At 72.0% G+C, this 444,898-nt stretch carries 425 protein-coding genes, 1 other RNA gene and 7 pseudogenes (2 of these 433 cut by a window edge); 199 read left to right on the top strand and 234 right to left on the bottom strand.

Annotation, left to right across the window (positions count from 1 at the left end; all coding sequences use genetic code 11):
* The 3 genes from BLW43_RS00235 to BLW43_RS00245 all read right to left on the bottom strand — a co-directional run.
* A protein-coding gene (locus tag BLW43_RS00235; RefSeq protein ID WP_093247491.1) for an efflux RND transporter periplasmic adaptor subunit crosses the window boundary here: on the bottom strand, positions 1-273 show its 5' portion. 1,029 nt of this gene lie to the left of the window's left edge; 273 of the gene's 1,302 nt are visible here — the first part of the coding sequence; it begins with the start codon at positions 271-273; the stop codon falls past the left edge of the window.
* A 37-nt stretch (positions 274-310) separates the two neighbouring features.
* Positions 311-1,057, bottom strand: coding sequence for an SDR family oxidoreductase (locus BLW43_RS00240; RefSeq protein ID WP_093247492.1), 747 nt, complete (start codon positions 1,055-1,057; stop codon positions 311-313).
* A gap of 69 nt (positions 1,058-1,126) precedes the next feature.
* Complete coding sequence (locus BLW43_RS00245; protein WP_093247493.1) at positions 1,127-1,315, bottom strand: DUF1674 domain-containing protein; 189 nt, start codon at positions 1,313-1,315, stop codon at positions 1,127-1,129.
* 38 nt (positions 1,316-1,353) lie between these two features.
* Here BLW43_RS00245 and htpX point away from each other — a divergent pair, with 38 nt between their 5' ends.
* The 10 genes from htpX to BLW43_RS00295 all read left to right on the top strand — a co-directional run bounded on the left by htpX (position 1,354) and on the right by BLW43_RS00295 (position 13,152).
* Positions 1,354-2,322, top strand: coding sequence for a zinc metalloprotease HtpX (htpX, locus tag BLW43_RS00250; protein ID WP_093247494.1), 969 nt, complete (start codon positions 1,354-1,356; stop codon positions 2,320-2,322).
* Entirely contained in the window at positions 2,319-3,650 is a 1,332-nt protein-coding gene (locus BLW43_RS00255; RefSeq protein ID WP_093248104.1) for a transcription antitermination factor NusB, read from the top strand. Before htpX ends, BLW43_RS00255 begins: the two co-directional genes overlap by 4 nt.
* 108 nt (positions 3,651-3,758) lie before the next feature.
* Positions 3,759-5,510: a heparinase II/III domain-containing protein gene (locus tag BLW43_RS00260; protein WP_093247495.1), complete on the top strand. Its 1,752-nt coding sequence runs from the start codon at positions 3,759-3,761 to the stop codon at positions 5,508-5,510.
* Positions 5,511-5,682: 172 nt separating this feature from the next.
* A complete protein-coding gene (gene purH / locus BLW43_RS00265) occupies positions 5,683-7,290 on the top strand; it encodes a bifunctional phosphoribosylaminoimidazolecarboxamide formyltransferase/IMP cyclohydrolase (protein ID WP_093248106.1) in 1,608 nt (535 codons plus the stop codon).
* 74 nt (positions 7,291-7,364) lie between these two features.
* A complete protein-coding gene (locus tag BLW43_RS00270; protein WP_093248109.1) occupies positions 7,365-8,558 on the top strand; it encodes a D-alanyl-D-alanine carboxypeptidase family protein in 1,194 nt (397 codons plus the stop codon).
* 84 nt (positions 8,559-8,642) lie between these two features.
* Positions 8,643-9,323: a dTMP kinase gene (gene tmk, locus BLW43_RS00275; protein ID WP_093247496.1), complete on the top strand. Its 681-nt coding sequence runs from the start codon at positions 8,643-8,645 to the stop codon at positions 9,321-9,323.
* Positions 9,320-10,444, top strand: a complete 1,125-nt coding sequence (locus BLW43_RS00280) for a DNA polymerase III subunit delta' (RefSeq protein ID WP_093247497.1) — start codon at positions 9,320-9,322, stop codon at positions 10,442-10,444. Before tmk ends, BLW43_RS00280 begins: the two co-directional genes overlap by 4 nt.
* Positions 10,445-10,502: 58 nt before the next feature.
* Positions 10,503-11,390, top strand: coding sequence for a TatD family hydrolase (locus BLW43_RS00285; RefSeq protein ID WP_093247498.1), 888 nt, complete (start codon positions 10,503-10,505; stop codon positions 11,388-11,390).
* Positions 11,390-12,202, top strand: coding sequence for an MBL fold metallo-hydrolase (locus BLW43_RS00290; RefSeq protein ID WP_093247499.1), 813 nt, complete (start codon positions 11,390-11,392; stop codon positions 12,200-12,202). Before BLW43_RS00285 ends, BLW43_RS00290 begins: the two co-directional genes overlap by 1 nt.
* Positions 12,199-13,152, top strand: a complete 954-nt coding sequence (locus BLW43_RS00295) for an AEC family transporter (protein WP_093247500.1) — start codon at positions 12,199-12,201, stop codon at positions 13,150-13,152. Before BLW43_RS00290 ends, BLW43_RS00295 begins: the two co-directional genes overlap by 4 nt.
* A gap of 4 nt (positions 13,153-13,156) precedes the next feature.
* On the opposite strand, the gene BLW43_RS00300 is transcribed toward BLW43_RS00295, so the two are convergent.
* From BLW43_RS00300 to rnd, 3 genes are all read right to left on the bottom strand, one after another.
* Positions 13,157-13,570, bottom strand: coding sequence for a response regulator (locus BLW43_RS00300; RefSeq protein WP_093247501.1), 414 nt, complete (start codon positions 13,568-13,570; stop codon positions 13,157-13,159).
* 116 nt (positions 13,571-13,686) lie between these two features.
* The gene (locus BLW43_RS00305; protein ID WP_093247502.1) at positions 13,687-13,890 is read right to left on the bottom strand and encodes a hypothetical protein; all 204 of its coding nucleotides are present in this window, start codon (positions 13,888-13,890) and stop codon (positions 13,687-13,689) included.
* A 185-nt stretch (positions 13,891-14,075) separates the two neighbouring features.
* Positions 14,076-15,266 carry a ribonuclease D gene (rnd, locus tag BLW43_RS00310; protein ID WP_093247503.1) on the bottom strand — a complete coding sequence of 397 codons (1,191 nt, stop codon included), beginning with the start codon at positions 15,264-15,266 and terminating at the stop codon, positions 14,076-14,078.
* 103 nt (positions 15,267-15,369) lie between these two features.
* On the opposite strand from rnd, the gene BLW43_RS00315 reads away from it, so the two are divergent.
* The 10 genes from BLW43_RS00315 to ubiG all read left to right on the top strand — a co-directional run bounded on the left by BLW43_RS00315 (position 15,370) and on the right by ubiG (position 25,786).
* Positions 15,370-15,996 (top strand): ParA family protein, encoded by a 627-nt coding sequence (locus tag BLW43_RS00315; RefSeq protein ID WP_093247504.1) that lies wholly within the window; start codon positions 15,370-15,372, stop codon positions 15,994-15,996.
* 57 nt (positions 15,997-16,053) lie between these two features.
* On the top strand, positions 16,054-16,689 hold the full coding sequence (locus BLW43_RS24545; protein ID WP_093247505.1) for a YiaD family glycine zipper/OmpA-like lipoprotein: 636 nt from the start codon (positions 16,054-16,056) through the stop codon (positions 16,687-16,689).
* 101 nt (positions 16,690-16,790) lie between these two features.
* Positions 16,791-17,468 carry a CPBP family intramembrane glutamic endopeptidase gene (locus tag BLW43_RS00325; protein WP_093247506.1) on the top strand — a complete coding sequence of 226 codons (678 nt, stop codon included), beginning with the start codon at positions 16,791-16,793 and terminating at the stop codon, positions 17,466-17,468.
* Positions 17,469-17,554: 86 nt separating this feature from the next.
* The gene (aspS, locus tag BLW43_RS00330) at positions 17,555-19,336 is read left to right on the top strand and encodes an aspartate--tRNA ligase (RefSeq protein WP_093247507.1); all 1,782 of its coding nucleotides are present in this window, start codon (positions 17,555-17,557) and stop codon (positions 19,334-19,336) included.
* A 101-nt stretch (positions 19,337-19,437) separates the two neighbouring features.
* Entirely contained in the window at positions 19,438-20,679 is a 1,242-nt protein-coding gene (locus BLW43_RS00335) for a hypothetical protein (protein ID WP_093247508.1), read from the top strand.
* Between the two features lie 107 nt (positions 20,680-20,786).
* Complete coding sequence (locus tag BLW43_RS00340) at positions 20,787-21,491, top strand: GNAT family N-acetyltransferase (protein WP_093247509.1); 705 nt, start codon at positions 20,787-20,789, stop codon at positions 21,489-21,491.
* Positions 21,491-21,913 carry a very short patch repair endonuclease gene (locus BLW43_RS00345; RefSeq protein WP_093247510.1) on the top strand — a complete coding sequence of 141 codons (423 nt, stop codon included), beginning with the start codon at positions 21,491-21,493 and terminating at the stop codon, positions 21,911-21,913. Before BLW43_RS00340 ends, BLW43_RS00345 begins: the two co-directional genes overlap by 1 nt.
* 142 nt (positions 21,914-22,055) lie before the next feature.
* Entirely contained in the window at positions 22,056-24,209 is a 2,154-nt protein-coding gene (locus BLW43_RS00350) for a malate synthase G (protein WP_093248111.1), read from the top strand.
* Positions 24,210-24,261: 52 nt separating this feature from the next.
* Positions 24,262-25,083, top strand: coding sequence for a methyltransferase family protein (locus BLW43_RS00355; protein ID WP_425441157.1), 822 nt, complete (start codon positions 24,262-24,264; stop codon positions 25,081-25,083).
* Positions 25,058-25,786 carry a bifunctional 2-polyprenyl-6-hydroxyphenol methylase/3-demethylubiquinol 3-O-methyltransferase UbiG gene (gene ubiG / locus BLW43_RS00360; protein ID WP_093247511.1) on the top strand — a complete coding sequence of 243 codons (729 nt, stop codon included), beginning with the start codon at positions 25,058-25,060 and terminating at the stop codon, positions 25,784-25,786. Before BLW43_RS00355 ends, ubiG begins: the two co-directional genes overlap by 26 nt.
* 4 nt (positions 25,787-25,790) lie before the next feature.
* Here ubiG and BLW43_RS23305 read toward each other — a convergent pair whose 3' ends face one another.
* Positions 25,791-25,949: a hypothetical protein gene (locus tag BLW43_RS23305; RefSeq protein WP_175478690.1), complete on the bottom strand. Its 159-nt coding sequence runs from the start codon at positions 25,947-25,949 to the stop codon at positions 25,791-25,793.
* Between the two features lie 174 nt (positions 25,950-26,123).
* On the opposite strand from BLW43_RS23305, the gene ffh reads away from it, so the two are divergent.
* The 10 genes from ffh (at position 26,124) to BLW43_RS00410 (ending at position 32,702) form a co-directional block, all read left to right on the top strand.
* Positions 26,124-27,611 (top strand): signal recognition particle protein, encoded by a 1,488-nt coding sequence (gene ffh, locus BLW43_RS00365; protein WP_093247512.1) that lies wholly within the window; start codon positions 26,124-26,126, stop codon positions 27,609-27,611.
* Complete coding sequence (locus tag BLW43_RS00370) at positions 27,608-28,138, top strand: GNAT family N-acetyltransferase (RefSeq protein ID WP_093247513.1); 531 nt, start codon at positions 27,608-27,610, stop codon at positions 28,136-28,138. The genes ffh and BLW43_RS00370 overlap by 4 nt, the downstream gene beginning before the upstream one ends.
* The gene (locus tag BLW43_RS00375; protein ID WP_093247514.1) at positions 28,135-28,674 is read left to right on the top strand and encodes a GNAT family N-acetyltransferase; all 540 of its coding nucleotides are present in this window, start codon (positions 28,135-28,137) and stop codon (positions 28,672-28,674) included. The genes BLW43_RS00370 and BLW43_RS00375 overlap by 4 nt, the downstream gene beginning before the upstream one ends.
* A complete protein-coding gene (locus BLW43_RS00380; protein WP_093247515.1) occupies positions 28,671-28,967 on the top strand; it encodes a chorismate mutase in 297 nt (98 codons plus the stop codon). The genes BLW43_RS00375 and BLW43_RS00380 overlap by 4 nt, the downstream gene beginning before the upstream one ends.
* 12 nt (positions 28,968-28,979) lie before the next feature.
* Complete coding sequence (gene rpsP / locus BLW43_RS00385) at positions 28,980-29,390, top strand: 30S ribosomal protein S16 (RefSeq protein ID WP_175478691.1); 411 nt, start codon at positions 28,980-28,982, stop codon at positions 29,388-29,390.
* Positions 29,391-29,427: 37 nt separating this feature from the next.
* Entirely contained in the window at positions 29,428-29,997 is a 570-nt protein-coding gene (rimM, locus tag BLW43_RS00390) for a ribosome maturation factor RimM (protein WP_093247516.1), read from the top strand.
* On the top strand, positions 29,994-30,461 hold the full coding sequence (locus tag BLW43_RS00395) for a GNAT family N-acetyltransferase (protein ID WP_093247517.1): 468 nt from the start codon (positions 29,994-29,996) through the stop codon (positions 30,459-30,461). The genes rimM and BLW43_RS00395 overlap by 4 nt, the downstream gene beginning before the upstream one ends.
* 65 nt (positions 30,462-30,526) lie before the next feature.
* Positions 30,527-31,324 carry a tRNA (guanosine(37)-N1)-methyltransferase TrmD gene (gene trmD, locus BLW43_RS00400; RefSeq protein WP_093248115.1) on the top strand — a complete coding sequence of 266 codons (798 nt, stop codon included), beginning with the start codon at positions 30,527-30,529 and terminating at the stop codon, positions 31,322-31,324.
* On the top strand, positions 31,321-31,713 hold the full coding sequence (gene rplS / locus BLW43_RS00405) for a 50S ribosomal protein L19 (protein WP_093247518.1): 393 nt from the start codon (positions 31,321-31,323) through the stop codon (positions 31,711-31,713). The genes trmD and rplS overlap by 4 nt, the downstream gene beginning before the upstream one ends.
* A 146-nt stretch (positions 31,714-31,859) precedes the next feature.
* On the top strand, positions 31,860-32,702 hold the full coding sequence (locus BLW43_RS00410) for a CE1 family esterase (RefSeq protein ID WP_093247519.1): 843 nt from the start codon (positions 31,860-31,862) through the stop codon (positions 32,700-32,702).
* Positions 32,703-32,838: 136 nt separating this feature from the next.
* Here the strand turns inward: BLW43_RS00410 and BLW43_RS00415 are convergent, their stop codons facing one another.
* The 4 genes from BLW43_RS00415 to BLW43_RS00430 form a co-directional block, all read right to left on the bottom strand.
* Positions 32,839-34,743 (bottom strand): methyl-accepting chemotaxis protein, encoded by a 1,905-nt coding sequence (locus tag BLW43_RS00415; RefSeq protein WP_175478692.1) that lies wholly within the window; start codon positions 34,741-34,743, stop codon positions 32,839-32,841.
* A gap of 178 nt (positions 34,744-34,921) precedes the next feature.
* Positions 34,922-35,863, bottom strand: a complete 942-nt coding sequence (locus BLW43_RS00420; RefSeq protein ID WP_093247521.1) for a sugar kinase — start codon at positions 35,861-35,863, stop codon at positions 34,922-34,924.
* A 3-nt stretch (positions 35,864-35,866) separates the two neighbouring features.
* Positions 35,867-36,802 (bottom strand): 2-hydroxyacid dehydrogenase, encoded by a 936-nt coding sequence (locus BLW43_RS00425; protein ID WP_093247522.1) that lies wholly within the window; start codon positions 36,800-36,802, stop codon positions 35,867-35,869.
* A 41-nt stretch (positions 36,803-36,843) separates the two neighbouring features.
* The gene (locus BLW43_RS00430; RefSeq protein ID WP_175478693.1) at positions 36,844-37,989 is read right to left on the bottom strand and encodes a LacI family DNA-binding transcriptional regulator; all 1,146 of its coding nucleotides are present in this window, start codon (positions 37,987-37,989) and stop codon (positions 36,844-36,846) included.
* A gap of 222 nt (positions 37,990-38,211) precedes the next feature.
* Between BLW43_RS00430 and BLW43_RS00435 the strand changes: the two genes are divergently transcribed.
* Together BLW43_RS00435 and BLW43_RS00440 are read left to right on the top strand one after the other, a co-directional pair.
* Complete coding sequence (locus BLW43_RS00435) at positions 38,212-39,141, top strand: NAD(P)-dependent oxidoreductase (RefSeq protein WP_093247524.1); 930 nt, start codon at positions 38,212-38,214, stop codon at positions 39,139-39,141.
* Positions 39,138-39,875, top strand: coding sequence for an SDR family oxidoreductase (locus BLW43_RS00440; protein WP_093247525.1), 738 nt, complete (start codon positions 39,138-39,140; stop codon positions 39,873-39,875). The genes BLW43_RS00435 and BLW43_RS00440 overlap by 4 nt, the downstream gene beginning before the upstream one ends.
* A gap of 4 nt (positions 39,876-39,879) precedes the next feature.
* On the opposite strand, the gene BLW43_RS00445 is transcribed toward BLW43_RS00440, so the two are convergent.
* Positions 39,880-40,437 carry an ankyrin repeat domain-containing protein gene (locus BLW43_RS00445; RefSeq protein WP_175478694.1) on the bottom strand — a complete coding sequence of 186 codons (558 nt, stop codon included), beginning with the start codon at positions 40,435-40,437 and terminating at the stop codon, positions 39,880-39,882.
* A 100-nt stretch (positions 40,438-40,537) separates the two neighbouring features.
* Here BLW43_RS00445 and BLW43_RS00450 point away from each other — a divergent pair, with 100 nt between their 5' ends.
* A complete protein-coding gene (locus BLW43_RS00450) occupies positions 40,538-41,221 on the top strand; it encodes an HAD-IA family hydrolase (protein WP_093247526.1) in 684 nt (227 codons plus the stop codon).
* A complete protein-coding gene (locus BLW43_RS00455) occupies positions 41,218-42,006 on the top strand; it encodes an ATP12 family chaperone protein (RefSeq protein ID WP_093247527.1) in 789 nt (262 codons plus the stop codon). Before BLW43_RS00450 ends, BLW43_RS00455 begins: the two co-directional genes overlap by 4 nt.
* A 2-nt stretch (positions 42,007-42,008) precedes the next feature.
* Here BLW43_RS00455 and BLW43_RS00460 read toward each other — a convergent pair whose 3' ends face one another.
* Together BLW43_RS00460 and BLW43_RS00465 are read right to left on the bottom strand one after the other, a co-directional pair.
* Positions 42,009-42,575 carry a hypothetical protein gene (locus BLW43_RS00460; RefSeq protein ID WP_093247528.1) on the bottom strand — a complete coding sequence of 189 codons (567 nt, stop codon included), beginning with the start codon at positions 42,573-42,575 and terminating at the stop codon, positions 42,009-42,011.
* Between the two features lie 42 nt (positions 42,576-42,617).
* The gene (locus tag BLW43_RS00465; protein WP_093247529.1) at positions 42,618-43,799 is read right to left on the bottom strand and encodes an acetyl-CoA C-acyltransferase; all 1,182 of its coding nucleotides are present in this window, start codon (positions 43,797-43,799) and stop codon (positions 42,618-42,620) included.
* A gap of 56 nt (positions 43,800-43,855) precedes the next feature.
* On the opposite strand from BLW43_RS00465, the gene BLW43_RS00470 reads away from it, so the two are divergent.
* Positions 43,856-44,098 (top strand): DUF3253 domain-containing protein, encoded by a 243-nt coding sequence (locus BLW43_RS00470; protein ID WP_093247530.1) that lies wholly within the window; start codon positions 43,856-43,858, stop codon positions 44,096-44,098.
* Between the two features lie 86 nt (positions 44,099-44,184).
* Here BLW43_RS00470 and uvrC read toward each other — a convergent pair whose 3' ends face one another.
* From uvrC to BLW43_RS00495, 5 genes are all read right to left on the bottom strand, one after another.
* Positions 44,185-46,074 carry an excinuclease ABC subunit UvrC gene (gene uvrC / locus BLW43_RS00475; RefSeq protein ID WP_093248119.1) on the bottom strand — a complete coding sequence of 630 codons (1,890 nt, stop codon included), beginning with the start codon at positions 46,072-46,074 and terminating at the stop codon, positions 44,185-44,187.
* A gap of 445 nt (positions 46,075-46,519) precedes the next feature.
* A complete protein-coding gene (locus tag BLW43_RS00480; protein ID WP_245730843.1) occupies positions 46,520-47,329 on the bottom strand; it encodes an SDR family oxidoreductase in 810 nt (269 codons plus the stop codon).
* Positions 47,330-47,343: 14 nt separating this feature from the next.
* Positions 47,344-48,291, bottom strand: coding sequence for a calcium/sodium antiporter (locus BLW43_RS00485; protein WP_093247531.1), 948 nt, complete (start codon positions 48,289-48,291; stop codon positions 47,344-47,346).
* A gap of 132 nt (positions 48,292-48,423) precedes the next feature.
* Positions 48,424-48,627: a hypothetical protein gene (locus BLW43_RS00490; RefSeq protein WP_093247532.1), complete on the bottom strand. Its 204-nt coding sequence runs from the start codon at positions 48,625-48,627 to the stop codon at positions 48,424-48,426.
* Between the two features lie 34 nt (positions 48,628-48,661).
* Complete coding sequence (locus BLW43_RS00495) at positions 48,662-49,468, bottom strand: S49 family peptidase (RefSeq protein ID WP_245730845.1); 807 nt, start codon at positions 49,466-49,468, stop codon at positions 48,662-48,664.
* 156 nt (positions 49,469-49,624) lie between these two features.
* On the opposite strand from BLW43_RS00495, the gene BLW43_RS00500 reads away from it, so the two are divergent.
* The 3 genes from BLW43_RS00500 (at position 49,625) to BLW43_RS00510 (ending at position 51,494) form a co-directional block, all read left to right on the top strand.
* Positions 49,625-49,846, top strand: a complete 222-nt coding sequence (locus BLW43_RS00500) for a YdcH family protein (protein WP_093247533.1) — start codon at positions 49,625-49,627, stop codon at positions 49,844-49,846.
* 86 nt (positions 49,847-49,932) lie between these two features.
* On the top strand, positions 49,933-50,427 hold the full coding sequence (gene purE / locus BLW43_RS00505; protein ID WP_093248125.1) for a 5-(carboxyamino)imidazole ribonucleotide mutase: 495 nt from the start codon (positions 49,933-49,935) through the stop codon (positions 50,425-50,427).
* Positions 50,424-51,494 (top strand): 5-(carboxyamino)imidazole ribonucleotide synthase, encoded by a 1,071-nt coding sequence (locus tag BLW43_RS00510; RefSeq protein WP_093247534.1) that lies wholly within the window; start codon positions 50,424-50,426, stop codon positions 51,492-51,494. Before purE ends, BLW43_RS00510 begins: the two co-directional genes overlap by 4 nt.
* A gap of 136 nt (positions 51,495-51,630) precedes the next feature.
* Here BLW43_RS00510 and BLW43_RS00515 read toward each other — a convergent pair whose 3' ends face one another.
* The 8 genes from BLW43_RS00515 to lgt all read right to left on the bottom strand — a co-directional run bounded on the left by BLW43_RS00515 (position 51,631) and on the right by lgt (position 59,481).
* A complete protein-coding gene (locus BLW43_RS00515) occupies positions 51,631-52,101 on the bottom strand; it encodes a TspO/MBR family protein (RefSeq protein ID WP_217632062.1) in 471 nt (156 codons plus the stop codon).
* Between the two features lie 8 nt (positions 52,102-52,109).
* Positions 52,110-53,192 carry a phytoene/squalene synthase family protein gene (locus BLW43_RS00520; RefSeq protein WP_093247536.1) on the bottom strand — a complete coding sequence of 361 codons (1,083 nt, stop codon included), beginning with the start codon at positions 53,190-53,192 and terminating at the stop codon, positions 52,110-52,112.
* Complete coding sequence (locus tag BLW43_RS00525) at positions 53,185-54,660, bottom strand: phytoene desaturase (protein ID WP_245730847.1); 1,476 nt, start codon at positions 54,658-54,660, stop codon at positions 53,185-53,187. The genes BLW43_RS00520 and BLW43_RS00525 overlap by 8 nt, the downstream gene beginning before the upstream one ends.
* Positions 54,661-54,804: 144 nt before the next feature.
* A complete protein-coding gene (bchO, locus tag BLW43_RS00530; RefSeq protein ID WP_093247538.1) occupies positions 54,805-55,713 on the bottom strand; it encodes an alpha/beta fold hydrolase BchO in 909 nt (302 codons plus the stop codon).
* A 135-nt stretch (positions 55,714-55,848) separates the two neighbouring features.
* A complete protein-coding gene (phoU, locus tag BLW43_RS00535; protein ID WP_217632063.1) occupies positions 55,849-56,541 on the bottom strand; it encodes a phosphate signaling complex protein PhoU in 693 nt (230 codons plus the stop codon).
* Between the two features lie 134 nt (positions 56,542-56,675).
* Entirely contained in the window at positions 56,676-57,452 is a 777-nt protein-coding gene (pgeF, locus tag BLW43_RS00540; RefSeq protein ID WP_093248127.1) for a peptidoglycan editing factor PgeF, read from the bottom strand.
* Between the two features lie 14 nt (positions 57,453-57,466).
* Complete coding sequence (locus tag BLW43_RS00545; protein WP_093248129.1) at positions 57,467-58,480, bottom strand: class I SAM-dependent methyltransferase; 1,014 nt, start codon at positions 58,478-58,480, stop codon at positions 57,467-57,469.
* A gap of 59 nt (positions 58,481-58,539) precedes the next feature.
* Entirely contained in the window at positions 58,540-59,481 is a 942-nt protein-coding gene (gene lgt / locus BLW43_RS00550) for a prolipoprotein diacylglyceryl transferase (protein ID WP_093247540.1), read from the bottom strand.
* Positions 59,482-59,610: 129 nt separating this feature from the next.
* Here lgt and BLW43_RS00555 point away from each other — a divergent pair, with 129 nt between their 5' ends.
* From BLW43_RS00555 to proC, 3 genes are all read left to right on the top strand, one after another.
* A complete protein-coding gene (locus BLW43_RS00555; RefSeq protein WP_093247541.1) occupies positions 59,611-59,865 on the top strand; it encodes an accessory factor UbiK family protein in 255 nt (84 codons plus the stop codon).
* Between the two features lie 185 nt (positions 59,866-60,050).
* Complete coding sequence (locus BLW43_RS00560; protein WP_093247542.1) at positions 60,051-60,554, top strand: type III secretion system chaperone family protein; 504 nt, start codon at positions 60,051-60,053, stop codon at positions 60,552-60,554.
* Complete coding sequence (proC, locus tag BLW43_RS00565; RefSeq protein ID WP_281243432.1) at positions 60,551-61,390, top strand: pyrroline-5-carboxylate reductase; 840 nt, start codon at positions 60,551-60,553, stop codon at positions 61,388-61,390. Before BLW43_RS00560 ends, proC begins: the two co-directional genes overlap by 4 nt.
* A 175-nt stretch (positions 61,391-61,565) precedes the next feature.
* Here the strand turns inward: proC and BLW43_RS24175 are convergent, their stop codons facing one another.
* Positions 61,566-63,302, bottom strand: a complete 1,737-nt coding sequence (locus BLW43_RS24175) for a c-type cytochrome (RefSeq protein WP_245730851.1) — start codon at positions 63,300-63,302, stop codon at positions 61,566-61,568.
* 166 nt (positions 63,303-63,468) lie between these two features.
* On the opposite strand from BLW43_RS24175, the gene BLW43_RS00575 reads away from it, so the two are divergent.
* From BLW43_RS00575 to BLW43_RS00590, 4 genes are all read left to right on the top strand, one after another.
* Positions 63,469-64,341: a prephenate dehydratase gene (locus BLW43_RS00575; protein ID WP_245730854.1), complete on the top strand. Its 873-nt coding sequence runs from the start codon at positions 63,469-63,471 to the stop codon at positions 64,339-64,341.
* 85 nt (positions 64,342-64,426) lie between these two features.
* The gene (locus BLW43_RS00580) at positions 64,427-65,566 is read left to right on the top strand and encodes an efflux RND transporter periplasmic adaptor subunit (RefSeq protein ID WP_175478696.1); all 1,140 of its coding nucleotides are present in this window, start codon (positions 64,427-64,429) and stop codon (positions 65,564-65,566) included.
* Between the two features lie 5 nt (positions 65,567-65,571).
* Positions 65,572-68,736, top strand: coding sequence for an efflux RND transporter permease subunit (locus BLW43_RS00585; protein WP_093247545.1), 3,165 nt, complete (start codon positions 65,572-65,574; stop codon positions 68,734-68,736).
* Between the two features lie 94 nt (positions 68,737-68,830).
* Positions 68,831-70,060 carry an amidohydrolase family protein gene (locus tag BLW43_RS00590; RefSeq protein WP_093247546.1) on the top strand — a complete coding sequence of 410 codons (1,230 nt, stop codon included), beginning with the start codon at positions 68,831-68,833 and terminating at the stop codon, positions 70,058-70,060.
* Between the two features lie 96 nt (positions 70,061-70,156).
* Here the strand turns inward: BLW43_RS00590 and BLW43_RS00595 are convergent, their stop codons facing one another.
* From BLW43_RS00595 to rsfS, 3 genes are all read right to left on the bottom strand, one after another.
* Positions 70,157-70,414: a PepSY domain-containing protein gene (locus tag BLW43_RS00595; protein WP_093247547.1), complete on the bottom strand. Its 258-nt coding sequence runs from the start codon at positions 70,412-70,414 to the stop codon at positions 70,157-70,159.
* A gap of 109 nt (positions 70,415-70,523) precedes the next feature.
* Positions 70,524-70,991 carry a 23S rRNA (pseudouridine(1915)-N(3))-methyltransferase RlmH gene (rlmH, locus tag BLW43_RS00600; protein ID WP_093247548.1) on the bottom strand — a complete coding sequence of 156 codons (468 nt, stop codon included), beginning with the start codon at positions 70,989-70,991 and terminating at the stop codon, positions 70,524-70,526.
* 13 nt (positions 70,992-71,004) lie between these two features.
* Positions 71,005-71,376, bottom strand: coding sequence for a ribosome silencing factor (gene rsfS / locus BLW43_RS00605; protein ID WP_093247549.1), 372 nt, complete (start codon positions 71,374-71,376; stop codon positions 71,005-71,007).
* Between the two features lie 217 nt (positions 71,377-71,593).
* On the opposite strand from rsfS, the gene BLW43_RS00610 reads away from it, so the two are divergent.
* Positions 71,594-72,280: a gamma-glutamyl-gamma-aminobutyrate hydrolase family protein gene (locus BLW43_RS00610; protein ID WP_093247550.1), complete on the top strand. Its 687-nt coding sequence runs from the start codon at positions 71,594-71,596 to the stop codon at positions 72,278-72,280.
* 8 nt (positions 72,281-72,288) lie between these two features.
* Here BLW43_RS00610 and BLW43_RS00615 read toward each other — a convergent pair whose 3' ends face one another.
* From BLW43_RS00615 to BLW43_RS00625, 3 genes are all read right to left on the bottom strand, one after another.
* Positions 72,289-75,732, bottom strand: a complete 3,444-nt coding sequence (locus BLW43_RS00615; RefSeq protein ID WP_093247551.1) for a chromosome segregation SMC family protein — start codon at positions 75,730-75,732, stop codon at positions 72,289-72,291.
* Positions 75,733-75,829: 97 nt separating this feature from the next.
* On the bottom strand, positions 75,830-76,453 hold the full coding sequence (locus BLW43_RS00620; protein WP_093247552.1) for a DsbA family protein: 624 nt from the start codon (positions 76,451-76,453) through the stop codon (positions 75,830-75,832).
* Positions 76,450-77,034, bottom strand: coding sequence for a DUF721 domain-containing protein (locus BLW43_RS00625; RefSeq protein WP_175478697.1), 585 nt, complete (start codon positions 77,032-77,034; stop codon positions 76,450-76,452). Before BLW43_RS00625 ends, BLW43_RS00620 begins: the two co-directional genes overlap by 4 nt.
* Positions 77,035-77,119: 85 nt before the next feature.
* Between BLW43_RS00625 and mutY the strand changes: the two genes are divergently transcribed.
* Positions 77,120-78,211, top strand: a complete 1,092-nt coding sequence (gene mutY, locus BLW43_RS00630) for an A/G-specific adenine glycosylase (RefSeq protein WP_245730856.1) — start codon at positions 77,120-77,122, stop codon at positions 78,209-78,211.
* A gap of 365 nt (positions 78,212-78,576) precedes the next feature.
* Here the strand turns inward: mutY and BLW43_RS00635 are convergent, their stop codons facing one another.
* Together BLW43_RS00635 and BLW43_RS00640 are read right to left on the bottom strand one after the other, a co-directional pair.
* Complete coding sequence (locus BLW43_RS00635; protein ID WP_093247555.1) at positions 78,577-79,686, bottom strand: site-specific DNA-methyltransferase; 1,110 nt, start codon at positions 79,684-79,686, stop codon at positions 78,577-78,579.
* A 77-nt stretch (positions 79,687-79,763) separates the two neighbouring features.
* Positions 79,764-80,438 (bottom strand): ribonuclease HII, encoded by a 675-nt coding sequence (locus BLW43_RS00640; protein WP_217632064.1) that lies wholly within the window; start codon positions 80,436-80,438, stop codon positions 79,764-79,766.
* A 98-nt stretch (positions 80,439-80,536) separates the two neighbouring features.
* Here BLW43_RS00640 and BLW43_RS00645 point away from each other — a divergent pair, with 98 nt between their 5' ends.
* The 3 genes from BLW43_RS00645 (at position 80,537) to BLW43_RS00655 (ending at position 84,612) form a co-directional block, all read left to right on the top strand.
* Entirely contained in the window at positions 80,537-82,432 is a 1,896-nt protein-coding gene (locus tag BLW43_RS00645; RefSeq protein WP_093247557.1) for an acyl-CoA synthetase, read from the top strand.
* 67 nt (positions 82,433-82,499) lie between these two features.
* The gene (locus tag BLW43_RS00650) at positions 82,500-82,739 is read left to right on the top strand and encodes a hypothetical protein (protein ID WP_093247558.1); all 240 of its coding nucleotides are present in this window, start codon (positions 82,500-82,502) and stop codon (positions 82,737-82,739) included.
* Between the two features lie 106 nt (positions 82,740-82,845).
* Positions 82,846-84,612 carry an ABC transporter ATP-binding protein gene (locus BLW43_RS00655; protein ID WP_093247559.1) on the top strand — a complete coding sequence of 589 codons (1,767 nt, stop codon included), beginning with the start codon at positions 82,846-82,848 and terminating at the stop codon, positions 84,610-84,612.
* Between the two features lie 9 nt (positions 84,613-84,621).
* Here BLW43_RS00655 and BLW43_RS00660 read toward each other — a convergent pair whose 3' ends face one another.
* From BLW43_RS00660 to BLW43_RS22780, 12 genes and pseudogenes are all read right to left on the bottom strand, one after another.
* Complete coding sequence (locus BLW43_RS00660) at positions 84,622-85,353, bottom strand: protein tyrosine phosphatase family protein (protein WP_093247560.1); 732 nt, start codon at positions 85,351-85,353, stop codon at positions 84,622-84,624.
* 73 nt (positions 85,354-85,426) lie between these two features.
* Positions 85,427-86,369, bottom strand: a pseudogene (speB, locus tag BLW43_RS00665) (agmatinase); the annotation flags it as partial.
* Positions 86,370-86,411: 42 nt separating this feature from the next.
* Positions 86,412-87,047 carry a polysaccharide deacetylase family protein gene (locus BLW43_RS00670; protein ID WP_245730857.1) on the bottom strand — a complete coding sequence of 212 codons (636 nt, stop codon included), beginning with the start codon at positions 87,045-87,047 and terminating at the stop codon, positions 86,412-86,414.
* Entirely contained in the window at positions 87,047-87,274 is a 228-nt protein-coding gene (locus BLW43_RS24180) for a polysaccharide deacetylase family protein (RefSeq protein WP_245730858.1), read from the bottom strand. The genes BLW43_RS00670 and BLW43_RS24180 overlap by 1 nt, the downstream gene beginning before the upstream one ends.
* Positions 87,275-87,284: 10 nt before the next feature.
* Complete coding sequence (locus BLW43_RS00675) at positions 87,285-87,683, bottom strand: SDR family NAD(P)-dependent oxidoreductase (RefSeq protein ID WP_281243445.1); 399 nt, start codon at positions 87,681-87,683, stop codon at positions 87,285-87,287.
* Between the two features lie 46 nt (positions 87,684-87,729).
* Positions 87,730-87,909, bottom strand: a complete 180-nt coding sequence (locus BLW43_RS24185) for a hypothetical protein (protein ID WP_245730859.1) — start codon at positions 87,907-87,909, stop codon at positions 87,730-87,732.
* Between the two features lie 88 nt (positions 87,910-87,997).
* A pseudogene (locus tag BLW43_RS24700) lies at positions 87,998-88,483 on the bottom strand (SDR family NAD(P)-dependent oxidoreductase); the annotation flags it as partial.
* A complete protein-coding gene (locus tag BLW43_RS23855; RefSeq protein ID WP_217632066.1) occupies positions 88,480-88,731 on the bottom strand; it encodes a hypothetical protein in 252 nt (83 codons plus the stop codon). The gene BLW43_RS23855 and the pseudogene BLW43_RS24700, both read right to left, overlap by 4 nt.
* Entirely contained in the window at positions 88,685-89,134 is a 450-nt protein-coding gene (locus tag BLW43_RS00685; protein ID WP_217632067.1) for an ATP-binding cassette domain-containing protein, read from the bottom strand. The genes BLW43_RS23855 and BLW43_RS00685 overlap by 47 nt, the downstream gene beginning before the upstream one ends.
* Entirely contained in the window at positions 89,131-89,691 is a 561-nt protein-coding gene (locus tag BLW43_RS00690; RefSeq protein WP_217632068.1) for an ABC transporter permease, read from the bottom strand. The genes BLW43_RS00685 and BLW43_RS00690 overlap by 4 nt, the downstream gene beginning before the upstream one ends.
* Before the next feature lie 220 nt (positions 89,692-89,911).
* A complete protein-coding gene (locus tag BLW43_RS00695) occupies positions 89,912-90,907 on the bottom strand; it encodes an ABC transporter substrate-binding protein (protein WP_093247562.1) in 996 nt (331 codons plus the stop codon).
* 12 nt (positions 90,908-90,919) lie between these two features.
* Positions 90,920-91,105 (bottom strand): hypothetical protein, encoded by a 186-nt coding sequence (locus BLW43_RS22780; protein ID WP_139283941.1) that lies wholly within the window; start codon positions 91,103-91,105, stop codon positions 90,920-90,922.
* Here BLW43_RS22780 and BLW43_RS24705 point away from each other — a divergent pair.
* A complete protein-coding gene (locus BLW43_RS24705; RefSeq protein ID WP_425441159.1) occupies positions 91,104-91,196 on the top strand; it encodes a hypothetical protein in 93 nt (30 codons plus the stop codon). The genes BLW43_RS22780 and BLW43_RS24705 overlap by 2 nt on opposite strands.
* Positions 91,197-91,267: 71 nt before the next feature.
* Positions 91,268-91,831: pseudogene (locus tag BLW43_RS24710) on the top strand (substrate-binding domain-containing protein); the annotation flags it as partial.
* A 198-nt stretch (positions 91,832-92,029) separates the two neighbouring features.
* On the opposite strand, the gene BLW43_RS00705 reads toward BLW43_RS24710, so the two are convergent.
* From BLW43_RS00705 to BLW43_RS00720, 4 genes are read right to left on the bottom strand one after another with little or no spacing between them, the layout of a single operon-like run.
* On the bottom strand, positions 92,030-92,824 hold the full coding sequence (locus tag BLW43_RS00705) for an FAD binding domain-containing protein (RefSeq protein WP_093247563.1): 795 nt from the start codon (positions 92,822-92,824) through the stop codon (positions 92,030-92,032).
* A gap of 10 nt (positions 92,825-92,834) precedes the next feature.
* Entirely contained in the window at positions 92,835-95,219 is a 2,385-nt protein-coding gene (locus BLW43_RS00710) for a xanthine dehydrogenase family protein molybdopterin-binding subunit (protein ID WP_245730862.1), read from the bottom strand.
* 58 nt (positions 95,220-95,277) lie between these two features.
* Positions 95,278-95,766, bottom strand: a complete 489-nt coding sequence (locus BLW43_RS00715) for a (2Fe-2S)-binding protein (protein ID WP_093247564.1) — start codon at positions 95,764-95,766, stop codon at positions 95,278-95,280.
* Positions 95,767-95,815: 49 nt separating this feature from the next.
* Positions 95,816-96,361: an SRPBCC family protein gene (locus tag BLW43_RS00720; protein ID WP_093247565.1), complete on the bottom strand. Its 546-nt coding sequence runs from the start codon at positions 96,359-96,361 to the stop codon at positions 95,816-95,818.
* A 271-nt stretch (positions 96,362-96,632) separates the two neighbouring features.
* Here BLW43_RS00720 and BLW43_RS00725 point away from each other — a divergent pair, with 271 nt between their 5' ends.
* The 5 genes from BLW43_RS00725 (at position 96,633) to BLW43_RS00745 (ending at position 106,840) form a co-directional block, all read left to right on the top strand.
* Positions 96,633-97,331, top strand: coding sequence for a response regulator (locus tag BLW43_RS00725; protein WP_093247566.1), 699 nt, complete (start codon positions 96,633-96,635; stop codon positions 97,329-97,331).
* A gap of 5 nt (positions 97,332-97,336) precedes the next feature.
* Positions 97,337-99,607: a hybrid sensor histidine kinase/response regulator gene (locus BLW43_RS00730; RefSeq protein WP_093247567.1), complete on the top strand. Its 2,271-nt coding sequence runs from the start codon at positions 97,337-97,339 to the stop codon at positions 99,605-99,607.
* A gap of 241 nt (positions 99,608-99,848) precedes the next feature.
* Positions 99,849-103,304, top strand: coding sequence for a transglutaminase family protein (locus tag BLW43_RS00735; RefSeq protein WP_093247568.1), 3,456 nt, complete (start codon positions 99,849-99,851; stop codon positions 103,302-103,304).
* 12 nt (positions 103,305-103,316) lie between these two features.
* A complete protein-coding gene (locus tag BLW43_RS00740; protein WP_093247569.1) occupies positions 103,317-105,959 on the top strand; it encodes a circularly permuted type 2 ATP-grasp protein in 2,643 nt (880 codons plus the stop codon).
* A complete protein-coding gene (locus BLW43_RS00745; RefSeq protein ID WP_093247570.1) occupies positions 105,956-106,840 on the top strand; it encodes a transglutaminase family protein in 885 nt (294 codons plus the stop codon). The genes BLW43_RS00740 and BLW43_RS00745 overlap by 4 nt, the downstream gene beginning before the upstream one ends.
* Before the next feature lie 12 nt (positions 106,841-106,852).
* Here the strand turns inward: BLW43_RS00745 and nadC are convergent, their stop codons facing one another.
* From nadC to nadA, 3 genes are all read right to left on the bottom strand, one after another.
* Positions 106,853-107,731, bottom strand: coding sequence for a carboxylating nicotinate-nucleotide diphosphorylase (gene nadC / locus BLW43_RS00750; RefSeq protein ID WP_093247571.1), 879 nt, complete (start codon positions 107,729-107,731; stop codon positions 106,853-106,855).
* On the bottom strand, positions 107,728-109,320 hold the full coding sequence (locus BLW43_RS00755) for an L-aspartate oxidase (protein ID WP_093247572.1): 1,593 nt from the start codon (positions 109,318-109,320) through the stop codon (positions 107,728-107,730). Before BLW43_RS00755 ends, nadC begins: the two co-directional genes overlap by 4 nt.
* Before the next feature lie 127 nt (positions 109,321-109,447).
* On the bottom strand, positions 109,448-110,515 hold the full coding sequence (nadA, locus tag BLW43_RS00760; protein ID WP_093247573.1) for a quinolinate synthase NadA: 1,068 nt from the start codon (positions 110,513-110,515) through the stop codon (positions 109,448-109,450).
* Positions 110,516-110,733: 218 nt separating this feature from the next.
* Between nadA and BLW43_RS00765 the strand changes: the two genes are divergently transcribed.
* On the top strand, positions 110,734-111,897 hold the full coding sequence (locus BLW43_RS00765) for an isovaleryl-CoA dehydrogenase (RefSeq protein WP_093247574.1): 1,164 nt from the start codon (positions 110,734-110,736) through the stop codon (positions 111,895-111,897).
* A gap of 17 nt (positions 111,898-111,914) precedes the next feature.
* Here the strand turns inward: BLW43_RS00765 and BLW43_RS00770 are convergent, their stop codons facing one another.
* Positions 111,915-112,454, bottom strand: coding sequence for a hypothetical protein (locus BLW43_RS00770; RefSeq protein ID WP_093247575.1), 540 nt, complete (start codon positions 112,452-112,454; stop codon positions 111,915-111,917).
* 104 nt (positions 112,455-112,558) lie between these two features.
* Between BLW43_RS00770 and BLW43_RS00775 the strand changes: the two genes are divergently transcribed.
* The 3 genes from BLW43_RS00775 to BLW43_RS00785 are packed head-to-tail and all read left to right on the top strand — an operon-like array spanning position 112,559 to position 115,031.
* Entirely contained in the window at positions 112,559-113,029 is a 471-nt protein-coding gene (locus BLW43_RS00775; protein ID WP_093247576.1) for a lysozyme inhibitor LprI family protein, read from the top strand.
* 1 nt (position 113,030) lies between these two features.
* Positions 113,031-114,638: a carboxyl transferase domain-containing protein gene (locus BLW43_RS00780; RefSeq protein ID WP_093247577.1), complete on the top strand. Its 1,608-nt coding sequence runs from the start codon at positions 113,031-113,033 to the stop codon at positions 114,636-114,638.
* A gap of 3 nt (positions 114,639-114,641) precedes the next feature.
* Positions 114,642-115,031, top strand: coding sequence for an MAPEG family protein (locus BLW43_RS00785; RefSeq protein WP_093247578.1), 390 nt, complete (start codon positions 114,642-114,644; stop codon positions 115,029-115,031).
* Here the strand turns inward: BLW43_RS00785 and BLW43_RS00790 are convergent.
* Positions 115,013-115,528, bottom strand: a complete 516-nt coding sequence (locus BLW43_RS00790) for a GNAT family N-acetyltransferase (protein WP_093247579.1) — start codon at positions 115,526-115,528, stop codon at positions 115,013-115,015. The genes BLW43_RS00785 and BLW43_RS00790 overlap by 19 nt on opposite strands.
* Positions 115,529-115,578: 50 nt before the next feature.
* Between BLW43_RS00790 and BLW43_RS00795 the strand changes: the two genes are divergently transcribed.
* From BLW43_RS00795 to BLW43_RS00840, 10 genes are all read left to right on the top strand, one after another.
* The gene (locus tag BLW43_RS00795) at positions 115,579-117,546 is read left to right on the top strand and encodes an ATP-binding protein (protein ID WP_093247580.1); all 1,968 of its coding nucleotides are present in this window, start codon (positions 115,579-115,581) and stop codon (positions 117,544-117,546) included.
* Positions 117,547-117,702: 156 nt separating this feature from the next.
* Positions 117,703-118,647 (top strand): sugar ABC transporter substrate-binding protein, encoded by a 945-nt coding sequence (locus BLW43_RS00800; protein ID WP_093247581.1) that lies wholly within the window; start codon positions 117,703-117,705, stop codon positions 118,645-118,647.
* A 63-nt stretch (positions 118,648-118,710) separates the two neighbouring features.
* Entirely contained in the window at positions 118,711-119,505 is a 795-nt protein-coding gene (locus BLW43_RS00805; RefSeq protein ID WP_093247582.1) for a glucose 1-dehydrogenase, read from the top strand.
* Positions 119,506-119,599: 94 nt separating this feature from the next.
* Positions 119,600-120,616 carry an ABC transporter permease gene (locus BLW43_RS00810; RefSeq protein ID WP_093247583.1) on the top strand — a complete coding sequence of 339 codons (1,017 nt, stop codon included), beginning with the start codon at positions 119,600-119,602 and terminating at the stop codon, positions 120,614-120,616.
* 13 nt (positions 120,617-120,629) lie between these two features.
* Entirely contained in the window at positions 120,630-121,592 is a 963-nt protein-coding gene (locus BLW43_RS00815; RefSeq protein WP_093247584.1) for an ABC transporter permease, read from the top strand.
* Positions 121,589-123,124, top strand: a complete 1,536-nt coding sequence (locus BLW43_RS00820) for a sugar ABC transporter ATP-binding protein (RefSeq protein ID WP_093247585.1) — start codon at positions 121,589-121,591, stop codon at positions 123,122-123,124. Before BLW43_RS00815 ends, BLW43_RS00820 begins: the two co-directional genes overlap by 4 nt.
* A complete protein-coding gene (locus tag BLW43_RS00825; protein ID WP_245730863.1) occupies positions 123,121-124,023 on the top strand; it encodes an NAD(P)-dependent oxidoreductase in 903 nt (300 codons plus the stop codon). Before BLW43_RS00820 ends, BLW43_RS00825 begins: the two co-directional genes overlap by 4 nt.
* Positions 124,020-124,724, top strand: coding sequence for a ThuA domain-containing protein (locus BLW43_RS00830; protein ID WP_093247586.1), 705 nt, complete (start codon positions 124,020-124,022; stop codon positions 124,722-124,724). The genes BLW43_RS00825 and BLW43_RS00830 overlap by 4 nt, the downstream gene beginning before the upstream one ends.
* Positions 124,721-126,535: an extracellular solute-binding protein gene (locus BLW43_RS00835; RefSeq protein ID WP_245730864.1), complete on the top strand. Its 1,815-nt coding sequence runs from the start codon at positions 124,721-124,723 to the stop codon at positions 126,533-126,535. The genes BLW43_RS00830 and BLW43_RS00835 overlap by 4 nt, the downstream gene beginning before the upstream one ends.
* A gap of 19 nt (positions 126,536-126,554) precedes the next feature.
* Positions 126,555-127,850, top strand: a complete 1,296-nt coding sequence (locus tag BLW43_RS00840; protein WP_093247587.1) for a M24 family metallopeptidase — start codon at positions 126,555-126,557, stop codon at positions 127,848-127,850.
* A 48-nt stretch (positions 127,851-127,898) separates the two neighbouring features.
* Here BLW43_RS00840 and BLW43_RS00845 read toward each other — a convergent pair whose 3' ends face one another.
* The 3 genes from BLW43_RS00845 to BLW43_RS00855 all read right to left on the bottom strand — a co-directional run bounded on the left by BLW43_RS00845 (position 127,899) and on the right by BLW43_RS00855 (position 131,447).
* The gene (locus tag BLW43_RS00845) at positions 127,899-129,224 is read right to left on the bottom strand and encodes a serine hydrolase domain-containing protein (RefSeq protein ID WP_093247588.1); all 1,326 of its coding nucleotides are present in this window, start codon (positions 129,222-129,224) and stop codon (positions 127,899-127,901) included.
* A gap of 340 nt (positions 129,225-129,564) precedes the next feature.
* Positions 129,565-130,464 (bottom strand): homoserine O-succinyltransferase, encoded by a 900-nt coding sequence (locus BLW43_RS00850; protein WP_093247589.1) that lies wholly within the window; start codon positions 130,462-130,464, stop codon positions 129,565-129,567.
* Positions 130,465-130,550: 86 nt separating this feature from the next.
* A complete protein-coding gene (locus BLW43_RS00855; protein WP_245730865.1) occupies positions 130,551-131,447 on the bottom strand; it encodes an ATPase in 897 nt (298 codons plus the stop codon).
* 119 nt (positions 131,448-131,566) lie between these two features.
* On the opposite strand from BLW43_RS00855, the gene BLW43_RS00860 reads away from it, so the two are divergent.
* The 4 genes from BLW43_RS00860 (at position 131,567) to BLW43_RS00875 (ending at position 134,554) form a co-directional block, all read left to right on the top strand.
* Positions 131,567-131,872, top strand: coding sequence for a ribbon-helix-helix domain-containing protein (locus tag BLW43_RS00860; RefSeq protein ID WP_093247590.1), 306 nt, complete (start codon positions 131,567-131,569; stop codon positions 131,870-131,872).
* A gap of 91 nt (positions 131,873-131,963) precedes the next feature.
* Positions 131,964-132,359, top strand: a complete 396-nt coding sequence (locus BLW43_RS00865; RefSeq protein WP_093247591.1) for a VOC family protein — start codon at positions 131,964-131,966, stop codon at positions 132,357-132,359.
* Between the two features lie 71 nt (positions 132,360-132,430).
* Complete coding sequence (locus BLW43_RS00870) at positions 132,431-132,967, top strand: Twin-arginine translocation pathway signal (RefSeq protein ID WP_093247592.1); 537 nt, start codon at positions 132,431-132,433, stop codon at positions 132,965-132,967.
* A 15-nt stretch (positions 132,968-132,982) separates the two neighbouring features.
* Positions 132,983-134,554 (top strand): GMC family oxidoreductase, encoded by a 1,572-nt coding sequence (locus tag BLW43_RS00875; protein ID WP_093247593.1) that lies wholly within the window; start codon positions 132,983-132,985, stop codon positions 134,552-134,554.
* Positions 134,555-134,624: 70 nt separating this feature from the next.
* Here the strand turns inward: BLW43_RS00875 and tmpT are convergent, their stop codons facing one another.
* The 3 genes from tmpT to BLW43_RS00890 form a co-directional block, all read right to left on the bottom strand.
* Positions 134,625-135,257, bottom strand: a complete 633-nt coding sequence (gene tmpT, locus BLW43_RS00880; protein ID WP_093247594.1) for a thiopurine S-methyltransferase — start codon at positions 135,255-135,257, stop codon at positions 134,625-134,627.
* Between the two features lie 275 nt (positions 135,258-135,532).
* On the bottom strand, positions 135,533-136,126 hold the full coding sequence (locus BLW43_RS00885) for a VUT family protein (RefSeq protein WP_093247595.1): 594 nt from the start codon (positions 136,124-136,126) through the stop codon (positions 135,533-135,535).
* Positions 136,123-136,773, bottom strand: coding sequence for an HAD-IA family hydrolase (locus BLW43_RS00890; protein ID WP_093247596.1), 651 nt, complete (start codon positions 136,771-136,773; stop codon positions 136,123-136,125). Before BLW43_RS00890 ends, BLW43_RS00885 begins: the two co-directional genes overlap by 4 nt.
* 196 nt (positions 136,774-136,969) lie before the next feature.
* Here BLW43_RS00890 and BLW43_RS23310 point away from each other — a divergent pair, with 196 nt between their 5' ends.
* Positions 136,970-137,239 carry a YjiS-like domain-containing protein gene (locus BLW43_RS23310; protein WP_175478699.1) on the top strand — a complete coding sequence of 90 codons (270 nt, stop codon included), beginning with the start codon at positions 136,970-136,972 and terminating at the stop codon, positions 137,237-137,239.
* A gap of 111 nt (positions 137,240-137,350) precedes the next feature.
* Here BLW43_RS23310 and BLW43_RS00900 read toward each other — a convergent pair whose 3' ends face one another.
* On the bottom strand, positions 137,351-138,565 hold the full coding sequence (locus tag BLW43_RS00900; protein WP_093247597.1) for an NADP-dependent isocitrate dehydrogenase: 1,215 nt from the start codon (positions 138,563-138,565) through the stop codon (positions 137,351-137,353).
* Positions 138,566-138,728: 163 nt separating this feature from the next.
* Between BLW43_RS00900 and BLW43_RS00905 the strand changes: the two genes are divergently transcribed.
* A complete protein-coding gene (locus BLW43_RS00905; RefSeq protein WP_139283943.1) occupies positions 138,729-139,790 on the top strand; it encodes a TrmH family RNA methyltransferase in 1,062 nt (353 codons plus the stop codon).
* 25 nt (positions 139,791-139,815) lie between these two features.
* On the opposite strand, the gene gghA is transcribed toward BLW43_RS00905, so the two are convergent.
* The 6 genes from gghA to hemB all read right to left on the bottom strand — a co-directional run bounded on the left by gghA (position 139,816) and on the right by hemB (position 153,592).
* Complete coding sequence (gene gghA / locus BLW43_RS00910; protein ID WP_093247598.1) at positions 139,816-142,197, bottom strand: glucosylglycerol hydrolase; 2,382 nt, start codon at positions 142,195-142,197, stop codon at positions 139,816-139,818.
* Between the two features lie 160 nt (positions 142,198-142,357).
* A complete protein-coding gene (locus BLW43_RS00915) occupies positions 142,358-143,146 on the bottom strand; it encodes a M12 family metallopeptidase (RefSeq protein WP_175478700.1) in 789 nt (262 codons plus the stop codon).
* Between the two features lie 131 nt (positions 143,147-143,277).
* Entirely contained in the window at positions 143,278-144,378 is a 1,101-nt protein-coding gene (gene hemH / locus BLW43_RS00920; protein ID WP_093247600.1) for a ferrochelatase, read from the bottom strand.
* 180 nt (positions 144,379-144,558) lie between these two features.
* Positions 144,559-151,176, bottom strand: coding sequence for an ExeM/NucH family extracellular endonuclease (locus tag BLW43_RS00925; RefSeq protein ID WP_139283945.1), 6,618 nt, complete (start codon positions 151,174-151,176; stop codon positions 144,559-144,561).
* Positions 151,177-151,400: 224 nt separating this feature from the next.
* The gene (locus tag BLW43_RS00930) at positions 151,401-152,522 is read right to left on the bottom strand and encodes a PQQ-dependent sugar dehydrogenase (protein WP_093247601.1); all 1,122 of its coding nucleotides are present in this window, start codon (positions 152,520-152,522) and stop codon (positions 151,401-151,403) included.
* A gap of 71 nt (positions 152,523-152,593) precedes the next feature.
* Positions 152,594-153,592: a porphobilinogen synthase gene (gene hemB / locus BLW43_RS00935; protein WP_093247602.1), complete on the bottom strand. Its 999-nt coding sequence runs from the start codon at positions 153,590-153,592 to the stop codon at positions 152,594-152,596.
* Between the two features lie 184 nt (positions 153,593-153,776).
* Here hemB and BLW43_RS00940 point away from each other — a divergent pair, with 184 nt between their 5' ends.
* Complete coding sequence (locus BLW43_RS00940) at positions 153,777-154,922, top strand: acyl-CoA dehydrogenase family protein (RefSeq protein WP_093247603.1); 1,146 nt, start codon at positions 153,777-153,779, stop codon at positions 154,920-154,922.
* 18 nt (positions 154,923-154,940) lie between these two features.
* Here BLW43_RS00940 and BLW43_RS00945 read toward each other — a convergent pair whose 3' ends face one another.
* Positions 154,941-155,642, bottom strand: coding sequence for a DUF599 domain-containing protein (locus tag BLW43_RS00945; protein ID WP_342741581.1), 702 nt, complete (start codon positions 155,640-155,642; stop codon positions 154,941-154,943).
* A gap of 91 nt (positions 155,643-155,733) precedes the next feature.
* Between BLW43_RS00945 and BLW43_RS00950 the strand changes: the two genes are divergently transcribed.
* Complete coding sequence (locus tag BLW43_RS00950) at positions 155,734-156,798, top strand: enoyl-CoA hydratase/isomerase family protein (RefSeq protein ID WP_093248146.1); 1,065 nt, start codon at positions 155,734-155,736, stop codon at positions 156,796-156,798.
* A 145-nt stretch (positions 156,799-156,943) separates the two neighbouring features.
* Here BLW43_RS00950 and BLW43_RS00955 read toward each other — a convergent pair whose 3' ends face one another.
* A complete protein-coding gene (locus BLW43_RS00955) occupies positions 156,944-157,549 on the bottom strand; it encodes a hypothetical protein (protein WP_139283946.1) in 606 nt (201 codons plus the stop codon).
* A 208-nt stretch (positions 157,550-157,757) separates the two neighbouring features.
* A complete protein-coding gene (gene uvrA, locus BLW43_RS00960) occupies positions 157,758-160,637 on the bottom strand; it encodes an excinuclease ABC subunit UvrA (protein WP_093248148.1) in 2,880 nt (959 codons plus the stop codon).
* Between the two features lie 286 nt (positions 160,638-160,923).
* On the opposite strand from uvrA, the gene BLW43_RS00965 reads away from it, so the two are divergent.
* Positions 160,924-162,744 (top strand): methyl-accepting chemotaxis protein, encoded by a 1,821-nt coding sequence (locus tag BLW43_RS00965; protein ID WP_175478701.1) that lies wholly within the window; start codon positions 160,924-160,926, stop codon positions 162,742-162,744.
* Positions 162,745-162,765: 21 nt separating this feature from the next.
* Here BLW43_RS00965 and BLW43_RS00970 read toward each other — a convergent pair whose 3' ends face one another.
* From BLW43_RS00970 to BLW43_RS00985, 4 genes are all read right to left on the bottom strand, one after another.
* Positions 162,766-163,296: a helix-turn-helix transcriptional regulator gene (locus BLW43_RS00970; protein ID WP_093247606.1), complete on the bottom strand. Its 531-nt coding sequence runs from the start codon at positions 163,294-163,296 to the stop codon at positions 162,766-162,768.
* Positions 163,293-163,898 carry a cytochrome b/b6 domain-containing protein gene (locus BLW43_RS00975; protein WP_245730866.1) on the bottom strand — a complete coding sequence of 202 codons (606 nt, stop codon included), beginning with the start codon at positions 163,896-163,898 and terminating at the stop codon, positions 163,293-163,295. Before BLW43_RS00975 ends, BLW43_RS00970 begins: the two co-directional genes overlap by 4 nt.
* A gap of 12 nt (positions 163,899-163,910) precedes the next feature.
* On the bottom strand, positions 163,911-164,198 hold the full coding sequence (locus BLW43_RS00980; RefSeq protein WP_093247608.1) for a PepSY domain-containing protein: 288 nt from the start codon (positions 164,196-164,198) through the stop codon (positions 163,911-163,913).
* 122 nt (positions 164,199-164,320) lie between these two features.
* Positions 164,321-164,842, bottom strand: a complete 522-nt coding sequence (locus BLW43_RS00985) for a DUF1269 domain-containing protein (RefSeq protein ID WP_093247609.1) — start codon at positions 164,840-164,842, stop codon at positions 164,321-164,323.
* Between the two features lie 264 nt (positions 164,843-165,106).
* Here BLW43_RS00985 and ssb point away from each other — a divergent pair, with 264 nt between their 5' ends.
* Positions 165,107-165,622, top strand: coding sequence for a single-stranded DNA-binding protein (gene ssb / locus BLW43_RS00990; protein WP_093247610.1), 516 nt, complete (start codon positions 165,107-165,109; stop codon positions 165,620-165,622).
* Between the two features lie 16 nt (positions 165,623-165,638).
* On the opposite strand, the gene BLW43_RS00995 is transcribed toward ssb, so the two are convergent.
* Positions 165,639-166,700, bottom strand: coding sequence for an aldose epimerase family protein (locus BLW43_RS00995; protein WP_175478702.1), 1,062 nt, complete (start codon positions 166,698-166,700; stop codon positions 165,639-165,641).
* 559 nt (positions 166,701-167,259) lie between these two features.
* Here BLW43_RS00995 and msrA point away from each other — a divergent pair.
* The gene (msrA, locus tag BLW43_RS01000) at positions 167,260-167,907 is read left to right on the top strand and encodes a peptide-methionine (S)-S-oxide reductase MsrA (protein WP_093247612.1); all 648 of its coding nucleotides are present in this window, start codon (positions 167,260-167,262) and stop codon (positions 167,905-167,907) included.
* 166 nt (positions 167,908-168,073) lie between these two features.
* Here msrA and BLW43_RS01005 read toward each other — a convergent pair whose 3' ends face one another.
* The 4 genes from BLW43_RS01005 to BLW43_RS01020 are packed head-to-tail and all read right to left on the bottom strand — an operon-like array spanning position 168,074 to position 177,039.
* Positions 168,074-173,008, bottom strand: a complete 4,935-nt coding sequence (locus BLW43_RS01005) for a translocation/assembly module TamB domain-containing protein (protein ID WP_093247613.1) — start codon at positions 173,006-173,008, stop codon at positions 168,074-168,076.
* The gene (locus BLW43_RS01010; RefSeq protein WP_093247614.1) at positions 173,008-174,882 is read right to left on the bottom strand and encodes an autotransporter assembly complex protein TamA; all 1,875 of its coding nucleotides are present in this window, start codon (positions 174,880-174,882) and stop codon (positions 173,008-173,010) included. Before BLW43_RS01010 ends, BLW43_RS01005 begins: the two co-directional genes overlap by 1 nt.
* The gene (locus BLW43_RS01015) at positions 174,879-176,081 is read right to left on the bottom strand and encodes a pyridoxal phosphate-dependent aminotransferase (RefSeq protein WP_093247615.1); all 1,203 of its coding nucleotides are present in this window, start codon (positions 176,079-176,081) and stop codon (positions 174,879-174,881) included. Before BLW43_RS01015 ends, BLW43_RS01010 begins: the two co-directional genes overlap by 4 nt.
* Positions 176,082-176,106: 25 nt before the next feature.
* On the bottom strand, positions 176,107-177,039 hold the full coding sequence (locus BLW43_RS01020; RefSeq protein ID WP_093247616.1) for a DMT family transporter: 933 nt from the start codon (positions 177,037-177,039) through the stop codon (positions 176,107-176,109).
* A gap of 166 nt (positions 177,040-177,205) precedes the next feature.
* Between BLW43_RS01020 and BLW43_RS01025 the strand changes: the two genes are divergently transcribed.
* On the top strand, positions 177,206-177,586 hold the full coding sequence (locus BLW43_RS01025; RefSeq protein WP_245730867.1) for a helix-turn-helix domain-containing protein: 381 nt from the start codon (positions 177,206-177,208) through the stop codon (positions 177,584-177,586).
* 86 nt (positions 177,587-177,672) lie between these two features.
* Here BLW43_RS01025 and BLW43_RS24550 read toward each other — a convergent pair whose 3' ends face one another.
* From BLW43_RS24550 to serS, 4 genes are all read right to left on the bottom strand, one after another.
* Positions 177,673-178,779 (bottom strand): M23 family metallopeptidase, encoded by a 1,107-nt coding sequence (locus BLW43_RS24550; RefSeq protein ID WP_093247617.1) that lies wholly within the window; start codon positions 178,777-178,779, stop codon positions 177,673-177,675.
* A gap of 52 nt (positions 178,780-178,831) precedes the next feature.
* Complete coding sequence (locus BLW43_RS01035; protein ID WP_093248152.1) at positions 178,832-179,455, bottom strand: protein-L-isoaspartate(D-aspartate) O-methyltransferase; 624 nt, start codon at positions 179,453-179,455, stop codon at positions 178,832-178,834.
* Positions 179,456-179,544: 89 nt separating this feature from the next.
* The gene (gene surE / locus BLW43_RS01040) at positions 179,545-180,321 is read right to left on the bottom strand and encodes a 5'/3'-nucleotidase SurE (protein ID WP_093247618.1); all 777 of its coding nucleotides are present in this window, start codon (positions 180,319-180,321) and stop codon (positions 179,545-179,547) included.
* On the bottom strand, positions 180,321-181,625 hold the full coding sequence (gene serS, locus BLW43_RS01045) for a serine--tRNA ligase (RefSeq protein WP_093247619.1): 1,305 nt from the start codon (positions 181,623-181,625) through the stop codon (positions 180,321-180,323). The genes surE and serS overlap by 1 nt, the downstream gene beginning before the upstream one ends.
* Before the next feature lie 214 nt (positions 181,626-181,839).
* On the opposite strand from serS, the gene yajC reads away from it, so the two are divergent.
* From yajC to BLW43_RS01075, 6 genes are all read left to right on the top strand, one after another.
* Positions 181,840-182,169, top strand: coding sequence for a preprotein translocase subunit YajC (gene yajC, locus BLW43_RS01050; RefSeq protein ID WP_093247620.1), 330 nt, complete (start codon positions 181,840-181,842; stop codon positions 182,167-182,169).
* A 25-nt stretch (positions 182,170-182,194) separates the two neighbouring features.
* Entirely contained in the window at positions 182,195-183,886 is a 1,692-nt protein-coding gene (gene secD / locus BLW43_RS01055) for a protein translocase subunit SecD (RefSeq protein ID WP_093247621.1), read from the top strand.
* Positions 183,887-183,917: 31 nt separating this feature from the next.
* Positions 183,918-184,883 carry a protein translocase subunit SecF gene (secF, locus tag BLW43_RS01060; protein ID WP_093247622.1) on the top strand — a complete coding sequence of 322 codons (966 nt, stop codon included), beginning with the start codon at positions 183,918-183,920 and terminating at the stop codon, positions 184,881-184,883.
* A 24-nt stretch (positions 184,884-184,907) separates the two neighbouring features.
* On the top strand, positions 184,908-185,276 hold the full coding sequence (locus tag BLW43_RS01065; RefSeq protein WP_093247623.1) for an Mth938-like domain-containing protein: 369 nt from the start codon (positions 184,908-184,910) through the stop codon (positions 185,274-185,276).
* Positions 185,277-185,382: 106 nt separating this feature from the next.
* Positions 185,383-185,988: a superoxide dismutase gene (locus BLW43_RS01070; RefSeq protein ID WP_093247624.1), complete on the top strand. Its 606-nt coding sequence runs from the start codon at positions 185,383-185,385 to the stop codon at positions 185,986-185,988.
* 79 nt (positions 185,989-186,067) lie between these two features.
* The gene (locus BLW43_RS01075; RefSeq protein WP_217632069.1) at positions 186,068-186,904 is read left to right on the top strand and encodes a metallophosphoesterase; all 837 of its coding nucleotides are present in this window, start codon (positions 186,068-186,070) and stop codon (positions 186,902-186,904) included.
* Positions 186,905-187,021: 117 nt separating this feature from the next.
* On the opposite strand, the gene BLW43_RS01080 is transcribed toward BLW43_RS01075, so the two are convergent.
* On the bottom strand, positions 187,022-188,242 hold the full coding sequence (locus tag BLW43_RS01080; protein WP_093247626.1) for a DEAD/DEAH box helicase: 1,221 nt from the start codon (positions 188,240-188,242) through the stop codon (positions 187,022-187,024).
* Positions 188,243-188,403: 161 nt separating this feature from the next.
* Complete coding sequence (locus tag BLW43_RS01085; RefSeq protein WP_093247627.1) at positions 188,404-188,841, bottom strand: YqaA family protein; 438 nt, start codon at positions 188,839-188,841, stop codon at positions 188,404-188,406.
* A gap of 143 nt (positions 188,842-188,984) precedes the next feature.
* Between BLW43_RS01085 and BLW43_RS01090 the strand changes: the two genes are divergently transcribed.
* The 3 genes from BLW43_RS01090 (at position 188,985) to BLW43_RS01100 (ending at position 192,079) form a co-directional block, all read left to right on the top strand.
* On the top strand, positions 188,985-189,617 hold the full coding sequence (locus BLW43_RS01090) for an MOSC domain-containing protein (protein WP_093247628.1): 633 nt from the start codon (positions 188,985-188,987) through the stop codon (positions 189,615-189,617).
* A 202-nt stretch (positions 189,618-189,819) separates the two neighbouring features.
* Complete coding sequence (locus tag BLW43_RS01095; protein WP_093247629.1) at positions 189,820-191,496, top strand: formate--tetrahydrofolate ligase; 1,677 nt, start codon at positions 189,820-189,822, stop codon at positions 191,494-191,496.
* 121 nt (positions 191,497-191,617) lie between these two features.
* Positions 191,618-192,079, top strand: coding sequence for a hypothetical protein (locus BLW43_RS01100; RefSeq protein ID WP_093247630.1), 462 nt, complete (start codon positions 191,618-191,620; stop codon positions 192,077-192,079).
* A gap of 73 nt (positions 192,080-192,152) precedes the next feature.
* Here BLW43_RS01100 and BLW43_RS01105 read toward each other — a convergent pair whose 3' ends face one another.
* The 5 genes from BLW43_RS01105 to BLW43_RS01125 all read right to left on the bottom strand — a co-directional run bounded on the left by BLW43_RS01105 (position 192,153) and on the right by BLW43_RS01125 (position 197,027).
* Positions 192,153-192,710 (bottom strand): GNAT family N-acetyltransferase, encoded by a 558-nt coding sequence (locus BLW43_RS01105; RefSeq protein ID WP_175478703.1) that lies wholly within the window; start codon positions 192,708-192,710, stop codon positions 192,153-192,155.
* Positions 192,688-193,158, bottom strand: a complete 471-nt coding sequence (locus BLW43_RS01110; protein ID WP_093247632.1) for a GFA family protein — start codon at positions 193,156-193,158, stop codon at positions 192,688-192,690. Before BLW43_RS01110 ends, BLW43_RS01105 begins: the two co-directional genes overlap by 23 nt.
* A complete protein-coding gene (locus BLW43_RS01115) occupies positions 193,151-193,642 on the bottom strand; it encodes a PaaI family thioesterase (protein WP_245730868.1) in 492 nt (163 codons plus the stop codon). The genes BLW43_RS01110 and BLW43_RS01115 overlap by 8 nt, the downstream gene beginning before the upstream one ends.
* On the bottom strand, positions 193,639-194,379 hold the full coding sequence (gene pdeM / locus BLW43_RS01120) for a ligase-associated DNA damage response endonuclease PdeM (protein WP_093247633.1): 741 nt from the start codon (positions 194,377-194,379) through the stop codon (positions 193,639-193,641). The genes BLW43_RS01115 and pdeM overlap by 4 nt, the downstream gene beginning before the upstream one ends.
* Before the next feature lie 209 nt (positions 194,380-194,588).
* Entirely contained in the window at positions 194,589-197,027 is a 2,439-nt protein-coding gene (locus BLW43_RS01125; RefSeq protein WP_093247634.1) for a ligase-associated DNA damage response DEXH box helicase, read from the bottom strand.
* A gap of 276 nt (positions 197,028-197,303) precedes the next feature.
* Between BLW43_RS01125 and BLW43_RS01130 the strand changes: the two genes are divergently transcribed.
* Together BLW43_RS01130 and BLW43_RS01135 are read left to right on the top strand one after the other, a co-directional pair.
* Positions 197,304-198,293, top strand: a complete 990-nt coding sequence (locus BLW43_RS01130; protein ID WP_093247635.1) for an MDR family oxidoreductase — start codon at positions 197,304-197,306, stop codon at positions 198,291-198,293.
* A gap of 369 nt (positions 198,294-198,662) precedes the next feature.
* On the top strand, positions 198,663-199,163 hold the full coding sequence (locus BLW43_RS01135; RefSeq protein ID WP_093247636.1) for a thioesterase family protein: 501 nt from the start codon (positions 198,663-198,665) through the stop codon (positions 199,161-199,163).
* Here BLW43_RS01135 and hflX read toward each other — a convergent pair.
* From hflX to dusB, 8 genes and pseudogenes are all read right to left on the bottom strand, one after another.
* Positions 199,160-200,509 (bottom strand): GTPase HflX, encoded by a 1,350-nt coding sequence (hflX, locus tag BLW43_RS01140; protein ID WP_093247637.1) that lies wholly within the window; start codon positions 200,507-200,509, stop codon positions 199,160-199,162. The two genes, BLW43_RS01135 and hflX, sit on opposite strands and share 4 nt — an antisense overlap.
* On the bottom strand, positions 200,487-200,726 hold the full coding sequence (gene hfq, locus BLW43_RS01145) for an RNA chaperone Hfq (RefSeq protein ID WP_093247638.1): 240 nt from the start codon (positions 200,724-200,726) through the stop codon (positions 200,487-200,489). The genes hflX and hfq overlap by 23 nt, the downstream gene beginning before the upstream one ends.
* Positions 200,727-200,868: 142 nt before the next feature.
* A pseudogene (gene trkA, locus BLW43_RS01150) lies at positions 200,869-202,341 on the bottom strand (Trk system potassium transporter TrkA); the annotation flags it as partial.
* Positions 202,271-203,683, bottom strand: a complete 1,413-nt coding sequence (ntrX, locus tag BLW43_RS01155; RefSeq protein WP_093247640.1) for a nitrogen assimilation response regulator NtrX — start codon at positions 203,681-203,683, stop codon at positions 202,271-202,273. The pseudogene trkA and the gene ntrX, both read right to left, overlap by 71 nt.
* The gene (locus tag BLW43_RS01160) at positions 203,680-206,103 is read right to left on the bottom strand and encodes a sensor histidine kinase NtrY-like (RefSeq protein WP_217632070.1); all 2,424 of its coding nucleotides are present in this window, start codon (positions 206,101-206,103) and stop codon (positions 203,680-203,682) included. Before BLW43_RS01160 ends, ntrX begins: the two co-directional genes overlap by 4 nt.
* Positions 206,104-206,144: 41 nt before the next feature.
* The gene (gene ntrC / locus BLW43_RS01165; protein WP_093247641.1) at positions 206,145-207,608 is read right to left on the bottom strand and encodes a nitrogen regulation protein NR(I); all 1,464 of its coding nucleotides are present in this window, start codon (positions 207,606-207,608) and stop codon (positions 206,145-206,147) included.
* Complete coding sequence (locus BLW43_RS01170; RefSeq protein WP_175478704.1) at positions 207,605-208,714, bottom strand: two-component system sensor histidine kinase NtrB; 1,110 nt, start codon at positions 208,712-208,714, stop codon at positions 207,605-207,607. The genes ntrC and BLW43_RS01170 overlap by 4 nt, the downstream gene beginning before the upstream one ends.
* Positions 208,702-209,709 (bottom strand): tRNA dihydrouridine synthase DusB, encoded by a 1,008-nt coding sequence (dusB, locus tag BLW43_RS01175; RefSeq protein ID WP_093247643.1) that lies wholly within the window; start codon positions 209,707-209,709, stop codon positions 208,702-208,704. Before dusB ends, BLW43_RS01170 begins: the two co-directional genes overlap by 13 nt.
* A gap of 105 nt (positions 209,710-209,814) precedes the next feature.
* On the opposite strand from dusB, the gene ispD reads away from it, so the two are divergent.
* Genes ispD through BLW43_RS01190 form a run of 3 tightly spaced genes read left to right on the top strand, consistent with a single transcriptional unit; the run spans position 209,815 to position 212,079 of the window.
* A complete protein-coding gene (gene ispD / locus BLW43_RS01180) occupies positions 209,815-211,032 on the top strand; it encodes a 2-C-methyl-D-erythritol 4-phosphate cytidylyltransferase (RefSeq protein WP_093247644.1) in 1,218 nt (405 codons plus the stop codon).
* Between the two features lie 58 nt (positions 211,033-211,090).
* On the top strand, positions 211,091-211,591 hold the full coding sequence (locus BLW43_RS01185; RefSeq protein ID WP_093247645.1) for a phosphatidylglycerophosphatase A family protein: 501 nt from the start codon (positions 211,091-211,093) through the stop codon (positions 211,589-211,591).
* A complete protein-coding gene (locus BLW43_RS01190) occupies positions 211,588-212,079 on the top strand; it encodes a CinA family protein (RefSeq protein ID WP_217632071.1) in 492 nt (163 codons plus the stop codon). Before BLW43_RS01185 ends, BLW43_RS01190 begins: the two co-directional genes overlap by 4 nt.
* 39 nt (positions 212,080-212,118) lie before the next feature.
* Here the strand turns inward: BLW43_RS01190 and BLW43_RS01195 are convergent, their stop codons facing one another.
* The 9 genes from BLW43_RS01195 to BLW43_RS01235 all read right to left on the bottom strand — a co-directional run bounded on the left by BLW43_RS01195 (position 212,119) and on the right by BLW43_RS01235 (position 222,379).
* Positions 212,119-213,429 carry a glycerate kinase type-2 family protein gene (locus BLW43_RS01195; RefSeq protein ID WP_093247646.1) on the bottom strand — a complete coding sequence of 437 codons (1,311 nt, stop codon included), beginning with the start codon at positions 213,427-213,429 and terminating at the stop codon, positions 212,119-212,121.
* 65 nt (positions 213,430-213,494) lie between these two features.
* Entirely contained in the window at positions 213,495-215,012 is a 1,518-nt protein-coding gene (locus BLW43_RS01200; RefSeq protein ID WP_093247647.1) for an exopolysaccharide biosynthesis polyprenyl glycosylphosphotransferase, read from the bottom strand.
* 159 nt (positions 215,013-215,171) lie between these two features.
* Positions 215,172-215,378 carry a cold-shock protein gene (locus tag BLW43_RS01205; RefSeq protein WP_093247648.1) on the bottom strand — a complete coding sequence of 69 codons (207 nt, stop codon included), beginning with the start codon at positions 215,376-215,378 and terminating at the stop codon, positions 215,172-215,174.
* A 174-nt stretch (positions 215,379-215,552) separates the two neighbouring features.
* The gene (locus tag BLW43_RS01210) at positions 215,553-216,842 is read right to left on the bottom strand and encodes an MFS transporter (RefSeq protein ID WP_093247649.1); all 1,290 of its coding nucleotides are present in this window, start codon (positions 216,840-216,842) and stop codon (positions 215,553-215,555) included.
* A gap of 280 nt (positions 216,843-217,122) precedes the next feature.
* On the bottom strand, positions 217,123-217,500 hold the full coding sequence (locus BLW43_RS01215; RefSeq protein WP_093247650.1) for a hypothetical protein: 378 nt from the start codon (positions 217,498-217,500) through the stop codon (positions 217,123-217,125).
* Positions 217,501-217,591: 91 nt separating this feature from the next.
* A complete protein-coding gene (locus tag BLW43_RS01220; RefSeq protein ID WP_093247651.1) occupies positions 217,592-218,794 on the bottom strand; it encodes an SAM-dependent methyltransferase in 1,203 nt (400 codons plus the stop codon).
* On the bottom strand, positions 218,791-219,639 hold the full coding sequence (locus BLW43_RS01225; protein WP_217632072.1) for a DUF1365 domain-containing protein: 849 nt from the start codon (positions 219,637-219,639) through the stop codon (positions 218,791-218,793). Before BLW43_RS01225 ends, BLW43_RS01220 begins: the two co-directional genes overlap by 4 nt.
* Complete coding sequence (locus BLW43_RS01230) at positions 219,636-220,946, bottom strand: NAD(P)/FAD-dependent oxidoreductase (RefSeq protein ID WP_093247653.1); 1,311 nt, start codon at positions 220,944-220,946, stop codon at positions 219,636-219,638. Before BLW43_RS01230 ends, BLW43_RS01225 begins: the two co-directional genes overlap by 4 nt.
* Before the next feature lie 17 nt (positions 220,947-220,963).
* Positions 220,964-222,379 carry a cryptochrome/photolyase family protein gene (locus tag BLW43_RS01235; protein ID WP_093247654.1) on the bottom strand — a complete coding sequence of 472 codons (1,416 nt, stop codon included), beginning with the start codon at positions 222,377-222,379 and terminating at the stop codon, positions 220,964-220,966.
* 252 nt (positions 222,380-222,631) lie between these two features.
* Between BLW43_RS01235 and BLW43_RS01240 the strand changes: the two genes are divergently transcribed.
* Entirely contained in the window at positions 222,632-222,964 is a 333-nt protein-coding gene (locus tag BLW43_RS01240; protein WP_093247655.1) for an usg protein, read from the top strand.
* A gap of 6 nt (positions 222,965-222,970) precedes the next feature.
* On the opposite strand, the gene BLW43_RS01245 is transcribed toward BLW43_RS01240, so the two are convergent.
* From BLW43_RS01245 to BLW43_RS01270, 6 genes are all read right to left on the bottom strand, one after another.
* A complete protein-coding gene (locus tag BLW43_RS01245) occupies positions 222,971-223,237 on the bottom strand; it encodes an HPr family phosphocarrier protein (RefSeq protein WP_093248157.1) in 267 nt (88 codons plus the stop codon).
* Positions 223,238-223,350: 113 nt separating this feature from the next.
* On the bottom strand, positions 223,351-223,758 hold the full coding sequence (locus tag BLW43_RS01250; RefSeq protein ID WP_093247656.1) for a PTS sugar transporter subunit IIA: 408 nt from the start codon (positions 223,756-223,758) through the stop codon (positions 223,351-223,353).
* A complete protein-coding gene (gene rapZ / locus BLW43_RS01255; RefSeq protein ID WP_093247657.1) occupies positions 223,758-224,714 on the bottom strand; it encodes an RNase adapter RapZ in 957 nt (318 codons plus the stop codon). Before rapZ ends, BLW43_RS01250 begins: the two co-directional genes overlap by 1 nt.
* Before the next feature lie 45 nt (positions 224,715-224,759).
* A complete protein-coding gene (locus BLW43_RS01260; RefSeq protein WP_093247658.1) occupies positions 224,760-225,293 on the bottom strand; it encodes an HPr kinase/phosphorylase in 534 nt (177 codons plus the stop codon).
* Between the two features lie 24 nt (positions 225,294-225,317).
* A complete protein-coding gene (locus BLW43_RS01265) occupies positions 225,318-227,048 on the bottom strand; it encodes a stimulus-sensing domain-containing protein (RefSeq protein ID WP_093247659.1) in 1,731 nt (576 codons plus the stop codon).
* A 10-nt stretch (positions 227,049-227,058) separates the two neighbouring features.
* Positions 227,059-227,754 (bottom strand): response regulator transcription factor, encoded by a 696-nt coding sequence (locus BLW43_RS01270; RefSeq protein ID WP_093248158.1) that lies wholly within the window; start codon positions 227,752-227,754, stop codon positions 227,059-227,061.
* A 270-nt stretch (positions 227,755-228,024) separates the two neighbouring features.
* Here BLW43_RS01270 and BLW43_RS01275 point away from each other — a divergent pair, with 270 nt between their 5' ends.
* Complete coding sequence (locus BLW43_RS01275) at positions 228,025-229,644, top strand: phosphoenolpyruvate carboxykinase (protein WP_093247660.1); 1,620 nt, start codon at positions 228,025-228,027, stop codon at positions 229,642-229,644.
* Positions 229,645-229,718: 74 nt separating this feature from the next.
* Positions 229,719-230,345 carry a YitT family protein gene (locus BLW43_RS01280; protein WP_093247661.1) on the top strand — a complete coding sequence of 209 codons (627 nt, stop codon included), beginning with the start codon at positions 229,719-229,721 and terminating at the stop codon, positions 230,343-230,345.
* Here BLW43_RS01280 and BLW43_RS22785 read toward each other — a convergent pair.
* From BLW43_RS22785 to sciP, 5 genes are all read right to left on the bottom strand, one after another.
* Positions 230,274-230,471, bottom strand: coding sequence for a hypothetical protein (locus BLW43_RS22785; protein ID WP_139283948.1), 198 nt, complete (start codon positions 230,469-230,471; stop codon positions 230,274-230,276). The genes BLW43_RS01280 and BLW43_RS22785 overlap by 72 nt on opposite strands.
* A gap of 63 nt (positions 230,472-230,534) precedes the next feature.
* Positions 230,535-232,079, bottom strand: a complete 1,545-nt coding sequence (locus tag BLW43_RS01285) for a CYTH and CHAD domain-containing protein (RefSeq protein ID WP_093247662.1) — start codon at positions 232,077-232,079, stop codon at positions 230,535-230,537.
* 39 nt (positions 232,080-232,118) lie between these two features.
* Positions 232,119-234,254 (bottom strand): NAD-dependent DNA ligase LigA, encoded by a 2,136-nt coding sequence (gene ligA, locus BLW43_RS01290; RefSeq protein WP_093247663.1) that lies wholly within the window; start codon positions 234,252-234,254, stop codon positions 232,119-232,121.
* Positions 234,255-234,323: 69 nt separating this feature from the next.
* The gene (gene ctrA, locus BLW43_RS01295) at positions 234,324-235,037 is read right to left on the bottom strand and encodes a response regulator transcription factor CtrA (RefSeq protein WP_093247664.1); all 714 of its coding nucleotides are present in this window, start codon (positions 235,035-235,037) and stop codon (positions 234,324-234,326) included.
* Between the two features lie 104 nt (positions 235,038-235,141).
* On the bottom strand, positions 235,142-235,414 hold the full coding sequence (gene sciP, locus BLW43_RS01300) for a CtrA inhibitor SciP (protein WP_245730869.1): 273 nt from the start codon (positions 235,412-235,414) through the stop codon (positions 235,142-235,144).
* Between the two features lie 89 nt (positions 235,415-235,503).
* Here sciP and mnmA point away from each other — a divergent pair, with 89 nt between their 5' ends.
* Together mnmA and BLW43_RS01310 are read left to right on the top strand one after the other, a co-directional pair.
* Positions 235,504-236,649, top strand: a complete 1,146-nt coding sequence (gene mnmA, locus BLW43_RS01305) for a tRNA 2-thiouridine(34) synthase MnmA (protein WP_093247665.1) — start codon at positions 235,504-235,506, stop codon at positions 236,647-236,649.
* Between the two features lie 154 nt (positions 236,650-236,803).
* A complete protein-coding gene (locus BLW43_RS01310; RefSeq protein WP_093247666.1) occupies positions 236,804-238,468 on the top strand; it encodes a SulP family inorganic anion transporter in 1,665 nt (554 codons plus the stop codon).
* A gap of 36 nt (positions 238,469-238,504) precedes the next feature.
* Here BLW43_RS01310 and BLW43_RS01315 read toward each other — a convergent pair whose 3' ends face one another.
* Positions 238,505-239,377, bottom strand: a complete 873-nt coding sequence (locus tag BLW43_RS01315; protein ID WP_093247667.1) for an S-methyl-5'-thioadenosine phosphorylase — start codon at positions 239,375-239,377, stop codon at positions 238,505-238,507.
* 132 nt (positions 239,378-239,509) lie between these two features.
* On the opposite strand from BLW43_RS01315, the gene BLW43_RS01320 reads away from it, so the two are divergent.
* From BLW43_RS01320 to BLW43_RS01335, 4 genes are all read left to right on the top strand, one after another.
* Positions 239,510-240,061, top strand: a complete 552-nt coding sequence (locus tag BLW43_RS01320; RefSeq protein ID WP_093247668.1) for a peroxiredoxin — start codon at positions 239,510-239,512, stop codon at positions 240,059-240,061.
* Positions 240,062-240,149: 88 nt separating this feature from the next.
* On the top strand, positions 240,150-241,454 hold the full coding sequence (hisD, locus tag BLW43_RS01325; protein WP_093247669.1) for a histidinol dehydrogenase: 1,305 nt from the start codon (positions 240,150-240,152) through the stop codon (positions 241,452-241,454).
* Complete coding sequence (locus BLW43_RS01330) at positions 241,451-241,948, top strand: UPF0262 family protein (protein WP_093247670.1); 498 nt, start codon at positions 241,451-241,453, stop codon at positions 241,946-241,948. The genes hisD and BLW43_RS01330 overlap by 4 nt, the downstream gene beginning before the upstream one ends.
* An 18-nt stretch (positions 241,949-241,966) precedes the next feature.
* The gene (locus BLW43_RS01335; RefSeq protein WP_093247671.1) at positions 241,967-242,473 is read left to right on the top strand and encodes an arsenate-mycothiol transferase ArsC; all 507 of its coding nucleotides are present in this window, start codon (positions 241,967-241,969) and stop codon (positions 242,471-242,473) included.
* 95 nt (positions 242,474-242,568) lie between these two features.
* Here the strand turns inward: BLW43_RS01335 and BLW43_RS01340 are convergent, their stop codons facing one another.
* Entirely contained in the window at positions 242,569-242,949 is a 381-nt protein-coding gene (locus tag BLW43_RS01340; protein WP_093247672.1) for a hypothetical protein, read from the bottom strand.
* 98 nt (positions 242,950-243,047) lie between these two features.
* Positions 243,048-243,899: an aldo/keto reductase gene (locus BLW43_RS01345; RefSeq protein WP_217632073.1), complete on the bottom strand. Its 852-nt coding sequence runs from the start codon at positions 243,897-243,899 to the stop codon at positions 243,048-243,050.
* Between the two features lie 85 nt (positions 243,900-243,984).
* Here BLW43_RS01345 and trmFO point away from each other — a divergent pair, with 85 nt between their 5' ends.
* The 4 genes from trmFO (at position 243,985) to BLW43_RS01360 (ending at position 246,976) form a co-directional block, all read left to right on the top strand.
* Positions 243,985-245,364 (top strand): methylenetetrahydrofolate--tRNA-(uracil(54)-C(5))-methyltransferase (FADH(2)-oxidizing) TrmFO, encoded by a 1,380-nt coding sequence (gene trmFO / locus BLW43_RS01350; protein WP_093247673.1) that lies wholly within the window; start codon positions 243,985-243,987, stop codon positions 245,362-245,364.
* 23 nt (positions 245,365-245,387) lie between these two features.
* Positions 245,388-245,621, top strand: a complete 234-nt coding sequence (locus BLW43_RS01355) for a hypothetical protein (RefSeq protein ID WP_093247674.1) — start codon at positions 245,388-245,390, stop codon at positions 245,619-245,621.
* Positions 245,622-245,645: 24 nt separating this feature from the next.
* Entirely contained in the window at positions 245,646-245,792 is a 147-nt protein-coding gene (locus BLW43_RS23320; protein ID WP_175478705.1) for a hypothetical protein, read from the top strand.
* Between the two features lie 77 nt (positions 245,793-245,869).
* Positions 245,870-246,976, top strand: a complete 1,107-nt coding sequence (locus tag BLW43_RS01360; RefSeq protein ID WP_093247675.1) for a bifunctional transcriptional activator/DNA repair enzyme AdaA — start codon at positions 245,870-245,872, stop codon at positions 246,974-246,976.
* A 48-nt stretch (positions 246,977-247,024) separates the two neighbouring features.
* Here BLW43_RS01360 and BLW43_RS01365 read toward each other — a convergent pair whose 3' ends face one another.
* The 5 genes from BLW43_RS01365 to BLW43_RS01385 all read right to left on the bottom strand — a co-directional run bounded on the left by BLW43_RS01365 (position 247,025) and on the right by BLW43_RS01385 (position 253,224).
* A complete protein-coding gene (locus tag BLW43_RS01365) occupies positions 247,025-247,432 on the bottom strand; it encodes a DUF6636 domain-containing protein (RefSeq protein ID WP_093247676.1) in 408 nt (135 codons plus the stop codon).
* A 243-nt stretch (positions 247,433-247,675) separates the two neighbouring features.
* Complete coding sequence (locus BLW43_RS01370; RefSeq protein WP_093247677.1) at positions 247,676-248,434, bottom strand: squalene/phytoene synthase family protein; 759 nt, start codon at positions 248,432-248,434, stop codon at positions 247,676-247,678.
* Between the two features lie 100 nt (positions 248,435-248,534).
* Positions 248,535-250,175 (bottom strand): citramalate synthase, encoded by a 1,641-nt coding sequence (gene cimA, locus BLW43_RS01375; protein WP_093247678.1) that lies wholly within the window; start codon positions 250,173-250,175, stop codon positions 248,535-248,537.
* Positions 250,176-250,395: 220 nt separating this feature from the next.
* On the bottom strand, positions 250,396-251,772 hold the full coding sequence (gene cysS, locus BLW43_RS01380) for a cysteine--tRNA ligase (RefSeq protein ID WP_093247679.1): 1,377 nt from the start codon (positions 251,770-251,772) through the stop codon (positions 250,396-250,398).
* Between the two features lie 144 nt (positions 251,773-251,916).
* Positions 251,917-253,224, bottom strand: a complete 1,308-nt coding sequence (locus BLW43_RS01385; RefSeq protein ID WP_093247680.1) for a glutamate--tRNA ligase — start codon at positions 253,222-253,224, stop codon at positions 251,917-251,919.
* A gap of 171 nt (positions 253,225-253,395) precedes the next feature.
* Between BLW43_RS01385 and BLW43_RS01390 the strand changes: the two genes are divergently transcribed.
* Positions 253,396-254,823, top strand: coding sequence for an MORN repeat-containing protein (locus tag BLW43_RS01390; RefSeq protein WP_175478706.1), 1,428 nt, complete (start codon positions 253,396-253,398; stop codon positions 254,821-254,823).
* 60 nt (positions 254,824-254,883) lie between these two features.
* Here the strand turns inward: BLW43_RS01390 and BLW43_RS01395 are convergent, their stop codons facing one another.
* The gene (locus BLW43_RS01395) at positions 254,884-256,416 is read right to left on the bottom strand and encodes a calcium-binding protein (RefSeq protein WP_093247682.1); all 1,533 of its coding nucleotides are present in this window, start codon (positions 256,414-256,416) and stop codon (positions 254,884-254,886) included.
* Between the two features lie 227 nt (positions 256,417-256,643).
* On the opposite strand from BLW43_RS01395, the gene BLW43_RS01400 reads away from it, so the two are divergent.
* From BLW43_RS01400 to BLW43_RS01415, 4 genes are all read left to right on the top strand, one after another.
* Positions 256,644-258,215 carry a 2-isopropylmalate synthase gene (locus BLW43_RS01400; protein WP_093247683.1) on the top strand — a complete coding sequence of 524 codons (1,572 nt, stop codon included), beginning with the start codon at positions 256,644-256,646 and terminating at the stop codon, positions 258,213-258,215.
* A gap of 142 nt (positions 258,216-258,357) precedes the next feature.
* Positions 258,358-259,560 carry a GAF domain-containing protein gene (locus BLW43_RS01405; protein ID WP_093247684.1) on the top strand — a complete coding sequence of 401 codons (1,203 nt, stop codon included), beginning with the start codon at positions 258,358-258,360 and terminating at the stop codon, positions 259,558-259,560.
* Positions 259,561-259,641: 81 nt separating this feature from the next.
* A complete protein-coding gene (locus tag BLW43_RS01410) occupies positions 259,642-259,893 on the top strand; it encodes an ATP-binding protein (protein WP_093247685.1) in 252 nt (83 codons plus the stop codon).
* A 404-nt stretch (positions 259,894-260,297) separates the two neighbouring features.
* Positions 260,298-261,665, top strand: coding sequence for a mechanosensitive ion channel family protein (locus BLW43_RS01415; RefSeq protein WP_093247686.1), 1,368 nt, complete (start codon positions 260,298-260,300; stop codon positions 261,663-261,665).
* Positions 261,666-261,680: 15 nt separating this feature from the next.
* Here BLW43_RS01415 and BLW43_RS01420 read toward each other — a convergent pair whose 3' ends face one another.
* From BLW43_RS01420 to BLW43_RS01430, 3 genes are all read right to left on the bottom strand, one after another.
* Positions 261,681-262,721, bottom strand: coding sequence for a radical SAM protein (locus tag BLW43_RS01420; protein WP_093247687.1), 1,041 nt, complete (start codon positions 262,719-262,721; stop codon positions 261,681-261,683).
* Positions 262,722-262,795: 74 nt separating this feature from the next.
* On the bottom strand, positions 262,796-263,068 hold the full coding sequence (locus BLW43_RS01425) for a hypothetical protein (RefSeq protein ID WP_139283950.1): 273 nt from the start codon (positions 263,066-263,068) through the stop codon (positions 262,796-262,798).
* Between the two features lie 203 nt (positions 263,069-263,271).
* Entirely contained in the window at positions 263,272-263,511 is a 240-nt protein-coding gene (locus BLW43_RS01430; RefSeq protein WP_093247689.1) for a hypothetical protein, read from the bottom strand.
* A gap of 214 nt (positions 263,512-263,725) precedes the next feature.
* Here BLW43_RS01430 and BLW43_RS01435 point away from each other — a divergent pair, with 214 nt between their 5' ends.
* On the top strand, positions 263,726-264,403 hold the full coding sequence (locus BLW43_RS01435) for an OmpW/AlkL family protein (RefSeq protein ID WP_093247690.1): 678 nt from the start codon (positions 263,726-263,728) through the stop codon (positions 264,401-264,403).
* A gap of 51 nt (positions 264,404-264,454) precedes the next feature.
* Here the strand turns inward: BLW43_RS01435 and BLW43_RS01440 are convergent, their stop codons facing one another.
* Positions 264,455-266,248 carry a flavin-containing monooxygenase gene (locus BLW43_RS01440; RefSeq protein ID WP_093247691.1) on the bottom strand — a complete coding sequence of 598 codons (1,794 nt, stop codon included), beginning with the start codon at positions 266,246-266,248 and terminating at the stop codon, positions 264,455-264,457.
* 233 nt (positions 266,249-266,481) lie between these two features.
* Between BLW43_RS01440 and BLW43_RS01445 the strand changes: the two genes are divergently transcribed.
* The 7 genes from BLW43_RS01445 (at position 266,482) to gluQRS (ending at position 273,579) form a co-directional block, all read left to right on the top strand.
* Positions 266,482-267,501 carry a hypothetical protein gene (locus tag BLW43_RS01445; protein ID WP_093247692.1) on the top strand — a complete coding sequence of 340 codons (1,020 nt, stop codon included), beginning with the start codon at positions 266,482-266,484 and terminating at the stop codon, positions 267,499-267,501.
* Positions 267,502-267,571: 70 nt separating this feature from the next.
* Positions 267,572-269,308 (top strand): arginine--tRNA ligase, encoded by a 1,737-nt coding sequence (argS, locus tag BLW43_RS01450; RefSeq protein ID WP_093247693.1) that lies wholly within the window; start codon positions 267,572-267,574, stop codon positions 269,306-269,308.
* A gap of 103 nt (positions 269,309-269,411) precedes the next feature.
* Complete coding sequence (locus BLW43_RS01455; RefSeq protein ID WP_093247694.1) at positions 269,412-270,278, top strand: SPOR domain-containing protein; 867 nt, start codon at positions 269,412-269,414, stop codon at positions 270,276-270,278.
* Positions 270,279-270,282: 4 nt separating this feature from the next.
* Positions 270,283-271,269, top strand: a complete 987-nt coding sequence (locus tag BLW43_RS01460) for a glycoside hydrolase family 3 N-terminal domain-containing protein (protein WP_245730870.1) — start codon at positions 270,283-270,285, stop codon at positions 271,267-271,269.
* Complete coding sequence (locus tag BLW43_RS01465; RefSeq protein ID WP_093247696.1) at positions 271,259-272,065, top strand: segregation and condensation protein A; 807 nt, start codon at positions 271,259-271,261, stop codon at positions 272,063-272,065. Before BLW43_RS01460 ends, BLW43_RS01465 begins: the two co-directional genes overlap by 11 nt.
* On the top strand, positions 272,062-272,712 hold the full coding sequence (gene scpB, locus BLW43_RS01470; protein WP_093247697.1) for an SMC-Scp complex subunit ScpB: 651 nt from the start codon (positions 272,062-272,064) through the stop codon (positions 272,710-272,712). The genes BLW43_RS01465 and scpB overlap by 4 nt, the downstream gene beginning before the upstream one ends.
* Positions 272,713-272,721: 9 nt before the next feature.
* Positions 272,722-273,579, top strand: a complete 858-nt coding sequence (gluQRS, locus tag BLW43_RS01475) for a tRNA glutamyl-Q(34) synthetase GluQRS (protein WP_093247699.1) — start codon at positions 272,722-272,724, stop codon at positions 273,577-273,579.
* A 5-nt stretch (positions 273,580-273,584) separates the two neighbouring features.
* On the opposite strand, the gene hisI is transcribed toward gluQRS, so the two are convergent.
* Positions 273,585-273,935, bottom strand: a complete 351-nt coding sequence (gene hisI, locus BLW43_RS01480; protein WP_093247701.1) for a phosphoribosyl-AMP cyclohydrolase — start codon at positions 273,933-273,935, stop codon at positions 273,585-273,587.
* A 92-nt stretch (positions 273,936-274,027) separates the two neighbouring features.
* Here hisI and BLW43_RS01485 point away from each other — a divergent pair, with 92 nt between their 5' ends.
* Positions 274,028-274,489 (top strand): iron-sulfur cluster assembly scaffold protein, encoded by a 462-nt coding sequence (locus BLW43_RS01485; RefSeq protein WP_093247703.1) that lies wholly within the window; start codon positions 274,028-274,030, stop codon positions 274,487-274,489.
* A gap of 90 nt (positions 274,490-274,579) precedes the next feature.
* Here BLW43_RS01485 and rpsI read toward each other — a convergent pair whose 3' ends face one another.
* Positions 274,580-275,065 (bottom strand): 30S ribosomal protein S9, encoded by a 486-nt coding sequence (rpsI, locus tag BLW43_RS01490; protein WP_093247705.1) that lies wholly within the window; start codon positions 275,063-275,065, stop codon positions 274,580-274,582.
* 2 nt (positions 275,066-275,067) lie between these two features.
* Positions 275,068-275,547 (bottom strand): 50S ribosomal protein L13, encoded by a 480-nt coding sequence (rplM, locus tag BLW43_RS01495; protein WP_093247707.1) that lies wholly within the window; start codon positions 275,545-275,547, stop codon positions 275,068-275,070.
* Between the two features lie 218 nt (positions 275,548-275,765).
* Between rplM and BLW43_RS01500 the strand changes: the two genes are divergently transcribed.
* Entirely contained in the window at positions 275,766-276,620 is an 855-nt protein-coding gene (locus tag BLW43_RS01500) for a TIGR01459 family HAD-type hydrolase (protein ID WP_093247708.1), read from the top strand.
* Between the two features lie 119 nt (positions 276,621-276,739).
* Here BLW43_RS01500 and BLW43_RS01505 read toward each other — a convergent pair whose 3' ends face one another.
* The 7 genes from BLW43_RS01505 to BLW43_RS01535 form a co-directional block, all read right to left on the bottom strand.
* On the bottom strand, positions 276,740-277,519 hold the full coding sequence (locus tag BLW43_RS01505) for a succinate dehydrogenase iron-sulfur subunit (protein WP_093247709.1): 780 nt from the start codon (positions 277,517-277,519) through the stop codon (positions 276,740-276,742).
* A gap of 15 nt (positions 277,520-277,534) precedes the next feature.
* Positions 277,535-279,334, bottom strand: a complete 1,800-nt coding sequence (gene sdhA / locus BLW43_RS01510) for a succinate dehydrogenase flavoprotein subunit (protein ID WP_093247710.1) — start codon at positions 279,332-279,334, stop codon at positions 277,535-277,537.
* Between the two features lie 25 nt (positions 279,335-279,359).
* Positions 279,360-279,740, bottom strand: a complete 381-nt coding sequence (gene sdhD, locus BLW43_RS01515; protein WP_093247712.1) for a succinate dehydrogenase, hydrophobic membrane anchor protein — start codon at positions 279,738-279,740, stop codon at positions 279,360-279,362.
* Positions 279,741-279,753: 13 nt separating this feature from the next.
* Positions 279,754-280,137, bottom strand: coding sequence for a succinate dehydrogenase, cytochrome b556 subunit (sdhC, locus tag BLW43_RS01520; protein WP_093247713.1), 384 nt, complete (start codon positions 280,135-280,137; stop codon positions 279,754-279,756).
* A gap of 126 nt (positions 280,138-280,263) precedes the next feature.
* Entirely contained in the window at positions 280,264-280,470 is a 207-nt protein-coding gene (locus BLW43_RS01525; protein WP_093247714.1) for a DUF1737 domain-containing protein, read from the bottom strand.
* Positions 280,471-280,474: 4 nt separating this feature from the next.
* On the bottom strand, positions 280,475-281,041 hold the full coding sequence (locus tag BLW43_RS01530) for an NnrU family protein (RefSeq protein ID WP_093247716.1): 567 nt from the start codon (positions 281,039-281,041) through the stop codon (positions 280,475-280,477).
* A gap of 67 nt (positions 281,042-281,108) precedes the next feature.
* A complete protein-coding gene (locus BLW43_RS01535) occupies positions 281,109-281,687 on the bottom strand; it encodes a GNAT family N-acetyltransferase (protein ID WP_175478707.1) in 579 nt (192 codons plus the stop codon).
* A 212-nt stretch (positions 281,688-281,899) separates the two neighbouring features.
* On the opposite strand from BLW43_RS01535, the gene BLW43_RS01540 reads away from it, so the two are divergent.
* Positions 281,900-283,396, top strand: coding sequence for a CoA-acylating methylmalonate-semialdehyde dehydrogenase (locus BLW43_RS01540; RefSeq protein WP_093247719.1), 1,497 nt, complete (start codon positions 281,900-281,902; stop codon positions 283,394-283,396).
* Between the two features lie 200 nt (positions 283,397-283,596).
* Positions 283,597-283,911: a hypothetical protein gene (locus tag BLW43_RS01545; protein WP_245730871.1), complete on the top strand. Its 315-nt coding sequence runs from the start codon at positions 283,597-283,599 to the stop codon at positions 283,909-283,911.
* Between the two features lie 13 nt (positions 283,912-283,924).
* On the opposite strand, the gene BLW43_RS01550 is transcribed toward BLW43_RS01545, so the two are convergent.
* Entirely contained in the window at positions 283,925-285,106 is a 1,182-nt protein-coding gene (locus tag BLW43_RS01550; RefSeq protein WP_093247720.1) for a MalY/PatB family protein, read from the bottom strand.
* Positions 285,107-285,234: 128 nt separating this feature from the next.
* Here BLW43_RS01550 and def point away from each other — a divergent pair, with 128 nt between their 5' ends.
* From def to BLW43_RS01565, 3 genes are read left to right on the top strand one after another with little or no spacing between them, the layout of a single operon-like run.
* The gene (gene def / locus BLW43_RS01555) at positions 285,235-285,765 is read left to right on the top strand and encodes a peptide deformylase (protein ID WP_093247721.1); all 531 of its coding nucleotides are present in this window, start codon (positions 285,235-285,237) and stop codon (positions 285,763-285,765) included.
* Positions 285,765-286,685, top strand: coding sequence for a methionyl-tRNA formyltransferase (gene fmt, locus BLW43_RS01560; RefSeq protein WP_093247723.1), 921 nt, complete (start codon positions 285,765-285,767; stop codon positions 286,683-286,685). The genes def and fmt overlap by 1 nt, the downstream gene beginning before the upstream one ends.
* 51 nt (positions 286,686-286,736) lie before the next feature.
* On the top strand, positions 286,737-286,973 hold the full coding sequence (locus BLW43_RS01565) for a GlsB/YeaQ/YmgE family stress response membrane protein (protein WP_093247724.1): 237 nt from the start codon (positions 286,737-286,739) through the stop codon (positions 286,971-286,973).
* Here BLW43_RS01565 and nudC read toward each other — a convergent pair.
* Positions 286,970-287,899: an NAD(+) diphosphatase gene (nudC, locus tag BLW43_RS01570; RefSeq protein WP_093247725.1), complete on the bottom strand. Its 930-nt coding sequence runs from the start codon at positions 287,897-287,899 to the stop codon at positions 286,970-286,972. The genes BLW43_RS01565 and nudC overlap by 4 nt on opposite strands.
* A gap of 112 nt (positions 287,900-288,011) precedes the next feature.
* On the opposite strand from nudC, the gene ffs reads away from it, so the two are divergent.
* The 5 genes from ffs to recR all read left to right on the top strand — a co-directional run bounded on the left by ffs (position 288,012) and on the right by recR (position 291,690).
* Positions 288,012-288,108: signal recognition particle sRNA small type (ffs, locus tag BLW43_RS01575), an RNA gene on the top strand.
* A 63-nt stretch (positions 288,109-288,171) separates the two neighbouring features.
* Entirely contained in the window at positions 288,172-288,621 is a 450-nt protein-coding gene (locus tag BLW43_RS01580; RefSeq protein WP_093247727.1) for a methyltransferase family protein, read from the top strand.
* A gap of 67 nt (positions 288,622-288,688) precedes the next feature.
* A complete protein-coding gene (locus BLW43_RS01585) occupies positions 288,689-290,665 on the top strand; it encodes a DNA polymerase III subunit gamma/tau (protein WP_093247728.1) in 1,977 nt (658 codons plus the stop codon).
* A 68-nt stretch (positions 290,666-290,733) separates the two neighbouring features.
* Positions 290,734-291,072 carry a YbaB/EbfC family nucleoid-associated protein gene (locus tag BLW43_RS01590; RefSeq protein ID WP_093247729.1) on the top strand — a complete coding sequence of 113 codons (339 nt, stop codon included), beginning with the start codon at positions 290,734-290,736 and terminating at the stop codon, positions 291,070-291,072.
* Between the two features lie 27 nt (positions 291,073-291,099).
* Positions 291,100-291,690 carry a recombination mediator RecR gene (gene recR / locus BLW43_RS01595; RefSeq protein ID WP_093247731.1) on the top strand — a complete coding sequence of 197 codons (591 nt, stop codon included), beginning with the start codon at positions 291,100-291,102 and terminating at the stop codon, positions 291,688-291,690.
* Positions 291,691-291,694: 4 nt separating this feature from the next.
* Here the strand turns inward: recR and BLW43_RS01600 are convergent, their stop codons facing one another.
* From BLW43_RS01600 to BLW43_RS01625, 6 genes are all read right to left on the bottom strand, one after another.
* Entirely contained in the window at positions 291,695-292,078 is a 384-nt protein-coding gene (locus BLW43_RS01600) for an HIT domain-containing protein (RefSeq protein WP_093247733.1), read from the bottom strand.
* A gap of 72 nt (positions 292,079-292,150) precedes the next feature.
* A complete protein-coding gene (locus BLW43_RS01605; protein ID WP_217632074.1) occupies positions 292,151-292,960 on the bottom strand; it encodes a transglycosylase SLT domain-containing protein in 810 nt (269 codons plus the stop codon).
* 35 nt (positions 292,961-292,995) lie between these two features.
* Positions 292,996-293,916 (bottom strand): metal ABC transporter permease, encoded by a 921-nt coding sequence (locus tag BLW43_RS01610; RefSeq protein WP_093248163.1) that lies wholly within the window; start codon positions 293,914-293,916, stop codon positions 292,996-292,998.
* 22 nt (positions 293,917-293,938) lie between these two features.
* Positions 293,939-295,144: a metal ABC transporter permease gene (locus tag BLW43_RS01615; RefSeq protein ID WP_093247737.1), complete on the bottom strand. Its 1,206-nt coding sequence runs from the start codon at positions 295,142-295,144 to the stop codon at positions 293,939-293,941.
* 4 nt (positions 295,145-295,148) lie between these two features.
* Positions 295,149-295,928, bottom strand: a complete 780-nt coding sequence (locus BLW43_RS01620) for a metal ABC transporter ATP-binding protein (protein WP_093248164.1) — start codon at positions 295,926-295,928, stop codon at positions 295,149-295,151.
* A gap of 47 nt (positions 295,929-295,975) precedes the next feature.
* The gene (locus BLW43_RS01625; protein WP_093247739.1) at positions 295,976-296,932 is read right to left on the bottom strand and encodes a metal ABC transporter solute-binding protein, Zn/Mn family; all 957 of its coding nucleotides are present in this window, start codon (positions 296,930-296,932) and stop codon (positions 295,976-295,978) included.
* A gap of 136 nt (positions 296,933-297,068) precedes the next feature.
* On the opposite strand from BLW43_RS01625, the gene BLW43_RS01630 reads away from it, so the two are divergent.
* On the top strand, positions 297,069-297,854 hold the full coding sequence (locus BLW43_RS01630; protein WP_175478708.1) for an alpha/beta fold hydrolase: 786 nt from the start codon (positions 297,069-297,071) through the stop codon (positions 297,852-297,854).
* A gap of 43 nt (positions 297,855-297,897) precedes the next feature.
* Here the strand turns inward: BLW43_RS01630 and BLW43_RS01635 are convergent, their stop codons facing one another.
* The 5 genes from BLW43_RS01635 to rpiA all read right to left on the bottom strand — a co-directional run bounded on the left by BLW43_RS01635 (position 297,898) and on the right by rpiA (position 303,797).
* The gene (locus BLW43_RS01635; protein WP_093247741.1) at positions 297,898-299,343 is read right to left on the bottom strand and encodes a DegQ family serine endoprotease; all 1,446 of its coding nucleotides are present in this window, start codon (positions 299,341-299,343) and stop codon (positions 297,898-297,900) included.
* A gap of 82 nt (positions 299,344-299,425) precedes the next feature.
* Positions 299,426-300,322: a protease modulator HflC gene (gene hflC, locus BLW43_RS01640; RefSeq protein WP_093247743.1), complete on the bottom strand. Its 897-nt coding sequence runs from the start codon at positions 300,320-300,322 to the stop codon at positions 299,426-299,428.
* Positions 300,322-301,467 (bottom strand): FtsH protease activity modulator HflK, encoded by a 1,146-nt coding sequence (hflK, locus tag BLW43_RS01645; RefSeq protein WP_093247744.1) that lies wholly within the window; start codon positions 301,465-301,467, stop codon positions 300,322-300,324. Before hflK ends, hflC begins: the two co-directional genes overlap by 1 nt.
* 152 nt (positions 301,468-301,619) lie before the next feature.
* Positions 301,620-302,969 carry a glutathione-disulfide reductase gene (gene gor / locus BLW43_RS01650; protein ID WP_093247745.1) on the bottom strand — a complete coding sequence of 450 codons (1,350 nt, stop codon included), beginning with the start codon at positions 302,967-302,969 and terminating at the stop codon, positions 301,620-301,622.
* Positions 302,970-303,068: 99 nt separating this feature from the next.
* Entirely contained in the window at positions 303,069-303,797 is a 729-nt protein-coding gene (gene rpiA, locus BLW43_RS01655; RefSeq protein ID WP_093248165.1) for a ribose-5-phosphate isomerase RpiA, read from the bottom strand.
* A gap of 98 nt (positions 303,798-303,895) precedes the next feature.
* Here rpiA and BLW43_RS01660 point away from each other — a divergent pair, with 98 nt between their 5' ends.
* From BLW43_RS01660 to BLW43_RS01680, 5 genes are all read left to right on the top strand, one after another.
* Complete coding sequence (locus BLW43_RS01660; RefSeq protein WP_175478709.1) at positions 303,896-304,813, top strand: glycosyltransferase family 2 protein; 918 nt, start codon at positions 303,896-303,898, stop codon at positions 304,811-304,813.
* 42 nt (positions 304,814-304,855) lie between these two features.
* Positions 304,856-306,250, top strand: a complete 1,395-nt coding sequence (locus BLW43_RS01665) for an L-serine ammonia-lyase (protein ID WP_093247748.1) — start codon at positions 304,856-304,858, stop codon at positions 306,248-306,250.
* A gap of 8 nt (positions 306,251-306,258) precedes the next feature.
* Entirely contained in the window at positions 306,259-307,260 is a 1,002-nt protein-coding gene (locus BLW43_RS01670) for a DMT family transporter (protein WP_175478710.1), read from the top strand.
* Between the two features lie 295 nt (positions 307,261-307,555).
* Positions 307,556-309,097 carry a peroxidase family protein gene (locus tag BLW43_RS01675; RefSeq protein WP_093247752.1) on the top strand — a complete coding sequence of 514 codons (1,542 nt, stop codon included), beginning with the start codon at positions 307,556-307,558 and terminating at the stop codon, positions 309,095-309,097.
* A 41-nt stretch (positions 309,098-309,138) separates the two neighbouring features.
* Positions 309,139-309,603: a hypothetical protein gene (locus BLW43_RS01680; RefSeq protein ID WP_093247754.1), complete on the top strand. Its 465-nt coding sequence runs from the start codon at positions 309,139-309,141 to the stop codon at positions 309,601-309,603.
* Here BLW43_RS01680 and BLW43_RS01685 read toward each other — a convergent pair.
* The 3 genes from BLW43_RS01685 to BLW43_RS01695 form a co-directional block, all read right to left on the bottom strand.
* A complete protein-coding gene (locus BLW43_RS01685) occupies positions 309,592-311,553 on the bottom strand; it encodes a BTAD domain-containing putative transcriptional regulator (protein WP_139283951.1) in 1,962 nt (653 codons plus the stop codon). The two genes, BLW43_RS01680 and BLW43_RS01685, sit on opposite strands and share 12 nt — an antisense overlap.
* Before the next feature lie 80 nt (positions 311,554-311,633).
* Positions 311,634-312,668 carry a YcaO-like family protein gene (locus BLW43_RS01690; protein WP_175478711.1) on the bottom strand — a complete coding sequence of 345 codons (1,035 nt, stop codon included), beginning with the start codon at positions 312,666-312,668 and terminating at the stop codon, positions 311,634-311,636.
* 71 nt (positions 312,669-312,739) lie between these two features.
* Entirely contained in the window at positions 312,740-313,684 is a 945-nt protein-coding gene (locus BLW43_RS01695; RefSeq protein WP_175478712.1) for a flagellar motor switch protein FliM, read from the bottom strand.
* Between the two features lie 149 nt (positions 313,685-313,833).
* Here BLW43_RS01695 and BLW43_RS01700 point away from each other — a divergent pair, with 149 nt between their 5' ends.
* The 5 genes from BLW43_RS01700 to BLW43_RS01720 all read left to right on the top strand — a co-directional run bounded on the left by BLW43_RS01700 (position 313,834) and on the right by BLW43_RS01720 (position 320,146).
* A complete protein-coding gene (locus BLW43_RS01700; protein WP_093247759.1) occupies positions 313,834-314,769 on the top strand; it encodes a flagellar motor protein MotB in 936 nt (311 codons plus the stop codon).
* A gap of 86 nt (positions 314,770-314,855) precedes the next feature.
* On the top strand, positions 314,856-316,286 hold the full coding sequence (locus BLW43_RS01705; protein ID WP_093247761.1) for a flagellar hook protein FlgE: 1,431 nt from the start codon (positions 314,856-314,858) through the stop codon (positions 316,284-316,286).
* A gap of 40 nt (positions 316,287-316,326) precedes the next feature.
* Positions 316,327-317,859: a flagellar hook-associated protein FlgK gene (gene flgK / locus BLW43_RS01710; RefSeq protein WP_093247762.1), complete on the top strand. Its 1,533-nt coding sequence runs from the start codon at positions 316,327-316,329 to the stop codon at positions 317,857-317,859.
* 3 nt (positions 317,860-317,862) lie between these two features.
* On the top strand, positions 317,863-318,897 hold the full coding sequence (locus BLW43_RS01715) for a flagellin (protein WP_093247763.1): 1,035 nt from the start codon (positions 317,863-317,865) through the stop codon (positions 318,895-318,897).
* 7 nt (positions 318,898-318,904) lie between these two features.
* Positions 318,905-320,146, top strand: coding sequence for a flagellar basal body P-ring protein FlgI (locus BLW43_RS01720; RefSeq protein WP_093247764.1), 1,242 nt, complete (start codon positions 318,905-318,907; stop codon positions 320,144-320,146).
* A 38-nt stretch (positions 320,147-320,184) separates the two neighbouring features.
* Here the strand turns inward: BLW43_RS01720 and BLW43_RS01725 are convergent, their stop codons facing one another.
* Positions 320,185-320,619: a tellurite resistance TerB family protein gene (locus BLW43_RS01725; protein WP_093248166.1), complete on the bottom strand. Its 435-nt coding sequence runs from the start codon at positions 320,617-320,619 to the stop codon at positions 320,185-320,187.
* 63 nt (positions 320,620-320,682) lie between these two features.
* Here BLW43_RS01725 and BLW43_RS01730 point away from each other — a divergent pair, with 63 nt between their 5' ends.
* The 4 genes from BLW43_RS01730 to BLW43_RS01745 all read left to right on the top strand — a co-directional run bounded on the left by BLW43_RS01730 (position 320,683) and on the right by BLW43_RS01745 (position 326,677).
* The gene (locus BLW43_RS01730) at positions 320,683-321,066 is read left to right on the top strand and encodes a DUF2177 family protein (RefSeq protein WP_093247766.1); all 384 of its coding nucleotides are present in this window, start codon (positions 320,683-320,685) and stop codon (positions 321,064-321,066) included.
* A gap of 92 nt (positions 321,067-321,158) precedes the next feature.
* Positions 321,159-322,301: a DNA cytosine methyltransferase gene (locus BLW43_RS01735; RefSeq protein WP_093247768.1), complete on the top strand. Its 1,143-nt coding sequence runs from the start codon at positions 321,159-321,161 to the stop codon at positions 322,299-322,301.
* A 93-nt stretch (positions 322,302-322,394) separates the two neighbouring features.
* A complete protein-coding gene (locus BLW43_RS01740) occupies positions 322,395-323,513 on the top strand; it encodes an efflux RND transporter periplasmic adaptor subunit (RefSeq protein WP_093247769.1) in 1,119 nt (372 codons plus the stop codon).
* Positions 323,510-326,677 (top strand): efflux RND transporter permease subunit, encoded by a 3,168-nt coding sequence (locus BLW43_RS01745; RefSeq protein ID WP_093247770.1) that lies wholly within the window; start codon positions 323,510-323,512, stop codon positions 326,675-326,677. Before BLW43_RS01740 ends, BLW43_RS01745 begins: the two co-directional genes overlap by 4 nt.
* A gap of 21 nt (positions 326,678-326,698) precedes the next feature.
* On the opposite strand, the gene recN is transcribed toward BLW43_RS01745, so the two are convergent.
* The 3 genes from recN to lpxC all read right to left on the bottom strand — a co-directional run bounded on the left by recN (position 326,699) and on the right by lpxC (position 330,240).
* Positions 326,699-328,348, bottom strand: a complete 1,650-nt coding sequence (recN, locus tag BLW43_RS01750) for a DNA repair protein RecN (RefSeq protein WP_093247771.1) — start codon at positions 328,346-328,348, stop codon at positions 326,699-326,701.
* 10 nt (positions 328,349-328,358) lie between these two features.
* Positions 328,359-329,207 (bottom strand): outer membrane protein assembly factor BamD, encoded by an 849-nt coding sequence (locus tag BLW43_RS01755; protein ID WP_093247773.1) that lies wholly within the window; start codon positions 329,205-329,207, stop codon positions 328,359-328,361.
* Between the two features lie 124 nt (positions 329,208-329,331).
* Positions 329,332-330,240 carry a UDP-3-O-acyl-N-acetylglucosamine deacetylase gene (gene lpxC, locus BLW43_RS01760; protein ID WP_093247774.1) on the bottom strand — a complete coding sequence of 303 codons (909 nt, stop codon included), beginning with the start codon at positions 330,238-330,240 and terminating at the stop codon, positions 329,332-329,334.
* A 225-nt stretch (positions 330,241-330,465) separates the two neighbouring features.
* Between lpxC and BLW43_RS01765 the strand changes: the two genes are divergently transcribed.
* Together BLW43_RS01765 and BLW43_RS01770 are read left to right on the top strand one after the other, a co-directional pair.
* The gene (locus tag BLW43_RS01765) at positions 330,466-330,822 is read left to right on the top strand and encodes a DUF952 domain-containing protein (protein ID WP_093247775.1); all 357 of its coding nucleotides are present in this window, start codon (positions 330,466-330,468) and stop codon (positions 330,820-330,822) included.
* Positions 330,819-331,859: a quinone-dependent dihydroorotate dehydrogenase gene (locus tag BLW43_RS01770; protein ID WP_093247776.1), complete on the top strand. Its 1,041-nt coding sequence runs from the start codon at positions 330,819-330,821 to the stop codon at positions 331,857-331,859. Before BLW43_RS01765 ends, BLW43_RS01770 begins: the two co-directional genes overlap by 4 nt.
* A 32-nt stretch (positions 331,860-331,891) precedes the next feature.
* On the opposite strand, the pseudogene BLW43_RS24210 reads toward BLW43_RS01770, so the two are convergent.
* The 3 genes and pseudogenes from BLW43_RS24210 to BLW43_RS01780 all read right to left on the bottom strand — a co-directional run.
* Positions 331,892-332,611: pseudogene (locus BLW43_RS24210) on the bottom strand (endonuclease/exonuclease/phosphatase family protein); the annotation flags it as partial.
* Between the two features lie 179 nt (positions 332,612-332,790).
* Complete coding sequence (phbB, locus tag BLW43_RS01775) at positions 332,791-333,513, bottom strand: acetoacetyl-CoA reductase (RefSeq protein ID WP_093247778.1); 723 nt, start codon at positions 333,511-333,513, stop codon at positions 332,791-332,793.
* A 147-nt stretch (positions 333,514-333,660) separates the two neighbouring features.
* Complete coding sequence (locus tag BLW43_RS01780) at positions 333,661-334,836, bottom strand: acetyl-CoA C-acetyltransferase (protein WP_093247779.1); 1,176 nt, start codon at positions 334,834-334,836, stop codon at positions 333,661-333,663.
* 229 nt (positions 334,837-335,065) lie between these two features.
* Between BLW43_RS01780 and phaR the strand changes: the two genes are divergently transcribed.
* Positions 335,066-335,668, top strand: a complete 603-nt coding sequence (phaR, locus tag BLW43_RS01785; protein ID WP_245730872.1) for a polyhydroxyalkanoate synthesis repressor PhaR — start codon at positions 335,066-335,068, stop codon at positions 335,666-335,668.
* A 41-nt stretch (positions 335,669-335,709) separates the two neighbouring features.
* On the opposite strand, the gene BLW43_RS01790 is transcribed toward phaR, so the two are convergent.
* From BLW43_RS01790 to BLW43_RS01805, 4 genes are all read right to left on the bottom strand, one after another.
* Positions 335,710-336,762 (bottom strand): Hsp33 family molecular chaperone HslO, encoded by a 1,053-nt coding sequence (locus tag BLW43_RS01790; protein ID WP_093247781.1) that lies wholly within the window; start codon positions 336,760-336,762, stop codon positions 335,710-335,712.
* 89 nt (positions 336,763-336,851) lie between these two features.
* Positions 336,852-338,495, bottom strand: coding sequence for a CTP synthase (locus BLW43_RS01795; RefSeq protein WP_093247783.1), 1,644 nt, complete (start codon positions 338,493-338,495; stop codon positions 336,852-336,854).
* A 175-nt stretch (positions 338,496-338,670) separates the two neighbouring features.
* Positions 338,671-339,039, bottom strand: coding sequence for a preprotein translocase subunit SecG (secG, locus tag BLW43_RS01800; RefSeq protein ID WP_093247788.1), 369 nt, complete (start codon positions 339,037-339,039; stop codon positions 338,671-338,673).
* Positions 339,040-339,156: 117 nt separating this feature from the next.
* A complete protein-coding gene (locus tag BLW43_RS01805) occupies positions 339,157-339,411 on the bottom strand; it encodes a hypothetical protein (RefSeq protein ID WP_093247790.1) in 255 nt (84 codons plus the stop codon).
* Between the two features lie 164 nt (positions 339,412-339,575).
* Here BLW43_RS01805 and BLW43_RS01810 point away from each other — a divergent pair, with 164 nt between their 5' ends.
* Together BLW43_RS01810 and BLW43_RS01815 are read left to right on the top strand one after the other, a co-directional pair.
* On the top strand, positions 339,576-340,250 hold the full coding sequence (locus BLW43_RS01810) for a hypothetical protein (protein ID WP_139283952.1): 675 nt from the start codon (positions 339,576-339,578) through the stop codon (positions 340,248-340,250).
* 187 nt (positions 340,251-340,437) lie between these two features.
* Entirely contained in the window at positions 340,438-341,046 is a 609-nt protein-coding gene (locus BLW43_RS01815) for a glutathione S-transferase family protein (protein ID WP_093247794.1), read from the top strand.
* A 5-nt stretch (positions 341,047-341,051) separates the two neighbouring features.
* Here the strand turns inward: BLW43_RS01815 and arfB are convergent, their stop codons facing one another.
* Positions 341,052-341,471: an alternative ribosome rescue aminoacyl-tRNA hydrolase ArfB gene (gene arfB / locus BLW43_RS01820; protein ID WP_093247796.1), complete on the bottom strand. Its 420-nt coding sequence runs from the start codon at positions 341,469-341,471 to the stop codon at positions 341,052-341,054.
* A 92-nt stretch (positions 341,472-341,563) separates the two neighbouring features.
* Between arfB and ygfZ the strand changes: the two genes are divergently transcribed.
* The gene (gene ygfZ / locus BLW43_RS01825) at positions 341,564-342,412 is read left to right on the top strand and encodes a CAF17-like 4Fe-4S cluster assembly/insertion protein YgfZ (protein ID WP_245730873.1); all 849 of its coding nucleotides are present in this window, start codon (positions 341,564-341,566) and stop codon (positions 342,410-342,412) included.
* Here the strand turns inward: ygfZ and BLW43_RS01830 are convergent.
* On the bottom strand, positions 342,366-343,289 hold the full coding sequence (locus BLW43_RS01830) for an SDR family oxidoreductase (protein ID WP_139283953.1): 924 nt from the start codon (positions 343,287-343,289) through the stop codon (positions 342,366-342,368). The genes ygfZ and BLW43_RS01830 overlap by 47 nt on opposite strands.
* Positions 343,290-343,344: 55 nt before the next feature.
* On the opposite strand from BLW43_RS01830, the gene BLW43_RS01835 reads away from it, so the two are divergent.
* Positions 343,345-344,082: a tetratricopeptide repeat protein gene (locus tag BLW43_RS01835; protein WP_093247800.1), complete on the top strand. Its 738-nt coding sequence runs from the start codon at positions 343,345-343,347 to the stop codon at positions 344,080-344,082.
* 13 nt (positions 344,083-344,095) lie between these two features.
* Here BLW43_RS01835 and BLW43_RS01840 read toward each other — a convergent pair whose 3' ends face one another.
* A complete protein-coding gene (locus BLW43_RS01840; RefSeq protein WP_093247802.1) occupies positions 344,096-345,244 on the bottom strand; it encodes an ABC transporter ATP-binding protein in 1,149 nt (382 codons plus the stop codon).
* Positions 345,245-345,248: 4 nt separating this feature from the next.
* On the bottom strand, positions 345,249-346,337 hold the full coding sequence (locus BLW43_RS01845; RefSeq protein ID WP_093247804.1) for a polyamine ABC transporter substrate-binding protein: 1,089 nt from the start codon (positions 346,335-346,337) through the stop codon (positions 345,249-345,251).
* 93 nt (positions 346,338-346,430) lie between these two features.
* Here BLW43_RS01845 and BLW43_RS01850 point away from each other — a divergent pair, with 93 nt between their 5' ends.
* Genes BLW43_RS01850 through BLW43_RS01865 form a run of 4 tightly spaced genes read left to right on the top strand, consistent with a single transcriptional unit; the run spans position 346,431 to position 350,005 of the window.
* Positions 346,431-347,807: an NAD(P)/FAD-dependent oxidoreductase gene (locus BLW43_RS01850; RefSeq protein WP_093247806.1), complete on the top strand. Its 1,377-nt coding sequence runs from the start codon at positions 346,431-346,433 to the stop codon at positions 347,805-347,807.
* 10 nt (positions 347,808-347,817) lie between these two features.
* The gene (locus tag BLW43_RS01855; RefSeq protein WP_093247808.1) at positions 347,818-348,708 is read left to right on the top strand and encodes an ABC transporter permease subunit; all 891 of its coding nucleotides are present in this window, start codon (positions 347,818-347,820) and stop codon (positions 348,706-348,708) included.
* On the top strand, positions 348,705-349,184 hold the full coding sequence (locus BLW43_RS01860) for a tetratricopeptide repeat protein (protein WP_093247810.1): 480 nt from the start codon (positions 348,705-348,707) through the stop codon (positions 349,182-349,184). The genes BLW43_RS01855 and BLW43_RS01860 overlap by 4 nt, the downstream gene beginning before the upstream one ends.
* Positions 349,181-350,005 carry an ABC transporter permease gene (locus BLW43_RS01865; RefSeq protein WP_093247812.1) on the top strand — a complete coding sequence of 275 codons (825 nt, stop codon included), beginning with the start codon at positions 349,181-349,183 and terminating at the stop codon, positions 350,003-350,005. Before BLW43_RS01860 ends, BLW43_RS01865 begins: the two co-directional genes overlap by 4 nt.
* Before the next feature lie 16 nt (positions 350,006-350,021).
* Here BLW43_RS01865 and BLW43_RS01870 read toward each other — a convergent pair whose 3' ends face one another.
* The 6 genes from BLW43_RS01870 to BLW43_RS01895 all read right to left on the bottom strand — a co-directional run bounded on the left by BLW43_RS01870 (position 350,022) and on the right by BLW43_RS01895 (position 358,087).
* Positions 350,022-350,927, bottom strand: coding sequence for a histone deacetylase family protein (locus BLW43_RS01870; protein ID WP_217632075.1), 906 nt, complete (start codon positions 350,925-350,927; stop codon positions 350,022-350,024).
* A 5-nt stretch (positions 350,928-350,932) separates the two neighbouring features.
* Positions 350,933-353,749 (bottom strand): bifunctional [glutamine synthetase] adenylyltransferase/[glutamine synthetase]-adenylyl-L-tyrosine phosphorylase, encoded by a 2,817-nt coding sequence (locus BLW43_RS01875; RefSeq protein WP_245730874.1) that lies wholly within the window; start codon positions 353,747-353,749, stop codon positions 350,933-350,935.
* Positions 353,736-354,524: an enoyl-CoA hydratase-related protein gene (locus BLW43_RS01880; RefSeq protein WP_093247814.1), complete on the bottom strand. Its 789-nt coding sequence runs from the start codon at positions 354,522-354,524 to the stop codon at positions 353,736-353,738. The genes BLW43_RS01875 and BLW43_RS01880 overlap by 14 nt, the downstream gene beginning before the upstream one ends.
* A 111-nt stretch (positions 354,525-354,635) precedes the next feature.
* Positions 354,636-355,547, bottom strand: coding sequence for a polyphosphate kinase 2 (gene ppk2 / locus BLW43_RS01885; protein WP_093247816.1), 912 nt, complete (start codon positions 355,545-355,547; stop codon positions 354,636-354,638).
* Between the two features lie 66 nt (positions 355,548-355,613).
* A complete protein-coding gene (locus BLW43_RS01890; protein WP_093247818.1) occupies positions 355,614-356,081 on the bottom strand; it encodes a cytochrome c-type biogenesis protein in 468 nt (155 codons plus the stop codon).
* Positions 356,078-358,087, bottom strand: a complete 2,010-nt coding sequence (locus tag BLW43_RS01895; protein WP_093247820.1) for a heme lyase CcmF/NrfE family subunit — start codon at positions 358,085-358,087, stop codon at positions 356,078-356,080. The genes BLW43_RS01890 and BLW43_RS01895 overlap by 4 nt, the downstream gene beginning before the upstream one ends.
* Positions 358,088-358,257: 170 nt before the next feature.
* On the opposite strand from BLW43_RS01895, the gene BLW43_RS01900 reads away from it, so the two are divergent.
* Positions 358,258-358,965 (top strand): hypothetical protein, encoded by a 708-nt coding sequence (locus tag BLW43_RS01900; protein WP_093247822.1) that lies wholly within the window; start codon positions 358,258-358,260, stop codon positions 358,963-358,965.
* Positions 358,966-358,971: 6 nt separating this feature from the next.
* Here the strand turns inward: BLW43_RS01900 and ccmE are convergent, their stop codons facing one another.
* The 6 genes from ccmE to BLW43_RS01930 all read right to left on the bottom strand — a co-directional run bounded on the left by ccmE (position 358,972) and on the right by BLW43_RS01930 (position 364,355).
* Positions 358,972-359,397: a cytochrome c maturation protein CcmE gene (gene ccmE, locus BLW43_RS01905; protein ID WP_342741585.1), complete on the bottom strand. Its 426-nt coding sequence runs from the start codon at positions 359,395-359,397 to the stop codon at positions 358,972-358,974.
* Entirely contained in the window at positions 359,394-360,347 is a 954-nt protein-coding gene (locus BLW43_RS01910; protein WP_093247826.1) for a YihY/virulence factor BrkB family protein, read from the bottom strand. The genes ccmE and BLW43_RS01910 overlap by 4 nt, the downstream gene beginning before the upstream one ends.
* On the bottom strand, positions 360,344-361,366 hold the full coding sequence (argC, locus tag BLW43_RS01915; RefSeq protein ID WP_093248172.1) for an N-acetyl-gamma-glutamyl-phosphate reductase: 1,023 nt from the start codon (positions 361,364-361,366) through the stop codon (positions 360,344-360,346). The genes BLW43_RS01910 and argC overlap by 4 nt, the downstream gene beginning before the upstream one ends.
* Positions 361,367-361,462: 96 nt before the next feature.
* On the bottom strand, positions 361,463-362,071 hold the full coding sequence (locus BLW43_RS01920; protein ID WP_093247828.1) for an MliC family protein: 609 nt from the start codon (positions 362,069-362,071) through the stop codon (positions 361,463-361,465).
* 64 nt (positions 362,072-362,135) lie between these two features.
* A complete protein-coding gene (locus BLW43_RS01925; RefSeq protein ID WP_093247830.1) occupies positions 362,136-362,990 on the bottom strand; it encodes a lysophospholipid acyltransferase family protein in 855 nt (284 codons plus the stop codon).
* Positions 362,991-363,041: 51 nt separating this feature from the next.
* Positions 363,042-364,355: an NAD(P)/FAD-dependent oxidoreductase gene (locus BLW43_RS01930; protein ID WP_245730875.1), complete on the bottom strand. Its 1,314-nt coding sequence runs from the start codon at positions 364,353-364,355 to the stop codon at positions 363,042-363,044.
* A 300-nt stretch (positions 364,356-364,655) separates the two neighbouring features.
* On the opposite strand from BLW43_RS01930, the gene BLW43_RS01940 reads away from it, so the two are divergent.
* Positions 364,656-365,612, top strand: coding sequence for a hypothetical protein (locus tag BLW43_RS01940; protein WP_245730876.1), 957 nt, complete (start codon positions 364,656-364,658; stop codon positions 365,610-365,612).
* Entirely contained in the window at positions 365,609-366,412 is an 804-nt protein-coding gene (locus tag BLW43_RS01945; RefSeq protein WP_093247835.1) for a creatininase family protein, read from the top strand. Before BLW43_RS01940 ends, BLW43_RS01945 begins: the two co-directional genes overlap by 4 nt.
* A 4-nt stretch (positions 366,413-366,416) precedes the next feature.
* Here the strand turns inward: BLW43_RS01945 and BLW43_RS01950 are convergent, their stop codons facing one another.
* Both BLW43_RS01950 and BLW43_RS01955 read right to left on the bottom strand, forming a co-directional pair.
* Positions 366,417-366,839 (bottom strand): DUF488 domain-containing protein, encoded by a 423-nt coding sequence (locus BLW43_RS01950; protein WP_217632076.1) that lies wholly within the window; start codon positions 366,837-366,839, stop codon positions 366,417-366,419.
* Positions 366,840-367,132: 293 nt separating this feature from the next.
* The gene (locus tag BLW43_RS01955; RefSeq protein ID WP_093247837.1) at positions 367,133-368,980 is read right to left on the bottom strand and encodes a PHA/PHB synthase family protein; all 1,848 of its coding nucleotides are present in this window, start codon (positions 368,978-368,980) and stop codon (positions 367,133-367,135) included.
* Positions 368,981-369,105: 125 nt separating this feature from the next.
* On the opposite strand from BLW43_RS01955, the gene BLW43_RS01960 reads away from it, so the two are divergent.
* Positions 369,106-369,492 carry a hypothetical protein gene (locus tag BLW43_RS01960; protein WP_093247839.1) on the top strand — a complete coding sequence of 129 codons (387 nt, stop codon included), beginning with the start codon at positions 369,106-369,108 and terminating at the stop codon, positions 369,490-369,492.
* A gap of 2 nt (positions 369,493-369,494) precedes the next feature.
* Here the strand turns inward: BLW43_RS01960 and trhA are convergent, their stop codons facing one another.
* Positions 369,495-370,175 (bottom strand): PAQR family membrane homeostasis protein TrhA, encoded by a 681-nt coding sequence (gene trhA, locus BLW43_RS01965; RefSeq protein WP_093247841.1) that lies wholly within the window; start codon positions 370,173-370,175, stop codon positions 369,495-369,497.
* A 241-nt stretch (positions 370,176-370,416) separates the two neighbouring features.
* Here trhA and BLW43_RS01970 point away from each other — a divergent pair, with 241 nt between their 5' ends.
* From BLW43_RS01970 to glpX, 5 genes are all read left to right on the top strand, one after another.
* A complete protein-coding gene (locus BLW43_RS01970) occupies positions 370,417-371,655 on the top strand; it encodes an LL-diaminopimelate aminotransferase (RefSeq protein WP_093247843.1) in 1,239 nt (412 codons plus the stop codon).
* Between the two features lie 2 nt (positions 371,656-371,657).
* Positions 371,658-372,239 carry a BglII/BstYI family type II restriction endonuclease gene (locus BLW43_RS01975; RefSeq protein WP_093247845.1) on the top strand — a complete coding sequence of 194 codons (582 nt, stop codon included), beginning with the start codon at positions 371,658-371,660 and terminating at the stop codon, positions 372,237-372,239.
* A complete protein-coding gene (locus BLW43_RS01980; protein ID WP_093247847.1) occupies positions 372,220-372,867 on the top strand; it encodes an MT-A70 family methyltransferase in 648 nt (215 codons plus the stop codon). Before BLW43_RS01975 ends, BLW43_RS01980 begins: the two co-directional genes overlap by 20 nt.
* Positions 372,864-374,150 (top strand): homoserine dehydrogenase, encoded by a 1,287-nt coding sequence (locus tag BLW43_RS01985; RefSeq protein ID WP_093247849.1) that lies wholly within the window; start codon positions 372,864-372,866, stop codon positions 374,148-374,150. The genes BLW43_RS01980 and BLW43_RS01985 overlap by 4 nt, the downstream gene beginning before the upstream one ends.
* 77 nt (positions 374,151-374,227) lie before the next feature.
* Positions 374,228-375,199 (top strand): class II fructose-bisphosphatase, encoded by a 972-nt coding sequence (gene glpX / locus BLW43_RS01990; protein ID WP_093247851.1) that lies wholly within the window; start codon positions 374,228-374,230, stop codon positions 375,197-375,199.
* On the opposite strand, the gene BLW43_RS01995 is transcribed toward glpX, so the two are convergent.
* The 5 genes from BLW43_RS01995 to BLW43_RS24560 form a co-directional block, all read right to left on the bottom strand.
* Positions 375,174-376,064: a lysophospholipid acyltransferase family protein gene (locus BLW43_RS01995; RefSeq protein ID WP_093247853.1), complete on the bottom strand. Its 891-nt coding sequence runs from the start codon at positions 376,062-376,064 to the stop codon at positions 375,174-375,176. The two genes, glpX and BLW43_RS01995, sit on opposite strands and share 26 nt — an antisense overlap.
* Positions 376,061-376,948 (bottom strand): DMT family transporter, encoded by an 888-nt coding sequence (locus BLW43_RS02000; protein WP_093247855.1) that lies wholly within the window; start codon positions 376,946-376,948, stop codon positions 376,061-376,063. The genes BLW43_RS01995 and BLW43_RS02000 overlap by 4 nt, the downstream gene beginning before the upstream one ends.
* A 62-nt stretch (positions 376,949-377,010) precedes the next feature.
* Entirely contained in the window at positions 377,011-377,637 is a 627-nt protein-coding gene (gene nthA, locus BLW43_RS02005; protein WP_093247857.1) for a nitrile hydratase subunit alpha, read from the bottom strand.
* Positions 377,627-377,977 (bottom strand): SH3-like domain-containing protein, encoded by a 351-nt coding sequence (locus BLW43_RS24555; RefSeq protein ID WP_093247859.1) that lies wholly within the window; start codon positions 377,975-377,977, stop codon positions 377,627-377,629. The genes nthA and BLW43_RS24555 overlap by 11 nt, the downstream gene beginning before the upstream one ends.
* The gene (locus BLW43_RS24560) at positions 377,961-378,278 is read right to left on the bottom strand and encodes an SH3-like domain-containing protein (RefSeq protein WP_093247861.1); all 318 of its coding nucleotides are present in this window, start codon (positions 378,276-378,278) and stop codon (positions 377,961-377,963) included. Before BLW43_RS24560 ends, BLW43_RS24555 begins: the two co-directional genes overlap by 17 nt.
* Before the next feature lie 189 nt (positions 378,279-378,467).
* Between BLW43_RS24560 and BLW43_RS02020 the strand changes: the two genes are divergently transcribed.
* A complete protein-coding gene (locus tag BLW43_RS02020) occupies positions 378,468-378,890 on the top strand; it encodes a DUF4399 domain-containing protein (RefSeq protein WP_093247863.1) in 423 nt (140 codons plus the stop codon).
* Between the two features lie 63 nt (positions 378,891-378,953).
* Complete coding sequence (locus BLW43_RS02025; RefSeq protein WP_217632077.1) at positions 378,954-379,475, top strand: DUF4399 domain-containing protein; 522 nt, start codon at positions 378,954-378,956, stop codon at positions 379,473-379,475.
* 45 nt (positions 379,476-379,520) lie between these two features.
* On the opposite strand, the gene infC is transcribed toward BLW43_RS02025, so the two are convergent.
* Together infC and BLW43_RS02035 are read right to left on the bottom strand one after the other, a co-directional pair.
* On the bottom strand, positions 379,521-380,063 hold the full coding sequence (infC, locus tag BLW43_RS02030) for a translation initiation factor IF-3 (RefSeq protein WP_093247865.1): 543 nt from the start codon (positions 380,061-380,063) through the stop codon (positions 379,521-379,523).
* A 113-nt stretch (positions 380,064-380,176) separates the two neighbouring features.
* Complete coding sequence (locus BLW43_RS02035) at positions 380,177-380,953, bottom strand: MBL fold metallo-hydrolase (protein WP_093247867.1); 777 nt, start codon at positions 380,951-380,953, stop codon at positions 380,177-380,179.
* Between the two features lie 301 nt (positions 380,954-381,254).
* Here BLW43_RS02035 and BLW43_RS02040 point away from each other — a divergent pair, with 301 nt between their 5' ends.
* Genes BLW43_RS02040 through speB (BLW43_RS02050) form a run of 3 tightly spaced genes read left to right on the top strand, consistent with a single transcriptional unit; the run spans position 381,255 to position 383,571 of the window.
* Entirely contained in the window at positions 381,255-381,827 is a 573-nt protein-coding gene (locus BLW43_RS02040) for a hypothetical protein (RefSeq protein WP_093247868.1), read from the top strand.
* Positions 381,827-382,585 carry a sterol desaturase family protein gene (locus BLW43_RS02045; RefSeq protein ID WP_093247870.1) on the top strand — a complete coding sequence of 253 codons (759 nt, stop codon included), beginning with the start codon at positions 381,827-381,829 and terminating at the stop codon, positions 382,583-382,585. The genes BLW43_RS02040 and BLW43_RS02045 overlap by 1 nt, the downstream gene beginning before the upstream one ends.
* A complete protein-coding gene (speB, locus tag BLW43_RS02050; protein WP_093247872.1) occupies positions 382,582-383,571 on the top strand; it encodes an agmatinase in 990 nt (329 codons plus the stop codon). Before BLW43_RS02045 ends, speB (BLW43_RS02050) begins: the two co-directional genes overlap by 4 nt.
* Positions 383,572-383,966: 395 nt before the next feature.
* Here speB (BLW43_RS02050) and BLW43_RS02055 read toward each other — a convergent pair whose 3' ends face one another.
* The 12 genes and pseudogenes from BLW43_RS02055 to BLW43_RS02105 all read right to left on the bottom strand — a co-directional run bounded on the left by BLW43_RS02055 (position 383,967) and on the right by BLW43_RS02105 (position 397,023).
* On the bottom strand, positions 383,967-385,172 hold the full coding sequence (locus BLW43_RS02055) for a geranylgeranyl diphosphate reductase (protein ID WP_245730878.1): 1,206 nt from the start codon (positions 385,170-385,172) through the stop codon (positions 383,967-383,969).
* A gap of 4 nt (positions 385,173-385,176) precedes the next feature.
* Complete coding sequence (locus BLW43_RS02060; protein WP_093247874.1) at positions 385,177-386,526, bottom strand: BCD family MFS transporter; 1,350 nt, start codon at positions 386,524-386,526, stop codon at positions 385,177-385,179.
* Between the two features lie 4 nt (positions 386,527-386,530).
* Positions 386,531-387,454, bottom strand: a complete 924-nt coding sequence (gene chlG / locus BLW43_RS02065; RefSeq protein WP_093247876.1) for a chlorophyll synthase ChlG — start codon at positions 387,452-387,454, stop codon at positions 386,531-386,533.
* Between the two features lie 118 nt (positions 387,455-387,572).
* The gene (locus BLW43_RS02070; protein ID WP_093247878.1) at positions 387,573-387,878 is read right to left on the bottom strand and encodes an ATP-dependent Clp protease adaptor ClpS; all 306 of its coding nucleotides are present in this window, start codon (positions 387,876-387,878) and stop codon (positions 387,573-387,575) included.
* A gap of 47 nt (positions 387,879-387,925) precedes the next feature.
* Positions 387,926-388,402 carry a 30S ribosome-binding factor RbfA gene (gene rbfA, locus BLW43_RS02075; protein ID WP_093247880.1) on the bottom strand — a complete coding sequence of 159 codons (477 nt, stop codon included), beginning with the start codon at positions 388,400-388,402 and terminating at the stop codon, positions 387,926-387,928.
* A 21-nt stretch (positions 388,403-388,423) separates the two neighbouring features.
* Positions 388,424-390,847, bottom strand: a pseudogene (infB, locus tag BLW43_RS02080) (translation initiation factor IF-2); the annotation flags it as partial.
* Positions 390,848-391,636: 789 nt separating this feature from the next.
* Positions 391,637-391,774 (bottom strand): annotated as a pseudogene (locus tag BLW43_RS24220) (translation initiation factor IF-2 associated domain-containing protein); the annotation flags it as partial.
* Between the two features lie 104 nt (positions 391,775-391,878).
* Positions 391,879-392,544, bottom strand: a complete 666-nt coding sequence (locus tag BLW43_RS02085) for an RNA-binding protein (RefSeq protein WP_093247884.1) — start codon at positions 392,542-392,544, stop codon at positions 391,879-391,881.
* Positions 392,545-392,573: 29 nt separating this feature from the next.
* Positions 392,574-394,241: a transcription termination factor NusA gene (gene nusA / locus BLW43_RS02090; RefSeq protein ID WP_093247886.1), complete on the bottom strand. Its 1,668-nt coding sequence runs from the start codon at positions 394,239-394,241 to the stop codon at positions 392,574-392,576.
* Complete coding sequence (gene rimP / locus BLW43_RS02095; protein ID WP_093247888.1) at positions 394,238-394,864, bottom strand: ribosome maturation factor RimP; 627 nt, start codon at positions 394,862-394,864, stop codon at positions 394,238-394,240. The genes nusA and rimP overlap by 4 nt, the downstream gene beginning before the upstream one ends.
* A gap of 178 nt (positions 394,865-395,042) precedes the next feature.
* Positions 395,043-395,879: a GGDEF domain-containing protein gene (locus tag BLW43_RS02100; protein ID WP_175478713.1), complete on the bottom strand. Its 837-nt coding sequence runs from the start codon at positions 395,877-395,879 to the stop codon at positions 395,043-395,045.
* 232 nt (positions 395,880-396,111) lie between these two features.
* A complete protein-coding gene (locus BLW43_RS02105) occupies positions 396,112-397,023 on the bottom strand; it encodes a flavin reductase family protein (RefSeq protein WP_093247892.1) in 912 nt (303 codons plus the stop codon).
* 116 nt (positions 397,024-397,139) lie between these two features.
* Between BLW43_RS02105 and BLW43_RS02110 the strand changes: the two genes are divergently transcribed.
* The 3 genes from BLW43_RS02110 to BLW43_RS02120 all read left to right on the top strand — a co-directional run bounded on the left by BLW43_RS02110 (position 397,140) and on the right by BLW43_RS02120 (position 401,047).
* A complete protein-coding gene (locus BLW43_RS02110) occupies positions 397,140-398,309 on the top strand; it encodes a YeeE/YedE family protein (RefSeq protein WP_093247894.1) in 1,170 nt (389 codons plus the stop codon).
* Positions 398,310-398,324: 15 nt separating this feature from the next.
* The gene (locus BLW43_RS02115; protein WP_093247896.1) at positions 398,325-399,512 is read left to right on the top strand and encodes a BaiN/RdsA family NAD(P)/FAD-dependent oxidoreductase; all 1,188 of its coding nucleotides are present in this window, start codon (positions 398,325-398,327) and stop codon (positions 399,510-399,512) included.
* 101 nt (positions 399,513-399,613) lie between these two features.
* Complete coding sequence (locus BLW43_RS02120; RefSeq protein ID WP_093247898.1) at positions 399,614-401,047, top strand: sensor histidine kinase; 1,434 nt, start codon at positions 399,614-399,616, stop codon at positions 401,045-401,047.
* 195 nt (positions 401,048-401,242) lie between these two features.
* Here BLW43_RS02120 and BLW43_RS02125 read toward each other — a convergent pair whose 3' ends face one another.
* The gene (locus BLW43_RS02125) at positions 401,243-402,748 is read right to left on the bottom strand and encodes a leucyl aminopeptidase (protein WP_093248178.1); all 1,506 of its coding nucleotides are present in this window, start codon (positions 402,746-402,748) and stop codon (positions 401,243-401,245) included.
* A 128-nt stretch (positions 402,749-402,876) separates the two neighbouring features.
* Here BLW43_RS02125 and lptF point away from each other — a divergent pair, with 128 nt between their 5' ends.
* The 6 genes from lptF (at position 402,877) to rsmA (ending at position 410,656) form a co-directional block, all read left to right on the top strand.
* The gene (gene lptF, locus BLW43_RS02130; protein ID WP_093247900.1) at positions 402,877-404,013 is read left to right on the top strand and encodes an LPS export ABC transporter permease LptF; all 1,137 of its coding nucleotides are present in this window, start codon (positions 402,877-402,879) and stop codon (positions 404,011-404,013) included.
* Entirely contained in the window at positions 404,010-405,194 is a 1,185-nt protein-coding gene (gene lptG / locus BLW43_RS02135; protein WP_175478714.1) for an LPS export ABC transporter permease LptG, read from the top strand. Before lptF ends, lptG begins: the two co-directional genes overlap by 4 nt.
* A 74-nt stretch (positions 405,195-405,268) precedes the next feature.
* Positions 405,269-407,485: an LPS-assembly protein LptD gene (locus BLW43_RS02140; protein WP_139283954.1), complete on the top strand. Its 2,217-nt coding sequence runs from the start codon at positions 405,269-405,271 to the stop codon at positions 407,483-407,485.
* A 26-nt stretch (positions 407,486-407,511) separates the two neighbouring features.
* Positions 407,512-408,756 (top strand): peptidylprolyl isomerase, encoded by a 1,245-nt coding sequence (locus BLW43_RS02145; protein ID WP_175478715.1) that lies wholly within the window; start codon positions 407,512-407,514, stop codon positions 408,754-408,756.
* Positions 408,753-409,763 carry a 4-hydroxythreonine-4-phosphate dehydrogenase PdxA gene (gene pdxA, locus BLW43_RS02150; protein WP_093247905.1) on the top strand — a complete coding sequence of 337 codons (1,011 nt, stop codon included), beginning with the start codon at positions 408,753-408,755 and terminating at the stop codon, positions 409,761-409,763. The genes BLW43_RS02145 and pdxA overlap by 4 nt, the downstream gene beginning before the upstream one ends.
* A gap of 53 nt (positions 409,764-409,816) precedes the next feature.
* Positions 409,817-410,656 carry a 16S rRNA (adenine(1518)-N(6)/adenine(1519)-N(6))-dimethyltransferase RsmA gene (gene rsmA / locus BLW43_RS02155; RefSeq protein ID WP_245730879.1) on the top strand — a complete coding sequence of 280 codons (840 nt, stop codon included), beginning with the start codon at positions 409,817-409,819 and terminating at the stop codon, positions 410,654-410,656.
* 10 nt (positions 410,657-410,666) lie between these two features.
* On the opposite strand, the gene BLW43_RS02160 is transcribed toward rsmA, so the two are convergent.
* The 3 genes from BLW43_RS02160 to prfA are packed head-to-tail and all read right to left on the bottom strand — an operon-like array spanning position 410,667 to position 413,769.
* The gene (locus tag BLW43_RS02160) at positions 410,667-411,845 is read right to left on the bottom strand and encodes a DUF4167 domain-containing protein (RefSeq protein ID WP_175478716.1); all 1,179 of its coding nucleotides are present in this window, start codon (positions 411,843-411,845) and stop codon (positions 410,667-410,669) included.
* 32 nt (positions 411,846-411,877) lie between these two features.
* Complete coding sequence (prmC, locus tag BLW43_RS02165; protein ID WP_093247907.1) at positions 411,878-412,720, bottom strand: peptide chain release factor N(5)-glutamine methyltransferase; 843 nt, start codon at positions 412,718-412,720, stop codon at positions 411,878-411,880.
* Positions 412,717-413,769 (bottom strand): peptide chain release factor 1, encoded by a 1,053-nt coding sequence (prfA, locus tag BLW43_RS02170; RefSeq protein WP_093247909.1) that lies wholly within the window; start codon positions 413,767-413,769, stop codon positions 412,717-412,719. The genes prmC and prfA overlap by 4 nt, the downstream gene beginning before the upstream one ends.
* Before the next feature lie 92 nt (positions 413,770-413,861).
* On the opposite strand from prfA, the gene BLW43_RS02175 reads away from it, so the two are divergent.
* On the top strand, positions 413,862-414,170 hold the full coding sequence (locus BLW43_RS02175; RefSeq protein ID WP_139283955.1) for a hypothetical protein: 309 nt from the start codon (positions 413,862-413,864) through the stop codon (positions 414,168-414,170).
* Here BLW43_RS02175 and BLW43_RS02180 read toward each other — a convergent pair.
* The 9 genes from BLW43_RS02180 to BLW43_RS02220 all read right to left on the bottom strand — a co-directional run bounded on the left by BLW43_RS02180 (position 414,127) and on the right by BLW43_RS02220 (position 423,406).
* Complete coding sequence (locus tag BLW43_RS02180; RefSeq protein WP_245730880.1) at positions 414,127-414,594, bottom strand: DUF1499 domain-containing protein; 468 nt, start codon at positions 414,592-414,594, stop codon at positions 414,127-414,129. The two genes, BLW43_RS02175 and BLW43_RS02180, sit on opposite strands and share 44 nt — an antisense overlap.
* Positions 414,591-415,730 carry a flavodoxin-dependent (E)-4-hydroxy-3-methylbut-2-enyl-diphosphate synthase gene (ispG, locus tag BLW43_RS02185; RefSeq protein WP_093248182.1) on the bottom strand — a complete coding sequence of 380 codons (1,140 nt, stop codon included), beginning with the start codon at positions 415,728-415,730 and terminating at the stop codon, positions 414,591-414,593. The genes BLW43_RS02180 and ispG overlap by 4 nt, the downstream gene beginning before the upstream one ends.
* Before the next feature lie 128 nt (positions 415,731-415,858).
* The gene (locus tag BLW43_RS02190) at positions 415,859-417,094 is read right to left on the bottom strand and encodes a helix-turn-helix domain-containing protein (RefSeq protein ID WP_093247911.1); all 1,236 of its coding nucleotides are present in this window, start codon (positions 417,092-417,094) and stop codon (positions 415,859-415,861) included.
* 173 nt (positions 417,095-417,267) lie between these two features.
* The gene (locus BLW43_RS02195) at positions 417,268-417,813 is read right to left on the bottom strand and encodes a MarR family winged helix-turn-helix transcriptional regulator (RefSeq protein ID WP_093247912.1); all 546 of its coding nucleotides are present in this window, start codon (positions 417,811-417,813) and stop codon (positions 417,268-417,270) included.
* A 78-nt stretch (positions 417,814-417,891) separates the two neighbouring features.
* Positions 417,892-418,794 (bottom strand): 3-hydroxyisobutyrate dehydrogenase, encoded by a 903-nt coding sequence (mmsB, locus tag BLW43_RS02200; protein ID WP_093247913.1) that lies wholly within the window; start codon positions 418,792-418,794, stop codon positions 417,892-417,894.
* A gap of 10 nt (positions 418,795-418,804) precedes the next feature.
* Positions 418,805-419,068 carry a succinate dehydrogenase assembly factor 2 gene (locus BLW43_RS02205; RefSeq protein WP_093247914.1) on the bottom strand — a complete coding sequence of 88 codons (264 nt, stop codon included), beginning with the start codon at positions 419,066-419,068 and terminating at the stop codon, positions 418,805-418,807.
* Between the two features lie 11 nt (positions 419,069-419,079).
* Complete coding sequence (locus BLW43_RS02210; protein WP_093247915.1) at positions 419,080-419,985, bottom strand: ROK family protein; 906 nt, start codon at positions 419,983-419,985, stop codon at positions 419,080-419,082.
* A 172-nt stretch (positions 419,986-420,157) separates the two neighbouring features.
* Positions 420,158-422,347: a catalase/peroxidase HPI gene (gene katG, locus BLW43_RS02215; protein ID WP_093247916.1), complete on the bottom strand. Its 2,190-nt coding sequence runs from the start codon at positions 422,345-422,347 to the stop codon at positions 420,158-420,160.
* A 168-nt stretch (positions 422,348-422,515) separates the two neighbouring features.
* Positions 422,516-423,406: a LysR substrate-binding domain-containing protein gene (locus BLW43_RS02220; protein ID WP_217632079.1), complete on the bottom strand. Its 891-nt coding sequence runs from the start codon at positions 423,404-423,406 to the stop codon at positions 422,516-422,518.
* A gap of 125 nt (positions 423,407-423,531) precedes the next feature.
* Between BLW43_RS02220 and BLW43_RS02225 the strand changes: the two genes are divergently transcribed.
* Both BLW43_RS02225 and BLW43_RS02230 read left to right on the top strand, forming a co-directional pair.
* On the top strand, positions 423,532-424,830 hold the full coding sequence (locus tag BLW43_RS02225; protein ID WP_093247918.1) for a multidrug effflux MFS transporter: 1,299 nt from the start codon (positions 423,532-423,534) through the stop codon (positions 424,828-424,830).
* 44 nt (positions 424,831-424,874) lie between these two features.
* Complete coding sequence (locus BLW43_RS02230; RefSeq protein ID WP_139283956.1) at positions 424,875-425,291, top strand: hypothetical protein; 417 nt, start codon at positions 424,875-424,877, stop codon at positions 425,289-425,291.
* On the opposite strand, the gene BLW43_RS02235 is transcribed toward BLW43_RS02230, so the two are convergent.
* The gene (locus BLW43_RS02235) at positions 425,275-426,057 is read right to left on the bottom strand and encodes a TSUP family transporter (RefSeq protein WP_093247922.1); all 783 of its coding nucleotides are present in this window, start codon (positions 426,055-426,057) and stop codon (positions 425,275-425,277) included. The two genes, BLW43_RS02230 and BLW43_RS02235, sit on opposite strands and share 17 nt — an antisense overlap.
* Positions 426,054-426,584, bottom strand: a complete 531-nt coding sequence (locus BLW43_RS02240; RefSeq protein ID WP_093247923.1) for a hypothetical protein — start codon at positions 426,582-426,584, stop codon at positions 426,054-426,056. Before BLW43_RS02240 ends, BLW43_RS02235 begins: the two co-directional genes overlap by 4 nt.
* Positions 426,585-426,707: 123 nt before the next feature.
* Here BLW43_RS02240 and BLW43_RS02245 point away from each other — a divergent pair, with 123 nt between their 5' ends.
* Complete coding sequence (locus BLW43_RS02245; protein WP_093247925.1) at positions 426,708-427,292, top strand: hypothetical protein; 585 nt, start codon at positions 426,708-426,710, stop codon at positions 427,290-427,292.
* 93 nt (positions 427,293-427,385) lie between these two features.
* The gene (locus tag BLW43_RS02250) at positions 427,386-427,667 is read left to right on the top strand and encodes a sll1863 family stress response protein (RefSeq protein ID WP_093247927.1); all 282 of its coding nucleotides are present in this window, start codon (positions 427,386-427,388) and stop codon (positions 427,665-427,667) included.
* Here the strand turns inward: BLW43_RS02250 and BLW43_RS02255 are convergent.
* The 4 genes from BLW43_RS02255 to BLW43_RS02270 all read right to left on the bottom strand — a co-directional run bounded on the left by BLW43_RS02255 (position 427,633) and on the right by BLW43_RS02270 (position 431,127).
* Positions 427,633-428,178, bottom strand: a complete 546-nt coding sequence (locus BLW43_RS02255; RefSeq protein ID WP_093247929.1) for a pyroglutamyl-peptidase I family protein — start codon at positions 428,176-428,178, stop codon at positions 427,633-427,635. The two genes, BLW43_RS02250 and BLW43_RS02255, sit on opposite strands and share 35 nt — an antisense overlap.
* 7 nt (positions 428,179-428,185) lie before the next feature.
* A complete protein-coding gene (locus tag BLW43_RS02260) occupies positions 428,186-428,497 on the bottom strand; it encodes a c-type cytochrome (RefSeq protein WP_093247932.1) in 312 nt (103 codons plus the stop codon).
* Positions 428,498-428,566: 69 nt separating this feature from the next.
* The gene (locus BLW43_RS02265) at positions 428,567-429,817 is read right to left on the bottom strand and encodes a PQQ-dependent sugar dehydrogenase (RefSeq protein WP_093247934.1); all 1,251 of its coding nucleotides are present in this window, start codon (positions 429,815-429,817) and stop codon (positions 428,567-428,569) included.
* Positions 429,818-429,939: 122 nt separating this feature from the next.
* On the bottom strand, positions 429,940-431,127 hold the full coding sequence (locus BLW43_RS02270) for a lipid A deacylase LpxR family protein (protein ID WP_093247937.1): 1,188 nt from the start codon (positions 431,125-431,127) through the stop codon (positions 429,940-429,942).
* Between the two features lie 86 nt (positions 431,128-431,213).
* Between BLW43_RS02270 and BLW43_RS02275 the strand changes: the two genes are divergently transcribed.
* The 8 genes from BLW43_RS02275 (at position 431,214) to BLW43_RS02310 (ending at position 439,333) form a co-directional block, all read left to right on the top strand.
* Positions 431,214-432,008 carry an alpha/beta fold hydrolase gene (locus BLW43_RS02275; protein ID WP_093247945.1) on the top strand — a complete coding sequence of 265 codons (795 nt, stop codon included), beginning with the start codon at positions 431,214-431,216 and terminating at the stop codon, positions 432,006-432,008.
* Positions 432,009-432,033: 25 nt separating this feature from the next.
* Positions 432,034-432,918 (top strand): polyphosphate kinase 2, encoded by an 885-nt coding sequence (ppk2, locus tag BLW43_RS02280; RefSeq protein ID WP_093248184.1) that lies wholly within the window; start codon positions 432,034-432,036, stop codon positions 432,916-432,918.
* Between the two features lie 45 nt (positions 432,919-432,963).
* Positions 432,964-433,434, top strand: coding sequence for an RDD family protein (locus tag BLW43_RS02285; protein WP_093247953.1), 471 nt, complete (start codon positions 432,964-432,966; stop codon positions 433,432-433,434).
* 90 nt (positions 433,435-433,524) lie between these two features.
* Complete coding sequence (locus tag BLW43_RS02290) at positions 433,525-434,313, top strand: arginyltransferase (RefSeq protein WP_093247959.1); 789 nt, start codon at positions 433,525-433,527, stop codon at positions 434,311-434,313.
* A gap of 248 nt (positions 434,314-434,561) precedes the next feature.
* Positions 434,562-435,650 carry a TRAP transporter substrate-binding protein gene (locus BLW43_RS02295; protein ID WP_093247968.1) on the top strand — a complete coding sequence of 363 codons (1,089 nt, stop codon included), beginning with the start codon at positions 434,562-434,564 and terminating at the stop codon, positions 435,648-435,650.
* A gap of 95 nt (positions 435,651-435,745) precedes the next feature.
* Entirely contained in the window at positions 435,746-436,300 is a 555-nt protein-coding gene (locus tag BLW43_RS02300; RefSeq protein WP_245730881.1) for a TRAP transporter small permease subunit, read from the top strand.
* 10 nt (positions 436,301-436,310) lie between these two features.
* Positions 436,311-437,897, top strand: coding sequence for a TRAP transporter large permease (locus tag BLW43_RS02305; protein WP_175478717.1), 1,587 nt, complete (start codon positions 436,311-436,313; stop codon positions 437,895-437,897).
* Between the two features lie 80 nt (positions 437,898-437,977).
* Positions 437,978-439,333 carry an MATE family efflux transporter gene (locus BLW43_RS02310; protein ID WP_093247969.1) on the top strand — a complete coding sequence of 452 codons (1,356 nt, stop codon included), beginning with the start codon at positions 437,978-437,980 and terminating at the stop codon, positions 439,331-439,333.
* A gap of 36 nt (positions 439,334-439,369) precedes the next feature.
* Here BLW43_RS02310 and BLW43_RS02315 read toward each other — a convergent pair whose 3' ends face one another.
* Both BLW43_RS02315 and BLW43_RS02320 read right to left on the bottom strand, forming a co-directional pair.
* Positions 439,370-439,954: a biotin transporter BioY gene (locus BLW43_RS02315; protein ID WP_093247970.1), complete on the bottom strand. Its 585-nt coding sequence runs from the start codon at positions 439,952-439,954 to the stop codon at positions 439,370-439,372.
* Between the two features lie 108 nt (positions 439,955-440,062).
* Complete coding sequence (locus BLW43_RS02320) at positions 440,063-440,479, bottom strand: DUF6314 family protein (RefSeq protein WP_093247972.1); 417 nt, start codon at positions 440,477-440,479, stop codon at positions 440,063-440,065.
* A gap of 69 nt (positions 440,480-440,548) precedes the next feature.
* Between BLW43_RS02320 and purB the strand changes: the two genes are divergently transcribed.
* On the top strand, positions 440,549-441,853 hold the full coding sequence (gene purB / locus BLW43_RS02325; protein WP_093247974.1) for an adenylosuccinate lyase: 1,305 nt from the start codon (positions 440,549-440,551) through the stop codon (positions 441,851-441,853).
* Positions 441,854-441,874: 21 nt separating this feature from the next.
* Here purB and BLW43_RS02330 read toward each other — a convergent pair whose 3' ends face one another.
* On the bottom strand, positions 441,875-442,087 hold the full coding sequence (locus tag BLW43_RS02330; protein WP_093247975.1) for a hypothetical protein: 213 nt from the start codon (positions 442,085-442,087) through the stop codon (positions 441,875-441,877).
* Positions 442,088-442,273: 186 nt separating this feature from the next.
* Here BLW43_RS02330 and BLW43_RS02335 point away from each other — a divergent pair, with 186 nt between their 5' ends.
* Positions 442,274-442,846: a glutathione peroxidase gene (locus tag BLW43_RS02335; protein WP_245730882.1), complete on the top strand. Its 573-nt coding sequence runs from the start codon at positions 442,274-442,276 to the stop codon at positions 442,844-442,846.
* Positions 442,847-442,870: 24 nt separating this feature from the next.
* Here the strand turns inward: BLW43_RS02335 and BLW43_RS02340 are convergent, their stop codons facing one another.
* The 3 genes from BLW43_RS02340 to BLW43_RS02350 form a co-directional block, all read right to left on the bottom strand.
* Positions 442,871-443,758 carry a nickel/cobalt transporter gene (locus BLW43_RS02340; RefSeq protein WP_093247976.1) on the bottom strand — a complete coding sequence of 296 codons (888 nt, stop codon included), beginning with the start codon at positions 443,756-443,758 and terminating at the stop codon, positions 442,871-442,873.
* A 34-nt stretch (positions 443,759-443,792) separates the two neighbouring features.
* Positions 443,793-444,449 carry a DUF1007 family protein gene (locus BLW43_RS02345; protein WP_175478718.1) on the bottom strand — a complete coding sequence of 219 codons (657 nt, stop codon included), beginning with the start codon at positions 444,447-444,449 and terminating at the stop codon, positions 443,793-443,795.
* Between the two features lie 62 nt (positions 444,450-444,511).
* Positions 444,512-444,898: the final stretch of a zinc ABC transporter substrate-binding protein gene (locus tag BLW43_RS02350; RefSeq protein ID WP_093247979.1), read on the bottom strand. The gene runs 789 nt beyond the window's last position; the window shows 387 of its 1,176 coding nt (coding positions 790-1,176); its start codon lies beyond the right edge, outside the window; its stop codon occupies positions 444,512-444,514.

Genomic DNA, 444,898 nt, shown 5'->3' on the forward strand with positions numbered 1-444,898 from the left:
GCGCAGACTGTCGGAGAGCGAGACGACCCGGCCGCTGACCGCGGGCCTGATCTGCGCCGTGCGCCAGCTCCGGATGCGCCCCCAGGCGGTCGTCACCGGCGTGACGCGGCCCAGCGAGACCTTGCCGATCGCCGCGGCGTAGCTGCGCTCGGCGCGCTCGGCGCTCTCGGGCGGGGCGTCCTCGCGCAGCGATCGCATCAGGCCGAGCGCGCCCGCGCCGACCAGCAGGGCGGCGATGATCAGTCCGGCCAGCGCGCGCGCGATGGTCCTCAAGCCCGTCTCCCGCCCTCTGTTGCGCCCTTCGCGCCACCTAGACGCAGCGGCCGCCGTCCACCTCGAGCACCACGCCGGTGAGCAGGGACGCCTCGTCGGACGCCAGATAGGTCGCCGCCGCCGCGATGTCCTGCGGGCGCGACATCCGGCCCAGCGGAATCGACGCGACGAAGCGGGCGCGGTTCTCCGGCGTGTCGGGGGCGCCCATGAAGTCCTCCAGCATCGCCGTCTCGCCGATCACCGGCGCGATGGCGCAGACGCGGATGCGATCCGGCGCCAACTCCACCGCCATCGACTTCGCGAGCAGGTTCGCCGCGGCCTTGGAGCCGTTGTACCATGTCAGTCCCGGCCTGGGGCGAATGCCGGCGGTCGAGCCGACGGTCAGGATCACGCCGCCGCCCTGAGCGCGCATCAGCGGCACGACCGCCTGCGCCATCAGGTAGATCGCCTTGACGTTGACGGCGAAAACGCGGTCGAACTCGGCCTCGGTCACGTCGAGCATCGGCTTGTTGCGATGGGTCCAGCCGGCGTTGTTCACGACGACGTCGAGCCCGCCGAAGGCCGTCGCCGCTTCGTCCACCGCCGCCTTGAGCGCCGCGCCGTCGGTCACGTCGCAGGGCAGGGCGAGGGCGCCCGGAATGGCCGCCGCGACCGCGCGGGCGCCTTCGGCGTTGAGGTCGAGCACGGCGACCCGCGCGCCCTCGCGCGCGAAACTCTCGGCGATGCCCCGCCCGAACCCTGACGCCGCTCCGGTCACGAGCGCGCGTTTTCCCTCCAGCCTCATGGCTTCTCCCCCCTTGCGTTGTTTTGTCCATCGAGGGGGCGGGGGCGCCGGCGCGATGTCAAGCGCGGCTCAGAAGTCGCAGGCGACGCCGTCCTTCTCCCAGTCGCCGAAGCGCGTCGGCTCGGGGCCGTCGCGTCCGCCCAGTTCGGCGGGCCGCGCCTCCGTCGCCTCGGCGGCGCGGCGGGCCTTCGCTTCGGCGAGCGCGCGCGCCGCCGCCTCGGCGATGCGGCGCTCTTTGCTGTCGGTGGCGTCGTCCATATATTCGGCTCCGTCAGATGACATGGGAGATATGGGCCATGGGCGCGGTCAAGACCATGATGCTGCTCGCCGCGATGACGGCGCTGTTTCTCGGCGCAGGCTTTCTGATCGGCGGGGCGACCGGTGCGCTGATCGCGCTCGTCTTCGCGCTCGCCACCAACGCCTACGCCTGGTGGAACAGCGACAAGCTGGCGCTGCGGATGCACAACGCCCAGCCGGTCACGCGGATGGGCGCGCCGGATCTCTACGGGATGGTCGAGCGGCTGGCGGGGCGCGCGGGCCTGCCCATGCCGGCGGTCTACGTGATCCAGACCGAACAGCCGAACGCCTTCGCCACGGGCCGCAACCCCGAGAACGCCGCCGTCGCCGTCACCACCGGCCTTATGCGGACGCTCGACCGCGACGAGCTGGCGGGCGTCATCGCCCATGAGCTCGCCCATATCCGCAACCGCGACACGCTGATCATGACGGTCGCCGCCACGGTGGCCGGCGCGATCTCGATGCTGGCGCAGTTCGGCATGTTCTTCGGCGCGTCCTCCAGCGGCGAGAACCGCAACCCGCTGGGGATGATCGGCGTGCTGCTCGGCGTGTTCCTCGCGCCCATCGCGGCGCTGCTGATCCAGATGGCCATCAGCCGCACGAGGGAGTATTCGGCGGACGCCGCGGGCGCGGAGATCAGCGGGCAGCCGCTGGCGCTGGCCTCGGCGCTGGCGAAGATTTCAGGGATGGCGGGGCGGATGGAGATGCGGTCGGCGGAACGGAACCCGGCCTCGGCCCATCTGTTCATCGTGAACCCGCTGTCGGGGCGGCGCTTCGACAGCCTGTTCGCGACGCACCCGGCGGCTGAGAACCGCATCGCCGCGCTGCGCGAGATGGCGGGCGGCGGCGCGGGCCGGTCTTCGGGCGGCGCAGGGCCCTCGGGCGGCGCGCCGTGGGGGCGCGGGCCAAGCGGGTCGGTCGCGCCGCGCGTCCCGCGGGCGCCGCGCGCCGGCGGCCGCCGGTTGTGAGCGACGTCCACGGCCTCGCCCCCCGCCGCGCCGCGCTGCGTCTCGTCTCCCATGTGCTCGACGACGGGCGCAGCCTCGACGCCGCGAAGGCCGACGCCGGCCTCGCCGCGCTGACCGGGCCCGAGCGGGCGCGGGCGGGCGATCTCGCCGCCGCGGTGCTGCGCTGGCTCGGCCCGGTGGATGCGCTGCTGGCGGAGCTGATGCGCGCGCCGATCGAGGCCAAGGCCCGCGCGGCGCGCGACGCGCTGCGGCTGGCGGTGGCCGAGGTCGGCGCGCTCGGCGTCGCGCCCCACGCCGCGGTGGACGCGGCGGTGCGGCTGACGAAGGAGGAGCGGCGCTCCGCCAAGCTCTCGGGTCTCGTCAACGCGGTGGCGCGGCGGGCGACCGAGGCCGCGCCCGTGCGCCTCTCCGGCGCCGAGGCGGCGAAGGCGGCCACGCCGGCCTGGCTGCGCCGCAGGCTGGTGAAGGCCTACGGGGCCGCGACGACCGACGCCATGGCCGCGGCGCAGCTGAAGGCGGCGCCGCTCGACCTCACGCCGCGCGACCGCGCCGAGACCGCGCGCTGGGCCGAGGCGCTCGGCGCGGAGATCCTGCCCACGGGCACGCTTCGGCTGGGTGAGGGCGCCCAGATCACCGCCGCGCCAGGCTATGCGGAGGGCGCCTGGTGGGCGCAGGACGCCGCCGCGGCGTTGCCGGCGCGGCTGTTCGGCCCGCTCGCGGGTCGGCGCGCGCTCGATCTCTGCGCCGCGCCGGGCGGCAAGACGATGCAGCTCGCCGCGATGGGCGCCGAGGTCACGGCGCTCGACATGTCCGCCCAGCGGTTGGAGCGGCTGCGGGAGAACCTCGCGCGCACCGGGCTCCGGGCGGAGGTCGTCGCCGCCGACGCGCGGGAGTGGCGGCCCGAGGCGCCCTTCGACGCGGTGCTGCTCGACGCGCCCTGCACGGGTGTCGGCACCCTGCGCCGCCATCCCGACATCGCGCATCTGCGTCGCGAGAGCGACGTCGCGCAGATGGCGGCGCTGCAGGACGCGCTGCTCGACGCCGCGTGGAGCATGGTCGCGCCCGGCGGCTCGCTGGTGTTCTGCACCTGCTCGCTGCTGCCGGAGGAGGGCGAGGCCCGCGCCCGCGGCTTCGCCGCCCGCACGCCCGACGCCAGGCCGACGCCCGCGACGGCGGAGGCGCTGGCCGCTCGGCCCGAGGACGTCGAGGTCTGCGGGCCGCTCGTCGACCGCCGCGGCTGGCTGCGCTGCCGGCCCGACCTCTGGCCCGATCTCCGGCCCGGCGGGCTGGACGGCTTCTTCGCGGCGCGGTTCGACAAGCCGGCGTGAGGATCGCGCCGCAAGGCCCCGGCGCCGCGCGCCTTTTGCGACCCGCAGGCGTGACATGGGCCGCCGCCCGCTCCATGCTGCCGCGGCAGCAGGCTGAGCAGGGCGGGAATGTCGCAGGCCGTTGAAGTCTTTCGCGCGCTCGGCGCCCTGGCGGGGCGGCGTCTGCGCCGCTGGGGCGACCGCTGGTCGGCCTGGATGGCGGCGCGGCGCGCGCGGCCTGCGGCGCCCACCGGCGGCGCCCTCGATCCGCTGGAGACCGGAGACCCCGAGCGCGCGCGGCTGCTGGCGCGCGAGGCGGCGCTCTTTCGCGGCGCGGCGCCCGCGGCGGGCGCCGTCTCGCCCTTCTCGGCGCGCGCGCCGTCGCCGGAATGGTCGCGGGAACTCGCCGACTTCGGGTGGCTCGACGACGCGCTGGCGGGGGTCCGGCGCGACCGGGCGAGCCTGCGCGGCTGGGTCTACGACTGGCTGAAGCGCGGCGGCGGCGGGGCGGACGTGTGGCGGGCCGACGTCGCCGGGCGCCGGCTCGGCGCGCTCGCCTGCGCGTGGCCGGCGCTGCGCGCGGGGGCGACCCCGGAGCAGGCGCGGCGCCTCGCGCTGTCGCTCGACGCCCATGTCGCGCATGTCGCGCGGCGGATGCGCGCCGCGCCACATGGGCTCGGCCGGCTCGAGGCCGCTGCGGGGCTCGTCGCCGGCGCCGCCGCGATCGACGGACGCGACAGGGAGCTGCGCGCCGGCCTGCGCGCCCTCGGCGCCGCGGCGGAGGCTCTGATCGACGGCGACGGCGGGCTGGAGACCCGCAACCCCGCCGATCTCGCCCGCGCCGTCGCGCTGCTGGGCTGGGTGGCGGAAATCGCCGGGCGGCGCGGCGAGGCCTTCGAACCCCATGCCGCCGGCGCGCTGGCGCGGGCGGCGCCGGCGCTGCGCGCCGTGGTGCTGGGCGACGGCGGCCTCGCGCGGTTCCACGGCGCCGGCCCGGCGGCGGACGCGCTGGCCGACCCCGCGCTCGCCCGCGCCGCCGCCGCCCCGGCCCATGGCGCGCGCGGCCTGCGCCGGGACGCCGCGATGGGCTTCGCGCGCCTTTCGGCGGGGCGCGCGGCGCTTATCGTCGACGCCGGTCCGCCGCCGCCCACGGGCGTGGCGGGGGCCAGCGCGCTGGCGCTGGAGTTCGCCGTCGGTCGGGAGCGGGTGTTCGGCGCCATCGGCCCCGGCGCCGCCTTCGGCGCGGCCTGGGCGGCGGCGGCGCGCGCCACGGCGGCGCATTCCGCCGTGGAGGTGGCGGACGTCTCGTCCTCGCGGCTCGGCCCCGCCGGTTTCGCCGCGCGCGTCCGCGGACGCCGCTTCAGGGCGCCGCCGCCGACCGTTTCGGTGGAGCGCGCCCGCGACGAGATCGGCCAGTGGCTGCGCGGCGAGCACGACGGCTACCTCGCCCGCTTCGGGGCGGTCGTCTCGCGGCGGCTGCTGCTGGCCCATGACGGGCGCGACCTGCGCGGCGAGGACACGCTCTCCTGTCCCGACGCCGCCGCCCGCCGCCGCTTCGACGCGGCGGCGCGCAGGGCCGGCGGCGCGCTGCCCTTCCTCGTGCGCTTCCACCTCGCGCCGGAGGTCTCGGCGCGCCTGGAGGGCGGCGCGGTCGTGGTCGTCGCGCCGTCGGGGGCGGAGTGGCGCCTGCGCGCCGCCGGCGCCGGGCTGAGGCTGGAGGAGAGCGCGTCGCTCGACGACCGCACCGCGCGGCGACGCGAGTCGACGCAGATCGTGCTGGCCGGCGCGGCGCGGGACTACTGGGGCCGCGTCGCCTGGGCGCTGGAGCAGACGGCCCCTGAACCGGCCCGCCGCCGGCGCCCCGCCGCAGCGCAGGCCTGAGGCCGCAGAGGGTTCCAGCCGCGCGGCCGCGCGCGGGGGGGGCTGGGCGCGAGACGGCGGCGCGGCCCCGGCGCGAGCCCGCGCCGCCCGCGCCCATTGCGCAACGCCCCGCCCAGGGGCTAAGGCGCTGCCCATCGGCGAAGGCGGCGCGGGCGGTGAGGCGATGAACGGCATGGCGGGCGAGGGCGGGGACGCGGGGGCTCAGGAAGGCGTGGTCGCGGTGCGCCGCGCGCTGATCTCGGTCTCCGACAAGACCGGCGTGGTCGCCTTCGCGCAGGCGCTCGCCGCGCGCGGGGCGGAGATCGTCTCGACCGGCGGCACGGCGGCGGCGCTGCGCGAGGCGGGGCTCGCGGTGCGCGAGGTGGCCGACGTCACCGGCTCGCCGGAGATGATGAACGGGCGCGTCAAGACGCTGCATCCGCGCATCCATGGCGGCCTGCTCGCCCGGCGCGACGACGCCGCCCACATGGCCGCGCTGGCCGAGCACGCCATTCCCGCGATCGACCTGCTGGCCGTCTCGCTCTATCCGTTCGAGGCGACCGTCGCGCGCGGGGCCTCTCCGGAGGACTGCGTCGAGAACATCGACATCGGCGGCCCGGCGATGCTGCGCGCCGCGGCGAAGAACTTCGCGGGCGTCGCCGTCGCCTCCGACCCCGAGGACTACGCCGCCATCCTCGCCGACATCGCCGCCGTCGGCGGGGTGGGCGTGGGTCTGCGCCGGCGCCTCGCCGCCCAGACCTTCGCGCGCGTGGCCGCCTACGACGCGGCGGTGTCGGCATGGATGGCGGAGCAGGCGGGGCTTGAGACGCCGCGCTGGCGCGCCGCCGCGGGACGCCTGCGCCAACCCCTGCGCTACGGCGAGAACCCCCACCAGCGCGCGGCCTTCTATGTGGATGGCGCCGCGCGGCCCGGCGTCGCCGCGGCGCGGCAGGTCCAGGGCAAGGAGATGAGCTACAACAACATCGCCGACACCGACGCCGCCTTCGAGGCGGTTGCGGAGCTCGGCGGCGACCGGCCCGCCTGCATTGTCGTCAAGCACGCCAACCCCTGCGGCGCCGCCCTCGGCGACACGCTGGCGGAGGCCTACGGCCGCGCCTTCGACTGCGACCGCGTGTCGGCCTTCGGCGGCGTCGTCGCCGTCAACCGCCCGCTCGACACCGCCGCCGCCGAGGCGATCACCGGCGTATTCACCGAGGTCGTGATCGCGCCGGGCGCCGACGCTGCGGCGCTCGCGGTCTTCTCGCAGAAGGCCAACCTGCGCCTGCTGCTGACAGAGGCGATGCCGGACCCCGCCGAGGACGGCCTCGCCTGGCGGCAGGTCTCCGGCGGCTGGCTCGCACAGTCGCGCGACGCGCGGCTGTTGGAGGAGATGAAGGTCGTCACCGCGCGCGCGCCGAGCGTGGCGGAACTCGCCGACCTGCGCTTCGCCTGGGCCGTCGCCAAGCATGTGAAGTCCAACGCCGTCGTCTATGCGAAAGGGCAGGCGACCGTCGGCGTCGGCGCCGGGCAGATGAGCCGGGTGGACAGCGCCCGCATCGCCGCGCGCAAGGCCGCCGACATGGCCGCCGCGCTCGACCTGCCCGAGACGCCGACGAAGGGCGCCGCCGTCGCCTCGGACGCGTTCTTTCCCTTCGCCGACGGGCTTGAGGCGCTGGCGGAGGCGGGCGCGACCGCCGTCATCCAGCCGGGCGGCGCCATGCGCGACGCGGAGGTGATCGCCGCGGCGGACCGGCTGGGCCTCGCCATGGTCTTCACCGGCCTGCGCCACTTCCGCCACTGAAGGTTGCGGCATTGAAATTCGGTGCGCGCCGGGGGATGCTCGCGCCCGCATCCATCATCGGAAGGTTCGCCGCCATGCCCCGGCTGATCGCGCTCTTGTCCGCCGCCTCCCTCATGGCGGGGGTCGCCGCCGGCCCGGCCGCGGCGCTCGACACGCCCGCCCGCGCGGCGATCGTCGTCGACATGACCTCCGGCGCGGTGCTGATGGAGAAGGACGCCGACGAGCCGCTGCCGCCGGCCTCCATGTCCAAGCTCATGACCATGAACATGGTGTTCGAGGCGCTGGCGGAGGGCCGCCTCTCGCTCGACGACCGCATGCCGGTCAGCGAGAAGGCCTGGGCCAAGGGCGGCAGCAAGATGTTCGTCAATGTCGGAGACCGCATCCGTGTGGGAGACCTCATCCAGGGCGTCACCGTGCAGTCGGGCAACGACGCCTGCATCGTGCTGGCCGAAGGGCTGGCGGGCACCGAGGAGGCCTTCGCCGAGCGCATGAACGCGCGGGCGAAGGAGATCGGGCTGACCCACTCCCACTTCGTCAACGCCACCGGTTGGCCGGACGAGGGCCACGTCATGAGCGTGCGCGACCTCGCGACCCTCGCCGAGCGCATCGTCGAGGAGTTCCCCGAGCAGCATCGCTATTTCTCCGTGCGCGAGTTCACCTGGGAGGGGATCACCCAGCAGAACCGCAACCCGCTGCTCTACCTCGACATCGGGGCCACCGGCATGAAGACCGGCCACACCGAGGACGCCGGCTACGGCCTCGTCGCCACTGTCGAGCGCGAGGGCCGCAAGGTCGTCGTGGTGATCGCGGGGCTAGAGAGCGCCGGCGCAAGGCGCGTCGAGGCGGAGAAGCTCGTCGCCTGGGCCTATCGCGAGTTCCGCACCGGGGCGCTCTACCGCGCCGGCGAGATGGTCGCGCAGGCCGACGTCTGGATCGGCGCGGCGGACGCCGTGGGCCTAGCGCCCGCGCGCGACATCGTGGTGACGGCGCCGGCGGCGGACGCTGAAGGGCTGACGGCGCGCGTGCGCTACGAAGGCCCGGTCGCGGCGCCGATCACCAAGGGCGACGTCATCGCAGAACTGGTGGTCGAGACGCCGGGCGTCGGCGCGGTGAGCCATCCGCTCGTCGCCACCGAGGACGTGCCGGCGGGCGGCGTGCTGGCGCGGGTGACGGCGGCGGCGCGGCTGGCGCTTTCGGCGGCGCTGGGCGCCGCCGGGCTCGACGAGGTCAGCGTCGGGGACATCGGCCTTGGCGCCGTCGGCCTGTGAGCGTGCGCCCATGACGTCCGCGCCCATGACGTCCGCGCCCATGCCGTCCGCGCCAGTGACGCCTGCACGAGCGACGCCGGCGCGATGAGCGCGCCGGCGGGCGCCGACGCGACGCCTCTCCTCACGGGCCGGCTCGTCACGCTGGAGGGCGTCGACGGCGCCGGCAAGTCCACCCAGGCGCGGCTGCTGGCCGAGGCGCTGCGCGCCGCAGGCGCGACGGTGACGCTGACTCGCGAACCCGGCGGCGCGCCGGGCGCGGAGGCGATCCGCCGGCTTCTGGTGGAGGGCGAGCCGGGCCGCTGGTCCGCGCTGACCGAAGTGCTGCTGTTCACCGCCGCGCGTCGGGACCACCTCGAACGCACGCTGGCGCCCGCGCTGGCGGCCGGCAATGTCGTGATCTGCGACCGCTTCGTGGACAGCACCCGCGCCTATCAGAGCGCCGGCCGCGGCGAGGGCGCGACCGCCCCGCGCGAAACCGTCGACGCGCTGCACCGGCTCTGCATCGGGCGCGACCCGGATCTGACGCTGGTGCTCGACCTCGACCCCGCCGAGGCCGCCGCCCGCGACGGCGCCGCCAAGGGCGCCGAGACGCGCTTCGAAGCGTTCGGCGGCGCGTTCCAGACCCGCCTGCGCGCGGCGTTCCGGGCCATCGCGGAAGCCGAGCCCGCGCGCTGCGCGCTGGTCGACGCCGCCGGGGCGCCAGACGCCGTGGCCCGGCGGCTGCGCGCAGTCGTCTTCGCCCGTCTCGGGATCGCCGGGCCGTGAGCCGCGCCCCGACACGCGGCGCCGGTGGCGCAGACGCCGCGCAGGAGCCTGCGCCGGATCAGGTCGAGGGCGCGCCGCACCCGCGCGAGACGGCGGGCCTGCACGGGCAGGAGGCCGCCGAGCGCGCGTTCCTTGCAGCGTGGGCGGGCGGCCGCCTGCACCACGCCTGGCTCCTGCGCGGGCCGCGCGGCGTGGGCAAGGCGACGCTGGCCTACCGCCTCGCCCGCGCGCTGCTGGTCCATGGCGACGCGGCGCCGGAGACGCTCGACATCGACCCGCAACGCCCTGTCGCCCGGCGCGTCGCGGCGGGCTCCGAGCCGCGCCTCAAGACCCTGCGCCGCAGCGCCGACAAGTCCGGGAAGCTGCGCACGCAGCTGACGGTGGACGTGGTGCGCGACGCGCGCGCCTTCTTCGGGCTGACGGCGGCTGACGGCGGCTGGCGCGTCGCGATCGTCGATCCGGCCGACGAGATGAACCCCAGCGCCGCCAACGCGCTGCTGAAGATCCTTGAGGAGCCGCCGCAACGCGCCATGCTGCTGCTGGTCTCCCACGCGCCGGGGCGTCTTCTGCCGACGATCCGCTCGCGCTGCCGCACGCTCGACCTCGGGCCGCTGGACGGGGAGGCTTTTGCGAAGGCGCTGGCGGAGGCCGGCGCGGCTGAGGCGGCGCCGCCGGCGCTCGGCGTGCTCGCCGGCGGTTCGCCGGGCGAGGCGCTGCGGCTCGCGGCGGAGGACGGCCCGGCCCTCTATGCGCGGCTCGCCCGGCTGATGGCGGGCGCGCCGGGGCTGGACCGCGCGGCGCTGATCGCGCTGGCCGACGCCGCCGCGGGCCGCGCGGCGGCGGCGCGCTATGCGATGACGCTGGAGCTGACCGGGACGCTGCTGCGCCGGCTGGCGCGCGCCGGCGCGCTCGGCCACGGCCCGGAGGCGGCGCCGGGCGAGGCCGCGCTCGCCGCGCGGCTGGCGCCGGACGCGGCGCGCGCGCGGCTGTGGGCGGAGATGGCGGCGGAGACGGCGGCGAAGGCCGACCGGGCGCGGCTGGTCAACCTTGACCCTGCCGGCGTGATCCTCGATATCTGGCTCGCGATCGACGCGGCGGCGGGTCGCGCCATCGCGGCGTGACGGCGCGCGCCGCGCCCTCGGCCGCGCCCCAAGCGCCTGACCCGCCGGAGCCTACGCCATGCCGCCCGCCAAGCCGTCCGCGCCGCCCCCGACAGGGCTGCCTCTCCGTGCCGGGGGGGCGCCGGGCGGCGGGACTTCGGGCGAGGCGGCGCCGCCCGCCATCGTCGACAGCCACTGCCACCTCGATTTTCCCGAACTGGCGGGAGAGCTCGACGCCGTGATCGCCCGCGCCCGCGCCGCGGGCGTGACGCGCATGGTGACGATCGCGACGAAGCTCGCCGCCGTTCCCGGCGCGAGGGCCATCGCGGAGGCGCATGAGGGCGTGTTCTTCGCCGCCGGCGTGCATCCGATGAACGTGGCCGACCATCCGCCGGTCGCGCCCGAGGACATCGAGGCGCTCGCCGCGCATCCGCGCATGGTCGGCGTCGGCGAGACCGGGCTCGACTACCACTACACGTCCGAGACCGCCGCCGTGCAGCAGGCGTCGCTGCGCGTCCACATCGAGGCTGCGCGGCGCACCGGTCTGCCGCTCATCATCCACGCCCGCGCCGCCGACGACGACATGGCGCGCATCCTGAGCGAGGAGCACGCGGCGGGGCCGTATTCCTGCGTCATGCACTGCTTTTCTTCGGGCGAGGCGCTGGGGCGCGCGGCGCTCGACCTCGGCTTCTACCTCTCGATGTCCGGCATCGCCGCGTTCCCGAAATCCGGCCCGCTGCGCGAGATCTTCGCCGCCGCGCCGCTGGAGCGCATTCTGGTGGAGACCGACGCGCCCTATCTCGCGCCGCCGCCCCATCGCGGCAGGCGCTGCGAGCCCGCGCACGCGGCCCTGACGGCGCGGGTGGGGGCGGAGACGTTCGGCGTGGACTACGCCGCCTTCGCCGCCGCCACCTCGGCCAATTTCGACCGGCTGTTCGGCAAGGCCGCCATGGCGCAGGCCGCCTGATGGCGGAGTTGCGCGTGACCATTCTCGGCTGCGGCTCGTCGGGCGGCGTGCCGCGGCTGGGCGGGCGCTGGGGCGCCTGCGACCCGACCAACCCGAAGAACCGCCGCCGCCGCTGCTCGATCCTCGTGGAGCGCTTCGCGGAGGCCGCCGCCGAGGGCGCCGAGCCGACGCGGGTGCTCGTGGACGCCGGCCCCGACATGCGCGCGCAGCTGCTGGATGCGGGGGTGGGGCGGCTGGACGGGGTGCTCTTCACCCACGACCACGCCGACCACTGCCACGGCCTCGACGACCTGCGCCAGATCGTCTTCAACCGCCGCGCCATCCTGCCCTGCTGGGCGCCGCCGGCCTCCGCCGAGATCCTGCTGACGCGCTTCGGCTATGTGTTTGAGTCGCCGCCCGGCAGCCTCTATCCGCCGATCCTTGCGATGAACCTGATCGAGGGTCCGATCTGCGTCGACGGGCCGGGCGGGGCGCTGGAGGTTCTGCCCTTCGCCACGCCGCACGGCGCCATCGAGGCGCTCGGCTTCCGCTTCGGCCCCGTCGCCTATCTGCCGGACGCCTCGGCGATGAGCGAGGCGGCCTGGGCGGCGGTGCAGGGGCTCGACTGCTGGATCGTGGACGCCCTGCGCTACGAGCCGCACAGCAGCCATTCCCACCTGGCGCAGACGCTGGATTGGATCGAGCGCGCCGCGCCGCGCCGCGCGGTCATCACCAACATGCACATCGACCTCGACCATGACCGCGTCGCCGCCGAGACGCCGGCCCATGTCGCGCCCGCCCATGACGGGATGACGCTGGCGTTCGCGCTGTGACCGGCCCCTATGGCGGGGCGCTCTCGGTTCTCGAGGTCGTCGCGCCCGTCTTCCTGCTGGTCGCCGCCGGCTATGTCCTGGCGCGGACGAAGGTGGTGAGCGCGGAGGCGGTCGATGGCGTGATGGCCTTCGCGGTGCGCTTCGCCGTGCCGCTGCTGCTGTTCGGCGCGATCTATCGGCTGGACCTCGCCTCGGCCTTCGACCTCGAGCTGCTGGCGAGCTTCTATCTCGGGGCGCTGATCTGCTTCGCGCTGGCCATACTGCTGGCGCGGAAGGTGTGGGGCAGGCGGCCGGGGGAGGCGGTGGCGATCGGCTTCTGCGCGCTGTTCTCCAACAGCCTGCTGCTGGGCCTGCCGATCATGACGCGGGCCTATGGCGAGGGGGCGCTGGCGCCGAACTTCGCGATCATCTCGGTCCACGCGCCGTTCTGCTATCTCGTCGGCATCGTGGTGATGGAGTTCTCGCGGCGCGACGGCGCGGGGCTCGTCGCCACCGTGACGCGCGCCTCCAAGGCGATGTTCTCGAATGCGCTGACCATCGGGCTCGCGGCGGGCTTCGCGCTCAATCTCGGCGAGGTGGCAGTGCCCGCCTTCGCCATGACGGCGGTGGACATGGCGGCGACGGCGGCGCTGCCTGCGGCGCTGTTCGGCCTCGGCGGCGCGCTGACGCGCTATTCGCTGCGCGCCGACATCGGCGTGGCGACGATGACGGCGGCGATCTCGCTCGTCGTGCACCCGGCGCTGGCGCTGGGGCTGGGGGCCTTCGTGTTCGATCTGCCGGAGGGTTCGCTGCGCGCCGCCGTGGTGACGGCGGCGATGCCGACCGGGCTCAACGGCTATCTGTTCGCCGCGATGTACGCGCGGGCGCAGGGCGCGGCGGCGAGCGTCGTCCTGCTCGGCACGGCCGCATCGGTCGTCACGATCACGCTGTGGCTGCTGGCGCTGGGCTGAGGCCTCACGCCGCCTGCGAGCCCTTGCCCGCCTTCCGGACGAGTGATTCGAGCGCCTCGGCGAACGCCGTGAACGTCGCCGGCTTGACGAGATGCGCGTCCATGCCCGCGTCTAGGCAGTCGTCGCGGGCGTCTTCGTCGGTATCCGCGGTCAGCGCCATGATCGGGGTGCGCGGCCGTCCATTCTGGGCCTCCATCGCGCGGATCTTCCTCGCAGCCTCGACGCCGTCCATCACCGGCATCTGGAGGTCCATGATCACGACGTCGAAAGCCTGCCGGGCGAAGGCGCGCACGGCCGCCGTGCCGCTCCCCACCACCGTCGCCCGCGCTCCGAGCTTTCCGAGATAGGCATGAAAGATCATCTGGTTGGTCGGGTTGTCCTCCGCCAGAAGAACCTCGCGCAGCTTCGTTTCCATCATTACCCGCTCCCCACGCGCACCAGCGCGGCGAGGGTAGGCCGAAAAGCTGACCACGGGATGAACGGGGCGGTCGCGTCACCGCGTGCGGCCCGTCGCGCAGGCCGCAGGGCGGCGGATCAGGCCTTCATCCCGCGGGCGCCGGCGGGGCCGCATTTCCAGTGCGCGACGCGCCAGCCGGGTCGTCCTGCGCGCCACTGCGCGAGCACGCCCTGGGCCCCTATGGCGCAGGCCATGGGCGTGACGTCGGTGAAGGAAAGCGCCCGCTCCTCGCACTGGTGCGGCGAGAGGGCGAGGCAGACGATGAACACGAGCTCGGTCATGCGTGGCTCCCAACTGGGGACGCTGGCGGGCCGATGGCGCCGCCAGCGCGTACTGTGAACCCGTAAAACTTGACCGATCGAGACCGAAGAAGCTGTGTCAACCGTCACTGAAAGGACCGCTACTCCTCATATGGCGCAAAATTAGGCAAAATTCATGGTATATTGCACCGCAACATAGTTACCGATCAGGCGATCTCGACGATCCTGACGCCCGAATCAGTGGCCGACAGCGCGATCTCGCCGCGCTTCAGGCGCAGTGCGTCCTCCCCGAACACCGCGCGCCGCCAGCCGCTCAGCGCGGGGATGTCGGGGCTCTCCAGCGCCGCGAGCGCGTCGAGGTCGGCGGAGGAGGCGACGAGCTTCTGCGCGACGTCCATCGCGTCGCATTTCGCCTTCAGCAGCACCTTGAGCAGCTCGACCAGACCGCCGGCGCCGGGGGGCGGCTGCGGCTTGTCCTCCTCGGGCGCGACGAGGTCATGGCGCGGCGCGGCTTCGGCGGCGGCGATCACGGAGAGAATCGCCTCCAGCGTCGCGGGCTTGCGCCCCTCGCGCTGCAGCAGCCGCGAGGAGCCCAGTTCGTCGAGCGTCCGGGGGCGGCTGGACGCGATCTCCAGCAGCGCGTCGTCCTTCAGGACGCGGGAGCGCGGCACGTCGCGGGCCTGCGCCTCGCGCTCGCGCCATGCCGCCAGCGCCTGCGCGGCGGTCAGGAACTTCGGATTGTTCGAACGGGTGCGCAGGCGCCGCCACGCGGTCTCGGGGTCGTTCTCGTAGGTGGCGGGGTCGGTCAGCACGGCCATCTCCTCCGCCACCCAGGCCCCGCGCCCGGTCGCCTTGAGCTGCCCGGAGAGCTTCTCGTAGATCACCCGCAGATGCGTCACGTCGCCCAGCGCGTAGACCACCTGCTTCTCGCTCAGCGGGCGGCGCATCCAGTCGGTGAAGCGCGACGACTTGTCGAGGCCTTGCCGGGCGATCTTGCGCACCAGCGTCTCGTAGCCGACCTGGTCGCCGTATCCGCAGACCATCGCCGCCACCTGGGTGTCGAACATCGGCGCCGGCACGACGCCGGCGAGATTGTGGAAGATCTCCACGTCCTGCCGCGAGGCGTGGAAGACCTTCACGACGTCGGGGTTCGCCATCAGCGCGAACAGCGGCGACAGGTCGAGATCGCCCTCGACGGGGTCGATCGCCACGGCGGCGCCGGGGTCGGCGGTCGGCGCGCGGCCCATGTCGGCGCCGGGCCGCGCGAGCTGCACGAGGCACAGCTGCGGCCAGTAGGTGCGCTCGCGCATGAACTCGGTGTCCACTGCGACGTAGGGGTGCTCGGCGAATTCGGCGCAGACGGCGTCCAGCGACGCCTGATCGGTGATGAGGCTCATGAAAGGGGTTCTAGCGCACGTTCGAGCAAAGTTGCCACTGGTTCCGAACGCGGCCTAGTGTGCGCCTCGGAAACGCCCCGCTCGGGGGCGCGCGGGAGGGGCCATGCGCGCGATCCTGATCGCCAACGCCAAGGGCGGCGTCGGCAAGACCACTACGGCCGTCACGCTGGCCTCGGCGCTCGCCAGGGGAGGCGGCCGCGTGGCGCTGGCCGACGCCGACCGCCAGCGCAGCGCCCTGCGCTGGCTGCGCGCCCGACCGCCGGAGGCCGCGGCCGTCGAGGCGCTGGACTGGTCGAAGCCCAGGGAGATCGGCGAGACGCCCAAGGGGCTCGACTGGCTGGTGATCGACGCGCCCGGCGCTCTGAAGGGCGAGAAGGCCGAGAAGCTCGCCGCGGAGGCCCACATCGTCGTCACCCCGGTTGCGCCGTCGGCCTTCGACATGCGCGCCACCGCGCGGTTTCTCGACGATCTCGAAGAGGTGAAGCGCATCCGCAAGGGCAAGGCCGACGTGCTCGTGTTCGCCAACCGCGTGCGTCGGGGCAGGGCGCTGGACGCGCTGGAGCGGTTCTTTCAGGAGCGCGGGCGCGCGCTGGCCGCGCGTGTCGGGGACCGCGCCGCCTATGTCGATCTTGCCGCACTTGGGCTTTCGGTCTTCGATCGCGATCTGAAGGCGCTGGAGCCGCTGCGCGCGGACTGGGCGCCGCTTCTGGCGCGGCTGCGCGCGGCGTGATCTGTGGCGAACGGGCCGGCGGCGCCGGCCTTCCGGTCTTGTCGAAGGAGTAACGCGATGCTGAAACCCGTTGCGGCGCTCACCGCGCTCGCCCTCCTCGCCGGCTGCGCCGGAGAGCCGACGGCCTCGGGCAACCAGGTGCCGATCGGCGCCGCCGCCGGCGCGGCCCTCGGCGCCGCCGCCGGCCTGCTGGTCGGCGGCAACGACCGCCGCAACGCGCTCGTCGGCGCCGGCGTCGGCCTGCTCGCCGGCGCCGCCGTGGGCGACTACCTGCGCCGGCAGGAGCAGCAGCTCAACGAGGATCTCGCCGGCACCGGCGCGACGGTGGTCAACACCGGCGATGCGCTGCTGGTGACGCTGCCCGACGCCGTGACCTTCGCGGTGGACAGCTCGACGGTGCAGCCGCAGTTCATGGGGCCGCTCACCGACATGGCGCAGACCCTGCGCTCGGACCCCCGCAGCGTGATCGACGTCATGGGCCACACCGACAGCACCGGCTCCGACGCCTACAATCAGGCGCTCAGCGAGCGGCGCGCGCAGTCGGTCGCGCAGGTGCTGGCCAGCCGTGGCGTCAACCGGGACCGGCTCGTGGCCTACGGCTTCGGCGAGACCCAGCCGATCGCCAGCAACGAGACGGTCGAGGGCCGCCAGGCCAACCGCCGCGTCGAGATCCGCATCACCCCGCTCACCTGACGGCGGGCGGGGCGGCCCCGGCTGCTGTCGGGGCCGCGCGCGGCGGCGTCGGCGCGGCGGTCGGGCTTGCCCTGGCGGCGCGGACGCGCATCTCACCGGCCATGACGGACGCCGCACTCCCACCCGACCGCGCCGACGGCCCCCCCCGCTCGCGCCTCTGGCTCGAATTCGCCGCGCTGTTCTTCGCCGTGCCGCTGGCGATGTGGTTCTGGTTCGGCGCCTACAGCCTGTTCGGCGTGCTGTGGCTGCTTACGCTGGTCGCGCTGGGCCTGCTGGCGCTGACGCCGGACTTCTCGTGGCGCGCGCTGCTGCGGCTCGGCGGGCGGCGCGACTGGCTGATCGCGCTCGGCTTCACTGTGGTCACGGCGCTGGTCTGTCTCGTCGCGGTGCTGGCGCTGCGCCCGTGGGCGCTGCTCTCCATGCCGATGGACCGCACCGGCCTGTGGCTGATGATCCTGACGCTCTACCCGCCGCTGTCGGCGCTGCCGCAGGAGATCATCTACCGAACGCTGTTCTTCGAGCGCTACCGGCGCCTGTTCCCCGATGCGCGCGTCGCGGTGCTGGCGAACGGCGCGGCCTTCGGGCTGGGGCACCTGTTCTTCATGCACCCGCTGACCATCGCGATGACGGCCTGCGGCGGCGCCGTGATCGGCTGGGCCTATCTCCGCTCGGGCTCGACGCTGCTCGCGGTGGCCATGCATTCGGCGGCGGGGCTGATCGTGTTCACCATGGGTCTTGGCGTCTATTTCTACTCGGGCGCGGTGGGCCGGGGGTTCTGAGGGCTGACCGCCGGCCAGCCGCCTTGCGAGCGCAGGGCCGAGGCGGTAAGCCCGCCGCGCAAGCCAGCCGCCTCCGGAGAGCCCCCATGCACGCCTACCGCTCCCACCACTGCGCCGCCCTGCGCGCGGACGACGCCGGCGCGACCGTGCGCCTCTCCGGCTGGGTGCACCGCGTGCGCGACCATGGCGGCGTGCTGTTCATCGACCTGCGCGACCATTACGGCGTCACGCAGGTGATCGCCGACAGCGACAGCCCCGCCTTCGCCGCGCTGGAGGCCGTGCGGGCGGAGTGGGTGATCCGCATCGACGGCGACGTCAAGGCGCGCGACCCCTCGCTCGTCAACCCGAAGCTGCCCACCGGCGAGATCGAGGTCTACGCCCGCGGCCTCGAAGTGCTCTCCAAGGCGGAGGAGCTGCCGCTGCCGGTGTTCGGCGAGCCCGACTATCCCGAGGACGTGCGCCTGAAGTACCGCTTCCTCGACCTGCGGCGCGAGACGCTGCACGCCAACATCATGCTGCGCTCCAAGGTCATCTCCTCCTTGCGCCGACGCATGACCGACCAGGGCTTCATGGAGTTCCAGACGCCGATCCTCACCGCCTCCTCCCCCGAGGGCGCGCGCGACTTCCTCGTGCCGAGCCGCCTGCACCCCGGCAAGGTCTACGCGCTGCCGCAGGCGCCGCAGCAGTTCAAGCAGCTGATCATGGTGGCGGGCTTCGACCGCTACTTCCAGATCGCGCCCTGTTTCCGCGACGAAGACCCCCGCGCCGACCGCGCGCCGGGCGAGTTCTACCAGCTCGACGTCGAGATGAGCTTCGTCGAGCAGGAGGACGTCTTTCAGGCCATCGAGCCCGTCATGCGCGGCGTCTTCGAGGAGTTCGGCGGCGGCAAGCCGGTGACGCAGAAGTTCCCCCGCATCCCCTACGCGGAGGCGATGCTGAAATACGGCTCCGACAAGCCCGACCTGCGCAACCCCATCGAGATGCAGGTCGTCTCGGAGCATTTCGCCGGCAGCGGCTTCAAGATTTTTGCCGGCATCGTCGAGAAGGGCGGCGAGGTCCGCGCCATCCCCGCGCCGGGCGGCGGCTCGCGAAAATTCTGCGACCGCATGAACGACTGGGCGCAGGGCGAGGGCCTGCCGGGCATGGGCTACATCTTCTGGCGGGAGGAAGGCGGCGTGCTGGAAGGCGCTGGCCCGCTCGCCAAGAACATCGGCCCCGAGCGCACCGAGGCGCTGCGCGTCCAGCTTGCTCTGAAGGCCGGCGACGCCGCGTTCTTCCTTGCCGGCGACCCGCGCAAGTTCGTGGCGACCGCCGGCAAGGCGCGCAACGTCGTGTGGTCCGAGCTTGGTCATTTCGGCGGCATGAAGGACACTTTCGCCTTCGCCTGGATCGTCGACTTCCCGATGTACGAGCGCGACGAAGAGACCGGCGCGCTCGACTTCAGCCACAACCCCTTCTCCATGCCGCAGGGCGGGCTTGAGGCGCTGAACGAGGCCGACCCGCTCGCCGTCACCGGCTTCCAGTACGACATCGTCTGCAACGGGCTGGAGCTGAGCAGCGGCGCCATCCGCAACCACAAGCCCGAGATCATGTATCGCGCCTTCGAGATCGTCGGGAAGGACCGCGCCTTCGTCGACGAGAATTTCGGCGGCATGATCAACGCCTTCAGGTTCGGCGCGCCGCCCCATGGCGGCATCGCGCCGGGGGTGGACCGCATCGTGATGCTGCTGGCTGACGTCGACAACCTCCGTGAGGTCATCATGTTCCCGATGAACCAGCGCGCCGAGGACCTGCTGATGGGCGCGCCCTCCGCGCCCACCAACGCGCAGCTGCGCGAACTCGGCCTGCGCTTCATCCCGAAGGACTGAGTTCCGGACGAGGGACTTCATTCGGGCGACGCGCGCCGCGGGGCGCGCGCCGGCCGCTTCCCTGCGCTAGGCTGACGCCACGTCAGTCGAGGGAGGCCGTCATGGGTCTGGGCGCTCTGGTCGATGTCGCCGTGAGCATTCTCGCGGTGATGGTGCTGTTCACGCTGGCCGCCACGGCGATCAACGAGGCGATCGGCGACAACCTGCTCCGGCTGCGCGCGCGCACGCTGGAGCAGGGGTTGCGGGCGCTGCTGGAGCACCGTCACCTCAAGGCGCTCGCCGCGCGCTACCGCCGCGAGGGCGCCACCGGCGTCGCCGAGGACGCGCCGGTGGCGGAGGGCGAGCGCGAGGCGATCCTGAGATGGGCGACGGGGAAGTTTTACGACGACCCCGACATCCGCGCCCTGATGCGCGGCGGCCGCAAACCCTCCGCCATCGAGCCGCGCCGCTACGCGCTGACCGTGCTGAACCTGATCGAACGGCGCGACGAACTCGAGAAGGCGGCGGCCGCCCAGATCGAGAAGCATCGCGCCGACACGCTCGCCGCGATCCGCGAGACGGCGGACGCGCTCGGCGCCGGCGGCCATGGGGCGGCGCTCGCCGCGCACGCCGACCGGGCCTTCGCCGCGACGCTCGGCGCGGTGGGCGACGCCGCCTCCGAGCTCGACCGGGCCGTGGCGGCGCTGGAGAAGGAGTTCGACGAGACGATGGACCGTGTGTCCGGCTGGTATCTGCGCAAGGTGCGGCTGATGAGCTTCTGCATCGGCCTCGTGCTGGCCGTGGGCGCCAACGTCGACTTCCTGCGCTACGCCGACCGGCTGCTGACCGAGGCCGCCCTGCGCGACCGCGCGGCCTCGATGGCGACGCTGCTCGCCGACGACGAGATGCTGCAGGCCTATTCGGCGGCGCTGCGCGAGGAACGCGCGGCGCGCGCGCAGGGCGGCGGCGTGGTGCAGGGCGCCGGCGACGCCCCGACCCGCGCCGGCGCCGGCGCCGGCGCCATACCGGCCATCGGCGGCGCCGGCGCCGCGGACGAGGCGCTCGACGCCGAAATCGGCCGCCGCGTCGGCGCGCTGATGGACGGTCTCGGCGGGTTGGAGATCCAGGTCGGGTGGGACTGCCTGTCCCACGAGGTCGACGCGCCGATCCTCACGACGCTCGGCTGCGGCGACGGCGCCGGCTTCGCCGCGCCCTCGGTCTCGGAGGTGATCGGCTGGTTCCTCGTCGCCTTCGGCGTGACGCTGGGCGCGCAGTTCTGGTTCGACCTGCTGAAGCGCATCGCGGCGCTGCGCACCAGCGGCGTCGTCACTCCGCCGGCTGAGCGTCGCGCCCAGATCGACTGAGCGCGCGCCGAGCAGGCGAAGGCAGCCGCGCCCGGACCTGCGGCGCCCGGACCTGCCGCAATGCCTGTCCGCTTGACCGGGCGGCCGCGGCGCGCGACGAGTGCGGCATGACCGCCGCACCCGATCTCGCCGACTGGCGCGACCCGCCGCCGCCGCCCCGCGCGCCGATCGACGGGCGCTGGGCCCGGCTTGAGCCGCTGGACCCCGCCGCGCACGCCCCCGCGCTGCACGCCGCCAACAGCGCGTCGGACGCGATGTGGAGATGGCTGCCCTACGGGCCGTTTCCCGACGGCGCCGCCTATCGGGAGTGGGCGGCATGGGCGGCGGCGCAGGACGACCCGCTGTTCTTCACCGTGATCGACCGCGCCGACGGCCTGCCGAAGGGCGTCGCGACCTTCATGCGCATCACGCCCGCCCATGGCGTGATCGAACTCGGCCACATCGCCTTCTCGCCGTCGCTACAACGCACGCGCGTCGGGACGGAGGCGCTGGCGAGCATCATGCGGCGGGCGTTCGGGCTCGGCTATCGCCGCTTCGAGTGGAAATGCGACGCCGGCAACGCGCCCTCGCGGCGTCTCGCCCAGCGGCTGGGGCTGAGCTTCGAGGGCGTCTTTCGCAGCCACATGATCGTCAAGGGGCGCAATCGCGACACCGCCTGGTTCGCCGCGACCGACGCCGACTTCCCCGCCATCGACGCCGCGCTGACCCGCTGGCTCGACCCGGCGAACTTCGACGCGGCGGGGCGCCAGCGCGAAAGCCTCTCGGACCTCACGCGCCCGCTGCGCCTGGCCTCGGACGCCTTCGCCCCCTGATGGCGCGCGTTCCGGCAGCGCCCGCGCCGCTGACCCGCGGGCAGGTGATGGCCCGCGTGAAGGCGCGCGACACCGCGCCGGAGCGCGAGGTCCGCAGGCTGCTGCGCGCCGAGGGCCTCGTCGGCTACCGGCTCGACCGGCGCGACCTGCCGGGGCGCCCCGACGTCGCCTTCATCGGGCGCAGGCGGGCGATCTTCGTCCATGGCTGCTTCTGGCACGGCCATGACTGCCCCCGGGGCGCGCGCGCGCCCAAGGCCAACGCGGATTACTGGGCCGCCAAGATCGCCCGCAACCGCGCCCGCGACGCGGCGGCGCTCGCCGCGCTGGAGGCGATGGGCTGGCGGACGCTCGTCGTCTGGGAATGCGCCCTGCGCGACCCCGGGCTGCAGGCGCGCCTCAAGACCTTCGTCCGCGCGACGTGAAGGCGCCGCCGCGCTTGGCCGCCGTCGCCGCGCTTGGCCGCCGTCGCCGCGCTTGGCCGCCGTCGCCGCGCTTGGATCGCCCGCCGGCCTGCTCTATTGGCTGGGCCGCGTGCGATCCGAGGACTTGAAGCGGGGGTTTGCCATGGCTGAGAGCTACGTCGAGCGGGCAGGGCTGAAGGTGGCCGAAGGCCTCGCGGCATTTCTGGAGGGCGAGGCGCTGCCGGGAACCGGCGTCGCGCCGGAGGCGTTCTGGAGCGGCTTCGCCGGGCTCCTGCGCGACCTGACCCCGCGCAACCGCGCGCTGCTGGCCACCCGCGCCGAGATGCAGCGGCGGATCGACGCCTGGCACGTCCAGCGCCGCAACCAGCCCCACGACCATGAGGCCTACAAGGCGTTCCTCGCTGAGATCGGCTATCTCGTGCCCGAAGGCGAGGACTTCGCCATCGAGACCGCTGGCGTCGACCCCGAGATCGCGACCGTGCCGGGACCGCAGCTCGTCGTGCCTATCACCAACGCGCGCTATGCGCTGAACGCCGCCAACGCGCGCTGGGGCAGCCTCTACGACGCGCTCTACGGCACCGACGCGATGGGGGCGCCGCCGTCCGGCGACGGCTACGACCGCGGCCGCGGCGCGCGCGTCGTCGCGCGGGCGCGCGTGTTCCTCGACGAGGCGTTCCCCATCGAGGGCGCCAGCCATGCCGACGTGCGCCGCTACCACGTCCGCGGCGGCGCGCTGCTCGCCGACGACATGCCGCTCGTCCAGCCGGAGAAGTTCATCGGCCACCGTGGCCATCCCCGTGCGCCCGAGGCGGTGCTGCTGCGCAACAACGGGCTGCATGTCGAACTCGTGTTCGACCGCACCCACCAGGTCGGCGCGCGCGACCAGGCCGGGCTCGCGGTTGTTCGGCTTGAGAGCACGATCTCGGCGATCATGGACTGCGAGGATTCGGTCGCCTGCGTCGACGCGGCCGACAAGGTCGCCGCCTACCGCAACTGGCTCGGCCTGATGAAGGGCGACCTGACGACCAGCTTCCGCAAGGGCGGCGAGACGCTGACGCGGGCGCTGGCCCCCGATCCGGCCTATGCCGGGCCGGACGGCGCGCCCGTCACGGTCAAGGGCCGCGCGCTGATGCTCGTGCGCAATGTCGGCCACCTGATGACGAACCCGGCGATCCTCGACGCGAACGGCGACGAGGTGTTCGAGGGCCTGATGGACGCGATGGCGACGACGCTCATCGCGATGCACGACCTCAACAAGACCGAAGGGCCGCGCAACGCCGTCGCCGGCTCGGTCTATGTCGTCAAGCCGAAGATGCATGGGCCCGACGAGGTCGCCTTCGCCGTCGAGACCTTCGATCGCGTCGAGGACGTGCTGTCGCTGCCGCGCGATACGGTGAAGCTCGGCATCATGGACGAGGAGCGCCGCACCTCGGTGAACCTCAAGGCGTGCATCCGGGCCGCGAAGCGCCGCGTCGCCTTCATCAACACCGGCTTTCTCGACCGCACCGGCGACGAGATCCATACCTCGATGGAGGCCGGGCCCTTCAGCCGCAAGGATTTCATCAAGCGCAAGGGCTGGATCGGCGCCTATGAGAATCGCAACGTGGACATAGGGCTGGAGTGCGGTCTTTCCGGCCGCGCGCAGATCGGCAAGGGCATGTGGGCGATGCCCGACCGCATGGCCGCGATGCTCGACCAGAAGATCGAGCACCCGCGCGCCGGCGCCAACTGCGCCTGGGTGCCGAGCCCGACCGCCGCCACCCTGCACGCGCTGCACTACCACCGCGTCGACGTCTTCGCCGTGCAGAAGGCGCTGCTGAAGGGCGGCCGCCGCGCCCATGTCGACGGCGTCCTCGACATCCCGCTCGCGAGCTTCCGCAAATGGCGCGAGGAGCAGATCATTCGCGAGGTCGAGAACAACGCCCAGGGCATCCTCGGCTACGTCGTGCGCTGGATCGATCAGGGGGTCGGCTGCTCCAAGGTGCCCGACATCAACGACGTCGGCCTGATGGAGGACCGTGCGACCTGCCGCATCTCCGCCCAGCACATCGCCAACTGGCTGCACCACGGCGTCGTCAGCCCCGAGCAGGTGCGCTCGGTCATGGAGCGCATGGCCGAGGTCGTCGACCGCCAGAACGCCGGCGACCCCGCCTATCGCCAGATGGCGCCGGATTTCGACGGCCCCGCCTTCCACGCCGCCTGCGACCTCGTGTTCAAGGGCCGCGAGCAGCCCTCCGGCTACACCGAGCCGCTGCTCCACGCGTGGCGTCTGAAAGCCAAGGCCGCCGCTGCCTGAGCGGGCCGCGCGCCGCCTTGCCTTTCGGCGGGCGGCGCTACCTCGCCACGGCATGACGACGCCGACGCGCATTCCGCTGGACCCGATGATCTACCTCCGCGCGCTGGGCCGCCGCCCGCGCGGGGAGGTCGCGCTGGCGCTGGTGTGGGGCGGGTTGACCCATACCGCCTTCGCCGCCGGAGTGCTGGCGATGATCCTGGCGATGTGGTTCGGGATGAGCCGCTCGCTCGGGCCCTTCGAAGGCTGGGCGGCGGTCGCGGCCAACGCGCTGCTGCTGGCGCAGTTCCCGCTGGTCCATTCGGCGCTGCTGACGCCGAGCGGCCAGCGCGTGCTGGCGCGGCTCGCGCCGGCCCATGGCCGCACGCTCGCGACGACGACCTACGCCCTTGTCGCGTCGGCGCAGCTTCTCGTCCTTTTCGCCTTCTGGAGCCCGTCCGGAGAGGTCTGGCGTCAGCCCGAAGGCTTCGCGCTGTGGCTGCACGGCGCGCTCTACGGCCTGTCGTGGCTGCTGTTGCTCAAGGCGTCCTTCGACGCCGGCGCCGAGGTTCAGAGCGGCTTTCTCGGCTGGTCGTCGCTGCTGCGCGGCGCGAAGCCGCTGTTTCCCGACATGCCGGAGGGCGGGCTGTTCCGGATCACCCGCCAGCCGATCTATGTCAGCTTCGCCCTGACGCTCTGGACGGCGCCGGTATGGACGCCTGACCAGCTTGCGCTGGCGCTGGCCTACACCGGCTATTGCGTGCTGGGGCCGCTCCACAAGGAGCGTCGCTTCGCGCGCCTCTACGGCGCGCGTTTCGAGACCTACCGGGCGCGCGTCCCCTTCTGGCTGCCGATGCCGAGGAGGCTTCCCGATGCGGGACGGCGAAAGACCCCGTAACGACCTCGCCATCTACGACGCCGTCGCAGGGGACTGGTGGGGCGGGAGCGTCCCCTGGCTGCGCGTGCTGCGCAGCATGGTTCCGGGCAGGCTGAGGTTCTTCGACCCGCTGGTGGCGGCGAACCTCGGCGGGTGGCGCGGGCGCGAGACGCTCGATCTCGGCTGCGCCGGCGGCTTCATGGCCGAGGCGCTGGCGCGGCGCGGCGCGCGCGTCACCGGCATCGACCCCGCGGCCCGCGCCGTCGCCGCCGCCGGGGCCCATGCCGCGCGCGAGGGTCTCGACATCCGCTATGACGTCGGGGTGGGGGAGGCGCTGCCCTACGACGACGCGAGTTTCGACGTCGTGGTGTGCGTCGACGTTCTTGAGCATGTCGCCGACCTCGCCGCCGTCATGGCCGAGACGGCGCGGGTGCTGCGGCCCGACGGCCTGTTTCTCTTCGACACGATCAACCGCAACCGGCTGGCGCGCTTCGCGGTGGTGACGGTGGCTGAGAACATCCTCGGCCTGCTGCCGAAGGGCACGCACGACCCCGAGATGTTCATCAGGCCGGACGAATTGCGCGACGCTCTCACGGGCGCGGGGCTGACGCCCGGGCGCTTCACCGGCCTCGGGCCGAGGGGCGTCACGCCGCGGGGCGAACTGTCGTTCGGCCCGCTGCCGCTGATGACGGCGCTCTACATGGGGTCGGCGCGCAAGGGCTGACCGGTCAGAGGAATTCCCAGGACGGGCGCTCGTGCTCGCGGAGCGCGCCCGGCGCATGGACGGGGGCTTCCGGCGCATAGGCAGGCGTACCCGCGACCACGGCGACGCCCAGCGCCGCCAACGCGAGCGCCGCGAGCCGGATGGCGCGTGCGCGCCCCGACATGGGCGACAGGTGGCGCCGCCGCCGCGCGCGTCGAGCCTGCGCTTGACATCCCGGCCCCGCGCAGGCATCAGCCGCGCATCATGGAAGCGTCATGCTTCCGGTCCCCGTTGGGGATCGCCCCCGGTCAGCGCGTCGCGCCCGCCGGGGCCGTGGCCGTTTTGGAGGTGGGTCGCCATGTTCGAGAGCCTGTCAGAGCGCCTTTCAGGCGTCTTCGACAAGCTGACCAAGCAGGGCGCGCTGACGGAGGCCGACGTCTCCACGGCGCTGCGCGAGGTGCGCGTGGCGCTGCTGGACGCCGACGTCGCCCTGCCGGTCGCGCGGGGCTTCATCGACCGCGTCCGCGAGAAGGCCACCGGCGCGGCGGTCGTGAAGTCGGTCACGCCCGGCCAGATGGTGGTCAAGATCGTCCATGACGAGCTGATCGCGACGCTCGCCGGAGACGGTCAGGGGCAGGGCCTGAAGGTCGACAGCCCGCCGGCGCCGGTGCTGATGGTCGGCCTGCAGGGCTCGGGCAAGACCACCACCACCGCCAAGCTCGCCAAGCGGCTGAAGGAGCGCGACGGCAAGCGCGTGCTGATGGCCTCGCTCGACACCCGCCGCCCCGCAGCCATGGAGCAGCTCGCCGTGCTCGGCCGCCAGTGCGGCGTCGACACGCTGCCGATCGTGCCGGGGCAGGACGCGGTCGCCATCGCGAAGCGCGCGCGCCAGCAGGCGATGCTGGGCGGCTACGATGTCGTGATGCTCGACACCGCCGGCCGCATGCATGTCGATGACGAGCTGATGGCCGAGGTCGCCGCCGTGCGCGACGCGACCCAGCCGCACGAGACGCTGCTGGTGGTGGACAGCCTCACCGGTCAGGACGCGGTGAACGTCGCGCAGAACTTCAACGAGCGCGTCGGCGTCTCGGGCGTGGTGCTGACGCGGATGGACGGCGACGGCCGCGGCGGCGCGGCGCTGTCGATGCGCGCCGTGACGGGCCGCCCCATCAAGTTCGTCGGCACCGGCGAGAAGCTCGACGGGCTGGAGGAGTTCCACCCCGAGCGCGTCGCCGGCCGCATCCTCGGCATGGGCGACATCGTCTCGCTCGTGGAGAAGGCACAGGAGCAGATCGAGGCCGCCGAGGCCGAGCGCATGATGAAGCGGTTCCAGAAGGGCCGCTTCGACATGAACGACCTGCGCAGCCAGCTGGAGCAGATGCAGAAGCTCGGCGGCATGCAGGGCGTGATGGGCATGATGCCCGGCATGGGCAAGATGCAGAAGCAGCTCGAGGAGAGCGGCTTCGACGACCGCGTGGTGAAGCGCCAGATCGCCATCATCCAGTCGATGACCAAGAAGGAGCGCGCCAACCCCGACCTGATGCAGGCCAGCCGCAAGAAGCGCGTGGCCGCTGGCGCGGGGATGGAGGTGCAGGACGTCAACCGTCTTCTCAAGATGCACCGCCAGATGGCTGACATGATGAAGAAGATGGGCAAGATGGGCAAGAAGGGCCTGATGCGCGGCGGGCTCGGCGCGCTGCTCGGCGGCAGGGGCGGGGCGCCCGCAATGCCCGGCGGCGCCGGCCCCGCGCAGCTTCCGCCGCCGGGCTTCCCCGGCATGGGCGGCGGCGCGGGCGGCCTGCCGCCGATGCCCGGCGGCCTCTCCGGCTTCGGCAAGAAGAAATGACGCCGGCGCTCGACATTCCCGTGCTGGAGACGGAGCGCCTGCGCCTGCGCGCGCCCTGCGCGGCCGATGCGGCGGCTTTCGAGGCGTTCTTCACGTCCGGACGGTCGAAGTTCGTCGGCGGCCCGGTCGAGCCGGGGCGTCCCTGGCGCATCCTCGCCGCGCATGTCGGGCAGTGGGCGCTGAACGGGTTCGGGATGTGGGTCGTGACGGCGCGGGGCGACGACGCCGCGCTCGGCCTCGTCGGCTGCTGGGCCCCCGGCGACTGGCCGGAGCCCGAGCTCGGCTGGCAGATGTTCGAAGGCGCCGAGGGGCGCGGCTTCGCCTTCGAGGCGGCGCAGGCCGCGCGCCGCTGCGCCTATGGCAGATTCGGCTGGACCACCGCCGTCAGCTACATCGACCCCGACAACGCCCGCTCGCGCCGCCTCGCCGACCGGCTCGGCTGCGTGGTCGAGCCCGACGCGCCGACGCCGCGGGGCGAGCCCCTGCTGGTCTATCGCCACCCCGCGCCGGAGGCGCTGGCGCCATGACCGAGCCCGACATCCCCGTGATCCGCACGGAAAGACTGACGCTGCGGGCGCCGAAGATCAGCGACTTCGAGGCTTACGCCGCTTTCCGCGCCTCCGAGCGCACCGCCCATGTCGGCGGGCCGATGGACCGCGAGACCGCCTTCGACAGCTTCAGCGCGCTCATCGGCCACTGGTCGCTGCGGGGCTTCGGCCGCTGGATCGTCGCCGACAGCCGGAGCGACGCGCCGCTCGGCTATGTCGGTCCGTACTTCCCGGAGGACTGGCCCGAGCCCGAGATCGCCTGGACCGTCTTCGCCGGGGCCGAGGGCCGCGGCGTGGCGTTCGAGGCGGCGCAGGCCGCGCGCGCCTACGCCTACGGGACGCTCGGCTGGACCACTGCGATCAGCCTCACCACGCCCGGAAACGCCCGCTCCATGGCGCTGGCGCAGCGCATGGGCTGCGTGCGTGAAGGAGAGTTCGCGCACCAGTCGATGGGCCCCCTGCTGGTCTGGCGTCACCCCGGCCCGGACGCGCCGAACCCGGAGACCCCGCTATGACCGACGCCGAGACCCGGGCCCGCGCCGTGCTGGGCGAACTGCGCCGCTCGATCGACAACCTCGACGCCATCCTCGTCCACACCCTGGCCGAGCGGTTCCGCTGCACGCAGGAGGTCGGCAAGCTGAAGGCTGCCCATGACCTGCCGCCGGCCGACCCGGCGCGCGAGACCGCGCAGGTCGAACGCCTGCGCAGCATGGCGCATGAGGCCGGGCTCGACCCCGAGTTCGCCGAGAAGTTCCTCAATTTCATCATTCAGGAAGTCATCCGCCACCACGAGCGGATCAGAAGCTAGGAGACTGCCGACATGGCCATGAAGATCCGCCTCGCCCGCGCGGGCGCGAAGAAGCGCCCCTACTACCACATCGTCGCCGCCGACAGCCGGATGCCGCGCGACGGCCGCTTCAAGGAGCGTCTGGGCACCTACAACCCGCTGCTGCCCAAGGATAGCGAGGACCGCGTGAAGCTCGACATGGAGCGCGTGCAGCACTGGCTCTCGCAGGGCGCCCAGCCGACCGACCGCGTCTCGCGCTGGCTGGAGAACGCGGGCGTGATCGCGAAGAAGGAGCGCGCCAACCTCAAGAAGGCGGCGCCGGGCGACAAGATGACCAAGCGCGCCGAGGAGCGGGCCAAGAAGGCCGCCGCCGCCGCCGAGGCCGCCGCCGCGCCCGCAGAGACGCCGGCGGAGGCGCCCGCCGAGGAAGCCGCCGCGGAGTGATGCGCGGCGCGCGGGCGGGGTCGGCGGAGGCCGCGGCATGGCGGACAAGGGGCATTCGGGCGAGGCGCGCGTCTGCGTCGCCGCCATCGCCGGCGCGTTCGGCGTGCGCGGCGAGGCGCGGCTGAAGTCGTTCACCGCCGAGCCTACCGCCTTCGCGGGCTATGGTCCGCTGGAGAGCGAGGACGGCGCCCGGCGCTTCGAGGTGCGGCTCTCGCGCCCCGTGACCGGCGGCTTCGCCGCGCGGTTGACGGGCGTCGCCACCCGCGAGGACGCCGAGGCGCTGAAGGGCGTCAGGCTCTACGCGCCGCGAGACCGGCTGCCACCGCTGGAGGACGACGAGTTCTATCACGCCGATCTGATCGGCATGGCGGTGGCCGACACCGGAGGCGCGCCGCTCGGCGTGGTGCGGGCGGTGCAGAACTACGGCGCCGGCGACTTCCTCGAGATCGAGACGCCGGAGCGCCGCACCCTGACTCTGCCCTTCACGCGCGCCGCCGCGCCGACGGTGGACCTCGCGGGCCGGCGCATCGTCGCCGACCCGCCCGAGGAAGTCGTCGCGCCCGAGTTCGGCCGCGAAGGCGAGGGACGCGAAGGCGGGGGCGCATGAAGCGCCTGCGCCCCTATCGCGCCGGGGACGCGGCGGCGCTCTGCGCGCTCTACCGGCGCTCGGTGGAGACGCTCGGACCGCGCGCCTACACGGCCCGGCAGGTCGCCGCCTGGGCCTCGCTGACGCCGGCGGCGGCGGATTTCGACGGCTGGATGGCGGACGGCCGCGCGCGCGTGGTGGCGGAGGCCGGCGACGCGCCGCTCGGCTTCTGCGACGTCGAGCGCGACGGCCATATCGCCATGCTCTACTGCGCGCCCGAGGCCGCCGGGCGCGGCGTAGGCGGGGCCCTCTGCGACGCCGGGGTGGGCTACGCGCGCGGCTTCGGCGCCGGCGTGGTCTACACCGAGGCGAGCGAGCTTGCGCGGCCGGTCTTCGCCGCGCGCGGCTTCGCGGCGACGGCGCGGCGGCAGATGACCGTGGCGGGCGTCGCGATCCACAACTACGCCATGGAGCGCCCGGCGTGAGCGCGCCGCCGCGCCTGTCTCACGGCCGCCTCGCGGTGCGCCCGTCGCTGAAGCCGCGCGCGCTGATGGACGATCCGCCGGAAGTGGCGACCGCATGGGCCGCGACGGTGCTGACGATCTTCCCCGGCCTCTTTCCCGGTCCGCTGGCCGAAAGCCTCACTGGGCAGGCGCTGGCGAAGGGGCTCTGGCGGCTCGACGCGCTGGACATCCGGGCCTTTGCGCGCGATAAGCACCGCTCCGTGGACGGCCCTCCCGCAGGGGGTGGGCCGGGCATGGTGATGCGGCCGGACGTGGTCTCCGCGGCGATCGACTCCGCGTGGGATGGCGTGCGGCCGATCCTGTATTTGTCGCCGCGCGGCCGCCCGTTCACCCAGGCGCGCGCGGCGGAACTGGCGCGGGGCAAGGGAGCGATCCTGCTCTGCGGTCGGTTCGAGGGGGTCGACCAGCGCGTGCTCGACGGGCGGGCGGTCGAGGAGGTTTCGGTCGGCGACTTCGTCATGACCGGGGGCGAAATCCCCGCCATGGCGCTGATCGACGGCGTGGTGCGGCTGCTGCCGGGGGTTCTCGGCAACGCCGCGTCGGTGGAGGAAGAGAGTTTCGCGGGCGGGCTTCTCGAAGCCCCCTGCTATACGAGGCCCCCGGAATGGGAGGGTCGTGCGACGCCGGAGGTGCTTCTTTCCGGCCATCACGCCCGCATCGCCGATTGGCGCAAAGCCCAGGCCGAGGCCGTCACCAAGGAACGTCGTCCCGATCTCTGGCGGGCGCATGTCGCGAGACCTGCGGACCCGGATGAGGCCCGAGAGCTCTCGGACGCGCAAACGTTCGCCGGAACAGGCGGCCCGATGAAGGAACACGACCAATGAACCTGCTGCAGCAGATCGCCGCCGAGCACGTCAAGGAGCTCGGCAAGGACATTCCCGACTTCGCCGCCGGCGACACGGTGCGCGTCGGCGTGCGCGTCGTCGAGGGCACCCGCACCCGCGTGCAGAACTACGAGGGCGTCGTGATCGGCCGCAAGGGCGGCGGCATCGACGCCGCCTTCACCGTGCGCAAGATCAGCTTCGGCGAGGGCGTGGAGCGCGTGTTCCCGCTGCACTCGCCGTCGATCGAGAAGATCGAGGTGGTGCGCCGCGGCAAGGTCCGCCGCGCGAAGCTCTACTACCTGCGCGCGCGCCGCGGCAAATCGGCCCGCATCGTCGAGAAGACCAACTACCGCGCGCCCAAGACCGAGGCGGCGCCCGCCGCCGAGTGAGGCGCGGCGCCAAGTTGCGCGCATCAGGGGCGGCTTCGGCCGCCCTTTTTCGTATGGGCGCCGCGGTGGGCGCGGCCTGAGAAGTTCGTTGTCAAACGACGCGGCTGCGTCATCCTTTCCGGCGCATCGCCGCGAGGAGCTTCAGCATGCGCGCCGCCCTTTCCGCCGTCGCCTTCTTCGCCGCGCTGGCCCTGGGGGCCGTCGCGGCGGCCTGCCCCGGCGCGGGCGAGCCCTGCGCCGCCGGGGGCGGAAGCTATCGCGCGGCGCTGCCCGAGGGGCGGGCCGTAGGGCTCGCCATGTTCCTGCACGGCTGGGGCGGGCGCGCCGACGCGCAGATCGCTCAGGCGGACCTCGTCGGCCCGCTGCTGGCGCGCGGCTGGGCCGTGGTCGCGCCGCAGGGCGAGCCGCGCGCACCCGGCGACGCTGGCGGCCGCTGGAACTCGGCGCTGCGCGAGGGGGCGCGCGACGACATGACATTCCTGCGCGCGGTGTTCGCCGACGCCGGGCGCCGCTTCGGCCTGGAGGGCGCGCCGCGGCTTGCGGCGGGTTTCTCCGGCGGCGGCATGATGGTCTGGCGGCTCGCCTGCGACGCGCCGGACACCGCCGATTTCTACGCGCCGGTCGCCGGCCTGATGTGGCGCCCGCTGCCGGAGAGCTGCGCGGCGCCGGTGCGTCTGCTTCACACCCATGGCTGGAGCGATACGGTCGTGCCGATCGAGGGCCGCGCCGTCGGCGGCGGCGTCCTCACGCAGGGCGATCTCTTCGCGGGGCTCGACCTGCTGCGCGCCGCCAACGGCTGCGCCAGCGACGCGCCTGACGCCTATGACGCGCCGGCGCCCTTCCTGCGGCGGTTCTGGGCCGACTGCGCGCCGGGCGCCGCCCTCGGCCTCGCGCTCTGGCCCGGCGGCCATGCGACCCCGAGGGGATGGGCCGACATGGCGCTCGACTGGGTTGGGGGCCTGCCCGCCGACCTTCCGGAACGGCGCTGACGCGATGCGCCCGCCGGAGCGGGTGCGCCGTCTCTGTCCGGGTGGGGGCGCCCGGTCTTCGGTCCCCGTATTCGGAGCCGCATTCCGTCCCGTCTTCGGGCGCGGCGCATGCCGCGTCGCGCCCGATGGCGGGGCGTCAGGCGGCGCGGCGCATCGCGGTGGAGCCTTTCGGCAGGGTGAAGGCCGCGGCGGCGGCGTTCAGCGCCTCGATCTCCTGCTGCAGCGAGGTCGCGGCCATGGTGAAGCCTTCGGCCATGGCGGCGTTCTGCTGCGTGTCGCGATCCATCGCCGACATGGTGGTGTTGACCTGGGCCACTCCGGCGCTCTGCTCGTCTCCGGCCGCCGCCACCTCGGCGATGGCGGTGAGCAGGGGCGCCATCGCTTCGCTGATGCCCTGCAGCTTCTCGCTGGTCTCCCGCACGCCGCTGACCCCCTCCGAGACACGCTCGGAGCTTTCCTGGATCAGCGCCGTGATCGCCTTGGCGGCGTCGGCCGAGCGCTGCGCGAGGCTGCGCACCTCGCTCGCCACCACCGCGAAGCCGCGCCCGGCCTCGCCGGCCCGGGCGGCCTCGACCGAGGCGTTGAGCGCGAGCAGGTTGGTCTGGAACGAGATCGATTCGATCAGCGCGATGATGTCGGTGATCTTTGCGGAGCTCTCGGCGATGCGCTCCACCGCGCCGCGGGCGAGCTTGGCGGCGCCGGCGCCCTCGGTGCAGCGCTCGCCCACCGTGCTGGCGAGCGTCTCCGCGGTGCGCAGGCCTGCGGCGTTGGAGGCGATGGTCGCCGCCATCTCCTCCATCGCGGCCGCCGTCTCCTCGATCGAGGCGGCCTGCGCCTCGGTCTGGCTGGACAGACGCCCGGCGTTGGAGGCGATCTCGGTGGATCGCGCCGACGCCGTGCCGGCTGCCGAGCGCAGGCTGCTGATCATGACCGAGAGGCTTTCGGCGGTCGACTCGGCGTCCTGCCGCAGTTCGGCGAACGCGCCTTCGAGGTTCGAGGGCATGCGGTGGGTGAGGTCTCCGGTCGCCAGGGCCTTCAGGGCGGCGCGCAGCGCCTCCAGCCCGGCGCTGGTCGCGCCGACGAGGCGGTTGACGTTGTCGCCCAGCGTCTGGGTCTCGGCGCTGTCGAATTTTGCCGCGACCCGGCGCGAGAAGTCGCCGCGGGCGGCGGCCTCGACCACGGAGCCGATCTCGTGCGACAGCACCTTCCGCTCCGCCGCGGCGGCGGCGTCTCCGGCCTGACGCTCCGCGGTCATGCTCGCGATGCTCTCGGCGTTGCTGCGGAACACGTCGACGGCGCGGGCCATCGCGCCGATCTCCGTCCGCGCCGCGGCCTGGGGGATCGTGATCTTCGTGTCGTTCTGCGCCAGCGCGTTCATGGCGGCGATCATGCGGCCGAGAGGGCCGGTGATGCTGTAGGCGATCAGCAGGCCGATCGCGATCATGCTGAGAATGGCGGCGGCGGCGGCGGTGGACGCGATCGCGTGGAAGTTGGCGGCGGAGCCGCGCGCCTCGGCGCCCATGGTCTGGTTGCGCGCCTCCTGAAGGTCGATGAAGGCGTTGATGCGGGCGAGCGACTGCGTGAACAGGGGCCGCGCCTCGGTGAGCAGCAGGGCATGCGCCGCCTCGCGCTCGCCCGCGGCGACCATGGCGATGATCCGGTCGGAGAGCGGGCGCGTGCGCTCCTCGATCTCCCGGATGTCCCTGAGAATGCCCTGCTCGTCGCCATCGACCGGCATGGCCGCAAGCGGGCCGGCGGAATCGTCGTAGAAGGCGCGAAGCCGGTCGATCTCGGCGAGGGTTTCGGCGCGCTGTTTCGGGTCATCGAGGAGAACGACGTCGCGCACGGCGATCGCGCGGTCATGCACGCTGCCGCGGAAGTTGATCGCGTGGCGCTGCTTGACGCTGTTGACGTAGTTGATCTCGGCCAGGGTCGCGCTGATCGCGCCGACCTGGGATACCGAGAACGCCGTGAGGCCGATCAGCGTCAGCGCCGCGACGGCCATGAGCAGATAGAGCCGTTCGTTGATCCGCAAGTGCACGACGGTTCCCCTTCGGATTGTGTACGATCTGGAACCTTCTGCGCGATGAGTCATTGATGATGTATTGCGTTGGGGAGGGTTAACCAAGCTTTCGCCCAAGACGCCGACTGACAACCTTAAGTTTTTGACCGTCTCGACGAGGCCCAAGTGCAGGCCCGCGTGGCGGGTCAACCCCGCGTCACTGAACCGCGGATTGAGCCAGCATCACTGATTCGCGGGTGGGGATCGGAGCCACTGCGCCGTAGCCGGTGGTGGAGAGCGCGGCGGCGCAGGCGGCCCAGCGCGCCGCCGCCTCCGGCGCGTCGCCGGCGAGAAGGCGCGCGAGGAACGCGCCGTCGAAGCAGTCCCCGGCGCCGGTGGCGTCGACCGGGCTCACGCGGCGCGGCGGAATGTCGGTCTGCGCCTCGGGCGTCGCGAGCCGCGCGCCCTCCGCGCCGCGCTTCAGGACGACGAGGCCCGCGCAGCCCTGCGCGCGGCACCAGTCGATCTGCGCCGCCGGATCGTCGGAGCCCATCAGCCGCGAAAGGTCGTCGGCGCCGGGCAGGGCGACGTCGGCCAGCGCGAGCGCGGCCGCGATCACCTCGCGCGCCCGGTCAAGGCCACCTGACGCCTCGGGCCACAAGGCGGGTCGGAGATTTGTGTCGAAGCTCGTCAGCGTGCCGCCCGCCCGCGCGGCCCGCATCGCCGCGAAGCCGGCTTCGCGCGCGGCGTCGGAGATCGCAAGGCTGATGCCGCTGAGATGCAGCGCGCGGGCCTGGGCGATCGCCGCCGTCGGCAGACGGTCGGGGCCTAGCCGGGCGGCGGCGGAGCCCGCGCGCAGGAACGCGAAGCGGTGCCCCTCCGGCCCGTGCGAGACGAAGTAGACGCCGGTGGGGGCCTCGGGGTCGGTGGCCACGAGATCGTCCTGCACGCCCTCGATCCGCCATGTCGCGCGGATCGCGGCGCCGTGCTCGTCGGCGCCGAGCGCGCCGACCATGCCCGCGGCGCAGCCCTGACGCGCCGCGGCGATGGCGACGTTGGAGACGTCGCCGCCGACGCCGCGCAGAAAGCGGTCGGGCTGCGCCGGATCGGTCTGGTTGTACTCGATCAGCGGTTCGCCGAGGCAGAGGAGATCGGCCATCGCTCAGACCACCGGCGAGACGAGCGGCGCGCCGCTGAAATGGGCCTTGAGGTTGCGCACCACGCAGTCGCCCATGGCCCATCGCGTGTGATGGGTCGCGCTGCCGACATGGGGCGCCAGCACGACCTGCTCCATGGCGCGCAGCGCCTCCGGCACGCGCGGCTCGTCTGCGAAGACGTCGAGCGCGGCTCCGCCGAGCGCGCCTGTCCGCAGCGCCTCGATCAGCGCCGGCTCGTCCACCAGCGCGCCGCGCGCGACGTTGACGAGAGAGCCCTTCGGCCCGAGCGCCGCCATCACGCGCGCATCGACCACGCCGATCGTCTCGGGCGTCGCGGGGGCGATCACCACCAGCCAGTCCACCTCGGCCGCCATCGCCGCGAGGTCGTCGAAGTAGCGATAGGGGACGTCGGCCTGCGGCCGGCGGCCATGGTAGCTGACGGTCATCTTCATGGCCTCGAGCCGCCGCGCGATCTCCTTGCCGATGCGGCCTAGGCCGAGAATGCCGACGCCGGCCCCGGCGAGTTGCGCGGTCAGCGGATAGGCGCCCTCGCGCTCCCATCGCCCCGTGCGCACATAGGCGTCGCACGGCAGCAGGCGGCGGGCGAGGCAGACCATCAGCCCCACCGTCAGCTCCGCCACGGCGTCGTTCAGCACGTCCGGCGTGTTGGTGACGCGCACGCCCTGCGCCTGCGCGGTCTGCACGTCCACGCTGTCGTAGCCCACGCCGAAGGAGGCCACGATCTCGAGCTTCGGCAGCGCGCGCATCAGCGCGCCGGAGCAGCCCTTCGCGGTCGCGACGCCGCGGATGCGCGGGCCGAGTTCGGCGAGCGCCGCCGCCTCGTCCGGCGCCTCCCACAGCCGATGGACGTCGAACGCCTCGTCCAGCGCCTCCATGCAGGAAGCCAGCATCGGGCCTGGCATGAGAATTTCGGGCTTCATGGGCGCAATCTCCGGGGGGCGTTCGTGAAGGAAGGGCGGGGTCAGGCGCAGTCGGGCGCCGCGCGGGCGCCGCCGGGCGTGATCGGGCGGGGCGGGGCGGGGTCGGGCGAAGCCTGCTCTGGGACGGGGTCGGGCGAAGCCTGCTGTGGGGCGGGTTCGGGCGCGTCGGCTTGAGGCGGCGCGCTGCGGCAGCTCCCGCGGATCACCAGCTTCGGGTCGAGCGTCTCGTGACGCGGCGGCGCGTCGGGCGCATCGATGCGGGCGCGCAGCATTCCCGCCGCCGTTCGGCCGATACTGGCGGGATTGTCGAGCACGGTGGTGAGGCCGGGGTGGAAGGCGGCGGCCTCGTCCGTGCCGCCGACGCCCACGACGCCGACATGCAGCCCGGGCTCCAGCCCAAGCGCGCGCAGCGTGTTCATCGCGCCGAAGGCGACGAGGTCGTTGAAGCACACCAGCCCGTCGGGCGCCGGCGCCGCCGCCATGGCGCGGCGCGCGACCGCGGCGCCTTCCGCGAGACGGGGCCGGCACTGGAGCCAGAGCTCGGGCCCGGCGGGCAGACCCGCTTCGGCCAGCGCGGCGAAGAAGCTGTCGGCGCGGTCCTCGGCGACGGTCGTGCCCGCCATGCCCCCGAGCAGCGCAAGGCGCCTGCGCCCTGTCTCCAGCAGCCGCGCGACGGCGCGGCGGATGGCGACCGCGTCGGCGTTGACGACGTAATCGGCATGCGCGTCCTCGCGCAGCCGGCGCGAGACGTAGACTACCGGCGCGCCACGGTCGCGCAGCGGCGCGAAGATCGCCGGCGTCGCGCCCGGCGGCGGCGAGACGAGCAGCCCCTCCGCGCCATGGGCCGCGAGGCTGGCGACGAAGCGGGCCAGCGAGGCGGGATCCTCGCCGTGGTTGTTGATGAACACCGCCACGCCGTCCACCGCCAGCTCGGCCTCGATCGCGATCAGCATCTCCGCGAAGAACTGGTGCGCGATGTTGTGGAAGCTCACGCCGATGATACGGGTGCGCCCGGTGCGCAGCGCGCTCGCCGCCACGTTCGGGACGTAGCCGGCTTCGGCCACGGCGGCGCGCACCAGCGCCCGGGTCGCCTGCGCGATCATCGGGCTGTCGCGCAGGGCGAGCGAGACCGTGGCGGGCGACAGGCCCAGCTTCTCGGCGATCTGCCGCTGGGTCGGGGGCGCCATGGTCAGGGCGACCCTGCGCCGCGCGCCCGGCGCGTCGCGGAAATGTCCGATCCGAGTGAGACGGCGCGGCGGCCGTCGGCCTCTGGCTGGTATGGGACACGGTGCTCGGACGTCTCGGCAGACATGGGCGCTCTCTCGCCGCATGGGAGGTCGGGCCTTGCGGCGCGGGCTGCGGCGCCCCAGCGTAGCGCCGCTTAAACCGATTGAGAAGGGAGAGAGGCGATGGCCGCGACAGAGACGGGCAAGCCGGTGGTGGGATTCGTCGGCGTCGGCCTGATGGGCTGGGGCATGGCTAAGAACGTGGTCGAGAAGGGCTGGCCGCTGCGCGTCATCGCCCACCGCAAGCGCGAGGCGGTGAACGACCTCGTCGGCCGCGGCGCGGTGGAGGTCTCCAGCCTCAGTGACATGGCCGAACAGTGCGACGTCGTCGCGCTCTGCGTCACCGGCGCGCCGCAGGTGCAGGCGACGGTGGAGGGCCTCGTCGGCGAGGGCCGCGAGGGCGGGCGGCTGCGCGCGATCATCGACACCTCCACCTCCGAGCCCGAGGTGACGGCGCTGCTTGCGACCGAGATGGCGGCGCGCGGCTTGACGCTGATCGACGCGCCGCTCTCCCGCACGCCCTCCCACGCCTGGGACGGCGAGCTGACCACCTATGTCGCGGGCGACGCCGCGGCGCGCGATGAGTGGCGCGGGCTGCTCGGGGCCTGGGCGAGCGTCGTGATCGACGTCGACGGGCCGGCCGGCGCCGCGCACGCCTTCAAGCTGATCAACAACTCCATCGCCGTCGGCTACGCGGCGGTGTGGTCGGAGGCCTTCGCGATGGTCAAGCGGCTGGGCGCCGACCCGAACACGCTGCGCGAGATCGTCACCAACTCCGGCATGAATTGCGGCAACTTCCAGAACTTCGCGAAGTATCCCTGCGAGGGCGTTCCCGACGCACATAAGTTCGCACTGGTGAACTGCCTCAAGGACATCACCTACTACAGCCGCATGGCGGACGCGAAGGGGTCTGTGCGGCTTGTGTCGGCCGGCGTGGCGGAGGCGCTCAAGGCCGGGGTCAACCTCGGCATGGGCGAGAAGATGATGCCGCAGATGAGCGACATCTTCGCGGCGCTGAACGGCGACGAACCCTGGGGGGAGGACAAGGCATGAGCAGGCTTGCGGGCGAGACGGCTTTCCTGACGGCGGCGGGGGCGGGCATCGGCCGCGCCACGGCGCTTGCGTTCAAGGCCGAGGGCGCGCGCGTGGTCGCGACGGATCTCAACGCCGACGCGCTGAAGGATCTCGCGGCGCAGGGCGTCGAGACCATGGCGCTCGACGTGCGCGACGGCGCCGCGGTCAACGCCGCCATCGCCGCTGCGGGCGAGGTCTCGGTGCTGTTCAACTGCGCGGGGTTCGTGGCCCATGGCACGGTGCTCGACGGCGACGAGGCGGAATGGGACTTCTCCTTCGACCTCAACGTGAAGAGCATGTGGCGCACCCTGCGCGCGGCGCTGCCGGGGATGCTGGCGCGCGGCGGCGGCTCGATCATCAACATGGCGTCGGTCGCCGGCTCGATCAAAGGCGCCCCCAACCGCGCCGCCTATGGCGCGACCAAGGCGGCGGTGATCGGGCTGACCAAGGCGGTGGCGGCGGATTTCGTGAAGCAGGGCGTGCGCTGCAACGCGATCTGCCCCGGCACGATCCAGTCGCCTTCGCTGGAGGGTCGCATCCGCGCGCTGCCCGGCGCCTATGACGACAACCGCGCCGCCTTCGTCGCCCGCCAGCCCATGGGCCGGGTGGGCGAGGCGGAGGAGGTCGCGGCGCTCGCCGTCTATCTCGCCGGCAGGGAGAGCGCCTTCGTCACCGGGGCGGAGTTCAAGATCGACGGCGGCTGGTCGATCTGACGCCTCAGAGGCAGTCGAGGAACGCCGCGCGCGCCACGCCGTAGAGTTCGGGCGTCTCGATGCGGATGCGCTCGAGCGTCTCTGCCGGGAGCGCCGGGGCGCCGCGCGCGTCCTTGCCGCAGGCGTCGGCGCCGGCGGCGACGAGAAGGGCGGCGGTTGTGGCGTCCTTGGCCATGTGCAGCGCCGTCTCGCCGCGCGCATCGCGCGCCAGCGGGTCGGCGCCGGCGCCCAGAAGCGCGGCGAGCACGCCGACGGGCGCGCCGGCGCGGGCGGCGTAGTGCAGCGGGCTCAGCCCGTTGGCGTCGAGCGCCCGCGGGTTCGCGCCGCGCTCGACCATGGCGCGGATGAGGTCGCCGTCGCCGACCGATTCGGCGGCGCGGTGCAGCGGCGTCGCCATCTCCGCGTCGCGCGCCTCAAGCTCCGCCCCGAAGGCGCCCACCTCCAGTTCGAGCGCCAGCGCAGGCCCGCGCCCGGGGCCGATGAGGGCGAAAAGGCGGGCGGCGTCGTCCTGCGCGAGCGCAGGGGCGGCGGCGAGAAGGGCGATGAGCGTCAGGCGGCGCATGGTCCCATCCTCGCGCGGAACCGTCTCCAAGTCGTCAAGCCGTGGCGCCCGGCGCGCGCCCGCGCTAGACAGCGCCGCAACCGCCGGAGAGGGGGCCGCGATGGCCGACGCGCTGAGACTGATCCTGTTTGACGTGGACGGCACGCTGATCGACAGCGCCGGGCTGATCTCCGCCGCCATGGCCGAGGCCTTCTCCGCCGCCGGCCGCCGCGCGCCGACGCCTATCGAGACCCGCACGATCATCGGCCTGTCTCTGCCCATCGCCGTCGCGCGCCTCGACCCCGACCTCGACCCGCCGGCGCTCGACGCCGTGACGGCCGCCTACAAGGCCGCCTTCGTGCGGCTGCGCGCGACGGGCGACGAGGCGACGGCGACGCCGCTCTTTCCCGGCGCGCGCGCGGCGCTGGAGCGCGGCGACGCCTCGGGCGCGCTGATGGGCGTCGCCACCGGCAAGGCGCGGCGCGGGCTGGAGCACATCCTCGACGGCCATGACCTGCGCGGCTTCTTCGTGACGACCCAGACGGCGGACGACGCGCCCTCCAAGCCGCATCCCGGCATGGTGCTCAACGCCCTGCGCGCGACGGGCGTGGACGGCGCCCGCGCGGCGGTGGTGGGCGACACGAGCTATGACATGGCGATGGCGCGCGCGGGCGGGGCGGCGGCGATCGGCGTCGCCTGGGGCTGCCACCACGCCGACGCGCTGATCGACGCCGGCGCGCAGGCGATCATCGAGAGCTTCGAGGCGCTGGACGACGCGCTTGAGCGGCTGGGGGTCGGCGCATGAGCGACCGCCGAGGCGCACCCGACCCTCGCACGCCCGAGCCGCGCACGCCCGAGCAGATCGCGCGCGCGGCTGACGCGCGCCCGGTGCGCAGGCGGTTCTGGTCCGAGGCCCTGGCGCTCGAGACCAGCTCGGGCTGGGGCGTCGCGCTCGACGGCAAGCCGCTCCAGACCCCTGCGCGCGCCGCGCTGGCGATCCCCGTCCGCGCCGTCGCCGAGGCGATGGCCGCGGAGTGGAACGGCGCCGGCGAGGCATTCGATCCGCTGGCGATGCCCATCACGCGCGCCGTCAACACCGCCATCGACAGGGTGGCGCCCAACCGCGCCGCCGTCGCCGCGGAGGTCGCCGCCTATGGCGAGAGCGACCTGCTCTGCTACCGGGCGGAGGCGCCGGAGGCGCTGGTCTCGCGGGAGGCGGCGGCGTGGGATCCGTGGCTCGCCTGGATGCGCGAGACGTGGGGCGCGCCGCTCGTCTGCGCCTCCGGCGTGCTGCATGTCGAGCAGCCGCCGACGAGCGTGGCGCGCCTGCGGGCGCTGGTGGCGGGGCGGGACGCCTTTGCGCTGACGCCCCTGCACGAGATGGTGGCGCTCTCGGGCTCGCTGGTGCTGGGGCTCGCCGTCGCCGAGGGCGCGCTCGACCCCGCGGAGGGCTGGGCGATCAGCCGCGTCGACGAGACATGGCAGGCCGAGCAGTGGGGCGAGGACGCCGAGGCCGCCGGGGCCGCCGCGCGCAAGGCGGCCGATTTCGCCGCCGCCGCGCGCCTCGCCGCGCTGCTCAAGGCGCGCTGAACTCAGAACCGCCGACGCAGCCCCATCGCAAGCGCGTTCGAGCCGCCATCCTCGCCGAACAGGCCGTAGGCGGTGGAGCGATGGTGCAGCCGCCCGATCAGGCTCCATGGGCTGTCGGGCGCGGCGACCTCCAGCTCGATCATCCAGTAGGCCATGAAAGCCTGACTGTCGCCCTCGTTCTCGACTTCCTGCGCCGGCGTCTCGCCGGCGAGCGACAGGCCGAGCCCGAAAGCGGCGCTGGAGCGCACGGTCTCGTCCCATGGAAACCGCGACCAGCGCGCGACCGCGATCGGCGCGTTCACCTCCCAGTGCGTCTGCCCGCCGAAATGACGCACGATCTGCCCCTCCAGCTCGATGGACAGCCCGTCCAGCGGCTCGGCCACGCGGGCGGAGACGGCTGCGCCCGCCAAGTGGCTGTCGGTGAACTCTATCGACCCCGGCGAGAGGAAGACCTCGTCCCAGGTGTTGTCGAGCGTCGTCCCGCCGAAAGCCGAGAGGGCGTAGGGGCCGAGGTCGGCGCCGGCGACGCCGGGGCTTGCCGCGAGCAGGGCGGCGAGGACGGTGCGCATGGCGCGATCTCCCTTTCAGCGCGCCGTCGGCGGCGCGGCCAGTCAGTCCCGCGTCACGGCGACGGCTGTCGCCTCTCCGCCGCCGATGCAGATCGCCGCGACGCCCCGCCGGGCCCCGCGCCGCGCCATCTCGGCGATGAGGGTGACGAGGATTCGCGCGCCCGACGCGCCGATAGGATGCCCCAGCGCGCAGGCGCCGCCGTTCACATTCACCAGATCATGCGGCAGGCCCAGGTCGCGCATCGCCGCCATCGGCACGACGGCGAAGGCCTCGTTGATCTCCCAAAGCTCGACGTCGCCCACGCTCCAGCCCACGCGCTCAAGCACCTTGCGGATCGCCGGGATCGGCGCGGTGGGGAACTGCGCCGGCGCGGCGGCGTGGCTCGCATGGGCGATCAGCCGGGCCATGGGCGCGCGGCCGTCCGCCTCGGCGTCGGCCAGCCGCATCAGCGTCAGCGCCGCCGCGCCGTCCGATATCGAGGAGGAGTTGGCGGGCGTCACCGTGCCGCCGTCGCGGAAGGCGGGCTTCAGGTGCGGGATGCGTTCGGGCCGCGCCTGCGCCGGCTGCTCGTCGGCGTCCACCACGGTCTCGCCCTTGCGCCCCCGCGCCGTCACTGGCGCGATCTCGGCCGCGAATCGCCCCTCCGCCTGCGCAGCCAGCGCCCGCTCCAGCGAGGCCAGCGCATAGGAGTCCTGCGCGTCGCGGGTGAATTGGAACGCCTCGGCGCAGTCCTCCGCGAAGGTTCCCATCAGGCGGCCCCTGTCGTAGGCGTCCTCCAGCCCGTCGAGGAACATGTGGTCCTGCAGGACGGCGTGGCCGAGCCGGGCGCCGGCGCGCATCTTCGGTGCGAGGTAGGGGGCGTTCGACATGCTCTCCATGCCGCCGGCGACGATGACGCGGCCCTCGCCGGCGCGCAGCGCGTCCATCGCCGTCATGGCGGTCTTCATGCCCGAGCCGCACATCTTGTTGACGGTGGAGCAGGGCGTCGCCTGCGGCAGGCCGGCCCCGAGCGCCGCCTGCCGCGCCGGGGCCTGGCCGAGCCCGGCCGGCAGCACGCAGCCCATCAGCGCCTCGTCGACCATCTCCGGGGGCACGCCGCCCAGGGCGGCGCGGATCGCCGCCGCGCCCAGTTCCGGCGCGGTCAGCGGCGCGAGCGCGCCCTGAAACCCGCCCATCGGCGTGCGCGCCGCGCCCACCACCGCGATCGGCTCCGCCTGCGCCATCTCCGCCTCCAGTGCTAGGTTGCCTTGACGGTATCGCGCAGGGGAGGGCGCGCACAATGGACAACGAAGCGGTCAGAGAGGCCATCCTCGCCGCCCTCGCCATGCGAGGGCCTGGCAAGAGCATTTGCCCGTCGGAGCCCGCCCGCGCCCTCGCGGCGGACTGGCGCCCACTGATGCCGCAGGTGCGTGATGCCGCCGCCCGGCTTGCGGACGAGGGCCGGCTGGTCGTCACGCAGAAGGGTGCGCCGGTTGACGCCCGCGCCGCGAGGGGGCCGATCCGCCTGCGCCCGCCCGACTGACGCCTCCCGACCGGCGCCCGCCCTGCTGACGCCGCAGCCCTGCGTCGCCGGCCCGACGTCACCCGCTCAAGGCGGCCACGGTCCGCTCAGGCCGCGCCGTGGAAGAAGGCGTAGAGCGCCTCGGCGGTCTTCTCCGACACGCCCTCGACCTTCATCAGATCCTCGACGCCGGCGCGCGAGACCGCCTTGGCCGAGCCGAAATGCGCCAGCAGCGCGCGCTTGCGGGCCGGGCCGATGCCCGGCGCCTCGTCGAGCGGGGTCTGCGTCGTCGCCTGCGCGCGGCGGGCGCGGTGGGCGCCGATGGCGAAGCGGTGCGCCTCGTCGCGCAGCCGCTGCACGAAGTAGAGCGTCGGGTCGCGATGCGGCAGGGCGAAGGCGCGGCGGCCGGGGACGTGGAACTCCTCCTTGCCGGCGTCGCGATCGACCCCCTTCGCGACGCCGACCAGCGCCACGTCGTCCACCCCAAGCTCGTCCAGCGCCGCCACGGCCGCCGACACCTGCCCCTGGCCGCCGTCGATCAGCACGAGGTCGGGCCAGTCGCCCTTCTCGCGGTCGGGGTCCTCCTTCAGGAGCCGCGAGAAGCGCCGCGTCAGCACCTCCCGCATCATGCCGAAATCGTCGCCCGGCGTGAGGCCGTCGGCGCGGATGTTGAACTTGCGGTACTGGCCCTTCACGAAGCCGTCCGGCCCCGCCACCACCATCGCCCCCACGGCGTTGGTTCCCATGATGTGGGAGTTGTCATAGACCTCGATGCGCCGCGGCGCGGCGTCGAGCCCGAACGCCTCGGCGAGGCTGTCGAGCAGGCGGGCCTGGCTGGCGCTCTCGGCCATGCGGCGGGCGAGCGACTCGCGGGCGTTGCGCAGCGCGTCGTCGAGCAACCGGCGCTTTTCCCCTCGTTTCGGCGAGGCGATGGTCACGCGCCGCGCCGCGGTGATCGACAGCGCCTCCTCCAGCAGCGCCGCGCCGGGCAGGGCGTGGGAGGTGAGGATCAGCCGCGCCGGCTGCTTGCCGCCGTAGAACTGCGCGAGGAACGCCTCCAGCACCTCCTCCGGTTCGGCGCCGGAGACGGTGCGCGGGAAGTAGGCGCGGTTCCCCCAGTTCTGGTTGGCCCGGTAGAAGAACACCTGCACGCAGGCCTGCCCGCCCTCCTCGTGCAGCGCCACGACGTCGGCCTCCTCCACGCCCTCGGGGTTGACGTCCTGGCTCGCCTGCACGGCGGTCAGGGCGCGGATGCGGTCCCTGAGCGCGGCGGCGCGCTCGTACTCCATCGCCTCCGCCGCCCTGGCCATCTCGGTCGCCAGCGTCTCCTGCACCCTGGTGGAGCGGCCTTCGAGGAAGCGGATCGCGTCCTCCTGCATCTCGGCGTAGGCCTCCTCGTCGACGTAGCCGACGCAGGGGGCGCAGCAGCGCTTGATCTGGTGCAGCAGGCACGGCCGCGTGCGGTTCGCGAAGATCGAGTCGCGGCAGGTGCGCAGCAGGAACGCCTTCTGCAGCGTGTTGATGGTGCGGTTGACGGCCCCGGCGGAGGCGAACGGCCCGAAATAGCGCCCAGACGTCGCCCGCGTGCCACGGTGCTTGCGCAGCTGCGGGAACGGATGGTCGCCGCCGATCAGGATGTGCGGGAAGCTCTTGTCGTCGCGCAGCAGCACGTTGAAGCGCGGCTTGAGCTGCTTGATGAGGTTGGCCTCCAGCAGCAGCGCCTCGGTTTCGGTTTCGGTGGTGACGAACATCATCGAGGCGGTCGCCGCGATCATCCGCGAGATGCGCGTCGAATGCCCCGAGCCGTTGGCGTAGTTCGCCACGCGCTTGCGCAGCGACCGGGCCTTGCCGACGTAGAGGACCGCGGATTTCGCGTCGAGCATCCGATAGACGCCGGGTCGATCGGGCAGGGAGGGCAGGTAGGCGCGGATCGCCTCCGCCCCGCCGGCGCGCGCAGGGGCCCCTTCGAGGGTCGCGCCCTCCTCCTCGAAACCCATGCCCGGCGTCGTCTCCCCGCCGCCGAGCGGGATGCTCTCGCCTTCCCCGAAACCGCTCAATTCCCCTCTCCCGATCCTGGCCTGTCGCTGTTTACGGTTTGGAAACGAATCCCGTTGAGGCCATGGCGCCTTGGTATTGAGTCGCGCCGCCCCTTAGCCCGACCTCCATACTCCGGCAATCGAAATTGCGTCCCCGAAAGATGTGGATAACTCTGTCGACAGAATCTTGCCGATATTGAAATTCGCTGAATTCACAAGCCCCTCACCATCATGCCTAAAAAAGCGGCATATTCTCAACAAGCTGTTTTTGCTCAATAAAAAAGGTAAACAACGGTAAAGCTCTGGTGAAACTAACAGAATCGCGACGGCTTTGCGACGCGCGTGCGTCAAGTGGAAAAGGGAGTCCGTCCGATCTCGCTTCGAAACGGAACAGGCGCCGCGCCGCCTACTCGACGCCCAGCACATCGGGCGTCCTCCAGCCGAGATGCTGTCCACCGTCGATCGCCAGCATCTGTCCCGTAAACGACCTCGCGCCGAGGATGTAGCGCAGCGCGGCGACGATGTCGGCGGGCGCCGCGCCGCGCTCCAGCGGCGTCGCGGCGCGCTGGGCGGCGAAGTGCGCCGCCGACTGGCGGACGCCCTGCATCGTCGGGCCCGGCCCGATCGCGTTCACCCGGATGCGCGGGGCGAGCGCCTGCGCCGCGGTGCGCGTGAAGGTCCACAGGCCCGCCTTCGCGATGGTGTAGGTCATGAACTGCGGCGTGAGCTTCCAGACGCGCTGATCGATGAGGTTCACCACGCAGGCGCGCGCATAGGGCAGGCCGTCCTCGTCGACGCCCGGCGCCGGCGCCTGTTCGGCGAAGTGCTGGGTCAGACGGAAGGGCGCCCAGAGATTGCTGTCGATGTGCCGGTCCCAGCTCTCGCGCGAGGCGCTGTCGATGTCGTCGTGCTCGAAGATCGAGGCGCTGTTGACGAGCAGCGTCAGCGGCGCATCCAGCGCGGCGGCGGCGTCGGCTACAAGCCGGTCGACCGCAGCGCCGTCGAGCAGATCCGCCCGCACCACGGCCGCGCGCGGAGCGCCGGCGGCCTCCGCCTCCAAGGCGGTCGCCTCGGCTTCCGCCACCGAGGTCTTGCAGTGGATCGCCACCGACCAGCGCTGCGCCGCGAGGTCCAGCGCCATCTCGCGCCCCAGGCGCTTTCCCGACCCCGTCACGAGGGCCGCGCCCGCCGCCATCGCTCCCGTCAAGCCGTCCATCGCAGCAGCTCCGATCAGATCCGCGGCCCCAGCACCGCCACTGCGAACAGAACATAGAGCGCGATGAAGGCGAGACCCGCGAGCCGGCCAAGTCGCCAGCGCGGGTAGAGGCAGACGCCGATCAGCGCGCTGGCCGCCAGCATCACCCACAGGTCGAGCGACAGGAACTCCGGCGCGACGGAGATCGGGGCCACGAGGCTCGACACGCCCATGATGCCGAGGATGTTGAAGATGTTGGAGCCGATGACGTTGCCCATCGCCACGTCCGCCTCGCGCCGCAGCGCGGCGGAGATCGACGTCATCAGCTCCGGCAGCGAAGTTCCGACCGCGACGAGGGTCAGCCCCACCGCCGCCTCGGTGAGGCCGTAGGCCATCGCAACGCCCCGCGCGCCCTCGATCAGCAGATGCGCCCCCAGCGGCAGCCCGACCACGCCCGCGGCCAGCAGCGCCGCGACCTTCCACGTCGCCATGGTCGGGTCGACGTCCTCCAGCTCCTCGAGGTCGGCGGCCGCGGTGGGGTCGTTGCGGCTCTCCCGCCATGTGTCCGTCAGCATCCAGCCGAGCACCGTCAGCAGCAGAAGCCCGTGCCAGACGGTTAACGGCCCGACGGCGCAGAGCCCGATGAACAGCAGGCTTGCGCCGATCATGATGAGCCAGCTGCGGCGGCAGTCGCAGTCCTTCGTCTCGATGCCCGAGATCATCGCGGGCACGCCGAGCACCAGCAGCACGTTCGCGATGTTGGACCCCACGACGTTGCCCATCACGATGCCGTCGGCGTCGTCGAGCGCCGCCTGCACGCCGACGAACAGCTCCGGCGCGGATGTGCCGAAGGCTACGACCGTGAGGCTGATCACCAGCACCGAGACGCCGAGCTTGAGGCTGAGCGCCACCGCGCCGCGCACCAACGCGTCGCCGGCGCCGACGAGCAGAGCAAGTCCGGCGAGCGTGAACATCAAGTCCATGGCTTCTCCTGTGGGCCGGCGGGCGGCGCCGCTGGAAGTGCTGCGGTCGGGCGGTGGGCGTGCGGTTGGGATGGAAGCGGGTCGCTCGGCTGCGAGGGGGGAGGCATGCGCGGCGCTGAGCTGGGCGCGGCGTCAGGGCGTCGGCGGAGCGTCGCAGCCGCAGCTCTCGCCGGGCGCGCGCCATGCGCCGCAGGCCGCGCATTGCTCAAGGTCGGCGACGGAGCGCCCCGGCTCCCGCCGGCCTGCGCTTCGGTCCACGCCGCCGGCGAACAGCCGGTTCAGCGCACTCCAGGCGAGAAGCGCCACCCCGGCGAGCGTCAGGATCTTCCAGATCATCCGCGCCTCGCGCCAGGTCCGCGACGGTCGTCGCTCACAGGCCGAACCTCGCCCGCATCGCACGCTCCTCGACCGCGCCGATAAGTTCGGCGGCGCCCGGGGCGCCGAGCCGCTGCAGCAGGCTGCGCCGCGGCCGCGTGACGTTGAAACGGACCTTCTCGCCGAAGCGGGCCTTCATCATCGGCGCGAGATGGCCGATCCCGTCGATCAGGCCGAGCGCCTGCGCCTCGCGCCCGAGCCAGATGTCGCCGGTGAAGAGCGCGTCCTCGTCGCCCTTCAGCCGCGCGCCGCGGGACCGGCGCACATGCTCGATGAAGTTGTCGTGGATGCCGCGCTGGAGTCGCTTCAGGCGCTCGACGTCGTCGGCGTCCTCGGGGCGGAATGGGTCGAGCATCGTCTTGCGGCTGCCGGCGGTGTGCACGCGGCGCTCGACGCCCAGCCGGCCGATCGCCTCATGCAGCCCGAAGCCGGCGCTGACGACCCCGATCGAGCCCAGGATCGCGTTGTCGTCGGCATAGATCTCGTCCGCCGCGCAGGCCAGCCAGTATCCGCCGGAGGCCGCGACGTCCTCGCAGAACGCGATGACCGGCGTCTTCTTCTCGTCCGCCTTGCGCCGGATGCGCGCCGCGATGAGGGCGCTCTGCGCCGGCGAGCCGCCAGGCGAGTTGATCGCGAGCGCCACGGCGGCGAGCCGCTTCGGCGCGAAGGCGCGCTCGACCAGGCCGGCGAGCCCGGCGTCGTCGAGCGACCTGCCGAAAGGCCCGCCGACCCCGATCGCGCCGTAGAGGCGCAGGACTGACACCACCGGCGCGGGGCGCGCGAGGCTGCCGATGCGTTCCATGATCCAACTCATGGCGCGTCACTTAAGCGGAGGCCGGGCGCAAGACAACGGCGCACACGCGATGCGACGTGGTTTACGCGGCGGATGGCGGTTTGATCCGGTGCCCGGCTCGAGTAGTGTAACCAACCTGACATTCAACCTTGGAGGCGTGCGGCGATGGATGGCGAAAACGGCGAGCTTGCGCCCGTCCTGGCGAAGCGCGCCCAACTGGCGGCCCTGCGCACGGAGCATCGCCGTCTGGACGCCGCCATCGAGGCCATTTCGGCCGATCCGCTGGCCGACCAGCTCGACCTGCGGCGCCTCAAGAAGAAGAAGCTGTCGCTGCGTGACGAGATCGCGCGGCTCGACGACGAACTGACGCCCGACATCATCGCCTGAACGCGCGACGCGGGGCCTTTCCGCTGCGCGGCAACGCTTCTATGGTCCGCCGCTTCGCGGAGGGGGGCTTCGTGGGGGAGGGGCGCATGGTTCTTGTGGGCGTGGTGATGGGCAGCCGGTCGGACTGGCCGACGATGAAGGCCGCCAGCGACATCCTGACCGCGCTCGAGATTCCGCATGAGGCGCGGGTGCTCTCGGCGCACCGCACGCCGGACGCGATGTTCGCCTATGCCGAGGCCGCCGCCGGGCGCGGGCTGCGGGCGATCATCGCCGGGGCCGGCGGGGCGGCGCATCTGCCGGGGATGCTCGCCGCCAAGACGCGGGTGCCGGTGCTGGGCGTGCCGGTCCAGAGCCGGGCGCTGAGCGGGCTCGACAGCCTGCTCTCCATCGTCCAGATGCCGAAGGGCGTGCCGGTCGGAACGTTGGCCATCGGCGAGGCGGGCGCGGCCAACGCCGGCCTGCTCGCCGCGGCGATGCTGGCGACGACGGATGCGGCGCTCGCGGCGCGGCTCGACGCCTGGCGCGCGGCGCTCACCGCGGCCGTCCCCGAACTGCCCTTCGACCCTGCGGAGGCGCCGTGAGCGCCCTGCCGCCGGGCTCGACTGTCGGCATACTCGGCGCCGGCCAGCTCGGGCGGATGCTCGCCGTCGCGGCGGCGCGGCTCGGCCTGCGCGCGCGGCTCTACGCCCCCGAGGCCGACCCGCCCGCCGGCCATGTCGCGCCGGTGGACCGGGGCGGCTGGGGCGACGCGGCGGCGCTGGCGGCCTTCGCCGCGCAGGTCGACGTCGTGACGCTGGAGTTCGAGAACGTGCCCGTCGCGACGCTGGAGATACTCGCGCCGCTCGTCCCGGTCCGCCCCGGCCCCCGCGCCCTCGCCATGGCGCAGGACCGGGTGGCGGAGAAGACCTTCCTCAGCGAGGCCGGCGCGCCCACCGTCGCCTTTCGGCCCGTCGACGACGCGGCGTCGCTGGAGCGGGCGATCACGGAACTCGGCCTGCCGGCGATCCTCAAGACGCGCCGGCTCGGCTATGACGGCAAGGGGCAGGCGCGCATCGCGGCCCCTGGCGACGCCGCCCCGGCGCTCGCCGCGATGAACGGCGCGCCGGCGGTGCTGGAGGCCATGGCGCCCTTCGCGCGGGAGATCTCGGTGGTCGTCGCCCGCGGGCTCGACGGCGCAACCGCCGCCTATGACCCGGCCGAGAACGTCCACGAGGCGGGCATCCTGCGGCGCAGCGCCGTCCCCGCGGGGATATACGACGAGACGCGCGCGCGGGCGCAGGCGATTGCGGCGCAGATCGTCGCGGCGCTCGACTATGTCGGCGTCATGGGGGTGGAGTTTTTCCACATGCCCGACGGCGCGCTGCTGGTGAACGAGGTGGCGCCGCGCGTCCACAACACCGGCCACTGGACGATGGAGGCCTGCGCGGTCGACCAGTTCTCGCAGCATGTCCGCGCCGTCTGCGGCTGGCCGCTGGGCGACCCGCTTCGCCATTGCGACGCGGCGATGGAGAACCTAATCGGCGACGAGGCGGCGGACTGGGCGCGGCTTTCGGCGGAGCCGGGCGCGGCGCTGCACCTCTACGGCAAGGCCGAGGCGCGCCCGGGCCGCAAGATGGGCCATGTCACGCGCACGAGCCGGATGGCGTGACGCGCAGCGCGGGTCGCGCGCGTCAGCCGTCGGCCCTGTCGGTGGACTTGCGCCCGGCGCCCCGCCCGATCCAGACCAGCGCCGCGAGGATCGCCAGCGCCTTGAGGGCCATCACGGCGTCGACCGCGTCCACGGCTCAGCCCCTCACGCCGGGGTTGCGGCGGAAGATCGAGAGGTTGAGCGCGAAGGCCACCGTCACCCAGACCAGATAGGGGACGAGCAGCAGCGCCGCCGTCGTGGAGATCGGGGAGAAGACGGCGATGGTCGCGGCGATGGACAGCCACAGAAAGCCCGCCTCCACCAGCGCCAGATCGATGCGCCGCCGCCCGAAGAAGAAGTAGCTCCAAGCCGCGTTCAGGCAGAGCTGGACGCCGTAGACGACGAAGGCCAGCTCGGCGCCCGCAAACCCGCCATTCGCGCGCCAGACCATCCAGCCCGACGCCGCGATCATCGCGTAGAGGATCGTCCAGACGATGGGGAAGGCCCAGTTGGGCGGGCGCCAGTCGGGCCGGTCCAGCGACTCGTACCAGTCGCCGGGCTTGTAGACGGCGCCGCTCATCGCGGCGAGGAACACCACGCCGACGAAGCCGAGGAGCGGCAAGTCCACGACATCGCTCATTCGCCCGCCGTGGCGAGACCGCCCGCGACTGCGCGCGCCATCTCCGCCGCCTCGAGGCGCCGGGTCGTCTCGCGCTGGTGCGCCGCCATCATGATCTCCGCCATGCGGCCGATATGGTCGCCCACCGTGGGCCGGACAAGGTTCTCCGGCGGCGGACAGGCCGCGACGGCCTCGACGAGGTAGCGGGTCTCAGCCAGCGGCTCGGCCCCGCGTCCGATCCGGGGCAGGCCGACGCCGCCGACCGCCAGCGCCATGAGCCGCCGCTTGGTCGCGGCGGAGACGACGGCGCGGCGGTTCACGCTGTCGAAGCCCGAGCGCGCCAGGTCGCGGCCGATCTCGCGGTAGATCAGCCTTGCGGCGCGGATGCCGGGACGTGCGGCGCGGGGCAGCCCGCGCACGCCCCAGGCGGCGCGGTCGTAGAGGCGCTCGGCCTCGGCGAGCAGCGCGGCGACCATCTGGGCGATCTCCGGCGTGAAGCGCGGCGCGGCGAGGAACGCCTCCGGGTCGACGCCCGTCGCCCGCATCCAGTCGAGCGGCAGGTAGAGCCGCCCCTCGCGGGCGTCCTCGCCCACGTCCCGCGCCACGTTGGTGAGCTGCATGGCCACGCCCAGGTCGCAGGCGCGCGCGATGATCTGCGGCTCCCGCACGCCCATCAGCACCGTCATCATGGCGCCGACGGCGCCGGCGACGCGGGCGGCGTAGGCGCGCAGCGCCGAGAGGTCGGCGCAGCGGCGGCCCTCGGCGTCCCAGGCCAGCCCGTCGATCAGCGCCTCGGGCAGGGCGCGCGGCATGGCGTGCTCGCGCATCATGTCGGCGAAGCAGCGGTCCGCGGCGGCGTCCTGCGGGCGCCCCGCGCAGGCGGCGTCGAGCCGGCGCCGAAGCCGCGCCACCGCCGCGGCCTTGCCCGCCGAGAGGTCCACCGCGTCGTCCGCCAGCCGGCAGAAGGCGTAGAGGGCGTAGGCGGGCTGGCGCATCCGCGCCGGCATCAGCCGGGACGCGGCGTGGAACGAGTGCGAGCCGGTGCGGATGGCGGCGGCGCAGGCGGCGTGGTCGGCTTCGCTGGCGCAGGGCTCACGCATGGGCGCGCGCCCCCTTCCCGGCGAGTATGAGCTCGTCGACGACCCGGGCGGAGGAGACCACGCCAGGCAGCCCCGCGCCCGGATGCGTCCCGGCGCCGACGAAATAGAGGTCGTCGAGCTCCTCGGACCTGTTGTGCGGCCGGAACCACGCGCTCTGCAGCAGCTGCGGCTCCATCCCGAAGGCCGCGCCGCGCTCGGAGGCCAGACGGTCGCGGAAGTCGAGCGGCGTCAGCACCCGCGAAGTGACGACCGCCTCCCCCAGTCCGGGCATCACCGTCTCCTCCAGCCGCTTCTGCACCTTCAGGCGATAGGGCTCGGCCAGCGCCGCCCAGTCGTCGCCGCCGTCGAGGTTGGGCACCGGCGAGAGGGCGTAGAAGCTGTCGCAGCCCTCTGGCGCCACGGAAGGGTCGGTGGCGGAGGGGCGATGCAGGTAGAGGCTGAAATCTTCGGTCAGCTTCTTGCGGCGGAAAATGTCGGTCAAAAGGCCCTTGTAGCGCGGGCCGAGCACGATGGTGTGATGCGGCACGTCCTCGAAGCGCCGGTTCGTCCCGAAATACCAGACGAAGACGCTCATGGAGTATTTCATGCGGTCGATCTTGGCGTCGGTCCAGCGACGTCGGGGCAGGTTGGGCATCATCCGGCGATAGACCACGGCGGGGTCGGCGTTGCACACCACGACGTCGGCCTTCAGCGTCTCGCCGTCCTTGAGCTTCACGCCCGTGGCGCGGCGGCCCTCATGGGTGATCTCGGCGACCTCGGTCTCCAGCCGGATTGTCCCGCCGACATGGCCGACGAGGTTCGCCATCGCCTGCACCAGCGCGCCGGTGCCGCCCATGGCGTAGTTCACGCCCCAGCCCTGCTCCAGATGGTTGATGAGGCAGTAGAATGACGTCGTGTTGAACGGGTTGCCGCCGATGAACAGCGGGTGGAAGCTGAGCGCGAAGCGCATCCGCTCGCTTTTCACCCGGCTCGCGACATAGGCGTGCACCGAACGGTGGCCGCCGAGGCGCAGCAGCGTCGGCGCCATCGTCACCATGGTCATGAACTTGTGGAACGGGTGGTGCGCCATCTTCGCGAAGGCGAAGTCGTAGATGCGGCTGCTGTCGCGCGCGAAGCGGTCGTAGCCGGCGAGGTCCTCCGGCGCGACGCGGGCGATCTCGGCGCGCATCTTCGCGGGGTCGCCCGAGCAGTCCAGCGTCTCGCCGTCGTCGAAGCGGATGCGGTAGAACGGGTCGAGCCGGCGCAGGTCCACGTCCTGCGCCATGTCGCGGCCGCAGAGCCTCCAGATGTCCTCGAACACGAACGGGGCGGTGATGATCGTCGGCCCGGCGTCGAAGGTGAACCCGTCCTGCTTCCAGACATAGGCCCGGCCGCCGGGCTTGTCGAGCTTGTCGAGGACCGTCACGGCGTAGCCGCGCGCCCCCAGTCGCGCGGCCGCGGCGAGCCCGCCGAAGCCTGCGCCGATCACGATGGCCGCCGGTCGCCCCGCCGGTCCCGAGCCCCGCCTGGGGCCTGAGCCCGGGCCATGCGGGCCGCCCTGTGCGCCTGCGGGCGCTTCGCGATACGTCAACATAAGTTGACAGTAAGTCTGTCACGGCGGTTGGCGCAAGTCTTATCCCGCGCCGGGGCGCTCCGCCGCGGCGGCGGCCTCGCGCCAGGCCTCGTTCACGATCTCCGCGGCTGTCTCCGGCGCCTGTTCGTGGGCGAGATGACCGAGCCCCGCCAGCCGCCGGACGCGCGCCCGCGGCGCCCGCGCCGCCACGCCGTCGGCGTCCTCCGGCGGCACCGCGCGGTCGCGCTCCCCCACGATCAGGCTGAGCGGCTGGCGAAGACTGGGCAGATCCCGGCCCAGCGGCCGCAGATCCCAGGCCGCCATCATCGCCAGAGCGGCGGCGACATGGCCGGGGCTCTCGAACAGCCGCCGGTAGAGCGCGCGGCCCCGCGCGTCGAGCCCGTCTCCCATCGCGTCGATCAGACGGTCGGCGGCGGCGCCGCCCGCGGTCCACGCCATCGCGCGGGGAACGAACGGGTTGAGGGCGAGCAGCTTCGCCATGATCGGGAACAGCACGCCCGCCGCCCCGCGAAACGGCAAGAAGGCGCCGTTGAAGCTGACGATCGACGCCGGCGCCGCGAGGCCGTCGAGCGCGATGCGCGTCGCGATCGCCGCGCCCGCGGAATGGCCGGCGATCAGCGCCGGCGACGCCCCGAGCGCCCCGCAGAGCGCCGCCAGCGCGCGCGCCATGCCCGGCAGGCTTGCATGGTCGCCATAGCCGGGCCCCGAGAAGCCGTGGCCGGGCAGGTCGGGGACGACGACGCGGAAATGCGGCGCGAGCAGCGGCGCGACGTCGCGCCACGAATGGCTCGCGCCCCCGGCGCCATGGACGAGCAGCAGCGCCGGCGCGTCCTCAGGCCCGAGCGTCTGGACATGCCAGCGCACGCCGCCGGCCTCCAGAAAACAGCTGGCGTCGCGATTGGGCCAGTCGGCGCCGTCGCGCGCCCAGTCTAGCCGCGGCCGCGTCATCGGCGCGGCGCGTTCTGGCGGAGGATCATGGTCGCAGGATCGTCATCTGGCGGCGTCTCGCGTCGGTCAAGGTTGGGCGACCCTAGCGCGCCGCGCGCCGCTGCGCCCCGCCGCGATGAGCCGCAGCCGCGTCGCTCAGACGTCGAAATCGAGCATCGCGTCCAACGGCTCGCCCTTGGGCCGATCGTCGCCCAGCGGTTCGCCCTCGACCATGTAGTAGGCCATCTCGGCGATGAAAGTCGTGTGGTCGCCGATGCGCTCGAGGTTCTTGGCGACGAACATGAGCTGGCTGCAAGTCGAGATCGTCCGCGGATCCTCCATCATGTAGGTGATGAGTTCGCGAAACAGCGAGTTGTAGATCTCGTCGATCTCGACGTCGCGATTCCACACCGCGACCGCCAGCGCCGTGTCCCGCGCGGTGTACGCGTCGAGCACCTCGGTGAGCTGGGTCAGCGTCTGGCGGCCCATGCGCACCACGGGCGCGGCGAGGCGCACCGGCTGATTGCGGGTGAGATACTGGGAGCGGCGGGCGATGTTCTTGGCGAGGTCGCCGATGCGCTCCAGCGTCGACGCGACCTTCAGCGCCGCGATGGTCTCGCGCAGGTCGGCGGCCATCGGCTGGCGCAGCGCAAGCGTGCGGATCGCGCGCTGCTCCAGCTCCGCCTCCATCCGGTCGAGCGCCTTGTCGCGAGCGACGACCTCGGCGGCGAGGTCATGGTCGCGCCGCTGCACCGCCTCGAGCGCGTGCGCCAGAAGCTCCTCGGCCAGCCCGCCCATCTCCGAAATCTTGGAGGAAAGCTGCTGTAGGTCGTTATCGAACGCTGACACGATGTGCGGCACGGCTCACCCGACTGCTGAGCGGTCGTCCGGCGGCGACCGCGTGCAGAGATAGCCGGAACGAATAATGAAATAATGTCGTCCGCGGCAATCCGGAACAATCGGGGGAAATCTTCACTAAACGATCACAGCGACGTCGCAATGGCGGCGATCAGGCGACCGTAGTCGGGCTCTCCGGCATGGGTCGCGCGGCGGAAGCTGAAGAAGCGGTCGGGGTCGCCATAGGTGCACCGGCCCAGCCATTCCGCGCGGCCGACGGCCGCTTCGCGCAGCCGCGACAGGCAGAAACCCGGCAGATCGAACCGCAGCCGGTCGGCGGGGCGCCCCTCGGCGCCCGGAACGAAGAAGCGGTCGGCGTCGGGCGCCTCCGCAAGGAAGGCGTCGAGGAACTCGGGGCCGACCTCGTAGGCCGACTGGCTGATGCAGGGGCCGACGACGGCGACGATGCGGGCGCGCTCGGCGCCGAGGCTCTCCATGCGCGCCACGGTCGCCTCCAGCACGCCGGCCAGCGCGCCGCGCCAGCCGGCATGGGCGGCCGCCACGACGCCGGCCGCATCGTCGGCGAAAAGCACCGGGGCGCAGTCTGCTGCGAGGGCGGCGACGGCGAGGCCGGGCGCGGCGGTCACGAGCGCGTCGACGCGGGGCCGCGCGCCCTCCCATGGCGCGGCGACGGCCAGCGCTTCGGCGCCGTGCACCTGATGGGCGGTGAGCAGACGTTCCGGCGCGCAGCCGAGCGCATCGGCCACGGCTGCGCGATTCGTCCGCACCGCCTGCGCGTCGTCGCCCGAGCCCGGCCCGCAGTTGAGGCCCGCGTAGATCCCGGCCGAGACCCCGCCGCGGCGCGTGAAGAAGCCGTGCGGCGCTCGGCCGAGCGCGCGCGAGGTGAAGCGTTCCGGCTGCATCGCGTCCTCCATCCTCATTCTCCCGGTCCGAAGCCTGGCGGCGGCGGCTGTTCGGGTCCGGTGGCGGCCAGCGCCTTGAACAGCCGCCCCATCTGCTCCGGCGCCGCCAGACGGTCGCGCTGGGCGAAGATATCCGCGGCGCGGTCCGGGCGCGCTGCGGCAAGCGCGGCGGCGCGCGGGGCCAGCCCGAGCGCGCCGAGCAGGGCGCCCTGGGTCGTCAGCGGCCAGAGCCGCGCGCCCTGCGCGGCGATCGCCCCGGCGAGCGCGGCGAAGTCGACATGCGCCGTGATGTCGGCGCCGCCAGGCTCGGCCAGCGGATCGGCCGGCGCGTGCCGGCGCAGCGCCTGCAGCGTATCCCCGCCGCCGGTCGCGGGCGGGGCGGCGCCGTAGTCGACGACGAGCGCCGCGCCGCCATCGGCCGCGAGCCGGGCGCCGATCTCCGCGGCGACGGCCTCCGACGCCGCGCTGCGCTCCAGCACCGCCCCGTTCGGGGCGGACGGCGGCAGGCCCTCCGCCAGCGGCGGGCCGAGCCCCCAGGCGAGCGCGCCCTCGACGACGCCCACGCGCCGCTCGCGCCATGCGCCGCCTGCCCGGACGAACTGGCGGATCGGCAGCGCGTCGAAGAACTCGTTCGCCAGCAGGATGATCGGACCGCGCGGAACCTCCGCGAGCCGTCCGGCGCCTTGCGCGGCGGGCACCGACCGCCGCTGTAGCGCGCGCAGCGCGGGGCTGGTCTCGACGAGCCATGGCTCGGCGGCGTCGAGAAAGCCGGGCAGGGCGCGCGCGGCGCGCAGCGCGTCGGCCATCATCGCGCCGCGGCCGGGGCCGAGCTCGGCGAGGATCACCCGGCCCGGCGCGCCCATGTCGAGCCAGACCTGCGCGCACCACAGGCCGAGCAGCTCGCCGAACATCTGGCTGATCTCGGGAGCGGTCGTGAAGTCCCCCGCTGCGCCAAAGGCCTCGCCGCGCGCGTAGTAGCCGTGCTCGGGGTGGCCGAGGCAGAGCGCCATGTAGCGGTCCAGCCGCATCGGCCCCTCGGCGGCGATCTCGGCGCGGATCAGCGCCTCCAGCGGCCCGGCGCCCCCGCTCACGCCGTCTGCGGGCGCTTGCGCGCGAAGGCGTAGGCGATCAGCAGCAGCCCCGCGAACAGCATCGGCAGCGACAGGATCTGCCCCATGGTCAGCCCCCACGCCTCCGCCCCGTCGCCAAACCTCAGAGCCTGGCCGTTGGGGTTGCCGGCGGTCACGAACTGCGCGTCGCCCTGGCGGAAGTTCTCCACGAAGGCGCGGGCGGCCCCGTAGCCCGCGAGGAACGCGCCGGTCAGTGCGCCGGGGCGCAGCGTCCAGCGCTGCGCCAGCGCCAGCCACAGCAGCAGCGCCCCGAGCAGCAGACCCTCCAGCGCGGCCTCGTAGAGCTGGCTGGGATGGCGGGGCAGGGGGCCGCCGCCGGGAAACACCATGCCGAACCACGCCTCGGTCGGCCGCCCCCACAGCTCGCCGTTCACGAAGTTCGCGAGCCGGCCGAACAGCAGGCCCGGCGGCGTCGCGACCGCCAGCGCGTCGCCCACGCTCAGCGGCGGCGCCGCGTTGCGCAGGCTCCACAGCAGCGCCGCGACGACGACGCCCAGAAAGCCGCCATGGAAGCTCATGCCGCCCTGCCAGATCGCCAGCGCCTCCAGCGGATGCGCGAGGTAGTAGGCCGGCTGGTAGAACAGCACGAAGCCGAGCCTTCCGCCGAGGATCACGCCGGCGACCATCCATGTCAGCAGCTCCTCCGGCTGCTCCGGCGTCATCGGCGCGCGCCGGCCGGGCCAGAGCGCGGGCCGGCGCATCAGCGCGCGCACGATCCACCAGCCGAGCGCCAGCCCCGCGATGTAGGCGAGCGCATACCAGCGCAGCGAGAGCGTGACGAAGCCGAGATCGACCGAGAGGAGCGCGGGGTCGATCTGCGGAAACGGCAGCGCCGCGCGCAGCGGCGCCGCGTCGCGCCACAACGCCGCGGCCGTCTCCGCGAGCGGCGGCAGGGTCATCGCAGGGCGCTCCTTTCGCATCGTCCGTAGCGGGCGGCCCCTTCCTTCCGCCTCGCCGGCCCGTCGTCAAGCACGGTTGCCGCGGCCTCGCCGCGCACGCATATGTCGAGCGACCGGAGGAGTGGACCCATGCAGACCCGCAGCACCTTGCTAGACGACATCTCGAAGCTGATGACCAACGCCGCCGGCGTCGCCCAAGGCGTGCGCGAGGAGGCCGAAACGCTGGTCCGGTCGCGCATGGAGCGATTCATGGCCGACGCGAATCTCGTCTCCCGCGAGGAGTTCGACGCCGTGCGCGACATGGCGCAGAAGGCCCGGGAAGAGAACGCCGCGCTCGAGGCCCGCGTCGCCGCGCTGGAGGCGAAGCTGGCAGGGAACGGCTGACAGCCGCCTGCGGCGCCGATCGCGCAAAACGACGCAATTTCCCGTTTGCGTCGGCCCGGATTCTCCCCCACCATATGTCGTGGGACGGGCGGCAAGACCCGCGACCCATAGGCGCCTGCACCGCCTCTTGCGGCGCGTCCGCTCACGCTGGCGCCCGCGGAGGCCCGAGCACGGGAGCGCACGGCATGACGGCCGTCGAGCAGAGTTTCCATTCCGAAGACGTCCATCCCATCGATATCGTCGAATCCCTCGCCGAGTATCGCGAGTGGGATTTCGACCGGATATGCGAGGACCAGATCGCCATGGCGGTCGAGGGCCAGTGGCGCACCTACGCCATCACGCTCTCGTGGTCTCCCCATGACGAGACGCTGCGGCTCGTCTGCACCTTCGAGTGCGACCCGCCGGAGAATCGCGAGCATGAGCTGGCTGTCGCCATGGACCTCGCCAACGACAAGTGCTGGACAGGGTGCTTCACCCGCTGGCGCGAGCAGCAGATGATGGTGTTCCGCTACGGGCTGACGCTCGCCGGCGGCGCGGTGGCCACGCCGCAGCAGATCGACGCAATGCTGCGCTCGGCGCTGGGCGCCTGCGAACGCTTCTACCCCGCCTTCCAGCTCGTCGGCTGGGGCGACGAGACCGCCGCGGACGCGATCTCGGTCGCGATCGCGGAAGCCTACGGTCGGGCGTGAGCGAGCCGGCGAAGCTCGCGGCGGGCCTCGAGCCCGTCGCCGCCGGCGGCCTGGTGCTGCTCGGCTGCGGGAAGATGGGCGGCGCCATGCTCGACGGCTGGTTCGCGGCGGGCCTGCCCGGCGCGGCCGTCCATGTCGTCGATCCCGCGCTCGGCGAGCGCGCCGCCGCGCTGACGGCGCGGGGCGCGCGCTGCGGCCTCAAGCCCCCGGACAGCGCCGCCGCGGTGGTGGTCGCGGTGAAGCCGCAACTGCTGGCAGAGGCGCTGCCGGCGGTGGCGCCGCTTGCGGGGCCGCGCACGCTGTTCATGTCGATCGCCGCCGGCGCCCCGCTGTCCTACTTCGAGGCGCGGCTCGCCGCCGGCACGCCGATCGTGCGCGCGATGCCGAACACGCCCGCCGCCGTGGGGCGCGGGGTGACTGCGCTGTTCGCCAACGCGCCCGGAAAGGCGCTGACCCCGCTCGCAGAGGCGCTGGCGGGGGCCGTAGGCGAGACGGTGCGCCTGGAGAGCGAGGCGCAGATGGACGCGGTGACGGCCGTCTCCGGCAGCGGCCCCGCCTATGTCTTCCACATGATCGAGGCGCTCGCCGCGGCCGGCGTGGCCGAAGGGCTGCCCGAAGAACTCGCGATGCGCCTGGCGCGCGCGACCGTGACGGGGGCGGGAGAACTGGCGCACGGCAGCCCCTTGCCGGCCTCGGCGCTGCGCGAGGCCGTGACCAGCCCGGCGGGGACGACTGCGGCGGGGCTCTCAGTGCTGATGGGCGATGGCGCCCTTATCGACCTGATGCGGCGCACCGTCGCCGCCGCCGCCGCGCGGAGCCGCGAACTGGGCGGCTGAGCGCTCTTTTCCACCGACCGTTTCGCGGCGTCGACCCTCGCACGGCCGGCGGCTAGGCGCCTTGGCGCCTTGGCGCCGTTTGACTGCGGGCCGGCGCGCCTGAACGAGAAACGCCGGCCGTTCGCACCCGAACGGCCGGCGTCCTTCGTAGTTCAAGCGATACGGCTGGCGCGACTTACTCGATCGGGAGGTTCGAGCCGCCTTCCTCGTTGAGATAGCGGATCACCGCGGCGCGCTCCTCCAGCTTGTTGAGGCCGGCGAAGCCCATCTTGTTGCCGGGGGCCCAGTCGCGGGGCTTCGTCAGAAACGCGTCGAGTTTTTCGAAGGTCCACGCGCCCTCCTTGCCGGCGAGCGCATCGGAGTAGCTGAACCCCTCGACCGACGCGATGTCGCGGCCCACGACCCCGTAGAGATAGGGGCCGACGCCGTTGCGGCCTTCCTCGAGCTTGTGGCAGGCGCCGCATTTGCGAAACACCTTGCCGCCGTCGGCGACGGTGGCGGCATTGTAGGCGGCCACGAACGGATCATCGGACGACGCCGCCGGAGGCGCGGGCTCGGCGGCTGGGGCCGGTTCGGCCGCCGCCACCTGCTGCTCAGGCGCAGGCTCCGGTTGGGGCGCCGCTTCGGCAGGCGCTTCCGGCGCTGACTCAGCGGCCGCTTCCGGGGCTGGCGCGGCCGCCGCTTCCGGGGCCTCCGCAGTCTCCGCCGGCTGCTCTTCAACCGCGGCCGGGGTCTCTGGCTCCTGCGCGGCGACCTCCGCCGGTTCGGAAGCGGCGGGCGCCTCCCCGGCGACGGCGGCGATCTGATCGCCTTCGGCGGCGGGCTCGGCGGGGGTCGCGCTCAGGCTGTTGAGATAGGCCAGCACGGCGGCGCGATCTTCCAGCCGCTTCAGGCCCTTGAAGCCCATCTTGACGCCGGGCGCCATCGCGACGGGATCTTCGAGATAGGTGTTCAGCCGCTCCAGCGTCCACGCGCCGTCGAGGCCCGACAGCGCGTCGGAATAGGGATAGTTTGCGGCGCTCGCGATGTCGCGCCCGATCACCTCGTACAGGCTCGGCCCGATCCCGTGGGCGCCTTCGGTCAGCATGTGGCAGATCGAACAGGCGCGGAAGACCTGTTCGCCATAGGCCGGGTCGGCCTCCGCGAAGGCCTGTGCGAAGGTGAGCTCGCCGTTTGCGGCGGGCGCCTCGGCGCTGGTGGTCACTTCCTCTGCGATCGCCTCGGCGGCGTCCTCGGCCTCGGCCACGGCCGTGTCGCCGGCCGGCGGCGCAGCGTCGGCCGCGGCGGCCTCGGGCGCGGGCTCGGTAGCCGGTTCGGCCTCCTCGGCGGGCGCGGCCGCTGCCGTCTCGGTCTCAGGCGCCGCGGCGGGCTCAGCCGCAGCGCGCGCTTCGGGCAACGGCAGGTTGGAGCCGCCCTCAGCGTTCATGTAGGCGATGACCGCGGCGCGCTCCTCGGGCTTGGAGAGCCCGGCGAAGCCCATGCTCGTGCCTGGGGCCCAGCCCTTCGGGTTCTCAAGAAAGGCGTAGAGGTTCTCGAAGGTCCACTCGTCGGCGTGCTCGGCGAGCGCGCCCGAATAGTTGAATCCGTCGATCGCCTGAACCGGGCGGCCGACGACCTGCCAAAGGGAGGGCCCGACGCCGTTTGCGCCCTCCTCAAGCTTGTGACAGGCGGCGCATTTGCGGAACACCTTGGCGCCGTCGTCCACGGTCGCCGCGGCAAGCAGCGTGGCCATGTCGGCCTCGGCCGGCGCCTCGGCGTCTCCCGGCTCGTCGCTCGTGATCTCCAGCGCGTAGGCGAGCCGTTCCGGCTCGTCGACGTGGTAGAGCGACTCCGACACGAAGTTGGCCAGCAGATAGACCAGCAACGCGGCGGTGAGCGCGCCGAAGATCTTGTTGAACTCCATAGTGTTCATGCGCGAACAACCTTTTCGTGGCTTGGGCCGCCCAGGCGCCGCGGCGGCGAGGCGATCTTGCGGTTCGGCGCGCAATATGCCCTTCCGGGCCTGTCAGGCAAGCTGTATAGCGCGCGACTAAACGTCGGGGGAGAGGGTCCGCGGCGCCACCTGCGGAGAAATCGACATGAATTCTGGGCCGTTGACGGGCATGGGCGCGAGCGCGTCGGGGCGCATCGCCTTCCAGGGCGAGCTCGGCGCCTACTCGCATCAGGCCTGCCGGGAGGTGTTTCCCGAGATGGAGCCGATGCCGTGCGCCAGCTTCGAGGACGCCTTCGCGGCGGTGAAGGGCGGCGACGCGCGCCTCGCCATGCTGCCGGTGGAGAACTCGCTCTATGGCCGCGTCGCCGACATCCACCACCTGCTGCCGGAGAGCGGCCTGTACATCATCGGCGAGCATTTCGTCCCGATCCGCCTGCAGCTTCTCGGGGCCGAGGGGGCGACGCTGGAGGCCGTGACGGAGGCGCAGAGCCACACCGTCGCGCTCGGCCAGTGCCGCCGCTTCCTCAAGGACCGCGCGATCAGGCCCGTGATCGGCGCGGACACCGCGGGCTCCGCGGCCCTTGTGGCGCAGGGCGGGAAACCGGAGCGGGCCGCCATCGCCTCGCGGCTGGCCGGCGAGATCTACGGGCTGAACGTCCTCGCCGAGGACATCGAGGACGCCAGCCACAACACCACGCGCTTTCTCGTGATGAGCCGGCAGAAGCTGGAGGCCGACCCCGCCGGCGGCCCGGCGATCACGACCTTCGTGTTCCAGGTGCGCAACGTGCCGGCGGCGCTCTACAAGGCGATGGGCGGCTTCGCGACCAACGGCGTCAACATGCTCAAGCTGGAGAGCTACATGACCGACGGCTCCTTCACCGCGACGCAGTTCTACGCCGACATCGAGGGCCACCCCGAGAGCCCGGCCGTGCGGCGGGCGCTGGAGGAACTCGGCTTCTTCACGAGCCGGCTCAGCATCCTCGGGGTCTATCCCGCCGCGCCGTTCCGCAGCGCCTGAGCCAACGCGGCCCGCCCCGGCGCCGCTGGACATTTCGACGCAGAGGCGCATGTTGCGTCTCGTAACTTTGACACGGAGGCCGTCAATGCGAACGCTCCTTCGCGCGGTTGCGGGTGCGGCGGTCGCGGTCTCGTTCGCATTATGCGGTCTTGCGCAGGACAGGCCGGCCGGCGTCGTCGTGGACGCCGTGGACGTGCGGATGCTCGAGGAGACCGCGCCGGTTCTCGGCCGCCTCGTCGCCGCCACCCGCTCGGTCGTGGCCGCGCGCACCGCCGGCGTCGTCGCCGCGGCGCCGGTGCGGGTCGGCGACAGGGTGCGGCGCGGCGATCTCTTGGCGCGCATCGACACCGAGCGTCTCGAGATCGCCGAGCGCGTGGCCGGGGCCGCTCTGGCGCAGGCGGAAGCCTCCCGTGAGGCCGCGCAGGCCGACGTCGCGCTCGCCGCGCAGGCTCTGGAGCGCATCAGCGGCCTGCGCGGCTCCAGCGCCTTCTCCAGCGGCGCGTTCGAGGACAGGCGCACCGAATTGGCGCGGGCGCGGAGCCGTGTCGGGGCGGCCGCAGCCGCGGCCGAGCGCGCGCGCGCAGACGTGGCGCAGGCCGAGTACGATCTCGCCTATGCGGCGACGCGGGCGCCGTTCGACGGCGTCGTGATCGAGCGCAGCGCGCAGCCCGGCGCCTATCTCCAGACCGGCGCGCCGGTGGCGACGCTGCTCGACCTCTCCGATCTCGAGATCGAGGCGGACATTCCGGCCGAATACGTCTCCGCGCTGAGCGAGGGCATGACGGTGGAGGCGGTGGTCGGCGCGTCCCATGTCGTCAGGGCGGCGCTGCGCGCCATCGTGCCCGAGGAGGCCGTCTCGACCCGCACCCGCCCCGCGCGCTTCACGCTGGAGAGCGGCGCGCTGAACGGGGCGACCGCGGCGGGGCAGTCCATCGCGCTCAGCATCCCCACGGCGCCGGCGCGCGCCGCGCTGACGGTAGCCAAGGACGCGCTGGTGCAGTCCTCCCGCGGCTGGACGGTGTTCGTCGCGGTCGACGGCGCGGCGGAGGCCCGCGATGTGCGCATCGGCGCGCCGGTCGGCCAGCGCATGGAGGTTCTCGACGGATTGTCGGAGGGGGAATGGGTCGTCGTGCGCGGCAACGAGCGCCTCCGCCCCGGCCAGCCCATCGACCCCGCGACCGCCGACGGCGACCGCGTCGCCGCCCGCGCCGCCGCGAAGGGCTGAGCACGGTGGACATCATCCGCGCCGCCATCGAACGCCCCATCGCCGTCATCGCGGCGGTGCTGATGGCGGTGATGTTCGGCGCGGTGGCCATCGACCGCATCCCGATCCAGCTGGCGCCGGACGTCCGCAAGCCGATCATCCAGGTCAAGACCCTCTGGCCCGGCGCTGCGCCGTTGGAGATCGAACGCGAGATCACCAACCCGCAGGAGGACGAGCTCAAGGGCCTCGAGAGCCTGCAGAGCATGGTGTCGCGGTCCCAGACCGGCGAGGCGGAGATCACCCTCGAATTCGCCATCGGCGCCAACATGGACCGGGCGCTGCTGCTGGTGGCCAACCGGCTCGACCGCGTGTCGAGCTACCCCGCCGAGGCGCGCCAGCCCACGCTGGACACGTCGGGCTCCGAGGACAGCGCGATCGCGTGGTTCACGCTGCGCCGCCTGCCCGGCAACGACCGCGCCATCGCCGAATATGGCGGCTTCGTCGAGGACGTCGTCAAGGAGCGCATCGAGCGCGTGGAGGGCGTCAGCCGCGTCAACGTCTTCGGCGGCGTGGACCGCGAACTGCAGATCGTCATCGACCCGGAGCGGCTCGCGCGCTTCCGCCTGACCATACCCGAGGTCGTCAACCGCCTGCGCGACGAGAGCATCTCGCTCTCGGCGGGCGATCTCGAGGAGGGCAAGCGGCGCTACGTCGTCCGCGCCGAGGGCCAGCTCAACGACGTCGCCTCCGTCGGCGCGGTGGTGCTGCGCTCGGCGGCGACGTCCGACGGCGCGGGCTTCGGGCGCGTGCGCGTCTCCGACGTCGCCGACGTCAGGATCGGCTACAAGGAGCCGACGGCGCGCATCCGCTACAAGGGCGAGCAAGCCATCGCGATCAACGCGGTGCGCGAGACCGGCGCCAACGTGATCGAGACCATGGAAGGGATACGCGAGGCAGTCGCCGAGCTGGAGGCGCGCGAGCTCGGCCGTGCGGGCCTGCACATCCTGCAGGCCTATGACGAGACGACCTACATCAACTCCGCCATCGACCTCGTGATCCAGAACATCTGGATGGGCGGGCTGCTCGCCGCGGGCGTGCTGATGCTGTTCCTGCGCAGCGCGAGCGCGACGCTGGTGGTGTCGCTGGCGATCCCCGTCTCAATCGTTGCGTCCTTCGTCGCGATGGCGGCGCTGGGGCGCACGCTCAACGTCATCTCGCTGGCGGGCATCGCCTTCGCGGTGGGCATGGTGGTCGACGCCGCCATCGTCGTGCTGGAGAACATCTATCGCCTGCGGCAGGAGGGCCGCTCGCGCGCGGACGCAGCCTATGAGGGCGCGCGGCAGGTCTGGGGGGCGATCCTCGTCTCCGCGCTGACCACCGTCCTGGTCTTCGTGCCGATCCTGATCATGGAGCTGGAGGCCGGGCAGCTGTTCCGCGACATCGCCGTGGCGATCTCGGTGGCGGTGATGCTGTCGCTGGTGGTCGCGGTGACGGTGATCCCGGCGCTCTCGAGCCGGCTGCTGGGGCGCGGTTCGGCGAAGATCAGCGTCACGCCGCTGCCCGGCGTGGACCATTTCGGGCGCGGCTTCGGCTGGCTCGTGCGGAGCTACGCCGCCTTCACCGTGCGCAACCGCGTCGCGGGCCTGCTCGCCGTGCTGGCGATCGCGGGCGCCGCCATGGGGGGCGCCTGGGCCTATCTGCCGAAGCTGGAGTATCTGCCGGAGGGCAACCGCAACCTCGTCTTCGGCGTGCTGATCCCGCCGCCCGGCTACAACCTGCCGACGACGACCACGATCGCGGAGCGCATCGAGCGCGTCGCCGAGCCGCTCTGGGGCGGCGACGTCACGGGGCCGAACGGCGAGCCCGGCATCGAGAACTTCTTCTTCGTCGCCACGCCCGGCACGAGCTTCGTCGGCGCCTCGGCGATGGACGCGGGGCGCGCGGCGGAGCTTATCCCACTGCTCTCGCGCCCGATCTTCGCCGAGCCGGGCACCTTCGGCTTCATGACGCAGCCCTCGCTGTTCGGGCGCGGCATCGGTGGCGGACGGGCCATCGAGCTGAACGTCTCGGGGCCCGACCTCGACGACATCCTGGAAGTCGCCCAGCGCGCGGCGGGCCTCGTGGGCCGGCTGCTGCCGCGCGGCGAAGGCCACCAGTTCCGGCCGCAGCCGGGGCTTGAGCTCGGGGCGCCCGAGATACGGCTGGAACCCGACCGCCTGCGCCTCGCCGACGCCGGCGTGCCGGCGAGCGTGCTGGCGGCGACCGTGGACGTCTACAATGACGGGCTGCGCGTGGAGGAGGTGACGGTCGACGGCGAGCGCATCGACCTCACGCTGCAGGGGCGGGCGGTCAGCGCCGGCGGCCTGCGCACGCAGGACATCGGCTCGCTGCCGGTGGTGACGCCGGGCGGCCGGATCGTCCCGGTGACGTCCCTGGCGCGCGTCACGCTGACGGCGGGGCCGACCGAGATCCGCCACCGCGAGCGTCTGCGCACCGTGACGCTGGAGATCCGCCCCGCGCCGACGCTGCCGCTGGAGAGCGCGCTGGAGATCGTCGAGCGCGACATCGCGGCGGCGCTGCAGGCGGAGGGCGTGCCCGAGGGCGTGCGCTTCTCGGTGTCCGGCACCGCCGACCAGCTTACCCAGACCTGGAGCGCCATCCAGATCAACCTCGTCCTCGCGCTGGTGATCGTGTTCCTGGTGATGGCGGTGCTGTTCGAGAGCTTCGTGCTGCCGCTGGTCATCCTGGTCTCGGTGCCGGTCGCGGCGGCGGGCGGGGTGGCGGGGCTCGCGCTCCTGAACGTCTGGCAGACCCAGCCGCTCGACATGCTGACGCTGCTCGGCTTCGTCATCCTCGTCGGCATCGTCGTGAACAATGCGATCCTCGTCGTGCATCAGGCGCTCTACCACCACCGCGAGGAGCGGATGGACGTCGAGGCCGCCATCCTCGAGGCCACGCGCAACCGCATCCGGCCGATCTTCATGTCGACGCTGACCTCGGTGTTCGGGATGCTGCCGCTGGTGGTGTTTCCCGGCGCGGGGTCGGAGCTCTATCGCGGGCTGGGCTCGGTGGTGGTCGGCGGTCTCGCGCTGTCGGCGGTGCTGACGCTGCTGATCGTGCCGCCGCTGCTGCGCCTTGCGATGGCGACGCAGCCGGCGGTCGTCGGCGCGAAGCCTGCGCCGGCCGAGTAGCGCGGCGCTTGCCGACGGGCGCGCAACGGTCATCATGCGCGCTGCGGCCGCGCCCCGAGCGCAGCCCTCACTCGAACGGGAAGGCTCGCGCAAGATGGACCTGCTGATACGCGCGGTGCGCCTCGCCGAGGGCGCGGCGCCGGTGGACATCGCGGTGTCGGGCGCGCGCATCGCCGCCGTCGCCCCCGGCATCGCCCCCGCCGAGGGCGCTGCGGTGCTGGAGGGCGGCGGGGCCTTCGCCTTCGCCGGCTTCGTGGAGAGCCATGTCCACCTCGACAAGGCGATGATCCTCGACCGCGCGCCCGCCGCGGAGGGCGTGGCCGAGGCCATCGCCGGCGTCGCCCGCGCCAAGAAAGGTTTCACGGCCGAGGACGTCGCCGACCGGGCGGGCAGGGTGCTGCGCGCCGCTGTCTCCCATGGCGTGACGCTCATGCGCAGCCATGTCGAGGTCGACCCGGTGATCGGGCTCACCGGCTTCGAGGGCGTGCAGGCGGCGTCGCAGGCCCACGCATGGGGCGTCGACGTCGAGCTGTGCGTGTTCCCGCAGGAGGGGTTGACCAACCTGCCCGGAACCGAGGCGCTGATGCGCGCGGCGCTCGACCGAGGCGCGCGGCTCATCGGCGCCTGCCCCTACGCCGACCCCGACCCGCTGGCGCATCTCGACATCGTCTTCCGGATGGCGCGCGAATTCGACGTCGACATCGACATGCATCTGGACTTCGACCTCAGCCCCGACGAGAGCATGATCGAGGCGGTCTGCGCCCGGACCCGGGCGGCGGGCTGGGGCGGGCGCGTGACCATCGGCCATGTCACGCGGCTCTCGGCGATGGCGCCCGACAGGCTGGAGGCGATGGCGCGGCGCATGGCCGGCGCCGGCGTCGCGCTGACCGTGCTGCCGGCGACCGACCTCTACATGATGGGGCGCGGCGCCGACCGGCTGGCGCCGCGCGGCGTCGCCCCGGCGCACACGGTCTCGGCCTGCGGCGCGCGCTGCTCGCTGGCGACCAACAATGTCCTAAACCCGTTCACGCCCTTCGGCGACGCCAACCCGCTGCGCATCGCGAACCTCTACGCCCATGTCGCGCAGCTCGGCGCCCCGGAGGCGCTGGAGGGCGTGTTCGCGATGATGTCCGCCGACGCGGCGGCGCTGATGAACCGCCCGCTGCATGCGCTGGAGCCGGGCGCGCCTGCGACGCTGGTGGCGCTGGACGGGGCAGGACCGGCGGACGCCGTGGCCCGCGTCGCGCCGGCCCGCTTCGGCGTCAAGGATGGCCGCGTCAGCTTCGAGCGGCCGCCCGTGCGTCTGATGGCCCCCTGCGCCTGACGGCGCGTGCGTGGTCCCTGCGCCTGCCGGCGCGTGGGTTGTCCCTGCGCCTGACGGCGCGTGCGTGGTCCCGGCGCCTGACGGCGCTGGCTCGGCTCAGTCGGGGCGCTGGCTGACGAGGTTCAGTTCGCGGTCGAGTTCGAGCTCGAACTCCGCCCCGTCGGCGCGGCGCGCGTCGTCGATCTCCCTCAGGCCGTCGTCGAGTTCGATCTCGTCCCAGGCGACGAAGCCGAGCGCCTGAAGCCTGGCCTCGATCGCTGTGCGCTCACGCGGCGTCGGCGCGCGATCGGCGAACGCCGGCGCGGTGGCGGCTCCTGCGAGGGCTGACGAAACGGCGACGATGGTCATGCGCATGGGTATCTGCGGCTGGCGCCCGGATGAAGCATCCGCCCCGCGGAGCTAGGTCCGATTCGCTCCGGCGGAACCCTGCTCGTCGAACACGGCCGCCGGCCCACGCCAGCCGTCACGCCCTGTGATACGGTCCGCCGCCGAGTATCGTCGCCGCGCGGTAGAGCTGTTCGGCGAGCATGACCCGCGCCAACATGTGCGGCCAGACCATCGGCCCGAAGGAGAGCGTCAGCGCCGCGCGCTCCCGCACCGCCTCGCCATGCCCGTCCGCGCCGCCGATGGCGAAGGCGACGTCGCGCGCCCCGTCGTCCCGCCACGCCGCCATCAGCCGGGCGAGGGCGGGGCTGTCGAGCTGCCGGCCGCGCTCGTCCAGCGCGACGAGGGGGCCCTCCGGCGCGGCGGCGAGCAGAAGATCGGCCTCAGCGTCGACGCCGCGGCCGCGCCTGTCCTCGACCTCGACCATCCGCGCGGGACCGAGCGCGAGCGCGCGTCCGGCCGCGTCGAATCGATCCATGTAATCGCGCAAAAGAACCGCCTCCGGGCCGGCGCGCAGCCGTCCGACCGCCAGAAGCGAAATCCTCACCGCCGCCGCGCGCTCAGGCCGAGGCGGCCCGCGCGCGGATGTCGGCCTCGGGCGCCCACATCTTCTCGAGCTGGTAGAAGGCGCGCACCTCGGGCCTGAACAGGTGCACGATCACGTCGCCGCAATCGATAAGCACCCAGTCGCCCGCTTCCTTGCCCTCGACCCGCGCTGTACGATGAAAGCGTTCCTTGAACCTTTCGAGCAGCTTCTCAGCCATCGCCGAGACCTGCCGTGAAGATCGTCCGGATGCGATGACCATGTGATCGGCCATGGGCGACTTGCCTCGCAGGTCGAAGGAGACGACGTCCTCCGCCTTGTCGTCGTCGAGCGAGGCGAGCACGAGCGCAAGCGCGGCGTCGCTGTCGGTCCCGTCCGCGGCGACCATGCGCGGCGGCGAGACATGGGCGCGCGAAGCGCCCTGATGGAGATGTTCCTTCAGAACGTCCTCCCTGGTTCTGCGGCCGGGGCGGCGGGCCCTCGACGTCAGATGACTTCATGATAGGCGCTTGCGCTTCATTTCTCAACAAGACCCGCGCGCCCGCTGTAGCCGCAGGTCGGCGTGGAGGCTAGGGTCCGCGTTTGCGAACGAAGGGGGCCGGAACATGGCTGGCGGACCGCTGATCGGCGTGACGGGGCCGCGGGGCCGCGGCTGGGCGCTGTGGGTCGGCGCGGTGATCTCGCTGTGGCTCCAGGGCGCGCGGGCGCGGCGCATCGCGCCGCCGCTCGATCCGGCGACGCTCGACGGGCTCGACGGCCTGCTGATCGGCGGCGGCGACGACGTGAGCGCGGAGCTCTACGGCGGGCAGGTGCGCCCCAACGTCCGTCTCGACCCCGAGCGCGACGCGCTGGAGCTGGCCGCGCTCGCGCGGTTCTGGGACACCGGGCGGCCGATCCTCGGCATCTGCCGCGGCAGCCAGATGATCAACGTCTATCGCGGCGGCGCGCTGCATCGCGACGTGAAGGAGAGCTTCAACCTCACCCGCCACCCGCGCACGCCGCTGGCGCTCAAGACCGTGGCGGTCTGCGAAGGCACCCGGCTCGCCGAGGCGATCGGGCTGGAGAAGGTGCGCGTGAACTCGCTGCACTCCCAGGCGGTCGACCGCCTCGGCGCCGGCATCCGGGTCGGCGCCCATGACGAGCACGGCATGATCCAGGCGGTGGAGGCCGAGGGCGCGCCCTTCCGCGTCGGCGTGCAGTGGCACCCTGAACTGCTGTTCTACAAGCGCCCTCACCGGAGGCTGTTCCGAGCCTTCGTCAAGGCCGCGCGGGAGCGCGGCGCCGACGGCTGACGCCGCGATCAGCCGACCGCCATCTCGGCCGCCAGCGCCAGATCGACGCTGACGAGCTGGCTCACGCCCTGCTCGGCCATCGTCACGCCGTAGAGCCGGTCCATCCGGCTCATGGTGACGGCGTGGTGGGTGATGACCAGAAAGCGCGTCGTGGTCCGCCGCGTCATCTCGTCGAGCAGGTCGCAGAAACGGCCCACATTTGCGTCGTCGAGCGGCGCGTCCACCTCGTCGAGCACGCAGATCGGCGCGGGGTTGACGAGGAACACCGCGAAGATCAGCGCCAGCGCCGTCAGCGTCTGCTCGCCGCCCGAGAGCAGCGAGAGCGAGGTGAGCTTCTTGCCAGGCGGCATCGCCATGATCTCAAGCCCCGCCTGGAGCGGGTCGTCGCTCTCCACCAGCGCCAGCGACGCCTCGCCGCCGCCGAAAAGGTGGCGAAACAGGCCCGTGAAGGTCTCGTTGACCTCGTCGAAGGCGGCCAGCAGGCGCGCGCGGCCTTCCCGGTTGAGATCGGCCACGCCCTGCCTGAGCCGCGCGATGGCGGCCTCCAGATCGGCCTTCTCGGCGGCGAGCTGGTCGCGCTCGGCGCGCACCTCGGCGGCGTCCTCCTCGGCGCGCAGGTTGACGGCGCCGAGCGCGTCGCGCTGGCGGCGCAGCTTCGCCGCGTCGATCTCCGCGGCCTCGGGCGCCGGCGGCGTCTCGCCGAGCTGGGCGAGGGCGGCCTCGGGGCCTTCGGGGCAGGTCTCCAGCAGGCGGGCGCGGGCGGCCTCGGCCCGGGCCGCCTCGGCCTCCGCGAGCGCCTCGCGGCGGGCGCGGGCCTCGCGCGCGGCGGCGGCGGCCGCCTCGGCTTCGCGCAAGCCGGTCTCGGCCGCGCGCAGGGCGTTCTCGGCGGCGGCGAGCGCGTCGTCGGCGAGCGCCTTGCGCCTTCGGGCGGCCGCCATGCTCTCCGAGAGCCGAGCGCGATCGGCCGCGACGGCGGCGGGCGCGGCCTCGGCGGCCTCGACCTCGCTGGCGGCGCGGTCCCGCCGCGCGGCAAGTTCGGCGGAGCGGCGCTCGGCGTCGCGCAGGCGGTTCGCCCATCCCGCGCGCTCCTTGCCGGCGGCCTCCATGCGGCGCGCCCGACCGGCCTCGCGCCGCCTGAGATCGTCGACAGCCGCCGCGGCGGTCTGCGCGGTCTGGCGCGCGTCGGCGGCGGCGCGCCGGGCCTGTTCGGCGGCGGCCCGCGCCTCGGCCGGGTCTTCCGTGGCGGCGAGCGTCTCGGCGGCGGCCTCCGCGCACGCCGCGGCCTCGTCGGCGGCGGATGTCGCGGCGGCGGCGGCGTCGGCCTGCGCGCTGAGGCGGCTCTCGGCGAGGGCGAGCGCGGCGGCGGCCTCCGACTCGGCGCGGCGGGCGGCGGCCCCGGCCTCGTCGGCCTTGCGGCGACGCGCGCGCGCGGCGGCCTCGGCGTCGGCGCAGTCGCGCAGGCGGGCGGCGGCGGCCGACTGCGCCGCACGCGCCGCCTGCGCCTGCGTCTCAGCCTCGGCCCGCGCGGCCTCCAGCGCATCGAGGCGGTTCTGCTGCGTCAGCCGCGCCGCGGCTGCGCTGGGGGCGGCGCCGGCGCGCAGGCGCAGCCCGTCCCACCGCCACATGTCCCCCGCGCGCGTGACCAGCCGCCAGCCGGGCGCGAGGCTCGGCTGAAGCGCGTCGCCGGTCGCTGCGTCAGGCGCCACCGCCACGCGGGCCAGCCGCGCGGCGAGCAGGTCGGGCGCCTGCACATGCGGCGCCAGCGGTTCGGCGCCGGGCGGCGGCGCGTCGGCGGCGAGGCTGTCGCGCCGCGCCCAGCCGCTCGCGTCGCCGGCCTCGGGATGGGAGAGGTCGTCGCCCAGCGCGGCGCCGAGCGCGCCCTCGTAGCCGGGCGCCGCGCGCACCGCGTCGAGGAGCTGCCCCTTGCGGCCCGGCGCCTGGGCCAGCAGCTTGCGGACCGACGCCGTCTCCGAGGTCAGCGCGGCGAGCGCGCCGCCGGCCTCGGAGGCCGCCGCGCGGGTCTCGGCTTCCGCGCCCTGCGCCTCGGCGCGGGCGGCCTCGGCGGCTTCGCCAAGCGCCTCGGCCTCGGCGCTCTCCGCCTCCGCGGACGCGGCCTGGCGCAGGGCGCGCGCGCGCGTCTCGGAGAGGTCGGCTTGCTTCGTCGCGAGCGCATCGACCTGAGCCCGCGCGACGACGGCTGCGGCGTCGGCCTTGCGGGCCGCTGCGGCGGTCTCGGCGGCGTGACGCTCCGCCGCGCCGCGCCGCGCGAGCGCCTCCGCCGCCGCCTCGCCGGCGGCGACCGCGGCCGTCTCGGCCCCGGCGATCCGCGCGTGAGCCGCGGCGCTCGCGGTCTCGGCGGCGGCGAACGCCGCGGGCCAGCCGTGGCGGGCGCGCTCGATCTCGGCGATCTCCTCGGCGAGCCGGGCCTCCGCGGCGCGGGCGTCCTCGTTCAGCGCGGCCTCGCGGCCGGCGTCGGCGTCGATCTGCGCCAGCCTGCGCCGCGCGGCGTCCAGCGCCTCCGCCGCGGCGGCGGCGCGGCCCTCGATCTGCCCGCGCTCCAGCTCCAGCCGCTGCAGGATCGCGGCGGCGACGGCGGCTTCCTCGCGCGCCGGCGGCGGAGCGCCTGCGGCCTGCTCGCGCGCGGCCTCGGCCTGCGCTGCGAGGGTCGTCAGGCGCGCCGCCTCGCGCGTCGCCTCGGTCAGCGCCGCGTCGGCGGCGACGCGTGCGGCGTCGGCCTCGCGCCAGCGGGCGCAGGCCAGCGCCAGTTCGGCCCGGCGCAGCGCCTCGGCGACCTGGCGATAGCGGGCCGCCTCGCGCGCCTGCCTTGAAAGCTGGCTGAGCCGGGCCTCCAGCGCGTCGAGCACCTCGTCCACCCGTTCGAGATTGCGCGCGGCGGCGTCGAGCTTCAGCTCCGCCTCATGGCGGCGCTGGTGCAGGCCGGATACGCCGGCGGCCTCCTCGAGGATCGCCCGCCGGTTGACCGGCTTCGCGTTGACGAGCTCGCTGATGCGCCCCTGACGCACCAGCGCCGGCGAATGGGCGCCGGTCGCCGCGTCGGCGAACAGCATCCGCACGTCGCGCGCGCGCGCCTCGCGCCCGTTGACGCGATAGACCGAGCCGGCCTCGCGCGCGATGCGGCGCACCACCTCCAGCGTGTCGCTGTCGTTGAAGCCCGGCGGCGCGCGGCGGGCGGAATTGTCCAGCGTCAGCGCGACTTCGGCGAAGGCGCGGGCCGGGCGCGAGGCGGAGCCGGCGAAGATGACGTCGTCCATTCCGGCGCCGCGCATCGCCTTGGCGGAGCTTTCGCCCATCACCCAGCGCACGGCCTCCAGCAGGTTGGACTTGCCGCAGCCGTTCGGCCCCACCACGCCGGTGAGGCCCGGCGCGATGGGCGCTTCGGTCGCGTCCACGAAACTCTTGAAGCCCTGGAGCCTCAGCCTGACGAACTGCATCGCGCCTCCCGCAAGCGCGCAGGGTGGCGCGCGCTCGGGTCGCTGTCAACGCGATGTGGCGCGCGAGCGTCGCCGCGGCGCCACATCTTGAGTCGGCTCAGTCGGCGAGGGCGGCGTCGAGCAGGGCGGAGAACTCCTGCACGCCCATCGCGCCGGAATGCGAGGCGCCGTCGATGATGAAGGTGGGCGTGGAGCGCAGATTGTCCGCCTCGGCGTTGCGCTGGTAGTCCTCGACCAGCCGGCGCATGAACGCCTCGTCGGTGAGGCAGGTCTGCATCCGCTCCGGCGACAGACCGCCGAGCCGGCCGATGCGCTGCATCTCGCTCACGACGTCGTCGGCCCGCGACCACTCCCGCTGCCGCTTGAAGAACGTGTCGACGTAGCCGAAGAACGGCCCCTCGCCGCCGCAGCGCGAGATCATCGAGGCCCAGAGCCCGTACTGGTCGAAATAGACCTCGCGAAACACGAAGCGCACCCTGCCGGTGTCGACGTACTGCTCCTTGATCGCCGGCCAGGTGTTGACGTGGAACGTCGCGCAATGCGGGCAGGTGAGCGAGGAATACTCGGTCACCGTCAGCGGCGCGTCGACGCTGCCGATGCTCATGTCGCCGATGGCGTAGCCGCTGGCGGCGAGGTCCGCGTCCTGCGCGAAGGCGGCGGGCGCCGCGAGGGCGGCGGCGACGCCGGCGAGCGCGGCGCGGCGGGTGGGCGTGAAGGTCATTCATAGGCTCCGTGACAGGGCGGCGTCGACCGGGCGGCGCGCCGGCGCGCGGCGGTGCGGATGTTGCGCTCCAGAAGCGCGAGCGCCTCGCGCAGCGATGCGTCGCCGACGGCGCATATATCGGCGGAAGGGGGCACATCAAGCGCCGGCGCCGCCTCGAAGCCGCCGGCGGCTTCCGCAAAGGCGGCGGGAACGGTCTCGCCCGCGCGCCATGCGCCGCCGGCGGCCCCGGTCTGCACCACGCGCAGCCGGGTCACAGCCCGGTAGCCGTAGACCGCGTTGACGCGCTCGATGATGCGCTCGGCCATGTGGCCGACTTCGGGCGCCAGCGCCCCCGGAGCGGTGACGACCAGCGTCGCGCCGAGCCGCGCCTGCTTGCCGCGGTGGCTGATCTCGACCGGCTGGCAGGCCTGCGCGATCTCGGGCCCAGCGATGCTGGGCCACTCCGCGATGAGGCGGCGGTCGGCGAAGCCGCGCGCGGCCCCGGCGGCCGAGACGACGGGCGCCGCGACGGCGGCGGCGGATACGAATCCCTTCGCCCGCTTGCGCCAGCGCCGATCCGCGCCATTCTCCGCCGCCATGGCCCGACTCCGAACGCCCGCTGTCACCGTCCCGCCGGCGACCATGCCGCCTGAGCCGCGGCCCGTCGAGGGTGCGCGCGCAGACGTGAACGCGGCCGCGCCCGAGGCCGCTTGGGCGGCGGCGTTGCTCGACTGGTACGACCGGCACGCCAGGCGCCTGCCATGGCGCACCGGCCCGGCCGAGCGCGCCGCCGGCGCACGCCCCGATCCCTACCGGGTGTGGCTCTCGGAGATCATGCTCCAGCAGACCACCGTGGCGACCGTCGGTCCCTATTTCGCCCGCTTCATCGAGCGCTGGCCAACGGTCGAGGCGCTGGCCGCCGCGCCGCGCGAGGACGTGCTCGCGGCGTGGGCGGGGCTGGGCTACTACGCGCGGGCGCGCAACCTTCACGCCTGCGCGCAGGCGGCGGCGGCGCGGGGCGGCTTTCCCCAGGACGAGGCCGGCCTGAGGGAGCTTCCGGGCGTCGGCGCCTACACCGCCGCGGCGGTCGCGGCGATCGCCTTCGACGCGCCGGCGGCGGTGGTGGACGGCAACGTGGAGCGGGTCGTCACGCGCATGTTCCGCATCGAGACGCCGCTGCCCGACGCCAAGCCGCTGGTTCGGGTCGAGGTGCAGCGGCTGACGCCGCGCCGCAGGCCCGGCGACTTCGCGCAGGCCATGATGGACCTCGGCGCCACGATCTGCACGCCGCGCCGGCCGGCCTGCGCGCTCTGCCCGTGGCGGGCGCCCTGCGCGGCGCGTGCCGCCGGCGTCGCCGAGAGCCTGCCGCGCAAGAAGCCGAAGGCCGCCAAGCCGCACCGGCTCGGCGTCGCCTTCGTCGCGCAGCGGCCGGACGGCGCCGTGCTGGTGGAGACGCGCCCCGACAGGGGCCTGCTGGGGGGCATGGCGGGCCCGCCCTGCACCGACTGGACCGACGCGCCGCCGGACGCCGCCGCGGTCGCCGCCGCCGCGCCGATCGAGGCGGAGTGGCGCGCGGCGGCGGCGGAGGCGCGGCACGTCTTCACCCATTTCACGCTGTCGCTTGAGGTGCTGACGGCGCGTGTCGGCCAGGGCGCGCGCCCGGCCCGCGGCGGTTTCGTTCCCGCCGAGCAGGCGCGGGCCGCGGCGCCCACAGCGCTGCGCAAGGCGCTCGACATCGGCCTCGCGGCGCTTCGGGACGTGTCGGCTCTGGGGTGACGACGGGGCGGCGCGCGTGGAGGTTGGACGGCGAAGTGCGCTTGCCGCGGCGCTCGACGCTCGTCCTGCGCGACCAGCGCCGATCCCCGAGGACAGGGCGGCTCTGTGCGGGAGACGGACGGTGGACTGGAGGCGCGTCGCCCGACCCTTGGCCCGCGCGACCAGCACGGGCCGCGCCCTCCCTCCGGGGCTCCGCCCGTTCGCCGCTGAAAACCCTCCCCCGGAGGGGTTTCCGGGCGCGGCTCACCCCCCAGGGAGGGCGCGGCCCTCATCGCTCAGCGGCGTCGCAGCGAGGATGGCTGAAATCCGCGCATCCCGACTGCCGCTCGACCGCCTTCCGAAGCGGGCGCAAGGCGGCGACCGCTTCAGACCTGCATTTCCGCCCGGATCGCGCTGCGCAGGGCGTCGATGGGCACAACGGCCCCGTCGCGCTCGAAGTGCCAGTAGGTCCAGCCGTTGCAGCTCGGCGCGCGCTGGAGATGCGCGCCGATCTGGTGGATCGAGCCGGTGGCGTCGGCGCAGACCAGCGTGCCGTCGGCGCGCACCCGCGCCTGCTTGCGCCCGCAGGCCGACCGCAGCACCTCGCCGGGGCGCAGCAGGCCGCGCTCGACGAGCTGACCGAAGGCGACGCGCGGCTCGGCGCGCTTGCTGGGCGTGGCGCTGGCGGCCTCCTCGGAGACCGCGCGCACGCCCTCGATGCGCCGGCGCGCGGCCTCGACATAGGCCGGTTCGCGCTCGATCCCGATCCAGCGGCGGCGCAGGCGCTTGGCGACCGCCCCGGTGGTGCCGGCGCCGAAGAACGGGTCGAGCACCACGTCGCCGGGCTTCGTCGTCGTGACGAGCACGCGGTGCAGCAGCGCCTCGGGCTTCTGGGTCGGATGCAGCTTGGCGCCGTCAGCCCCCTTCAGCCGCTCCGCGCCGGTGCAGAGCGGGATAACCCAGTCGCTGCGCATCTGCAGGCCTTCGTTCAGCGCCTTGGCCGCGTCGTAGTTGAAGACCGGGCGTCCGGCGTCCGACCGCGCGGCCCAGATCAGCGTCTCGTGGGCGTTGGTGAAGCGCTTGCCGCGGAAGTTCGGCATCGGGTTGGACTTGCGCCACACCACGTCGTTGAGGATCCAGAAGCCGAGATCCTGCAGCGTGGCGCCGACCCGAAAGACGTTGTGGTAGGCCCCGATCACCCAGATCGCCCCGTCGGGCTTCAGCACCCTGCGCGCCTCGGTCGCCCAAGCGCGGGTGAAGGCGTCGTATGCCTCGAAACTCGCGAAGCGGTCCCACGCCGCATCCACCGCGTCGACCTGGGAGTTGTCGGGCCGGTGAAGCTCGCCCTTGAGTTGCAGGTTGTAGGGCGGGTCGGCAAAGATCAGGTCTACGCTCGCCTCCGGCAGCGCGGCCATCGCGGCGATGCAGTCGCCCTCGATGATGCGGTCCAGCGGCAGATCGAGGGCGGCGGTCGCGGCGGCGGGCTTGCGGGGCATTCGACGGTCTCCAGACGGCGGAGCGCAAGAATCCCGCATTGGTGATTCGCAGTCAATCCCTGTTGTGAATCAGGTGCTTATTTCCCATAGTTAAGTCCTCGCGCGCACCAGATGTTGTGGACGGGACGGAAACTCAACCGATGATGCGGCGTCAGGCCCAGCGCCAGAAGCCCGGCGCGGTGCGCCGCGGCGCCGTAGCCGCGGTTCGTCTCCCACCCGTAGCCTGGCCAGTCGGCTGCGAGCCGCTCCATCAGCGCGTCGCGCGCGACCTTGGCGACGACCGAGGCCGCGGCGATGGAGAGGCTGCGCCCGTCGCCGCGCACGACCGCCTCGGCGGGGCAGCCGAGCGAAGGCGCGCGCAGTCCGTCCACCAGCGCCAGCGCCGGGCGGAGGGGCAGGGCGGCGACGGCCCGCGCCATGGCGCGGTCGCAGGCCGCGACGATGCGCAGGGCGTCGATCTCCGCCACCTCGGCCCAGCCGATCCCGATGGCGGCGCGGCCCTCCGCCTCCAGCGCGCGCAGTTCCGCCGCGACGCGGGCGCGGGCGCGGGGCGTCATCCTCTTGCTGTCGTCCATCCCCTCGGGCAGCCGCTCCGGCGGCAGGCGCGGGTCGAGGATCACCGCCGCCGCGGCGACCGGACCGGCCCAGGGGCCGCGTCCGGCTTCGTCGACGCCGCACAGGTCGGCCGCCCGGCCAAGGACGTCGCGCGCCGCCGTCTCAAGGCTGAAGTCCGGCCCAGCGCCCCGCGCCATGCGCGCCCTCCCCATCAACCCTGCGTGCGCCCGCTTGTCGCGCGCTTGCCGCCCGTCGCGCGCGCGACCACTCTGCCGCGCAGGGGAGGGACACGCCAATGAACGACGAGCCGGAGACCATCGCCACGATCGCCGACATGCGGCGCATCGAGGCGCGGCCTTATCGCGAGCAGGTGACGGCGCGCAACGTCTACGAGATGCTGTGCGCCACGGCGCGCGCGCACGCCGCGCGCCCGGCGGTCAGCTTCCAGCTCAAGGGCGACGCCACTGCGCGCGCGACGACGCTGAGCTGGGAGGATCTGCGCGCCGAGGTCACGCGCGCGGCGAACCTGCTGCGCAGCCTCGGCGTCGGGCCGGGCGACCGGGTGGCCTGTCTCCTGCCCAACGCGCCCGAGGCGGCGGTGGCGCTGCTGGGGGCGATGACGGCGGGCGTCGCCGCGCCGATCAATCCGCTGCTGGAGAGCGAGCAGATCTCGGCGATCCTGCGCGAGACCGGGGCGAAGGCGCTCATCACGCTGTCGCCCTTCGTGCGGACCGACATCAGCGCCAAGGCCTCCTACGCCGTGCGCTACGCCCCGGAGTGCCGGCTGGTGCTGGAGGTGGATCTCGGGCGCCATCTCGGGCCGCCGCTCTCGTGGGTGACGCCCTATCTCGCACCGAAGCGCGTCTCCGCCGGCTCGGCGCGGGTGCTGAACCTGCGGGCCGAGATGGCGCGGATGAACCCCGACCGCCTCGACTTCGCCTATGACGCGGGCCCCGACGACCCCTGCGCCTGCTTCCACACCGGCGGCACCACCGGCACGCCGAAGGTCGCGCAGCACCTGCACCGCGGCGCGCTCTACAACGGCTGGCTCGTCGACAGGCTGCTGCTCAGGTCCGGAGACGCGATGCTCTGCCCGTTGCCGCTGTTCCATGTCCTCGCCGCCTACCCGATGCTGATGGCCTGCGTCGCCTCCGGCGCGCATTTCGTGATGCCCACGCCGGCCGGCTATCGCGGCGAGGGCGTCATGGACAATTTCTGGAAGCTGGTGGAGCGCTGGCGCATCAACTTCGTCACCACCGTGCCGACGGCGGTGGCGGCGCTGATGCAGCGCAAGGTCGACGCCGACATCTCCTCGCTGCGCTACGCGATCTCCGGCTCGGCGGCGATGCCGCCGGAGCTGTTCCGCCGCTTCGAGGCCGAGACCGGCGTGAAGCTGCTGGAGGGCTACGGCCAGACCGAGACGACCTGCCTGATCTCCTGCAACCCGCCGATGGGCGAGCGGCGCATCGGTTCGGTCGGCCTGCCGTTCCCCTACTCGCAGGTCAGCATTCTCAAGTTCGCGCCCGACGGTTCGGCGATCGCCTGCGAAACCGACGAGGTCGGCGAGATCTGCGTCGCGAGCCCCGGCTGCATCCCCGGCTATCTCGACGAGGCCCGCAACGCGGGACTGTTCGCGGCGCAAGGCGTGGTGCGCACCGGAGATCTCGGGCGGCTGGACGCCGACAACTATCTCTGGATCACCGGGCGCGCGAAGGATCTCATCATCCGCGGCGGGCACAACATCGACCCCGGCGTGATCGAGGACGCGCTGATGGCGCACCCGTCGGTGGCCTTCGTCGGCGCGGTCGGTCAGCCCGACGCCTACGCCGGCGAGCTTCCCTGCGCCTATGTGGAGCTGGTGCAGGGCGCGAGCGAGACGCCCGACGCGCTGAAGTCCTTCGCCGCGGAGCATGTCAGCGAGCGCGCGGCGCGGCCCGCCCATGTCGAGCTGGTGCAGGAGCTGCCCAAGACCGCCGTGGGCAAGATCTACAAGCCCGACCTGCGCAAGCGCGCGCTGGAGCGGGTCTACACGGCCGCGCTGGCGGGGAAGGGCGTCGCGGCGACGGTCCGGGCGGTGGACGACGAGAAGCTGGGCGTCGTGGCGGAAGTCGAGGCGCCGGGCGCCGACGATACGAGCATCGCTACGGCGCTGGACGCCTTCACCCGGCCGTGGCGCCGCGCCGCCGACTGAACGAGAATTCGCATTTCGCCAGGCCTTGCGCGGTATGGCGAACGGCGAGCGACGAGGGAGGGACGCCATGTGCGCCGGAATGACGATGCGAACCATCGCGGCGGGCCTCGCCTTGGCGGCGAGCCTCGCGCTCGCCGGCTGCTCGGGAAGCGCCGGCGACCGGCGGCTCGTGGGGCAGGCGGTCGGCGGGGCGGCCGGGGCAGCCGTCGGATCGACCATCGGCGCCGGGGGCGGCAGGGCCGCCGCCATTGCAGCGGGCTCCATCCTCGGCGCGGTGGTCGGCGGCGCCGCGGCCGAGCGCCTCTGACGCGCCGCCGCGACGGGAGGCGGCCGAGGGGTCCTGACGCGCCCCAAGACGCGCGGCGCCTCCGGGCCGGGTTGCGCGGCGCGCGGCGCGCGTGTAGCGCACCGCCATGGCGCGGGACGCTGCATCGCAGGACGACGGAGGCGACCGGCTGCTGCGCAGGGCGTGGCGCGACTGGCTGTGGCCGCACCGCCGCCGCCTCGCGCTCAACATCGGCCTGATCGCCGCCTTCGCCGGCTCGAACGCGCTCTATCCCGAGATCATCCGCCGCAGCGTCGACGCGCTGCAGGCGGGAGATGTCGGCGTGATCGGCGTCATCGCGCCCATCATCGTGCTGGTCACGGCGCTCAAGGGCGGCCTGCTCTACGGCCACCGCGTGCTGACGAACGCGGTGATGGCGCAGGTCGAGGCCGACATCCAGACGCGCCTTTTCCGCCATCTCGTCGACGCCGACCTCGCCTGGCTCTCGCGCGAGCCGCCGGCGGCGCTGGCGTCCCGGTTCACGGCGGACGTCGCGATCATGTCCGGCGCGATGCGGGCGGTCGTCACCAACGCCCTGCGCGACGCGCTGATGGTCGTGACGCTGTTCGGCGCGCTGCTCTGGATCGACGTGGAGCTGACGCTGATCGTGCTGGCGCTGGCGCCGCTTGCGGCCTGGCCCATCGCCGCCGTGGGCCGCAGGCTGCGCAAGCTGGCGCGCGCGACGTCCGAGCGGGTCGCCTCCACCTCGGCGACGGTGGTGGAGAGTTTCGCGGGCGTCCATGTCGCCAAGACCTACGGCATGGAGCCCTATCTCAAGGTCAAGACCGCCGGCGCCTTCGACGCGTTGCGCGGCCTGCGGGTGCGCGCGGGGCAGGCCCAGTCGCTCATCGACCCGCTGATGGAGGTGCTGGCCGGCGTCGCCGTCGCCATCGTCATCTGGCTGATCGGCGCGCGGATCGCGGCGGGCGAGAACACGCTGGGCGACATCACAGGCTTCGTGACGGCGCTGCTGCTGGCGGCGCAGCCGGTGCGCGCGCTCGGCAACCTCAACGCGGTCGTGCAGGGTGGGCTGGCGAGCGCGCGGCGCGTCTACGACCTGCTCGACCAGCCGGCGCAGATCGCCGAGCCGCCGGGCGCACCGGCGCTGGCCGTCACCGAAGGCGCGATCCGCTTCGAGGGCGTCTCGTTCCGCTACGGCGAGGGCGCCCCGGCGCTGAGCGACTTCACGCTCGATATTCCCGGCGGCGCCCGCGTGGCGCTGGTGGGGCGCAGCGGCGCCGGCAAGTCCACGGTGATGAACCTGATCCCGAGGCTCTACGACGTGACCGAGGGGCGGCTGCTTATCGACGGGCGGGACGTGCGCGAGGTCGCGCTCGCCTCGCTGCGCGGCTCGGTCGCGGTGGTCAGCCAGGACGCGGTGATCTTCAACGACACGATCGGGGCCAACATCGCGCTCGGCAGGCCCGGCGCGACGCAGGGCGACATCGAGGCGGCGGCGCGGGCGGCGGCGTGCCACGACTTCATCTCGGCCCTGCCAGGCGGCTACGGCGCGCAGGCCGGCGAGCGCGGCGACCGGCTGTCGGGCGGGCAGCGCCAGCGCGTCTCCATCGCCCGCGCCTTCCTGCGCGACGCGCCGATCCTGCTGCTCGATGAGGCCACCAGCGCGCTCGACGCCGAGAGCGAGGGCGCCATCCGCGCCGCGCTCGACCGGCTGAGCGAAGGGCGCACCACGCTGATCATCGCCCATCGCCTCTCGACCATCCTCGACGCCGACCTGATCGCGGTGATGGACCGGGGTCGGCTGGTGGAGCAGGGCCGCCATGAGGCGCTGGTGTCCGAGGGCGGGCTCTACGCAATGCTCTACCGGATGCAGTTCGAGGGCGCGACGGGCTGAGCGTGCGTCTCACTCGCGCCGCAGCACCCGGTCAACGATGAAGCCGAAGAGGTTGCTCTCGCGGAAGCCGCGCGTGACGGCGGCGGGGTCGTAGTCGGTCTGCGACCACTTGAGGAAATCGAGCGTCTCGCCGCGCGCCGCCGCCTCGGCCTCCGCCGCGCCGAAGGCGTCGAGCGTCGCGTCGAGCACCCCGGTCTTGGCCATGCGGAAATGGCCGTAGACCGGCGCGAGCTGCGCCTTCGCCTCGGCGAGCGTGCCGCCTTCACGCAGCAGGACGTAGAGCGCCGCGGCGAGGCCCGCCCGATCCGCCCCCGACTTGCAGTGCAGGAGGGCCGGATACGCGATCTCGTCGAAAAGCTTAGCGGCCTCGGCGATGGCTTCCCGCTCCGGCGCATGGCGCGAGAACAGCTTCAGTTCGCGATAGGCGAGCCCGAGGTCGGCGCAGGCCTCGCGCTCCAGCGCATAGGAGCCGAACTCGCTGCCGCCGCGCAGGTTCACCACCGTCCGCAGCCCCCGCTTCGCAAGGCGGCGGAGCTGCGCGGGCGAGGGCTGGCTGGAGCGCCAGGCGTGCGGGCCGAGCCGCCAGAGGTTCGGATAGACCGCTCGGAACACCTGATGGTCCACGAACCACGCGTTCAGATGCGCGCGGAAGCGCGCCCAGCCATTCGGGAACGGGCTCTGGTAGCGGCGGCGGCGGCGGGCGACCCGCTGAGCGCGGCGCTGGCGGGCGGCGTCTGTCATGGGGGCTCACATGCGCAAGCGTGGCTCCGGGGTCAAGCTTCGCCCGCCCTTTCCCCTCCGCTGAAGCGCCCACCCGCGCGTGCATGACGCGCCCGATCAGGTTCAGCAGGATCTGGGCGGCGAGGATCGCGGTGGAGCCGCTGTAGGCGTAGTCCGGCGCGACCTCCACGAGGTCGATCCCGACGATCTCGTGGCGCTGCGCCAGCGCTGCGAGGATCTCCAGCACGTCGTAGTAGAGAAACCCGCCATGGGACGGCGTGCCGGCGCCCGGCGCGATGGAGGGGTCGAAACCGTCGATGTCGATAGTGACGTAGCAGCGCGCGCCCGCCGGCACGCGCGCGACGGTGGCCGCCGCGCCGAGCGCGCGCACCTGCCGCACCGACAGAATGTCGGAGCCCATCGCCCGCGCCGCCTCGTAGCCGTCCCCGCGCGGTGGAGGAGACGTTGCGGATGCAGCGCTGCGTCAGCCCCGTCAAATAGGCCTGCTCGGCGGCGCGGCGTATCGGGTTGCCGTGGCCGAAACGCACGCCGTGGCGGTCGTCCACGAAATCGAGATGCGCGTCGATCTGGACGATGAGGACCGGCCCGGCTTTCGCGAACGCCCGCATGCAGGGGATGCTCACCGAGTGGTCGCCGCCGAGGACCACCGGCAGCGCGCCGGCCTTCAGGATCGCGCGCACGCCGGCCTCGATGTTGGCGTGGCTCGTCAGCGTGTCGGTGTGGACGATGTCGGCGTCGCCGAGGTCCACCATGCGCACGCCGTCGAGATAGGTGACGTCGTCCTCGTGGTCGCAGGCGCCGGCGTGTCCGAACGAGAACAGGGTCGACGCCTCGCGGATGGAGCGCGGCCCGAAGCGCGCGCCCGCCCGCCACTGGGCGCCGAAGTCGAACGGCGCCCCGAGGATGGCCACGTCTGCGTCGATGGCGCTCCAGTCCGGCAGATAGGGCGACTTGCCGAAGGTCGAGATGCCGACGAAGGGCAGGTTGAGCCTGCCGGTCTCATAGCCGTGGGCCATCGTGAACTCCCCTGAAGCCGTGTCGTGGGTTGCGGGCGCAGGTCACGGCGCCGCTTCGTCGATTTCGTCGACGCGCAGGCGGTCGCGATGGGCGGCGGCGTGGGCGGCGATGTCCTCCAGCGGCGCGAACCAGGCCTCGCCGGTCTCCAGCACGCCCTCCAGCCAGCGCTCCATCACCGCCCAGCGGGCGAGGCGGCCGGTCAGGAACGGGTGGAGCACGGCCATCCAGAAGCCGCCCGCGGCCCGCATCGCCTCGTATTCCTCGAAGAAGGGCCGCAGGCCGTCCGAAGGCGCGCGCACCGGCATCAGGTGGCCGATCTCCTCGAAACGGGCGAAGGGCGGCCAGTCGTCGGCGCCCCAGTGCGGCGGCAGCTCGATCAGCTCGCCCGCCGGCGTTCTCAGCAGATAGGGCATGTCATCGGCCATCAGCGAGCTGTCATAGAGGAAGCCTTCGGCGATCAGCCGGTCGATGATGCGCGGCGTCGCGTTGTAGACCGGCGCGCGATAGCCGCGCGGCGCGCGCCCGGTCATCCGCCGGTGCACCTCCATCGCCCGGCCGAAGAGTCCCGCCTCGCGGTCGTCGGAATGGCCGAGCGGATCCTCGTGCCGCCAGGAGTGGCGCCCGATCTCGTGACCTCCGGTCAGGATCGCCTCCACCGTCGTGGGATGACGCTCCATCACCAGGCCGGCATGAAGACTGTCTGGCGCAGGCCGAACCGGCCATATGTGTCGAGAATGCGCGGCACGGCGACGGCCGGCCCGTAGCGGCCCATGCTGACGGCCGCGAGGCGCAGATGGCCGTCCTCGGGCCGGGCGTTGCGGATCACGCTGTCGACGTCCACGTCGAAGGTGATCGCGGCGGCGAGGCGCCTGCCCTCGGGCCAGGGCAGCGGGTGGAGCAACATGAGCGGTCCCTCAGTGCATCGCCGCCCCGCAGTCGCCGGAGAAGCATCGGCCCGTGACGAAGCTCGCGGCGGGGCTGGCGAGAAAAGCGATCAGGGCGGCGATCTCCTCCGGCCGGCCGATCCGCCCGAGCGGATTGGCCGCCTCGCGCGCCTGCTCGGCGGGGCTCATCCGCGCGTAGCCGAGCAGCGCGGTGTCCACCGGTCCGGGCGCGACGGCGTTGACGAGGATGCGCGGGGCCAACTCCCGCGCCCATGAGCGCGTCATCGACAGGATCGCGCCCTTGGTGGCGACGTAGGCCGAGGCGCCCTCGCGCCCGAGATTGGCGAGCTCCGAGGCGACGTTGACGATGCGCCCGCCCTCCGGCATGCGCCCAAGCGCGGCCTCCGCCGCGACGAACGGCCCGCGCAGGTCGCCCGGCCGATGCCGTTCGCCGCGCCGGTGACGACCGCCACCCTCACCACGGCGTCTCCCCTCGGTCTATGCCCAGCGTCTGCCCGGTGATGTTGGGCGAGGCGTCGGAGCCGAGAAAGAGATACGCGCCGACGACGTCCACCGGCTCCATCAGGCCGTCGGCGAGCGCCTGGCCCGCCTCGACCGCCGCGCATTCGTCGCGCCCCGTCCGCGCCGCTGGCACGCGGGCGGTGCGGATCGAGGCCTCGGTGAAGCACCCAGCCCGGAGCCACCGCGTTCACCGGCAGGCCCAGCGGCCCCAGTTCGCGCGCCCAGGTCTTGATGAGCCCGATCACGGCGTGCTTGGAGGCGACATAGGCCCCGTACAGCGGCTCGGCGACGCGCCCCCAGACCGAAGCGGTGTTGACGATGCGGCCGCCCGCGCCCACCAGCGCCAGCGCCTGCCCGGTGACGACGGCCATGCCGGCCACGCTCACGTCGATGATACGGCGGAACAGCGCCACGGCCTCGGGCGAGGCGTCCTCTGCGGGCGTGATGCGCTCAAGCCCGGCATTGTTCTCCAGGACTTCGAGGCGCGGCATCCCAGCCAGCGCCGCGGCGACGGCTGCCGGGTCGGTCACGTCGGCGACGACACCCGTCGCGCCGACCCTTCGCGCGGCCTCCAGCACCGCCGCAACCTCGGCGAGGGCCGTCACCTCGGCGCCTGCGTCGACGAAGCCGAGCGCGACCGCGAGCCCGATGCCGCGGCTCGCGCCGGTCTCTAGCACGCGCCGCCCCTCCAGCCCATGCGCGCTCATGCGCCGCCCTCCTCGGCGTCGGCGGTCGAGCGCACCAGCGCCAGCAGCTCGTTGCGCAGCGCGAAGAAGTCGGTTCCGCCGCGCAGCTCCAGCGTCCCCTCCGCGCCCAGCCGCGCGCGGAAGCCCACCTCCGCCAGAATGCGCGCGGGGCGGCGCATGAAGACGACGATGCGATCAGCAAGGAACGCGGCCTCGTCGACGTCATGGGCGACGAGTATTATCGTGCTCCCCTCGACGCTCTGGCGCATTCCGCCCGATATGCGATCTGGGAACCTGCTGGCGAAGTCGCTCAGACCGACGAGGCCGAGGAAGTGCGCCGCGCGCGCGCTTCTCGGCCGCCGTCAGGTCGCGGCGATAGAGCATCCCGTAGGCGACGTTGCCGGCCTCGTTCAGCCACGGAAACGCGGAGTAGGACTGGAACACCATGCCGCGCCGCCGGTCGGGCCGCGTCAGCATCTCGCCGCGCAGGCGGATGCGCCGCGCGCTCGGCGCCTCCAGCCCGCCGACCATGCGCATCAGGGTGGTCTTGCCGCAGCCGGAGGGACCGAGAAAGGCGACGAACTCGCCCTCCGCGACCGCGAGATCGAAGCGCGCCATGGCCTCCATCTCGCCATAGCGCTTCTCGACCGCGTCGAAGGCAAGATAGCTCATCGGGTCAGATGCGCGAAGCGGGGCCGGTGCGGCACGCGGATCAGCTGGTCGGTGGCCAGACCGATGAAGCCGATGGCGACGACGCCCGCCATCACCTCCGGCGTCCGGAAGAAGCGCCGCGCCTGCCAGATCACGAAGCCCAGCCCGCTGTTGGCGGCGACGATCTCCGCGATGATGAGGTAGGTCCAGCACCAGCCGAGCGTGATGCGCATGTTGTCCACCAGCGTCGGCGCCATCGCCGGCAGCGACACATCGGTGAGCCGCCGCCACCACGGCGCCTCCACGGTCATCGCGGTCTCGTGGAACTCCACCGGGACGCGCCGCACGTCGTCGGCCACCGGCAGAGCGAGCTGAAAGAAGGCGCCCAGCCACAGCAGGAAGATCTTCGTCTTCTCGCCTACGCCGAACCAGATGATCGAGAGCGGCGGCAGCGCCGGCGCCGGCAGGTAGCGGATGAGGTCGACCACCGGCTCCAGCGCCGCGCCGACCAGCCGGAACGAGCCCATCTTGAGGCCGATGGGCACGGCCATCGCGCCGGCGAGCGCGAAGGCGCCCACACCCTCAGCGTCGGGACGCCGGCGTGGTAGAGCAAATCCCGCCCCGCGATCATCTCGACGAGCGTCGCCAGCACCACGCTCGGCGCCCGCGCCACGCGCGGCCACGGCAGGAACCGGTCCGACGCCACTTCGGCGCGCGCCGCAACCTTCCACGCCGCCAGCAGCGCGAGCGTGCGCGCCGCGCCGACGAGAGCGCCTTGGTCGAGGGCATGGCCGAGCCCTAGCGGGCGTGGCCGACGAAGAGGCCGGTCAGCAGCCCGTTGTCGATTTCATCCTTCGCCGAGAGGACCGTGTCGGCCGCGCCAGAATCGATGTCGAGCTTCATCACCGCGTCGAACACCGGGTGAAGCGTGCCGGTTCCGCCGCCCTCGCCGAGATATGTCGCGTCGTCCTCGTAAGTGGTGTAGGCCATCGAAGTCTCGATGATCTCGCTGACCTCCTCTGCGCTCAGGCCGTAATAGGGCGCGGCGAGGCGCGAGAAATCGTCGGGACTGGCGCGCTGGAAGTCCGCCGCGCGATGGACGCAGCGCAGCAGGCTCTCGAACCTGGCGGGGTTCTCCGCCGGCGCCGCGTCACGGGCGGTGAGGACGTCCACGATGAGGTCGGGCGCGTCGCGCGAGGACACGAGCATCCGCGGCGCGCGGTCGGTCAGGATCGAGACCGCCTGCGACAGGAACGGCTCGCAGGCGTCGACCGCCGCGATGGACGGGTCGGCGAAGACGGCGATGCTGTCGGCGGTCGTGATCTCGCGCAGGTCGACGTCGTTGATCGACAGCCCCGCCTTGGCGAACTCCATCTGAAGCAGCAGCCGCGCGGGGATGTTGGGCTCGATGGCGACCCTCTTGCCGGCGAGGTCGGCGACCATCGAGATCAAGCCGTTGACCAGCACGCCGTCTCCGCCGACCGAGATATCGATGGTCCCGGTGATGATGCCGGGCGTCTCGGGCGCGCGGGGCCGGCCCTGATGTTCGCCGACGGTGCGCATGTCGGCGTCGATGTCGCCACGCTCCATCGCCGCCATGACGTTGGCGCGGTCGTCCTCGAAACGGAAGTCGAGCGTCACGCCCTGCTGCGCGTAGCAGCCGAGATCCTGCGCCAGGAGCGCGGGCGCGAATCCTAGCCATGTCGGCGGCAGCACGCGGATCACGGCGTCCTGCGCCAAGGCTGTGGCCGCGACGGCGAGGCAGGGGGCGGAGAGGGCGAGGCGGCCGATCATCCGGCATGCTCCTCAGTGGCGCCCGATCCCGAAGGTTAATGCATTGGACCCCGCCGGAAGGATGAGAAATCGTCGGCGCATCGCATTGGGAAAACCCGAAGTATCGCCGCCATGCGAAGACGGAGCGACGTCGACCTGCGGCTCCTGCGCGGTGGCCGACTGCAACCGCTTCAAGGGCGCGCAGATCGCGCTGAACATGGCTCAGTCCACGTTCAGCGCCCAACTTGGCGCGCTGGAGGCCAAGCTCGGCTCAAGGCTCCGCGATGTGGGCGGCGCGGCTTCCGGCTGACCACGGCGGGGGAGGTGACCCGCGCCGCCGCGCAGGCGCTTTTCGGCCAGTTCGACCGCTTCGCCGCCGCGATGAACCGCGTCCATGCGCCCCGGACGGCGCGGCTGCGCATCGGCGCCATCGACACGGTCTCGACCTTCGATGCCATCGACCTGCCCGGCGCGCTCGGCCGCTTCGCCGCGGCGCGCCCCGACGTCGTGGTGGAGATGGAGACCGACACGCCGGCGGGGCTGCAGAAGAGCCTGCTCTCCGGCGAGCGCGACGTGATCGTGAGGCCCGCCTTCCAGCCGCTGCCGGGGCTGGCGTATCGCGAACTCGCCTCGGAGGCCCATCACCCATACTGCGGGCGGGACCATCCGTGGTTCGAGCGGCCGGACGCCCAACTGGGGCAGGGCGACTTCTTGAAGGCCGCCTTTTCCGTGCGCAGCCACATGCCTTTTGGCGACACCTATCGCCTCGACCGGGTCACGGCTCGGGCGGTGGTCGGCGGTATGGAGGCGCAGGAGATCCTCGTGCTGTCGGGGGCGTGGCTCGGCTTCCTGCCGGCCCATCGCGGCGCGATGTGGGAGCGGCTGGGCAGGATGCGGGCGCTGAAGCCCAATGACTGGTCGTTCCGCTCGGTGTTCCACGCCGCCCACGACCCAGGCCCCGACGGGGCCTCGCTCAGCAGCGCCTTCGTGGAGGCGCTCGCCGCGGGGGTCCTCCCGCCGCGCTTAGGCCCGGTCGGGGACGCACCCCGCCGGCGAAGCGCGCGGGTGGTGATACGAAAAAGCCGCCACCGATCCTCATCGGCGGCGGCTCGTCAGGCTGTCGGCGGGCAGGCGCCGACCGGATCAGGCGGCTGCGACGGCGCGCTTGGTCATCACCTTCACGAGATGCGCGCGGTAGTCGGGGGCGCCGTGAATGTCCCCGATCATGCCGTCGGCGGCAGGGGCGGCGAGCGTCTCGACCGCCTCGGGCGACCAGTTGGAGGCGAGCGCCGCCTCGGCCTCGGCCCAGCGGAACACGCCGCTCTCCGACGCGCCGGTGACGGCGACGCGCACGCCGCCTTTAAGCTTGGCGGCGTAGACGCCCGTCAGCGCGAAGCGCGAGGCCGGCTGCACGAACTTCGCGTAGGCCGACTTCTCCGGGATCGGGAAGCGCACGCCCGTCACGATCTCGCCTTCCTCCAGCGCGGTGGTGAACATGCCCTGAAAGTAGTCGTCGGCGGCGATCTCGCGGCGATCGGTCAGCACCGTCGCGCCGAGGCCCAGCACCGCGGCCGGGTAGCAGGCCGCGGGGTCGTTGTTGGCCACCGAGCCGCCGATGGTGCCGCGGTTGCGCACCTGCGGGTCGCCGATATGGGCGGCCAGCTTGGCGAGGCCGGGGATGGCCTGCATCACGCCCTCATGCGCGGCGACCGCAGCATGGGTGGTGGCGCCTTTCACGAGCACGCTGTCGGAGCCGGCCTCGATCCCCACAAGATCGGCGATCTTGGTGAGGTCCACCAGGGCGGAGGGCTGGCCTAGGCGCTGCTTCAGCGTCGGGATCAGCGTCTGCCCGCCGGAGATCGGCTGCGCGTCCTCCGCCGAGAGCGCCTTGACGGCGTCGGCGACGGAGGCGGGTTTCACATAGTCGAAGGCGTACATGGTCGGTCCCTCACTCGGCGGCGACGGCGCTGGCGCCGTGGATGGCTTTCCAGACCGCCTGCGGCGTCAGCGGCATGTCGATATGGGTCACGCCGCGCTCGGCGAGCGCGTCGATCACCGCGTTGACGAAGGCGGGCGGCGAACCGATGGCCCCCGCCTCGCCGCAGCCCTTCACGCCCAGCGGGTTGTGGGTGCAGGGCGTGACGCAGGACGAGTCGATGTTGACCATCGGCATGTCGGCGGCCCGCGGCATCGCGTAGTCCATGTAGGAGCCCGCCTGCGGCTGGCCGTCTGCGTCGAATGTGCAGTGCTCCAGCATCGCCTGGCCGATGCCCTGCGCGACGCCGCCGTGGATCTGGCCCTCGACGATCATCGGGTTGACGAGATTGCCGAAATCATCCGCCGCATGGAACGCGCAGACCTTCACGACGCCGGTCTCCGGGTCCACCTCGACCTCGCAGGCGTAGCCGCCGGAGGGGTAGGTGAAGTTCTTGGGGTCGTAGAAGGAGGTCTCCTCCAGCCCAGGCTCGATCTCCTCGATCGGGTACTGGTGGGGGACATAGGCCGCCAGCGCGATCTCGCCGAAGGCTTTCGCCCTGTCGGTGCCGGCCACCTTGAACTGGCCGTCCTCGAAGGTGATGTCGGCTTCAGAGGCTTCCAGAAGATGCGCCGCGATCTTCCTGGCCTTGCTCACGATCTTCTCGACCGACTTGACGATGGCCGAGCCGCCGACCGCCAGCGAACGCGATCCGTAGGTGCCCATGCCGAAGGGCACGCGGTTGGTGTCGCCATGGACGATGTCGATCTGGTCCTCGGGGATGCCCAGCATGTCCGAGACCACCTGCGCGAAGGTCGTCTCGTGGCCCTGGCCGTGGCTGTGCGAGCCGGTGAACACCGAGACCGACCCGGTCGGGTTCACCCGCACCGTCGCGGCCTCGTAGAGCCCGGCGCGGGCGCCGAGCGCGCCGACCAGAGAGGACGGCGCGATGCCGCAAGCCTCGATGTAGTGCGCGAAGCCGAGGCCGCGCAGCTTCCCGCGGGACTTCGCCTCCGCCTTGCGGGCGTCGAAGCCGGCGAGGTCGGCCATCTCCACGACCTTGTCCATCGTCGCGTCGTAGTCGCCGGTGTCATAGACCACCGCGACGGGGGTCTGGTACGGGAACTGGTCGGGCTTGATGAAGTTCTGCTTGCGCAGCGCGATGGGCGAGACGCCGAGTTCGCGCGCCGCCTTGTCGATCACGCGCTCGAGCTGATAGGTCGCCTCGGGCCGGCCCGCGCCGCGATAGGCGTCGACCGGCACGGTGTTGGTGAACACAGCCTTCACGTTCGTGAAGATCAGCGGCGTGCGGTAGTTGCCCGCCAGCAGCGTGCCGTGCAGCCAGGTCGGGATGCAGGGCGCGAAGGTGCTGAGATAGGCGCCCATGTTCGCGTGGGTCAGGCAGCGCAGCGCGGTGAAGTTGTTGTCGGCGTCGAGCGCCAGCTCCACCTTCGTGACGTGGTCCCTACCTTGGGCGTCGGACATGAAGGCTTCCGAGCGCGAAGCCGTCCACTTCACCGGCTTGTTGAGCTTCTTAGCTGCGAAGGTGACGAAGGCTTCCTCGGCGTAGTGGTAGATCTTGGTGCCGAAGCCGCCGCCGACGTCCGGCGCCACCACGCGCAGCTTGTGCTCGGGGATGCCGAGCACGAAGGCGCCCATCAGCAGGCGGATGACGTGGGGGTTCTGCGAGGTGGTGTAGAGCGTGTGCTGGTCGCCCGCGCGGTCATACTCGCCGATGGCGCAGCGCGGCTCCATCGGGTTGGCGACGAGGCGGTTGTTGACCAGCTCCAGCGTGGTGACATGGGCGGCCCTGGCGATCGCCTCGTCCACGGCGGCCTTGTTCTCGGCCACGAACTCCCAGTCGTAGCAGAGGTTGTCCGGCGCCTCGTCATGCACCGCCACGCCGCCCTTCAGCGCCTCGCGCATGTCGATGACCGCGGGCAGCTCCTCGATCTCCAGGTCGATCAGCTCCGCGGCGTCGCGAGCCTGCGCCAGCGTCTCGGCGACCACGACGGCGATCGGGTCGCCGACATGGCGCACCTTGCCCTCGGCGAGGATGGGGTGCTTGGGCTCCTTCATCGGCTCGCCGTTCTTGTCGGTGATGAGCCAGCCGCAGGGCACGCCGCCGACGCCCTCGAAATCCTTCGACGTGAAGACATGCGCGACGCCGGGCGCCGCGGCGGCTGCGCTTGCGTCGAGTTTCGTTATCTTGCCGTGGGCGACCTCGGAGCGCACGAAATGCGCGTAGAGCTGGCCGTGGCGGTTGATGTCGTCGGTGTACTGGCCCTTGCCGGTGAGGAACCGGACGTCTTCCCGCCGCTTGGACGAGGCGCCGATCCCGGTCATCTGCTTGTTCATGCGTTTCCCCTGTCGGCGCCTGCGTCGGCGCTCATCATGTCGGCCGTCGGCAGGCGACTCACTCGGCTGCGATCTTCTCGCCGCGCAGCGTCGCGGCTGCGGCCAGTATCGCCTTGACGATGTTGTGGTAGCCCGTGCAGCGGCAGATGTTGCCCTCGAGCCATTCCCGCACCTCCTGCTCGGAGGGGTCGGCGTTCTTCTGGAGCAGGTCGGCGGCGGACATCACCATGCCCGGCGTGCAGAAGCCGCACTGCAGGCCGTGATGGTCCTGGAACGCCTGCTGGAGCACGCTGAGCGTGCCGTCCGGGGCGGCCATGCCCTCGATCGTGCGGATGTCGGCGCCGTCCACTGCGACGGCGAGCACGGAGCAGGCCTTCACGCTCTCGCCGTTGACGTGCACGACGCAGGCGCCGCACTGCGAGGTGTCGCACCCGACATGCGTTCCGGTCAGTTCGAGCCCCTCGCGCAGGAATTCCACCAGGAGCGTGCGCCCCTCAACCTCGCCGGAGACGGCCTTGCCGTTCACCGTCATCGACACAGACGCCATGTGTTCCGTCCTCCCTGGGATTTCGCCTTGGTGTGGTCGCGCGGGGCCGTCAGCCCATCAGGCGCTTCCAGAAACCCTTCTTCTCGCCTTCCACGCCGGCCGCCGCCTCCGCGGGCGCGCCCGCCTCGCCCTCCGCGGGCGCCTCGGCGCCGCCGGCGCCTTCGACCTGGTCCTTGAAGTTCGTGAAGAACTGGTCGGCCATCTTCTTGGCGAAGCCGTCGATCAGCCGCGCGCCGAGCTGGGCGATCTTGCCGCCGACCTTGGCCTCGGCGCTGTAGGTCAGCTCGGTGCCCTCGGAAACCTCCCTGAGCGCCACGTCGGCGCCGCCCTTGGCGAAGCCCGCCGCGCCGCCCTTGCCCTCACCGGAGATCGTGTAGCCCTCGGGCGGGTTCATGTTCGTGAGCTCGATCGCGCCGTTGAACGTCGCGGAGACGGGGCCGACCTTTTGCTTCACGACGGCCTCGAACGACGTGTCCGACGTCTTTTCGAGCGACTGGCACCCCGGGATGCAAGCCCTGAGGGTCTCGGGGTCGTTCAGCGCGGCCCAGACGGTCGCGCGGTCCGCCGCAATGATCTGGCTTCCCTCGAGTTTCATGGACGAAGCACCCCTCCCGTCATTCGGCGCCTCGATTTTCCGGGCGCCTTTGTTACTGGGGACGATAGGCGTGACGCTCAGTGATTTCCACACCTTGCGCAAGCGTCAAAATCGCCCACGGCGCGGCGCGCGTCGCCATCCGGTTCGACATCGTTGCGTTTTCATCTTGGCGCGGGGCCGGCGCAGTGGTTGAATAAGACTAAAGGGTTAACGGCCCGCGCAGGCGCGTAAACGAGGGGGGCTGACGCATGGTCACGACTCTGGGCGACGCATGGATGTGAGCGGAACGGCGCGTGGCGCAACCGCGACGCTGGCGCAGAGCGCGCTGGTCGTTGACGACCATCCGCTGTTCTGCGAGGCGCTGTCGCTCGCCCTCAAGGGTGGTCTGGGCCTCAAGCAGGTCGTCACGGCGCATACGCTCGGCGCGGCGCTCGACATGATTTCCGGGGGGCTGGAGATCGACGCGGTGGCGCTCGACCTCAATCTTCCCGACGTCAGCGGCGTGGACGGGCTGCTGCGCCTGAAGGCGGCGACACCCCGCACCCCGGTCGTCGTGGTCTCCGCGATGAGCGACGCGCGGATCGTGGCGCAGGTCATGCGCGCGGGCGCGGCGGGATTCGTGCCCAAGAACGCGCCCAGCACCGAACTGGTCTCGGCGATGCGCCTCGTGCTCGACGGAGAACTCTATGTGCCGCCGGGCATGGTCCTGCCGCGGCAGGGAAGCGGCTCGGAGCCGGACCCTGCCGACGCGGCGGAGCGGCTGGGCGACCTGACGCCCCAGCAGCTTCGCATCCTGGGCCTCGTCTGCGAAGGCAAGCTCAACAAGCAGATCGCCTTCGACCTCGACATCGCCGAGACCACCGTGAAAGCGCACATCACGGCGATCCTGCGCAAGCTCGGCGTGCAGAGCCGCACCCAGGCGGTGCTGGTTGCGCGGAAGGTCAGCTTTTCCGACATCCTGCGGGACTGACGCCGATGCCCGAGAAACTCAAGGTAAGCTTTTTCGGCCCGGGTGAGGGCGGTGGCGCCTCGCCGGAGATCGGCCTCGACGCGGCCCTCTCCGACAACGAGCGGCTGCGCCGGGCGAACGACGCGCTGCGCGAGCGCATGGAGCGGCAGGCGGCGCACGGCCTTGACGGGGCCCAGCGCGCGACAGACGCCGGCGAGGCGCAGCTCTTGGCGCGTCGGCAGGCTCAGGCGGCGCTCGACGTCTGCGCCGACGGACTCGCGCTTTTTTCGGAGGACGGGCGGCTCACGCTTTACAATACCAGGTTGCAGGCGATGTTGCCCGACGCGGGCGCGCGGATCACCGCGGGCCAGCGGCTCGATGACGCCGCGCGTGCGCTGTGCGGCTCGTCCGCGCTGGCGCTGGAGCCCGACTCCCGATCGGCGCTCGCCGCCGCGCTCTCCGGCTCGGAGCAGTCGGCGCGCACGGCGCCGCTGACGGACGGGCGCTGGGTCGAATTCACGCTCAGGCGCGCTGCCGGCGGCCCCTTCGCCCTCGTCGTTTCCGACGTCACTGCGCTGGTCGCGCGCGGGGCCGCCGCCCTGCAGGACGGCGAGGGCGGTGTCGGCGGCTGGCCGGATCGGGCGCTCGACCGGCTGCGCATCGGGTTGGCCGCCTTCGATGAGGACGGAGCGCTGGCGCGCTGCAACGGCCCGTTCCGCGCCCTGCTCGGGCTTGGCCTCGCCGCGGCGCAGCCGGGCGCGCCCATGGTCGCGCTGATCGCCGACGCGACCGGCGTCGGGCCGGCCGCCGGGGGGGCGGCTGGGCCGGCTGGGCCGGCGACTGGACGGGTCGCCGGCGCGCTGGCGGAGTGGCTGCGCGGGCCGCGCCCGCGCCCGCCGCTCTCGACGGATCTCAGGGCGCGCGACGGCCGCGTGCTGCGCGTGAACTGCCACGACGGCGAAGGCGACGGCGTCTCCATGACCCTCGCCGACATCACCGAGGATCGCGAGAGCGCCGAGGAACTCGAACGCGCCCGGCGCACGCTCGAGAGCCGCGTGGTGGAGCGGACCGCCGCGCTGACCGACCTCAACGACCGGCTGGTGCAGGAGGTTGCCGAACGCCGCGCCATCGAGAGCGAGATGCGCCGCGCCCGCGACGCCGCGGAGGCCGCCAACCTCTCCAAGACGCGTTTTCTCGCCGCCGCGAGCCACGACCTGCTCCAGCCGCTGAACGCCGCGAAGCTCTTCCTCTCCGCCCTCGCCGCGAGCCGGCTCTCGCCCGAGGCGTCGGAGACCGTGGCGCGGGTCGAGAGCGCCTTCGGCTCGGTCGAGGCGCTGCTGAACGCGCTGCTCGACATCTCCAAGCTGGACGCGGGCGGCGGCGAGGCGCACATCGCCGACTTCCCGGTGGCGCGCGTGCTGAAGCCCGTGGCGGAGGAGTTCGGCCCCGTGGCGGCCGCGCGCGGCCTGAAGCTGTCGGTCGCGCCGTGCTCGGCGATCGTGCGGAGCGACCCGCACTATCTCAGGCGGATCGTGCAGAACCTCGTCAGCAACGCGCTCAAGTACACCATCCGCGGCGGCGTTGTTCTGGGCTGCCGGCGCCGGGGCGAGACGCTGCGCATCGAGGTCTGGGACAGCGGCGTGGGCGTGCCGCCGTCGGAGCGGCGCCGCGTGTTCGAGGAGTTCCATCGCATCGACGCCGCCAACCCGCGCGGCGAGCGCGGCATGGGGCTGGGGCTGGCGATCGTCGACCGCGCCTCGCGGCTGCTGGGCCACCGCGTCGACGTGCGGTCGCAGCCGGGCGTCGGCTCCGTGTTCTCTGTGACGGCGCCGCTCGGCTGCGCGGGCGCGGCGCGCGCCGCGCGCGAGGCGGGCGAGACCGACGCGCCGCATTTCGGCGACGCGCGCGGGATGATCGCGCTGGTGCTAGACGACGACGACGCCGTGCGCGGCGCCACCTCGGCGCTGCTGGCGCGCTGGGGCGTCGACGCGATGGAGGCCGCGACGGCGGGGCAGGCGGTCTCGGCCGTGCGCCAGCTCGGCATGTCGCCGGACGTGATGCTGCTCGACTACCACCTCGGCGACGGGCTGACCGGGCTTCAGGCGCTGCGGCGGCTGCGCGAGGAGACCGGGGTGGAGGCCCCCGCCGTCATCATCACCGCCGACCGCTCGCGCGCGCTCGAGGCCGCGGCGGCGGAGGCGGGGGCGGAGGTGCTCACCAAGCCGGTGGCGCCTGCGAAGCTGCGCGCGCTTCTGCAATGGAGCCGCGCCGCCGCCGACGGCGCGCTCGGCGCCTAGCCGCGCGCCTCGTCGCCTGTCAATCAAGGCGAATTCGCCGCGCGCGGGGCGTCGCCGGGCTGCGGCCTCCACGCCGGCGCCGCGGCGGGGTCGGCGGGAGCGCTCGCGGCGCCGCATGCGCGAGGACCGCTGGACGCCCGCGCCGGTCGATGGTTAACATCCTGCCTCCGGGGCGGTTCGCCCGGCGCCGGCGATCTCCGACGCGCCGTCGAGCCGGCCGCTCAACCCGCGCGAGGCCCCGATGACGCTTCAGGTCGCACTCACCCACCGGACACGCTACGACTACGACCGCCCGGTGTACCTCTATCCGCAGGTGGTCCGCCTGCGGCCGGCGCCCCACGCCCGCACCCCGGTGCTGAGCTACAGCCTGCGCGTCAGCCCCGAGAAGGGCCGCTTCACCAACTGGCAGCAGGATCCGTTCGGCAACTGGCAGGCGCGGCTGGTGTTCCCCGAGAAGGTGAGCCACTTCCACGTCGACGTCGACCTCGTCGCCGAGATGCTCGCCATCAATCCCTTCGACTTCTTCATCGAGGAGGAGGCGCGCACGCCCACCTTCCGCTACGAGGCGGTGCTGAAGAAGGATCTCGCGCCCTATCTGGAGACCTTCGAGCCCGGCCCGCTGCTGGCGAAGCTGATCGCCGAGACGCGGCCGACCGAGAGCGACGACACCCTGAACTGGGTGGTGGCGCTGAACCAGAAGCTGCGCACGCTGGTCGACTACCTCATCCGCATGGAGCCGGGCGTGCAGACGCCTGAGGAGACGCTGAAGAAGGCGTCGGGAAGCTGCCGCGACAGCGCATGGCTGCTCTGTCACCTGCTGCGCCACCACGGCTTCGCCGCGCGGTTCGTCTCGGGCTACCTGATCCAGCTCACCGCCGACCTCTCGCCCATCGACGGCGGCGCGGCGGGGCCGACCGCGGATTTCACCGACCTGCACGCCTGGGCGGAGGTGTTCCTGCCCGGCGCCGGCTGGGTGGGGCTCGACGCGACTTCCGGCCTGCTGACGGCGGAGGGCCACATCCCTCTCGCCGCCACGCCCGAGCCGGCCTCTGCGGCGGCGATCTCTGGCGGCGTCGAGAATTGCGAGGTCGAGTTCCACTTCGAGATGAAGGTCGAGCGCATCCTCGAGACGCCCCGCGTCTCGGCGCCCTACACCGTCGCCCAGTGGTCGGCGATGGACGCCGCCGGCAAGGCGATCGACCGGCGGCTGGAGGCCGGCGACGTGCGGCTGACGGTCGGCGGCGAGCCGACCTTCCTCGCCGCCTACGACCGCGACGGCGACGAGTGGAACACCGCCGCCGTCGGCCCCACCAAGCGCGGCTTCGCCGACCGGCTGATCCGCCGCCTGCGCGAGCGCTTCGCCCCCGGCGGGCTGCTGCATTACGGCCAGGGCAAGTGGTACCCCGGCGAGCAGCTGCCGCGCTGGGCGTTCTCGCTCTACTGGCGGACGGACGCGCAGCCGCTCTGGCTCAACCCCGAACTCGTCGCGCCCGAGGCCGACAAGGGCGCCACTGTCGAGGGCGCGGAGCGTTTCGCCGTCCGGCTGGCCGAGCAGCTCGGCGTCGGCGGCGACTATGTCCAGGCCGCCTATGAGGACGCCGCCGCCTTCCTGCGGCAGGAGGCCGGCCTGCCGATCAACGTCACGACGGAGGACAACAGGCTCGAAGACCCGCAGGAGCGCGCCCGGCTCGCGCGCGTGTTCGGCGAGGGGCTCGGCAAGCCCAAGGCCTTCATCCTGCCGATCCAGGCGGCGCAGGCGCAGCCGGCGACGCGGGGGCGGCGCTTCCAGTGGCTGTCGGAGATCTGGGCGGTGCGGCTCAAGCGGCTGGTGCTGGCGCCGGGCGACAGCCCCGCCGGCTTCCGCCTGCCGCTCAACACGCTGCCGTGGATAGACGAGGAGCTGTATCCGCTGATCCTGCCGACCGACGCCTTCTCCGCCGAGGCGCAGCGGCCGCTCTTCGCCCGGCCCGAGCGGACGCTGGTGCTGCAGGGGCAGGGGGCGCCCGCCGGCGCGCTGGCGACGCCCGCCGTCGAGGGCTCGCAGACCGAGGACTACGAGGCGTTCTGGACGCGGCTCAAGACGATGGCCGAGCGTCGCCGCGGGCGCGAGCGGACGGGAGCCGGCCTCGGGCCCGTGGCCCCGGGGGAGCCCTTCCTCGGCGGCGGCCTTTCGGTGCGCACCGCGCTGACGGTGGAGCCGCGGGGCGGCGTCCTCTGCGTGTTCCTGCCGCCCGTGCGCGACGCCGAGGAATATGTCGACCTGATCTCGGCGGTCGAGGACGTCGCCGCCGAGCTTGGCCAGCCCGTCCATGTCGAGGGCTACCCGCCGCCGCGCGACGCGCGCCTGCGCGAGATCAAGGTCACGCCCGACCCCGGCGTGATCGAGGTCAACATCCAGCCCTCGGCGAGCTGGGAGGAGCAGGTCCACATCACCGAGACGGTGTACGAGGAGGCGCGCCAGCTCGGGCTCGACAGCTCCACCTTCGAGCTTGACGGCCGCCCCGCCGGCACCGGCGGCGGCAACCACGTCGTGATGGGCGGCGCCAGCCCGCCCGACAGCCCGTTCCTGCGCCGGCCCGACATGCTGGCCTCGATCATCCGCTACTGGCAGCGCCACCCGTCGCTCAGCTACCTGTTCTCGGGGCTGTTCATCGGCCCGACGAGCCAGGCGCCGCGCATCGACGAGGCGCGCGACGACCAGCTTTTCGAGATGGAGATCGCGCTCCAGCAGGTTCCCGACCCGGCCTCCGGCGTCGGCTGCCCGCCCTGGCTGGTGGACCGCATCTTCCGCCATCTGCTCGTGGACAGCACCGGCAACACCCACCGCGCCGAGATCTGCATCGACAAGCTCTATTCGCCGGACGGCCCCACCGGGCGGCTCGGCCTCGTGGAGTTCCGCGCCTTCGAGATGCCGCCGCATCCGCGCATGTCGCTCGCCCAGCAGCTCGTGCTGCGGGCGCTGATCGCGTGGTTCTGGGAGCGGCCCTTCACCCAGCCGCTGACCCCGCACCGCGGGCGCCTTCGCGACTTCTACATGCTGCCCCATGGCGTGTGGTCGGACTTCGAGGAGGTGCTGGCCGACCTCGCCGCCGCCGGCTTCCCGCTGGAGCCGGCGTGGTTCGTCCCGCATTTCGAGTTCCGCTTCCCGGTGGCGGGGAGCTTCTCGCAGGCGGGCGTCGAGGTCGAGCTGCGCACCGCGCTGGAGCCCTGGCACGTCCTGGGCGAGGAGGCCGCGGTCGGCGGCACGGCGCGCTACGTCGACAGTTCGCTGGAGCGGCTTCAGGTGCGCGTGAATGGCGATCTCGGCGACCGCTACGCGGTTGCGTGCAACGGCTGGACGCTGCCGCTGACCGAGGCGACCGGCCCGCATGACCGCGTGGCCGGCGTGCGCTTCCGGGCGTGGTTGCCGCCGTCCTGCCTGCACCCTACCATCGGTGTGCATTCCCCGTTAACCATCGAGGTCTACGACCTCGCGCAGGGAAGGGCGCTGGGCGGGGCGACGCACCATGTCATGCATCCGGGCGGGCGGGCCTACGAGACCCGGCCGATCAATGCGCTGGAGGCGCAGGGGAGACGGCTCGGGCGCTTCCAGGCCATGGGTCACACGCCCGGCCGCGCCGCGCCGAGGACGCCCCGCATGGTCGCCGACGCTGACGGGCGCCCGGGCTGCACCCTCGACCTTCGGCTTCAGCGTTAGGAACACGCTTCGATGAACGCGGATTTCTCCGCTGCGGCGGCGTCGAAGGCGGCGGAGCGGCGCGGCGGCGCCGGCTATGTCCAGCGCGCCGGCGTCCATGACGAGATGGTGGACGCCGCCGGCGTCGTCCGCCCCGCCTGGCGCGGGCTCGTCTCGGCCTGGATCGAGGCGGGGCCGGAGGGCCGCGGCCAGATCGGGCGTGACGCCCGCCGCGCGCTGGAGGAGGCTGGCCTCTCGTTCAACCCCTATCTCGACACCGGGCCGGGCGCCGCGCGCTCGGGCGTCGCGGCGCCGTGGCGGTTCGATCATTTCCCGCTGGCGATCTCGGCCGAGGAATGGGCGCGGCTCGCCGCCGGCGTCGCCCAGCGCACCCGGATGGCGGAAAAGGTTCTCGCCGACATCTACGGCCGGCAGTCGCTGTTCACCTCCGGCGCGCTGGCGCCGGCGGCGGTGCTGGGCGGCGGCGGCTACATGCGCGCCGCCGCGCTGTGGGACCGTCCGCCGAAGCGCTGGCTGCTGCGCTCGGCGGTGGACGTGGCGCGCACCGCATCCGGAGAATGGGTGGTGCTCGACGACGCCTTCGACCGGCCCGAGGGCGTGGGCTGGGCGCTCGCAAACCGTGTCGCGCTGGGACAGGCGGCGTCGGAGATGTTCGTCTCCAGCGGCGCGAGGCGGCTCGCGCGCTGGTTCGACGCCCTGCGCGAGGCGCTGGAGCGCGACGCGGCGGCCGAGGGGCGCATGGCCTGCGTCACCCCCGGCCCGAGCGATCCGGCCTATTTCAGCTACGCCTACCTCGCGCGGTATCTCGGGCTGACGCTGGTCGAGCCGGGCGATCTCGCCGCCCGCGACGGCGAGGCCCATGTCAAGACGCTGGAGGGCCTGCGACGCGTCGACGTGATGCTGCGCGGCGCGTCTTCGGCGGGGATCGATCCGCTCTATGCGCCGGGCAGGGCGGGGCACTCGGTCGGCCCGCCGGGGCTGTTGCGCGCCGCGCGGCTCGGGCGGGTCAGCATCGTGAACGCCATCGGCGCGGGCGCCGTCGACGGCCGGGTGCTGGCGCCGTTTTCGGCGCAGCTCATCCGCGACCTGCTCGGCGAGGAGCCGATCCTCGCCGAAGCCGAGAGCCTTTGGCTCGGCGATCCCGTCGCGCGCGCGCGCTATCTCGATGACCCGCACGGCTGGCGCGTCACCGAGACCGCCGCCGTCAGCCGGCCGGGTTCGGGCGTGGAGGATGCGCTCGCCGGCCTCGAACGTCCGGGGCTGGAGCGCAAGCTCGCCCGCGAGGGCTGGCGCTACGTCGCCCGCGCGCCGGTGCGCACCGGGCTCGCGCCCTGCGCGCAGGCCGGCGGCGCCGCAGACGCCCTGTCCGGCGGCGAATTGACCGGCGCGCCCTTCGCGATGCGCCTCTTCGTGCTGGCCGGGCCCGAGGGCGCGCAGGTGATGCCGGGCGGGCTCGCCTTCAGCGCGCCCGAGGGGCCGCTCGACGCGCTGCCGTGGCGCGGCGCCTCCAAGGATGTCTGGGTGGTGGACGCGGCGCCCGGCGGCGCCGGGCTCGCGCTCGGCGGCGAGCCGGCGGCCACTTCGCGGCTCGGCGAGCGCCGGCGCGTCGCCCATCTCCAGCGCACCGGGCGCGACCTGCTGAGCCGCGTCGCGGACGACCTGTTCTGGCTCGGCCGCTACGGCGAGCGGGCGGACCTGACGCTACGCGTGCTCAAGATCGTCATCGAGCGCATGATCGACGCGCCCCGCCGCGCCGAGGAGCCCGCGCTGCTCGCACGCCTTCTCGCGCTGCGCATGGACGCGCCGCCCGCCGACGCCGCGCCGGAGCCTGCGCCCGACGTCGCCGAGCTGCGCCTGCGCATCATGCGCCTCGCCGTCGACCCCGAGCTGCCCGAAAGCGCCACCCGCGCCGTCGAGGCGATCTACTGGAACGCCAATCGCGCGCGCGCGCATCTCTCGCGCGACGCCTGGCGCGACGTCGGCGCGCTGCACGCCGCGCCGCTCTGGCGCATGGCGCCCGACCCGGCGCGCGCGCTCTCCATCGGCGGGCGCATCGAGGACGCCATCCGCAGCCTCGCCGCCTTCGCCGGGGCGAGCCACGAGAACATGACCCGCAACTTCGCCTGGCGCTTCCTCGAACTCGGCCGCCGGCTCCAGCGCGGCATGCATGTGGCGCAGATGTTCCGCGCGCTCGCCGCGACGCCCGACGACGACGAGCCGACGACGCTCTATGCGCTGCTGCTGCTCTGCGACAGCTTCTTCGCCTATCGCTCGCGCTACCTCACCACGCCCGAGGCCGTTCCGGCGATCGACCTGCTGATTCTCGACGAGGCCAACCCCCGCAGCCTCGCCTACCAGGTGGCGCAAGCCGAGGCCGTGCTGGGGGCGCTGCCGCGCGCGACGCCCTACCGCAACCCCGAGCATCGCAAGGCGCTGCGTCTGCTGACCGATCTGCGCGTCGCCGAGGCCCCCGCGCTCGGCGAGGTCGACGCGACGGGCCGCCGCGCCGCGCTGCTCGGGCTCGTGGACGACGCCGAGGAGGCGCTGCTCGCGATCGCCGAACTCGTGACCAACGCGTATTTCGCCCATGCCGAACCGGCGCTGACCGAGGTCTCGGCCATGCGCTTCGAGCCGCCGAAGGAGCCGGGCGCATGATCTATTCGGTGCGGCACAAGACGATCTACCGCTACGCCGACCCGGTGACGCTCTCCTCCCACCGCCTGCGGCTCAGCCCGCGCACGACGCCGCGCCAGAGCGTGCGGCGCTTCCGGCTCGAGATAAGCCCGGCGAGCCACACCCTCGTCGCCGAACGCGACCCTTTCGGCAACGCCGCTCATCTGCTGGAGATCCGCGAGAGCCACGCAGCGCTCTCCATCGAGGCCCGTTCGGTCGTGGAGGTGCAGGCGGAGGAGCCCGAGCTCGGCTTCACGCCCTGGGAGGCCGCCGTCGCCGCCGCCCGCGCGCCCGAAGGGCCGAATGCGCTCGCCGCGAGCGGCTTCGCGTTTCCCTCGCACTACACCGGCGCGGACGACGCGCTTGAGGACTTCGCGCGCGAGAGCTTCGCCCCAGGCCGTCCGGTGCTGGAGGCCGCGCGCGACCTGACGGCGCGCATCTTTCGCGATTTCGCCTACGACCCGGCCGCCACCGACGCCGCGACCACCGCGAAGGAGAGCTGCGCCGCCCGCGCCGGCGTGTGTCAGGACTTCGCGCATGTGTTCCTCGCCGGCTGCCGGGCGCTCGGCGTGCCCGCGCGCTACGTCTCGGGCTACCTGCTGACGCGCCCGCCGGAAGGGCAGGAGAAGCTGGTCGGGGCCGACGCCAGCCACGCCTGGGTCTCGGTCTGGTGCCCGGTGGCGGGCTGGGTGGACTTCGATCCGACCAACGACTGCATCCCAGGCCTTGAGCACGTCACCTGCGCCTGGGGGCGCGACTATGGCGACGTCGGGCCGGTCACGGGCGTCGTGCTCGGCGGCGGCGGCCACACGCTGGAGGTGGCGGTGGACGTCTCCCCGGTCGCCGAACCCGCCATCGGCTGAGCCGCGGGGCCGTCAGACGAAGTCTAGCCCGAGGTCGAGCACCGGGGCGCTGTGGGTCAGCGCGCCGGTCGATAGCAGGTCGACGCCGGTTTCGGCGATCGCCGGGGCCGTCGCCAGCGTGACGCCGCCCGAGGCCTCCGCCACCGCGCGCCCGCCGATCATCGCCACCGCCTCGCGCAGCGTCTCTGGCGCCATGTTGTCGAGCAGCGCGGCGTCGGCCCCGCCGGCGGCCAGAACCTCCGCGAGCTGCTCCAGCGTGTCGACCTCGATCTCGACCTTCATCATGTGGCCGGCGTAGGCGCGCGCCCGCGCCAGCGCCGCCTCAATCCCGCCGCAGGCCGCGATGTGGTTGTCCTTTATGAGGATGGCGTCGTCGAGGCCGTAGCGGTGCGCGCCGCCGCCCCCGGCGCGCACGGCGTGCTTCTCCAGCGCGCGCAGCAGCGGCGTCGTCTTTCGCGTCGCGGCGACCGTGGCGCGGGTGTGCGCGACCGCGTCGGCGAAGCGCCGGGTCAGCGTCGCGACCCCCGAGAGCCGCCCGGCGAAGTTCAGCGCCACCCGCTCCGCGGTGAGGATCGAGCGCGCCGAGCCCGAGACGGCGAGCAGGCGCGCGCCCGCCGCCACCCGGTCGCCGTCGGCGGCGCAGGCCTCCACGCTCAAGCCGGGGTCCACCAGCGCGAAGGCGAGGCGCGCGACGTCCAGCCCCGCCGCGACGCCAGCCTCGCGCGCGACGAGCAGCGCCTCCGCGCGCGTCCCCTCGGGGATCGTCGCGTCGGTGGTGACGTCGCCGGCCCGCCCGAGATCCTCCAGCAGCGCGGCGCGCACGACCGGCTCCAGCATCACGCGGGGCAGAGGGGCGAGGGGCAGAGGGGCGAGGGAGAGCGGCTCTGTCATCGCGTGTCGGTCTCCGCGGCGTCGCGGATGGCCAGCGCCTCCGCCAGGGTGATGTCCGTCGAGGCCGGTCCGGCGCCCGTGTCGGGAAAGTCGCGCCGCCAGTGCCCGCCGCGGCTCTCCTCCCGCCGCAGGGCGGCGGCGGCGATCAGCGTGGCGGCGGCGGCCATGTTGAGGCAGTCGCGCGAGCGCGGCGCCGCAGCCCGCTCGAAGGCCGCGATGCGGCGCAGCGCCTCCGTCAGGCCTTCGGCGTCGCGCTCCACGCCGACGAGGTCGCTCATCGTCCGGCGCAGGGCGGCGGTCTCGGCGGCGATGTCCACGGCGGCGGCGTCGCGCGAGGGGAGCGGCGCGGGCCGGGGCGTCCGGCGCGGGGCCGCGGTCGGCTCGATCCCCTGCAGGTCGCCGGCGATCCGGGCGCCGAAGGCCAGCGCCTCCAGCAACGAGTTCGAGGCGAGGCGGTTGGCGCCGTGCAGCCCCGTGCGCGCCGTCTCGCCGCAGACCCAGAGGCCCGGCAGCGAGGACCGGCCGCGCGCGTCGGTCCGCACTCCGCCCATGTGGTAGTGCTGGGCGGGCGCGACCGGGATCGGCTCGCGCGCGGGGTCGATCCCGGCGGCGCGGCAATGGGCGGCGATGGTCGGGAACCGCTCGGGAAACCGCGCGCCCACCGCCTGCCGCGCATCGAGGAACACCGGCTCGCCCCGGCTGACGCGGGCGTGGATCGCCCGGGCCACCACGTCGCGCGGCGCGAGTTCGGCGTCGGGATGGATCGCCGGCATGAACCGCGCGCCGGTCGCGTCGATCAGCGTCGCTCCCTCGCCGCGCAGCGCCTCGGAGGCGAGCGGCGCAGGGTCGGTCGCCACGGCGAGGCCGGTCGGGTGGAACTGCACGAATTCCGGGTCGGAGATCAGCGCGCCGGCGCGCGCCGCCATCCCCAGCCCTGCGCCGCGCACCGATGGCGGGTTCGTCGTGACGGCGTAGAGGCCGCCGACGCCGCCCGTGGCGAGCACCGTCGCGCGTGCGCGGAACACCAGCGGCTCGCCGTAGGGATCGTCCGAGCGCGCGGCCATCACGCCCGCCACGCGGCCGTCCTCGACGAGCAGATCGCCCGCCCGCACGCCCTCCACCACCGTGATCGAGGGCGCCGCCCGCGCGGCGGCGATGAGGGCGGCCATGATCGCCGCGCCGGCGCCGTCGCCCTTCACCCGCACGATGCGGGCGAAGGAATGGGCGGCCTCGCGCGACTGGGCGAGCCGGCCCTCGGCGTCCCGGTCGAAGGGGGCGCCGTATTCGAGCAGATCGTCGATGCGGGCGGCGGCCTCGCGGGCGACCGCCAGCGCCACGTCGGGGTCGACGCCGCCGGCGCCGGCGGCGACCGTGTCGCGCGCATGCGCCTCGGCGCTGTCGCCGACGCCGATCGCCGCCGCCACGCCGCCCTGCGCCCAGGCGCTGGAGGCGCCGGCGCCGAGCGGGTCGGGCGAGAGCACCGCGCAGGGCGCCGGCGCCATCTTGAGGGCGGTGAAAAGTCCCGCAAGGCCGGCGCCGACGATCAGCGCGCCGCCTGCGTCGAACATGGTGTCGGGGGGGGATCTCATGCTGCTCGGCGTCCTGCGGAATGTCGGTTGCGCCGTCCGGCGCCCGTCGCCCGCGCCCTAGGGGAAGGGCGCGCCGGCGCCAGACGTCGGCGGCGCCCGCATCGGGCGCGCGCCGACGCGCCGGCGCTCAATGCCGGGTGGGCTTCGCGCCGAGGTCGATCATCGCCTGCACCGCCCGCGCCGCCGGCGCGATGAGATGCTCGGGCACGACGACCTCCTCGGTCATCGTGTGCAGCGACCACAGCACGTTCTCCAGCGTGATCCGCTTCATGTGCGGGCAGATGTTGCAGGGCCGCACGAATTCGGTCTCGGGCAGCTCGGACGCCACGTTGTCCGACATCGAGCACTCCGTCACCATGACCACCTTGCGCGGCTTCTCGCGCCGGACCCAGTTGATCATGTCGGCGGTGGAGCCCGAGAAGTCCGCCTCGTCGATGACCGCCGGCGGGCATTCGGGGTGGGCGATGATCGCGGTGTCGGGGTCGGCCTCGCGGTAGGCGCGCAGCTCCTCGGGCGTGAAGCGCTCGTGCACCATGCAGGCGCCCTCCCACCACACGACGCGCTTGCTCACCTGCCGCGCCACGTTGCGCGCGAGATAGCCGTCGGGCGTCATGATGACCGTGTCGCCCGGCATCGCCTCGACCACCTGCGCGGCGTTGGCGGAGGTGCAGCAGATGTCGGACGCCGCCTTCACCTCGGCGGTGGTGTTGACGTAGCTGACGACCTTCGCGCCGGGATACTGCGCCCGCATCCCCTCGATGTCCTTCGCGGTGATCGAGGAGGCGAGCGAGCAGCCGGCGCGGCTGTCGGGGATCAGAACGGTCTTTTCAGGGCTGAGGATCTTGGAGGTCTCGGCCATGAAGTGCACGCCGCACTGCACGATCACCGGCGCCTCGGTGCGCGCGGCCTCGATCGCCAGCGCAAGGCTGTCTCCGCGGAAGTCCGACACGCCGTGGAAGATCTCGGGCGTCATGTAGTTGTGGCCGAGGATGACGGCGCCGCGCTCCTTCTTCAGCGCCTTGATGGCGCGGATGTAGGGCGCGTGGAGCATCCAGTCCGGCTCGGGGATGACCCGTGCGACGCGGGCGTATTCCGCCGCGGTTTCGCGCGCCGCAGCCGCGGACGGGGCCAGATCATAGGCGCCCGCGAGCGCGGCGCGCGCGGCCTTGAGGTCTTGGGCGGCGTTGATCCGCATGGTCTCTCTCCCTCTGCGCCCGCTTTAATGCTCAACCTGAGCATAAAGGCGGCGCGCCTCGCTCGTCCATGAGATGGGGGTGTCGCGGTGACGCTGTCAAGGTATGGTCACGAAGCAGGCGCCGGGGCGGCGCAGGCGGCGCGTCGATGGGCGCCGCGCTTTGGGGGCGGTCGGGCCGGACTACGCCTTGCGGGCGGCCCGCAACGGGAGGATCGGCAGTGTTCAACGCGTCCATGGGCTTCGCGCTCGGCGAGGAGATCGAGGCGCTGCGCGACGTCGTGCGCCGCTTCGCGCAGGAGCGCGTCGCGCCGCTGGCCGCGGAGATCGACCGCGACAACGCGTTTCCGCATCGCCTGTGGCGCGAGATGGGCGCGCTCGGCCTGCTCGGCGTCACCGCGCCGGAGGCGTATGGCGGCGCGGCCATGGGCTACCTCGCCCATTGCGTCTGCGTGGAGGAGATCAGCCGCGCCTCGGCCTCCGTCGGCCTCAGCTACGGCGCGCACTCCAACCTCTGCGTGAACCAGATCACGCTTAACGGCACGCCGGCCCAGCGCGAAAAGTACCTGCCGAAGCTCGTGAGCGGCGAGCATGTCGGCGCGCTGGCGATGAGCGAGCCGGGCGCGGGCTCCGACGTCGTGTCGATGAAGCTGCGCGCGGTCAGGCGCAACGACCGCTATGTGCTGACGGGCTCGAAGATGTGGATCACCAACGGCCCCGACGCCGACACCCTCGTGGTCTACGCCAAGACCGACCCCGAGGCCGGCTCCAGGGGCATCACGGCGTTCCTCGTCGAGAAGGGCTTGGCCGGCTTCTCCACCGCGCAGAAACTCGACAAGCTGGGGATGCGCGGCTCCAACACCTGCGAGCTGGTGTTCGACGGCTGCGAGGTGCCCTTCGAGAACGTGCTGGGCGAGGAGGGGCGCGGCGTGCGCGTGCTGATGTCCGGCCTCGACTATGAGCGCGTCGTGCTGGCGGGCGGGCCGGTGGGCATCATGGCCGCCTGTCTCGACGTCGTCATGCCCTATGTGCGCGAGCGCGAGCAGTTCGGCCGCCCCATCGGCGAGTTCCAGCTGATGCAGGGCAAGCTCGCCGACATGTATGTGTCGACGAACGCCGCGCGCGCCTACGTCTATGCGGTGGCGCAGGCCTGCGACCGCGGCGAGACCACACGGCAGGACGCCGCCGGCTGCCTGCTCTTCGCCTCCGAGCGCGCAACGCAGGTCGCGCTGGAGGCGATACAGGCGCTCGGCGGCAACGGCTACGTCAACGACTACCCCACGGGGCGCCTGCTGCGCGACGCCAAGCTCTACGAGATCGGCGCCGGCACGCAGGAGATAAGGCGCATGCTGATCGGGCGGGAGATTTTCGGGGCGGGCGCATGAGGCGCGCCGTCCGGCCGCTAGATCACACCGCTCGGGTCGAAGCCGCACTGCTCGGCGATCTTGCCGAAGGAGGCGGTGAAGCCGGTCAGCGAAAAGGTCTGCGTCCACTGCGGCGAGATGCCGACATGCACCATCGCGCCGTTGCGCATCGCGCGCAGAACGGGCGTCACCACGTCCTGATCGAGAAAGATTTGGCCGATCCGGTACATCGGCCCGTCCTCGCTTTCGCCGGTGTGCATCGACGCGGGAAACAGCGTCCCGTCGTCGAACAGGAAGGCCGTCGTCGCGCCGTCGACCATGGCGGTGGGCTGGCCCCGCATGGCGCGCTCGACGACCTCGACATGGGGCGGCTCGTGCGTCTCGCCGTCGATCAGCCCCGCGACGACCGAGAGCGTGGGGTCGCCGTCGCCGCCCGTCCACGCCCGGCATTCGGTGTAGGCGTGCTCCTCGCCGAAGGAGTGCGTGACCGTCACGCTCCAGTCTCCGAACTCCCAGTAGGCGTCCTCGCTGGCGATTGCGGGGGCTGTGGCGAGCAGAAGGATGGCGGCGATGCGCATGGCGGGGATGTCCTTGCAGGGGCTGGCGGTTTCGCTGCGAGGCGCGCAGGCTGGCCCGGCCTGCGTGAACATGGTGTGAAGGCGCGGGCTGCGGAGAGGATGGAATGCGCAGGGTGATCGTCGCCGGACTGACGGCCGCGCTGATCGGCGGAGGCGAGGGCGCGGCGCGCGCCGCCGAGCCGCCCGGCCCGATCGAAGGCGCGGCGGCGCTGGAGGCGTGCATGACGGACGAGGAGCACGGCGACACCTGCGTGGGCCTGATCTCCGACCCCTGTTTCGAGGCGCCTGGCGGCTGGACGACGCAGGGCATGGTCGAATGCTTCGGCGCCGAGACCGCCGCGTGGGACGCGCTGCTCAACGCCTACTGGCCGCGGGTGACGGAGCACGAGAGCCACGCCGCCGAGGCGCTGCTGTCGGCGCAACGCGCCTGGATCGCGTGGCGCGACGCCGACTGCCTGTTCCATCGCCTCCGCCACCAGGGCGGCACGATGGGCCGCGTCGCCAGCGCGGCCTGCGTGCGCGACCACACCGCCCAGCGCGTGCTGGACTTCCGCTTCTGGCTGATGGACCCCTGAGATGGCAGTGCTCGCCTCCGCCCTGTCGCCGCGCTCCGCCGAGTTCCGCGCCAACCGCGCCGCGCAGGAGGCCGCGCTGGCCGAGATCGCCGCCGCGGCGGAGACCGCCATGGCCGGCGGCGGGCCCGAGGCGCTGGCCCGTCACGAGGGCCGTGGCAAGCTCAGCCCGCGCGAGCGCGTCGCGAGGCTGCTCGACCCCGGCGCGCCGTTCCTCGAAATCAGCCTCCTCGCCGGCCACGGCATGTATGACGGCGCCGCGCCGGCCGGCGGCGTCATCGCAGGAGTGGGCCGCGTCTCGGGCCGCGAGGCGATGATCGTCGCCAACGACGCCACCGTTAAGGGCGGCGCCTACTTCCCGATCTCAGTGAAGAAGCATCTTCGCGCGCAGGAGATCGCCGAACAGAACCGTCTGCCCTGCGTCTATCTGGTGGACAGCGGCGGCGCCAACCTGCCGCATCAGGACGAGGTGTTCCCCGACCGCGACCATTTCGGCCGCATCTTCTTCAACCAGGCGCGGATGAGCGCGAAGGGGATAGCGCAGATCGCCGTGGTCATGGGCTCCTGCACCGCCGGCGGGGCCTATGTGCCGGCGATGAGCGACGAGACCATCATCGTCGCGGGGCAGGGCACCATCTTCCTCGGCGGCCCGCCGCTCGTGAAGGCCGCCACCGGCGAGGTCGTCAGCGCCGAGGATCTCGGCGGCGGCGACGTCCACACCCGCCTCTCCGGCGTCGCCGATCATCTCGCGCGCGACGACGCCCACGCGCTCGCGCTCGCCCGCCGCGCCGTCGCCAATCTCGGCCCGGCGAGCCGCGCGCCCCTCTCGCTGCAGCCCCCCGAGCCGCCGGCCTTCGACCCCGACGAACTGCTCGGCGTCATGCCCGCCGACCTGCGCCAACCGTCGGACGTGCGCGAGATCCTCGCCCGCATCCTCGACGGCTCGCGGTTCGACGCCTTCAAGCCGCGCTACGGCGAGACGCTGGTCTGCGGCTTCGGACACCTTGAGGGGATGCCGGTCGGCGTGCTCGCCAACAACGGCGTGCTCTATTCCGAGAGCGCGCTGAAGGGGGCGCAGTTCGTCCAGCTCTGCTGCCGGCGCGGCGTGCCGCTGCTGTTTCTACAGAACATCACCGGCTTCATGGTGGGGCGGAGATACGAGGCCGGCGGCATCGCCAAGGACGGCGCGAAGCTGGTGACGGCGGTGGCCTGCGCGGAGGTGCCCAAGCTCACCGTCATCATCGGCGGCAGTTTCGGCGCCGGCAACTACGGCATGTGCGGGCGGGCCTATTCCCCGCGGTTCCTGTGGACATGGCCGGCGAGCCGCATCTCGGTCATGGGCGGCGCGCAGGCGGCGGGCGTGCTCGCCACGGTCAAGCGCGACGGGATCGAGCGGCGCGGCGGCCAGTGGTCCGCCGAGGACGAAGCCGCCTTCCGCGCGCCGATCACGGAGAAATTCGAGCGCGAGGGCCACCCGCTCCACGCCTCCGCCCGGCTCTGGGACGACGGCGTGATCGACCCGCGGGACACCCGACGCGTGCTGGCCCTGTCGCTCTCGGCCAGCCTCGCCGCGCCCGTCGAGGAAACCCGCTTCGGCGTCTTCAGGATGTGAGACATGTTCGCCGTCACAGGGCTCTACGCGCTCCCGCTCACGTTCCTTCTGATCCTGCTCAGCCTCCGCGTCATCGCCGCCCGGCGGCGCTCGCGCATCCCGCTGGGGGCGGAAGGGGACGCGGGGCTGCTGCGCGCGGCGCGGGCGCAGGGCAACTGCGCGGAGTACGCCCCGCTCGGCCTGCTGCTGCTGGCGCTCGCCGAGGCCAACGGCGCGCCGGGCCTCGCGCTGCACGCGCTGGGACTGATCCTCGTTTCGGGCCGCGCCCTGCACGCGCTCGGCGTCTCGCGCGCGCCGGAGGATTTCCGCCTGCGCGTCGCCGGCATGGCGCTGACCTTCACGGCGCTCGGCTGCGGCGCGATGACGGCGGCCTTCTACGGGGTCGCGGCGTGAGCGGCGCCGGGGCCGACGGGCAGGGCGCGCCACGCCGCCCACGGCTGGTCCCGCCCCGGATAGGCGACGGGCGCGAGCGGCCACGCCGCCACCATCGCCCTGAACGCCGCGCCCACGGCCGCGTCGAGCCCTTCGCGGCTGTCGGGGCGCACCCACCAGAACGCCATCGCCGCAAAGCCCGCGCGGTCGCTGGGATAGACGTAGGCGCAGCCGAGCGTGCGGCTCTCGTCGGGCGCGACGACGGTGTAGGCGAAGGAATGGCCCTGCGTGAATTCACGCTCGTGCCAGCCGAGGTCGACGCGGTTCTCGTGCAGCGTCAGCCCTTCGGGCCAGCGGCTGTCGGGGTCCATCGCGCCGCGCAGCGTCGCTGCGCTCGCCATGACCGCCTCGAAATCGCTCTCGGCGTCGGCCAGCCGCAGCGGGCGCAGCGTGAAGGCGCCGCCCTCAACGCGAAGGGGCGGGGCGAAGCCGGGCGGAAGGAGCGGGCGGCGATACATCGCGCGACGCTCGCGCGGCGCCGCGCGCCTGTCAACACGGAGGTCGCGCCATGCTGAGATCCGTCCTGATCGCCAACCGCGGCGAGATCGCCGTGCGCATCGCGGCAACCTGCCGCCGCCTCGGCATCCGCACCGTCGCGGTGTTCTCCGACGCCGACGCCGGCGCGATGCACGTCGCGGCCTGCGACGAGGCCGTGCGCATCGGCCCGGCCGCCGCCGCCGAGAGCTACCTGCGCGGCGAGGCGATCATCGCCGCGGCGCTGGCTGCCGGCGCCGAGGCCATCCACCCCGGCTACGGCTTTCTCAGCGAGAACGCCGGTTTCGCCGAGGCGGTCGGCGCTGCGGGCCTAGTGTGGATCGGCCCGCCGTCGGGCGCGATCCGCGCCATGGGCCTCAAGGACGCCGCCAAGGCGCGGATGGAGGCCGCCGGCGTCCCGATCGTGCCCGGCTGGCACGGGGCGGAACAGGACGCGCGCTTCCTCGCCGGCTGCGCGGCAGAGATCGGCTTTCCGGTGCTGATCAAGGCGCGCGCCGGCGGCGGCGGCAAGGGGATGCGCCTGGTGGAGCGCGCGGCGGACTTCGCCGAGGCGCTGGAGAGCGCCGCCCGCGAGGCCGCCTCCAGCTTCGGCGACGGCGCGGTGCTGGTGGAGAAATACGTCGCCACGCCGCGCCATGTCGAGGTGCAGGTCTTCGCCGACGCGCACGGTAACGCCGTCCACCTCTTCGAGCGCGACTGTTCGCTCCAGCGCCGCCACCAGAAGGTGATCGAGGAGGCGCCGGCCCCCGGCATGACGCCCGAGATGCGCGCCGAGATGGGCGCAGCGGCGGTGCGGGCCGCGCAGGCGGTCGGCTATGTCGGCGCCGGCACGGTGGAGTTCATCGCCGACGCCAGCGAGGGGCTGCGGCCGGATCGCTTCTATTTCATGGAGATGAACACCCGTCTTCAGGTGGAGCATCCGGTGACGGAGGCCGTCTGCGGCGTCGACCTCGTCGAATGGCAGCTCCGCGTCGCGAGCGGCGAGCCGCTGCCGCGCGCGCAGGCGGCGCTGGGGCTCGACGGCTGGGCGGTGGAGGCGCGGCTCTACGCCGAGGACGCCGCCGCCGGCTTCCTGCCGGCGACCGGGCGGCTGCGCCGGCTGCGCCTGCCGTCCTCGGTGCGCGTCGACGCGGGCGTGCGCGAGGGCGACACGGTGACGCCGCACTATGACCCGATGATCGCGAAGCTCATCGCCCATGCGCCGACGCGGGAGGCCGCGTTCGCGCAGCTGGCGGCGGCGCTCGACACGGTCGAGGCCGCCGGCTGCGTCGTCAATGCGGGGTTTCTGGCGCGGCTCCTGCGCCATGGGGACGTCGCCGCCGGGCGCGTCGACACCGGGCTTATCGCGCGCGCCGGAGCGGCGCTCGCAGACGACCCCGCGCCGGCGCCGCTCGACTGGGCGCTCGCCGCCGCGGCGGCGCTCGACCTGGGCGCATGCGGGGATGTCCAGTCCGGCGACGTCTGGTCGGCGCGCGACGGCTGGCGCGCTTGGGGCCGCGCGCTCGCAGCGGCCGAATTCGACGGCGGCGCGGTCAGGCTCCACCGTGAGGGCCCGGCCTGGGCCTGCGAGACGCCCGCCGGCCCCGTGACGGCGACGCTCCTCGCCTTCGGCGACGGCGCGTGGAGCGCCGCGGTCGAGGGCCGGGCGCAGCGCGCGACGGCCGTTCGCGAGGGGCTGGCCGTCGACGTTTTCCGCGCCGGCCGCGCCCATCGCTTCCGGCTGACCGACCCGCTTGCCGGCTTCGTCGAGGCCGCCTCGGCCTCCGGCGACGTCCGCGCGCCAATGCCCGGGCTGGTCAAGGCCGTCCATGTCGCCGCCGGCGACGCCGTGGCGCAGGGCGACCGCGTCGCGACGCTGGAGGCGATGAAGATGGAGCACGCCCTGCGCGCGCCTCTGGCGGGCGTGGTCGCCCGGCTCGACGTCGCGCCCGGAGACCTCGTGGAGGACGGCGCGCTGCTGGCCACGATCGAGGCCGTCTGACGTCGCGGCGATGACGCGCCGCATCAAAACCTGTCCATTCCGGATATAATCGCCCGCGCATGTCGGTCCCGGAACTGGGACACCAGTCGCCATGCGGGGCCGCGCGCTCACGCCGCAAACGCAGCGCGCGCCGCCGCCAACCGTCGGGAGGACGACATGACCGCATTCACCGTCAGGACCGCCGCAGCCGCCTGCGTCGCGGCGGGCTTCGGCTTCGCCGCCTCGGCGCAGGACACGATCCGCGTGGGCATCACGCAGAACAATGTCGGCGTCGACAGCTACCAGACCACCTACGAGCAGGCCTTCATCGAGGCCGCCGAAGCCGATCCGGCCGTCGAGGCGGTGGTGCTCGACGCCGGCGGCGACGTGGCGCGCCAGATCGGCCAGATGCGCGACCTCATCCAGCAGGATGTCGACGTCATCGTGATCTGGCCGACCAACGGCCAGGCCGTCGTGCCGGTGGTGCGTCAGGCGCATCAGGCGGGCATTCCCGTCGTCGTCACCAACAGCCAGATCGCGGAGGCGGGTTTCGACTTCATCGCCTCGTTCTCCGGCCCCAACAACATCACGCAGGGGCAGTATTCGGCGCAGATGATGTGCGAGGCGCTGAACGGCGAGGGCCAGATCGTGCAGATCAGCGGCCAGCCCGGCTACACCACCGCCATCGAGCGCCAGAAGGGCTTTGAGGACGAACTCGCCGCGAGCTGCCCCGGCGTGGAGATCCTCGAGACCCAGCCCGGCGACTGGAACCGCGAGAAGTCGCAGCGCGTTATGGAGAACTTCCTCACCAAATACGACGACATCGACGGCGTCTATTCCGGCGACGACAACATGGGCGTCGGCGCGCTGAACGCCGCCAAGGCCGCGGGGCGCGACGGCATCGCCTTCATCGGCGCCACCAACTTCGCCGTCGGCTACGAGGCGATGGGCCGCGGCGAGTACTGGGGCTCGGTCTATCAGTCCCCGGTCGAGGACGCCAAGAACGCGCTCGCCACGGCCAAGGCCGTCGCGCAGGGCGAGGACGTGCCGTTCCTCAACTACTTCGACACGCCGAAGATCACGCAGTCCAACATGGACGAGTTCTCCAAGCCGGTGTTCTGAGCCGCGCCGCGACAACCCGCGCCGGGCGGGTCGCCCGGCGCCGCTGACAAGGAGAACGCCGACATGGCACGCATGACTGGCAGGAACGCGATCGTCACCGGCGCAGGCCGCGGCATCGGCATGGCCATCGCCGACGCCCTGCTGCGCGAAGGCGCCAACGTCTGCTACGCCGACCTCAACCCCGAGGTCGAGCAGGTCGCCGAGAGCGCCGCGCAGCGCGCCAACGGCGCCCCCGGCCGCGCCATCGCCTGCACCGTGGACGTGACCGAGCGGGCGCAGGTGCGCAAGATGATCGATCGAACCGTGACCGAGTTCGGCTCGCTCGACGTCAAGTTCAACAACGCCGGCGTCAACAAGCCGATGAACTTCCTCGACGTCACCGAGGAGAACTGGGACTTCATCATGCGGATCAACGGCCTCGGCGTGCTGATCGGCTGCCAGGAGGCCGCGCGCCAGATGATCGACCAGGGCAATGGCGGCAAGATCGTCAACACCTGCTCGATCGCCAGCCGGCAGGGCTTCGACAACGTGGCGCCCTACTGCGCCTCGAAGTTCGCCGTGCTGTCGTTGACCCAGAGCGCCGCGCGCGACCTCGCCAAACACAGGATCACCGTAAACGGCTTCGCGCCCGGCGTCGTCCACACCGAACTCTGGAAGCAGCTCGACCGCGACCTGATGGACATCGGCGCCTCCGAGCGCCCCGGTCAGGCGATCGAGGAGTTCAGCGAGGGCATTCTCGTCGGCCGCGTCGCCACCGCCGAGGACATCACCGGCACGACGACCTTCCTCGCGTCGTCCGACAGCGATTACATGACGGGACAGTGCGTGATGATCGACGGGGGCATGATCCTCGTCTGACGACGGCGCGGCCCGCAGCGGGCCGCCGCCGCCCCAGAGACGCCGGCGCGAGACCGGCGCGGGGATGGGCCATGGGCTTGGGAGGAGCACGGAAATGACCAAACTGGACATCCAGTCCGGTCAGGCGGCGCCGCGCCTCGGCGTCCCCGACCGCGACGCGCTGCGCGAGACGCTGCAGAAACAGGGTATCCTGATCGCCTTCGCGCTGTTTCTCGTCGGCTTCTCGCTGATGTCGGACCGTTTCGCGAGCTGGGACAACGTCTCCACCGTGTTCCGGCAGGTCTCGATCATCGGGACCATGGCGCTGGGGGTGACGGTGGTGGTGATCACCGGCAACCTTGACCTCTCCGTTGGCTCGCTGCTCTCCTTCGCGACCGTGCTGGTGGTGGACCTGCACGACCAGATCGGCCCGGCGCCGGCGATCCTCGTGATGTTCGCCGCGACGCTGCTCATCGGCTGCGTCAACGGGCTGCTGGTCGGCTATGGCCGGCTCAACTCGCTGATCGTGACGCTGGGGATGCTGTCAGCGATCCAGGGCCTGACGCTGATCTACAGCGGCGGGCAGAACGTCGACATCGCCGATCAGGAGGGGACGTGGTTCGCCGTCTTCGGCCGCGGCTTCCTGCTCGGTCTCGCCGTGCCGACGCTGATCTTCCTCGGCCTCGCGGTAGCCTTCCACGTCATGCTGACGCGCACGAGTTTCGGCCGCCGGGTGTTCGCCGTCGGCGGCAACCCGACCGCCTCGGCCTTCTCGGGCGTGCGGCGGGCGCGGGTGGTGTTCTCGGCCTATGTGCTGTCAGCCTTCACCACCGCCTGCGCGGCGGTGATCCTCGGCAGCCGGGTGATGGGCAGCCAGAACAACGTGGGCCAAGGCTATGAGTTGCTGGTGCTTTCGGGGGTGATCCTCGGCGGCGCCTCGCTGCTCGGCGGCTCGGGTTCGATCCCCAAGACGGTGATCGGCGTGCTGATCTTGGGCTTCATCCAGAACGGCCTGCTGCTGATGGGCTATCCCTACTACGCGCAGTGGCTGGTGACGTGGGTGGTGATCATCCTCGCCGTCTGGCTCGACGTCGCCTCCAAGCGCGGCGCCTTCTTCACCCGCACGAGCTGAGGAGGACGCTCCGATGGCCGACACGCTCGCAAGCCTTCGCCGCTACATGGTGATCCCGCCGATCTGGCTGTTCCTGCTGGCCTGCGTCGCGTTCTTCTCCGTGCTGACGGATGATTTTCTCGCGCCGGGCAACTTCACCAACATCCTGATCCAGACGTCCACTATCGGCATCATCGCGCTGGGGATGACCGTGGTGATGATCAACGGCAACATCGACCTCAGCGTCGGCGCTGTGGTCGCGCTCGCCGCGAGCCTCTCGGTGGGCCTGCAGGACCAGCTTGGCACGCTGCCCGCCGTCGTCGTGGGCCTCGGCTCCGGCGTAGCGCTGGGCCTGCTGAACGGGATGATCGTCTGGAAGACCGGGGTGGACGCCTTCATCGTCACGCTCGGCGCGATGATCGGCGTGCGCGGGCTGGTGTTCATCTACACCGGCGAGCAGTCCTTCTTCGCGATGGACTTCGCCTATTCCGACTTCGGCATGTCCACTATCGCCGGGCTGCCGACGCTGGCGGCGATCTTCCTCGTCTTCGCGGCGATCATGCACTGGGTGATGACCGCCACGGTCCATGGCCGCAACGCCTACGCCGTGGGCGGCAACCGCGAGGCCGCCGAGCACGCCGGGGTGCGGGTGGGCCGCCACATGGTGATCAACTTCATGCTGGTCGGCTTCTGCGCCGCGCTCGCCGGCGTCACGCTCAGCACGCAGATGGGGGCCTCGACGCCCAATCTCGGCCGCGACTACGAGCTGTGGACCATCACCGCCGTCGTGCTGGGCGGCACCAAGCTCGCCGGCGGCGCGGGTTCGATCCTCGGCACGCTGGGCGGCGTGCTGACCATCGGCGTGCTGCGCAACGGCATGAACCTGATGCAGGTGCCGGCCTTCTACGTTCTGGTCGTGATGGGCGTGATCCTGATCGCGGTGCTGTTCATCGACGCGCGGGTGAACCGCCGCGGGGCAGGGGAGCTGAGACTATGAGCCGGGTCGCGCACCACACCGCCGAAGAACTTGCGGACCTCAAGCACCGTGCGCCGCTCCTGCGCCTGGACGGCGTCACGAAAACCTTCCCCGGCGTGAAGGCGCTCGACGATGTGAGCTTCGACGTGCGCCATGGCGAGGTCCATGCGCTGCTCGGCGAGAACGGGGCCGGCAAGTCGACGCTGATGAAGGTGCTTGCGGGCGTGCACCGCGCCAATTCGGGGACGATCCACCTCAACGGCGAGCCCGTCGAGGTGAACTCGCCGCTGGAGGCGAAGGCCCGCGGCATCGTCCTCGTCCACCAGGAGCTGTCCCTCGCCCCGGAACTGAGCGTGGCGGAAAACATCTTCCTCGGCTCGCTGCCGACCAAGCGCTTTGGGCTGGTGAGCTGGAAGCGCCTCAACGCCGCCGCCACCCACATCCTCGACCGCCTTGGCGTGAAGTTCGAGAGCTACGACCGCGTCGGCGACCTCTCCATCGCCAATCAGCAGATGGTGGAGATCGCCCGCGCGCTCGTCTTTACCCCCAAGGTCGTGGTGTTCGACGAGCCCACCGCCTCGCTGACCGACGCCGAGAAGGTGGTGCTGTTCGACGTCATCGCCGGGCTGAAGAAGGAGGGGACCGGGATAGTCTACATCTCGCACCGCATGGACGAGATCTTCACGCTGTCGGACCGCATCACCGTCCTGCGCGACGGCCAGACCCGCGGCACCCTGAACACGCGCGACACCGACGAGGACGGCGTGACCCGGCTGATGATCGGCCGCAGCCTCGACAAGTCCGCCCGCAAGGCCGCGCCCGAGCCCGGCCCCGTGGCGCTTGAGGTCAAGGGCCTCTCCTGCGGAGACCTGTTCCGCGACATCTCCTTCTCCCTGCGCCGGGGCGAGGTGGTCGGCATGTACGGCCTTGTCGGCGCCGGCCGCACCGAGATCGCGGAGACGATCTTCGGCCTGCGCGCGAAGGATGGCGGCGAGATCCGCATCGACGGCGCGCCGGTGGACATCTCCGGCCCGCCCGACGCGATCCGCCACGGCGTCGCGCTGGCGCCGGAGAGCCGCAAGGAGCAGGGCCTCGTGCTCGGCATGAACTGCCGCGACAACATGAGCCTGTCGCAGCTCGACGCGGTGTCGCGCGGCGGCTGGCTCGACCGCGGCGCCGAACAGGCGATCTATGACGAGTACGCCGGGCGCCTTTCGCTGAAGGCGCCGAGCTGGCGCACGCCGGTGCGCAACCTCTCCGGCGGCAACCAGCAGAAGGTGGTCCTCGGCAAGTGGCTCGGCGTGAAGCCGCGCGTGCTGATCGTGGACGAGCCTACGCGCGGCATCGACGTCGGCTCGAAATCCGAGATTCACGCCCTGATCCGCCGCCTCGCCGCCGAGGGCATCGCCGTGCTCGTCATCTCCTCGGAAATGCCCGAGGTGCTGGCCGTCTCCGACCGCATCCTCGCGCTCTACCATGGCCGGCTGGCGCGCGAGTTCGCCGCCGCCGACGTCACCGAGGACGCGCTCGTGCAGGCGATCTCGGGCCTGTGACGGAGGGCCTGCGCATAGGCTTCTGCGGGCTGGGCCGCATGGGGGCGCCGATGGCGGCGAACCTCGCGCGGGCGGGCTTCGCGCTGACGCTCTGGAACCGCACCGGCGCCAAGGCGGCGGCGCTGGCCGCCGAACTGGGCGCCGAACTGGGCGCCGAGGCGGCGCCGACGCCCGCCGCGCTGGCCGGCGCAAGCGACGTGGTCGTGTCGATGGTGGCCGACGACGCGGCGTCAGAGGCGCTGCATCTCGGGCGCGACGGCCTTGCGGAGGCCGCGCCGGGGCGGCTTTTCGTCGCCATGTCCACCGTCTCGCCGGCGCATGTGCGCGCGCTCGGCGCCGAACTGGCGGGGCGCGGCGGCGCGCTGGTCGATGCGCCGGTCTCCGGCTCGGTCGCGGCGGCCGAAGATGCACAGCTCCTCATCATGGCGGGCGGCGACGCAGGCGACATCGCACGCGCCCGACCGGCTTTGCTGGCGATGGGCCGCGCCGTGCGCGAGACCGGACCGCTTGGCTCGGCGGCGCACATGAAGATCGTCGTCAACTGCCTGATCCACGGCCTCAACCAGACGCTCGCGGAGGCGCTCACGCTGGCGGAGGCCGGCGGCGTCGACGCCCCCGCCGCCTACGCCGTCATCGAGGACAGCGCCGCCGCCGCGCCGATGCTGCGCTACCGCAAGCCGCAGTATCTCGACGGCGAGGCCTCGCCGGTCAGCTTCGCGCTCGGCCTCGCGGCGAAGGACATGGCGCTGGCTCTGGCGCTGGCGCGCGAGGGCGGCGTCGCCATGCCGCAAGCCGAGATCACCCATGCGCTGCTCGCCCGCGCCGAGGCCGCCGGGCTCGGCGCGGCGGACATGGCGGCGATGTTGCGGTTCATGCGCGAAGGAGGCGCTGCGCAATGAAGGCGATGCTTTTTGTCGGCGGCTGGGAGGGGCACCGCCCCGAGGCGTTCCGCGCCTGGGCCGAGGGTCTGCTCGCGCCTGAGGGCTTCGAGGTCGTCAGCCATGACAGCCTCGCGCCGCTGGAGGACGCCGAGGCGATGGCCGACGTCGACCTGATCGTGCCGATCTGGTCCTCCGCCCGCTCGGCGCACCGCCCCGAGTTCGGGAACATGACGAAGCCGCAGGAGGACGGGCTGCTGGCGGCGGTCGCGCGCGGCTGCGGGCTCGCCGGCTGGCACGGCCACATGGGAGACGCCTTCCGCGACCGCCCGACCTATCACTTCCTCATCGGCGGCCAGTTCGTCGCCCATCCGCCGGGCTGGCCCGACAACCCCGTGCCGTCGGACGACTTCGTGGACTACGACGTGACCGTTACCCGGCCCGACCACCCGATCATGGCCGGCATCGACAGCTTCCGCCTGCATTCCGAGCAGTATTACATGCTGGTCGACCCCTCCAACGACGTGCTCGCGACCACGACCTTCTCCGGCGAGCATCTGTGGTGGATCGAGGGCGCCCGCATCCCCGTCGTCTGGACGCGGGTGTGGGACCGGGGGCGCGTCTTCTACTGCTCCGTCGGCCACACGGTCGAGGATCTTGAGACGCCGCAGGTCCGCGAGATCATCCGACGCGGCGCGCGCTGGGCGGCGCGGGCGCTGTGACGGGGCGCGGCGCCTCCGGCCGGCTCGACGCCGCGCTCGCGCGCCAGGGCTTCGGCCCGGCCCTGCGACGGCCGCGCGGCGCCGGCGCCGCGCCGCTCGCCGGCCCCGCCCTCAGCCCCGAGGAGATGCTGCGCTTCATCGACTTCGTGGAGGAGCTTGAGACCGAGGGCGAACTCATCCTGCCGCATTTCACACCCGACCCCTGCCTGCGCGTCACGCTGTTCCTGATGCGCAACCACCTCGACGGCAAGCTGACCACGATTTCCTCGCTCGCGATCGCCTCCGGCGCGCCCTACGCCACCGCGATGCGGCGCATCCAGCAGATGATCCGCGACGGGCTGATCGACCAGCGCCCGCGCTCGGCCACCGGAAAAACCTTCTCGCTGCACCCCTCGCCGGAGATGATCGCGGCGTGGAGCGACTACGCCCACCGCATCAAGCTCGTCATCGGCAAGGCGTTCGGGCTCGGCGAGAAGGGCAGGGCGCAGGACTACTATTTCGGCGGCTCCTACCTGAAGGCGCAGATCATCCCGCTGCCCGCCGCGCGCACCACGCCGCTCGGCGTCAGCGCGCCGCTGCGCATCCTCGTTCACGCCGACCCGACCTTCCTCGCCATGGACAGCCTCAAGCGCCAGTTCGAGCACATCCTCGGCGTCGCGATCCGCAACCGCGCGCTCTCCATCGACCGGCTGCGGCTGGAGACGCTGGCCAACGCAGAGCGGGCCGAGAGCGCCTACGACATCGTCGCCGTCGACCTGCCCTGGATCGGCGAATGCGCCGAGAAGGGCGTGCTGGCGCCGCTCGACGCGATGGTGGCGCGGGAGGGCGTCAATCGCTCCGACTTCCAGGCCGCCGGCTGGCTCGGCTGCCTGCATGGCGGGCGGCAGTACGGCGTGCCGATCCAGACGACGCCCGAACTGCTGTTCTACCGCACCGACCTTTTCGCGGAGGCCGGCGTCGCGCCGCCGCGCACCACCGACGAGATGCTCGCCGCCGCCCGCGCCCTGCACCGGCCCGAACGCGGCCTGCGCGGCGTGGCGTGGAACGGCGCCCGCGGCACGCCGCTCGGCCACAGCTTCATCTTCGCCATGGCGGATTTCGGCCAGCCGGTGATCGACCTCAAGCCCCGCGGCGACGGCTTCGACCCCATGGACCTGCGCGGCGAGCGCCTGCGCCCGATGATCGACACGGCCGCAGGCCTCGCCGCGGCGACCTTCCTGAAAGAGCTTCTGGACGTCTCCGCCCCCGGCGTGCTGGCGATGTCGTGGTTCGAGCGGGTGAAGGCCTACGCCGAGGGCGCCGTCGCCATGGCCTACGGCTATTCGCTGCTTGCGCCCTATTTCGAGCTTGACCCGACCGCGCCGGCCCACGGCCGCACCGGCTACCTGCCGCATCCCTCCGGCTGCGGCGCGCGGCCCATCGCGCCGGTCGGCGGCTACGTCCTCGGCATCCCGGCCAACCTTGCGCCCGAACGCCGGCAGGCGGTGGAGAAGTCCGTCCGCCTGCTCACCTCCGCGGAGGCCTGCAAGCTCTACTTCGTCAACGGCTCGCGGGTCTGTCCCCGCCACAGCGTCGCCGCCGACCCCGAGGTGCGCGCGCTCTCGCCCATCGTCGACGCGGTGGACGCGATGGCCCGCGACGGGAGCCTCCAGCTCTGGCCGCGCCCCGCCGCGCCCGACTTCGCCGACATCACCGCCGTGCTCGGCGAGGAGATGCACCAGATGCTGCGCGGCGAGAAACCGGTCCGCGCAGCGCTCGCCGACGCCCAGAACCGCGCCGACGCCGTGATGCGCGCGCGCGGCCGCTACTGACACGCACAGGAGAACCGCCATGGACGCGCTGAACCCCCGCATCCTCCGCCCCGAGGATCTCGACCCAAACTGGCGCTGGGACCGGCACATTCCGAGCCATGGCCACACCGCCGTCGATTTCGAGCGCCGCGTCGACCACGACCGCCTGCGCCGCTACCGCCTCAGCCGCGCGCGCGAGGCGCTGAGGAACGCGCAGTGCGGCTCCCTGCTGCTCTTCGACGTCAACAACATCCGCTACGTCACCGCCACCAAGATCGGCGAGTGGGAGCGCGACAAGATGTGCCGCTTCGCGCTTCTGGCCGGCGACGACGAGCCGTTCGTTTGGGATTTCGGCTCCGCCGCCGTCCACCACAAGCTCAACTGCGACTGGCTCAACCCCGAGCACTGCCGCGCCGGCGTGGTGGGGATGCGCGGCACCATCCCGCCGAGCTTCGGCTTGATAAAGAAATACGCCGAGGAGATCGCGGGGCTGATCCGCGACGCCGGCATGGCCGACATGCCGGTGGGCGTCGACTACGCCGAGACGGCGATGTTCTTCGCCCTGCAGGAGGCCGGCCTGAAGGTCGTCGACGGCCAGCAGGTCATGCTCGACGCCCGCGAGATCAAGAACCAGGACGAGATCATGCTGCTCAACCAGGCCGCCGCCATGGTCGACGGCTGCTACCACATGATCTACGAGGAGCTTAAGCCGGGCGTGCGCGAATGCGACATCGTCGCGATGTCCAACAAGCTGCTCTACGAGATGGGCTCCGACGACGTCGAGGCGATCAACGCCATCTCCGGCGAGCGCTGCAACCCGCATCCGCACAACTTCACCGACCGGATGTTCCGCCCCGGCGACCAGGCGTTCTTCGACATCCTGCAGAGCTATCAGGGCTATCGCACCTGCTACTACCGCACCTTCAACATCGGCCGCGCCACGCCGGCGCAGAACGACGCCTATGTGAAGTGCCGCGACTGGCTCGACCACGCCATCTCGCTCATCAAGCCGGGCGTCAGCACCGACACGGTGGCGAAGGTCTGGCCGACGGCGCAGGAACTGGGCTTTCCCGACGAGCTTTCAGCCTTCGGCCTCCAGTTCGGCCACGGGCTGGGGCTGGCGCTGCACGAGCGGCCCATCATCTCGCGCGCCTGCTCGCTCGACCAGCCGCAGGAGATCAGGACCGGCATGGTGTTCGCGCTGGAGACCTACTGCCCCGCCGCCGACGGCTACTCCGCCGCGCGCATCGAGGAGGAGGTGGTCGTGACGGACAAGGGCTGCGAGGTGATCACGCTCTTTCCCGCAGAGGATCTGCCGATCGCCAACCGCTATTGAAGGGGCAGGGCCGGGCGCTGACGCCCGGCCCCCCGGGGTCGCGCCCGGTCAGTTCGCCATCGCGGGCGTCTCGTCCACCACGGCCTGATGCACGAGCTGCTTGATCATGCGGCGGTAGTAGGCGCGCGTGGCGCCGGGCTGCTGGGTCATCAGCACCGCGGCGATGCGCTCCTCGGGGTCGGCCCAGAAGAAGGTGCCGCCATAGCCCGCCCACATGAACTCGCCCTGCGAGCCCGGCACGCCGGCCACGCCATCCTGCTCGCGCACCATGAAGCCCAGGCCGAAGCTGTAGCCCGGCACGCCCATCAGCAGCTCGCCCGGCTCGACCGGCTGCGCGATGCGGTCGCCGAGATGATCTGACGTCATCAGCTTCACCGAGGTGGGGCTGAGGATGCGCGTCCCGTCCAGCGCCCCGCCGTTCAGCAGCATCTGCGTGAAGCGCAGGTAGTCGCCGGCGGTCGAGACGGCGCCGGCGCCGCCGCTGTCGTTGGCGGGCTGCTGGGACACGTCGATCATCGCATAGGGCTGGCCGGTGGCCGGATCGACGCCCGGCTCCACCAGCCGCATCGCCTCGTCCTCGTCCACGAAGAAGCCGGTGTCGTCCATGCCAAGCGGCGCGAACACCCGCGCCTCAAGGAAATCGCCCAGCCGCTGGCCGGAAGCCGCCTCGACCACACGCCCCAGCAGGTCCGATGCGAGGGAGTATTCCCATACCGTCCCCGGCTGGTGGACCAGCGGCGCCTTAGCCAGCGCCGCCACCTGCGCCGCCGGCTCGACCGAACGCGCGTCGAACGCCATGCCGCCGGGGTTGAACAGCCCGCCCTCGGCGTAGGCCGCCTTGACCGCCGCGTTGCCGGTCAGCTCGCCATAGGCCAGCCCGCTGGTGTGGCGCAGCAGGTCCTGCACCGTCATCTGCCGCGCAGCCGGAACCGTGGCGTAGGAGACGGTCCCGTAGACGTTCGCGCTGGCGACGCTCACGGGCGTCGAGGCGAACTCCGGCAGGAACTTCGAGACCGGGTCCGTGAGCTGCAGCTTCGCCTCCTCCATCAGGATCATCGCCGCGACCGAGACCAGCGGCTTGGTCATGGAGTAGATGCGGAAGACGCCGTCCTCGCCCATCGGCGCGTTGCCGGCGGGGTTCTGCGCGCCGAGCGCCGCGACATGGGCGAGCTGCCCGTCGCGCGCCACCATGATCACGGCGCCGGGCAGGGCGCCCTTGTCGATCTCGGCCTGAAAGGCCGCGTCGATGCGCGCGAGGCGCTCGACCGACATCCCGACCGCGGCCGGATCGGTGGTCGGCAGGGCCTGCGCCGCGGCGGCGAGCGCGTGCGCCCCCGCAAGGACGGCGGACAGCAGGAGAGTTCTGGCTGGCATGGGGATCCTCCATCGGGTCGCGGCGCATCTTTGTCGCGCCGCCCCCGCCGCATGGAGTGGCGCTTCGGGCCGCCTCACGGACGCCCAACCACAGGTTGTCGGAGGTTGGCGGGCGCCGCAAGGCGGATGCGCGGCGGAGTTGCAGATAGGGGGCGTTTGGGGGGCGCTTGTCGACCCATGCGAACATTCGATGTGCTCAAGGCTGTTGTTGCGCGCGAGGGCTCATCGACGCCCACACGGCGTCTGTATGCGCTTGTTCTCAACGACCGACGCGACGCCCTTTCAGCGCCCGGCGGCGCCAGCCCTTAGCCGCCTTCCGCGCGGCGCGAGGACAGGCCCGTCAACACCAGTCGAACGGCGTGTGCTGGTAGAGTTCGTTGATCCAGTTTCCGAACAGCAGATGCGCATGGCTGCGCCAGCGGTTCTCCGGCTGGCGGGACGGGTCATCTCCGGGGAAGTAATTCGCCGGCAGTCCGATCTCGGTTCCCGCCTCCTGATCGCGGATGAACTCCTCGGCCAGAGACGTCGTGTCGTATTCGATGTGGTTGAACATGTAGAGCGCGTGGCGCCCCGGCTCCTCCACCAGCGCCGGCCCGGTGGCGGGCGAGGTCAGCAGCACGCGCAGTCCGGCCGGAAGATCCGCCTCCCGCGTTTCCGTCCAACGACTGACGGGGATCACGATGTCGTCGGAGACGCCGCGCAGAATCGGCGCTCCGGGGGCCAGATTGCGGTGCCGGAAGCACCCGAACGCCTTTCTCGGCAGGTCGCGCTTCGGCGTGCCGTGGAAGTGGTGCAGCATCGCCTGCGCGCCCCAGCAGATCGCGAAAGTCTCGCGCACGTTGGTCTGGGTCCAGTCGAAGACCGAGCGCAGCTCCTCCCAGTATCCGACCTCCTCGAACGGCATCCGCTCGACCGGCGCACCCGTGACGATCAGGCCGTCGAAGCGCTGCTCATGCGCCTCAGCGAATGTGGTGTAGAACGCCTCCAGATGCTCCGAGGGCGTGTTGCGCGACTTGTGCTCCGTCATGCGCAGCAGCGTGAACTCGATCTGCAGCGGCGTGGCGCCGATCAGCCTGGCGAACTGCGTCTCGGTCCGCACCTTGTTGGGCATGAGGTTGAGCAGCGCGATGCGCAGCGGGCGGATGTCCTGCCGCGCGGCGGCGTCCGCGCCCATCACCATCACGCCCTCGTCGCGCAGCACGTCGATCGCGGGAAGGTTCTCCGGAATCCGTATCGGCATGGAGCACGTCTCCCCCTGAGCTGGCTCTCTCGGCGCGGGCAGGTCACTTGCCGCCGAAACCGGCGGGAATCAAGCTCCCGGGATGCTTACGACGTCACGGCGCCGTGCTCGGCGGCCGCGGCGACCGCATCCCCGATCAGGGCGTCGAAAGCCTCCGCCGAGCGCACGCGGGCGATGTCCGCCGCGTCGACCGTGACGCCCCAGTTGTCGCCGATGGCCGCATAGAGCGGGCGCCGATGCTCGACGATGCGGCGGAAACCCCAGCGGGCGAAGGCGTCTGGATCGACCTCGGTCTCGGCCAGACCGCCTTGCCCGCGATACTCCCGCCAGATCTGCCGAAGGAACTCCTCGTTGTAATACATGGGCTTGGGCGCAGCGATGAAACGGCGCACAAGCTCCTCAGCCATCGCGTCGGTCTCGCGGATGCGCACCAGCAGCATCGCCTCCGAGAGCTGGACGAGCACCGGGTCGGTAGGATCCATCGGATCCACCACCTCGCAGATCGAACCGCCGGTGTCGCAGATCACATGGTGATAGCCGTAGATCTCGCGCGCCTTCTCGATGAACTCCGGCGCGTCGAGCAGCGCCGAGATCTCCGCCTCGCGATGCTGACGCTGTCTTCGGACATATTCCTCGAACGGCAGCCCGCCGCGCGCCGTATCTCCAGGCTTGCCGAGATAGGTGCTGAGCGGCGCGAGGTTTTCGAAGGTGATGTTCGACGCGATGTAGATGGAGTCGCTCATCAGCAACTCGCGCAGCAGAGGGGTCTGCATCGCGGCGCGCTTGAACGCGTCGACGATCCTCTCGCCCATGTAGCGGGTGCCGATGCGGTAATCGACCGAGTAGTGGAACCAGTCGCCGGCGCCCCGCAGCATCTGCGCGATCGACGTCTTCCCGACGCCCGACATGCCGATCAGCGCCACCGCCTTGCGGGGCGCGGCGACATAGGCTTCGCGGTGGGGATAGATCAGGGGACGGCGCATCCGCAGCGGTTAACCCATTTGCGGGCGCTTGTCAGCCGGCGTAAAGGCGCGGCGCTTGCGTCCTGACGCTTCGCGCGTGATCGTCGCCTCAAACAACAGACGACGGGAGCGATGACGCCATGTGCCGAATTTTCGCAGGCCAGGATCCGGAAGACTACGAGAGCGAGACCCGTTCTCTCCGGCTGCACGGCCATTGCACCAGCATCCGGCTGGAACGCGCATTCTGGGCCGCGCTGGAGGACATCGCCGCCGCCGATGGGCTGACGACGCCGCAGTTCATCGGGCGCCTCCACGACGAAGTCATCGAGATGCACGGCGAGGCGCGCAACTTCACGTCGCTGCTGCGCTGCGCCTGCCTCGTTCATCTGGGCCGCATGGCGCGCGGCCCGCGCCACAAAGCAGGCGCGGCCCTCGCGGCGGAGTGACGCTGCCGTGCGACGTATTATCCCGCTACCACCCCGGTCGCCGGGGCGGGGTTAGGCTTGTTCCAACTCTGACAGTTTGGGGAGGCCGCCGGTGGCGAAGGCCATACACATGATGATCCGCGTGCTCGAGGAGGCGCGGTCCGTCGCGTTCTACGAGCAGGCGTTCGCGCTCAGGATCGCTGACCGCTTCGATTTCGAGACGTTCACCCTCGTGTACCTGCGCAACGCGGATGCGGATTTCGAAGTGGAGCTGACCGTCAACAAGGGGCGTGCGGAGCCGTACGAGCACGGCGACGCCTACGGTCACATCGCCTTCGCCGTCGACGACGTCGACGCCGAGCACGCGCGTTTCAAGGCGGAGGGCTTCAATCCGCGCGACGTGAAGGAGTTCCATCGCGACGGCGCGCTGCTGGCGAAGTTCTTCTTCGTCGCCGACCCCGACGGATACCAGATCGAAGTTCTTGAGAAGCACGGCCGCTACCGCTGAGCGGCCCAACCCAGGAAGCGGCCAGCCCGGCGCAAGACCGGGGCGCGCCGACACACCAAGGAGGAAACGTCATGCTGACCCTCGAGCGCCGCGGGATATCGCGTCGCGCCCTACTCTCGCAGGCGGCGGCGGTGGGCGCCGTCGCCGTCGCCGGACCCGGCTTCATCGCCGCGCCGGACGCCGCGTGGGCGATGGAGACGAAAGCCGTCGACCCCAAGGCCATGGCGACCCTGCTGCAGATCGCGCGCGACATCTATCCGCACGACCATGTCGCGGACCGCTTCTACGCCGTCGCCATCCGCGGCCATGACGACGCCGCCGCGGAGAACCCCGCGCACAAGGCGCTCATCGAAGGCGGCGTGGCGGGCCTCGACGCGCTCGCCGAGGCGGAGGGCGCGGCGGGCTACGCCGCCGTCGGCTGGGAGACCGATCGCGTCGCGCTTCTGCGGAAGATCGAGGACGGCGCGTTCTTCCAGACCGTGCGCGGCGGGCTCGTGGTGAGCCTCTACAACCAGAAGGAGCTGTGGCCGCTCTTTGGCTACGAAGGCGAGTCGTTTTCGCAGGGCGGTTACATCGACCGCGGCTTCGACGACATCGCGTGGCTGTGAGGGGAGGGTCGAAGAATGTCTGCACCTTTTGACCTGAACGACGAAAGCGTCGTCGTCATCATCGGCACCGGCGCGGGCGGCGGCACGCTCGCCAACGAACTCGCGCAGAAAGGCGTCAAGGTCGTCGCGCTCGAGGCGGGCGGGCGGCATCTTCCCGAGGACTACGTCAACGACGAGTGGGCGAGCTTCTCGCAGCTTTCGTGGCTCGACTCGCGCAGCACGTCCGGCACATGGCGCGTGGCGAAGGATTTCCCCGGCCTGCCGGCGTGGATCGTCAAGGCCGTCGGCGGCTCGACCGTGCATTGGGCGGGCGCGTCGCTGCGCTTCCAGCCGCATGAGTGGAAGGCGCGCACCAGCTACGGCGCGGTCGAGGGCGCCAACCTCATCGACTGGCCCATCGACGCGGAGGAGATGGCGCCGTGGTACGACGCCGCCGAGAAGAAGATGGGCGTGACCAACACCAACGGCCTGCCGCCGCTGCCCGGCAGCAACAACTACAAGGTGTTCGAGAAGGGCGCCAGGGCGCTCGGCTACAAGGAGGTCCACACCGGCAACATGGCGATCAACTCGGTCGATCGCGACGGGCGCCCGCCCTGCCAGCAGACCGGCTTCTGCTTCCAGGGCTGCAAGTGGGGCGCGAAGTGGTCCACCGCCTACACCGAGATCCCGCGCGGCGAGGCGACCGGCAACCTTGAGGTGCGCGAGAACGCCCAGGCGCTGCAGATCGAGCACGACGCCAGCGGCAAGGTGACCGGCGTGGTCTATGCCGGACCGAACGGCGCGCGCCTGCGGCAGGCGGCGCGCGCGGTGTGCGTGGCGGGCAACTCCATCGAGAGCCCGCGGCTCCTGCTCAACTCGGCCTCGTCGATGTTCCCCGACGGGCTCGCCAACGGGTCGGGACAGGTGGGCCGCAACTACATGCGCCACCTCACCGCCTCGGTCTATGGCGTGTTCGACAGGCCGGTGAAGATGTGGCGCGGCACCACCATGGCCGGCATCATCCAGGACGAGGCGCGGCACGACCCCTCGCGCGGCTTCGTCGGCGGCTACGAGATGGAGACGCTCAGCCTCGGCCTGCCTTTCATGGCGGCGTTCCTCGACCCCGGCGGCTGGGGCCGCGAGTTCGCCTCCGCCCTCGACGGCTACGAGAACATGGCGGGCATGTGGATCGTCGGCGAGGACATGCCGCAGGAGAGCAACCGCATCACCCTCAACGCCGACGCGCCTGACCAGTACGGCCTGCCGACGCCGAACGTGCACTACAGCGACCATCCCAATGACGTCGCGATGCGCGACCACGCCTTCCGGCAGGGCAAGGCGATCTACGACGCGGTCGGCGCCACCCGCACCTTCCCGACGCCGCCCTATCCCTCCACCCACAACCTCGGCACCCTGCGCATGAGCGAGCGGGCCGAGGACGGCGTGGTGAACCGCTTCGGCCGCGCGCATGAGGTGAATAACCTGTTCGTCTCGGACGGCAGCCAGTTCACCACCGGCGGGGCGGAGAACCCGACCCTGACGATCGTGGCGCTCGCCATCCGCCAGGCCGATCACATCGCGAAGGAGATGGCGGCCGGCGCGCTCTGACGCGCTCGCAACGCGCCGGGCCGCCGCGCTCCCGCGCCGCGGCCCGGCGTCGACCATCGGTCGGCGAAGGTCAGGTCAGCAGCCAGGCCGCCTCGCTCGCGGGGCAGCGGCCCTTGAGCCCGCCGGCCACCGGCCGCTCCGCGATCTTGCTCAGGGCGTAGTCGCCGGCGTGCAGCCTCTCCATCTCCGCCTCGTTGACCGAGAAGGGCGGGCCTTCCAGCGCCGACTGGTCGTATTCGAAGCAGATCACGAACTGCGGCGCGCGCTGCGTCAGGCTTCGCAGATGCGTGGCGTAGCGTGTGCGCATGTCGTGGGGCAGGGCGACGGTCGCCGCCCGGTCATAGACGGCTTCGACCGGGCCCAGCCGCTCTGCGGTCAACTCGAAGATGTCGCCCACGAAGATCTCGACGTTCTCGGCGCTGAACTTGACAAGCGATCCGTCGACGACCGTCTCAGGCGCGCAGCCGAGTTCATCGAACAGCTGGCGGACGGCGATCTCGCTCAACTCCGCGCCCGCAACCCGGTGGCCTCTCGACAGAAGCCATGCGATGTCGCGCGTCTTGCCGCAAAGCGGCACGAACACCCGATCGCCCGGCTCCGTCCCGAGCGCGCCCCAATGCGCGACCAGAAGCTCGTTGGCCTCGTCCTCGTGGAAGCCGATCTCGCATGCTTCCCAGCGCTTGCGCCAGAAGTCCGCGTCCATGGTGAAACTCCCAATCGCCCGTCTCGGGGCCGGGCCGAAGCCGGCCATGGTCGATAAACCAAAAAGGGCCGCGCTGTCGCGCGGCCCCCGTGAACTTGCAATGCGTCCGGCCGGAACGGGCCGGGCCCACGCCTGTCACATGCGGAAAAGAGGCTGCCCTTTCCCGACCGAAACACGCGCATTCCAAGCCAGACGCTGCGAAGTCACTGACATTGGACCACCTCCTTTCCATTGTTGAACCGATGCGTGGAAGGTGGCCGCATTCGCCGTCCTGTTCAAGCCCGAACCGATAACCCCCGCGAAATAGCCCGGTATGGGCCGAGAGCAGCCAATGCGATGAGCAGTTTGACGCAGAAATCACCAACCGCGAGGCTCACCCAGAACGGCGCGGCGGGGCCGACGCCAAGCAGCGGCGCCGACTCCAGCGCCCAGGGCTCGTTCGGGCCGAGAAACGCCGCCTGAGCCGAGAACGCCAGCGTGAAGAAAACCGCCGTGTCGAGCGCCGAGCCGAGAATGGACGAGGCGAGCGGCGCGCGCCACCATGCCCCCGCGCGCAGCCGGTCGAAAACGGCCACGTCGAGCAGCTGGGCGAGCAGGAAGGCGCTCCCGGAGGCGATGGCGATGCGGGGAGAGGCGAGCGCCACCGACAGCGCCACCGCGACGGCGAAGCCCGCAAGCACCACCCGCCGCGCCGCCGCCGGGCCGAACCGGCGGTTCGTCAGGTCGGTCACGAGGAAGGCGAAGGGATAGGTGAAGGCGCCCCAGGTGAGAAAATCGCCCACGGGATACTGCACGAGGACGTTCGACGCCGTGACCAGCGTCGCCATGGCGACGACGCCCCATGCGGCCTGCCTCATCGTCTGCGTCATGCGCGCATCTCCCCAAGTGCGGCGTCGATCTCGGCCCGCGTCAGGAGACCGGCGGCGATCAGCGCGTCATGGAGGCCATCGGCCCCGGTGAAGTGGTGGCCCCGCCAGCCGCGCGCCTCGGCGGCGGCGATGTTGTATGGCTTGTCGTCGGTGAAGAAGAGCGTCTCCGGCGCATGCGGAACGGCCGCCTCCAGCGCCGCGTAGATCTCGGGCTCCGGCTTGTTGGCCTTCACTTCGGCGGAAACGACGCAGACGTCGAACTCGTTCAGGAAGGGAAACATCTCGCGCGCGATGGCGAGCGTGTCCGAGGCGAAATTCGTGAGGCCATAGACCGGCGCGCCCTTGGCCTTCAGCGCGCGCAGGCACGCAACGGAGCCGTCGATGGCGGGGCCGATCGTCTCCGGCCAGCTGGTCCACCACGCCCGGATGAGGTGGGCGTGTTCGGGATGTTTCGCAGCATGGCGCTCCACGCCCTCGGGCATCGGTTCGCCGCGATCGAAGCCGGCGTTGACCTCCGGCGGCATGATCTCGGCGAAGAAGTGCGCGCGCGCCGCGTCGTCGGGGATCAGCCGGCGATAGAGCGGCGCCGGATCCCATTTCACGAGCACGTCGCCTATGTCGAAGACCATCGCTTCAGGCTGCGCCATCGCGCCTCTCCTTCCCGGTTTCAGGCGTGAGGGCCGTAGCGCGCCGCTGCGAAGCGGGCAAGCGGCGCGTTTCGAAGGAGGCGGCGCCGCGCATGACGGCAATGCGCGACGCGGCGAAAGCGAATGTTGCAAAACTGTCGTAACATCTACATGTCTATACAGCTGGAGCGATGCGCTTTCCGGAGGAGGCGGTTTGATGCGGTCTCACGCAATTCACTGGTCTGATGTGACGGATGTCGGCGGCTCCGTGTGGCGGGCCGCGATCATGGCGCTGCGCGAGGCGCGCGAGAGACGCCGCGCCGTCTCCGAGCTTCGCGGCCTCGACCGCGAGCGGCTGGCGGACCTCGGCATCACCCGCGAGCAGATCGAGGACTATGTTTCGGGGCGGCTCGGCGGCTTCGCGCGCCCGCGGCTTCGGGTGGTGGAAGGCGGGGCGCGGCGGGCGCCGTATTCTCGGGTTGCCTAAGGGCGCCGCCCGGCGCGGAGCGCGGCGCAGGCCGGGCGACCCCCCCTGAAACGGGAACGGCCGCCAGGCTGGCGGCCGAACCACTTGTCGTGGCAGGCCGGGCGCAGGGCCTCAGCCGGGCAGGGCCTTGTTGAGGTTCTCGTCCACCTTCTCGAGGAAGCCCATGGTCGTCAGCCATTTCTGGTCGGGGCCGACGAGCAGCGCCAGATCCTTGGTCATGTCGCCGGCCTCGACCGTCTCCACGACGATGCGCTCCAGCGTCTGCGCGAAGGTCAGCAGCGGCTGGTTGTCGTCGAGCTTGGCGCGATGCTTGAGGCCGCCAGTCCAGGCGTAGATCGACGCGACGGAGTTGGTGGAGGTCTCCTTGCCCGCCTGATGCTGGCGATAGTGGCGGGTGACGGTGCCATGGGCGGCCTCGGCCTCGACGGTCTTGCCGTCCGGCGTCATCAGCACGGAGGTCATGAGGCCGAGCGAGCCGAAGCCCTGCGCCACGGTGTCGGACTGCACGTCGCCGTCGTAGTTCTTGCAGGCCCAGACATAGCCGCCCGACCACTTCATCGCGCAGGCCACCATGTCGTCGATCAGGCGGTGCTCGTAGGTGATCTTCGCCTTCTCGAACCTGTCCTTGAATTCCTCGTCATAGACCTTCTGGAACAGTTCCATGAAGCGGCCGTCATACTGCTTCAGGATCGTGTTCTTGGTGCTGAGATAGACCGGCCAGCCCAGCGAGAGGCCGTAGTTCATCGAGGCGCGGGCGAAGTCGATGATCGACTGGTCGAGGTTGTACATCGCCATGGCGACGCCGGAGCCGGGCGCGTCGAACACCTCGCGCTCGATGGTCGTCCCGTCCTCGCCGACGAACTTGATCGTCAGCTTGCCGGCGCAGGGGAACTTGAAGTCGGTGGCGCGATACTGGTCGCCGAAGGCGTGGCGGCCGACGACGATGGGCTGGGTCCAGCCCGGCACGAGGCGGGGGACGTTCCGGCAGATGATCGGCTGGCGGAAGATCACGCCGCCGAGAATGTTTCGGATCGTCCCGTTGGGCGACCGCCACATCTGCTTGAGCTTGAATTCCTCGACCCGGCCTTCGTCGGGCGTGATGGTCGCGCACTTCACGCCGACGCCGTACTGCTTGATGGCGTTGGCGGCGTCCACGGTGATCTGATCGTCGGTCGCATCCCGCGCCTCGACCCCGAGATCGTAGTATTTCAGGTCGATGTCGAGGTAGGGCAGGATCAGCTTCTTCTTGATGAAGTCCCAGATGATCCGGGTCATCTCATCCCCGTCGAGTTCAACGACCGGGTTCTGCACCTTGATCTTGCTCATCTGCGCCCCTCTCATGCGGCCCAAGGCCGTGCGCGGCGGACGCTAAGCCGCGGCCTCCTGCGCTGCAAGACGGGCGAATGCGGCGTTTGCGCGCTTTGCGCCGAACGCCGCCGCGTCGCGGGCCCGCTTGCCGCTGCGCCAAGAGGTTGGTAACGGCCTGCGCATGTCAGGAACCGACAGCAGCAAGCTCCCCCACTGGGATCCGGACGGGCCGGCCATCGTGCTGGTGCGGCCGCAACTGGGCGAGAACATCGGCGCGGCGGCGCGCGCGATGTGGAATTTCGGCCTGCGGCGGCTCCGTCTCGTCGAGCCGCGGGACGGCTGGCCCAACCCGAAGGCGGTGGCGATGGCGTCCGGCGCCGCGGGCGTGCTCGACGAGGCGCGCGTGTTCACGTCCACGGCGCAAGCCGTCGCGGACTGCGCCTGCGTCTACGCCACCACGGCGAGGCCGCGCGACATCGCCAAGCCGGTGCTGGAGCCGGCCGAGGCCGTGCGCGACATGCGGGGCAGGATCGCGGCCGGACAGAAGGTGGCGGTCCTCATGGGGCCGGAGCGCACCGGCCTTGAGACGGATGACATCGTGCAGGCCAACGTCATCGTCTCCGTGCGCACCAATCCCGCCTTCGCGTCGATCAATCTCGCCCAGGCCACGCTCCTGATGGCCTACGAGTGGCGCAATTCGGAAGACGTGGTCCGCGCCCCCGCGACGCCCGACCTCGCGACCGGCGGCAAGGTCGCAATGCTGCTCGACCATCTGAGCGAGGCGCTGGCTCGGGCCGGATATTTCCGCCCCCCCCACAAGGCGCCCGCCATGCGCCGGCACATCGACAACATCTTCCGCCGCGCCCCGTTGACCGAGCAGGACGTCCGGACGCTGCGCGGCGCCGTGCGCGCGCTCGACGAGGGGCCGCGCCGCGCGGCCGAGCGCACGCCCGTCGAATGCGCGGACATGAGCCAGCTTCGCGAAGGCATCGACGCCATCGACGCCGCGCTCATGCGGCTCTTCGCCGAGCGCACCGAGCACATCGAGCGCGCCGCCGAACTGAAACGGCGTGACGGCCTGCCGGCGCTCATTCCGGAGCGGGTGGAGGAAGTCGTGCGCGGCGTGCGCGCCAAGGCCGAGGGCGCGGGCCTCGACGCCGCGCTCTACGAGACGATCTGGCGGCTGCTCATCGACCATGCGATCGCGCTGGAGGAGGCGCGGCTCGCGTCTCCCCGTTCCTGACAGCCGGCGCCGCACGCCCGGCGCGTCATCCCCTGGTGAGCACGACGCCCATGCCGTCGTGCAGCACAAGCTCCCCGCCCTCGTAGTCGGCGCCGATCTGGGGAGATCGCAGCCGAACGCGCCACGCGTCGACGGAGGCGCCGGCCACCGCGGGCGGACACAGGTGAGCAGGATCGAAGGCGCCCGTGCTGTCGCCCTCTAGGTGGACGACGGTCAGCACTTCCTCGCGATCGTCCGGGCTGCGCCGGTAGCCGGTGATGACCACGGCGCCCTGCACCGGGCGGCGGTAGTCGAAGTACTCGCCGGCGCGCAAGTTCCGCCTCAGCCATGGCCGCGCCAGCCGGAACTCGCGCAGTGACAGCATCATCGCCGTCTGCGCTTCGCCGAGGTGCTCCAGGTAGCCCGACACGTTGCAGTAGTCGTGCATGTCGTCCATCCACGCGCGGGCGACGCGCTTCAGGAGCGTGGTGTCATAGGGCGAAGGCCCCTCCAGCGGCGGGTCGACGTCGTTGAGCAGCTTGGCGATGATCTCGAGATCGTATCCCGTGACGTCCACCAGCGCCGGCAGGAAGTCGAAGAACCGCGCGAGCTGGTCGCGGGTCTCGAACCCGAGATCCTTCAGCCGACGAAACGCGCCGGGGCGCGAGTAGCTGTACTCGTCGACCTGCCATTTGAGCGAGATCGCCTCCTCGGCCACGATCTTCACGCCCCAGCGGTCGTCCTGGTTGCGGATGAAGCCCCAGGACGCGCGCGCGGTGGCGTTGAGAAAGTCCATCGGCACGCCCGGCAGCGCGGCGTAGGTGAGCATCTGCACCGCGGCGTTGTCGTAGGCCTTGTCGAGGATCTCCATGCGCGTCTCGCCGAGGCGCGTGTTGATGTTGAGCTTGGGGTTGATCTGGGTGCCGCGGCGCAGCGTGTCATGGTTCGCGACACCGGAGATCCAGTTCTCGCCCACGTCGAGCATCTCCCGGATGCGCCACCATTTCGACAGCCAGAAAGTATAGAGAAACGGCGTGTTGTGGGCGAAGGTCAGCGGCCCCCACTGGAACACGTCGTCGTCGCGCTGGTTCTCGATCACGGCGCGGTAGGAGGAACTCAGCTCCCAATCCTCCTGCGGCCAGGGCCGGCCGTCCTCGAAGATGAACCACGGCCGGTAGCGGACGCCGGCGACCTCCTGCACGACGTCGGCCATCGCCTGCAGATAGTGGTCGTCGTGGCGCAGGGTCTGGGCGTCGCTGTCCCACCACTTGAAGTCCTGCGCGCCGTCGACGCGCACGCCGTCCGCGCCGTAGTCGACCTTGCGCCGCTGCATCTCCAGCATGATCGCGCGAACCACCGGGTTACGGTAGTTCATGTTCTGGCCGTACATGTTCGGGCCGGCGAAGTAGTGGCTGTTGAGCGCGTCGAGCCCCTGATTGTCGGCGTGCCCGAACACGACGTCGAAGATCAGACGCTTCGGCGCACCAGGAAAGTTGTGCAGCGCCACGGCGAGGTCGATCAGTTCGTCGGGGCGTCCGGTCTCCAGCAGGGCTGGGTTCACGGCCGCCGCGCCAGCGATGACGACGTCGTAGCCCCAGTTGGTCGTGTCGGGGCGGCGCAGGTCGACCGACAGCGCGTCGTCGCCGCCGCTTTCGATCTCGGACCAGAAGGCCGGGCCCGCCTCATAGACCGTCGTCGGCTCGACCGGCAGCAGCTGCACCGCCTCATAGCCGAGAAAGACGCGGTCGGCGGGCGCAAGCTCGACGCCGCGCCGCACCCTGTCCGCCAGCATGTCGATGTGGCGCGCAAGGCTCGCGAGCGTCATTCCCGCGGTGGCGGTGGGCGCGTGGACCTGGAGGATGTTCGCGGCGGGACCAAGCTTCACAGGGTCGGCGCCGCCGGGCGACGCGTCGCGAAGGGCTGCGAAATAGGCTCGGTCGCCGCGGGTGGCCTGCATCGAGGCCACGTCGTAATACTCCGCCGGAGCGAATGCGCCGAAGGGCAGCGAGGCAGCCAGCGGGTCGAGGATGCGCCGCCACGCTCCTTCGGCGTCCCGCCAGGCGAGCGCGTAGAACGAGCCTACTGTCTCGCGCGTGCCCGGCGTCATGCCCTCCACCGCGGTGAAACAGAACGCCTCGACGCGCGCCACCGGCGCGAGCGTCCGACGGAAGCGCGCCATCTGGCGCGACGTGACTAGGCTCAGCGGGGCTTCCGGCGTCAGCACCTCCAGAAACACGTCGCCGTCCGGCACACGCCGCTCGAGCAGCTCAGGGGCCCAGAAGCCCACTTCGCAGAGGGCGCCCCTTCGATGCGCGCCGAGCATCCGGGCCAGCGCAGCCGCCCCATCGAAGGCGTTGGCCGCGTCGTGCAGCGCCGCCGTTGCGGCCGTGGCGAGGGCTTCGGTTGCGTCGTCGTCTCGGGCGATCATGGCGGTCTCCGGGTTGGACGCCCCCGGTGCTACCCTGTGCGCCGGCGCAAAGTCACCCCCTTGTGAGGGTGAACGCCTCGTCCGGGCCGGCGCGTCAGGTGTTCCTTGCCGTCACCGCGGTACTGATCTGAGTGCGGCGCACAACCTCCGGCGCCGCCTTTCACTGGCTGAAGCTCCGCCCGCGCGCGCCCGGCTTGTCAGCCTTCGTGCTCGTTGAAGTGAAAGTCGTCAGCGTCTGGGCCTTCTTTGCGAGGGACCACGCCTTGATGTTCTTGCGCGTCGCCTCGCACCACGCAACCGGGTTTGGCCGCCCTATAGGCAGTGGGCGTCCGTTGCATTGATAGATGTTTTTCAGAACCCGAATGTCGGTTTCACTCAAATACGTCTCTGGCTCTGTGATGGTTGGATCAACCGCTCTTGCTGCACTTCGGAAACGTCCGTACATCATGATCGACTGGAAGTCACACGGACCGAGCGACACGAATTTGTTCTCTTCAATATGTTTGACCATGTTTTCGAGCGTAAATGGTCTTTCGCCCCGGCCGGTGCTGAGCAAGGCGTCGATTACCTTGGGATTTTCGAGTGGATAATGAACGTGATACTGCTCGTGAGCCATGCCGAGCGCATGGCACAGTTCGTGGAACGGCGTTCGCTCCTTGTGGCTGCCATCGGCGTCAGTCGGATTGACGCTGACGATCTGTTCTCCGCCTTGACGGCCGATATCGGAGTGGAAGTGCGCCGTCTCGACCAGCTTGATCCAGGAACCCTTTGCTCGCGCCTTCTCAGGCTTCATCACCTCGAAGATGACGAAGTCGTAGCCGGCTTTGAAGCATGAGTTGAACTTGTTGATCGAGGCGGTCAGGACATGCACACGTTCGTCGCTCAACGCTTCGTTGAGAACAACAGGAGCAGGCATTTCCCAGAGCTTTGTCTTGTAGTCAGCGATCAATACGGGCGTGGCTAGCATCCTTCCGGCAAGCAAGCGCTCGGGACAGGGTACAATCCAACATTGTACCTGTCATCCGGTGAAGCTGAAGCGGAACGTCGATGCGCCCATATTTCTCTCGCGGGACCGCTCGATTATCCTGAAACGACCGCCTCTTTCACCGGCGCCCAGCCCTGCATCTCGTTCTTCAGGATCGCCACCATCATGTCGATGTGCGTCGCGTCGTCGTTGAGGCAGGGGATGTAGGTGAAGCTTTCGCCGCCGGCCTCCTCGAAGCTCTCCTTGATCTCCTCGTTGATCTCCTCGAGCGTCTCGACGCAATCCGACGAGAAGGCCGGCGCCATGATCGCGATGCGCTTCTTGCCGGCCTTGGCGAGGCGGGCGACCTCCTCGACCGTGTAGGGCTGGAGCCATTCCTCGGGGCCAAAGCGCGACTGGAAGGTGACCTTCACCTCCTCCTTGTCGAAGCCGAGGCGCTCGCGCATCAGCCGCGTCGTCTTGCAGCACAGGCAGTGATACGGGTCGCCTTCCTTGAGGTAGCGGAACGGCAGGCCGTGATAGCTCGTCACGAGCACGTCGGGGCGATGGTCGAGCTTCGCATAGGCCCGCTCGACCGACTGCGCCAACGCTTCGATATAGAGCGGATGGTCGGCGTAGTGCGGCACGGTGCGGATCGCCGGCTGCCAGTTCATCTTCATCAGCGTCCGGAAGGCGTGGTCGTTGGCTGTGGCCGTCGTCGGCGCGGAGTACTGCGGATAGAGCGGGAAGAAGACGATGCGCTCGCAGCCTTCGTCCTTCAGTCGCCGGATTGCGCCGTCCGTCGAGGGATTGCCGTAGCGCATGCAGAAATCAACCATCACGCTGTCGCCGTAGAGCTTTGCGAAGGCCGTCCGCACCTTTTCGGTCTGGTTGCGCGTGGTGGTGAGCAGCGGGCTCTCGTCGGCCTCGTTGTTCCAGATGCCCCGATAGGCCTCGCCCGACGAGAACGGCCGCTTGGTGAGGATCACGAGTTGCAGGAGCGGCTGCCAGAGCCATGAGGGGTAGTCGATCACGCGCTTGTCGCTCAGGAACTCGCCGAGATAGCGCCGCATCGACCAGTAGTCGGTGCCGTCGGGCGTACCGAGGTTGACCAGCAGAACGCCGACTTTCGCCGGTGCGACAGGCGGATGGTCCGGCGTGGCGTGCGTGAGACGGCCCATGCCCGGCGCATCGCGTCGTGACTGCATGTCCAGCATAGCGTCGTTCTCCATCATCCCCTGCGGCGTGGAGACACATAGCGGTTTGGGCGGCGTGATCAAACCCGCAACGGGCCATCCCGCAAGATGGCGTGGCCACACGTGAAAAGGCCCGGCGCATGCGCCGGGCCTTTCGTTGGATGCGGGGCGCGCTCCGGCTGGCCGGAGCGCAGGCGCGGGTCAGGCGACCAGCAGATCGCCAAAGACCGAACTGGTGAAGTTGACGATCTGTCCGTCGTCCTCGAGCCCGCTGACGATCAGCGTGTCGCCGTCCCCGGCGATCGTGAGGATGAGGCGGTCGCCGCCGGCGTCGCGGGCGCCGGTGATCTCGGCGCCGCCGAGGTCGATGAGATCGTCGGCGTCCACCGTCAGGCGCTTCACCTCGCGCTGGCCGTTGGCGAAGTCCTCGGCGAAGAACTGGAAGACGTCCTCGCCGCCGCCGCCTTCGGCAGTCTCGCTGCGGCCTGCACCGAGACGGATGATCTCGTCCGCCTCGCTGCCGACGATACGGTCGCTGCCGGTCTCGCCGACAATGATGATCGGCTCCGCCACGCTCTGCAAGTTGAGACCGATGATGACCGGATCATGGTCGGACGACGCGAACGGGCCGAGGTCGCCGAACTCGGCGAAATCGGACTCGTTGTACTGGATCGAATAGGCCTCGACGCTGTTGATGTTCCAGATCGTCGAGCCGGTCACCTGGTCGAGCAGGCTGTCATTGGCGAAGGCGTAGTCCAGCGTCCCGCCTTCACCGTTGAAGTAGTAGGAGATGGCGTCTTCCGCCGCGAGGTTGGTGAAGCCTTCCGCTTCGAGCGCCTTGATCGCGCGCTCCATCGCATAGGCGTTGAAGTCGCCGATGGTCAGGTGGTCGGCGTCGCCCGAGCCGGTCGGGTCGGTGGCGAGCCACGCCGCAAGCTCCTGAGCGGCGGCGATGCGGGTCAGCGCAGCCGAACCCTCCACGGGATTGTCGTCCGCCTCGCCGTCGACGACCGCGCCCGTGGTCGAGCCCTTCGACTTGAAGTGATTGACCGACACCGTGAACACCTCGCCGGTGCCGACCTCCTCGAAGCTCTGCGCGACGGCGGGGCGGGACTGCGGGGAGCCGGGCGTGAAGGGCGCGGTGAAGGCCTCGTCCTCGAGCACCGCAAAGTCGCCCTTCGGCGCGACCGTCTCGGTCTTGAAGATGATCGCCTGCTTGATCGCGTCGCCGCCGACCTTGCCCGTGGCGATGAAGTCATAGACCTCGGCCCCGAGGGCCGCATTGATCGCGTCAACCAGCGCCGAGACCGCCTCATCCGGAACGCCCGAGAGATCGTTCTCGATCTCGATGAGGCCGAGGATGTCGGCGTCGATGGCCGTGATCGCCGCGACGATCTTGGCGGTCTGGGCGGTCAGCTCGGCCGCGGTCTCCGCGCCCCGGGCGGCGCCGTTCTCCGAAACCAGGGTCGTGAAGTAGTTCAGGACGTTGAACGATGCGACCTTGAGGCGGCCGCCGACGTCGTCGGGCGCATCCTGACGCGGGTTCGGGTTCACCGAGGCGTCGAACTCGACCGGTGCGGAGGTCTCCACCTTGTACTCGCCGAAGGTGAAGTTCATCGCGCCCTCGATGGCGCCGCCCACGATGCCGTCGCCGACGCGCGGCGCGCTGGTGAGGCTGTCGTCGACCGGGTTCTCGAAGACGAGCAGGTTCCGCTCATTGGCCGCGGCGAGCGCCTCGGCCTCGGGCGAGAAGCTCTCGAACGCCTGGGTCGGCTGCACGAGGGGATCGCCCGCCGTCACGCCCACTTCGCCGAAGTTGGTGAAGGCGTCGCTTACGCGCAGCGTCTCGCCCTCCGCCGCCGTCGCCCGCACGAGCATGCCCTCGAGGCTCTCGTAGAAGGCCGCCGGATCGGTCGCGTCGGGAAGCGGAAGGGTGAACTCCACCGCCGGCGGGAGATCCGCGCCCTCGGCGATGACCGTGATCGGGCCGAGGCCGCTGAGCTGCGTGAGGGTGAAGAACTCGGAGACGTTCGCATCGAACTCGAGCAGGTCGCCTACCGAGACGGTCGGATCGGAGCCGGTGAAGACGAAGATGCCTTCGGAAGTGGCCGCATCGCCGTCGCTGTCGGCCGCCTCTTCCTGAAGGAAGAAGCCGTTGAGCTGGTTGCTGACGACCGTGACCACCGCCTGCACCGTCACACGCTGGCCGGCGAGCGGAGATGCGTCGCCCGAGCCCTGTATCGCGGAGATCAGGGTGAGTTCGGCGTCGCCATCCCCATCGCCATCGCCATCGTCGCCGGCGTCGCGGCCATAGGCCCCGAGATCGTCAAACGTGTTGTTGGGAAACACGTCCCACTCCACCGAGGCGTCGAAGGCGTCGAAGGCCTCGGGATCGCCCTCGGTGACGCCTTCCTTGCGGCGCAGCGTATCGTCCTGGCCGCCGCCCGGCCACTCGGTGCCGGGATCGACGCCGATCTGGCCGAAGCTGTCGATGATCACGCCATCCTTGACGAGCGTGATGACGTCATCGCCGTTGAACCAGCCGGAACCCTGGGTCTGGTCGGCGACGGCAAGGATTTCGGCGGCCGCGCTGCTCTGGGCCACGACGTAGGTCCGGCCGTCTTCGACGCTGCCCGTCAGCGCGATCGTCAGACCGGCGCTGGAATTGCCGTTGAAGTAGTACTGGAGCGAGTATCCCTCCGCCGCGAGATCGATATCCACGCCGGTGTCATTGTAGATCTCGACGGCCTTGTTGTTGGACGAGCCCTCGATGATCTCGGTGAGATAAATGGCGCCGGACTCCGCGACATCATCGAAGACCGAGTCGGCACGGAAGGTGAGGTTCTGGATGCGCGTGTCGAGCGCGATTTCGGTTTCGGCGATCGCGTAGGGCGTTTCGAGGAAATTGGCGGCGAGATACTCCGCGAGGGCGTCCTGCTCGGTGCCGTCGTCGGCGAAGGTGGCGAGACCCGTCTGTACGCCAGCCTCGATCAGATCCACCCGGTCGACCGCGTCGCCCACGGGGAAGGGATAGCCGTCGCCGCCGCTTGCGAGGAAGCCCAGCGTCACGACGCGGATGCTCGCATCCGGCGACACCGTCTCGCGGTCGCGGACCAGCTCGATCGCCACGGAGCCGTCCTCGTTCAGCACCGCGGCGTTCACGATGCGCGCGCCCGGCGCGAGTTCGGGGTCGAAGCTGAAGCTCACGCCGGCGACCTGCGGGAAGCGGCCCTGCTGGTTGGTCCCGCCGTTAAAGTCATAGGTCGAGGCGGCGACGCCGTGCTCCAGCACCGCGCGAAGCTCCGCGCCGGTGAGAGTGACGAGTGAGAGGTCGTTGTTGAAGCGCAGGGCGTTGCCGATGTCGTTCTGGCTGATACCGCCGGCCGGCTTGATCACGGCGCCGTCGGCGTCGAGAATCTCCTCGTTGGGCGTGCGCACGGCTTCGGTGCTGTTCGGCGGCACGATGATCTGGCCGATGTCGTCGCGGATGCCGCCGCCGTTCTTGATCGACACGAGAACCGTGGCGTCGGTCTTCTTGGCTTCCGCCAGGTTGGCGTCGGCGGTGAGGTTGCCGAGGTTGGTCTCCTCCTGGCGCACCTCCGGACGAAGGCCGGCGAGATAGACCTCGCTGACGCCGAAGACGTTGCTTTCCTTCGACTGGATCTCGGCCCCGATCAGGTCGGCGACCGCCTGGATCTCCGGGTCGATCAGGCCTTCCGCGCCGAGGTCGGCCACGCCCTGCGCGTCGGTCGCGTAGGCGCCCGAAACAGCGCTGTCGTAGCTTTCGGCGATGATGTTGCCGGCGGCGTCGAAGTCGATCACGAGGCGGCCCACATACTTGTAGGAGCCGTCGGTGTTGACGACGAGCGTATCGGTTCCGCCGGCGTTCTCCACGACGATGGGGTACTCACCCTGAACGCTGTCGCCGTCGCGCGCCCGATCGTTCTCGTCGAAAAGTCGGGTGTTGGAGCCGCCCGCCACGATGATGTCGACGTTTTCGAGCCGTGCGGCGAGCTGCTGCTCGATGGCGATCTGCTGCATGTGGGCCAGCAGGATCACCTTGTTCATGGACGGGTTGGCGTCCAGCAGCGCGTCGACCTCGGCCTGGATGATCGCGGCGAGCGCGTCGATCTGTTCGGCGGTGGGGTCGCCGTCGAACTGCTCGGGCAGAACGCCGAGCAGGCCGGGGCTGGAGATGAAGTCGATGGTCGGCGTCGTCGCGCCCACGACGCCGATCAGTTCGCCGCCCTCCTCGAGGACGACGGAGGACGTGACCGTACGCGCCATCGGCGTGCCGCCGCCGGCGACCTCCAGCGGCGCGAGGCTCGGCTCGGTCGAGAAGTCGAGATTGGCGGAGAGGTAGGGGAAGAGCGTTCCCTCATAGGCCGGCACGCCCGGGAAGGCGTAGGACAGGAATTCCTCGGCCGTCGCAGAGTCGAGATCGACGTCGAAAGTGCCGTCGATCAGGTCGGCGATGAACGGCGAACCGAAGTCGAACTCGTGGTTGCCGAACGCGATCGCATCCCAGTCGAGCTCGTTCTGGATGATCATGTCCGCGACGCCGGCCTGGCCGAAGACCGCCGCGGAGGCCTGGAAGAACAGGCCCGGCAGGATCGCGTCGCCGGACGACAGGCGCAGCGTCGCGTTGGCGCCGACGTCCTGCGCCTCGAGCGCGTTCATAACCGCGGAAAGGCGCGGGGCGTCGAACACGGCCTGCGTAGACGCCTCTTGGTCGGCGACATGAAGCAGCTGCAGCGTGAAGATGGTCGACTGCTCGAAGCCCGGCGAGCCAACGGCGGGCTGGCTGGCGCTGTTCACGGCGGCGGTGGTCGCCGCGCCGTTGACGCCGTCCACGGAGAAGGCGCCGGCTTCGACCTCGTAGGACTGGCCGCCGTCGTCGTTCGCGTCGGGGAAGGCCTCGAAGTCGAGCAGCGCGTCGTCCGCGTCCAGCCCGTCGTTCTCGTCGTCAATGAACAGCGCCACCGCGTCGCCGCCCTGACCGAGCCCGGCGCCGTTGTAGAAGCCGACCTTGACGTCGGGGTCGATCACGCCGGCCCAGACTTCAAGGAACTCGGCGACGTCGCCGGCGTCGCCCTCGACGAAGATCGCGCTCTCTCCGGCGGCGATGCTGGCGACGCCCTCCATGAGATCGGCCACGTTGCGGTCGGCGCTCTCGTCGTCGAAGTAGAGCGCGCCGTCTGCGGCCGTCCACGCGGCGTCGCCGAAGTTCGTCACCTCGAACCAGTCGGAAGTGAGGTTGTTGCCCGGGTCGTTGCCCGGCCACATCTCGGTGACCTGGAGGTCAAAGGTCGGCGCCGGGGCGACGAACTCGAGCGTATACACCGAAATGGAGCCGCTGATCTCGTTAGCCACGGCGATCTCCGTGAGGCCGCTCTCGCTTTCATCGGAGGAGACGACGGCGATCGTCTCCGGCCCGAGGTCGCTCAGCAGGAGGTTGGCCGTGTCGTTGGAGCCGTCGCCATCGACCACCGTGTCGATGTAGGTCAGGAAGACCGCGTTCACGGGGTCGGTCACATCGTAGACCATGACGCCGTTGACGCGCTCAAGCCCGATCAGCGCGAGCGTGTGGCCGTCCACATGGGCGATGGCGATCGCCTCCGGCTCGGGGCCCTTGGCGTCGGAGCGCGTGTCGACGTCGAAGGGCTCGTCGTTGTTGACGTTGAAACGGTTGGGGAAGTCCCGAGCGATGATCTGCTCGAAGTCGTCGCCGCTGTCGAATACGACGTTGCCGTCGGCGTCGAAGATGGTGAAGGAGCGCGAGCCGAAGCTGAAGAGCTGGTCGAAGTCGCCGTCGCCGTCGAAGTCGCCGTCGACCGCGGAGACGGTCAGTCGGCCGATGCCGTTGTCGGACTGCAACTGGCCGAGGCCCTGAAAACTGGAAGGATCGAGGTCGATGTCCTCGACGCGGGTCTCGTCCTCGTAGAAGTCGTACTCGCGGCCGTCGCCCTCGTTGGCGGTGGCGTAGTAACTCTGGCCGTCCACGACGAAGGCGGCGATGGCGTCGGGCATCCGCATGCCCTGGACGGGAACCGTGCGAACCTCGACGATGTCGTCGCGGTCGGAGGGGTCGATACCCTGGCCCTCGATCGAATGGTCGACCGTTCCGAGCGCCTGGATGGCGGTGAACGCCTTCGCCGTCATGTCGAACACGGCGACGGCGTTGTTCTCCTGAAGGGTGACGAACAGGTTTCCGGTCTGCGGGTCGACGGTGATGTACTCGGGCTCGAAGTCGACCGAGGCGGCGGCGCCTTCGCGGATGCGGACGCCGGCCGCGCGCAGCGCGTCTTCCTGGCCGTCGAAGGCGGTGAAGTCGAAGATCTCGACGGTCGACGCGCCGAGGTCTGACGCGTCGGGCGTGATCACCGCGACGCCGCCTGAGGGGTCGGTCCCGTCGTCGGCCGGCTCGCCCTCGAGCGCGACGACGATCTGGCCGCCGGGCGTGAAGGTCAGCATGTCGGGCAGCGCGCCGACTTCAAGCACCGCCGCGGGGGCGCTGGTGTCGGCGGCGTCGAACAGCGCCACGAAGCCGTTCTGCGTCTTGTCGGCGTTCGCGACTGCGGCCGCGATGAGGCCGTCCTTCACCGCGACGGACGTGACGCCGCCGCCGTTCGGGACGCCGGCGAGGCTGATCGAACCGATCTTGCCGTCCGCGACGGTGTATATGTCGATGGCGTTGGCGTCAGCGTTGGTCGAGTAGAAGCGTCCGCCGTCGTGGACGACGACTTCGCTGCCGCCTCCATCGAAGACCCCGGTTTCAAATCGGGCGATGCGGTTTACGCTGATGTCGAGTGGCGCCATCGGGTTCAATCTCCATGACTGGGTACAGTCGCGGCAGGCGACCGGTCACACGCTGGTCAACAAACGCGCAGCGGCGCCGGATTCGCGGCGCGACACTACGCTTGCAGATTTCGTTAACCAGTCGATAGCCGATCGGCCGCGCCTTGTGACGCCTGTTTTTCATGAAGTTTTTTGCGCTGTGACATGTCAGATGCGTGACATGTCACGGACTCTCGACCTGGATCTCAGTCGGCCGGGGCCATCCGCAGCAGGGCGCCGTCGGCTTCGTCGGCGAGAAGCCACACGGCCCCGTCCGGCCCCGTGCGCACGTCGCGAATCCGCCCGAAGTCGCCGTCGAGAATGCGTTCCTCTGCGCCGACGCCCTGCGGGCCGACTTCGAGACGGGAGAGCAGCTGGCGCTTCAGCGCGCCCACCAGCAGCGCGCCGCGCCATTGCGGGATGAGGTCGCCCCCATAGATCGCCAGACCGGAGGGCGCAATGGAGGGGTCCCAGTAGAAGGCGGGCTGCTCCATACCCTCCTTCGCGACGCCTTCGCCGATGGGGGCGCCGGAATAGTGCGCGCCGTAGCTGATGACGGGCCAGCCGTAGTTGCGGCCCGCCTGCGGCTGGTTCACCTCGTCGCCGCCCGCCGCGCCGTGCTCGACGGTCCAGAGCCGGCCTTCCGCGTCGAGCGCCGCGCCCTGCGGGTTGCGGTGGCCGTAGGACCAGATCTCCGGCAGCGCGTCGGCGCGGCCCTGGAACGGGTTGTCCCCTGGCGCCGAGCCGTCGGGGGCGAGGCGCAGCACCTTGCCGGCATGGTCGCGCAGGTCCTGCGCGCGCGATGCCTCGCCGCGGTCGCCGGTCGTCACGAACAGCGTGCCGTCGGCGTTCACGACGATGCGTCCGCCGAAGTGGCGACCGCCCCGGGACGGCTTGTTCATGCGGAAGATGATCTTCACGTTCTCGAGCCGGTCCTCCACCAGCCGCGCCCGGGCGACCGCCGTCGCGGCGCCGCCGTCGCGCGGCTCGGCGAAGGAGAAGTAGAGCCGGCCCGACGTCTCGAAGTCGCGCGCAAGCGCCACGTCGAAAAGCCCGCCCTGACCGGAGGCGTAGACTTCGGGCACGCCGGACAGGGGGGCGGAGACCACGCCGGCCGAGATCAGCCGCATCCGGCCGGGCCGCTCGGTGACGAGCTGGCGGCCGTCGGGGAGGAAGGCCACCGACCACGGATGCTCCAGCCCCGCCGCCGCCGTCTCCACGCGCAGGAAGCCGGCGGAGCTGTCCACCACCATGGCGTCGGCGGCCAGGGCGGCGCCTGCGCCCAGGCAGGCCGCGAGGGCGAGGGCGAGGCGGCGGGAAAGGCTCATGGCTCTGCTCCGGTTCGGCGTCTGCTCCAGAGTTAGGCGCGCCGGGCGGTTTTTCAGCCCGCTTCCCCGCTTCAGGCTTTCAGCGCGCGCGCCGCCTCCGGGGCGAAATAGGTGAGGATGCCGTCGCAGCCGGCGCGCTTGAGGCACTGCAGGCTCTCCATCATCGCCCGCTCGCCGTCGAGCCAGCCGTTCGCGGCGGCGGCCTTGATCATCGAATACTCGCCGGAGACGTTGTAGGCGAAGACCGGGCAGGCGAATTCCTGCTTCAGCCGCCGGATGATGTCGAGATAGGGCAGGCCCGGCTTGACCATCACCATGTCCGAGCCCTCGGCGAGGTCCATCGCGGTCTCGCGCAGCGCCTCGTCGCTGTTGCCGGGGTCCATCTGGTAGGTCTTCTTGTCGCCCTTCAGCGCCCCGCCCGAGCCCACCGCCTCGCGGAACGGGGAGAAGAAGCAGGAGGCGTATTTCGCCGCGTAGCTCATGATGAGGACGTCATGGAAACCGGCGCCCTCTAGCGCGCCGCGCATCGCCGCCACCCGGCCGTCCATCATGTCGGACGGGCCGAGGATGTCCGCGCCGGCCTCCGCCTGCGCGAGCGTCTGGCGCACGAGACATTCCAGCGACGGGTCGTTGGCCACCTTGCCGTCGATCACAAGCCCGTCATGGCCGTCGAGGTTGTAGGGGTCGAGCGCGACGTCGAGCATCACGCCGATCTCCGGCACAGCCTTCTTGATGGCGCGGGTGGCGCGGTTGACGAGGTTCTCGGGGTTCCACGCCTCCTCGCAGGTCGCGGTCTTCAGGCTCTCCTCGGTGTAGGGGAACAGTTCGATGGCCGAGATGCCGAGCTTCGCCGCGTCTTCGGCGGCGCGCACGGCGCGGTCGATGGTGAGGCGCTCCACGCCGGGCATGGACTGCACCGGTTCGGACCGGTCCTTCCCTTCGATGATGAAGATCGGCCAGATCAGGTCGTCGGCGGTCAGCGTCGTCTCGCGGACCATGCGACGCGCCCAGGGCGCCTGACGAAGGCGGCGGGGGCGGGCGTGCGGATAGGCGGCGGTGATGGGCGGCATGGCGTTCCTCCGCTTCCATCGATGCCACGCCGCGCCCCCCGCGGCGAAAAGACAGATCGCCGCGGCTGGAGGGCGCGTGGCGAACGAGGCGTCGCGCCCTGGCCGCTTCCCGCGCCCCCGCGTTTCGCGGAAGGTTGTCTGCGGAGGCGCAGGGCGGATTCGCGCCCGTCGAAGAGGATGCGGCATGGATTTCACGCTGAGCGAGGAGCAGGCGCAGATCGTCGCCATGGTCGACGCCTTCGCCGCGGAGAGGCTCGCCCCCTGCACGGGCGAATGGGACCGGACGGCGCATTTTCCCCTCGACGTGATGCGAGGGGCCGCCGCGCTGGGCCTCGCGGGCGTGTTCGTGGACCCTGAGCACGGCGGCTCTGGCCTCGGGCGGCTGGACGGGGCGCTGATATTCGAGGGGCTCGCGAGGGGGTGCGTCTCGACCTCGGCGTTCCTCACGATCCACAACATGGTCGCCGGGATGATCGACCGCTACGGCGACCCCGAGCAGAAGGCGCGCTGGCTGCCCGCGCTCTGCGCCATGGAGACGGTGGCGAGCTACTGCCTGACCGAGCCGGGCTCGGGCTCGGACGCGGCGGCGCTCAGGACGACGGCGCGGGCGGATGGCGACAGCGGCTACGTCCTGAATGGCGCCAAGGCGTTCATCTCCGGCGCGGGCGCCTCGAACCTCTACGCCGTGATGTGTCGCACGGGCGAGGCGGGGCCGAAGGGCATCTCATGCCTGCTGGTGGAGAAGGGGACGCCGGGGATGAGCTTCGGCGCGCCGGAGCGCAAGATGGGCTGGAACAGTCAGCCGACCGCCACCGTCTCCTTCGACGACTGCCGGGTGCCGGCGGAGAACCGGCTCGGGCCGGAGGGCCACGGCTTCCGCTACGCCATGGCGGGGCTCGACGGCGGGCGCATCAACATCGCCGCCTGTTCGCTTGGCGGCGCGGCCTGGGCGCTGGAGGCCGCGACCGCGCATGTGAAGGAGCGCGTCGCGTTCGGCAAGCCCCTCAGCGCGCTGCAGGCCGTGCAGTTCAGGCTCGCCGACATGGCCACCGCGCTGGAGGCCTCGCGGCTGATGACGTGGGCCGCGGCGGACGCGCTCGACCGGGGCGACCCGGAGGCGACTAAACGCTCGGCGATGGCCAAGCGCTTCGCGACCGACGCCTGTTTCGAGATCGTCGACGAGGCGCTGCAACTCTTCGGCGGATACGGCTACATAGCCGATTACGGCGTCGAACAGCGGCTGCGCGACCTGCGCGTGCATCGCATCCTCGAAGGCGCCAACGACATCATGCGCGTCATCATCAGCCGCAAGCTGCTCGACGCCGCCTGAGCGGCGCGCAGGCCACGGCTACTTGCAGTCCTTGAGCGCCGCGTGGGGGGCGGAGAGGAACTCCCGCGACCAGACGAGCCAGCCGACGGCGACGGTCGCGGCCGCCAGCCCCCAAGGCCCGACCAGCCAGCCCAGAGCGGCCAGCGCGAAATAGAGCGAGCGCAGGCCGCGGTTGAAGTTGTGGGCGGCGCGGATGTTCAGGGCCGCGGCCATGTCGGCGCGGGGCAGGGCGCAGGGGTCCTCCGGGTCGAGCGGGACCGAGGCCATCGCGACTGCGCTGTAGGCGAAGACGCGGGTGGACCAGACGAAGCGCAGGAAGGCGTGCGCCAGAAACAGCACGACCAGCGCCAGCTTCATCCGCCACAGCAGAAGCGGCGCGCCGGCGCCGGCGAGGCCCTCGGCGGCCTCCTCCAGCGGCGCCGGGTTGCCGATCAGCGCCAGCGCGCCGCCGACCGCGATCAGCGTGGTGGAGGCGAAGAAGGCGGCGCCCTCGCGCAGGCCGGCGAGGATCGTTGCGTCGAAGATCTTCTGTTCGCGGCGGATGAACTGGCGCATCCACTCCCGCCGGTAGGTCTCCATCAGCACCGCGACCGAGGGGCGGCGGGGGCCCGGATGCTCGATGCGCCAGCCCAGCACGCCCGCCGTCAGCAGCAGGAACGCCACGGCCGCGAGGTCGTAGGGCGTCAGCAGCGCGAGCGCATCCCTGAGCGTCATCTCCATGGCGCGCCACTCTAGCGAGGCGGCGGCGGCGCGCCAGCGGAGCTTTGCTTTCGGGCGCGCGCTCGCCTATCGCAGGGCGGGGGAGGCGCGCATGGACGACATCATCTTCGAGCGGCGCGGGGGGCTTGGGCTCGTCACGCTCAACCGGCCGAAGGCGCTGAACGCGCTGACGCACGCCATGGCGCTGGCGCTGGACGCGCGGCTGCGCGACTGGCGCGACGACGCGGGCGTGCAGGCGGTGGCGATCGTCGGCGCCGGGGAGCGGGCGTTCTGCGCCGGCGGCGACGTGCGCGCGCTGTGGGAAGCGGGACGCGGCGACCCCGCGCGGGACGGCGCGCGCAACTGGCGCTTCTACGCCGACGAATACCGGCTTAACGCGCTGATCCATCGCTACCAGAAGCCCTATGTCGCCTTCATGGACGGGATCGTGATGGGCGGCGGCGTCGGCGTCTCGATCCACGGCGCGCGGCGCGTCTCGGGCGACGCGACGCTGTTCGCGATGCCCGAGACCGGGATCGGCCTGTTTCCCGACGTCGGCGCGACATGGTTCCTGCCGCGGCTGCCGGGCGAGACGGGGATGTGGCTGGGGCTGACCGGCGCGCGGCTGAAGGCGGCGGACGCGGGAGCGGCGGGCCTGTGCGACCTGCATGTGCCCTCCGCCGCGCAGGCGGCGGCTGTGGAGGCGCTGGCGGCGGCGGATCTCTCGGCGGGGCTGGCGGCGGTGGACGCGGCGCTGGCGCCCTTCGCCGCCGACCCCGGCCCGGCGAACCTGCCGCGGCTGCGCGCCGACATCGACCGGCTGTTCTCCGGCGGCGGCGTCGAGGCGGTGCTGGCGGCGCTCGACGGCGACGGCGGGGAATGGGCGGCGGAGCAGGCGGCGGCGATCCGCGCGAAGTCCCCCAGCTCGACGCGGATCGCGTTCCGGCAGTTGCGGGAGGGGCGGGCGCTTGATTTCGCGGCCTGCATGGCGCTGGAATACCGGCTGGCGCGATTCTGCATGGTGTCGCCCGACTTCTACGAAGGCGTGCGCGCCGTTGTGATCGACAAGGACGCCGCGCCCCGCTGGCGGCCGTCTGCGCTGGCTGAAGCGGACGACGCCCATGTGGCGGGCGCCTTCGCGCCGGCGCCGGCGGGCGAGGAGCTGGCGCTGGACTGAGGCGACGGCGTTGCGCCGTCGGCGCGCCGCCGCCGACCGCGGTCCTGGGTCGGGGCGACAGCACCGCCGCGCCGCCGCCTCGCGGGACTCGCGCCCCCGCCCGGTGGGCGCGGGTCGGGGCCGCGCCTGGCCTGAGATGGCCCGTTCAGTTGCTGTAGTTCGGCCCGGTGACGATGATGTAGGTCGCCGCCGCGCTCTTGGCGCTGTTGCAGGGACCGCAGAGCGTCACATGGTTGAGCGTGTCATGGCACCAGGCGGCGCGCGTCGCCTTGTCGGTGAAGCGGCCAGCGCTGTTCCAGTGGTCGACCACCGGCACGACATGGTCGATGGAGGCGGCGTTCACCGGCGCGCGATGCGCCGGATGGGCCAGCGTGCCGGCGCCGGGGCATGTCCATGCCGGGACCGGCCCGAGACTGCCCGCCAGCGGCAGGGCGGCGGCGGTCGCGACGTCGGCCTGCGCCTTGTTGCGGGCGGCCACCTGGAACGACGTCGGGTAGTTGTGGCGGCGGATGTTGATGGCGATGATCGCGCTGAGCTCCGCGCCCCAGGCGGGCCTGAACGCCGCCGCCGCCGCGACGCATTCCGCCAGCACGTCGGTGGTGTTGGAGCCGGGCTCGAAGGTGTCATAGGCGCGCTGAAGCTTGACGATGCGCGGATCGTACGTCTTGCCGGCTTCGTCCGCCATCGAGAGGAAGTCGAGGATCTTCTCGCCGAGGGCTTCGCAGTCTTGGTCCGACAGGGCCTTGGGCATGGCTCGCGTCCTTTCGCTCAGGGCGGCGCCGGAAGCGCCGCGGCTCATGCGGACCATCCCTGCCAGACCCGCGCCCGGCGCGCGGTGACGGGCGTCACCACGGGCTGAAAAGCGGGCGCCGGCGGCGGCGTCCGTCCCTTGCCCGCGGCTGCGCTCGGGGGTGGGCGCTCGGCGGGCGGCGCTGACGTCAGCGCAGGCCGGGCCGGCGCTACTCCGCCGCGATGCGGCCGGCGCGGGCGAGCATCGGGCGCAGGTAGCGCCCCGTATGGCTGTCGGGCGCGGCGGCGACATCCTCCGGCGTGCCGGTGGCGACGATGCGGCCGCCGCCGTCGCCGCCCTCCGGCCCGAAGTCGATCAGCCAGTCGGCGGTCTTGATCACGTCGAGATTGTGCTCGATCACGACGACCGTGTTGCCGGTTTCGACCAGTTCATGAAGCACTTCCAGCAGCTTCTTCACGTCCTCGAAGTGCAGGCCGGTGGTCGGCTCGTCGAGGATGTATAGCGTGCGCCCCGTCGCGCGCTTGCTCAGCTCCTTGGACAGCTTCACGCGCTGCGCCTCGCCGCCCGAGAGCGTGGTCGCCTGCTGGCCGATCTTGATGTAGCCGAGGCCCACCCGCTCCAGCGTCGCCAGCTTGTCGCGGATCGAGGGGATCGCCTCGAAGAAGCCCACGCCGTCCTCCACCGTCATGTCGAGAACCTGCGCTATGCTCTTGCCCTTGTAGAGAACCTCCAGCGTCTCGCGGTTGTAGCGGGCGCCCTTGCAGGTCTCGCACTCCACATAGACGTCGGGGAGGAAGTGCATCTCGATCTTGATGACGCCGTCGCCCTGGCAAGCCTCGCAGCGCCCGCCCTTCACGTTGAAGCTGAAGCGGCCAGGCTGGTAGCCGCGGGTCTTGGCCTCGGGCAGCCCGGCGAACCAGTCGCGGATCGGGCCGAAGGCGCCGGTGTAGGTGGCGGGGTTGGAGCGCGGCGTGCGGCCGATCGGCGACTGGTCGATGTCGATGACCTTGTCGAGGTGCTCGAAGCCTTCGATCCGGTCGCAGGGCGCCGGCGTCTCGCGGGCGCCGTTGAGGCGCATCGCGGCGGTCTTGTAGAGCGTCTCGATGGTGAAGGTGGACTTGCCGCCCCCCGAGACGCCGGTGATGCAGGTGAAGACGCCCAGGGGGATGCTCTCGGTCACGCCCGTCAGGTTGTTGCCTGTGGCGTTCACCACCCGGACGTGCTTTCCATTGCCCTTGCGCCGCTCGAAGGGCGTCGCGATCTCGCGGTCGCCGCGCAGGTAGGCGCCGGTGATCGAGGCGGGGCAGGCGGCGATGTCGGCCGGGGTTCCGCTCGCGATCACCTGACCGCCGTGGACGCCGGCGCCGGGGCCGATGTCGAGCACATGGTCGGCCTCGCGGATCGCCTCCTCGTCGTGCTCGACGACCAGCACCGTGTTGCCCTGGTCGCGCAGGCCCTTGAGCGAGGTGAGCAGGCGGTCGTTGTCGCGCTGGTGCAGGCCGATGCTCGGCTCGTCCAGAACATAAAGCACGCCCGTCAAGCCGCTGCCGATCTGCGACGCGAGGCGGATGCGCTGGCTCTCGCCGCCCGAGAGCGTGCCGGCGTTGCGGGCGAGGGTGAGATAGTCGAGCCCGACGTTGACGAGGAAGCCGAGCCTCTCGCGGATCTCCTTGAGGATGGCCGTCGCGATCTCGTTCTTCTGCTTCGTGAGGTGGTTGGGGGCGTCCCGCACCCAGTCCAGCGCCTCGCGGATGGCCATCTCCGTGACCTGGCCGATGTGGCGGCCGCCGATCTTCACCGCGAGCGCCTGCTCCTTGAGGCGGTAGCCGCCGCAGGCGCCGCAGGCGCGCTTGGCCTGGTAGCGCTCGAACTCCTCGCGAACCCAGGCGCTGTCGGTCTCGCGGTAGCGGCGCTCCATGTTCGGGATCACGCCCTCGAAGCCGCGCACGACCTCGTAGACCCGGCCGCCATCGTCGTAGCGGAAGCGGATCTCGTCCTCGCCCGAGCCGTGCAGCATCACCTGCTGCGCGAAGGGCGGCAGCTTGCGCCAGGGCGTGCTGGTCTTGAAGCCGTAGTGCTTCGCGATGGCGTCGATGGTCTGGCGGAAATAGGGCGTCTTGGTCTTGGACCACGGCGCCAGCGCCCCCTGGCCGAGCGAGAGGCCGTCATCGGGCACGACGAGGCGCTCGTCGAAGTAGAGCTCGGCGCCGAGCCCGTCGCAGGCCGGGCAGGCGCCGAAGGGGGCGTTGAAGGAGAACAGGCGCGGCTCGATCTCTGCGATGGTGAAGCCTGAGACGGGGCAGGCGAACTTCTCCGAGAAGGTGAAGCGCTCGGGCTCGGGCGTGTTCCCCTCGTCGTCGGCGGCCGGCGCGGTTTCGATGATGGCGATGCCGTCGGCGAGCTTCAGCGCGGTGGCGAAGCTGTCGGCCAGCCGCGTCTCCAGCCCCTCGCGCACCACGATGCGGTCCACCACCACGTCGATGTCGTGGCGCAGCTTCTTGTCGAGGACCGGCGCCTCGTCGAGGTCGAGGAATTCGCCGTTGACCTTCACGCGCTGGAAGCCCTGCTTGCGCAGGTCCACGAACTCCTTGGCGTAGGCGCCCTTGCGGTCGCGCACGAAGGGGGCGAGCAGGTAGGCGCGGGAGCCTTCGGGCATCGCCATGACGCGGTCGACCATCTCGGAGATCTGCTGCGCCTCGATCGGCAGGCCGGTGGCGGGCGAATGGGGCGTGCCGACGCGGGCGTAGAGCAGGCGCAGGTAGTCGTAAACCTCGGTGACGGTGCCGACGGTGGAGCGCGGGTTGCGGCTGGTGGTCTTCTGCTCGATGGCGATGGCCGGCGACAGGCCCTCGATATGGTCGACGTCCGGCTTCTGCATCATCTGAAGAAACTGGCGAGCGTAGGCCGAGAGCGACTCGACGTAGCGACGCTGTCCCTCGGCGTAGATGGTGTCGAAGGCGAGCGAAGACTTGCCCGAACCGGAGAGCCCGGTGACGACGGTGAGCGCGTCGCGCGGGATGTCCACGTCGATGCTCTTGAGGTTGTGGGCCCGCGCGCCGCGGACCGAGAGATACCGCCGCTCGGGAATGCGTCCGTCAGCCATCCGCCGCCTCCTGCCGATCAATCCCGCTACATAGCGGCGGGGAGCGCCTGCGGCGAGGGCTGGCGGCGAGAGTGTCGGCCGCCGACGGACGAGGCGTCGTTTCCTGGGCGCATCGACGCAAGTGACGCGGGCCGAGGCCGGAAAGCCGCCCAGGGCGGCGGCGATCGCCACGATGGTCGTCCGTGACGCAGGGGGAACCCCGCGCGTTATATGTCCGTTGACGATCCTCGGGGTAGTTCCGAACTTGTCCAGGGGTTGCGAAGGTGGGTTCATGCCAGCCTCACTTTTCTCGCGCAGCTTGCTTGCGGCGTCATGCGGCGGGTTCGCCGTCATCGCCGCCGCAGCGGCGGCTTTCGGCCTCGTCCCGCCCATGGCGGCGGCGGCGGCGGCGGCGCTTCTGAGCTGCGCCGCGGCTGCCTGCGCATGTCTCGCGCCCGCCGCGAGCGAACCCGGGATCCCGGCGCCGGCGGAACGGACGACGGAGCCCGACGTCGACGCTGAGCCGACGGCCGAGCCCGCCGCCACCGGCGATGAGATGCGCGCCCTGGGCGAGGCCGCGGCGCTCGTCGCCGGCGGCCGGTTCGCGGAAAGGGTCTCGGCGCCGGGCGCGGAGGCCGTTAACCGGGCGTTGGAGGCGGCGCAGAGCGCCGTGGACGAGGCCATGGCGCTGGCCGACCTGCTTTCCGGCGGAGACCTGTCAGTGACCGCCTCGCGCGCCCATCAGGGCGGCTACGACACCTTGCTGCGGGCTCTGAACGGCGTCTCGTCCAACCTGCGCGACATATTTGCGGCGGTGCAGGGCGCCGCTGCCGACATGAACGCGCAGTCGCACGCCCTCAGCGGCGACGCCGTGGCGCTGACCGGCGCCATCGACGAGCAGACCGGCGCGCTGGACGGGGCGCGGGCGGCGAGCGAGGCGCTGCGCGACGCGGTGTCGTGCGTGGCCCGAAACGCCGACGCCGGCGACGCCGCCGCCCGCCGCGCCCTGGAGGCGGCGAACCGCGCGAAGACCGGGGCGGACGCCGCGCGAACCGCCATAGGGGATCTCGTGAAACGCTCGCGGGAGATCGGCGCGCTGCTGGAGATGACCGGGATGATCGCGCAGCAAACCAAGCTGCTCGGCGTCAACGCCGCCGTCGAAGCGGCGCGCGCCGGCGAGTCGGGCCGCGGCTTCTCCATCGTCGCGGCGGAGATCCAGGCGCTCGCGGGACGGGCCGCGAAGGCCTCGCACGACATCGAGGCCAAGATCGCGCAGAACAATGAGGCGGTGGACGCAGCGGTGAAGCGCATCCAAGACTGCGTCGAGTTTCTCCGGCGCATCGACGAGGACGCCGGGGCCGTAACCGGCTCGGCGCAGGACATCCACGCAGCCTGCGCGGCGCAGAACGACGCGCTGCAAGACACGCTGGCGCGGCTCGGCGCCGCAGGCGGCGCGGCCGGGCGCGTCGGATCCATCGCCCGGCGCACCGGCGTCGCGGCCGAGGAATTGGAGACTGCGGCTGGCGGGCTGCGCCGCCGCCTGGAGGGCGTGCTGCTGCGCGACGACAGCATGGAGGAAGCGGTGCGGAGCCGCGCCGCCGAGATCGGGCGCCTTTTCGAAGAGGGCCTCGCGAGCGGCCGCATCACGATGGAGGCCCTGTTCAGCCGCGACTACACGCCGATCGAGGGCTCCAATCCGCAGCAGTTCATGACGCCGTTCGTGCCCTTTACCGATGCGGTGCTGCCGCCGGTGCTGGAAGGGGCGCTGGCGCTCGGCGAGCATGTGGCGTTCTCCGCCGCCGTGAACCTCGACGGCTTCCTGCCGACGCACAACCGCAAGTTCTCCGCGCCGCAGGGGTCGGACCCGGTGAAGAACGCCGCTCAGAGCCGCAACCGGCGCTTCTTCCAGGACCGCGTAGGGTTGGCGGCCGGCCGCTCGACGGCGCCGGTGACGATCCAGGCCTACCGGCGCGACATGGGCGGCGGCGACTTCGTCACCATGAAGGACATCAGCGCCCCGATCGTCGTGCGCGGCCGGCACTGGGGCGGCCTGCGGATCGGCTATCGGCCGCTGAGCGCTTTTGGCGCGAACGCGGCGCGGCGTGCGGCCTGAGCCGCACCTGAGAGGCGGTCGTCAGGCCTTTCCGCGCTCGCGCGAGAGCGGCTCGGCCAGCAACTCCTCGATGAAGACGCTCATGAGCTGGGCGCGGCTGTCCACGCCGGCCTTGGCGTAGACCCGGGCGCATTGGGCTCTCACGGTGCCGGCGGCCGCGCCGCGCACCTCGGCGATGGCGTCGTTGTCGAGGCCCTTAAGCGCCATCAGCGCCACGTCGCGCTCCGCCGGCGTCAGGCGCCAGCGGTCGAAGAAGCCGTCGATCACCTCGGCCATCTCGCCGCGCGCCGCCATCACGCCGCGCCGCAGCGCCTCCTGCCGCGTCAGCAGGCGGCGGAGTTCGGCCATCAAGAACAGGGTGCCGGCCGCGAGCGCGGCTGCGGCGACCGCCTCGAGCGCGAGATGCGCCGACCCCGACGCGCCGCGCTCGGTGAAGTCGAAGGCGACGTCGGCGGCGAAGAACAGCGCGCAGAGGCCCTGCACGAGGATGACGGCGGCGAGCGCCCAGGCCCGCCGCTCGCCGGTGATCGCGATGAGGCGCGGAAGCTTCATTCGACCCGCACGCCAGCCGGCACGCTCTTCCTGCCGTCGACCATGGCGCGGACCAGCCCGACGCCGGTGCGGCGGGTGTCGAGCGCGACGCCGATCAGGTGCAGCGCCACCGACGCCATGACCCAGGCGAAGGCGGCCTCATGCGCCTCCTCCACCCACTCGACGCCGAACCAGGCCGTCGTCGTCATCATCACCCCCGTCGCGCAGACCGCCAGAACGCTCAGCCACAGGTTATACGCCATCAACGCGCCGAGCGGGTTGTGCGACAGGTGCGCCGAACGGTCGCCGCTCAGGATCGCCCGTAGGTGCCGGAACGCCGCGGCCGGGGAGGGCGGGAAGGCCGAGAAGCGCGCCGGCGCGGAGCCGACGACGCCCCAGACCAGCCGCACCGCCACCAGCCCCAGCGCGGCGTAGCCGACCCATTCATGGAGCAGGTTCTCCTCCAGCACGAAGCCGTCGAGCAGGATGGCGAGCGCGAGGCTCCAGTGGATCAGCCTGACCAGCGGGTCCCAAACGTCGATCACGCGGGCGGGAAGCGCCGGGTCGGGCTGGGGTTGGCGGGCGCTTTCGCGCCCGGCTTCATCGATCTCCATGGAGGACATGGCGCGCCCCCCTCACTTGCGCTCGATCTTGGTGACGCGGCCCGAGGCGGGGCTGACGTAGAGCTCGGCCTTCTCGTCGCCCTTGACGACGTAGGCCTCGATCTTGCCGTCCTCGGTCTCGATCTTGCGGACCTCGTAGCCCATGGCCGTCAGCGCGGCGCGGACGGCGTCGGCGGAGGCGCCGAGTTCGGCGTCGACGGAGAGGGGCGTCGCGGTCTGCTGGGCGAGAACCGGGCCGGTCAGCAGCGGGCCGGCGAGCAGGGGAGCGGCGAGGACGGCGGCGAGGACGAGGGTGCGCATGGCGCGTTCCTTTCGATAGGGTCAGGCCGGACGCGACTGTCGCTCCGGCCCTCCCCATCTCGTCGCGCAGCCGCCGCCGCTCCATTGGCGGAGGGCTTATCGCGCCCCGCGTAAGCGCGCGCTTACGCCGCCGGCGGGGCGATCCGGCTCTCTTCGGCCTTCTCCACGAGGGCGCGCAGGCGCTGCTCCTGCTCCTCGCTGAGCGAGGTCTGGATGACGCGGCCCTTCTCGCGCCAGGCCTCCAGCCGCTCCAGCAGCTTGTCGCCGGTGAACTTCCGGACGAGCACGAAAAGCGCCGCGCCGCCCTCGGGCAGCGCCTCGCCCATCTCCTTCATCCGCGCATCGTCGACGCCGATGTCGGTCAGCCAGCCCGAGACGGCGCCGGCGCCGGCGCCGACCACCGCGCCGAGCAGCGGATTGAGGAAAATGAGGCCGACGAGCGCGCCCCACATCGTGCCGCCGAGCGCCCCGGCCGCGGTAAGGTTCACCGGCTGGTGCAGCCGCACCTTGCCGCCTTCCTCATGGGTGACCACGACGGCGTCCTCCATGTCGATGAGGTAGTCCTTCTGAAGCTTCGCCAGCTCCGCGCGCAGCGCGAAGGCGTCGGCGGGGTCGTCGAACGCGACGGCGACGAGATCGGCCATGTCCTGTCTCCTTCTGGAACGGTCGGACTCACCAAAGCGATGGGACGGCGATTTTCAACCGGACCGAGGGCGCGGCGCGCAAACTTCAAGAGCCTGCAATCGACTAGTCGCAAGACGGTCGCAGATGAGGCCGGATTGGCGTGGCGGCGCGCCCGGGGCCCCTTGGCGCGCCCGCCCCATGCGCCGTAGGGTCCGACAGTCGGCGGCCGGCGGGACGAATCCCGCCGCCGGGGCCGACGGCGTCGGACAAGCGGGGGCTCGGACATGGCCGGAAGCGTCAACAAGGTGATCCTGATCGGCAATCTCGGGCGCGACCCGGAGGTGCGCAGCTTCCAGAACGGCGGCAAGGTCTGTAACCTGCGCATCGCCACCTCGGAGCAGTGGCGCGACAAGGCCAGCGGCGAGCGCAAGGAGCGCACCGAGTGGCACTCGGTCGCGATCTTCTCCGAGCCGCTGGTGCGCGTCGCCGAGCAGTATCTGCGCAAGGGCTCGAAGGTCTATGTCGAGGGCCAGCTCGAGACGCGGAAGTGGCAGGACCAGAGCGGGCAGGACCGCTACTCCACCGAGGTCGTGCTGCGGCCCTACACCTCTACGCTGACCATGCTCGACGGCCGCGGCGAGGGCGAGGGCGGCGGCATGGGCCGCATGTCCGGCCCCTCCGATCCGATGGACGAGCGCGGCGGCACGGGCGGCGGCGGTCGCGGCGGCGACAGGGGCGGGGATCGCGGCGGGGATCGCGGCGCCTTCGGCGCCGATCTGGACGACGAGATCCCGTTCTGAGCGCAGCCGCTGAGGTTCAGGCCGGCGCGGCCTCGCCCTGCTCGGGCCGGCCTTTCCAAGCGCCGTCGGTCTCGGCAGCGGCCGGCGCGGGGTCAAGCGCGAGGCGCAGACGCTGGCGGTAGGGCGCTCCGGGGCCGTGGATGATCGACGGGAAGCCGGGGCGGTTGGGGCTGTCTGGAAAGCCCTGGGCCTCGAGGCACAGTCCCCCGAAAGCACTGTGGCGGGCGCCGTCGAGACCGCCGGCGACCTCGCCGATACCTGCGCCGTCATAGACCTGAAGCCCAGGCTGGTCGGTCCACAGCCGCAGGCGCAGGCCGCCGGGGGCCCAGGCCTCGGCGGCGGGCTCGCCCGTGTCGCGCGCCGGATCGAGTGCGAGGTTGACGTCGTGACCGGCGCCTTCCGGGTCCGCCTCCGCCAGCGCGCGGGGCCGTCGGAAGTCGAAGCGCGTGCCAGCGACGGGGGCGACCTCGCCGGTCGGGATCAGGTCCGCCCCGGTCGGCGTGTAGGCGGCGGCGTCGACGCGGAGCACATGGCGCCGCACGTCGCCGGGCCCGAGATTGTAGTAGGCGTGCTGTGCGAGGTTGACCGGCGTCGGCCGGTCGGCCTCGGCCGCCATGGCGTAGGTCAGCCCGTCGCGCCCGAGCGCGATGTCCACCGAGAGCGCCAGGGCGCCGGGATAACCCTGGTCGCCGTCCGGTGAGACCAGCGAGAGGCGCACCGCGCTGGCTGCGTCGTCGGTCTCCATCGCCCAGAGCCGGCGCGACAGTCCGTCCGGCCCGCCATGGAGGTGGTGCGGGCCGTCGTTGAGCGGCAGGGCATGGTCCCGACCCTCCAGCCTGAAGCGGCCATGGGCGATGCGGTTCGCGACGCGGCCCACGACAGCGCCGAACCACCGGCCGTCGCCGCGATAGGCGCGCGGGTCGGCGTAGCCGAGCACGGCGGGCGCGAGCCTGCCGCCGAGCGGCGCGCGCCAGTCGCGCAGCACGCAGCCGAGGTTGAGGATCGACGCCAGGGCGTCGCCATGCTCCAGCCGCGCCTCCATCAGCCCGTCGCCGTGGTCGATCATGTGCGCGGTCATGGCTCGGTCCTTTAATCGGGCGCCCGCCGGCGCCAGCTCCCACCGCGCCCGCGGGCGCCAGTTCGACGAAGCGGGCGAGCCGGCGCGCAGTCTCGGAATGGGGCTCCTCCCGGTCGACGGCGCGCCACGGGTGCGCTCGCGGCCGCGAAAGATCCTCTCGGCGATCCAGGGCAGGGGCATGAGCGCAGCTTCCCGATGGATCATGATGACACCGCCGCGCCCGCTGTCGAGGATGTCGCGGCGGAGGGGCTCGCCCTTGGTCCCGTCCTCGCAATAGACGTACGAACTGACCCCGCTCAAGGCCTTCATCGGCGACGGGCGGCGGCCGACGGGCGACGGTTCTAGCCGGCAGGACGGCGGGAGCTTCACGCCGTCGTCGCAGGTCGAGCCGTCCTCGGTCTAAGGCTCCGCACCCTGCGGCCCGGCCGCGACCATGCCGACAGCGACGCGGGCGCGTTCGCGGCCCGCTGAGCAGCGAGTTCGGCGCTTCGCGGAGGAACGGCGTCGACTTCCGCGGCGCTGGCGCCCATATCCACGCCGACAGACAGGAGGCCAGCCGATGTTCTTCATGCGCAAGCCCGCGACCATCCCGAGCGCCGCCGACGCGCTGCCGGGACGCGCCGAGCCGATCCCCACCGCCGAGACGCATTTCGTGCTCGGGCGCCCGCTCAATGGACCGTATCCCGAGGGCATGGCCGAGGCGATGGTCGGCATGGGCTGCTTCTGGGGTGTCGAGCGGATGTTCTGGAAGCTGCCCGGCGTGTGGGTGACGGCCGTCGGCTACGCGGGCGGGCCGACGCCGAACCCGACCTACAAGGAGGTCTGCTCGGGGCGCACCGGGCACAACGAGGTCGTCCACATCGTCTTCGACCCCGCCGAGCTGCCCTACGAGGCGCTGCTGCGCGTCTTCTGGGAGGGCCATGACCCGACACAGGGGATGCGGCAGGGCACCGACGTCGGCACGCAGTACCGCTCCGGGCTCTATGTCCATGACGCAAGCCAGCGCATGGCGGCCGAGGCGTCCCGCGCGGCCTATGCGGCGCGGCTGAAGGCGGCGGGCCATGGCGAAATCACGACCGAGATCCTCGACGCTCCGCCGTTCTACTACGCCGAGGACTATCACCAGCAGTATCTGGCGAAGAACCCCGGCGGCTACTGCGGCGTCGGCGGCACGGGCGTGAGCTGCCCGGTGGGCGCGCCGGCCTGACCGCCCCGCCGTCGCGGACGCCGCCGAGGCGGGGGGCGTCCGCGTCGCATGGCCTGCCCGGGCGGGGCCCGAAGCGGCGTTCGACCCGACAGGGTTCGCCGCACTGCGCCGTCGCCCTGTCGCGGTTTGCTGGTCGCTGGCGGCGCCAGTCGATTGGGAAGATGCGCTAGAAGTCCTTCTTCCAGTTCAGGCCGAAGGAGGAGCCGCCCTCGGCGCCCACCTCGCTGTCGACGGTCACGTTGTCGAACACCTCGATCTCCACCGTCGCGCGGGTCGGCCCGCCGTCGAGCGGCTGCTTGGCGCCGACGAACACGCCCTCGCCGAGGTTCTTGCCGACGGTGACGGAGGTGTTCTCGCCGATGCCCTCCACCGCCAGCACGTCGACGCCGGCGGTCGCGCGCACCCGGTCGAGAAAGCCGCCAGAGCCGTCGAGCAGCGTCGCGAGGCCCGCGGCGAGCTGGAGCGACTCGCCCGCCGTCAGCGACTGCTGCGACTTGTTGAACAGCACCCGCGGCAGCACCTCGTCCTCGGGCAGGGCGGGCGTCGACTCGAAGCTGATCTGGGGGTCGGAGGCGTAGCCGCGCACCACCACGCCGCCGGTCACGTCCTCCGCCTCGCGCAGCAGCGCTATGTCGAGCGAAGGGTCGATCGGCTGGCCGCCGCTGAAGCGGATCAGACCTCGCGTGAAGTCGAAGACGGCGCCGACCAGCACCAGTTCGCCGCGGATGCGCTCGATCTCTCCCGTCACGATCGGGGCCGAAGCGGCGCCGCCGACGTCGAGCGCGACGCGCCATTCGCTGGTCAGTCCGCGCCCGCGCACGAAGATGTCGCGATCTCCCCTGATGCGGATGTCGAGCGCGATGTCCTCGCCCGCAGGCGCCTCCGGTTCCGGCGCGGGCTGTCCCTTGATGCGCACCGGGCCGAGATCGGCGACCGAGGGCGGCGTCGCGTTCACGAGGCGCACCTCGGCCGCGTCGATGGTCACGTCGCCGGAGATGTCGGGCCCCGCGAGGGGGCCGACGGCGGCGATGTCGAGACTTATCGCCGCGGTGGCGTCGTCGCGGCGCACGAGCACGGCGCGCGTCGCGTCGATCTGCGCCCGAAGCTGGCCCCCGGCGATCTCGGCGTTCAGCGCAAGCGGGTTGCCGGAGCCGTCCTCGGCGTCGAGGTCCACCGTGAAGCCGCCGTTCTCGACCGCATGGCCGTCGAGGGTCATGTGGGTGAGGATCGTGCCGGTCTCCAGGTTCTGATACTGGCCGTCGGCGAGCGAGACCCGGCCAAGCAGCGCGGGCGCCGCCGCCGGTCCGCTGAAGCCGAGGTCGATGGCCACGTCGCCGTCAAGCACATGGTCGGCGGCGGGCACGAGCGCCCAGAGATCGCCGATGCGGCCGTTCCAGGTCAGCCGTCCCTCCACGGGCAGGCCCGGCGCGAAGGCGGGCGCGCCGCCGGAAAGCCGCAGCGGCGTGGAGGCGGTGAGGGTGACCGGCTGATTGAACGGGCCCCGCAGCACCGTCTCGGACGTCAGCCGCGAGCCGGTCCAGCGGGCGTCGAGCGTCGCGTCGAAGGCGCCGGCGTCGGACTGCTCGCCGAGCAGGCGCAGGCCGCGCATCGCCGCGGCGACGGTCGCGGCGGCGGAGCCGGGGCGGGTGTCGAAGCGGGCGTCGGCCTCCAGCGAACCCGAGCCGAGCGGGGCCTCGGCGAGGCGGGCAAGCGGCGTCAGATCCGCGAAATCGAGGCCGAGCCGCCCCGCGAGCCCGCCCTCATGCGCCGTCACCTCGCCGGTCAGCGCGCCGCCGGGCAGGCCGAGGTCGAGCCCCTGAACGGTGAGCGGGGCGCCCGCGCTGATGCGCAGGGGGCGGCGCAGCGCTGCCTCGGCCTCGTCGAGCCGGGCGACGAGGCGCGTCACGGTGATCTGCGGCGCCGGCGCGGCGGCGTCCACCCCGGCGCGGGCGGTCAGCGACAGGGCGCGGCCGTCCTCCAGCGCGCCCTTGGCATCGAGCGAGACGGCGAGATCGGCCAGCGCGCCGGAGACGGCGGCCTCGATCGCGTCGAGCCGCGCCGGGCCGGCGCTGGTCGCGCCGGCCCGCGCCTTCGCGTCGATGCGCGGCGTCTCGCCCAGGGCGTCGTCCACCGTCGCGGCGACCGAGACGGCGCCGATGCGCGCGCCGCCCGCGGCGATGGGCTCGGCGTCGAGCGTCGCGGCGAGCCGGGCCGCGCCGTCGGCCTGGGTCACCGCCGCCGTCAGCCGGGCCTCCCGGCTCGCCGCGTCGCCGAAACCGGGCGCGGACAGCGTGGCGTCGATGCGGCCCTGCGGCGCGCTCAGCAGCCCCGAGCCGAGGCCCTGCGCCTCGATCCGCGCGACCCGCGCGCCGGCGCCCGCGACATCCAGCGCCGTGAGCCTGAAGGACGCCGCCGGGTCGCCGAACGGGCGGTCGACCCGGCCCCCAAGGCTGACGGAGGCGACGCGGGCCTCGGCGGCGGGGTAGGCGATCTCGCGCGCGAGCAGGCTGACGTCGGCGCCGCCCTCGCCGGTCAGGTCGTCCGCGACGACGCCCAGCGTCAGGCCGTCGAGCGTGGCGCCGGCGCCGGCCACCGTCTCAGCGCGCAGCAGCGCCGAGCCGGAGGGCGCCTCGATCAGGTCGGCGCCGTCGGCGGTCAGCGTCAGGCGCGCGACCGTCGCCTCGGCGGCCGGATAGGCGAAGTCCTCCGCCGTCAGCGCGATCTTCGCGGGGCCCCCGCCCATAGGGTCGTCGACCGAGAACTCGCCCGCGAGCCGCGCCAGCGCTGCGCCCGCCCCGGCGACGTCGCGCGCGGCGAGGGTTCCCTCGACCTTGGGCGCCGCGATCAGGTCGCGGCCCTCGGCGCTGAGCATGACTTCGGCGAGGGAGGCGTCGGCGGCCGCGTAGCGCACGTCGCGAGCGGTGGCGGAGAGCGCGCCGAGCGCGGCGCCCTGAAGATCCTCGCCCGAGATCTCGGCGGTCAGCGAGCCGATCGCGGCCCCGGCCGCCGCCACGCCGGCCGCGTCGAGCGTTCCGGAGACGGCGGCGCCGGGTCCGAAGGCGTCGGCGGCGGAAAGGTCCAGCGCAAGCCGCTCGATCCGCGCGTCGGCGACCGAGAGGCCTTCGACCACGCCCGTCAGCGCGGCGTCCTGCCTGCCGGCCGCCGGGGTCAGCGTCGCCGTGAGGGACGCCGCGCCCGTCGCCGGCCGGCCCGCGAGACGGCTCAGCGGCGCGAGATCGGCGAGTTCGGCGGTGATCACGCCCTGCGCCAGCGTGCGTTCCAGATCGACCCGCAACGCACCGCGGACCTCGGCGCCGAGCGCGTCGAGGCTGATGTCTGAGAGGTCGAGCCGCGCGTCGCGCAGCGAGAAGCCCGCCGACGCCGCGGCGGGGCCGAAGCGCGATCCCTCCGCGGTCAGCGACGCCTGACCGGCGAGCGCCTCGCCGAAGGAGACGCCGTGCTCCAGCGCCACGCGGCCATAGGGTTCGCCGGCAAAGGCGAGTCCGTCGAGCGTGAGCGCGCCGTCGATGCGGGGCGCGGAGAGCGCGCCGGTGACGCGGCCCTGCGCCGCGAGCGCGCCGGCGGCGTCGACGTCATAGGAGGCGGCGAGCGGCGCGAGGTCGGGGATCGCGAGCGTGTAGTCGAGGCGGTCGGCGTCGTCCGCCAGCGGGGCGGGGGCGTCGGCGGCGGGAAGCCGGCCGGAGGCCTCGGCGGTCAGCGCCGGGGCGGCGAGGCGCAGGGCGTCGAGCGTCAGGCCAACGTCGTCGAGCCGCCCGCGCGCCAGCAGCGTCGCGTCGCCGAGAGTTTCGGGCCGGATGCGGTCGAGCCTGAGCCCGGCGGTCTCGCCGGAGACGTCGAACGCCGCCGAGAAGCCTTCGGGGGAAGGGGCGGCGGCCCCCGTCAGCGTCAGGTCCGCAGCCAGCCGGGCGGCCGCGAGGTCCACCGGCGCGGTCCGCAGCCCGTCGAGCGAGAGCGCGCCCTGGGCGCGCAGCGCGGCGAGCGCGCCGCTGACGGCGCCCTCGAAGGCGACGCGCTCGAACGCGACCTGCTCGACCAGCGCCGAGAGGCCGGCGCCGGCCTCAAGCGAGACGTCGGCCTGCACCGCGCCGGTCTCCCGGGCGAAGGTTCCGTCCACGACGACCGAGAGTTCCGGCGCCGTGATCCTGCCCTCGGCGATCTCGATCACGCCGTCCGCGTTCTCGCTGGCGCGCGCGCGCAGGGTCGCCGTCTCGCCCAGCGCAGCGGCGACGGCCGGCGGCGCGGCGGGGCCGGGGCGCAGTTCGGCGGTCGCGTCGACGCTGAACGGCGGGCCGACGACGACGGTCGCCGCGCCGGTCGCGCGATAGACGCGGTCTGTCTCGGCGTCGAAGCGCAGCCGCCAGTCCGTGAGCGGGCCGCGCGCCTCCAGGTCGACGCGCGTGGCGCTGTCGTCGGGAAAGCCCGCGAGCTCCGCCACCAGCCCGCCGGCGGCCTCGTCGGCGGCGAGATCGAGCCTCAGCTCACCCGTGGAGAAATCGCGCAGGTAGTCGAGCGCGATGGAGCCGAACACGTCGTCGGTGCGGTTGACGTAGAGAGCGACGGCCTGCTCGTCGCCCTCGTCGCGCGCGTTCCCGCGGGCGTCGAAGCGCATCCCCTGCGCGGCGACGACGCCTGGCGAGATCTCGACCCGGCGCAGGTCCATGACGTTCACGCGGGTCGCGATGGGGGCGCGCGGCCAGGCGAAGGGTTGCGCCGTCTCCGCGTCGGGCTCCTCCTGCGCAGGCGTCGGCTCGGGCTCGGGCGCCCGCAGCACCCGCACGCCACGCGCGGAAAGGCGGTCGATCTCCAGCTCGCCGAGCAGGATGCGCGAGACGCGCCATGTCAGCGTCACGCCCTCGATCTCCAGCCAGACGCCGCGCCGGTCCGCGACGGTGACGCCGACGAGTTCGGCCGCGCCGTCCTCGCCGTCCTCGATCCCGCGCGCCTCGACCGTGAAGCCCTCGCTGGAGATCTGGCGCAGCGCGAACTGCACCAGCGACTCGCCCACGCCGAAGATCGAGAGCTGCGCCGGGCCGGGCAGGGGCGCGAGCGCCAGGCACAGGGCGAGCAGCAGCGCGCGCATCAGTAGGCCTGTCCAATGGAGATGTAGATCTGGAAGGCGTCGTCGCGGTCGCGCGGATTCAGCGGCACGCCGACGTCGAGCCGTATCGGCCCGACCGGCGAGAGGTAGCGCACGCCGGCGCCGGCCGCGAACTGCACGCCTTCGTCGAAGTCCGGCCACTGGGCGTCGCTCACCGTGCCCGCCTCCGCAAAGAGCGCCGCGCCGACGGGGCCCCAGACGACGGAGCGCAGCTCGACCCCTAGTTCGGCGACCGAGAGGCCCCCCGTCGGGTCTCCGTCGGCGTCGAGCGGGCCGATGTCGCGCTCGCCGTAGCCGCGCACCGAGCCGCCGCCGCCGGAGAACAGCCGCTGGCTGGCGGGCACGCCCTCGTCGTCCGCCGCGACGATGGAGCCGAGCCGCGCGCGGGCGGCGAGGACGTGGCGGGCGTCGGAATCGAGCGCCTGATAGACCGAGCCGCTGCCGTCGAAGCGCATGAACACGGGGCGCGGCCCCTCATCGGCGTAGCCGGTGAACGGCGTGAAGCCGATGTTGAGGCGTGCGCCCTCGCTGGGGTTCAGCGGATCGTCGCTGCCGTCGTAGTTCGCGAAGGCCGGCAGGCCGGCGAGCAGGAAGCGCTTCTCGGTCGTCCCGTCGTCGATCAGGCTCGCCTGCAGCAAGCCGCCGGCGCCGACGCGCCATGTGTCGCTGAGCTCCCGTTCTAGGCCGGCGGTGAGCTTGACGGCGTATTCCTCGAAGGCGTCGTCGTCGGTGTGGTTCAGGCCGAAGCCGGCGACGAAGTCCTGTCCGGGGCGGAGGTACTGCGGCTCCTTGTAGCGCAGCTCGAGATTCTGCTCCTCCAGCCCGGCGAGCGCCTCGGCGCGGATCGTCTCATTTGCGCCGAACAGGTTGCGGTGCTCGTAGGAGCCGCGGACCGCCGGGCCCGCGTCGGTGTCGTAGCGGGCGCCCGCGGTCACCGTGCGCCGCGGCCCTTCCTCGGCCCGGACGAGGACCGGCGCGGCGTCGCCTTCGGGCGGCGTTTCGGGGGGGGCGGCGGAGATCGCGTCGAAAAGCTGCGTCTCCACCAGGGCCTGCTGGAACTCCCGCAGCTTGCGGGCGTCGTAGGGCTCCCCCGGCTCCCAGTTCTGGTAGGTGCGCAGATACGCCTCGTCGACCTGCTCCAGCCCCTCGAAGCGCGGAGCGCCGAAGACGTAGTAGGGGCCGGGCGCGATGGACGTGTCGACCTCGATCTCGTGGCGCTCAAGGTCGGCCACCGCGTCGCGGCCGCGCGCCTCGACATAGGGCCGGCCCTCGTTGCGCAGCCTGGTCACCGCGGCGCTCTCCGCGGCGAGGATGTCGGCCGCGACCGCCGGACCGCCGACCGGCGAGCCGAGCGCCGCGGCGTCGAGCTCGAGCGGCGGGCCGTCGACCTCACCCAGCGGGGTGAAGCCGTGGCGGGCGAGGGTGAAGCGCGGGCCGGCGTCGATCGCCACGACGGCGCGGGCGATCGGGCCGGACGCGTCTTCGGCGCCCTGCGCGGGCGCGGCGCCGCCGCCGTCGCCCGGATCTTCGAGCGACACGACCTCGACGGCGATGGTCGGCTGGAACCAGCCGTAGGAGCGCAGGATCTTCTCGGCCGTCGCGACGTCGTCGCGGGCGCGGCGGCGCAGGAAGGCGATGCTCTGCGCGCCGGCCTCCTGCCGCCGGAAGATGCCGAGCGACTGGCGCATCAGCGCGTCGATCTCGTCGTTCGGCGCGCCGGTCACTTCGGCCTCGTAGGCGACCGCGGTCTCCGGCTGCTCGAAGGTGAGCGGCTGGTCGACGTCGGTCCCGCCGATGCAGCCGGCGAGCCCCAGCGACGAGGCGAGCGCCGCGGCGCAGGCCCGCGCCCCGCTCACGCCAGGCCGGCGCAGAAGCGCTGGATGCGGGCGCAGGCCTCGGCCAGCACCGCGTCCGCGGCGGCGTAGCTCACACGGAAATGCGGGCTCAGCCCGAAGGCGGCGCCGTGCACGACCGCGACGCCCTCCGCCTCCAGCAAGGCGGCGCAGAACGCCTCGTCGTCGTCGATCGGGCGGCCCGAGGGAGCGCGTCTGCCGATCGCCCCGGCGCAGGACGGATAGACGTAGAAGGCCCCTTCCGGCGTGGGGCAGGCGAGGCCGTCGGCTGCGTTCAGCCCCGCGACGACGAGATCGCGCCGCCGCAGGAAGGCGGCGCGGCTCTCCGCGATGTAGTCCTGCGGGCCTTCGAGCGCCGCGAGCGCCGCCCACTGGCTGATCGAACAGGGGTTGGTGGTGCTCTGGGTCTGCACCTTGCGCATCGCATCCACCAGCCGCTTCGGCCCGGCGCAGTAGCCGATGCGCCAGCCGGTCATCGCATAGGCCTTGGAGACGCCGTTCACGGTGAGCGTTCGGTCGCGCAGGGCGGGCGCGACCTGCGCGGGGGTGGCGAAGTCGAAGCCCGGATAGGCGATGTGCTCGTACATGTCGTCGGTCATCACCCAGACATGGGGGTGGCGTTCGAGCACGTCGGTCAGCGCCTTCAGCTCCGTCGCCGAATAGCCGGCGCCGGAGGGGTTCGAGGGCGAGTTGAAGATGAACCACTTCGTGCGCGGCGTGATCGCCGCCCCCAGCGCCGCGGGCGTCAGCTTGAAGCCCGTCTCCAGGGCGGCCGGAACGATCACCGGCTCGCCGCCGGCCAGCCGCGTCATGTCGGGGTAGCTCACCCAGTAGGGCGCGGGGATGATCACCTCGTCGCCGGGGTTGAGCGTGGCGACAAGCGCGTTGAAAAGCACCTGCTTGCCGCCGGTGGAGACCATCGCCTCCTCCGGCGTGTAGCTCAGGCCGTTCTCGCGCGCGAACTTGGCGCAGATCGCGGCCTTGAGTTCGGGGATGCCGTCGGGCGCGGTGTACTTCGTCTCGCCGCGGTCGATGGCGTCGCGCGCGGCCTGCTTGATGTGCTCGGGCGTGTCGAAATCAGGTTCGCCGGCGGAAAGCGCGATGACGTCGCGCCCCTGCGCCTTGAGGTCCCGCGCCATCTGGGTGATGGCCACCGTCGGCGAGGGCTGCACGCGCGCCAGCGCGTCGGAGAGGAAGGCCATACCGCACGAGCCTTGGTTAAAGGGATCACCCGTGACGCTTAGGGCTCCTCAGAGCGCGCATCAAGCGCCGGGGCGAGCGACCGTCGATGAGGATGAGGCCAAGTCCCAGCAGCATATAGCCAAACCACGCAGTCGGACCGACCCGCTCGCCGAGCGCTACGGCGCCGAGCGCGACGGCGACGGGGGGAATCAGCAGCGTCACGAGCATCAGATTCGCCGCCCCGGCCGTCGCCAGGATCCGGTAGTAGAGCAGGTAGGCCGCGGCCGTTCCCAGCCCCGCGAACCACGCCACCGCAGCCCAGGCCTGCGGCGACAGCGCCAGCGTCGGCCAGCCCTCGACGGCCGCCGCCAACGGCGCCGCCATCAGCGCGGAGCAGGTCAGCATCCCGGCCGCGGCGGTGGCGGGCGGCACCCCGCGCAGCCGCAGCTTGGCCCAGACCGAGGCGAACGCGTAGCTGAGCGCGCCCAGCCCCACGGCGCCCTGGGCGAGGCTGCGCAGGTCGAGCCCCGAGAGCGCCTCCGCGCCGATGATCGCGACGACCCCTGCGAAACCGGCCGCGACGCCCGCCGCGCGCAGCGGCGTCAGCCGCTCGTCGGGCAGGATCGCCGCGGCGACAACCGCGCCGAACACCGCGGTCGCGGCGTTCAGGATCGAGACCAGGCCTGTCTCGACATGGGTCTGCGCCCAGGCCATGAGGCTGAAGGGGACGATGTTGTTGAGCAGCCCCATGACCGCGAAGGACAGCCACGCCGCCGGATCGGCCGGCGGGCGCTCGCCGCGCCAGAGCGCGATCGCCCAGAGCAGCAGCGCAGCCCACCCGACGCGGTGCAGCACCGCCGTCAGGGGCCCCATCTCGCGCAGCGCCACGGCGATGGAGAGGAACGACGCGCCCCATATCACGGCGAGCAGCGCCAGTTCGACCGCCGCGCCCCGCGTGATGCGCGCCTGCGCCTGCATTCCCGTTCCTCCCCAGCGCCCGACCCCGGGGAGACCCGTCTATCGCCGCGCCGCCGCCCTGGCGACCCGGATCTTGCCGCGGCGGCCGACCGGGGGCGACAGGACGCGCCTGCGGTGCTACCCCTAGCGTCAAGCCGAGCATGACCGGATCGGGGGAGGAAACCGGGTGCAGGACGCCTACTACGACGAGGATAGCGCCACGTTCGGCGACCGCATGGCCGCGGCGCGGGAGGAAGCCGGGATCGGCGCGACGCAGCTCGCCCAGAAGCTCGGGGTCAAGACGCAGACCATCGCCGCGTGGGAGACGGACCGCGCGGAGCCGCGCGCGAACCAGTTGCAGACGCTTGCGGGGGTGCTCGGCGTCTCGATGAAATGGCTCATGACCGGCATCGGCGACGGGGTGGCGCCGCCGCCCGACGCCCACCGCGACGCCACGATCGCGCTGCTGCTCGGCGAACTGCGGGAGGCGCGCATGGCGCAGGCCCGCGCCGCCGAGAAGCTGGCGCGGATCGAGACGCGGCTGCAGGCGCTGGCCGCGGGCGGCTGAGGCGACGCGTCGATCCCGAACATCGACAGGACTCCTCATGCCTCGCATCGGCCCTCAGGCGCGTCGGCGCTCAGCCGGGAAGGAACTCAGCCCGGCAGGAACTCGGACGGGTCGACCGACGCGGCGCCGCGGCGCACCTCGAAGTGAAGCACCGCGTCCGTGCCGGACTCCGGCGCGGCGACCACGCCGATGGTCTGGCCCTTGCGCACGCGGTCGCCCTGCGCGACCGTCACCCCGTCGACATGGCCGTAGACCGTCAGCAGGTCGTTGGCGTGGCGGATGAGCACGATGGTCTGGAGACCGCCGAGCGATTCGGAGACCAGAGCCACCTGACCGTCGGCGGCCGCCGAGACCGGCGCGCCGGTCGTCGCGCCGAAGTCCACGCCGTCATTGCGCCCGGCGCCGGCGGCGCGACTGTAGGGCCGGACGATCGGGCCGGACACCGGCGCCGCGAAGGTCGCCGGCGCCGGCGGCGGCGGCGCAACCACGGCGGGCGCGGGGGCGGGCTCGACGACGGCGACGGACGACGGCGCGTCGCGAACCGGCGCCTCTGCGGGGGCGGGGGGCGTCGCGGGGTCGGGGGCCGGTGCAGGGGCGGGGGTCGGCGTGGGCGCGGCCTCGGGCGTCCCGCTCTGCGGCGTGGGCGAGGGCGGCGCGGCGTCGTCGCCGAGGCTCGCCTCGATGGCGGCGATGTCGAACCCGGTCGCGCCGGCCGCGGCGGCGGTGGAGGGGGCCGGCGCTTCGGGCGCGGCCGGCGGCGTCTCAAGCGGCGTCTCGAGCGGCGTCGGGGCGGAGACCTGCGCGACGGACGTTCCGCCGGGGGACGGCGGCAGGATCAGCTCGTCCCCGGCGCGCGGCTGGTATCCCGCCGGCAAACCGTTGTAGGCGGCCAGCGCCGCCGGCGAGAGGCCGACGCGAGACGCCATCGACGCCACGGTGTCGCCCTGCCGCGCGACCACGGCGCGGTAGCCGCCGTAGTCGACCACGCCGCGCGCGTCGGCCGCGCCGGGCTGGAGGGCGGCGATGGCCGCGTTGTCGACGGCGGGCGCGGCGGGCCGCGGCTGCGGCGCCGACGGCTGGGTGCCGCGATAGACGACCGGCGCCGGCTCGGGTCGCTCGGCGCAGGCCGCGACGGTCAGCGCCGCCGCAAATGCGGCGCCCACGCCGCTCAACCTGGAAATGCGCTCGCCCATGACGTTTCTCCCCTTCGTCTCGCCTCGTGAGGCGCCGCCCGCGGCCGGCGGATCACGCGTCGCCTTCGGGCAGCCCGGCCAGCAGCGGCACGAAGCGCACTGGAAGCAGCTCGGTGTACTCCAGCCCCTGCGGCGTCTTTACGATCCTTATCAGCTGTTGCACATCGTCGCTCTGGCCGACGGGCAGCACCATCACGCCGCCCTCGCGCAGTTGTGAGAGCAGCAGCGCCGGCGGATCCTCCGCCGCCGCCGTCACCATGATGCGGTCGAACGGCGCCTGGTCGGGCCAGCCGAGCGCACCGTCGCCCGAGACCAGCGAGACTGAGCCGAGATCGAGCGCCTTGAGCCGTTGGGCGGCTTCGCGCGCCAGCGCCTTGTGACGCTCGATGGCGTAGACGCGCCGCGCGAGGCGCGCCAGCACGGCGGCCTGGTAGCCCGAGCCGGCGCCGACCTCCAGCACCTTGCAGCGCGGCGTCGGCGCGAGCGCCTGCGTCATCACGCCCACGACCGAGGGTTGCGATATGGTCTGGCCGCACGCGATGGGCAGGGGCAGGTCGTCATAGGCGCGGTCCCGGAACGCGCGGTCCACGAACATGTGGCGCGGCGTCGCCTCGATGGCGGCGAGCACCCGCGCGTCGGTGACGCCGCGGCTGCGCAGGGAATAGACGAGCCGCATCATCTGCTCGCGGTCGGGCGCGCCCGGCGCAGCGGCGCCCGCGCCCGCCGGGAGGGAGCCGTGGGGGCCGCCCGGGGCGCGCGTCATGGTCAGCCGACGAGCGCGGCGCGCGCGCCGTCGAGCAGGTCGTGCGCGGTGAGATCGGGGCGCATCGGCGTGACGGTGATCCAGCCCTCATGGCCCAGCACCGCGTCCGACCCCGCCTCGGCGCTGGTGTTGGCGGTGCGGTGCTGGAGCCAGAAGAAGGTGCGGCGCGAGGGCGAGACGTACTCCACGCAGTCGAACGTCCCCGAGCCGCGGCGGCCCTGCGGCGCCAGCGCGAAGCCCTTGACCGCCTGCCCTTCGACCGCAGGAAAGTTCACGTTGTAGAAGATGTCGTGGCTCCACGGGCAGCCCAGCACCCGGCGCACGGCTTCGGCCCCGTGGGCGCGGGCCGAAGCGAAGGCGTCGGCGGGCGCGTCGTCGCCGCGGCGGTAGTACTGGCTGAGCGCGACGGCGCGCACGCCCTGCAGCGCGCCCTCCATCGCGGCCCCGATGGTGCCCGAATACACTGCGTCCTCGGCGACGTTGTGGCCCATGTTCACGCCCGACAGCACCAGATCCGGCTTCACCTCCGCCAGAATGTGATGAACCCCGAGGATGACGCAATCCGCAGGATTGCCGTCCACCGCATAGCGCCGGTCCTCAAGCTTCGCCAGCCGCATGGGTTTGGTGTAGGAGATGCAGTGCGAGACGCCCGAGCGCTCGTCGCCCGGCGCCACGACCCACACCTCGCCGTCGGGCCCTGCTATGTCATGTGCGATGGCCTCGGCCACTTTCAGGCCGGGGGCGGTGATCCCGTCGTCGTTGGTCACGAGGATGCGCATCAGGCGGTTCCGGATTCCAGGGTTCCATCGGGCGCGATCCGCGTCGCTCCCTTCATGTAGGGCCGCAGGACGGCGGGGACCGTGACGCCCCCCTCCGCGTCCTGCCCGTTCTCCATCACCGCGATCAACGCGCGGCCCACGGCGAGGCCGGAACCGTTGAGGGTGTGGACGAATTCGGGCTTCGCCTCCGCCTCGGGCCGGAAGCGGGCGTTCATGCGCCGCGCCTGGAAGTCGCCACAGAGCGAGCAGGAGGAGATCTCGCGATAGGTGTCCTGCCCCGGCAGCCACACCTCGATGTCATGGGTGCGCCGCGCGCCGAAACCCATGTCCCCGGTGCAGAGGACCACGGTGCGGAAGGCGAGGCCGAGCCTGGCGAGGACGCCTTCGGCGCAGGCGGTCATGCGGTCGAGTTCGGCGCGGCCGTCCTCGGGTCGGACGATGGAGACCATCTCGACCTTCTCGAACTGGTGCTGGCGCAGCATCCCGCGCGTGTCCTTGCCCGCGGAACCCGCCTCGGAGCGGAAGCACTGGGTGTGCGCTGCGTAGCGGCGGGGCAGGGCGGCGGCGTCGAGGATCTGCCCGGCGACGAGGTTGCTCAGCGTCACCTCGGCGGTCGGGATCAGCCACCAGCCGTTCTCGGTCCGGTAGAGGTCTTCGGTGAACTTCGGCAACTGCCCGGTGCCGAGCAGCGCTTCGTCGCGCACCAGCACCGGCGTCCACGCCTCCGTCAGCCCGTTCTCGTCGATGTGGGTGTCGAGCATGAACTGGGCCAGCGCGCGGTGCAGCCGCGCCAGCGCGCCGGACAGCACCACGAAGCGGGCGCCGCTGAGCTTCGCGGCGGCCTCGAAATCCATGCAGCCCATAGCCTCGCCAAGCTGCCAATGCTCCCTTGGCGCGAAGTCGAGGCGCGGAGGCTCGCCGACGCGCCGCAGCTCGACGTTGCCGGCCTCGTCGGCGCCGTCGGGCGTGTCGTCGAAGGGCGCGTTCGGGAGCGCCATCAACTCGGCGGTCAGCGCCTCGTCGGCGGCCTTCGCCTCGGCCTCCAGCCGGGCGATCTCGTCCTTCTTCTCCGCGACCACGCCGCGCAGACGCTCGAACTCCGCGTCGTCGCCCCGCGCCTTCGCGGCGCCGACTTCCTTCGAGGCGGCGTTGCGCGCGGCCAGCGCGGCCTCCGCGGCGGTGATGGCGGCCCGCCTGCGGCCGTCGATCTCCAGCAGCGTCTCCGCCATCGGCGGCAGACCGCGTCGGGCGAGGGCGGCGTCGAAGGCGTCTGGCGCGTCGCGCAGCGTGCGGATGTCATGCATGGCGTAAACTCGACGGGCTTGCGGCGAAGCGTGCGGCGGGAGGGCTCATGGCGCGGCTTATGCCGCATCGCACGGGCCTGCGCCAGCGTCGCAGGCCCCGGGTCGGCGCCGGTCGCCCCCCCATTGCGCCCATGGCGCCCGCGGCTATAGTCCGCGCGACTTTCGCAGGGCCGGTCATGATCCGGCGGACGCACGAGATACGGAGACAACGCCGATGTTCATTTCGCCCGCCTACGCCCAGGCCGGAGGGGCGCCCGCCGGGGGCGACTTCATCATCCAGCTCATCCCGCTGATCCTGATCTTCGTGATCTTCTACTTCTTCCTGATCCGCCCGCAGCAGAAGAAGGCCAAGGAGCACAAGGCGATGATCGACGGCCTGCGCCGCGGCGACCAGATCATCACCCAGGGCGGCGTCTACGCCAAGGTGACCAAGGTGATGGACGACGCCGTGGAGGCGGAACTTGCGCCCAACGTGAAGGTGAAGGTGGTGAAGTCCACCGTCGCCGCGCTGGTCTCGAAGTCCGAACCCGCCAACGACAACTGAGCCTGACCCGCATCGGAGGCAGGCCATGCTGCAGTACTCGGCCCTGAAGAAGGCGCTCGTCATCGCGCTCTGTCTGCTGGGCGTGGCGCTCACGGCGCCCAACTTCTTCTACGAGACCGCCGACGAGGCCGCGCGCGCCCGCGCGCAGGTCGAGCGGCTGGAGGAGCGCGGCGCGCCGGTTCCGCCGGACCTTGCGGCGCAGGCGGCGGCGTGGCCCTCATGGCTGCCGGGCTCGGTGCTCAACCTCGGGCTCGACCTGCGGGGCGGCGCGCATCTGCTCGTTGAAGTGCGAGTCGAGGACGTCTACGCCGAGCGCATCGCGTCGCTGTGGCCGGAGGCGCGGTCTGCGCTGCGCGAGGCGCGGGAGGTCGTGGGGCCGTTCCGAGAGGTCGACGGCGACCGGCAGGCGCTGGAGATCCGCCTGCTGCAGCCCTCCGCGGCGGGCATGGACGCAGCCGTGGGCGCGCTGGAGGAGATCGCGCAACCCGTGACCTCGGGCATCCTCGGGGGACCGGCCGGCCGCGACATCGCGGTGGAGCGGCTCGGCGACGACCGCCTGCGCGTGACGCTGACCGAGGCCGAGCGCGCCGCGGCGCTCGAGCGCACCATGGCGCAGTCGCTGGAGATCGTGCGCCGCCGCGTGGACGAGGCGGGCACCCGCGAGCCCACGATCCAGCGGCAGGGCGAGCGGCGCATCCTCATCCAGGTGCCGGGCGTCGGCTCGGCGGAGGAGTTGCTGGCGCTGCTGGGCGAGACCGCGAAACTCTCTTTCCACGAGGTCGTCAGCCAGACCGAGAACGCGCAGGCGTCGGCGGCGCCGGGCGAGATGATCGTCCCCGACGCCGACCAGGTCGGCCTCTCCTACGTCCTGCAGAGCGCGCCGACCGTGGCGGGGGAGAACCTCGTCGACGCCTCCACCGGGTTCGACCAGGACGGGCGGCCGGCGGTGAACTTCCGCTTCGACACGGCCGGCGCGCGCGCCTTCGGCGACTACACCCGCGCAAATGTCGGCAAGGTGTTCGCGATCGTGCTCGACGGGCAGGTGATCTCGGCGCCGCGCATCATCTCCGCCATCACCGGCGGCTCCGGGCAGATCACCGGCAGCTTCGATGTGGCCGAGGCGAACCGCCTCGCCATCCTGCTGCGGGCGGGCGCGCTGCCGGCGGAGATCGAGGTGCTGGAGCAGCGCACGGTCGGGCCGGAGCTCGGCGCGGACAGCGTCGCAGCCGGAAAGATCGCGACCGTCGTCGCGCTGATCGCGGTGATGGTGTTCATGGGGCTGAGCTACGGGCTGTTCGGCCTGTTCGCCAACGTGGCGCTGATCGTCAACATCGCGCTCATCATCGGCGTCCTGTCGGCGCTCGGCGCGACGCTGACGCTTCCGGGCATCGCGGGGATCGTGCTGACGATCGGCATGGCGGTGGACGCCAACGTGCTGGTGTTCGAGCGCATCCGCGAGGAACTCAAGCGGTCGAAGGGGCCGGCGCGCGCGATCGAGGCGGGCTACGAGCGCGCGCTCTCGGCCATCGTCGACGCCAACATCACCACGCTGATCGCCGCCGTGATCCTGTTCGCGATGGGTTCCGGCCCGGTCAAGGGTTTCGCGGTGACGCTGAGCGTGGGCGTCGTCACCTCGGTGTTCACGGCCATCATGGTCACGCGGCTGATGGTGGCGACGTGGTTCGAAGCGCGCCGGCCGAAGGCGCTGGCCCTGTGACCCGCGTCATCACTCGTGCAAGGAGCGTCCCATGCGACTGATGAGGCTGGTGCGCGACGACACCCATGTAGGCTTCATGAAGCTGGCGAAGCCGGCGGTGCTGTTCTCCGCCGCGCTGGCGCTGCTGTCGGTGCTGTCGCTCGCGGTGATCGGGCTCAACTACGGGATCGACTTCCGCGGCGGCGCGGTGGTGATGGCCGAGACGCCCGAGCCGCGGCCCATCGCCGAATGGCGGGCGGCGCTGGGAACGCTGGAGGCCGGCGACGTCGCCGTGACGTCGATCTCGGACCCCGCCGCCGAGCTGACGGGCGCCGCGCGCAACTCGGTGATGGTGCGCATCGGCGCCGACGACCCCAACGCCGCCGCCAGCGAGGCCCGCGCGCTGCTGGAGGACGCATTCCCCGACGTCACCATCCTGCAGACCGACGCCGTGGGCGCGAAGGTCTCGGGCGAGTTGCTCCAGGCCGGCGCGCTGGCGCTGCTGCTCGCGGTGCTGGCGGTGCTCGTCTACATCTGGCTGCGGTTCGAGTGGCAGTTCGCGGTCGGCGCAGTCATTGCGCTCGCCCATGACGTGCTGATCACCGTGGGCGTGTTCTCGATCACCGCCACGGAGTTCAACCTGTCGATCATCGCCGCGCTGCTGACGATCATCGGCTACTCGCTCAACGACACCGTCGTCATCTTCGACCGCGTGCGCGAGAACCTGCGCAAGTTCAAGACCCGGCCGCTGGCGGAGGTGCTGGACCTCGCCATCAACGAGACGCTCTCGCGGACCTTCATGACCTCGGGCACGACGCTGATCGCGCTGATCGCGCTCTATGTGCTCGGCGGCGAGGTGATCCGCGGCTTCACCTTCGGCATGATCTTCGGGATCGTGATCGGCACCTACTCGTCGGTGTTCGTCGCGGCGGCGGTGCTGCTGTGGCTGGGCGTGACGCGCGAGCCGCTCGATGCTGACGCGGCGGCGGGCGTGAAGTTCAGCGACGGCGGCGCCTGAGGGCGGCCCGGTGGTATCGCGCCCATGAAGATGCACGAGGTCGCCTTTCCCGACCGCCCGCCGATCGACGGCTATGGCGCCGGCGGCTTCCGCATCGGCGGCTACGCCCATCAGGGCGGTCTGCTGCTGCTGCCGGGCAGGGTGGGCGCATGGGCCCCGGCGCAGCCGCCATCGCCTGCCTGCTTCGCCGACGTCATCGCGGCGGCGGACGCCATCGACATCCTGCTCGTCGGCATGGGGCCGGACATTGCGCCGCTGCCGCGCGAGACGCGCGCCGCGATCGAGGCGGCGGGGCTGGGCGTCGAGGTGATGGCCACCCCGGCGGCCTGCCGCACCTACAACGTGCTGCTGGCCGAAGACCGGCGCGTGGCCGCCGCGCTGGCGCCGGTTTGACGGCGCGAGGTCGGAACGCCGGTTCCGGTCGGATCGTTAAGCGTCTATAACCCGCGCGACGGCGCTCGCCGCCGCGCCTGACCACCAGTCCAGAAGGGGCCTTTCCATGGCTTTCACTCTCCCCGATCTGCCCTACGCCCATGACGCGCTGGCCTCGGCCGGCATGTCAAAGGAGACGCTGGAGTACCACCACGACATCCACCACAAGGCCTATGTGGACAACGGCGCCAAGCTGCTCGACGGCTCGGGGCACGAGGGCAAGAGCCTCGAGGAGATCGTCAAGGCGACCTACAAGCCGGGCGAACTCGTGCAGTCCGGCCTGTTCAACAACGCCTCGCAGCATTGGAACCACATCCAGTTCTGGGAGATGATGGGGCCGAACCCGGGCGGCATGCCGTCGGAACTGGAGAAGCGCATCGTCGACGGCTTCGGCTCGGTCGACAAGTTCAAGGAGGCGTTCTCGGCCGCCGGCGCCGGCCAGTTCGGCTCGGGCTGGTGCTGGCTCGTCGTCGACGGCGATGGCTCGCTCAAGGTCACCAAGACCGAGAACGGCGTCAACCCGCTCTGCTTCGGCCAGACCGCCCTGCTCGGCTGCGACGTGTGGGAGCACTCCTACTACATCGACTTCCGCAACAAGCGCCCCGCCTACCTGTCGAACTTCCTCGACAAGCTTGTGAACTGGGAGAACGTCGCCTCCCGTCTGCCGGGCTGACACGCTCACCCGCCGGCGCCTTCTGCGGGGGCTGGCGGGTCTCGCCATCGGATCGTGGGCCGTCGGGGCCTATGCGACGGTGGTCGAGCCGGGTCTGCGCCTGCGCATCCAGCGCTGGGAGGTGCGCCCCGCGATCTGGCCGCGCGGATTAACACTGCGGATCGTGGCGCTGGCGGATCTGCATGCCGGCGGGCCGCACATACCGCTGTCCCGCATCGCCCGTATCGTCGAGGCGGCGAACGCCCTGGAGGGCGACACCGGCGTGCTTCTCGGCGACTACCGCGCCAGCCACAGCTTTGTTCTCGACCGCACGCCGCCCCGTCGCGCGGCGCGCGCGCTGGCGCGGTTCAAAGCGCGCGCCGGCGTGTTCGCCGTGCTCGGCAACCATGACTGGTGGGACGACATGGCCGAGCAGCGCGACCGGCGCGGGCGCTGCCGGTGGTGGGACGAGCTGGAGGACGCCGGCCTCGCCGTGCTGCACAACACGGTCGCTCCGGCCTCGGTGGACGGTCGCAGGGTCTGGATCGCTGGCCTCGGCGATCAGCTCGCCTATCGGCCGTTCTGGCACGTCGCCCAAGGGCGCGTGTTGCCCGCGGGCGGGCTTGACGATCTGGCGCAGGTCTCGGCGGCCACCCCCGACGACGGCGCGCCGGCGATCCTGCTCGCCCATGAACCCGACATCTTCCCGCTGGCCCCGCCGAGGTTCGCCGTGACGCTGGCCGGCCACACCCATGGCGGGCAAGTGCGCCTGTTCGGCTGGTCGCCGATCGTGCCTTCGGCTTTCGGCGCGCGCTACGCCTATGGCCATATCCGCGAGGACGGGCGCGATCTGATGGTCTCGGCCGGTCTCGGCTGCTCCATCGCGCCGGTGCGCCTCGGCATGCCGCCGGAAATCACCGTGATCGACCTCTCCTGAGCGCCATCGACCCTGCGGCGTGGCGGGCGTCCTAGCGGGCCGCGCGCAGCGCCGGCGATCGGTCGGAGCGCGCCCGGCGCTCCGGCCGGGCCGCGCGGGCTGTTGCTCAGCGGCGCCTCACGCCGCCTGGCGCGCGCCGCCGCCGCGGCGGTTGCGGGAGCGGCGGCGGCCCGTTCCCGGCGGGTTCTGGGCCGGGCGCTGGGGCGCGGGCGGCTGGTCGCCGAGGCTGCCGTCGGCGAGGAACGCGCGGCGGATCAGCTTCTCCACAGCGCGCAGCTTGTCGGTCTCGGTCTCGTCGCAGAGCGTGATCGCGACGCCCGTCTTGCCGTTGCGCCCTGTCCGGCCGATCCGGTGCGTGTAGTTCTCCGGCTCGTCGGGCAGGTCGAAGTTCACCACATGGGTCACGTTGTCGACGTCGATGCCGCGCGCGGCGATGTCCGTCGCCACCAGCACGCGGGCGCGGCCGCGCTTGAAGGCGTCGAGCGCGCGCTGGCGGGCGTTCTGGGCCTTGTCGCCATGGATCGCCTCGGCGGGATAGCCGTCGGTCTCGAGGTTCTTGGCGACGCGGTCGCAGCCGCGCTTGGTGCGGGCGAAGACGATGACGCGGGCCATCTCGGGGTCGGCCAGCAGCTTCGCCAGCGCGCCGCGCTTGGAGCCCGCCGAGACGTGCTCGACCCGCTGCTCGATCACCTGGACGGTGGTGCCCTGCGGCGCGATCTCGATGCGCACAGGGTCGTTGAGCAGTTCCGCCGCGAGCGCCTCGATCTCCTTCGGCATGGTGGCCGAGAAGAGCGCGGTCTTGCGGTTCTTCGGCGTGGCGGCGGCGACCTTGCGGATGTCGCGCACGAAGCCGAGGTCGAGCATCCGGTCGGCCTCGTCAAGCACCAGCGTCTCGACGCCGGCGAGGCTGATGCGGTTGTCGTCCATCAGGTCGATGAGCCGCCCCGGCGTCGCCACGACGACGTCCACGCCCTGCGCGATGGCGCGGGTCTGGTTTGCGCGGGACATGCCGCCCAGCACCAGCACGGTGCGCAGGCTGAGGCCGGAGCCGAAGCGGCGCAGTTCGTCGTCGATCTGCGCGGCGAGTTCGCGGGTGGGGGCGAGGATCAGCGCGCGCGGCTGGCGCGGCTGGCGGCCGGGCCGGCCGCCGAGGCGCTCGATCAGCGGCAGCGCGAAGGCGGCCGTCTTGCCGGTGCCGGTCTGGGCGAGGCCGAGCACGTCGCGGCCTTCGAGCTGCGGCGGGATCGCCTGCTCCTGCACCGGCGTCGGCGCCTCGAAGCCGCATTTGGCCAAAGCCTTGAGGATCGCGGGGGAAAGCGCGAAGTCGGAGAATTTCATCAATGCATCCACAGTTTACCGCTCCGCTCGGAGGCGGAGGGCGGCTCGGCGATCGCCAAGCGCAACTGGCGGAAAGCTCGGGGTTGCGACGGTGCGCGGCACACAAACTCGGGCCGCGTGCGCTGTCGTTGGGCCTGACATGGACGTGCTGCGCTGCAATGTCAAGCGCCGATCGCCCAGCCGAGGGCGGCGTAGCGCGCCGTCTTGACCGCGGCGACGATCAGGACGAACAGCCAGAGCGGCGTGCGCATGACGCCTGCGACCACGGTGAAGGCGTCGCCGAAGGGCGCCCAGCTAAGCAGCAGCGTCCAGACGCCGTAGCGCCGATACCAGCCCTGCGCCCTCTGCAGCTGCGCCTCCGTGACGGGAAACCAGCGCCTGTCGCGATAGTGCTCGATCCAGAGGCCCATGAACCAGTTGACGACCGATCCCAGGGTGTTGCCGAGGCTTGCGACGATGAGGATGAGCGGGTAGGGCGCGGTCTCGGCGACCGCCATCGCGACATAGACGACCTCCGACTGGAACGGCAGGATCGTCGCCGCGCCGAACGCGGCGGCGAACAGGCCCGCCAGCGCCGCAGCAACCTCCAGTTCAGACATGCCGCCTCCCGCGCCGAGTCCGGTGGTACCTAGCAGGCTTGCGGCCCGGCGCCACGCGGCCGCCGGATGAGCCGAGGCTCCCGCCGCGGCTTGTCTCCGGCGAGAGCCGAGGCGAGGCTGAGCGTGACACGGAGGAGACCGGCATGGCGATTCTGACCCCGACGGACGTGACCGTTCGCGTGACATGGCTCGGCGTCGTGCGAGACCGCGCCGTGACGCTGGAGAGCGCGCCGCGCGACAGCCTCTCGCTGGGCTGGGACGGTCCCGAGGGCGAGTGCCACGGGGGCCTGACGCGCCCCTCCTGCAGCCGCGTGAAGCTGCAATATCCGCGCGGAACGGAGATCCGCAACGCGCGCCAGCTCAGCATCCTCTCCGCGGAGGAGCTCGCCGCCATCGCCGCGGATCTCGGCCTGGAGACGCTGCCCCCGGCCTGGACGGGCGCCAACATGGTCGTGGAGGGCGCGCCGGACTTCACGCAGGCCCCGCCGGCCAGCAGGCTGATCTTCGAGACGGAAGGCGGCGGGCCCGGCGCGTCGCTGGCGATCGACATGGAGAACGGACCGTGCCGCTTCGTCGGAGAGACCATCGAGAAGCATCGGCCGGGCCACGGCTCGGCGTTCCCGCGGGTTGCGGCCGGCCGGCGCGGCGTCACGGCCTGGGTCGAGAAGACCGGCGTGGTCGCGCTTGGCGACGTCGCGCGGCTGCATGTTCCGCCCCAGCGCGTCTGGCCCCACGCCAGACCGGCGCGCAGCCCGCGGGAAGCCGCGGCCGGGTAGCTCCGTCTCACCCGGAAGGGTGGGCCCGCGCCGCCGGGAGATGGTCGCGCTCCACCCTTTCGGGCTCTTGCGCGTCCAGCCGCCGAACCGCATTGTCGCGCCCGGCCTAGGCCCCGCCCCACCCCGCGAGACGCGCGCACCGGCGCGCCAATGAAAACCTCCCCGGCGCCCAGTCTGGGAAAGTCGCTCCAGGAAAACGCCCATGTCACAGCCTTCCGACATCGACATCGCCCGCGCCGCCAGCAAGAAGCCGATCATGGAGATCGGCGCCGGGCTCGGCGTGCCGGCCGAGAGCCTGCAGCCCTACGGCCACGACAAGGCGAAGGTGTCGGCCGAGTTCATCAAGGGGCTGGAGGACAGGCCGGACGGACGGCTCATCCTCGTCACCGCGATCAACCCCACGCCCGCCGGCGAAGGAAAGACCACGACGACGGTGGGTCTGGGAGACGGTCTCAACCGGATCGGAAAAAAGGCTGCGATATGCCTGCGCGAGCCGAGCCTCGGGCCATGCTTCGGCATGAAGGGCGGAGCGGCGGGAGGCGGGCGCGCCCAGGTCGTGCCGATGGAGGACATCAACCTCCATTTCACCGGCGACTTCCACGCCATCACCAGCGCGCACAACCTGCTGAGCGCGATGATCGACAATCACATCTACTGGGGCAACGGCCTCGGGATCGACCAGCGCCGCATCGTCTGGCGGCGCGTGCTCGACATGAACGACCGGGCCTTGCGCCAGGTCACCACCTCGCTCGGCGGCGTCGCCAACGGCTTCCCGGCGGAGGCGGGCTTCGACATAACAGTGGCGTCGGAGATCATGGCGATCCTCTGCCTCGCCAAGGACGCGGGCGATCTGGAGCGGCGACTGGGCGACATCGTCGTGGCCTACACCCGCGACAAGGCGCCGATCACCTGCCGCGACATCAAGGCCGACGGCGCGATGACGGTGCTCCTGGCGCAGGCGCTGCAACCCAACCTCGTGCAGACGCTGGAGAACAACCCGGCGTTCATCCATGGCGGCCCGTTCGCCAACATCGCCCATGGCTGCAACTCGGTGATGGCGACGCGTACGGCGCTGAAACTGGCCGACTACGTCGTGACGGAGGCCGGCTTCGGCGCCGATCTCGGGGCGGAGAAGTTCTTCGACATCAAGTGTCGCAAAGCGGGGCTGAAGCCGGCGGCGGCGGTGATCGTGGCGACGGTGCGCGCGCTCAAGATGAACGGCGGCGTCGCCAAGGCCGATCTGGGCGTCGAGAACGTCGCGGCGGTGGAGAAGGGCTGCGCCAACCTCGCGCGCCACATCGAGAACGTGCAGGGCTTTGGCATACCCGCCATAGTTGCAATCAACCGCTTCTACACCGACACCGACGGCGAACTCGAGGCGGTGCAGGCGCAGGTCGCCGCGCTGGGCAGCGAGGCCGTCGTGTGCGAACACTGGGCCAAGGGCTCCGAAGGCACTGAAGAGCTGGCGAAGAAAGTCATGGCGCTCGCCGAGAGTGGGAAGGCCGATTTCAAGCCCCTATATCCCGATGAGATGCCGCTTTTTGAGAAGATCGACACCATCTGCAAGAAGATCTATCGCGCCGGCGCCGCCCATGCGGACAAGAAGATCCGCGATCAACTCACGGCTTGGGAGAAAGAGGGTTACGGAAACCTTCCCGTCTGCATGGCCAAGACGCAGTACTCGTTCTCGACGGACCCCAACCTGCGCGGGGCGCCGGAGGGTTTCGAGATTCCGGTGCGCGAAGTGCGGCTGGCGGCGGGTGCGGGGTTCATCGTCGCCATCTGCGGCGAGATCATGACCATGCCGGGCCTGCCGCGCGTTCCCTCCGCGGAGAGCATCCGCATGGACGAGGAAGGGCTGGTGCAGGGCCTGTTCTGACGCGCCGCCGCCGGGGAGATCAGGGGGCGCCTCTCCGGGCGGCTCTCTGGTCTTGCGTCCGGGCGCGGGGCGGGTCAGCCTCGAGTCGCGCCATGGCGGGCGCTGGCCGGGAGACGCACCTATGCGCCTGATATCGTTGATGTTCGCCGCCCTGATCGCGGTCGCCGCTCATGCCGACGACGAAGAGGGATACTACTATCCGCCCGTCACGACATCGGAAGTCTTCGAGCGGACGCTCGCCGAAGCGCCGGCGGCGGACCGCGCGGTGCGCATCGGCTTCGTCACCCAGGTGACGCGGCAGCAGCTGGAGCACCCCACGCCGCCGCGCTTCGCCGTTTTCGCGAAGGGGGAGCAGGCGCAGGAGATGATCGTCATTGCGCTGGATCGTGACGTTTTTTCAACGCTCTACCGGGCGAGGGCGGTGATGGCGCAGCTCTCGGCGCCGGCCCGCACGACGGAGTTCTTCGTGCGCAACGCCGTCTCCGACCGCGCGACCTTCTACGACATGGTGAAGCTGATGGGCTTCGCGACGCTCACGCTGAGCGACGGCGAGACATGGAGCCACCGTGTCACGTTCCGATGAGGGCGCGATACCGCACGAATCGGAAAACGGGCGGCTCAGGGCTGTTTCACGCGGTCGAGCGCCGGCGCCCCCGTCATCGCTCCGCGAGGTCCGCAAGGCGGTCGATGTCGTCCCAGACGAAGACGCGCTCCGCGACGCGGCGGCCCTGCATCGAAAAGATCCGCCGCGCCTCCGGCCGGGCGCCGAGGGCGGCGTAGAAGGCGCAGGCCTTCTCGTTGCGCTCAAGCGCCCAGACGTCGGCTGAGGTCGCGCCCCAGCCGCGCATCCGCGCGAGCATCGCCGCGACGAGCCGCCTTCCAAGACCGAGACCCTGGGCGCGCCCGAGAAGGTAGAGCGCGTAGATCTCACCGTCGGCGAGGCGGTCGTCCTCGCGTTGCGGTCCGTAAGCGCCGAAGCCGACCGTCTCTCCAGTCAGCGTCGCCACGAGGGTTCCGCCGCCCTGCCGCGGCCGGGCGAGGATGCGCCGCCACTGCCTCAGCCGCCGGCCCTCGGCCCCGGCGTCCCACGCTGCGGGGCCCAGGATGCCGCCATAGCTCTCGCGCCACGCCTGCGCGTGGACGACGGCGATCGCGCCCGCATCCGCCCGACGGGCGGGCCGGATCGCGGCGCTAGTCGACGCCGGGCCGGCCATGGGCGAAGGCGGGCAGGGCGCCGAGGTCGTAGTAGTCGCCCTTCTCGGCGGTGAAGATGTCGGCGTCGAGCCGCACCCCGGTCGGCGCATCGAGAAGACCGAGCGCGATGTCGATAACGGCCCCGCCTTCTGCGGTCCCGCTTTCTGGGTTCCCGCCTTTTGGGATCCCGCCTTCTGGGATCTCTGGGCGCCAGAAGAGAAATCCGCCGCAGCGCGCGCAGAAGCCGCGCTCGGCGCGGGGGCTGGCGCGCCACCAGCGCAGGGTCGCGTCCGACGAGAAGCGCAGGGCGTCGACGGGCGCGGTGACGGCGGCCCAGACATGGCCCGAGCCGCGGCGGCACTCGCGGCAGTGGCAGGCGGCGGCGCGGTCCCGCGTCAGCCGGTCCACCGTGAAGGCGACGCCGCCGCAGTTGCAGCGGCCGCTGAGCGGGAGGTCGGCGTCAGGCATCGGCGAGGCCCTCCATGGCCATGAAGGCGCCGAACGCGATGGCGACGCGCGTCTCGACGCCGCCGGTCTCGGCGTAGACGTCGCTGCGGCCGACGGTGAGGCGGCGCCCGGCGCGCTCGACGACGCCGCGCGCGATCAGGCGGTCGCCCTTCGCCGGCGCCAGCAGGTTGATCTTGAGCTCCACGGTCAGCACGCCGTCGCTGGGTCCGAGCAGCGTCTGCGCCGCGAAACCGGCGGCGCTGTCGGCGATCGCCCATGCGGCGCCGGCATGGGCGTAGCCATGCTGCCGGGAAAGCTGCGGACGGATCGGCAGGACGATCTCCACGGCGCCCGGCGAGACGGCGGAAAGCTCGGCGCCGAGCAGCGCCACGAAACCCTGGCGCGAGAACTCCAGACGCGCCCGCTCGGCGAAGGCGGGGTCGCGCGGGAGAAGCCGAGCCTCGGCGGCGCCGGGCGCGCCGATATCGGATGGAGTGGCGCTCACCCGGCGCGGCCCGAAAGCGCCGACCGCGGCGCCGCGATGACGCGGCTTCCGACGAGCAGCGCGCGGGCGCCGGGGCCGAGCAGCGGATTGAATGCGGCGTCGGTCGCGCAGAGCCCTCCGGTGAAGGCCCCGAAAGCGGGCAGGATCACGCGGCGCCCGTCCTCCAGAAAGCAGCGCCGACGGATCCGGCGACCGTGTGGCGCGAGCGTCGCGGCCGGATGATAGTGCCCGCTGACCTCGCCGGGCGCGGCGCCGGGCGCGGCGATGTGGCGGAACACGAGCGGGCCGCCGGCGCTTGCGTCGGGGTGCGTCGCGTCGTGCTCCGCCACGGCCTCGCCGGGAAGGCAGGGCGTGGCGGGGTCGTGGTTGCCGCTGACCCAGATCCAGCGCCGGCCGCGCGCCAGCGCCGCAAGCCGGTCGCATGCCTCGCCGTCGAGCGCGCGGGCGGCGAGGTCGTCGTCGAAGCTGTCGCCGACGCAGACGACGCAGGCGGGGCGGAGCGCGGCGATCTCGGCCTCCAGCCGCGCCAGCGTCTCCGCGCATTCGTATGGCGGCAGCAACGCGCCGCCGCGCCGCGCCATGCGCTCGGCCTTGCCGAGATGGAGATCGGCGACCGCCATCAGCCCCAGCTCGGGAACCCAGAGCGCGCCGGAGGGCCGCGCCGCAACCTCACGGCCCGCGAGCCGGAAGAAAAGGCCCTCGCTGGCGGGAATCGGGAAGCGCGCGGCGATGTTCATGTGTGTGAACAAAGCATGATCGAACGGCACAGCGCAAGACGCCGCGACGCCGCTGGGCCGATGCTTGATATGCGCGGATGTCTGACGGCGGACCGGAGGGGCTTCGCTCGACGTTGACCCGTGCTGGTCGCGAGGGCCGCGATGTGAAGCTGAGCGCCCCGAAGCGTCCGACATCGGCTCAGCTCGGCCCGCGCCCCTGCGCGGCGCAGTCAGGCGCGGCCCTCTGCCTCCGCGACCAGCGCCTCGACCTCCTCCTCCAGAAGCCGGTCCTCGGCGGCGCCGGGCACCTTCTCGCGGCCCATCTCCATCATGAGCGGCGCGCAGAGCGGCGTCATGCGCGGGCTGCGGATGTGGCGGATGCGCCCGCCGATGCGGTCGAGCATCGCCTCGACACGCTCGAAATCGACCAGTCCGCGCTGGGCCTCGGCGCGAGTGATCGCGAGCATCAGGTGGCCGGGGTCGTATTTGCGCAGCGTGTCGTAGAGGATGTCGGAGGAGAAGGTCGCCTGCCGGCCGGACTTCACCTCGCCGGGCAGGCGGCGCTGGACGAGGCCCGAGACCACCGCCACCTGGCGGAAGGCGCGCTTCATCACCGAGGTTTCGGCCAGCCACTGCTCCAGCCCCTCCGCAAGGCCCTCGCGGGCGAAAATCGGCGCGGGGTCGTCCACGGGGTCGAGGCTCCAGACGAGCACGGCGTAGTCGTTGGCGAGAAAACCCAAGGGCGCAAGGCCGAGCGCCTCCATCCGCCTGGTGGCGAGCAGGCCGAGGGTCTGGTGCGCGTTGCGCCCCGCAAATCCCCATGCGGCCATGAACCAGCGCCCCGCACGGGGGAATGTCTCCACCAGCAGGTCGTCGGCGCGGGGCATCCCGGAGCGGGCGGCGTGCAGCCGCAGCCAGTCGGCGACCGGCGCGGGCAGGGCGGACCATTGCTCCGGCGCGTTGAGCATCGCCATGACGCGCTCGGCCAGCAGGGTCGAGATCGGCAGCTTGCCGCCGGCGAAGACGGGGATCTTCGGGTCGCGGCCGGGGGCCTTCGTCACCTGCAGCGACATCTCGCGCAGGCCCTCGAAGCGCACGACCTCGCCGCCGATCAGGAAGGTGTCGCCCGGCGAGAGGGTCGCGGCGAAGGCCTCCTCGACCTCGCCGAGAAGGCGCCCGCCCCCGCGCCTGGAGCCGGCCTGGACCTTGAGCGTTTCGGCTTCGACGATGACGCCGACATTCATGCGCAGGCGGCGGGCGGCGCGGGGGTCGCGCAGGCGCCACAGGCCGTCGGGCGCCTGCATCAGGCGGCGCCACTCGTCGTAAGCGCGGAGCGCATAGCCGCCGGTGGCGCAGAAATCGAGGCAGCGGTCGAAATCCTCGCGGTCGAGGGCGGCGTAGGGGCCGGCGCGGCGCACCTCGGCGAAAAGCGCGTCGGCCTCGAACGGCCCGGCGCAGGCGACCAGCAGGATGTGCTGGCAGAGCACGTCGAGCCGGCCCAGGGCGCGGGGCTCGCCGTCGAGCCGCCCCTCGCGCACGGCCTCCAGCGCAGCGCGGCACTCCAACACTTCAAGGCGATTGGCGGGGACGACCAGGGCGCGCGAGGGCGCGTCGAAGCGGTGGTTGGCCCGCCCGATGCGCTGGACGAGCCGCTTCACGCCCTTCGGCGCGCCGACCTGGATCACGAGGTCGACGTCGCCCCAGTCGACGCCGAGATCGAGCGAGGAGGTGCAGACGACGGCGCGCAGCTCTCCGGCGGCCATGGCGGCCTCGACGCGCTGGCGGGCCTCGCGGCCGAGCGAGCCGTGGTGCAGGCCGATGGGGAGATTGTCGGCGTTCACCTCCCACAGCGCTCGGAAGAACAGCTCCGCCAGCGCGCGGGTGTTGATGAAGATTAGCGTGGTGCGGGCGGCCTTCACGCGCTCGTAGATCGCGCGCACGGCGTAGCGCCCGCCCATGCCGGACCAAGGCGGGTCTCCGGCGTCGTCGAGGATGGCGATGTCGGGGTCGGGGCCGTCGGGGGCGCGCAGAAGCCGGCAGCCGTCGGGCGCCAGCCAGCGCGCCAGCCCCTCGGGGTCCTCGGTGGTGGCGGAGAGGCCGACGCGGCGATGGCCGGGCGCCAGCGTATCGAGCCGGGCGAGGCAGAGCGCGAGTTGGTCGCCGCGCTTGCTCTCGGCCAGCGCATGGGCCTCGTCGACGACCACCGCCTTGAGGCCGCGGAACGTCTCGCCGGCGTGTTCGGAGGCGACGAGCAGCGCGAGCGATTCGGGCGTGGTGAGCAGGATGTGCGGCGGGTCGCGGCGCTGGCGGGCCTTGACGCTGGCCCTGGTGTCTCCGGTGCGGTCCTCGATGCGGATCGGCAGCGCCATGTCGCGCGCCGGGCCTTCCAGGTTGCGGCGGATGTCGGCGGCCAGGGCCTTCAGCGGCGAGACGTAGAGCGTGTGGAGCCCGGGCGCGGGGTTTTCGATCAGCGCGGCGAGGCTCGGCAGGAAGCCCGCCAGCGTCTTGCCGGCGCCGGTGGGCGCGATCAGCAGATCGGCCCCGCCGAGTCGCGCGCGCGCGAGCAGCGCGAGCTGGTGCGGATGCGGCGCCCAGCCGCGGCCCTCAAACCAGTCGCGCAAGCGCCGGGGCAGGGCGGGCGCGTCGGGCGAAGGGGCGGCGGCGTCCATGCGGCGAAGCTAGCAGAGCGGGCCCGCGGCGCCAGCACGACCGGCGCAGCGGAGACGCCCCACAGCCGTCCACACCGGCCGCGGGGCGCTGAAGCGACCAGAAAAACAACGCCGCGCGGTCGGTCAAAAGCAATTCGTTAACTGCCCCGGAAATGCCGCATTTCCGCCGTGTTTGTCAAACTCTAAAAATTCGTTGGCGCAGGGCGGCCCCATGGTTGACGCGCGCCGCCGCGCGGCCTTTCGTGCCGCTCGACAGGGTGAACGGGAGAACAGGCGATGTTTCGCGCGATGATCGTCGACAAGGCCGAGGACGGGATCGTCACCGCCGGGGTGCAGGAAATCGCCGAGAACCGGCTGCCCGAGGCCGAGGTTCTCGTGGACGTCGCCTGGTCGACGCTCAATTACAAGGACGGCCTGTGCCTGACCGGCAAGGGCGGGCTGGTGCGCACCTATCCGCATGTGCCTGGCATCGACTTCGCCGGCGTCGTGGCGGAGAGCGCGGACGAGCGCTACAGGCCCGGCGACAAGGTGGTGCTGACCGGCTGGCGCGTTGGCGAGGCGTGGTGGGGCGGCTATTCCCAGCGCGCGAGGGTCAAGGCGGACTGGCTCGTGCCGCTGCCCGAAGGCCTTGACCTGCGCCAGACCATGGCGGTGGGCACCGCGGGCTTCACGGCGATGCTGGCGGTCATGGACCTTGAAGCGCATGGGCTCAAGCCTGAGAACGGCCCGGTGCTGGTGACGGGCGCGGCGGGCGGCGTGGGCTCGATCGCGACGGCGGTGCTCGCGAGGCTCGGCTACGAGGTGGCGGCGGTGACGGGGCGCCCCGAGACGGAGGGCTACCTCAAGGAACTCGGCGCCGCGCGCATCGTGCCGCGCGAGGAGCTGGCGGAGCCGCCGGCCAAGCCGCTCGACCGCGAAACCTGGGCTGGGTGCGTCGACGCGGTGGGCGGAAACATGCTGGCGCGGGTGCTGACGCAGATGAAGTATCGCTGCTCGGTCGCCGCCGTCGGGCTCGCCGGCGGCGCGGCGGCGCCGTTCACGGTGGTGCCGTTCCTGCTGCGCGGCGTGAACCTCCTCGGCGTCGACAGCGTGATGCGGCCCTACGAGGACCGGGTGGCGGCATGGGGGCGCATCGCCCGCGACCTCGACATGGAGAAGCTGGAGGCGATGGCGCAGCCGGCGAAGCTCGCCGACCTGCCGGAGCTGGGCCGCGCCATCCTGAAGGGCGGCGTGCGGGGCCGCGTGGTGGTGGACGTGAACGCCTGAGAGGGAGCGCGGCGCAATCCGCATCCCGCCGTCTGAATCGCGGATAATCATTATTATGTCAAATATTGTCGCTGGCGATGATCAGATGGCGGACCTGAGCGCATCGATGACCTTTAACTCGTTGCACCACCTGGCACGTTTCCCTCAAATGACGTCGCAGGCGCAGGCCGCAAGGATCAGGCGCGTCATGCCTGCGATGACCGGCTCGGCGTTCCCGACCCGGAAGCCGCCAGCCCTCGGCGCCAAGTCCCGCGCCGTCTGGACCTGCGCGGCGCGCTTGCGCTTTCCCCACCTTCGGGATTTCGGCCACTCTGCCGACTGGGCGCCGGCGAACGACCGCCGGGCGCCGCAGGATACGGGAGCAGCGCCATGTCGAACTTAGGCGCCAAGGGTCCGTTCGGCGGCTATCGCCGCGCCGTGCCGGACGACTGGCTGGACTACAACGGCCACCTCAACGAGGGGTTCTACGTCGTCGCCTTCAGCCACGCCTCGGACCTGTGGATGGATGCGATCGGGCTGGACGACGCAGGCCGCATGCGCTGGTCGCGCAGCATGTTCACGGTGGAGGCGCATGTGCGCTATCTCGCGGAAGTGCCTGCCGCAGCGGAGATTTCCGTCGCCACCTGGATCATCGGCGCCGACGACAAGCGGGCGCTTGCGTTCAGCGCGCTCTACGCCGGCGGCGCGGCGGCGCCGGCCGCCACCCATGAGGCGCTCTATCTCTGCGTCAACACCGTGACGCGCCGCGCAGGCGTCTGGCCTGCGCCGGTGCGGGCAGCGCTGGATGCGATGATCGAGACGCATCGCGCGACGCCGATGCCCGAGGGCGCCGGCGCCGCGCTGGGGCCGCATCGGCTCAAGCCGGTTTAGACCATAACAACAGAAGCTTGCGGGAAACTCCTCGCAAACTGGTTCATTTCGCGTTCGGTGATCTCGAGGTCGAACTCGGCGTATTCGTCGCCGTCCCGGCGGGCCTGGACGAGCCCGTGTGAGTGCAGCCACGCCGCTGCGCGGCCGTCGCCCACGCCGACACGGGCAAGGGCTGCGTGGCGCGGCTCGGGCAGCGCGGCGTCGATCGCGGCGAGCAGGGCGTCGACCCCCTGCCCCGTCAGCGCCGACACCGCGAAGGCGCCGCCGTCGCGCGCGGCCTGGCCCTCGGCGTCGGCGCGCGCGGCCTCGGGCATGAGGTCGAGCTTGTTGCGCGCCTCGATCATCGCGTCGAGCCGCGCCTGCTCCACGCCCAGCGCGTCCAGCACGTCGAGCACGTCGGCGCGCTGCGCTTCGGTCTCGGGGTGCGAGACGTCGCGGACATGCACGATGACGTCGGCCTCCAGCACCTCCTCAAGCGTGGCGCGGAAGGCGGCGACGAGCTGGGTCGGCAGTTCGGAGATGAAGCCCACCGTGTCCGACAGCATCACGACGCGGCCCGAGGGCAGCGTCACCTTGCGCAATGTGGGGTCGAGCGTGGCGAACAGCATGTCCTGCGCCAGCACGTCGGCCTCGGTGAGCCGGTTGAACAGCGTCGACTTGCCAGCGTTGGTGTAGCCGACCAGCGCGACGACCGCATGAGGGGCCTTGCGACGGGCCTTGCGGTGCAGCTCGCGCGTCTGCACGACGCCCTCCAGCTGGCGCTTGATGCGGGTGATCTTCTCGTCGATGGCGCGGCGGTCGGCCTCGATCTGGGTCTCGCCCGGGCCACCCATGAAGCCGGCGCCGCCGCGCTGGCGCTCAAGGTGGGTCCAGCTGCGCACGAGGCGCGACTTCTGGTAGCTCAGATGCGCGAGCTCTACCTGCAGCACGCCCTCGCGCGTGCTGGCGCGGGCGCCGAAAATCTCCAGGATGAGACCTGTGCGGTCGAGCACCTTCGCCTTCCAGGCGCGTTCGAGGTTGCGCTGCTGCACCGGCGTCAGCGCGCCGTCGACGACGACGAGTTCGGCCTCGGCCTCCTCGACGCGGACGCGGATCTCCTCGATCTTGCCCTCACCGAGCAGCGCGTTGGCGCGCATCGTCGCCACCGTCGCGATCTCGGCGCCGGCGATGTCGAGATCGAGCGCCTCGGCGAGGCCGATGCACTCCGCAAGCGCGCCCTCGGGGTCGCGCCGCTTGGCGCCGCGGCTCCGGATCGCGGGGTGGACGACCAGAGCGCGCGTCCGCGCGCTCCGGTCGGAGGGGGCCGAGTCGGGCCCCTCGCCTTCAGGAGGCTTCGTCGCCGTCATAGAGATTGATCGGCTGCGACGGCATCACCGTCGAAATCGCGTGTTTGTAGACGAGCTGCGACTGTCCATCGCGGCGCAGCAGCACGCAGAAATTGTCGAACCATGTAATTACACCCTGTAGTTTCACGCCGTTCACCAGAAAAATGGTGACGGGCACCTTGTTCTTGCGCACATGGTTGAGGAATGTATCCTGTAGGCTCTGTTTTTCTTGGGCCATTTTGATTCTGCCTGTTTTGTTTTGTTGTCGTCATGAACGCCTTTCGACGCATTGTAAACATGGCCTGACGCGCGGGGATATTCCAGCCCCTTTCGCAACTGCACAAAAGCCGTGTCAATTCTGCGACTCCCGTTCGCATCGATCAGAAGAAGTCCACGCTCACGCGGAACATCTGTTCGACCTGCTTCACCGCGTCACGGAGCGCGAACACCACCAGCGTGTCGCCCTCGTTGATGGTGAGGTCGCCCTCGGGCATCCGCAAGCCCTGCTTCGTCATGATGGCGCCGACCAGCGCGCCGCTCGGAAAGCCCGCCTCGCGCAGCCGCTTGCCGGCGATGGGCGACGTCACCAGCACCTGCGCCTCGATCACCTCCGCCTCGCCCTCGCCGATCGAATAGACCTGCCGGATGCGCCCGCGCCGCACATGCCGCAGGATCGAGGAGACGGTGGTGGCGCGCGGGTTGATCGTGGCGTCGACGCTGAAGGCGCCGGCGAGGTCGAAGAACACCGCGTCGTTGGTCAGCGCGATGGAGAGCCGGCAGCCGAGCTGCTTGGAGAGCGCGCAGGCGAGCAGGTTGGTCTTGTCGTCGTCGGTCAGCGCCAGCACGGCGTCGGCCTCGGCGATGCCGGCCTCCTCCAGCAGCGCCGGGTCGAGCGCGTCGCCGTTCAGAACCACGGTCCGGCGCAGGCGGTCGGCGGCGCGCTCGGCGCGCGCGCGGTCCCGCTCGACCATCTTGCAGCGCACGCCGCGGGGGTCGGCCTCCAGCAGCTCGGCCACCGTCTGGCCGACATTGCCGGCGCCGATGATCACGACGCGGCTCGCCGGCGGCTCCTCCCGGCCGAAGATCGAGATGGCGCGGCGCACGTCGGCCTTCGCGGCCAGCACATAGACGTCGTCTCCGGCGTAGAGCTGGTCGCTCGGCTCCGGCGTCATCAGCTTCGCGCCGCGCCGCACGCCGACGACGATGGCCTTGAGCGTGCTGAACAGTTCGGTGAGCTGGCGCAGCGGCGTGTTGATCACCGGGCATTCGTCTGGCAAACGCAACGCGAGAAGCTGCGCCTCGCCCTCGACGAAGTCGTGGGTGTCGAAGGCGGCGGTCGCCGACAGCCGCGACAGCGCCACCTTGGCGACCTCCCGCTCGGGCGAGATCACGACGTCCAGCGGCATGTGGTCCCGCCTGAAAAGATCGGACCAGCGGGCTTCGAGGTAGTTCTGGGCGCGCACGCGGGCGATCTTGCTCGGCACGCTGAACACCGAATGCGCCACCTGGCAGGCGACCATGTTCACCTCGTCGAGATGGGTCGCGGCGATCAGCATGTCGGCGTCGCGCGCCCCGGCGCGCTCCTGCACGTCGGGGTGGCTGGCGTGGCCGGCCACGCCGCCGACGTCGAACAGTTCCGAGACCTGGCGCACGAGTTCGCCGTTCAGATCGATCACCGTGACGTCGTTGCCTTCCTCGGCGAGCCGCTTGGCGATCTGGCTGCCGACCCGGCCGGCGCCGCAGACGATGACTTTCACGGGCGCGTCTCCCTCGCCTTGGCCGTCACGACTGCGCCTGGCTCTCAAGTTCCTCGAGACAGGCGATGCGCGCGCCGCTGCGCGAAGTGGTGGTGACGCCGAGCAGCTTCAGCTTGCGGTGCAGGGCGCTGCGCTCCATGCCGACAAAGCTCGCCGTGCGCGAGATGTTGCCGCCGAAGCGGTTGATCTGGGCGATGAGATACTCGCGCTCGAACACCTCGCGCGCCTCGCGCAGCGGCAGGCCCGCGACCAGCCCGCCAAGCCCGCTGCGCGCATCCCCGTTGCCGGAGGCCGGGTCGGCGGCGATGTCGGACGCCTCGATCCGCGGCCCCTCGCTGATGATCAGCAGCCGCTCCACGAGGTTCTTGAGCTGGCGCACGTTGCCGGGCCAGTCGAGCGTCTGCAGCATCGCCAGCGCCTCGCCGGTGAAGGGCTTCCTGGCGAGACCCTCGGCGGCGGCGAAGCGCTCGGCGAAATAGGCCACCAGCGCGGGGATGTCGTCGCGGCGCGCGTCGAGCGGCGGCGTCTCGATCGGCACGACGCTGAGGCGGTGGAACAGATCCTCGCGGAAACGCCCATGGGCGATCTCGGCGGCGAGGTCGCGGTTGGTGGCGGAGATCACGCGCACGTCCACCCGCACCACCTCCGCCCCGCCGGGCCGGACGAAGGCGTTGTCGGTCAGTACGCGCAGGATGCGGCTCTGGGTGCCGGCGGGCATCTCGCCGACCTCGTCGATGAACAGCACTCCGCGATGGGCGCGCTCGAAGAGGCCCGGCGCGAGGCGGCCGTCCTCCAGCACGCGGCCGAACAGCACCTCCTCCATCGCATGCGGTTCGATGGCGGCGGCGTTGGCCACGACGAACGGTCCGCCGGCGCGGTCGGAAAGCTGGTGGATGCGGCGCGCGGCGATCTCCTTGCCCGAGCCCGGCGGGCCGGAGAGCAGCACCCGGCTCTGGGTGCGGGCGACGCGGGCGATCTTCTGGCCCAGCGAGGCCATCGCGTGACTGTCGCCGATCATCACTCCCTCGGCGGCCTCGCGGGCGCGCAGGGCGGCGTTCTCCAGCCGCAGCCGGTTGGCCTCGATGGCGCGGCGGGCGACGACGAGCAGCTGGTCGGCGCTGAAGGGCTTCTCCACGAAGTCGTAGGCGCCCTGCTGGATCGCGGCGACGGCGATCTCGATGTTGCCGTGGCCGGAGATGATCACCACGGGGATGTCGGGGTTGTCGCGCTTGAGCGACTTGAGCACCTCGATCCCGTCGAGGCGGCTGCCCTGAAGCCAGATGTCGAGGATCACGAGCGCCGGGGCGCGCGCGGCCACGGCGGCCAGCGCGCCGTCTGCGTCGCTGGCTTCGCGGGCGACATGGCCCTCGTCGGACAGGATGTCCGCGATCAGCGCGCGAATGTCGGCCTCGTCGTCTACGATCAGAATGTCGCTCATGTCGCGTCCTGCGCCATCTCTTCGTCCTCGCTCGATGCGCCGGCGGCTTTCGCGCCGGTCGCGGCCCCAGTCGATGCGCCGGCGTCTCGCGCGCCGATCGCGGCCTCGCTCGATGCGCCGGCGGCTTTCGCGCCGGTCGCGGCCCCAGTCGATGCGCCGGCGTCTCGCGCGCCGATCGCGGGTATTGCGGATGCGCCCGCCGAGCCAGGCGCAGGGTCGGGCGACGGGCCGTGCGGCAGCGTCAGAGTAGCCATCGCGCCGCGGCCCTGCGGCGCGTCGTCGAGCAGTAGCGCCCCGCCATGCTGTTCGGCGATCTTGCGGCAGATGGCCAGCCCCAGTCCGGTGCCGCGCGCCCGCGTCGTCACATAGGGCTCGGTGAGCCGGGACCGCTCCGCCGCCGGGAGGCCGGGGCCGTTGTCGATGATCGAGGCCCACACCGACGCGTCGTCGCGCCCGATCACGACGCGCACGGCGCCGGGCGCAGGCGCGGCGCCGGCGGTCTTTTCCTGCGCGATGCGCTCCTGCACCGCCTCAACGGCGTTCTTCACGAGGTTGGTCAGCGCCTGCGAGATGAGCCCACGGTCGATGCGCGCCGGCGCCGGGTCGACCCCCTCGACCGACACCGGCGCCTCGCTCTGCGCCTCGTTCTGGAGCAGGGCGGCGGCGCGGGCGATGGCGGCGAGATCCTCGTCGCGGCGCTCGGGCTCGGGCATCCGCGCGAATTGCGAGAAGGCGTCGACCATGCGGCGGATGTCGCCCGCCTGCCGCGCGATCACGTCGGCGTACTGGTCGAGCGCGGCGCGGTCGGCCTCGTCGAGCTTGCGGAACTTGCTCTTGAGGCGGTCGGCGGAGAGCTGGATCGGCGTCAGCGGGTTCTTGATCTCGTGGGCGATGCGGCGGGCGACGTCGCCCCAGGCGGCGGCGCGCTGGGCGGCGGCGAGGTCGGTGAGGTCGTCGATGGTGAGCACGGCGCCGTCGGCGCGGTCGCCGCTCTTGGGCGTCAGCCGGGCCATCAGCTCGCGCTCGACATCCCCGACGCTGAGCTTCACGGCCTCCTGCGCCAGCCCGCCATGGCCGCGCGCCGCGCGGGCCATCATCGGCCCGAGCGCCGGCGCGACCTCGGCGAGCGGGCGGGCCGAAGACGCGGCGGGATTCACGCCGAGCATGGCGCCGGCGGCGGCGTTCATCAGCTCGACTCGGCCGCGGTCGTCGAGCCCGACGACCCCGGCGCTGACGCCGGAGAGCACCGTCTCGATGAAGCGGCGGCGGCGCTCGGTGTCGTCGCGCGCCGCCACCAGCGCGTCGCGCTGAAGCTTCACCTGCGCGGTCATGCGGTTGAAGACGCGGCCGAGCACGGCGACCTCGTCATCGCCGCGCTCCTCGTCCACCCGCAGCGCGAAATCCCCGGCGCCGACGCGCTCGGCGGCCGCGGCAAGGTCGCCGATGGGCCGCGCCAGACGCTCCGCGAAGCGCAGGCCCATCCAGACCGCCGCCATCATCACCAGCAGCGCAAAGCCGAGATAGAGCAGCGCGAAGTCGAACAGGACGTTGGCGCGCTCGCGCTCCATCCGCTCGTAGAGGTTCACCGTGTCGCGCGTCTCGTCGAGCAGCTTCAGCACCTCGCCGTCGATGCGGCGGGTGACGAACAGGTAGGTGTCGACGGCGTTGGTGAGGTGCACCAGCGCGCGCATCTCGTTGGCGGCGAGATCCTCGATCACCACGACGTCGCCGGCCCGCGCCGCAATGAACTGGTCGCGGCTCGGCGCATCAAGCGTGAACAGGTAGCTGAACTCGCCGCGCGCGATGATCTCGCCGTCGCCGTCGAGGATGTAGGCCTCGGGGATCTCGCGGATCAGCGCCTGCTGGCGCACCAGCGCGCCGAGCTGGGCGCGGTCGATGCCGGTGACGGCGGCGCGGTTGATGTCGTTGGCCATCGCCAGCGCGTCGCCGCGGATGTTGCCGCGGTGCTCGCGCTCATAGGCCTGCGCGGTGGCCAGCGCGTTCTGCACCACGCCCTGCACCTGTGAGGAGAACCAAGCCTCGATGCCGAAATTCACCGTCAGCGTCGCGAACACCGCCACCAGCACCGTCGGCGCCAGCGCGACCAGCGTGAAGAGCCCCGCAAGGCGCAGGTGCAGCTTGGCGCCGGCCGAGCGCGCGCGGCGGGCGGCGAAGATGCGGGCGATGGTCCACACGATCAGCGCCGCGAGCGTCAGGACATAGACGAGGTCCGCCAGCAGCACGGCGCGCACCACGTCGGGCCCCACGCGGCCGTCCTCGGCGAGGCCGAACACCGCCGCGGTCGCCAGCGCCATCACCGGGCCCGCGAGGACGATGGCGATGCTCGCGCTCAGGCCGAACCGCCAGATGCGCCATTGGCCGAGGGACAACGACGGGGCGGGACTATCGCTGCGCGCCATGATGCTCCGCGCCCCGGCGAGACGCGGGGACTGTTGCTGCGTTACATCAGTTTCTTGCCGCGCGTTACCGGTATGTCAAGATCGCGGATGCGCTTGCGCAGGGTGTTGCGGTTCAGGCCCAGAAGGTCCGCAGCCTTGAGTTGGTTGCCCCGCGTCGCCGAGAGCGTGAGCGCGATCAGCGGCAGCTCCACCTCGCGCAGGATGCGGTCGTAGAGGCCCGCCGGCGGCAGCGCGTCGCCGTGCAGCGCGAAATAGCGCCGCAGGTGGCTCTCGACGGCGGTGGAGAGCGTCCCGCCGCCGTCGCGGTCGCCGTCCGCCGCGGAGGAGGGCCGGGCGGCGAGCTCGGTCTCGACCACCGCCGCGTCGATCATCTCGTCGGCGCAGAGCGCGGCGAGCCGGCGCATGAGGTTCTCCAGCTCGCGCACGTTGCCCGGCCAGCTCTGGCCGCGCAGCACGTCGAGCGCCTTGGCGGAGATGGTCTTGCGCGGCAGGCCCTCGCTCTCGGCGCGGCGCAGGAAGGCTCGGGCGAGGTCGGGGATGTCCTCGACGCGCTCGCGCAGCGGCGGCAGGCGGATCGGCACGACGTTGAGGCGGTAGAACAGATCCTCGCGGAAGCGCCCCTCGGAGATCAGTTCGCGCAGATCCTGGTGCGTCGCGGCGATGATGCGCACGTCCGCGCGGATCGGCGCGCGACCGCCGACGGTGGTGAACTCGCCCTCCTGCAGCACGCGCAGCAGCCGGGTCTGCGCCTCGGGCGGCATGTCGCCGATCTCGTCGAGAAACAGCGTGCCGCCCTGCGCCAGCTCGAAGCGTCCCTGCGCGCGGTCGGTCGCGCCGGTGAAGGCGCCCTTCTCGTGGCCGAAGAGCTCGCTCTCGATCAGGTCGCGCGGGATGGCGGCCATGTTGACGGCTACGAACGGGCCGGACTTGCGGCGACCGAAATTGTGCAGGGCGCGCGCCACCAGCTCCTTGCCGGTGCCGCTCTCGCCGTTGATCATCACGGTGAGGTCGGTGGTCATCAGCCGCGCCATGATGCGGTAGACGTCCTGCATCGCGGGCGAGCGGCCGATGAGGGGCATGGTCTCGTCGCGGCCGCCGGGCTCCGGCGTCTCGTCGGTCCGCCCGCCGCGGCCATCGAGCGCCTTCTTCACATGCGCCAGCACCTCCTTGAGATCGAAGGGTTTCGGCAGATACTCGTAGGCCCCGGCCTCGGCGGCGCGGATCGCCGTCATCACCGTGTTCTGGGCGCTCATGACGATCACGGGCAGGTCGGGGCGCTTGCGGCGGATCGCGGGCAGCAGGTCGAGCCCGTCGCCGTCGGGCATCACCACGTCTGTCACGATGAGGTCGCCCTCGCCGTCCTCGACCCAGCGCCACAGCGTGTTGGCGCTGCCCGTCGCGCGCACCCGGCACCCCGCGCGCGTCAGCGCCTGGGTGAGGACGGTGCGGATCGCCCGGTCGTCGTCAGCCAGCAGCACAACCCCCATCGAGCCCCCTGCGTTCATCGCGCTCCCCTTCCCTTCGGACGATCCTTGGCGTGCGGCCGCCAGATCGGCAGCCGCAGGCGCATCACTGTCCATCCCGGCTCGCTGTCGCATTCGATGACGCCGCCATGGTCGGCCATCACCTTGGACACGAGCGCCAGCCCCAGCCCGCTGCCGCCGGCCTTGGAGGTGACGAAGGGCTCGAAGATGTCGCGGCGGATCTCGTCGGGCACGCCGGAGCCGTTGTCCTGAATAACAATCAGCAGCGGCACGCTCTCGCGCGCGCCGCCGGCGCTCTCGATGGCGACGCCGGGGCTGTAGCTGGTGCGGAGCTGGATCACGCCGCCGACCTTGGGCGTCGCCTCCGCGGCGTTCTTCAGCAGGTTCTGGAACACCTGCATGAGCTGGTCGGCGTCTCCGGCGGCCGGCGGCAGCGAGGGGTCGAACTCCACGAAGAAGCGCACGTGGCTCGCGAAGCCGGCCTCGGCGGAGCGGCGCGCGCGGTCGAGAACCTCGTGGATGTTCACCGCCTCGCGCGCGATGGGCCGCGTGTCGCCGAAGGCCTCGACCCGCGTCAGCAGTTTCTCCACCCGCGCCGTCTCCTCGCGGATCAGCGTGGTGAGCTCGCGCTCGCTGTCGCCCAGCGTCATCTCCAGAAGCTGCGCGGCGCCGGAGATGCCGGCGAGCGGGTTCTTGATCTCGTGCGCCAGCATCGCCGCCATGCCGCTCACCGAGCGCGCGGCGGAGCGGTGCGTGAGCGTGCGGTCCATCTGCTCTGCGATGGAGCGCGGCTGGATCAGCAGCAGCACCTGGCCGGACTTCTCGTCCAGCGGCGCGGCCTGCGCGTCGACGAGCCGGGTGCGGCCGGAGGGGGTGATGATCTCGATGTCGTGGTCGGCGAGCGAGACCGCGCCGCCCCTGCCCCGCTCAACCAACTCGCCCACGCGGCTGGAGGCGCCGAACAGTTCCGCCATGGTCTTGCGGCAGAGCTGCACGGCGCTGACGGAGAGGAAGCTCTCCGCCGCCGGGTTGACGGCGACGATGCGGCCGTCGTCGTGGACCAGCAGCGCAGGCTGCGGCAGCGCCTGCCAGACCTGCTCGAAGGCGGCGGCGTTCACGCGGCCCACCGGCGCGCGCCCTCGGCTTCGATCAGCCGGTCGAGCCCGGCCCGCAGCGCGGCGCGGGCTTCGCCGGCCTCGCCGATCCGCACCACCGCGTCGCGCAGCGGTTTCGTCTCGCCCAGGCTGTCGCACGCGATGCGCTCCAGCGCCCATGACACATGCTTGCGCGCCACCCGCACCCCCAGCGCCTCCCCGTGGAACTCCAGCATCGCGGCGTGATGGTCGAGGATCAGCGCCGCCCGCGCCGCGAGCCCCGGCGCGGCGAAGGGCCGCCCGGCGAGGCCGGCGGCGACCTCCGCCGGAACCCAGGGCGCGCCCTGGGCGCCGCGGCCGATCATCACGGCGTCCGCCCCCGACGCCTTCAGCGCCGCCCGCGCGGTCGCGAGATCGATGATGTCGCCGTTGACGACGACCGGGATCGAGACGGACGCCTTCACCGCCGCCACCTGCGACCAGTCTGCCCGCCCCTTGTAGAACTGCTGGCGGGTGCGGCCGTGGACCGTGACCATCGCGGCGCCGGCGTCCTGCATCCGGCGCGCGAAGCCGGGCGCGGTCAGCCCATCCCAGCCCAGCCGCATCTTGGCGGTGACGGGAACCTTGACGGCGGCGACGACGGCCTCGAAGAGACTGGCGGCGAGGTCGGGGTCGCGCATGAGCGCGGAGCCCGACCAGCCGCCCGTCACCTGCTTGGCGGGGCAGCCGAAATTGACGTCGATCAGCCGCGCGCCGCGCGCCTCCAGAATGCGGGCGGCCTCGGCCATCCACCGCGCCTCGCGGCCGGCGATCTGGACCGCGCTCGTCGCGATGTCGCCGTCGACCTCGGCGCGCGCGACCGCGCTCGGCTTGCCATGGGCGAGATCGGCGCTGGCGATCATTTCGGAGACGACGAGGCCGCAGCCAAAGCCGCTCACCTGCCTCCTGAACGGCAGATCCGTGATGCCCGCCATCGGCGCGAGCAGAACCGGTTCAGCGATGGTTACATTTCCGACACGAAGAGACATGGGGCTCAAACCTTGTGCACTGCACTCCCTCATACCGCCGCCGCTTGTCGCCGGCAAGGCCGACCGCTAGCGTCCCTAGTGGACAAGGGTTCAGCGGCGGAGCGGATGACCACAGCAGCGCTGATCGTGGCGGCGGGGCGCGGCGCCCGCGCCGGGGAAGGCCCGCCCAAGCAGTATCGAAACGTCGCTGGAACGCCGGTCATCGCGCGCACGCTGCGGCGGTTTCTCGACGCGCCGGGCGTCGATCGCATCGTCGTCGCGATCCGCGAGGCGGACCGCGCCCTGTTCGACGGGGCGACGGCGGGGCTTGGCGCCGAAAAACCGATCACCGTCGTCGCCGGGGGCGCGGAACGCGCGCAGACCGTGCTGCTGGGCCTGGAGGCGATGGCCGGCGACCCGCCCGACCGCGTGCTGATCCACGACGCGGCGCGCCCCTTCGTCTCCGACGCCGTGATCGCCGCGGTGATCGCGGCGCTGGACGACGCGCCCGGCGCCTGCGCCTCGATCCCCATCGTCGACGCGCTGCGGCGGGCCGAGGCCGGCGCCTGCGGCCCGCTGATCCCGCGTGACGGCGTTTGGCGCGCGCAGACGCCGCAGGGCTTCCGCTACGGCCCGATCCTCGCCGCCCATCGCGCCTGCGGCGACCCGACCGCGCCAGACGACGCCGAGGTGGCGCGCCGCGCCGGCCTGCGCGTCGCCATCGTCGAGAGCGAGGCCGACAACTTCAAGATCACCCGCCCCGGAGACTTCGCCCGCGCCGAGCGGCTGCTTCTCGCCCGCGCCGGCGGCGGGCGCCCTTCTCCCGGACCGGAGACCGCCATGGAGACCCGCTTCGGCACAGGCTTCGACGTGCACCGCTTCGGGCCGGGGGACCACCTGATGCTCTGCGGCGTCAGGGTCGCGCACTCGACCGGCTTCGTCGCCCATTCCGACGGCGACGTGGGCCTGCATGCTCTGACCGACGCGGTGCTCGGCGCCATCGGCGAGGGCGACATCGGCCGCTGGTTCCCGCCGTCGGACCCGCAGTGGAGGGGCGCCTCCTCCGACCGCTTCCTGCGCGCGGCGCTGGACCGCGCCGAGGCGCGCGGCTTCACGGTGGTCAATCTCGACGTGACGCTGATCTGCGAAAGGCCGAAGATCACGCCGCACGCCGAGGCGATGCGCGCCGCCGTCGCCGCCATCGCGCGCTGCGCGCCGGAGCGGGTGAACGTGAAGGCCACGACGACCGAGGGGCTGGGCTTCACCGGCCGCGGCGAAGGCGTCGCCGCGCAGGCGGCGGCGGCGCTGCGCGGGCCGGCGCCGGGCGGCGAGCCCTTGAAGTGAGGCGGGACCGCGCCCGGCGGCGCCCCATATCCTGTCCGGAACCCGCAAGGACCACGCCATGACGCCCGCCGCCATAGTCGCAACTGTCGCCGGGATCGGCCGCCTGCCGCAGGCGCCGGGAACCTGGGGCGCGCTTGCGACGCTGCCGCTGGCCTTCGCGCTGCACGGGTTCGGCGGCTTTCCGCTGTTCGCCGCCGCGACGCTGGCGCTGTTCGCGCTCGGGGTCTGGGCCTCCGGCGCCTATGTCGCCGAGACGGGCGGGCCGGATGACCCCTCGGAGGTCGTGATCGACGAGGTCGTGGGGATGCTGATCGCGCTCTGGCCGCTCTCGCTGGGGCTGTGGCTGCGCGGGACCGACCCGTGGGTGTTCCCGTGGCCGGGCTGGGTGCTGGGCTTCGCGCTGTTTCGGTTCTTCGACATCCGCAAGCCCTGGCCGGTGAACCGGGCCGAGCGGCTGCCGGGCGGCTGGGGCGTGATGATGGACGACGTCGTAGCTGGGCTGCTCGCGGCGGTGTTCGGCGCGGCGGCCGCGATCGTGGCGCATGGGGTGCTGCTGTGAGCGCGCCCGCGACGCCATCGCCGGCGGAGGTGCTCGACGTATTCCGGACGCGCGGCCTGATGCTGGCGACGGCGGAGAGCTGCACCGGCGGCATGGTGGCCGCGGCGCTGACCGACGTGCCCGGCTCCTCGGCGGTGGTGGAGCGGGGCTTCGTCACCTACTCCAACGCGGCAAAGACCGAGATGCTCGGCGTGGACGCGCGGCTCGTCGAGACCCACGGCGCCGTGTCCGAGCCGGTGGCCCGCGCCATGGCGGAGGGGGCGCTGGCCGCCTCGCCCGCCGACGTGGCCGTGGCGATCACCGGCGTCGCCGGGCCGGGAGGCACGGAGGCGAAGCCCGAGGGCATGGTGTGGTTCGCGGTGGCGCGCCGCGGCGCGCCGGCGCAGGCGCTCTGCCGACAGTTCGGCGCGATCGGCCGGGACAACGTGCGCCGCGGGAGCGTCGCCGTGGCGCTGGAGCTGCTGCGCGCCGCCGCCGAAGCCGGCTGAGCGCGACGCGTCTCAGACCTTCGCGCCGGGCGCCGCGTCTCAGCCCTTCGCGTCGGGCGGCGCGACGAGGATCGCGCGGAAGTCGTTGACGTTGGTGCCGGTTGGGCCGGTCACGAAAAGATCGCCCACCGCCTCGAAGGCCCCCCAGGCGTCGTTGGCGGCGAGCAGGCGCGCGGGGTCGAGACCGAGGTCGCGCAGCCGGGCGCGCGTCGTCCCGTCGGCGAAGGCGCCGGCGTTGTCCTCCGACCCGTCGATGCCGTCGGTGTCCGCCGCCAGCGCGCTGACGCCGGCCAGCCCCTCGATGTCGCCGCTGAGCGACAGGGCGAACTCGCTGCACCGCCCGCCCCGGCCGCCCTTGCCGCGCAGCGTCACTGTCGTCTCGCCGCCCGAGAGCAGCACGATGGGCGCCGCGAAGGGCCGACCGCGCAGCGCGATCTCGCGCGCGATGGCGCCGTGGACGCGCGCCACCTCGCGCGACTCGCCCTCCACCGCGTCGGACAGGATCGCGGCCGCCACGCCCTCGGCCTGCGCCGCCGCCGCCGCCGCCTCCAGCGAGATGCGCGCCGAGGCGATGACGCGGGTCTCCGCGCGCGCCAGCCGCGGATCGTCGGGCGTCGGGGCGCCGCAGTCGGGGCCGGCGATCCAGTCCGTCACGGCGGCGGGAAGCTCCATGCCGTAGCGCGCGATCACGTCGAGCGCCGTCTGTCGTCCGGTCGCGTCGGCCACGGTGGGGCCGGAGGCCACCAGCGCCGGATCGTCGCCGGGGATGTCGGAGACGACGAGCGACAGCACGCGCGCCGGATGCGCCGCCGCCGCAAGCCGCCCGCCCTTGATCCGGCTGACATGCTTGCGCACGGCGTTCATCGCGGAGATCGGCGCGCCGGAGGCCAGCAGCGCCGCGTTGACCGCCTGCTCGTCGGCCAGCGTCAACCCCTCCGGCGGCGCAGGCAGCAGCGCCGAGCCGCCGCCGCAGACCAGCGCAACCACGAGATCGTCCGCCGTCAGCCCCGAGACCGCCGCCATCAGCCGGGCCGACGCCTCGAGCCCCGCAGCGTCGGGCACAGGATGCGCCGCCTCCAGCACCTCGACATGGCGGCAGGGCGCGGCGTAGCCGTAGCGCGTGACCACGACGCCGGTGAGCAGCCCGGCGCCGGGAATCTTCTCCCACAGCGTCTCGAACGCCGCTGCGAGCTGGGCGGCGCCCTTGCCGGCGCCGATGACCACCGTGCGGCCCTTCGGGGGGGCCGGCATGTGGGCGGCGAGCGCCTTGCCGGGGTCCGCGGCGGCGACCGCCGCCTCGAAGAGCCGCGCCAGGAAGGCGCGCGCGTCCTCCCGCCAGTTGGTCGCCATGTCGTCCCCCGCCCCCCGCCTGCGGGGCAGACCCTAAGGCGCGACGCCGGCGGGAGAAAGGGGGATCAATACGCCTTTTCGGTGCGCAGCAGGCTGAGCGGCGTTCGGAGCAGAATCAGGATGTCGAGCCAGATCGACCAGTTCTCGATGTAGTAGAGGTCGTGCTCGAAGCGCTGGCGCAGGGCGTCGGGCTGGTCGATCTCGCCGCGCAGGCCGTGGATCTGCGCCCAGCCGGTGATGCCGGGCTTGGTGCGGTGGCGCGCGGAGTAGCCCGCGACGATCTCGCCGAAAGCCTGCGCCTGGCTCGACACGGCGTTGACGACATGGGGCCGCGGCCCGACGAGCGACAGCGACCCGCCGAGCACGTTCACGAGCTGCGGCAGCTCGTCGATCGAGGTCTTGCGGATGAAGCGGCCGACGCGCGTCACCCGGTCGTCGCCCTTGGTCACGACGCGTCGGGCGGTGGGGTCGGCCGCCTCGACGCGCATGGAGCGGAACTTCCAGACCTCGACCTCACGGTTGTTGTAGCCGTGGCGCTTCTGCCTGAAGATCGCTGGGCCCGGACTGTCGAGCCTCACCGCCAGCGCCGTCAGCGCCAGCACCGGCGAGAGCGCGACCAGCGCGCAGGCCGCCACCGAGACGTCGAGCGCGCGCTTGGCCAGCGCGCCCATGCCGCGCATCTTCCGCTCCGACAGGGCGATCAGCCCGGACTCGCGGCGCCGGAAGCTGAAATCGTCCGAGAACGCGGCGAGGCGGATGTCCACCGGCAGCACCCAGAGCCGACCGAGCAGCTTGAGGATGCGGGCCTCCGCGCTCGGCGGCAGGGTGATGATCAGCATGTCGACATGGGCGATGCGCGAGAAGGCGATCAGTTCGGCCACGCCGCCCAGCTTGCGCGCGCCGGCGACCAGAGGCGGCGAGCGCTCGTCGTCGCGATCGTCGAACAGGGCGCAGATGCGTATGTCGTTGTCGGACGAGGCCTCGAGCGCGCGGATCAGCCGCTCGGCGTGCGGGCCGCCGCCGACGACGACCGCGCGGCGCTCCGTCAGGCCGGCGCCCACGCACCAGTCCACCGTCGCGGAGATCAGGACGCGCGCGAGCGCCAGCGCCCCGGCCCCGACCAGCGCGCTGTCGGCGAGGCCGCGGGCCCAGTTCGCGGGGCCGACCGCCTCCATCAGCGCCGCAAAGCACAGGACGGCGCCGAGGAACCCGGCCATGACCCGGCCATAGCCGGCCCCGAACCGCCGCAGCGCGCCGACCCGGTAGGCGCCGAGCGCGCGGGCGACCATGGTCGCCAGAAGCGCGAGCGCGCAGGCCGCGATCAGCGCCGTGAGCGCCGACAGCGGCGCTTCCTTCGGCCAGGTCCGCGCCCCGCCCCAGAGCGCGAGCGCCAGCAGCGCCGTCTCGCCGATCTGGCAGAGGAAGCCGATGGTCGTCGGCGTGGTCGAGACGTGGCGCAGGGCGGCGGCTTCCCTTGCGGCCTCCTCGCTGAGCTCGGAGGCGATCTCGGCGTCGGCAAGCGCCTCGCTGTGGCTGCGCAGCGCGTCGATCGAGATGTCGGACCAGGGGTCGGAAACGGCCATGGGTAACTCCGGCGGCGAACGGAAAGCGCGTCACGCCGCGGAAGATGGCCTTGCGGTCGTTAGCGCCTTCTGAAGCGCGGACCGAAAAACGAAAAACGCCGGGCGCAGGGCCCGGCGTCGTCGGCTGGCGGGCGCCCGTCGGCGCCGCGCGAAAGGCCGTCAGAGCAGCGAGAGAGCGCCCGCCGAGGCCCGGCCGTCGCGCCCGGTCTCAAGCTCGTAGGTCAGCGCCTGACCGTCATTCAGCGTGCGCAGCCCGGCGCGCTCGACCGCCGAGATGTGGACGAACACATCCTTGCCGCCGTCGCTCGGCTCGATGAACCCGAAACCCTTGGTGGCGTTGAACCACTTCACAGTTCCCTGAGGCATGTCAGCTCCGTCGATTCTCCTCGGGCCGCCCGCGACATGCGGCGGCCATGGCGCAGTCGTCAGGCATCGAAACTGCGACCGGGTCTCGGAGCAGGCGTTCAATAGCAGGTCAACTCGCGCGTTAACGATACTTACGCGGGGCATTCCGGGCAAGCGTTTCGCATGGACCGGTCCTCACGCCTCGATGCGCGCGCGCAGGGCGTCATGGCTGCTCCGGTCGAGCGGCCAGCCCCACATGATGGCGATCGCGGCGAGCTTCAGCGCCACCGGCGCCGCGGCGTAGAGCAGCGAGAGCGTCAGCAGCGCGGCGGGCGCGTTGTCGCCGCCGGCCGTGAAGCCGGCCGCGTCGAGCGCGATCAGCGCGGCCCCGCCCGACAGCGCCAGCGCCGCCTTGGTCGCGACCGACCACAGCGCAAAGAAAAGCCCCGTGCGCTGCTCGCCGGTCTCGGCGGTGTCGACGTCGACGACGTCGGCCTGGATCGCCGGCGGCAGCGCCAGGTCGGCGCCGAGCGCGAGGCCGGTCAGCACGCAGATCGCCGTGAAGGCCGCCACGTCGCCGGCGCCCAGCAGCGGGACGAAGGCGAAGACGGCGCAGGTGAACAGCATCGCGCCGCCCCAGGCGCGGTGCTTGGACCAGCGCCGCGCCGCCCAGGACCAGAGCGGCATTCCCGCAACGGCGCAGACAAAATAGACCAGCAGCAGCCAGCCGGCGTCGGGCGCACGCAGCACGTTCTCGATGAAGAACAGAAACAGCCCCGCCGGCAGGGCGTTGGCGGCTCCGTTGAGGAAATAGGCCAGCAGCAGCCGGCGGAACGGCGCGTTGCGCCGCAGCGCCGCCAGCGCCTCGCGCGCCGTGACGGCGGTGCGGCTGTGGTCCGCCGGCTCGGGCGCCAGGCTCACGGCGACGAGCGCGCCGAGCGGCAGGCCGACGGCCACGAAGATCGCCACCGCGCGCAGGCCGCCGCTCGCCTCGTCGGCAAGGTTGTAGAGCACCACCGCCAGAACCGTGCCGAGCAGCGCCGAGCCCTCGCGCCACGCCGTCACCCGCGCCCGGCCCGCATAGTCGGGGTCGATCTCCGCGCCCCACGCGTAATAGGGGGTCAGCGCAACCGTCCACGCCAGCGTCAGCGCCGTCAGCCAGATGGCGGCGTGCGCAAAGCCGGCGCCCGGCGGCGGGACGAGCAGCATCCAGACCGCGAGCGCCACCAGCGGCGCCGAGACCAGCATCCAGACGCGCCGACGCCCGATGCTGTTGCGCGAGCGGTCCGTCACCCAGCCCATCAGCGGGTCCGTCACGGCGTCGAGCAGGCGCGCGGCGATGAAGAGGCCGCCGAGCGCCGCGAGCGCGACGCCCTGCGTCTCGGCGTAGAACGGCGCGACGTAGACGTAGACCGGGAAGTAGAGCGCGGCGAGCGGCGCCGCCGGCAGGGCGTAGGCCGCGAGTGCGCGGGTCGAGAGGGTCATCGCGGCTCCTTCTGCGCGGCGCGGACGCCGGAAGTCTGATGGTGGTCGCGCCGCCGGCGTTTTCCCTGAGCCGACGCGCCGCTTGCGCGCCGGCCTCTCGCGCTTTTCGTCGGGGCCCCGGCGCAGGGCCGGTGCGGCGCGCAATGGCGCCTTCGCACCCGCGCGGAGATGGCGCGGATGCGCGGATCGGCCAGCCGGATCACGAACCTTTCGGCGTCGCCTGCCTGCGAAGCGCGGCCCCGGACTCGATCCGGCGCCTCGGGCCGCCGGCGCGCGCAGCTCATCGGGGGGCAGGGTCGTCGGCGGCGCGCGCGTCGTCCCTCCCGGATGCGCCCGGCGCAAGGCGGGGCTTTGACCGGGCGAGCCGCCCCGCCAGCCAGCCGGCGACGGCGCCGAGCGCGAGCGCGACGGCGCCCGTCCAGCCGAGCAGCGTCGCCGCCGCGCCGCGAAGACCGGCCCACGCCGCCGCCAGGCTTCCCTCGATGACGCCGTGGCCGACGGCGAAGAGCAGCGCGAAGTCCGCCAGCGCCGCGAGCGTCCAGCCGGCGCCGACGCGCGGGCCCCGCGGGCGCGTGAGCGCTCCCAACCCCGCGCCGAGCGCCGAAGCGAGCGGCAGCGTCTGGCGCCAGTCGCGCAGTTCGCCAGGCGTCTCCGTCACGACGTGGAAGGCCGCCGCCCCCGCCCCGGCGAGCGCAAAGAGCAGCGCCGCGCAGGCGCGCGACGGTCTGGCCGTCGCGGGGGTCGCCGGCTCAGACAGGGGCGCGGCGCAGGGTGAGCTGCGTCACGTCGGTCGTCTCGGCGCGGAAGCAGGCGGCGCAGACGGCGAGGTAGAAGTTCCACATCCGCCGGAACCTCTCGTCAAAGCCCATGGGCGCGATCTCGTCCCACGCGGCGTTGAACGTCTCGCGCCAGCGCCTGAGGGTGGCGCTGTAGCTCTGGCCGAACTCGTGGCTCTCGACCCAGTCGAGCCCCGCCCTGCCCGTCTCCCGGCGCAGCGCGGCCGGGCATGGCAGGAAGCCGCCGGGGAAGATGTACTTCTGGATGAAGTCGGCGCTCTCGCGGTAGCCGTCGAACAGCCGGTCGGCGATGGTGATGATCTGCAGCGTCGCCTGCCCGCCCGGCTTCAGCCGCTCGCGCACGGTGTCGAAATAGACCGGCCAGTACTGCTCCCCGACCGCCTCGAACATCTCGATGGAGGCGACGCCGTCGTAGTTCCCGCGCTCGTCGCGGTAGTCGCGCATCACGATCTCGACGCGCTCGGCGAGCCCGGCCTCGAACACCCGGCGCTTTGCGAAGTCGTGCTGCTCGCGACTGATCGTCAGACCCGTCACATTGAGCCCGCGCTTGCCGGCGGCGTATTCGGCGAAGCCGCCCCAGCCGCAGCCGATCTCCAGCACGCGCTGGCCGGGCCGCGCCCCCATCCGGTCGCAGATGGCGGCGTATTTCGTCGTCTGCGCCTCCATCAGGGGCTCGTCGTCGCGGCGGAACAGCGCCGAGGAGTAGGTCATGCTCTCGTCGAGCCACTTGGCGTAGAAGTCGTTGCCGAGGTCGTAATGCGCCGCGATGTTGCGCGCCGAGCCACGCCGCGAGTTGCGGTTCATCAGGTGGCGCAGCCGCTCCACCACGCGGCTCAGCGTGCGCCCGGTCAGGCTGCGCGCGACGGTGTCGTTGTTGAGCAGCGCCGCGTCGAGCACGGCCTGAAGGTCTGGCGTGTCCCACCAGCCGTCCATGTAGGCCTCGGCGAAGCCAAGCTCGCCGTCCCGGATCATGCGCCAGAACAGCCGCGGGTCACGCACCAGGATCACGCCGTCAGGCCCGGGGCGCGAGCCCTGCGCGACGTGAAGCCGCCCGTCCGGCAGCACGAAGGTCAGGCTGCCGACGTCGATCCGCCCGACGATGGCGAAGACGGTGTGGAACCAGCGCGGCGCGCCGTCCATGGAGATGATGCTCATGTCGCCGACCCCTCGCGCCGCACAACGATCTTGTCGTCCCCCGGATGGCCGAGGAACCGCGCACCCTTGAGCCACAGGCGCAGCGCCTGCCAGTGGATCGCGGCGATCACCTTAAGCGCCGCCCAGGGCGTCAGCAGCCCGATGCGCGCCAGCGCGGCGTCGGTCAGCGGCGCGGCGCGGCCCGACTGCGTGGCGATCAGATAGTCGCCGTGCGCGTCGGCCTGCTTTATGCGGATCGATAGCCGCTCGCCCGGCGGGCGCAGGGTGAAGCGGTAGGTCTGCTCCATCGGGATGAAGGGCGAGACGAAGAACTCCTTGAGCCGGCTGTGACGCACGGCGCCGTCTTCGTCCGGCTCCGCGGCCATGACGTAGGGGTGCTGGTCGCCGAAAGTGTTCTTCACCTCGTAGATCACGCTTTGCAGCCTATCGTCCTGATCGTAGCAGTAAAGGACCGACAACGGGTTGAACGCGTAGCCCAGCAGCCGCGGCATCGCCAGCAGCAGCACGCGCTCCGGGCGCGGGCGTCCGGCTTCCGCCAGCCGCGCCTCGACCCAGGCCCGCAGACCGCTTCCGTCGCGGGCGCCGTGGTCGCGCCGCCGCACCGAGAACAGGTTGAAGCGGTCGATGGAGAGCAGCCTCAGGCGGCTCGCCACCGCCTCCATCCGGTCGACGTCGATCAGCAGCGTGGCGACGCGGTAGCGGAACTGGTGGCCGAAGGGCTGGAGACGCATGTGCATCACCTCGCCCTCGTAGAGCATCGCCTCCGGCGGCGGCGCATCCCGGGTCGCGTCTAGGGGCGCTTCTGGACCCGATCCGGAGCGCGCTTCTGGGGGCGCGGCGCTCATTGCGCGGCGATCCGCACGGCGCCGTCGAACGGCGGGCCATAGTCGCGGCCCCACTCGGGGCGCGCGCCGAGCGCGTGCGCGACGCGCAGGCCGGCGCGCAGCGCGTCCTCATGAAAGCCGTAGCCGAGCCATGCGCCGGCGTGCCACACGCCGCCGCGCCCTTGCACCGCGTCCATCGCCGCCTGCGCGTCGAAGGCGGCGCCGTCGTAGCGCGGATGGGCGTAGGCGAATTCGCGGAACACCAGCGCGGGGTCCGGCTCGATGTGCGGATTGAGCGTCACGAACAGGTCGCGCGCCGGATCGAGGCCCTGCAGGCGGTTCATCCAGTAGCTGACCGCGACGGGCCGCTCTCCGGCGCCCTCGGCGCTCATCAGGTTCCAGCTCGACCAGACTTTGCGCCGCGCCGGCAAGAGGCGTTTGTCGCGGTGCAGAACCGCCCGGTTCGCGGTGGTGCGGAAGGCGCCAAGCGTCGCGCGCTCCTCTGCGTCGGCGTCGGCCAGCAGCGCCAGCGCCTGCGGCCCGTGCACGGCGAGAACGGCGTGGTCGAACACGTCCTGCGTGCTGTCGTCGAGACGCACGCGCACCCGCCCGGCCTCACGCGAGACCGAGACGGCGCCGACGCCCGCCTGCGCCCGCGGCCCCAGCTTCAGCAGCACGCGCGCGACGTATTCGCGCGAGCCGCCCTCGACCGTGCGCCACTTCATCGCGTCGCCGAGGCCGGTGTAGAGGTCGTGGTTCTGGAAGAATCGCAGGAAGCTCTCGGCGGGAAAGTCCAGCATCGAGGACATCGGCGTGGACCAGATCGCGCCGCCCATCGGCAGGATGAAGCGATCGCGGAACCAGCCCGAGAATCCGCGCGACGCCAGCCACTCGCCCAGCGACACGCTCGCAGCCCGCCCCGCCGCGAGGTCTCGCGGCGCCGCCCTGCAGAAGCGCAGCACCTCGCGGAAAACCCACAGGAAGCGTGGGTCCAGCATGTTGCGGCGCTGGGCGAAGATCGTGTCGAGATTGTCGCAGGCGTATTCCAGCGCGCCGGAGTTCAGCGAGAACCCGAACGACATGTCCGACTGCCTGGTTTCGACGCCGAGCCAGTCGAAGAGCGCGGTCAGGTTGGGATAGTTGCGATGGTTGAACACGATGAAGCCGGTGTCCACCGCAATAGGGGCGCCGTCGTAGTCCACATCCACGGTGTTGGCGTGGCCGCCGAAGCGCGCCTCCTTCTCGAACAGCCGGACCTCGGCGATCTCCGACAGCGCAAGGCTGGCCCCGAGCCCGGCCGCGCCGGAGCCGATCACTGCGATCTTCACGTCTTAAAGTCTCCCCCTCAGGCGGCTTCGCGCAACGCCCTGTACGCCGCCAACGCCCTTTCGCGCCCATGACTAAGCGCGATGAGCGGTTTCGGGTAGGCTTGTTGCGGCGACAGGCCCCATGCCTGGGGCGCTGCGTCGAAGAATTCCACGGCGTCTTCGCCCGGATTACGGCTCAGTTCGGCGATCCAGCGCTCGCGATACCTCCCTTGCGGATCGAACTTCTCGACCTGCGCGGCGGGGTTGAACACGCGGAAGAACGGCGCGGCGTCCGGCCCCGAGCCGGCCGCCCACTGCCAGCCCATGGCGTTGGAGGCCACGTCCCAATCGATCAGGCAGTCGCGGAACCACGCCTCGCCCACCCGCCAGTCGGTCATGAGGTGCTTGGTGAGATAGGACGCCACGAGCATCCGGGCGCGGTTGTGCATGCGGCCGGTGACGTACATCTCGCGCATCGCGGCGTCGATGGCCGGCTCGCCGGTCATGCCGCGCCGCCAGGCCTCGGCGTCCTCGTTGTCGCCGCGCCAGGGGAAACCGTCCCACTCCTCGCGCCAGTTGCGGGTGGTCAGCCGTGGCGTGTGGAACAGCAGGTGATAGGCGAACTCGCGCCAGACGATCTCCTTCAGGAACGTCTCCGGCCCCGGCCCGCCCTCCCGCTCCAGCGCGGCGCGGCCCGCATGCCAGACCGTGCGCGGGCTAATCTCGCCGAGCGCGAGGTTCTCCGACAGCCCCGAGGTTGCCGGCAGGTCGAGCCGATCGCGCGCGTCGGCGTAATCCCCGACCCTCCCGCCGAGAAACGCGCCGAGCCTGCCCTGCGCCGCCGCCTCGCCGATGCTGGCGTGCTTCGCGACGATCCCGGCGCCGCGGTTCATCCGCCTGCCGAGCGCCCAGTGGTCGAGACCGTCCGAGGCGGGCCAGCTCTCCGGCGCCGGGATGCGCGGGGGCGCGGCCTCCGGCTCTGCCGGCGCGCGCTGCGACACCGCGCGCCAGAACGGCGTGTAGACCTTGTAGAAGCCGCCCGAGCCGGTCTCCACCGTCCAGGGCTCGAACAGCAGCGAACCGTTGACGCTGCGCGCCTCAAGCCCGCGCGCCTTCAGTCCCGCCTTCACCGCCTCGTCGCGCGCGCGCGACGGCGCGTCATAGAGGCGGGACCAGACGACGCGCCGCGCCCCCGTCTCCAAGGCCAGCGCCGCCAGCGTCTCCAGCGCGTCGCCGCGGCGCAGCACCAGGCGCGACCCTTTCCCGGCGAGGCGGGCGGACAGGTCGCGAAGGCTCTCGCCCAGCCGCCACAGCGGCGCTGCTCCCCAGCCCTCGACGAGCGGATCGAGCACGAAGACGGGGATCACCGGCCCGCCCGAGACCGCCGAAGCGAGCGCGGGATGGTCGGAGAGGCGCAGGTCGCGGCGCAGCCAGAGCAGGGTCGTCTCGGTCATCGCGCGAACATATTCCGCCCGGCGCACTTGGCGAGGGCGCAGCCGGCGCCACGTTGCAGGGCGGCGCCGCCGCAATTGCCGCAACTTGCGGCATTCCGCCCCCGGCTTCGGGTCAGGATCGAGGAAGGTTTGCAAATCCTTCATCGTTTTCCGTAGCATTGGAGGCACCGCGGCGCGCCCGACGGCGTAGCTGAGACGCCCAGGCGCGCCCGCGCAAGCGCAGGAGGAGGACCACGCAACCAAGGAGAAGACATGGTCAAGACCCCTGACGACGCCTTCGATCTTTCCATCGACGCCCAGAGCCGCCGCATCGGCGAGGCCGAAGGCGAATTGCAGAAAAGACTTGCCGGCTGGTCGCTGGCGACCGCGGAGATCTTCTACCGCATGCCCGACGCCCGGTCGGTGCTCCAGACCTTCGTCTGGCAGGACTACGACATCGCGCCGCGCTTTCCCCAGCTCAGGAAGTTCCTGGATTTCTGGACGCGCGAGCTGGACGGGCCGATCCACTCGGTGCGCCTGTGCCACACGCAGCTCGTGAAGCCCGCTGAGGTGCGGATGGTCGGGACCGAGCTCCGCATCCACTGACGCCGCTCAGCCGCCCTCGCCGAACATGTCGCCGACGAGTTCGGCGAGGGCCTTCAGCAGCGCCGGCGCCTCCGGCCCGCGGGTCTCGACCTCGATGACGCTGCCATGGGACGCCGCGAGCATCAGCAGGCCCATGATCGAGCGGCCGTCCACGCGCATTCCGTCCTTGGAGACGGTGGCGACGGCCTCGAAGCGCTCCACGGTCTCGACGAAGCGCGCCGAGGCGCGGGCGTGCAGCCCCTTGCGGTTCACGATCCTGAGATCGCGCCGCAGGACCGCCGCGGCGTCGGACCGGGCGGCGTCGGACCGGGCGGCGTCGGACCGGGCCGCGCCGGATTCGGCGGCGTCGGATTGGGCGGCGTCGCACTGCCCGGCGTCGCCGCGGCTCACGCGCCGTCCACCGTGTCGAGCATCCGCTTCGCGCCGTCGATGTACTTGCGCCCGGCCTCGATGGCCGCGTCGGTCGCCTCCGCCAGCGGGCGCTCGCGCATCTTGGCGAGCTTCACCAGCAGCGGCAGGTTGGCGCCATAAACCACCTCCACGCCGTCGGAGCTCATGGCGCCGATGGCGAGGTTGCACGGCGTGCCGCCGAACATGTCGGTGACGAGCGCGACGCCATGGCCGGTGTCCACCGCCGCGACGGCCGCGTTGATCTCGGCCTGCTTGGCGCGCAGGTCGTCCGCAGGCGCCGTCGACACGGCGACGGCGCGCTCCAGCGGGCCCACGACATGCTCCGTCGCGGCCAGCAGCTCCCGCGCAAGCCCGCCATGGGCGACGATGACAAGGCCGATCATCAATCCTCCCGCGGAGCGCCGTCCCGGCGCTCCAGTTCGCGATGACGCAGGTTAACGCGCCATCCCTCGTCGGCAAGCCTGCGTCCGAGCCGCTCCGTCATCATGACCGAACGATGCCGTCCGCCGGTGCATCCCAGAGCTATGCAGAAATAGGCCTTACCTTCGGATTTATAGGCAGGCAGCAGCAGCGCCGCCAGATCGGCCAGTCGCGAAAAGAACGGCTCGAACAGCGGGTCGGCCGCCACATAGGCGTCGACGCCGGCGTGGCGGCCGTCCTCGGCCCTCAGAGCGGCCTCCCAGTGCGGGTTGCGCAGGAATCGGCAGTCCATGACCATGTCTGCCTCCCTCGGCGCGCCGCGCTTGTACGAGAAGGACTGCAGCGAGACCGCCATGCCGTGCGCCGTGCCGTGGCTGAGCTGGGCGCGCACCTGGGCGCGCAGGGCGTGGGGCGACATGTCCGTTGTGTCGATCACCAGATCGGCGCGCTCGCGCAGACCGCTCAGCGCGTCGCGCTCGCGCGCCACGCCGAGGGCCGCGTCCTCCTGCGGCGCCATCGGGTGCCGGCGCCGCGTCTCGGCGTAGCGGCGGATGATGGCGCCGTCGGCTGCGTCGAGGAAGATGAGCATCGGTTCGGCGCGCGGGTTGGCCCGAAGGCCGGCGAGCGCCTCTTCGAGCGCAGCGACCGAGAAGCCGCGCGTGCGCGTGTCCGCCCCGATCGCGACCGGACGGCCGATCTCCGCTCCGGCGCCGCTCGCGGGGTCGGCCAGCCGGGGGATGAGCGCGATGGGCAGGTTGTCCACGGTCTCCCAGCCCAGGTCCTCCAGCGCGCCGAGCGCGGTGCTGCGCCCGGCGCCCGACAGCCCCGTGACCACGGCGACGCGCTGCTTCGCAGGCGCGTCCGCGTCAGGCCCTCGCGCCGTCCCGCAGCCGGTCGCGCGCTGTTCGCCCTGCTCCATCGCCTCTCAGGCCCTCCACGCTACCGGATGGACGGCAGGGCGCGCTCACGCCCGAGAGGCCGCCCCACTGCTCGTCCCAGCGGCCACGTCCGGGTCGAGCGGCGGACCATGCCGCAGCGCAAGAAGCGTCGCCGCGGCGCACACCCGCTCGGGACGGACCATGAGCGGAACCGCCGCGCCAAGCAACAGGCGCGTGCGCCGCGGCGGCAGCCGGCCCTCGGGCGGCGCGTCGAGGTCCAGGACCATCGCGACGACGGCCGCGCGCCAGGGCAGGCGCAGGAGCCCGATGCCCCGCGCCTCGACAAGACCGGCCAGCGCGGGTGGCGGACTTGCGGCCACGGCCGCCCCGTCTCGCCGCAGGCGCACCTGGTCGTCGGCGACGAGCGTCGCCCCCAGCGCGATCATGCCGATGGCCAGCGAGGACTTGCCCGCGCCCGGCGCCCCGAGGATCAGCAGCGCCCGGCAGGCGGTGGGCGGCGCGTCGTCCGGCGCGCCCGCAGGCGCGTCGGCGGAGCCGTCCGCGGGCGGGCCGACGCAGACGCAGCTTGCGTGGACTGTCTCGGGGGCCGGATCGCTCATCGAGGCGCGCTCAGGGCTCGGCGCTCATCCGCCGCGCAGCTCCACGACGAAGCGCGCGCCGACCGGGCCGCCCGGGCCCTCGATATTCTCGGCCCAGATGCGGCCCCGATGCGCCGTCACGATCTGCCGAGAGATCGACAGGCCGAGCCCGGAGTGGTCGCCATAGGCCTCGTGGCCGGGCCGGTCCGAGTAGAAGCGGCGGAAGATCGCCTCGAGGCTGTCCGCAGGCACGCCGGGGCCGCTGTCCTCCACGCTCACGCGCACCATGCCGCCCGAGAACGGCCTCGCGCGCACGCGCACGGCGCCGCCCGGCGGCGAGAACGAGATCGCGTTGTCGACGAGGTTGGCGAAGACCTGCCCAAGCCGGCTGTCGAGACCCATGACGATGAGCGGCGGCGCGGAGACCATCACCCGCACGCCCGCCGAGCGGCCGCTGCGCCGCTGTGCGACCTCGGCGACCTCGGCGACGGCGCCCAGCAGCGCCTTCAGGTCCACCGGCTCCATCTGCTCGCGCACCATCTCGGCGTCGAGCCGCGAGGCGTTGGAGATGTCGGTCACGAGCCGGTCGAGCCGGCGCACGTCGTGCTCGATCACCTTCAGCAGCCGCTCCTGCACCTCCGGCGTCCGGGCGCGGCGCAACGTCTCCACGGCCGAGCGCAGCGAGGTCAGCGGGTTCTTGATCTCATGCGCGACGTCGGCGGCGAACTGCTCGATGCCCTCGATGCGCCCGTAGAGCGCCGTCGTCATCTCGCGCAGCGCGCCGGAGAGGTGTCCGATCTCGTCGGCGCGGCGCGTCAGGTCGGGAAAGCTCACCCGGCTCAGGTCGAGCGAGCGGCTGTCGAGCGCGCCGGACCGTTCGGCGGCGGCGGCCAACCGGCGCAGCGGCTTGGCGATGGCGCCCGCCAGCAGCAGCGACAGCACCACCGAGACGCCGAGCGCCACCAGGAAAACCCGCAGGATCGCGATGCGCTCGGCGCGCACGATGGCGTCGATGTCGCCGCCCTCGGTCGAGAGCACCAGCGCGCCGAGCACCGCCTTGAAGCGCTGGATCGGGATGGCGACGGACACGATCAGCTCGCCCGCGCTGTTGGCGCGCACAGCCGTGACGCCCTCGCCGCGCAGGGCCTCGTAGACCTCGGCCTCGGTGGTGATGCCGGCGATGGCGGTCTCCTGGTAGAGTTCCGGTCGGTCGACGAGCCACGACGTCGCCATCTTGTAGATCCGTTCGAGGCGGTTCAGCAGCCCAAGGTCGGGCCCCTCCCCCTGCGGGGGCAGCGGTTCGATCGCGATGGGTGCGGCCGGGGCGCTGAAGCTGCGGGTGTCGCCGGTCAGACGACCGCTGCGGTCGAAGATGCGCGCGCGCACGCCGGCCGGCTGCGCGAGACGGCGCAACAGCACGTTCGCCTTGTCGGGGTTGTATTCGGTGAGGGCGCCGTCCTCGCCCGACGTCTCGACCAGCGCGATTGCGGCGGCGATGATCTCGCCCTGCGTGCGGAGCGCCTGGGTCCGCAGGTCGATCAGCCCGGCGCGGAACTGGTTGAGGAACAGGACGCCCGCGACGAGCAGGCCGAGGCCGATCAGGTTGATGAAGACGATGCGCCGCGTCAGCGACGAGACCGGCGAGAACACCCAGGCGCGCGCCAGCGCACCGATCGCCCGCGATCCGCCGCCCAACAGCGATGCGCCGCCGGCGCGGCCGTCGTTGCGGCCTGTCGCGCCCTCGGGCGGCGTCGCGTCGTCCGGCAGGTCGCGCATCGCTCTCCGGTCAGACCTCCCTGAACTTGTAGCCGACGCCGTACAGCGTCTCGATGGAGCTGAACTGCGAATCCACGGCGCGGAACTTCTTGCGGATGCGCTTGATGTGGCTGTCCACCGTGCGGTCGTCGACGTAGATCTCGTCCTCGTAGGCGATGTCCATGAGCTGGTCGCGGCTCTTCACCACGCCGGGCCGGATCGCGAGCGTCTTGAGGATGAGGAACTCCGTCACCGTCAGCGTCACCTGCTCGCCGCCCCAGGTCACCGAATGGCGCATCGGGTCGAGGCCGAGCCGCCCGCGCACGATGGGCCGGTCGTCCTCCGCCCGGTCGGCGTCGGCCACCGCCTCGCGGCGGCGCAGCAGCGAGCGGATGCGCTCGACCAGCAGGCGCTGGCTGAACGGCTTGCGCATGTAGTCGTCGGCGCCCATCCGCAGGCCGAGAACCTCGTCGATCTCCTCGTCCTTGGAGGTGAGGAAGATCACCGGCAGGTCGGATTTCAGTCGAAGGCGGCGCAGCAGCTCCATCCCGTCGAGCCGCGGCATCTTGATGTCGAGCACGGCGAGATCCGGCGGGTTGCGCCCCATCTCGGCGAGCGCGGCGACGCCGTCGGTGAAAGAGCGGACCTCGAAGCCCTCGGCCTCCAGCGCCAGCGACACCGACGCCAGAATGTTCCGATCGTCATCCACCAGCGCAATCGTCGACATCGACACATCCTTCTCCATAGACCCCCGATCCTACGTCACAGCCAAGACAGCGGCAATCGGGCGGGTTCATGGCCGCGGGCGCCGGGGTCTCGCCGCATCCCGTGCGCGCAACAATGGTCAACGCGCAATTTTATTGCACTGCAACCATCCCGCTGTTGCCAAGTCCGTGGCACTATGATGTTACCCGACGGCGGCAAAACCTCTCACCGATTCGGGTGATGCAGTCGGTCGCCGGTCGCGCGAACAGGTGATTTCGGAGGAGTTCAGTCTATGGAAACGGGCGTCTTCAATGCTGGCCAGCGTATCGCGACGATCGGGCTCTCCGGGCTGCGGGCGGCGCACTACAACCTGACCGAGCCGGGTCTGGTCGAGGCTGCGCTGCAGCGCAAGGAAGGCGTTCTCGGCAGGGGCGGCGCGCTGATCGTCGAGACAGGCCAGCACACGGGCCGCTCGCCCAAGGACAAGCACATTGTCGCAGAGCCCTCCGTCGAGGAGCACATCTGGTGGGACAGCAACCGCCGCATGGAGCCCGAAGCGTTCGAGCGCCTGCGCGCCGACATGACCGCGCACATGAAGGGCCGCGAGGCCTTCGTGCAGGATCTCTACGCCGGCGCCGACCCGGCCTACCGGCTCAACGTACGCGTCATCGCCGAACTGGCCTGGCACGCGCTGTTCATCCGCCACCTGCTGCGCCGGCCCGATGCGGGCGAGCTGATGGACTACGTCGCCGACTTCACCATCCTCAACGCCCCCTCCTTCAGGGCCGACCCCGCGCGCCACGGCTGCCGCAGCGAGACCGTCATCGCCATGAGCTTCGAGAAGAAGCTGATCCTGATCGGCGGCACCTCCTACGCCGGCGAGAACAAGAAGTCGGTGTTCACGCTGCTGAACTACCTGCTGCCCGAGCGCGGCGTGATGCCGATGCACTGCTCGGCCAACCACGCCAAGGACGACCCGGCCGACAGCGCGGTGTTCTTCGGTCTCTCCGGCACCGGCAAGACGACCCTCTCGGCCGAGCCCTCGCGCACGCTGATCGGCGACGACGAGCACGGCTGGTCGGATGAAGGCGTGTTCAACTTCGAGGGCGGCTGCTACGCCAAGACCATCGACCTCTCGCCGGAGGCCGAGCCGCTGATCTACGCCACCACCACCATGTTCGGCGCCGTGATCGAGAACATGGTGCACGACCCCCACACCCGCGCGCTCGACTTCCACGACGCCTCGCTGACGCCGAACATGCGCGCGGCCTATCCGCTTGAGGCGATCCCCAACGCCTCGACCACCGGCCTCGGCGGTTCGCCGAGGAACGTGGTGATGCTGACCTGCGACGCTTTCGGCGTGCTGCCGCCGATCTCGCGGCTGACCCCGGCGCAGGCGATGTACCATTTCCTCTCGGGCTTCACGTCCAAGGTCGCCGGCACCGAGAAAGGCGTGACCGAGCCGGAGCCGACCTTCTCCACCTGCTTCGGCGCGCCATTCATGCCGCGTCGCCCCGAGGTCTACGGCGCCCTGCTGCGCGACCGCATCGCGAGGCACGGCGCGACCTGCTGGCTGGTGAATACCGGCTGGACCGGCGGCGCCCATGGCGAGGGCGCCCGGATGCCGATCAAGGCGACCCGCGCGCTGCTGAACGCCGCGCTCGACGGCTCGCTGAACGCGGCGGAGTTCCGGCGCGACCCCAACTTCGGCTTCGACGTGCCGACCGCCTGCCCCGGCGTCGACCCAGCGCTGCTCGACCCGCGCGCCACATGGTCCGACCCGTCGGCCTATGACGCGCAGGCGCGCAAGCTCGTCGGCATGTTCATCGCCAACTTCGCCAGGTACGAGGCGCATGTCGGCGAGGAGGTGCGCGCCGCCGCGCCCGCCGCCGGCGCCACGGGCGCCGCCTGAGCCGGCGAACGCCCCGCCGACGAGCCAAGACCGCGCCTCCCACCCCGCCGGCGGCCGGCGGGCGGACCAGCGGCGTGTCGGCCCCCGCGGCGCACCCCGGCGCCGGGCCGCCCCGGCACACGCCGCTGGAGGACGCGCAGGGGATCGCCTTTGGCGCCGCGCTCTGCGCGCTCGGGCTGCTGTTTCTCAGGGAGGCCGGGCTGACCACCGGGCAGGCCGCCGGGATGGCGCTGGTCGCCTCCTACGCGTCAGGCGTCGGCTTCGGGCCGCTGTTCATCGCCATCAGCCTGCCCTTCTACGCCTTCGCGCTGTGGCGCGTGGGCTGGCGCTTCACGCTCAAGAGCCTCGCCGCCGTCGCGCTGTTCTCGGCGATGGTGGAGGTCGCGCCGCCCTTCCTCACCGTCGCGCCGACGAACGCCTTCTTGGCCGCCGCCATCGGCGGGCTGCTGGCGGGCGCCGGGCTGCTGGCGCTATTCCGCCACGGCGCGAGCCTCGGCGGCGTGGGTGTGGTCGCGGTGTGGCTTCAGGACGCGACCGGCTTCAGGGCAGGGTGGACGCAGATGACCGTGGACGCCGCGGTGTTCGCGGCCGCGCTCGCCGTGATGCCGTGGCGCGCGGTGGCCGCGTCGCTACTCGGCGCGGCGATCCTCAATCTGGTGATCGGCGTCAATCATCGCCGAGATCGCTACGTCGCCCTGTGAACCGCCGGCCAGCACGGTGACGACGCGCCTCCGGCCGTAGGCGCGGCTGATCCGCCGCTGCTCGATGAGCGCGCGCAGCGCGCCGCGGCCCTTGATCCGATCGGGAAAACGCGTGTCCGGCGCCATCACGCAACTCCTCGCAAGACTGCGAAAGCCTATCGGAGCAGGCGTAAAGGCTTCGTGACCGGCTCAGCGCCAGAAGCGCCGCTGCGCCGCCAGCGCCGCCCAGTGCGCCTGAGCGCTGCGCCAGTCCGCATCGGCCTTGCCCTCCCAACGGCCGAGCGCGAGCCCAGCCGCGCGCTGGGCCGCCGGCGACGCGGCGCCGGGCGCGTCTTCTGCGAAGAGAACCTCCTCCGCCATGGCGAGATCCTGCAGCGCGCCAAAGTCGTCCTGCAGCGCCTTGAGCCGCGTCACGAACGGCTTGATGCGCTTCGCAGGGTAGAGCGACGCAAAGAACTCGGTGGCGTAGCGCAGTTTCTTGAGGGCTTTTCGCAGGTCATGCCGCGCCTCTCCCTCCAGCGTCTCGATCCGCTCGCCGAGGGCCGCCGCCTTGCGCCAGCGCTTGTCGAGCGCCGCCGCAGCAAGCTGCGTCACCGGCTGGGCGAGCGCCGCCGTCTGGCCGAAGTCGCTGCGCCGCAGCCAGCCGCGCCCCTCGACGAAGGCCCCGAGGTCGAAGAGCAGCGCCGACGCCTCACGCGAGGCCAGCGTCCCGCGCGCCGCCACGCGCGCCGCGTCGCGGCGTTCCGACAGCGCCTCGGCCAGCGGTGCGAGGCGCGGGTCGGCGGCGGCCATCGGCCCGATGCGCTCATCCGTCAGCACGTCGAGGTCGCGCACGCCGCCGACGGCGGACGCAAGCGCCTGCGCCTGCGCGGCGATGGCGTCGAGCGCCTCGCCGCCCAGCACCGGCGCGAACACCGTCGCCGCCGTGCGCAGCCGGCGCAGGCCGACGCGAAGCTGATGCGGCCCTTCCGGCGCGTCGTTCAGCGCCGCCGCCGCGAGATTGCCCGAGATCTGGTCGAGGCAGCAGCGCAGCACCGCCGCCGCCGCGGTCTCGGCCGTCATCTCCGGGGTCAGCGCCACGGCCTTCGCCATGACGGGCTCCGGCGTCTGCGACAGCGCGCTGCGCCCTTCGGCGAGCGCATGGCCCCGCGCCGCCTTGGTCCGACGCGAGAAGCGCACCGGGCCCTCCTCGAACAGCGCCTTCGCGAGCGCATAGAGCGCCGGGGGCTCGCCGGACTTCAGCTCCAGCTCCGCCTCGCGGATGGTCACGGCGCGCGCGCCCGCTCGGATCTCGCCGACGTCGAGCGCCACCTCCACGACGCCGCCATCCGGCGTATGCATCAGGCGCAGCGTGCGGCGGATGTCGGTCTCGAACACGGGCGCGAGGTCGGCGGGGTCGGCGGCGTCGAGCACCCGCTCGCGCAGTGCGACGTCCGGGATCGCGCCGATGCACAGTTTTCCGCCAGGGGCCGGATTGTTCGATTCCAGCGGCGTCGACAGACCGCCGGAAAGTCCGGAGCCCATCTTGACGGTCTGGACCCAGCGCCGCCCCTCCTTGCGCAGGCGCAGCGCCAGCCCATGCGCCGCAAGCGCGCGATCCACCGTGTCGAGATAGATTGCGTGCAGAGAAATGGCTTTTATTTCCGATGCTTCCCCGGACTCCTCGGCGAGCTTGCGCCGCAGGCGCTTCTCGGCTTCTTCCGTCAGCAGCAGTTTGAGTTCGATTTCACGCATGCGCACTCCATGACGGTTTTACGACACGCCGGCAAGAGGTCATGTGCGCGCAAGCGCAAGCCATGCCTCCTCGGTGAGCACCTCCACGCCAAGCGCCTCCGCCTTCTTCAGTTTCGAGCCGGCGTCCGAGCCCGCGACGACGTAATCCGTCCTGGCGCTGACCGTGCCGGCGACCTTCGCCCCCATCGCCTCGGCGCGGGCCTTCGCCTCGGCTCGGCTCATCTGCGCCAGCGTTCCGGTGAACACCACCGTCTTGCCGGCGACGGGGCTCGCGACCGTCTGCGGCGCCGCGACCGGAGCCACGTCGAGATGCGCCAGAAGCCGCGACATGGCGTCCCTGTTATGGGGCTCGGCGAAGAAATCCACGACGGCGCCCGCCATGACAGCGCCGACCCCGTCGATGGCGAGCAGGTGCTCCCACGCCTCGCCCTCGCGCGCCGAAGCGGCGGTCATCGCCGCCGAAAAGCTCTCCCAGTCGCCATAGGCCCGCGCCAGCAGCCGCGCCGAGGTCTCGCCGACATGGCGCACCCCGAGGCCGAAGATCAGGCGGTCGAGCGGGATGCGGCGCTTCTGCGCGATGGCGGCGAACAGGTTGGCGGCGGACTTCTCGCCCCAGCCCTCGCGCGCCTTCAACTGCTGGAGGTTGCCCGGGCCGAAGCGCGACTCCAGGGTGAAGATGTCGGCCGGCTCGCGCACCCAGCCGTCGCGGTGCAACGCCTCGACCTGCTTGGCGCCGAGCCCCTCGATGTCGAAAGCGTCGCGCGAGACGAAGTGCTTCAGCCGCTCCACCGCCTGCGCCGGGCAGGTCAGCCCGCCGGTGCAGCGGCGCACCGCCTCCCCCGGCTCGCGCGGCGCGGCGCTGCCGCATTGCGGGCAATGGTCGGGAAACACGAAGGGAACGGCGTCGGCGGGCCGCTTCGCAAGGTCGACGTCCAGCACCTTGGGGATCACGTCGCCCGCGCGATAGACCGTCACCGTGTCGCCGACGCGCAGATCGCGCCCCTCGCGGATCGGCTCGCCCTTCGCCCCGCGGCCGGCGATGTAGTCCTCGTTGTGCAGCGTCGCGCTGGAGACTGTGACGCCGCCGACCGTCACCGGCCGCAGCCGCGCGACGGGAGAGAGCGCGCCGGTGCGCCCGACCTGGATCTCGATGCCCTCCAGCACCGTGATCGCCGTCTCGGCGGAGAACTTGTGCGCGATGGCCCAGCGCGGGGTGGTCGAGCGCGCGCCGAGCCGTTGCTGGAGCGCGATGTCGTCCACCTTGTAGACGACGCCATCGATGTCATATCCGAGGCTTGCACGACGTTCTTCAAGCGACAGATAAACTGCGAAGGCTGCGTCCATCCCATCGCAGCGGCGTGCGTCGGGGTTGACCGCGAAGCCCATCGCCTTCAGCCGGGCCAGCGCCTCCCATTGCGTCGCAGCGAGCGGCTCGGAGACTTCTCCCCAGGAATAGGCGAAGAATTTCAGCGGCCTGGAGGCCGTTATCGAGGCGTCGAGCTGGCGCAGCGAGCCTGCGGCGGCGTTGCGCGGGTTGGCGAAGGTCCGTGCGCCGGCCTCGGCCTGCCGCGCGTTCAGCGCCGCGAAGTCCGCGTGGCTCATGTAGACCTCGCCGCGCACCTCCAGCACCGCGGGCGCGTCGGCGATCTCCTCGGGGATGTCGTGGAGGGTGCGCGCATTGGGCGTGACGTTCTCGCCGGTCTCGCCGTCGCCGCGGGTCGCCGCCGAGATGAGCCGGCCTTCCTCGTAGCGCAGCGACAGCGACAGGCCGTCGATCTTGGGCTCGGCGACAAAGGCGAGCGGCGCCTCGGCGGGCGTCTGGAGAAACCGTCGGCAGTCGGCCTCGAACTCCAGCGCTGCGGCGCGGTTCTCCTCGGCGTAACGCTCGTCCGACCAGTCCCGCCCGCGCTTCACGATGATGTTCTTGAGAGACAGCATGGGCGCGCGGTGCGCGATGCTCTCGAACGCCTCCGACGGCGCTGAGCCGACGGTCTCGGGCGGCGCCAGCTCGGGCCGGCGCGCGACGATCTCCGCCCGTCGGCGCTTCAGCGCGTCATAGGTGGCATCGTCGACGAGGGGGGCGTCTTCGGCGTGATACGCGCGGTCGAGCCGCGCCAGTTCCTCGGTGAGACGCGCGATCTCGGCCGCGTCCCGGTCTTCTTTCCCGCCGGCCATCGAGCCCTCCCCGCGTCGTCGCGCGGAAAGTGCTGCGGGGGCGCGGGCCGGTCAAGCCGGCCCCGGGGGTCAGCCGGCGATGCGCTGCTTCTCCGCCATCTCGCGCGGCGCGGGGTCGCGCAGGACGTAGCCGCGGCCCCACACCGTCTCGATGTGGTTGTCGCCGCCAGTCGCGGCCGAGAGCTTCTTGCGCAGCTTGCAGATGAAGACGTCGATGATCTTGAGCTCCGGCTCATCCATGCCGCCGTAGAGATGGTTGAGGAACATCTCCTTGGTGAGCGTGGTGCCCTTCCGCAGGGAGAGCAGCTCGAGCATCTGGTATTCCTTGCCGGTCAGGTGCACCGGCTGACCGCCGACCTCGACGGTCTTGGCGTCGAGGTTTACGCGGATCTCGCCGGTCTGGATGATCGACTGCGCGTGGCCCTTGGAGCGGCGCACGATCGCGTGGATGCGCGCGACGAGCTCCTCACGGTTGAACGGCTTGGTGAGATAGTCGTCGGCGCCGAAGCCGAAGCCCTTGATCTTGTTGTCCATGTCGTCGAGACCGGAGAGGATCAGCGCGGGCGTGTCGATCTTGGCGAGGCGCAGCTTGCGCAGAACCTCATAGCCGGTCATGTCCGGCAGATTGATGTCGAGGATTATGAGATCATAATCGTAGAGCTTGGCGAGGTCGAGCCCTTCTTCGCCAAGATCCGTCGCATAGACGTTGAAATTGGCCTTGCGCAGCATGGTCTCGATGCTGCGCGCGGTCGACGGATCATCCTCGATCAGCAGGACTCGCATCCAAACCCCCTTTGGCGCACGATGGTTAACCTGATGACCGTTCTAGCCATCAAAAGATTAACGAACCTTTACCATGTTAGGAGTAGTGACTCAATTCTGCTACTTCAAGTTGCGCGATACAGCTGCAGTCGGGTGGTGCGCAGTGCGCCCACCCCATGCTCCTCCAGCGCGGAACGCCAGCTGTCAAGCTCCTCCGCGGTGAGGCTGTATCGCGCGCAGGCGGCCTCCTCGGAGAGCAGCCCCTGGCGCACCGCCGCGACGACGGCGGCCTTGCGGCTCGCGACCCAGCGACGGGTTTCGGGCGACGGCAGATCTTCGAGGGTCATGCGGCTCCGGGACCGGGTGTTGGCGCTGTTCACGCTTTCCGACATACTCATGGACACTCCACGCAAAACTGGTGTCGAAAGACCGGGCGAGTGTGCTCCGGTACGCTTTAAAATGATGTGAAGCCGAGGGCGGCCGAACGATGTCTGATACGGTTAACCTTCTCAATTCGCTCGGTTTTGCGAAGACCCCCGCGGAGACGCGGGTTGTGGTCGCGATGTCCGGCGGCGTGGACAGCTCAGTGGTCGCGGCGCAGTTGAAGAGCGAGGGCTACGATGTCGTCGGCGTGACGCTCCAGCTCTACGACCACGGCGCCGCCCTCGCCCGGAAAGGCGCCTGCTGCGCCGGGCGCGACATCCACGACGCGCGCGCGGTGGCCGACCGCATGGGCTTTCCGCACTATGTGCTGGATTACGAGAGCCGGTTCCGCGAGAGCGTCATCGACGATTTCGCCGACCAGTATCTCGCCGGCGCGACGCCCGTGCCCTGCGTCCGCTGCAATCAGAGCGTGAAGTTCCGCGACCTTTTGTCTACGGCGCGAGAGCTCGGCGCGGACTGTCTCGCCACCGGCCACTACGTCCGCAGGGTGGAGGGGGCGCATGGCCCGCAACTCCATCGCGCGGCAGACCCGGCGCGGGACCAGAGCTACTTCCTGTTCGCGACGACGCCCGAGCAGCTCGCCTATGTGCGCTTCCCGCTCGGCGGCGTCGCCACGAAGGCTGAGACGCGGGCGATGGCCGCGGCGCATGGCCTGCCCGTCGCTGACAAGGCCGACAGCCAGGACATCTGCTTCGTGCCGGGCGGGCGCTACGCCGACGTGATCGAGAAGCTGCGCCCAGGCGCCGCCGAACCGGGCGAGATCGTCGACCTCGAGGGCCGCGTGCTTGGAACCCATCCCGGCGTGATCCACTACACCGTGGGGCAGCGGCGCGGGCTGGGCGTCGGGGGCGGCGCGCCGCTGCATGTCGTGCGGCTGGAGCCACGGGCGAGGCGGGTCGTCGTCGGCCCGCGCGCCGCGCTGGGCGTGTCGAGGCTGGCCGTGGGCGAGGTCAACTGGCTCGGCGACGGGCCGTTCGAGCGCGCCCCCGACGGCGGCTGGCGCGTCGCCGTGCGCGTCCGCTCGACCCGGCCGCCGGCGCCGGCGCGCGTGCTGCCGACCGGCCCGGCCTCGGCGGAGGTTGTTCTGGCGGAGCCCGAGGAGGGCGTCGCGCCGGGTCAGGCCTGCGTGTTCTACGCCGACGGGCGCGTGCTCGGCGGCGGCTGGATCGCGCGCCGCGACGCGGACTGAGGCGAAGCGCCGCCGCCGCGGGCCGAGGCGAAGCGCGGCGACGCGCCGCCCGCATCCCTTGACGCCGGGTCGCCGGACCTTGAGGCTGCGCGCGCCACAGCCCCGGCGGCGGGGGCGGCGTCGCCGAGCCTGCGTCCCGGGGGAAACCATCCGCATGTCCGCTGCTGAGCCCGCGCCGCGCCCGGAGCCTGTCGGCAACTTCGCACAGATGTTCACGCCCAAGCTCGCCACCGTCCTGCGTGAGGGCTACGGGGCGGCGCAGCTTCGCGCCGACGCCGTCGCCGGCCTGACGGTGGCGGTCGTGGCGCTGCCGCTGTCGATGGCGATCGCAATCGCGTCGGGCATGTCGCCCGCCGCGGGGCTGCACACCGCCATCGTCGGCGGCTTCCTCGTCTCGGCGCTCGGCGGATCGCGCTTCCAGATCGGCGGGCCCGCGGGGGCGTTCATCGTGCTGGTCTCCGGCACGGTCGCGCAGCATGGCGTCGAGGGGCTGGTGCTGGCGACCTTCCTCTCGGGGCTGATGCTCGCCGCGCTGGGGTTCATGCGGCTCGGCGGCTACATCAAGTTCATCCCCTATCCCGTCACCGTGGGCTTCACCGCCGGCATCGCGGTGATCATCTTCGCCAGCCAGCTGCGCAGCCTGCTCGGCCTGACGCTCTCGGGCCCGGAGCCGGGTCCGCTGACCGAGAAGCTGCCCGCGCTCTGGGCCGCGGCGCCGACCGTGAACGCCGCCGCCGTGGCGATGGCGGCGGGAACCGTCGCGGTCATCGTCGGGATGCGGCGGTGGCGGCCGCACTGGCCGGGAATGCTGGCGGCGGTCGCGCTCGCCGGGCTCGTCGCCGCGCTGACCGGCGCCCCGGTCGAGACCATCGGCTCGGCCTTCGGCGGCGTGCCGTCCAGCCTGCCGGCGCCCGCCCTGCCCCGTTTCGAGCCGGCGCTCGCGCTCGCCGTGCTGCCCAACGCGGTCGCCTTCACCCTGCTCGGCGCCATCGAGTCGCTGCTGTCGGCCGTCGTCGCCGACGGGATGACCGGACGGCGCCACCGATCCAACGCCGAGCTCGTGGCGCAGGGCGCGGCGAATGTCGGCGCCGCGCTCTTCGGCGGCTTCTGCGTGACGGGGACCATCGCGCGCACGGCGACCAACGTGCGCGCAGGGGCGCATGGGCCGGTCGCGGGGATGCTCCACGCCGCCTTCCTGCTGGCCTTCGTGCTGCTGGCCGCGCCGCTGGCGGCCTTCATCCCGCTCGCCGCGCTCGCCGGCGTGCTGGCGGTGGTGGCGTGGAACATGGTGGAGCGCGAGGCCGCCGTCACCCTGCTGCGGGCGAACCGGGGCGACGCCGCGGTGCTGGCCGTGACCTTCCTGCTGACGATCTTCCGCGATCTGACCGAGGCCATCGTCGTGGGCTTTGCGCTCGGCGGGCTGCTCTTCATCCACCGCATGTCGCAGGCCGCGGCGGTCGAGCCGGCCGGCGTGCTGGCGACTGAGGACGTTCCCGACGCGACGGAGGGGCGCGACGCCTACGCCGCGCAGTCGCGGGGCGGCCCGATCGTCTATCGCGTCCGCGGCGCGCTGTTCTTCGGGGCCGCCGCGTCAATCGGCGCGGTGCTGGACCGCATCGGCGACGAGGCCGGCGCGCTGGCGCTGGACCTCACCGAGACGCCCTTCATCGACAGCAGCGGCGCGGCGCTGATCGAGGGTCTTGCGCGCAAGACCGCCCGCCGGGGCGCGTCGCTGACGTTGCGCGTGCGCGCCGAGACCGCGCGGGAGCTCGCCGCCTTCGGGCTTCGCGCGCCGCTGGTGCGCGTGGAGATCGCCTGAGCGCGGCCCCCGGGCGGCCCCCGCCCCCGGCCCGCCTCAGCCCAGCATCCGCCCCGCGACCGCGTCGAGCATCGCGAGCGCTCGGGGGTCGCGCGCCTCGGGCTGGGTGATCAGCGCATATTCCAACGCCCTGTCGCAGCCATGCGGGCAGGGCGCGCGCTCGCCGCCGAACGCGGGAACGACCGCCTTCACCAGCGCGCGGGCCTTCTCGGCGTTGCCGGTCAGCACCCTGATCACCGCCGCGACGTCCACGGCGTCATGGTCCTCGTGCCAGGCGTCGTAGTCCGTCACCATCGCGACCGTGGCATAGCAGAGCTCCGCCTCGCGGGCGAGCTTGGCCTCGGGCATGTTGGTCATGCCGATCACATGGCAGCCCCAGCCCTTGTAGAGCCGCGATTCGGCGACCGAGGAGAACTGCGGCCCCTCCATGGCGAGGTAGGTTCCGCCGCGGTGCACGGTGATGCCGCAGGCCCTCGCCGCCGTCTCCAGCGCGTCGCCGAGGCGCGGGCACACCGGCTCCGCCATCGAGACATGCGCCACGCAGCCTGGGCCGAAGAAGCTCTTGTCGCGCGCGAAGGTGCGGTCGATGAACTGATCGACGATCACGAAGTCGCCCGGCGCCATCTCCTCGCGGAACGAACCGCAGGCGGAGACGGAGATCACGTCGGTCACGCCGGCGCGCTTCATCGCGTCGATGTTGGCGCGGTAGTTGATGGAGCTCGGCGTCTGGACGTGGCCGCGGCCGTGGCGGGGCAGGAAGCAGACCGGCGTGCCCCCCAGCGTCCCGAACAGCAGCGCGTCGGAGGGCTCGCCCCACGGGCTTTCGACCCTGCGCCACTCCGCGCCCTCCAGCCCGTCGACGCCGTAGACGCCGCTGCCCCCGATCACGCCGATCATCGCCTGCGCCATGCTCTCGCCCTTCTGTCGAAACCGTCGCGGCGTTTATCGCCCAGCGGCGCGGCGCGGGCAACGCGCCGGACGGGCTTGTGTCGCGCGCCGGGGGGCGGCACATCTCCGGCGAGCCGCAACAGGAGCGCCGCCATGGCCACGCTGACCGTCCTGCCCGACGACCTGCCCCGCCCCGAGGACGACGGCGCCGCCGACCATCTGCCCGGCCTCGCCCTGCCGCGGCTCGCGCTGCCGGCCACGACCGGCGGCGCGGTGGACCTTGGCGACCCGGCGCAGGGGCTGACCGTGGTGTTCTGCTATCCGCGCACCGGCGAGCCCGGCAAGCCGCTGCCCGAGGGGTGGGACGCGATCCCCGGCGCGCGCGGCTGCACGCCCCAGGCCTGCTCGTTCCGCGACCTTCACGCCGAGTTCGCCGCGCTGGGCGCACGCGTCTACGGGCTGAGCGCGCAGACCACCGACTACCAGCGCGAAGCGGCGGAGCGGCTCCACCTGCCCTATCCGCTGCTGTCGGACGCGGGGCTCGCCTTCGCCGAGGCGCTGCGGCTGCCGACCTTCGAGGCGGCGGGCATGCGCCTTCACCGGCGGCTGACGCTGATCACGCGGGCCGGGCGCGTCGAGCGTGCGCTCTACCCGGTGTTCCCGCCGGACGCCTCCGCCGAGGAGGCCCTCGCCGCCCTGCGCTGAGCCGGCGAGCGGGGCGCCGCGGGCCTGCGCAGTGGCGCCCCCGCCGCTCCGCCGCTATGGTCCGCGCCATCGCGAGACGAGGACGCCCATGCCCGCCGAACTGCACCACGACGCCCCGGATTTCGACATCGCATTCGACGCGCTGATCTCGGCCAAGCGCGAGGCTTCCGAGGACGTGGACGCGAGCGCCGCGGCCATCATCGCCGACGTGCGGGAGAACGGCGACGCGGCGCTGATCCGCCTGACGGAGAAGTTCGACCGGATCTCCCTCACGCCCGAGACCCTGCGCGTCTCCGAGGCCGAGATCGACGCCGCCATCGCCGCCGTTCCCGCCGCCGAGCGCGCGGCGCTGGAGCTCGCCGCCGACCGCATCGCCGTCTTCCACGCCCGCCAGCGCCCCGAGGACGCGCGCTGGACCGACGATGCCGGCGTCGAGATGGGCTGGCGCTGGACGCCGGTGGACGCCGCGGGGCTCTATGTGCCGGGCGGCACGGCGTCCTATCCGTCCTCGGTGCTGATGAACGCGATCCCGGCGCGCGTCGCCGGCGCGCCGCGCCTCGCCATGGTCGCGCCGACGCCGGACGGGGTGGTGAACCCGCTGGTGCTGCTCGCCGCGCGGCTATCGGGCGTGTCGGAAATCTACCGCATCGGCGGCGCTCAGGCGATCGCTGCGCTGGCCTACGGCACGGCGACCATCGTGCCCGTCGACAAGATCGCAGGCCCCGGCAACGCCTGGGTCGCCGCCGCCAAGCGCCGCGTGTTCGGCCATGTCGGCATCGACAGCGTCGCCGGCCCTTCGGAGGTGATGGTGATCGCCGACGCCGGGCAGGATCCGGAGCTGCTCGCCGCCGACCTGATGGCGCAGGCCGAGCACGACGTCGCGGCGCAGTCGATCCTCGTCACCGACGACGCCGCGCTCGCCGCCGACACCGGCCGCGCCGTCGAACGGCTGCTGCGGCGGATGTCCCGCACGGCCATAGCCGCGGCGAGCTGGCGCGACAACGGGGCGCTGGTCGTCGTGCGCGATCTCGCGCAGGCGGCGGCGCTGGCCAACCGCGCCGCGCCGGAGCATCTGGAGCTCTGCGTCGCCGACCCCGACGCGCTGGCCGCGCAGGTGCGCCACGCCGGGGCGATCTTCCTCGGTCCCTCGACCCCCGAGGCGCTGGGCGACTATGTCGCCGGGCCGAACCATGTGCTGCCGACCTCGCGCGCGGCGCGCTACGCCTCCGGCCTCTCGGTGCTCGACTTCATGAAGCGCACGACCCTGCTGAGGGCGACGCCCGCGGCGCTCGCCGCCATCGGCCCCGCAGCGGCGACGCTCGCAGCCTCGGAGGGGCTGGAGGCGCATGGCCTCAGCGTCACGCGCCGCCTCGCCGCCGAGCCGGTCGCATGAGCGCCGGCCAGACGCCGGATCGCCTCGTCGAGGTCACGCTGGACGACAGCGGGCTGGCCCCGCCGACGCCGGAGGTGGAGCGCGAGCGCAAGGTCGCGCTGTTCGACCTGATGGAGGAGAACTTCTTCCGCCTGCCCGGTCGCGAGGACGCGCCGGCGCCGCAGGGCCCCTACCGCCTGCGCCTCGCCGTCGCCGAGGGCCGGCTGGTGTTCGAGGTCGCGACCGAGGGCGGCGGGCCGGCAGGCGCCTTCATCCTGTCGCTCAGCCCGTTCCGGCAAGTCATCAAGGACTATTTCGCCATCTGCGCCAGCTATTTCGACGCGGTCAAGCGCCTGCCGCCTGCGCAGATCGAGGCGATCGACATGGGCCGGCGCGGCATCCACAACGAGGGCTCGACGCTGCTGCTGGAGCGCCTCAAGGGCAAGGTGGAGACCGACCACGACACCGCGCGGCGTCTCTTCACGCTGATCTGCGTGCTGCACTTCAAGGGCTGAGGGGAGGCATGGCGCGAGATGCGACGCGACCGCCCTGGCATCGCCCCCCTGAACTGGCCGCAGGCTGAGACCGTGGCCGGCGGCCTGCCCAGCGCGACGCTGTTCTCCTGCGACTGGAACGCGGTGCGCTCCCCGATGGCGGAGGGCATCGCCAAGAAGCTGCTCGGCAAGCGCGTCTTCGTGCAGTCGGCCGGCGCGGCGGGGCTGCTCGACCTCGACCCCCTCGCCGTGGAGGTCTGCCGCGAGATCGGCGTCGACATCGCCGGCCACTCGACCCACACCTTCGACGAGATGGAGGAATGGGGCGATGACATCGCGCAGTACGACCTCATCATCGCGCTGTCGCCGGCCGCGCAGCGCCGCGCGCTGGAGGCGAGCGCCTTCAGCCATGTCGCCGTGGAGTACTGGCCGACGCTCGACCCGACCGACCTCGGCGAGACCCGCGAGCAGAAGCTGCACGCCTACCGCCAGACCCGCGACCAGATCCGCGACCGCATCGTGACGCGCTTCGGCCTCGGCCTCTGAATCGTCGTGGGGGGCCTCACCGGTCCGGTCCGCGACAGTCGGCCGTGGCGACCGCCGTAGCCCGGCGCCTCGGCGGCGTTGGCGAGCTGCCTGGCTCAGCCCTCGACGCGGCGCGCGCCGACAATGTTGAACAGAAGAATCGCGGTGGCCGAGACGATCAGCACGCCGCCGACCGTCTCCACCGCATCGGCCGCCGCCATCGGCGCCAGCGCGGTCCACGCCGCCCCGGTGAGCATCAGCGCCGCGCCCGCCGCGCCCAGCGCGAGATGCGCCTGCGCCAGCCGCGTCTCCGCCTGACGCGGCGCGACATGATACCAGGCGCCGCACAGCGCGAGCACCGCCCAGCCGAGCAGCACGGACGAACGCCAGACCGGCTCGGCGTCAAGCGCCATGACATGGGCCAGAACGCCCCATTTCAGACCGAGCACGACCATCGCCACCGAGCCGATCACGAAGAACAACGCAACGCCGCGCATGGCGGTCCTCCTGCAAACACGAACACACCACCGCATGTGTGCCCTCGAACCGTAACGCTACGGTAAAGGGTCGGGGCGCGCGCCGGACCGCAAGGCGTTCAGGCGACATCCCACACCGGCGCCCAGTCCGGGTCGATCCGGCGCCCGTCGGGCCGCGCCAGCGCGTGCAGCGCGCGCATTTCCTCGGGGCTTAGCGCGAAGTCGCCGATGGCGAGGTTCGCCCGGATGCGCTCGGGCGTCTGCGATTTGGGGATGGCGACGACGCCTTTCTGCTGGATGTGCCAGCGCAGCACGATCTGCGCCGGGGTGCGCCCGTGCGCCTCCGCGACGGCCGTGATCTCGGGCGCCTCCAGCAGCCCGCCCTTGCCCAGCGGCGCGTAGGAGACGAGCGCCAGTCCATGCGCGCGGCACGCCGCCAGAAGCTTCGACTGGTCGAGTTCGGGATGATGCTCGACCTGGTTGGCCGCCAGCCGCTCGCCGTGCTTCTGGGCCGCGTCTAGCGCCGCGTCGAGCAGCGTGGTGGGAAAGTTCGACACGCCGATATGGCGCGCAAGCCCCGCCTTGCGGCAGGCGCAGAGCCCTTCGAGCATCTCGGCCGCCGTCATCGCGTTGTCGGGCCAGTGGATGAGCAGCAGGTCGACCCGGTCGAGCCCGAGCCTCTTCAGGCTCGCCTCCGCCGCCTTGCGGGCGTCGTCGGGCTTCAGGTGGTCGTGCCAGATCTTCGTAGTGACGAAGATCCCGTGGCGCTCGACGCCCGAGGCGCGCAGCCCCTCGCCCACCGCCTCCTCGTTGCCGTACATCTCCGCGGTGTCGATGTGGCGGTAGCCGGCGCGCAGCGCCTCCGCCACGGCCTGCGCGCAGGTCTCGCCCTTCATCGGCCAGGTGCCGAAGCCGAGCGCTGGAATGTTGGCGCCGTTCGCCTCGACGACGGGGATCGCGGTGTCGGTCATGCCGGTTTCTCCTTGCAGGTCTCTTCCTAACTACGCCCGCCGGCCGGGGGTTGCCACAGGCGGCTGCGCGCGCGATCTCTGCGCCATGACAGATCCAGTCCACATCGTCGGGGCCGGCATGGCCGGTTCGGAGGCCGCATGGCAGGCCGCGCAGGCGGGCGCGCGCGTCGTGCTGCACGAGATGCGCCCCCATCGCGGCACCGAGGCCCACCGCACCGACGGCTGCGCCGAGCTCGTCTGCTCCAACTCCTTCCGCTCCGACTGCGCGGCGACCAACGCCGTCGGCCTGCTGCATGAGGAGATGCGGCGCGCGGGCTCGCTGATCATGGCGATGGGCGACCGCTGCAAACTGCCGGCCGGCGGCGCGCTGGCGGTGGACCGCGACGCCTTCTCCGCCGCCGTCACGCACGCGCTGACCGGGCACCCGCTGATCGAGATCGACCGCGGCGAGGTCGCCGGCCTGCCGCCCGAGGCGTGGGGCAACGTCATCGTCGCCACCGGCCCGCTCACCTCGCCGGCGCTGGCCGAGGCCATCGCCGCGCGCACCGGCGCCGAGGCGCTCGCCTTCTTCGACGCCATCGCCCCGATCGTGCATTTCGACAGCATCGACATGTCGAAGGCGTGGTTCCAGAGCCGCTACGACAAGGGCGAGACCGAGGCCGACCGGACCGCCTATCTCAACTGCCCGATGGACGAGGCGCAGTTCAACCGCTTCATCGACGCGGTGCTCGAAGCGCCCGTCACCGAGTTCAAGGAGTGGGAGAAGAACACGCCCTATTTCGAGGGCTGCCTTCCCATCGAGGTGATGGCGGCGCGGGGCCGCGAGACGCTGCGCTTCGGCCCGATGAAGCCGGTCGGCCTCACCAACCCGCACCAGCCCACCATCAAGGCCCACGCAATCGTCCAGCTGCGCCGCGACAACGCGCTCGGCACGCTCTACAATATCGTCGGCTTCCAGACCAAGATGAAGTACGGCGCACAAACCGAGGTTCTGCGGCTGATCCCCGGCCTTGAGAACGCCCAGTTCGCGCGGCTCGGCGGCATCCACCGCAACACCTTCCTCAACTCGCCGAGCCTGCTCGACGGGTCGCTGCGGCTGAAGGCGGAGCCGAGGCTGCGCTTTGCGGGGCAGATCACCGGCGTCGAGGGCTATGTCGAGAGCGCGGCCATGGGCCTGCTCGCGGGTCGCTTCGCCGCGGCGCAGGCGCTGGGCCGCCCGCTCGACGGCCCCTTCGGCCCGCCCCCGCCCGAGACCGCCCACGGCGCCCTGCTCGCCCATGTCACCGGCGGGGCGGATGCCGACACGTTCCAGCCGATGAACGTCAACTTCGGGCTGTTCCCGCCGCTCGACACGCGAGCCAAGGGCCGCAAGGCCGCGCGCAAGGCCGCCCGCGCCGAGGCGATGAGCGCTCGCGCGCTGCTCGCCTGCGACGCCTGGCTCGCCGGCCGGGCAGCCGCGGCCTGAGGGCCGCGCTCCGCCTCGGCCCCATGCGCGCCCATCCCGGAAAGATCTTCAACGAGCGCCTCAAGGCCATCGCCGCGGCGCTCAACACGCTTTCGAGCGCCGTCCTTGTCCTCGGCGTCATCAAGCGCAATATCGACGGGGCGCAGACGTCGCTGGCCTCCGGCGCCGCCGAACTCGATCTGTTATGGATTGCGGTGGCCTTTGTGGGGTATGCTCTGGGCCTGTGGCTTCTCGGCTGGCTCAAGCCGGAAGCGTGACGCGAGACGACGGGAGGACGCGCAATGAACATCTGGTTCGAATACGGCGTGCCGTTCGGGCTCGTGGCCTTCGGCCTGCTGGCGGTGCTCTACGCCCATCTTGAGGGCAAGCGCGTCGACCGCCTCATCGTCGAGGAGCGGCGTCGCGAAAGGCTGAGCCGCCGCCGCTGATCGGCTCTGAGGGCGTTTTCGCAATAGACGCCCGATTTCGGACGGACGCGCGCCGGCGCCGCCGCTAGGCTCGGGCTATGCTGTTCGATCTTCCAGACGACGAGACGCTCTATCGCGCCCTTCTCGCGCGCGACCCCCGCTTCGACGGTCAGGCGTACGTCTGCGTGCGCAGCACCGGCGTCTTCTGCCGCCTTACCTGCCCCGCCCGCAAACCGAAATTCGAGAACTGCGCGTTTCACCGCACCGTCGCCGCCTGCGTCGAGGCCGGCTATCGCGCCTGCCTGCGCTGCAAGCCCCTCGGCGCCGCGGCCGCGGCCGATCCGGCCGTCGCCGCGCTGCTCAACGCGCTGGAGGAGCGGCCCGAGCGCCGCTGGTCGGAGCGCGACCTGACCGCGCTTGGCTACGACCTCGCCACCGTGCGGCGCAGCTTCAAGCGCCATTTCGGCATGACATTTCTCGAGATGGCGCGCTGGCGCCGCCTGCGCGACGGGTTCGAGACGCTGTCGACCGGCGGCCGGATGATCGCCGCCCAGCACGAGGCCGGGTTCGATTCGCCAAGCGCGTTCCGCGCCGCCTTCGCCCGGCTGCTCGGCTGCGCGCCCGGCGACTTCCGGGCCGACGCGCCGCTTAAGGCGGGCTGGATCGCCACGCCGCTCGGCGACATGATCGCCGTCAGCAGCGCGACGCACCTGCACCTTCTGGAGTTCGTCGACCGCAAGGCCCTGCCCGCCGAGCTGCGCCGTCTCGCCGCGGCCGGCCGCGGCGTCGGGTTCGGCCGCCCCGCGCCGACGGAACAGGCGGCCGGGGAGCTCGACGCCTTCTTCGCGGGCCGCCGCGCCCGCTTCGAGACGCCCCTTGCGCCAATGGGCGGGGATTTCTCCAGGCAGGTCTGGCGCGCGCTGCGCGAAATCCCCGCCGGACAGACGCGGAGCTACGGCGAGGTCGCGCGCCTGATCGGCCGGCCCGACGCCGTGCGCGCCGTCGCGCGCGCCAACGGCGCCAACCAGATCGCGCTGATGATCCCCTGCCACCGCGTCATCGGCGCCGACGGCGCGCTCACGGGCTATGGCGGGGGGCTCTGGCGCAAGCAGCGGCTGATCGAGATCGAGAGCGCGTTCGGGGCCGCGTTCGGGGCCGCGTTCGGGGCCGCATCCGGGGCCGCGCCGGCGGAAGGCGCCGCGTGAGCGGGGCTCGGCGGCGCCACGCGCCGCCGAGCCGTCCTTCGCCGCGCCTCAGAACGCCCGCTGACTGCCTCGCGACAGGAAGAAGCCCCTGCCGTCCTCGTTGACGCAGTTGAGGCCCTGACGGGAGGAGAGGCAGGTGAGCCCGCCGAACTCGCCGGTGACCCCGTACTCCGCCGTCTCCTGGGCATGGCGGCTGCGGTCGAGCGGTTCGCAGCTCATCTCGACGAGACCGCGGTTGCGCATGAAGAACACATGGCCCCAGTCCGACGCGCACCATGCCGGTCGCGGCGCGGCGGGCGGGCCACTCCGATCGATGATGACGCAGCGGATGTCGGAGCCGTCGACCTCAAGACCCACCGAACACTGGATGTTCCCCGAGGGCGTCTCGAAGGAGAACACGTCGGCCCGCGCATCGGCGGCGATCAGCGCGAGAACGGCGATCCAGCCTTTTGTCACAACGTCCCTCCAGCGCAGCCTGTCCCCGCCAAGAGGAAAGGCTAGCGGGTCAGCCCGCGCCGCGCCACAGTTTCGGCGCAGGCGGCGGCGTCGCAGCCAGGCGCGAAGCCGATGCAAGGGCGGCGGCGCCTCTCGCAGCCAATCTTCCAGCCGACGCCACCAAAGCTTCCGGCCATTCGACGTCGACGCGCTCGGGCGCCGCCCGGAGCTGACGCCTCGACGCGAGGCCGGCGGCGCGCCGCCTCACCAGTTTGCGCGCGCCGCGCGCCACAGCAGCGAGGCGCGGGCGCGGAAGGGTGACGGCGCCGCCGGCCCGGCCTCGGGGTCGAAACGCTCAGACAGCGCCGCGCGCAACGCCGCCTCGCTAAGCCAGCCGGCCCGATAGGCGGCCTCCGCCCCGCGCGGCGCCCCCGCCCGCCGCGCCGCCGCCAGCGCCGCAAGCCCGTCGCGCGCGAGTGCCTGCGCCTGATCCTGCGCCATCGCCCGACGGCCGCCGGCCACAAGCGCCGGCTGCGCCCTCAGCCACGCGGCGGCGGCGAAGGCGAAGCCCGCCTCCTCGGCCGGCCCCGCCTCGCCCGCCAGCGCATGGGCCGAGAGCGCCAGCAGCGAAGCCCCGGTGTCGCGGAGATAAGCCCTGAGCGCAGGGTCGCCGTCGAGCGCGCCCGCCTCCATGTCGAGCGCGCGGGCGTCCATCAGCCGCTCGAAAGGCGCGCGCGGCAGGTCCGCCGCCCGGATCGTCTCCGCCAGCGGCGCGGCGACCTCGTGGCTGCGCGACCGGCCCTCATGGGCCAGCGCCACCGCGTCGCGCCACCATTGCAGGCGGATCGCGCCGAGCGTCGGCTCGCTGACGACGGCGGGAATGCGCGCGAGTTCGAGGTTGAAGGCGTAGAGTGCGAACAGCCGCTCGCGCAGCGCCGGCAGCGCCGTCATCGCGGAGAGGAAGCGGTCAGGGTCTCCCCGCCGCACCAGCGCCGCGCAGGGGCTGAGCGCCGGCTCGCTCACCGCGATGCGCTCGACCGGGCCGCGCCCGTGCTGGACGCGCCCTGGCGGGCGCCCCTCGAAGCGAGGGCTGCTAGTCGGGCCGCGCAGGAGGGCGCGGCGCTCATTCGCCGGGCTGCAGCTGACGCAGCGGGGCGCCGTCGCGCGTCAGCTTCCAGGCGATGGCGTCGAGCAGCGCCTGCATCGAGGCGTCGACGATGTTGGGCGAGACGCCGACCGTGGACCAGCGCGCCCCCGCACCGTCGCGGTGCTCGATCAGCACCCGCGTCACCGCCTCGGCGCCGCCGGTCAGGATGCGCACCTTGAAGTCGGTCAACACCATGTCGTCGATGTAGTCCTGATACTTGCCGAGGTCGCGCTTCAGCGCCCGCACCAGCGCGTTGACCGGCCCCTGATCGGCCTTCGTTACCGGGTCGAGCGATTCGGAGGCCGAGATCATCCGCTCGCCGTCCACGTTCACCACCACCACGGCCTCGGAGACGACCTGGGCGCCCATCCGCGGATCGTGCCGGCGCTCCACCGTCACGCGGAACCGCTCCACGTCGAAGTAGCGGCGGGACTGGCCGAACGCCTCGCGCGCCAGCATCTCGAAGCTCGCCTGCGCGCTGTCATAGGCGAAGCCCTGCTCCTCGCGCGTCTTGACCAGCGCCAGCAGCTTCGCGAGGCGCCGGTCCTCCCGCTCCGCCTCGATGCCCGCCTCGCGCAGGCGGCGCAGCAGGTTGGCCTTGCCCGCCTGGTTCGACATCGGGATGACGCGCTCGTTGCCGACCACTTCCGGCGGGACGTGCTCGTAGGTCGTGGGATCCTTGACGATGGCCGAGGCGTGCAGCCCCGCCTTGTGGGCGAAGGCCGCCGCGCCGACATAGGGCGCATGGCGGTTGGGCTGGCGGTTGAGGACCTCGTCGAGCATCCGGCTGATCTCCGGCAGCGACCGCAGTCCCTCGACGTTCACCCCGGTATGCACGATATCGCGATAGGGCGCCTTCAGCATCAGCGTCGGGATGATCGAGACGAGGTTGGCGTTGCCGCAGCGCTCGCCGAGCCCGTTGAGCGTGCCCTGCACCTGCCGGGCGCCGGCCTCGACGGCGGCGAGGCTCAACGCCACCGCCTGCCCGGTGTCGTCATGGGCGTGGATGCCGACGCGGCCGCCGCCGAAGCGGGCGCAGACCCGCTCCACCACCCGCGCCGCCGCCGCCGGCATCGCGCCGCCGTTGGTGTCGCACAGCACCACCCAGGCCGCGCCGCCCTCGATGGCGGCGTCGAGGCAGGCCATGGCGTAGTCGGGGTCGGCCGCGAAGCCGTCGAAGAAGTGTTCGGCGTCGAACAGCGCCTCGCGCCCCAGCGCCCGCAGCCGCGCCAAGCTCTCGCGGATGTTGGCGAGGTTGTCGTCGCGGCTGATCCCGAGCGCGTGCTTCACATGATAGACATGGGTCTTGCCGACAAGGCAGACGGCGGGCGTGCCGGCGTTGACCACCTCCGCCAGCACCTCGTCGTTCGCCGCCGAGCGCCCGGCGCGCTTGGTCATGCCGAAGGCGGTGAGCGTGGCGCGCTTCAGCTTCGGCGGCGCGGCGAAGAAGGCGCTGTCGGTGGGGTTCGCGCCCGGCCAGCCGCCCTCGATGTAATCGACCCCCAGCCGGTCGAGGCTCTCGGCGATGCGCCGCTTGTCCTCGGCGGAAAAGCCCACGCCCTGCGTCTGCTGCCCGTCGCGCAGCGTGGTGTCGAAAAGGGAGAGGCGGTCGGTCATGCCGCGGCTCCCGCGCGCACGCCCTCACCCCGACCCTCTCCCGCCCCGCGGGAGAGGGGGCGATTTCTACCCCGCCTGCGCGGCGCGGGGCGGGCCGCGCGGGATGCGGCGCGGCGGCGCGTGGCCGGCCCGGCCGGGGCGGCGTCGGCGAGGCCGTCGCCCCCTCTCCCGCCAGCGGGAGAGGGCCGGGGCGAGGGCGCGCGCCGGGGCGAGGGGCCGCTCACGCCCTCAACTCCGCGAGTTTCGCCGCGTCGAACTCCGGCGTCAGGCTCCATTCGCTGGGGCCGTCCGGCCGGTCCATCACCACCACGCCCGCGGCGTCGAGGCCCTTTCGAATCGCGTCGGCGCGGGAAAAATCCTTCGCGGCGCGGGCCTCTGCGCGGGCCTTGAGCAGCGCGTCGATGCGCCAGCCGTCGTCGCCGGCCTCGGGCGCCGCCGCCCAGTCGCCAAGCTCATCGCCCAGCAGGCCGAGCGGCGCCGCCGCCGCGCGCAGCGTCGCGCCGTCGCCCGACGCTGCGATGACGTGCAGCGCGGCGATGGCGCGGGGCGTGTTGAGGTCGTCGGCCAGCGCCGAGATCACCCGCGCCCCGGCGCTCGCCGCGGCCGGCTCGTCGGTCGGCAGCGCCCGCCAGCGCCGCAGCGTCGCCGCCGCCTCCTCCAGCCGCTGCGCGGTCCAGTCCAGCGGGTCGCGGTAATGCGTCATCAGCAGCGCCAGCCGCAGCACCTCGCCCGGCGCCTGTGCGCGAAGATCCTCCATGGTGAGGAAATTGCCGAGCGACTTCGACATCTTGCGCCCCTCCACCCGCACCATTCCGTTGTGCAGCCAGTAACGCGCGAAACCCTCGCCGGGATGGGCGCAGACCGACTGCGCGACCTCGTTCTCGTGGTGCGGGAACATCAGGTCGGCGCCGCCGCCGTGGATGTCGAACTCCGCGCCAAGCAGCGCGCGCGCCATGGCGGAGCACTCGATGTGCCAGCCGGGGCGCCCCCTGCCCCATGGGCTCTCCCAGCCTGGCTGGTCGGGCGTCGAGGGCTTCCACAGCACGAAATCCATCGGGTCGCGCTTGTAGGGCGCGATCTCGACGCGGGCGCCGGCGATCATGTCCTCGGTCGAGCGGCCCGAGAGCCGGCCGTAGTCGGCGAACCCACCGACCTCGAACAGCACGTGGCCCTCGGCGGCGTAGGCCTTCCCTTGGGCGACCAGCGCCTCGATCATCGCGATCATCCCGGGGACGTGCTCCGTCGCGCGCGGCTGATGCGTGGGCGGCAGGCAGCCGAGCGCCGCCATGTCGTCGCGGAACCACTTCGCGGTGCGGGCTGTCAACTCGCCGATGGCCTCGCCGTTCTCGGCGGCGCGGGCGATGATCTTGTCCTCGATGTCGGTGATGTTGCGCACATAGGTCACATGCTTCGCGCCGTAGACGTGGCGGAGCAGGCGGAACAGCACGTCGAACACGACCACGGGGCGGGCGTTGCCGATGTGGGCGCGGTCATAGACGGTCGGCCCGCAAACGTACATCCGCACGTTCTTCTCGTCGATCGGCGAAAAATCCCGCTTCTGGCGGGCCATGCTGTCGTGCAGGCGGATGGTCGTCATGGGTTCGCTCGCAGGTCTGGCCCGCGGCGGGTCAAGTCGGGTCTGGAGAAGACGAACCTGCGCGCCGCGGACATGTGTCAGCGGACAATGCAGATGCCCCGGGTGATGGCGGCGCGGTTCATGACCGACCTTATGCGCCCGGCTTCAGGGTTTTTCAAGCAGCGGCATGAGCGCGGCCATGTCGGGCCCGTGGTCGCGCCCCGTCAGCGCGCGGCGCAGCGGCATGTAGAGCGCGCGCCCCTTGCGGCCCGTCGCGGCCTTCACCGCGCCGGTCCACGCGCCCCAGGTCTCCGGCCCCCACGGGCGCGGCGGCAGCAGGGCCATCGCCTGCGCCACGAAATCCGCGTCCTCCCCGGCGTCGGCGGGTTGAGGGTCATGGATCAGCGCCCACCAGCCGGCCGCGTCGGAGACGCGGTCGAGGTTGGGGCGCACCGCCTCCCAGAACGCCGCCGCCTTCGGCCCCTCGATTCCCAGCGCGGCGAGGCGCGGCGCGGCCCCGGCGAAGTCCGTGGCGCGCACCGCCTGCGCGCTCAGCCGGCGCAGCTGCTCGGGATCGAACGCCACCGGCGCCGCGCCGAACGCCGCGAGGTCGAACCCCGCAGCCTCCTCCGCCAGCGTCGTCAGCGCCACGTCGCGCGAGGAGCCGAGCCGCGCCAGCAGCGAGACCAGCGCCTGCGGCTCGATCCCCTCGGCGCGCATCTCGGCCAGCGACGCCGCCCCGTCGCGCTTGCTGAGGCCCGCCCCGCCCGGCCCGGTCAGCAGCGAATGGTGCGCGAAGCGCGGCGCCGCCGCCCCGAGCGCGCCGAACAGCTGGATCTGGACGGCGGTGTTGGTGACATGGTCGGCCCCGCGCACCACGTCCGTCACGCCGAGTTCAGCGTCGTCCACGACCGAGGCGAGCGTGTAGAGCACCGTGCCGTCCTCGCGGATCAGCACCGGGTCGCTCAGCGAGGCGGGATCCACGCGCTGCGGCCCGAGAACGCCGTCGACCCACTCCACCGCCTCGGGCGCCAGCAGGAAGCGCCAGTGCGGGCGGCGCCCCTCCGCCCCGAGCGCGGCGCGCCCGGCCTCGTCCAGCTTCAGCGCGGCGCGGTCATAGACCGGCGGCAAGCCGCGGGAGCGCTGCACTCGGCGGCGGAACTCCAGCTCCTCCGGCGTGTCCCAGGCGGGATAGAGCCGCCCCGCCGCCCGCAGCCGGTCCGCCGCCAGCGCGTAGCGGTCGAGCCGGTCGGACTGCGCGGCCTCCCGGTCCCAGCCCAGCCCCAGCCAGCGCAGATCCGCGCGGATCGCATCGGCGAAGCGCGCTTCGGACCGCGCCGCGTCGGTGTCGTCGAGCCGCAGAAGAAACCCGCCGCCGTCGCGCCGGGCCAGCAGCCAGTTCATCAGCGCGGTGCGGAGGTTGCCCGCATGGAGCAGGCCGGTGGGGGAAGGCGCGAAGCGCGTCAGCGTCATAAGGGCCCCTCCTGATGCGTCGGCTGAGGTATCGCGCGCGCCGCGCAGCCGCGCAAGTCATCGCGCCGCCGAGCCAGGAACGCTATGGACTGCATCAAGCAAGGCGAATAAACCCTTTGTTCGCCTGAAGAACGCAGGGTGGCGATGATGAACGACCGGGGGAGGGAGAAGATGACGGGCATCATCACGCGTCTCGCCGCCCTTGGCGTCGCCGGCCTGGTCGGGCTCGCCGCCATCGGTCAGGACAGCGGCCAGACTGCGGTGAAGGAATACGACACCGGCGGCGTCTATGAGGGCGAGTTCCGCGACGGCAAGCAGCATGGCTCCGGCACGTTCCGGTTGCCCGGCGGCTATGAATACACCGGCGAATGGGTCGAGGGCCGCATCGAGGGTCGCGGCGTCGCGCGCTACCCCAACGGTTCGGTCTACGAGGGCCAGTTCAAGGACGGCGCCCCCCACGGCGAGGGCCGCATCGTCTACGCCGACGGCGGCTCCTACGAGGGCGAGTGGGTCAATGGCCAGATCGAGGGCTACGGTCGCTCGGTGCAGGCCGACGGCATGATCTACGAGGGCGAGTTCAACGCCTCCGCCTTCGACGGCCAGGGCGTGATGAGCGAGCCGAACGGTTATCGCTACGAGGGCGGCTGGAAGAACAACACGCCCCATGGCGAGGGTCTCGTCACCTATCCCGACGGCGCGGTGTATCGCGGCGGCTTCGTGGACGGGGTGCGCGAGGGTCACGGCGAGATCTCCATGGCCGACGGCTTCAAGTACGAGGGCGAGTGGCGCGACGGGGAGATGACCGGCCAGGGCAAGGCGGTCTATCCCAGCGGCGAGACCTACGAGGGCGGCTTCGTCAACGGCGTGCGCGAGGGCGACGGCGTCGCGCGCTACGCCAACGGCGACGTGTACGAGGGCGGATTCGTCAACGGGCGGCGCGAGGGCGCCGGCGTGCTGACCGCCGCCTCCGGCTTCCGCTACAGCGGCGCGTGGCGCGACGGCGCGATCACCGGCGCCGGCGTCGCGACCTACGCCAACGGCGTGGTGCACGAAGGGTCCTTCGTCGACGGCAAGCCCAACGGGGTCGGCGTCATCCGTTATCCCGACGGCGGCGTTTACGAGGGTGCGGTGGTCGACGGCATGATCGAGGGCGAGGGCGTCTTCGTCTCCGCCGACGGCCTGCGCTACGAGGGCTCCTTCAAGGCCGGCGAGCGCGACGGCGAGGGCGTGCTGACCTCGCCGGAGGGCCACGAATACGCCGGGCTCTGGAAGGCCGGCAAGCTTGACGGCGCCGGCGTCGCGCGCTTTCCCGACGGCGCCGTGTACACTGGCGATTTCCGCGAGGGGATGCGCCACGGCCAGGGCAAGCTCGTGCTGCCGGACGGCTTCACATACGAAGGCGCCTGGGCCGAAGGCGACATCCATGGCGAGGGCGTCGCGCGCTACGCCAACGGCGACGTCTACAAGGGCGCCTTCCGCGAGGGCCAGCGCCACGGCTACGGCGTGATGACCTACGCCAGCGGGGCCGAATACGCCGGCTACTGGGTCAACGGCCAGCGCAGCGGCGCGCCCGAAACCGGGACCGGCGCGGCGGACTGAGAGGACCCGCCCGCGCAGAGCTTCGGGAACCGCCGCTCTGCGCAGCTCTATCGCGGCCCATCAGAAGACGAACGCCGTCTCGTCGAGGAGGTCGAGCCCGGAACCGTCGAGAACGATGCGCCCGCCGTCTCCATCCTCGATCACCGCGCGCCGGCCGACCAGTCGGATCGAGAGGTCGCCGAACCCGCCGACGCCCGCGTGCAGGGAGAAGTCGAGCAGGTCGGAGCCGACGCGGAAATCGATGACCCGGTCCGAACCGAAACCCTCGCGGAACACCAGCACGTCGCGCCCCGGCCCCGCCACGATGCGGTCGTTCCCGGCGCCGCCCTCGATCAGGTCGTCGCCGATGCCGCCGCGGATGAAGTCGTCGCCCGCGCCGCCGTCGATGCTGTCGTCGCCGCGCCACGCGAACAGCACGTCGTCGCCGTCGCCGCCGTCGATCAGGTCGTCGCCGAGCCCCGCCTTCACCGTATCGGCGCCGGACTGGCCGAACACGGTGTCGTCGCCGTCGCCGGCGAGCGCCACGTCGTCGCCGGCGCCGCAGGAGATGCGGTCGTCGTCGTCGCCGCTCCTGAGCACGTCGTCGCCGTCGCCGCCGATCAGCCACTCCCGGAACGCGCTGCCGATGATGCGGTCGTCGCCGTCGCCGCCGTCGAGCACCACGGGGAAGCCCGCGCGCGCCTCGCCGAACTCGCTGCCGACGCGCCCGTCGATCACGTCGGCGCCGCCGCCGCCGACCGCGAAACGGTCGCCCCGCTCCGTGACCAGACGATCCGCGCCATCGCCGCCGAGCACGGCGGTGGTGGCGACGTAGCTCACCCGGCCGTCGGCCGCGCCGTCGAGTCGGTCAAGCAGCGCCAGCGCGTCGCGGTCGGCCGAAATTACCGCCGACGCATAGACGTCGCGTTCGAACTCCCCGCCAGATTGAGCCGACTCGACGGCGATGATGTCCGGCAATCCGTCCCCGGTTATGTCGTCGATCACGTTCACGTAGCGCAGGCTAGGAAACCCGCTCCCGGCGATCGCATTCGACCACCCGGTCAGGATGAAGCCATTCGACCCATCGATGGCCGAAAGCGCAAGGTCGGGAACGCCGTCTGGGCCTCCGTAGACGATCACCGCATGGGGGTCGTCACCGCCGGGGAGGCCGGTCTCGCTGTCGTAATCCACCATGGCCAGCGTCACGCGGTCGGCGTAGCCGTCGCCGTCGATGTCCGCATCAATGAACGCGGGACCGTCGAACAAACCGACAGCCCCTTGCGAAGCCCCGGGCGCACCGGCGAGCGGCGCGTCACTGCCGCGCACGGCGTCGAATGCGACGATGAACGGGGGCGCGAAGTTCTGGAAGACCTCCACGGCCGCCCCTTGCGGCGGCGCGAGGTCGATGAGGACGCGTCGTTGCGGAAAGGCGGCGCCACCGAGGATCGTGGTGTAGACAATCGGCTCAAAGGCAAAGCCGGTATCGGGATCGACCAGAAAGTCGCCGCTGCTTGCGTCGACGAAGAACGCGGTTTCGGTGACGAACAGGTCCAGCGCGCCGTCGCCGTCGACATCGCCGATCTGCTCTGACCCTCTTAACGTGGACACGATCATTGCAGGCGCCCCTCCAAAGCTCGAGAAACCAATCTCCGCCGCGCCAAGGTCACCAGAGCTTCTCATGGGCGACATGGCGTGTATAGTGGCGGCCATGAGCGACGCCCGCTGCACCTCGCTGCCCCTGCTGCTTAGCCGCCCCTGAGCGCGGCCGTCTCGCGGCGCGCGCTCGGGGGTGACCTCCGACGCCGCGGGACCATCCAGCAGCAAGTTACGGACCATACGCCATGACCGACACCACCCCTGCGCCGCAGCGCGAGCGCGTGAAGATCTTCGACACCACCCTGCGCGACGGGGAGCAGTCGCCCGGCGCCTCGATGACGCTCGACGAGAAGCTGCGCATCGCGCATCTGCTGGCCGAGATGGGCGTCGACATCATCGAGGCGGGCTTCCCCATCGCCTCCGAAGGCGACTTCGAGGCCGTCTCCCGCATCGCCGACCAGGTGCGCGGCGCGGTGATCTGCGGCCTCGCCCGCGCCTCGAAGAAGGACATCGACCGCGCCTGGGCGGCGCTGGAGCGCGCCGACAAGCCGCGCATCCACACCTTCATCGGCACCTCGCCCCTTCACCGCGCCCACCAGCTCAACATGGACAAGGCGCAGGTGCTCGACCGCATCCACGACACCGTGACCCATGCGCGCGCGCTCTGCGAGAACGTGCAGTGGTCGCCGATGGACGCGACGCGAACCGAGCACGACTATCTCGTGGAGACGGTGAACGTCGCCATCGCCGCCGGCGCCACCACCATCAACATCCCCGACACGGTCGGCTACACCGCCCCGCGCGAGAGCGCGCAGCTCATCGCGATGCTGCGCGAGAAATGCACAGGCGTCGACGGCGTGACGCTGGCGACGCACTGCCACAACGACCTCGGCATGGCGACCGCGAACGCGCTGGCCGCCGTGGAGGCGGGCGCCCGCCAGATCGAGTGCACCATCAACGGCCTCGGCGAGCGCGCCGGCAACACCGCGCTGGAGGAGGTCGTGATGGCGCTGAAGGTGCGCGGGGACATCATGCCCTTCGCAACCGGCGTCGACACCACGCGCATCATGGCGGCGTCGCGGCTGGTGGCGGCGGTCTCGGGCTTTGCAGTGCAGTTCAACAAGGCCATCGTCGGCAAGAACGCCTTCGCCCACGAGAGCGGCATTCATCAGGACGGCATGCTCAAGAACGCCGAGACCTTCGAGATCATGCGCCCGGAGGACGTCGGCCTGACCGAGTCGAACCTCGTGATGGGCAAGCACTCGGGGCGCCACGCCTTCCGCACGAAACTCAAGGAGATGGGCTACGAGCTGGGCGAGAACGCGCTTGAGGACGCCTTCGTGCGCTTCAAGGCGCTGGCCGACCGCAAGAAGGAGGTCTTCGCCGACGACCTCCGCGCGCTGGTCGACGATGCGGAGACCTCGCTCTCCAACGACCGCCTCCAGGTGCAGCGCCTGCGCGTCGTGTGCGGCACCGAGGGGCCGCAGACCGCGGAGCTGACGCTGAGCGTCGACGGCGCGGATCACCGCGTCGAGGCGACCGGCGACGGCCCCGTGGACGCCGCCTTCAACGCCGTCAAGGCGCTCGCCCCGCACGAGGCGGCGCTGAAGCTCTACCAGGTCCACGCCGTGACCGACGGCACCGACGCGCAGGCGACCGTGACCGTGCGGCTGGAGGAGGCCGGCAAGATCGTCACCGGCCAGGCCGCCGACACCGACACCATCGTGGCAAGCGTCCGCGCCTATGTGAACGCGCTCAACAAGTTGCTGGTGCGGCGCGAGAAATCCGCGCCGGGCGATCTGAGCGCCGCGGGCTGAGCCGCGCGGTCGCCGCGCGCCCTGGCGGCGCGGCGACCGCCAGATCGTCGGGCCCGCCAAAGCGGGCTGGCGCCGACGGGCAAACCCATGCACAATCATTCATCAATCGTCGAATGTCCTGAGACGAAGGGAACACCCGCCGGTGGCGCAGAGCGACGCGCTGAGGGAGATCGGCCTGCTCGACGGCGAGGCCGAGCCCTCCTTCGACCGTTTGCTGCGTTGGATCGCCCACCGTCTCGGGGTGGAGGTCGTGCTGCTCAGCGTCATCGACGAACAGGGCGATCGGCAGTTCTTCAAGAGCGCCCTCGGCCTCGCCGAGCCATGGGCGTCTCAGCGGCAGACGCCGCTCTCCCACTCGTTCTGCCGACTGGTCGCCGCCACGGACGCTCCCGTGGTCATCCGGGACGCGCGGGAGGATGAGCGGGTCTATGAGAACCCCGCGATCGCTGATCTCGGCGTCATCGCCTATCTGGGCGTGCCTGTCGCGCCGGTGGGCCGCTCGCCGATCGGCGCGCTCTGCGCGATCGGGTCGACCCCGCGAGACTGGACTGCGGCCGATCTCGATGACCTCCGGGTGATCGCGGACTCCGTCTCGAATCAGATCAGCCTCAAGCTGTCGCTGCGCGCCGCCGAGAAGGCGCAGCGAGAGATCGCGGCGGTCTCCCATGCGCTGAACGAGGCCAACCGCCGCTTCGCCGACCTCGCCGCCAACGTGCCGGGAGCGATCTTCCGCTACCTGGCCCGCCCCGGCGGCCGCGACGCGATCGAGTACATGTCTCCCGGCTGCGTCGACATCTGGGAAATCCCGGCGGAACGGCTGATGGGCGACCCGAAGCTGCTGTGGGAAGCCGTCGAGAGCGAGGATCTCACCGACACGGTGGCCTCGGTCCGGCGTTCGGCGCAGGATCTCACGCCGTGGCGCCATCGCTGGCGCATCGTGACGCCCTCGGGCCAGACCAAATGGCTGCAGGGTTACGGCGCGCCCCGCCGTCTCGACGACGGCTCGGTGCTGTGGAACACCCTCATCCTCGACATCACCGTCGAGGTCGCGGCTCAACGCGAGTTGACCGAGACAGTCAGAATGCTGAACGAGGCCCGGAAGCAGGAGGTCATCGGGCGGCTCGCAGGCGGCGTCGCTCATGATTTCAACGACCTGCTCACCACAATTCTCGGGAACGCCGAACTCGCGATGGAGACGCCGGAGGCCCATGACCGCGACGGCATTCTATCCGAAATACGGGCGGCGGCGCTTCGCGGCGCCGAACTGAACCAGAGCCTGCTGAGCTTCGCACGCCGCTCGACCCCCAACCCCACCATGCTGGACACCAATGACGCGATCTCCTGAATTCGCCCGCTCATCCGCCTGACGCCGCCCGAGAACATTTCCATCGAGGTCGCGCTGGCGGCGGACCTGCGGCGGGCGCGCGTGGGCCGGGCGCTGCTGGAGTGCGCGCTGCTCAACCTCGTGGTCAACGCCCGCGGCGCCATGCCGAGGGGCGGCGCGCTGATCATCGAGACCGCGAACATCGACGTTACCGCGGACTTCATCGCCGGGCGCGCCGAGATGCTCGCGCCCGGCCGCCATGTGATGATCGCGGTGACCGGCATCAGCGAAGGCGTTGGGCAAGAGCATCTCGGACGAATCTTCGAGCCGTTCTTGCCCACCTGCCCCCCCTGACAGGGACCGCGGCCTCGAGCTGGCGACGGCGCATGGGTTCGTTCAGCAGTCCGGCGGCGCGATAGCCGTACGTTCCGAACCGGGTCGCGGCGCATCGTTCAGCATCTACCTCCCGGCCGCTGACGACGAGGGCCCGGCGGCCGCGGCGCCGCGCGCCTCGGGCCACCCCCCGCGACCGCGGCTGCAGGAACAGTCCCGCTCGTCGAGGATATCGACCGGCAGGCGCTCCTCACAGACGTCCTGCTCGACCGGAAAGCCGCCGCCGACTGAGGCCGCCGACCGGGACCGCCGACCGGGCCGCACGGTCCGCACGGTCCGCGGAGAGGGAGTGACGTCGGCCCGGGGTGGCCGGAAAGCCCTCATGTTGGTAAACGGACCCCGATCCGAGGCGGGAGGTGTTTGCGATGGTCCACAATTTCATCCTGCGCGGGCTTCTGGCCCTCGCGCTGCTCACCGGCGTCGCCGCGGCGCAGGACGCCGCCGAGGACGGGCCGCCCCCGCCGCCTCTGGAGATCGTGAACCCCGAGATCGGCGTGGAGGAGCTCACCCTGCGTCTCGTGCCGCTCACCGCGGACGATCTCGGCATCGCCGCCGGCGCATGGCTGGGCATGGTCAAGGAGCGCACGCAGGCCGTCGTCGACGCGCAGCTCGCCGTTCGCGCGTCCGAGGGCGAGGCGGCCGACGCCGCCCGCGAGCTCGTCGTCGAGCGCACCGCCGAGCGCGACCGGATGTTCGACGCGCTCACCACCGTGCTCAGCAGCTGGGAGAAGAAGGGCGGCGACGAGGCCGCGATCTCCCAGATGCGCGCCTACCGCAACTCCATCGTGGTGGAGGAGACCCGCAGCGCCGACTTCGAGACGCTGATGAACCAGGCGATTGAGTGGGCCGTCTCATGGGATGGCGGCCTCGGGCTCGCCCGCGACATCGGCGTGATCGTCGCCGCGCTGATCGGCCTCGTGATCGTGGCGCGCATCGTGCGGCGCATCTTCCGGCGCATCGTCGGGAGGGTGCCGAACCTCTCCAAGCTGCTGCAGGCGTTCCTCGTCATGCTGATCTACTGGATCGTCATGGCCTTCGGCCTGATGATCGTGCTCTCGGCGCTCGGCGTCGACATCTCGCCCGTGTTCGCCCTGATCGGCGGCGCGTCCTTCATTCTCGCCTTCGCCTTCCAGGACACGCTCGGCAACCTCGCGGCCGGCCTGATGATCATGATCAACCGGCCTTTCGACGAGGGCGACTTCGTCGACATCGGCGGCACCGCCGGCACGGTAAAGTCGGTCAGCGTGGTGGCGACCACCGTGACCACGCCCGACAACCAGGTGATCGTCATCCCCAACAGCAAGGTCTGGGGCAACATCATCACCAACGTCACCAGCAGCCCGACGCGCCGCGTCGACCTGACCTTCGGCATCGGCTACGACGACAGCATCGAGACCGCGCAGAAGGTTCTGGAGGAGGTCGTCGGCGCCCACCCGCTCATCCTGAAGGAGCCGGCGCCGGTGATCCGCGTCAATGAACTCGCCGACAGCTCGGTGAACTTCGTCGTGCGGCCCTGGGTGCGCGGCGGCGACTACTGGACAGTCTACTGGGATCTGACGCGCCAGGTGAAGGAGGCGTTCGACGCCGCCGGGGTCTCGATCCCCTACCCCCAGCAGGACCTGCACATCAGGGCCGACAAGAACGCCGCGCCTGACGCTGGCGCGACTTTCGCGCCTGAGCGCCGCTCCGCCGGAACGGAGCCTGTCGCAGGGCTGGAGGAAGGGGCCGGCTGAGCGCGGCCGCGCGTCTCAGGCGGCGCTGGCGTCCGGCGCGGCGAGCGAGGCCCGCCGGTAGGCGTGGGCGAGGTTGCGCAGCCGGGGCGTCGCGGCGGCCTCGGTCTCGGCCCGCGTCTCGACGCGGGTGCGCGCCACGAGGTCTCTGAAAGCCTCGGCCCGGCCGTCGCGCATCCAGTCGGCCGCCATCTGCGCCAGCCGCCCCTGCCCGAGCCGACCCACAGCGAAGCGCCGCGCGAAGCCGTGGCCCATGGGCAGGATCGCCCCGTCGCTCTCGATCACCAGCGGGCTCGTCACGTCGGCGAAGCCCGCCTCCCGGCCGCAGCGCCCGCGCGCGATCTCCGGCGCGATCTCCGGCGAGCCGGGCATGCTGAGTTGATAGTCCAGAACCACCTTCAGCCTGCCTTCCCAGCGCGCCTGAGCAGCCGTCGCGGCTTCCGCAGCGCGCAGCGCCGCGTCGTCGTCTGGCTTCGCCGCCGCCATCTCGGCGTCGCCCTCGGCGCGTCCCGTGGTGTCGAGCGGGTGGATCTGCAGCAGCGCCGCGCCCTGCTCTACGGCGAACTCGGCCGCCCACGCGATCTCCCCGACATTGTCTCGGCTCAACGTGAACAGGAAGCCGAACGGCACGCCGCTGTCGCGCAGGGCCGGCAGCTTCGCCGCCATGGTCTCGAAGGCGCGCGGGTTGGCGCGCATCCAGTCGTGCCGGGCGGGCGCGCCGTCGAGCGACACCGCCAGCAGGTCAAGCGCGCCCTGCAGCGGCGCCAGCCGCCGCGGGTCGAGATACATGCCGTTGGTCACGATCGCCGTGCGCATGCCGAGGCCCTTCGCGTGCGCGACGATCTCCGGCGCCGCCGGATACAGGAAAGGTTCGCCGCCGGAGAGGGTCGCGAAGGTGAAGCCGAGCGCCGCGGCGTCGTCGAGCGCCGCCGTCAGCGCGCGCGCCTCCAGCGCCTCGCGAACGTCCGGCCCCGACGAGGAATAGCAGTGGCGGCAGGTGAGGTTGCAGCGCCGCGTCACATGGATCTGCAGCGTGCGGGTCGCGGGACGATCAGCCATCGGTCGCTCGCCTTCCGTCTGAGGTGCATCGGTGGGGGAGAGCGCCGGGCCGCCGAAACGGCCCGGCGCGGGCTTCAGAAGCCCATCAGGCCGCCGTCGAAGAAGTCCGACGGAATGCCGTCGATCATCCCGTCGTCGCCGGGCAGGATCTTCTCGATCGCTTCGAACTTCACCGCGTCGAGCGTCAGCCCGCCGCGGCTTGCAGTGGCGAAGCCGCCGACCTTCTGGACGAACCACGGATCGACAATGCCGTTATCGATCGGTTCGGGAACGAGGATCTTGAAGTCGAAAGAGAGCTCACGATACATCTCAACTTCCTCCATGGTGATGAGAAGTGAGACGATCATGCTTAACACGCGTCATGTCGGCGTGATCACACCGTCATCTCCGCGTCAGCCGCAAGCGACAGACCGAAACCGGAAGGGTCACGCACGGCGGCGTGTCGTCAGACGTCGTGCTGCGACTTGGACTTGACCAGAGGGCGCCGATTCGGCGGGCCGCCAAACTTGCGGCGGACCCACCTGCGCCGGCGACGGGCCGTCGCGGCGCCTCAGCGCCCCCGGGATGGCGCCGCGGTCGTCCATGCGAGCCACGCGACGCCCGCCAGCAGCACAGGCGCGTAGATGACGGGCAGCGCCGCCACGAACGGCCGAGCGTCGAACCCGAACGCCAGCGCCGCAAGGCCCAGCAACACCGCAGCCAGCCCCGCGATCGCCGTAATCGCAACGCCGAAGCGGAAGAACCTCCGCTTAAGCACACGGTCCTGACGGTGGATGGTCTGGTGCGTCATGGTCTCCTCGCTTCACTTTCTGCCATCAAGGTGGGGGCTTTCGCGCGGGTTCGAAACCCCTTTCGGCCGGCGCATCGGGCGGCGGCGGTCTCGCCGCGATCGACTGACACGGATCAAGGCGCAGGCGCGCGCGTTTCGGCATGATTGCGGACCGGTCGCCAGACCGGGGAGCGCATCGCTCCGGACAAGACTACAAGCGCAGGAACCCCTCGCCATGAATGCAATACAGCGCGCGGCGGTCGCGATCGCCGCTATGACGCTCGCCGCGGCCCCGGTCGCCGCCCAGGACGGATTTTTCGACGCCAAGCGCGACGGCGATTTCCTCGTGCGCTTGCGCGGGCTCGCGGTGATCCCGAACGAGGAGCTTTCCACGGCGGCCATTCCGGGGGCGGACGCCTCGATCTCGACCGCCGTCGTGCCCGAACTCGACTTCACCTATTTCTTCACCGACAACATCGCCGCAGAGCTGATCCTTGCTGTCACGCCGCATGACGTGCGCGGGCGCGGCGCGCTCGCGGGCGCGAACCTCGGCGACGTCTGGCTGCTGCCGCCGACGCTGACGCTGCAGTATCACGTCGATCAACTCGGGGACTGGACCGGGATGGAGAGCCTCGCCGCGCTGAAACCCTATGTCGGCGCCGGCGTGAACTACACGATGTTTCTGGGTGAGGACGCCGGCCAGTTCCAGAAGATCCGCTATGACGACGCGTTCGGCTTCGCGCTGCAGGCCGGGCTCGACTACGAGATCGCGGAGGGCGTCTATCTCAACGCCGACGTGAAGTACATCTTCCTTGAAACCGACTGGACGCTGGACACCGGCGCAGGGACGGTTGGCGGAAATGTCGAGATCAACCCGCTGATCATCGGCCTCGGCGTAGGCTACCGGTTCTGAGCCGGTGCGCGGCGGCCCCGGGCGCCAGAGCCCCGGGGCCGCCGCCGGGCTTCAGCCGGTGTGATGCACCTGCGCCAGCCCATAGACCGGCGTGGCCAGCCCTTCCGCCCTCGCCTTGAGCTGCAGGGCGAGAAACTGGCTGTAGTGCCGTGACTGGTGAAGGTTTCCGCCGTGAAACCATAGGTTATCCACCTGCGTCGGCTTCCACATGTTGCGCAGTTCGCCCTCCCATGGGCCGGGGTCTTTCGGCGTGTCGGAGCCGAGCCCCCAGCACTTGCCGACGCGGTCCGCGACCTCCTGGCTGATGAGCTGCGCCGCCCAGCCGTTCATCGAGCCGTAGCCCGTGGCGCACACGATGACATCCGCCGGCAGCTCGGTTCCGTCCTTCATCACCACGGCGTTCTCGGTGATGCGGTCGATCTCGCCGGTCCTGAGCTTGATCGAGCCGTTCGCCACCAGGTCCGACGCGCCCACGTCGATGTAGTAGCCCGAGCCGCGCCGCAGGTATTTCAGGAAAAGCCCGGTCTCGTCGGCGCCGAAGTCGAGCATGAAGCCCGCGTTCTCCAGCCTCCGGTAGAAGTCGGCGTCGCGCTTCTTCGTCTCGTCGCATTGCGGCTTCTGGATCGCCGGCAGCACCTTGTAGGGGATCGAGGCGAAGATCAGGTCGGCGGTGTTGACGTCGATGCCGTTCGCCACAGCCTCCTCGGAGTAGAGCGCCCCGAGCGCCAGCTCCATCAGCGTGTCGGACTTCACGATGTGGGTGCTCGACCGCTGCAGCATCGTCACGTCGACGCCCGCCTCCCACAGCGCCGCGCAGATGTCGTGCGAGGAGTTGTTGGAGCCGATCACCACCACCTTCTTCCCCTTGAACCCGTCCGGGCCGGGGTGCCTGCTGGAGTGGTGGATGTCGCCCTTGAAACTCTCCATGCCGGGGATCTTCGGCATGTTCGGCACGCCCGACATGCCGGTGGCGAGCACGAGCTGCTTCGGGCGCAGCGTCACCGGCCTGCCCTCGCGCTCGACCTCGATCACCCACTCGCCGGCGGCCTCGTCCCAGCGTGCGCTCTGGGCCGTGGACCGCGTCCAGTAGTTGAGCTCCATGATCTTCGTGTAGCTCTCCAGCCAGTCGCCCAGCTTGTCCTTGGGCGCGAAGACCGGCCAGTGGTCGGGGAACGGCAGGTAGGGCAGATGGTCGTACCAGACCGGGTCGTGCAGGCAGAGCGACTTGTAACGCTTGCGCCACGAGTCGCCGGCGCGCTCGTTCTTCTCCAGGATGATGGTCGGCACGCCGAGCCTGCGCAGCCGGGCGCCGAGCGCGATGCCGCCCTGCCCGCCGCCGATGATCACCACCTCGGGCTGGCGGGAGTAGCCGAGTTCGCGGCGCTCCTCCTCCATCCGCTCGGCGTAGCTCTTGCGGCCGGGCTGCACGCCGTGCTCCACGCCGCGCGGGCGGGCGGGGCCCTTCGGCTCCTCGAAGCCCTTCAGTTCCTGCAGGGTGGTCAGCAGCGTCCAGCAGCCCTCGCCGTTGAGGCGCAGGTGGCCGCGGCCCCTGCCCGTCTCGGTCTCGAACGTGAACCATCCCTCCGAGACGCCGCCCGCCTCGGTCGCGTCGCCGTCCAGCGTCAGGTGGCGCGGACGGGCCGAGCCGAGCGTCGCGCGCAGCATCTCGGCGATGGCGTCGCGGCCCTCCATCGTCTTGATGTTCCAGGTCAGCGCGACGAGGTCGCGCCAGTAGCACTCAGTGGCGAACAGCGCGGCGGCGGCGTCGGCGTCCTGCGCCTCCAGCGCGTCGTTGAGCTTGGCGAGAAAGGTCGTCACCTTCCCGGTCGGTGCGATGGCGTCCAAGGGGTCTCCTCCTGTGCGCCGGGTTTTCTGGCCGAAAGGGCGTCGCCCGGCTCGTTGCGCCCTGTGGAAATGGTGACGCCGCCGACGTGCAACCTCAAGGGCCGACGTCCGCCGCCGCCCGCCATCGGCTCGGTCGCCTGCGCGGCGCGCGTCGCGCGCGGCGCCGCATTCCGTCGCGTCCCGCCCGGGGTTAACCTTTCACTTGGAGCGCTGCAGGCGGGGAGGGAAGCGACATGGCGCAGGCTGGCGTATCGACGAGCAAGCTCCCGGTTGCGAAGGAAGGCTTCTCGGCTGTCTCGAATGCGGCCCTCAAGGAGCAGGCCGCCGCCCTCAAGGCGGCGGGCGTTGCGCCGCGCACCGCCGCCGCCAAGGCGGTGGACAATCACCTTGAGATGGCTGGCGCGCATCGCAGGACGGCGGCGGCGCGGTTCGTGGCCAAGTCCGCGCAGACCGGCGTCATCGTCAGCAACCTCGGCGGGATGTCGGGCGCCGGCTTTGGCTGGTCAGGCCCGATGCCCGGCGGCGGCTCTGGCACAAACCCGGATACGGGCTCCACCCCTGGCGGCGACCCGCGGCCCTGGGTGCTGCTGACGCCCGTCCTGCAGCTACAGTTGCTGCAGGCCGTGCAATACGGCGTGATGATGTTCACCTCGCTCGCCCATTTCCGCGCCCTCGCCGTCAATGGGCCGCTTGCAACGGGCCACACCGGCTGCCTCACCGGCCCCGATATCGCGTCGCAAATCAGCGCGGCGCCATTCGTCGCTTCGCTGACGCGGGGCGACGCGGAAATGCGCGAGGCGGTCGCCGACGGGGTCGCAGGATGTTTCGCAGCGTGGCGCGACGCCGTCACGGCGCCGAACCTGACTTTCTGGCCGGCTTTCCTCGCCTACCCAGCCGCCTATGCGCCGCCCATGGCCAACGTTCCCACGCCGATCGGGCTGTGTCTGTCCACCGGCGCAAGCCGAATCACGGTCGCCGGCGAACTGGCGAACGCCATATTTGTGATGCTCCCGGCGACCCTGCGCACGCCCGAGGGGTTTGAGTTCGTCGCGAAGCTGAGCCTGGGGCTCGCGCCAGCCTTCGCCGCGTGGCTGACCACGACCCACGTCACCAACGTCATGGGACGCGGCCCGGTGCCGCTGTTCCAGCCGCCGTTCTCGATGTTCGGACCCGTGACCGGCGGGTCGATCATCGAGGCGCCCGGCCATCTCGCGACCTCGCCGCCAATGCCGGTCATCCCGGTCCCGTTCTGAGGCGCGCCGGCGATGGCGCAGGCGGCGACGATCTGCTAGGGCGCGTGAACTGCTCCGGGAAGCCCGCCCAATGAACCTCTTCGCCGACATCCGCGCCCTCGTGATCGAGAACCTCGTCGCCCTCGCCGGCGATGGCGTCCTGCCGGAGGGGCTCGACCTCGGCGCCGTCGCCGTCGAGCCGCCGCGCGACGCGTCCCACGGCGACATGGCCACCAACGCCGCCATGGCGCTCGCGAAGCCGGCGAAGATGAACCCGCGCGCGCTGGCCGAGGCGCTGGCGCCGCGGCTCGCGCAGGATGCGCGCGTCGAGGCCGCCGAGATCGCCGGGCCCGGCTTCATCAACCTGCGCCTCGCGCCCGAGGTCTGGCGCGGCGCCGTCGCGACAGCGCTGGAGTCCGGCCCCGACTATGGCCGCGCGCGCGCCGGCGCGGGCAGGCGCGTCAACATCGAATTCGTCTCCGCCAACCCCACCGGCCCGATGCATGTCGGCCACGCCCGCGGCGCCGTCTTCGGCGACGCGCTGGCGGGGCTGATGGCCTTCGCAGGATGGGACGTGACGCGCGAGTACTACATCAACGACGCCGGCGCGCAGGTCGACGTGCTCGCCCGCTCCGCCCATCTGCGCTACCGCGAGGCGCTCGGCGAGGCGGTGGAGATCCCCGCCGGCCTCTACCCCGGCGACTACCTGCGCCCCGTCGGCGAGAAGCTCGCCGAGCTCCACGGGCGCGAGCTGCTCGACCAGCCGGAGGAGACCTGGCTGCCGGTCGTGCGGACCTTCGCCATCGACGCGATGCTGACCATGATCCGCGCCGACCTCAAGGCGCTGGGGGTGGAGATGGACCATTTCCAGTCGGAGGCGCAGCTCGCCCGCGAGGGCCGCGTCGAGACGGCGCTGGAGACGCTGGAGAAGGCCGACCTCATCTATGTCGGCACGCTGGAGCCGCCCAAGGGCAAGACGCCGGAGGACTGGGAGCCGCGCCCGCAGACCCTGTTCCGCTCCACCGCCTTCGGCGACGACATGGACCGGCCGCTGAAGAAGTCCGACGGCGCCTGGACCTATTTCGCGCCCGACATCGCCTATCATTTCGACAAGGTGAGCCGCGGCTACGACCTGCTGATCGACGTGCTGGGCGCCGACCACGCCGGCTACGTCAAGCGGCTCAAGGCGGTGGTGTCGGCGGTCTCGGGCGGCAGGGTGCCGCTGGAGGTGAAGCTCTGCCAGCTCGTGAAGCTGTTCCGCGCCGGCGAGCCGGTGAAGATGTCGAAGCGCTCCGGAACCTTCGTCACCCTGCGCGAGGTGGTCGAGGAGGTCGGGCCCGACGTCGCCCGCTTCACCATGCTCACCCGCCGCAACGACGCCGCGCTGGACTTCGACTTCGCGAAGGCGGTCGAGCAGTCCAAGGACAACCCGGTTTTCTATGTGCAGTACGCACACGCCCGCGTCGCCTCGATGCGGAAGCTGGCGGCCGCGCAGGGGGTGGACCTCGAGGCGCTGGCGCGGGCCGACCTGTCGCCGCTCGTCCATCCCGCCCAGATCGGCCTCGCCCGCAAGCTGGCCGAATGGCCGCGGCAGGTCGAGCAGGCCGCCGAGGCCGCGGAGCCGCACCGCGTGGCCTTCTACCTCTACGATCTCGCCTCGACCTTTCACAGCCTCTACAATCTCGGGCGGGACGAACCCGCGCTGCGTGTGGTCCAGGACGGAGACGCGCCGGGCAATGCGGCGCGCATCGCACTCGCCTCCGCCGTTTCGGTTGTGATTTCGGCTGGTCTTGGTATGCTTGGCGTGACCCCGCTGGACGAAATGTAGCGTCAAGCTGCCGGCGGTCGGGGTTTCGAGCAGGCGACCGTCAGGATGCGCTCCGCCGACAGGCGAAAGACGCGACCGCGGGCAGGAACAGGCGCAACGGCCCATGCGGGACGATTCCCAGGTCTATGAAGCGTATGACGACATCGGGACACGCGGCGTCGGCAGGCTGAGCGCCGCGGCCGCCGCGGTGGCGTCGCTGGTGGTGCTGGGGCTGGTGGTGGCGTGGACCTACCGTCTGGGCGTGCGGGACGCCTCGGACGTCCCCGTGATCCGCGCCGTCGAAGGCCCCGCGAAGATCCGCCCGGAGGATCCCGGCGGCGCGCGCTTCGCCCACCAGGGCCGCTCGGTCTATGGCCTGATGGAGGGCGCGCCGACGCCCGAGCGCCCGGTGACGCTGGCGCCGCCCGCCGAGACGCCCGTCGCCGAGGATGTCGAGGTCGCGCGCTCGGCGGCCACCGGTCGCGAGCAGGAAGCGGTCGATGCGCCGTCCGCCGAGGAGCCGAGCGCCCTCGCCTCCCTCGGGGCCGAGATCGACCAGCTCGTGGCCTCCGTGACCGGCGGGGCCGCTCCCGACGCGGGCAGGGCCGAAGCGCCGCAGGGCGCTCCGTCGCCGCGCCCGCGGCCAGCCTCGTTCGACGTCGCCGGCGCCAGCCCGGCGGCGCAAGCCGCTGCGATGACCGCGCCCGCCGCGCCGCCTGCCGCCGCGCCGGCTGACGGTTCGGCGGATGGGCCCATGGTCCAGCTCGGCGCCTATCTGACGGGCGAGGACGCCCGCGGCCGCTGGCCCGGCATCGTGCGCCGCAGCGACGGGCTGCTCGCCGGGCGCGGCCCGGTCGTCTCGCCCGTCGCCGGCGCCACCCGCACCCTGCATCGCCTGCGCGCCGGCCCCTTCGCCAGCGACGCGGAGGCGCGCGAGATGTGCGAGGCGCTCAAGGCGCGCGGCCTCGACTGCATCGTGCCGCCGAGATGACCCGGTGAACGCCGCCCGCGCCGCGATCTTCGGCCTGTCCGGCCCGACACCAACGCCCATGGAGCGGGATTTCTTCCGGGCCGCCGACCCTTGGGGCTTCATCCTCTTCGGCCGCAACGTCGAGACGCCGGGGCAGCTTTCCGCGCTCTGCGCCTCCCTGCGCGACGCCGTGGGCCGCGACGCGCCGATCCTGATCGACCAGGAGGGCGGCCGCGTCGCCCGCCTGCGCGGGCCGGTCTGGCGCGAGTGGCCCGACGTCGCCGACCACATCGCCGCCACGCCGCCAGGGGCGCGCGACGCGATGCTGCGCGACCGCTACCGCGCCATCGCGCTGGAGCTTTCCGCCTGCGGCGTGGACGTCAACTGCGCGCCGGTGCTCGACGTCGCCGCGCCCGACTGCCACCCTTTCCTCACGCCGCGCGCGCTGGGTTCGGATGCGGAGACGGTGGCGCGCCATGGCCGGGCCATCCGCGAGGCCATGGCCGGGGGCGGCGTCAGCGCCGTCGTGAAGCACATCCCCGGCCACGGGCGCGCGCGCGTCGACAGCCATCGCGAATTGCCGGTGATCGAAGCCGACATCGAGACGCTGCGCGCCGTCGACTTCGCGCCGTTCCGCGCCAACGCCGACGCCGCCATGGCGATGACCGGACACCTGATGCTGCCGGCCATCGACCCCGACGCCTGCGCCACCTTCTCGCCGGCGGTCATCGAGGTCATCCGCACGGAGATCGGTTTCGACGGCCTGCTGATGACCGATGACCTTGCGATGGGCGCGCTGAGCGGGACCGCCGCCGAGCGCGCCGCCCGCGCGCTGAAGGCCGGCTGCGACCTCGTGCTCCACTGCACCGGCGACCGCGCCGAGATGGAGGCCGTCGCCGAGGCGGCGCCGCGCCTGGCGGGCCGAGCCCGCGACCGCGCCGACGCCGCCCTCGCCGCCCGCCCCGGCAGGCCGGAAACGGCTCCGAGCATGGAGCGCGCCGATGCCCGATGATTTCGCGCCCGGGGCGATGCACCCCCCGCCGCTCGACCCCGACGCCGAGGCGCTGCTGGTCGACGTGGACGGCTTCGAGGGTCCGCTCGACCTGCTGCTGACGCTGGCGCGCAGCCAGAAGGTCGACCTGCGCCGCGTCTCGGTGCTGCAGCTCGCGGAGCGCTACCTCGCCTTCGTCGCCGCCGCCGAGCGCCTGCGCATCGAGCTCGCAGCCGACTACCTGGTGATGGCGGCCTGGCTCGCCTTCCTGAAGTCGCGCCTGCTGCTGCCCCAGCCCGCGCAGGGGCCCGGCCCCAGCGCCGAGGACATGGCGGCCCGGCTGGCCTTCCAGCTGGAGCGGCTGGAGGCGATGCGCCGCGCCGCCGCGCGCCTTTTCGGCGGCGACCTGATGGGCCGCGACCGTTTTCCGCGCGGCGCGCCCGAGACGGCCGGCCAGACCACGACGACCGAGTGGCGCGCCGAGCTGATGGACCTTCTGCGCGCCTACGCCTCGGTCAAGACGCGCGACGCCTATGAGCCGCTGCACATGAAGCGGCCGGCGGTGCTGACGCTGGAGGACGCCTTCGCCAGGCTCCAGCGCCTGCTCGCCGTCACCGCCGAGGACTGGCGCGCGCTGAGCGCGATGCTGCCGGCCGACTGGCTCACGACGCCGCAGCGCCGCCGCAGCGCCTGCGCCTCCACCTTCGCCGCGACGCTGGAGCTCGCGCGAAGGGGCGTGCTCTCGCTAAGGCAGGACGCGCCCTTCGCCCCGGTCTACCTGCGCGCCAAGGCATTCGACGCGGAGCAGCCGTCATGAACCACACCCCCTCGCAAGGCCTGTTCGACGCCCCGCAGGAGGCTGAGCAGGAGCGCATGGTCGAAGCCCTGCTCTTCGCCAGCGCCGAACCCCTAACGCCGCGCGCGCTCGCCGATCGCCTGCCCGAAGGCGCCGACCCCGCCGCCACGCTCGCCCGGCTTCAGGCGCGCTATGACGGCCGCGGCGTCACGCTCTGCCGCGTGGGCGAGGCCTGGGCCTTCCGCACCGCGCCCGATCTCGGCTTCCTGATGAACCGTGAGCAGAGCGAGACCCGCCGGCTCAGCCGCGCGGCGATGGAGACGCTGGCCATCGTCGCCTATCACCAGCCCGTCACCCGCGCCGAGATCGAGGAGATCCGCGGCGTCGCCGTCTCCAAGGGCACGCTCGACCTGCTGCTGGAGCTGGGCTGGGTGAAGCTCGGCCGCCGCCGCTTCTCCCCCGGCCGCCCCGCGACCTTCATCACGACGCAGGCGTTCCTCGACCATTTCGGCCTGAGCGCGGCGACCGACCTGCCCGGCCTCAAGGAACTGCGCGAGGCCGGGCTGCTCTCGGGCCGTCAGGACGTCGCGATGCCCGGCGGGATCACCTCCGCCATGGCCGACGCCGAGCCGCCCCGCGGCCCCGACATGGACGAACTTTTCGACTGAGCCGCCGCCATGGCGCCGGCGCCGCCCCCTGTCGAACGCTTCGCCCCCAGCCCCACCGGCCTGCTGCATCTCGGCCACGCCTTTTCGGCGATGCTGGCGCATGACGCGGCGCGGCAGGCCGGCGGCCGCTTCCTCCTGCGCATCGAGGATCTCGACGAGGGCCGCGCCCGCGAGACGTTCGTCGACGCCATCTTCCGCGAACTCGGCTGGCTGGGGCTGCGCTGGGAGAGGCCGGTGATGCGCCAGTCAGCCCGCGCCGACGCATACAGCGCGGCGCTCGACCGGCTCGCTGCGCGCGGGCTGCTCTACCCTTGCGTCTGCACCCGCGCCGACATCGCCGCCGCCGCCGCGCCGCAGGAGGGCGACGCGGCCGCCGTCTATCCCGGAACCTGCCGCGGCGCCGCCGTCGACCCGTCAAAGCCCGCCGCGCTCCGACTCGACCTCGCCTCGGCGTTCGCCGCCGCGCCGCCCGGCCTCGCACTCGACGAGATCGGCGCCGGCCCGAACGGCGAGACCGGCCGCCTGCCGCTCAACCCCGACGCGCTGCTGCGCGGCCTGGGCGACGTCGTGCTGGCCCGCAAGGACGGCTTCGCCGCCTATCATCTCGCCGTGGTCGTGGATGACGCGGCCCAGGGCGTGACCTGCGTCACCCGAGGCGAAGACCTGTTCGAGGCCGCGCCGCTGCATCGCCTGCTGCAGGCGCTGCTCGGCCTCGCCCCGCCGGTCTGGCGCCATCACCAGCTGATCCGCGACGGGTTCGGCCGCCGCCTCGCCAAGCGCGACGACGCCCGCTCGCTGGCCTCCCTGCGCGAGGCCGGCGCGACGCCGGCAGGCATCCGCGCGAGGCTCGGCCTCCCGGCGGCCTGAGCGCCTCAGATCGCCGTTTCCGCCCCCTCGCGCACCGCCGTGAAGAAGCAGGAGCGCCGCCCGGTGTGGCAGGCCGGCCCGGTCTGATCGACCAGCAGCAGCAGCGTGTCGCGGTCGCAGTCGAGCCGCATCTCCACCAGCCGCTGCACATGGCCCGACGTGTCGCCCTTGCGCCAGAACGCCCGGCGCGAACGCGACCAGTAGACGACGCGCCCCTCCGCCAGCGTGCGCGCGACGCTCTCGGCGTTCATCCACGCCACCATGAGCACCTCGCCGGTGTCATGCTGCTGCGCGACAGCCGTGATGAGCCCTGCGGCGTCGAACCTGAGCGAGGCGGGGTCGAACGGTTCCGGCATCGGCCACCTTTCACGTCTGCAAGCGCGCGCTTTAACATTCGCGCGCGCCGCGCTATCTAACCCAACCAACGATACGCGCAGGGAGCCTGAGCATGGCTGACGGTCAGGATCTTATCCAACTCTACTCGCGCCGCATCCTCGCGCTCGCGGCCGACCTGCCGCACGCCGAGCGGCTCGACGCGCCGGACGGCAGCGCCACGAAGCGCTCCCCGCTCTGCGGATCGACCGTCACGGTGGACGTGACGCTTGACGGAGACCGCATCGCCGGCTTCGGGCAGGACGTCAAGGCCTGCGCGCTTGGCCAGGCCTCCGCCTCGGTGCTGGGCGGGGCCGTGATCGGTCGCACCCGCGACGAGATCGCCGGCGCGCGCGACGCGCTCAAGGCGATGCTGAAGCAGGGCGGCGAGCCGCCGGCGGTCCCCTTCGACGGGCTGGAGGCGCTGCGCCCCGCCGCCGAGTACAAGAATCGCCACGCCTCGATCCTGCTGGCGTGGGACGCGACGCTCGGCGCCATCGACGCGGCCGCCGCGTCGGCCCACGCACGCACGTCCTGACGCTCTTCCGGGCGGTCGCCGCGCCGCGCCCGAACTCCCCGAAAGCATACGGCCCGCCGATAGGCGGGCCGTCGTCGTTTTCCCCTCGGCTCAGCGCTTGGAGAACTGGAAGCTCCGCCGCGCCTTGCGCTTGCCGTACTTCTTGCGCTCCACCACGCGGGCGTCACGGGTGAGGAAGCCGGCGGCCTTCAGCGCGGGGCGCAGCGTGGGATCATAAAGCGTCAGCGCCTTGGAGATGCCGTGCTTCACGGCGCCGGCCTGGCCCGAGAGCCCGCCGCCCTTCACCGTTGCGTAGACGTCGAACTGCCCGGCGACGTTGGCGACCGTGAAGGCCTGCCCGATCACCATCTGCAGCACCGGCCGCGCAAAATACGCCGCCATCTCCTTGCCGTTGACCATCACCGCGCCGCGGCCCGGCTTCACCCAGACGCGGGCGATGGCGTCCTTGCGCTTGCCGGTGGCGTAGCTGCGGCCGAGCGCGTCGCGCTTCGGCTCGCGGACGAGCGCGATGTCTGCGTCGAGATCGCTGTCGGCGACGGCCTCTTTCAGGTCGTCAAGGGTGCGGATGTCATCCATGCTCAGGCGCTCCGGTCAGCGGAGGAACGGGTGTTCTTCGGGTTCATCGCGGCCACGTCAAGGGGAAGCGGCTGCTGCGCCTCGTGCGGGTGCTCGGCGCCGCCATAGACGCGCAGGTTGGAGAGCTGCTTGCGGGTCAGCGGGCCGCCCGGCATCATCCGCTTCACGGCCATCTCGATCACGCGCTCGGGGTGCTTGCCCTCAAGCACCTTGCCGGCGGTGGTCGACTTGATGCCGCCCGGATAGCCGGTGTGGCGGTAGTAGGTCTTGTCGGCGCGCTTGTTGCCGGTCATCTGGACCTCGCGCGCGTTCACGACGATCACGTTGTCGCCCATGTCCATGTGCGGGGTGAAGCTGGGCTTGTGCTTGCCGCGCAGGCGCATGGCGATGATGGAGGCGAGACGGCCGAGGACGATGCCCTGCGCGTCGATCACCACCCACTTCTTGTCGATGTCCGCCGGTTTGGCGCTGAAGGTTTTCATGTTTTCGCTTTCGCTCGAAAGACGCATGGGCGCCCGCGTTGTCCAGCGCGGTGGATAGCGATTTCGCGGCGCTTGTCAATCTTGCGACACCGCGATTCTGCGTGCAAAGCCAATATGCTGACATATGGGGTATCTCAATACCACGCATTTGCGCAGCGCCGCGTTGACCCCGGGGCCGCGCGGCCCTATCCCCGCGACATCCATTCGCGGAGGGCGGCGTGACGCGCATCATCGAAAGCCTTGAGGACGTTGCGGACCACTACGACGCGCTCTACTGCGATCTCTGGGGCTGCTATCATAACGGGCTGGCCCCCTACCCGGCCGCCGTGGCGGCGCTGCGCGCGTTCCGCGCCGCGGGCAAGACCGTGATCCTGATGACCAACGCGCCACGCTCGGCCGACCAGGTGGCAGGCCATCTCGCGCGCATGGGCGCGCCGACCGACACCCATGACGCCATCGTGAGCTCCGGCGACGCGGCGCGCGCCGAGGTCGCCTCGCACCGCTTCGGGCGGCGCGTGCACTATCTCGGGCCGGAGCGCGACCTGAGCTTTTTCGACGGGGCCGAGGTCGAACTCGTTGCCGCCGAAAAAGCCGAGAGCGTCATCGCCGTCGGCCTGCGCGACGACAGCTTCGAGACCCCGGCCCATTACGCCGACGACATCGCGCTGTGGAAGTCCCGCGCGCTGCCGATGCTGTGCGCCAACCCCGATCTCATCGTCGACCGCGGCGAGACGCGGCTCTACTGCGCCGGCGCCGTCGCCGCCGCCTATGAGGCCGCCGGCGGCGTCGTGACCCATTCCGGCAAGCCGCACGCGCCGATCTACCGTCTTGGCGCCGCCAGGCTGAACGACCTGTGCGGCGCAGGCCCGCACCGTGTGCTCGCCGTGGGCGACGGCATCCGTACCGACGTGCTCGGCGGCCTAAACCACGGCTTCGACAGCATCTTTCTCGCCGGCGGCATCGCCCATGACGTGATCGGCGGCGACCCCGAGAACCCCGACCCGGAAGCGGTAGCCCGGTTCATCGCGGCGGAAGGCGTGAGGCCCACCTACGCCATGGGTCGGCTGCGCTGAGCCCGCCCTGCAGGCGGAGCGCCTCCCTCACCCCCTGAGGGCCCAACGAAAGAGCGCCCGCACGAGGCGGGCGTCCATTGCGGCCAAGGGCGCCGGGCGGCGCGAGCGGGTCAAGCGCCTCAGAGCGTGCGCTCGACCATCATCTTCTTCACCTCGGCGATCGCCTTCGCCGGGTTGAGGCCCTTCGGACAGGCCTTGGCGCAGTTCATGATGGTGTGGCAGCGGTAGAGCTTGAACGGATCCTCCAGCGCGTCGAGCCGCTCGCCAGTGGCCTCGTCGCGGCTGTCGATCAGCCAGCGATACGCGTGCAGCAGCGCGGCCGGACCAAGATACCGGTCGCCGTTCCACCAATAGCTCGGGCAGGAGGTCGAACAACAGGCGCACATCACGCATTCATAGAGGCCGTCGAGCTTCTTGCGGTCTTCGATGGACTGCCGCCACTCCGTCCCCGGCGTCGCCGTCTTTGTCTCCAACCATGGCTGGATCGCCGCGTGCTGCGCGTAGAAATGCGTCAGATCGGGGATCAGATCCTTGATCACGGGCATGTGCGGCAGCGGGTAGATCTTCACGTCGCCGGAGATCTCGTCGATGCCCTTGGTGCAGGCGAGCGTGTTCAGCCCGTCGATGTTCATCGCGCAGGAACCGCAGATGCCCTCGCGGCACGAGCGCCGGAAGGTCAGCGTCGGGTCGATCTCGTTCTTGATCTTGATGATCCCGTCGAGAACCATCGGCCCGCATTTGTCGCGATCGATGAAATAGGTGTCGACGCGCGGGTTGTCGCCGGTGTCCGGATCCCACCGATAGATGCGGAACGCCTTGACGTTCTTGGCGTCTTCGGGTTTCGGCCACGTCTTCCCGGCCACGATCCGGGAGTTTTTCGGCAGGTTGAACTCAACCATGATGCAGGCTCCCGGTCAGTACACTCGCGCCTTGGGCGCAATCTTGGCCATTTCGATGCCGTTCGACAGCGGCTCCAGATGAACCGGCCGATAGCCGAGCGTCACATGTCCGGTGTCGGACAGCCAGGCCAGCGTATGCTTGCGCCATTCGGCGTCGTCGCGGCTGGAATAGTCCTCGCGGGCGTGGGCGCCGCGGCTCTCCGTGCGCGCTTCCGCCGAATAGACGGTCGTGATGGCGTTCGCCATCAGGTTCTCGAACTCCAGCGTCTCCATCAGGTCGGAGTTCCAGATCATCGACCTGTCCGTGACGCGGATATCTGCCGCCTCCTGCCAGATGCCGCTGATGCGCTGGCAGCCCTGCTTCAGCGTCTCCTCGGTGCGGAACACGGCGGCGTCTTCCTGCATCGCGCGCTGCATCTTGTCGCGCAGGCTCGCCGTCGGGGTGTCGCCGCTCGAATGCCGGATGCGGTCGAACCGCGCCATCGCCTTGTCGAGCGCGTTCCTGTCGAGGTCCGGCGCCGCCGTGCCGCGCTCGACGGTCTGGCCCGCCCTGATCGCCGCCGCGCGTCCGAACACCACGAGGTCGATCAGCGAGTTCGAGCCGAGCCGGTTCGCGCCGTGCACGCTCGCGCAGCCCGCCTCGCCCACGGCCATGAGGCCGGGAACGACAGCGTCCGGGTCGCTCTCGGTCGGTCGCAGCACCTCTCCCCAGTAGTTCGTCGGCACGCCGCCCATGTTGTAGTGAACCGTCGGCAGGACCGGGATGGGCTCTCGCGTCAGGTCGACGCCGGCGAAGATGCGCGCGCTCTCGGAGATGCCGGGCAGACGCTCGGCGAGAACTTCGGGCGGCAGGTGGTTGAGATGCAGGTGGATGTGATCCTTGCGCTCGCCGACGCCGCGGCCCTCGCGGATCTCCATGGTCATGCAGCGCGAGACGACGTCGCGCGAGGCGAGATCCTTGTAGGTCGGCGCATAGCGCTCCATGAAGCGCTCGCCCTCGGAGTTGGTGAGGTAGCCGCCCTCGCCCCGCGCGCCCTCGGTGATCAGGCAGCCGGCGCCGTAGATGCCGGTGGGGTGGAACTGCACGAACTCCATGTCCTGCAGCGGAATGCCGGCGCGCGCCGCCATGCCGCCGCCGTCGCCGGTGCAGGTGTGCGCCGAGGTGGCGGAGAAGTAGGCGCGACCATAGCCCCCGGTCGCGAGCACCACCATCTTGGCGCGGAAGCGGTGCACCTGGCCGCTTTCGAGATCCCAGGTCACGACGCCGACGCAGGCGCCCTCATCGTTCATGATGAGGTCGGTCGCGAAGTGCTCGATGTAGAACTCCGCGCCCTGCTTGAGGCTCTGGCCGTAGAGGGTGTGCAGGATGGCGTGGCCGGTGCGGTCGGCGGCGGCGCAGGTGCGCTGCACCGGCGGGCCCTCGCCGTACTCCGTGGTGTGGCCGCCAAAGGGGCGCTGGTAGATCTTGCCGTCCTCGGTGCGCGAGAACGGAACGCCGTAGTGCTCGAGCTCGTAGACAGCCTTCGGCGCCTCGCGCGCGAGGTACTCCATCGCGTCGGTGTCGCCGAGCCAGTCGGAGCCCTTCACCGTGTCGTACATGTGCCACTGCCAGCTGTCGGGCCCCATGTTGCCGAGGCTCGCGGCGATGCCGCCCTGGGCTGCGACCGTGTGGCTGCGCGTCGGGAACACCTTGGTGACGCAGGCCGTGCGCAGGCCCTGCTCCGCCATGCCGAGCGTCGCCCGCAGCCCCGAGCCGCCGGCGCCGACCACAACGACATCATAGGCGTGATCGACGTAATCGTATGAATTAGCCATGTCTTTCCCCGTCAGGCCGCCCGCGTCACGCGCTCAGCGCAATTTTCGCCACGCCGAATGCGCCGGCCAGGCCCACGATCCAGCAGAAGCCCGAATTCGCGAGCAGCAGGCCCGTCCGCCAAGCCCTGTGGTGGACATAGTCCTCGATGACCACCTGCAAGCCCTGCTGAAGGTGGCGGAACGTCACGCCGATCAGCAGAAGCATGACCAGCGCGTTGAACGGGTCGGCGTAGGTCGCGAGCACCGCGTCGCGCCCCGCCCCGATGGCGCGGCCGAGCGGCAGGATCGCGAGCAGCGTGAGCGGGATCAGCGCGATGGAGCTGACGCGCTGGCTCCACCAGTGGCCGACCCCCTCCTTCGCCGAGCCGAGGCCGATCACCCGGCTCATGGGCGTCTGATAGCTCATGACGATTTCCCCCTCAGACCAGCGCGACGGTGAGCGCGGTGAGCGCCGCGGTCGCGGCGATGATGAGCTTTCCAGACTGGTCGACCTTGTCGAGTTCGAAGCCGTAGCCCGCGTCCCAGGCCAGATGCCGCAGCCCGTTGCAGAAGTGATACCACAGCGCCGCGGTTGAGCCGATCAGCAGCAGCGCGCCGAGCCAGGACGTCATCAGCCCGTCGACGAAGGCGAAATATTCCGCGCTCGTCGCCGCCGCCAGCAGCCACCAGGCCACCAGCGCCGCGCCGAGCGTCAGTCCGACGCCGGTGATCCGATGCATGATCGACATCACCATGTTGAGTTCGGGCTTGTAGACCGAAAGATGGGGCGAGAGCGGCCGCGCGCCCCGGTTCACGTCTGCCATGAACGTCTCCTTGCCCGCCCCGGATGATACCGGAGCGTCCTGGGATCGGCGCCCGCTCGCGAGTCGCCGCAGCGCACAATCGGCCGATGCGGACCGCAGGACAAGCCGCCCGCCTGTCGCAGCGCGTTACCGCTCGCCGAGCTTCATCGCCGGATCATAGGCTTCGTCGACGTCCTTGATCACCGCTTGGCCGCAGCGCATGACGCCGCGGGCCGCATCGAAGGCGTAGGACGGCCCGCCATGCAACGCCCAGCCGGCCGCCAGCGCCGCGCTGACCTTGTGGCAGAAGGCGGAGTCGTCGTCGCCGCTCAGGAATCGGTACAGCGTCGCCATCGCCTCAGCCCGGGAACGGCCAGACGCCGAGCCAGTTGTGCGCGGCCGTGACGGCGAGGAAGACCACGACGGCGGCGCCGGCATGGGCGAGGTCGCGGGTGCGCGCCGCGGGCTCGGGCTTCACCCGCGCCCCGTCGCGCTTGTTGATCATGATCACGCTGACGACGGCCCAGGCGAGCAGGCCGCCGAACAGCACCAGAGATCTCAGGTCGCCGTTGACCAGCAGATGCGCGATCGCCCAGGTCTTGAGGCCGATGAGCTGGGGGTGGCGGATGGCGCGCGCCACGGCTCCCCCGAACGGCCCCGCGATGAAGATGCCGACGGCGACCAGCATCAGCAGATTGTTGACGTGCACGAGAAACGGCGGCGGGAACCACAGGATCGGGCCGCCGGCCGCAGCGCCGTAGCCGTAGATCATCAGCAGCAGCCCGATGAGCGAGACCACCGTGTAGCCGATCTTGAAGCCGCCTTCGCCGAAGCGTTCGGCCAGCGCCGCGCGCGTGTGAGGACGCGCCGTCGGGATCAGATGGACGGCGCAGAACAGCGCCAGCCCCAGGATCAGAATCGCCATGGTCGCCCCTCTCGTTCAGACCCGAGGACCATTGGCGCGGGGGCGCGCGGTCTTCAAGCCGAAACCGTCAGAGGAACGGCGCCATCCCGCCTCCGCCGAAGCGCCTCAGGCTCCATCGCCATGCGTCCTCCAGCGCCTGCATCGCCTCCGCCGTGTGGCTGAGCAGGTTCGGGGCCTCGGCGGCGATCACGCCCTCCGCGTCCGCGATGTCGAACTCGAAGGCGGCGCCATTCGCCTGCGCCGCGCGCAGCATCGGCAGGTTCCGGCGCGTGGTGTGGATCAGCAGCCTGCGCACGCCGCGATTGCGCGACCAAAGGAGCGTTCGGGCCACGAGTTCGGTGCCGACGCCCCGGCCGCGATACGACTGCTCGACCTCGAAAGCCGCCTCCGCTTCGGTCTCGCCCGGCGCAAAAGCCACCTCCGCGGCGGCCCGCAGCGTTCCACCGTCGAACCATCCCAGCACGCGGCCCGGCCGCCGCAGGGCCTCTCGGGCGTGCGCCTCGATGCGATGATCGCGCACCACGCCGTGGAAGCGTGAAACGCGATCCTCGGGGCTCAGCCGCTTCAGGTGGGCGGTGTAGTGCACCCAGTCGAGCGACCAGAGTTCGCGAAACACGCCCCCATGTCGCCTGCGTCTCTCGGTCATGGTCATCTGCGCAACACCCTCGCCAATGGCGCGGCCGCCGCCACTCCCGTCGCCCTCCCAGGCGTTCTTCGCAGACGCGATTTACCTCACGGAGGTAATCGCTTTATGAACGTCGAAAAGCCGCTGACCCCGCAAGCCCACGATGCTTGCGGCGCAGGGCTGGCGTATGAAGGCCGCGGGCGACTGGCCCTTCAGCGGCGGAAAGGGAGACGATGCAGGACCTCACGCACTTCATTGACGGCGCGCATGTCGCAGGCCGGTCGGGGCGCTTCGCCGACGTCTTCAACCCTGCGACCGGGGAAGTCGAGAAGCGCGCGCCGCTCGCAAGCGGCGACGAGGTCCGCGCCGCGGTGGAATCGGCGCTGAAGGCGCAGCCCGGATGGGGCGCGACCAACCCGCAGCGCCGCGCGCGCGTCATGATGCGCTTCGTGCAGCTGCTGCAACGCGACATGGACAAGCTCGCCGAGGCGCTCTCGCGCGAGCACGGCAAGACGCTGCCGGACGCGCGCGGCGACGTGCAGCGCGGCCTGGAAGTCGCGGAGTTCTGCATCGGCGCGCCCCATCTGCTGAAGGGCGAATACACCGAGGGCGCCGGGCCCGGCATCGACATGTACTCCATGCGCCAGCCGCTCGGCGTGACCGCCGGCATCACGCCGTTCAACTTTCCGGCCATGATCCCGATGTGGAAGTTCTGCCCCGCCATCGCCTGCGGCAACGCCTTCATCCTCAAGCCCTCCGAGCGCGACCCGTCGGTGCCGCTGATGCTCGCCGAACTGATGATCGAGGCGGGGCTGCCGGCGGGCGTGCTCAACGTCGTCAACGGCGACAAGGAGGCGGTGGACGCGATTCTGGACGACCCCGACATCGCGGCGGTCGGCTTCGTCGGCTCGACGCCCATCGCCCACTACGTCTATTCCCGCGGGACGGCGGCGGGCAAGCGCGTGCAGTGCTTCGGCGGCGCCAAGAACCACATGATCGTGATGCCCGACGCCGACCTCGATCAGGCCGTCGACGCGCTGATCGGCGCCGGCTACGGCGCGGCGGGAGAGCGGTGCATGGCGATCTCCGTCGCCGTGCCGGTGGGCGAGGAGACGGCCGACAGGCTCGTGGCGAGGCTCGCCCCGCGCATCGAAGCGCTGAAGGTCGGCCCCTACACCGCCGGAGAGGACGTCGACTTCGGGCCGGTGATCACGCCGGAGGCGCTGACGCGCATCAAGAGCCTCGTCGATCGCGGCGTGGAGCAGGGCGCGGAGCTTGTCGTGGATGGCCGCAACTTCTCGTTGCAGGGCTACGAGAACGGCAACTTCATGGGCGGCTGCCTGTTCGACCGCGTGACCCGCGACATGGACATCTACCGCACCGAGATCTTCGGCCCGGTGCTGTCGGTGGTCCGCGCGGCGACCTACGAGGAGGGACTCGGGCTCGCCATGGACCACGAATACGGCAACGGCGTCGCCATCTTCACGCGAGACGGCGACGCCGCGCGGGATTTCGCGGCGCGGGTCAACGTCGGCATGGTCGGCGTGAACGTGCCGATTCCGGTGCCGCTCGCCTACCACACCTTCGGCGGGTGGAAGAAATCGATGTTCGGCGACCTGAACCAGCACGGGCCGGACGCCTTCCGATTCTACACCCGGACCAAAACCGTCACGTCGCGCTGGCCTTCTGGCGTGAAAGAGGGCGCCGAGTTCTCGATTCCGACCATGTAATGGGCACAATACCCCGCAGCGCTTCGAAAGCTTGCGCTGCGGGAGGCCGATCGCGATATTAACGATAACTTCGTCCCTCTTGGGCATGTTGCGGGTAATGACCCTGCCTCGATGACACTTCGATGAAGTCAAGAGTGCAGATCACCCGCGGCGCGTGGAGCGACAGCGACACGCGCGCGCCAGAGCCAGGAGTAGTCTCCATGCGCCTGCCCAGCATCGCCGCCTGCGCCCTCGCGTTCCTGTTCGCCGCTCCCGCGCTCGCCGAGAACGCCGCGACCGGCGCGGCCCCCTGCGCCCCGCGCGATCAGATCGTCACCCAGCTCGAGAAGAAATACGGCGAGACGCGCCGCGGCGCCGGCCTGCAGAACCGCGGCTCCGTCACCGAGGTGTTCGCCTCCAGCGAGACCGGCACCTGGACCATCCTCGTCACCCGCCCCGACGGCGTGTCGTGCGCCGTCGCGGCGGGCGAGGCCTGGCTCGAGGACGTCGCTTCGCTGGAGACGCCCCCGGTCTGAGCCCCGCCGCGCGTCAGCGCAGGTCGGAGAACGCCTCGCCGAGACGGTCGAGCGCGGTGTCGATCACCGAGCGGCTGCAGGCGAGGTTGAACCGCGCCCATCCCTGCCCGCCGGTCCCGAAGCTCGGGCCCGAATTGACGCCGATCCGCGCCGCCTCCTGCAGGCGGCGCATCACGTCGGCCGCGTCGAGCCCGGTCCCGGCGAAGTCGGTCCAGGCGAGGTAGGTCGACGCCATCGGCATGACCCGCGCCCCCGGCGCGCGTTCTGCGACCCCTGCGGCGAAGACGTCTCGGTTGACCGCGAGATAGGCGAGCAGCGCGTCGAGCCATGGCGCGCCGCCGTCATAGGCGGCCTCCGCCGCGAGCATCCCGAACAGGTTTCCGCTCATCGCATGGCCCGCGTCCGCCGCCGCGCGATACCGCCGGCGCAGCGCGGCGTCCGCGATGATCACCTCCGCGACGCTGCCGCCCGCGAGGTTGAACGTCTTGGAGGGCGCGGCGCAGGTGATGAGCCGGTCGGCGACATCCGGCGCCGCGACGGCGGTGGGGACGTGTCGCGCGCCCTCGAACACCAGATCGTGCCACACCTCGTCCGATACGAGGATGAGGTCGCGCTCCGCGCAGAACGCCGCCACGGCGCGCAGCTCCGCGGCCGTCCAGACCGTGCCGCCGGGGTTGTGCGGGCTGCACAGGAAGACGATGCGCGCGTCCGCCGGCAGGTTCGCGCCGAGCGCCTCGAGATCCATCTCGTAGCGGCCCTGGACCTGCCGAAGCGGGCTCTCAACGACGCGCCGCCCGTTGGCGCGGATCAGCGCGCCGAAGGCGTGGTACACGGGCGCGAAGACCACGACGCCCGCGCCGGGCGCGCTGAACGCCTGCACGACCATGCTCAGCGCGGCGCAGACCCCGGGCGAGACAGTCAGCCAGTCCGGCTCGACGGCCCAGCCGTGCCGCCGCGCCATCCAGCCGCAGACCGCCGCGCGCCAGCTCTCGTCGCCGCCGTAATAGCCGAAGACGCCATGGCGCACGGCCTCGGCGAGCCGCTCGCGCACCGGCTCCGGCGCGGCGAACTCCATGTCCGCCACCCACATCGGAATGCCGTCCGGCGCCGTCACGCCGGTGCGCGCGGCCATGGCTTCGTACTTGTTGGCGTGGGTGCCCCGCCGGTCAATCGGATGATCGAAGTCGAACGCCATGCTTCTCCCCTGCGCAACGTGGCGGAAAGCTACGGCGGCGCGTGCGGTGCGGCAATGGCCGCGACAGCCGAAGGCGCCCCGCAAGGCCGGGGATTGACCGGCCTGCTCCGCGTCGCTACCTCGCGCCCATGACGACGCGCCCCATCCTCATCCATCCCGACCCGCGGCTGAAGAAGGTCTGCGCGCCCGTGGCCGTGGTCGACGACGTGGTGACGGACCTCATCGACGACATGTTCGACACGATGTACGAGGCGCCCGGCGTCGGCCTCGCCGCGCCGCAGATCGGCGTCGGCCTGCGCGTGCTGGTGATGGACTGCGCGGCCAAGGACCAGCTCCCCGAGCCGGTCGCGATGGTCAATCCCGAGATCGTAGAGGCGTCCGAGGCGCTCAACGAGCACGAGGAAGGCTGCCTTTCGATCCCCGAGGTCTATGCGCCGGTGACGCGCCCGGCCTCGGTCACGGTGCGCTATCTCGACCGCAACGGCGCGCTGATAGAGCGCAGCTTCGACGAGCTGTGGGCGACCTGCGTGCAGCACGAGATCGACCACCTCAACGGCAGGCTCTTCATCGACTATCTCGGCGCCGCGCGGCGCATGATGATCACCGAGAAGATGAAGAAGCTGAAGCGCGAGCGCGCCAAGGCCGCGTCGGACGCCTGATGCGCATCGCCTTCATGGGCGCGCCGGCGTTCGCCGCCACGGCCCTCGAGGAGTTGGCGGGGCGCGACGGCTTCGAGATCGCGGCGGTCTACAGCCAGCCGCCGCGCCCGGCGGGCCGGGGCAAGAAGCTCCAGCCCACCGCCACGCACGCACTCGCGGAGCGGCTCGGCCTGCCGGTGCGCACGCCGCCCACCCTGCGCGACGCCGGGGCGCAGGCGGACTTCGCCGCGCTCCGCCTCGACGCCGCCGTGGTCGTCGCCTACGGCCTGATCCTGCCGCAGCCGGTGCTCGACGCGCCGCGGCTCGGCTGCGTGAACCTCCACGGCTCGCTGCTGCCGCGCTGGCGCGGCGCGGCGCCGGTCCAGCGCGCGATCATGGCCGGCGACGCGGAGACCGGCGTGTGCGTGATGCAGATGGAGGCGGGGCTGGACACAGGGCCGGTGCTCGCCCGGGCCGCGACGCCCATCGGCCCCGAGGAGACGGCCGGCGCGCTTGCGGCGCGTCTCGCGCTTCTCGGCGCGCCGTTGCTGGCGGACACGCTGACGGCGCTGGAAGCGGGGCTGACGACGCCCGAGCGCCAGCCCGACGCGGGTGCGACCTACGCCGCCAAGATCGACAAGGCCGAGGCGCGCATCGACTGGACGGCGCCCGCGGCACGCCTCGCGCGCCTCGTGCGCGGTCTCAACCCCGCCCCCGGCGCGTGGACCGAGGCGGGCGCCGAGCGCCTCAAGATCCTGCTGGCGCGCGAGGAGCCGGGCGCCGGCGCGCCGGGTGCGCTGCTGGACGACCGCCTGCTCGTGGCCTGCGGCGACGGCCGCGCCCTGCGCATTCTCCGCGCGCAGCGGCCCGGCAAGGGCGCCATGGACGCAGACGAACTGCTGCGCGGATTTCACGCTCCCAAAGGCGGACGTCTCGGCTGACGCGGCGCGCCATGGCGGATAGGCTGCGCCGACGCCTACAGGGGGAACGCGATGCTCGGCTCGGTGATCATGCTGGCGCTGCTCGGCGCCGTCGCAGGCTGGCTTGCGACCCGCATCATGGAGGTGCGCATGAGCGTGCCGCAGACGGTCGCCATCGGCGTTCTCGGCGCGCTCGCAGGCGGCTTCGTGCTGCGCTTCGTCGTGCCGCTGATCGGCAGCTTCATCGGCGCCGTGGCCTGCGCCTGCCTGCTGATCTGGCTGATCCAGCGCTACGGCGCGCGCGGCTAGAACTCCTCCACCTCGCCGGCCACCCAGGCCTCGAGGATCGCCCGGGCGACGGCGCCTTTGCGCGCGGCGGTGAAGCGGCCGGGCTCGCCGCGGAGCGACGCCGCGACCTCCGCCTTCGGCGCCCACAGCGCGTCCTGCAGCTCCTCGTCGGCGCGATGGATGGCGGCGTCGAGCGCCAGACCTGCGCAGCCCAGCATCAGCGAGGACGGGAACGGCCAGGGCTGCGAGCACAGGTAGCGCACCGGCCCGACCGGCACGCCGGCTTCCTCCAGCGTCTCGCGCCGCACCGCGTCCTCGATCGTCTCGCCGGGCTCCATGAACCCCGCGAGCAGGGAGTACATGCCCTCCGGCCAGGCCGCCTGACGCCCCAGAAGGACACGGTCGCCGTGCAGGATCAGCATGATCACGACGGGGTCCGTCCGCGGGAAGTGTTTGGCGCCGCAGGCCCCGCAGCCGCGGCGCCAGCCGCCGTCCTCCATCATCGTCGGCTTGCCGCAGCGGGCGCAGCAGGGGTGGCTGCGGTGCCATTCCAGCACGCCCTTCGCAGTGGCCGCGTCGCCCGCCGCGGCGGCGTCGAGGTCCGACATCAGGCCGCGCAGCTCGCGGAAAATCCCGTGGTCGCCGAGCGGCAGGGTCGCCGGATCGAGAAAGCCCGGCTCGCTCTCCGGGCCTTCGAGGTGGCTCAGGTCGAGCGCGAATCGCGGGCCGTCCGGCGCCATGCCGAGAAACACCGGCGCCTCCCGCGCGCCCGACAGCGCGCCGTCGCCCGCCCCGAGCCACGCGAGCCGCGGCCCGTCGGAGATCAGCGGTTTGCCGCGCCAGAAAGGCAGCACGCGCGCGCCCTCGTCGTCGAGCATCGCGGCGCTGGACGCGCGCAGATGCGTCGCCCGCTCGATCGCGCCGCCGGCGAATAACGCGTCGATCATGGAAAGGGGCCTCTCGGCGGGAACGCTGAGCGCGCAGGATGCACCGCCGCGCCGGCCTGCGCAACGCGAGCCGACCGTTGCGCCCGGGGCCGGTCGTTGCTATCTGAAGCATGAGAGGTTGGCGCGGGCAGGCGCCTCGCCAACCCGGTCAGGTCCGGAAGGAAGCAGCCGTAACGAGCCCCGCTTGGGTCGTTGTCCAGCCTCTCACCCGCCTCTCGTCGCTCCCCTCGGGCCACGCTTCTCCAGCCCCGCTTCTCCAACAAGGTGTCGCGATGCTCCGCGGGCTCGATCTTCCCCCGGTCTGGGGCGCGCTCTTCGCCGCGCTCATCTGGCTATGGGCCGAGAACGTCACGATCGCGCCCCTGCCCGCGACGCCGGCGCTCTGGGGCGGTCGGGCGCTGATCGCCCTCGCTCTCGGGCTCGCGCTCTGGGCGGCGTGGTTCTTTCTGAAGCGCCGCACGCCCATCGAGCCCCGCCAGACGCCCCGCGCCCTGCTGACCGAGGGCCCCTTCGCCTTCACGCGCAACCCGATCTACCGCAGCCTCGTCATGATTCTGGCCGGCTGGGCGCTGATCTGCGGCGAGACGACCGCGTTCATCTTCCCCGCCGCCTACGCCTTGCTGCTGCTGAAGCGCTTCGCGATCCCCGAGGAGGCGATCCTGCTGGAGACCTTCGGCTCGGAGTGGCGGGACTACGCGGCGCGCGTGCGCCGGCGGCTGTGAGCCGCGCGCCTTGCGAGCCCGCCCGCGCGCCCGGTAGTCTCGCGCCGATCTCCCCGGCGAGGACGCGATGACCGACCAGCCCGTGTATCAGGCCCTCGCCCGCAAGCACCGTCCGCAGGACTTCGCGGCGCTGATCGGCCAGGAGGCGATGGTGCGCGTGCTGCGCAACGCCTTCGCATCAGACCGCATCCATCACGCCTTCGTGCTGACCGGCGTGCGCGGCGTCGGCAAGACGACCACCGCCCGCATCATCGCCAAGGGCCTCAACTGCGAGGGCGTGGACGGAAGCGGCGGCCCCACGGTTGCGCCCTGCGGCGTCTGCGAGCCGTGCCGGCGCATCGCCGAGGGGCGCTACATCGACGTGCTGGAGATCGACGCCGCCTCCAACACCGGCGTCGACTTCGTGCGCGACGTCACCGAGATGGCGCGAACCGCGCCCTCGGGCCGCTTCCGCGTGTTCATCCTCGACGAGGTGCACATGCTCTCCACCAGCGCCTTCAACGCGCTGCTGAAGACGCTGGAGGAGCCGCCGCCCCATGTGAAGTTCATTTTCGCCACCACCGAGATCCGCAAGGTGCCGGCCACCATCCTCAGCCGATGCCAGCGATTCGACCTCCGGCGCATCGAGCCGGAGGTGATGATGGGCTACCTGCGCGGCGTGGCCGAGGCGGAGGGCGCGGCGATCGCCAACGACGCGCTGGCGCTGATCACGCGGGCGGCGGGCGGCTCGGTGCGCGACGCGCTGTCGCTGATGGACCAGGCGCTGACGCCCGGCGGGCCGGAGACCAGCGCCGCCGAGGTGCGCGCGATGCTCGGCCTCGCAGACCGCGGCCGCGTACTCGACCTTTTCGAGGCGATCATGCGCGGCGACGCCGCCGGCGCGCTCGCCGAGCTTGGCGCGCAATACGCCGACGGCGCCGACCCGGAGGCGGTGCTGCGCGATCTCGCCGAGGTGACGCACTGGCTCTCGGTCGTGAAGGTGGCGCCAGACGCCGCCGACGACCCCGCCGCGGCGGCGGCGGAGCGCGAGCGCGGCCGGGCGCTGGCGGAGCGGCTCGGCATGCGCAGCCTCGCGCGCGCCTGGCAGATGCTGCTCAAGGCGCTGGAGGAGGTCGCGGTCGCGCCCAACGTCATGATGGCCGCAGAGATGGCCGTGATCCGGTTGACCCATGTGGCGGACCTGCCCAGTCCCGAGGATCTCGTGCGCCGCCTCTCGGCCGGCGGGTCGCCAGGGTCGGCGTCGGCGTCGGCGTCCGGGCCGCGCAACGCCCCCGCGCCCGACCGCAATGGCGACGGAGACGGTTCCGCCGGCCCCGCTCGCGGCGCGGGGCAGGAAGCGCGGATCGCGCAGCCGCCCACCCGCGCGGCGGTCACGGCGGTCTCGGCAGGCGCGGCGGTCTCGGCTCAGCCTGCGCGCGCCGGACAGGCCGTGGCGCAGGCGCCGGCGGCGCGGGCCGAGCGCGCGCCCCACCCTGAACCGCCGCCCGAACCGGAGACCGAGCCGGAGCCGGAGCCGGAGCCGGAGGAGGCGCCCGCGGCCCTCCTTCCCTATGCGGATTTCGACGCGGTGATCGCGCTGATCCGCGCGCGGCGCGATCTCCGCCTGCTGGTCAACGTCGAGCGGGGACTGCGCGTCGCCGAGTGCCGGCCGGGGCGCATCCGAGCCGCTCTCGCCCCGGGAACCGACGCCGCGCTGCTCACGGAGCTCGCCGGCCGGCTGACCGCATGGACCGGCGCCCGCTGGAGCGTCTCGCAGGCGCCGGACTGCGACGCGCCCACGATCGAGGAGCGCCGCGCCGCCGAGGCCGCCGCGATGCGCGCGGAGGCGGCGCGGAACCCGCTCGTCGCGGCCGCCCTCGCCGCCTTCCCCGGCGCCGAGATCGCGACGGTTCGGCCCTTCGCGCAGGAGGTGGACGCTCCCTCGGACACCATCGACGACGAGGGCGACGTCGCGCCCCCGGACGAAGACTACGACGGCGCGCCGCCGCTCGACGCCTACGCCGGCGAGGACTGGTCGCCGTTCGATCCTTTCGAAGAGTCGTAGGCCCGCGACTGGCCGCCCGCCACGGCCTCCGGTAAGCAGACTGACAGGCGAAGGGAGAGGAGCCGGCAATGTTCAAGGGTCTCGGCGACATGGCCAAGCTGATGCAGCAGGCCAAGCAGATGCAGGAGCGGCTTGCCGAGGCGCAGGAGCGCGTCGCCTCGATCGAGGCCGAAGGCGGCTCCGGCGCCGGCCTCGTCACCGCGGCGGTCAGCGGCCGGGGCGAGCTGCGGCGGCTCTCCATCGACCCCTCGCTGATGGTCGAGGGCGAGCGCGAGGTGCTCGAGGATCTCGTGGTCGCAGCCGTGAACGACGCGCACGCCAAGGCGCAGGAGGCCGCGCAGGCCGAAATGGCGAAGATCACCGAAGGCATGGCGCTGCCCCCCGGCATGGCCCCGCCGTTCGGCTGAGCCGGCCGGTGTCCGCCGGTGGCGTCGATGGATGACGGCGGGGAGATTCAGCGCCTGATCGCGCTGATGGCCAAGCTGCCGGGGCTCGGGCCGCGCTCCGCGCGCCGCGCCGTGCTGGCGCTGGTGCGGCGGCGCGAGGCGCTGCTCGCGCCGCTGGCCGAGGCGATGGCCACTGTCGCCGAGCGCGCCAGGCTCTGCGCGCGCTGCGGCAACCTCGACACCACGGAAATCTGCGCGATCTGCCGCGACCCCGAGCGCGACGACGGGCTGATCTGCGTGGTGGAGGAGGTCGGAGACCTGTGGGCGATGGAGCGCGCAGGCGCCTTCCGCGGGCGCTACCATGTGCTCGGCGGCGTGCTCTCCGCGCTCGACGGCGTCGGCCCCGATGATCTGCGCATCCCGGCGCTGGCGGAGCGCGCGGCGACCGCCCGCGAGGTCATTCTCGCCCTGAATGCGACGGTCGACGGCGTGACCACCGCCCACTACGTCGCCGACAGCCTCGCCGCGCTGGGCGTGCCGGTCACCTCGCTCGCGCAGGGCGTGCCCGTGGGCGGCGAGCTCGACTACCTGGACGACGGCACCATCGGCGCCGCCCTGCGGGCGCGGCGGGCGCTCTGAGCCCTCAGTCGGGCACCTTGATCATCCGGCCCAGGAACTTGCCGCCGAAGATGTGGACGTGGAGGTGCGGCACCTCCTGATGGGCGTCCGGCCCTGCGTTGGAGAGGATGCGATAGCCCTCGCCGCCGGCGATCTGGGCATGGCCGAGCATCGCCGCCACCTTGCCCACCGCACGGGTGAAATCCACGATCTCCGCGTCGGACGCCTCCGCGGAGAAGTGGTCGTAGTTGACGTAGGCGCCCTTGGGAATGACGAGCACGTGGGTAGGCGCCTGCGGATTGATGTCCTTGAAGGCCAGGCTGTGCTCTGTCTCATGGACCCGCGCGCAGGGGATCTCCCCGCGCAGAATCCGGGCGAAAATGTTCTGGCTGTCGTACTCATAGGGCATAGGGCGCAATCTCCTGGGCGGCAGGCGTAAAATCTATAGCTGCGCCCGGACCCCCGCGCAAAGCGCCGCGATTCAACTTCGATGCACGATGCAGTAGCCGCCCTGCGCCTTCACGCGCCGGCAGAGCGACTGCGCGGCGGCGCGGCTGTCCCGGCCCACGCGCACCGCCCAGTAGGCGGTCGCGTTGCGCCTCAGGTTGTTGCGCACCAGCATCGGCGATTCGCCCTGCAGGGCGGGGTAGCGCTGCTGCAGGCGCCGGAACGCGGCCAGCGCGGCGTCGCGCGAGACGGCGCCGGCGAGCTGCGCGCCCCACGGCTGCGAAGTCGCCGAGGCGGCGCGGGTCCGCATCACCGGCAGGCGCTCGCAGGCGTCGAGGAAGCCGAGATGCGGCTCCAGCGGCGCAGGCTCGACCTCGCGCCCACCAGGCCGGAACCAGTCCGCCGGGCGATCCGTGATCTTCACGACATAGGCCCGCGTCTCCGCCGGAAGGCCGCGACGCCCCGCCAGCCAGTCGGAGACGCGCGCCTCGCCGGCGTTGTAGGCCGCCGCGGCGCGACCGAGGTCGCCGAAGCGGGCGCGCAGCTCGGCGAGGTAGGCCGCGGCGGCGGGAATCGCCTGCGCCGGATCCCACGGGTCGCGCAGCCCGCGCAGGGCCGCGGTGCCGGGCATGAACTGCGCCACGCCCTGCGCGCCCTTCGGGCTGAGCGCCCGCGCGTCGAAACGGCTCTCGGTCCAGATCAGCCGCGCGAGATAAGGCGCCGGAAGGCCATGCGCCGCCGCCCCGCGCGCGATCAGCCCGCAGATCTCGCGCGCCTCCCGCCCCTGCGCTGACGGGGCGGCCGAGCAGAGCAGACAGGCCAGGAGAAACAGACGCGCCAGCATGGCCCGTGATCTACCGCGCAATCGTGACGAACGCGTCACGGATGGGCGACGCCGCGACGCTTCGGCCCGACGGCGCATGCCGCGAACATGATCAGGCCAGCGACCGTCGCGATCATCCCGGCGGCGCTGACCGACCCCTGGTAGCCCAGCCATCCCGGCCCCCAGCCGGCGAGCAGCCAGCCGAAGAACGCGGAGGCCACGGCGAAGACGAGGCTCCACGCCACCTGCGCGTCCAGCCGGTCGGTCATCAGCCGGGCCGCCGCCGGCGGGCAGATGAACATCGCGATGACGATGACCGAGCCCACCGCCTCGAAGGCCGCGACCGCCGCAACCGCCGTCGCCGCCGTCAGCGCGGCGCCGGCGAGCCTCGGCCGCGCGCCGACGCTGGCCGCGAAGCCCGCGTCGAACGCGCTCAGCGCAAGCTCCTTCCAGAACAGCCGGGCGCAGAGCGCCATCAGCGCCAGCGCCCCGGCCATGCGCCAGATCTGCGCCGGCGCCGCCGCGAGCGCCTCGGGGTCGAGCAGCGAGCCCCAGCCCTCCGCCTCGAACCAGACGACGCTCTCCAGGTTGCCGTAGAGCGCATGCTCGACGTCGATGTGCACGGACGACGCCGAACTCAGCTCCAGCGCGACGACGCCGACGGCGAACAGCGTCGTGAACACCACGCCCATCGCCGCCCCCGGCTCGAGACGGCCGAGCCGACGCACCGCCTCGATCATCGCCGCCGCCGCCAGCGCCGCGACGCCGGCGCCCAGCATCATGGGCCATGTCGAGATCGTCCCCGTCAGCAGGAAGGCGAGCACGATGCCCGGCAGCGCGACATGGGAGATCGCGTCGCCGATCAGCGCCTGACGACGCAGCAGCAGGAAATTGCCCGGCAGCGCGCAGGCGAGCGCGCCGAGCAGGGCGGCGACCAGCGGCGGCAGGCCGAGCGCGACGAACTCGGCGTGGCTCATCCCCCCGATCATGGCGCGGGTCTCATGGCGCCAGCCTCAGCGCGCCGAGCCGCGCGTCGAAGGCCGCGATCTCGTCGGGCGTGAAGGCCTCCGCGATCGGCCGCAGCCCCTCCATGCCGGGCGCGCCGGGCGCGTCGGCCCGGGCGAGCGCCCAGCGGGCCTCGTCGCGCAGCGCGGCCGCCGCCGCCGCCCGGCCCGCCATCGTCGGCGCGCCGTCACGGCCGATGAGGCCCTCGCCGCGCAGCGCGCGCAGGCTGTCGCGGTCGTGGATCGCCTCGCCCCGCGCCAGCGCGAGCAGCCCCTGGCGCCGGTGCACGCGCCGGCTCAGCCGGCGTCGCGCCAGCGCCTCGGCGAGCGCGCCGCGCTTCGGCGCCATGAGCATGGAGACGGTGAACAGCGCCGCCGCGCTCAGCACCACCAGCGCGCCGGTGGGCGCTCCGGGGATCGCCGCCGACAGCGCCGCGCCGATCCATGCAGACACCGCGCCGATCAGCGCCGCGCCCAGCGCGGTGAGGTCGACCCGCTCGGTCCAGAACCGCGCCGCCGCCGGCGGGATGATCAGCAGCGCGACGATCAGGATCAGCCCCACCACCTTCAGGCCGGTCACGGTCACGGCCAGCGCCAGCGCGAGGATCGCGAGGTCGACCGCGCGCACGTTCACCCCCACAGCCGCGGCGTAGCCGGGGTCGAAGGAGGCCAGCGTCATGGGCCTGCGCAGCGCGAAGGTCGCAAGGGCGAGGGCCGCCCCCATGCTGGCGATGGTCAGCGCCTCGGCCTGGAGCATCCCCGCCGTCGCGCCGAGCAGAAAGCCGTCGAGACCCGCCTGACGCCCGCCGGGCATCGCCTGGATGACGGTCAGCAGCACGACGCCGAAGCCGAAGAAGCTCGCCAGAACGCCGCCGATGGCCGCGTCCTCGCCGAGCCGCGTGCGGCGCGGGATCGCCTCGACCGCCCAGAGCCCCAGGGCCGCGGACGCCGCCGAGCCCAGCATGAGCCCCGGCAGCCAGCGGCCGTCGCCCCCCATCCACACCATCGCGATGAATGCCAGCGCGACGCCCGGCAGGGTCGCATGGGCCGCGGCGTCCGCCGCCAGCGCCCGCCGCCGCAGGAACAGGAACGCTCCGGCGGCGCCGGCCGCCGCGCCCAGCAGCGCCGCCCCCACCGTCACGAGCGCGGTGTTCCAGCCCGCCGAAAGCGCGAGCGCGCCCAGAAACAGCGCCACATCCATCGCTCTAGCCCGCCATCGCCTCGGCGCGCGCCTGAGCCAGCCTGCCGCCATAGGCCGCCTGAAGCGCCTCGGGCGTCGCGGCCTCGGCGACGGGCCCCTCGCTCACCCGCCGCACGTTCATCAGAAGCGCGCGGTCGAAATAGTCGTTCAGCGTCGAGAGGTCGTGATGCACGCAGATCACCACGGCGCCCCGGTCGCGCAGCTCGCGCAGCAGGGCGATGACGGCGCGCTCGGTCGTCGCGTCGACGCCGGCGAAAGGTTCGTCGAGCAGGAACGCGTCGGCCCCCTGCGCCAGCGCGCGGGCCAGAAACACGCGCTGCTGCTGGCCGCCGGAGAGCTGCCCGATCTGCCGCTCCGCGAAGTCGGCCATGCCCACGCGATCGAGCGCGGCGAGCGCCGCCTCGCGGTGGCGGCGGCGCGCGAGGCGGAACAGCCCGATCTCGCGGTAGAGCCCCATCATCGCGACGTCGACGGCGCGGGCGGGGAACTCCCAGTCCACGCTTGCGCGCTGCGGGACATAGGCGACGCGGCCGCGCGCCCGGGCGAAGGGCTCGCCGAAGAAGCGCACCTCCCCCGCCAGCTTCGGCGCCGCGTCGACCATCGCCTTCATCAGGGTGGACTTGCCGGCGCCGTTGGGGCCGACCACGGCCGTCATCGCCCCGGCGGGGAAGGTCGCGTCGACGGCGAAGACCGCGGGCCGCTCGCCATAGGACACGGTGACGCTGCGCACCGTGACGGCGTCGCGCGCCTCGGCGCCGCGATGCGCGCCGACGACCTCGAGCATCCCGCCGAGGCCGGAGGCGCGCAGGGCTGACGCGTCGCCCCCCGTGCTCACGCCGCCACCTCCAGCCGTCCGTTGAGGCCGCGCTCGGGCGCGGCGCCGCCGAGCGCGCGGGCGATGACCGTCACGTTGTGGTCGATCATGCCCACATAGGTGCCCTCATAGGAGCCTTCCGCGCCCATCGCGTCTGCAAAGAGCTCCGCGCCGATGCTCACCCGCCAGCCCTGCGCGGCGGCCCCCTCCACCAGCGCGCGCACGTTGCGTTGCGCAACGGAGCTCTCCACGAACACCGCCGGCACGCGGCGCGCGACGATCAGCGCCACCAGTTCCTCGATGCGCCGCAGTCCCGCCTCCGCCTCGGTGGAGACGCCCTGCACGCCCTCGACGTCGAAGCCGTAGGCGCGGCCGAAATAGCCGAAGGCGTCATGCGCGGTCACCAGCATGCGGGCCGCCTCGGGCACCGAGGCCAGCGTCTCGCGCGCGTAGCGGTCGAGCCTCGTCATATCGTCGAGATAGACCTGCGCGTTGGCGCCGAAATCGTCGGCGCCCGCGGGCTGGGCCTCCGACAGCGCCGCCGCCACCGCCTCCACGGCGTGCCGCCACTGCGGCGGGGCCATCCAGAGATGAGGGTCGAACCGGCCGGCATAGTCCGCATGCGCCAGCAGCGTCGCCTCGGGCGCGGCCTCGGCGACCGCCACGACACGCCGCCTGGCGCCCAGATCCAGCAGCAGCTCCTCGAGCTGCGCCTCCAGATAGAGCCCGTTCCACAGAACGAGGCCCGCGCGCGACAGCGCCAGCACGTCGGTCCGCGTCTGCCGGTAGCCGTGCGGATCGACGCCCGGCCCCATCAGCGCCCGAACCGAAACCCTGTCGCCGCCGATCGCGCGCGCGGCGTCCGCGATCATCGCGGTCGTCGCCACGACATCCAGTCGGTCCGACCCGGCGGCGAGCGCCGGAGCCGCGCATAAGGCGGCTCCGGCCTTAACCAGCGCGCGTCGCGAGAGCATGATGCCTCTCCTGTTAATGCGAATTATTCTCATTAGAATGGAGAGGCCGGACGCGAAGTCAAGCACGACGCTGGCGGCGGTCGCGCGCCCGGTGATAAACTATGCGCCAAAAGTGATTGCAGGAGAGCTTGCGACGGTGCGCAGAAGCCAGACCACGCCGAACGGCCAGCCGCCGATCCTTTTTCTGCACGGCGCGTTCGGCGGCCCCGAGATGTGGCGGCGCTTCATCGCGCCCTGGTTCGCCGCAAGAGGCCGCGAAGTCGCCACGCCCGATCTTCGGACCGGGCCGCACGCGCGGCTTCGCGCCTATGTCGCCGCCGCGCGGGCCGCGGCCGATGCGCTGGATGCGCCGCCTGTCGTGGTGGGCCATTCGCTCGGCGGCCTCATCGCGCAGCATCTCGCGGCGGAGCGGCCGGTGGCCGGGCTTGCGCTGGTGGGGTCGCCCGGCCCCTTCGGGATCGCGCCCTCGCTGATGCAGCTGTCGACGGTGCGGCCGCGGGCCCTCGCGGCGCTTCTCGCCGCGCAGGCCGGGGCCGGCGCGCTGCTCAGCGTGGCGGCGGTGCGCGAGACGCTGTTCACCTCCGACACGCCAGAGACCTGGATCCGCGAGCACGCACCCTCGCCCGCGCCGGAGAGCCCCCTGGCGCTGCTCGACGCGATGACCTGGGATCTGCCGGCGTGGATGCTGGCCAGACGAGCGCCGACGCTGGCGCTTCTGGGGGCCGCCGACGCCTTCATTCCGCCGACCGACCTCATGGCGCTCGCCGCGTTCTATGGCGCCGAGACGGCCGTCCTCGCCGAAATGGCCCACGGCGCGCCGATTGACCCGCATTGGAAGCGGATCGCGTGGCGTCTCGATGCGTGGATGGAGGAGAAGGTGGCGCCGCGGCTCGCCCGGGACGAAGCCGCCGCGCTGGTCTGAACGCCGTCGCCCGGGCGGGCGGCGGCGAAGATCGGCCTTTGACTCAGTTCTCGAGGCTCAGGGCGACAAAGCGCAGTTCGCCGGCCGTCTGCAGCAGGAGCAGCACGGTGGACCGGCGGGCCTTGCGGGCCTCGTCGATCTTGGCGACCACCTCGCGCGGCTGGCTGACCGGCGTCTGGGCCACCTCCACGATGACGTCGCCCGGCCGTACGCCCTTCTCCGCGGCGGGGCTGTCGCTCTCCACCGCAGACACCACGACGCCTTCCACGTCCTCGTCGAGACCGAGATTGGCGCGCGTCTCGGCGGTCAGCGCCTCAAGCGTCATGCCGAGCTCAGCGCTCGGCGCGCCGTTGGCGCCGTCAGGCAGCGTCGCGACCTCGTTCTCCTCCAGCAGGCCCACCTCCACGCGCAGGGTCTGGAGCGAGCCCTTGCGCCACACGCCGACCGGCACATCGGCCCCCACGGCGGTGTCGGCCACGATGCGCGGCAGATCCCGCATCTCGTCGACGTCCTGTCCGTCGAAGGTCACGATGACGTCGCCCGGCTCCATGCCCGCCTCCGCCGCCGGACCGCCGCGCGTCACGTCGGCGATGAGCGCGCCGCGGGCCGGATCGAGATCAAGCCCCTCCGCGATCTCGGGCGTGACGGTCTGGATGCGCACGCCGAGCCAGCCGCGCCGGGTCTGGCCGTATTCGCGCAGCTGCGCGACGATGTTGTTGACGAGATTGGACGGAACCGAGAAGCCGATGCCGATGGAGCCGCCCGAGGGCGAGATGATCGCCGTGTTGACGCCGATCACCTGACCTTCGAGGTTGAACAGCGGACCGCCGGAGTTGCCCCGATTGATCGCCGCGTCGGTCTGGATGAAGTCGTCGTAGGGGCCCGCGTTGATGTCGCGGTTGCGGGCCGAGACGATGCCCGCCGAAACCGAGCCGCCGAGGCCGAACGGGTTGCCGATCGCCAGCACCCAGTCCCCGACCCGGATGGCGTCGCTGTCGCCGAGATCGACGGAGATGAGCGGCGACGTCGGCTCGACCTTCAGCACCGCGATGTCGGTCTTGGGGTCGGTGCCGAGCAGCGTCGCCGGCAGCGACGAGCCGTCCGAGAAGTTGGCGACGATCTCATCGGCGTTCTCGATCACGTGGTTGTTCGTGACGATCACGCCCGAGGGGTCGATCACGAAGCCTGAGCCCAGCGAGCTGACCGAGCGCGGGCCGCGCTGGTTGCGCTCGAAGAAGTCCCGGAACAGGTCCTCGAACGGGGCGCCCTCGGGAATGTTGGGCGGCTGCGGCCCGGCCGCGCCGACGCTCTGCCTGGTGGAGATATTGACGACCGCGGGGCTCAGCTGCTCGGCGAGATCGGCGAAACTGGGCGGCCGCTCCTGCGCCGCCGCCTCGTCCGGCGCAAAGGCCGGCGCGGCGAGGCCCATGGTCAGGCCGACGGCCCCAGCCCTGAGGGCCAAACTGAACAGTCGCGAAAACTCAGTCATGTTTCGACTCCTGGCTCAAAAGGCCGCTACGGGCGGCCGCCGCGCGCGCGCGGCGACCGCATCGGGCGCATGGCGCCCGCACTCACTGCGTCGGTCTCGCCTGCGCAGGCGCGCCGTTGGGGTTGCGCAGGTAGTTGAAGAACTCGCTCTCGGGCGACATCACCATCGACGAGTTGCCGCCCTGCAGCGCGCCCTCATAGGCCCGCATCGACCGGTAGAACGCGAAGAACTCGGGGTCGCGCCCAAAGGCCTCTGCGAAGACGGCGTTGCGCTCGGCGTCGGCCCGGCCGCGGATCACGTCGGCTTCCCGGCGCGCCTCGGAGACGAGTTCGACCGCCTGCCTGTCGGCGTTCGCACGCACGCGCTGCGCGGCCTCGGCGCCGCGGGCCCGTTCATCGGCGGCCTCGCGCTCGCGCTCGGCCTTCATGCGCTCGAAGGTCGCCTGGAGGTTCTGTTCGGGAAGGTCGGCGCGACGGATGCGGACGTCGACGATGTCGACGCCGAGTTCGCGGGCGGATGTCCGCGCGTCGTCGCGGATCTGCTCCATCAGCGCCGTGCGCTCGTCCGACAGCACCGCGTCCGAACCGACCGAACCCAGAACCTCGCGCAGTGAGGCGTTCAGGATGCGCTCGAGCCGCGGAACCGCCGCCGCCTCGTCAAAGACCGCCTGGCGGAAGCGGATCGTGTCGACGATGCGCCAGCGGGCGAAGGCGTCCACGACCAGACGGCGATCGTCGAGCGGCGTGACCTCGAGCGCCCGGGTGTCGAGCGGCAGGATGCGATCCTCGAAATAGACGACGTTCTGGATGAACGGCGCCTTGACGTAGAGGCCCGGCTCCTCGACCGGGTCGCCGCGGACCTGACCGAACTGCAGCACCAGCGCGCGCTGGCGCTCGTCCACGATGAACAGCGCGTTCGCAAGCAGGAAAAGCCCGACGGCGAGCGCCGCCCCTGCGATGATCGGCCAACGTCCCTGCATCACCGGTCGCTCCTGCGGGTCAGTTCGTTGAGGGGGAGATAGGGCACGACGCCCTGTCCACCCCCGCCATTGGCGCCGACGTCGTCAAGGATCACCTTGTCCATGCCGCCGAGCACCCTCTCCATCGTCTCCAGATAGAGGCGCTGCCGCGTCACGTCAGGGGCGCGGGCGTATTCGTCGTAGATCGACACGAAGCGCGCCGCCTCGCCCGAGGCCTCGTTGACCGTCTGCGCCGCGTAGGCTTCGGCCTCCTGGAGGATCTGCGCCGCGGAGCCGCGCGCCTCGGCGAGCGCCTGGTTTGCGTAGGCCTCGGCGCGGCTCTCGGCGGTGTTGCGGTCCTGCGCCGCCGCCTGAACGTCGCGGAATGCGTCGATGACCTCGTTCGGCGGGTCGGCGCGGTCGAAGTTCACGCGCAGGATGTTCACGCCGGCCTCGTAGCCGTCGAGCGTCTGCTGGATCAGGTCGCGGACCTGCTGGCTGACGAGCGCGCGGTCACGGTTGAGGATCGGGCTGAGCTGGGAGCGGCCGATCACTTCCCGCATCGCGGACTCGCTCACGGCGCGGATGGTCTCGGTCTGGCCCGCCAGATTGAAGAGATGCGCCCGCAGGTCGTTGATGTTCCACACGACCTGAAAATCGATGTCGACGATGTTCTCGTCGCCGGTGAGCATCAGGCCGGTGTCCGCGAGGCGGTTGCGCGAACTCTGTTCGAAACCGATGTCCACGGTGTTTTCCCGCGTCACCGCGCGCTTCTCGTAGGTCACGAAGGGGAATGGCGCGAACTGCAGGCCGCTGTCGCGCGTGCCGATGTACTCGCCGAACAGAAGCTCGACGGACTGCTCTTCGGGCTTGACCGTATAGAGCGACGCGAAAATCCACACGGCGACAAGCGCGACGCCGATGAGCGCGAAGCCCTTCCTGCCGAGCGGCGGCAGACCGCCGCCGCCGCGCCCGCGGCCCCCGCCGCCGCCGCCGACGATCACCCGGAGTTTCTCGCGCCCCTGGCGCAGGATGTCGTCGATGTCGGGCGGCCTGCGGTCGCCGCCGCCGCCGCCGCCGCCGCCCCACGGCCCCTTGCCGCCGCCGGATCCGCCTCCCTGGCCGCCCCCGCCCCAGGGACCGCCGGAATTATTGCTCCAAGGCATATGGACCTGATCCTCCTGCACGAACCGTGCACTGGTTATAGGCGCCCCCCGGCGGCGTCGCAACGCGCAGCCCGGCGCTTCTTTTTCGTTGCGCCGCGCCTGGAGCCGCGGGCCCGGGGTTCAAGGGGCGCGACGATGTCGCGCCGCGACCGTCACGCAACCGGGTCGCGCATCGTCACGAGCTCCTCCGCCGCAGTCGGATGCACGGCGACGGTGCGGTCGAAATCCTCCTTGGTGGCGCCCATCTTCACCGCAACGCCGGCGAGCTGGATCATCTCGCCTGCGGCGTGACCGGCGATGTGCACGCCGAGCACCCGGCGGTCCGACGGCCGCACCACGAGCTTCATCATCACCTTTTCGTCACGTCCCGAAAGCGTCGCCATCATCGGCCGGAAGATCGCGCGGTAGATCTCCACCTCGCCCTCCGCGCGGGCCTGCTCCTCCGTCAGCCCCACCGTGCCGAGCTCTGGCTGGGTGAAGACCGCGGTGGCGACGCAGGCGTGATCGGGCTTCGTCGGCCGGCCGTTGAACACCGTCTCGACGAAGGCGGCGCCCTCGCGGATCGCCACGGGCGTCAGGGCCATGCGGTCGGTCACGTCGCCGACCGCGTAGATCGACGGGACGGTGGACTGGGAATAGTCGTCCACCTTCACCGCGCCGCCCGGCGTCAGCGCCACGCCGACGTCCTCCAGCCCGAGGCCGGCGGTGTTGGGCCGTCGGCCCGTGCCGAAGAACACGACGTCGGCGCTCGCCTCGCCGCCGGACCGCAGCTTCGCGCGCAGGCCGTCGCTGGTCTCCTCGATGGCGACGACGTCCTCGCCGAAGCGCACGTCGACGCCGCGCGCCGCCATGCTCTCCGCGACGAAGGCGCGAAGGTTGTTGTCGAAGCCCTTGAGAAACATGTCGCCGCGATAGACCAGCGTCGTCTCCACCCCCAGCCCGTGGAAGATGCAGGCGAACTCGCAGGCGATGTAGCCGCCGCCGACGAGCAGGACCTTGCGCGGCAGCCGGTCGAGATGGAACGCTTCGTTCGACGTGATCCCGAGAGCGCGCCCGGGCATGTCCGGCACGAAGGGCGCCCCGCCGGTCGCGACGAGGATGTGGCGGGCGCTGACGGTTCCGCCCTCGGCCAGCGCCACCTCGTGCGGCCCCGCCACCGTCGCACGGCAGCGATGCAGCGTGGCGCCCGCATTCGACAGGTTGCGCTCGTAGATCGACTCAAGCCGCGCGATCTCGCGATCCTTCGCCTGAAGGAAGGTCGGCCAGTCGAAGCTGGTCTCGCCCACGCTCCACCCGAAGCCGCGGGCGTCCTCGAACGCCTCCGAGAAGGCGGAGGCGTAGACCATGAGCTTCTTCGGCACGCAGCCGCGGATGACGCAGGTGCCACCGAAGCGGTGCTCCTCCGCCACGCCCACCTTCGCGCCGCCCTGCGCGGCGAGGCGGCCGGCGCGCACGCCGCCGGAGCCCCCGCCGATCACGAAAAGGTCATAGTCGAAAGCCATCGATCCCCCTCATCCGGCCGCCGAAGGCCGGCGGTCCGCCCGACCGCCGCGCAACCGGCGGAGCTTGCCCTTCGCCGCCGCCGCGCGGCCGGCGCGCGGTCACGCCTTCGGCGCGTCGCGCCTTTCGGTCCCTCCGTCCTCGCGCCCGAAGATCGCGGCGTCGGCGACGCCGAGGAACAGGCCGGTGTCGATCACGCCGGGGATCGCCACGAGCTCCGACGCGAGCCGCCGGGGAGCGCCGATTCGACCGAGCCTGAGATCGAGGATCATGTGGCCGCCGTCGGTGATGAAGGGCGTGTCCCTGGCGAGCCGCAGCGCGGTCTCACGACCGGACACGTCGGCGTCCGCGAGCACCGCCTCCACCAGCGCCTTCGTCGTCTCCCAGCCGAAGGGCACGATCTCCACGGGCAGCGGAAACGCCCCGAGCACGTCGACGGACTTGCTCGCATCCGCGATCACGATCATGCGGTCGGACGCGCAGGCGACGATCTTCTCCTGAAGCAGCGCCCCGCCGCCGCCCTTGATGAGGTTCAACTCCGGATCGACCTCGTCGGCGCCGTCCACCGTCAGGTCGAGCCAGCCGGCATCGTCGAGGGTTGTCAGCCGCAGGCCGGAACGCTCCGCGAGTTCGCCCGTCCGCAGGCTCGTCGGCACGCCGACGACGTCCCTGAAGCGGCCCGCGCCGCAGGCCTCGCCCAGCAGGCGCACGAACCAGTCGGCCGTCGACCCGGTGCCGAGCCCGAGGCGCATCCCGCTCTGCACATCGTCAAGCGCCGCCAGCGCGGCGGCGCGCTTGCCGGCGTCGGCGGCGCTGGGGGTCTTGGTCATGCGCTGGACTCCTCGCTCGTCGCGCACCATAGCTTCCCGCGGGGCTGGCGCAATCTCCGCCGCGAAGCGTTTCGGGGCCGGACGTGGAGAAGCAGGCTGTGCGGCTGCTCGTTTCGATACCGACGCGCAATCGCCCGCAACTGCTGAAGGCCGCGCTCGACAGCCTTGCGCGCGCGGACGCCCCCGAGGGCGCGACGATCGAGATCCTGGTGGTCGACAACAACGCCGACCCCGACGAAGCCGCCCGGATCGCGGCGCTCGTCGCCGATTCGGCGGGGCGGTTCCCTGCGCGCGTCGAGACGGAGGGCCGGCTCGGCATTCCCTTCGTGCGCAACCGCGCGCTGGCGGCGGCGCGGCGCGGAGGCCACGACGCGGTGTTCCTGCTCGACGCCGATCAGACCGTCGCGCCCGACATCTTTCGCACGCTGCTGAAAGTCGCCGCCGAGGAAGCCGCCGACGTGGTCAAGCCGCTCGTGCGCTGGGAGTTCGAGCCGCCGGCGCGGTATGGGGAGGCGTTCGAGGGCCGAAAGGAGCCGGCCGACCCGCCCCCGCGCACCGCGCTGACCGGCCATGTCGCCACCAACGGCGTTCTGGTGTCGCGGCGCGTCTGGGGCGATATCGGCCTCTCCTTCGACGAACGCAGGCCGCTCATCGGCGGCGAGGACGCCGGCTACTTCACCCGCGCCGCCGCCGCCGGCGCGGTCATGACGCTGACCCGGGAAACCCATGAGGTGGAGTTCCGCCCCGCCGCGAAACAGACCCGCGCCTGGCTGCTGCGCCGCGCGATGCGCGTCGGCAACGCCGAGGCGCTGTTCCGGCTCAAGGGCTACAGTTCCGCGCAAACCTTCCTTTCGGGGCTGCTGCAGGCCGCCTATTACGGCGTGGCGGCGGTCGCGCCGGCCTCGCGTCCGGAGCGGCGCATCCGACGCCTGTCGCGCTGCGCCAAGGCGCTCGGCGCGATGCTCGGCGCGCTGGGCGTGTGCGTGAAGGAATATCGGCGCACAGTGGGTCGCTGAGCCGGCGCCCCGCAAGGCGCGCCGCACCGGCTGGAGTTCGAGATGGTCCTGAGCGTTTTCGAAATCTTCAAGATCGGGGTCGGCCCGTCCAGCTCCCACACCATGGGGCCCATGACGGCCGCGGCGCGGTTTCTCGACCTGCTGCGCGACCCGGCCTCGCGGGCGCCGGGGGCCGGCGCTCCGGCGCGGCTCTCGTGCCGCCTGCACGGCTCGCTCGCCTTCACGGGACGCGGCCATGCGACGGACCGCGCGGTGATCCAGGGGCTCGCCGGGCAGACGCCGGAGACGTTCGAGCCCGAAGCCGCCGCCGCCGCGGTGCGCCGGGCGCAGGAGGAGGGGCGCGTCGCGCCGCCGGACCTTCCGGAGATGGGCTTCGAGCCCGACGCCGACCTCGTTTTCGACTACGGCCCGCCCCTGCCCGGCCACGCCAACGCGATGGTGCTGGAGGCGCGGGACGCCGCCGGCGTCGTCGCCGCGCGCGAGACGTACTATTCCGTCGGCGGCGGCTTCGTGCTCACGGAGGCCGAGCTTGCGCGCCGCGATCAGGCCGTCGCGGACGATGCCCCCCTGCCCTTCGCTTTTCGCTCCGCCTCCCAGATGCTCGACATGGCGCTCGCGTCGGGGCTTGGCGTCGCGGGCATGATGCGTGCGAACGAACTCGCGCGCCGCGACGGCGCCGAACTCGACGCCGGGCTCGACCGCATATGGGCGACGATGTCGGCCTGCATCGACCGCGGCCTCGCCGCGCGCGGCGAACTGCCCGGCGGGCTGCGCGTGCGCCGCCGCGCCGGGCCGATCCACGAACAGCTCGTGGCGGAGCGCGGCCTCAACCGCGCGGCGCCCCATACGGTGAACGACTGGCTGACGGTCTGCGCCATGGCCGTCAACGAGGAGAACGCCGCCGGCGGGCAGGTAGTCACGGCACCGACGAACGGCGCGGCCGGGGTGATCCCGGCGGCGATCCGCTATCACCTCGACCATGTCGCCGGGGCCCGGCCGACCGACGTGCGCGACATGCTGCTGACCGCCGCGGCGATCGGCGGGCTGATCAAGACGAACGCCTCGATCTCGGGCGCCGAGTGCGGCTGCCAGGCCGAGGTCGGCTCCGCCTCGGCCATGGCGGCCGCCGCCCTCGCCCATGTCTGGGGCGGCGACGCGCGACGGGTCGAGAACGCGGCCGAGATCGCGCTGGAGCATCATCTCGGCATGACCTGCGACCCCATCGCGGGGCTCGTTCAGGTGCCGTGCATCGAGCGCAACGGGCTCGGCGCGGTCAAGGCCGTCACCGCGGCCTCGCTGGCGCTGCGCGGCGACGGGGCGCATCTCGTCAGCCTCGACGCCTGCGTGGAGACCATGCGCCAGACCGGCCGCGACATGGGGGAGAAGTACAAGGAGACGTCGCTCGGCGGCCTCGCCGTCAACGTCCCCAACTGCTGAGGATGCGCATGGTGGCCGCCGCAGACCCCACGACCGCGCCTCCCCCGGCGACGCCCATGGCGGCGGTGCCGGCGCCCGGCCTGATGGCCGGCGTGGGCTTCATGCTGGTCTTCGCCGCCATCGCGCCGCTGCTCGACATGTTCGCGAAGCTCGCCGCGCCGGAAGCGACCGCCGCCCAGACCGCCTTCGCCCGCTTCGCGCTGCAGACGGTGTTTCTGGCGCCGGTGCTGGCGCTGCGCGGACGGCTGCGCCTGCCCGACCGCGCGGAATGGGCGATCCATGCCGGGCGCGGCGCGATGCTGGCCGCCGCGACGACCTGCTTCTTCACCGCCATCGCCGTGATGCCGCTCGCCGACGCGCTGGCCATCGTCTTCGTCTCGCCGCTGATCCTGACGTTGCTGGCCGGGCCGATGCTCGGCGAGACGGTGGGCTGGCGGCGACGCCTCGCCTGCCTGGCCGGCCTCGGCGGCGCGATGCTGGTGGCGCAGCCGGGGTTCTCCGAAGTCGGCTGGGTCGTGACGGCGCCGCTGGGCACGGCGGTGTTCTTCGCGCTCTACCTCGCCCTGACCCGGCGCCACGGCGCGCGCAGCGACCCGGTCACGATGCAGTTCTGGTCGGGCCTCGTCGGCGGCCTGGCGATGGCGGCGGCGCTCGGGCTCGGCTTCGCGACGGGGTCGGAGACTTTCGCGGTGCGCGCCTTCGGCGTGGAGACCGGGCTCTATCTCGTCGGCATGGGCGCCTGCGCGACCGTCGCGCATCTCGCCATCGCTGCCGCGTTCCAGCGCGCGCCGGCCGGCGTGCTGGCGCCCCTGCAGTATCTCGAGATCGTCACGGCGGTCACGGTGGGGTGGCTGGTGTTCGACGACCTGCCGGGGCCGATGACCTGGGCCGGCGTCGCGGTCATCGTCGGCGCCGGGCTCGTCGTCGTGCACCGGGAGCGCGCGGCGGCGCGGCGGGCTTATGGCCCGGCGCTCGGGGCGCCGCGAGACGGCGGGCTGACGCGGCGCTGACGCCGGCCGCGCCATGATGCAGGCGGCGACGGGGTCTCCCGTCCTCGCATCCGGACGCCGGGCTTTCGCCCCAGGCCTCCGCCCCCGTCGCCCCGCGCCGGCCCGTCAGGCCGCGCGGCCCTGCGGGGTCCGTCGCGCGCGGGTATCGCGCGTCGGCCCCGGCTTTTCGCGCCGTCAGCCCGCGCCGCAGCCCGCGCCTTCGGTCGCGCGCGAGCCTTCGGCGCGCTCTGACGTTTCTCTGACGCTTGCGCGCTTAACGCTTCGTTAACGAAAGCAGACCCCACGAGGACGCGCCATGTCGGTTCAGATGTTCCGTCGCTCCCTGCCCGAAAGCCTGCGCCACGACGCCCGCGACGCCCGGCTTCCCGCGCGCCCCGCGGCGGGGTTCCGCAACATGTTCAACCTCCATGAGGCAGACGAGCCCGAGCGCTGGCGCGGCGAGGGCTGCGCCAGCGAGACGGAGCGGATGCTGGCGGCGGTGGCGCAGCGGATGATGGGCGCGCGGCCCTCCGAGGCGCCCTCGCCCTTCCCCGCCGGCTACACCTATCTGGCGCAGTTCGTCGCCCACGACATGCAGTTCTCCACCGAGGAGGCCGAGTATCCGCCCGGCTCCGTGCCCGACGTGGCGCTGCGCCGCCGCCGGCTGATGCTCGAGACGATCTACGGCGAAGGCCCGGAGCGCGAACCGGGCCTCTACCAGGCGGGCGACGACGCGTTCGCCCGCTTCCGTCTGCGCTACGGCGCCTTCGGGCCCGGCGTCTCGCCCGGCCAGCGCACCCTCGCGCGGATGGGCGGCGCGAGCGGGCAGACGCTCTGCGCCGCCGACATCCGCAACGACGAGAACCCGGTGGTCGCGCAGGTCGCCGGCGCCTTCATCCGCCTGCACAACGTCGCGATGCGCAGGCTGACCGACTACGCCGAGCCCGAGGCCCGCTTCGAGGCGGCGCGCCGCGTCACCCGCGCGGTCTATCGCGGGCTGGTGTTCGGAGACCTGCTCCCGAGGCTCCTGCGCCCGGACGTCGCCGCCGCCTACGCCGGCGGCCTGCGGCTCGACAGCCCGGCGCTTGAGACCGACGACATGCCGGTGGAATTCAGCCATGCGGCCTTCCGCACCGGCCACGCGCTCGTGCGCGCCGACTACGCCATCGGGCCGGCGGTCAACGGGGGCATGGCGATCAACGTCCGCTCGATGATCCGCCACACCACGCGGCGCGACCCGGACGCCTTCGCCGAAGGGCGCGCGTGGCCGCTCGACTGGTCGCGCTTCTTCGGGCCTTCGGCGCAGGGGGCGCAGCCCTTCGGCCCCCATGTGAACGTCTTTCTCGCCGAGGCGCCCGGACTGCTGGACGACGACTACCCGCGCAAGCGCGGCGCGCATCTCATCCTGCGCGACCTCGTGCGCGGCATGGACGCCGGCCTGCTCAACGTCGCGGCGCTCGGCGCGGCGATCGCGCCGGGCTTCGGCGGGACGCCCGGCGCGAAGGAGTGGCTCGCCTTCGACGCCGCCGCGCGCGGCAAGGCGATGCTAGACTGGATCGACGGCGAAACGACGCTGAAGCCCTATCTGGCGAACCTGTGCTCGGACCCGCCGCTCTACCTCTTCCTCATGGTCGAGGCGGCGGCGCCGGCGGCGGTCGGGGGTGGCGACCGGGCGCGCTACGGCGTGATGGGAGGCGCCATCGTCGCCGAACCGCTCCACGCCGCGCGGGACGCCACCCTGCGCGACGTCGAGGAAGTCTCGGGGCTGGACAACGACATCGCAAAGGTCTTCGGCGACGACGGCGGCTCGCCCCGCCCGGCGGAGATGTCGCAGCTTCTCGCCCGCCTCACTCGGTGAAGATCGGCAGGCCCAGAGCCGCCAAACGACGGAGACCCGAAATGCCTGTCAACATGAACGTCATGCAGCACCAGCTTGTGGGCGCCTACATCTCCAAGTTGGCGCTGCATCCCGACGGTCGCCCGAGCTCCGTGGAGGGCCTGCTCCACGGCCTCGCGGAGTTCGTCAACGACGCGCTGGGCGTCGAGGCTATGACGGCCGTCTACGACGCCGGCACCCGCACCTGGCGCATCCATGGCGTCATCGAGATGATCGGGATCGAAAAGGACGCCGCGCTCGACTACGCATGGCACACGCCCAAGCGGATCACCCTGCGGATGCCCGATCCGGAGCTGCTGGCGGAGGGCCGGAACCTTGCGATCGCATTCGACGCGGGGCGTCAGGGCGGCCGCATCTACACGCACCAGTTCTACTACGACTACATCCGCGACAGCTCCTACAAGATGAGCAACGGCGACTTCCTCGACAGCCGCATCGCGGACTACGTCTTTTCCTCATGCCGCTGAAACGGGCGACACCAGCGAAACCGTTTCGACAAGAGCGCTTCTGAGAAGCGGGACCATCGGGGGCGCCGCCACGAACCATCGGGCGATGGCGGCGTCCTCCGGCGGTTCGGCCCCCTTCCAGCGGCTGCGGACCCATCCGCAGTATCGCGCCCAGGCCTCCTTCGCGCCGGCGAGATCGCCCATGCGCGCCCGCGCGACGGCCTCGTATCCGCCCGCGAGCGGTATGGTCGACTGGCTTCGGCGCGCCGCCTCGACGGCGGTCTCCAGGCGCCCGCCGTGCAGGTGGACGGCGACGCGATAACCCCAGTTCAGGCGCGAGGCCCCGAGATCGAGGTCGAGCGAGGTCTGCGCGTAGCGCTCAGCATCGGCCTGCGCGCCGCAGTTGGCGAGCGCGTCCGCTGCGGAGGCGAGCTTGCTGGGGCTCGTGGGATTTGCCTCGCATGAGGCGAGCAGCGGCGCCACAGCCTCGTCGCAGCGGCCCGCCATCGCCAGCGACCAGCCCAGACAGAGCAGCGCCTCGGAGTCGAGCGGATCGGCGTCGACCGCGGCCTGCGCCAGACGCACCGCCTCGGACTCGCCCGGCCGCAGGCGGCGCACGCCGGGAAACACGATATGGCCGGAATTCATGATCTTGGCGATGCCGATCTGCGCGCGCGAGAAGCCGGGATCGGCGCGCAGGATGTCGCGGAAGATCGCCTCGGCGCGCTGGTCGGCCTCGGGCGTCCACTGCGCCATCAGGTCGCGCGCCTTCAGCAGCTTGTCGTAGAGCGGCAGCGAGACGTCGGCGACGTCCGAGCGCCGCGCCAGCCGGTCGCCGGCGATGCGCACGTCCAGCGCGGCGGCGATGCGGCGCGTCGTGACGCGGCATGTCTCGAACCAGCGCATGATGGTCAGGTCGATGTCCTGCTGGCCCCAGATGAAGCGCCGCGCGGCGCTCTCCTTCAGGGTCACGTTCAGGCGCACGCCGTCGCGGCTGGGAAAGGCGAGGCCCTCGATCTCGTAGACGCCGTCGGCGCGCGGCGGCGGCGCCCCCTCGCCGGGCTCCACGACGACCCATTCGCGGTAGGGCGTCAGCGAGGCGATGAGATCCTGCCGGAAGCCGCGCACGAGGTAGCCGTGCCGTTCGTCGACGCCGTCCAGCCGGAACTCGCCCATGCTGAGCGTCAGCGCCGGCCGGCCGCCGGCGACCGCCGCCGGCGGCGGCGCCTCGATCGATTTCAGCTTCACCGCAAGGGCCTGGGTCTCGGGCGAGGGCTCCGCCGCGAATTCGTCGTCGAGCAGATCCCAGAGCGCGGCGTAGCGTTTGAGCGCCCCGCGAAGATCGCCGCGGGCGGCGTCGCTCTCCATCAGGCGGCGGCAGGCGGGTTCGTGGCTCGGCTCCAGCGCCTGAAGGGCCTGGGCGGCGTGGCGCGCGGCGTCGTCGTCCGCATCGGTCAGCCGATGTTCGAGCCCGGCCGTCACCCGGTCGATCAGGGCGATGCGGCGCGCGGCCAGCCATTCCCCGAAAACGCCGTCCACCTCGTCGAAACCAGGCAGGATCGCCTGCGGCAACGCGGCCCAGTCGATGTCCGACGGCGGCGGCGCGCCGGCTTCGAGCGCGTCGACCAGCGACAGCACGTCGACCGTGAAGGCTTCGTGCCGCAGTCCCACCGCGTCGCGGCGCACGTCCACCAGCTCGTCGAAGGCGGCGCCGAGGGCGCGCCGCAGGTCGTGCAGCGTCTGCCGCAGCGACTGCCGCGCCTGCTCCGCCGCGCGCTCGCTCCACAGCGCGAAGGCGAGGCGCTCGCGCGGCTGCACGGGAGGGCTCGACAGGGCGATATGCGCGACGATCGCCTGCGCCTTGCGGTTGCGCAGGTCTACGGGGCCGTCGGCGCCCAAGAGCGCGAAGCCGCCGATCACCCTGATTTCATGCGCCGCCGTCGCGCTTTTCCGCCACCGTTCCTGCACCATCTCTCGTCCTGGACGCCCCATGGCGGGACGTTAGGACTTTCTCCGCAGCCGCGCCACTGGCGTAGGCGACACGCGCAATTTCAGCCCGGATCGAGGGCGAAACAGATCAGCTTGACTACGGTTGCAGCGCCCAGAGGCGCCTCAAGCGTCACGCGGCGAACCGGGTGCGCAAGGTCGGCGAGCGCCGCGCCCAGTTCGAAGGCTCCGGGCCGTCGCCCCGGCCACGCCGCGCCCGCCGGAAGCCCTCGAGGCGGCGCGAGGCCGCCCCGGCGCGCCGCGAAGAGCGCGCCGGTCTCCGCCGCGACGAGTTCGCGCGCGGCGGCGCAGGCCGCCTCGGCGGCGGTCTCGCCGGCAGCCGCGCCCTCGCCGAGTTCCGAGAACGCCGCGACCACCGGCAGCGGATGGCAGTCGCGATCGATCCTGAACAGCGCGACGGGCGGCGCGGCGGCCGGCCTGCCGAGGCGCGCGAGCGTCGCGGCGCCGGCTTCGGCCGCATCGGCGTCGAAGCTGCACGCGCCATGGCGACGGAAACCGGCCATGGCGTGGCGTTCGAAGAGTTCGAGCGCAGCCGCGCGCAGCGCCGCGGTCGGCGTGACGCCGGCCGCGCAGCCGACGCTCAGCGGCGGCCCTGCGCGCGGCGCCTGCGGACTGGCGGGCGCCGTCCTGATCGCCAGCGCCGCGGGCGCGAGCGCCGGGGCGTCGTCGATCTCGGCGTCGATCCAGTCGAGCGGCGCGCGCGGATCGAGGCCCATGGCGCTCAATCGCGCGGCGCAGACGGCCTGCTCCGCGACGGACAGGCCGATCCCGGCGGCGCCGAGCGGCGCCCGCAGGCGCGGCTTCGCCGCGACGCATTGCGCCAGCGTCTCCGCCGCCTCGCCAAGACAGCCGCCGAGCGCGGCGCGGCGGCTGGCGCCGACGCCGGCGGCGTTGAAGCGCGCCCCGGCTCCGGCGAACACGGCGCCGACCACGACCGCCAGCGGCGCGGTCGGCGACGGCAGCGCGAAGAGAGCGTCGAGCCGGGGCGCGAGCGTCGACAGGCGCCGCAGGTCCACATCATCCTCCCCCGCCCAGCGCAGCAGCGCCTCGGGGTCGTCCTTCGGGAGATGCTCTGGCACGGCGCCGCTTTCCGGATCGCTTCTCCCCGCAGCAGAGCGCGACCGCGCGGCGCGGGCAAGCCGTCCCTGCGTCAGCCCTCGAGCCGGAGCTGGTCGATCAGGTCGATCGGCGGATCCGAGACGAGCTTGACCGCCTTCAGCGACCCCTTGGCCCCGAGCCGACAGGCGGCGAAGGAACGCTTGCCGCGCTGGGTGTCGATGACGAGCTCAAGCTGCTCCATGGCGCCGTGGCCGAGCTTGATGACGTCCCCGACCTTCATGGTGGACAGGCGCTCCAGCGGCAGGTGCTGCATGTCGATGACGGCGTCGAGCGTCAGCGCGGACTGCAGCAGGCTCCGCCGCAGCCGCTTGTCCCACAGGTCGGAGTTCAGCGACGACGGCGAGCCGTAGTGCTGCATCAGGTCGCCCTTGATCGGGTCGACGACCGAGAGCGGAAGCACGAGCTCGAAGAAGCCGTTGCGCCCGGCCTCGCCGATCTCGACGCGCTGGTTGATGATCATCACCTCGGACCGCTCCGGCGCGATGTTGGCCATCTGCGGCGTCGTCTCGAAGCGCATGCAGCGCATGTAGCCGAGGGACTTGCCCTTGCAGACGGTGCGCACGGCCGTGTCGAGCGCCTGCAGCACCGAGTTCGCGAAACGGGTGCACATGGCGAGGTCGATCGCGGTCTGCGAGCGCTGGGGGTAGGAGCTGTCGACGCCCGGATCACCGCCGAGCGACATGTCGACCACATGGCTCACGAGTTCGGCGTCCATGTGGAACGCGGCGGAGTTCGGCACGCCGTCCACCTCCAGCACGCCCAGCAGCGTCGGAGCCGGCAGGCCGCGCAGGTAGCGGCCGGCTCGAATCACCGCGTTCGCCTCCGTCTTGACGTCTGCGGGCGTGTTGAACAGCGAACGCACCCGCGCCGCCGTCTCGCGCGCATGGCTGGCCGCGAGGACGCTGAGCTTCGGGTAGGAAGCCACCGAAACCCGGCTCTGGTCGATCTTCTTTCGGAGAACCGCTTCGGTCGACATGCCGCCCCCATCGTTTCGCGTTGCGACATGCATGCACCGCCCGCCGTTAACCGCTCGTTGCCCAAGGCTGGGCCGATGCACGATTTCTCAACGGCCCCCCGCGCAGTCTTCACGCGCCGTCCAGCATTCCGCCGCGACGGGGAGCGCGCATGTCCAACCTCAGACCGATCATCAAGAAGAAGAAGAAGGTGATGGGCGGCGGCCATCACGGCGGCGCCTGGAAGGTCGCCTACGCCGACTTCGTCACCGCCATGATGGCGTTCTTCCTCCTGATGTGGCTGCTCAACGCGACCTCGGAGGAGCAGCGCGAGGGTCTCGCCGAGTATTTCGTGCAGCGCATCCCGATCTCGCCCGTTTCCGGCGGCGGCGACGGCGCGCTCAAGGGCGATTCGCTCGAAGCGATGGGGGCAAAGGCCGCGAGCGGCAGGGGCGCCGCCAATGCGCGGGAGGATCTCGACGAGACCTCCTCCTCCGTCTCCAGCAACGACGGCCCAAGCGAGAAGCCCGCCGAGACCGACGGCGTGGAGCAGCGCGACGCCGCTGAAGGCGCCGCGGGCGAGAAGGCCTTCTCCGACATCGAATCCGCGTTCGAATCGCTAAGCGGCGAAAGCGACGTGGCCGACACCATGCTGCGCCACATCCGGACCCGCACGACGCCGGAGGGCCTGGTGATCGAGGTGTTCGACACGGAGGGGGAGACGCTCTTCACCGCAGGCAGTTCGGAGCCGACCCCGATGCTGCGCGCCCTGCTAGGCATGGTCGCAAGCGTCGCGAAACTCGTCGATAACGACGTCGCGATCACCGGCCACACCGATTCCTCGCCTTTCGTGGTGAACGGCGACGACGGCAACTGGCGCCTGTCGAGCGACCGGGCCAACGGCGCGCGCCGCGCCCTGCTCGCGGAGGGGCTCGACCCCGGCCGCATCTCCGAAGTCTCCGGCAAGGCAGGAACGCAGCCGCTGGTGGATGATCCGGAAGACCCCCGCAACCGGCGGGTCGAGATCACCCTGCTGCGCAGGCCGCCGCAGGAGGCGCACTTCGACGTTCCGAAAGGGAAGCCCGCGGCGGAGGCCGAGGGCGAATGACGACCAACCGTCGTTAGGCGGGAATTAAGATGGCCGCGCGCAGGGTGCGGTCATCGGTGATCCTCAGAATGGGATGAGGCGGTTACATGGGTATTTCTTCTGCGCTCAACGCAGGCGTGATGGGGCTGAACGTCAACGGCAGCAAGCTGTCGACGATTTCGGACAACATCGCGAACTCGGGCACCAAGGGCTACAAGCGCGCCGACGTGGAGTTCTCCAACCTCGTCATGACGGAGCGCCCGACGAGCTACGATGCTGGCGGCGTGCGCGGCACGACGGTGCGCGACATCGACCAGCGCGGCGCGATCCTTTCCACCACCAATGTCGGCGACATCGCCATCGGCGGCGGCGGGTTCCTGCCGGTCACCGACCGCTCGCTCGTGGACAAGACGGTGAACCTGCCGCTCAAGCTGACCACCACGGGCTCGTTCCGACCCGACGCCCAGGGCGTCATGACGTCCGCCACCGGGCTGACGCTGATGGGCTGGGCCGCTGACGCGAACGGCGTGGTCACGCCTCCGAACCGCGAGAGCTCCGCGGGCCTCGAGCCGGTGCAGATCAAGAACCTCGCCATCGCCTCCGACCCGACGTCCGAGATCAAGCTCGCGGTCAACCTGCCCTCCTCCGTCACTGGCCCCACCACGCCGGCGGACCGGGAGTCGCTTTCACTTCCGGTCGAGTATTTCGGCGCGCTCGGCGGCTCCGACACGCTGTCGATCCAGTTCTCGAACTTCACCACCGACCGGACGGTGACGACGCCCTATGCGCAGACGTCGCTGCCGGCCAACCAGTGGAACTTCGAGCTGTTTCCGAACGAGGAAGGTACGCTCAACCAGGTGCTGAACGAGACGCCGATCGCATCCTACCGGCTGACCTTCTCCGCCTCGCCAACCTCCGGCGGCGTGCTTACGCGGATCGAGGAGGTCTCGGCGAACGGCACGCTCTCCGGCAACTTCTCGCAATTCGCCACGCCTGACGACGCCACCACCGCACTGACGGACACGCTGACGGCCTACGATCCGGCCTCCGGCGAACTGAGCACGACGGTGAACGGTCAGGACATCACCATCGACATCGGCCGGCTCACGACCAACGACGGCTTCCAGCAGCTCGACACCGACTTCACGGTGATCGAGATCGAGAAGAACGGCTCGCCGGCCTCGCCGCTGATCGGCATCGAGATCAACCAGCGCGGCTTCCTGGACGCGATCTTCGAGTCGGGCTTCCGCCGCACGCTCTACCAGATCCCGGTCGGCGCCGTGCCGAACACGCGCGGTCTCTCGGCCGAGGACGGGCAGGCCTTCACGATCACGCCGCAGTCGGGCGGCGTCTACTTCTTCAACGCCGGCGAGGGTCCGACGGGCCGCATGGTGAGCTTCGCGCTGGAGGAGAGCACCACCGACATCGCCCAGGAGCTGACCGACCTGATCAAGACCCAGCGCGCCTACTCATCGAACGCCAAGATCATCCAGACGGTCGACGAGATGCTTCAGGAGACCACCAACCTCAAGCGCTGAGACCGGCTGAAGTCGGTCCAGCGCGCCCAAGGAGGCCGCAATGACCATCAACAGCGCGCTCGCGAACTCGTACTCGGGGCTGACGGCCAACACCCGTCTCTCCGAGATCGTCTCGCGGAACGTGGCGAACGCGGCGACGGACGGCTATGCCGCCCGGTCCGTGACGCTCAGCAACCGGGTCATCGCCGATGTGGGATCGGGCGTGCTCACCAGCGCGCCGAACCGCGCCGGCGACGCCTTCCTCACCGCCGACCGGCGGCAGTCCGAGGCGCGCTCCGAGAGCGAGGGCGTCACGGCCGAGGCCATGCGCAAGATCTCGAACATGATCGCGCCCGGCGAGGGGCAGGCGTCCCTCTCCGACCGCTACGAGAAGCTCGACACGGCGCTCCGCGCGCTGGCGGAGACGCCCGAGTCGGTCGCCATCCAGGCCCAGGTGCTGGACGCCGCGACCTCCGTGGCGCGCACGCTGCAGGAGCTGAGCGCCGGCGCGCAGAGCCTGCGGCTCGAGGCGGACACCTCGATCGCGCGCCAGGTGGAGGCGGTCAACCGCGCCCTCGCCCGCATCGAGTCGCTCAACGGCGAGATCGTGACCGCCCGCGCGACGGGTCGGGACGCCACTGCGCTGGAGGACGAGCGCGACCGTCAGATCGACGTCGTCAACGGCATCGTCCCCATCAAGGCCAGCCCGCGCGACGGCGGGCGGGTGGCCCTCTACACAAATGGCGGCGGCCTGCTGATCGACGGCAAGGCCCGATCCCTCGAATTCGACCGCTCCAGCATGGTGACGGACGCCGACACGCTCGCCTCCGGCTCGCTCTCGGACGTGGCCTTCCTCGGCAAGCCAGCCGCGCCGACCGCGCCGACCAACAGCGCCGCGCTCGCCGGCGGTTCGCTGGAAGCCGCCTTCAGGGTGCGCGACGAAGTCGGCGTCGAGTTCGCCGCGCAGCTCGACGCCCTGGCGACGGACCTCATCGAGCGGTTCCAGAACCCTGCGGTGGTCGGCCCGATCGCAGCCGGAGAGGGCGGTCTGTTCATCGACGAAGGCGTTGGCGGCCCGTTCGTCGATCTCGCCCTGACGCCGGAGCAGCAGGTGGGCCTAGCCGCCCGCATCGTGGTCAACCCCGGCGTAGACCCGTCCCAGGGCGGCGCGCTGCGCCGGCTGCGCGACGGCGTCAACAGCGCCGCCCCCGGGCTGGAGGGCGACGCGACGCTGCCGGCGGCCATGGTCGACGCCTTCACGGCGAGCCGGGTGGCGCGCTCGCCCATCAGCCCCGACTCGGCGTTCCCGGCCGTCACGACGCTCGACCCGACCGGCTTCGACGTCGGCCGCTCCACCGTCGGCAGGGTCGAGTCGATCATCGCCCTGCGCGAACTCGGCGCCCAGACCGCCGAGCAGTCCGCCGCCTTCGCCGGAGGGGCCTTCGCGGCCACGCAGGAGGCGGAGCTGCGCGTCACCGCCGTCGATACCGACAAGGAGCTTCGCGACCTGCTCGCCATCGAAAAGGCCTACGCCGCCAACGCCCGCGTGCTGCAGGTGGTGGACGGGCTCATCGGCCGTCTGCTGGAGATCTGATCCATGAGCCTTTTCGCCTCGGCCCCCGACATCCTCGCCGGCAGGCTCACCGCCGCCGCCCATGAGCGCGTCAAGCGCGACCTCGCCATCGCCCAGCAGGAGGTGACGACGGGCGAGAAGGCGGATCGCGTCTCGGCGCTCGGCGGCGACACAGCGCAGCTGATGTCGCTCGACCGCCACATCCGCGAGATCGAGGAGCGCGCGCCGCAGCTCGCGCTCGCGATGGGCAGGGCGGGCATCACGCAGACCGCGCTGGCGCGCGTGCAGGCGGACGCCGCGCGCATCGGGGCGGGCCAGCTCGACAACGCCTCGAACATCGGCGCCACCGTGCGCGCCGCCCGCGCGGCGGAGGCCGGCGCCGCGCTCCAGGAGGTCATTTTCACGCTGAACACGGCCCCTGGCGGACGCGCCCTCTTCGCCGGCGCCGCGGTCGACAGCCCGGCGGTCTCGAGCGCGGACACGCTGCTGAACGAAGTGCGCGCGATCTTCGCCACCTCGATCAGCCTCAGCGAGACGCCCCAGCAGGCGCTCGCCCGGATCGACGACTACTTCGACCCCGCCAGCGCCGCCCCGACCACGATCGTCGGCGCAGTGATTTATCCCGACGTCGTCGCCGGCGTGGCGCCGGGCGTGTCGCTGGACGACGGCGAGCGGCTCGACTACGCCGTGCGCGCCGACGACCCCGCCCTGCTGGACCTCATGAAGGGATATGCGCTGGCGGCGCTGGCCGAGGAGTCAGGCTACGCGGGCGTGGATGCGGAGGTGATCCGCGCCGCCGCCGGGCAGGCGCTCTCGACCGGCGACGTCGGCGTGTCGCTGCTGCGCGGCGATCTCGGCGCCGCCGAGGCCCGCATCGAGGAGACCGCCGTCGCCCAGCAGTCCGAGCGCACCACGCTCACCCTCGCCCGCAACGGGATGATCGGCGTCGACGACTTCGAGGCCGCGACGCGGCTGCGCCGCATCGAGACCCAGCTCGAGGCGCTCTACGCCATCACCGCCCGCGCCGCGAACCTCTCCTTCGTCAACTATCTGCGCTGAGGAGCCCATGACCGATCAGGCGGGCCAGAAGGCCCCGACGCTCCGCGCGGCAGGCGCATTCCTTTCGCGCGCCGCCGCCATCGCACTGGCCCTGGCGCCCAGGACCGGCTTCGCCGACGGCGGTTACGACGGCCCGAACGGACCGGCCGGCGGCCGCGCCGGCTCGAACTTCGTCGTGGACCCCGGCCCCGCCGCCGGAGAGGGCGCCGCGCGGATCAAGGATCTCGTGGAGTTCGAAGGCGTCCGCGGCAACGACCTCGTGGGCTACGGCCTCGTGGTCGGCCTCGACGGCAGCGGAGACGGCCTGCGAAACTCCCCCTTCACCGAGGAAGCGCTCTCCAGCCTGCTGGAGCGCCTCGGCGTCAACGTCACCGGCGAGCAGTTCCGGCCGCGCAACGTCGCCGCCGTGCTCGTGACGGCCACCCTGCCGGCCTTCGCGCGCGCCGGCTCGCGCATCGACGTCACCGTGTCGACCATCGGCGACGCCAAGAGCCTGCTGGGCGGCACCCTCATCATGACGCCGCTCAACGGCGCCGACGGCGACATCTACGCCGTGGCCCAGGGCTCGGTGATCTCCGGCGGCGCGAGGGCCGGCGGCGAGGCCGCCTTCGTCACCCAGGGCGTGCCGACCGCCGGCACCGTGCCGGGCGGGGCGAGGGTCGAGCGGGAGGTCGTGTTCGACTTCGAGCGCATGAGCCAGATCCGCCTCGCCGTGCGCGACGCCGACTTCACCACCGCCGCCCGCATCGCCGCCGCGGTCAACGGCGTCTTCGGCCGGCGCATCGCCCACATGCTCGATTCCGGCACCGTCGAGCTCGACGTCTCCGCGGCCCGCGGTTTCACGCCGGCGGAGGTGATCGCGTCCATCGAGAACATCGAGGTCGCGCCGTCGCAGAAGGCGCGCGTCGTGGTGGACCACCGCTCGGGAACCATCGTTCTGGGCTCGGACGTGCGCGTGAGCCGCATCGCCGTCAGCCAGGGCAACATCATCCTGCGCGTCAACGAGCAGCCCATCGTCTCGCAGCCCAACCCCTTCGCCCGCAACGGCGAGACCGTGGTGGTGCCCCGAACGGAGGCGGACATCCAGGAGGACCCGGGCCTTGGCCTCGCCCTCGTCAACGAAGCGGTGACGCTTGCCGACCTCGTGGGCGGGCTGAACGCGCTGGGCGTCGGCCCGCGCGACATGATCGACATCCTCAAGGCGATCAAGCTCGCCGGCGCGCTCCACGCCGAGTTCGTCGTCCAGTAGGCGACGAGGCCGGGCCGCTCCCGGTTCGCGCGCCGGCCTCAGCCCCCTGCCGCGCGCTGGCGGGCCTGCGCGCTCTCGCGGTCGGTCAGGGCCAGCAGCGGCGCGAGCTTGCGCATCAGCGCGTCCTCATGGGGGTCGCGCTCGCCGTCGCTCAGGACGACGCGCCACAGCGCCTCCATCAGCGCGCCGCGCTCCGGGCCGCTCATCTGCGTCTTGAGCACCCGCGTGAACCGCACGACGTCAGCCGCGCCGGCCTGCGCGGCCTCGCCGCGCGCCCGCGCCTCGGCGGCGGCCGCGGCGTCCAGAGTGAACATGACGGCGAGCATCCGCTCGATGGCGGCGGCCTCGTCGGCGGTGTAGTCGGCGTCCGCGCGCGCGGCCTCGACCAGCAGCGCCGCCACGGCCTCGTCGGCGCCGGGCTGGCTCGGCGGGGTTTGCGGCGCGCCGGCGATCCTGCGAAGGAAATCTATCATGGGCGGCATATATCCGAGGAGCGCCGCGCCTCCAAGCGCCGCGCCGCCAAGGGAGACCCCCGTTTGACCCACTTCGCCCTCTACCTCGCCGTCACCGCGATCTTTCTCGCCGTCGACGCCGTCTGGCTCAAGGCCGTGGCGGGACCGTTCTTTCGCCGACAGGTCGGCGCACTCATGCTGGAGGAGCCGCGGCTGGGTGTCGCCGCGCTGTTCTACGTCGGCTATTGCGCCGGCATCGTCTATTTCGCTGCGGCCCCCGCCGCGGGAGACCCCGGCGCGGCCTTCGTCGACGGCGCTTTGCTGGGCCTGTGCGCCTATGGGGCCTACGAGGCGACCAATCTTGCGACCCTGAAGGGCTGGACCGTCGGGATGGCCGCGCTGGACACCGTCTGGGGCGCGCTGCTGAGCGGCGCGGCGGCGGCCGGGGCCGTGGCGCTGGTCGGCTGAGCGGCGCTTTCCGCGCTGGACGGGCGGGCGCGCGCCGGGGCAGTCTGTGCGCGCGGTCGGCGACGGCCGCGCGGGTGCGACGAAAGGCGGCGATGCCGGTCTTCCACGAATTCTTCGCCGGCGGCGGCATGGTGCGGGCCGGGCTCGGCGCGGGCTGGACCTGCGCCTTCGCCAACGACTTCGACCCCCGCAAGGCGGAATCCTACGTCCGCAACTGGGGCGCCGAGGCGCTGCGGGTCGGCGATGTCGCCGAGGTGGCGCCGGACATGGTCCCCGGCCGCGCCGATCTCGCCTGGGCGTCCTTTCCCTGTCAGGATCTCTCCCTGGCCGGCGCCGGCGCCGGGCTCGCCGGCGGACGATCCGGCGCGTTCTACCCGTTCTGGCGCGTCATCGACGGTCTGGCCGCGCAGGGCCGCGCGCCGCGCATCGTCGCCGTGGAGAATGTCGTCGGGACGCTGACCTCCGCCGGCGGCGCGGATTTCCGGGCCATCTGCGAGACGTTCCTCGGCCACGGCTACCGGCCCGGCGCCCTGGTGATCGACGCGGCGCTGTTCACGCCGCAGTCGCGCCCGCGGCTGTTCGTCATCGGCTTTCGCGGCGCGCCGGACCCGGCGCTCACCGCGCCGCGGCCCGAGGGGCCGTTCCATGCCGCCGGCCTCGTGCGCGCCGTCGACGCGCTGCCGGCGGCGCTGCGCGAGGCGCTGGTCTGGTGGCGGCTGCCGCCGCCGCCGCCGCGCGCGACCACACTCGCCGACATCCTCGAGGACGACCCTTCGGACGCGCCCTGGCGCACCCCCGAACACACCGCGCGGCTGCTCTCGCTGATGGCGCCGGCGCACCGCGCGCGCGTCGAGGCCGCCGCCGCGACAGGCGCGCGGATGGCCGGCTGCGTCTACCGCCGCACCCGTCGCGACGAGACGGGCGCCCGCATCCAGCGCGCCGAGATACGCTTCGACGGCCTCGCCGGCTGCCTGCGCACGCCCGGCGGCGGCTCCAGCCGTCAGACCCTTCTGGTGGTGGAGGGGCGCGACGTCCGCTCGCGCCTGCTCTCGGCGCGCGAGATGGCGCGCCTCATGGGCCTGCCCGACGGCTACCGCCTTCCCGCCCGCCTGTCCGACGCCTGCCATCTCACTGGCGACGGCGTCGCGGTCGACGTGGTCGCCCATCTGCGCGCCGCGCTCTTCGAGCCGATGCTCGCCGCGGCGCCGGCGGGCGCACTGCAGTCGGTCGCATGACGGCCTTGATGTAAGACCACCCCACATCGCGGTTGTGCAGTGCGCCATGGCGCCCTAACAAGTCCCGAAATAGTCGCTCTTGGGGAGCAGCCCATGCGCCTTCCGACATCAATCGTCGCTGTCGTCCTGTCCGCCGCCATGGCGTCGGCGCAGAACGGGCCGCCGCAGGTCACCGCGGCGAAGCCGGTGGTGAAGGAGATCGTGGAGGACGACGAGTTCGTTGGCCGCTTCGACGCCGTCGCCGCCGTGGACGTGCGCGCCCGGATCGACGGCTATCTCGACGGCGTGCACTTCACCGACGGCTCGGTGGTGGCGAAGGGCGACCTTCTGTTCACGATCGACGCCCGAACGTTCCAGACGGCGCTCGATCAGGCGGCGGCGCAGATCGACGTCGCCGAGGCCTCCTACGCGTTCACAAGCGAGCAGCTCGAGCGCGCCGAACGCCTTCTGGCGAACGGCAACATCGCCCAGAGCACCGTCGACGAGCGGCGCGAGGCCTTCCTCTCGGCGCGCGGCGAGCGCGAACGCGCCCGCGCGGCGCTGAAGTCCGCCCAGATCGACCTCGACTTCACCAACATCGCAGCCCCGATCGCCGGCGTCATCGGGCGCGAGCTGGTGACGCCGGGGAACCTCGTCAACGCCAACAGCACGGTGCTGACCAACATCGTCTCGCTCGACCCCATCCACTTCTATTTCGACATCGACGAGCGCTATTTCCTCGCCTACGCCCGCGACGCGCGCACGCGCGGCGCCTCGCTCCAGCGCGGCGCCGGCGGCCTGCCCGTCGTCGTGACGTTGTCGGACGGCGAGAAGCACTCCGGCGAGCTCGACTTCGCCGAGAACCGGCTCGACGAGCAGACCGGGACGATGCGCGTCCGCGCGATCCTGCCCAACCCGGATGGCGAGCTGCAGCCGGGTCTCTTCGGCCGCATCAACGTGCCCGGCTCGCTGCCCTATGAGGGCGTTCTGATCCCCGATGCGGCGGTCGTCGCCGACCAGAACCGGCGGCTCGTGATGCTGGTGGACGGCGAGGGCAAGGTGACGCCGCGCGAAGTTCGCCCCGGCCCGCGCATCGACGGCTATCGCGTGGTGCGCGAGGGCCTCGACGGCTCCGAGACGCTGGTGATCGAGGGCCTGATGCGCGCCCGCCCAGGCGCCACGGTCTCACCGGAGATCGTGACGCTGCCGCCGGTCGCGGAGCAGGCTGAATGACCCATTTCTTTGTCGACCGGCCGATCTTCGCGTCCGTCGTCTCGATCGTGCTGACCCTGCTCGGCCTGCTGGCGTATTTCCAGCTTCCGGTCGAGCAGTATCCCGAGATCGCGCCGCCCTCGATCGTGGTGCGCGCCACATATCCGGGCGCGGACGCCGAGACGCTTGCCTCGACGGTGGCGACGCCGCTGGAGCAGGAGATCAACGGCGTCGAGGGGATGCTCTACCTCTCGTCCTACTCCACCGCTGACGGCGCGGTGAGCGTGACCGTGACGTTCAACCTCGGCGTCGACCTCGACCAGGCGCAGGTGCTGGTGCAGAATCGCGTCTCTGTGGCGGAATCGCGACTGCCGGAGGAGGTGCGCAGCCTAGGCGTCACCACCACCAAGTCCTCGCCCGACCTGATGATGGTCGTGCACATGCTGTCGCCTGACGGGACTTTCGACCAGCTCTACGTCTCCAACTACGCCCGCTCCCGCGCGCGCGACCGGCTGGTGCGGCTGGAGGGCGTGGGAAACGTGCAGATCTTCGGCGAGCGCGAGTTCGCCGCCCGCATCTGGACCGACCCCGACAAGCTCGCCTCGCTGGGTCTGACCGCCGGGGACGTGGTTGACGCGCTGCGCGCGCAGAACGTGCAGGTGGCCGGCGGCGCGCTCGGGCAGGCGCCCAACGACCTCGACGTGGCCTTTCAGGTCAGCGTCATCACCCAGGGCCGCTTCGACCGGCCGAGCCAGTTCGAGAGCGTCATCGTCCGCGCCAGCGAGGACGGCCGCATCGTCCGACTGCGCGACGTCGCGCGCGTGGAGCTCGGCGCGCGCGACTACGCCAACAACTCCTATCTCGACAACACCGAGGCCGTCGCGCTGGGCATTTTCCAGCGGCCCGGCTCGAACGCGCTCGACACCGCGGCCGAGATCCTCTCGACCATGGAGACGCTCTCGCAGGACTTTCCGCCCGGCCTGGAGTATCGCGTCGTCTACAACCCGACCGAGTTCATCGAGGCCTCCGTCACCGAGGTCTACAAGACGATCCTCGAAGCGGTCGTACTCGTGATCATCGTCATCCTCGTGTTTCTGCAGAGCTGGCGCACTGCGCTCATTCCCATCGTCGCCATTCCCGTGTCGCTCGTCGGCACGTTCGCGGCGATGCTGCTGCTGGGGTTCTCGCTGAACCTGCTGACGCTGTTCGGCCTGGTGCTGGCCATCGGCATCGTCGTCGACGACGCCATCGTGGTGGTCGAGAACGTCGAGCGGAACATGGCCGAGGGCATGTCGCCGCGGGAGGCGGCTCACCGCACCATGACCGAGGTCTCCGGCGCGCTCATCGCCACGGCGCTGGTGCTGATCGCGGTGTTCGTGCCGACGGTTTTCGTGCCGGGCATCACCGGGCAGTTCTACACCCAGTTCGCCGTGACGCTGTCGGTCGCCATGGCGATCTCGGCGCTGAACTCGCTGTCGCTGTCGCCGGCGCTGGCGGCGATCCTGCTGAAGCCGCACGGCGACGGCCATGACCGGCCGCGCAACCCCGTGGCGCGCCTCGGCTCGGCGCTGGCGGGCGGCTTCAACCGCGGCTTCGACTGGCTGTCGGACCGCTACGCCCGGCTGATCGGGCTGCTGGTGGGAAGCTGGACGGCGCTGCTGGCCATGCTCGCCGTCTTTGCGGTGCTGCTCGCCGGCGTCTGGTTCATGCTACAGAAGGTGCCGACCGGGTTCATTCCCCCGATGGACCAGGGCTACGCCATCGTCGTCGTCCAGCTGCCTGACGGCGCCGCGCTAGACCGCACCGACGCCGTGATGAAGCGGGCGACCGATATCGCGCTAGGCGTGCCCGGCGTCGAGAGCGCCGTGGCCTTCGCCGGCTTCTCCGGCGCGACCTTCACCAACGCGACCAACCAGGGCGTGATCTTCGCCACCTTCGCACCCTTCGAGGAGCGCATCGCCGAGGGCCTGCCCTCCGGCCGCGTCATCGGCTCGCTTTTCGGCGCCATGCAGCAGATCCGAGAGGCGTTCATCATCGCCGTGCCGCCGCCCTCGGTGCGCGGCGTGGGCAACTCGGGCGGTTTCAAGCTCCAACTCCAGGACGAGGAGAGCGCGAGCATCGGCCGCGTGCTCCAGACGGCGCGCGCGCTGGCCGGCGCGGCGTCGCAGGACGAACGGCTGCAGAGCGTCTTCACGACCTTCACCGCGAGCACGCCGCAGCTCTATCTCGACATCGACCGGGTCCGCGCGCAGATCCTCAACGTGCCGATTCCGAACCTGTTCGAGGCGCTGTCGACCAATTTCGGCGCCTACTACGTCAACGACTTCAACGCCTTCGGTCGCCAGTTCCAGGTGCGGCTGGCGGCGGACGCCGGCTTCCGGCTGGAAGTCGACGACATCCGCACGCTCAAGGTGCGCAGCGCCTCAGGCGCTCTGGTGCCGCTCGGCACGCTGGTCGAGGTGCGCGAGACGGCGGGCCCGCAGCTCATCCAGCGCTACAATCTCCAGACCTCGGTGCCGGTGCAGGGCGAGGCCGCGCCGGGCGTCTCCACCGGCGACGCACTGATCGCGATGGAGGAACTTGCCGAGCGCGTCGCCCCCGCCGGCGTCAGCTACGAATGGACCGAGCTGGCGCTGCAGGAGCGCCAGCAGGGCGACACGGCGACCTACATCTTCGCCCTGTCGGTGCTCTTCGCGTTCCTCGTGCTCGCGGCGCAGTATGAAAGCTGGGTGCTGCCGCTGGCGATCATGCTGATCGTGCCGCTCTCGATCTTCGCCGCGCTCATCGGCGTCGACTTCCGCGGCATGGACAACAACGTGCTGACCCAGGTCGGCCTGATCGTGCTGGTGGGGCTCGCGGCCAAGAACGCCATCCTGATCGTGGAGTTCGCGAAGCAGGCGATGGAGGAGCGCGGAGCCGGCCCCGCCGACGCCGCTGTTGAGGCGTGCCGGCTGCGGCTGAGGCCGATCCTTATGACCGCCTTCGCCTTCATCCTCGGCGTCGTGCCGCTCGTCATCGCCCAGGGGCCCGGCGCGGAGATGCGGCAGGCGCTCGGCACGGCGGTCTTTTCGGGGATGATCGGGGTGACGCTGTTCGGCCTGTTCCTGACGCCGGTGTTCTTCGTCGCCCTCAGGCGGCTGTTCCCGGGCGGGGCGCGCGAGGCGGCGCCAGGCGCGGCGCACTGAGGCCCGGCGAGAGGCGCGCCCTCAGACGGCGGCGAGAAGCTCCCGCGCCGCGGCGCGGGCGCCGTCCGTCACGGTCTCGCCCGCCAGCATCCGGGCGATCTCGTCGGTGCGCTCGGCCTCCGCGACCGGCAGCACCATGGTCCGCATGGCGCCGCCCGCCATGCGCTTCTCGATGCGCCAGTGATGCGCGCCGCGGGCCGCGACCTGCGGCGAGTGCGTGACGACAAGCACCTGCGCGGCGTACGCCAGCCGGGCGAGCCTGCGGCCCACCGCGTCCGCCGTCGCGCCGCCGACGCCGCGATCGATCTCGTCGAAGATCAGCGTCACCCCGTCGCTGCGCGCCGCGAGGCAGACCTTGAGCGCCAGCAGGAATCGCGAGAGCTCGCCGCCCGAGGCGATGCGGTCGATCGGCCCCGGCGCGGCGCCGGGGTTGGTGGAGATGGTGAAGGCGGCGCGGTCGGCGCCCTCCGGCCCGGGCTCGCCCGGCGAGACCTCGGTGAGGAAGCGCGCGCGCTCCATCTTCAGCGGCGGCAGCTCCGCGGCCATGGCGGCGTCCAGACGCGCCGCCGCCGCGCGCCGCGCCGCGCCGACCCGCCCGGCCTCGGCGTCGTAGGCGGCGCGCGCGGCGGCGGCGGCGGCGTCGAGCTCGGCCAGCCGCTCGGCGCCGGTCTCGAGCGCCGCGAGCCGGCCGCGCAACGCCTCGGCGAGGGTCGCCAGGTCGTCGGGCCCGACATCGTGCTTGCGGGCCAGGGCGCGCAGGGCGAACAGCCGCTCCTCACCGCGCTCCAGCGCCAGCGGGTCGAACTCCAGCGCCTCCAGCGCCGCGTCGACGGCGGCCTGCGCCTCGGCGAGCTCGGCCAGCGCACGGTCGATGGCGGCCACGCCCTCGTCCAGCCGCCCGCCGGCAAGCTCGGCGGCGCGCTCCAGCCGACGCGCGGCGTTGGCCATGGCGCCCTCGGCGCCCTGCCCGCCCAGCTCGGCGGCGGCCTTCTCGACATCCTCGCGGATGCGCGCCGCCGCCTGCATCCGCCGCCGCCCGGCGTCGAGCGCGGCGTCCTCTCCCGGCTGCGGCGCGAAGGCGTCGAGCTCCGCGACCGCATGGCGCAGGAAGTCCCCCTCCGCCTCGGCCGCCGCCAGCGCCAGCCGCGCCGCGTCCAGCGCGCCCTCCGCCGCCCGCAGCGCCCCCCAGGCGGCGCGGACCGGCCCGAGATCCAGCCCCGCGAAGGCGTCCAGCAGCGCGCGGTGCGCGGCCGGGTTCAGAAGCCCACGGTCGTCATGCTGGCCATGGATCTCCACCAGCGTCTCACTGATCGCCCGCATCGCCTCGGCGCTCGCCCGTTGGTCGTTCACGAAACCGCGCGCGCGCCCGTCAGCCCCCAGCACGCGACGCAGGATCAGCACGTCCTCGGCGGCGCCGATCCCCATGTCGCGCAGCAGCGCCTGGGCGGGGTGGCCGTCCCCGATTTCGAACGCCGCCGTCACAGAGCCCTCGGCGGCGCCGGGGCGCAGCATGTCCGCCCGCCCGCGGCGCCCCAGCGCCAGCCCCAGCGCATCGAGCAGTATCGACTTGCCGGCCCCCGTCTCGCCGGTCAGCACGTTGAGGCCGGGCCTGAGATCGAGCGTCAGCGCCTCGATCAGAACGATGTCGCGGATGGCGAGACTTACGAGCACCTGCGGCGCCTCAGAGCCATTCTCCGAGCACCACCTGCCGCCAGCTTCGCGCGAGCCAGCTGTTGGAGTTCATCCGCGGCGCGGTGTTTGCGCCGGTGAGCAGGTCGAAGCTCGAGGCGTACCATGTCGATCCCGGGAAGTTCTCGCCCAGCACCGCCGCCGCCGTCTGCGCCTCGCCGACCACCCCGAGCCGCAGGTAGGCCTCCACGAGGCGATGCAGCGCCTCGGGCGTGTGCGAGGTGGTCTGATAGTCCTCCACCACGGCGCGGAAGCGGTTGATCGCAGCGACATAGTGCTGGTTCTTCAGGTAGTAGCGCCCGATCTCCATCTCCTTGCCGGCGAGATGGTCCTGGGTGAGGTCAAGCTTGAGCTGCGCCTCGCGGGCGTACTCCGTGTCGGGGTAGCGGTTGACCACCTCGCGCAGCGCGGCGAGGGCCTCGCGCGTCGCGCCCTGATCTCGGCCCACGTCGACGATCTGATCGTACCAGGTGTTGGCGATGAGATACTGCGCCCGCGCCGCGGCGGGATCGGCCGGATAGAAGGCCAGGAACCGCTCGGCGGCGAGCCGGGCCTGATCATAGGCGCCGCCCTGATAATACGCCTCGGCGCCGCGGAGAATCGAGGTCTTGGCCAGCTGCGAGTAGGGATAGAGGCGCTCGATCTCGTCATAGAGCGCGGCGGCCTGAAGCGGCTCGCCCTCCGCCGCCAGCGCGTCCGCTTCGGCGACGATCGCCTCCGCCGACCGGAGTTCGATGGGAATCTCGTCGTCGCCGCACGACGCGACGCCGAGCGCCGCCGCGAGGACGGCCGCCAGACGGAAGGTTTTCGCGCGCGCGGCGCAGGTCGGGGGTCGCTCCATCGGGCTGTCTCGCTTCGCCTCTCGATGCGCCGCTACGGGGCGGTCGGGATGCGGTTAGCACATCGCTCAGCAAGGCGCGAGACTGGCGCGGCCGAGCGCGGCCGCGGCCCGCTCGATGGCCCGATCACTCCGCCGCCATGCGCTCCGCGGCGACGGCGCCGCCGGCGTCCGCGCGCGGCGGCGCGGGCTCCCAGCGCCACGCCGAGCGGTCGGCGAAGAGTGCGCGCAGCAGCGCGTTTGTCATCGCGTGGCCGGCGCGCACGCCGTGGTAGGCGCCCAGGATCGGCCCGCCGGCGAGCGCGAGATCGCCCACCGCGTCGAGCGCCTTGTGGCGCACGAACTCGTCGGGCCGGCGCAGGCCCTCGGGGTTAAGCACCGCGGCGCCGTCCACGACGACCGCGTTGTGCAGGCCGCCCCCGAGCGCGAGGCCCGCCGCGCGCAGCGCGTCGATGTCCGTCCGGCGCACGAAGGTCCGGCAGTCGGCGAGTTCATGCGAGAAGATCTCGGGGGTCACGGCGAAGGCGCAGGTCTGCCGCCCGATGGCCGCGTCGGCGAAGTCGATGTCGAAGGCGACGGTCGGGGCCGCGGCGGGGCTGAGCGCCGCCGAGGCGGCCCCGTTCTCGACCCGCACCGCCCTGAGCACCCGGAGCGCCCGGCGCGGCGCGGCCTGATAGGCGAGGCCGACGGCGGCGATGGCGTCCACGAAAGGCTGCGCGCTGCCGTCGAGGATCGGCGCCTCGGGGCCGTCGATGGTGATCAGCGCGTTGTCGACGCCCATGCCCGCCAGCGCGGCCATCACATGCTCGACGGTCGAGACGGTCACGCCGTCGGCGTTGCCGATCATGGTGCAGAGCCGAGCATCGACGACCGCATCGAACCGCGCATGCACGAGCGGATCGCGGTCCGCCACGTCGACGCGATGGAAGCGCACGCCCTCGCCTGGCGCCGCGGGACGCACCACCATGCGCACGGGCGCGCCGCCATGGAGGCCGACGCCGGTGAAGACGAGCGAACGTGCGACAGTCGCCTGCATTTTCTTGTCCTCGTTTCGACAGGGCCCATTCGGGCCTCAACGCTCTTTTTATGTGTGGATAAGCTGCCTGCGTGTCCCGCGCCGCACAATTCAATCATTGTTACGGCCTGAAACATCGCCTCAAGCAATTGTTTTTATTGTTATTTGTATGGCTTCAGGGGGTGATTCCCGCCCCGCGCGACACGGCGCTTGACCGCAAGCGCGGCGCAGTGCACGCCTGCCGCCATGCTCATCTTCAAGATATTCACCGCCGAGCAATGGGCGCAGCTGGAGGCCGCCGGCCTCACCCACGGCGCGCCGGTGGACCTCGCCGACGGCTTCATCCACTTCTCGACCGCCGGCCAGGCGAGGGAGACCGCCGCGAAGCACTTCGCAGGCGAGCGCGGCCTCGTGGTGGCGGCGGTGGAGGCGGCGCGGCTGGGCGACGCCCTGCGGTGGGAGCCCTCGCGCGGCGGCGCGCTCTTCCCCCACCTCTACCGGGCGCTGCGCCGCGACGAGGTGGCCTGGGCGGCGCCGCTGCCGCTTGAGGCGGACGGCCACGTTTTCCCCGATCTCGGCCCCGATCTCGGCGACCGCGCATGACCGGCGCGCTGGAGCGGGCGGGTCTGGCCATTCTGGGCAGGCTCGACCCCGAGACGGCCCACGCGCTGGCGCTGAAGGCGCTACGGATGGGGTTGGCGCCGCTGCCGGGCCCGGTCTCCTCGCCGCGCCTCGCGACGCGGCTCTTCGGGCGCGACCTGCCGAACCCGGTGGGCGTCGCGGCGGGGTTCGACAAGCAGGCCGAGGCGCTCGATGCGACGCTGCGCACGGGCTTCGGCTTCGTGGAGGTCGGCGGCGTGACCCCGCGGCCGCAGACCGGCAATCCGCGCCCGCGCCTCTTCCGGCTCACCGAGGACCGTGCTGTGATCAACCGCTTCGGCTTCAACAATGGCGGGCTCGCCGCGATGCAGGCGCGGCTGAGGGCGCCGCGGCCGCCCGGGGTCGTCGGCGTCAATCTCGGCGCGAACAAGGACAGCGCCGACCGGCTCGACGACTATGTGACGCTGGTTCGCGGCCTCCGCGGGCTGGCGGACTTCCTGACCGTCAACGTGTCCTCCCCCAACACCCCCGGCCTGCGCGGCCTGCAGGACCGCGCCGCCCTCGACGAGCTGCTGGCGGCCTGCGCCGAAGCGGCGGAGGGCGCGGCGCTCGCGGTGAAGATCGCGCCGGAACTCGACGAGACGGCCCTGCGCGACGTGGCGGAGACCGCGGCGGCGCGCGGCGTCTCGGCGATCATCGCCACCAACACCACGCTGGCGCGCGTCGGCCTGCGCAGCGTCCACGCGTCGGAGGCCGGGGGGCTTTCCGGCCGTCCGCTGTTCGAGAAGTCGACCCGCGCGCTGCGCCTGCTGGCGGGGATGACCGAACTGCCGCTCATCGGCGTCGGCGGCGTGGACGGCGCCGAGGCCGCCTACGCCAAGATCCGCGCCGGCGCGAGCGCGGTGCAGCTCTACAGCGCGCTCGTGTTCGGCGGGGTGAGCCTCGGCGCGCGCATCGCCCGCGGGCTCGACGCGCTGCTGGCGCGCGACGGCTTCTCCTGCGTGGCGGACGCGGTGGGCGCGGACCTGCGGGGCGCCTGAAGCCGCAGAAGCAGCCCCCGATGGTCCGACCCCGGCAACTCGAAGCTGCGCACCTCCTCGACTCCGATGCCCGGCGAGACGAGCGCGTGGTCGAGCGGCAGCGACATCAGCGGCCCCAACGGCCCCAGAAGCCCCGCAAGCTTGCTGCGCCACGTCATCCGCAGTCCGCCCACCGGCGCGACGCCGAGCTGTTCGGCGACGCGCGAGACCGCGACGCTCCAGGGCGCTGCGTTGAAGTCTCCGAGCACGATGAGCGGGCCGTCCAGCGGCGGCAACGCGGCGAGCAGCCCGGCGATCTGGCTCTCCTGCGGCTCGGTCAGCGGCCGTCGCAGGTGCAGTCCCACGACCGTGACCACGCCGCCGCCCGGCAGATCGAAGCGCCCCCAGACGAGCGCCGGGCGGTCGGCGCTGTTGTCCACCTTGGCGCCGGCGGCCGGTTCGAGCGTGCTCCAGAGCCAGGCCCCGGTGTAGACGTATCGAACGCGGTTGACGACGTGACCGTAGCGACGCGACAGCGCGCCCTCCGGGGCGCGGAAGGCGAAAACCGTCTCGAGCGTGACCAGCACATCGGCGCCGAGCGCGGCGAGCGTCTCCTGCGCCGCGTCGGGCTGCGTGTTCGAGATGTCGACATTGGCGAGCGCCACCGTCAGCAGGGCGACGTCGCCCGGGGCGGGCGGCGCGATCGGCGACCGCAGCGCCGGTCCGAGGCCGGCAAGCGCGATCGCGGAGCACGCAAGCGCCGCCAGCCCCACGCTCCGGTCAACCGCCAGCGAGACCGCGCCGAGGCAGGCGGCGGCGGCGGCCAGATGGAGGCGGAAATGCGCGAGGCTGTCGAGCGGGAACCAAAGACGCCCGAGGAACCCGACGAGGATCGCCGCGGCGCACAGCAGCGCCGCGGCGCAGATCGTCCGGTGAAAGGCGCGGCGCAGGTTCAGCCGAAGAACTGGGCGCCGTTGGCGGAGATCGTCGAGCCGTTGATGAAGCCCGCGTCGTCGGAGACCAGGAACGCCACGCAGCGCGCGATCTCCTCCGGCTCGCCCAGGCGGCCCGCCGGAATCTGCGCGATGATCGACTCGCGCACCTTCTCGGGCACCGCCATCACCATCTCGGTCGCGATGTAGCCCGGGCAGACGGCGTTCGCGGTGATGCCGGCGCGCGCGCCCTCCTGCGCGAGGCTGCGCACGATGCCGATGTCGCCGGCCTTGGTCGCGGCGTAGTTCACCTGCGCGAACTGACCCTTCTGGCCGTTGACCGAGCTGATCACGACGACGCGTCCGAACTTGCGCTCGCGCATCCCCGGCCAGACCGGGTGAACCGTGTTGAAGACACCGGTGAGGTTGGTGTCGATCACCTGGCGCCACTGCTCGGGCGTCATCTTGTGGAACGGCGCGTCGCGCGTGATGCCGGCGTTGGCCACGACGATGTCGATGGGGCCGAGATCGGCCTCGACCTGCGCGGCGCCGGCCTTGCACTCCTCGTAATCGGCGACGTTCCACTTGTAGACCGGGATGCCGGTCTCGGCCTTGAATGCGTTCGCGGCGTCATCGTTGCCCGCATAGTTCGCGGCGACGGCGTAGCCGGCGGCCTTCAGCGCCTTCGAGATCGCCGCGCCGATGCCGCGCGACCCTCCGGTGACGAGTGCGACTCGCGCCATGGGAATTCCTCCATTTATGGGTCTCTCCGGTCGGGCCCCTCCCGCCGGATCGTTCGATGCGCGCTTCCCCTCATCGGGGGGCCGACGGTCGGAAGCGCGCCGCGCCGGGCCGCCGCGCCTTCTCGGCGGCCCTTGCGACGATGTCTCTCAGACGCCCTCGACGCACATGGCCACGCCCATGCCGCCGCCGATGCACAGCGTGGCGAGGCCCTTCTTCGCGCCGCGGCGCTTCATCTCGAACAGCAGCGTGTTGAGGATGCGGGCGCCCGACGCGCCGATCGGGTGGCCGATGGCGATGGCGCCGCCGTTCACGTTCACAATCTCAGGGTTCCAGCCCATGTCCTTGTTCACGGCGCAGGCCTGGGCGGCGAAAGCCTCGTTGGCCTCCACGAGATCGAGATCCTCGGCCTTCCAGCCGGCCTTCTCCAGCGCCTTGCGGCTGGAGGGGATCGGCCCCGTGCCCATGATCGCGGGGTCGACGCCGGCGGTGGCGTAGCTCGCGATGCGCGCCAGCGGCGTGATCCCGCGGCGCCCGGCCTCGGCCTCGGTCATCAGCACCAGCGCCGCCGCGCCGTCGTTGAGCCCCGAGGCGTTGCCCGCCGTCACCGTGCCGTCCTTGGAGAAGGCCGGCCGCAGCTTGGCCATCGCCTCGACGGTGGCGCCGTGGCGGATGTACTCGTCATGCTCGGTCACGACGTCGCCCTTGCGGGTCTTGACGGTCACTGGCGCGATCTCGTCGGCGAATCGGCCCGCCTTCTGCGCCGCCTCGGCCTTGTTCTGCGAGGCCACGGCGAAGGCGTCCTGCTCGTCGCGGGTGAGCTGCCACTTCGAGGCGACGTTCTCGGCGGTCGTGCCCATGTGGTAGCCGTTGAAGGCGTCCCACAGGCCGTCCTTGATCATCGTGTCGATGAACTTCACGTCGCCCATCTTGGTTCCCTGCCGCATGTGGGCGCAGTGGGGGCTGAGCGACATGCTCTCCTGCCCGCCGGCGACGACGATCTCCGCATCGCCGAGCAGGATGTGCTGGGCGCCGAGCGCGACCGAGCGCAGCCCCGAGCCGCAGACCTGGTTGATGGTCCACGCCGCGCTCTCGAGCGGCAGGCCGGCCTTCACATGGGTCTGGCGCGCCGGGTTCTGGCCGACGCCCGCCGTCAGCACCTGACCGAGGATGGTCTCCGACACCGCGCCGGGCTCCAGCCCCGCGCGCTCCAGCGCCGCCTTCACCGCGACGACGCCGAGATCGTCCGCGGCGACGCCGGCGAACGCCCCATTGAACGAGCCCACCGGCGTGCGCGCGGCCGAGGCGATGACGATGTTGGTCATGGCGGTTTTCCCCTCACCAGTTCTCCGGCGCGCCCGTCAGGGCCAGCGCCGCCGGCGGACACTAACAAAGCATGATTGCGCCGCCCATAGCGAACGCTGCGCGCGCCAAGCGTCCCAGCGCCGCGCCTGTCACGCCCGCTTGACGTGCGGCACAGGACGGTTGCGGCGCGGCGCCGCGCGGCGCTACTGTAGTGTGCAAGGGCGAAACGCCCGTTGGGAGGGCTCAGCCATGATGGATGGAACAGAGGGCGAAAAACCGGCCCCGATCGTCATCAAGAAATATGCGAACCGGCGGCTCTACAACACCGCCAAAAGCAGCTACGTGACGCTGGAGCACCTCTCGACAATGGTGCGCGCTGGCGACGATTTCGTGGTCTACGACGCCAAGACCGGCGAGGACATCACGCGCAGCGTGCTGACCCAGATCATTTTCGAGGAGGAGGCGAAGGGCGCGAGCCTGCTGCCCGCGACCTTCCTGCGCCAGATCATCCGGCTCTACGGCGACACGCTGCAGGGCTTCGTGCCGGGCTACCTCGAAGCCTCCATGGAGACCTTCACGCGCAATCAGGAGAAGATGCGCGAGCATGTCTCCGCCACCTTCGGCAAGAACCCCGCCTTCGCGGGCTTCGAGGCGATGGCGCGCACCAACATGGAGTGGTTCCAGAACGCCATGGCGATGTTCTCGCCCTATGCGGGGCTGGCCAAGAACGAGCAGGGCGTCGCAAAGCCGGCGCAGCCGAAGGCGTCGCCGACCGACGACGAGCTCGACGCGATGAAGAAGCGCCTGTCGGACATGCAGGACCAGCTCGACCGCCTCGCCAGGAACGGCTGAGGCGGCCCCTCGGCGCCTCAGGTCGTCACCGCATCAGGTAGTCAGCTCGTCGGCGCGCCGGGCCCCTCGGCGCCGCTCTCGAAACCCAGCGACCCCGGGTCGAAGGCGTAGCGCGCGCCGCAGAACTGGCAGTCGGCCGTCACCTTGCCCTCGGGCGTCGTCATCGTCTCGATGTCGCGCGCCGAATACTGCGCCATGGCGGCCTCGACCCGTTCGCGCGAGCAGGTGCAGCCGAAGGCGACCGGCTGCGCCGGCCAGACGCGCGGGCGCTCCTCGTGAAACAGCCGCAGCAGCAGCCGCTCGGCGCCGACGACTGGCCCGAGCAGCTCGTGCGCCTCGGCGGTGTCGAGCAGGATGTTGACGCGCCGCCAGGCCTCGGCGCCGTCCCCCATCGCCGCGACGTCCTCGGCGCGCATCAGCCCGTCCTCGGCCGAAGGCTCGGCGGGCGCGGCGTGGGGCGAGGCCTTGGGAAGCTGCTGCAGCATCACGCCGCCGCCGCGCCATCGCGCCGCCTCGCCCGGCGCCGCGCTCAGCGCCGCCGACAGGTGGAAGCGCGTCGCGATCTGCTCTGACTGGGCGAAATAGGTCTCGGCGCAGGCCGCCAGCGACCCGCCCGCGAGCGGCGTCATGCCCTGATAGGGCCGCATGTCCGGCCCCTGGTCGATTGTCATGGCGAACAGCCCCGGCCCGAGTAGGGCGAACGGGTCCGCGCCAAAATCCTTCGCGTCGGTGGAGGCCGCGGCGACGCGCTCCGCGTCGAACCCGGCGTAGGCGCGGATGCGCGCGGGCTCGCCCGACTCCGACGGCCCGAAATAGTCGGTGGCGATCAGCCGCACGGCGCCCTCGCTGCGCACCTGCAGGCTCAGCCGCCAGCGCAGCTTCAGCGTCTGCCCGATCAGCGCCGTCAGCAACGCCGCCTCCGCGGCCAGCGCCGACACCGCGTCGGGATAGGCGTGCTGCGCGAGGATCGCCTCCAGCGCGGTGTCGAGCCGCGCGACGCGGCCCCTGACGTCGGCGCGCTCCAGCTCGAAGGGAAGCACGGTGTCGTCGCCGTTGGGCGCCGCCTGCGGCGCTTGCCGGATGTCGTCGTCCATGAACCGCTCCCGGCGCTTGGTCGTTTTTCGTATTACCCGCCGCCCCCCGCGACGCGCAACCGGGCCGCGGGGTGGTGGGCGACGCGCCCTCAGACCAGCCGGCTCTGCTCGACCGCGGCGCCGATGAAGCTCGCGAACAGCGGATGCGGCTCGAACGGCTTGGACTTCAGCTCGGGGTGAAACTGCACGCCGACGAACCACGGATGGTCCCGAACCTCCACGATCTCGGGCAGCGCGCCGTCGGGCGAGAGGCCGGAGAACACCAGCCCCGCCGCCTCCAGCCGCTCGCGATAGGCGATGTCGACCTCGTAGCGGTGGCGGTGGCGCTCGCTGATGCGCGTCGTCCCGTAGGCCTGCGCGGCGTGGCTGCCTTCGGTCAGCACGGCGTCATAGGCGCCGAGGCGCATGGTGCCGCCCTTGGCGTCGGTGGCCTTGCGGCGCACCGTCTCGCCGTTCTCGACCCATTCCGACATGTGGTAGATCACGTGCTCGAAACGCGCCGCCGCGGCCTCATGGTCGAATTCCTGGCTGCCGGCGGAGTTGACGCCGGCCAGGTTCCGCGCCGCCTCCACGACCGCCATCTGCAGGCCGAGGCAGATGCCGAGATAGGGCACCTTGCGCTCGCGGGCGAACTGCGCCGCGCGGATCATGCCCTCGGTGCCGCGCTCGCCGAAGCCGCCGGGCACCAGGATGCCGTGCAGCCCCTCAAGGTAGGGCGCGGGATCTTCGCGCTCGAAGACTTCCGAATCGAGCAGTTCCGCGCGCACCCGCACCCGGTTCGCGACGCCGCCATGGGTCAGCGCCTCGGCCAGCGACTTGTAGGCGTCGCCGAGCTGCGTGTACTTGCCGACGATGGCGATGCGCACCTCGCCGTCGGGCTTCTCCACCGCCTCCAGCACGCTGCGCCAGCGCGACAGGTCCGGACGCGGCGCCGGAGAGATGCCGAAGGCGTCGAGCACCGCGCCGTCGAGCCCCGCGTCGTGCAGCGCCAGCGGCGCGGCGTAGATGCTTGGCAGGTCGAGCGCCTCGATCACGCTCTCGGCCCGCACGTTGCAGAACAGCGCCAGCTTCTCGCGCTCCTTCGGCGGAATGGCCATCTCGGCGCGGCACACCAGAATGTCGGGCGCGATGCCGATGGATCGCAGCTCCTTCACCGAATGCTGCGTCGGCTTGGTCTTGAGCTCGCCGGACGTCTTGATGAAGGGCAACAGCGTCAGATGCATGAAGATGCACGCCCCGCGCGGCCGCTCCTGCGCGAACTGGCGGATCGCCTCGAAGAACGGCAGGCCCTCGATGTCGCCCACCGTGCCGCCGATCTCGCACAGCATGAAATCGACCTCGTCCTCGCCGATGCGCAGGAAGTCCTTGATCTCGTTGGTGACGTGCGGAATGACCTGGATCGTCTTGCCGAGGTAGTCGCCGCGCCGCTCCTTCTCAAGCACATTGGAGTAGATGCGGCCGGCGCTGATGCTGTCGGTCCTGCGCGCCGCGACGCCGGTGAAGCGCTCGTAATGGCCGAGGTCGAGGTCGGTCTCGGCCCCGTCGTCGGTGACGAACACCTCGCCGTGCTCGAACGGCGACATCGTGCCGGGGTCGACGTTCAGGTAGGGATCGAGCTTGCGAAGCCTGACGGTGTAGCCGCGCGCCTGAAGCAGGGCCCCGAGCGCCGCGCCGGCGAGCCCCTTGCCGAGCGACGAGACCACGCCGCCGGTGATGAAGATGTAGCGCGCCATTGAGCCCCCGCGGCGTTCGTGCAGGCCGGTCGGCGGCGCGCACATCTAGGTCCACGGGAGTCGACGCATACGAGATTCGGCGCCGGGCGCCAACACCGGCGTCCTTAAGGCGGCTGATCGGCGGGACCGCTCCCGGCGCGGCCCGCCTCTCGCGACGGGAAAGGCTCGGCGCGGCCTATTCCGCGGGCGGCGGCGTCGCCGGGCCGTCGCCGCCGGTGGAGCCGCCGAGATTAGGCAGCTGCGGCGTGAACGGAAGGCCGTCCTGTGAAGGCGGGGCCGCCGGCGTCTCGCCGGCCTCTATCACCGCGCTCGCGCCGCGGTTCTGGGCGGCGAGAACCGTAAGGGTGAGGCTCGTGACGATGAACGCCGTTGCGATGGCCCATGTCGCCTTGGTCAGCGCGGTCGCCGCGCCGCGGCTGGAGACCAGCCCCCCGCCGCCGCCCCCGCCCATGCCGAGCGCTCCGCCCTCGGAGCGCTGCAGCAGCACTACGACGATGAGAAACAGCGCCAGGATGAGGTGGACGATGAGGACGACTTGTTCCATGGGCTCGCTGTCTCCGGCAGGGCTGCTACGTTGCCGCCCCAAGGTTTGGGCGGCTTCTAGCGCCGCCGCCCCGCTTTGTCCAACCGCGTTCGGATCAGCGGCCAGCCGCCTTCAGCTTCAGCCGAAGGTGATGAACAGGATCATGGCGAGCGCGGCCGCCGCGAAGCACAGCATCAGCGGCACCAGGCCCGCCAGACCGAAGGTGAGCGTGACGATGGCCGCGACGCCGATCAGCGTCAACGCGAACCACAGCAGGGCCATGTCGTCGCCCTCGGCGACGTCGCGCAGCATCCAGCCGATGACGGGCACGGCGAAGATGACGCGGGCGAGAAGGCCGCGACGGCGTCGGGGCAGGTTCGGGCTGGCGGTCATCGGGATCCTCTTGCTTTGCTGCGGCGCAACTAAGCAGGCCGCAGTCGGGGTCAAGCGGTTCTCCGCAAAAAAGCTCGTCGGCGAACAATCGGCGCCCGGCGTTGAGAAGACGTTCACGGCATGCGACGAATCGATTAGAACACAAAATGAACATCGGAGCGCGCATGATCCGTCGACGCCTCCCCATGCTGTCTCTCGCCGGTCCCGGCGCGCCAATGGCCGGCGCGCCTGCGCTGGCGCTCGGCCGCGCGCATGAGGTCGCGGGGCCGGGTCGGCGGGCCTTCGCCGCGATGGTCGCCGGGGCGCTGTCGGGCCCGGTGCTCTGGGTGCGCGGTCCGTGGCGGGAGGAGCGGCTGAACCCCGAGGGGCTCCGGCCGTTCTTCAACCCCGCGAGGCTGGTGACAGTCGAGGCGCCCTCGGCGATCGAGGCGCTCTGGGCGGCGGAGGAGGCGCTGCGCAGCGGCGCGGCGCCGCTGGTCGCGCTGGAGCCCGCCGCCCCGCCGGCGCTGACGCCGGTGCGCCGCCTGCAACTCGCCGCGGAGGCGGGAGGCGCGCTGGACGCCGACCCCGGGCGCGAGGCGCGAGACGGCGCGGGGCGCGCCCCGCTCTGCCTCATCCTGCTGCCCGAAGGCGGCGCGGCGGCGGCGGTGGAGACGCGCTGGTGGATCGACCCCGCTCCCGGCTGGGCCGCAGGGCAGGCTGGCGCCGCCGAGGGGCCCGCGCGCTGGCGCCTGCGGCTGCTGCGCGACAAGGGCGGCCCGCCCGGCGCCTGGCGGGCCACGGCGCCCGGCGGCCTGCGCCCCCACGCCCCGCCGCGCTACGAGGCCAGCGCGGCCTGAGCGGCGCGAAGCCGGCGACAGGCCCCGAAGCCCGCGCAGGCCCGCAGGGCAGGCCGACCCCGACGCCCTGCCCCAGACGCCCGCCCTGGAAACGGCCTGTCTCCGGACGCGCGCCTTTCGCTCCCCGCGCCCGCCCCCCTAGGTGAGTCCCGTTCAAGACAGAACCGCTTCGGAAAGGACCAGCGCCATGATCGACCTCTATTCCGCCGCCACGCCGAACGGCCACAAGGCCTCGATTGCGCTGGAGGAGATGGCGCTGCCCTACAGGCTCCATGTGCTGAGCTTCGCCAACCGCGACCAGAAGGCCCCCGACTACCTGCGCATCAACCCCAACGGCCGCATCCCCGCGATCGTGGACCGCGAGGAGGCCGATTTCGCCGTGTTCGAATCCGGCGCCATCCTCGTCTACCTTGCGGAAAAGACCGGCCGCTTCCTGCCGACGGGCGCAAAGCCGCGCAGCCTGGTGATGCAGTGGCTGATGTTACAGATGGGCGGGCTCGGGCCGATGCAGGGCCAGGCCGGCTGGTTCCGCACCAACGCGCCCGACATGCCGAAGGGCTACGCCCGCTACCATGACGAGACGCGCCGCCTCTACGCCGTGCTAGACGGGCGGCTGGCCGAGAGCGAATGGCTCGCCGAGGACTACTCCATCGCCGACATGGCGACCTACCCATGGGTCGCCTCGCGCTACGCCGGCGTCGACGTGGACGGGATGCCGAACCTGCGGCGCTGGATGGACGCCCTCGCCGCCCGCCCGGCCGTCGCGAAGGGCCTGCAGACGCCGCCGCAAAACTGAGGGCGTCAGTCGGGGTCGACCGGCCCGCGCAGCGCCTTCGTGGCGCCACGCGCGGCCTTGCCGTCGAGCCGGCGGCGCTTGGAGGCCAGCGTCGGCCGCGTCGGCACCCGCCGCGCCGGCTTCACCGCCGCCTTCGCCACCATCTCGACGAGCTTTTCGCGCGCGTCCTCGCGGTTCAGCGCCTGCGAGCGGTGACGGTCGGAGGTGATGATCAGGGCGCCCTCGCCAGTCCAGCGGCGGCCGGCGAGCCGCCGCAGCCGGGCCTTGACGTCGGGCGCGAGGTTCGGCGAGCGCGCGGCCTCGAAGCGCAGCGTCACGGCGCTCGACACCTTGTTGACGTTCTGCCCGCCGGGGCCGGAAGCGCGCGAGAACGTCTCGGTCAGCTCCCAGTCGGCCAGCGCGATCTCGTCGTTCACCCGCAGCATCGCCCCAGCCCCCTTCGCGCGGGCCCGCCCTTGACGCGGGCGCCCCGCGCGACCTGATACCATTCCGAAGGCGAAGACGGGAGGGCGCGCGGATGGCTGAACCCACTGGCATGATCGACCGGGGCCGGGCGCTGCTGCGCGTCGGCGGCGACGACGCGCGCGACTGGCTCCAGGGCCTCGTCACCAACGACGTGCGCCGCCTCTCGCGCGATCAGGCTGTCTACGCCGCGATGCTGACGGCGCAGGGCAAATATCTCTTCGACTTCTTTCTGGTGGAGGGCGCCGACGGCGCCGTGCTGGTCGACGTGGCCGCCGACAGGGCGGCGGCGCTGGCGCAGCGCCTGGTGCTCTATCGCCTGCGCCGCGCGGTGAGCGTGACGCCCGCTCCGGAGATCGAGGTCGCTCTGGTCTGGGGCGGCGACGCGCCGGCGCCGGTCGCCGGCGCCCTGGTCGTCGCGGACCCGCGAGACGCCCGGCTCGGCTGGCGCCTCTACGCAGGGGACGCCGCCGCGGCGCTCTCGGGCGTCGCGCCCGCCGACGCCGCGGCGCGCGACGCGCTGCGCGTCGCCCTCGGCGTGCCGCGCGGGGGCGTGGAGCTCGTCCCCGACGACAGCTACATTCTGGAGGCCGGCTTCGGCCGGCTGAACGGAGTCGACTTCCGCAAGGGCTGCTATGTCGGCCAGGAGGTCACGGCCCGGATGCGCCACAAGACCGAACTGCGCAAGGGCCTAGCGAGGGTCCGCGTCGAGGGCGCCGCGCCGCCGCCGGGCGCTCCGGTGACGAGCGCCGACGGCAAGGCGGCCGGCGCGCTCTACACCGTGGCGGGCGGCGCCGGGCTCGCGCATCTGCGCTTCGACCGGGCGACCGGGCTGATGCGCGCGGGCGAGGCGACGCTCACGCTCGCGGAGACGCAGACGGAGACGGAGACGGAGACGGGCTGAGGCCCTCCGCCGCCATCACCGCCGCAAGCCCGCTGCGATAGTCGGGATAGGCGAGCCGCACCCCGAGCTCCCGCTTCAGGCGCGCGTTCGAGACGCGCTTGCTCTCGGCGTAGAAGCTGCGCGCCATCGGCGACAGCTCCGCGTCCTCGAAGGCGACCTCGGGCGGCGGCGGCAGCCCGAGCAGGCGCGCCGCGAAACCGATGACGTCCTGCGGCGGCGCCGGGTCGTCGTCGCACACATTGTAGGCCGCGCCAGGGTCGGGCCGGGCGATCGAGGCCTCCAGCACCGTCGCGATGTCCTCGACATGGATGCGGCTGAACACCTGTCCCGGCTTGACGATGCGCCGCGCCGTCCCGTTGCGCACCTTCTCGAACGGTCCCCGCCCCGGCCCGTAGATGCCGGCGAGCCGGAAGACGTGCAGCGGCAGGCCGGCGCTCTCATGCAGCTCGCGCCACGCCGCCTCTGCGGCGACGCGGGCGCGGCCGCGTTCGGTCGCGGGCTCCAGCGGCGCGCCCTCGTCCACCCAGCCTCCCGAGTGGTCGCCGTAGACGCCCGTGGTCGAGAGGTAGCCCGCCCAGCGGAACTGCGCCGCCCGCGCCGCGATCGGGCCGCCGAGGGCCGCGAGCGCCGGGTCGCCCTGCGGCCCCGGCGCCGCCGACGCGAGGAGATGGTCGGCGCCCTCCAGCGCCGCCGCGGGGTCCGCCAGCGGCCAGAGCAGCGGTTCGATCCCCTCCGCGCGCAGGGCCTCGGCCGTCTCGGCCGAGCGCGTCGTGCCGCGCACCCGCCAGCCGCGCCCGACGAGCCGCCGCGCCAGCGCCCGCGCGCTGTAGCCGCAGCCGATCACGAGCATGTCGCCGGTCGCTTCAGGGTCAGCCATGGCTCCGCTCCGCGCGCTGGGATATGAGGCGGCGACCCTTATGCGGAGATGCGCCATGCTGCGAAAGAGCCTCGCGTCGGTCCTTGTCGGACTCGCGCTTGCGACGCAGGCCGGCGCGCAGAGCTACGACGCCTGCATCGAGACGGCCGCCCGCAACCCCTCTGCGGCGCTGGCGCAGGCCGAGGCCTGGGCGCTCGCCAGCGGCGACCCCGCCGCCGAACACTGCGCCGCCGTGGCGCTCGCGGAACTCGGCGCGCATGGCGCGGCGGCGCAGCGTCTCGCCGACCTCGCGGCCCGCCCCGGCGCGGCCCCTGCGGCGGCGCGGGCCGAGATGCTCGAACAGGCCGCAGCGCTCTGGCTGCGCGACGCGGACGCCGCCCGGGCCCGCGCGGCGCTCGACGCCGCGCTGCGGCTCGCGCCGGACTTCGCGGCGGCGCTGGAGGCGCGCGCCGGCCTCAACGCGGCCGAGGGCGGCCACGCCGCCGCCGCGGCCGACCTCACGGCCGCGCTGGCCTCGGCGCGGGGCGCCGACCGCGCCGGCCTGCTGACGCTGCGCGCCGCCGCCCGACGCAACGCCGGCGACGCGGCCGGCGCGCTGACCGACGCGCGGGCGGCGCTGGACACGCCCGGCGTCGAGCGCGCCGAGGCGCTGTTCGAGAAAGGCGCCGCCCTCGCCGCGCTCGGCGAGCCGGGCGAGGCCCGCGACGCATGGCTTGACGCAGTGGCCGCGCACCCCGGCTCCGACGCCGCCGATCGAGCGCAGCTCAGCCTCCAGGCGATGGACGTCAACTGACGGGCGGAGCAGCCTATCCCTCCAGCGGCACCACCGCCTGCGCGTCCCAGCTCAGCCGGACCGGATCCTCCCAGAGAATCGTCTGGCTCTGGAGCCGCACGCGGTTGGTCCGGGCGACCCGCGCCAGCCCGCCGCCGGAGAGCCTCACGCGAAAGATCGACATGTCGCCAAGATAGGCGATGTCCTCCACCACGCCATCGAGCATGTTCGCCTCGGGGTCCGGCCCGTCGTCGCGCCGTTCGATCACGAGCTTCTCCGGCCGCAGCGCCACCGCGACGGGCGCGCCCTTCGCGCCGGAGATGGGCCGGCCGGCCTGCACCGGCGCGGCCGCGCCATCGATGCGGATCACGCCGGCCTCCGGATCTTCCAGCCGGCCCTCGAGGATATTCACATCCCCTATGAACTCCGCAACGTAACGACTTGCAGGTGCGTCATAAACCTCGCGCGGCTCACCAAGCTGCGCAATCTTTCCGTCGCGCATCACCGCCAGCCGCGTCGCGACCGTCATCGCCTCCTCCTGGTCATGCGTGACGATGACGAAGGTGAGGCCGAGGCTCTCCTGGATGTTGACCAGCTCGAACTGCGTCTCCTCGCGGAGCTTCTTGTCCAGCGCGCCCAGCGGCTCGTCGAGCAGCAGCAGCTTGGGCTTCTTGGCCAGCGCCCGCGCCAGCGCCACCCGCTGCCGCTGGCCGCCCGAAAGCTGCTGCGGCTTGCGGCCGGCGAAGCGCTCCAGCTTCACCAGCGCCAGCATCTCCTCGACCCGGCGCGAGACCTCCGCCTTAGGCAGCCGGTCCATCTCCAGCCCGAAGGCGATGTTCTTCGCCACGCTCATGTGCGGAAACAGCGCGTAGGACTGGAACATCATGTTCACCGGCCGCTCATGCGGCGGCACGGCGGTCAGGTCCTGCCCGTCGAGCTCGATGCGGCCGGAAGTCGGCGTCTCGAAGCCCGCCAGCATCCGCAGCAGGGTCGTCTTGCCGCAGCCCGACGGCCCCAGCAGCGCAAAGAACTCAGCCCCGAAGATGTCGAGCGAGATGTTGTCGACCGCCCGCGCGTCGCCGAAGTCCTTCACGACGTCGACGATGCGCAGGTGGGGGCGCGCCGCGGGATCCCGCCACGGCGCGAAGCTCGAACCGCTGGCGGCGCGGCGCTGGGGGTCCATCGGCTCAGGAACCGGTGCGGACCTGCGTCCACAGCCGCGTGACGGTGCGCTGCAGGCGGGCGTCGAACGGCGAGACGGTGTAGAGCCGCCTGGTGGCGGCTTCGCCGGGATAAATCGCCGGGTCGCCGATCACGTCCTCGTTGAGTAACTCCTGCGAGGCGAGGTTGCCGTTGGCGTAATAGACGTAGTTCGAGGCCTTCGCCGCCACTTCCGGCCGCATGATGTAGTTGAGGAATTCATGCGCCTCTTCGACGTTCGGCGCGTCGGTCGGGATCGCCATGTTGTCGAACCACATCAGCGCGCCTTCCTGCGGGATGACGTACTGGACGGTCACGCCCTGCTCCGCCTCGGCCGCCCGGTCGCGCGCCTGCAGGATGTCGCCCGACCAGCCGACCGCGAGGCAGATGTCGCCGTTGGCCAGCGCGTTAATGTACTCGGAGCTGTGGAACTTCTGCACGCTGGGCCGGACGCTCATCAGCAGTTCGGTCGCCTTCTCGTAGTCGGCGGCTTCGGTCGTGTCCGGGTCGATCTCGAGGTAGTTGAGCGCAGCGCGCATGATCTCGTCGGGCGCGTCGAGCATCATCACGCCGCAATCGGCGAACTTGGCCAGCGTCTCGGGCTCGAACACCACGCTCCAGCTGTCGATGCTGTCGGTCCCGAGCCGCTCCTGCACCGCGGCGACGTTGTAGCCGATGCCGGTCGTGCCCCACATGTAGTTGATGGCGTGGTCGTTGCCGGGGTCGTACTTCGCAAGGCGCTCGCTGATGTCGGGCCACATGTTGGAAAGGTTGGGCAGCTTGTCCTTCTGCAGCGGCTGGAACACGCCGGCCTGGATCTGGCGCCGCAGGAAGGTGCCGGTCGGCACCACGACGTCGTAGCCGGAGCCGCCGGCCAGCAGCTTCGTCTCGAGGATCTCGTTGCTGTCGAACACGTCGTAGACGACCTTGATCCCCGTCTCGGCGGTGAAGTCGGCGAGGATGCTCTCGTCGATGTAGTCCGACCAGTTGTAGACGTTGACGACCCGGTCCTGCGCGCCTGCGGCGGCGGCCATGGCGAGGATCGAAGCTCCTGCAAGCAGCGTGACGCTCTTCATGTGGTCCACCTTCTCCCGTTTCGCGTGGGCCCAGTTTCGTGCGACGATAACGCCTCTGCTGCGCCGCGCAACGCCCCTTCCGGAGACCGCAGGATGAAGGGCCCGCTCGCCCCCGAACTCTACGACGTCGCGCGCCCCTGCGAGAGCTGGTGGCGCGAGACGGCGGCGCCCGGTCCGGCCCTCGCCCCGCTCGAAGGCGACGCGACAGTTGATGTCGCGGTGATCGGCGGCGGCTATGCGGGGCTCTCGACGGCGCTGCGGCTGGCGGAGCTGGGCGTCTCCTGCGCCGTGCTCGAAGCGGGCGAGATCGGCTGGGGCGCCTCGGGGCGCAATGGCGGCATCGTCGGCCTCGCCTCCGACAAGCTCTCGCACGCCGCCCGCGCGCGCCGCGTCGGGGAGGCGGAGGCCGCGCGCGCCGTCGCGGCGCAGGTCGAGGGCGCGCAGCGGCTGCGCGCCTTCTGCGCCGCGCAGGGCGTCGAGACGCAGGGCGAGGCCGAGGCGCTCGTCGCGCATTGCCCCGCGGCCTTCGCGGCGCTGGCGGACGCGCCGGCCGTCGGCGGCGCGAGCCTCGAGATCCTCTCGCGCGAGGCCTACGCCGAGCGCGGCTACGAGGGGCCCGAACAGCACGGCGCGGCGCTGATGCGGCCCGGCTTCGGCGTCCACCCGCTGCAGCTCGTGCGCGCCTGGGCGCGCGCCGCGCAGGCCGCCGGCGTCGCGATCCACCCGTTCAGCGAGGCGCTGCGCTGGCGGCGCGAGGGGGCCGCGCACCGTGTCGAGACCGCCCGCGGAACGCTGCGGGCGGGCCGGATCGTGCTCGCGACCAACGGCTTCACGCCGGACGGCCTGCACCCCGCCTTCGCCGCCCGCGCGATGCCGGTGATCTCGATGATCGGCGTCACCCGCCCGCTGACGGCGGAGGAGCTTTCGCGCCATCGCTGGCGCGAGGACAACCCGCTCGCCAACACCCGACGGATGCTGTTCTACTGGCGGATGCTGCCGCAGCGCCGGCTGCTTTTCGGGATGCGCGGCGACCTGACCGGCGCCGAGGCGGCGGCGCCGGTCTGGCGGGCGCGGCTCGCAGCGAGCCTCGCGCGCGCCTTCCCCGGCTGGGCGGACATACCGCTCACGCATTTCTGGCGCGGCCCGATCTGCGCGACGCGCGCCTACGCTCCCGCGGTGGGCCGCCTGCCCGACGACGCGAGCGTGTTCCACGCCTTCGGCTGGCACGGCTCGGGCGTGAACGGCGCACAGACGGCGGGACGGCTGCTTGCGGAGGCGATCGTCTCCGGCGAGGAAGCGGCGATCCCCGCGCTCTGGCGCGGGCTGCCGCCGCGCATCCTGCTGCCGGGGCTCAGGACGCTATGGCTCGCCGGCGCCATCGCGGGCTTTCGCCTCGCCGACGCGATGGAGGCGCGCACCCCCTTGCGCGACCGGCGCGCGCGCGCTTCAGTGGCCGCGGCGACGCGATGAGGGATTGTCGATGCGGGGGGTGAACTGGGGCCGGGCGGCCATCATCGGCCTGCCCTATCTGTGGCTCCTGATGTTCTTCGTTGCGCCGTTCCTGATCGTTCTCAAGATCAGCTTCTCCGAGCCTGCGATCGCACAGCCGCCCTACACGCCGACCTGGGACAGCTGGGCCGGCGTGCAGGCCTACTTCAGCAATTTCAACGTCGGCAACTACCTGTTCCTGATAGAGGATCCCCTCTACGTCGGCGCCTATCTCAGCTCGCTTCGCATCGCGGCGACGGCGACGCTGATCACGCTGCTAGTCGGCTACCCCATCGCCTACGCCATGGCGCGCGCGCCGCAGGGCTGGCGTCCGGCGCTGCTGATGCTGGTGATCCTGCCGTTCTGGACGTCGTTCCTGATCCGCGTCTACGCCTGGATCGGCATCCTCAAGCGCGACGGGCTGCTCAACCTCGCGCTGGAGTCGATGGGGCTGATCTCGCAGCCGCTGGTGATCCACAACACCGAGATCGCGGTCTACATCGGCATCGTCTATTCGTATCTGCCTTTCATGATCCTGCCGCTCTACTCCGCGCTGGAGAAGCAGGATCTGAGCCTGCTGGAGGCCGCCGCCGACCTTGGCTGCAAGCCGTGGGAGGCGTTCGCGCGCATCACCCTGCCGCTGTCGCTGGCCGGCGTCGCGGCGGGGTGCTTCCTGGTGTTCATCCCCGCCATGGGCGAATTCGTGATCCCCGAACTGCTGGGCGGGGCGCGCACGCAGATGATCGGGCGAACGCTCTGGAACGAGTTCTTCCTCAACCGCGACTGGCCGCTCGCCTCAGCCGTGGCGGTGGTGCTGTTGATCGTGCTGGTGCTGCCGATCATGATCTTCCAGCGCATGGCCAACCGGGCGGGGGCGGGATGAATCGCACGCCCCTTTTCGCGCTCGCCTTCGCGTTGATGGCCGCAGCAGCCGCCGCAGTGCCGTCGAGCCTGCCGCCCTTCGGGCCGGGCTCGCCGCCCGAGCTCGAACTGCGCGCGGCGCGCGAGGCCATCGAGCGGACCGACTGGCCGGCGGCGGAGAAGATCCTGCGCCGGCTCGACGCGGCCGAGCCGGAGACCCCGGAGGTGCTGAGCCTGCTTGGCTTCGCGCTGCGCAAGCAGGGGCGACTCGGCGCGGCCGAAGCGGCCTACATGATGGCGCTGTCGCTGGAGCCCGAGCATCGCGGGGCGCTGGAGTATTACGGCGAACTGCGCCTGCAGCGCGGCGACATCGCCGGCGCGGAGCGGCTTCTAGCGCGGCTGGTCGACGTCTGCCTCTATGGCTGCGCCGAACGCGACGACCTTGCAAGGGCGATCCGCGAGGCCAGGGCCGCTGCTGACCCGGAGTCCGATCCATGAGCCGCTTCCACTGGACTCACCTCGCGGCCCTGCTTCTCGGCTTCGCGTTCCTCTACGCGCCCATTCTGATCCTCATCGTCTACAGCTTCAACGAAAGCCAGCTTGTCACCGTCTGGGCCGGGTTTTCGACGAAGTGGTATTTCGAGCTGTGGAACAATCAGGGGCTGATGGACGCCGCGCGCGTCTCGCTGATCGTGTCGGTCTGCTCCTCGACGCTCGCGGCCGTGCTCGGCACGCTGGCGGGCGTGGCGCTGGCGCGCATCCCGCGCTTCCTCGGCCGCACGCTTTTCTCGGGCATGGTGCTGGCGCCGCTGGTGATGCCGGAGGTGATCACCGGCCTGTCGCTGCTGCTGACCTTCATCGCGGTGGCGGTGGACCGGGGGATCCTGACCATCATCATCGCCCATGCGACCTTCTCGATGTGCTATGTCGCGGTGGTTGTGCAGGCGCGGCTGGCGGGTTTCGACGCCTCGGTGGAGGAAGCCGCGCAGGACCTCGGCGCCCGCCCCGCGACGGTGTTCTTCCGCATCACCCTGCCGCTGATCGCGCCCGCCGTCGCCGCCGGCTGGCTGCTGAGCTTCACGCTGTCGCTGGACGATCTGGTGATCGCGAGCTTCCTCGCCGGGCCCGGCTCGACGACGCTGCCGATGAAGATATTCTCAGCCGTTCGCCTTGGCGTGACGCCGGAGATCAACGCGATCTGCACCATCCTGATCGGGATCGTCAGCGTCGGCGTGATCGTCTGGTCGCTCACGCTCAAGCAGGCGCTCGCGCGCAAGGCGGCGGACGAACAGGCCGCGCAGAGGCCGGCCTCGGCCTGAGCGCTTTCGCAAGGGCCTACTCCGCGAGCCGCGCCGCCTCCTCAAAAAGGACGGCGTGGCGCTCCGCGATCACCGCCGGGTCGTCGCCGTAGCCGCCGCCCAGCACGCCGACCACGGGCGTCGCCCGGTCCCGCGCGGCGCCAAGCGCCATGCGGTCGCGCGCCCTGAGCCCCGCATCGCTCAGCTTCAGCCGCCCGAGCCTGTCCTCGGCGTGGACGTCGACGCCGGCGTTGTAGAAGGCGAGGTCAAAGGGCCCGGCCGCGAAGGCCGTCTCCAGCGCCGCCGCCAGCGCCTCCAGATACGCCGCGTCGCCCAGCCCGTCGGCGAGACCCGTGTCGAGCGACGAGGCGGCCTTTCGCGCCGGGAAATTCTTCTCCGCATGGATCGACAGCGTGAACACCCGCGCGTCGCCCGCGAAGATGCGCGCGGTGCCGTCGCCCTGATGCACGTCCGCGTCGATCACCAGCACCCGCCCCACGCGTCCCTCGGCGAGCAGCGTCGCCGCCGCAACCGCCACGTCGTTGAACACGCAGAAGCCGGCGCCGAAGTCGCGCGCGGCGTGGTGCGAGCCGCCGGCGCCGTTGCAGGCCACGCCCCGCTCCAGCGCCAGCCGCCCCGCCAGCGCCGCGCCGGCGGCCGCCAACCGGGCGCGGCGCACGACCTGCTCGGTCTGCGGCAGGCCGATGCGGCGGCTCTCGTCAGGGGTCAGGCGCAACCCGATGGCGCGCTCGACATAGTCATGGCAGTGCGCCAGCCCGAGCATGGCGGGCGAGGCCGCCGCCGGCGCCAGCCAGCCGCCCGGCTTCATCAGGCCGCGCCGCTCCAGCGCCTGCCGCAGATAGCCGTATTTCGACATCGGAAAGCTGTGGCCGGGCTTCAGCGGCGCGACATAGTCGGGGTGGTGGACGATCGGCAGCGCCAAGCGGCTCAGCCCTCCAGGACGCGCGACACCGCCTCGGCGGCGCGGGCCTGCGCCGCCCTGAGCGCCGCCTCGGCCGCGTCGAAATCCGCGGCGCCGGCGGCGCGGGCCATGGCGGCGCGCAGCCCGGGGCCGGCCTTCCCGGGGTCGAAGGGGCGGTCGAGCGCGACCCGCTCGACCTGCTGCAGCGCAGACATCAGCAGGTGCGCCTCCGCCAGCGCCGCGGCGTCGGCCTCGGTCAGCCAGCCCTCCGCCGCCAGAGCCCGCGCCGCCTGCGCCGGCGTTCCCGCCGCGCCGAGCCGCGTCACGAGCTGGCCGGCCTGCACCGCCAGCGCCACGTCCATCAGCCCGCCCTCGGCATGCTTGAGCTCCCAGACCATGCCGCGCCGCGCCCGGTGCGCCTCGGCGATGCGCGCCCGCATCTCACGCACGTCGGCCAGCGTCTTCTCGCGGTCGTGCGGCGCGGCGAGCGCCTCGGCGACAACCGCCTCGGCGTCCGCCAGCACTTCGGAGGAACCTGCGACGCCGCGCGCCCGCGTCAACGCCAGATGCTCCCAGGTCCACGCCTCCTCGCGCTGGTAGCGGGCGAAGGCGCTGAGGCGCACCGCCACCGGCCCCGAGCGACCCGAAGGCCGCAGCCGCATGTCGACGGCGTAGAGCGCGCCCTCCGCCGTCGGCGCGGTCAGCGCAGCGATCAGCATCTGCGTCAGCCGGGCGAAATAGACCGCATGGGGCAAGGGCTTCGGCCCCGCGCTGTCCTCGTCCTCGCCGGGGTCGCAGATCACGATCAGGTCGAGGTCGGAGGTCGCGCTCATCTCGCGCGAGCCGAGCTTGCCGAGCGCCAGCACCGCGGCCCCCCGCCCCGGCGGCGGGCCGTGACGGCGCGCGAACTCGGCGGTCACGACGGGATGCAGCGCCTTCAGGCACGCCTCCGCCACCGCCGAGAACGCCGCGCCCGCCTCCTCCGGCGTCGCCACCCCGCGCAGCGTCTGCACGCCGATGCGGAAGCGCCGCTCCTTGGCCCATCGGCGCGCCGCGTCGAGGCGAGCCTCATAGTCCGGCGCCGCGTCGAGCGCAGCGTCCAACTCGTCGGTCAGCGCCGGCGCCGCTGCGACGGGCGCGAAGAAGCTGCGGTCGAGCACGCCGTCGAGCACCGCCGAGTGGCGCCCCAGATAGCCCGCAAGTCGCGGCGCCGCCGCACATATCTCCGCAAGCAGGTCGAGCAGATGCGGGTTCGCCTCGCACAGCGCAAAGAACTGAACCCCCGCCGGGAGCCCGGCGAGGAAGCGGTCGAACTCGGCGATGGCCTCATCCGGGTCGCCGGCGGCGGCGAGCTTCTCGGCGATCAGCGGCGCGAGCCGCGCGAGGCGGCGCCGGGCGCGCTCGGTCCGCGTCGCGGGCAGCGCGCCCGAGAGCCAGCGCTCGACCAGCGCCGCCGCCGCGTCCGGCCTTCCGAAACCGAGTTTCCCAAGCGCCGCCGCGTCGGGCGGCCCGTCATCGGCCCGGCGCGGCGCGAAGAAGGCGTCGCAGCGCACGCGGACGTCGAGGCAGCGGCGCTCCACCTCGTCCTCCATCGCCGCCCGGCTCGCCCAACCGCCGAGCGCCGCCACGCGGTCGCGCGCCTCGGCGGCGACCGGCATGGTCTGGGTCTGCGCGTCCTCGACCATCTGGAGCCGGTGTTCGAGCGTGCGATGGGCGACGTAGTGATCGTCGAGCGCGGCCCGCGTCGCCTCGTCCAGCACCCCGGCCGCGACGAGCGCCCGCAGCGCGCCGCGCGTCGTGGGGTCGCGCAGGGAGGCGTCGCGCCCGCCGCGCACCAGTTGCTGGGTCTGCGCGAAGAACTCGATCTCGCGGATGCCGCCGAACCCGAGCTTCAGGTCATGGCCGGCGATCTCGAACCGTCGCCCGACGCCCTTGTGGTCGCGGATCTTCAGCCGCATCTCGTGGGCGTCCTCGATCGCGGCGAAATCGAGGTGGCGGCGCCAGACGAAGGGCGTCAGCGCCTCCAGAAACCGCGCGCCGGCCTCGACGTCGCCCGCGGCGGGGCGCGCCTTGATGAAGGCCGCGCGCTCCCACGTCCTGCCGACGCTCTCGTAATAGTCCTCGGCCGCGCTCATGGAGATCACGACCGGCGTGGAGCCAGGATTGGGCCGCAGCCGCAGGTCGGTCCTGAAGACGTAGCCCTCCGCGTCGATCTCCGAGATCAGCTTGACGACGCGCCTCACGACGGGGACGAGCCGGCCGCGCGCCTCGGCGGCCTCCTCCCCCCAGCGCCCGTCGTCGAACAGGAAGATCAGGTCGATGTCGGAGGAATAGTTCAGCTCCCGCGCGCCCATCTTGCCCATGGCGAGACAGAAGAGGCCCGCCTGCGCCGCGGTCGCGCACCCGGCGAGCGGGCCGTTCGCCTCCGCCGTCGCACGGTCCATCGCCGCGGCGAGCGCGGCGTCGGCAAAGCCCGTCAGCGCCCCCGTCGTCGCATCGAGCGGCAAGACGCCGCCGAGATCGGCGAGCGCGGTCAGCAGCGCGACGCGCCGCTTCGCGCGGCGCAGCCCGCTCGCGAGCGCCCTTGCGCCGTCGAGGCCGCCGAGCGCCGCCTGCTCCTCGGCGAGCGCGGCGGCGGGGTCGGCGGCGAGCGCCGCGCGCAGCCAATCGGCTTCCTGCTCGATCAACCGCGCGAGGAAAGGGCTGGAGCCGGCGGCCCCGGCGACCAGCTCCGCGGCCGCGCCGGCGACGCCAAGAAGCTCCACCGCGGCGGCGCCTTTCGCGGCGTCATGGCCGCGCGGCGCGGCCACGATGCGGGTTTCGAACGGCTCAGCGGCCCTCAAACCGGGCCTCGCGCTTCTCCAGAAACGCGCTGACGCCCTCCAGGAAGTCGCGCGAGCGCCCCGCCTCGCCCTGGAGCTGCGCCTCCAGCCCGAGCTGGACGTCGAGCGTGTTGGTCATCGCCTCGCGCAACGCCTGCTTGGTGAGGCGATAGGCGAGGCCCGGGCCGCGCGCCAGCCGCCCGGCCAGCTCCGCCGCGCGGGCCTCCAGCTGATCGTCCTCGGCGACCTCCCAGATCAGCCCCCACTCCGCCGCGCGGCCCGCCTCGATCGGCTCGGCGAACAGGCACATGCCCATCGCGCGCGGCAGGCCCACCAGCCGCGGCAGCCAGTAGGTGCCGCCGGCGTCCGGGATCAGCCCGATGCGGGCGAAGGCCTCGATGAAGACGGCCGAGCGCGCCGCGATCACCACATCCGCCGCCAGCGCGAGGTTGGCCCCCGCCCCCGCCGCAGCGCCGTTTACGGCGCAGAGCGTCGGGATCGGGCAGTCGTAGATCGCCCGCAGCAGCGGCTCGTACTCGTCGCGCAGCACGCTTTCGAGGTCGAGCGCCGTCAGGCTCGCCGCGTCGCCGAGATCCTGCCCCGAGCAGAACGCCCGCCCCGCGCCGGTCAGCACCAGCGCCCGCGCCTCCTCCGGCGCGCGGGTCAGCGCGTGCAGCAGTTCGCGCCGCATCCGCCCCGACAGGCAGTTCATCTTGTCGGGCCGGTTCAGCGTCACCCGCGCGACGCCGCCCCGCACCTCGTAAAGGATGTCTTGATAGCCGCTGCTCTCGCTCATCGCGCGCCTCCATCCGGGGCCGCGATGATACCGGACGTCCGGGCGGCGTCGAGGCCGCCCGGACGCGCCGCGCCGGGACGCATCGCCGCGCAGAGGCTGCGCGGCGCCGTGTCAGTACTTCTGGGGGACGTAGAGATCGTCGGGCAGCACCCGGCGCTCGTAGTCGGGATTGTGGACGCGCTCCGGCAGCACGACCTCCTCATGCGGCACCTCGCCGTAAGGGATGCGCGTCAGCAGGTGGTCGATCACGTTGAGGCGCGCGCGCTTCTTGTCGTTGCCCTCGACGATGTACCACGGAGCCTCGGGGATGTTGGTGCGGGCCAGCATCTCCTCCTTGGCCTTGGTGTAGTCCTCCCAGCGCACCCGGCTCTGGAGGTCCATCGGCGAGAGCTTCCACTGCTTGATCGGGTCGTGGATGCGCATGAGGAAGCGGAACTGCTGCTCCTCGTCGGTGATCGAGAACCAGTACTTGATCAGGATGACGCCGGAGCGCGCCAGCATGCGCTCGAACTCAGGGACGTCCTGGAAGAACTGCTCCACCTGGTCGGGGGTCGCGAAGCCCATCACCCGCTCGACGCCGGAGCGGTTGTACCAGGAGCGGTCGAAGAGCACGATCTCGCCGCCCGCCGGCAGGTGCGGCGTGTAGCGCTGGAAGTACCACTGGGTCTTCTCGCGGTCCGAAGGGGCCGGTAGCGCCACGACACGGCAGACCCGCGGATTGATGCGCTGGGTGATGCGCTTGATCGCGCCGCCCTTGCCGGCGCTGTCGCGGCCCTCGAACAGCACGACGACCTTGAGCTTCTTCTCCACCACCCAGTCCTGAAGCTTCACGAGTTCGGCCTGAAGCCGCAGCAGCTCGCGAAAATAGGTGTGGCGGTCGATGCCCTTGGCCCTGATGCGGTCCTTGAACGGGCGCAGCGCCTCGGGAATCCGCTCGTCGTCGAGCTCCAGCTCCCACTCCTCGTCGTAGCTGTCCTGCAGCTCCGACTCGATCCAGTCCAGCTTGTCGCGATCCTGCGCCATCCGTCATCCCTCCGGCTGCCCCTGCTACGGCGTAACCGAGGATTGATGCAGTTGCGTGACGGTCGCTCAGCTTCCGTCGCGAAGCAGCGCGTCGAGGTCGCGCCGCTCCGCCTCGGTGAGGGGCGCGGGCTGCGCCGCCGCCTGCGGCGCGCGCGCGCGCACATAACGCCACGCCGCGAAGCCGCCAAGCGCGAGGATCAGCGGACCCGACAGCCAGATCAGCGCGTTGCCGAGCGTAAAGCGCGGGCGCAGCAGCACATATTCGCCGTAGCGGTCCACGACATAGTCGATCACCTCGCCATCGCTGTCGCCGGCGACGACCCGTTCGCGCACCAGCAGGCGCAGGATGCGCGCAAGCTCGGCGTTGCTGTCGTCGATCGCCTCGTTGCGGCAGACGAGGCACCGCAACTCCTTGGAGATTTCGCGCGCCCGCGACTCAAGCGCAGGATCGGCGAGCACCTCGTCGGGCTGCACCGCCGGCGCCGGACCGGCGGAGAGCGCCAGCGTCGCCGCGAGCAGGACGGCGCGGATCATTCCGCCGGCGCCATGGCGGCATGCGCCTGCGCCGCGCGCGTCGGCGCGCCGACGCGGTAGCGGCGGTCGGTCAGCGACAGGCATCCGCCGAGCGCCATCAGGATGGCGCCGCCCCAGATCCAGTTGGCGAACGGCTTCACATAGGCGCGCACCGCCCACGCCCCCGTCGGAACGCCGCCCGTCCCGACCTGCGGATCGCCGAGCACCAGATAGAGATCTCGGGTGAAACCGTTATCGATGCCGGCCTCGGTCGTCGGGGTCGGCGTGCGGGTCTCGGTATAGATGCGCTTCTCGGGATAGACATGGGCGACCTGAACGCCGTCGCGATAGACATGGAACTCGCCACGCTCATAGACGTAGTTCGGCCCCTGGGCGCGCGTGACGCCGTCGAAAGTCACCTCGTAGGCGCCGAGCGCAAAGCTCTCGCCCGGTCGCGCCACGCGGATGTCCTCCACGGTCCAGGCGGTGATCGCCGCGACGCCCCAGATCGTGACGCCGAGACCGAAATGGGCGACCCACTTGCCCCAGTCGGCCCGCGGCGCGCGCGCCAGCCGCCGCCAGTTCTCCGCGAGCGGCGCCGACCCGACCTTCGCGCGCTCGGCGATCTCCGCCGCGACGCCGAGCGCGACCCAGGCCGCCAGCGCCATGGCGATGGGCGCCGCCGGCGAGGTTCCGGTCTGCACGCCCCACACCAGTGCGCCAGCGCCCAGCGCCGCCGCCGCCGCCCACCAGAGCTTCGAAAGCACCTTGCCGGCGTCGCCGCGCTTCCAGGGCGTCATCGCGCCGAGCGGCAGGGCGATGGCGAGCAGCACCATGAAGGGCGTGAAGGCGAGGTCGAAGAACGGCGCGCCGACGGAAATCTTCGCGCCGGTCAGCGCCTCCCGCACCAGCGGCGCCATCGTGCCGGCGAACACCACGCCGCAACTCGACATCATCAGCAGGTTGTTGAGGATCAGCCCGCTCTCGCGGCTGACCGGCGCGAACACGCCCTCCGATTTCAGCGACGGCGCCCGCCACGCGTAGAGCGCGAGGCTGCCGCCGATCGCCACGACCAGCAGCAGCAGGATAAAGACGCCGCGCTCGGGGTCCACCGCGAAGGCGTGGACGCTGTCGAGCACGCCGGAGCGCACGATGAAGGTGCCGAGCAGCGACAGCGAGAACGCGAGGATCGCCATCAGGATCGTCCAGTTCTTCAGGGAAGACCGTTTCTCCACGACGATCGCGGAATGCAGCAGCGCGATCGCCGCCAGCCACGGCATGAAGGAGGCGTTCTCCACCGGATCCCAGAACCAGAAGCCGCCCCAGCCGAGCTCGTAGTAAGCCCACCACGAGCCGAGACCGATGCCCACCGTCAGCGCCGCCCAGGCGGCCAGCGCCCAAGGACGCACCCAGCGCGCCCAGGCCGCGTCCACCCGCCCCTCGATCAGCGCGGCGGCGGCGAAGCTGAACGCCATGCTCAGGCCGACATAGCCGAGGTAGAGGAACGGCGGATGGAACGCCAGGCCGGGGTCTTGCAGCAGCGGGTTGAGGTCCGCCCCATCGAAGGGCGCGGGAAACAGGCGCTCGAACGGGTTCGAGGTGAACAGCATGAAAGCGATGAAGCCGCAGGCGATCAGCGACTGCACCCCCAGCGCCCGCGCCTTGAGGCCCGTGGGGATGTTGCGTCCGAAAGCCGCCACCATCGCGCCGAAGAGCGCCAGCATCAGCACCCAGAGCAGGAGGGAGCCTTCGTGGTTCCCCCAGACGCCGGCGATCTTGTAGATCATCGGCTTGAGCGAGTGCGAGTTCGCCACCACCAGCCGCACCGAGAAGTCCGAGGTGACGAAGCTCCATGTCAGCGCGGCGAAGCTGAGGCAGACCAGCGCGAAGAGCGCAGTCGCGGCGGGCGTGGCCAACGTCATCCAGTCCGACCAGCCGCGATGAGCGCCGTAGAGCGGCGCGACCGAGCCCGCGATCGACACCGCGAAAGCGAGGATCAGGGCGAAATGTCCGAGTTCGGCGATCATGCGCGGCATCCGTCCATGAACCAGATCGAGATCGTGAGCATAGGCCGAGGCGTGCGCCCCGGCAAAGCGACCGCCCGCGGCGCGCGGTCGCGCGCCATCACGCTTTCGAGCGTGCGGGACTGCGCGCGGTGTCTTACTGTCGACTGCGAGCTTCGGGGGAGAGCGCCGCCATGGCTACGGATTATCTGTGCAAGAGATGCAACATCGTGTTCACAGGCTTCGACCCGATCAGGTTCGGATCGTCGCCGCAATTGTCCTTCCCCGAATGTCCGAACGGGTCGATGGCGCAGTATCTCGCGACAGGGCGCCTTCCCGAGGGCGAAGGCGACATCCTCGGGTTGATGAATCGAGATGCGCTTGCTCACCCCGTCACCCTCGCGGTTGTCGAGAAGTTGCCGGAAGTGACGCCGCCGCAGACCGTCGCCGTCCCGCCGAAGCCGACGGGGCTCACCGGCGCGTGGGGCAGCGGCACGCTCGTCATCAAGGAGGAGACGCCGGAGGAGCGCAAGGCGCGCCTCATGGAGGAAGCCAAGGCGGCGCAGAAGCGCCACGTCGAGAAGATTGAGGCCGAAAAGGCGACGCGGGTCGGGAAACTGCTCAAGCGGATCGAAGTCATGATCAAAGGTGGCGGTGGCGAGAAGACGGCCAATTTCCCCAAGGATCTCGAATACGGCTTCAAGAAGGGCGGCAACCAGCTCTCCGAAGACAGCGCCATCATCACGCTGGCGGGCGCGGAATGGGCGAAGCTGGCCCATCGCACTTTCCGCGATGCCGCCTGGAAGAAGAACTGGGAGCAGTATCAGGCCAACTTCGAGCAGGATATCGTCATCGGCGACCGGTCACAGGGCAAGCACAACGTGCATGTGGTCGCAACCTGAGCGGCCTCAAGTCCCCGGCGGCGGGGTCTTCAGCGTGTCGGCGACGTTGCGGGGCATGTATTTCTCGTCGTGCTTGGCGAGCACCTCGCGCGCCTCGAAGCGGCCCTCGCGGAAATAACCCTCGGCCACCGCGCCCTGCCCCTCGCTGAACAGGTCCGGCAGCACCCCGGCGAAGGCGACCTCGACGCTGCCTTCGTAGTCGGTCAGCGTGAAGCGCACGGTCTCGCCCTGCCCGCGCACCACCGAGCCCTCGACCACCATGCCGCCGACGCGCAGCCGCTGCTCGGGCCCCGGCGCCTTCGCCAGCAGCTCCGCCGGCGGCATGAAGAAGACGATGCTCTCGCGGAAGCCCACCACCGCCAGCGCGGTGGCGCCGGTCATGGCGAGCGCACCCGCGGCGAGGAACATGATCCTGCGTTTCTTGCGCGTCATCGCCATCCCCGTCCATCCCTCCAGGTCTCGCCGCGCAGCCCGATGAGCGCCGCGTTCAGCTCCGCGCCGAAGATGATAGCGGCGCCGACGAGATAGAAGAACAGGAGCGTCACAATGACGCCGGCGAAGGCGCCGTAGGTGACGGTGTAGGAGGGGGCGTAGGCGAGATAGACCGAGAGCCCCGTCGCCCCCGCGATCACCAGCGCGCCGGAGACGGCGACGCCGGGCCAGAGACCCTGGCGCACCGGCCGCCGCGAGGGCAGCAGCAGATTCAGCTGGAACAGGAACACCGCCAGCACCCCGACGCCGAGCCCGTAGCGGACGAGCCCGATGCCGAAGGGCGCGCGGAACCCCAGCGTCTGCTCGGCGACGCGCAGCCCCAGCGGCGCGAGCACGATCAGCAGCCCCATGATGGCGAAGGTCAGCGCCGCAAGCAGCACGAATCCCATCGCGCGCAGCCGCCGCGTGACGAAGGCGCGGGGTTTCGGCGCCTCGTAGGCCCGGTCGAACGCGATCCGCATCGCCTCGAGCGCGTTGGACGCCACCCACATCGCGCCCAGCGCCGAGAAGGTGATCAGGTTCGCGCCTGAGGTGTTGGTCACGCCGAGGATCACCGGCTCCAGCGTCTGCGCGATGTGCTCCGGCGCGAGGTCGAAGATCGCCGCCATCACCTCGTCGGCGCGCTCGGGCCCGATCATCACGCCCGCCAGCGCCGTCGCGAAGATCGCGAAGGGAAAGATCGAGAGGAATCCGGCATAGGCGATGTAGCCGGCCATCGCGGCGCCGTCGTGCTCGTTGAAGCGGTGGCCCGCGCGGATCGCCGCCCGGAAGGTGAGCCTAGCCCCGCGCCACCACCAGGAAAGCCGCATCCGCAGCCGTCGCAGCAGCGCCGGGACGCGCCTGCCGAAGGCGCGCGCCCGGTCGCCGAGCGTCGCGTCGGCGGCGGTCAAGGGAACATCGGGGCCGCTGTCAGCCCCTGCGTCTCGGGCAGCCCGAGCATCAGGTTCGCGTTCTGCATCGCCTGTCCAGAGGCCCCCTTCATCAGGTTGTCGAGGGCCGCGAACACCATCACGCGGCCCGGTCTCCTGTCAGCAACGACCGAGACGTGGACATAGTTCGATCCGCGCACATGTCGGGTGTGCGGCGCCTCGCCCAGCGGCAGCGTCACCACGAAGGGCTCGTCGGCGTAGGCCTCCGCGAGCGCGGCGTGGATCGCCGGCGCCTCTCCCCGAACGTAGACCGTCGCGAGGATGCCGCGGTTCGCCGGGACCAGGTGCGGCACGAAGGTGCAGCGCACCTCCCGGCCGGCGGCGCGGCTGAACTCCTGGTCGAACTCGGCGGTGTGGCGGTGGCGGCCGACATTGTAGGCGTGGACGCCCTCTGCGATCTCTGTGTAAAGGGTCGCTTCCTTGGCCGCGCGGCCGGCGCCCGAGACGCCGGTCTTGAGGTCGATCACGATGTCGTCAGGATCGACGACGCCCGCCCTGAGCAGCGGTATCACGGCGTATATGCCGGCAGCCGCGTTGCAGCCGGTGCCGGCGGTCAGGCGTGCGGCGCGGATTTCCTCCCGGTTGAATTCCGTCAGCCCGTAGACGGCGGCCTGCTGCAATTCCGGCGCGAGGTGCTCATGGCCGTACCACTCCGCATAGACGGCGGGATCGCGCAGGCGAAAATCCGCCGAGAGGTCCACGACCTTGAGCGACGCCGGCAGCGCCTTGACCACCTCCTGAGTCGTGGCGTGCGGCAGGGCGCAGAAGGCGAGGTCGACGCCGGACCAGTCGACATCCTCGATCCGGGTCAGGCGCGGCAGGTCGAGCGCGCGCAGGTGCGGGAACACCTCCGCCATGGCCGCGCCGGCGCGGCGGTCGGCCGTCAGCGCCGCGACGTCGAGGCCGGGATGGGTCGCCGTCAGGCGCAGCAGTTCGGCTCCGGTGTAGCCGCTCGCCCCGAGAATCGCGATGCGCGCCATGGCGCGGTCCCCCAAGAACTTCGCGGCGAACACGGGCCGCGGATACCCGCGGGGTAACGCGGACGGCCCTTCTCCGCAATGCGGCGGGGTATCGGGTCAGCGCCGCCGGCAGACCGTTTCGGGCTCGGGCGGCAGCATGAGCCGGGCCTCCCCGCCCTTCTCCCAGAACATCGCGCCGAAGTCGCCGTCGTAGCGCGCACCCGAGGCCGAGCGGGTCTGCGCCATGGCCTCGATACGGTCGCCGCGCTCCAGCCGCAGGGCGCGCCGCGGCGCGTCGAGGAAGAAGACGGCGATCTCGTCGGCGGGGTTCCCGCCGCACTGGTAGAAGACCGGCGGGCCGACGTCGCCGAGCATCCACGACGCCGCGAGGATCGCGTCGCGCCGCGTGTAGGCGTCCTCCACGCAGTCGCGCAGGTCGGCGGCCTTCCAGCACGCGTCGCGGCCCTTGATCCAGCCGCGCTGCTCGGCGCGCAGGCGGGCGGCTGCGGCGTCCGCGTCAGCGCCGGAGCGGGCGGCGGCCATCGCCGCCGAGAAGCGGGCGGCGAGCGCGACGTCCAGCGCGGCGAGGTCGGCGTCGGCGCATACGAGTTCCTCGGCGGCGCCGTCGGCCTTCGCGCAGTCGAATGACGGCGCCGCCGCAGCCGTGAAGGGCGCCGCGAAGATCAGCAGCGCCGCGGCGGCGGGCTGGGCGAGGCGTAGGCGCATCGGCTTGGCTCCCCTTCAAGACGCATCCGCAGCATGCCGGGCCGCCCGCGAGCCGCCAAGCGGCTCAGTCGAAGCTGCGCCCCGGCGAGATGTCCGCCAGGGGCGTCGGCGACAGGGCGTAGACTGCAGTCCGCAGATGCGCCATCAGCGCCCGCGCGTCGCCGCGATGACGCGCGATCTCCGTCGCCGGCGGCGGCTCGCCGACATGGGCGCGCACGGGCTCGCCGAGCCGGGCGCCGAACTCCCTGATGAGCAGCGCGAGGCGCAGGGTCATGTGCGCGTGGCTGGCGATCTGGAACAGCCGGCTGTTGGCGCCATCGAAGAACACCGGAAAGACCGGCGCCCCGGTGCGCTGGACTAGCTTCGCCGTGAATGTCTTCCAGGCCGGGTCGAGCGCCCTGCCCCACGCGCGCGCCGCCGTGGAGACCGTGCCGCCGGGAAAGACCGCAAGGCACCCGCCGCCCGCGACATGCGCCTCCGCCGCGCGCCGCGTCGCGAGGTTCGCGGCCATGCCCTCGCGCGTCGCGTCGAAGCTGATCGGCAGGATCGCGGAGGCGACGTCGGGGGCCCTGCCGAACACCTGGTGGGCGAGGATGCGGAAATCCGCCCGCCGGCGGCGCAGCATCAGGCCCATGGCCAACCCGTCGAGAATGCCGAACGGATGGTTCGCCACCACGATCGCCGGCCCGGTCGTCGGGATGCGTTCGAGGCCGTCGACCTCCAGCCGCACGCCGTAGCGCGCCGCCATCACCTCCCAGAAATCGGCCCCGGCGGCGACGTCTGCCTCGTAGCCCTGCGCCATGCGCAGCAGCCGCGGGCGGCCGGTGAGGTTCTCGATGGCGCGGATCGCCGCTCGCCCGGCGGGGGTGCGCGCGCCATGGGCGTAGCTGATCTCGCGCGCGGCTGTTCCTGTCGTCACGGCCCCCGCCCTGCTCCGGTGGCCGTCATCTGCGCATCGCCGGGGCCGAACTCAAGCCCCCCTGGCCGCCGCGAAGCGCGCCGGGGCGTAGGGCGAGAGGTCGATGTTGGACCGTTCGCCGGCGATCATCTGCGCCAGCAGGCGCCCGGTGCGCGGCCCGCCCGTCAGCCCGACATGGTGATGACCGAAGCCGAGCCATGCGCCCCTGACGGCCGGCGCCGGGCCGATCAGCGGAATGCTGTCGGCCGGCGCCGGGCGATGGCCCATCCACTCCTCCTCGCGCTCCCAGCGCAGCGCGGGAAAGGCGCGGCGCACATGGCGGCGCAGCATCTCCAGCGGCGCCCGCGAGGGGCCGGCGCGCAGCCCGCCGAACTCCACCACGCCCGCAAGCCTCAGCCGGCCCTCCATCGGCGTGGCGACGAACTTGCCCGCCGACACCATGATCGGCCCGCGCGGCATGGCCGAAGGCCCCCAGAGTTCGAGATGGTAGCCGCGCTCGCTCTCCAGCGGCGCGGCGACGCCCAGCCGCCGCGCCAGCGGGCCGGACCACGCGCCGGCGGTCAGCGCCGCGGCCTCGCAGGGGATCGTCTCGCCGTCCACCCGCACGCCGACGACGCGGCCGCCCTGAAGCGCGACGTCCTCCACGGCGCCGCGCAGGACGCGCGCGCCCAGCCTCACGGCCTCGCGCGCCAGCGCCGCGACATAGGCGCCGGGGTCGGAGATGCGGCCATGGCCGTCGAGCCGCACTCCGAAACCCATGGCCGGCCCGAGCGCCGGCTCCGCCGCGCGCAGCGCCTCGCCCTCCAGCGTCTCCCACGCGAAGCCGTTGGCGGCGCGGACGCTCCAGCCGAAGGCGTCTCCATCGAAGGCCGCGCGGTCGCGATAGGCGTAGAGGTAGCGCGCCGGAACGACGAAACGCGCCGCGGGCGTTCCCGCCGAAAGCGCCTGATGGTCGGCGAGGCTGTCGCCAATGATCGGCGTCAGCGCCGCCGCGATCCGCCGCGTCTCGGCTTCGCTGGCGTGCGACAGATAGCGCGCGAGCCACGGCGCCAGCTTCGGCAGGTAGGCCCAGCGCAGGAACAGCGGCTGGTCGCGGTCGAGCAGCATCCGCGGCGCCTTGGCGAGGATGCCCGGAACCGTCACCGGCACCACCGCGCTGGCCGCCAGCACGCCGGCGTTGCCGTAGCTGGCCGCCGTGGCGGCGCCCGGCTCGGCGCGGTCGATCAGCGTCACCGCGCGGCCCGCGCGCAGCAGGTGCAGCGCAGTCGCAACGCCGACGACGCCGGCGCCGATCACCGCGACAGTTCCGCCCTCGCCGCCTCGCCCGCCGCCGCAACCGGCCATCAACGCCCTCGCCCGTTCCATGGCAGGGTTCTCCACCCGAACGCGCAGGTCAAGCGCTTGCCGCGGCCCGTCGCGCCGTGGGAAGCAGGGTGCGGAGGCGCAGATGGTTCTGGCGGGCGGCGGCAAGGCGAATGAAGGCGCGGCGACCGGCGCGCCGGCGCCGCGCGCCGGTTCTGCGCGCATTCCCGGAGAGATGGGCCATGCGGCGAACGCCTGCGCCGCGTCGCGCCCGCCAGCGTTCCAGACGACCGACTTGGTCCGCCAGCGCAAGGCGGGCGTCGCGCGCCACCGCTTCTGCGCGCGGTTCGGGAGGGCGCCGTCATGACGGCCCTGAGCCGGGCGCTCGCCTTCGTGGCGCGAAACGGCCGCTGGGGGCTCGCCGTCGGCCTGCTGCTCGGCGTCGGCCTGCCCGATCTCGCCGCGTTCATGCGCCCGCTGCTGCCCGAGACGACGGCCGCGATGCTCTACCTCGTCGCCCTGCGCATCGGGCCGCTGGCGGCGCAGATGGCCCGCGGGCCGCTGCTGCGCGCCGGCGTCACGGCGCTGGCGCTGCAGCTTGCGACGCCGGTCGCGCTGGCGCTCGCCTTCGCCGCGGCCGGGATTTCCGGGCCGATCCCGCTCGCGCTGGTGCTGATGCTCGCGGCGCCGACGATCTCCGGCGCGCCGAGCATCACCGCGCTGAGCGGCGCCGACCCCGCGCCGGCCCTGCGCCTGCTCGCGGTCGGGGCGGCGCTGCTGCCGCTGACGGCGCTGCCGGTGTTCTGGCTGGTCCCCGCGCTCGGCGCGGCGGAGGCGGTGCTGGGCGCCTCCGCGCGGCTGCTGGCGGTGATCGCCGGAGCGGCGGCGATGGCGGCCCTGACGCGCCGGCTGTTCCTGCGCGAGACGACGCCGCGGGCGCTGGCGAACATCGACGGGATCTCGGTGATCGGGCTGGCGCTGATGGTGATCGGCCTTATGTCGGCCGTCGGCCCCGCGCTGACGGAGCGGCCGGGCGAGCTGCTCGCCGTCCTTGCGCTGGCCGTCGCGGCGAATTTCGGGCTCCAGACCGCCGCCTGGCTCGCCGCCGGCCGCCTGGGCCCGCCGGCCGAGCGCACCGCCGTCACCGTGGTCGCGGGCAACCGCAACATGGCGCTGTTCCTGACCGCCCTGCCTGAGGAGACCATGGCGCCGCTGCTGCTCTTCATCGGCTGCTATCAGGCGCCGATGTACCTCACCCCCGCCTTCCTCAGCCTGTTCCCCCGGCCGACGCGGCCCGCCCCGCAGGAGACCGCCGCATGACCGAGCCGCGCCGCGCCCGCCTCTGGGGCGACCTCCGCACCATCGACTTCGCCGCGGTCGACCCCGCCCGCACTGTGGCCGTGCTGCCGGTGGCCGCGATCGAGCAGCATGGCCCGCACCTGCCGGTCTCGACCGACGCCGAGATCGCCGAGGGGATGCTGCGCACGACGCTGGCGCTGGCGCCGGACGACCTCGACTTCCTGCTGCTGCCGACTCAGGCGGTCGGCAAGTCGAACGAGCATCTTCACGCGCCGGGGACCCTGACCCTGCCGGCGGAGCTCGCGACGGCGCTCTGGGTCGAGATCGGCCTGTCGGTCGCGCGCGCCGGGCTGCGCAAGCTGGTCGTCGTCAACTCCCATGGCGGCAACGTCGACGTCGTGGGGATCGTCGCGCGCGAACTGCGCGTGCGCGCCGGCATGTTCGTCGCCCGCGCGCACTGGATGGCCTTCGGAACGCCGGAGAGCCACTACTCCGACCGCGAGCGGTCCTTCGGCATCCATGGCGGCGACGTCGAGACCTCGCTGATGCTGCATTTCCGCCCCGACCTCGTGGCGATGGAGCAGGCGCGCGACTTCGCCTCCGGCGCGGAGACGATGACCGGGGCGCTGCGGCCCACGGGCCCTGTGGCCTATGGCTGGATCGCGTCAGACCTCAACGCCGCAGGCGTGGTGGGCGAGGCGCATCTGGCGACGGCCGAGAAGGGCCGGCGGACCGCCGATCATCAGGCGCGGGGTTTCCTGAGCCTGCTGCGGGAGGTCTCCGACGTCGATCTCGCGACCTTCGGCGCCTTCGGCGGCTGAGGCTTCAGAGGTCGTCCGCCTCGGCGCCCAGCATTTCGACCAGCGCGCGGCGATGGCACCCGGCGGCCTCCGCCTCGAAGCACAGCAGCGCCACCCGCGCCTCGGCCGCCTGCCGCCGCAGCGCGAGCAGCGCCGCCTGCGCCGCCTCGCCCTTCATGTGATCGGCGAAGATCGCGCGCATCTCGGCCACGCGGCCCTTGCGGGCGGCTTCCCTGCCGGGCTTGGGCGTGCCGAGATCGCGGAAGTGGATGTAGCCGATACCGGCCTCGGCGAGGCTCCCGCGCAGCACGGTCTTGGAAAAGCCGGCCCGGCGCGACGTCGCGACTGCGCGCACGTCGGCCACCACCTCGACGCCCGCCGCGCGCAGACGGTCGATGACCTCGGCCTGCGCGGCTCCCTCATAGCCGATGGTCGCGACACGCAGCATCGCCGGCCCTCCTCAAGTCGCCCCTGACGACCCGAGCTTATCAACTGGAAGCTCCTGCGAGACCCCACCGCATGAAACCGCCCGCCGCCCCGACGCGCAAGCGCCGCCGCCCCCGCCCCCGCGCAAATGCGCCGAAGTCTCCGCGCCCAAGCCGCGCGCCCAAGCCGCGCGCCCAAGCCGCGCGCCCAAGCCGCGCGGGCGAGCCCCGCGGGCGTGCCCGGGTCCGATGCGCCGTCCGGCCGGCGCCGCGGCCTTTCGCGGCAAGCCCCGGCGCGACGCCGCCCGTCCGAGGCTCAGTTCCCGTCGAAGCGCTTCTTGACGTAGCGCCCCGGCGCCGGCTCGACGACGCCCAGCTTCGCGCCCGGCTCGCGCGCGGCGACCTTGCCGCCGCCGCGCTTCGCCAGCCATGCGTCCCAGTCCGGCCACCACGAGCCGTCGGTCTCCGACGCCGCCGCGGCCCAGTTCTCAAGCTCGGGCGCCGCGATGCCCTTGCAGGTCCAGTACTGGTACTTCTTGGCGGCGGGCGGGTTCACCACCCCGGCGATGTGGCCCGAGCCCGACAGGATGAAGGTCGCGTCCTTCGAGCCCAGCAGCCGCGCGCCGCGATAGGCCGACTGCGGCGGCGCGATGTGATCCTCCTTGGTCGCGACATGGTACACGGGCAGCGACACGCGCCCGAGGTCCAGCCGCTCGCCGCCGAGCGTCATCTCGCCCGTCGCGAGCCGGTTCGCGTTGTAGAAGCTGTCGAGGTAGAAGCGGTGCACGCGCGCCGGCATGCAGGTGCTGTCGGCGTTCCAGAACAGCAGGTCGAACGGGAACGGATCCTTGCCGAGCAGATAGTTCTGCACGACGAAGCTCCAGATCAGGTCGGAAGCGCGCAGCATGTTGAACGCCGTCGCCATGCTCTCGGCCGGCAGATAGCCTTCGTCCATGCGCTCTTCGAGGACTTTCAGCGTTTCGCCGTCGACGAAGACCTGAAGCTCGCCCGCGTCGGTGAAGTCGAGCTGCGTCGTGAAGAAGGTGGCGGAGGCGGCGCGGGCGTCGCCGCGGGCCGCCATGTGGGCGAGGCTCGTGCCGAGCATGGTGCCGCCGATGCAGTAGCCTATCATATGAGCCCTGCCGGCCCCCGTCTCCTCCAGCACCTTGTCCAGCGCGGTGAAGACGCCCTTCGTCATGTAGCTTTCCCAGGTCTCGTTCTTCTGGGCCTCGTCGGGGTTGACCCAGGACATGACGAACACCGTCCAGCCCTGCGCGACCAGCCAACGCACCATCGACTTCTTCTCGTTGAGGTCGAGGATGTAGAACTTGTTGATCCAGGGCGGGATGATCAGCAGCGGCGTCTTGTGGACCGTCTCGGTCGTCGGCGCATACTGGATGAGCTGGAACAGGCTGTTCTCGTAGATCACCGAGCCGGGCGTCGTCGCCATGTCGCGGCCGACCTCGAAGGCGTCGAGATCGGTCTGGCGGATCAGCAGGTTGCCCTTGCCGCGGTCGAGGTCGCGCAGCATGTTCTCGAGGCCGCGGGCGAGGTTCTCGCCCTTCTGGCGGAAGGTCTCGCGCAGCACCTCGGGGTTGGTGTGGGCGAAGTTCGCCGGCGACATCGCCTCGATGAAGTTCCGGGTGTAGAACTCGACCTTGCGCCGGTCGCGCTCCTCCAGGTCTCCGACGTTGTGGACAGTGTCCATGATCCAGCCGGAGGTGAGCAGGTAGGACTGCTTGACATAGTCGAAGATCACGTTCTTCGACCATTCCTCGTCCTTGAAGCGCTTGTCGCCGGGCGCCGGCTGGACGAGCGGCTCCTCGTCCAGCCCCCACATCTTCATGGTCGCCCGCCGCCACAGCTCCGCCTGGCGGAGCCACAGGCGCATGACGGCGTCGCCCATCTCCTGCGGGTGCTCCAGCCAGCTCTGGCCGAGTTCCGCGAAAGCGGGCGCGACGTTGAGCGGGTCTGCGTGCATCGGGTGCGCGTCTGCGACGTTGGCGCTGGCGAATTTCGACCAGACTTCCGAGGCCCGCTCCACCACCTTCGCCATGTTGGCGGCGAAGTCGGCGCCGTCGGACGCGAGCGCGGCGAGTTCCTCGGGCGACGCGAAGGGCCTTGGCGCGCCATGGTCGATGGTCTGATGCGTCGGGGTCGTCATGCCGGCCTCCCAGGTGGCGTTGGCGCGGCGCAGCGCGGCCCTTCTGCTCCGGGGTCCGTCACTGGCGTCTCGCTAGACTTTGGGGCTACAAGAGCACGGCGGCATAGGCAACGGGGAGAGGGCCGATGCGGCAGTTTCAGAGGGTCGCCGCGAAGGCCACACGGCTCGCCGCGGCGCTCGCGCTCTGCGCCTGCGTGGACGCGGACGCGCTGCGGCTGTTTCCCGACGTCGAGATCCCCGACGCCGGCGACGCGCCATGGCCCGACCTGGCGGCGGCCGCCGAGGCCGGGCGCGCGCTGCCGCCGCCGCCGGACCCCGCCGAGGGCGAGGCCATCGTGCGCGACCTGACGCTTGAGGCCGCCGTGATGCGGGCCGAGGCCGAGCGCCTCTCCGTACCCGTCTTCGAGGTTGAGGCGCTGCAGGCCGACGCCGCGGCGCTGCGTCGAGAGCGCGCGGCCCAGGACGCCGCACAGGGCGCCGCCCAGGACCCCGCTCGGGAAGCGGCTCCCTAGGCTCAGGGCTGCGCCGCCGCCCTCATCCCGATTTCGGTCAGCACGGCGCTGTAGAAGACGAAGCTCGCCACCAGCACGAAGCCGTGCCAGATCGCGTTGTGGAACCGCAGCCGCTCCCACAGGAAGAACACCACGCCCACCGAATAGAGCGCTCCGCCGATCACGATCAGCAGCGTCGTGGGCGCGCCGAGCGGGCGGCTGTTCTCGCCGGGCCAAATCAGCGTCATGCCCGCCCAGCCGAGCAGCAGGTAGAGCGGCAGCGCGACGCGGCGCATCTGGTGCGGCGCCAGCAGCTTGCCCGCCGCGCCGGCGAGCGCTGCGAACCAGATGGCGCCGAGCGCCCAGCCGATGCGCTCGCCCCCGATCATCACCGCGAAGGGCGTCTGGGTCGCGGCGATCTTGAGATAGATCGTGGCGTGATCGCAGCGCCGCAGCGCCTCGCGCCATCGCGAGCCGGGGTTGAGATGATAGGCGGCGGATACCGCGATCATCGCCAGCAGCGCGGCGGCGTAGATCGAGACCGCGGCGATCACCGGCGGCTCGCCCAGCAGCATCGCCGACACGGTGACCAGAACCGGTATCGCGGCGAGCGCCAGCGCCAGCCCCGCCCAATGGACCACGGCATCCGCCAGCCGCTCCGCCGGCGAGTAGTTTCCGCCATGCCGCGCCTGCGCCGTCTGCAACTCCAACCTCCCGCCGAAACCGTCGCGCGATCATGCCCAAGGCCGGCCGCGCAATCCAGACATAGGCGCCGCCGCGCGATCTGCGAGCGGGGGCGCCCCTCCGGCCGCGCGCCGGCCGGCCCGCCGCTTGGCGCGCGGCGGCGACGGCGCTACAAGGCCGCGTCGCCGCGGCGACGGCGCGCGAGGGCTCGCGGCGGCTTGCGGCGGCTCCGGCGACATCCGGGGATCTGGGGGTGCGGCCATGGCCGAGGAATTCTATCGCATCAAGCGGTTGCCGCCTTACGTCTTCGCCGAGGTCAACCGGCTGAAGGCCGAGCGCCGGGCGGCCGGGGTCGACATCATCGACTTCGGCATGGGCAACCCCGACATGGACACGCCCGCCCATATCGTGGAGAAGATGATCGAGACGGTGAAGCGGCCGCGCACGCACCGCTATTCCGCTTCGAAGGGCATCGCCGGGCTGCGCCGCGCGCAGGCGGGCTACTACGCCCGGCGCTTCGGCGTGCCGCTCGACCCAGAGACCGAGATCGTCGCGACGCTGGGCTCCAAGGAGGGGCTGGCGAACCTCGCCATGGCGATCACCGGCCCCGGCGACGTGATCCTGTCGCCGAACCCCAGCTACCCGATCCACCCCTACGGCTTCATGATCGCCGGCGCCGCGCTGCGCCACATCCCGGCGCTGCACGAGGGCCGCTTCGACCCGGAGGAGTATCTGCGCGCGCTCGACCGCGCCGTGATGCACTCGGTGCCGAAGCCCTCGGCGCTGATCGTGAGCTTCCCGTCCAACCCCACCGCGCAGGTATGCACCCTAGATTTCTACGCCGAGGTGGTGCGATTCGCGAAGAAGCACGGGATCTGGGTGCTGTCGGATCTCGCCTACGCCGAGATCTACTTCGACGGGAACCCGCCACCCTCGATCCTGCAGGTCGACGGCGCGAAGGACTGCGCGGTGGAGTTCACCTCGCTCAGCAAGACCTATTCGATGCCGGGCTGGCGCATGGGCTTCGCGGTCGGCAACCGCCGGCTGATCGACGCGCTGACGCGGATCAAGAGCTATCTCGACTATGGCGCCTTCACGCCGGTCCAGGTCGCCGCCGCCGCCGCGCTCAACGGCCCGCAGGAATGCGTCGCGGAAATCCGCGCCGTCTACCACGCCCGGCGCGACGTGCTGGTGGAGGCGATGGGCAAGGCCGGCTGGGCCCTGCCCGCGCCGCCCGCGACGATGTTCGCCTGGGCGCCGGTGCCGCCGGTCTTCGCGCGTCTGGGCTCGATGGAGTTCGCCAAGCTGATGCTCACCGAGGCCGAGGTCGCCGTCAGCCCCGGCGTGGGTTTCGGCGAATACGGCGAGGGCTTCGTGCGCATCGGCCTCGTGGAGAACGAACAGCGCATCCGGCAGGCGGCGCGCGGCGTGAAGCGCCTGCTCGCCAACGCAGACAGCATCCTCGCCCGCTACGACCAGAAGCAGAAGGCCGCCGAATAGCGATGCTGGCGGCGCTGGGAGACCGCTTCGAGATTTTCGACTGGCGCAACGCGATTGCGATACTCGAGAACGTCCACGCCGGCGAGGCGGCGGACATCGCGGCCGTCCTCGGCGCATTCACGCTGCGCCACAGCGAGGAGGCCGTCGGCGGCGGCGACAAGTCCCGCATCGCCGCCTTCATCGACAAGGGCCTGTCCGAGCGCGGGTGGATTGAGAAGGCCTTCGACACGCGCATCGTCGTCGACGGGGTCGAGACGCCCTCGCCGACCCATGGCGTCGACTGTTTTCGCGGCAGGGTGGCGCTCGAGGTGGAGTGGAACAACAAGGATCCGTTCTTCGACCGAGACCTCAACAACTTCCGCCTGCTCTACGATCTCCGGGTCGTCGATGTCGGCGTCATCGTGACCCGCGCCACATCGCTTGAGAAGGTGTTGCGTGGGGTTGGTCGATCAGCGACTACATATGGTAAGGCTACGGCTCACACCGAGAAGCTCTACCCCAAGATCAAAGGGGGCGGGGCTGGCGGCTGCCCGGCGCCGGTTCTGGGGATCACGGAGCGCGCCTATGTCGACGACCGAGCTTGACGCAACGATCGCCGACTTCCGCGAAAAGCTTGCTGGGCGGCGGTTTCGCACGCTTCTCGCCGACCCGCCGTGGCGCTTCGTGAACCGGACCGGGAAGATGGCGCCGGAGCACCGCAGGCTGGCGCCATACGCCACCATGAGCACGGAGGAAATCTGTGCGCTGCCCGTCGCCGAAGCGCTCGACGACCCGGCGCACCTCTACCTGTGGACGCCCAACGCCCTGTTGCCGGACGCGCTTCGGGTGATGGCCGCGTGGGGCTTCACCTACAAGTCCAACCTCATCCGGCGAAAGATCCGCAAGGATGGCGGGTCGGACGGACGCGGCGTCGGCTTCTACTTCCGCAACGTCACCGAGATGATCCTGTTCGGCGTGCGCGGCAGGAACGCCCGCACGTTGCCGCCGGGGCGGCGACAGGTGAACTACCTCGAGTCGCGGAAACAGGAGCATTCGCGAAAACCCGCCGACCAGTATGCCCTGATTGAGGCCTCTTCTCCGGGCCCGGCGCTGGAGCTGTTCGCCCGCGGCGCGCGCGAGGGCTGGACCTATTGGGGAAATCAGGCCAGTGAGGCCTACGCTCCCGACTGGTCGACCTATGCCTACAACCCCACTCTGAAAGCCGCCGAATGACCCAACCTCTTCGCGTCGGCCTCGCCGGCCTCGGCACCGTGGGCGCCGGCGTCGCGCGCCTGCTGCGCGACAACGCCGATCTCATCGCGCCGCGGGCGGGCCGGCCCATCGCGGTGGGCGCCGTCTCGGCGCGCAACCGCGGACGCGACCGGGGCGTGGACCTGTCAGCGGCGGCGTGGGAGGACGACCCCGTGGCGCTGGCGGGGCGCGGCGATCTCGACGTCGTGGTTGAGGCGATGGGCGGCTCGGACGGGCCGGCGCTTGCGACCGTGCAGGCCGCCCTCTCCGCCGGCCGGCATGTCGTGACGGCGAACAAGGCCCTGCTCGCCTGGCACGGCGCCGCGCTCGCCGCCGCCGCCGAGGCCGCCGGCGTCGCGCTGCGCTTCGAGGCCGCCGTCGCCGGCGGCGTGCCCATCGTCAAGGGGCTGTCGGAGGGCCTCGCCGCGAACCGCATCGCGCGCGTCTACGGCGTGCTGAACGGCACCTGCAACTACATCCTGACCGAGATGGCGCGCTCGGGCCGCGACTACGCGCCGGTTCTGGCCGAGGCGCAGGCCAAGGGCTACGCCGAGGCCGACCCGAGCTTCGACGTCGGCGGGATCGACGCCGCGCACAAGCTGGCGCTGCTGGCGAGCCTCGCCTTCGGCGTGAAGCCGGATTTCGGCTCGGTCTCGGTCGAGGGGATCGACGCGGTGTCGCTCGCCGACATCGCCCATGCCGACGCGCTCGGCTACCGCGTCAAGCTGCTCGGCGTGGCGCGGCGCGACGGCGACGCCGTTGAGCGCGCCGTGCGCCCCTGCCTGGTGCGCGCCGGCAGCGCGATCGGCCAGCTCGACGGCGTCACGAACGCGGTGGTGGTGGAGGGCGATTTCGTCGGCCGGTGCGTGTTCGAGGGCCCCGGCGCCGGCGCCGGGCCGACCGCCTCGGCCATCGTCGCCGACCTGATCGACATCGCCCGCGGCGCCGCCGGCCCCGCCTTCGGCGTTCCCGCCGCGAGCCTGGCGCCGCCGGTCTCGGGAGCGCTGCGCCCCGCCGAGCACTACGTCCGCCTGTCGCTCGACGATCGGCCTGGCGCGCTGGCCGAGATCGCCGCCGACCTCGGGACGGAGGGCGTCTCGATCCGCGCCATGAACCAGCCCGACCATGCCGGCGAGGGCGGCGCGACGGTGCTGATCGTCACCCACGCCTGCCAGCGCGAGGCGCTCGATCGGGCGCTGGCGCGCGTCGCGGCGCGGCCCGTCAGCCTCGCGGAGCCTGTGGCGTTCCGCATCGAGGACGTCTGAGCCGCGCGCTTGCGCCGGGCCTCCCGCCCGGCCTAGATGCGCAGGCCGCCACTGCAACAGCCCGGAGTGACCCAGCCATGTCAGACGCCAGCGCGTTCGAGTTCAAGGACCGCATGCTCTCGCTGGGCCTCGCCCGCGTGTCGGAGGCCGCAGCCATCGCCTCGGCGAAGCTGATCGGCCGCGGCGACGAGAAGGCCGCCGATCAGGCCGCCGTGGACGCCATGCGCACCCAGCTGAACTTGCTCGACATCCGCGGGACCGTGGTCATCGGCGAGGGCGAGCGCGACGAGGCGCCGATGCTCTACATCGGCGAGGAGGTCGGCTCCGGCGAGGGGCCGGAGGTCGACATCGCGCTCGATCCGCTGGAGGGCACCACGCTCACCGCCAAGGCGATGCCGAACGCGCTGGCCGTGATCGCGCTGGCGCCGCGCGGCTCGATGCTGCACGCCCCCGACGTCTACATGTGGAAGCTCGCCATCGGTCCGGGCTTTCCCGAGGGCGTGGTGAGCCTCGACGCCGACCCCGCCGACAACGTCCGCGAACTCGCCAGGGCCAAGGGCGTGCCGCCGGAGCAGATCACCGTCTGCATCCTCGAGCGGCCCCGCCACGCCGAGATGATCGACAAGGTCCGCGCGACCGGCGCCTCGATCCGCCTCATCACCGATGGGGACGTCGCCGGCGTGATCCACTGCGCCGAAAGCAGCGCCACCGGCATCGACATGTACATGGGCGCCGGCGGCGCCCCCGAGGGCGTGCTCGCCGCCTCCGCGCTGCGCTGCATGGGCGGCCAGATCTACGGCCGGCTCTGGTTCCGCAGCGACGACGAGAAGGCCCGCGCCACCCGAGCCGGCATCACCGATTTCGACCGCGTCTACTCGCTGCGGGACATGGTGACGGCCGACGTCATCTTTGCCGCCACCGGCGTGACGGACGGCTCGATCCTGAAGGGCGCCAGGCGCGACGGCGCGTATCTGGAGACCGAGACGCTGCTGATGCGCTCCAAGACCGGCTCAGTCCGGCGCATCACCTATCGCCAGAAGAACCAGTAGCCTCGCCCGCGTGTTTCCAGCGTCGGTGCAGCCAGAACCACTGCCCCGGCGCAGCGTCGATCCAGGCGCAGTAGCGCGCGTTGATGGCGCGCATCAGCGCCTCGCCCGTCTCGCCGACGACGGGCGGCTCGAACGCCACGTCGAAGGACGCGCCGTCCGGGCGGCGCCGGGCGCAGACCGGCACCAGCGGCGCGCCGAGGCGCAGGGCCAGTTCCGCCATCGCCGCGGCGGTCTGGGCGGGCTTTCCGAGGAAGGGAAGCTCCAGACCGCCGCCGAGGCGCTGGTCCAGCAGGATCAGTACGGCGCCCCCGCCGCGCAGGTGGCGCACCATGGCGCGCTGGCCGTCCCGGCCCTTCACCATAATGGGTTCTCCGGCAAGGCGGATCTTGCCGCGGACAAGCGCGTCGAACGGCGCATTGTTCATGGGGCGGAAGATCAGGCCGACCTCCACGCCCGCGTCGCGCGCCGCCAGCCGCGCCACTTCCCAGTTGCCGAAATGCGCGCTTACAAGCACGACGCCCCGCCCAGCGGCGACGGCGGCGCGCAGGTGCTCGAGCCCGGTGGCCGGGCGCGCCTCGCGCCGCTGCGCGACCCGCTCCATCTGTATGTATTCAAGGAGCACGCGGCCGAAATTGTCGCCCACCTGCGCGGCGAGGGCGCGCGCCCCGCGCGGATCGCGGCCGAGATGGCGCAGGTTGTCGGCGATGCGGCGCGCGAAGGGCGTCAGCGGCAGCGCGAGACGCCCGAGGCCGCCGAACAGCGCGAGCCCCGCGCGATGCGGCAGCGCCATGAACGGCGCGATCGCCAGCACGAACAGGCCGGCGGACAGCCATGCGCCCACCCCGTTGTCGCGCGCGCGGCTCACGTCCGCGCCCTCATCTGCTCCCGCCGCCAGACATAGAGGCCGGACCCGACGATGATCGCCGCACCGGTGACGGTCCACAGGTCCGGCGCGTCGCCGAAGAACAGGTAGCCCCAGAGCGCGGCGAACATCAGCGACGCGTAGGTGAAGGGCGCGATGGCCGAGGCCGGCGCCGTGTTGAACGCGACGATCAGCAGCCACTGGCCGACGGAGCCCACGCCCGCCATGCAGACCATCACCATTGCGTCGGCCCATGTCGGCGTGGTCCAGACGAAGGGAACCATCGCGCTCGCCACCACGGCCCCGAGCGTCGCGGTGTAGAGCAGCGTCGTCAGGTGGCTCTCGTCGCGGCCCAGAAAGCGCGTGGCGATGGAGTAGCCGGCGAACAGCAACGCGGCGAGCAGCGGCAGCAGGGCGGCCGGCTGGAACACGTCAGCCCCCGGCCGGACGATGATGAGCGCGCCGATGAAGCCCACCGCCACGCCCGCCCAGCGGCGCGGCCCGACCTGCTCGCCCAGCACCAGCGCCGCGAGCGCGGTGATCGCCAGCGGGGCGGTCTGGAAGATCGCGGTCGCGTCGGCCAGCGGCATCGTCGAGAAGGCGAAGAAGCCGCAGAGGGTCGCCGAGAACAGCATCGCCGAGCGGATGATCTGAAGCCTGAGATGTCGCGTGCGCGCCAGCGTCGCGATCCTCGGGCTGACGACGATCGCCACGAGCGTCGCCTGACCGGCGTAGCGCGCCCACACAACCTGCAGCGGGTCGTAACGCGCCATCAGCCCCTTCGCGACCGCGTCCATCGAGGCGAAAAGCGCCATCGCGAGGATCAGGAGCGCCGCCCCGCGCGCCTCGTGGGGCAGCGCTGCGAAGCGCGAGGCGATGACGGTCATGGTCCCTCGAAGGCAGGGGGCTTTGAACAGGGTCGCGGGCCGAAGGGTCGGCGCCGCGGTCGTCAGGTCTGCGGGACGGCCACGCCGATCATGCAGTCGCGCGTCACGAGCCCGGCGAGCCTCTCGGCGGGCCAGCCATCCGTGCCCTCCGGCCGTCGCGGCACAACGAGATAGCGCATGTCCGCGGTGCTGTCGTGGACGCGCACGGCGACGCCCTCGGGCAGTCTCAGCCCGAACTCCGCCAGCACCGCCCGAGGCTCGCGCACGGTGCGGGAGCGATAGGCGCGCGACTTGTACCAGTCCGGCGGCAGACCCAGCAGGTTGCGCGGATAGCAGGAGCAGAGCGTGCAGACGACGACGTTGTGCGTCTCGGCGTCGTTCGCCACCGCGACGAGCTTCATGGCCTCGACCTCGACGCCCATCTCGCGGCAGGCGGCGGAGCCGTCCGCGATCAGGCGGTCGCGGAAGGCGGGGTCGGTCCAGGCGCGGGCCACGACGCGCGCCCCGACGGCGGGGCTGCGCGCGTCCATCCGCGTGACCTGCGCCGCGATCTCGGCGGGCGTGGTCACGCCCTTCTCGACGAGGAGCTCGCGCACCGCGATCTCCATGCGCCGCCAGTAGGTCAGCCGGTCGTCGGCGTCGGCGGGCGGCGCGTGGTCATGGTCGGTCTCATGGCCGTCATGCGGCATCTGCGGGCTCCAGCCAGTGTTCGTAGAGCTCCACGTCGAGCGTGTCCTGCGCCGCGCCGGCGCCCCACAGCGCGGCGAGCGCGAAGCGCACGCGGTAGAGCGGCAGGGCAGGCAGGCCGTCGCGCCGCGCCGCGAGTTCCTCGGGGTTGGGAAACGCGCCGCAGACGCGCTCCACGCGCCCCGTGCGGCCGCGGATGTACCACGGCGTCCGGATATGGCCCGGGCCGTCACGAAAGCTCACCTTCACCGCGTCGCCCGGCGAGAACCGGGGGCGCCCTGCGGGATAGGGCGGCGGCGGCGCCGGGCCGACCTCGGGAAGCGCCTCAGCCCGCGGCGCCATCGAGCGACGCCTCCGCATAGCTGTCGCCGCGCGCCGCGACCTCGGCCATCTTCGCGCCCAGCTCGTCGGCGGTGAAGGCTCCGGCGTCCACGAGGTTGCGCGCCACGGCGCTCATCCAGCGCTCGTAATAGGTCATGCTCTCGAAGGCTTCCGGGCCCATCTCCTCCAGCGCGCGGCGCAGGCCGTCGACCGTGAAGAGGCCCTTGTTGGAGCACAGCACCATCAGGGCGTCCACCCGCTTCTCCCACAGGGCGAAGTCGTGTTCCGCGCGCGGCACGGGGCCGGCGGCGTCGCCGCCCATGTCGTGCCAGCTTCGGCCCAAGTCCGGGCGTGCGTCTGGGCGTGGGTCTGATGCGGTGCTCATGGCGCTGAGGCTACCGTGCGGAAACGCCGCTGTCGATGCGCGCCGCGCCCCGCGGACGCGCTATGTTGAGGGCGCGGCCGGTTCGGAGAACGCGACGGCCGCCAGAGAGAAACCGGAGGAAACAGTATGCGCAGAACGCCCATCGCAGCCCTTCTCGCCGCCGCGCTCGCCTGCCCGGCGCTCGCTCAGGACACGCCGGCCCCGGCGGGCGCCGAACTCACGATCCTCTCCCCGCAGGACGGCGCGACGGTGTCGAGCCCCGTCACGGTGATCTTCGGCCTTTCCGGCATGGGCGTCGCGCCGGCGGGGGTGGAGCGCGAGAACACCGGCCACCACCACCTGCTCATCAACGCTGCGCTGGAGGGCGACGCGCTGCGCGAGCCGATCCCGGCCGACGAGAACCACCGCCATTTCGGCGGCGGCCAGACCCAGACGACGCTTGAGCTGGCGCCGGGCGAGCACCGTCTTCAGCTCGTCCTCGGCGACTGGGCGCATGTGCCCCACGAGCCGCCGGTGCTGTCCGCGCCGATCACCATCACCGTCGAGTAGGTCGGCTCGACGCCGCGGCGACGCGGCATATCTCGTACCGCGTCGTCAATTCGGGAGGACTCCATGACATCCGCCTTCAAGATCCTCGCTGCAGCCGCCGCGCTGCTGAGCCCCCTCGCCGCCGCGGCCGACATGCTCGACGGGCGTGGCCTCGCCCGCGCCCAGCACGGGGTGGTCGGGGCGCCCGTCGACGTTGGGATACCCGCGCCGTCGTCGCCGCGCGTCTTCATCCTCAACCTGCATGACGGCATGGAGGTCGTGAGCCCTGTGAGGGTGGAGTTCGGCCTGCTCGGCATGATGGTCGCGCCTGCGGGGGAGGTCGAGGAGGGCTATGGCCACCATCATCTGCTCGTCGACGCCTCGGCGGCGGATCTGGACCTGGCGCAGCCCATCCCCGCCGACGACAGTCATATCCATTTCGGAGATGGCGCACGCGCGACCGAGATCACGCTCGCGCCCGGCGTCCATACGCTTCAACTGGTGATGGGGGACGGAAATCACGTTCCTCACGATCCGCCGGTGATCTCGGCGCCCGTGAGGATCACCGTCGTCGGCCAGGTTCCGCCAGCCGCCTCGACGATGTGAAGAGTTGCGCCGGGGTCAGCCCCCCGGCGCCGTTCGGCGCTGCGCCTAGCTGCGCGGCGCCACCACCATGATCATCTGGCGGCCTTCCATCTTCGGCATGGACTCAACCTTGCCGAGCGCGTCGACATCGGCGGAGATGCGCTCGAGCAGGCTCCGACCGATCTCGATATGCGCCATTTCGCGACCGCGGAACCGCAGCGTCACCTTCACCTTGTCCCCCTCTTCGAGGAACTTGTGCACGCTGCGCATCTTCACGTCATAATCATGCGTGTCGATGTTCGGCCGGAACTTGACTTCCTTGATCTCGATGACACGCTGGTTCTTGCGAGCCTCTGCCGCCTTCTTCTGGAGTTCGTACTTGTATTTTCCGAAATCCATGATCTTGCAGACGGGCGGGGCGGCGTTCGGCGAGATCTCCACGAGATCGAGGCCGACCTCCTCCGCCATCTGAACCCCGAGTTCAGGGCGCACGACGCCATGGTTGTCGCCGTTGTGGTCGATCAGGCGGATTTCCGGGGCTCGGATCATCCGGTTGACGCGGGGGCCGGTGTCGCGGGTCGGCGGCGCCTGATGCGGTCTTCGAGCTATGGTCCTGCTCCGTCATTGCGCCCGAACATTGCGGGCTGAAAACGCTTAAGGAGCCGCACGAGGCGACTCCGGACCCTTAAGATACCGCAGTTGCGGCGGGACGCAAGCCCGCCCTAGCGCAGGACCATCACCGTCGGTGTCGCCGGCAGCGTCTCGCGCGAGAGCGTCAGCGACCGCCCCCCCGCCTCCCGCACCTCGAAATCATCGGCCATGCCGGCGAGGAACCGGTCGAGGTTCGACGGCCCGAACCAGTGCATCGGGATCACGACGCGCGCCCTCAGCCGCTTCAGCACGTCGATCATCGCGGGGATGTTCATGGTGTAGCCGCCGTCCACCGGCGCCATCACCACGTCGAGTCGGCCGATCATGCCGTAGTGCAGGTCGGTCGGCTTGTGGTGCAGGTGCCCAAGATGGCCGATGCACAGGCCGTGGGCCTCGAAGATGAAGATCGAATTGCCGAACGGCTCGACCCCGCCATCCCAGCGGCGGATGTCCGTCGGCACGTTGCGCACCAGCAGATCATCGAGTTCGAGATAGTGCATCGCCTCCCCGCCCTCGGGGTTCCAGCCGCGCAGGACGTTGGCGATGCGCGGGTCCGGCGACGGCGTCCAGTGGCTTGAATGGGCGTGGTTCATCGTGACGATCTCGGGAACGTCGCCCCCGCCCCAGTAACCCGCGAAATCGGTGACGGCGGTCGCTCCCGCCGGCGTCTCGATGCGGAAGGCGGCATGGCCGAGAAACTCGATCGAGACCTGTTCCGGCCCCAGCGACGTCGGGATCACGCGCGGCGCCGACGGCTCGGGCCATGCGACCTGCAGACAGTTCGAGGCGAAGGCCGGAGCCGCGCCGAGCGAGGCGGTCAGGGCGAGTGCGATGGCGGCGTTGCGCATGACGACGCTCCTCTGCAATGGCGGGCCAACCGGCCAAGAGTGAGGATAGGCGCGCCGCCCCGTCAGACAAGCGGAAGAAGTTGTCGCCGGCGCGCTTCAGCGCCATTCTCATCGCAGCCGTCGCAATGGGCGGCGCCGTGCACGCCGAATGGGCGGCTCCTGATCCGGCGAAGGGCGTCCCTGAGCGGGTGCGCCAGCGTCGGCGTTGCGGAGTGGCGCGCCGCCGGAGGACTTCGCCGATGAGCAACGACGGATTTGCGGTCGCCGAGACCGGCGCCGGGCCGGAAGCGGTCCGCTGAGCATGGCTGCTGCGACCCGCGCCATCGGCATGGCGCGCAGCCTGTTGCGGCTGGTGTCGAGGCCGCTGCGCTGGCTTCTGACTGCGCTCTCCGCGCTGCGGAGCGCGACGCTGGCGGCGCTGCTGATCGTATCGCTCGCGGTCTCGACGCTGAGCGTCACCCTCGGGATACTGTCCTTCACCTCCTCCGCCTTCGTCGGCGCCGTGAGCTCGCTCGCGTCGCGTGCGGGGCTGACCACCGTTCAGGCCAGCCAGCGCGCGCTGCGCGGCCGGATCGCGAGACAGGTGGCGCAGCGCAGCCTCACCGGCGTCGCCCGCAGCCTCACCGGCGTCGCCACGCAGTCGGCGCCTTTCGTCGGCGTCGCCGCCGTCGCCGGGCTCACCGCATGGGAGATCAGCGACTACTGCGCGACCATCGAGGACATGCGCGCGCTCGACCCCGACGCCGCCGAACCCGGCGCCTGCGAGGCGGCGCGCGGCGCCGCGGCGGATCTTGCCGCGCTCGCCTCGCAAATGGGTTTGACCGCGCCGCCGCAAGCCGATAGCCCCGAGGACGCGCATTCGGGAGAGCCATGATGACGGCGCTGACGGATTTCCTGCTGATCTGGGCCGCGGTTTACGGGGCCACGGTGCTGGGCTATTTCGGGCTGGGCCTGGCGCTCGACCGCCTCAACCGACGCCATCCCGAACGGCGCATCCAGCCGAAGCGGCGCGGCGAGGACCGGGCGCGCATCGAGATCGTCCAGAGCCTCAAGTCGCTGGTCGTCACCTGCGGCTGCCTGGCGGGCGGGCTTTGGGCGCAGGCCTACGGGTTCACCCTCTGGTCTCCGCTCGCGCTGAACTGGTGGTCCGCCATCGGCATGTTCCTCGTCTCCATCTTGCTCTTCGACGCATGGTTCTACTGGGGCCACCGGCTCATGCACTGGCGGCCGCTCTACCGGCATCACCTGTGGCATCACCGCTCCGTCGCGCCGACCGTGTGGAGCAACTATTCCGACAGCCTCGCCGACGCCTTCGCGATGCAGAGCTACTACCTGATCGCGCCGATGCTGCTGCCCATCCCGGCGGCGGTGCTGATCGCACACCGGGTCTACGATCATGTGAACGGCATGATCGGGCACTCCGGCTTCGAGTACTTCGCCGACCGCAGCACCCGCTTCCCGTCGCCCTTCGTCTGCACGACGTTCCACGACCAGCACCATGAGCGCTTCGGCACGAACTACGCCAACTTCTTCTCGGCCTGGGACCGCATCTGCGGCACGCTCGCGCCGGACTACGACGAGAAGGTGCGCCGCTTCGAGAAACCCGATCCGCTGCGGAGCCCCGCCGAATGACCGACGCCGATGAGCGCCTGAACCTCGCGGACCCGCAGCAGCGCCCGCGTTTCACCGGCCTCGCGACCTTCTTCAGGGCGCCGGTCGCCGAGAGCGCCGAGGGCCTCGACATCGCGCTCGTCGGCGTGCCCTATGACGGCGGCGTGACCAATCGCCCCGGCACGCGCCACGGGCCGCGCGAGGTGCGCAACCAGTCCTCGCTGATGCGCCGCATCAATCAGGCGACCGGCGCGGCGCCCTTCGCCTCGGCGCGCGTCGCCGACATCGGCGACGCCTGGGTGGCAAAACCCTTCGAACTCAGCGGCGCCCATGCCGAGATCGAGGCGTTCTTCGCGCAGGTGAAGGCCGCCGGCGCGCGGGCGCTCGCCTGTGGCGGCGACCATTCCATCAGCCTGCCGATCCTGCGCGCGCTGGCGGGCGACGCGCCGCTCGGGATGATCCACATCGACGCCCACGCCGACACCGGCGACAATTACGGCGGCTCGCGCTTCCACCACGGCGCGCCCTTCAAGATCGCCGTGGACGAGGGGCTGCTCGACCCGAAGCGCGTCGCGCAGATCGGGATCCGCGGCTCGATGTTCGATCCCGACATGTGGAAGTTCTCCCACGACAGCGGGATGAAGGTCATCTACGTCGAGGAGTTGGAGGCCCGCGGCTGGCGGGCCTGCATGGCGGACGCGCTGGCCTTCGTCGGCGACGGGCCGATCTACGTCTCGTTCGACATCGACGCGCTCGACCCCGCCTTCGCCCCGGGCACCGGCACGCCCGAGGCCGGCGGGCTGACGATGCGCGAGGCGATGGGCATGGTGCGGATGCTGAAGGGCCGCGACATCCGCGGCGCCGACATGGTCGAGGTCTCGCCGCCCTTCGACACCGGCGGCCTCACCGCGATGAACGGCGCCACGATCATGTTCGAGCTGCTCTGCGTCATGGCGGGCGGCCCCCCGGTCCCCACCGGCCACCCCGAAGCGCCCGCCCGGGTCTAGAGCCGGGCAGGACGCGAAGCGCGGAAGGCGGCCGATGGCCTGAAGTCGCCTCGCTCGACCCTTGGCCCGTGCGACCAGCACGGGACGCGCCCTCCCTCCGGGGCTCCGCCCGTTCGCCGCTGAAAACCCTCCCCCGGAGGGTTTTCCGGGCGCGGCTCACCCCCCAAGGGAGGGCGCATTGCAACGGCGCAACCCGCTGAACCGGTGAAGTTGTTTGCGCCATAAACCGCGCCGCTCAGCCGTCGCGAAGCGCCCACCCGAGGGAGGGCGCGGCCCTCATCGCTCAGCAGCGCCGCAGGGCGGAAGGCTGAAATCCGCGCAGCCGCGCCGCTCAACTACGCGCCCCGGTCGCCTTCGCATGGGCGCAGGCTCCGGATCGGCGGCTATCCCGCCCCTCAGACCTTCGCCAACCCGGTCAGGTGGCCGAGGTTCTTGAAGAAGATGCGGACATGGGCCAGCGGCTTCGCCTTCACCAGTTCCTTGTTCATGTAGGCGTCGAAGGTGAGTTCCTGAATGTCCTTGTCGCGACACATGGCGACGAAGCGCTCGCGGCGGTTGTCGCTGGAATACCAGTACTTCTGCATCTGGCCGAGGATCCAGAACACGCCGCCATGCAGTCGCATGAAGCGCTTGCGCGCGGTGGCGAGCTTGCGCGGGTCTCCGCTCGTCAGCGTCGCGTGGGCGGCGTCGGCGGCGAAGCGGCCGCCCAGCATCGCGTAGTAGATCCCCTCTCCTGAGGCCGGCGCCACGACGCCCGAGGCGTCTCCGGCCAGCACCACATCGCGCCCGTTATCCCATTTCGCGAGCGGTTTCAGCGGGATCGGAGCGCCCTCGCGCCTGATCGTCTCGGCGCCGCTCAGGCCCGAGGCCGCGCGCAGGTCGGCTGTCGCCTGCTTCAGCGACACGCCGTCGAGCTCGGTGCCCATGCCCACGCTGGTGGTCGCGCCATGGGGAAAGACCCAGCCGTAGAAGTCCGGCGAGATGCGTCCGTCATAGATCACGTCGCACTGCTGCGCGTCCCAGTCCCGCCCCTCCGGCGAGCGGACGATCTCGTGATAGGCGATGACGTAGGGGATCGCGTCGCCGCCCGGCACCTCCTGCCGGGCGACGTTGGAGCGCGCGCCGTCGGCGCCGATCACCACCCGCGCCCGCACCCGCGTCTCCGCGCCCATCGAGGCGTCGCCCTTCGGCCGATAGACGACCTGCGCCACGCCGTCGTCGCCCCGCTCGATGCGCGCGAAGGCGCCGGCGCGGCGCTCGGCGCCGGCAAGGCGCGCCCGCTCGCGCAGCCACTCGTCGAAATGCTCGCGGTCGACCATGCCGACGAAGCCGCCTTCGATGGGAATGGTGACCTTGGCGCCCTTGGGCGAGATCATCCGAGCGCGTCGCACCTTGGCGACGAGCTGGCTTTCGGGGATGTCGAAGTCCACGATCGCCTTTGGCGGAATGGCGCCGCCGCAGGGCTTGATGCGCCCGGCGCGGTCGAGCAGCAGCACGCTGCGCCCGGCGCGGGCGAGGTCGTGCGCCGCGGTGGCGCCGGCGGGGCCGCCGCCGATCACGGCCACGTCGAATATCTCCGGCGACACAGGCTCCTGCATCATCGCGTCATTCTCCCGCCACAAGCGCCGCCGCGGGCGCGTCGTTTCGATAGTCCGCCCGGCCGCGCGGGGCGCCGGCCCGCTCCACGCCCACCGAGGCGCCGAGCCACGCCGCGACCATGAAGAGCGTCGCCTCCAGTGCGAACACCGCCGCATAGGCGAGCGAGGGCTCGCCGACGAGCGCGCGGGCGATGTCCACAAGCGTCGCGCCGAGCAGCCCGCCAAGCCCGAAGGCGATCGCCTGCGACGCGCCCCACAGGCCCATGCGCGCGCCCTCGCGCCCCGCCCCCGTGGCGCCGGCCAGCGCCATCATCGAGGCGATGGCCGCCACCGCGAACATCCCGTTCATGAAGCCGAGCGCGAAGACGTTGACGGCCAGCGGCCAGCCGGGCGTAAAGGCTCCCGCCACCAACCCCGCCAGCGCCAGCCCCGAGCCGAGGCAGCCCGCGACGATCCAGAACGACAGGCGCCCCGCCGCCTCGCCCAGCAGCCGCCTGCCCGCCGCGCTCGCCGCCACCGCCGTCAGCACCATGCCGAAGAAGATGCCCGACTGCTGCTTGGCCGCCAGCGTCGTGCTCTCGCCCACGGTGAAGCCGAAGACATGGCCGGCGAAGGGCTCCAGGATCAGATCCTGCGCCGAGAAGGCCAGCATTGAAACGAAGACGAACACCGTGAAGCGTCGCGCGGCGGGCTCGGCCAGCGTCTCGCGGAGCACGTCCATGAAGGGGGTTTGCGCGGCTTCGGCCGAAGGCGCGGCCCCGCGCTCCATGCCGATCACGCCAAGCGTCGCCAGCGTCATCGCCGCCAGCGCGACGCAGCCCGCGACGGTGACGAGCCGCGCCGGCGAATAGGGGTCGAGGAAGGCGCCGGATATGCCGGCCGTCGCGCCGAGGCCGACGATCATCATCAGCCAGACGATGGTCGCGGCCGGCGCCCGGCGCTCAGGCGCGCAGCGCGTGGCCAGCAGCGCCAGAACCGCCGTGCCCGCCGCGCCGACGCCGCCGCCGATCAGCGTGAAGGCGAAGGTCGCCAGCGCCACGCCGGGCCAGAAAGCCGTCTCCATCAGCACCGTGGCGCAGGCGGCGAGGAAGCCGCCGGTCGCCAGCGCCGCCATGCCGCCGAGAATCCACGGCGTGCGCCGCCCGCGGTCGGAGCCGTGGCCCCAGCGCGGGCGCAGCATCCCCATCGCGTAGTGCAGTCCGACCAGCAGGCCCGGCAGCATCGCCGGCAGCGCCAGCTCCACCACCATCAAGCGGTTGAGGGTGGAGGTGGTCAGCACCACGACAGCCCCGAGGCCGACCTGCGCCAGCCCCAGCCTGAAGATGCCCGCCCAGCTCAGCGGTCGCAGCGCGCCCATCGCCTCAACCCCTTCCGATCAGATGCAGCGCGCAGGCGCTGGTGAGCATCCCCAGCACGTAGAGCACGACGCCGGTGCCGTTGAACCAGGGCGCCAGCGCCTTCGGGTCGGTCATCAGCCGCCGCATCAGCGCAAGCTGGCCGAGCAGCAGGACGGCCACGATGGCGGCGTTCCAGGGCGTGTCCCACAGCCAAAGCAGCGCAACGACGACGGCCTGCGGAACCGCCATCGCCCAGCACGCCACGCGCGCCGCGCGGGCGACGCCGAGCCGCGCCGGCAGCGAGCCGAGGCCGAACCGCACGTCCCCCTCGACCGACTTGAAGTCGTTGAGCGTCATGATGCCGTGGGCGCCAAGCCCGTAGAGTATCGCGATGGCAAAAATCTTAGGGTCGGGCGCGGCGGCGGTGACGACGGCGGCGCCGGTGATCCAGGGCAGCGTCTCGTAGGAGAGGCCGCAGACGCCGGCGCTCCACCAGCCGTTGCGCTTCAGGCGGATCGGCTCGGCGCTATAGGCCCAGGCGGCGAGCACGGCCAGCGCCGTCGCGCCGAAGGCCCAAGGCCCCAGCGCCCAGCCGAGCGCCAGCGAAAGCGCGGTCCAGACCAGCGCGATCCACAGGCCCCAGCGGCCCGGCACGCGGCCCGATGGTATCGGCCGGTGCGGCTCGTTGATCGCGTCCACATGCCGGTCGCACCAGTCGTTCGCCGCCTGACTCATGCCGCAGACGAGCGGGCCGGCGAGCAGCACGCCGAGCAGGATCTGCTCCCAGTGCGCGCCGAAGGCCGCGCCGGTGGAGACCACGCCGCAGAAATACGCCCACATCGGGGGAAACCATGTGACGGGCTTCAGCAAGGTGAGCACCGCCCGCGGGTCAGGCAGGCGCCCGCCCCTCGCATCTCCAGGTTCCGACAGGTTTTCGCTGACAGCCATACTGTCAATTAAACATGACGCTTTGCGCTGCGCAAAGCGGATTCGCCGCCCCAAACGCCGCACCCGCCCAAGGGGCCCAGCGCCATTCGGCCGCCCGGCCCTATGCGCGGCTGGCGCCTCAGTCCTCCGGCTCGACCCTGAAGGTGAGCGGATGCCCCTCCTTGGCCGCCATGGCGTGCGCCTGCGCCGCCCTGGTCTCGGCCACTTCGCGCGTGAACACCGCCACGACGCAGGCGCCCTTCTGATGCGCGGTCAGCATCACGCGCCTGGCTTCGGCCTCGCCCATGCGGAACACCGCCTTGAGCACGATGCAGACGAATTCGCGCGGCGTGAAGTCGTCGTTGATCAGCACGACCCGATAGAGCCTGGGCCGCGCCGAGCGCGTGACGGTCTTCGGCCGTATGACGGTGACGATGTCAGGCATCCCCGAGGCCCTCCCCGCGCGGGACATAGCGCGCGGCGGCCGCGGCGTCAGGCGTCGCGAGCGTTCCGCAGGCCGTCGCCGCCGGGATCGTCCGCCGCGTCGGCGTCCGCGTCGTCGCCGACCCCGTCCTCGTCCGCGGGCGACAGCAGGTCGCGCGCGACGACCGGCTGGGCGAACATGCGGCGCACCTCGTCCATGCGATCGTAGCTGTCATCGAGCTTGAAGGCCAGGTCAGGCGTGTATTTCGTCGTCATCGCCCGCGCCACCGAGCGGCGCAGTTCGCCCTTCGCGCGGCCTAGGGCGGCGAGCGCCTCGTCGGCGCCGCGACCGCCGAGCGGCATCACATAGGCGATGGCGTGGCGCAGGTCCGGCGTCACGCGCACCTCGGACACCGTGATCGAGGCCCCCATGAGCCCCGGCTCATGGGTGTCGCCCCGGATCAGCGCGTCGGCGAGCGCGCGACGGATCTCCTCGCCTACCTTCAGCATGCGCTGCGAAGGGCCGGCGCTCGCTGGTCTGGCCATGGCAGTGCCCGAGCGCGGCCCTTACAGGCTGCGCTCGATCTCCTCGGTGGTGAAGATCTCGATGACGTCGCCCTCGCGGATGTCCTCGTAGTTCTCGAAGGCCATGCCGCACTCCTGGCTCACCTGGACCTCCTTGACCTCGTCCTTGAAGCGCTTGAGGGTCTTCAGCTTGCCTTCGTGGATCACGACGTTGTCGCGCAGCAGGCGCACGCCCGCATGGCGGCGCGCGACGCCTTCGGTGACGATGCAGCCGGCCACCTTGCCGACGTTCGAGACCTTGAACACCTGCTTGATCTCGGCGTAGCCGATGAAGGTCTCCTTGATCTCCGCCGAGAGCAGGCCCGACGCCGCCGCCTTCACGTCGTCGACGAGGTTGTAGATCACCGAATAATAGCGGATCTCCACGCCCTTCTGGTTGGCGCTCTCGCGGGCCGGCGCGTTGGCGCGGACGTTGAAGCCGATGATCGGCGCGTTCGACGCGTCGGCGAGCTGCACGTCGCTCTCGGTGATCGCGCCGACGCCCGACTGCAGCAGCCGCACCCGCACTTCCTCGTTGCCGATCTTCTCCAGCGCCTGCGCGATGGCCTCCGCGGAGCCCTGCACGTCGGCCTTCACGAGGATCGGAAGCTCCTTCACGTTCTCGTCGGCCTTGGCCTGCGCCAGAAGCTGGTCGAGCGAGGCGCGGGCGCCCGTCGCCGCCTGCTTCTCGCGCGAGAGCCGCTGGCGGTAGTCGGCGATCTCGCGGGCCTTGGCCTCGCTCTCGACCACGTTGAGCACGTCGCCGGCCTCGGGCGTGCCGTTGAGGCCCAGCACCTCGACCGGCGCCGAGGGTCCGGCCTCCTTGACGCGCTCACCGGCGTCGTCCACCAGCGCGCGCACCTTGCCCCACTGCTCGCCGACCACGAAGATGTCGCCCGGGCGCAGCGTGCCGCGCTGCACCAGCACGGTGGCGACCGGGCCGCGGCCCACGTCGAGCTTCGCCTCGATCACGGCGCCCTCGGCGGGGCGGTCGGGATTGGCCTTGAGGTCGAGCACCTCGGCCTGCAGCGCGATGTTCTCCAGCAGGTCGTCGAGGCCCGCCCGCGTCACCGCGGACACCTCGACGTCGAGCACGTCGCCGCCGAGCTTCTCGACGAACACCTCGTGCTTGAGCAGATCCTGCCGCACCCGGTCAGGCTGCGCCGACGGCTTGTCGCACTTGTTGATCGCCACGATCATCGGCGCGCCGGCGGCCTTGGCGTGGGCGATGGCCTCCTGCGTCTGCGGCATCACGCTGTCGTCGGCGGCGACCACGAGGATGACGATGTCCGTCACCTTGGCGCCGCGCGAGCGCATCGAGGTGAAGGCCGCGTGGCCCGGCGTGTCGAGGAACGTCACCTTGGCGCCCGAGGGCGTCGTCACCTGATAGGCGCCGATGTGCTGGGTGATGCCCCCCGCCTCGCCCGAGACCACGTTGGTCTTGCGCAGCGCGTCAAGCAGCGAGGTCTTGCCGTGGTCGACGTGGCCCATGATGGTGACGACCGGCGCGCGCGGCTGGAGATCGGCGGCTGAGTCTTCTGCGGTGTCGATCACGTCCTCCACATCCGCCTCGGAGACGCGGATGAACTTGTGTCCGAATTCCTCCACCACGAGCTGCGCGGTGTCGGCGTCGAGCGACTGGTTGATGGTGGCCATGACGCCCATCTTCATGAGCGCCTTGACCACGTCGGCGCCGCGCTCGGCCATGCGGTTGGCGAGCTCCTGCACCGTGATCGCGTCGGGGATGCGCACGTCGCGCACCACGCGCTCGCGCTCGGCCTGGCCGCCCATCTTGCGCTTGTCGCGCTCCTGGCGGCGGCGCATGGCGGCGAGCGAGCGGGTGCGCCCGCCCTCGGCGCCGCCGGTGAGCTGCTCGATGGTCAGCTTGCCGGAGCGGCGCCGGTCGCCCGTGTCCTTCGTCCTGGGGGTTGCGGGGCGCTTGGGCGCCTCCACCGGCGTCGGCGCGCCGCGGGTGCGGCGGGCGGGCCGATCCTCCTCGGTCGGGATCTCGTCGGGCCGGGTGACGGCGATCGGCGACGGGCGCGCCGGCGCGGCGGCGGCAGGCTTGCGGGCGGCCTCCTCGGCCTCCTTGCGGGCGCGGGCCGCAGCCTCGGCCTGAGCGGCTTCCTCGCGCTCACGGCGCACCTGCTCCTCCGCCTCGCGGCGGGAGATCTCGTCGAGTTCCTTCTTGCGGCGCTCGGCCTCCTCGGTGCGGCGGCGTTCAGCCTCCACCTCGAGCTTCTTGCGGGCCTCCTCGTTGCGCTGGGCCGCCTCGAGCGCCTTCAGGCGACGCGCGTGCTCCTCGGGCGACAACGCCTTGTGGACGGCGCCGCGTCCTCCCTGGCGGTTGGCCGCAGAGGGGCGGCCGCCGGCCTGCTGGCCGCGCGCGGGCTGGGCGCCGGACGCCTGCCCGGCCCCGGCCTGTCCCGAACCGGCGCGCGCGACGGGTGCGGAGCCGGGCCGCCCGGCGGCAGGCTGCGGCTGAGCGGGGCGCGCCTGGGGAGCCGGGCGCGGCGCGGCGCCATCGGTCGAGGCAGGTCGCGGCGCGGCGCTTCCGGTCGGGGCCGCGGCGTCGCGGCGCGTCGCTGCGATCGGCGCCGCACGCACGGCCGCAGCCTGGCTTGCCGCAGCCGCGCTCGTGGCGGCCGGGCTCGTCGCTGCCGGGCTCGTCGCTGCCGGGCTCGTCGCTGCCGGGCTCGTGGCGGCCGGGCTCGGGGCGGCCGGGCTCGTGGCGGCCGGGCTCGTGGCAGCCTGACCCGACGCAGGCCGGCTTTCCGGAGCGGCGGCCGGCGTACTGGCCACAGGCGCCTGGTCTCCGGACTTTTCGGCCGCGGCGCTCCCGGCGGCCTTGCTCTCGGCCTGCTTCGGCCCGGCGCCGGCGTCCGCCACGGGCGGCGTCGGCGCGGCCTTGGCCGTCGCCTCGCCGGCGGCGGGCGCGCCAGAGGGCGCCTCTGCGGCGGGCTTCGCCGCGGCGGGCGCCGCCGACGGCGCTTCTGCGGCAGGCTTCGCCGCGGCCGGCGCCGGCGCGGCGGCTTCCACCGGCGCGGCCGTGGAGCCGGCCGCCTCGGCGGGGCGCGCGACCGGCTTCACGACCGCGCCGCGCGGCGCCTCGCCCGCCGGCTTGGCGGGCGCGGGCCGCGTCTCCACGGCCTTGCTCTCGGCGGGGCGCACGGCGCCGGGCAGCGTGACGCCTGACGCAGGCGATGGCGCCACGACGCGCTTGCGCACCTTCTCGACCACGACGGACTTGCTCCGCCCATGCGAGAAGCTCTGACGAACCCGCGTGGTCTCGCCGCTTCCCCGCAGAGTGATCGTCCGGCCGCCGCTCTTCGTGTCGCCGTTGTCGTCGTTCATGAACCGTCCTTCGCAAGGGCGCGCCGCGCGCGTCCTTCATCCTGTCGTCCCGCCGACCCCACATGAGCCGACCCCGTGCCGTCCGTCGCCGCCGCCGGCGGTCGTCAGTCGGGAACGCAATCCGGACCGCTGGACGCCTTCGCCCCGGTCCCGGCGTTTCCGCCTTCGTCAGCGTTCCGGCTGCGGAACCCCGCGAGCCGCCGCGCCTCGCGCACTGCGCGATCGGCTGCGCCGCCGACTCCGAGCACCGCGTGTATCACGAATGCGCGCCCGAACGCCAACCCCAGTTCTTCACGGCTCAGCGCGTCGATCAGCGCCGCGTCGCCGGCCATCGGGCGCAGCTTTGCGCGCTGCTCCTCCGAGCCGTCGCTGGCCTCCAGCAGGGCCGCAACCGCGCCCTGCTTGAGCCGCGCCTTGACCTTCTCGAAGCCCGTCGCCGCCAGTCCGGCCTTCCGGGCGATGCCCAGCGCCTCCACCGCGCGGCGCGCGAGCCCCTGCTCCACCATCTCCGCCAGACCCTCCGGCGGCCGCGCCGGGGCCTTGAATCCCCGGGCGAAAAGGTTGCGCTTAGCCGCCTTCTCAACTTCCGCGCGCGTCGCCGAAACCCAGACGCCGCGCCCCGGCAGCCGCTCGGCCAGATCGGGCGTCACGATACCCTCCGGCGACAGCGCAAAGCGAATCAGCCGCGCAGCGTCGCCGGAGACGCCGGTGGCGACGCAGCGCCGCTCCGGTCCCGTCTCGATCTCGGGCCGCCGACCGCCGCGCGCCACCGTAGCCGTCTCCGCCTTCAGGCCGCCCCTCAGACCGGCCGGCCAGCGTCGGCCTCAGCCGCCGCGACCTCATCAAGCGGCGTCCCGACCTCCTCGCCGGGCTTCTCCGCCTCGTTCTCCGCGTCGAGCGCAAGCTCATCGAGGGACACCATGCCGAGCTGGACGCGCGCCGTCATCACCAGCGCCTGCGCCTCCTCCAGCGTCACGTCGAAGGGTTCGAGGATGCCGTCGTCCTTCTGCCGACGGCCGTCGGCGCCTTCGGTCACGCCACCGGCGAGCTCCCAGTCGGCGCAGGTCGCGAAGTCGGAGAGGCTCAGCACCCCGTCCTGCGCCAGCGCCAGCAACATCTGCGGCGAGAGGCCCTGGAACGTGATCAGGTCCTCCTGCGCGCCCAGCGCGCGCGCCTTCTCAAGCGCCTGCGCCGCCTGCTCCTCCAGATGCTCGCGGGCGCGCGCCTGAAGCTCCTCCGCCGTCGCCTCGTCGAAGCCGTCGATGGCGGCCAGCTCGTCGTGCTCGACGAAGGCCACCTCCTCGATGCTGGTGAAGCCCTCCGCCACCAGAAGCTGCGCCACCATCTCGTCGATGTTCATCGCGTCCATGAACATCTTGGAGCGGGCCTCGAACTCGGCGCGGCGGCGCGAGCTCTCCTCCTCCTCGGTCATGATGTCGATCGACCAGCCGGTGAGCTGGCTGGCCAGCCGCACGTTCTGGCCGCGCCGGCCGATGGCGAGCGAAAGCTGCTCCTCGGGCACCACCACCTCGGCGCGCATCGCGTCCTCGTCCATCACGACCTTGGACACCTCGGCCGGCTGGAGCGCGTTCACGAGGAAGGTCGCGGTGTCGGAGGTCCACGGAATGATGTCGATCTTCTCGCCCTGAAGCTCGCCGACCACGGCCTGCACGCGAGAGCCCCGCATGCCGACGCAGGCGCCCACGGGATCGATGGAGTTCTCGTAGCTGATGACGCCGATCTTGGCGCGCGAGCCGGGGTCGCGCGCGACGGCCTTGATCTCGATGGCGCCGTCGTAGATCTCCGGCACCTCCATCTTGAACAGCTCCGCCATGAACTCCGGCGCAGTGCGGCTGAGGAAGATCTGCGGGCCGCGCGCCTCGGCGCGCACGTCGCGGACATAGGCGCGGATGCGGTCGCCGACGCGATAGGCCTCGCGCGGGATCAGCTGGTCGCGGCGCAACATCCCCTCGCCGCGGCCGAGATCGACGATGACGTTGCCGTATTCGACCCGCTTGACCACGCCGTTGATGATGGTCCCGATGCGGTCCTTGTATTCCTCGTACTGCCGCTCGCGCTCGGCCTCACGGACCTTCTGGACGATGACCTGCTTGGCGGTCTGCGCGGCGACTCGGCCGAACTCCATCGTCGGCAGCGTGTCGATCTCGACGAAATCGCCCACCTCGGTCTCGGGGTTGAGCGCGCGGGCCTCGTCGAGGCTCATCTGACCCTGGTAGTTCTCGACCTCCTCCACGACCTCCTTGACCCGGGTCATGGTGATCTCGCCGGTCTTGCGGTCGATGGCGGCGCGCACGTCGACGTCGGCGCCGTAGCGGGCGCGGGCGGCCTTGCCGAGGCTGTCCTCCATCGCCTCGAGCACCAGCTCGCGGTCGATCAGCTTCTCGCGCGCCACGGCGTCCGCGATCTGCAGCAGCTCAAGCCTGTTGGCCGATACGGCGGTGCTCATTGGCGCGTCTCCTCGGTCTGCGCGTCGCGGGACGCGTCGTCCTCTTGTTCTTCATCGTCATCGTCGTCGGGCGTTTCGACGACCTCATCGAACGCCGCGGGGTCGAAGCCCTTGTCGGCCTGGGCCTTCAGCGACGCCTCGATCAGCGCGTCGGTCAGCACCAGCTTGGCGTCCGACAGCGCCCCGAAGGGGATGCGCGCCGCCTCGCCGCTCTCCAGCGTCAGCAGCACCTCGTCGCCGTCCAGCCCCGTCAGGTCGCCCGCGTAGCGCTTGCGGCCATTGATCAGCTCGTCGGTCTCGAGCTTCGCCGTCCAGCCCTTCCAGCGCTCGAAGTCCTCCAGCCGCGTCAGCGGCCGGTCGATGCCCGGCGAGGACACCTCCAGCGCGTATTCGCGTTCGATGGGGTCCTCCACGTCGAGCAGGGCGGAGAGCGCGCGGCTCAGGTCGGCGCAGTCGTCGATCTCCATGCGGCCGTCGGGCCGCTCGGCCATGACCTGCAGCGTGATGCGCCTGCCGCCCATCAGCCGCACGCGCACCAGGTCGAACCCGAGCCCCTCGACGGTGGGCGCGATAAGGTCTGCGATGCGCCGGTCCACAGGCGCCTTTGCGAGCATGTCGGCCATGGCGGCGGCTTGAGCTCCAGAAAACGAAAAAAGGCCGCAGATAGCGGCCCGCCTCGTCTCCCGTGGGACCCGCCTGGGTTGGCGAGACCGCCGCTGTGGCGTGGCGTATACGCCCAGCCGCCCGCCGTGGCAAGCGTGCGAGACGAACCTTGCGCTGCGCGGCGGCGGCGAACTCCGCTCAGACCGAGGTGATGCGCCCCGGCCGCGTCCGCGGACCCGGCGCCGCCTCGACGCGGCCGCGGCCGCGCTCGCGCGCCTTCGCCAGCGCCTTGCCGGCGCGCAGGCAGATCTCCGCGAGCGTCGCGTCGTCGGGCTGGAGCACCGCGACGCCGGCGCAGATCGAGGCGCGGCCGCCGTTCACCTCGATGAACGGATCCTCGGAGATCGCGTCGCGCACGCGGCGCACCGCCTCCACGCCGTTCTCGATCTCGGATTCCGGCATCATCGCCACGAAGACCTCGCCCTCCCAGCGCGCCACCACGTCATAGCCGCGCAGCACCTGCACCATCGTCTCCGCCGAGAGCCGCAGGGCGCGGTCGCGCGCCACGGGGTCCGCGCCCGGCGCGTCCGCCTCCAGTTCGATCAGCGCGACGGAGAGGCTGCGCCCGGTGCGGCGGGCGCGGGAGATCTCGTCGCGCCCGCGCCGCATCGCGCCGAGGCGATTGGGAAGCCCGGTGAGCGGATCTTCGAGGCGCGCGGGGTCGGCGCGGCGCTGCGCCTCGTCAAGCCGCTCCGTCAGCGCCGCGAAGCCGTGGGCCAGCCGCGCCGCGTCGTCGGCCGGCACGGTTCCGGCGCGGCGCGGCGGGATGAACTCCGCCGCGCTGTCGGCGATCTTGCCGACCGGGTCCAGCCGCCCGCGCAGGGACAAGGCGCTGAAGACGGAGACCGCCGCCGCCGCGCCCAGCGCGCCGAGGCCGGCGGCGCCGGCGGGGAGTATCTCAAGCGCGAGGCCAAGGCCCGCCAGCAGCGGCGCTGCGGCCGCCGCGCCGCACCACGTCAGGCCAGCCGCGCGCAAACTGAGCGGGCGTCTGCCGCGCGCCGGCGCATTCCGCCTTTCGCCGCGATCCGCCATCGATCCCCCCACACGCACACGATGCTACACGATCGCTGTGGCATGAGCCCTTCTAAAAAAGCGTTTCTCCGGCGGCGGACTCGCTTTGAGGCGCGGGAAGAAACGCTTCCGGGAGAGCGGCGTTGAGCCAGCGCAACCTTGGGCGGAAGCGCCCCCGCTGCGCACGCGCCGCCAGTCAGCTTCGATGGCGGACCGCGCGACTCAGCGCCGCGCGCACCGCCTCGACCTCAAGGGGGCAGGCCATCGCGTCGGCCGCACCGGCCACCGGGGTCGCGCGCCAGGACGGGCCGGAGGGCCGCAGGGCGTCTGCGTCGACCGCATAGACGACGCGGTGGGCGCCGTCGGGCTCGTCGAAACTGTGCAGCGGCGTCGGGCGCCCCGCTCCCTCGCACCAACGCGCGATCAGGCCGCTCAGCGATGCCGGGTCGTCGGCGGGGCCGAAGGCGGCGGCGGTGGGCAGGCGCAGCCCGCGCCCGTCCTCGCGGGTGAGGATCGCGTCGCCCGCCCGCGCAACCACGCTCAGGCGCACGCCCGAATCGAGCGCCGCGAACCTGCCCCCGCAGTAGAGCAGCGGCGCCGCAGCGGCGCGCCCGAAGCCGATCACCTCGCCGATCACGATGACATGATCGCCCGCGTCGATGCGCTCGCGCATGCGGCAGTCGAACCACGCCGCGACCCCGCGGAACACCGGCGCCCCGGTCTCGCGCGGCCCCCAGGCGACCGAGGCGAACTTGTCCGCGCCGCGCGTCGCGAACACGCGCGCGACCTCCTGCTGGTCGGCCGAGAGCACGTTGACGGCGAAGCCGTCGGCCTGCGCGAACACCGGATAGCTCGCCGCGCCGCGCCCCAGGCACACGAGCACCAGCGGCGGCTCCAGCGAGACGGAGGTGAACGAGTTGGCCGTGAAGCCCGCCGGCCTGCCGTCCGGCCCCAGCGCCGTCGTCACCGTCACGCCGGTCGCGAAGCCGCCCAGCGCGCGCCGCAGCATCGCGCCGTCAAGCGTCCCCGCCGGGGCGCCCGCGCCCTCGCCGGCGTCTCCCATGGCGCCGTCCTCGGGGGCGGTCGATGTCGCGCGTGCGACGCCCATGCAATGCTCCCTTGCGCGCCCGTCGCGCCACCTGCGACATATGGCCCGCGACGGCCCCGTTGTCTAACACGAACGTCGCGGGCGAGACGCCATGTGCGGCAAGCGGAGAGCGGACGATGCAGACGCGGATACTGGTCGGGGCGGGCGCGGCGCTCGCAGCGGTCGCCGCCGCCGCGGCGGCGCAGGGCGGCGCGGCGATGGCGCTGACCGCGCTGATCGGCGCCGCGGCCGGCGTCGCGCTCTATCACGCCGCGTTCGGCTTCACCGCGGCCTGGCGGCGTTTTTCGCGCGAGGGGCGCGGCGCGGGTCTGCGCGCGCAGATGCTGCTCATCGGCCTGACCTGCCTGCTCACCTTCCCGATGATGGCGTTCGGCCCGGCGATGGGCCTGAACGCCCAAGGAAACATCCTGCCGATGGGGCTCGCCTCGGCGCTCGGCGCCTTCCTGTTCGGCGTGGGGATGCAGATCGGCGGCGGCTGCGCCTCGGGCACGCTGTTCGTGGCCGGCGGCGGCTCGACGCGCATGGTCGTCGTGCTGATCGCCTTCGTCGCCGGCTCGGTCTGGTCCACCGCGCATTACGACGTCTGGGGCGCTTGGCCGATGCTGAACGAGCGCCGCGGCGTCTCGCTGCTCGCCGAGTTCGGCCTCGGCGGCGCGTTGCTGGCCATGGCGCTGGCGCTGGGTGCGATCTGGCTCGTCAGCGCGTGGTGGGAGAAGCGCCGCCATGGCGCGCTCGAACCCCTGCGCCCCACCGCCTCGCTGCTCGCCGGCCCGTGGTCGCTCGCCGCCGGCGCCGTCGCGCTGGCGCTGGTCGGGGCCGCGACAATGGCCGTCACGGGGCGGCCCTGGGGCGTGACCTGGGGCTTCGCGCTCTGGGGCGGGCTGGGCGCGGAGGCGCTGGGGATGGACGTGCGCTCGTGGAGCTACTGGGGCGGCTGGCGCTCCGGCGCGCTCGACGCCGGCGTGTTCGGCGTCCCGACCTCGGTGATGAACCTCGGGATCGTCTGCGGCGCGATGGCGGCGGCGGCGCTCGCGGGCCGTTTCGCGCCGACGCTGAACCTCTCGACGCGCGACGTGCTGACGGCGATCGTCGGCGGGCTGATCATGGGCTGGGGCGCGCGCATGGCCTATGGCTGCAACATCGGGGCCTATCTCGGCGGGCTGGTCTCAGGCTCGCTGCATGGCTGGTGGTGGCTGATCTTCGGCTACGCCGGCAGCCTGCTCGGCGTGCGAGTCCGCGGCCTGCTGGCGATGGACCCGCCGCCGGCGCGCACCGCGCCGGCGTGAGGCGCCGTAGGCCCAATGGCTGAGACCTTCGAGGCCGTCATCCTCGGCGCCGGCGCCGCGGGCATGATGTGCGCCGCCCACGCCGCCGCGCGCGGGGCCCGCGTGCTGGTGGTCGACCACGCCCGCGCGCCCGGCGAGAAGATCCGCATCTCCGGCGGCGGGCGCTGCAACTTCACCAACCTGAACACGACGCCCGACCGCTTCCTCTCCGCCAACCCGCATTTCGCGAAATCCGCGCTGGGCCGCTACCGCCCCGAGGATTTTTTGGCGCTGGTGGAGCGTCACGGCATCGCGTGGCGCGAAAAGACCCTCGGCCAGCTTTTCTGCGACGGCTCGGCGAAGCAGATCGTCGCGATGATGGTGGCGGAGATGGCGGCCGCCGGCGCCGAACTCCGGCTCGGCGTCTCGGTCGAGGCGCTGGAGCGCGGGGCCGACGGCTGGTGGCTGCGGCTGAGCGACGGCGCCGCGCTCGCCGCCCGGCGCTTGGTGGTGGCGACGGGCGGCAAGTCGATCCCCAAGATGGGCGCCACAGGCTTCGGCTACGATGTCGCCCGCCGCTTCGGCCTCAAGCTCACCGAGACGCGCCCAGCCCTCGTGCCGCTCACCTTCACCGGCCCGGCGCTGGAGGCCTTCGCCGGGCTGGCCGGGGTCGCCGCGCAGGCCACGGTCGCCTGCGGGCGGACGGCCTTCGACGAGGCGCTGCTCTTCACCCATCGCGGCCTCTCCGGCCCGGCGATCCTGCAGATCTCCTCCTACTGGCGCGAGGGCGAGCCGATCACCGTGGGCCTGCTGCCCAACGCGCTGCCGGCGCTGAAGGCGCGGCGCGCGGCGGGCGGCGGCGTCGGGGTCGCGGCGGCGCTGGCGGAGCGGCTGCCGCGCCGCCTCGCCGCCTTTCTCGCCGAGGGCTTCGACGCGCCGCTCGCCGCCACCTCCGACGCCCGTCTCGCGGAACTCGCCGCGAGGCTCGGCGCATGGCCGCTGCGGCCGACCGGCTCGGAGGGCTGGCGCACCGCCGAAGTCACCCTCGGCGGCGTCGACACCGCGGGCCTCGACGCCGCGACGCTGGAGGCCCGCGCCGTTCCCGGCCTTCACTTCATCGGCGAGGTGGTGGACGTGACGGGCTGGCTCGGCGGCTACAACTTCCAGTGGGCCTGGGCCTCGGGCTGGGCGGCGGGCGCCGCGATCGCCGCACGCGCGGCGTGAATAATCGGTCAATGATCGAATTGTCCCGCGGTAATTGACACCCGTTTAAGTCCCCGGGCCCGAGTTTCGCACCATCCGAGATCGGAGGCGGTCGTCCGAAAATGCATGTTCGCATCAGAAATGGCCTCAAAGGCGTCTCCCTGCGGACGCTCGCGCTGACGGCCTTCGTCGTCCTCTGCGCAGCTGCGGGCCTCTTGCAGCTCGACAGGGCCGTGCGGGACTGGCGGGCCACGACGGCCAACCGCGCCGAACTTGCCTGGCGCGCGCTGCATCTGCTCGACGCCATCGGCTATCGCGGCTTCATGCAGAACTTAAAGAACGCAGTTCTTCACCCTGACATGTCGCACGATCTTGGCGCGGCCGAGCGCGATCTTGAACAGGCGTTCGGCAACCTTGCCGCGTTCGACGCCTCCGCGGCGGCGCTTGGCGTCCCTGCGCGGACCACGGCGCTCCGGACGGCGCTGATGCGCCATCGCGCGCGGCTGACCCTGATCCCGCAACTCGCTTCTCTCGGTGTTTCGCCGGGGCGGATCGACGATCTGCTCATGGTCCGCGACGAGGCGGCCCTGCGCGACGTCGACGGGCTGCTGACCGCCGCCCACGAAGCGCTCGACGCGGCCCACGCGCAGTCGGCCGATCTGGCGGGAACCGCCGCGGCGCTCGGCGTCGGGGCCGCGGTCGCGCTGGCCGCCGGCGCCGTCAGCGTCGCCTGTCAGCGGGCGCAGGGCGCGGCGCGGCGCGCGTTGGAGATTCAGGTCGCCGAGCGCACCGCCGATCTCTCGGCGGCGCTCGCCAAGGAGCGACACCTGTCCGCGCTCCAGCGCCGGTTCGTCGGCCTCGTCAGTCACGAGTTCCGCACGCCGCTGAGCATCGTCGATCTGACGATGAGCCAGACCGTCCGAAAGGTCCGCAGAACCTGCGACCCCGCCGCGCAGGCCATCGTCGAGGACGCCGGGGCGCAGGTGCGCATCGCGGTCGCGCGGCTCGTCCAGCTCATCGACACGACGCTGCTCGCGGCGCGGATCGACGACGGTCAGATCGGCTTCGACCCGGAGGCCGTCGACCTTGCGCCGCTGCTCGAGGAAGCCCGGCAAACCTGCCTGCAGATATTTGAGGGCCGCCAGTTCGTCCTGAACGTGAGCGACGACATCGGGGCCGTGCAGTGCGACCCGGGGCATCTGCGGCAGATCCTCTGGAACCTTCTCTCCAACGCCGCGAAATACAGCGAAGAGGGCGCGCGCATCGAGACGAGCGCCGGACGCGACCGCGACAGCGGGGAAATCGTGATCACGGTGCGCGACAGCGGGCTCGGCATCGGCCCGGCCGACCTCGCCCGCCTCACGGAGCGCTACTTCCGCGGCGACAGCGGCGAGGGCCGGCCCGGCGTCGGCCTCGGTCTGCACATCGTCGCGAAGTTGCTGGCGCTGCATCGCGGCAGGCTTGAAGTGGAGAGCGAACTCGGCAGGGGAAGCGCGTTCTCGGCGATCTTCCCGGCGCGCCCCGCGCAGGTCGCCTCCTGCGTCCGCGCGGCCTGAGCGCGCCGCCGAACGCGACCGCCCCGGCGCCGAGAGGCGCAGCTCAGCGCCGGAAACCGCCCTTTCGCCAAAGCGGCGAGCCCATCGCGTCTGGGCGCCCGGGAACGGCGCCGGAGCGCGGGCGCAGCGCCGACGCCCCGGCGCCGCGGCCCCTTGACGGCGGAAGCGGCGGCTGACGCCGGCGCTTCGAGGACCTCACCGCTTCCCCTCGAAGCGGTCGGCGATCAGCCGGTCCAGCGAGCGCACGCCCCATCCGGTCGCGCCCGCCGGCGCGTAGTCGGTCGCCGCGCTGCGCAGGGTGACGCCGGCGATGTCGATGTGCGCCCAGGGCAGCCCGTCCTTCACGAAGCGCTTGAGGAACTGCGCCGCGGTGATGCTGCCCGCCGGCCTGCCGCCGACGTTCTTCATGTCGGCCAGCCGCGACTTGAGCTGCTTGTCGTAGTCCTTGCCGAGCGGCAGCCGCCACGCCCCCTCGCCCACCGCGTCGCAGGCGGCCTTGAGGTCGTTGGCCAACGCGTCGTCGGTGGAGAAGAAGCCCGCGTTGTGGTTGCCGAGCGCGATGATGACTGCCCCGGTCAGCGTCGCGAGGTCGATCATGGCGGCGGGCCTGAACGTCTCCTGCGCGTACCACATGGCGTCGCACAGGACCATCCGGCCCTCGGCGTCGGTGGAGATGATCTCGACCGTGTCGCCCTTCATGGTGCGGATGATGTCGCCCGGCCGCATCGCGCGGTCGGACGGCATGTTCTCCACAAGTCCAACGATTCCGACGACATTCGCCTTCGCCTTGCGCAGCGCCAGCGTCCGCATCACGCCCGAGACGACCGCGGCGCCGCCCATGTCCATGGTCATCTCCTCCATGCCGGAGGAGGGCTTGATCGAGATGCCGCCGGTGTCGAACACGACGCCCTTGCCCACCAGCGCCAGCGGCGCCTCGTCGCCGCCGCCCATCCACTTCATCACGACGAGCTTGCTCTCGGAGATGGAGCCGTGGCCGACCGCCAGCAGGCAGCGCATGCCGAGCTTCTCCATCTCGGCCTCGCCGAGGATCTCCACGTCGAGGCCCAGCTCGCCCATCGCGCCCAGCCGCGCGGCGAAATCGTCGGTGGTGAGGATGTTCGCGGGCTCGTTGACGAGATCGCGGGTGAAGAACACGCCCTCCGCCAGAGCCGCCATCGGGCCGGAAAGCCGCGCCACCTTCTCCGGCGCGTCGGAGGCGAAGGTGATGCGGCGCGGCGCGGGGCCCGGCTTCTCGTCACCCTCCTCGCCGTTCTCCTCGCCCAGCGTCACGGCCTTGTGATCCTTGAAGTCATAGAGCCGCAGCGCCGCGCCGAACGCCGCCTCCGCCTGCGCCTCGGGCGCGCCGTCGCCGTAGATCGTGACCGCGCCGGACCCCAGGCGCCCCGCCGCCGCCGAACCCGCGCGCCGAGCGTCCTCCCCGGTTTCGCCGAGCGCGACGACGATAAGCCGCGTCGCCTTCATGCCGGCCGGAAAGGACAATGTCGCCGCGTCGCCGGGCTTGTTCTTGAATTCCTTCGACGCCAGCAGCCGGGAGACCGCGCCCTGCGCCGCCGCGTCGGCGGCCTGCGCGGCGGGGCCAAGGGCGCCGCCGGGCCGCGCGAAAACGACCACCGCGCCCTCCATCGAGGTGATGGGAGCGTCCTCGAACGCGACATAGGTGATCTCGGCGGGACTGGTCATGGCGGGCTCCAGATGCGACTTCATGCGATGAGTAGCCCGCCAACGCGCCCGGGCCAAGTCGGGCGCCGGCGCAGCGGGGCCGGCCCGGCGCGCCGGCGGCGCGACGACGCGAGAAGGAGGCCCGCAGGATGCCCACCCGCCTGTCGCGATATGTGCTGCGCGAGCTGGCGCGGCCGTTCGCCTTCTTCCTTCTGGTGCTGACCGCGGTGATCTGGCTGACGCAGTCGCTCGGCGTCATCGAAATCGTGGTGAACAGCGGCCAGAGCGCCGGGCTGTTCCTGCAGTTCGTCGCGCTGCTGGCGCCGGCGGCGCTCGCCATCGTCCTGCCGCTGGCGGCGTTCGCGGCGACGCTCTACGCGGTGCACCGCCTCTTCGGCGAGAGCGAGCTCGTCGCCATGATCGCCGCCGGCATGAGCCCCGCCGCCCTCGCCCGCCCCGTCGCGCTGTTCGGCGCGCTGGTCGCCCTGGCGGTGGCCTTCTGCACGATCTACGCCGCCCCCGCCGCCACCCGTGAGATGCGCGAGCGCATCGCGAACCTGCGCGGCGACATCGCCAACGCGCTGGTGTTCGAGGGGCAGTTCCTCCATCCGGCGCCGGGCCTGACCATCTACGTCCGCGAGAACTCGGGCTCCGGCGAGATGACCGGCCTCTTCGTCCATGACCAGCGCGACCCGGAGGCGGAAGTCACCTACACCGCCCGCCGCGCGGTGCTGGCCAGGGCCGAGGGCGGCCCCCGCATCATGATGCAGGACGGCGCCGCCCAGCGCCGCGACGTCGAGAACGGCGCCCTCAGCGTCCTGCGCTTCGACGAACTGGTGTTCGATCTGGGCCAGTTCATGAGCGCCGCCGGCGACCGCGCGCCCAAAGTGTCCGAGCGCAGCCTTGCGGAACTCGTCGCCCCCGACCGCGCGGCGCTGGGCGACGCGGCGGATCGGGCGCTGGGCCGCTTCTACGCCGAGGGGCACGATCGGCTCAGCGCGCCGCTCTACGCCGTCGCGCTGCCACTGATCGCGCTGGCGACCGTGATCGCGGGCGGCTTCAGCCGCAGGGGATACGGCAAGCGCATCGCTCTGGCCGTGCTGATCGGGGTCTCGGTGCGGGTGCTCGGATTCGCCGCGAAGGCGATGGCGGCGGGCGCGCCCGCAACATGGCCGCTGCTCTACTTTCCTCCGCTGATCGCCATTCTCGGCGCGCTCTGGGCGCTTTCGCGCGAGACCGGCGTCCCGCGTCATCCGGCGATGCGTGCGGCCGGGGGCGCATCGTGAGCTGGACCCTGACGCGTTACATCGGCGCGAGGTTCGTGAGCACGCTCGGGCTGGTGTTCCTCACCGCCTGTCTCGTGGTGTTTCTCGGCAATCTGATCGAACTGCTGCGCGAGGCCGGCGAAGCTGGGGGCGTGGGTTTCGCGCGCGTCGCCGCCATCGCGGCGCTGAAGGCGCCGACCATCGCGCTCGTCGCCCTGCCCTTCATGGTTATGCTGGCGGCCCTCGCCTGCTACGCGCGCCTCGCCCGCTCATCGGAACTGGTGGTGACGCGGGCGGCGGGCGTGTCTGCGTGGGCGGCCCTCGCGCCGGCGGTGCTTGTCGCCTTCGCCACCGGCTTTCTCAGCGTGACCCTCTTCAACCCCCTCGCCGCCGCCACCGCATCCCGGGCCGAAACGCTCGAGGCCCGCAGTTTCGACGGCCGCACCGGCCGCATCTCCGTGTCGGCGGAGGGACTGTGGCTGCGGCAGGGCGGCGGCGCCGAACCGGGAGGGCAGACCGTCGTGCACGCCCGCTCGGCGAACGCCGACGCGACCGAACTGCGCCATGTGACGCTATTCTCCTTCAACCGCGACGGAGACCTAGTCGGGCGGATAAACGCGAAGAACGCCCGCCTGTCGCCTGGCGCGTGGCTTCTGACCGACGCCCTGACGCGTCGCCTCGACGAGCGCGAGGCGACCGCCGACGCCGACACGCTCCCGGCTCCCGAGACCGACGATGCGAGCGCACTCGAGGTGGACGGCCCGAGAGCCCCTCCCGAACGTTTCGATCCTAGCCTTGAAGTGCCGACCGAACTCACGCGGGAGCAGATACTCGAGAGCTTCGAGAAGCCCGAAGCCATCTCGTTCTGGGCGCTTCCGGGGTTCATCCGCACGCTGGAGGATGCCGGGTTCTCGGCCCTGCGCCACAGGCTGCACTGGCAGGCCCAGCTCGCGTCGCCCCTGCTGTTCGCCGGCATGTGCATGGTCGGCGCCTCTTTCGCCATGCGCCACCATCGTCAGGGCGGTCTGGGGTTCATGGCGCTCGGGGCGGTTCTCGCCGGTTTCGGATTCTATGCTCTGACCGACATCGCCAAGGCGCTCGGCGCTTCCGGCGCGGTTCCCACGCTGCTCGCCGCATGGGTTCCGCCCAGCGCCGCCGTTCTGCTTGCGGCCGCCTTGCTGCTCCATCTCGAGGACGGGTAGGGTGCCGGCGCCGCCAACCGCTCCCGTCTCCGCCCCTGCGCCACATCCCGCCGAACGAAGCGCCAAATGACGCCATGACGAGCAGCGCCACGAGATCGACCGCAGCGCGCGCGGCGCTCTCGGTTGCGCTGGCCGCGGCGCTCGCGCCCGCCGGCGCCCCCGCGCAGGACCGGGAAGCCTCGCTCGACGAGATGATCGGGGTCGCGGCGACGGACCGGGACACGCCTGCGGCGCTCGTCGCCGACATCGTGCGATACGACGAGAACGCCGGCACGCTGACCGCCGACGGCGACGTTGTGGTCTACTATGGCGAGCGCACGCTGCGCGCCGCGTCGATCACCTACAACACCCGCACCGGGGCGATCGCGGCCAAGGGTCCGATCGCGCTGCAGGACGGCTCGGGAACCACGCTGCTCGCCGACGCGGCCTCGCTGGACGACGACCTGCGCGACGGCGTGGCGAGCGGCGCCCGCGCGGTGCTCGCCGACGGCGCCGGGCTCCTGGCCGCCGTGCAGGGAACCCGGATCGACGGGCGCTACACGGCGCTTTCGCGCGCAGTCTATTCGTCCTGCACGGTGTGCGCGGCGTCGCCGACGCCGCTCTGGGCGATCCGCGCCGAGCAGGTCGTGCACGATGCGGAAACGCGGGACATCTACTACCGCGACGTCGTTTTCGAAGCCCTCGGCGTGCCCGTCGCGTGGCTCCCGAGCTTCCGGCATCCCGACCCCGGCGTGGAGCGGCGCAGCGGCGTGCTGGCGCCCACCTTCCTGCAGTCGAGCAGCTACGGCCTCGCGATCAAGCTTCCCTACTTCGTCACCCTTGGCCCGAACGCCGACGCCACGCTGACGGCGTTTCCAACGGAGAACGACGGCGGGATTCTGGAGGTCGAGCACCGTCGCCGCTACGCCAGCGGCGGCTTCGACCTGAACGGCAGTTTCGGATATCTCGACATCGGGGAAGGCGAGGGGCCGGAGATGCGGGGCCACCTCTTCGGATCCGGGCGCTTCGACCTTCCGCACGACGCGCTGCCTTCAGGCACGGTCGCGGGCTTCGAACTGGCGACGACGACTGACGACGACTATCTGCGCCGCTACGACTTTTCCGACGAGGATCGTCTCACCAGCGAAGCCTACGTCGCGAACTGGGGCGATGAGGACTACTTCCATCTGGCGGCGGTCTATGTCGATTCGCTTCGGGTCAACGAACGCGACAGCGCAATTCCCCAGCCCCTCCCCGAGTTCGACGCGCGGCTCGCGGCCGACGACCCGTTCCTCGGCGGCGCGCTTGGCTTCACCGCCAGCGGGGTGGCGCTGCGGCGCGGCGAGGGGCGCGACGTCAATCGCCTGAGCCTCGGCGCGGACTGGAACCGCGAGACGATCGTGGAGGGCGGCGTCGCCCTGCGCGGCTTCGCCTCGATTCGCGGCGACCTCTATCAGACGTCCGACGACCCCGACTTCGACTCCGATCCCACGCTGCGCGTCGCACCCCTCGTCGGGGCCGAAGCGCGCCTGCCCTTCATCTCCTTCACCGGCGACGTGACGCAGATCATCGAACCCGTGGCGCAGATCGTCCTCGCGCCGCAGAACTTCGGCGACGACAACATCCCCAACGAAGACAGTCTGCTGGTGGAGTTCGACGAAACCAACCTGTTCGAGATCGATCGCTTCCCCGGTCATGACCGGGTGGAAAGCGGCGCGCGGCTGAACCTCGGGGTCAACTATGCGCTCGTCGGGCCGGCGGGCCTCGACTTCGAGGCGCGCGCCGGCCGGGTGATCCGACTGACCGAGGAGACGAGCTTCTCGGCCGGCTCCGGCCTCGACCAGACACGGTCGGACTGGGTGGCCGCGTGGTCGGTCGGGCTGGCGGACTGGCTGCGCTTCTCGAACCGCTTCCGCATCGGCGACGATCTGGAGATCGCGCGCAACGAGGCCTCGGCGATGATTTCCGGCGACCGCGGCGCCATCCGGGCCAGCTACGTCTTTCTGGCCGAGGACGACACGGCCGGCGCCCTGGACGACCGCTCCGAGGTATCCCTCGCGGCGACTCTGCGGCTCGATCCGCAGTGGGAGGTGTCAGGCTTCATGCGGCGCGACATCGTCGAGGAGAATTTCGTCGAGACCGCGGCGCAGGTCGCCTATCGCACCGAATGCGCCGCCTTCGAATTCTACGCCAAGCGCGACTTCACCGACACCCAGAACGCGCCCGCCGAGACGACGTTCGGCCTGCGCGTGCGGCTATATGGCGCCGCCGATGGCGCAAGGCGACGATCTGCGGTATGCGGACGGCCCTGATGTTCAAGCCATCGCGAGGCGGGAAAATGCTGGCGCGCAACGCACTCGTCGCCGCGGCGCTCATCGCGGCGGCGCTGTCTCCGCCGCCCTTCGAGGGCGGGCCGCCAGGGCCATGGGCGACGCAGGCTTCGGCCCAGACGCCCTTCGAGCCCGCCGCCGTCGTGAACGGCGATGTCGTGACGCGCTACGATGTCGAGCAGCGAGCCCGGTTTCTGCGCATGTCCGGCGCGCAGCCCGGCCCCGAACTCGAACAGGCGGCGCTCGCCCAGCTCACCGACGACCGGATCAAGCTCGCCGCCGCCGAGATGGTCGGCCTGACGGTCGATGAGGAGACGCTGGCGCGCGGCGTGCGGGAGTATGCGGCCAACCGGGGGCTGACGATGGAGGCGCTCGACGCCCAGCTGCGCCGGGCCGGCGTCGACATGGCCGCGCTCGAAGACGCGATCGCCGCCGACATCGCCTGGCGCGGGGCCGTCCGCCGGCGCTTCGGCGCACAGGCCGAGCCGAGTGACGCCGAGCTCGATCAGGAGCTTGCGCTGGCTGCGACCGGCCAATCGGTCAGCTACCGGCTGCAGGAGCTGTCGATGCCGTTCGCCGCGCGGGGCGAGGCGGAGACGATGGCGCTCGCCGAGCAGCTCTCCCGTGAGCTCGGCGCCGGCGGCGACTTCCGCGCGGCGGTGCAGCGCTACAGCTCCTCTCCGAGCGCCGCGCAGGGCGGCGACATCGGCTGGATCTCGGAGGCCGCGCTCCCCGATCAGGTTGCGCGCGAACTGGCCGCCACCGGCGAGGGCGGCGTCACCGCGCCGTTGCCCCTGCCGGGCGGCGTGACGATCCTGAAGCTTGTCGAGACGCGCCGGGAAACGGTCCAGGCCGGCGCGGAAACGCTCGACCTTGTAATGCTGCAGGCGCGCGGTGCGACCGCCCGGCAGCTTCTCGAGCGCGTCTTGCAGGGTGAGCCGGATTGCGCGACCGCACAGGCGCGGGCCGAAACCGACGCCGACCTCAACGCGATCCGTTCCGACCCCACCGACAGCGCGGCGATGCAGCAGACCACGCGGGACGCCGTTCGCGGCCTCGTGGACGGGCAGAACAGCGGTCCGCTGCCGGCGCAGGGCGGCGCGATCGCCTTCGTCGTGTGCAGCCGCGTGAGCGGCGCGAGCCCCGAAGCGCGCGAGGCGCTGCGCGGGCAGGTGCGAAGCCAGCGGCTCGAGGGGTTTGCGGCGGGCTGGCTTCAGGAGCTGCGCAACGACGCCGTGATCGACCGGCGATGACGCGGCCGCTCGCCCTCACCATGGGCGACCCCGCCGGCGTCGGCGGAGAGATTGCGGTCGCGGCGTGGGCCGAGCTTTCGCGCGATGCCGGCGCGCGCCCGTTCTTCGCGATCGACGATCCGCGCCGCCTCGCCGCCATCGCCGCGACGCGCGGGCTCCGCGTGCGGGAGATCGGGTCGCCTGACGAGGCCGCCGCCCTTTTCCGCGAAGCGCTGCCTGTTCTGGCCGAGCCGCTTGCCGCTCCCGCCCCGCCGGGACGGCCGGACGCCGCCAACGCTCCAGCGGTCGTGCGGTCCATCGCGCGCGCGGCCCGCCTCGCGATGGACGGCGTCGCGGCGGGGGTCGTGACCAACCCGATCAACAAGAAGGCGCTCATGGACGGCGCCGGCTTCGCCTTTCCCGGCCACACGGAATACCTCGCCCATCTCGACGGCGCGGCGCGCGCGGTGATGATGCTCGCCGCGCCCGCGCTGAAGGTGATCCCGGTCACGATTCACCTGAGCCTCGCGGACGCGATCGCCGCGCTCGACGCCGCCTCCATCCGGGAGACCATCCGCATCGCCCATGCCGCGTTGCGGCGCGACTTCGGGATTGCGATGCCGCGCTTCGCCGTCTCCGGCCTGAATCCGCACGCCGGCGAAGGCGGCGCCATGGGCCGGGAGGAGATCACGCTCATCGGCCCCGCGCTAGACGCGCTGCGCGCCGAGGGTCTCGACATCGCCGGCCCGCTGCCCGCCGACACGATGTTCCACCCCGCCGCGCGGGCGCGCTACGACGTCGCCGTGTGCATGTATCACGATCAGGCGCTCATCCCGATCAAGACGCTGGATTTCGCCCATGGCGTGAACGTGACGCTGGGGCTCTCGTTCATCCGCACCTCGCCGGACCACGGCACCGCCTACGACATCGCGGGAAAGGGGACGGCGGACGCCGCAAGCCTCATCGAGGCCCTGCGCCTCGCCGACGCGATGGCGAAGGCGCGCGCATCCGGGGGGCCCGGGTTCTGAGCGGCGGCGACGGCGCCGCGACCGCCGCGGACGGGCTGCCGCCGCTGCGGGCCGTGATCGCCGAGCACGGCCTGGCGGCAAGGCGCGCGCTCGGCCAGAATTTCCTGCTCGACCTCAATCTCACCGGCCGCATCGCGCGCGGCGCCGGCGATCTCGCCGGCGTCGACGTCCTGGAGATCGGGCCCGGCCCGGGCGGCCTCACGCGCGCGCTGCTGGCTCAGGGAGCGCGCCGCGTCGTCGCCGTCGAACGCGACGCGCGATGCCTGCCGGCGCTGGCGGCGGTCTCGGCGCGCTGGTCCGGAAGGCTCGAGGTCGTCGAGGGCGACGCGCTGGCGCTCGATCACGCCGGGCTCGTCGGCCGCCCCGCCGTCGTCGTCGCCAACCTGCCCTACAACATCGGCACCGAGTTGCTCGTGCGCTGGCTGCGCGGCGGCGGCGGGGGGGAGAGGGGCGCCGACGACGGCGCGTGGCCCCCTTGGTGGTCGCATCTCACGCTGATGTTCCAGCGGGAGGTCGCCGAGCGCATCGTGGCGGCCCCCGGCTCCCCGCACTATGGCAGGCTCGCCGTGCTGGCGGGCTGGCGCACGCGGTCGCGCATTCTGTTCGACATCAGCCCCGCCGCCTTCACGCCGCCGCCGAAGGTGACGTCCGCCGTCGTGTCGATCGCGCCCTGCGAGCCGGTCGCCGAGGCGAGCCTGTCGGCGCTTGAGCGGGTGACGGCGGCGGCCTTCGGCCAGCGGCGGAAAATGCTGCGGCAGGCGCTCAGGACGCTGGGGCGCGACCCCGCGCCCCTGCTCGCCGCCGCCGGCGCCGACCCGCAGGCGCGGGCCGAGACGCTGGACGTCCCGGCCTTCTGCGCGCTTGCACGGGCGCTCGAAGCGGCGGAGCGCTGAGGCGCCGCTCTCAGCCGGCGTCGGCCTCCGCAGCGCTGGGCGCCGCGTCCGCCGGACCGTCCGCAGCAGAACCGTCAGCCGCAGGGGCGTCGGCGGCCTTCGGCGCGCGACGCCGGCGGCGGCGCGGCTCCGCGGGCGCATCGGCGGCCTCGGCAACCTCGGCAGCCTCGGCTGCCCTTACGGAAGCTTCGCGGCCGGCGGTCGTCTCGCCTTGGGCTGCGTCAACCTCCGTAGAGGCCCGACGCGGCGACCGGCCCCGGCGCGGCTTCTCGCTGGCGACGCTCTCCGGCGTCGCCACCGGACCGAGATCCTCGCCGCCTTCGCCCGCCTGAGGGTCTATCGTCTCAAGACCGCCCGCCGACGGCGCGCCGTGATCCGTGCCCGCCTGTCCGCCATGCTGCGCGCCGTCGCTCCCGCCGTGCTCGTCGCGCCGCTCCGCGCGCGCCGCCTGATCGCGCCGGGGCGGGTCGTTGCGCTGCTGATCGTGGCGACCGTCCTCGCCGCGGCCGTCGCCATTGCGGTGCTGCTCGCCGCGGGGCTGATGCTCCCCGTTGCGCGCGTGCTGGCGGTCGTCGATGTTCCGCTCGGCGTCATGCCCACGCGGCTGCTCGCCATTGTCGCCGCCGCCATGGCGCGCCTGCTGGCGCTGGGCGCCGTCGTCCTCGTCGCCGTCGTCGAGATCGAATCGCTGCCTGTCCTGCTGCTGGATCCTGCGCTCGTCGGCCGTCGGCGCCGCGGCGCCGAGCAGGCGGACGTAGTGCTCGGCATGCTGGAGGAAGTTCTCCGCCATCACCCGGTCGCCCGAAGTCTGCGCGTCGCGGGCCAGGATCTGATATTTCTCGATGATCTGCTGGGGCGTTCCGCGCACCTTGCCTTCCGGACCGGCGCTTTCATAGACGCGATTCTGGACGTTGCCCTGGGGCTTGCGGCTGTTGTTCTTGTTACGATTGTTGCGGTTCTTCTGCGGAGGTCTCATCTGCACCGTCTGTCGCCCTTTGCCCCGAGATAAGGCCGCGCACGGCGTCAAGCCACGCTGTCCGGCCTCGCAGAGGCGCAAGCTCCATAAGGCGCCGCGCCGTACAGGATTGCCGCGCAATGCCGCGGCGCGATCCGTCTGCGTTTGCGATTTGGATCGCATGCGGCGCACCCTATCAAGGCGCGCATTCAGCGCGCCTTCGCCGCAACTCAAGCTTATAACCTCCTTCCCCGGGCAAACAACCGCTAATCGCATGCCGCAAGCAGCGCGCGCGGTCTTCCGTCGAGGTCCGCCGCGAGCCGCACCGCGCCGAAGCCAGCCGCGCGGAACAGCGAGGCCGCCGCCTCGCCCTGCCCCGCCCCGAACTCCACGAGGACGGCCCCGCCGGGCGCAAGCGCCGCCGGCGCCGCGGCGGCGATGCGGCGATAGGGGTCGAGCCCGTCGGCGCCGCCGTCGAGCGCCAGCCGAGGTTCGTGCGAGAGCTCCGGGGCCGCCGCGGCCACCTGCTCGCTGCGCAGATAGGGCGGGTTCGACACGATGAGGTCGAAACGCCCGGACAGGCCCGCGAGCCAGTCGCCCTCAAGCATCGCCGCGCGCGCGGACACGCCCAGCCGCTCAGAGTTGCGTCGCGCGACCGCCAGCGCCGCGGGGCTCGCGTCGACGCCGACGCCCGCGGCCTGCGGCCACTCGGCCAGCAGCGTCAGGAGGATCGCGCCGGAGCCGACGCCCAGATCGAGCACCCGCGCCGCCGGTCCGCGCTCCAGCGCCAGCGCGATCAGCGTCTCCGTCTCGGGCCGCGGGTCGAGAACGTCGGGCGTGACCTCGAACTCCCGCCCCCAGAACGCGCGCCGCCCCGTCACATGGCTGAGCGGCGCCCTGCCGGCGCGCCGCGCCACGCCCGCCGCAAGCCGCGCGGCCTGCTCCGCGTCGAGCGCCGCCTCCGGTGCCGCGGCGAGGCCGGCCGCGCTCACGCCGCAGGCCCACCGCACCAGCAGACGCGCATCGCGCGCGGCGCCCTCGACGCCTGCGGCCCCGAGCGCCTCGGCGGCGGCGCGCACCGCCTCGGCCCGGCTGGAAAGGCCGTTCATGCCTCCATCGCCGCGAGCTTCTCCGCCCGGTCCGCCTCGGCCAGAGCGTCGATCACGGGGTCGAGATCGCCCGCCATCACCTCCGCGAGCCGGTAGAGGGTGAGGTTGATGCGGTGGTCGGTCAGCCGACCCTGCGGAAAGTTGTAGGTGCGGATCCGCTCGGAGCGGTCGCCGGAGCCGACCTGCCCCTTACGGTCCGCCGCCCGCGCAGCGTCCGCCTCGCGCCGCGCCAGATCGTAGAGGCGCGCGCGCAGCACCTCCATCGCGCGGGCGCGGTTATGGTGCTGCGACTTCTCCGCCGAGGTCACAACGATGCCGGTGGGCAGATGCGTCAGCCGCACCGCGCTGTCGGTGGTGTTGACGTGCTGCCCGCCGGCGCCGCTGGCGCGCATGGTGTCGATGCGGATGTCCTCGGACCGGATCTCCACGTCGACGGCCTCCGCCTCGGGCAGGACGGCGACGGTCGCGGCGGAGGTGTGGATGCGCCCCTGCGCCTCGGTGGCCGGCACGCGCTGCACGCGATGCACGCCGCTCTCGAACTTCAGGCGGGCGAACACCCCCTCCCCGCGCACGGCGGCGACGATCTCGCGCAAGCCGCCCATCTCCGAAGGGCTCTCGTCCATCACCTCGACGCGCCAGCCGCGCGCCTCGGCGTAGCGCGAATACATCCGGAACAGGTCCGCGGCGAAGAGCGCCGCCTCCTCGCCCCCGGTCCCGGCGCGCAGCTCGATGATGGCGGCGCGGGCGTCGGCCTCATCGCGCGGCAGCAGCGCCAGCGTCACGGCGCGCTCGGCCTCGGGCAGGCGCCGGCGCAGCGCATCGAGTTCCTCCTGCGCCAGCGCGCGCATCTCCGGATCGGCGAGAAGCGCCTCGGCGGCCCGGATCTCGGCCTGCAGCGCGCGGAACGCCCGCACCTGCTCCACCACAGGCCGCAGCGCGGCGTAGTCGCGCGAAAGCCGTGCGAAGGACGCCCCGTCGCCCTCGGCGAGCCGGGCCTCCAAGAGCTCGAACTGCGCGATGAGCGCATCGATCCTGTCATCGGAAATCATCTGCGGCGTCTAGGCGGCGCAGGGCCGCCCGGTCAAGCAGTCGCCGTCGATCCGCGCTCGCCAACGCGCCTTCGCATCGTTACATTCCGGTCATGAAGCGAATGCCGCTCATCCTCGCCGCCGTCGTCTTCACCGCGCCGGCCTCGCCCTGGGCGCAGGACTGGAACCGCGTGCGTCCAGCGCCCAAGGACGGCTACGCCTATCCGGAGTGCTACTGCACCAACCGCGGCGCGCGCGTCGAAGTCGGCGAGACGGCCTGCCTGCGGGTCGACGGCAGGGAGTTCACCGCGCTCTGCGCGATGTCGCTGAACAACCCGGCATGGCGGCGGCAGGGCGAGGGCTGCCCTCCCGACGGCCTCAGTCTAGCGCCGCGATCCACCGCTCCACGCGCGCCCGGTTGACGCCCATATCCCCGTAGCCGAAGCGCGACCGGGACCAGATCGCCAGCGCCGCCCCGCCTTCGGCCTCCACGGCGCGCACCGAGACATAATCCGGAAAGCCGATCAGCGCAGAGCGCTGGACATAGGTCGTGAAGAGCTCGTCAGGCCCGCCGGCGAGCCGCGTCGTGCGCGGCGCCGCCATCGCCGCGGCGTCGAAGCGCGCCGCCAGTTCGGCCGGCGCGACGGGCCAGACCGGGCTCGCGATGTCGGCGTCGAGACTGGCGCCGGGGGGCGCGACGCGGAACTGATTCGGCGCGCCGGTGTCAACGCCGGACATGGGGTCGACATGCCATGCCGCCGGGTCGCTCGGCGCCATCCGCACGTAAAGCGCCCCGATCAGCGCCAGCCCCGCCAGCGCTGCGACAGCCTTGACGACGAAGCTCACTCCGCGGCCTGCGCCGCCGCCTCGGCCGCCGCCTGGGCCCGGGCCGCCTCGATCTCCTCGGCCTTCCGTTCCACGAGTTCGACGAGGTGATCGAGCATCCCGGCGTTGTCCATCTTGTGGCTCTGCAGTCCGGCCAGATAGACCATGCCGCTGCCGGCCCCGCCGCCGGTGAAGCCGATGTCGGTCTCGCGCGCCTCGCCGGGCCCGTTCACGACGCAGCCGATGACGCTGAGGGTCATGTGCGTGCGGATATGCGCGAGCCGCTCCTCCAGCGCCTTGACCGTCTCGATCACGTCGAAGCCCTGCCGCGCGCAGGACGGGCAGGAGATGATGGTCACGCCGCGGTGGCGCAGGTTCAGCGACTTCAGTATCTCGAAGCCGATCTTAACCTCCTCGACCGGGTCGGCCGACAGCGAGACGCGGACGGTGTCGCCCACGCCCATCCAGAGCAGGTTGCCGAGTCCGATCGCGCTCTTGACGCCGCCCGATGTCAGCCCGCCGGCCTCCGTCACGCCGAGGTGCAGCGGATGGTCGCAGGCGTCGGCTAGCGCCTGATACGCCGCGGCGGTCAGGAACACGTCCGACGCCTTCACGCTGATCTTGAATTCGTGGAAGTCGTTGTCCTGCAGGATCTTCGCGTGCTCCAGCGCGCTCTCCACCATCGCCTCGGGGCACGGCTCGGCGTATTTCTCCAGCAGATGCGGCTCCAGGCTGCCGGCGTTGACGCCGATGCGCATCGAACAGCCGTGGTCGCGCGCGGCCCTGATCACCTCGCGCACGCGCTCGGGCTTGCCGATGTTGCCGGGGTTGATCCGCAGGCAGGCCGCCCCCGCCTCCGCCGCCTCGATGGCGCGGCGGTGGTGGAAATGGATGTCGGCGACGATGGGCACCGGGCTCTCGCGCACGATCTCGCGCAGTGCGCGCGTGGACCCTTCGTCGGGGCAGGAGACGCGCACGATGTCCGCGCCGGCCTCGGCGCAGGCCAGCACCTGACGGATGGTCGCCGGCGCGTCCGTCGTCAGCGTGTTGGTCATGGTCTGGACGGTGATCGGCGCATCGCCGCCCACGGGCACCGAGCCCACCATGATGCGGCGGCTCTTGCGGCGGTGGATGTCGCGCCAGGGTCGAATGCTCATGTCGGTCGCCTTGCCGTTTCCGGTGCGCGGCGCCTGTCGGGGCGCAGCGCGGTGGTCGCGATGATAGGCGTCGCGCCGGCCGCGGTCGAGCGCGACGAGGCCGCGCATGGCGGCGGGGGGGCGGAGGTTCAGCGGTCCGCGAGCGCCGCGCTGAGGGAGACCGGCTCCGCGCGCGCAGGCGTCTCGGCGACCGCCTTCGGGAGGGCTGCGCGGATCGCGGAGGCGTCGAGCAGGACGTTGGAGACCACGCCGCCCGGCCGCCCCAAGGGCCCGTGGCGCACGCCGTCGACCTCCAGGAACACGCCGCCCGCGTTGCCGGCGCGCAGCGTGAAGCCCTGCGCTGCTTCCGGGGCGCGCCAGCTCTCGCCGGCCTGCATCAGCTTTTCGTGAACCACGCGGCCGGAACCGTCTCGAACTCGCACCCACGCCTCGGAGTCGATCACCAGCGCCACGCCCCTGACCTCCGCCTCGGGCGGCCGCGGGGCAGCATCGGGGGCCGGTTCGGCCGAGACGACGGCGCTCGGTTCGCCATTCTCGGTCGCGGCGAGCGCCACGACGAAAGCCGGGTCGAGCGCGGCCGTGACGAAATCCTCGGGCTTCGGCGCGGATGCGGCCGCATAGACGCCCGCGCTTTCCGGATCGAGCGCCGAAATCGGGCCGTCGCGCGGCGCGGAGGGCGGCGGGCCGACTTCCTGCGCGGCGTAGACCGCGGCGAGCGCCGACGCGTCGATCATCGGCCCCGGCACCGCGCCGGCGCGTGCGATCCGCATCATCATGTCGATTTCCGGCGCGGCGGCGAGCGCCTCGGGCGCCTGGGGGAGCGGCGCGAAATCCACCCGCTGGATGTTCTCCAGCATCGTCCAAGCGCCGTAGCCGAGGCCGCCGACGAGCCCGCAGAGGACGCCGAGCGACGCCACGCCGCTGACGACGGCCCCGAAGCTGGCGTTCACGGAGGCGGCGCGCGACGCCGCCGCGAGCCGCGACCCGGCGATGACGGCGTCGAGATCCGCGCGCCGGGCGCCCGGCGCGGCGGCGCGGCCCGCCGAGAGGGCGCCGGCGGCCAGCGGCGCGGCGGAAGGCGGCGTGAAACCCGATTCCTCGCAGAAGCGGCGAAGCACCGCATCCTCGTCCATGCCGAGATAACGGGCGTAGGCCCGGACATAGCCGGTCACGAAACCGCGATGCGGCACGCCGTCGGGATTCGCGCTCTCGATCGCGTCGATATGCGCGGCCTTGATGCGCAGCTCTCGCTGCACGTCGAGCAGGGACTTGCCCAGCGACGCACGCTCTCCGCGCATCTCGTCCCCGAGGCTGACCCTGTAGGAGTCGAAGCCCCGAAGCTCCACGATATCGGCCTCGACCATATCCTGCCCGTCGCCCAACGCTGTTTCGCGCTTTTATTGCGGGGCCGCCCTAGCATCAAGCGTCCCGCCGCCTCGCGCAAAAACTACGACACATCCATCGATTCGTCGGCCTACATTGACGCCCCCTCGAGTTTTTTTTTCGTTCACGCCGCAACCTGCGCGTGAGCGCCGCCTCAGTAGATGAAGCGGATCTGTTCGCTCCAGTAGCGTTCGATGCGGCGCAGTCCGCCGGCGATCTCGGTCGCGGCCTCGGCGCCGTAGAGGCCCCGCTCGGCAAGTTCGCCGGCGTGGCGCTCGAAGAGGGCCGCCACCGCGGCGCGGATCTCGGCGCCCTTCTCCGTCAGCCTGATGCGCACGGCGCGACGGTCAACGCCGCAGCGCTGATGGTGCATGTAGCCGGCCTCGACCAGCTTCTTCAGGTTGTAGGACACATTCGAGCCCTGGTAGTAGCCGCGCGATTTCAGCTCGCCCGCGGTCACTTCATGGTCGCCGATGTTGTAGAGCAGCAGCGCCTGGACCGGGTTCACGTCAAGAAGGCCGAGGCGCTCGAACTCGTCCTTGATGACGTCGAGAAGCAGGCGGTGCAGCCGCTCCACCAGCGCCAGCGTCTCGACGTACCGGCCCAGCGACCCGCCCTGGCGCTGCTCGCCGTTGTCCGCCGCCGCGCCCGCTACGGGACGGACCGCCGCGCCGATCGCCGACTTGCCCTGGATGCTCATGCGTTCTCTCCGCGTTTCGACTTTGACGCGAGATTTCGCCAAAAAACGAAAAGCGGCGGTTAACGTGGCGCGGCCTGATCAGGTCTTGCCGTCAAGAAAGCGTATCACGCCCGAAAAATCGTCACCGCCATGCCCGGCGGCCGCCATCATCGCATAGATCTGGGTGGCCTGCGCGCCGAGGGGCGTCACGGCGCCCGCGCCCTGCGCCGCCTGCATGGCGATTCGCAGATCCTTCAGCATCAGCTCCGCCGCAAAGCCGGGCGCGTAGTTCCGGTTCGACGGCGCCGACGGAACCGGGCCGGGAGCGGGGCAGTAGTCGTTGAGCGACCAGCAGCGCGCCGTCGCCGTGGACGAGATCGCGTAGAGCGCCTCCGCCGAAAGGCCGAGCTTCTCGGCGAGGTTGAAGCCCTCGCTGACCGCGATCATCTGGATCGCGAGCATCATGTTGTTGCAGAGCTTCGCCGCGCAGCCCGCGCCCGAAGGCCCGGCATGCAGGATCGTGCGACCCATCGCGCCGAGCGTCGGCTGCGCCGCCTCGAAGGCGTCGGCCGCGCCGCCGACCATGAAGGTCAGCGTGCCCGCCGCCGCGCCGCCCACGCCGCCCGACATGGGCGCGTCGAGCATCCGGCGCCCCTCTGCCCCGGCATGGGCGGCGACGGCGCGCGCCGTGTCGACGTCGATGGTGGAGCAGTCGATGAACAGCGCGCCGGGCCTCGACGAGGCGACGATCCCTGCGTCGCCGAGATAGGCCTCGCGGACATGCGCGGCCGCCGGCAGCGCCGTCACCACCACATCGGCGGCTTCAAGGGCTTCGGCCAGGCTGTCGCAGGCCGCCCCGCCGACCGCGGCCAACGCCGCGCGCGCGGCGTCGAAGACGTCGTATCCCTGCACGGCGAAACCCGCCTTGACGAGGTTGCCGGCCATCGGCAGGCCCATGTTGCCGAGCCCGATGAAGGCGACGGCGCTGACAGGCGCGCTCATGCGTTTCTCCTCAGACGCCATGGTGGGCCGCGACGCGCCCGAGCGCCTCGGCGTGTCGCGGGTTCATCTCGGCGGCGCCGCTGATCCACGCGTAGAGATCCTGGTCGTTCTCCTCCAGCAGCGCCTCGAAGGCGTCGAGCTGCGCGTCGTCGAGCGCGGCGAGCGGGCCGTCGGCGTAGGGGCCCAGCAGCATGTCCATCTCCTTGGTCCCGCGCCGCCAGCAGCGGATCCGCAGGCGCTTGAGCCGCGTCTCGCGGCGTTCGGCGTCGGTCATCGTCTCACCTCTCAGTCGGCGTCCCACAGGCGCGCGGCGCCACGCACGCCGGAGCTGTCTCCGTGGGAGTTGGGCAGCAGACGCGCATCCGTCACGCCGCCGAAGACATGGGCGCGCATCGAGGCGGCGGCCCCCTCGTAGATGCGGGCCACGTTCGACAGCCCGCCGCCGAAAACGAAGACGTCGGGCTCGATCAGGTTCACCACCACGGCGAGCGCCCGGCCCAGCCGCTCCTCGTAGCGGTCGAGCGCGGCGAGCGCGTCGGCGTCTCCGGCCTCGGCCAGCGCCACCACGGCGCGCCCGTCCTCAGCCGCGCGCCCGGTGACGGCGGTGAATTCGCGCGCCATGCCGGGGCCGGCCAGCAGCGCCTCGATGCAACCGTGGCGCCCGCAGCTGCACGGACCCGCCGCCAGCTCCGCCTGACTGCCCCATGGCAGCGGGATGTGCCCCCACTCCCCCGCAATGCCGCGCGCGCCCGTCACGAGCCGCCCGTCCGCCACGAATCCGCCCCCCACGCCGGTGCCGAGGATCACGCCGAACACCAGCCGCGCCCCGGCCGCCGCCCCGTCCACCGCCTCCGACAGCGCGAAGCAGTCCGCGTCGTTGGCGAGCCGCACCGGCGCGCCCACCGCCTTCGCGATGTCGTCGCGGAACGGCCTTCCGTTGATCCAGCGGGCGGTGCCGAGCACGACCTCCCCGGTCGCGGCCTGAACGTTGCCGGAGACGCAGACGCCGATCCGCCCAGGCCGCGCGGAAACGGCCTCGGCGCACGCCGCGACGGCCTCCGCGGTCGCCGCGATGGTCCCGGCGTAGTCGCCGCGCGGGTTGGGGCGGCGCGCCTCGGCGATCCGCCTGCCCTGCGCGTCGATCACCGCAGCGGCGATCTTCGTGCCGCCGATGTCCACGCCGAATTTCACGCAAGTTTCCTCTCGGATCGGGCCGCATCCTCGCTGCGGGCCGAGCCTATGACGTGGCCGCGCCCTCGGGAAGCCCCGCACGGCGCCGACGAAAAAGGGGCCTGCGCGGCGCAGGCCCCCGTCATCGTCGGCCGCAGGTCGCGCGCCGCCTTCACCGGCGGCGCGGCGGCGCTCAGGCGAGATCGAAGCGGTCGAGCTCCATCACCTTGGTCCACGCCGCCACGAAGTCGTCGACGAACTTCCGGCCGGCGTCGGCGCAGCCGTAGACTTCCGCCAGCGCGCGGAGCTGCGAGTTGGAGCCGAACACCAGATCGACGCGCGTGCCGGTCCACTTCAGGTCGCCGGTCTTGCGGTCCCGCCCCTCGTAGATGTCCGCGGCGTCGGATGCCGGGCGCCACGTCACGCCCATGTCGAGCAGGTTCACGAAGAAGTCGTTCGTGAGCTGGCCGGGACGATCCGAGAGGACGCCGTGCTTCGAGCCGTCGGCGTTGGCGCCGAGCGCGCGCATGCCGCCAACGAGCACCGTCATCTCCGGCGCCGTCAGCGAGAGAAGCTGGGCGCGGTCGACGAGGCGCTCCTCCGGCGACATCGCCTGCTCGCCGCTGGAGAAGTTGCGGAAGCCGTCCACCCTCGGTTCCAGGCAGGCGAAGCTGTCCGCGTCGGTCTGCTCCTCGGTGGCGTCCGTGCGGCCCGGCCGGAACGGAACCACGACTTCGTGCCCCGCGTCGCGCGCCGCCTGCTCGACCGCGGCGCAGCCGCCGAGAACGATCAGATCGGCGAGGGACACTTTCTTGCCGCCGCTCGCACTGCCGTTGAATGCGGTCTGCACGCCCTCGAGCGCCGCCAGCACCGTCTGGAGCTTCGCCGGCTGGTTCACCGCCCAGTCCTTCTGCGGCGCGAGGCGGATGCGCGCGCCATTGGCGCCGCCGCGCTTGTCGCTGTCGCGATAGACCGAGGCCGAAGCCCATGCGGTCAGCACCAGGTCCGTCACCGGCGCGCCGGCCCCGAGGATGAGCGCCTTGAGCGCCGCCACGTCGGCCTCGTCGATCAGCGGATGGTCCACCGCCGGAACGGGATCCTGCCAGATCAGCACTTCCGTCGGCACATCCGCGCCAAGATAGCGCTCGCGCGGGCCCATGTCGCGGTGGGTCAGCTTGAACCAGGCGCGGGCGAAGGCGTCAGCGAACTTGTCGGGATTGGCGTGGTAGTGGCGCGAGATCTTCTCGTAGGCGGGGTCCATGCGCATCGCCATGTCCGCCGTCGTCATCATGATCTTCTCGCGCTTCGAGGGGTCGTGCGCCGCCGGCGCATGGTCCTTCTCGGCGAGATCCTTCGGCGTCCACTGCCAGGCGCCGGCGGGGCTCTTGGTCAGCTCCCACTCGTAGCCGAACAGCACGTCGAAATAGCCCATGTCCCACTGGGTCGGGTTCGGCGTCCAGGCGCCCTCGATCCCGCTGGTGATGGTGTCGCCGCCCTTGCCGGACCTGAAGCGGCTGAGCCAGCCGAGGCCCATCGCCTCGATCGGCGCGGCCTCGGGTTCGCGGTCGAGCAGGCCCGCGTCGCCGGCGCCGTGGCACTTGCCGAAAGTGTGGCCGCCGGCGGTGAGCGCGACCGTTTCCTCGTCGTTCATCGCCATGCGGGCGAAGGTCTCGCGGATGTCATGCGCGGAGCCGAGCGGGTCGGGCTGGCCGTCGGGGCCTTCAGGGTTGACGTAGATCAGGCCCATCTGCACGGCCGCGAGCGGGTTCTCCAGGTTGCGCTCGCCGCTGTAGCGGCTGTGCGGCTTGTCGCTGGTGGCGAGCCACTCGTTCTCGGAGCCCCAGTAGACGTCCTCCTCGGGCTCCCAAACGTCGGCGCGGCCGCCGGCGAAGCCGAACGGCTTGAGGCCCATCGACTCGATGGCGCAGTTGCCGGCGAGCACCATGAGGTCGGCCCAGGAGAGGCTGCTGCCGTACTTCTTCTTCACCGGCCAGAGCAGCATCCGCGCCTTGTCGAGGTTGGTGTTGTCCGGCCAGCTGTTCAGCGGCGCGAAGCGCTGCTGACCCGCCCCGGCGCCGCCGCGGCCGTCGGCGATGCGGTAGGTGCCCGCGCTGTGCCACGCCATGCGGATGAACAGCGGCCCGTAATGGCCGTAGTCGGCGGGCCACCAGTCCTGCGACTCCTTCATCAGCGCGAAGATGTCCTGCTTCACCGCCGCCAGATCAAGCTGCCGGAACGCCTCGGCGTAGTCGAACGCCTTGCCCATCGGGTCGGAGAGCGGCGAATGCTGATGCAGGATCTTGAGGTTCAGCCGATTGGGCCACCAGTCCTCGTTCGAGACGTGAATACGGCCCGTCACCGGGCATTTCAGATCGCCGTCCATGATCCCTCCAGTCGGTCTGTGCTGTTGATTCAGGGCTTTCGCCCGGCCCTTTCAGACGCCGCGACCGCGTCTCCCGCGCTCGCGACCCCTCTCTTTGGAATCCTTCTCAACTGTATATCGATCACCGGCGCATAGCGAAACGGGATTGCCGCTATCTCGGTGATAGCCTCACGCTATCTGAAGCAGCGATTTCGGCGCGGCCTGGCGCAGGGCTTCGGCGAAAAGGCGCATATCCGCCCGCCGCGCGGCGCCGGCTGGGAAGATCAGGGACAGTCGTCGCGCCATCGCCGGGGCGATCGGTCGCAGGGCGGGCGTGGTTCGACCGGCGGCGGCGAGCGCGGGGGCCAGCGTCACGCCTTCCCCCACCGCGACCAGCCCCAGCAGCGTCTCCAGGCTCGTCGCGCGATAGCCGGCCCCATCGGGCGCCGCCGCGCCGCAGAGCGACAGCGCCTGATCGCGCAGGCAATGGCCTTCCTCCAGCACCAGCAGCCGCTCCGCGCCGAGCGCCGCGGCGCTCACCGTCTCGCCGCGCGCCAGCGGATGATCCGGCGGCAGCGCGGCGAGGAACGGTTCGTCGAAGAGCGCCGCCATCTCCAGCCCCGGCCCCGACGCCGCCTCCGCGACCACGGCGGCGTCGAGTTCGCGCCGCCGCAGCGCCAGCAGCGCCTCCGCCGTCTGCATCTCCCGGCAGATGAGGTCCAGCCGCGCGAAGCGCGCCCGTAGCGACGGGGCCGCCCAGGGCAGGAAATACGGGCAGAGGGTGGGAATCACGCCGAGTCGCAGCGGCCCGACCAGCGGCTCGGCGCCGCTGCGCGCCACGCCGCGCACCTCGTCGGCCAGCGTCAGCATCGCCCGCGCCCGCGCCACGACCTGCTCGCCGAGCACGGTCAGACGCGCCCCGGCCGCTCCGCGCTCCACCAGCGTCGCCCCGAGATAGCCCTCAAGCCGCGCGATCTGGGCCGAAAGCGTCGGCTGGCTCACGCCGCAGGCCTCGGCCGCGCGCCGGAAATGGCCGTGGTCGGCCAGCGCCACCAGATAGCTGAGCTGCGTGAGGGTCATCGCGGCAACCATCGCGCCGCAGGGGCGCAGCCGCAAGGGCGCCGCGCCGCCGCGATGCGGCGCCTGTTCATCGCAAGCGCGCTGGCATAGCTTCCGCCACGTCTCGCAAATGCAAGAGGACGCCCATGGCGCTCCACACCTCCCCCGTGGACCGGACCGCCGCCACCGGGGCGGTCGCGCCCGGGCTGGCGAGCCACGCGCCGCTCGGCCCCGGCGCGTTCGTCGCGCTGTGCGCCGCGCTGATGGCGATGAACGCGCTGGCGATCGACATCATGCTGCCCGGCCTGCCGCACATCGCCCATGAGCTCGGCGTCGACGCGCCGAACGAGCGTCAGGCCGTCATCACCGCCTATCTGCTCGGCTTCGGCTTCGGGCAGTTCCTGGCCGGTCCGCTGAGCGACCGCTTCGGCCGCCGGACGGTGCTGCTCGTTGGGCTGGTGATGTACGCCGCCGGCGCCGGACTGTGCGCGCTAGCGCCGGACTTCGACCTGCTGCTCGCCGCGCGCGCGGCGCAGGGGCTCGGCGCCGCGGCGCCGCGGGTCATCGTCACCGCCGTCATCCGCGACTGCTACGCCGGCCGCGCGATGGCCCGCGTCACGTCGCTGGCGATGATGACCTTCATGGCGGCGCCGGTGATCGCGCCGACGCTCGGTCAGGTCATCCTGCTCCTGGGGCCGTGGCGCATCATCTTCGCGGTGCTGGCGCTCTACGCCGCCCTGGTGCTGCTATACGCCGGCCTCCGCCTGCCCGAGACGCTGCCGCCGGAGCGCCGCCGCACCCTGCGGCCGAGCGCGCTCGCGCGCGGCGTCGGCTCGGTGCTGCGCTCGCGGCAGACGGTCGGCTACGCGCTGGCGTCGGGGGTGTTCTTCGGCGCGCTGTTCGGCTTCATCGGCTCGGCGCAGCAGATCATGGCCGAGCTCTACGGGTTGGGGCCGTGGTTCCCGATCGCGTTCGCGGGCGTGGCGCTGGCGATGGCGGCCTCGGCCTTCCTCAACTCCCGCCTCGTCGAGCGGTTCGGGATGCGCCTGCTCTCGCACGGGGCCGTGCTCGCCTTCGCGGCGCTGAGCGCGGTGCTGGCGGGCCTCGCGCTGACGGGTCAGCCGCCGGTATGGGCCTTCATGGGGCTGATCTGCGGGGCGATGATGCTCGTCGGCATGGTCTTCTCGAACTTCAACGCGCTGGCGATGGAGCCGCAGGGCGCGGTCGCCGGCCTCGCCTCCTCGATGATCGGCGGGGTGACGACGCTCATCGGCGCCTCGGTCGGCTACGGCATCGGGCAGGCCTATGACGGCACGGTGCTGCCGCTGGCGCTCGGCTACCTGTTCTGCGGGGCCGGCGCGGCCGCCGTCATCCTGTTGACCGAGGGCGGCATGTTCGGTCGCGGCGGCGGCGTCGCGACGTCTGGCCGCGCTCCGGCGGAGTGACGCGCGGCGCGGCGCGCGCCATCTCCTCGCCCATGAAGCGCATCATGAGCACCCTTCTCGCCGCCGCCCTCGCGAGCGTCGCCGCGGCGCAGGAACAGCCCGGGCCGCAGCCGGCCACGCCCGCCGCAGAGACCGCGCCCCCGGCCACGCTGGAGGAGGCGCTGCGGCGCATCGAGACGCTCGAGCGCGCGCTCGTCCGCGCCGAGGCCGACGCCCGCACCGCCAGGGCCCGGGTCGGCACGCTGGCCCTGAGAGAGAGCGCCGCAGCCAACGACGCTGCGAGCTGTCGGCGGGATCTGACGCGCGCCGAGGCCGACGCGCGGCGGGCCGAGCAGGGCGAGGCGTCGGCCGAGCGCGACCGGCGTTCGCTCGAAACCCGGCTGCGCGCCGCCGAGCGCGACGCAAGCCGCGCCGAGAGCGACCTGCGCCGCGCCCGCAGCGACCTCAGACGCTGCCGCTGAGCAGCGCGCGCGTCAGGATCATCCCCGACGCGAGCGCAGCCAGCGACAGGATGAGGGGCCGCACCGAGCGCCCCGCGAGCAGACGCATCGCCGGCCGCGCCAGCGCGAAGCCCAGCAGCGCCGCGGGCGCCATGCTCAGCGCGAAGGCGAGGTCCGAAACCGCGACCTGGCCGCGCCACAGCAGCGCGCCGAGCGACAGCGCGATGCCGATCGAGAAGAAGGCGTTGAGCGTCGCCCGCGCCCGCGCCTGCGCCGCCCCCGCCGCGTGCTGGTAGAGCAGCGCCATCGGCGGCGCTCCCACCGAGGTCAGCGTGCCGGTGAGCCCCGAGAGCGCCCCGGCCGCCGCCAGCGACGCGCGCGAGATCGCGATGCGCAGTCCCGATACGCTGAGTGCGACGCCGACCAGCACGGCGAGCGCCACCATCACCGCCACCGCCTGCGGGTCGGGCGCAAGCGCCACCACGGCGGCGGCGACAAGCGCGCCCGCCGCCCGGCCCGCGACCGCAGGGGCAAGCTCGCCGCCCGAGATCGCCGAGAGGTCGCGCGGCGTGGAGAGCAGCGTCACGGGAAAGCCGACGAGCAGAACGCCCGCCGGCATGAACTGGGGCGCGATCAGCGCCACCAGCGGCGCCACGACCATGCCGAAGGCGCCGCCGGTGGCGCGCTGCGTCAGCACGCCGGCCGTCACCGCAAGGGAGCACGCCCCCCAGGCCAGCGGGGCGATGTCAAGACTGGACAGGGCGCCGGCGAGCCCGCCGCCGGTCACTCCAGCCCGCCCCGCGCGTCGTCGCGACGCAGCCGGGGCGCTGCTCCGGACCGCCCGTCCGGGGGCCTGGGGCGGCCGCCCGACGTCAGCCGATACGCCGCCCGGGCGCTCTCGCCGGGAACGAGGAACATCGCCAGCCCATAGGCGACCGCCGCCGCGCCGTGGAGCTGCCCGACCAGCGTCAACGCGGCGAGCGCCCCGTGCAGCGCAAGCGCGGCGCCCCAGCCGCCGAGGCGCATGTCGCGCAGCCGCTTGGCAGCGACGTTGAGAAACAGCGCCGCTGCGACGATGGCGGTCGCGATGCGGCCGCCGGTGTCGAAGGGGCCGCCCGCCGCGGCGACGTCCTGCGCCGCCGCCGCCGCGAGGATCGCGGTCAGCGGGCCGAGCGCCAGCCAGCGCCAGCGACCCATGCGGCCCCCGCCCCAGCGGCCGACGACGTCGAGCGCCACGTCGCGCGCCACCGCGAGCGTCCGCGAGTCGCGCGCGGCGTCCTGCGTCAGTCTCGCCGCTTCCTGCGCTGGCATCATGCGCCGTGCTCCCCTGCGCTTTCTGTCGCATCGCCCTGCGCGGCCGCCGATTGGCACTGTCCGCGCGACCGGCGCCGGGGCGAACCGTCGCCCTCTTTCGACCGGATCATGGAGGATGGTGCGATGGGCGCAAGGGAAGGCAAGCTGATCTTGGCGTTTGCTGCGGCGGCGGTCGCCGCGTCGCTGCACGTCGCGCCGGCGGCGGCCGACGAGATCGAGGACGCCATGGAGGCCGGCCTTGCCGCATACCGCGCCGGCGACGTGGCGCTCGCGCGCGAGGAGATCGATTACGCTGCGACGCTGCTCGCCGCCGCCAAGGCCGAGGGCCTCGCCGCGTTTCTCCCTCCCGCCCGCGACGGCTGGACGCGGGAGGTCTCGCAGGAGGCGCAGGCCGCCGCCGCCTTCATGGGCGGCGGGCTCACCGCCTCGGCGAACTATCGCCGCGGGTCGGACGAAGTGCAGGTCATGCTCGCCGCCGATGGGCCGATGATCGCCGGGATGGCGGCGCTGCTCGGCAATCCCGCCATCATGGCGACGCAGGGCGAGGTGCGTCGCGCGGGCCGCCAGCGCTATCTCGTCTCCCATGGCGGCGACGTCATGGCGCTGATCGACAACCGCATCCTCGTCCAGATCGACGGCGGCGCGGAAACCGATGAAAAGACCGCCTATTTCGAGGCGATCGATCTCGACGCCCTGGCCGGCTTCTGACGGTGCGGCGGCCCGTTCGCGGGCCGTCGTTTGAGCGAGCGGCGGTTTTCTGGCATGGTGACGGCTCCGTGACGTGTTCAACGGAGGTTTTGCATGACGGATCACGACAGATATGCGGCGCAGCTCAAGAGCCTGATCGACGACTACAACGCCCGCATCGCGAAGTTCGAGGAACGGATGGAGAGCGCGTCGGCGCAGGCGCGGCGGGACTACGCCGAGCGCCTCGACGAGATGCAGCGGGCGCGCGACGCGGCCGAAGAGGAAATGCAGGCGTTCAACGACGCCGCCTGGGCCGGGGCGGAGGAGATGCGCAAGGGGTTCAAGGCCGCCTGGAGCGAAATCAGCAAGGCCGCCGACCGCGCGATGTCGCGCTGAGCGCGGCGTCGAGGCAGGCGCCCATCGCGGCGGCGACGCGCGCCGCGTCCCACCCCGCCCCGAGCGGCGGCGTGTGGAGGAAGGCGACGAGCGGCGCGCAGCCCGTCGCGAGCGCCGCCCAGTAGGTCGTCTCGCAGACATAGCGGCCGGGGTCGTCGGAAAGCCGCGCGGGCGCGCCGGTCGCGCGCATCGCGTCGAGCGCCGCGGCCCATGGCCAGAGACCGTGCAGCATCCGGGCCGCGTCGTCCGGCGCGTCGCGCCAGGCCTCGGGGCGGCGCGCCCGCATCTCCAGACGCAGCCGCGGCTCGTCGGCGAGGCCCGTGAGCAGCAGAACCTCCGGGCGGACCCGCGCGACCGCGTCGAACAGGGCGCGCGGCGCGGCGTCATGGTCCACCGGCAGCGTCGCGACCGCGAGGCCGGGACGGGCGGCGCCCAGCGCCGCGACGGCCTCCCCGCTCGAATTGACGCTCCAGCGCCCGAACGGCCCGAAGCCGGTGACGAGCGCCGTCAACGCCGGCTCACTGCGCGGGGATCTCCTGCGCGGCGAACCAGGCCGCAAGATCGCTGATCTGATCGTCCTTCAGCCCGCCGGCCACGATGTTCATCTCGGGGTGGACCCGCCCGCCGGAGCGATACTCCATCAGCTGCTCGGAGATGTACTCGGCGTCGAGGCCCGCGATGCTGGGCGTGTTGGCGCGGACGGCGGCGCCGTCGCGGCCATGGCACGCCGAGCACATCCGGGCGAGCTTGTAGCCCGCCTCCGCGTCGCCCTCGGCGAGCCCGGGCGCCGCCCAGGCGAGCAGCGCGGCGGTCAGGGTCAGTCGAAGCATGTCGTTGGGCTCCCTCGAACGCGACGCGGCCCCGGCGAAGCGCCGGGGCCGCCGCCGGTCCCGGCGCGATTACTGCGCGGGCGCGGCGTAGGAGATGCGGTAGAGCGCGCCGGCGAGGTCGTCCGACACCAGGATCGAGCCGTCGCGCAGCATTCCAACGTCCACCGGGCGGCCGAGATACTCGCCGGTCTCCGCGTCGAGCCAGCCCTCCGCGAACGGCTCCATCGTCACCGAGCCGTCCTCGGCGATGAAGGACACCATGACGCGCGCGCCGACCGGGTCGGTGCGGTTCCACGAGCCATGCTGGGCCGAGAAGATCGCGTTGCGATACTTCTCGGGGAACATCCGGCCGGTGTAGAACGCCATCCCGAGATCGGCGGCGTGGGCGACGGTCTCGACGACCGGCATCACGACGTCGACGGGGACTTCCTCGCCCTTGTACTCGTTGGTGCGCACCGAGCCGCCGCCATACCACGGATGGCCGAAGTGCTGGCCCATCTCGGTCTGGCGGTTCAGCTCGCCCGGGGGGATGTCGTCGCCCATGCCGTCGACCTGGTTGTCGGTCCACCACAGCTCGCCGGTCGCGGGGTGGAAGTCCTGGCCCACCGAGTTGCGCACGCCGTAGGTGTAGACCTCACGGCCCGTGCCGTCGGTGTTGACGCGGATGATGCCGCCGATGCCGGTCTCGCGGTAGAGGTCCAGCTTCTCCTTCGGCGCCACGTTGTAGGGTTGGCCGAGCGAGATGTAGAGCTTGCCGTCCGGGCCGATGTCGCAGACGCGGGCGGTGTGGTTGAAGCTCTCCTCCTCGGCGGGGATGAGCTCGCCTTCCGCGATCACGTTGAACGCCGCGACGTCGTTGCTCTCGTAGAAGAACTCCGCCGCCGGGAACACCAGCACGCGGTTGCGCTCGGCGGTGTAGAGGAAGCCGTCGGGCGAGAAGCACACGCCGTTGGGAATGTCGAAGGGCAGCGTCGGGGCGAAGTCCTTGACCTCGTCGGCGATGCGGTCCTTGTCGCGGTCGGTGACGGCCCAGACCTTGTTCTTGCGGGTGCCGACGAAGGTCACGATGCCCTGCGGGCCGGTCGCGATGTGGCGCGCGTCGGGCACGATGGCGTAGAGGTCGATGCTGAAGCCCTCGGGCAGCGTGATGCGCTCCAGCGTCCGGCGGATCGCCTCGGCCTTCGACCCGCCCTGCTCGATGTAGGTGAAGTCGGCGCCGCCGGTCTTCTGGAATGCCGACAGCTTCTCAAGCTGCGCGTGCGCCGCGCCGCCAAAGCCGGCGAGCGCGATGCTCGCAAGCAGAATTCCGTTCAGTTTCATGGAGTTTCTCCCCGTGTGGCCGTTTCCCCCGCCACGCCGGCGCCGTTGTGTTCGGCACCTTACGCAGCGACATGCCGGACGTTAACGGATCGCGCGTGACGTGCAAGCGGAGAGGCGCGCTTTTAGAAGCGCACGCTCAGATTGAGCGAGCCGAACAGCGCCGGGTCGTCCTGCCCCTCGTATTCCCGCGTCCTCAGAACCTGCGTGTAGGTGAGTTCGGCCGCCCTGAAGCGCAGGCTCGCGCCAACCGAGAAATCGCCCACGAGGCGCTTTGCGTCGACGCGCGGCCCGTCGCGGAACGTGTTGCCCTCCAGAAAGAGGTTGCGCCCCACGAGGCGCGCCTCGGCGCTGGCGAACAGGCTCCAGCCGAAGCCGGCCTCCGGGCTGAAGAACGCCGGGCCGGAAACCGCGGGGCGGATGCGCGGCGGGCCGTAGTCCCGCCCGAGATCCTGCCCCAGCCGCACCGTAACCCCTGTCGCGGCGGAGGTGTCGACCGTTCCGACCGCGACGGAGACATGGGGAAGCACATCGGCTTCGAGGTTGAGCAGGCCGAGGTCGAGAGACACCGCCGCGCGCCGCTTCTGTTCATACAGCAGGCGGAACGCCGGCTCGTCGCCGAGCTGCGCATCCCAGCCGAGCGGATCCTCGAAGGGGCCGACGGAGTGGACGAACTTCTGGGCCTGCTCCGCCAGCGACGCCGGCCCGACCATGCCGACGTCCAGCGCCAGCGTGTCGAGCCTGTCGCCGCGGTCGGCGATGAGCGCCGCCGAAAGGTAGAGAAACCCCGCATAGGGGCGCTCGTCGGCGGGGGGCGAGGGATCGCCGATGTCGGTCGGCGTGTAGATGTTCTGGCCGAGGGCGTAGGCCACATACCAGTCCTGCGCCCGCGTCAGCCAGCCGAGGCGGTCGCGCACATACCGGCCCCAGAGCGGCAGCTCGTTGCGGCGCGACGTGTACGAAAGCCGCAGCCCGTTGGTGTAGTCGCGGTCGTCGCCGCCAAAGAGGTCGTTCTCGAAGGTGACGCTGTAGAAGCCGCCGGCATCGAAGGAAGCGGCGGTCTCCGCGGCTCCGGCCCCGGCCTCAACCTCGACCTCGGGGGCGATCGGCGCCCGCCCCTCGCCCGCGACGGCGATGGAGACGGCCGCGGCGCCGGAAGGCGCCGGCCCGGCCGGCGGCGCCTGCGCCGCCACGGCGTCGGCCACTGGGGCGGCGATCGGGGCGGCGGCTGGAGCGACGACCGGGGCGGCGCAGGCGAACGCCGCAGCCCCCAGGACGAGGCTGCGCTTTACGCGCGTTTCGGTTCTGGCCATGAGGGGGTCTCGCTCCGGATGGCGACGCGCGCCGCTGGGCGTTGAATGGTCGCTTGCGGGCGACGTTGCAAGACGGGGGGCGGTCCATGCGGCTTGAGCGGGACGTTTTCGGCGACGACGAAGGCGGCGGCGGGACGGCGCTTCTGGTGGCGCACGGGCTGCTCGGCGCCGCGCGCAACTGGGGCGCGCTGGCCAGGCGCATGGCGCGGTCGCGCAGAGTGGTGGCGGTGGACATGCGCAACCATGGCCGCAGCGGATGGAGCGACGACGTCGGCTATCCGGCCATGGCCGAAGACCTCGCGCGCGTCGTCGAGGAGGAATGCGGCGGCCGGGCCGACGTGCTGGGGCATTCGATGGGCGGCAAGGCGGCCATGGCGCTGGCGCTCACCCGGCCCGAGACGATCTCGCGTCTCATCGTCGCCGACATCGCGCCGGTCGCCTACACGCATTCGCACACTGACACCCTCGAGGCGATGGCGGAGCTGGATCTCTCCGTCGTCACGCGCCGCTCCGATGCAGACGCCCAGCTCGCCGCAAAGGTTCCCGACGCCGGCCTGCGGAGCTTCGTGCTGCAGAACCTCGCGCTGACGCCCGAAGGCGCGCGCTGGCGGCCGAACATCGCCGCGCTGCGCGCCGGCCACGCGTCGCTCGTCGGCTGGCCCGAGGAACTGTCGGACCTGCCGGACGGCGCGCTCTACTTCGGCGACGCGCTGTTCCTGCGCGGCGCGCGGTCGGACTATGTCGACGGGGCAGCGCTGCCGGCGGTCGAGGCGCTGTTTCCCGCCGCGCGCGTCGAGACGCTGGCGGACGCCGGCCACTGGCTGCACGCCGACCAGCCCGGCCCCTTCCTCGCCGCCGTCGAGCGGTTTCTTGACGGTTGAGCCGCCCATCGCGCAGCATCGCGCGATGAAGGAAGAAACCGCGCTCTGCGCCGCCATCGAGGGCTATTTCCGCAACGAGGCGCCGGCTGGCGTCCGCAAGGCGGTGGAGGCGGCCGGCAAGGACCATGCGCTGTCGGAGGGCTATCCCTATGACGCCGCGCTGAAGGGCAAGCCCTACCGCGAGGCCAACGAAGCCCTGCAGATCGAGATCGTCAAGATGCAGGCCTGGGCGCGGCGCGCCGGCGCCCGCGTCGCCATCCTCTTCGAGGGGCGCGACGCCGCCGGCAAGGGCGGGGCGATCCGGCGCTTCTCGCGCAACCTCAACCCGCGCGGCGCCCGCATCGTCGCGCTGCCGAAGCCGAGCGACGCCGAGGCGGGCCAGTGGTACTTCCAGCGCTACGCCGCCCACCTGCCCGGCCCCGGCGAGATCGCCTTCTTCGACCGCTCCTGGTACAACCGCGGCGTCGTCGAGCATGTCTTCGGCTTCTGCGGGCCGGCCGAGCGCGAGCGCTTCTTCAGGCAGGTTCCCGGCTTCGAGGCGATGCTCGTCGAGGACGGGATCATCCTCGTGAAGCTCTGGCTCACCATCGGCCGCGCCGAGCAGATGCGCCGGTTTCTCGACCGCGCGAGAGACCCGCTGCGGCGCTGGAAGCTCTCGCCCATCGACGTCGCGTCGCTGGAGAAATGGGACGCGTACTCCGCCGCCATCGGGGAGACGCTCGCGCGCAGCCACACCGCGCTGGCGCCGTGGACGGTGCTGCGCGCCGACGACAAGCGCCGCGCCCGCATCGAGGCGATGCGCGTCGCGCTGAACCGGATCGACTACGAAGGGCGCGACCTGAAGGCGGTCGGCGCCCCCGACCCCGCGCTGAGCGGCCCGCCCGACCGGATGCCGCTGGCGCAGGAATGACGGCCCGGCCTTGCGCCGGCGACGGCGCGAGGCCATCTGCGCGCCATGGTCGGACTTCCTCACCCACACCGCGACGCGCGGTTCTACGACGGCGTGCGGGGCCGTCGCGTGGCGGCCCTCCTGGTGGACGCCATGCTCGTGACCGCCGCGGCCGCCTTCGCCGTGCTCGCCTTCGGCGTGGCGACGCTCGGCGTCGGCCTCGCGCTCGGCCTCCCGATCGCGCTCACGGTCAGCTTTCTCTACCGCTTCCTCACGCTGGCGCGCTGGTCGGCGACGCCGGGCATGGCGCTGTTCGGGATCGAGGCGCGCGGATGGAGCGGCGAGCGGCTGAGCGACGCGGAGGCGGCGATCCACACCGGGGTGTTCCTGCTCTGCTTCCACCTCGTCGCGCCGCAGATGATCAGCCTAGCGCTGATGGCGCTGCGGCCCGACGGGCGCGGACTGCACGATCTCGCAATCGGCGGCGCCGTCATCAACGCGCCGGCCGACTCAGCCGCGGACATGCAGGCGGGCTGACCGCTCATCCCGCGTGACGCGGTGAAAATTCGCGTCTAGTGTTCCTGCATGGGTTGTGCGCTGGAAGGGCGCAGCCCGGACGGAGGCGCCATGAGCCACATCAACAAGAAGATCACCGCGCAGTTCTTCCTGACGGCCACGCAGCCCTGTCCTTACCTGCCCGGCCGGGAAGAGCGCAAGGTTTTCACGACCCTGCGCGGGCGCGACGCCGTGACCGTCAACGACGAGCTGTCCCTGCGCGGTTTCCGCCGCAGCCAGAGCGTCGCGTACCGACCCTCCTGCCCCACCTGCTCGGCCTGCCTTTCCACGCGGATACCCGTCGAGGGTTTCCAGGCGACGCGCAGCCAGCGCCGCATCGTCTCGCGCAACGCAGATCTCTCGCGCCGCGCCTGCGCGCCATGGGCGACCGAGGAGCAGTACGGCCTCTTCCGCCGCTATCTCGACGCGCGCCACTGCGACGGCGGCATGGCCGAGATGGACGCCTCCGAATTCGCCGCCATGATCGAGGAGACGCCGGTGCGCTCGCGCGTCGTGGAGTATCACGACCCCGCCGCCCCGCGCGGCCGCTCCCTGCGCGGCGCCTGCCTCACCGACCTCACGGCGGACGGGCTGTCGATGGTCTACAGCTTCTTCGAGCCGCAGGAGTCGCGCCGCTCGCTCGGCGCCTTCATGATCCTCGATCATCTGGAGATCGCGCGCGAGGCGGGTCTGCCCTATGTCTATCTTGGCTATTGGGTGCCAGGCTCGCCGAAGATGGACTACAAGGCCGCCTTCCGCCCGTTCGAGGTGTATGTCCGCGGCCGCTGGCGGCTGATGCGCGACGCCGCCGAGGCCGCGGCGGCCGCCCCGCGCGGCCCGGCTCCCTTCGACGCGCTCTGAGACTTGAGTAAGCCCGGGCTTATGCGCCGGCCACGTGGCCCGGACGCCGGATCGCGGCCCCGTGAGCTGGACGCCCGAGTGCGGCGGCGGCGGTCGGGCGCGACATGCACCGCTCGCAGGCCCGTGCTCACCAGGTATCGCAGCGTCCGCACCCTGCGACACGCGAATTGAACCGGTCAGTCACCGCGGCTAGCGTCAGCTCGCGATTCGGCTCACGGAGAAGCCGATGCCACCGGGGAGGAAACTTGATGGATCGTCGTTCATTCCTGAAGGCGGGCGCCGTCGGCGCCGCCGCCAGCGGGGCGCTCGCGGCGCCGGCCGTCCTCGCGCAGGACAAGCAGGTGGTCCGCATGGTCACCACATGGCCGCGCAACTTCCCCGGCCTCGGCACCGGCGCGCAGCGCGTCGCCGACCGGATCACCGCCGTCTCGGGCGGTCGCATCGAGGTCAAGCTGTTCGCAGCCGGCGAACTGGTCCCCGCCTTCGAGTGCTTCGACGCCGTCGCCACCGGCGCCGCCGAGATGTATCACGGCGCCGACTACTACTGGCAGGGCAAGCACAAAGGCTACAACTTCTTCACCGCGGTGCCGATGGGCTTCACGGCGCAGGAGCTGCAGGGCTGGGTCCACTACGGCGGCGGACAGGAACTCTGGGATGAGCTTGGCCGCAACTTTGGCGTCAAGGGCTTCCTCGCGGGCAACACGGGCGTCCAGTACGGCGGCTGGTTCCGCAACCCGATCATGTCGCTCGACGACATGAAGGGGCTGAAGATGCGCATGCCCGGCCTCGGCGGCGAGGTGCTGCGCCAGATCGGCGCCAACGCCGTCGCGCTGCCCGGCGGCGAGATCTTCCCGGCCCTCCAGGCCGGCACGATCGACGCGACGGAGTGGGTCGGCCCCTACAACGACATGGCATTCGGCTTCCAGAACATCCTGAAGAACTACATGTATCCGGGCTTCCACGAGCCGGGCTCGGGCCTTGCGGTCGGCATGAACCTCGGCTGGTGGGAGGGCCTCGACGCGGCGGACCAGGCGTTGATCGGAGCCTGCTGCACCGCCGAGAACGACGTCATGATGGCCGAGTACACCGCCAACAACGGCCCCGCGCTCGACCGTCTGATCAACGAGCACGGCGTGACGCTGCACCAGTTCCCCGACGACGTGTTCAAGCAGATCGCCGACGCGTCCGAGAACGTGGTCGCCGCGACCGCCGAGGACGACGACATCGGCAGGCGGATCTACGAGAGCTACGCGGCGTTCCGCAAGCTCGTCGCCCCGGTGACGCAGGTCTCCGAGGAGGCCTACACCATGGCCCGCGCCAAGGCGCTCGACCTCTGAAGCCGACATTCTGACCACGATGCGCCGCCGCGGCTCCGGCCGCGACGGCTTTCGGCATCCGGGCCAACCCGGAGCCTCAGGGGAGGAATTTCGCGGTGCACGCGGTCTACAAGGCGATCGACGGACTCAATGACAGGATCGGGCGCTTCGTCGCGTGGTTCACGCTGGCCATGGTGTTGATCCAGTTCGCGCTGGTGGTCGCGCGCTACGTGTTCTCGGCCAACGACCTGCTGTTTCTCTCCTCGCTCTGGTGGCAGGAGTCGATCGTCTACCTGCATGGCGCGCTGATCATGTCGGCGGCGGGCTACACCTTCCTGCACAATGGCCATGTGCGGGTGGACATCTTCTACCGCACCGCCAGCCAGCGCAGTCAGGACTGGACGGACCTGGTGGGATCGCTGCTCTTCCTGCTGCCAGTCTGCTGGCTGATCGCCTGGTCCGCATGGCCGAACGTCGCACTCTCATGGCGAAACTTCGAAGGTTCCACCGAAACTTCCGGCATCCCATTCAAGTATCTTCTCAAGAGCACGGTTCTCCTGCTGGCGGCGCTGCTCGCGCTTCAGGCGGTCTCCACCGCGCTCAAGGCCGCCCTGAGACTGATGGACGAGGACGTGGTCGACCCCTACCGCGCCGAAGAATCGCTGGATTGAGGGCCGCGCCATGATCGAGTTCATCGTCCATCACCTAGAACTTCTGATGTTCGCCGTCGCCGTGGCGCTGCTGCTGCGCGGCTTTCCGGTCGCCTTCACGCTGGCCGGCGTCGGGCTGTTCTTCGCCTTCATCGGCGCGTATTTTCAGGAAGGTTTCTTCGCCGGCGGCGACATCGGCTTCCTGCGGCCCTACTACAACCGCATCTTTGGCCTGATGGACGAGACGAACGAGGTTCTCGTCGCCGTGCCGCTGTTCATCTTCATGGGCGTGATGCTGGAGCGGAGCCGCGTCGCCGGCGAACTGCTGGAGACGATGGGGCGGCTGTTCGGCACGCTGCGCGGCGGCCTTGGCCTCTCGGTCACTTTCGTGGGCATGCTGCTGGCGGCCTCCACCGGCATCGTCGGCGCGACCGTGGTGACGATGGGCATGATCTCGCTGCCGTCGATGCTGCGCAACAACTACGACAAGGGGCTCGCCTGCGGCTCCATCGCCGCGGCCGGCACGCTGGGGCAGATCATCCCGCCCTCCATCGTGCTGGTGATCCTCGGAGACACGATCTCCAACGAATACATCGAGGCCCGCCGCGCCGTGGGCGACTGGGCGCCGGACCCGGTCTCGGTCGGCGATCTCTTCGTCGGCGCGCTGCTGCCGGGGCTGCTGCTGGTGGCGCTCTACATGATCTACCAGATCGGCCTCGCCATCTTCAGCCCGAAATCCTCTCCGGCGATGGCGATGACCGAGAAGGTCACATGGGCGGAAGTCGGTCGGGTGCTGCTGCCGCCGATCCTGCTGATCTTCGCCGTGCTCGGCTCGATCCTCTACGGCATCGCCACGCCCACCGAGGCGGCGGCGGTCGGCGCCATCGGCGCGATCCTGCTGGCCGGCGAGAAGCAGGCGGGCGCAAGCCCATGGCCGCAGTATCTCGCCGTCATCGGCGTCATCGCGGTGTTCGTCGTCACGCTGTTCTTCGACCTGCGCCTCACGCGGACGGTGATCGAGCCGAACGACCTCATCGGCATGTGGCTCGCCGGCGCGCTGCTGGCGGTGGTGGCCTGGGGGGTGGTCGTCAGCCTCGTGCGCATCTTCCGCTCAGGCATCCTCACCAACGTGATGGAGGCGACCACCAAGGTGACCTGCATGGTCTTCGTCATCCTGATCGGCGCGCAGCTCTTCAACCTCACCTTCCGCGGCCTCGGCGGTGAGGAGACGGTGCACGAGATCCTCTCCGCCGTGCCTGGCGGGGCCTTCGGCGCGATGTTCGCCGTGATGGCGGTGATGTTCGTGCTCGGCTTCTTCCTTGATTTCCTCGAGATCATCTTCGTCGTGGTGCCGATCATGTCGCCCACGCTGTTCATGCTCGGGCTCGACCCGATCTGGGTCGCCATCATGATCGCGGTGAACCTGCAGACCTCGTTCCTCACGCCGCCCTTCGGCTTCGCGCTGTTCTACCTGCGCGGCGTCGCGCCGCCGGAGGTGACCACGATGGACATCTACCGCGGCGTGATCCCCTTCGTGATCATCCAGCTCATCGGGCTCGGCATCCTCGCCGCCTTTCCGGCGCTGGCCACCTGGCTGCCGGGCGTCGTGTTCGGCTGAGCCGCGGGTGGCGCTGCGGCTGGCGCGGCGCTATCACCCCGGACGCGGCCACCCTTCGCCGCCGCCCGGAGCCCATCGAGATGACTGACGCCGCAGCCCTGACGGCGCCTGGCCCATGGCGGCGCGAAGCCGCGGCGCTGCTGGCGATGGGCGGTCCGCTGATCGCCGCCCAGCTCGCGACGATGGCGATCCAGACCACCGACATGATCATGATCGCGTGGCTCGGCCCGACGCCGCTGGCCTCGGGCGCGCTGGCGACGTCGCTGCTGCACCCGTTCGTCATGCTCGGGATGGGCGTCGTCACGGCCTCGGCGCCTCTGGTCGCGGCGGCCATCGGCGCGCGTCGGCGGCGAGACGCCCGCCGCGCCGTGCGCCAGGGCCTCTGGGCCGCCATCGCGCTGGCGCTCGTCTGCACGCCGCTGCTGACCTTCGGGGAGCCGATCCTGCTGGCGCTGGGGCAGGATGCGGCGGTCGCCGCCGGGTCAGGCGCGTATCTGCGCGTCGCCGCCTTCGCCTTCCTGCCGATGATCGCGTTTCCCGCGCTGCGCGGGTTTCTCGCGGCCCATGGCGAGACTCGGGTCGTCCTGTGGGCGACGCTGGTCGGCGTCGCGGTCAACGCGCTCGGCAACTACCTGCTGATCTTCGGCAGCTTCGGTTTTCCTCGGCTGGAGCTCGCCGGCGCCGGCGTCTCCACGCTGCTGACCCATGCGGCGATATTCGGCGTCGTGGCGGTCCATGCCGCGCGCCGCCACCGCCGCTATGCGCTGTTCGCCCGCTTCCATCGCGCGGACTGGGCGAAGTTCCGCGCAATCTTCCGCCTTGGAACGCCCATAGGGCTGATGATGACGGCGGAGACGGGCATGTTCGCCGGCGCCGCGATGCTGATCGGCTGGATCGGGCCGGAGGCGCTGGCCGCCCACGCCGCCGCCGTGCAGATCGCCTCGATCTCCTTCATGGCGCCGCTCGGCTTCAGCCATGCGACGACCGTGCGGGTGGGTCTGGCGGCGGGAGAGCGCGACGCCGGCGCCGTGGCGCGGGCGGCGTGGCTCTCCCTGACGCTGACCTGCGGTTTCATGGCGGGCGTGGCGGCGCTTTTCCTGCTCGCCCCGCAGGCGCTGATCGGGCTGTTCCTGGCGCGCGACGAGGCCGCGGCGGCCTTCGGGCTCGCGGTCGGCTATCTCGGCGTCGCGGCGCTGTTCCAGCTCGTCGACGGCGCACAGGTCAGCGCGGCGGCCTCCCTGCGCGGCCTGGGCGACACGCGCGCGCCGATGCTGATCGCCATCGCCGGCTACTGGGTTGTGGGCTTCCCGGCGGCGTGGCTGCTCGCCTTTCCGGCCGGGCTGGAGGGCGTGGGCGTCTGGCTGGGGCTGGCGCTCGGTCTCGCCACCGCCGCCGCCCTGCTCATCGCGCGCATGGCGCAGATGCTGCGGCGCTGAAGGCGGGGCCGTGGTGGCCCCGCCCTCGACGGCGGATCAGCCGCGAGCCTCGCCCACGGCGCGCCAGGCCAGCGGGAACACCATCGCGGCGAGCGCGGTCTTGAGCACCATGCCCGGCATGAACGGCCACAGCCCCCAGTCGAGGATCGGCTTGTCCCAGCCGTAGAGAACGCCGAGCCACATCACGCCCGGCGCGAAGATCAGCGCGTTGCCAGCCAGCATCGCCAGCGAGACGTTCAGCCAGGAGCGGTCCCACCCCCTGCGGGCGCACCAGCCAAGGAAGCCCGCCGCGAGCACGAAGCCGAGCAGGTAGCCGCCGGTCCCGCCCATCATGTAGGCCAGCCCGTTCTCGGCGGCGGAGGAGCCGGTGAAGACGTCGAAGCCGACCGCGCCGACCAGCAGATAGGCCAGCATCGTGACGCCGCCGAGGCGGAAGCCGTAGGCCGCGCCGATCGACAGCACCACGAAGCTCTGCATCGTGATCGGCACCGGCCACATCGGGACCTTGATCTTCGCCGCGACCGCCATCGCCGCCACGCCCAGCGCCACCAGCGCCACGCGCTTCGCCCAGAGCGCGGCGCCTTCCGCCGGCGCCACAGCCTCGCTCAGAACCCTCGACATCGCCGTTCGTCTCCCTCGGGAATTGCCGAGGCGAGCCTATGCGGCGGCGCGGCGACCCGCAAGCGACCCGAACGGGCGAGAACGCCCGCGCGCTCGGGCGCGCAAGTCTCAGGCGCGGATGTAGCGCGTCGTCGCGGCGTAGTCCTTCTTCGGGCCCTTCACGCGCCAATGGGCGTGCCAGCTCTCCGCGGCGAAGCTGTAGCGCACGGCGTAATGGTCCTCGCCGCACAGGTGCTCGCTCTCGCATTCGGCACGGCCCCAGTCGAAGCGGTGGAACGGCGCGCCGTCCTCGAAGAACACCGCCACCTGCGTCGCCCCCTCGGGCTTCCACAGATAGACGCGCGCCGCCGTCATGCTCGCCTGCCCCAGCGTCAGACGGCCCTGCTCGGCGTAGCGCATGTCCTCGCCGACGCCCGTGATCCGGGCGAGCCCCTGGAACCGGCCCGAGGGGCCGCCAGCGTAGTCGGTGATCTCGCGCCGCGTCTGCCAGACGCCGCCGAACCGCGCTTGAGTTGTCAGCCCCATGGCCGGGTGCTACCCCGCCGCCGTCGCCGCCGCAACGGCGCGGCGCGTGTGCGAGAAAGGCCCCGCCCCATGGTCCCCCGCTATTCCCGCCCCGAGATGGTCGCGATCTGGTCGCCCGAGACCAAGTTCCGCATCTGGTTCGAGATCGAGGCGCACGCCTGCGACGCCCAGGCCGCGCTCGGCGTCATCCCGCAGGAGGCCGCCGAGGCGGTGTGGACGGCGAAGGACGTCGCATTCGACGTCGCCCGCATCGACGCCATCGAGGCGGAGGTGAAGCACGACGTGATCGCCTTCCTGACCCATCTCGCCGAGCATGTCGGGCCCATGGCGCGCTACGTCCATCAGGGGCTGACCTCGTCGGACGTGCTCGACACCTGCCTGAACGTCCAGCTCACCCGCGCCGCCGACATCCTGCTCGCCGATCTGGACGCGCTGCTCGCGGCCCTCAAGGCCCGCGCGCTGGAGCACAGGAACACCGTCTGCATCGGGCGCAGCCACGGCATCCACGCGGAACCCACCACCTTCGGGCTGAAGATGGCGCAGGCCTACGCGGAGTTCGCCCGCGCCCGCGCCCGGCTGGTCGCGGCCCGCGCGGAAGTGGCGACCTGCGCCATTTCCGGCGCCGTCGGCACCTTCGCCAGCATCGACCCCGCAGTGGAGGCCCATGTCGCTGCGCGACTCGGCCTCGCGATCGAGCCGATCTCCACCCAGGTGATCCCGCGCGACCGCCACGCCGCCTTCTTCGCCTGCCTCGCGGTGATCGCAAGTTCGGTGGAGCGGCTGGCGACCGAGGTCCGCCACCTCCAGCGCACCGAGGTTCTGGAGGCGGAGGAATACTTCTCGCCGGGCCAGAAGGGCTCCTCCGCGATGCCGCACAAGCGCAACCCGGTGCTGACGGAGAACCTCACCGGGCTGGCGCGGCTCGTGCGCGGCTACGCCATGCCGGCGATGGAGAACGTCGCGCTCTGGCACGAGCGCGACATCAGCCATTCCTCGGTTGAGCGCGCCATCGGCCCCGACGCCACCATCACGCTCGATTTCGCGCTGGCGCGGCTGACCGGCGTGATCGCGAAGCTCGTCGTCTATCCCGAGGCCATGGAGAGGAATCTCAACAAGTTCCGCGGTCTTGTTCACTCGCAGGGCGTGCTGCTGGCGCTGACCCAGGCGGGGCTGAGCCGGGAGGACAGCTATCGCCTCGTCCAGCGCAACGCCATGAAGGTGTGGGAGCAGGGTGCCGACTTCCTCACCGAACTGAAGGCCGACGCCGAGATCACGGCCGCGCTCGACGGCGCGACGCTGGACGCGATCTTCGACCTCGCCCGCCACACCCGGCAGGTGGACGCGATCTTCGCGCGGGTGTTCGGCGAGGCCTGAGCCCCGCCGGCACGCGTCGGCTCAGGCGGAGCGGGTTCCCGCGCCGCGCGGACGCCCGACGATGGAGCGCGCCACCAGCCAGCTGACCGGCGCCGCCGCGACGGCGCCGAGAAGCGCCGCGACGATCATGGCCGGACCGTTGTAGAGCTGCTCGACGAACAGCGTGACCGTGAAGAAGACCCCCATCATCACGGGCGCGACGATGCCGTAGAGCACGGCGGCGATCTTGAACATGACATCCTCCATTGATCGAGCGACGCCGCACCGATAGCGCGGCCCGGCAGGCGGGCGCCTTGATCCAGAGCAAGGCGCCCGCCCGGCCTTGCCGCCGCGCCGCGCGCGACCATTTGTTCGCCGGCGCGACGCGCATGACGTGCGCGAGTCCGACGAGCGCGCATGACGCGCGCAGGGAGATGAACGATGTTTCGACGCGCCTTCCTCATGGCCGCAGGCCTCGCCGCAGCCGCCGCGCTGTCAGCGCTCGCCTCGCCGCGGCCGGCGCGGGCCGCGGACGCCACGGCCCACGACTTCGCCTTCGCCAACATCGACGGCGGGCCACTGCGGCTGGCGGATTACCAGGGGCGGCCGATCCTCGTCGTGAACACGGCCTCATTCTGCGCCTTCACGCCGCAGTATGAGGGTCTTCAGGCGCTGTGGGAGACCTATCGCGAGCGCGGCCTCGTCGTCGTCGGCGTGCCGTCTCAGGACTTCAATCAGGAATACGACGACGCCGGCGCGGTGAAGGATTTCTGCCAGGTCAACTACGGCATCGACTTCCCGATGGCCGACATCACCAAGGTGAGGGGAACGGACCGCCATCCGTTCTTCGCCTGGGCCGCGCGCAGCTTCGGCGAGCGGAACGCGCCGCGCTGGAACTTCCACAAGTACCTGATCAACGGCGAGGGCCGCGTCTCGGCCGCGTTCGGCTCCGGGGTCGGCCCCGCCTCGCCGGAGATCACCTCGGCCATCGAGGCGCTGCTTCCCGCCGGCTGAGCCCGAGGCCGCCGAGCAGGGCGGTCACAGCGTCGCGGCGAGCCCCGCGGCGCCGAGGGCGGCGGCAAGCACGCCGACCAAGGCCTGCGCGAGCCCCGCCGCGCGAGCGAAGCCCGGCCCTGCGGCGAAGGCGGCGGCCTGCCGCGCGCCCGCCGCGGCCGCAGCGGCGCCGGACGTCACGACCGCCGTTCCGGCCGCCATCGCGAGCGTCGCGAGGACGCCCGCCACGGGGGCCCCGGCGCCCCAGGCCAGCGCCAGCGTCAGCATCGCGCCGCCGCAGGGCCGCGCGGCCGTGGCGAGGATCAGGCCCAGCGCCATGCGCCAGTCCGCGTCGCGCGCCAGCGCCGGGTCCGGCCCGTGATCGTGCCCGCAGCCCGCGCCGCAGCCATGCGACGCCGCCGGCCGCAGCAGCGCGCGCCCGCCCCGCCAGAGCAGCCAGAGCCCGAGCAGCGCCAGCATGGCGTGGCCTGCCGGGGCGAAGGCCGCGTCGCTTCGGGTGATCGCCAGCGCCCTGGCGCCGCCGACCAGCCACAACCCGCCATAGACGACGAGCACCGCCGTCAGCCCCTGCGCCAGCGAGCCCAGCACGGCGATCAGCGCCAGCCGCCCCGCTCCGGCGCGCGTTCCCGCCGCGGCGGCCGCCATCAGCGCCTTGCCGTGCCCCGGCCCCGCCGCATGGGCGAGACCATAGAGCGCCGCCGCCCCCATCAGCGTCGCCAGCGCGAAGGGCTCGCCGCCGCGCACGCCCGCCACGCCGCGCGCGAGCCAGTTCTGCAGCGCCCGCTGCACGGCGACCGCCTCCTGCCCCAGCATCGCGAAACCGTCGAGCCGCCAGATCGCGAACGCCGCCGCGGCGACCGCGACGAGCGCCGCCAGAACGAGGCGCCTGCCCCCGACGGACCAGCTGCTCATGGCGAAAGGCTCACGGCCGGACTCCCGGCGCGGCTCACGGCGCGGCTCTGGGCGCACGCGCCCGGCATGTGAGCGCCGCGCTGTCGGCGAAGACGCGCCCGACCTGCGGCGTCTCGGGCGTCTCGTCCATGCCCAGCGCCATCAGGGCCGACTGGAGAGCGTCCGTCTCCTGATTCGGGGCGAAGGGGCGCAGCACGGCGCTGCAGTCCTCGGCGCCGGGGCCTTCGACGCGCGGCGCCTCCAGCATCGAATAGGCGACGAAGAAGGTCGGGTCGTAGACTTCCGCCAGCACCGCGCCGGCAGAAGGGTCCACCGGCGCCGCGAGCGGGCGGTCGAAGGCGATCCGCAGCCGCCCGTCCGCCACCTCGGCCGACACCGCTTCGGCCGGCGCGAGCGCGATCTCGGCCTCGTCGTAGCGAGCCGCGCCCGCGCCCCCGAAGTCGCGCGCCCAGTCGGGCTGGAGGGCGGCGAGGGCAGCCAGCGCCGCGGCGTCGGGCGCGGCCACCGGGTCCATCCCCATTTCAGCCAGCAGCAGCATCGAGTAGAACGCGTCGAAGGCCCATGTGACCCGAAGCGCCTCCAGCGCGCCGCCCTCGCCCAGCCGGAACACGATCTCGGCGTCGACGAAGACGTGCGGATGCGCCGCCGCCGGCCCCGCGACCGGCGAGAGCGCCGCAGAGGCGGCGAGCACGCGAAGAATCCCCTGCCTGATCATGCGCGGACAGTCCCGCGCCGCGACGCGCCGCGCAAGGCTCACATGGCCGCGGACAGGCAGTCGACCATCCCGGCGGCGAGCCTGCGGATCAGGGCCGGATACATCCCGGCGCCCGGCTCCAGCTGGGCGCCGATCGGGTCGAGAACGCCCGCGCGCGCGTCCGATCCCTCGATCACGGTCGCCACCAGCGCCGGCTCGAACTGGGGCTCGGAAAAGACGCAGACCGCGCCGCTCGTCCGCACCACCTCCCGCGCCTCGGCGACGCGGGCCGCGCCGGGGCTCGTCGCCTCGCTCACCGAGACGGCGCCGGCGGCGGGCATGTCGAAGCGGCTCTCGAAGTACTGATAGGCGTCGTGGAAAACGAGATAGGATCGGCCGCGCACGGGCGCGAGCGTCTCCGCGACCTCCGCCGCGAGCGCGACGTA

Source organism: Rubrimonas cliftonensis, from assembly GCF_900107585.1.
Classification (GTDB): Bacteria; Pseudomonadota; Alphaproteobacteria; order Rhodobacterales; family Rhodobacteraceae; genus Rubrimonas; species Rubrimonas cliftonensis.

Coding starts and splice junctions, on each gene's coding strand:
- BLW43_RS01700 (WP_093247759.1), top strand. CDS start 313,834: ATGTCCAACCTCAGACCGATCATCAAGAAGAAGAAGAAGGTGATGGGC.
- BLW43_RS01900 (WP_093247822.1), top strand. CDS start 358,258: ATGGCTACGGATTATCTGTGCAAGAGATGCAACATCGTGTTCACAGGC.
- BLW43_RS01070 (WP_093247624.1), top strand. CDS start 185,383: ATGGCTTTCACTCTCCCCGATCTGCCCTACGCCCATGACGCGCTGGCC.
- BLW43_RS01100 (WP_093247630.1), top strand. CDS start 191,618: ATGCGCCTGATATCGTTGATGTTCGCCGCCCTGATCGCGGTCGCCGCT.
- fmt (WP_093247723.1), top strand. CDS start 285,765: ATGCGCATCGCCTTCATGGGCGCGCCGGCGTTCGCCGCCACGGCCCTC.
- BLW43_RS01265 (WP_093247659.1), bottom strand. CDS start 227,048: ATGCGCGACCTGCCGGACGACGCGACGCCGCCCGAGGGCGCGACAGGC.
- rplM (WP_093247707.1), bottom strand. CDS start 275,547: ATGAAAACCTTCAGCGCCAAACCGGCGGACATCGACAAGAAGTGGGTG.
- cysS (WP_093247679.1), bottom strand. CDS start 251,772: ATGACGACCATCCGCCTGCACGACAGCATGGCCCGCCAGAAGCGGGAT.
- chlG (WP_093247876.1), bottom strand. CDS start 387,454: ATGGCTGTCAGCGAAAACCTGTCGGAACCTGGAGATGCGAGGGGCGGG.
- lptF (WP_093247900.1), top strand. CDS start 402,877: ATGCCCACCCGCCTGTCGCGATATGTGCTGCGCGAGCTGGCGCGGCCG.
- BLW43_RS00270 (WP_093248109.1), top strand. CDS start 7,365: ATGCCCCGGCTGATCGCGCTCTTGTCCGCCGCCTCCCTCATGGCGGGG.
- BLW43_RS00615 (WP_093247551.1), bottom strand. CDS start 75,732: ATGCAGTTCGTCAGGCTGAGGCTCCAGGGCTTCAAGAGTTTCGTGGAC.
- BLW43_RS01330 (WP_093247670.1), top strand. CDS start 241,451: ATGAGCGCCGGCCAGACGCCGGATCGCCTCGTCGAGGTCACGCTGGAC.
- BLW43_RS00240 (WP_093247492.1), bottom strand. CDS start 1,057: ATGAGGCTGGAGGGAAAACGCGCGCTCGTGACCGGAGCGGCGTCAGGG.
- BLW43_RS01970 (WP_093247843.1), top strand. CDS start 370,417: ATGGCCGAGGAATTCTATCGCATCAAGCGGTTGCCGCCTTACGTCTTC.
- BLW43_RS00635 (WP_093247555.1), bottom strand. CDS start 79,686: ATGCCCCGCAAGCCCGCCGCCGCGACCGCCGCCCTCGATCTGCCGCTG.
- BLW43_RS01765 (WP_093247775.1), top strand. CDS start 330,466: ATGCTCATCTTCAAGATATTCACCGCCGAGCAATGGGCGCAGCTGGAG.
- BLW43_RS01845 (WP_093247804.1), bottom strand. CDS start 346,337: ATGAAGAGCGTCACGCTGCTTGCAGGAGCTTCGATCCTCGCCATGGCC.
- ntrX (WP_093247640.1), bottom strand. CDS start 203,683: ATGAGCGACATTCTGATCGTAGACGACGAGGCCGACATTCGCGCGCTG.
- flgK (WP_093247762.1), top strand. CDS start 316,327: ATGACCATCAACAGCGCGCTCGCGAACTCGTACTCGGGGCTGACGGCC.
- BLW43_RS00580 (WP_175478696.1), top strand. CDS start 64,427: ATGCGAACGCTCCTTCGCGCGGTTGCGGGTGCGGCGGTCGCGGTCTCG.
- nusA (WP_093247886.1), bottom strand. CDS start 394,241: ATGAGCACCGCCGTATCGGCCAACAGGCTTGAGCTGCTGCAGATCGCG.
- BLW43_RS01920 (WP_093247828.1), bottom strand. CDS start 362,071: ATGCGCCTACGCCTCGCCCAGCCCGCCGCCGCGGCGCTGCTGATCTTC.
- BLW43_RS00620 (WP_093247552.1), bottom strand. CDS start 76,453: ATGACCTTCACGCCCACCCGCCGCGCCGCGCTCGCCGGCGTCGCCGCC.
- nthA (WP_093247857.1), bottom strand. CDS start 377,637: ATGCCGCATGACGGCCATGAGACCGACCATGACCACGCGCCGCCCGCC.
- ygfZ (WP_245730873.1), top strand. CDS start 341,564: ATGGCTGAACCCACTGGCATGATCGACCGGGGCCGGGCGCTGCTGCGC.
- BLW43_RS24175 (WP_245730851.1), bottom strand. CDS start 63,302: ATGAACACTATGGAGTTCAACAAGATCTTCGGCGCGCTCACCGCCGCG.
- BLW43_RS00470 (WP_093247530.1), top strand. CDS start 43,856: ATGGACAACGAAGCGGTCAGAGAGGCCATCCTCGCCGCCCTCGCCATG.
- BLW43_RS00740 (WP_093247569.1), top strand. CDS start 103,317: ATGAACGCGGATTTCTCCGCTGCGGCGGCGTCGAAGGCGGCGGAGCGG.
- BLW43_RS02205 (WP_093247914.1), bottom strand. CDS start 419,068: ATGACCGACGCCGAACGCCGCGAGACGCGGCTCAAGCGCCTGCGGATC.
- hemB (WP_093247602.1), bottom strand. CDS start 153,592: ATGCCGCCCATCACCGCCGCCTATCCGCACGCCCGCCCCCGCCGCCTT.
- BLW43_RS00655 (WP_093247559.1), top strand. CDS start 82,846: ATGGCGCGGGACGCTGCATCGCAGGACGACGGAGGCGACCGGCTGCTG.
- rpiA (WP_093248165.1), bottom strand. CDS start 303,797: ATGACCAAGACCCCCAGCGCCGCCGACGCCGGCAAGCGCGCCGCCGCG.
- BLW43_RS02060 (WP_093247874.1), bottom strand. CDS start 386,526: ATGGGCGCGCTGCGACCGCTGAGCTGGGCGGGCATCTTCAGGCTGGGG.
- secF (WP_093247622.1), top strand. CDS start 183,918: ATGCGACTGATGAGGCTGGTGCGCGACGACACCCATGTAGGCTTCATG.
- BLW43_RS01815 (WP_093247794.1), top strand. CDS start 340,438: ATGATCGACCTCTATTCCGCCGCCACGCCGAACGGCCACAAGGCCTCG.
- BLW43_RS00965 (WP_175478701.1), top strand. CDS start 160,924: ATGCCAGCCTCACTTTTCTCGCGCAGCTTGCTTGCGGCGTCATGCGGC.
- BLW43_RS01420 (WP_093247687.1), bottom strand. CDS start 262,721: ATGGCTGATCGTCCCGCGACCCGCACGCTGCAGATCCATGTGACGCGG.
- BLW43_RS01235 (WP_093247654.1), bottom strand. CDS start 222,379: ATGACCGAGACGACCCTGCTCTGGCTGCGCCGCGACCTGCGCCTCTCC.
- BLW43_RS00840 (WP_093247587.1), top strand. CDS start 126,555: ATGGACGCGCTGAACCCCCGCATCCTCCGCCCCGAGGATCTCGACCCA.
- BLW43_RS01855 (WP_093247808.1), top strand. CDS start 347,818: ATGCGGGGGGTGAACTGGGGCCGGGCGGCCATCATCGGCCTGCCCTAT.
- secG (WP_093247788.1), bottom strand. CDS start 339,039: ATGGAACAAGTCGTCCTCATCGTCCACCTCATCCTGGCGCTGTTTCTC.
- BLW43_RS00955 (WP_139283946.1), bottom strand. CDS start 157,549: ATGCCCAAGGCCCTGTCGGACCAAGACTGCGAAGCCCTCGGCGAGAAG.
- lgt (WP_093247540.1), bottom strand. CDS start 59,481: ATGACCCTGCCGCCGCTCGCGGAGACGGCCGCGGCGTTGTGGCGCGAC.
- BLW43_RS01355 (WP_093247674.1), top strand. CDS start 245,388: ATGCGCGCCCATCCCGGAAAGATCTTCAACGAGCGCCTCAAGGCCATC.
- BLW43_RS01635 (WP_093247741.1), bottom strand. CDS start 299,343: ATGACTGAGTTTTCGCGACTGTTCAGTTTGGCCCTCAGGGCTGGGGCC.
- BLW43_RS01715 (WP_093247763.1), top strand. CDS start 317,863: ATGAGCCTTTTCGCCTCGGCCCCCGACATCCTCGCCGGCAGGCTCACC.
- BLW43_RS02260 (WP_093247932.1), bottom strand. CDS start 428,497: ATGCTTCGACTGACCCTGACCGCCGCGCTGCTCGCCTGGGCGGCGCCC.
- sciP (WP_245730869.1), bottom strand. CDS start 235,414: ATGAGTATGTCGGAAAGCGTGAACAGCGCCAACACCCGGTCCCGGAGC.
- nudC (WP_093247725.1), bottom strand. CDS start 287,899: ATGATCGACGCGTTATTCGCCGGCGGCGCGATCGAGCGGGCGACGCAT.
- BLW43_RS01930 (WP_245730875.1), bottom strand. CDS start 364,355: ATGGAACGGGCGAGGGCGTTGATGGCCGGTTGCGGCGGCGGGCGAGGC.
- BLW43_RS01225 (WP_217632072.1), bottom strand. CDS start 219,639: ATGAGCGCCGCGCCCCCAGAAGCGCGCTCCGGATCGGGTCCAGAAGCG.
- BLW43_RS01720 (WP_093247764.1), top strand. CDS start 318,905: ATGACCGATCAGGCGGGCCAGAAGGCCCCGACGCTCCGCGCGGCAGGC.
- BLW43_RS23320 (WP_175478705.1), top strand. CDS start 245,646: ATGAACATCTGGTTCGAATACGGCGTGCCGTTCGGGCTCGTGGCCTTC.
- BLW43_RS00290 (WP_093247499.1), top strand. CDS start 11,390: ATGGCGGAGTTGCGCGTGACCATTCTCGGCTGCGGCTCGTCGGGCGGC.
- BLW43_RS01985 (WP_093247849.1), top strand. CDS start 372,864: ATGACCCAACCTCTTCGCGTCGGCCTCGCCGGCCTCGGCACCGTGGGC.
- BLW43_RS02230 (WP_139283956.1), top strand. CDS start 424,875: ATGAGCACCCTTCTCGCCGCCGCCCTCGCGAGCGTCGCCGCGGCGCAG.
- BLW43_RS01085 (WP_093247627.1), bottom strand. CDS start 188,841: ATGTCTGAACTGGAGGTTGCTGCGGCGCTGGCGGGCCTGTTCGCCGCC.
- BLW43_RS02070 (WP_093247878.1), bottom strand. CDS start 387,878: ATGCCTGACATCGTCACCGTCATACGGCCGAAGACCGTCACGCGCTCG.
- BLW43_RS24705 (WP_425441159.1), top strand. CDS start 91,104: ATGGCTCAGTCCACGTTCAGCGCCCAACTTGGCGCGCTGGAGGCCAAG.
- BLW43_RS01505 (WP_093247709.1), bottom strand. CDS start 277,519: ATGGTTGAGTTCAACCTGCCGAAAAACTCCCGGATCGTGGCCGGGAAG.
- BLW43_RS01880 (WP_093247814.1), bottom strand. CDS start 354,524: ATGAGCGAGAGCAGCGGCTATCAAGACATCCTTTACGAGGTGCGGGGC.
- BLW43_RS01395 (WP_093247682.1), bottom strand. CDS start 256,416: ATGATCGTGTCCACGTTAAGAGGGTCAGAGCAGATCGGCGATGTCGAC.
- speB (WP_093247872.1), top strand. CDS start 382,582: ATGACCGACGCCGATGAGCGCCTGAACCTCGCGGACCCGCAGCAGCGC.
- BLW43_RS01360 (WP_093247675.1), top strand. CDS start 245,870: ATGCTGTTCGATCTTCCAGACGACGAGACGCTCTATCGCGCCCTTCTC.
- BLW43_RS00855 (WP_245730865.1), bottom strand. CDS start 131,447: ATGCGCCGTCCCCTGATCTATCCCCACCGCGAAGCCTATGTCGCCGCG.
- BLW43_RS01385 (WP_093247680.1), bottom strand. CDS start 253,224: ATGACGCTGACGCGCTTCGCGCCTTCCCCCACCGGCCTGCTCCATGCG.
- BLW43_RS01680 (WP_093247754.1), top strand. CDS start 309,139: ATGCCTGTCAACATGAACGTCATGCAGCACCAGCTTGTGGGCGCCTAC.
- BLW43_RS02190 (WP_093247911.1), bottom strand. CDS start 417,094: ATGGTCGAGGCCGATATCGTGGAGCTTCGGGGCTTCGACTCCTACAGG.
- BLW43_RS00950 (WP_093248146.1), top strand. CDS start 155,734: ATGGACGACATCATCTTCGAGCGGCGCGGGGGGCTTGGGCTCGTCACG.
- rsfS (WP_093247549.1), bottom strand. CDS start 71,376: ATGGTCGCCGCGGACGGGACCGACAGCGACGCCGCGCTTGCGCTCGTG.
- rpsP (WP_175478691.1), top strand. CDS start 28,980: ATGGCCATGAAGATCCGCCTCGCCCGCGCGGGCGCGAAGAAGCGCCCC.
- aspS (WP_093247507.1), top strand. CDS start 17,555: ATGCACGCCTACCGCTCCCACCACTGCGCCGCCCTGCGCGCGGACGAC.
- BLW43_RS00335 (WP_093247508.1), top strand. CDS start 19,438: ATGGGTCTGGGCGCTCTGGTCGATGTCGCCGTGAGCATTCTCGCGGTG.
- BLW43_RS01540 (WP_093247719.1), top strand. CDS start 281,900: ATGCAGGACCTCACGCACTTCATTGACGGCGCGCATGTCGCAGGCCGG.
- BLW43_RS00455 (WP_093247527.1), top strand. CDS start 41,218: ATGAGCGACCGCCGAGGCGCACCCGACCCTCGCACGCCCGAGCCGCGC.
- BLW43_RS00860 (WP_093247590.1), top strand. CDS start 131,567: ATGTGCCGAATTTTCGCAGGCCAGGATCCGGAAGACTACGAGAGCGAG.
- BLW43_RS00900 (WP_093247597.1), bottom strand. CDS start 138,565: ATGAGCAAGATCAAGGTGCAGAACCCGGTCGTTGAACTCGACGGGGAT.
- BLW43_RS01525 (WP_093247714.1), bottom strand. CDS start 280,470: ATGGCGACGCTGTACCGATTCCTGAGCGGCGACGACGACTCCGCCTTC.
- BLW43_RS01980 (WP_093247847.1), top strand. CDS start 372,220: ATGTCGACGACCGAGCTTGACGCAACGATCGCCGACTTCCGCGAAAAG.
- BLW43_RS01285 (WP_093247662.1), bottom strand. CDS start 232,079: ATGCGTGAAATCGAACTCAAACTGCTGCTGACGGAAGAAGCCGAGAAG.
- prmC (WP_093247907.1), bottom strand. CDS start 412,720: ATGAACGGCCTTTCCAGCCGGGCCGAGGCGGTGCGCGCCGCCGCCGAG.
- BLW43_RS24180 (WP_245730858.1), bottom strand. CDS start 87,274: ATGTTGCTCCACCCGCTGCCCTGGCCCGAGGGCAGGCGCCTCGCCGCC.
- glpX (WP_093247851.1), top strand. CDS start 374,228: ATGTCAGACGCCAGCGCGTTCGAGTTCAAGGACCGCATGCTCTCGCTG.
- BLW43_RS01860 (WP_093247810.1), top strand. CDS start 348,705: ATGAATCGCACGCCCCTTTTCGCGCTCGCCTTCGCGTTGATGGCCGCA.
- BLW43_RS01015 (WP_093247615.1), bottom strand. CDS start 176,081: ATGGCCTTCCTCTCCGACGCGCTGGCGCGCGTGCAGCCCTCGCCGACG.
- BLW43_RS01735 (WP_093247768.1), top strand. CDS start 321,159: ATGCCGGTCTTCCACGAATTCTTCGCCGGCGGCGGCATGGTGCGGGCC.
- BLW43_RS00735 (WP_093247568.1), top strand. CDS start 99,849: ATGACGCTTCAGGTCGCACTCACCCACCGGACACGCTACGACTACGAC.
- BLW43_RS01005 (WP_093247613.1), bottom strand. CDS start 173,008: ATGCGCGCGCTGCTGCTCGCCCTGTGCCTGGCGCTCGCGCCCCTGCCC.
- purE (WP_093248125.1), top strand. CDS start 49,933: ATGGTTCTTGTGGGCGTGGTGATGGGCAGCCGGTCGGACTGGCCGACG.
- BLW43_RS00260 (WP_093247495.1), top strand. CDS start 3,759: ATGTCGCAGGCCGTTGAAGTCTTTCGCGCGCTCGGCGCCCTGGCGGGG.
- BLW43_RS02245 (WP_093247925.1), top strand. CDS start 426,708: ATGGGCGCAAGGGAAGGCAAGCTGATCTTGGCGTTTGCTGCGGCGGCG.
- BLW43_RS00985 (WP_093247609.1), bottom strand. CDS start 164,842: ATGGCCGATCTCGTCGCCGTCGCGTTCGACGACCCCGCCGACGCCTTC.
- BLW43_RS00305 (WP_093247502.1), bottom strand. CDS start 13,890: ATGACCGAGCTCGTGTTCATCGTCTGCCTCGCCCTCTCGCCGCACCAG.
- BLW43_RS00970 (WP_093247606.1), bottom strand. CDS start 163,296: ATGAAGCTTCCGCGCCTCATCGCGATCACCGGCGAGCGGCGGGCCTGG.
- BLW43_RS00375 (WP_093247514.1), top strand. CDS start 28,135: ATGACCGAGCCCGACATCCCCGTGATCCGCACGGAAAGACTGACGCTG.
- surE (WP_093247618.1), bottom strand. CDS start 180,321: ATGCGCATCCTCGTGACCAACGACGACGGGATCACCGCCCCCGGCCTG.
- BLW43_RS00790 (WP_093247579.1), bottom strand. CDS start 115,528: ATGTATCGCCGCCCGCTCCTTCCGCCCGGCTTCGCCCCGCCCCTTCGC.
- BLW43_RS02250 (WP_093247927.1), top strand. CDS start 427,386: ATGACGGATCACGACAGATATGCGGCGCAGCTCAAGAGCCTGATCGAC.
- BLW43_RS00850 (WP_093247589.1), bottom strand. CDS start 130,464: ATGCCGATACGGATTCCGGAGAACCTTCCCGCGATCGACGTGCTGCGC.
- nadC (WP_093247571.1), bottom strand. CDS start 107,731: ATGACAGAGCCGCTCTCCCTCGCCCCTCTGCCCCTCGCCCCTCTGCCC.
- hemH (WP_093247600.1), bottom strand. CDS start 144,378: ATGCTGGACATGCAGTCACGACGCGATGCGCCGGGCATGGGCCGTCTC.
- pgeF (WP_093248127.1), bottom strand. CDS start 57,452: ATGCAGCCGGAACGCTTCACCTCGCGCGCGCTCGGCCGAGCGCCGCAC.
- ppk2 (WP_093248184.1), top strand. CDS start 432,034: ATGAAGGAAGAAACCGCGCTCTGCGCCGCCATCGAGGGCTATTTCCGC.
- BLW43_RS00875 (WP_093247593.1), top strand. CDS start 132,983: ATGTCTGCACCTTTTGACCTGAACGACGAAAGCGTCGTCGTCATCATC.
- BLW43_RS00555 (WP_093247541.1), top strand. CDS start 59,611: ATGCAGACCCGCAGCACCTTGCTAGACGACATCTCGAAGCTGATGACC.
- rapZ (WP_093247657.1), bottom strand. CDS start 224,714: ATGGAGCAGGGCGAACAGCGCGCGACCGGCTGCGGGACGGCGCGAGGG.
- BLW43_RS01865 (WP_093247812.1), top strand. CDS start 349,181: ATGAGCCGCTTCCACTGGACTCACCTCGCGGCCCTGCTTCTCGGCTTC.
- BLW43_RS01895 (WP_093247820.1), bottom strand. CDS start 358,087: ATGATCGCCGAACTCGGACATTTCGCCCTGATCCTCGCTTTCGCGGTG.
- hfq (WP_093247638.1), bottom strand. CDS start 200,726: ATGGCCCAAGAAAAACAGAGCCTACAGGATACATTCCTCAACCATGTG.
- BLW43_RS00520 (WP_093247536.1), bottom strand. CDS start 53,192: ATGCGTGAGCCCTGCGCCAGCGAAGCCGACCACGCCGCCTGCGCCGCC.
- BLW43_RS01315 (WP_093247667.1), bottom strand. CDS start 239,377: ATGGCGCAGGCGATGATCGGCGTGATCGGGGGCAGCGGCGTCTACGGC.
- BLW43_RS01945 (WP_093247835.1), top strand. CDS start 365,609: ATGACCGAGCCGCGCCGCGCCCGCCTCTGGGGCGACCTCCGCACCATC.
- BLW43_RS01095 (WP_093247629.1), top strand. CDS start 189,820: ATGTCACAGCCTTCCGACATCGACATCGCCCGCGCCGCCAGCAAGAAG.
- ffh (WP_093247512.1), top strand. CDS start 26,124: ATGTTCGAGAGCCTGTCAGAGCGCCTTTCAGGCGTCTTCGACAAGCTG.
- mmsB (WP_093247913.1), bottom strand. CDS start 418,794: ATGAGCGCGCCTGTCAGCGCCGTCGCCTTCATCGGGCTCGGCAACATG.
- BLW43_RS01610 (WP_093248163.1), bottom strand. CDS start 293,916: ATGAGCCACGCCGAGTTCGTCGCGCTCGGCCTGCCGCCGCTGGTCGCC.
- BLW43_RS02225 (WP_093247918.1), top strand. CDS start 423,532: ATGGCGCTCCACACCTCCCCCGTGGACCGGACCGCCGCCACCGGGGCG.
- BLW43_RS02125 (WP_093248178.1), bottom strand. CDS start 402,748: ATGACCAGTCCCGCCGAGATCACCTATGTCGCGTTCGAGGACGCTCCC.
- BLW43_RS01345 (WP_217632073.1), bottom strand. CDS start 243,899: ATGACCGACACCGCGATCCCCGTCGTCGAGGCGAACGGCGCCAACATT.
- BLW43_RS00820 (WP_093247585.1), top strand. CDS start 121,589: ATGAGCCGGGTCGCGCACCACACCGCCGAAGAACTTGCGGACCTCAAG.
- BLW43_RS00350 (WP_093248111.1), top strand. CDS start 22,056: ATGGCTGAGAGCTACGTCGAGCGGGCAGGGCTGAAGGTGGCCGAAGGC.
- BLW43_RS02045 (WP_093247870.1), top strand. CDS start 381,827: ATGACGGCGCTGACGGATTTCCTGCTGATCTGGGCCGCGGTTTACGGG.
- BLW43_RS00430 (WP_175478693.1), bottom strand. CDS start 37,989: ATGGCGCCCCCGACCCAGCGGCAGATCGCCGAGAAGCTGGGCCTGTCG.
- tmpT (WP_093247594.1), bottom strand. CDS start 135,257: ATGGACGCGGACTTCTGGCGCAAGCGCTGGGAAGCATGCGAGATCGGC.
- BLW43_RS00380 (WP_093247515.1), top strand. CDS start 28,671: ATGACCGACGCCGAGACCCGGGCCCGCGCCGTGCTGGGCGAACTGCGC.
- BLW43_RS02270 (WP_093247937.1), bottom strand. CDS start 431,127: ATGGCCAGAACCGAAACGCGCGTAAAGCGCAGCCTCGTCCTGGGGGCT.
- hflC (WP_093247743.1), bottom strand. CDS start 300,322: ATGCAGGGACGTTGGCCGATCATCGCAGGGGCGGCGCTCGCCGTCGGG.
- BLW43_RS00670 (WP_245730857.1), bottom strand. CDS start 87,047: ATGGAGCGTCATCCCACGACGGTGGAGGCGATCCTGACCGGAGGTCAC.
- BLW43_RS01135 (WP_093247636.1), top strand. CDS start 198,663: ATGTCGAACTTAGGCGCCAAGGGTCCGTTCGGCGGCTATCGCCGCGCC.
- BLW43_RS00870 (WP_093247592.1), top strand. CDS start 132,431: ATGCTGACCCTCGAGCGCCGCGGGATATCGCGTCGCGCCCTACTCTCG.
- rimP (WP_093247888.1), bottom strand. CDS start 394,864: ATGGCCGACATGCTCGCAAAGGCGCCTGTGGACCGGCGCATCGCAGAC.
- BLW43_RS01110 (WP_093247632.1), bottom strand. CDS start 193,158: ATGCCTGACGCCGACCTCCCGCTCAGCGGCCGCTGCAACTGCGGCGGC.
- BLW43_RS01195 (WP_093247646.1), bottom strand. CDS start 213,429: ATGGCGACCAACTGGCGGGAGGACGCGCGCGCCTTCCTGGCGCGGCTC.
- sdhD (WP_093247712.1), bottom strand. CDS start 279,740: ATGAGCTATCAGACGCCCATGAGCCGGGTGATCGGCCTCGGCTCGGCG.
- cimA (WP_093247678.1), bottom strand. CDS start 250,175: ATGACCGACCGCCTCTCCCTTTTCGACACCACGCTGCGCGACGGGCAG.
- BLW43_RS00980 (WP_093247608.1), bottom strand. CDS start 164,198: ATGCGCACCCTCGTCCTCGCCGCCGTCCTCGCCGCTCCCCTGCTCGCC.
- BLW43_RS02335 (WP_245730882.1), top strand. CDS start 442,274: ATGTTTCGACGCGCCTTCCTCATGGCCGCAGGCCTCGCCGCAGCCGCC.
- BLW43_RS01160 (WP_217632070.1), bottom strand. CDS start 206,103: ATGGCGCGCAGCGATAGTCCCGCCCCGTCGTTGTCCCTCGGCCAATGG.
- rplS (WP_093247518.1), top strand. CDS start 31,321: ATGAACCTGCTGCAGCAGATCGCCGCCGAGCACGTCAAGGAGCTCGGC.
- BLW43_RS01065 (WP_093247623.1), top strand. CDS start 184,908: ATGAAGATGCACGAGGTCGCCTTTCCCGACCGCCCGCCGATCGACGGC.
- ctrA (WP_093247664.1), bottom strand. CDS start 235,037: ATGCGAGTCCTGCTGATCGAGGATGATCCGTCGACCGCGCGCAGCATC.
- BLW43_RS01035 (WP_093248152.1), bottom strand. CDS start 179,455: ATGCGGCTCGTCTATTCCCTGCGCAGCCGCGGCGTCACCGACGCGCGG.
- sdhC (WP_093247713.1), bottom strand. CDS start 280,137: ATGGCAGACGTGAACCGGGGCGCGCGGCCGCTCTCGCCCCATCTTTCG.
- arfB (WP_093247796.1), bottom strand. CDS start 341,471: ATGCTGCGGGTGAACGACGAGATCGCGCTGGCCGACTGGGAGCTGACC.
- BLW43_RS01705 (WP_093247761.1), top strand. CDS start 314,856: ATGGGTATTTCTTCTGCGCTCAACGCAGGCGTGATGGGGCTGAACGTC.
- BLW43_RS00730 (WP_093247567.1), top strand. CDS start 97,337: ATGCCCGAGAAACTCAAGGTAAGCTTTTTCGGCCCGGGTGAGGGCGGT.
- BLW43_RS00545 (WP_093248129.1), bottom strand. CDS start 58,480: ATGCGGCTGGACCGCTACATGGCGCTCTGCCTCGGCCACCCCGAGCAC.
- ligA (WP_093247663.1), bottom strand. CDS start 234,254: ATGGCCGGCGGGAAAGAAGACCGGGACGCGGCCGAGATCGCGCGTCTC.
- BLW43_RS00480 (WP_245730843.1), bottom strand. CDS start 47,329: ATGGACGGCTTGACGGGAGCGATGGCGGCGGGCGCGGCCCTCGTGACG.
- BLW43_RS02110 (WP_093247894.1), top strand. CDS start 397,140: ATGCAGACGCGGATACTGGTCGGGGCGGGCGCGGCGCTCGCAGCGGTC.
- mnmA (WP_093247665.1), top strand. CDS start 235,504: ATGTCTGATACGGTTAACCTTCTCAATTCGCTCGGTTTTGCGAAGACC.
- BLW43_RS01950 (WP_217632076.1), bottom strand. CDS start 366,839: ATGCTGCGTGTCGCGACCATCGGCTATGAGGGAGCCGCGCAGGCCGAG.
- BLW43_RS01425 (WP_139283950.1), bottom strand. CDS start 263,068: ATGATCGTCTCACTTCTCATCACCATGGAGGAAGTTGAGATGTATCGT.
- BLW43_RS01830 (WP_139283953.1), bottom strand. CDS start 343,289: ATGGCTGACCCTGAAGCGACCGGCGACATGCTCGTGATCGGCTGCGGC.
- BLW43_RS01940 (WP_245730876.1), top strand. CDS start 364,656: ATGACGGCCCTGAGCCGGGCGCTCGCCTTCGTGGCGCGAAACGGCCGC.
- gor (WP_093247745.1), bottom strand. CDS start 302,969: ATGGCTTTCGACTATGACCTTTTCGTGATCGGCGGGGGCTCCGGCGGC.
- BLW43_RS01545 (WP_245730871.1), top strand. CDS start 283,597: ATGCGCCTGCCCAGCATCGCCGCCTGCGCCCTCGCGTTCCTGTTCGCC.
- BLW43_RS00490 (WP_093247532.1), bottom strand. CDS start 48,627: ATGATCTGGAAGATCCTGACGCTCGCCGGGGTGGCGCTTCTCGCCTGG.
- BLW43_RS23310 (WP_175478699.1), top strand. CDS start 136,970: ATGCGGTCTCACGCAATTCACTGGTCTGATGTGACGGATGTCGGCGGC.
- BLW43_RS01435 (WP_093247690.1), top strand. CDS start 263,726: ATGAATGCAATACAGCGCGCGGCGGTCGCGATCGCCGCTATGACGCTC.
- BLW43_RS02000 (WP_093247855.1), bottom strand. CDS start 376,948: ATGACCGTCATCGCCTCGCGCTTCGCAGCGCTGCCCCACGAGGCGCGC.
- BLW43_RS02315 (WP_093247970.1), bottom strand. CDS start 439,954: ATGTCGAGGGTTCTGAGCGAGGCTGTGGCGCCGGCGGAAGGCGCCGCG.
- BLW43_RS01335 (WP_093247671.1), top strand. CDS start 241,967: ATGCGACGCGACCGCCCTGGCATCGCCCCCCTGAACTGGCCGCAGGCT.
- ntrC (WP_093247641.1), bottom strand. CDS start 207,608: ATGAACGCAGGGGGCTCGATGGGGGTTGTGCTGCTGGCTGACGACGAC.
- BLW43_RS00595 (WP_093247547.1), bottom strand. CDS start 70,414: ATGCGCATGACCATCGTCGCCGTTTCGTCAGCCCTCGCAGGAGCCGCC.
- BLW43_RS00940 (WP_093247603.1), top strand. CDS start 153,777: ATGGATTTCACGCTGAGCGAGGAGCAGGCGCAGATCGTCGCCATGGTC.
- BLW43_RS01250 (WP_093247656.1), bottom strand. CDS start 223,758: ATGATCGGCCTTGTCATCGTCGCCCATGGCGGGCTTGCGCGGGAGCTG.
- BLW43_RS02175 (WP_139283955.1), top strand. CDS start 413,862: ATGAAGCGAATGCCGCTCATCCTCGCCGCCGTCGTCTTCACCGCGCCG.
- rimM (WP_093247516.1), top strand. CDS start 29,428: ATGGCGGACAAGGGGCATTCGGGCGAGGCGCGCGTCTGCGTCGCCGCC.
- BLW43_RS00770 (WP_093247575.1), bottom strand. CDS start 112,454: ATGCGCATCGCCGCCATCCTTCTGCTCGCCACAGCCCCCGCAATCGCC.
- BLW43_RS02220 (WP_217632079.1), bottom strand. CDS start 423,406: ATGACCCTCACGCAGCTCAGCTATCTGGTGGCGCTGGCCGACCACGGC.
- BLW43_RS01835 (WP_093247800.1), top strand. CDS start 343,345: ATGCTGCGAAAGAGCCTCGCGTCGGTCCTTGTCGGACTCGCGCTTGCG.
- BLW43_RS01125 (WP_093247634.1), bottom strand. CDS start 197,027: ATGGACGCCGCCGCCCCTTCGCCCGACGCGCCCGCCCTGCCCCGGCGC.
- BLW43_RS01975 (WP_093247845.1), top strand. CDS start 371,658: ATGCTGGCGGCGCTGGGAGACCGCTTCGAGATTTTCGACTGGCGCAAC.
- argS (WP_093247693.1), top strand. CDS start 267,572: ATGAACCTCTTCGCCGACATCCGCGCCCTCGTGATCGAGAACCTCGTC.
- BLW43_RS01270 (WP_093248158.1), bottom strand. CDS start 227,754: ATGTCGACGATTGCGCTGGTGGATGACGATCGGAACATTCTGGCGTCG.
- BLW43_RS00465 (WP_093247529.1), bottom strand. CDS start 43,799: ATGGCGCAGGCGGAGCCGATCGCGGTGGTGGGCGCGGCGCGCACGCCG.
- BLW43_RS00485 (WP_093247531.1), bottom strand. CDS start 48,291: ATGGACTTGATGTTCACGCTCGCCGGACTTGCTCTGCTCGTCGGCGCC.
- BLW43_RS02305 (WP_175478717.1), top strand. CDS start 436,311: ATGATCGAGTTCATCGTCCATCACCTAGAACTTCTGATGTTCGCCGTC.
- BLW43_RS00930 (WP_093247601.1), bottom strand. CDS start 152,522: ATGAGCCTTTCCCGCCGCCTCGCCCTCGCCCTCGCGGCCTGCCTGGGC.
- BLW43_RS01105 (WP_175478703.1), bottom strand. CDS start 192,710: ATGGCCGGCCCGGCGTCGACTAGCGCCGCGATCCGGCCCGCCCGTCGG.
- BLW43_RS01615 (WP_093247737.1), bottom strand. CDS start 295,144: ATGGATGTGGCGCTGTTTCTGGGCGCGCTCGCGCTTTCGGCGGGCTGG.
- BLW43_RS01530 (WP_093247716.1), bottom strand. CDS start 281,041: ATGGCGATTCTGATCCTGGGGCTGGCGCTGTTCTGCGCCGTCCATCTG.
- ssb (WP_093247610.1), top strand. CDS start 165,107: ATGGCCGGAAGCGTCAACAAGGTGATCCTGATCGGCAATCTCGGGCGC.
- BLW43_RS02115 (WP_093247896.1), top strand. CDS start 398,325: ATGGCTGAGACCTTCGAGGCCGTCATCCTCGGCGCCGGCGCCGCGGGC.
- BLW43_RS24555 (WP_093247859.1), bottom strand. CDS start 377,977: ATGGCGCCGCGGGCTGAGGCGCTTCCCGAGGTCGGCCCGGCGCCGCCG.
- BLW43_RS00425 (WP_093247522.1), bottom strand. CDS start 36,802: ATGAAGCCCGAAATTCTCATGCCAGGCCCGATGCTGGCTTCCTGCATG.
- BLW43_RS01670 (WP_175478710.1), top strand. CDS start 306,259: ATGGTGGCCGCCGCAGACCCCACGACCGCGCCTCCCCCGGCGACGCCC.
- gluQRS (WP_093247699.1), top strand. CDS start 272,722: ATGGCGCCGGCGCCGCCCCCTGTCGAACGCTTCGCCCCCAGCCCCACC.
- BLW43_RS01260 (WP_093247658.1), bottom strand. CDS start 225,293: ATGAGCGATCCGGCCCCCGAGACAGTCCACGCAAGCTGCGTCTGCGTC.
- BLW43_RS01220 (WP_093247651.1), bottom strand. CDS start 218,794: ATGAGCATCATCTCCATGGACGGCGCGCCGCGCTGGTTCCACACCGTC.
- BLW43_RS00710 (WP_245730862.1), bottom strand. CDS start 95,219: ATGAACAAGCAGATGACCGGGATCGGCGCCTCGTCCAAGCGGCGGGAA.
- BLW43_RS00355 (WP_425441157.1), top strand. CDS start 24,262: ATGACGACGCCGACGCGCATTCCGCTGGACCCGATGATCTACCTCCGC.
- BLW43_RS00450 (WP_093247526.1), top strand. CDS start 40,538: ATGGCCGACGCGCTGAGACTGATCCTGTTTGACGTGGACGGCACGCTG.
- BLW43_RS01780 (WP_093247779.1), bottom strand. CDS start 334,836: ATGACCAACATCGTCATCGCCTCGGCCGCGCGCACGCCGGTGGGCTCG.
- BLW43_RS01590 (WP_093247729.1), top strand. CDS start 290,734: ATGTTCAAGGGTCTCGGCGACATGGCCAAGCTGATGCAGCAGGCCAAG.
- BLW43_RS01620 (WP_093248164.1), bottom strand. CDS start 295,928: ATGCTCGAGGTCGTCGGCGCGCATCGCGGCGCCGAGGCGCGCGACGCC.
- BLW43_RS00460 (WP_093247528.1), bottom strand. CDS start 42,575: ATGCGCACCGTCCTCGCCGCCCTGCTCGCGGCAAGCCCCGGCGTCGCC.
- BLW43_RS22780 (WP_139283941.1), bottom strand. CDS start 91,105: ATGTTCAGCGCGATCTGCGCGCCCTTGAAGCGGTTGCAGTCGGCCACC.
- hflX (WP_093247637.1), bottom strand. CDS start 200,509: ATGACGGCGACGAAGCCTCCTGAAGGCGAGGGGCCCGACTCGGCCCCC.
- hisI (WP_093247701.1), bottom strand. CDS start 273,935: ATGCCGGAACCGTTCGACCCCGCCTCGCTCAGGTTCGACGCCGCAGGG.
- BLW43_RS01770 (WP_093247776.1), top strand. CDS start 330,819: ATGACCGGCGCGCTGGAGCGGGCGGGTCTGGCCATTCTGGGCAGGCTC.
- BLW43_RS00300 (WP_093247501.1), bottom strand. CDS start 13,570: ATGATGGAAACGAAGCTGCGCGAGGTTCTTCTGGCGGAGGACAACCCG.
- BLW43_RS01745 (WP_093247770.1), top strand. CDS start 323,510: ATGACCCATTTCTTTGTCGACCGGCCGATCTTCGCGTCCGTCGTCTCG.
- BLW43_RS01275 (WP_093247660.1), top strand. CDS start 228,025: ATGGAAACGGGCGTCTTCAATGCTGGCCAGCGTATCGCGACGATCGGG.
- htpX (WP_093247494.1), top strand. CDS start 1,354: ATGGGCGCGGTCAAGACCATGATGCTGCTCGCCGCGATGACGGCGCTG.
- BLW43_RS00440 (WP_093247525.1), top strand. CDS start 39,138: ATGAGCAGGCTTGCGGGCGAGACGGCTTTCCTGACGGCGGCGGGGGCG.
- BLW43_RS00610 (WP_093247550.1), top strand. CDS start 71,594: ATGGCTGGCGGACCGCTGATCGGCGTGACGGGGCCGCGGGGCCGCGGC.
- BLW43_RS00815 (WP_093247584.1), top strand. CDS start 120,630: ATGGCCGACACGCTCGCAAGCCTTCGCCGCTACATGGTGATCCCGCCG.
- BLW43_RS00695 (WP_093247562.1), bottom strand. CDS start 90,907: ATGATCGGCCGCCTCGCCCTCTCCGCCCCCTGCCTCGCCGTCGCGGCC.
- katG (WP_093247916.1), bottom strand. CDS start 422,347: ATGGACGGCGATCTGAAATGCCCGGTGACGGGCCGTATTCACGTCTCG.
- BLW43_RS00715 (WP_093247564.1), bottom strand. CDS start 95,766: ATGGCGTCTGTGTCGATGACGGTGAACGGCAAGGCCGTCTCCGGCGAG.
- prfA (WP_093247909.1), bottom strand. CDS start 413,769: ATGATTTCCGATGACAGGATCGATGCGCTCATCGCGCAGTTCGAGCTC.
- BLW43_RS01485 (WP_093247703.1), top strand. CDS start 274,028: ATGGCTGACGGTCAGGATCTTATCCAACTCTACTCGCGCCGCATCCTC.
- BLW43_RS00245 (WP_093247493.1), bottom strand. CDS start 1,315: ATGGACGACGCCACCGACAGCAAAGAGCGCCGCATCGCCGAGGCGGCG.
- BLW43_RS01585 (WP_093247728.1), top strand. CDS start 288,689: ATGACCGACCAGCCCGTGTATCAGGCCCTCGCCCGCAAGCACCGTCCG.
- BLW43_RS01755 (WP_093247773.1), bottom strand. CDS start 329,207: ATGGAGCGACCCCCGACCTGCGCCGCGCGCGCGAAAACCTTCCGTCTG.
- pdxA (WP_093247905.1), top strand. CDS start 408,753: ATGACGCGGCCGCTCGCCCTCACCATGGGCGACCCCGCCGGCGTCGGC.
- BLW43_RS01240 (WP_093247655.1), top strand. CDS start 222,632: ATGGTCAAGACCCCTGACGACGCCTTCGATCTTTCCATCGACGCCCAG.
- BLW43_RS02145 (WP_175478715.1), top strand. CDS start 407,512: ATGCTGGCGCGCAACGCACTCGTCGCCGCGGCGCTCATCGCGGCGGCG.
- BLW43_RS01130 (WP_093247635.1), top strand. CDS start 197,304: ATGTTTCGCGCGATGATCGTCGACAAGGCCGAGGACGGGATCGTCACC.
- BLW43_RS24550 (WP_093247617.1), bottom strand. CDS start 178,779: ATGGGCGAGCGCATTTCCAGGTTGAGCGGCGTGGGCGCCGCATTTGCG.
- purB (WP_093247974.1), top strand. CDS start 440,549: ATGGTCCCCCGCTATTCCCGCCCCGAGATGGTCGCGATCTGGTCGCCC.
- BLW43_RS00810 (WP_093247583.1), top strand. CDS start 119,600: ATGACCAAACTGGACATCCAGTCCGGTCAGGCGGCGCCGCGCCTCGGC.
- BLW43_RS00445 (WP_175478694.1), bottom strand. CDS start 40,437: ATGCGCCGCCTGACGCTCATCGCCCTTCTCGCCGCCGCCCCTGCGCTC.
- BLW43_RS02285 (WP_093247953.1), top strand. CDS start 432,964: ATGGTCGGACTTCCTCACCCACACCGCGACGCGCGGTTCTACGACGGC.
- sdhA (WP_093247710.1), bottom strand. CDS start 279,334: ATGGCTAATTCATACGATTACGTCGATCACGCCTATGATGTCGTTGTG.
- BLW43_RS00830 (WP_093247586.1), top strand. CDS start 124,020: ATGAAGGCGATGCTTTTTGTCGGCGGCTGGGAGGGGCACCGCCCCGAG.
- BLW43_RS01810 (WP_139283952.1), top strand. CDS start 339,576: ATGATCCGTCGACGCCTCCCCATGCTGTCTCTCGCCGGTCCCGGCGCG.
- BLW43_RS02120 (WP_093247898.1), top strand. CDS start 399,614: ATGCATGTTCGCATCAGAAATGGCCTCAAAGGCGTCTCCCTGCGGACG.
- BLW43_RS23305 (WP_175478690.1), bottom strand. CDS start 25,949: ATGTCGGGGCGCGCACGCGCCATCCGGCTCGCGGCGCTCGCGTTGGCG.
- BLW43_RS01840 (WP_093247802.1), bottom strand. CDS start 345,244: ATGGACCCCCAGCGCCGCGCCGCCAGCGGTTCGAGCTTCGCGCCGTGG.
- ispG (WP_093248182.1), bottom strand. CDS start 415,730: ATGAGCATTCGACCCTGGCGCGACATCCACCGCCGCAAGAGCCGCCGC.
- pdeM (WP_093247633.1), bottom strand. CDS start 194,379: ATGAACATCGCCGCGCGCTTCCCGATTCCCGCCAGCGAGGGCCTTTTC.
- tmk (WP_093247496.1), top strand. CDS start 8,643: ATGAGCGCGCCGGCGGGCGCCGACGCGACGCCTCTCCTCACGGGCCGG.
- nadA (WP_093247573.1), bottom strand. CDS start 110,515: ATGCGGATCAACGCCGCCCAAGACCTCAAGGCCGCGCGCGCCGCGCTC.
- BLW43_RS00340 (WP_093247509.1), top strand. CDS start 20,787: ATGACCGCCGCACCCGATCTCGCCGACTGGCGCGACCCGCCGCCGCCG.
- BLW43_RS00925 (WP_139283945.1), bottom strand. CDS start 151,176: ATGGCGCCACTCGACATCAGCGTAAACCGCATCGCCCGATTTGAAACC.
- msrA (WP_093247612.1), top strand. CDS start 167,260: ATGTTCTTCATGCGCAAGCCCGCGACCATCCCGAGCGCCGCCGACGCG.
- rnd (WP_093247503.1), bottom strand. CDS start 15,266: ATGAGCCTCATCACCGATCAGGCGTCGCTGGACGCCGTCTGCGCCGAA.
- BLW43_RS00645 (WP_093247557.1), top strand. CDS start 80,537: ATGAACGACGAGCCGGAGACCATCGCCACGATCGCCGACATGCGGCGC.
- BLW43_RS02275 (WP_093247945.1), top strand. CDS start 431,214: ATGCGGCTTGAGCGGGACGTTTTCGGCGACGACGAAGGCGGCGGCGGG.
- BLW43_RS01465 (WP_093247696.1), top strand. CDS start 271,259: ATGCCCGATGATTTCGCGCCCGGGGCGATGCACCCCCCGCCGCTCGAC.
- BLW43_RS01665 (WP_093247748.1), top strand. CDS start 304,856: ATGGTCCTGAGCGTTTTCGAAATCTTCAAGATCGGGGTCGGCCCGTCC.
- BLW43_RS00725 (WP_093247566.1), top strand. CDS start 96,633: ATGGATGTGAGCGGAACGGCGCGTGGCGCAACCGCGACGCTGGCGCAG.
- secD (WP_093247621.1), top strand. CDS start 182,195: ATGCTGCAGTACTCGGCCCTGAAGAAGGCGCTCGTCATCGCGCTCTGT.
- dusB (WP_093247643.1), bottom strand. CDS start 209,709: ATGTCTCTTCGTGTCGGAAATGTAACCATCGCTGAACCGGTTCTGCTC.
- BLW43_RS01625 (WP_093247739.1), bottom strand. CDS start 296,932: ATGCTCTCGCGACGCGCGCTGGTTAAGGCCGGAGCCGCCTTATGCGCG.
- BLW43_RS24560 (WP_093247861.1), bottom strand. CDS start 378,278: ATGGGCGGCGACGCCGCCGGCCCCGTGCCGCGCGCGGAACACGACTTC.
- BLW43_RS01390 (WP_175478706.1), top strand. CDS start 253,396: ATGACGGGCATCATCACGCGTCTCGCCGCCCTTGGCGTCGCCGGCCTG.
- BLW43_RS02290 (WP_093247959.1), top strand. CDS start 433,525: ATGAGCCACATCAACAAGAAGATCACCGCGCAGTTCTTCCTGACGGCC.
- lpxC (WP_093247774.1), bottom strand. CDS start 330,240: ATGCAGGCGACTGTCGCACGTTCGCTCGTCTTCACCGGCGTCGGCCTC.
- phbB (WP_093247778.1), bottom strand. CDS start 333,513: ATGGCGCGAGTCGCACTCGTCACCGGAGGGTCGCGCGGCATCGGCGCG.
- BLW43_RS00500 (WP_093247533.1), top strand. CDS start 49,625: ATGGATGGCGAAAACGGCGAGCTTGCGCCCGTCCTGGCGAAGCGCGCC.
- BLW43_RS00780 (WP_093247577.1), top strand. CDS start 113,031: ATGGCAGTGCTCGCCTCCGCCCTGTCGCCGCGCTCCGCCGAGTTCCGC.
- BLW43_RS00325 (WP_093247506.1), top strand. CDS start 16,791: ATGACGGACGCCGCACTCCCACCCGACCGCGCCGACGGCCCCCCCCGC.
- BLW43_RS02040 (WP_093247868.1), top strand. CDS start 381,255: ATGGCTGCTGCGACCCGCGCCATCGGCATGGCGCGCAGCCTGTTGCGG.
- phaR (WP_245730872.1), top strand. CDS start 335,066: ATGATGGATGGAACAGAGGGCGAAAAACCGGCCCCGATCGTCATCAAG.
- trmFO (WP_093247673.1), top strand. CDS start 243,985: ATGACAGATCCAGTCCACATCGTCGGGGCCGGCATGGCCGGTTCGGAG.
- BLW43_RS01400 (WP_093247683.1), top strand. CDS start 256,644: ATGACCGACACCACCCCTGCGCCGCAGCGCGAGCGCGTGAAGATCTTC.
- BLW43_RS01960 (WP_093247839.1), top strand. CDS start 369,106: ATGCGGCAGTTTCAGAGGGTCGCCGCGAAGGCCACACGGCTCGCCGCG.
- BLW43_RS01320 (WP_093247668.1), top strand. CDS start 239,510: ATGGCCACGCTGACCGTCCTGCCCGACGACCTGCCCCGCCCCGAGGAC.
- BLW43_RS01600 (WP_093247733.1), bottom strand. CDS start 292,078: ATGCCCTATGAGTACGACAGCCAGAACATTTTCGCCCGGATTCTGCGC.
- BLW43_RS00560 (WP_093247542.1), top strand. CDS start 60,051: ATGACGGCCGTCGAGCAGAGTTTCCATTCCGAAGACGTCCATCCCATC.
- yajC (WP_093247620.1), top strand. CDS start 181,840: ATGTTCATTTCGCCCGCCTACGCCCAGGCCGGAGGGGCGCCCGCCGGG.
- BLW43_RS01090 (WP_093247628.1), top strand. CDS start 188,985: ATGGCGATTCTGACCCCGACGGACGTGACCGTTCGCGTGACATGGCTC.
- BLW43_RS00945 (WP_342741581.1), bottom strand. CDS start 155,642: ATGGAGATGACGCTCAGGGATGCGCTCGCGCTGCTGACGCCCTACGAC.
- hflK (WP_093247744.1), bottom strand. CDS start 301,467: ATGCCTTGGAGCAATAATTCCGGCGGTCCCTGGGGCGGGGGCGGCCAG.
- BLW43_RS00625 (WP_175478697.1), bottom strand. CDS start 77,034: ATGGCGGCGGAGAATGGCGCGGATCGGCGCTGGCGCAAGCGGGCGAAG.
- BLW43_RS01185 (WP_093247645.1), top strand. CDS start 211,091: ATGACGCCCGCCGCCATAGTCGCAACTGTCGCCGGGATCGGCCGCCTG.
- BLW43_RS01205 (WP_093247648.1), bottom strand. CDS start 215,378: ATGCCTCAGGGAACTGTGAAGTGGTTCAACGCCACCAAGGGTTTCGGG.
- BLW43_RS00890 (WP_093247596.1), bottom strand. CDS start 136,773: ATGGCGCAGCCTGAAGCGATGGTCTTCGACATAGGCGACGTGCTCGTG.
- BLW43_RS02025 (WP_217632077.1), top strand. CDS start 378,954: ATGACATCCGCCTTCAAGATCCTCGCTGCAGCCGCCGCGCTGCTGAGC.
- rbfA (WP_093247880.1), bottom strand. CDS start 388,402: ATGGCCAGACCAGCGAGCGCCGGCCCTTCGCAGCGCATGCTGAAGGTA.
- recR (WP_093247731.1), top strand. CDS start 291,100: ATGGATGACGGCGGGGAGATTCAGCGCCTGATCGCGCTGATGGCCAAG.
- BLW43_RS02320 (WP_093247972.1), bottom strand. CDS start 440,479: ATGGGGCTGACAACTCAAGCGCGGTTCGGCGGCGTCTGGCAGACGCGG.
- BLW43_RS00795 (WP_093247580.1), top strand. CDS start 115,579: ATGCTGAGATCCGTCCTGATCGCCAACCGCGGCGAGATCGCCGTGCGC.
- BLW43_RS00660 (WP_093247560.1), bottom strand. CDS start 85,353: ATGACAGACGCCGCCCGCCAGCGCCGCGCTCAGCGGGTCGCCCGCCGC.
- BLW43_RS01890 (WP_093247818.1), bottom strand. CDS start 356,081: ATGATCCGCGCCGTCCTGCTCGCGGCGACGCTGGCGCTCTCCGCCGGT.
- BLW43_RS01535 (WP_175478707.1), bottom strand. CDS start 281,687: ATGACCGAGAGACGCAGGCGACATGGGGGCGTGTTTCGCGAACTCTGG.
- def (WP_093247721.1), top strand. CDS start 285,235: ATGACGACGCGCCCCATCCTCATCCATCCCGACCCGCGGCTGAAGAAG.
- BLW43_RS01210 (WP_093247649.1), bottom strand. CDS start 216,842: ATGACCCTCTCGACCCGCGCACTCGCGGCCTACGCCCTGCCGGCGGCG.
- BLW43_RS00370 (WP_093247513.1), top strand. CDS start 27,608: ATGACGCCGGCGCTCGACATTCCCGTGCTGGAGACGGAGCGCCTGCGC.
- BLW43_RS00785 (WP_093247578.1), top strand. CDS start 114,642: ATGTTCGCCGTCACAGGGCTCTACGCGCTCCCGCTCACGTTCCTTCTG.
- BLW43_RS02340 (WP_093247976.1), bottom strand. CDS start 443,758: ATGAGCAGCTGGTCCGTCGGGGGCAGGCGCCTCGTTCTGGCGGCGCTC.
- BLW43_RS00885 (WP_093247595.1), bottom strand. CDS start 136,126: ATGACGCAGACGATGAGGCAGGCCGCATGGGGCGTCGTCGCCATGGCG.
- BLW43_RS01850 (WP_093247806.1), top strand. CDS start 346,431: ATGAAGGGCCCGCTCGCCCCCGAACTCTACGACGTCGCGCGCCCCTGC.
- BLW43_RS00805 (WP_093247582.1), top strand. CDS start 118,711: ATGGCACGCATGACTGGCAGGAACGCGATCGTCACCGGCGCAGGCCGC.
- BLW43_RS00395 (WP_093247517.1), top strand. CDS start 29,994: ATGAAGCGCCTGCGCCCCTATCGCGCCGGGGACGCGGCGGCGCTCTGC.
- BLW43_RS23855 (WP_217632066.1), bottom strand. CDS start 88,731: ATGCGCCAGAGCGTCGAGGGGAGCACGATAATACTCGTCGCCCATGAC.
- BLW43_RS00410 (WP_093247519.1), top strand. CDS start 31,860: ATGCGCGCCGCCCTTTCCGCCGTCGCCTTCTTCGCCGCGCTGGCCCTG.
- BLW43_RS01455 (WP_093247694.1), top strand. CDS start 269,412: ATGCGGGACGATTCCCAGGTCTATGAAGCGTATGACGACATCGGGACA.
- bchO (WP_093247538.1), bottom strand. CDS start 55,713: ATGACGCGGCCGCGGCTAGACTGGGCGCGCGACGGCGCCGACTGGCCC.
- BLW43_RS00420 (WP_093247521.1), bottom strand. CDS start 35,863: ATGGCCGATCTCCTCTGCCTCGGCGAACCGCTGATCGAGTACAACCAG.
- BLW43_RS01955 (WP_093247837.1), bottom strand. CDS start 368,980: ATGACGACCCCGACGCATCAGACCATCGACCATGGCGCGCCAAGGCCC.
- ppk2 (WP_093247816.1), bottom strand. CDS start 355,547: ATGGCGCAGGATCGCGACAAGCTGGACTGGATCGAGTCGGAGCTGCAG.
- BLW43_RS02035 (WP_093247867.1), bottom strand. CDS start 380,953: ATGCGCAACGCCGCCATCGCACTCGCCCTGACCGCCTCGCTCGGCGCG.
- BLW43_RS00495 (WP_245730845.1), bottom strand. CDS start 49,468: ATGGAACGCATCGGCAGCCTCGCGCGCCCCGCGCCGGTGGTGTCAGTC.
- BLW43_RS00775 (WP_093247576.1), top strand. CDS start 112,559: ATGCGCAGGGTGATCGTCGCCGGACTGACGGCCGCGCTGATCGGCGGA.
- BLW43_RS01200 (WP_093247647.1), bottom strand. CDS start 215,012: ATGGCCGTTTCCGACCCCTGGTCCGACATCTCGATCGACGCGCTGCGC.
- BLW43_RS00590 (WP_093247546.1), top strand. CDS start 68,831: ATGGACCTGCTGATACGCGCGGTGCGCCTCGCCGAGGGCGCGGCGCCG.
- trmD (WP_093248115.1), top strand. CDS start 30,527: ATGGACGATCCGCCGGAAGTGGCGACCGCATGGGCCGCGACGGTGCTG.
- BLW43_RS02265 (WP_093247934.1), bottom strand. CDS start 429,817: ATGAAACTGAACGGAATTCTGCTTGCGAGCATCGCGCTCGCCGGCTTT.
- uvrC (WP_093248119.1), bottom strand. CDS start 46,074: ATGGGTTTCGAGGAGGAGGGCGCGACCCTCGAAGGGGCCCCTGCGCGC.
- BLW43_RS24545 (WP_093247505.1), top strand. CDS start 16,054: ATGCTGAAACCCGTTGCGGCGCTCACCGCGCTCGCCCTCCTCGCCGGC.
- BLW43_RS01430 (WP_093247689.1), bottom strand. CDS start 263,511: ATGACGCACCAGACCATCCACCGTCAGGACCGTGTGCTTAAGCGGAGG.
- BLW43_RS02310 (WP_093247969.1), top strand. CDS start 437,978: ATGACTGACGCCGCAGCCCTGACGGCGCCTGGCCCATGGCGGCGCGAA.
- BLW43_RS00435 (WP_093247524.1), top strand. CDS start 38,212: ATGGCCGCGACAGAGACGGGCAAGCCGGTGGTGGGATTCGTCGGCGTC.
- BLW43_RS01805 (WP_093247790.1), bottom strand. CDS start 339,411: ATGACCGCCAGCCCGAACCTGCCCCGACGCCGTCGCGGCCTTCTCGCC.
- BLW43_RS00575 (WP_245730854.1), top strand. CDS start 63,469: ATGAATTCTGGGCCGTTGACGGGCATGGGCGCGAGCGCGTCGGGGCGC.
- BLW43_RS01415 (WP_093247686.1), top strand. CDS start 260,298: ATGGTCCACAATTTCATCCTGCGCGGGCTTCTGGCCCTCGCGCTGCTC.
- BLW43_RS02020 (WP_093247863.1), top strand. CDS start 378,468: ATGCGCAGAACGCCCATCGCAGCCCTTCTCGCCGCCGCGCTCGCCTGC.
- BLW43_RS00905 (WP_139283943.1), top strand. CDS start 138,729: ATGTCAGGAACCGACAGCAGCAAGCTCCCCCACTGGGATCCGGACGGG.
- BLW43_RS01580 (WP_093247727.1), top strand. CDS start 288,172: ATGCTCCGCGGGCTCGATCTTCCCCCGGTCTGGGGCGCGCTCTTCGCC.
- BLW43_RS01685 (WP_139283951.1), bottom strand. CDS start 311,553: ATGGTGCAGGAACGGTGGCGGAAAAGCGCGACGGCGGCGCATGAAATC.
- BLW43_RS01020 (WP_093247616.1), bottom strand. CDS start 177,039: ATGCAGGCGCAGGCGCGCATCACGCGGGGCGCGGCGGTCGAACTGGCG.
- gghA (WP_093247598.1), bottom strand. CDS start 142,197: ATGATCGCCCGAGACGACGACGCAACCGAAGCCCTCGCCACGGCCGCA.
- BLW43_RS02295 (WP_093247968.1), top strand. CDS start 434,562: ATGGATCGTCGTTCATTCCTGAAGGCGGGCGCCGTCGGCGCCGCCGCC.
- BLW43_RS00745 (WP_093247570.1), top strand. CDS start 105,956: ATGATCTATTCGGTGCGGCACAAGACGATCTACCGCTACGCCGACCCG.
- BLW43_RS01445 (WP_093247692.1), top strand. CDS start 266,482: ATGGCGCAGGCTGGCGTATCGACGAGCAAGCTCCCGGTTGCGAAGGAA.
- purH (WP_093248106.1), top strand. CDS start 5,683: ATGGCGGGCGAGGGCGGGGACGCGGGGGCTCAGGAAGGCGTGGTCGCG.
- BLW43_RS01795 (WP_093247783.1), bottom strand. CDS start 338,495: ATGGCGCGCTACATCTTCATCACCGGCGGCGTGGTCTCGTCGCTCGGC.
- BLW43_RS01675 (WP_093247752.1), top strand. CDS start 307,556: ATGTCGGTTCAGATGTTCCGTCGCTCCCTGCCCGAAAGCCTGCGCCAC.
- BLW43_RS00685 (WP_217632067.1), bottom strand. CDS start 89,134: ATGAGCTATCTTGCCTTCGACGCGGTCGAGAAGCGCTATGGCGAGATG.
- BLW43_RS01340 (WP_093247672.1), bottom strand. CDS start 242,949: ATGCGCGGCGTTGCGTTGTTCTTCGTGATCGGCTCGGTGGCGATGGTC.
- BLW43_RS00975 (WP_245730866.1), bottom strand. CDS start 163,898: ATGTCCTCCATGGAGATCGATGAAGCCGGGCGCGAAAGCGCCCGCCAA.
- BLW43_RS00845 (WP_093247588.1), bottom strand. CDS start 129,224: ATGCCAGCCAGAACTCTCCTGCTGTCCGCCGTCCTTGCGGGGGCGCAC.
- BLW43_RS00650 (WP_093247558.1), top strand. CDS start 82,500: ATGTGCGCCGGAATGACGATGCGAACCATCGCGGCGGGCCTCGCCTTG.
- ccmE (WP_342741585.1), bottom strand. CDS start 359,397: ATGACGCGCAAGAAACGCAGGATCATGTTCCTCGCCGCGGGTGCGCTC.
- BLW43_RS02195 (WP_093247912.1), bottom strand. CDS start 417,813: ATGAGCATCCAGGGCAAGTCGGCGATCGGCGCGGCGGTCCGTCCCGTA.
- BLW43_RS00640 (WP_217632064.1), bottom strand. CDS start 80,438: ATGGCGCGGGGCGCTGGGCCGGACTTCAGCCTTGAGACGGCGGCGCGC.
- BLW43_RS00285 (WP_093247498.1), top strand. CDS start 10,503: ATGCCGCCCGCCAAGCCGTCCGCGCCGCCCCCGACAGGGCTGCCTCTC.
- BLW43_RS00800 (WP_093247581.1), top strand. CDS start 117,703: ATGACCGCATTCACCGTCAGGACCGCCGCAGCCGCCTGCGTCGCGGCG.
- BLW43_RS01790 (WP_093247781.1), bottom strand. CDS start 336,762: ATGGACGACGACATCCGGCAAGCGCCGCAGGCGGCGCCCAACGGCGAC.
- ispD (WP_093247644.1), top strand. CDS start 209,815: ATGACCACAGCAGCGCTGATCGTGGCGGCGGGGCGCGGCGCCCGCGCC.
- BLW43_RS01605 (WP_217632074.1), bottom strand. CDS start 292,960: ATGCTGGCGCGTCTGTTTCTCCTGGCCTGTCTGCTCTGCTCGGCCGCC.
- BLW43_RS00755 (WP_093247572.1), bottom strand. CDS start 109,320: ATGAGATCCCCCCCCGACACCATGTTCGACGCAGGCGGCGCGCTGATC.
- BLW43_RS22785 (WP_139283948.1), bottom strand. CDS start 230,471: ATGGCGCCGGACACGCGTTTTCCCGATCGGATCAAGGGCCGCGGCGCG.
- ubiG (WP_093247511.1), top strand. CDS start 25,058: ATGCGGGACGGCGAAAGACCCCGTAACGACCTCGCCATCTACGACGCC.
- BLW43_RS00705 (WP_093247563.1), bottom strand. CDS start 92,824: ATGTACGCCTTCGACTATGTGAAACCCGCCTCCGTCGCCGACGCCGTC.
- BLW43_RS02330 (WP_093247975.1), bottom strand. CDS start 442,087: ATGTTCAAGATCGCCGCCGTGCTCTACGGCATCGTCGCGCCCGTGATG.
- BLW43_RS01740 (WP_093247769.1), top strand. CDS start 322,395: ATGCGCCTTCCGACATCAATCGTCGCTGTCGTCCTGTCCGCCGCCATG.
- BLW43_RS01310 (WP_093247666.1), top strand. CDS start 236,804: ATGTCCGCTGCTGAGCCCGCGCCGCGCCCGGAGCCTGTCGGCAACTTC.
- BLW43_RS02140 (WP_139283954.1), top strand. CDS start 405,269: ATGACGAGCAGCGCCACGAGATCGACCGCAGCGCGCGCGGCGCTCTCG.
- BLW43_RS01695 (WP_175478712.1), bottom strand. CDS start 313,684: ATGTCGACCGAAGCGGTTCTCCGAAAGAAGATCGACCAGAGCCGGGTT.
- BLW43_RS01725 (WP_093248166.1), bottom strand. CDS start 320,619: ATGATAGATTTCCTTCGCAGGATCGCCGGCGCGCCGCAAACCCCGCCG.
- BLW43_RS00720 (WP_093247565.1), bottom strand. CDS start 96,361: ATGAAACTCGAGGGAAGCCAGATCATTGCGGCGGACCGCGCGACCGTC.
- BLW43_RS02055 (WP_245730878.1), bottom strand. CDS start 385,172: ATGATGCAGGAGCCTGTGTCGCCGGAGATATTCGACGTGGCCGTGATC.
- BLW43_RS02240 (WP_093247923.1), bottom strand. CDS start 426,584: ATGATGCCAGCGCAGGAAGCGGCGAGACTGACGCAGGACGCCGCGCGC.
- BLW43_RS01550 (WP_093247720.1), bottom strand. CDS start 285,106: ATGGCGTTCGACTTCGATCATCCGATTGACCGGCGGGGCACCCACGCC.
- hisD (WP_093247669.1), top strand. CDS start 240,150: ATGCCCGCCGAACTGCACCACGACGCCCCGGATTTCGACATCGCATTC.
- BLW43_RS00345 (WP_093247510.1), top strand. CDS start 21,491: ATGGCGCGCGTTCCGGCAGCGCCCGCGCCGCTGACCCGCGGGCAGGTG.
- rpsI (WP_093247705.1), bottom strand. CDS start 275,065: ATGGATGACATCCGCACCCTTGACGACCTGAAAGAGGCCGTCGCCGAC.
- scpB (WP_093247697.1), top strand. CDS start 272,062: ATGAACCACACCCCCTCGCAAGGCCTGTTCGACGCCCCGCAGGAGGCT.
- BLW43_RS00995 (WP_175478702.1), bottom strand. CDS start 166,700: ATGACCGCGCACATGATCGACCACGGCGACGGGCTGATGGAGGCGCGG.
- serS (WP_093247619.1), bottom strand. CDS start 181,625: ATGCATGACATCCGCACGCTGCGCGACGCGCCAGACGCCTTCGACGCC.
- argC (WP_093248172.1), bottom strand. CDS start 361,366: ATGGCGCGCATCGCGATTCTCGGGGCGAGCGGCTACACCGGAGCCGAA.
- BLW43_RS01080 (WP_093247626.1), bottom strand. CDS start 188,242: ATGAAATTCTCCGACTTCGCGCTTTCCCCCGCGATCCTCAAGGCTTTG.
- BLW43_RS01565 (WP_093247724.1), top strand. CDS start 286,737: ATGCTCGGCTCGGTGATCATGCTGGCGCTGCTCGGCGCCGTCGCAGGC.
- BLW43_RS00315 (WP_093247504.1), top strand. CDS start 15,370: ATGCGCGCGATCCTGATCGCCAACGCCAAGGGCGGCGTCGGCAAGACC.
- BLW43_RS02105 (WP_093247892.1), bottom strand. CDS start 397,023: ATGGGCGTCGCACGCGCGACATCGACCGCCCCCGAGGACGGCGCCATG.